The organism is Curtobacterium sp. PhB170 (genome assembly GCF_003752345.1).
In the GTDB taxonomy this organism is placed as follows: Bacteria; Actinomycetota; Actinomycetes; order Actinomycetales; family Microbacteriaceae; genus Curtobacterium.
This window is the reverse complement of sequence record NZ_RJUM01000008.1, coordinates 171,659-627,663: the sequence shown is the minus strand read 5'-3', so window position 1 is coordinate 627,663 and position 456,005 is coordinate 171,659. Positions and strand designations below refer to the sequence as shown.

426 protein-coding genes and 2 tRNA genes (2 of these 428 running past the window's edge) are annotated in these 456,005 nt (G+C 70.8%); 171 read left to right on the top strand and 257 right to left on the bottom strand.

Going from position 1 to position 456,005, the window contains the following annotated elements; genetic code table 11:
• The 7 genes in view from EDF40_RS03465 to iolC are tightly spaced (at most 51 nt apart) and all read right to left on the bottom strand, a layout consistent with a single transcriptional unit that may run on beyond the window.
• Nucleotides 1-723 carry the 5' portion of a Gfo/Idh/MocA family protein gene (locus EDF40_RS03465; protein ID WP_123340669.1) on the bottom strand. Its footprint begins 309 nt before the window's first position, so only the first 723 of its 1,032 coding nucleotides appear in the window; its start codon is at nt 721-723; its stop codon lies beyond the left edge, outside the window.
• Between the two features lie 50 nt (nt 724-773).
• Nucleotides 774-1,700 carry a sugar phosphate isomerase/epimerase gene (locus tag EDF40_RS03460; protein ID WP_123340668.1) on the bottom strand — a complete coding sequence of 309 codons (927 nt, stop codon included), beginning with the start codon at nt 1,698-1,700 and terminating at the stop codon, nt 774-776.
• Between the two features lie 51 nt (nt 1,701-1,751).
• Nucleotides 1,752-3,659, bottom strand: coding sequence for a 3D-(3,5/4)-trihydroxycyclohexane-1,2-dione acylhydrolase (decyclizing) (iolD, locus tag EDF40_RS03455; RefSeq protein ID WP_123340787.1), 1,908 nt, complete (start codon nt 3,657-3,659; stop codon nt 1,752-1,754).
• A 35-nt stretch (nt 3,660-3,694) separates the two neighbouring features.
• Nucleotides 3,695-4,633, bottom strand: coding sequence for a 5-deoxy-glucuronate isomerase (iolB, locus tag EDF40_RS03450; protein ID WP_123340667.1), 939 nt, complete (start codon nt 4,631-4,633; stop codon nt 3,695-3,697).
• A gap of 8 nt (nt 4,634-4,641) precedes the next feature.
• Complete coding sequence (locus EDF40_RS03445; protein WP_173169470.1) at nt 4,642-6,153, bottom strand: CoA-acylating methylmalonate-semialdehyde dehydrogenase; 1,512 nt, start codon at nt 6,151-6,153, stop codon at nt 4,642-4,644.
• Nucleotides 6,150-7,106: a class I fructose-bisphosphate aldolase gene (locus EDF40_RS03440; protein ID WP_228510613.1), complete on the bottom strand. Its 957-nt coding sequence runs from the start codon at nt 7,104-7,106 to the stop codon at nt 6,150-6,152. Before EDF40_RS03440 ends, EDF40_RS03445 begins: the two co-directional genes overlap by 4 nt.
• Nucleotides 7,099-8,130, bottom strand: coding sequence for a 5-dehydro-2-deoxygluconokinase (gene iolC, locus EDF40_RS03435; RefSeq protein WP_123340666.1), 1,032 nt, complete (start codon nt 8,128-8,130; stop codon nt 7,099-7,101). The genes EDF40_RS03440 and iolC overlap by 8 nt, the downstream gene beginning before the upstream one ends.
• A 189-nt stretch (nt 8,131-8,319) precedes the next feature.
• On the opposite strand from iolC, the gene EDF40_RS03430 reads away from it, so the two are divergent.
• Nucleotides 8,320-9,582 carry a DNA recombination protein RmuC gene (locus tag EDF40_RS03430; protein WP_123340665.1) on the top strand — a complete coding sequence of 421 codons (1,263 nt, stop codon included), beginning with the start codon at nt 8,320-8,322 and terminating at the stop codon, nt 9,580-9,582.
• 26 nt (nt 9,583-9,608) lie between these two features.
• Nucleotides 9,609-10,709 carry a DUF1266 domain-containing protein gene (locus EDF40_RS03425; protein ID WP_123340664.1) on the top strand — a complete coding sequence of 367 codons (1,101 nt, stop codon included), beginning with the start codon at nt 9,609-9,611 and terminating at the stop codon, nt 10,707-10,709.
• 207 nt (nt 10,710-10,916) lie between these two features.
• Here the strand turns inward: EDF40_RS03425 and EDF40_RS03420 are convergent, their stop codons facing one another.
• From EDF40_RS03420 to glpX (EDF40_RS03405), 4 genes are all read right to left on the bottom strand, one after another.
• Entirely contained in the window at nt 10,917-11,678 is a 762-nt protein-coding gene (locus EDF40_RS03420) for a PoNe immunity protein domain-containing protein (protein ID WP_123340663.1), read from the bottom strand.
• The gene (locus EDF40_RS03415) at nt 11,678-13,225 is read right to left on the bottom strand and encodes a putative T7SS-secreted protein (protein ID WP_395866449.1); all 1,548 of its coding nucleotides are present in this window, start codon (nt 13,223-13,225) and stop codon (nt 11,678-11,680) included. Before EDF40_RS03415 ends, EDF40_RS03420 begins: the two co-directional genes overlap by 1 nt.
• A 106-nt stretch (nt 13,226-13,331) precedes the next feature.
• The gene (locus EDF40_RS03410) at nt 13,332-14,228 is read right to left on the bottom strand and encodes a hypothetical protein (RefSeq protein WP_123340661.1); all 897 of its coding nucleotides are present in this window, start codon (nt 14,226-14,228) and stop codon (nt 13,332-13,334) included.
• Between the two features lie 71 nt (nt 14,229-14,299).
• Nucleotides 14,300-15,289, bottom strand: coding sequence for a class II fructose-bisphosphatase (gene glpX / locus EDF40_RS03405; RefSeq protein WP_123340660.1), 990 nt, complete (start codon nt 15,287-15,289; stop codon nt 14,300-14,302).
• 89 nt (nt 15,290-15,378) lie between these two features.
• Between glpX (EDF40_RS03405) and fbaA the strand changes: the two genes are divergently transcribed.
• Together fbaA and EDF40_RS03395 are read left to right on the top strand one after the other, a co-directional pair.
• Nucleotides 15,379-16,407 carry a class II fructose-bisphosphate aldolase gene (fbaA, locus tag EDF40_RS03400; RefSeq protein WP_123340659.1) on the top strand — a complete coding sequence of 343 codons (1,029 nt, stop codon included), beginning with the start codon at nt 15,379-15,381 and terminating at the stop codon, nt 16,405-16,407.
• Between the two features lie 164 nt (nt 16,408-16,571).
• Entirely contained in the window at nt 16,572-17,831 is a 1,260-nt protein-coding gene (locus tag EDF40_RS03395; protein ID WP_123340658.1) for a M18 family aminopeptidase, read from the top strand.
• 99 nt (nt 17,832-17,930) lie between these two features.
• Here EDF40_RS03395 and EDF40_RS03390 read toward each other — a convergent pair whose 3' ends face one another.
• Complete coding sequence (locus EDF40_RS03390) at nt 17,931-18,695, bottom strand: DUF6264 family protein (protein WP_123340657.1); 765 nt, start codon at nt 18,693-18,695, stop codon at nt 17,931-17,933.
• The gene (locus EDF40_RS03385) at nt 18,692-19,756 is read right to left on the bottom strand and encodes a 4-hydroxy-3-methylbut-2-enyl diphosphate reductase (RefSeq protein WP_374102062.1); all 1,065 of its coding nucleotides are present in this window, start codon (nt 19,754-19,756) and stop codon (nt 18,692-18,694) included. Before EDF40_RS03385 ends, EDF40_RS03390 begins: the two co-directional genes overlap by 4 nt.
• 125 nt (nt 19,757-19,881) lie before the next feature.
• On the opposite strand from EDF40_RS03385, the gene xseA reads away from it, so the two are divergent.
• The gene (gene xseA / locus EDF40_RS03380; protein ID WP_123340656.1) at nt 19,882-21,144 is read left to right on the top strand and encodes an exodeoxyribonuclease VII large subunit; all 1,263 of its coding nucleotides are present in this window, start codon (nt 19,882-19,884) and stop codon (nt 21,142-21,144) included.
• A 25-nt stretch (nt 21,145-21,169) separates the two neighbouring features.
• On the opposite strand, the gene EDF40_RS03375 is transcribed toward xseA, so the two are convergent.
• A complete protein-coding gene (locus EDF40_RS03375) occupies nt 21,170-21,925 on the bottom strand; it encodes an alpha/beta hydrolase (protein ID WP_123340655.1) in 756 nt (251 codons plus the stop codon).
• Between the two features lie 81 nt (nt 21,926-22,006).
• Between EDF40_RS03375 and EDF40_RS03370 the strand changes: the two genes are divergently transcribed.
• The 4 genes from EDF40_RS03370 to EDF40_RS03355 all read left to right on the top strand — a co-directional run bounded on the left by EDF40_RS03370 (nt 22,007) and on the right by EDF40_RS03355 (nt 25,140).
• The gene (locus EDF40_RS03370) at nt 22,007-22,252 is read left to right on the top strand and encodes an exodeoxyribonuclease VII small subunit (RefSeq protein ID WP_123340654.1); all 246 of its coding nucleotides are present in this window, start codon (nt 22,007-22,009) and stop codon (nt 22,250-22,252) included.
• The gene (locus EDF40_RS03365; RefSeq protein ID WP_123340653.1) at nt 22,249-22,884 is read left to right on the top strand and encodes a DUF4245 domain-containing protein; all 636 of its coding nucleotides are present in this window, start codon (nt 22,249-22,251) and stop codon (nt 22,882-22,884) included. The genes EDF40_RS03370 and EDF40_RS03365 overlap by 4 nt, the downstream gene beginning before the upstream one ends.
• Nucleotides 22,885-22,960: 76 nt before the next feature.
• Nucleotides 22,961-23,575, top strand: coding sequence for a carbonic anhydrase (locus EDF40_RS03360; RefSeq protein WP_111084807.1), 615 nt, complete (start codon nt 22,961-22,963; stop codon nt 23,573-23,575).
• Nucleotides 23,576-23,736: 161 nt separating this feature from the next.
• Nucleotides 23,737-25,140 carry an aspartate ammonia-lyase gene (locus EDF40_RS03355; RefSeq protein WP_123340652.1) on the top strand — a complete coding sequence of 468 codons (1,404 nt, stop codon included), beginning with the start codon at nt 23,737-23,739 and terminating at the stop codon, nt 25,138-25,140.
• Nucleotides 25,141-25,235: 95 nt separating this feature from the next.
• Here the strand turns inward: EDF40_RS03355 and EDF40_RS03350 are convergent, their stop codons facing one another.
• The 3 genes from EDF40_RS03350 to EDF40_RS03340 all read right to left on the bottom strand — a co-directional run bounded on the left by EDF40_RS03350 (nt 25,236) and on the right by EDF40_RS03340 (nt 29,043).
• Nucleotides 25,236-26,597: a PhoH family protein gene (locus EDF40_RS03350; RefSeq protein ID WP_185002710.1), complete on the bottom strand. Its 1,362-nt coding sequence runs from the start codon at nt 26,595-26,597 to the stop codon at nt 25,236-25,238.
• 390 nt (nt 26,598-26,987) lie between these two features.
• Nucleotides 26,988-28,097, bottom strand: coding sequence for an aminotransferase class V-fold PLP-dependent enzyme (locus tag EDF40_RS03345; RefSeq protein WP_123340651.1), 1,110 nt, complete (start codon nt 28,095-28,097; stop codon nt 26,988-26,990).
• Nucleotides 28,098-28,257: 160 nt separating this feature from the next.
• On the bottom strand, nt 28,258-29,043 hold the full coding sequence (locus EDF40_RS03340; RefSeq protein ID WP_173170760.1) for an isoprenyl transferase: 786 nt from the start codon (nt 29,041-29,043) through the stop codon (nt 28,258-28,260).
• Between the two features lie 95 nt (nt 29,044-29,138).
• Between EDF40_RS03340 and EDF40_RS03335 the strand changes: the two genes are divergently transcribed.
• Entirely contained in the window at nt 29,139-29,846 is a 708-nt protein-coding gene (locus tag EDF40_RS03335) for a hemolysin III family protein (protein ID WP_111084811.1), read from the top strand.
• Nucleotides 29,847-29,957: 111 nt separating this feature from the next.
• Here the strand turns inward: EDF40_RS03335 and EDF40_RS03330 are convergent, their stop codons facing one another.
• A complete protein-coding gene (locus EDF40_RS03330) occupies nt 29,958-30,263 on the bottom strand; it encodes a hypothetical protein (protein ID WP_123294745.1) in 306 nt (101 codons plus the stop codon).
• Complete coding sequence (mca, locus tag EDF40_RS03325; RefSeq protein ID WP_123340650.1) at nt 30,260-31,150, bottom strand: mycothiol conjugate amidase Mca; 891 nt, start codon at nt 31,148-31,150, stop codon at nt 30,260-30,262. Before mca ends, EDF40_RS03330 begins: the two co-directional genes overlap by 4 nt.
• 23 nt (nt 31,151-31,173) lie before the next feature.
• Here mca and EDF40_RS03320 point away from each other — a divergent pair, with 23 nt between their 5' ends.
• Together EDF40_RS03320 and greA are read left to right on the top strand one after the other, a co-directional pair.
• Entirely contained in the window at nt 31,174-31,674 is a 501-nt protein-coding gene (locus tag EDF40_RS03320; RefSeq protein WP_165918729.1) for a DUF4307 domain-containing protein, read from the top strand.
• A 70-nt stretch (nt 31,675-31,744) separates the two neighbouring features.
• The gene (gene greA, locus EDF40_RS03315) at nt 31,745-32,233 is read left to right on the top strand and encodes a transcription elongation factor GreA (protein ID WP_111084815.1); all 489 of its coding nucleotides are present in this window, start codon (nt 31,745-31,747) and stop codon (nt 32,231-32,233) included.
• 237 nt (nt 32,234-32,470) lie between these two features.
• Here the strand turns inward: greA and ilvA are convergent, their stop codons facing one another.
• Together ilvA and EDF40_RS03305 are read right to left on the bottom strand one after the other, a co-directional pair.
• The gene (ilvA, locus tag EDF40_RS03310) at nt 32,471-33,730 is read right to left on the bottom strand and encodes a threonine ammonia-lyase (protein WP_123340649.1); all 1,260 of its coding nucleotides are present in this window, start codon (nt 33,728-33,730) and stop codon (nt 32,471-32,473) included.
• A 62-nt stretch (nt 33,731-33,792) separates the two neighbouring features.
• Nucleotides 33,793-35,043 carry an AI-2E family transporter gene (locus EDF40_RS03305; protein ID WP_123340648.1) on the bottom strand — a complete coding sequence of 417 codons (1,251 nt, stop codon included), beginning with the start codon at nt 35,041-35,043 and terminating at the stop codon, nt 33,793-33,795.
• Nucleotides 35,044-35,135: 92 nt separating this feature from the next.
• Between EDF40_RS03305 and EDF40_RS03300 the strand changes: the two genes are divergently transcribed.
• Nucleotides 35,136-36,407: a winged helix-turn-helix domain-containing protein gene (locus EDF40_RS03300; RefSeq protein ID WP_123340647.1), complete on the top strand. Its 1,272-nt coding sequence runs from the start codon at nt 35,136-35,138 to the stop codon at nt 36,405-36,407.
• 6 nt (nt 36,408-36,413) lie between these two features.
• On the opposite strand, the gene EDF40_RS03295 is transcribed toward EDF40_RS03300, so the two are convergent.
• A complete protein-coding gene (locus tag EDF40_RS03295; RefSeq protein ID WP_123340646.1) occupies nt 36,414-37,316 on the bottom strand; it encodes a M48 family metalloprotease in 903 nt (300 codons plus the stop codon).
• Between the two features lie 19 nt (nt 37,317-37,335).
• Entirely contained in the window at nt 37,336-37,917 is a 582-nt protein-coding gene (locus tag EDF40_RS03290) for a LemA family protein (protein WP_111084820.1), read from the bottom strand.
• 228 nt (nt 37,918-38,145) lie between these two features.
• On the opposite strand from EDF40_RS03290, the gene EDF40_RS03285 reads away from it, so the two are divergent.
• Nucleotides 38,146-40,539 carry an Ig-like domain-containing protein gene (locus EDF40_RS03285; protein ID WP_148053874.1) on the top strand — a complete coding sequence of 798 codons (2,394 nt, stop codon included), beginning with the start codon at nt 38,146-38,148 and terminating at the stop codon, nt 40,537-40,539.
• A gap of 92 nt (nt 40,540-40,631) precedes the next feature.
• A complete protein-coding gene (locus EDF40_RS03280) occupies nt 40,632-42,365 on the top strand; it encodes a class I adenylate-forming enzyme family protein (protein ID WP_123340785.1) in 1,734 nt (577 codons plus the stop codon).
• A 90-nt stretch (nt 42,366-42,455) separates the two neighbouring features.
• Here the strand turns inward: EDF40_RS03280 and EDF40_RS03275 are convergent, their stop codons facing one another.
• From EDF40_RS03275 to EDF40_RS03230, 10 genes are all read right to left on the bottom strand, one after another.
• Nucleotides 42,456-43,781: a threonine/serine exporter family protein gene (locus tag EDF40_RS03275; RefSeq protein WP_123294738.1), complete on the bottom strand. Its 1,326-nt coding sequence runs from the start codon at nt 43,779-43,781 to the stop codon at nt 42,456-42,458.
• A gap of 10 nt (nt 43,782-43,791) precedes the next feature.
• Complete coding sequence (locus tag EDF40_RS03270; protein WP_123340644.1) at nt 43,792-44,451, bottom strand: class F sortase; 660 nt, start codon at nt 44,449-44,451, stop codon at nt 43,792-43,794.
• A gap of 172 nt (nt 44,452-44,623) precedes the next feature.
• Entirely contained in the window at nt 44,624-46,174 is a 1,551-nt protein-coding gene (locus EDF40_RS03265; RefSeq protein WP_148053873.1) for a hypothetical protein, read from the bottom strand.
• Nucleotides 46,175-46,559: 385 nt separating this feature from the next.
• Nucleotides 46,560-46,636: transfer RNA gene (locus tag EDF40_RS03260), tRNA-Leu, on the bottom strand.
• A 76-nt stretch (nt 46,637-46,712) separates the two neighbouring features.
• Nucleotides 46,713-48,188 (bottom strand): NAD(P)/FAD-dependent oxidoreductase, encoded by a 1,476-nt coding sequence (locus EDF40_RS03255; RefSeq protein ID WP_123294735.1) that lies wholly within the window; start codon nt 48,186-48,188, stop codon nt 46,713-46,715.
• Between the two features lie 38 nt (nt 48,189-48,226).
• Nucleotides 48,227-48,775: a DUF501 domain-containing protein gene (locus tag EDF40_RS03250; protein ID WP_111084823.1), complete on the bottom strand. Its 549-nt coding sequence runs from the start codon at nt 48,773-48,775 to the stop codon at nt 48,227-48,229.
• 67 nt (nt 48,776-48,842) lie between these two features.
• The gene (locus tag EDF40_RS03245; RefSeq protein ID WP_111084824.1) at nt 48,843-49,376 is read right to left on the bottom strand and encodes a septum formation initiator family protein; all 534 of its coding nucleotides are present in this window, start codon (nt 49,374-49,376) and stop codon (nt 48,843-48,845) included.
• Nucleotides 49,377-49,629: 253 nt separating this feature from the next.
• Nucleotides 49,630-50,913, bottom strand: a complete 1,284-nt coding sequence (gene eno, locus EDF40_RS03240; RefSeq protein ID WP_111084825.1) for a phosphopyruvate hydratase — start codon at nt 50,911-50,913, stop codon at nt 49,630-49,632.
• Between the two features lie 96 nt (nt 50,914-51,009).
• Nucleotides 51,010-52,254 carry a histidine--tRNA ligase gene (gene hisS / locus EDF40_RS03235; RefSeq protein ID WP_123340642.1) on the bottom strand — a complete coding sequence of 415 codons (1,245 nt, stop codon included), beginning with the start codon at nt 52,252-52,254 and terminating at the stop codon, nt 51,010-51,012.
• Between the two features lie 319 nt (nt 52,255-52,573).
• A complete protein-coding gene (locus EDF40_RS03230) occupies nt 52,574-53,332 on the bottom strand; it encodes a MazG family protein (protein WP_123340641.1) in 759 nt (252 codons plus the stop codon).
• 90 nt (nt 53,333-53,422) lie between these two features.
• Here EDF40_RS03230 and nhaA point away from each other — a divergent pair, with 90 nt between their 5' ends.
• Nucleotides 53,423-54,601 (top strand): Na+/H+ antiporter NhaA, encoded by a 1,179-nt coding sequence (gene nhaA, locus EDF40_RS03225; RefSeq protein WP_123340640.1) that lies wholly within the window; start codon nt 53,423-53,425, stop codon nt 54,599-54,601.
• 201 nt (nt 54,602-54,802) lie between these two features.
• Here nhaA and mfd read toward each other — a convergent pair whose 3' ends face one another.
• The 13 genes from mfd to EDF40_RS03160 form a co-directional block, all read right to left on the bottom strand.
• The gene (mfd, locus tag EDF40_RS03220; protein WP_123340639.1) at nt 54,803-58,411 is read right to left on the bottom strand and encodes a transcription-repair coupling factor; all 3,609 of its coding nucleotides are present in this window, start codon (nt 58,409-58,411) and stop codon (nt 54,803-54,805) included.
• A gap of 70 nt (nt 58,412-58,481) precedes the next feature.
• Complete coding sequence (gene pth, locus EDF40_RS03215) at nt 58,482-59,066, bottom strand: aminoacyl-tRNA hydrolase (protein WP_123340638.1); 585 nt, start codon at nt 59,064-59,066, stop codon at nt 58,482-58,484.
• Nucleotides 59,067-59,096: 30 nt separating this feature from the next.
• The gene (locus EDF40_RS03210; protein ID WP_123340637.1) at nt 59,097-59,729 is read right to left on the bottom strand and encodes a 50S ribosomal protein L25/general stress protein Ctc; all 633 of its coding nucleotides are present in this window, start codon (nt 59,727-59,729) and stop codon (nt 59,097-59,099) included.
• A 199-nt stretch (nt 59,730-59,928) separates the two neighbouring features.
• Nucleotides 59,929-61,296: an RbtT/DalT/CsbX family MFS transporter gene (locus tag EDF40_RS03205; protein ID WP_123340636.1), complete on the bottom strand. Its 1,368-nt coding sequence runs from the start codon at nt 61,294-61,296 to the stop codon at nt 59,929-59,931.
• Between the two features lie 402 nt (nt 61,297-61,698).
• Complete coding sequence (locus tag EDF40_RS03200; RefSeq protein WP_123340635.1) at nt 61,699-62,610, bottom strand: hypothetical protein; 912 nt, start codon at nt 62,608-62,610, stop codon at nt 61,699-61,701.
• Nucleotides 62,611-62,626: 16 nt separating this feature from the next.
• Nucleotides 62,627-63,979: a D-mannonate dehydratase ManD gene (gene manD / locus EDF40_RS03195; protein WP_260213489.1), complete on the bottom strand. Its 1,353-nt coding sequence runs from the start codon at nt 63,977-63,979 to the stop codon at nt 62,627-62,629.
• Nucleotides 63,976-65,265 (bottom strand): mannitol dehydrogenase family protein, encoded by a 1,290-nt coding sequence (locus EDF40_RS03190; RefSeq protein WP_123340634.1) that lies wholly within the window; start codon nt 65,263-65,265, stop codon nt 63,976-63,978. Before EDF40_RS03190 ends, manD begins: the two co-directional genes overlap by 4 nt.
• The gene (locus EDF40_RS03185) at nt 65,262-66,149 is read right to left on the bottom strand and encodes a sugar phosphate isomerase/epimerase (protein WP_123340633.1); all 888 of its coding nucleotides are present in this window, start codon (nt 66,147-66,149) and stop codon (nt 65,262-65,264) included. The genes EDF40_RS03190 and EDF40_RS03185 overlap by 4 nt, the downstream gene beginning before the upstream one ends.
• Entirely contained in the window at nt 66,146-67,348 is a 1,203-nt protein-coding gene (locus EDF40_RS03180; RefSeq protein ID WP_123340632.1) for a Gfo/Idh/MocA family protein, read from the bottom strand. Before EDF40_RS03180 ends, EDF40_RS03185 begins: the two co-directional genes overlap by 4 nt.
• Nucleotides 67,345-68,184, bottom strand: coding sequence for a sugar phosphate isomerase/epimerase (locus EDF40_RS03175; protein ID WP_123294722.1), 840 nt, complete (start codon nt 68,182-68,184; stop codon nt 67,345-67,347). Before EDF40_RS03175 ends, EDF40_RS03180 begins: the two co-directional genes overlap by 4 nt.
• 85 nt (nt 68,185-68,269) lie before the next feature.
• Nucleotides 68,270-69,229, bottom strand: coding sequence for a carbohydrate ABC transporter permease (locus tag EDF40_RS03170; RefSeq protein ID WP_165901164.1), 960 nt, complete (start codon nt 69,227-69,229; stop codon nt 68,270-68,272).
• Entirely contained in the window at nt 69,226-70,242 is a 1,017-nt protein-coding gene (locus EDF40_RS03165; protein WP_123340631.1) for a carbohydrate ABC transporter permease, read from the bottom strand. Before EDF40_RS03165 ends, EDF40_RS03170 begins: the two co-directional genes overlap by 4 nt.
• Nucleotides 70,242-71,597, bottom strand: a complete 1,356-nt coding sequence (locus EDF40_RS03160; RefSeq protein ID WP_123340630.1) for an ABC transporter substrate-binding protein — start codon at nt 71,595-71,597, stop codon at nt 70,242-70,244. The genes EDF40_RS03165 and EDF40_RS03160 overlap by 1 nt, the downstream gene beginning before the upstream one ends.
• A 122-nt stretch (nt 71,598-71,719) precedes the next feature.
• Between EDF40_RS03160 and EDF40_RS03155 the strand changes: the two genes are divergently transcribed.
• The gene (locus EDF40_RS03155) at nt 71,720-72,778 is read left to right on the top strand and encodes a LacI family DNA-binding transcriptional regulator (protein ID WP_395861532.1); all 1,059 of its coding nucleotides are present in this window, start codon (nt 71,720-71,722) and stop codon (nt 72,776-72,778) included.
• A gap of 74 nt (nt 72,779-72,852) precedes the next feature.
• Nucleotides 72,853-74,292, top strand: coding sequence for a glucuronate isomerase (gene uxaC / locus EDF40_RS03150; RefSeq protein WP_123340629.1), 1,440 nt, complete (start codon nt 72,853-72,855; stop codon nt 74,290-74,292).
• Here uxaC and EDF40_RS03145 read toward each other — a convergent pair.
• Nucleotides 74,282-75,085, bottom strand: coding sequence for a sugar phosphate isomerase/epimerase (locus EDF40_RS03145; RefSeq protein ID WP_185002707.1), 804 nt, complete (start codon nt 75,083-75,085; stop codon nt 74,282-74,284). The genes uxaC and EDF40_RS03145 overlap by 11 nt on opposite strands.
• Nucleotides 75,086-75,162: 77 nt before the next feature.
• Between EDF40_RS03145 and EDF40_RS03140 the strand changes: the two genes are divergently transcribed.
• A complete protein-coding gene (locus EDF40_RS03140; RefSeq protein ID WP_123340627.1) occupies nt 75,163-75,786 on the top strand; it encodes a class I SAM-dependent methyltransferase in 624 nt (207 codons plus the stop codon).
• 116 nt (nt 75,787-75,902) lie between these two features.
• On the opposite strand, the gene EDF40_RS03135 is transcribed toward EDF40_RS03140, so the two are convergent.
• From EDF40_RS03135 to EDF40_RS03125, 3 genes are all read right to left on the bottom strand, one after another.
• Entirely contained in the window at nt 75,903-76,280 is a 378-nt protein-coding gene (locus EDF40_RS03135; protein ID WP_123340626.1) for a type II toxin-antitoxin system death-on-curing family toxin, read from the bottom strand.
• Nucleotides 76,277-76,480: a ribbon-helix-helix protein, CopG family gene (locus tag EDF40_RS03130; protein WP_185002705.1), complete on the bottom strand. Its 204-nt coding sequence runs from the start codon at nt 76,478-76,480 to the stop codon at nt 76,277-76,279. Before EDF40_RS03130 ends, EDF40_RS03135 begins: the two co-directional genes overlap by 4 nt.
• 243 nt (nt 76,481-76,723) lie before the next feature.
• Nucleotides 76,724-77,263 (bottom strand): gluconokinase, encoded by a 540-nt coding sequence (locus EDF40_RS03125; RefSeq protein ID WP_123340625.1) that lies wholly within the window; start codon nt 77,261-77,263, stop codon nt 76,724-76,726.
• A 109-nt stretch (nt 77,264-77,372) separates the two neighbouring features.
• Between EDF40_RS03125 and gndA the strand changes: the two genes are divergently transcribed.
• The gene (gene gndA / locus EDF40_RS03120; RefSeq protein WP_123340624.1) at nt 77,373-78,830 is read left to right on the top strand and encodes an NADP-dependent phosphogluconate dehydrogenase; all 1,458 of its coding nucleotides are present in this window, start codon (nt 77,373-77,375) and stop codon (nt 78,828-78,830) included.
• Between the two features lie 117 nt (nt 78,831-78,947).
• Here the strand turns inward: gndA and EDF40_RS03115 are convergent, their stop codons facing one another.
• The gene (locus EDF40_RS03115) at nt 78,948-79,655 is read right to left on the bottom strand and encodes a hypothetical protein (RefSeq protein WP_148053872.1); all 708 of its coding nucleotides are present in this window, start codon (nt 79,653-79,655) and stop codon (nt 78,948-78,950) included.
• A 107-nt stretch (nt 79,656-79,762) separates the two neighbouring features.
• Here EDF40_RS03115 and EDF40_RS03110 point away from each other — a divergent pair, with 107 nt between their 5' ends.
• Nucleotides 79,763-81,388, top strand: coding sequence for a molybdopterin-dependent oxidoreductase (locus tag EDF40_RS03110; protein WP_123340622.1), 1,626 nt, complete (start codon nt 79,763-79,765; stop codon nt 81,386-81,388).
• A 204-nt stretch (nt 81,389-81,592) separates the two neighbouring features.
• On the opposite strand, the gene EDF40_RS03105 is transcribed toward EDF40_RS03110, so the two are convergent.
• From EDF40_RS03105 to EDF40_RS03060, 10 genes are all read right to left on the bottom strand, one after another.
• Nucleotides 81,593-82,372 (bottom strand): putative protein N(5)-glutamine methyltransferase, encoded by a 780-nt coding sequence (locus EDF40_RS03105; protein ID WP_260213488.1) that lies wholly within the window; start codon nt 82,370-82,372, stop codon nt 81,593-81,595.
• 74 nt (nt 82,373-82,446) lie between these two features.
• A complete protein-coding gene (locus tag EDF40_RS03100; protein ID WP_111084848.1) occupies nt 82,447-83,424 on the bottom strand; it encodes a ribose-phosphate diphosphokinase in 978 nt (325 codons plus the stop codon).
• Nucleotides 83,425-83,485: 61 nt separating this feature from the next.
• Nucleotides 83,486-84,913: a bifunctional UDP-N-acetylglucosamine diphosphorylase/glucosamine-1-phosphate N-acetyltransferase GlmU gene (gene glmU / locus EDF40_RS03095; RefSeq protein WP_123340620.1), complete on the bottom strand. Its 1,428-nt coding sequence runs from the start codon at nt 84,911-84,913 to the stop codon at nt 83,486-83,488.
• Between the two features lie 197 nt (nt 84,914-85,110).
• Entirely contained in the window at nt 85,111-86,493 is a 1,383-nt protein-coding gene (locus EDF40_RS03090) for an MFS transporter (RefSeq protein ID WP_123340619.1), read from the bottom strand.
• 272 nt (nt 86,494-86,765) lie between these two features.
• Nucleotides 86,766-87,803, bottom strand: a complete 1,038-nt coding sequence (locus EDF40_RS03085) for an NAD(P)-dependent alcohol dehydrogenase (RefSeq protein WP_123294705.1) — start codon at nt 87,801-87,803, stop codon at nt 86,766-86,768.
• A complete protein-coding gene (locus EDF40_RS03080) occupies nt 87,800-89,089 on the bottom strand; it encodes an ROK family transcriptional regulator (protein ID WP_123340618.1) in 1,290 nt (429 codons plus the stop codon). Before EDF40_RS03080 ends, EDF40_RS03085 begins: the two co-directional genes overlap by 4 nt.
• 143 nt (nt 89,090-89,232) lie before the next feature.
• Nucleotides 89,233-90,285, bottom strand: a complete 1,053-nt coding sequence (locus EDF40_RS03075; protein WP_123340617.1) for a sugar phosphate isomerase/epimerase — start codon at nt 90,283-90,285, stop codon at nt 89,233-89,235.
• Between the two features lie 70 nt (nt 90,286-90,355).
• Entirely contained in the window at nt 90,356-91,456 is a 1,101-nt protein-coding gene (locus EDF40_RS03070) for a Gfo/Idh/MocA family protein (RefSeq protein ID WP_123340783.1), read from the bottom strand.
• The gene (locus EDF40_RS03065; protein ID WP_123340616.1) at nt 91,453-92,160 is read right to left on the bottom strand and encodes a ThuA domain-containing protein; all 708 of its coding nucleotides are present in this window, start codon (nt 92,158-92,160) and stop codon (nt 91,453-91,455) included. Before EDF40_RS03065 ends, EDF40_RS03070 begins: the two co-directional genes overlap by 4 nt.
• Nucleotides 92,157-93,353: a Gfo/Idh/MocA family protein gene (locus EDF40_RS03060; RefSeq protein WP_260155063.1), complete on the bottom strand. Its 1,197-nt coding sequence runs from the start codon at nt 93,351-93,353 to the stop codon at nt 92,157-92,159. Before EDF40_RS03060 ends, EDF40_RS03065 begins: the two co-directional genes overlap by 4 nt.
• Nucleotides 93,354-93,450: 97 nt before the next feature.
• Between EDF40_RS03060 and xylA the strand changes: the two genes are divergently transcribed.
• Genes xylA through EDF40_RS03040 form a run of 4 tightly spaced genes read left to right on the top strand, consistent with a single transcriptional unit; the run spans nt 93,451 to nt 97,683 of the window.
• The gene (gene xylA / locus EDF40_RS03055) at nt 93,451-94,641 is read left to right on the top strand and encodes a xylose isomerase (RefSeq protein WP_111084913.1); all 1,191 of its coding nucleotides are present in this window, start codon (nt 93,451-93,453) and stop codon (nt 94,639-94,641) included.
• A gap of 12 nt (nt 94,642-94,653) precedes the next feature.
• The gene (locus tag EDF40_RS03050; RefSeq protein WP_123340614.1) at nt 94,654-96,123 is read left to right on the top strand and encodes a xylulokinase; all 1,470 of its coding nucleotides are present in this window, start codon (nt 94,654-94,656) and stop codon (nt 96,121-96,123) included.
• Between the two features lie 12 nt (nt 96,124-96,135).
• A complete protein-coding gene (locus EDF40_RS03045) occupies nt 96,136-97,140 on the top strand; it encodes an acetylxylan esterase (protein WP_123340613.1) in 1,005 nt (334 codons plus the stop codon).
• A gap of 27 nt (nt 97,141-97,167) precedes the next feature.
• Nucleotides 97,168-97,683: a nucleoside kinase gene (locus EDF40_RS03040; RefSeq protein WP_123340612.1), complete on the top strand. Its 516-nt coding sequence runs from the start codon at nt 97,168-97,170 to the stop codon at nt 97,681-97,683.
• A gap of 31 nt (nt 97,684-97,714) precedes the next feature.
• Here EDF40_RS03040 and EDF40_RS03035 read toward each other — a convergent pair whose 3' ends face one another.
• A complete protein-coding gene (locus tag EDF40_RS03035; protein WP_123340611.1) occupies nt 97,715-98,629 on the bottom strand; it encodes a phosphotransferase in 915 nt (304 codons plus the stop codon).
• A 24-nt stretch (nt 98,630-98,653) separates the two neighbouring features.
• Entirely contained in the window at nt 98,654-99,604 is a 951-nt protein-coding gene (locus EDF40_RS03030; protein WP_111084859.1) for a helix-turn-helix domain-containing protein, read from the bottom strand.
• Nucleotides 99,605-99,858: 254 nt separating this feature from the next.
• Between EDF40_RS03030 and EDF40_RS03025 the strand changes: the two genes are divergently transcribed.
• The 9 genes from EDF40_RS03025 to EDF40_RS02990 all read left to right on the top strand — a co-directional run bounded on the left by EDF40_RS03025 (nt 99,859) and on the right by EDF40_RS02990 (nt 106,597).
• Nucleotides 99,859-100,080: a hypothetical protein gene (locus EDF40_RS03025; protein ID WP_123340610.1), complete on the top strand. Its 222-nt coding sequence runs from the start codon at nt 99,859-99,861 to the stop codon at nt 100,078-100,080.
• A gap of 81 nt (nt 100,081-100,161) precedes the next feature.
• Nucleotides 100,162-100,323, top strand: a complete 162-nt coding sequence (locus EDF40_RS19100) for a hypothetical protein (RefSeq protein WP_159573320.1) — start codon at nt 100,162-100,164, stop codon at nt 100,321-100,323.
• A gap of 47 nt (nt 100,324-100,370) precedes the next feature.
• Complete coding sequence (locus tag EDF40_RS03020) at nt 100,371-100,967, top strand: TetR/AcrR family transcriptional regulator (protein ID WP_123340609.1); 597 nt, start codon at nt 100,371-100,373, stop codon at nt 100,965-100,967.
• 56 nt (nt 100,968-101,023) lie between these two features.
• Nucleotides 101,024-102,673, top strand: a complete 1,650-nt coding sequence (locus EDF40_RS03015; protein WP_123340608.1) for a long-chain fatty acid--CoA ligase — start codon at nt 101,024-101,026, stop codon at nt 102,671-102,673.
• Between the two features lie 12 nt (nt 102,674-102,685).
• The gene (locus EDF40_RS03010) at nt 102,686-103,726 is read left to right on the top strand and encodes a glycosyl hydrolase family 18 protein (protein ID WP_123340607.1); all 1,041 of its coding nucleotides are present in this window, start codon (nt 102,686-102,688) and stop codon (nt 103,724-103,726) included.
• Between the two features lie 136 nt (nt 103,727-103,862).
• The gene (locus EDF40_RS03005) at nt 103,863-104,726 is read left to right on the top strand and encodes an alpha/beta fold hydrolase (RefSeq protein ID WP_260236170.1); all 864 of its coding nucleotides are present in this window, start codon (nt 103,863-103,865) and stop codon (nt 104,724-104,726) included.
• Nucleotides 104,719-105,327 carry a TetR/AcrR family transcriptional regulator gene (locus EDF40_RS03000; protein ID WP_123340782.1) on the top strand — a complete coding sequence of 203 codons (609 nt, stop codon included), beginning with the start codon at nt 104,719-104,721 and terminating at the stop codon, nt 105,325-105,327. Before EDF40_RS03005 ends, EDF40_RS03000 begins: the two co-directional genes overlap by 8 nt.
• A gap of 38 nt (nt 105,328-105,365) precedes the next feature.
• Nucleotides 105,366-106,301, top strand: a complete 936-nt coding sequence (locus EDF40_RS02995) for a hypothetical protein (RefSeq protein WP_123340605.1) — start codon at nt 105,366-105,368, stop codon at nt 106,299-106,301.
• Complete coding sequence (locus EDF40_RS02990) at nt 106,298-106,597, top strand: Dabb family protein (protein WP_123340604.1); 300 nt, start codon at nt 106,298-106,300, stop codon at nt 106,595-106,597. Before EDF40_RS02995 ends, EDF40_RS02990 begins: the two co-directional genes overlap by 4 nt.
• Before the next feature lie 195 nt (nt 106,598-106,792).
• Here the strand turns inward: EDF40_RS02990 and EDF40_RS02985 are convergent, their stop codons facing one another.
• From EDF40_RS02985 to EDF40_RS02970, 4 genes are read right to left on the bottom strand one after another with little or no spacing between them, the layout of a single operon-like run.
• Nucleotides 106,793-107,806 carry a sugar phosphate isomerase/epimerase gene (locus EDF40_RS02985; protein ID WP_123340603.1) on the bottom strand — a complete coding sequence of 338 codons (1,014 nt, stop codon included), beginning with the start codon at nt 107,804-107,806 and terminating at the stop codon, nt 106,793-106,795.
• Nucleotides 107,803-108,993, bottom strand: coding sequence for a Gfo/Idh/MocA family protein (locus EDF40_RS02980; protein ID WP_123340602.1), 1,191 nt, complete (start codon nt 108,991-108,993; stop codon nt 107,803-107,805). Before EDF40_RS02980 ends, EDF40_RS02985 begins: the two co-directional genes overlap by 4 nt.
• Nucleotides 108,990-109,454 carry a heme-degrading domain-containing protein gene (locus tag EDF40_RS02975; RefSeq protein WP_123340601.1) on the bottom strand — a complete coding sequence of 155 codons (465 nt, stop codon included), beginning with the start codon at nt 109,452-109,454 and terminating at the stop codon, nt 108,990-108,992. The genes EDF40_RS02980 and EDF40_RS02975 overlap by 4 nt, the downstream gene beginning before the upstream one ends.
• Nucleotides 109,455-109,467: 13 nt before the next feature.
• Nucleotides 109,468-110,499: a Gfo/Idh/MocA family protein gene (locus tag EDF40_RS02970; RefSeq protein WP_123340781.1), complete on the bottom strand. Its 1,032-nt coding sequence runs from the start codon at nt 110,497-110,499 to the stop codon at nt 109,468-109,470.
• A 164-nt stretch (nt 110,500-110,663) separates the two neighbouring features.
• Between EDF40_RS02970 and EDF40_RS02965 the strand changes: the two genes are divergently transcribed.
• Nucleotides 110,664-111,926: an MFS transporter gene (locus tag EDF40_RS02965; RefSeq protein ID WP_123340600.1), complete on the top strand. Its 1,263-nt coding sequence runs from the start codon at nt 110,664-110,666 to the stop codon at nt 111,924-111,926.
• A gap of 80 nt (nt 111,927-112,006) precedes the next feature.
• On the opposite strand, the gene EDF40_RS02960 is transcribed toward EDF40_RS02965, so the two are convergent.
• On the bottom strand, nt 112,007-113,047 hold the full coding sequence (locus EDF40_RS02960) for a LacI family DNA-binding transcriptional regulator (RefSeq protein ID WP_221180491.1): 1,041 nt from the start codon (nt 113,045-113,047) through the stop codon (nt 112,007-112,009).
• A 72-nt stretch (nt 113,048-113,119) separates the two neighbouring features.
• Between EDF40_RS02960 and EDF40_RS02955 the strand changes: the two genes are divergently transcribed.
• The gene (locus EDF40_RS02955; protein ID WP_123340599.1) at nt 113,120-114,151 is read left to right on the top strand and encodes a Gfo/Idh/MocA family protein; all 1,032 of its coding nucleotides are present in this window, start codon (nt 113,120-113,122) and stop codon (nt 114,149-114,151) included.
• A 3-nt stretch (nt 114,152-114,154) separates the two neighbouring features.
• Here the strand turns inward: EDF40_RS02955 and EDF40_RS02950 are convergent, their stop codons facing one another.
• Nucleotides 114,155-114,700, bottom strand: coding sequence for a flavodoxin (locus tag EDF40_RS02950; protein WP_243648959.1), 546 nt, complete (start codon nt 114,698-114,700; stop codon nt 114,155-114,157).
• 137 nt (nt 114,701-114,837) lie between these two features.
• Nucleotides 114,838-115,695: an aldo/keto reductase gene (locus tag EDF40_RS02945; protein ID WP_123340597.1), complete on the bottom strand. Its 858-nt coding sequence runs from the start codon at nt 115,693-115,695 to the stop codon at nt 114,838-114,840.
• Nucleotides 115,696-115,796: 101 nt separating this feature from the next.
• Between EDF40_RS02945 and EDF40_RS02940 the strand changes: the two genes are divergently transcribed.
• Nucleotides 115,797-116,651, top strand: a complete 855-nt coding sequence (locus EDF40_RS02940) for a helix-turn-helix transcriptional regulator (protein ID WP_123340596.1) — start codon at nt 115,797-115,799, stop codon at nt 116,649-116,651.
• A gap of 19 nt (nt 116,652-116,670) precedes the next feature.
• Nucleotides 116,671-117,057, top strand: a complete 387-nt coding sequence (locus EDF40_RS02935; protein ID WP_123340595.1) for a VOC family protein — start codon at nt 116,671-116,673, stop codon at nt 117,055-117,057.
• A gap of 27 nt (nt 117,058-117,084) precedes the next feature.
• Here the strand turns inward: EDF40_RS02935 and EDF40_RS02930 are convergent, their stop codons facing one another.
• The gene (locus EDF40_RS02930; RefSeq protein WP_123340594.1) at nt 117,085-117,576 is read right to left on the bottom strand and encodes a MarR family winged helix-turn-helix transcriptional regulator; all 492 of its coding nucleotides are present in this window, start codon (nt 117,574-117,576) and stop codon (nt 117,085-117,087) included.
• A gap of 38 nt (nt 117,577-117,614) precedes the next feature.
• Here EDF40_RS02930 and EDF40_RS02925 point away from each other — a divergent pair, with 38 nt between their 5' ends.
• Nucleotides 117,615-118,829 (top strand): FAD-dependent monooxygenase, encoded by a 1,215-nt coding sequence (locus tag EDF40_RS02925; RefSeq protein ID WP_123340593.1) that lies wholly within the window; start codon nt 117,615-117,617, stop codon nt 118,827-118,829.
• A 66-nt stretch (nt 118,830-118,895) separates the two neighbouring features.
• Here EDF40_RS02925 and EDF40_RS02920 read toward each other — a convergent pair whose 3' ends face one another.
• The 4 genes from EDF40_RS02920 to EDF40_RS02905 form a co-directional block, all read right to left on the bottom strand.
• Nucleotides 118,896-121,349, bottom strand: coding sequence for a beta-glucosidase (locus EDF40_RS02920; protein WP_395861800.1), 2,454 nt, complete (start codon nt 121,347-121,349; stop codon nt 118,896-118,898).
• A 95-nt stretch (nt 121,350-121,444) separates the two neighbouring features.
• On the bottom strand, nt 121,445-122,326 hold the full coding sequence (locus EDF40_RS02915) for a carbohydrate ABC transporter permease (RefSeq protein ID WP_123313217.1): 882 nt from the start codon (nt 122,324-122,326) through the stop codon (nt 121,445-121,447).
• Nucleotides 122,326-123,348 carry a carbohydrate ABC transporter permease gene (locus EDF40_RS02910; protein WP_111084878.1) on the bottom strand — a complete coding sequence of 341 codons (1,023 nt, stop codon included), beginning with the start codon at nt 123,346-123,348 and terminating at the stop codon, nt 122,326-122,328. The genes EDF40_RS02915 and EDF40_RS02910 overlap by 1 nt, the downstream gene beginning before the upstream one ends.
• Nucleotides 123,349-123,350: 2 nt before the next feature.
• Complete coding sequence (locus EDF40_RS02905; protein WP_123340592.1) at nt 123,351-124,649, bottom strand: ABC transporter substrate-binding protein; 1,299 nt, start codon at nt 124,647-124,649, stop codon at nt 123,351-123,353.
• 145 nt (nt 124,650-124,794) lie between these two features.
• Between EDF40_RS02905 and EDF40_RS02900 the strand changes: the two genes are divergently transcribed.
• The gene (locus EDF40_RS02900; RefSeq protein ID WP_123340591.1) at nt 124,795-125,826 is read left to right on the top strand and encodes a LacI family DNA-binding transcriptional regulator; all 1,032 of its coding nucleotides are present in this window, start codon (nt 124,795-124,797) and stop codon (nt 125,824-125,826) included.
• A 7-nt stretch (nt 125,827-125,833) separates the two neighbouring features.
• On the opposite strand, the gene EDF40_RS02895 is transcribed toward EDF40_RS02900, so the two are convergent.
• Nucleotides 125,834-126,817, bottom strand: a complete 984-nt coding sequence (locus tag EDF40_RS02895) for an AraC family transcriptional regulator (protein ID WP_185002702.1) — start codon at nt 126,815-126,817, stop codon at nt 125,834-125,836.
• A gap of 121 nt (nt 126,818-126,938) precedes the next feature.
• Here EDF40_RS02895 and EDF40_RS02890 point away from each other — a divergent pair, with 121 nt between their 5' ends.
• Entirely contained in the window at nt 126,939-127,385 is a 447-nt protein-coding gene (locus EDF40_RS02890; RefSeq protein WP_123294672.1) for a MarR family winged helix-turn-helix transcriptional regulator, read from the top strand.
• A gap of 67 nt (nt 127,386-127,452) precedes the next feature.
• Here EDF40_RS02890 and EDF40_RS02885 read toward each other — a convergent pair whose 3' ends face one another.
• The 8 genes from EDF40_RS02885 to EDF40_RS02850 form a co-directional block, all read right to left on the bottom strand.
• A complete protein-coding gene (locus EDF40_RS02885) occupies nt 127,453-129,300 on the bottom strand; it encodes a choice-of-anchor G family protein (RefSeq protein WP_123340588.1) in 1,848 nt (615 codons plus the stop codon).
• Nucleotides 129,297-130,025: a hypothetical protein gene (locus tag EDF40_RS02880; protein WP_123340587.1), complete on the bottom strand. Its 729-nt coding sequence runs from the start codon at nt 130,023-130,025 to the stop codon at nt 129,297-129,299. Before EDF40_RS02880 ends, EDF40_RS02885 begins: the two co-directional genes overlap by 4 nt.
• Nucleotides 130,022-130,573 (bottom strand): signal peptidase I, encoded by a 552-nt coding sequence (locus EDF40_RS02875; protein WP_123340586.1) that lies wholly within the window; start codon nt 130,571-130,573, stop codon nt 130,022-130,024. The genes EDF40_RS02880 and EDF40_RS02875 overlap by 4 nt, the downstream gene beginning before the upstream one ends.
• 8 nt (nt 130,574-130,581) lie before the next feature.
• Entirely contained in the window at nt 130,582-131,319 is a 738-nt protein-coding gene (locus EDF40_RS02870; RefSeq protein WP_260213487.1) for an acyl-CoA dehydrogenase, read from the bottom strand.
• 123 nt (nt 131,320-131,442) lie between these two features.
• Nucleotides 131,443-132,291 carry a carbohydrate ABC transporter permease gene (locus EDF40_RS02865; RefSeq protein WP_228504701.1) on the bottom strand — a complete coding sequence of 283 codons (849 nt, stop codon included), beginning with the start codon at nt 132,289-132,291 and terminating at the stop codon, nt 131,443-131,445.
• Nucleotides 132,291-133,262: a carbohydrate ABC transporter permease gene (locus EDF40_RS02860; RefSeq protein WP_185002700.1), complete on the bottom strand. Its 972-nt coding sequence runs from the start codon at nt 133,260-133,262 to the stop codon at nt 132,291-132,293. Before EDF40_RS02860 ends, EDF40_RS02865 begins: the two co-directional genes overlap by 1 nt.
• Entirely contained in the window at nt 133,259-134,578 is a 1,320-nt protein-coding gene (locus EDF40_RS02855) for an ABC transporter substrate-binding protein (RefSeq protein ID WP_123340584.1), read from the bottom strand. The genes EDF40_RS02860 and EDF40_RS02855 overlap by 4 nt, the downstream gene beginning before the upstream one ends.
• Nucleotides 134,579-134,978: 400 nt before the next feature.
• A complete protein-coding gene (locus EDF40_RS02850; RefSeq protein ID WP_185002698.1) occupies nt 134,979-135,995 on the bottom strand; it encodes a LacI family DNA-binding transcriptional regulator in 1,017 nt (338 codons plus the stop codon).
• A 174-nt stretch (nt 135,996-136,169) separates the two neighbouring features.
• On the opposite strand from EDF40_RS02850, the gene EDF40_RS02845 reads away from it, so the two are divergent.
• The 5 genes from EDF40_RS02845 to EDF40_RS02825 all read left to right on the top strand — a co-directional run bounded on the left by EDF40_RS02845 (nt 136,170) and on the right by EDF40_RS02825 (nt 141,269).
• Complete coding sequence (locus EDF40_RS02845) at nt 136,170-137,381, top strand: sugar ABC transporter substrate-binding protein (protein WP_123340583.1); 1,212 nt, start codon at nt 136,170-136,172, stop codon at nt 137,379-137,381.
• A 147-nt stretch (nt 137,382-137,528) separates the two neighbouring features.
• Nucleotides 137,529-138,389, top strand: a complete 861-nt coding sequence (locus EDF40_RS02840; RefSeq protein WP_111084886.1) for a carbohydrate ABC transporter permease — start codon at nt 137,529-137,531, stop codon at nt 138,387-138,389.
• The gene (locus tag EDF40_RS02835; RefSeq protein ID WP_111084887.1) at nt 138,386-139,276 is read left to right on the top strand and encodes a carbohydrate ABC transporter permease; all 891 of its coding nucleotides are present in this window, start codon (nt 138,386-138,388) and stop codon (nt 139,274-139,276) included. Before EDF40_RS02840 ends, EDF40_RS02835 begins: the two co-directional genes overlap by 4 nt.
• Before the next feature lie 47 nt (nt 139,277-139,323).
• Nucleotides 139,324-140,169, top strand: coding sequence for a ThuA domain-containing protein (locus tag EDF40_RS02830; protein ID WP_260213486.1), 846 nt, complete (start codon nt 139,324-139,326; stop codon nt 140,167-140,169).
• Nucleotides 140,166-141,269, top strand: coding sequence for a Gfo/Idh/MocA family protein (locus EDF40_RS02825; protein ID WP_260213485.1), 1,104 nt, complete (start codon nt 140,166-140,168; stop codon nt 141,267-141,269). The genes EDF40_RS02830 and EDF40_RS02825 overlap by 4 nt, the downstream gene beginning before the upstream one ends.
• Nucleotides 141,270-141,495: 226 nt before the next feature.
• Here EDF40_RS02825 and opgC read toward each other — a convergent pair whose 3' ends face one another.
• From opgC to EDF40_RS02805, 4 genes are all read right to left on the bottom strand, one after another.
• A complete protein-coding gene (gene opgC, locus EDF40_RS02820; protein ID WP_148062185.1) occupies nt 141,496-144,030 on the bottom strand; it encodes an OpgC domain-containing protein in 2,535 nt (844 codons plus the stop codon).
• On the bottom strand, nt 144,018-144,428 hold the full coding sequence (locus tag EDF40_RS02815) for an ATP-binding protein (RefSeq protein ID WP_185002695.1): 411 nt from the start codon (nt 144,426-144,428) through the stop codon (nt 144,018-144,020). Before EDF40_RS02815 ends, opgC begins: the two co-directional genes overlap by 13 nt.
• The gene (locus tag EDF40_RS02810; protein ID WP_395861570.1) at nt 144,425-146,449 is read right to left on the bottom strand and encodes a glycosyltransferase; all 2,025 of its coding nucleotides are present in this window, start codon (nt 146,447-146,449) and stop codon (nt 144,425-144,427) included. The genes EDF40_RS02815 and EDF40_RS02810 overlap by 4 nt, the downstream gene beginning before the upstream one ends.
• 254 nt (nt 146,450-146,703) lie before the next feature.
• The gene (locus EDF40_RS02805; protein ID WP_123340580.1) at nt 146,704-147,444 is read right to left on the bottom strand and encodes a TetR/AcrR family transcriptional regulator; all 741 of its coding nucleotides are present in this window, start codon (nt 147,442-147,444) and stop codon (nt 146,704-146,706) included.
• Between the two features lie 146 nt (nt 147,445-147,590).
• On the opposite strand from EDF40_RS02805, the gene EDF40_RS02800 reads away from it, so the two are divergent.
• Nucleotides 147,591-148,517, top strand: coding sequence for an NAD-dependent epimerase/dehydratase family protein (locus EDF40_RS02800; protein WP_123340579.1), 927 nt, complete (start codon nt 147,591-147,593; stop codon nt 148,515-148,517).
• 343 nt (nt 148,518-148,860) lie between these two features.
• Here the strand turns inward: EDF40_RS02800 and EDF40_RS02795 are convergent, their stop codons facing one another.
• The 3 genes from EDF40_RS02795 to EDF40_RS02785 all read right to left on the bottom strand — a co-directional run bounded on the left by EDF40_RS02795 (nt 148,861) and on the right by EDF40_RS02785 (nt 152,929).
• On the bottom strand, nt 148,861-150,210 hold the full coding sequence (locus EDF40_RS02795) for a fibronectin type III domain-containing protein (protein WP_185002693.1): 1,350 nt from the start codon (nt 150,208-150,210) through the stop codon (nt 148,861-148,863).
• A 370-nt stretch (nt 150,211-150,580) separates the two neighbouring features.
• Nucleotides 150,581-152,359 (bottom strand): DEAD/DEAH box helicase, encoded by a 1,779-nt coding sequence (locus tag EDF40_RS02790; protein WP_123294656.1) that lies wholly within the window; start codon nt 152,357-152,359, stop codon nt 150,581-150,583.
• Between the two features lie 105 nt (nt 152,360-152,464).
• Nucleotides 152,465-152,929: a MarR family winged helix-turn-helix transcriptional regulator gene (locus tag EDF40_RS02785; protein WP_123340577.1), complete on the bottom strand. Its 465-nt coding sequence runs from the start codon at nt 152,927-152,929 to the stop codon at nt 152,465-152,467.
• Between the two features lie 96 nt (nt 152,930-153,025).
• On the opposite strand from EDF40_RS02785, the gene EDF40_RS02780 reads away from it, so the two are divergent.
• The gene (locus EDF40_RS02780) at nt 153,026-155,230 is read left to right on the top strand and encodes an MDR family MFS transporter (protein WP_123340576.1); all 2,205 of its coding nucleotides are present in this window, start codon (nt 153,026-153,028) and stop codon (nt 155,228-155,230) included.
• 73 nt (nt 155,231-155,303) lie between these two features.
• On the top strand, nt 155,304-155,891 hold the full coding sequence (locus EDF40_RS02775; RefSeq protein WP_123340575.1) for a TetR/AcrR family transcriptional regulator: 588 nt from the start codon (nt 155,304-155,306) through the stop codon (nt 155,889-155,891).
• Nucleotides 155,892-156,000: 109 nt separating this feature from the next.
• Here EDF40_RS02775 and EDF40_RS02770 read toward each other — a convergent pair whose 3' ends face one another.
• The 10 genes from EDF40_RS02770 to EDF40_RS02725 form a co-directional block, all read right to left on the bottom strand.
• On the bottom strand, nt 156,001-156,504 hold the full coding sequence (locus EDF40_RS02770; RefSeq protein WP_123340574.1) for a flavin reductase family protein: 504 nt from the start codon (nt 156,502-156,504) through the stop codon (nt 156,001-156,003).
• A gap of 14 nt (nt 156,505-156,518) precedes the next feature.
• The gene (locus EDF40_RS02765; protein WP_260213483.1) at nt 156,519-158,228 is read right to left on the bottom strand and encodes an MDR family MFS transporter; all 1,710 of its coding nucleotides are present in this window, start codon (nt 158,226-158,228) and stop codon (nt 156,519-156,521) included.
• A gap of 1 nt (nt 158,229) precedes the next feature.
• Entirely contained in the window at nt 158,230-159,564 is a 1,335-nt protein-coding gene (locus tag EDF40_RS02760; RefSeq protein WP_123340573.1) for an NtaA/DmoA family FMN-dependent monooxygenase, read from the bottom strand.
• Nucleotides 159,561-160,286: a cysteine hydrolase family protein gene (locus EDF40_RS02755; RefSeq protein ID WP_260213474.1), complete on the bottom strand. Its 726-nt coding sequence runs from the start codon at nt 160,284-160,286 to the stop codon at nt 159,561-159,563. The genes EDF40_RS02760 and EDF40_RS02755 overlap by 4 nt, the downstream gene beginning before the upstream one ends.
• Nucleotides 160,287-160,330: 44 nt before the next feature.
• Entirely contained in the window at nt 160,331-161,395 is a 1,065-nt protein-coding gene (locus EDF40_RS02750) for an LLM class flavin-dependent oxidoreductase (RefSeq protein ID WP_111086881.1), read from the bottom strand.
• 48 nt (nt 161,396-161,443) lie between these two features.
• On the bottom strand, nt 161,444-162,592 hold the full coding sequence (locus tag EDF40_RS02745) for an ABC transporter substrate-binding protein (RefSeq protein ID WP_260213465.1): 1,149 nt from the start codon (nt 162,590-162,592) through the stop codon (nt 161,444-161,446).
• Nucleotides 162,593-162,776: 184 nt separating this feature from the next.
• Nucleotides 162,777-163,619, bottom strand: a complete 843-nt coding sequence (locus EDF40_RS02740; RefSeq protein WP_207896064.1) for an ABC transporter permease — start codon at nt 163,617-163,619, stop codon at nt 162,777-162,779.
• 13 nt (nt 163,620-163,632) lie between these two features.
• Complete coding sequence (locus tag EDF40_RS02735) at nt 163,633-164,460, bottom strand: ABC transporter ATP-binding protein (protein WP_123340770.1); 828 nt, start codon at nt 164,458-164,460, stop codon at nt 163,633-163,635.
• A 189-nt stretch (nt 164,461-164,649) separates the two neighbouring features.
• Nucleotides 164,650-165,063, bottom strand: coding sequence for a hypothetical protein (locus tag EDF40_RS02730; RefSeq protein ID WP_123340571.1), 414 nt, complete (start codon nt 165,061-165,063; stop codon nt 164,650-164,652).
• Between the two features lie 128 nt (nt 165,064-165,191).
• Nucleotides 165,192-165,950, bottom strand: coding sequence for an SDR family NAD(P)-dependent oxidoreductase (locus EDF40_RS02725; protein ID WP_123340570.1), 759 nt, complete (start codon nt 165,948-165,950; stop codon nt 165,192-165,194).
• Nucleotides 165,951-166,018: 68 nt separating this feature from the next.
• On the opposite strand from EDF40_RS02725, the gene EDF40_RS02720 reads away from it, so the two are divergent.
• A complete protein-coding gene (locus EDF40_RS02720; protein WP_123340569.1) occupies nt 166,019-166,612 on the top strand; it encodes a TetR family transcriptional regulator in 594 nt (197 codons plus the stop codon).
• 84 nt (nt 166,613-166,696) lie between these two features.
• On the opposite strand, the gene EDF40_RS02715 is transcribed toward EDF40_RS02720, so the two are convergent.
• Nucleotides 166,697-167,638 carry an aldo/keto reductase gene (locus EDF40_RS02715; RefSeq protein ID WP_123340568.1) on the bottom strand — a complete coding sequence of 314 codons (942 nt, stop codon included), beginning with the start codon at nt 167,636-167,638 and terminating at the stop codon, nt 166,697-166,699.
• Between the two features lie 109 nt (nt 167,639-167,747).
• Between EDF40_RS02715 and EDF40_RS02710 the strand changes: the two genes are divergently transcribed.
• From EDF40_RS02710 to EDF40_RS02700, 3 genes are read left to right on the top strand one after another with little or no spacing between them, the layout of a single operon-like run.
• Nucleotides 167,748-168,338, top strand: a complete 591-nt coding sequence (locus EDF40_RS02710) for a TetR family transcriptional regulator (RefSeq protein ID WP_185002691.1) — start codon at nt 167,748-167,750, stop codon at nt 168,336-168,338.
• Nucleotides 168,339-168,378: 40 nt separating this feature from the next.
• Nucleotides 168,379-168,792 carry a VOC family protein gene (locus EDF40_RS02705; protein ID WP_123340566.1) on the top strand — a complete coding sequence of 138 codons (414 nt, stop codon included), beginning with the start codon at nt 168,379-168,381 and terminating at the stop codon, nt 168,790-168,792.
• A gap of 7 nt (nt 168,793-168,799) precedes the next feature.
• Entirely contained in the window at nt 168,800-169,195 is a 396-nt protein-coding gene (locus tag EDF40_RS02700; protein WP_123340565.1) for an arsenate reductase ArsC, read from the top strand.
• 4 nt (nt 169,196-169,199) lie between these two features.
• Here EDF40_RS02700 and EDF40_RS02695 read toward each other — a convergent pair whose 3' ends face one another.
• On the bottom strand, nt 169,200-169,469 hold the full coding sequence (locus EDF40_RS02695) for a hypothetical protein (protein WP_123294645.1): 270 nt from the start codon (nt 169,467-169,469) through the stop codon (nt 169,200-169,202).
• 98 nt (nt 169,470-169,567) lie between these two features.
• Here EDF40_RS02695 and EDF40_RS02690 point away from each other — a divergent pair, with 98 nt between their 5' ends.
• From EDF40_RS02690 to EDF40_RS02680, 3 genes are all read left to right on the top strand, one after another.
• Nucleotides 169,568-170,440: a DUF808 domain-containing protein gene (locus EDF40_RS02690; protein WP_123340564.1), complete on the top strand. Its 873-nt coding sequence runs from the start codon at nt 169,568-169,570 to the stop codon at nt 170,438-170,440.
• Nucleotides 170,441-170,477: 37 nt separating this feature from the next.
• Nucleotides 170,478-171,119: a helix-turn-helix domain-containing protein gene (locus EDF40_RS02685; RefSeq protein ID WP_123340563.1), complete on the top strand. Its 642-nt coding sequence runs from the start codon at nt 170,478-170,480 to the stop codon at nt 171,117-171,119.
• A 191-nt stretch (nt 171,120-171,310) separates the two neighbouring features.
• A complete protein-coding gene (locus EDF40_RS02680) occupies nt 171,311-171,745 on the top strand; it encodes a VOC family protein (RefSeq protein ID WP_123340562.1) in 435 nt (144 codons plus the stop codon).
• A gap of 19 nt (nt 171,746-171,764) precedes the next feature.
• Here EDF40_RS02680 and EDF40_RS02675 read toward each other — a convergent pair whose 3' ends face one another.
• On the bottom strand, nt 171,765-172,718 hold the full coding sequence (locus EDF40_RS02675) for a manganese catalase family protein (RefSeq protein ID WP_123294642.1): 954 nt from the start codon (nt 172,716-172,718) through the stop codon (nt 171,765-171,767).
• A 140-nt stretch (nt 172,719-172,858) separates the two neighbouring features.
• On the opposite strand from EDF40_RS02675, the gene EDF40_RS02670 reads away from it, so the two are divergent.
• From EDF40_RS02670 to EDF40_RS02660, 3 genes are all read left to right on the top strand, one after another.
• Nucleotides 172,859-174,244 carry an FAD-binding oxidoreductase gene (locus tag EDF40_RS02670; RefSeq protein WP_123340561.1) on the top strand — a complete coding sequence of 462 codons (1,386 nt, stop codon included), beginning with the start codon at nt 172,859-172,861 and terminating at the stop codon, nt 174,242-174,244.
• 279 nt (nt 174,245-174,523) lie between these two features.
• Nucleotides 174,524-175,204: a hypothetical protein gene (locus tag EDF40_RS02665; RefSeq protein ID WP_123353869.1), complete on the top strand. Its 681-nt coding sequence runs from the start codon at nt 174,524-174,526 to the stop codon at nt 175,202-175,204.
• Nucleotides 175,205-175,307: 103 nt separating this feature from the next.
• Nucleotides 175,308-177,734 carry an excinuclease ABC subunit UvrA gene (locus tag EDF40_RS02660; protein ID WP_123340236.1) on the top strand — a complete coding sequence of 809 codons (2,427 nt, stop codon included), beginning with the start codon at nt 175,308-175,310 and terminating at the stop codon, nt 177,732-177,734.
• Nucleotides 177,735-178,374: 640 nt separating this feature from the next.
• Here EDF40_RS02660 and EDF40_RS02655 read toward each other — a convergent pair.
• The 4 genes from EDF40_RS02655 to EDF40_RS02640 all read right to left on the bottom strand — a co-directional run bounded on the left by EDF40_RS02655 (nt 178,375) and on the right by EDF40_RS02640 (nt 185,708).
• Complete coding sequence (locus tag EDF40_RS02655; RefSeq protein ID WP_123340235.1) at nt 178,375-181,476, bottom strand: choice-of-anchor G family protein; 3,102 nt, start codon at nt 181,474-181,476, stop codon at nt 178,375-178,377.
• Between the two features lie 173 nt (nt 181,477-181,649).
• Nucleotides 181,650-183,635 (bottom strand): potassium transporter Kup, encoded by a 1,986-nt coding sequence (locus tag EDF40_RS02650; protein ID WP_185002688.1) that lies wholly within the window; start codon nt 183,633-183,635, stop codon nt 181,650-181,652.
• A gap of 374 nt (nt 183,636-184,009) precedes the next feature.
• Nucleotides 184,010-184,720, bottom strand: coding sequence for a 5'-methylthioadenosine/S-adenosylhomocysteine nucleosidase (mtnN, locus tag EDF40_RS02645; RefSeq protein ID WP_123340234.1), 711 nt, complete (start codon nt 184,718-184,720; stop codon nt 184,010-184,012).
• A 91-nt stretch (nt 184,721-184,811) separates the two neighbouring features.
• Nucleotides 184,812-185,708, bottom strand: a complete 897-nt coding sequence (locus EDF40_RS02640; protein ID WP_123340233.1) for a serine hydrolase — start codon at nt 185,706-185,708, stop codon at nt 184,812-184,814.
• A 57-nt stretch (nt 185,709-185,765) separates the two neighbouring features.
• Here EDF40_RS02640 and EDF40_RS02635 point away from each other — a divergent pair, with 57 nt between their 5' ends.
• From EDF40_RS02635 to EDF40_RS02625, 3 genes are all read left to right on the top strand, one after another.
• Nucleotides 185,766-186,866 (top strand): VanZ family protein, encoded by a 1,101-nt coding sequence (locus EDF40_RS02635; RefSeq protein ID WP_123340232.1) that lies wholly within the window; start codon nt 185,766-185,768, stop codon nt 186,864-186,866.
• A gap of 266 nt (nt 186,867-187,132) precedes the next feature.
• Nucleotides 187,133-188,149: a zinc-binding dehydrogenase gene (locus tag EDF40_RS02630; RefSeq protein ID WP_123340231.1), complete on the top strand. Its 1,017-nt coding sequence runs from the start codon at nt 187,133-187,135 to the stop codon at nt 188,147-188,149.
• A complete protein-coding gene (locus EDF40_RS02625) occupies nt 188,149-188,946 on the top strand; it encodes a hypothetical protein (protein WP_123340230.1) in 798 nt (265 codons plus the stop codon). Before EDF40_RS02630 ends, EDF40_RS02625 begins: the two co-directional genes overlap by 1 nt.
• Here the strand turns inward: EDF40_RS02625 and EDF40_RS02620 are convergent.
• Both EDF40_RS02620 and EDF40_RS02615 read right to left on the bottom strand, forming a co-directional pair.
• Entirely contained in the window at nt 188,839-189,501 is a 663-nt protein-coding gene (locus EDF40_RS02620; protein WP_123340229.1) for a response regulator transcription factor, read from the bottom strand. The two genes, EDF40_RS02625 and EDF40_RS02620, sit on opposite strands and share 108 nt — an antisense overlap.
• Nucleotides 189,498-190,676, bottom strand: a complete 1,179-nt coding sequence (locus tag EDF40_RS02615; protein WP_123340228.1) for a sensor histidine kinase — start codon at nt 190,674-190,676, stop codon at nt 189,498-189,500. Before EDF40_RS02615 ends, EDF40_RS02620 begins: the two co-directional genes overlap by 4 nt.
• A 146-nt stretch (nt 190,677-190,822) precedes the next feature.
• Between EDF40_RS02615 and EDF40_RS02610 the strand changes: the two genes are divergently transcribed.
• The 7 genes from EDF40_RS02610 (at nt 190,823) to EDF40_RS02580 (ending at nt 196,362) form a co-directional block, all read left to right on the top strand.
• The gene (locus EDF40_RS02610) at nt 190,823-191,380 is read left to right on the top strand and encodes a hypothetical protein (protein ID WP_123340227.1); all 558 of its coding nucleotides are present in this window, start codon (nt 190,823-190,825) and stop codon (nt 191,378-191,380) included.
• Nucleotides 191,381-191,396: 16 nt separating this feature from the next.
• Nucleotides 191,397-191,921 carry a hypothetical protein gene (locus EDF40_RS02605; RefSeq protein ID WP_123340226.1) on the top strand — a complete coding sequence of 175 codons (525 nt, stop codon included), beginning with the start codon at nt 191,397-191,399 and terminating at the stop codon, nt 191,919-191,921.
• 62 nt (nt 191,922-191,983) lie between these two features.
• Nucleotides 191,984-192,535: a cysteine hydrolase gene (locus EDF40_RS02600; protein WP_123340269.1), complete on the top strand. Its 552-nt coding sequence runs from the start codon at nt 191,984-191,986 to the stop codon at nt 192,533-192,535.
• Between the two features lie 136 nt (nt 192,536-192,671).
• Nucleotides 192,672-193,502 carry an SDR family NAD(P)-dependent oxidoreductase gene (locus EDF40_RS02595; protein WP_123340225.1) on the top strand — a complete coding sequence of 277 codons (831 nt, stop codon included), beginning with the start codon at nt 192,672-192,674 and terminating at the stop codon, nt 193,500-193,502.
• Nucleotides 193,503-193,616: 114 nt separating this feature from the next.
• Nucleotides 193,617-194,486, top strand: coding sequence for a PrsW family glutamic-type intramembrane protease (locus EDF40_RS02590; RefSeq protein ID WP_123340224.1), 870 nt, complete (start codon nt 193,617-193,619; stop codon nt 194,484-194,486).
• Nucleotides 194,487-194,563: 77 nt separating this feature from the next.
• Nucleotides 194,564-195,316: a CPBP family intramembrane glutamic endopeptidase gene (locus EDF40_RS02585; protein ID WP_221180477.1), complete on the top strand. Its 753-nt coding sequence runs from the start codon at nt 194,564-194,566 to the stop codon at nt 195,314-195,316.
• Nucleotides 195,317-195,462: 146 nt separating this feature from the next.
• Complete coding sequence (locus EDF40_RS02580; RefSeq protein ID WP_123340223.1) at nt 195,463-196,362, top strand: helix-turn-helix domain-containing protein; 900 nt, start codon at nt 195,463-195,465, stop codon at nt 196,360-196,362.
• Between the two features lie 24 nt (nt 196,363-196,386).
• Here the strand turns inward: EDF40_RS02580 and EDF40_RS02575 are convergent, their stop codons facing one another.
• Complete coding sequence (locus EDF40_RS02575; protein WP_221180476.1) at nt 196,387-197,760, bottom strand: MFS transporter; 1,374 nt, start codon at nt 197,758-197,760, stop codon at nt 196,387-196,389.
• A gap of 79 nt (nt 197,761-197,839) precedes the next feature.
• Between EDF40_RS02575 and EDF40_RS02570 the strand changes: the two genes are divergently transcribed.
• From EDF40_RS02570 to EDF40_RS02555, 4 genes are all read left to right on the top strand, one after another.
• Nucleotides 197,840-199,441 (top strand): alpha-L-fucosidase, encoded by a 1,602-nt coding sequence (locus EDF40_RS02570; RefSeq protein ID WP_123340222.1) that lies wholly within the window; start codon nt 197,840-197,842, stop codon nt 199,439-199,441.
• A gap of 164 nt (nt 199,442-199,605) precedes the next feature.
• Entirely contained in the window at nt 199,606-200,232 is a 627-nt protein-coding gene (locus EDF40_RS02565) for an ABC transporter permease (protein WP_307860918.1), read from the top strand.
• Between the two features lie 2 nt (nt 200,233-200,234).
• Entirely contained in the window at nt 200,235-201,014 is a 780-nt protein-coding gene (locus EDF40_RS02560; protein WP_123340221.1) for an ABC transporter permease, read from the top strand.
• Nucleotides 201,014-201,952 carry an ABC transporter substrate-binding protein gene (locus tag EDF40_RS02555; RefSeq protein WP_123340220.1) on the top strand — a complete coding sequence of 313 codons (939 nt, stop codon included), beginning with the start codon at nt 201,014-201,016 and terminating at the stop codon, nt 201,950-201,952. Before EDF40_RS02560 ends, EDF40_RS02555 begins: the two co-directional genes overlap by 1 nt.
• Here the strand turns inward: EDF40_RS02555 and EDF40_RS18795 are convergent.
• The 3 genes from EDF40_RS18795 to EDF40_RS02545 form a co-directional block, all read right to left on the bottom strand.
• Complete coding sequence (locus EDF40_RS18795; RefSeq protein ID WP_148053857.1) at nt 201,945-202,343, bottom strand: hypothetical protein; 399 nt, start codon at nt 202,341-202,343, stop codon at nt 201,945-201,947. The two genes, EDF40_RS02555 and EDF40_RS18795, sit on opposite strands and share 8 nt — an antisense overlap.
• A 288-nt stretch (nt 202,344-202,631) precedes the next feature.
• Nucleotides 202,632-204,659 carry an alpha/beta hydrolase domain-containing protein gene (locus tag EDF40_RS02550; RefSeq protein ID WP_123340219.1) on the bottom strand — a complete coding sequence of 676 codons (2,028 nt, stop codon included), beginning with the start codon at nt 204,657-204,659 and terminating at the stop codon, nt 202,632-202,634.
• 79 nt (nt 204,660-204,738) lie between these two features.
• Nucleotides 204,739-206,208 carry an MFS transporter gene (locus tag EDF40_RS02545; protein ID WP_123340218.1) on the bottom strand — a complete coding sequence of 490 codons (1,470 nt, stop codon included), beginning with the start codon at nt 206,206-206,208 and terminating at the stop codon, nt 204,739-204,741.
• Nucleotides 206,209-206,377: 169 nt separating this feature from the next.
• Between EDF40_RS02545 and EDF40_RS02540 the strand changes: the two genes are divergently transcribed.
• Nucleotides 206,378-207,022 carry a TetR/AcrR family transcriptional regulator gene (locus EDF40_RS02540; protein ID WP_123671905.1) on the top strand — a complete coding sequence of 215 codons (645 nt, stop codon included), beginning with the start codon at nt 206,378-206,380 and terminating at the stop codon, nt 207,020-207,022.
• A 273-nt stretch (nt 207,023-207,295) separates the two neighbouring features.
• On the opposite strand, the gene EDF40_RS02535 is transcribed toward EDF40_RS02540, so the two are convergent.
• Nucleotides 207,296-208,045, bottom strand: a complete 750-nt coding sequence (locus EDF40_RS02535; protein ID WP_123340216.1) for a GntR family transcriptional regulator — start codon at nt 208,043-208,045, stop codon at nt 207,296-207,298.
• Between the two features lie 184 nt (nt 208,046-208,229).
• Between EDF40_RS02535 and EDF40_RS02530 the strand changes: the two genes are divergently transcribed.
• The 6 genes from EDF40_RS02530 (at nt 208,230) to EDF40_RS02505 (ending at nt 213,529) form a co-directional block, all read left to right on the top strand.
• Nucleotides 208,230-209,117, top strand: a complete 888-nt coding sequence (locus EDF40_RS02530; RefSeq protein WP_123340215.1) for a carbon-nitrogen hydrolase family protein — start codon at nt 208,230-208,232, stop codon at nt 209,115-209,117.
• Nucleotides 209,114-209,899, top strand: a complete 786-nt coding sequence (locus tag EDF40_RS02525) for an ABC transporter ATP-binding protein (RefSeq protein WP_216835153.1) — start codon at nt 209,114-209,116, stop codon at nt 209,897-209,899. The genes EDF40_RS02530 and EDF40_RS02525 overlap by 4 nt, the downstream gene beginning before the upstream one ends.
• On the top strand, nt 209,896-210,732 hold the full coding sequence (locus tag EDF40_RS02520) for an ABC transporter permease (protein ID WP_123340214.1): 837 nt from the start codon (nt 209,896-209,898) through the stop codon (nt 210,730-210,732). Before EDF40_RS02525 ends, EDF40_RS02520 begins: the two co-directional genes overlap by 4 nt.
• A 69-nt stretch (nt 210,733-210,801) precedes the next feature.
• On the top strand, nt 210,802-211,857 hold the full coding sequence (locus EDF40_RS02515; RefSeq protein ID WP_123340213.1) for an ABC transporter substrate-binding protein: 1,056 nt from the start codon (nt 210,802-210,804) through the stop codon (nt 211,855-211,857).
• A gap of 77 nt (nt 211,858-211,934) precedes the next feature.
• Nucleotides 211,935-212,114 (top strand): hypothetical protein, encoded by a 180-nt coding sequence (locus EDF40_RS02510; protein ID WP_123293793.1) that lies wholly within the window; start codon nt 211,935-211,937, stop codon nt 212,112-212,114.
• The gene (locus EDF40_RS02505; protein ID WP_221180475.1) at nt 212,111-213,529 is read left to right on the top strand and encodes an amidase; all 1,419 of its coding nucleotides are present in this window, start codon (nt 212,111-212,113) and stop codon (nt 213,527-213,529) included. The genes EDF40_RS02510 and EDF40_RS02505 overlap by 4 nt, the downstream gene beginning before the upstream one ends.
• Nucleotides 213,530-213,702: 173 nt before the next feature.
• Here the strand turns inward: EDF40_RS02505 and EDF40_RS02500 are convergent, their stop codons facing one another.
• Complete coding sequence (locus tag EDF40_RS02500; protein WP_123340212.1) at nt 213,703-214,314, bottom strand: TetR family transcriptional regulator; 612 nt, start codon at nt 214,312-214,314, stop codon at nt 213,703-213,705.
• Nucleotides 214,315-214,425: 111 nt separating this feature from the next.
• Between EDF40_RS02500 and EDF40_RS02495 the strand changes: the two genes are divergently transcribed.
• A complete protein-coding gene (locus EDF40_RS02495; RefSeq protein ID WP_123293791.1) occupies nt 214,426-215,283 on the top strand; it encodes an enoyl-CoA hydratase/isomerase family protein in 858 nt (285 codons plus the stop codon).
• 58 nt (nt 215,284-215,341) lie between these two features.
• Here the strand turns inward: EDF40_RS02495 and EDF40_RS02490 are convergent, their stop codons facing one another.
• The 4 genes from EDF40_RS02490 to EDF40_RS02475 all read right to left on the bottom strand — a co-directional run bounded on the left by EDF40_RS02490 (nt 215,342) and on the right by EDF40_RS02475 (nt 220,066).
• Nucleotides 215,342-216,115 carry a GntR family transcriptional regulator gene (locus EDF40_RS02490; RefSeq protein ID WP_123340211.1) on the bottom strand — a complete coding sequence of 258 codons (774 nt, stop codon included), beginning with the start codon at nt 216,113-216,115 and terminating at the stop codon, nt 215,342-215,344.
• A gap of 119 nt (nt 216,116-216,234) precedes the next feature.
• Nucleotides 216,235-217,743 (bottom strand): FGGY family carbohydrate kinase, encoded by a 1,509-nt coding sequence (locus tag EDF40_RS02485; protein WP_243648831.1) that lies wholly within the window; start codon nt 217,741-217,743, stop codon nt 216,235-216,237.
• Complete coding sequence (locus EDF40_RS02480) at nt 217,740-219,185, bottom strand: L-fuculokinase (protein ID WP_123340210.1); 1,446 nt, start codon at nt 219,183-219,185, stop codon at nt 217,740-217,742. Before EDF40_RS02480 ends, EDF40_RS02485 begins: the two co-directional genes overlap by 4 nt.
• A gap of 41 nt (nt 219,186-219,226) precedes the next feature.
• Nucleotides 219,227-220,066 (bottom strand): class II fructose-bisphosphate aldolase, encoded by an 840-nt coding sequence (locus EDF40_RS02475; protein WP_123293787.1) that lies wholly within the window; start codon nt 220,064-220,066, stop codon nt 219,227-219,229.
• Nucleotides 220,067-220,333: 267 nt separating this feature from the next.
• On the opposite strand from EDF40_RS02475, the gene EDF40_RS02470 reads away from it, so the two are divergent.
• Complete coding sequence (locus EDF40_RS02470; protein WP_123293786.1) at nt 220,334-221,686, top strand: FGGY family carbohydrate kinase; 1,353 nt, start codon at nt 220,334-220,336, stop codon at nt 221,684-221,686.
• Between the two features lie 10 nt (nt 221,687-221,696).
• Here the strand turns inward: EDF40_RS02470 and EDF40_RS02465 are convergent, their stop codons facing one another.
• Nucleotides 221,697-223,013 (bottom strand): MFS transporter, encoded by a 1,317-nt coding sequence (locus EDF40_RS02465; RefSeq protein WP_123293785.1) that lies wholly within the window; start codon nt 223,011-223,013, stop codon nt 221,697-221,699.
• Between the two features lie 104 nt (nt 223,014-223,117).
• A complete protein-coding gene (gene glpX, locus EDF40_RS02460) occupies nt 223,118-224,131 on the bottom strand; it encodes a class II fructose-bisphosphatase (protein WP_395861609.1) in 1,014 nt (337 codons plus the stop codon).
• A gap of 174 nt (nt 224,132-224,305) precedes the next feature.
• Between glpX (EDF40_RS02460) and EDF40_RS02455 the strand changes: the two genes are divergently transcribed.
• Together EDF40_RS02455 and EDF40_RS02450 are read left to right on the top strand one after the other, a co-directional pair.
• Nucleotides 224,306-225,301 carry an alcohol dehydrogenase catalytic domain-containing protein gene (locus EDF40_RS02455; RefSeq protein WP_123293784.1) on the top strand — a complete coding sequence of 332 codons (996 nt, stop codon included), beginning with the start codon at nt 224,306-224,308 and terminating at the stop codon, nt 225,299-225,301.
• A gap of 26 nt (nt 225,302-225,327) precedes the next feature.
• The gene (locus EDF40_RS02450; protein ID WP_123293783.1) at nt 225,328-226,689 is read left to right on the top strand and encodes an MFS transporter; all 1,362 of its coding nucleotides are present in this window, start codon (nt 225,328-225,330) and stop codon (nt 226,687-226,689) included.
• 111 nt (nt 226,690-226,800) lie between these two features.
• Here EDF40_RS02450 and lpdA read toward each other — a convergent pair whose 3' ends face one another.
• Entirely contained in the window at nt 226,801-228,201 is a 1,401-nt protein-coding gene (gene lpdA, locus EDF40_RS02445; protein WP_123340209.1) for a dihydrolipoyl dehydrogenase, read from the bottom strand.
• Nucleotides 228,202-228,224: 23 nt separating this feature from the next.
• A complete protein-coding gene (locus EDF40_RS02440) occupies nt 228,225-228,845 on the bottom strand; it encodes a TetR/AcrR family transcriptional regulator (RefSeq protein ID WP_185002685.1) in 621 nt (206 codons plus the stop codon).
• Nucleotides 228,846-228,978: 133 nt separating this feature from the next.
• On the opposite strand from EDF40_RS02440, the gene EDF40_RS02435 reads away from it, so the two are divergent.
• From EDF40_RS02435 to EDF40_RS02425, 3 genes are read left to right on the top strand one after another with little or no spacing between them, the layout of a single operon-like run.
• A complete protein-coding gene (locus EDF40_RS02435) occupies nt 228,979-229,779 on the top strand; it encodes an alpha/beta fold hydrolase (protein WP_185002682.1) in 801 nt (266 codons plus the stop codon).
• A gap of 47 nt (nt 229,780-229,826) precedes the next feature.
• Nucleotides 229,827-230,822: an NADP-dependent oxidoreductase gene (locus EDF40_RS02430; RefSeq protein ID WP_123340265.1), complete on the top strand. Its 996-nt coding sequence runs from the start codon at nt 229,827-229,829 to the stop codon at nt 230,820-230,822.
• Between the two features lie 60 nt (nt 230,823-230,882).
• A complete protein-coding gene (locus EDF40_RS02425; RefSeq protein ID WP_123340206.1) occupies nt 230,883-231,740 on the top strand; it encodes an alpha/beta fold hydrolase in 858 nt (285 codons plus the stop codon).
• 37 nt (nt 231,741-231,777) lie between these two features.
• On the opposite strand, the gene EDF40_RS02420 is transcribed toward EDF40_RS02425, so the two are convergent.
• Together EDF40_RS02420 and EDF40_RS02415 are read right to left on the bottom strand one after the other, a co-directional pair.
• The gene (locus EDF40_RS02420) at nt 231,778-232,488 is read right to left on the bottom strand and encodes an SDR family oxidoreductase (RefSeq protein WP_123340205.1); all 711 of its coding nucleotides are present in this window, start codon (nt 232,486-232,488) and stop codon (nt 231,778-231,780) included.
• A gap of 27 nt (nt 232,489-232,515) precedes the next feature.
• The gene (locus tag EDF40_RS02415; protein WP_260213303.1) at nt 232,516-232,917 is read right to left on the bottom strand and encodes a hypothetical protein; all 402 of its coding nucleotides are present in this window, start codon (nt 232,915-232,917) and stop codon (nt 232,516-232,518) included.
• A 202-nt stretch (nt 232,918-233,119) separates the two neighbouring features.
• Between EDF40_RS02415 and EDF40_RS02410 the strand changes: the two genes are divergently transcribed.
• Nucleotides 233,120-233,725 carry a TetR/AcrR family transcriptional regulator gene (locus EDF40_RS02410; RefSeq protein WP_123340204.1) on the top strand — a complete coding sequence of 202 codons (606 nt, stop codon included), beginning with the start codon at nt 233,120-233,122 and terminating at the stop codon, nt 233,723-233,725.
• A 73-nt stretch (nt 233,726-233,798) separates the two neighbouring features.
• On the opposite strand, the gene EDF40_RS02405 is transcribed toward EDF40_RS02410, so the two are convergent.
• The 4 genes from EDF40_RS02405 to EDF40_RS02390 form a co-directional block, all read right to left on the bottom strand.
• Nucleotides 233,799-234,080: a LacI family DNA-binding transcriptional regulator gene (locus tag EDF40_RS02405; RefSeq protein ID WP_123340263.1), complete on the bottom strand. Its 282-nt coding sequence runs from the start codon at nt 234,078-234,080 to the stop codon at nt 233,799-233,801.
• A 157-nt stretch (nt 234,081-234,237) separates the two neighbouring features.
• Nucleotides 234,238-235,623 (bottom strand): MFS transporter, encoded by a 1,386-nt coding sequence (locus EDF40_RS02400; RefSeq protein ID WP_123340203.1) that lies wholly within the window; start codon nt 235,621-235,623, stop codon nt 234,238-234,240.
• 226 nt (nt 235,624-235,849) lie between these two features.
• Nucleotides 235,850-238,333 (bottom strand): alpha-L-rhamnosidase, encoded by a 2,484-nt coding sequence (locus tag EDF40_RS02395; RefSeq protein WP_123340202.1) that lies wholly within the window; start codon nt 238,331-238,333, stop codon nt 235,850-235,852.
• 48 nt (nt 238,334-238,381) lie between these two features.
• The gene (locus tag EDF40_RS02390; protein ID WP_123340262.1) at nt 238,382-240,841 is read right to left on the bottom strand and encodes a glycoside hydrolase family 2 TIM barrel-domain containing protein; all 2,460 of its coding nucleotides are present in this window, start codon (nt 240,839-240,841) and stop codon (nt 238,382-238,384) included.
• A 348-nt stretch (nt 240,842-241,189) separates the two neighbouring features.
• Here EDF40_RS02390 and EDF40_RS02385 point away from each other — a divergent pair, with 348 nt between their 5' ends.
• Nucleotides 241,190-242,197, top strand: a complete 1,008-nt coding sequence (locus EDF40_RS02385; RefSeq protein WP_243698247.1) for an SDR family NAD(P)-dependent oxidoreductase — start codon at nt 241,190-241,192, stop codon at nt 242,195-242,197.
• Between the two features lie 34 nt (nt 242,198-242,231).
• Here EDF40_RS02385 and EDF40_RS02380 read toward each other — a convergent pair whose 3' ends face one another.
• From EDF40_RS02380 to EDF40_RS02325, 12 genes are all read right to left on the bottom strand, one after another.
• A complete protein-coding gene (locus EDF40_RS02380) occupies nt 242,232-243,191 on the bottom strand; it encodes a LacI family DNA-binding transcriptional regulator (RefSeq protein ID WP_123340200.1) in 960 nt (319 codons plus the stop codon).
• A 69-nt stretch (nt 243,192-243,260) separates the two neighbouring features.
• Complete coding sequence (locus EDF40_RS02375) at nt 243,261-245,063, bottom strand: NAD(P)/FAD-dependent oxidoreductase (protein ID WP_123340199.1); 1,803 nt, start codon at nt 245,061-245,063, stop codon at nt 243,261-243,263.
• Nucleotides 245,064-245,143: 80 nt separating this feature from the next.
• Nucleotides 245,144-245,338, bottom strand: a complete 195-nt coding sequence (locus tag EDF40_RS02370) for a ferredoxin (RefSeq protein ID WP_123293772.1) — start codon at nt 245,336-245,338, stop codon at nt 245,144-245,146.
• Nucleotides 245,335-246,600: a cytochrome P450 gene (locus tag EDF40_RS02365; protein WP_123340198.1), complete on the bottom strand. Its 1,266-nt coding sequence runs from the start codon at nt 246,598-246,600 to the stop codon at nt 245,335-245,337. The genes EDF40_RS02370 and EDF40_RS02365 overlap by 4 nt, the downstream gene beginning before the upstream one ends.
• 22 nt (nt 246,601-246,622) lie before the next feature.
• Complete coding sequence (locus EDF40_RS02360; protein WP_123340197.1) at nt 246,623-247,822, bottom strand: NAD(P)/FAD-dependent oxidoreductase; 1,200 nt, start codon at nt 247,820-247,822, stop codon at nt 246,623-246,625.
• 160 nt (nt 247,823-247,982) lie between these two features.
• On the bottom strand, nt 247,983-248,648 hold the full coding sequence (locus tag EDF40_RS02355; RefSeq protein ID WP_123293769.1) for a TetR/AcrR family transcriptional regulator: 666 nt from the start codon (nt 248,646-248,648) through the stop codon (nt 247,983-247,985).
• Between the two features lie 138 nt (nt 248,649-248,786).
• Nucleotides 248,787-250,997 carry an MMPL family transporter gene (locus tag EDF40_RS02350; RefSeq protein ID WP_123340196.1) on the bottom strand — a complete coding sequence of 737 codons (2,211 nt, stop codon included), beginning with the start codon at nt 250,995-250,997 and terminating at the stop codon, nt 248,787-248,789.
• Nucleotides 250,998-251,149: 152 nt separating this feature from the next.
• On the bottom strand, nt 251,150-251,809 hold the full coding sequence (locus tag EDF40_RS02345) for a response regulator transcription factor (protein WP_123293767.1): 660 nt from the start codon (nt 251,807-251,809) through the stop codon (nt 251,150-251,152).
• Nucleotides 251,806-252,978 (bottom strand): sensor histidine kinase, encoded by a 1,173-nt coding sequence (locus tag EDF40_RS02340; RefSeq protein WP_131921197.1) that lies wholly within the window; start codon nt 252,976-252,978, stop codon nt 251,806-251,808. Before EDF40_RS02340 ends, EDF40_RS02345 begins: the two co-directional genes overlap by 4 nt.
• A 111-nt stretch (nt 252,979-253,089) precedes the next feature.
• Nucleotides 253,090-253,347: a hypothetical protein gene (locus EDF40_RS02335; RefSeq protein WP_123293765.1), complete on the bottom strand. Its 258-nt coding sequence runs from the start codon at nt 253,345-253,347 to the stop codon at nt 253,090-253,092.
• The gene (locus EDF40_RS02330; RefSeq protein WP_123293764.1) at nt 253,344-253,550 is read right to left on the bottom strand and encodes a hypothetical protein; all 207 of its coding nucleotides are present in this window, start codon (nt 253,548-253,550) and stop codon (nt 253,344-253,346) included. The genes EDF40_RS02335 and EDF40_RS02330 overlap by 4 nt, the downstream gene beginning before the upstream one ends.
• Nucleotides 253,551-253,784: 234 nt before the next feature.
• A tRNA-Gln gene (locus EDF40_RS02325) sits at nt 253,785-253,856 on the bottom strand.
• 79 nt (nt 253,857-253,935) lie between these two features.
• On the opposite strand from EDF40_RS02325, the gene EDF40_RS02320 reads away from it, so the two are divergent.
• Nucleotides 253,936-254,430 (top strand): MarR family winged helix-turn-helix transcriptional regulator, encoded by a 495-nt coding sequence (locus tag EDF40_RS02320; RefSeq protein ID WP_123340195.1) that lies wholly within the window; start codon nt 253,936-253,938, stop codon nt 254,428-254,430.
• Between the two features lie 10 nt (nt 254,431-254,440).
• Entirely contained in the window at nt 254,441-254,881 is a 441-nt protein-coding gene (locus EDF40_RS02315; RefSeq protein ID WP_123340194.1) for a VOC family protein, read from the top strand.
• A gap of 6 nt (nt 254,882-254,887) precedes the next feature.
• Here EDF40_RS02315 and EDF40_RS02310 read toward each other — a convergent pair whose 3' ends face one another.
• From EDF40_RS02310 to glp, 6 genes are all read right to left on the bottom strand, one after another.
• Nucleotides 254,888-256,759 (bottom strand): ABC-F family ATP-binding cassette domain-containing protein, encoded by a 1,872-nt coding sequence (locus EDF40_RS02310; protein ID WP_123340193.1) that lies wholly within the window; start codon nt 256,757-256,759, stop codon nt 254,888-254,890.
• A 433-nt stretch (nt 256,760-257,192) separates the two neighbouring features.
• Nucleotides 257,193-257,591 (bottom strand): PLDc N-terminal domain-containing protein, encoded by a 399-nt coding sequence (locus EDF40_RS02305; RefSeq protein ID WP_123340192.1) that lies wholly within the window; start codon nt 257,589-257,591, stop codon nt 257,193-257,195.
• Nucleotides 257,592-257,674: 83 nt separating this feature from the next.
• Complete coding sequence (locus EDF40_RS02300; RefSeq protein ID WP_123340191.1) at nt 257,675-258,130, bottom strand: molybdenum cofactor biosynthesis protein MoaE; 456 nt, start codon at nt 258,128-258,130, stop codon at nt 257,675-257,677.
• Nucleotides 258,127-258,639 (bottom strand): molybdopterin-binding protein, encoded by a 513-nt coding sequence (locus tag EDF40_RS02295; protein WP_123340190.1) that lies wholly within the window; start codon nt 258,637-258,639, stop codon nt 258,127-258,129. The genes EDF40_RS02300 and EDF40_RS02295 overlap by 4 nt, the downstream gene beginning before the upstream one ends.
• On the bottom strand, nt 258,636-259,064 hold the full coding sequence (moaC, locus tag EDF40_RS02290) for a cyclic pyranopterin monophosphate synthase MoaC (RefSeq protein WP_260213337.1): 429 nt from the start codon (nt 259,062-259,064) through the stop codon (nt 258,636-258,638). Before moaC ends, EDF40_RS02295 begins: the two co-directional genes overlap by 4 nt.
• Before the next feature lie 119 nt (nt 259,065-259,183).
• On the bottom strand, nt 259,184-260,410 hold the full coding sequence (glp, locus tag EDF40_RS02285; RefSeq protein ID WP_123340188.1) for a gephyrin-like molybdotransferase Glp: 1,227 nt from the start codon (nt 260,408-260,410) through the stop codon (nt 259,184-259,186).
• Nucleotides 260,411-260,515: 105 nt separating this feature from the next.
• Between glp and EDF40_RS02280 the strand changes: the two genes are divergently transcribed.
• The 7 genes from EDF40_RS02280 (at nt 260,516) to pgm (ending at nt 267,021) form a co-directional block, all read left to right on the top strand.
• Nucleotides 260,516-261,460 (top strand): MTAP family purine nucleoside phosphorylase, encoded by a 945-nt coding sequence (locus EDF40_RS02280; RefSeq protein WP_123340187.1) that lies wholly within the window; start codon nt 260,516-260,518, stop codon nt 261,458-261,460.
• Nucleotides 261,457-262,527: an NAD(P)-dependent oxidoreductase gene (locus EDF40_RS02275; protein WP_123340186.1), complete on the top strand. Its 1,071-nt coding sequence runs from the start codon at nt 261,457-261,459 to the stop codon at nt 262,525-262,527. Before EDF40_RS02280 ends, EDF40_RS02275 begins: the two co-directional genes overlap by 4 nt.
• Before the next feature lie 391 nt (nt 262,528-262,918).
• Nucleotides 262,919-263,704 carry a glycosyltransferase family 2 protein gene (locus EDF40_RS02270; protein ID WP_311316762.1) on the top strand — a complete coding sequence of 262 codons (786 nt, stop codon included), beginning with the start codon at nt 262,919-262,921 and terminating at the stop codon, nt 263,702-263,704.
• The gene (locus tag EDF40_RS02265) at nt 263,701-264,333 is read left to right on the top strand and encodes a DUF2064 domain-containing protein (RefSeq protein WP_123340185.1); all 633 of its coding nucleotides are present in this window, start codon (nt 263,701-263,703) and stop codon (nt 264,331-264,333) included. The genes EDF40_RS02270 and EDF40_RS02265 overlap by 4 nt, the downstream gene beginning before the upstream one ends.
• A complete protein-coding gene (locus EDF40_RS02260; protein ID WP_123293702.1) occupies nt 264,330-264,992 on the top strand; it encodes a class I SAM-dependent methyltransferase in 663 nt (220 codons plus the stop codon). The genes EDF40_RS02265 and EDF40_RS02260 overlap by 4 nt, the downstream gene beginning before the upstream one ends.
• Nucleotides 264,993-265,051: 59 nt before the next feature.
• Nucleotides 265,052-265,297, top strand: a complete 246-nt coding sequence (locus tag EDF40_RS02255) for a hypothetical protein (RefSeq protein WP_123293701.1) — start codon at nt 265,052-265,054, stop codon at nt 265,295-265,297.
• A gap of 104 nt (nt 265,298-265,401) precedes the next feature.
• On the top strand, nt 265,402-267,021 hold the full coding sequence (gene pgm, locus EDF40_RS02250; RefSeq protein ID WP_123340184.1) for a phosphoglucomutase (alpha-D-glucose-1,6-bisphosphate-dependent): 1,620 nt from the start codon (nt 265,402-265,404) through the stop codon (nt 267,019-267,021).
• A gap of 39 nt (nt 267,022-267,060) precedes the next feature.
• Here pgm and EDF40_RS02245 read toward each other — a convergent pair whose 3' ends face one another.
• The 5 genes from EDF40_RS02245 to EDF40_RS02225 are packed head-to-tail and all read right to left on the bottom strand — an operon-like array spanning nt 267,061 to nt 273,832.
• Nucleotides 267,061-268,344 carry a glycoside hydrolase family 125 protein gene (locus tag EDF40_RS02245; protein WP_123340183.1) on the bottom strand — a complete coding sequence of 428 codons (1,284 nt, stop codon included), beginning with the start codon at nt 268,342-268,344 and terminating at the stop codon, nt 267,061-267,063.
• On the bottom strand, nt 268,332-270,689 hold the full coding sequence (locus EDF40_RS02240) for a glycoside hydrolase family 3 protein (protein ID WP_123340182.1): 2,358 nt from the start codon (nt 270,687-270,689) through the stop codon (nt 268,332-268,334). The genes EDF40_RS02245 and EDF40_RS02240 overlap by 13 nt, the downstream gene beginning before the upstream one ends.
• Complete coding sequence (locus tag EDF40_RS02235; RefSeq protein ID WP_123293697.1) at nt 270,686-271,540, bottom strand: carbohydrate ABC transporter permease; 855 nt, start codon at nt 271,538-271,540, stop codon at nt 270,686-270,688. The genes EDF40_RS02240 and EDF40_RS02235 overlap by 4 nt, the downstream gene beginning before the upstream one ends.
• Before the next feature lie 33 nt (nt 271,541-271,573).
• Entirely contained in the window at nt 271,574-272,512 is a 939-nt protein-coding gene (locus EDF40_RS02230) for a carbohydrate ABC transporter permease (RefSeq protein ID WP_123340181.1), read from the bottom strand.
• Between the two features lie 30 nt (nt 272,513-272,542).
• Entirely contained in the window at nt 272,543-273,832 is a 1,290-nt protein-coding gene (locus tag EDF40_RS02225) for an ABC transporter substrate-binding protein (protein ID WP_123340180.1), read from the bottom strand.
• Nucleotides 273,833-273,953: 121 nt separating this feature from the next.
• Between EDF40_RS02225 and EDF40_RS02220 the strand changes: the two genes are divergently transcribed.
• From EDF40_RS02220 to EDF40_RS02210, 3 genes are all read left to right on the top strand, one after another.
• Nucleotides 273,954-275,000, top strand: a complete 1,047-nt coding sequence (locus EDF40_RS02220) for a LacI family DNA-binding transcriptional regulator (protein WP_123340179.1) — start codon at nt 273,954-273,956, stop codon at nt 274,998-275,000.
• 13 nt (nt 275,001-275,013) lie between these two features.
• Nucleotides 275,014-276,258 (top strand): glycosyl hydrolase, encoded by a 1,245-nt coding sequence (locus EDF40_RS02215; RefSeq protein WP_123340178.1) that lies wholly within the window; start codon nt 275,014-275,016, stop codon nt 276,256-276,258.
• Nucleotides 276,259-276,443: 185 nt separating this feature from the next.
• Nucleotides 276,444-278,906: an MDR family MFS transporter gene (locus EDF40_RS02210; RefSeq protein ID WP_123340177.1), complete on the top strand. Its 2,463-nt coding sequence runs from the start codon at nt 276,444-276,446 to the stop codon at nt 278,904-278,906.
• 394 nt (nt 278,907-279,300) lie between these two features.
• On the opposite strand, the gene EDF40_RS02205 is transcribed toward EDF40_RS02210, so the two are convergent.
• Nucleotides 279,301-280,191, bottom strand: coding sequence for a site-specific DNA-methyltransferase (locus tag EDF40_RS02205; RefSeq protein ID WP_185002679.1), 891 nt, complete (start codon nt 280,189-280,191; stop codon nt 279,301-279,303).
• A gap of 103 nt (nt 280,192-280,294) precedes the next feature.
• On the opposite strand from EDF40_RS02205, the gene EDF40_RS02200 reads away from it, so the two are divergent.
• Nucleotides 280,295-280,579 carry a GNAT family N-acetyltransferase gene (locus EDF40_RS02200; RefSeq protein ID WP_123340176.1) on the top strand — a complete coding sequence of 95 codons (285 nt, stop codon included), beginning with the start codon at nt 280,295-280,297 and terminating at the stop codon, nt 280,577-280,579.
• Nucleotides 280,580-280,606: 27 nt separating this feature from the next.
• On the opposite strand, the gene EDF40_RS02195 is transcribed toward EDF40_RS02200, so the two are convergent.
• The 3 genes from EDF40_RS02195 to EDF40_RS02185 form a co-directional block, all read right to left on the bottom strand.
• Nucleotides 280,607-280,936 (bottom strand): hypothetical protein, encoded by a 330-nt coding sequence (locus EDF40_RS02195; RefSeq protein ID WP_123340175.1) that lies wholly within the window; start codon nt 280,934-280,936, stop codon nt 280,607-280,609.
• Nucleotides 280,937-281,106: 170 nt separating this feature from the next.
• A complete protein-coding gene (locus EDF40_RS02190; protein ID WP_123340174.1) occupies nt 281,107-282,156 on the bottom strand; it encodes a biotin/lipoate A/B protein ligase family protein in 1,050 nt (349 codons plus the stop codon).
• Nucleotides 282,157-282,241: 85 nt separating this feature from the next.
• Nucleotides 282,242-283,117, bottom strand: coding sequence for an alpha/beta hydrolase (locus EDF40_RS02185; protein ID WP_123340173.1), 876 nt, complete (start codon nt 283,115-283,117; stop codon nt 282,242-282,244).
• A 105-nt stretch (nt 283,118-283,222) separates the two neighbouring features.
• Between EDF40_RS02185 and EDF40_RS02180 the strand changes: the two genes are divergently transcribed.
• Together EDF40_RS02180 and EDF40_RS02175 are read left to right on the top strand one after the other, a co-directional pair.
• On the top strand, nt 283,223-284,383 hold the full coding sequence (locus EDF40_RS02180) for an inorganic phosphate transporter (RefSeq protein ID WP_123340172.1): 1,161 nt from the start codon (nt 283,223-283,225) through the stop codon (nt 284,381-284,383).
• Nucleotides 284,384-284,394: 11 nt separating this feature from the next.
• Nucleotides 284,395-284,664, top strand: coding sequence for a hypothetical protein (locus EDF40_RS02175; protein WP_123293687.1), 270 nt, complete (start codon nt 284,395-284,397; stop codon nt 284,662-284,664).
• 102 nt (nt 284,665-284,766) lie between these two features.
• On the opposite strand, the gene EDF40_RS02170 is transcribed toward EDF40_RS02175, so the two are convergent.
• Nucleotides 284,767-285,519 carry an SDR family NAD(P)-dependent oxidoreductase gene (locus EDF40_RS02170; protein ID WP_123340171.1) on the bottom strand — a complete coding sequence of 251 codons (753 nt, stop codon included), beginning with the start codon at nt 285,517-285,519 and terminating at the stop codon, nt 284,767-284,769.
• A 94-nt stretch (nt 285,520-285,613) separates the two neighbouring features.
• On the opposite strand from EDF40_RS02170, the gene EDF40_RS02165 reads away from it, so the two are divergent.
• Both EDF40_RS02165 and EDF40_RS02160 read left to right on the top strand, forming a co-directional pair.
• Nucleotides 285,614-286,024 carry a MarR family winged helix-turn-helix transcriptional regulator gene (locus EDF40_RS02165; RefSeq protein WP_111085532.1) on the top strand — a complete coding sequence of 137 codons (411 nt, stop codon included), beginning with the start codon at nt 285,614-285,616 and terminating at the stop codon, nt 286,022-286,024.
• A complete protein-coding gene (locus tag EDF40_RS02160) occupies nt 286,021-287,367 on the top strand; it encodes an MFS transporter (protein ID WP_323742911.1) in 1,347 nt (448 codons plus the stop codon). Before EDF40_RS02165 ends, EDF40_RS02160 begins: the two co-directional genes overlap by 4 nt.
• Before the next feature lie 177 nt (nt 287,368-287,544).
• Here the strand turns inward: EDF40_RS02160 and EDF40_RS02155 are convergent, their stop codons facing one another.
• On the bottom strand, nt 287,545-288,438 hold the full coding sequence (locus tag EDF40_RS02155; RefSeq protein WP_165901043.1) for an alpha-E domain-containing protein: 894 nt from the start codon (nt 288,436-288,438) through the stop codon (nt 287,545-287,547).
• A gap of 163 nt (nt 288,439-288,601) precedes the next feature.
• On the opposite strand from EDF40_RS02155, the gene EDF40_RS02150 reads away from it, so the two are divergent.
• Both EDF40_RS02150 and EDF40_RS02145 read left to right on the top strand, forming a co-directional pair.
• Nucleotides 288,602-289,120, top strand: coding sequence for a MarR family winged helix-turn-helix transcriptional regulator (locus tag EDF40_RS02150; RefSeq protein ID WP_123340168.1), 519 nt, complete (start codon nt 288,602-288,604; stop codon nt 289,118-289,120).
• A 10-nt stretch (nt 289,121-289,130) separates the two neighbouring features.
• Nucleotides 289,131-289,334 carry a hypothetical protein gene (locus tag EDF40_RS02145; protein ID WP_123340167.1) on the top strand — a complete coding sequence of 68 codons (204 nt, stop codon included), beginning with the start codon at nt 289,131-289,133 and terminating at the stop codon, nt 289,332-289,334.
• Between the two features lie 45 nt (nt 289,335-289,379).
• Here the strand turns inward: EDF40_RS02145 and EDF40_RS02140 are convergent, their stop codons facing one another.
• From EDF40_RS02140 to EDF40_RS02115, 6 genes are all read right to left on the bottom strand, one after another.
• Complete coding sequence (locus EDF40_RS02140) at nt 289,380-290,216, bottom strand: NAD(P)-dependent oxidoreductase (protein ID WP_123340260.1); 837 nt, start codon at nt 290,214-290,216, stop codon at nt 289,380-289,382.
• Nucleotides 290,217-290,297: 81 nt separating this feature from the next.
• Nucleotides 290,298-291,134: a M23 family metallopeptidase gene (locus tag EDF40_RS02135; RefSeq protein WP_123340166.1), complete on the bottom strand. Its 837-nt coding sequence runs from the start codon at nt 291,132-291,134 to the stop codon at nt 290,298-290,300.
• A 19-nt stretch (nt 291,135-291,153) separates the two neighbouring features.
• Complete coding sequence (locus EDF40_RS02130; protein WP_123340165.1) at nt 291,154-291,510, bottom strand: hypothetical protein; 357 nt, start codon at nt 291,508-291,510, stop codon at nt 291,154-291,156.
• Nucleotides 291,511-291,644: 134 nt separating this feature from the next.
• On the bottom strand, nt 291,645-292,391 hold the full coding sequence (locus tag EDF40_RS02125; protein ID WP_123340164.1) for a 1-acyl-sn-glycerol-3-phosphate acyltransferase: 747 nt from the start codon (nt 292,389-292,391) through the stop codon (nt 291,645-291,647).
• Nucleotides 292,392-292,482: 91 nt separating this feature from the next.
• Nucleotides 292,483-294,336, bottom strand: a complete 1,854-nt coding sequence (recQ, locus tag EDF40_RS02120) for a DNA helicase RecQ (protein ID WP_123340163.1) — start codon at nt 294,334-294,336, stop codon at nt 292,483-292,485.
• Nucleotides 294,337-294,345: 9 nt separating this feature from the next.
• A complete protein-coding gene (locus EDF40_RS02115) occupies nt 294,346-295,479 on the bottom strand; it encodes a CPBP family intramembrane glutamic endopeptidase (protein WP_123340162.1) in 1,134 nt (377 codons plus the stop codon).
• A 36-nt stretch (nt 295,480-295,515) separates the two neighbouring features.
• Here EDF40_RS02115 and EDF40_RS02110 point away from each other — a divergent pair, with 36 nt between their 5' ends.
• On the top strand, nt 295,516-296,445 hold the full coding sequence (locus EDF40_RS02110) for an EamA family transporter (protein ID WP_185002675.1): 930 nt from the start codon (nt 295,516-295,518) through the stop codon (nt 296,443-296,445).
• 9 nt (nt 296,446-296,454) lie between these two features.
• Here EDF40_RS02110 and EDF40_RS02105 read toward each other — a convergent pair whose 3' ends face one another.
• Nucleotides 296,455-296,883, bottom strand: a complete 429-nt coding sequence (locus EDF40_RS02105) for a GNAT family acetyltransferase (RefSeq protein ID WP_123340160.1) — start codon at nt 296,881-296,883, stop codon at nt 296,455-296,457.
• Nucleotides 296,884-296,975: 92 nt separating this feature from the next.
• Here EDF40_RS02105 and EDF40_RS02100 point away from each other — a divergent pair, with 92 nt between their 5' ends.
• Both EDF40_RS02100 and EDF40_RS19095 read left to right on the top strand, forming a co-directional pair.
• The gene (locus EDF40_RS02100) at nt 296,976-297,788 is read left to right on the top strand and encodes a class E sortase (protein WP_260213247.1); all 813 of its coding nucleotides are present in this window, start codon (nt 296,976-296,978) and stop codon (nt 297,786-297,788) included.
• Nucleotides 297,785-297,961, top strand: coding sequence for a hypothetical protein (locus EDF40_RS19095; RefSeq protein WP_159573240.1), 177 nt, complete (start codon nt 297,785-297,787; stop codon nt 297,959-297,961). Before EDF40_RS02100 ends, EDF40_RS19095 begins: the two co-directional genes overlap by 4 nt.
• A 51-nt stretch (nt 297,962-298,012) precedes the next feature.
• Here EDF40_RS19095 and EDF40_RS02095 read toward each other — a convergent pair whose 3' ends face one another.
• From EDF40_RS02095 to EDF40_RS02080, 4 genes are all read right to left on the bottom strand, one after another.
• Nucleotides 298,013-300,988 carry an AAA family ATPase gene (locus EDF40_RS02095; RefSeq protein ID WP_123340159.1) on the bottom strand — a complete coding sequence of 992 codons (2,976 nt, stop codon included), beginning with the start codon at nt 300,986-300,988 and terminating at the stop codon, nt 298,013-298,015.
• Complete coding sequence (locus EDF40_RS02090) at nt 300,988-302,151, bottom strand: exonuclease SbcCD subunit D C-terminal domain-containing protein (protein ID WP_123340158.1); 1,164 nt, start codon at nt 302,149-302,151, stop codon at nt 300,988-300,990. The genes EDF40_RS02095 and EDF40_RS02090 overlap by 1 nt, the downstream gene beginning before the upstream one ends.
• Nucleotides 302,152-302,212: 61 nt before the next feature.
• Nucleotides 302,213-303,397: a S24/S26 family peptidase gene (locus EDF40_RS02085; protein ID WP_123340157.1), complete on the bottom strand. Its 1,185-nt coding sequence runs from the start codon at nt 303,395-303,397 to the stop codon at nt 302,213-302,215.
• Between the two features lie 91 nt (nt 303,398-303,488).
• Nucleotides 303,489-304,088 (bottom strand): hypothetical protein, encoded by a 600-nt coding sequence (locus tag EDF40_RS02080; RefSeq protein ID WP_111085548.1) that lies wholly within the window; start codon nt 304,086-304,088, stop codon nt 303,489-303,491.
• 204 nt (nt 304,089-304,292) lie between these two features.
• On the opposite strand from EDF40_RS02080, the gene EDF40_RS02075 reads away from it, so the two are divergent.
• Together EDF40_RS02075 and EDF40_RS02070 are read left to right on the top strand one after the other, a co-directional pair.
• On the top strand, nt 304,293-304,835 hold the full coding sequence (locus EDF40_RS02075) for a MarR family winged helix-turn-helix transcriptional regulator (protein ID WP_123340156.1): 543 nt from the start codon (nt 304,293-304,295) through the stop codon (nt 304,833-304,835).
• Between the two features lie 48 nt (nt 304,836-304,883).
• Nucleotides 304,884-305,393, top strand: a complete 510-nt coding sequence (locus EDF40_RS02070; RefSeq protein WP_123293670.1) for a mycothiol transferase — start codon at nt 304,884-304,886, stop codon at nt 305,391-305,393.
• 171 nt (nt 305,394-305,564) lie between these two features.
• Here EDF40_RS02070 and EDF40_RS02065 read toward each other — a convergent pair whose 3' ends face one another.
• The gene (locus tag EDF40_RS02065) at nt 305,565-307,652 is read right to left on the bottom strand and encodes a DEAD/DEAH box helicase (protein ID WP_123340155.1); all 2,088 of its coding nucleotides are present in this window, start codon (nt 307,650-307,652) and stop codon (nt 305,565-305,567) included.
• Between the two features lie 268 nt (nt 307,653-307,920).
• Nucleotides 307,921-308,775, bottom strand: coding sequence for a polyphosphate kinase 2 family protein (locus EDF40_RS02060; protein WP_248704685.1), 855 nt, complete (start codon nt 308,773-308,775; stop codon nt 307,921-307,923).
• Between the two features lie 138 nt (nt 308,776-308,913).
• Between EDF40_RS02060 and EDF40_RS02055 the strand changes: the two genes are divergently transcribed.
• Nucleotides 308,914-309,924 carry an alpha/beta hydrolase gene (locus tag EDF40_RS02055; RefSeq protein ID WP_123340154.1) on the top strand — a complete coding sequence of 337 codons (1,011 nt, stop codon included), beginning with the start codon at nt 308,914-308,916 and terminating at the stop codon, nt 309,922-309,924.
• 249 nt (nt 309,925-310,173) lie between these two features.
• On the top strand, nt 310,174-310,470 hold the full coding sequence (locus EDF40_RS02050) for a hypothetical protein (protein WP_123340153.1): 297 nt from the start codon (nt 310,174-310,176) through the stop codon (nt 310,468-310,470).
• On the opposite strand, the gene EDF40_RS02045 is transcribed toward EDF40_RS02050, so the two are convergent.
• The 3 genes from EDF40_RS02045 to EDF40_RS02035 all read right to left on the bottom strand — a co-directional run bounded on the left by EDF40_RS02045 (nt 310,467) and on the right by EDF40_RS02035 (nt 316,003).
• Nucleotides 310,467-313,730, bottom strand: a complete 3,264-nt coding sequence (locus EDF40_RS02045; RefSeq protein WP_123340152.1) for an efflux RND transporter permease subunit — start codon at nt 313,728-313,730, stop codon at nt 310,467-310,469. The genes EDF40_RS02050 and EDF40_RS02045 overlap by 4 nt on opposite strands.
• A 40-nt stretch (nt 313,731-313,770) precedes the next feature.
• Nucleotides 313,771-314,457, bottom strand: a complete 687-nt coding sequence (locus EDF40_RS02040) for a DUF6518 family protein (RefSeq protein ID WP_123340151.1) — start codon at nt 314,455-314,457, stop codon at nt 313,771-313,773.
• 94 nt (nt 314,458-314,551) lie between these two features.
• On the bottom strand, nt 314,552-316,003 hold the full coding sequence (locus EDF40_RS02035; RefSeq protein ID WP_123340150.1) for a PLP-dependent aminotransferase family protein: 1,452 nt from the start codon (nt 316,001-316,003) through the stop codon (nt 314,552-314,554).
• A 61-nt stretch (nt 316,004-316,064) separates the two neighbouring features.
• Between EDF40_RS02035 and EDF40_RS02030 the strand changes: the two genes are divergently transcribed.
• The 3 genes from EDF40_RS02030 (at nt 316,065) to EDF40_RS02020 (ending at nt 318,342) form a co-directional block, all read left to right on the top strand.
• On the top strand, nt 316,065-316,718 hold the full coding sequence (locus tag EDF40_RS02030; protein WP_123340149.1) for a YitT family protein: 654 nt from the start codon (nt 316,065-316,067) through the stop codon (nt 316,716-316,718).
• Nucleotides 316,719-316,852: 134 nt separating this feature from the next.
• Nucleotides 316,853-317,764 (top strand): DUF4097 family beta strand repeat-containing protein, encoded by a 912-nt coding sequence (locus EDF40_RS02025; protein ID WP_123340148.1) that lies wholly within the window; start codon nt 316,853-316,855, stop codon nt 317,762-317,764.
• Nucleotides 317,761-318,342 carry a PadR family transcriptional regulator gene (locus tag EDF40_RS02020; RefSeq protein ID WP_111085559.1) on the top strand — a complete coding sequence of 194 codons (582 nt, stop codon included), beginning with the start codon at nt 317,761-317,763 and terminating at the stop codon, nt 318,340-318,342. Before EDF40_RS02025 ends, EDF40_RS02020 begins: the two co-directional genes overlap by 4 nt.
• A 158-nt stretch (nt 318,343-318,500) precedes the next feature.
• Here the strand turns inward: EDF40_RS02020 and EDF40_RS02015 are convergent, their stop codons facing one another.
• The gene (locus tag EDF40_RS02015; protein WP_123340147.1) at nt 318,501-319,289 is read right to left on the bottom strand and encodes a MerR family transcriptional regulator; all 789 of its coding nucleotides are present in this window, start codon (nt 319,287-319,289) and stop codon (nt 318,501-318,503) included.
• Between the two features lie 130 nt (nt 319,290-319,419).
• Between EDF40_RS02015 and EDF40_RS02010 the strand changes: the two genes are divergently transcribed.
• From EDF40_RS02010 to EDF40_RS01995, 4 genes are all read left to right on the top strand, one after another.
• The gene (locus EDF40_RS02010; RefSeq protein ID WP_123340146.1) at nt 319,420-321,639 is read left to right on the top strand and encodes an APC family permease; all 2,220 of its coding nucleotides are present in this window, start codon (nt 319,420-319,422) and stop codon (nt 321,637-321,639) included.
• A gap of 11 nt (nt 321,640-321,650) precedes the next feature.
• Nucleotides 321,651-322,406: a hypothetical protein gene (locus tag EDF40_RS02005; protein ID WP_123340145.1), complete on the top strand. Its 756-nt coding sequence runs from the start codon at nt 321,651-321,653 to the stop codon at nt 322,404-322,406.
• Between the two features lie 53 nt (nt 322,407-322,459).
• Nucleotides 322,460-322,705, top strand: a complete 246-nt coding sequence (locus EDF40_RS02000) for a DUF3072 domain-containing protein (RefSeq protein ID WP_123340144.1) — start codon at nt 322,460-322,462, stop codon at nt 322,703-322,705.
• 109 nt (nt 322,706-322,814) lie between these two features.
• Nucleotides 322,815-323,255, top strand: coding sequence for a DoxX family protein (locus tag EDF40_RS01995; RefSeq protein ID WP_123340143.1), 441 nt, complete (start codon nt 322,815-322,817; stop codon nt 323,253-323,255).
• Between the two features lie 404 nt (nt 323,256-323,659).
• Here EDF40_RS01995 and EDF40_RS01990 read toward each other — a convergent pair whose 3' ends face one another.
• Nucleotides 323,660-324,775, bottom strand: coding sequence for an NAD(P)-binding domain-containing protein (locus EDF40_RS01990; RefSeq protein WP_123340142.1), 1,116 nt, complete (start codon nt 324,773-324,775; stop codon nt 323,660-323,662).
• 158 nt (nt 324,776-324,933) lie between these two features.
• Here EDF40_RS01990 and EDF40_RS01985 point away from each other — a divergent pair, with 158 nt between their 5' ends.
• Nucleotides 324,934-325,152, top strand: a complete 219-nt coding sequence (locus EDF40_RS01985) for a DUF3073 domain-containing protein (RefSeq protein WP_123340141.1) — start codon at nt 324,934-324,936, stop codon at nt 325,150-325,152.
• Nucleotides 325,153-325,394: 242 nt separating this feature from the next.
• On the opposite strand, the gene purM is transcribed toward EDF40_RS01985, so the two are convergent.
• Nucleotides 325,395-326,510, bottom strand: coding sequence for a phosphoribosylformylglycinamidine cyclo-ligase (gene purM / locus EDF40_RS01980; protein WP_123340140.1), 1,116 nt, complete (start codon nt 326,508-326,510; stop codon nt 325,395-325,397).
• A gap of 73 nt (nt 326,511-326,583) precedes the next feature.
• Between purM and purF the strand changes: the two genes are divergently transcribed.
• On the top strand, nt 326,584-328,041 hold the full coding sequence (gene purF / locus EDF40_RS01975; protein WP_123340139.1) for an amidophosphoribosyltransferase: 1,458 nt from the start codon (nt 326,584-326,586) through the stop codon (nt 328,039-328,041).
• 83 nt (nt 328,042-328,124) lie between these two features.
• Here the strand turns inward: purF and EDF40_RS01970 are convergent, their stop codons facing one another.
• On the bottom strand, nt 328,125-328,520 hold the full coding sequence (locus tag EDF40_RS01970; protein ID WP_111085569.1) for a hypothetical protein: 396 nt from the start codon (nt 328,518-328,520) through the stop codon (nt 328,125-328,127).
• A 162-nt stretch (nt 328,521-328,682) separates the two neighbouring features.
• Here EDF40_RS01970 and EDF40_RS01965 point away from each other — a divergent pair, with 162 nt between their 5' ends.
• Nucleotides 328,683-331,214, top strand: coding sequence for a LuxR C-terminal-related transcriptional regulator (locus tag EDF40_RS01965; RefSeq protein WP_123340138.1), 2,532 nt, complete (start codon nt 328,683-328,685; stop codon nt 331,212-331,214).
• Nucleotides 331,215-331,436: 222 nt separating this feature from the next.
• Here EDF40_RS01965 and EDF40_RS01960 read toward each other — a convergent pair whose 3' ends face one another.
• Nucleotides 331,437-331,799, bottom strand: coding sequence for a sterol carrier family protein (locus EDF40_RS01960; RefSeq protein WP_123340257.1), 363 nt, complete (start codon nt 331,797-331,799; stop codon nt 331,437-331,439).
• Nucleotides 331,800-331,856: 57 nt separating this feature from the next.
• Here EDF40_RS01960 and purD point away from each other — a divergent pair, with 57 nt between their 5' ends.
• Together purD and EDF40_RS01950 are read left to right on the top strand one after the other, a co-directional pair.
• Entirely contained in the window at nt 331,857-333,125 is a 1,269-nt protein-coding gene (gene purD, locus EDF40_RS01955) for a phosphoribosylamine--glycine ligase (RefSeq protein WP_123340137.1), read from the top strand.
• Nucleotides 333,122-333,991: a phosphoribosylaminoimidazolesuccinocarboxamide synthase gene (locus EDF40_RS01950; protein ID WP_123340136.1), complete on the top strand. Its 870-nt coding sequence runs from the start codon at nt 333,122-333,124 to the stop codon at nt 333,989-333,991. Before purD ends, EDF40_RS01950 begins: the two co-directional genes overlap by 4 nt.
• On the opposite strand, the gene EDF40_RS01945 is transcribed toward EDF40_RS01950, so the two are convergent.
• Nucleotides 333,988-335,190 carry a PP2C family protein-serine/threonine phosphatase gene (locus tag EDF40_RS01945; RefSeq protein ID WP_123340135.1) on the bottom strand — a complete coding sequence of 401 codons (1,203 nt, stop codon included), beginning with the start codon at nt 335,188-335,190 and terminating at the stop codon, nt 333,988-333,990. The two genes, EDF40_RS01950 and EDF40_RS01945, sit on opposite strands and share 4 nt — an antisense overlap.
• Before the next feature lie 162 nt (nt 335,191-335,352).
• Between EDF40_RS01945 and EDF40_RS01940 the strand changes: the two genes are divergently transcribed.
• Nucleotides 335,353-335,673: a hypothetical protein gene (locus EDF40_RS01940; RefSeq protein ID WP_123340134.1), complete on the top strand. Its 321-nt coding sequence runs from the start codon at nt 335,353-335,355 to the stop codon at nt 335,671-335,673.
• 12 nt (nt 335,674-335,685) lie between these two features.
• Here the strand turns inward: EDF40_RS01940 and EDF40_RS01935 are convergent, their stop codons facing one another.
• The 3 genes from EDF40_RS01935 to EDF40_RS01925 all read right to left on the bottom strand — a co-directional run bounded on the left by EDF40_RS01935 (nt 335,686) and on the right by EDF40_RS01925 (nt 337,857).
• Nucleotides 335,686-336,510 (bottom strand): helix-turn-helix transcriptional regulator, encoded by an 825-nt coding sequence (locus EDF40_RS01935; protein ID WP_185002672.1) that lies wholly within the window; start codon nt 336,508-336,510, stop codon nt 335,686-335,688.
• 157 nt (nt 336,511-336,667) lie between these two features.
• Nucleotides 336,668-337,288: a signal peptidase I gene (lepB, locus tag EDF40_RS01930; protein WP_123293649.1), complete on the bottom strand. Its 621-nt coding sequence runs from the start codon at nt 337,286-337,288 to the stop codon at nt 336,668-336,670.
• Complete coding sequence (locus EDF40_RS01925; protein ID WP_123340132.1) at nt 337,285-337,857, bottom strand: hypothetical protein; 573 nt, start codon at nt 337,855-337,857, stop codon at nt 337,285-337,287. The genes lepB and EDF40_RS01925 overlap by 4 nt, the downstream gene beginning before the upstream one ends.
• A 127-nt stretch (nt 337,858-337,984) precedes the next feature.
• Here EDF40_RS01925 and EDF40_RS01920 point away from each other — a divergent pair, with 127 nt between their 5' ends.
• Complete coding sequence (locus EDF40_RS01920; RefSeq protein ID WP_123340131.1) at nt 337,985-338,770, top strand: SDR family oxidoreductase; 786 nt, start codon at nt 337,985-337,987, stop codon at nt 338,768-338,770.
• A 112-nt stretch (nt 338,771-338,882) separates the two neighbouring features.
• On the opposite strand, the gene EDF40_RS01915 is transcribed toward EDF40_RS01920, so the two are convergent.
• The 6 genes from EDF40_RS01915 to EDF40_RS01890 form a co-directional block, all read right to left on the bottom strand.
• Nucleotides 338,883-339,767, bottom strand: a complete 885-nt coding sequence (locus EDF40_RS01915) for a VOC family protein (RefSeq protein ID WP_123340130.1) — start codon at nt 339,765-339,767, stop codon at nt 338,883-338,885.
• Nucleotides 339,768-340,021: 254 nt separating this feature from the next.
• Nucleotides 340,022-341,113 (bottom strand): hypothetical protein, encoded by a 1,092-nt coding sequence (locus EDF40_RS01910; RefSeq protein WP_148053856.1) that lies wholly within the window; start codon nt 341,111-341,113, stop codon nt 340,022-340,024.
• Nucleotides 341,110-341,691, bottom strand: coding sequence for an ATP-binding cassette domain-containing protein (locus tag EDF40_RS01905; RefSeq protein WP_221180472.1), 582 nt, complete (start codon nt 341,689-341,691; stop codon nt 341,110-341,112). The genes EDF40_RS01910 and EDF40_RS01905 overlap by 4 nt, the downstream gene beginning before the upstream one ends.
• Nucleotides 341,692-341,702: 11 nt before the next feature.
• Nucleotides 341,703-342,746, bottom strand: a complete 1,044-nt coding sequence (locus EDF40_RS01900) for a peptidoglycan-binding protein (RefSeq protein WP_123340127.1) — start codon at nt 342,744-342,746, stop codon at nt 341,703-341,705.
• A complete protein-coding gene (locus tag EDF40_RS01895; RefSeq protein ID WP_148053855.1) occupies nt 342,746-343,273 on the bottom strand; it encodes a hypothetical protein in 528 nt (175 codons plus the stop codon). Before EDF40_RS01895 ends, EDF40_RS01900 begins: the two co-directional genes overlap by 1 nt.
• An 80-nt stretch (nt 343,274-343,353) precedes the next feature.
• The gene (locus tag EDF40_RS01890) at nt 343,354-343,635 is read right to left on the bottom strand and encodes a hypothetical protein (RefSeq protein WP_123340125.1); all 282 of its coding nucleotides are present in this window, start codon (nt 343,633-343,635) and stop codon (nt 343,354-343,356) included.
• Between the two features lie 104 nt (nt 343,636-343,739).
• On the opposite strand from EDF40_RS01890, the gene EDF40_RS01885 reads away from it, so the two are divergent.
• Nucleotides 343,740-344,306, top strand: coding sequence for a GNAT family N-acetyltransferase (locus EDF40_RS01885; RefSeq protein WP_185002670.1), 567 nt, complete (start codon nt 343,740-343,742; stop codon nt 344,304-344,306).
• A gap of 99 nt (nt 344,307-344,405) precedes the next feature.
• On the opposite strand, the gene EDF40_RS01880 is transcribed toward EDF40_RS01885, so the two are convergent.
• Both EDF40_RS01880 and EDF40_RS01875 read right to left on the bottom strand, forming a co-directional pair.
• Nucleotides 344,406-345,935 carry a catalase gene (locus EDF40_RS01880; RefSeq protein ID WP_123340123.1) on the bottom strand — a complete coding sequence of 510 codons (1,530 nt, stop codon included), beginning with the start codon at nt 345,933-345,935 and terminating at the stop codon, nt 344,406-344,408.
• Nucleotides 345,936-345,985: 50 nt separating this feature from the next.
• On the bottom strand, nt 345,986-346,516 hold the full coding sequence (locus EDF40_RS01875) for a Fur family transcriptional regulator (protein WP_260213225.1): 531 nt from the start codon (nt 346,514-346,516) through the stop codon (nt 345,986-345,988).
• A gap of 217 nt (nt 346,517-346,733) precedes the next feature.
• Between EDF40_RS01875 and EDF40_RS01870 the strand changes: the two genes are divergently transcribed.
• On the top strand, nt 346,734-347,552 hold the full coding sequence (locus EDF40_RS01870) for a cytochrome c oxidase assembly protein (protein ID WP_123340122.1): 819 nt from the start codon (nt 346,734-346,736) through the stop codon (nt 347,550-347,552).
• Nucleotides 347,553-347,790: 238 nt separating this feature from the next.
• Here the strand turns inward: EDF40_RS01870 and EDF40_RS01865 are convergent, their stop codons facing one another.
• Together EDF40_RS01865 and EDF40_RS01860 are read right to left on the bottom strand one after the other, a co-directional pair.
• Nucleotides 347,791-349,440 carry a DHA2 family efflux MFS transporter permease subunit gene (locus EDF40_RS01865; protein ID WP_123293635.1) on the bottom strand — a complete coding sequence of 550 codons (1,650 nt, stop codon included), beginning with the start codon at nt 349,438-349,440 and terminating at the stop codon, nt 347,791-347,793.
• On the bottom strand, nt 349,437-350,051 hold the full coding sequence (locus EDF40_RS01860; protein ID WP_111085590.1) for a PadR family transcriptional regulator: 615 nt from the start codon (nt 350,049-350,051) through the stop codon (nt 349,437-349,439). The genes EDF40_RS01865 and EDF40_RS01860 overlap by 4 nt, the downstream gene beginning before the upstream one ends.
• Before the next feature lie 188 nt (nt 350,052-350,239).
• On the opposite strand from EDF40_RS01860, the gene purS reads away from it, so the two are divergent.
• From purS to EDF40_RS01840, 4 genes are read left to right on the top strand one after another with little or no spacing between them, the layout of a single operon-like run.
• Nucleotides 350,240-350,491, top strand: a complete 252-nt coding sequence (purS, locus tag EDF40_RS01855) for a phosphoribosylformylglycinamidine synthase subunit PurS (RefSeq protein ID WP_123340121.1) — start codon at nt 350,240-350,242, stop codon at nt 350,489-350,491.
• A 5-nt stretch (nt 350,492-350,496) separates the two neighbouring features.
• Nucleotides 350,497-351,192, top strand: coding sequence for a phosphoribosylformylglycinamidine synthase subunit PurQ (gene purQ / locus EDF40_RS01850; RefSeq protein ID WP_111085606.1), 696 nt, complete (start codon nt 350,497-350,499; stop codon nt 351,190-351,192).
• 35 nt (nt 351,193-351,227) lie between these two features.
• Nucleotides 351,228-353,609 (top strand): phosphoribosylformylglycinamidine synthase subunit PurL, encoded by a 2,382-nt coding sequence (purL, locus tag EDF40_RS01845; RefSeq protein WP_260213214.1) that lies wholly within the window; start codon nt 351,228-351,230, stop codon nt 353,607-353,609.
• A gap of 16 nt (nt 353,610-353,625) precedes the next feature.
• Nucleotides 353,626-354,546, top strand: a complete 921-nt coding sequence (locus tag EDF40_RS01840) for a 2-hydroxyacid dehydrogenase (RefSeq protein WP_185002667.1) — start codon at nt 353,626-353,628, stop codon at nt 354,544-354,546.
• Between the two features lie 137 nt (nt 354,547-354,683).
• On the opposite strand, the gene EDF40_RS01835 is transcribed toward EDF40_RS01840, so the two are convergent.
• Nucleotides 354,684-355,805, bottom strand: a complete 1,122-nt coding sequence (locus EDF40_RS01835; RefSeq protein WP_123340118.1) for a beta-propeller fold lactonase family protein — start codon at nt 355,803-355,805, stop codon at nt 354,684-354,686.
• On the bottom strand, nt 355,802-356,125 hold the full coding sequence (locus EDF40_RS01830) for a chorismate mutase (protein ID WP_123340117.1): 324 nt from the start codon (nt 356,123-356,125) through the stop codon (nt 355,802-355,804). The genes EDF40_RS01835 and EDF40_RS01830 overlap by 4 nt, the downstream gene beginning before the upstream one ends.
• A 60-nt stretch (nt 356,126-356,185) precedes the next feature.
• On the opposite strand from EDF40_RS01830, the gene EDF40_RS01825 reads away from it, so the two are divergent.
• Complete coding sequence (locus EDF40_RS01825; RefSeq protein WP_123340116.1) at nt 356,186-356,590, top strand: DUF1304 domain-containing protein; 405 nt, start codon at nt 356,186-356,188, stop codon at nt 356,588-356,590.
• A gap of 118 nt (nt 356,591-356,708) precedes the next feature.
• On the opposite strand, the gene EDF40_RS01820 is transcribed toward EDF40_RS01825, so the two are convergent.
• Nucleotides 356,709-357,713 (bottom strand): iron-siderophore ABC transporter substrate-binding protein, encoded by a 1,005-nt coding sequence (locus EDF40_RS01820; protein WP_123340115.1) that lies wholly within the window; start codon nt 357,711-357,713, stop codon nt 356,709-356,711.
• 58 nt (nt 357,714-357,771) lie between these two features.
• On the opposite strand from EDF40_RS01820, the gene EDF40_RS01815 reads away from it, so the two are divergent.
• Nucleotides 357,772-358,638: a shikimate dehydrogenase gene (locus EDF40_RS01815; protein WP_123340256.1), complete on the top strand. Its 867-nt coding sequence runs from the start codon at nt 357,772-357,774 to the stop codon at nt 358,636-358,638.
• A gap of 30 nt (nt 358,639-358,668) precedes the next feature.
• Here EDF40_RS01815 and EDF40_RS01810 read toward each other — a convergent pair whose 3' ends face one another.
• The 3 genes from EDF40_RS01810 to EDF40_RS01800 are packed head-to-tail and all read right to left on the bottom strand — an operon-like array spanning nt 358,669 to nt 360,478.
• Entirely contained in the window at nt 358,669-359,622 is a 954-nt protein-coding gene (locus EDF40_RS01810) for an SDR family NAD(P)-dependent oxidoreductase (protein ID WP_123340114.1), read from the bottom strand.
• A gap of 34 nt (nt 359,623-359,656) precedes the next feature.
• The gene (locus EDF40_RS01805) at nt 359,657-360,043 is read right to left on the bottom strand and encodes a YchJ family protein (RefSeq protein WP_123340113.1); all 387 of its coding nucleotides are present in this window, start codon (nt 360,041-360,043) and stop codon (nt 359,657-359,659) included.
• A 9-nt stretch (nt 360,044-360,052) separates the two neighbouring features.
• Nucleotides 360,053-360,478, bottom strand: coding sequence for an organic hydroperoxide resistance protein (locus tag EDF40_RS01800; protein ID WP_123340112.1), 426 nt, complete (start codon nt 360,476-360,478; stop codon nt 360,053-360,055).
• Between the two features lie 266 nt (nt 360,479-360,744).
• Between EDF40_RS01800 and EDF40_RS01795 the strand changes: the two genes are divergently transcribed.
• Nucleotides 360,745-361,431: a hypothetical protein gene (locus tag EDF40_RS01795; RefSeq protein WP_123340111.1), complete on the top strand. Its 687-nt coding sequence runs from the start codon at nt 360,745-360,747 to the stop codon at nt 361,429-361,431.
• Between the two features lie 239 nt (nt 361,432-361,670).
• Nucleotides 361,671-362,420: an SOS response-associated peptidase gene (locus tag EDF40_RS01790; RefSeq protein ID WP_123340110.1), complete on the top strand. Its 750-nt coding sequence runs from the start codon at nt 361,671-361,673 to the stop codon at nt 362,418-362,420.
• 114 nt (nt 362,421-362,534) lie between these two features.
• Here EDF40_RS01790 and EDF40_RS01785 read toward each other — a convergent pair whose 3' ends face one another.
• The 3 genes from EDF40_RS01785 to EDF40_RS01775 all read right to left on the bottom strand — a co-directional run bounded on the left by EDF40_RS01785 (nt 362,535) and on the right by EDF40_RS01775 (nt 369,140).
• Nucleotides 362,535-368,039 carry an Ig-like domain-containing protein gene (locus tag EDF40_RS01785; RefSeq protein ID WP_185002664.1) on the bottom strand — a complete coding sequence of 1,835 codons (5,505 nt, stop codon included), beginning with the start codon at nt 368,037-368,039 and terminating at the stop codon, nt 362,535-362,537.
• A 306-nt stretch (nt 368,040-368,345) separates the two neighbouring features.
• Entirely contained in the window at nt 368,346-368,675 is a 330-nt protein-coding gene (locus EDF40_RS01780; RefSeq protein WP_185002661.1) for a hypothetical protein, read from the bottom strand.
• 135 nt (nt 368,676-368,810) lie between these two features.
• Nucleotides 368,811-369,140, bottom strand: coding sequence for a hypothetical protein (locus tag EDF40_RS01775; RefSeq protein ID WP_123340108.1), 330 nt, complete (start codon nt 369,138-369,140; stop codon nt 368,811-368,813).
• A gap of 260 nt (nt 369,141-369,400) precedes the next feature.
• Between EDF40_RS01775 and EDF40_RS01770 the strand changes: the two genes are divergently transcribed.
• Nucleotides 369,401-369,871 (top strand): VanZ family protein, encoded by a 471-nt coding sequence (locus EDF40_RS01770; RefSeq protein WP_185002659.1) that lies wholly within the window; start codon nt 369,401-369,403, stop codon nt 369,869-369,871.
• 64 nt (nt 369,872-369,935) lie between these two features.
• Here the strand turns inward: EDF40_RS01770 and EDF40_RS01765 are convergent, their stop codons facing one another.
• On the bottom strand, nt 369,936-370,496 hold the full coding sequence (locus tag EDF40_RS01765; RefSeq protein WP_123293616.1) for a sortase: 561 nt from the start codon (nt 370,494-370,496) through the stop codon (nt 369,936-369,938).
• 86 nt (nt 370,497-370,582) lie between these two features.
• Complete coding sequence (locus EDF40_RS01760) at nt 370,583-372,397, bottom strand: DUF4012 domain-containing protein (protein WP_123340106.1); 1,815 nt, start codon at nt 372,395-372,397, stop codon at nt 370,583-370,585.
• A gap of 163 nt (nt 372,398-372,560) precedes the next feature.
• Between EDF40_RS01760 and EDF40_RS01755 the strand changes: the two genes are divergently transcribed.
• The 9 genes from EDF40_RS01755 to EDF40_RS01715 all read left to right on the top strand — a co-directional run bounded on the left by EDF40_RS01755 (nt 372,561) and on the right by EDF40_RS01715 (nt 381,345).
• Entirely contained in the window at nt 372,561-373,679 is a 1,119-nt protein-coding gene (locus tag EDF40_RS01755; protein WP_260236168.1) for a glycosyltransferase, read from the top strand.
• Entirely contained in the window at nt 373,676-374,752 is a 1,077-nt protein-coding gene (locus tag EDF40_RS01750; RefSeq protein WP_148053853.1) for a glycosyltransferase family 1 protein, read from the top strand. Before EDF40_RS01755 ends, EDF40_RS01750 begins: the two co-directional genes overlap by 4 nt.
• Nucleotides 374,749-375,447 carry an acyltransferase gene (locus EDF40_RS19450; protein WP_260213145.1) on the top strand — a complete coding sequence of 233 codons (699 nt, stop codon included), beginning with the start codon at nt 374,749-374,751 and terminating at the stop codon, nt 375,445-375,447. Before EDF40_RS01750 ends, EDF40_RS19450 begins: the two co-directional genes overlap by 4 nt.
• Nucleotides 375,437-376,366 (top strand): glycosyltransferase family 2 protein, encoded by a 930-nt coding sequence (locus EDF40_RS01740; protein WP_185002655.1) that lies wholly within the window; start codon nt 375,437-375,439, stop codon nt 376,364-376,366. The genes EDF40_RS19450 and EDF40_RS01740 overlap by 11 nt, the downstream gene beginning before the upstream one ends.
• Nucleotides 376,367-376,449: 83 nt before the next feature.
• The gene (locus tag EDF40_RS01735) at nt 376,450-377,592 is read left to right on the top strand and encodes a glycosyltransferase (protein WP_148053852.1); all 1,143 of its coding nucleotides are present in this window, start codon (nt 376,450-376,452) and stop codon (nt 377,590-377,592) included.
• A 2-nt stretch (nt 377,593-377,594) separates the two neighbouring features.
• Nucleotides 377,595-378,827 carry a hypothetical protein gene (locus EDF40_RS01730; protein ID WP_123340101.1) on the top strand — a complete coding sequence of 411 codons (1,233 nt, stop codon included), beginning with the start codon at nt 377,595-377,597 and terminating at the stop codon, nt 378,825-378,827.
• Nucleotides 378,824-379,339, top strand: a complete 516-nt coding sequence (locus EDF40_RS01725) for a DapH/DapD/GlmU-related protein (protein WP_123340100.1) — start codon at nt 378,824-378,826, stop codon at nt 379,337-379,339. The genes EDF40_RS01730 and EDF40_RS01725 overlap by 4 nt, the downstream gene beginning before the upstream one ends.
• A gap of 35 nt (nt 379,340-379,374) precedes the next feature.
• Nucleotides 379,375-380,649, top strand: coding sequence for a hypothetical protein (locus EDF40_RS01720; protein ID WP_123340099.1), 1,275 nt, complete (start codon nt 379,375-379,377; stop codon nt 380,647-380,649).
• A 165-nt stretch (nt 380,650-380,814) separates the two neighbouring features.
• Nucleotides 380,815-381,345 (top strand): SGNH/GDSL hydrolase family protein, encoded by a 531-nt coding sequence (locus tag EDF40_RS01715; RefSeq protein ID WP_185002653.1) that lies wholly within the window; start codon nt 380,815-380,817, stop codon nt 381,343-381,345.
• Nucleotides 381,346-381,353: 8 nt separating this feature from the next.
• On the opposite strand, the gene EDF40_RS01710 is transcribed toward EDF40_RS01715, so the two are convergent.
• From EDF40_RS01710 to EDF40_RS01700, 3 genes are read right to left on the bottom strand one after another with little or no spacing between them, the layout of a single operon-like run.
• On the bottom strand, nt 381,354-382,829 hold the full coding sequence (locus tag EDF40_RS01710; RefSeq protein ID WP_395861684.1) for a sugar transferase: 1,476 nt from the start codon (nt 382,827-382,829) through the stop codon (nt 381,354-381,356).
• Nucleotides 382,826-383,779: a hypothetical protein gene (locus tag EDF40_RS01705; RefSeq protein WP_123340096.1), complete on the bottom strand. Its 954-nt coding sequence runs from the start codon at nt 383,777-383,779 to the stop codon at nt 382,826-382,828. Before EDF40_RS01705 ends, EDF40_RS01710 begins: the two co-directional genes overlap by 4 nt.
• A 13-nt stretch (nt 383,780-383,792) precedes the next feature.
• The gene (locus EDF40_RS01700) at nt 383,793-385,229 is read right to left on the bottom strand and encodes a polysaccharide biosynthesis tyrosine autokinase (RefSeq protein WP_123340095.1); all 1,437 of its coding nucleotides are present in this window, start codon (nt 385,227-385,229) and stop codon (nt 383,793-383,795) included.
• 157 nt (nt 385,230-385,386) lie between these two features.
• On the opposite strand from EDF40_RS01700, the gene EDF40_RS01695 reads away from it, so the two are divergent.
• A complete protein-coding gene (locus EDF40_RS01695) occupies nt 385,387-386,109 on the top strand; it encodes a CPBP family intramembrane glutamic endopeptidase (protein WP_123340094.1) in 723 nt (240 codons plus the stop codon).
• 57 nt (nt 386,110-386,166) lie between these two features.
• Here EDF40_RS01695 and EDF40_RS01690 read toward each other — a convergent pair whose 3' ends face one another.
• Complete coding sequence (locus EDF40_RS01690; RefSeq protein WP_221180471.1) at nt 386,167-386,985, bottom strand: DUF5067 domain-containing protein; 819 nt, start codon at nt 386,983-386,985, stop codon at nt 386,167-386,169.
• A 216-nt stretch (nt 386,986-387,201) separates the two neighbouring features.
• Between EDF40_RS01690 and EDF40_RS19090 the strand changes: the two genes are divergently transcribed.
• Nucleotides 387,202-388,500, top strand: a complete 1,299-nt coding sequence (locus EDF40_RS19090) for a PP2C family protein-serine/threonine phosphatase (protein ID WP_185002650.1) — start codon at nt 387,202-387,204, stop codon at nt 388,498-388,500.
• A 5-nt stretch (nt 388,501-388,505) separates the two neighbouring features.
• On the opposite strand, the gene EDF40_RS01675 is transcribed toward EDF40_RS19090, so the two are convergent.
• The 4 genes from EDF40_RS01675 to EDF40_RS01660 form a co-directional block, all read right to left on the bottom strand.
• Nucleotides 388,506-388,904, bottom strand: coding sequence for a hypothetical protein (locus EDF40_RS01675; protein ID WP_123340093.1), 399 nt, complete (start codon nt 388,902-388,904; stop codon nt 388,506-388,508).
• Nucleotides 388,905-388,978: 74 nt separating this feature from the next.
• Nucleotides 388,979-389,440 (bottom strand): GNAT family N-acetyltransferase, encoded by a 462-nt coding sequence (locus tag EDF40_RS01670; RefSeq protein WP_185002648.1) that lies wholly within the window; start codon nt 389,438-389,440, stop codon nt 388,979-388,981.
• Between the two features lie 294 nt (nt 389,441-389,734).
• The gene (locus EDF40_RS01665) at nt 389,735-390,358 is read right to left on the bottom strand and encodes a TetR/AcrR family transcriptional regulator (RefSeq protein ID WP_123340091.1); all 624 of its coding nucleotides are present in this window, start codon (nt 390,356-390,358) and stop codon (nt 389,735-389,737) included.
• An 80-nt stretch (nt 390,359-390,438) separates the two neighbouring features.
• Nucleotides 390,439-391,227 carry a helix-turn-helix domain-containing protein gene (locus tag EDF40_RS01660; RefSeq protein WP_123340090.1) on the bottom strand — a complete coding sequence of 263 codons (789 nt, stop codon included), beginning with the start codon at nt 391,225-391,227 and terminating at the stop codon, nt 390,439-390,441.
• A 54-nt stretch (nt 391,228-391,281) separates the two neighbouring features.
• Between EDF40_RS01660 and EDF40_RS01655 the strand changes: the two genes are divergently transcribed.
• Nucleotides 391,282-392,508 carry an MFS transporter gene (locus EDF40_RS01655; protein WP_123340089.1) on the top strand — a complete coding sequence of 409 codons (1,227 nt, stop codon included), beginning with the start codon at nt 391,282-391,284 and terminating at the stop codon, nt 392,506-392,508.
• Nucleotides 392,509-392,517: 9 nt separating this feature from the next.
• Here EDF40_RS01655 and EDF40_RS01650 read toward each other — a convergent pair whose 3' ends face one another.
• From EDF40_RS01650 to EDF40_RS01625, 7 genes are all read right to left on the bottom strand, one after another.
• Complete coding sequence (locus EDF40_RS01650) at nt 392,518-393,186, bottom strand: response regulator transcription factor (RefSeq protein ID WP_123340088.1); 669 nt, start codon at nt 393,184-393,186, stop codon at nt 392,518-392,520.
• Nucleotides 393,183-394,568 carry a sensor histidine kinase gene (locus EDF40_RS01645; RefSeq protein WP_123340087.1) on the bottom strand — a complete coding sequence of 462 codons (1,386 nt, stop codon included), beginning with the start codon at nt 394,566-394,568 and terminating at the stop codon, nt 393,183-393,185. Before EDF40_RS01645 ends, EDF40_RS01650 begins: the two co-directional genes overlap by 4 nt.
• Entirely contained in the window at nt 394,555-395,529 is a 975-nt protein-coding gene (locus tag EDF40_RS01640) for a type II CAAX endopeptidase family protein (RefSeq protein ID WP_123340086.1), read from the bottom strand. The genes EDF40_RS01645 and EDF40_RS01640 overlap by 14 nt, the downstream gene beginning before the upstream one ends.
• A 325-nt stretch (nt 395,530-395,854) precedes the next feature.
• Complete coding sequence (locus EDF40_RS01635) at nt 395,855-396,415, bottom strand: low molecular weight phosphatase family protein (RefSeq protein ID WP_123340085.1); 561 nt, start codon at nt 396,413-396,415, stop codon at nt 395,855-395,857.
• A 2-nt stretch (nt 396,416-396,417) separates the two neighbouring features.
• Complete coding sequence (locus tag EDF40_RS01630; RefSeq protein ID WP_123340252.1) at nt 396,418-397,713, bottom strand: adenylosuccinate synthase; 1,296 nt, start codon at nt 397,711-397,713, stop codon at nt 396,418-396,420.
• A 113-nt stretch (nt 397,714-397,826) separates the two neighbouring features.
• Nucleotides 397,827-397,991 carry a hypothetical protein gene (locus EDF40_RS19085; RefSeq protein ID WP_185002646.1) on the bottom strand — a complete coding sequence of 55 codons (165 nt, stop codon included), beginning with the start codon at nt 397,989-397,991 and terminating at the stop codon, nt 397,827-397,829.
• A 171-nt stretch (nt 397,992-398,162) separates the two neighbouring features.
• Entirely contained in the window at nt 398,163-401,804 is a 3,642-nt protein-coding gene (locus EDF40_RS01625; RefSeq protein WP_148053851.1) for a S8 family serine peptidase, read from the bottom strand.
• 161 nt (nt 401,805-401,965) lie between these two features.
• Between EDF40_RS01625 and EDF40_RS01620 the strand changes: the two genes are divergently transcribed.
• From EDF40_RS01620 to EDF40_RS01610, 3 genes are read left to right on the top strand one after another with little or no spacing between them, the layout of a single operon-like run.
• Entirely contained in the window at nt 401,966-402,631 is a 666-nt protein-coding gene (locus EDF40_RS01620) for a TetR/AcrR family transcriptional regulator (protein ID WP_123340251.1), read from the top strand.
• On the top strand, nt 402,628-403,380 hold the full coding sequence (locus tag EDF40_RS01615) for a hypothetical protein (protein ID WP_123340083.1): 753 nt from the start codon (nt 402,628-402,630) through the stop codon (nt 403,378-403,380). Before EDF40_RS01620 ends, EDF40_RS01615 begins: the two co-directional genes overlap by 4 nt.
• Nucleotides 403,377-405,458, top strand: coding sequence for a YhgE/Pip domain-containing protein (locus EDF40_RS01610; protein WP_123340082.1), 2,082 nt, complete (start codon nt 403,377-403,379; stop codon nt 405,456-405,458). The genes EDF40_RS01615 and EDF40_RS01610 overlap by 4 nt, the downstream gene beginning before the upstream one ends.
• Before the next feature lie 67 nt (nt 405,459-405,525).
• Here EDF40_RS01610 and EDF40_RS01605 read toward each other — a convergent pair whose 3' ends face one another.
• On the bottom strand, nt 405,526-406,329 hold the full coding sequence (locus EDF40_RS01605; RefSeq protein ID WP_221180470.1) for an NAD(P)-dependent oxidoreductase: 804 nt from the start codon (nt 406,327-406,329) through the stop codon (nt 405,526-405,528).
• 10 nt (nt 406,330-406,339) lie between these two features.
• On the bottom strand, nt 406,340-407,236 hold the full coding sequence (locus EDF40_RS01600) for an endonuclease domain-containing protein (protein WP_148053850.1): 897 nt from the start codon (nt 407,234-407,236) through the stop codon (nt 406,340-406,342).
• A 259-nt stretch (nt 407,237-407,495) separates the two neighbouring features.
• On the opposite strand from EDF40_RS01600, the gene EDF40_RS01595 reads away from it, so the two are divergent.
• Nucleotides 407,496-408,503, top strand: a complete 1,008-nt coding sequence (locus tag EDF40_RS01595) for a LacI family DNA-binding transcriptional regulator (protein ID WP_123340080.1) — start codon at nt 407,496-407,498, stop codon at nt 408,501-408,503.
• 91 nt (nt 408,504-408,594) lie between these two features.
• Here the strand turns inward: EDF40_RS01595 and EDF40_RS01590 are convergent, their stop codons facing one another.
• Entirely contained in the window at nt 408,595-409,242 is a 648-nt protein-coding gene (locus tag EDF40_RS01590; RefSeq protein ID WP_123340079.1) for a TrmH family RNA methyltransferase, read from the bottom strand.
• A gap of 74 nt (nt 409,243-409,316) precedes the next feature.
• Nucleotides 409,317-410,021, bottom strand: coding sequence for a TetR/AcrR family transcriptional regulator C-terminal domain-containing protein (locus tag EDF40_RS01585; protein ID WP_123340078.1), 705 nt, complete (start codon nt 410,019-410,021; stop codon nt 409,317-409,319).
• Between the two features lie 183 nt (nt 410,022-410,204).
• Here EDF40_RS01585 and EDF40_RS01580 point away from each other — a divergent pair, with 183 nt between their 5' ends.
• Both EDF40_RS01580 and EDF40_RS01575 read left to right on the top strand, forming a co-directional pair.
• Entirely contained in the window at nt 410,205-411,002 is a 798-nt protein-coding gene (locus tag EDF40_RS01580; protein WP_123310397.1) for an HAD-IIA family hydrolase, read from the top strand.
• Between the two features lie 2 nt (nt 411,003-411,004).
• Nucleotides 411,005-411,817: a methyltransferase domain-containing protein gene (locus EDF40_RS01575; protein ID WP_123340077.1), complete on the top strand. Its 813-nt coding sequence runs from the start codon at nt 411,005-411,007 to the stop codon at nt 411,815-411,817.
• A 15-nt stretch (nt 411,818-411,832) separates the two neighbouring features.
• On the opposite strand, the gene EDF40_RS01570 is transcribed toward EDF40_RS01575, so the two are convergent.
• The 3 genes from EDF40_RS01570 to EDF40_RS01560 form a co-directional block, all read right to left on the bottom strand.
• Nucleotides 411,833-412,717, bottom strand: coding sequence for a L,D-transpeptidase family protein (locus EDF40_RS01570; protein WP_123340076.1), 885 nt, complete (start codon nt 412,715-412,717; stop codon nt 411,833-411,835).
• A 143-nt stretch (nt 412,718-412,860) separates the two neighbouring features.
• On the bottom strand, nt 412,861-414,696 hold the full coding sequence (locus tag EDF40_RS01565; RefSeq protein ID WP_123340075.1) for a phosphatase PAP2 family protein: 1,836 nt from the start codon (nt 414,694-414,696) through the stop codon (nt 412,861-412,863).
• 102 nt (nt 414,697-414,798) lie between these two features.
• On the bottom strand, nt 414,799-415,689 hold the full coding sequence (locus EDF40_RS01560) for a CPBP family intramembrane glutamic endopeptidase (protein WP_185002644.1): 891 nt from the start codon (nt 415,687-415,689) through the stop codon (nt 414,799-414,801).
• A gap of 37 nt (nt 415,690-415,726) precedes the next feature.
• Between EDF40_RS01560 and EDF40_RS01555 the strand changes: the two genes are divergently transcribed.
• Nucleotides 415,727-416,416 carry a metal-dependent transcriptional regulator gene (locus tag EDF40_RS01555; protein ID WP_123340073.1) on the top strand — a complete coding sequence of 230 codons (690 nt, stop codon included), beginning with the start codon at nt 415,727-415,729 and terminating at the stop codon, nt 416,414-416,416.
• Between the two features lie 217 nt (nt 416,417-416,633).
• Here the strand turns inward: EDF40_RS01555 and EDF40_RS01550 are convergent, their stop codons facing one another.
• A complete protein-coding gene (locus EDF40_RS01550; protein WP_123340072.1) occupies nt 416,634-417,278 on the bottom strand; it encodes a HEAT repeat domain-containing protein in 645 nt (214 codons plus the stop codon).
• 111 nt (nt 417,279-417,389) lie between these two features.
• Here EDF40_RS01550 and EDF40_RS01545 point away from each other — a divergent pair, with 111 nt between their 5' ends.
• Entirely contained in the window at nt 417,390-418,343 is a 954-nt protein-coding gene (locus EDF40_RS01545; RefSeq protein ID WP_123340071.1) for an aldo/keto reductase, read from the top strand.
• 212 nt (nt 418,344-418,555) lie between these two features.
• Here the strand turns inward: EDF40_RS01545 and EDF40_RS18790 are convergent, their stop codons facing one another.
• Nucleotides 418,556-420,814, bottom strand: coding sequence for a septum formation family protein (locus EDF40_RS18790; protein ID WP_148053849.1), 2,259 nt, complete (start codon nt 420,812-420,814; stop codon nt 418,556-418,558).
• Complete coding sequence (gene pyrE / locus EDF40_RS01530) at nt 420,811-421,362, bottom strand: orotate phosphoribosyltransferase (RefSeq protein ID WP_071404348.1); 552 nt, start codon at nt 421,360-421,362, stop codon at nt 420,811-420,813. Before pyrE ends, EDF40_RS18790 begins: the two co-directional genes overlap by 4 nt.
• 86 nt (nt 421,363-421,448) lie before the next feature.
• On the opposite strand from pyrE, the gene EDF40_RS01525 reads away from it, so the two are divergent.
• From EDF40_RS01525 to EDF40_RS01510, 4 genes are all read left to right on the top strand, one after another.
• Nucleotides 421,449-423,116, top strand: a complete 1,668-nt coding sequence (locus tag EDF40_RS01525) for a hypothetical protein (RefSeq protein WP_148053848.1) — start codon at nt 421,449-421,451, stop codon at nt 423,114-423,116.
• A 64-nt stretch (nt 423,117-423,180) separates the two neighbouring features.
• A complete protein-coding gene (locus tag EDF40_RS01520) occupies nt 423,181-424,524 on the top strand; it encodes a M23 family metallopeptidase (protein WP_148053847.1) in 1,344 nt (447 codons plus the stop codon).
• Nucleotides 424,525-424,667: 143 nt separating this feature from the next.
• A complete protein-coding gene (locus EDF40_RS01515; RefSeq protein ID WP_123340066.1) occupies nt 424,668-426,491 on the top strand; it encodes an alpha/beta hydrolase in 1,824 nt (607 codons plus the stop codon).
• Nucleotides 426,492-426,580: 89 nt separating this feature from the next.
• Nucleotides 426,581-427,159: a hypothetical protein gene (locus EDF40_RS01510; protein ID WP_148053846.1), complete on the top strand. Its 579-nt coding sequence runs from the start codon at nt 426,581-426,583 to the stop codon at nt 427,157-427,159.
• 28 nt (nt 427,160-427,187) lie between these two features.
• Here the strand turns inward: EDF40_RS01510 and EDF40_RS01505 are convergent, their stop codons facing one another.
• From EDF40_RS01505 to EDF40_RS01480, 6 genes are read right to left on the bottom strand one after another with little or no spacing between them, the layout of a single operon-like run.
• A complete protein-coding gene (locus EDF40_RS01505; protein ID WP_123340064.1) occupies nt 427,188-427,955 on the bottom strand; it encodes an aminoglycoside 3'-phosphotransferase in 768 nt (255 codons plus the stop codon).
• Between the two features lie 7 nt (nt 427,956-427,962).
• Complete coding sequence (locus tag EDF40_RS01500; RefSeq protein ID WP_123340063.1) at nt 427,963-428,565, bottom strand: hypothetical protein; 603 nt, start codon at nt 428,563-428,565, stop codon at nt 427,963-427,965.
• The gene (locus tag EDF40_RS01495; RefSeq protein ID WP_123340062.1) at nt 428,562-429,200 is read right to left on the bottom strand and encodes a hypothetical protein; all 639 of its coding nucleotides are present in this window, start codon (nt 429,198-429,200) and stop codon (nt 428,562-428,564) included. Before EDF40_RS01495 ends, EDF40_RS01500 begins: the two co-directional genes overlap by 4 nt.
• Nucleotides 429,197-429,577, bottom strand: coding sequence for a hypothetical protein (locus EDF40_RS01490; protein ID WP_123340061.1), 381 nt, complete (start codon nt 429,575-429,577; stop codon nt 429,197-429,199). Before EDF40_RS01490 ends, EDF40_RS01495 begins: the two co-directional genes overlap by 4 nt.
• Nucleotides 429,574-429,765, bottom strand: coding sequence for a DUF2273 domain-containing protein (locus EDF40_RS01485; protein WP_111086173.1), 192 nt, complete (start codon nt 429,763-429,765; stop codon nt 429,574-429,576). The genes EDF40_RS01490 and EDF40_RS01485 overlap by 4 nt, the downstream gene beginning before the upstream one ends.
• The gene (locus EDF40_RS01480; RefSeq protein ID WP_123340060.1) at nt 429,762-430,223 is read right to left on the bottom strand and encodes an Asp23/Gls24 family envelope stress response protein; all 462 of its coding nucleotides are present in this window, start codon (nt 430,221-430,223) and stop codon (nt 429,762-429,764) included. Before EDF40_RS01480 ends, EDF40_RS01485 begins: the two co-directional genes overlap by 4 nt.
• 120 nt (nt 430,224-430,343) lie before the next feature.
• Here EDF40_RS01480 and EDF40_RS01475 point away from each other — a divergent pair, with 120 nt between their 5' ends.
• Both EDF40_RS01475 and EDF40_RS01470 read left to right on the top strand, forming a co-directional pair.
• Nucleotides 430,344-431,180, top strand: a complete 837-nt coding sequence (locus tag EDF40_RS01475; RefSeq protein ID WP_123340059.1) for an exodeoxyribonuclease III — start codon at nt 430,344-430,346, stop codon at nt 431,178-431,180.
• 92 nt (nt 431,181-431,272) lie between these two features.
• Nucleotides 431,273-431,521: a nuclease gene (locus tag EDF40_RS01470; RefSeq protein WP_123340058.1), complete on the top strand. Its 249-nt coding sequence runs from the start codon at nt 431,273-431,275 to the stop codon at nt 431,519-431,521.
• Between the two features lie 12 nt (nt 431,522-431,533).
• Here the strand turns inward: EDF40_RS01470 and EDF40_RS01465 are convergent, their stop codons facing one another.
• Both EDF40_RS01465 and EDF40_RS01460 read right to left on the bottom strand, forming a co-directional pair.
• Nucleotides 431,534-431,941, bottom strand: a complete 408-nt coding sequence (locus EDF40_RS01465) for an aldehyde dehydrogenase (RefSeq protein ID WP_123340057.1) — start codon at nt 431,939-431,941, stop codon at nt 431,534-431,536.
• A 389-nt stretch (nt 431,942-432,330) separates the two neighbouring features.
• Nucleotides 432,331-433,254 (bottom strand): AEC family transporter, encoded by a 924-nt coding sequence (locus EDF40_RS01460; RefSeq protein WP_111086178.1) that lies wholly within the window; start codon nt 433,252-433,254, stop codon nt 432,331-432,333.
• Nucleotides 433,255-433,327: 73 nt separating this feature from the next.
• Here EDF40_RS01460 and EDF40_RS01455 point away from each other — a divergent pair, with 73 nt between their 5' ends.
• The 3 genes from EDF40_RS01455 to EDF40_RS01445 all read left to right on the top strand — a co-directional run bounded on the left by EDF40_RS01455 (nt 433,328) and on the right by EDF40_RS01445 (nt 435,271).
• On the top strand, nt 433,328-433,924 hold the full coding sequence (locus EDF40_RS01455; protein ID WP_111086179.1) for a nitroreductase family protein: 597 nt from the start codon (nt 433,328-433,330) through the stop codon (nt 433,922-433,924).
• Between the two features lie 84 nt (nt 433,925-434,008).
• Nucleotides 434,009-434,422, top strand: coding sequence for an acyl-CoA thioesterase (locus EDF40_RS01450; RefSeq protein WP_111086180.1), 414 nt, complete (start codon nt 434,009-434,011; stop codon nt 434,420-434,422).
• 90 nt (nt 434,423-434,512) lie between these two features.
• On the top strand, nt 434,513-435,271 hold the full coding sequence (locus EDF40_RS01445) for an HAD-IIB family hydrolase (protein WP_111086181.1): 759 nt from the start codon (nt 434,513-434,515) through the stop codon (nt 435,269-435,271).
• Between the two features lie 224 nt (nt 435,272-435,495).
• On the opposite strand, the gene EDF40_RS01440 is transcribed toward EDF40_RS01445, so the two are convergent.
• Nucleotides 435,496-436,119, bottom strand: a complete 624-nt coding sequence (locus tag EDF40_RS01440; RefSeq protein WP_123340056.1) for a phosphoribosylanthranilate isomerase — start codon at nt 436,117-436,119, stop codon at nt 435,496-435,498.
• 49 nt (nt 436,120-436,168) lie between these two features.
• Complete coding sequence (locus EDF40_RS01435) at nt 436,169-437,221, bottom strand: serine/threonine-protein kinase (RefSeq protein ID WP_123293556.1); 1,053 nt, start codon at nt 437,219-437,221, stop codon at nt 436,169-436,171.
• 201 nt (nt 437,222-437,422) lie between these two features.
• On the opposite strand from EDF40_RS01435, the gene EDF40_RS01430 reads away from it, so the two are divergent.
• Nucleotides 437,423-437,626 (top strand): DUF2945 domain-containing protein, encoded by a 204-nt coding sequence (locus tag EDF40_RS01430; protein ID WP_123293555.1) that lies wholly within the window; start codon nt 437,423-437,425, stop codon nt 437,624-437,626.
• An 11-nt stretch (nt 437,627-437,637) separates the two neighbouring features.
• Here EDF40_RS01430 and EDF40_RS01425 read toward each other — a convergent pair whose 3' ends face one another.
• Nucleotides 437,638-438,396 carry a DedA family protein gene (locus EDF40_RS01425; RefSeq protein ID WP_260213114.1) on the bottom strand — a complete coding sequence of 253 codons (759 nt, stop codon included), beginning with the start codon at nt 438,394-438,396 and terminating at the stop codon, nt 437,638-437,640.
• A 51-nt stretch (nt 438,397-438,447) separates the two neighbouring features.
• The gene (locus tag EDF40_RS01420; RefSeq protein ID WP_185002642.1) at nt 438,448-439,623 is read right to left on the bottom strand and encodes an ROK family transcriptional regulator; all 1,176 of its coding nucleotides are present in this window, start codon (nt 439,621-439,623) and stop codon (nt 438,448-438,450) included.
• A gap of 36 nt (nt 439,624-439,659) precedes the next feature.
• On the opposite strand from EDF40_RS01420, the gene EDF40_RS01415 reads away from it, so the two are divergent.
• Nucleotides 439,660-441,393 carry a beta-N-acetylhexosaminidase gene (locus EDF40_RS01415; protein WP_123340054.1) on the top strand — a complete coding sequence of 578 codons (1,734 nt, stop codon included), beginning with the start codon at nt 439,660-439,662 and terminating at the stop codon, nt 441,391-441,393.
• Between the two features lie 221 nt (nt 441,394-441,614).
• Here the strand turns inward: EDF40_RS01415 and EDF40_RS01410 are convergent, their stop codons facing one another.
• The 15 genes from EDF40_RS01410 to EDF40_RS01345 form a co-directional block, all read right to left on the bottom strand.
• On the bottom strand, nt 441,615-443,681 hold the full coding sequence (locus EDF40_RS01410; RefSeq protein ID WP_123340053.1) for a fructose-specific PTS transporter subunit EIIC: 2,067 nt from the start codon (nt 443,679-443,681) through the stop codon (nt 441,615-441,617).
• 74 nt (nt 443,682-443,755) lie between these two features.
• Nucleotides 443,756-444,751 (bottom strand): 1-phosphofructokinase family hexose kinase, encoded by a 996-nt coding sequence (locus tag EDF40_RS01405; protein WP_123340052.1) that lies wholly within the window; start codon nt 444,749-444,751, stop codon nt 443,756-443,758.
• On the bottom strand, nt 444,748-445,536 hold the full coding sequence (locus tag EDF40_RS01400) for a DeoR/GlpR family DNA-binding transcription regulator (protein WP_123340051.1): 789 nt from the start codon (nt 445,534-445,536) through the stop codon (nt 444,748-444,750). The genes EDF40_RS01405 and EDF40_RS01400 overlap by 4 nt, the downstream gene beginning before the upstream one ends.
• A 377-nt stretch (nt 445,537-445,913) precedes the next feature.
• Nucleotides 445,914-446,717, bottom strand: a complete 804-nt coding sequence (locus EDF40_RS01395) for a carbohydrate ABC transporter permease (RefSeq protein WP_248704970.1) — start codon at nt 446,715-446,717, stop codon at nt 445,914-445,916.
• An 86-nt stretch (nt 446,718-446,803) separates the two neighbouring features.
• On the bottom strand, nt 446,804-447,847 hold the full coding sequence (locus tag EDF40_RS01390) for a carbohydrate ABC transporter permease (protein WP_123340050.1): 1,044 nt from the start codon (nt 447,845-447,847) through the stop codon (nt 446,804-446,806).
• Between the two features lie 3 nt (nt 447,848-447,850).
• Nucleotides 447,851-449,176, bottom strand: a complete 1,326-nt coding sequence (locus EDF40_RS01385) for a sugar ABC transporter substrate-binding protein (protein ID WP_123340049.1) — start codon at nt 449,174-449,176, stop codon at nt 447,851-447,853.
• 283 nt (nt 449,177-449,459) lie between these two features.
• The gene (locus EDF40_RS01380) at nt 449,460-450,659 is read right to left on the bottom strand and encodes an ABC transporter permease (RefSeq protein ID WP_123340048.1); all 1,200 of its coding nucleotides are present in this window, start codon (nt 450,657-450,659) and stop codon (nt 449,460-449,462) included.
• Complete coding sequence (locus tag EDF40_RS01375; RefSeq protein WP_123340047.1) at nt 450,656-451,399, bottom strand: ABC transporter ATP-binding protein; 744 nt, start codon at nt 451,397-451,399, stop codon at nt 450,656-450,658. Before EDF40_RS01375 ends, EDF40_RS01380 begins: the two co-directional genes overlap by 4 nt.
• On the bottom strand, nt 451,396-452,457 hold the full coding sequence (locus tag EDF40_RS01370; protein WP_148053845.1) for a peptidoglycan-binding protein: 1,062 nt from the start codon (nt 452,455-452,457) through the stop codon (nt 451,396-451,398). Before EDF40_RS01370 ends, EDF40_RS01375 begins: the two co-directional genes overlap by 4 nt.
• Nucleotides 452,454-452,963, bottom strand: coding sequence for a hypothetical protein (locus EDF40_RS01365; RefSeq protein ID WP_148053844.1), 510 nt, complete (start codon nt 452,961-452,963; stop codon nt 452,454-452,456). Before EDF40_RS01365 ends, EDF40_RS01370 begins: the two co-directional genes overlap by 4 nt.
• 103 nt (nt 452,964-453,066) lie before the next feature.
• Nucleotides 453,067-454,224 carry a HAMP domain-containing sensor histidine kinase gene (locus EDF40_RS01360; protein WP_123340044.1) on the bottom strand — a complete coding sequence of 386 codons (1,158 nt, stop codon included), beginning with the start codon at nt 454,222-454,224 and terminating at the stop codon, nt 453,067-453,069.
• Entirely contained in the window at nt 454,221-454,874 is a 654-nt protein-coding gene (locus EDF40_RS01355; protein WP_123340043.1) for a response regulator transcription factor, read from the bottom strand. The genes EDF40_RS01360 and EDF40_RS01355 overlap by 4 nt, the downstream gene beginning before the upstream one ends.
• A gap of 7 nt (nt 454,875-454,881) precedes the next feature.
• On the bottom strand, nt 454,882-455,019 hold the full coding sequence (locus EDF40_RS19080; RefSeq protein ID WP_185002640.1) for a hypothetical protein: 138 nt from the start codon (nt 455,017-455,019) through the stop codon (nt 454,882-454,884).
• 59 nt (nt 455,020-455,078) lie between these two features.
• The gene (locus tag EDF40_RS01350; RefSeq protein ID WP_123340042.1) at nt 455,079-455,639 is read right to left on the bottom strand and encodes a DUF2231 domain-containing protein; all 561 of its coding nucleotides are present in this window, start codon (nt 455,637-455,639) and stop codon (nt 455,079-455,081) included.
• Between the two features lie 83 nt (nt 455,640-455,722).
• On the bottom strand, nt 455,723-456,005 hold the 3' end of the coding sequence (locus tag EDF40_RS01345) for an ATP-dependent Clp protease ATP-binding subunit (protein WP_123340041.1). Its footprint extends 1,886 nt past the window's final position; the window shows 283 of its 2,169 coding nt (coding positions 1,887-2,169); the start codon falls outside the window, past its right edge; its stop codon occupies nt 455,723-455,725.

Sequence of the window (456,005 nt, the reverse complement as noted above, 5' to 3'; positions counted from 1 at the left end):
GACCTGGTAGCCGAACTGGGCGTTCACGTTGATCTCGACGATCGCCATGGTGCCGGACTCGGTGGTGAACAGCACGAACTGCGGCTCGGGCAGGTCGGCTGGCGCGAGCGAGTTCTTGCGGGGCTTCTTGACCTCGACGCTCGTGATCGCCTCGCCCGCGATGAACGGGATGATGTCGATCTCGTGGATCACCGAGTCGTGGATGAGCATCGACTCGCTGAAGTTCGGCGGCGTGGTCGGGTTGCGGTGCGCGTGGTGCAGCGCGAGCAGGGCGCCGTTGGCCCCGGACTCTCGCAGCGCGCGCAGCTCCTGGTAGCCCTTGTCGAAGCGGCGCATGAAGCCGACCTGGATCTTCGGACGGTCGGACGTCGCCTGCTCGAGCTCGACGATCCGCAACGAGTCCTCGGCCGAGGTCGTCAGCGGCTTCTCGCACAGGACGGCGAGGCCGCGCTCGATCGCCGGCACCAGGACCGGCTCGTGCAGGAAGCCGGGCGTCGCGACGATGACGGCGTCGATCGGGGTGGCGTCGAGCGCCTCCTCGAACGATGCCGCGGTGATCGCGCCGGGCGCCTTCGCCGCGGCGGCGGTCGCACGGCCGGTGTCCGGGTCGACGATCGCGACGACGTCGGCGCCGGCGATGGTCGAGGTGATGCGACGGATGTGGTCGCTGCCCATGGCGCCCGCGCCGACGACGGCGACGCGGAGGTTGTCAGTGGTGCTCATGGCGGTGCTCCTGGGGTAGATGACGCTGCGTGGACGGCTGCGGGGGCCGGTCAGGACACGCGAGCGGCGGACGTGGAACCGAAGATGTGCTGGAAGGTGCGCTCGGCGATCGGGCCGGGGGCGTCGACCGAGCAGCCGTACATGTCCTGCTCGACGATGCCGAAGATGTCCGGGTTGATCTTCGCGACCGCCTCGATGATCGGGCCGAGCTCCGGGGTGCCGTGCGGCGGCTCGGTCATGATCCCCTGCGACACGGCGGTGGCGAACGGCACGTCGTTCTTCAGCACGTCGAACAGCAGGTCGGTGTCGACCTGCTTGAGGTGCAGGTAGCCGATGCGCTCCGGGTGTGCGGCGATGAGCTTGAGGTTGTCGCCGCCGTAGTACGCGAAGTGGCCGGTGTCGAGGCAGAGGTTCGTGTACTCGGGGTTCGTCACCTCGAGGAACCGCACGGTCTCCTTGTAGGTGCCGACGTGGCTGTCCGCGTGGGTGTGGAACTGCTGGTGGACGCCGTACTCCTCGAGCAGCGCCTTGCCGAGCTGGTCGTGCCCCTTGCCGAGGCGGTCCCACTGCTCGTCGGTCAGGGTGCGCGACTCGAGGACCTCCTCCGTGGCGTCCGAGCGCCACAGGTCCGGGATCGTCACGAGGTGCTGGGCGCCGAGCTTCGCCGCCAGACCCGCGACCGCCACGGCCTGGTCCCAGGCACGCTGGAACTGGTCCTCGCCCTTGTGGAACCCGGTGAACACCGTTCCGGCGGACAGCTTCAGCCCGCGCGACTCGAGCTCGTCCGACAGCTGCGACGGGTCGGTCGGCAGGTAGCCGTACGGTCCGAGCTCGATCCACTCGTACCCGGCTGCGGCCGCTTCGTCGAGGAAGCGCTTCCACGGCACCTGCTTGGGGTCGTCGGGGAACCAGACGCCCCAGGAGTCGGGAGCGGTGCCGATCCGGATGGCGTCGGTGGCGGTGGCGGTGTCGGTCATGACGAGAGTCGTCTGCTTTCTGGATGTGGTGCGTGTGGTGGACGGTGGTGCTCAGCCGAGCAGCGGGCGCTGCGCGGCGACTTGCTGCTCGTACTCGGCGCGGGCGGTCTGCGTGCTCGACAGCGTCGAGGTCTGCGCCACCGGCACGTCCCACCAGCCGTCGCCCTCGGGGGCGTAGACCAGCGGGTCCGAGTTGATGTGCACGAGGGTGGTGTGGTCGTTCGCCTTCGCCTGGCGCACCGCGGCCTTGAGGTCCTCGATGCTGTCCGGGCCGGGCTGGACCTCGATCACGTCGACGCCGTACGACCGCGCGTTCGCCGCGAGGTCGACCGGCAGCGGGTCGCCGTTGTCGAACGACTGCGTCTCGTCCAGGTAGCGGTACTTCGTGCCGTAGCGCTCGGACCCGACGGTCTCGGACAGGTGCCCGATCGACGCGTACCCGTGGTTCTGGATGAGCACGACGATGATCTTGATGCCCTCGGCCACGGCGGTGACGAGCTCGGTGTGCAGCATGAGGTAGCTGCCGTCGCCGACCATGACGATCGCGTCGCGGTCCGGGGCGCCACGACGGACGCCGATGCCGCCGGCGATCTCGTAGCCCATGCACGAGAACGCGTACTCGACGTGGTAGCCGAGGGCGTCCTGCACGCGCCAGAGCTTGTGCAGGTCGCCGGGCAGCGAGCCGGCCGCCTGGATGACGACGTCGCGCGGGTCGGACACCGACTGCACGGCGCCGATGATCTCCGGCTGACCGGGCAGGTCGGCGCCGGACGGCGCGAACGCGCCGTCGACGGCTGCGTCCCACGCCTCCTTCAGCGACGCGATCTCCGCAGCGTAGGCGGCGTCGACGACGAACGCGGGCTCTGCGGGTGACGACCCGGAAGACGCGAACACCGCGGTCAACGCGACCAGGGCCTCCCGGGCATCCGCGATCAGCGGCAGCTGCGAACCGTGCTTGTACGCATCGAACGCGGCCACGTTGACGTTCACGAACGTGACGTCCGGGTTCTGGAACGCGGTCCGCGACGCGGTCGTGAAGTCGCTATAGCGCGTGCCGATCCCGATCACGACGTCCGCCTGCGCGGCGACCGCGTTCGCGGCGGCCGTGCCGGTCGCGCCGATGCCACCGAGGTACTGCGGGTGGTCCCAGACGAGCGAGCCGCCGCCGGCCTGCGAGGTACCGACCGGGATGCCGGTGGCCTCGACGAAGGCCGCGAGCTCGTGCTCCGCGCCGGAGTACAGCACGCCGCCGCCCGCGACGATCACCGGACGCTGGGCGCCCCGGATCGCGGCGACCGCACGCGCCAGCGGCCCGTGCTCGGGCAACGGCCGACGGATGTGCCACTCGCGCGGCTGCAGGAACGCGACGGGGACGTCGAACTCCTCGGCCTGCACGTCCTCGGGCAGGGCGATGGTCACGGCACCGGTCTCGGCCGGGTCGGTGAGCACGCGCATCGCGGCGAGGGCGATCGAGAACAGCTGTTCGGGGCGCTCGACGCGGTCGAAGTAGCGCGACAGCGGACGGAACGCGTCCGTCACCTGGATCGAGGTGTCGTGCGGCAGCTCGATCTGCTGGAGCACCGGGTCGGTGGTGCGCGTCGCGAACGTGTCCGACGGCAGCAGCAGAGCGGGCAGGCGGTTCGTCGTCGCGAGCGCCGCAGCGGTGAGCATGTTCGCGGCGCCCGGGCCGACCGACGCCGTCGCTGCGAAGGTCGCACGGCGGCGGTGCATGCGGGCGAAGCCGACGGCCTCGTGCACCATCGCCTGCTCGTTGCGGGCCTGGTGGTACGGCAGCAGGCCGGGCTGCTCGACGTGGAGCTGCTTGATGGCCTGTCCGACGCCGGCGACGTTGCCGTGCCCGAAGATGCCGAAGATCCCCGGGATGGTGCGTTCGCGGACGTCGCCGTCGACGGTCCACTGGTTCGCCAGGAACTCGACGAGTGCCTGGCCGACGGTCATCCGGCGCGTCGCGCCGGCTTCGCGCGTGGTGGTGGTCACGCGGACTCCTTCTCGTAGGGCAGGCGCGGGTCGAGCTGCTCGCTCCCCCAGGCCTGGCGGACCCAGCCGTGGGCCGGGTCGTCGGTGATGTTCCAGACGCGCTCCGGGTCGGGCCCGGCCATCACGTTCAGGTAGTACATGTCGTAGCCCGGAGCAGCGACGGCGGGACCGTGCCAGCCGTGCGGCACCAGCGCGATGTCGCCGGTGCGCACTTCGCGGAACTCGTCGATCGGACGGTCGTCCGAGGCGTAGGTCCGGTGCAGGGCGAACGGGTCGGCGGTGGCCGGAGCGGAGAGGCCGCGTGCGACCGCGGACTCGTAGTAGTAGATCTCCTCGAGGTTCGACTCCTCGCCCGGCACGTTGGTGTCGTGCTTGTGCGGCGGGTACGACGACCAGTTGCCGGCCGGCGTGATCACCTCGCACACGATGAACTTGTCGGCGTCGAGGGCCGCCGGGGTGCCGAAGTTGTGCACCTGGCGGCTGGACTGCCCGGCACCGCGGAGCTCCACCGGCACGTCCTGCCGGGCCACGTACGTGGTCGGCTTGACGGTGTCGGAGGGCGCCTCGGCGACCGCGAACCGGCCTGCGCCGGTGATCGTCGCCGCGGTGCCCGATCCGAGGTACAGGACGTCGGTGGGGCCCTCGAAGACGTTCGCGCGCCCCTGCAGGGCCTGCTCGCCGTCCCCGGCAGCGCCCGCGTAGGTCACGTGGAACGACCCGGCGAGCGGCACGACGATGCGCTCCACGGCGTCGGCCGGGAGGCGCAACTCGCGCGTGCCGGTCGGGTCACCGTCCGTCAGGGTGCCGGTCCGGAGCCCGGTGTGCGCCCATCCTGCGATGCGGCCGTCGACGACGTCGGTCCAGCCGGCCTCCGGCCGGCTCCCCTTCGGGATGAACCACTGCTCGTGCTCGTGCTCGTGCTGTTCGTTCGCCATGCTGCGGCTCAGTTGTTCGACGGGAAGCCGAGGTTGATGCCGCCGTGCGACGGGTCGAGCCAGCGGCTCGTGATCGCCTTCTGGCGGGTGAAGAAGCTCACGCCGTCGGCGCCGTACGCCTTGTGGTCACCGAACAGCGAATTCTTCCAGCCGCCGAACGAGAAGTACGCGACCGGCACGGGGATCGGGACGTTGATGCCGATCATGCCGACCTGCACGTCGCGCTGGAAGCGACGGGCAGCGCCGCCGTCGTTGGTGAAGATGGCGGTCCCGTTGCCGTACGCACCTGAGTTGATGAGCTCGAGGCCCTCTTCGTACGTGGCGACGCGGACGACGCTCAGCACCGGGCCGAAGATCTCCTCGGTGTAGACGCGGCTCGTGGTGGGGACCTGGTCGATCAGCGTCGGGCCCAGCCAGAAGCCGTTCTCGTCGCCGTCGGGTCGGACGGTGCGGCCGTCCACCACAACCACCGCACCGTCCTGCTCTGCGACCTCGATGTACGAGGCGACCTTGTCACGGTGCTGCTTCGTGACGAGCGGGCCCATGTCGCATCCGCGACGACCGTCGCCGATGCGCAGGGTGGCCGCGCGGTCCTTGATCTTCTGGATGAGCTCGTCGGCCACCGGCTCGACGGCGACGACGACCGAGATCGCCATGCAGCGCTCACCGGCGGAGCCGAAGCCCGCGTTGATGGCGTTGTCCGCGACCAGGTCGAGGTCGGCGTCCGGCAGCACCAGCATGTGGTTCTTCGCGCCGCCCAGGGCCTGCACGCGCTTGCCGTGCTTCGTGCCCGTCTCGTAGACGTACTGCGCGATCGGCGTGGAACCGACGAACGAGATCGACTCGACGTCGGGGCTCGTGAGCAGGCCGTCGACGCTCAGCTTGTCGCCGTTGAGGACGTTGAAGACACCGTCGGGGAGACCGGCCTCGGAGAACTTCTCGGCGAGCCAGATGGCGGCGCTCGGGTCCTTCTCCGACGGCTTCAGCACGACGGTGTTGCCCGCGGCGATCGCGATCGGCAGGAACCACAGCGGCACCATCGCCGGGAAGTTGAAGGGGCTGATGATGCCCACGACGCCGAGCGGCTGCCGGATCGAGTACACGTCGATGCCGGTCGAGACCTGGTCGGAGAACTCGCCCTTGAGCAGGCTCGGGATGTTCGTCGCGAGCTCCACGACCTCCTGCCCACGGGCGATCTCACCCAGGGCGTCGTCGATGACCTTGCCGTGCTCGCTCGTGATGATCTCGGCGAGCTCGCCCTTGTCGCGGTTCAGGATCTCGCGGAACGAGAACAGGATCTGCTGGCGCTTGGTGAGCGACAGGTTGCTCCACGCCGGGAACGCCGCCTTGGCGCTCGCGATGGCGGCCTGGATCTCGTCCTCGTTCGCCAGGGCGACCTGCTTCGTCGCGACGCCCAGGGCCGGGTCGTACACGGGGGCGCTGTTGCCCGACGCGGACTCGACGTGCTTGCCGCCGATCCAGTGGCCGACGGTGGTGGTGGCGGTCTCCGTGGTGGTCATGCGTTGCTTCCTTCGAGTGTGGTGGCGTGTTCGTGCGTGGTGCCGGCGTTCCCGGTGCCGGCGCTCCCGGTGTGGACGAGGCCGGCGGCGACGTCGACCGCGGTGGCGACGTCGCCGTCCGGCGGGTAGAGCAGGGTCCGACCGACGACCAGGCCGCGCACGCCGGGGAGTGCGAGGGCGTCGGCCCACTTGGCGTACGTCTCGAGCGGCTTGCTCGACGGGTCGCCACCGAGCAGCAGCGTCGGCAGCGTCGTCGCCGCCATCACCCGCTCCATGTCGTCGACGACCGGGATCTTGAGCCAGCTGTAGGCGCTGGACTCCCCCAGGCCCGCGGCGATCGCCATCGAGGTGATGACGGCGTCGGCGGTCAGGTCGTTCACGACCCGGCCGTCCTGCCACGCGGACATGAACGGCTCGAGCATGATCGGCAGCTGGAGTGCGGCGGCCTCGCTCACGGCGCGGGCCGTGGCCTCGAGCGTCGGGGCCGTGCCCGCGTCCTCGAGCGCGATGCGCACCAGGAGCTTTGCGAAGTCGAGCCCGGAGTCCTTGATGGCCTGCGCCGAGTAGGCGGTGTAGCGGTCATCCATCTCGAACGTCGCGCCGCGCAGCCCGCCGCGGTTCATCGACCCGACGACGACCTTGCCGTCGAGGGCGCCGAGCAGTGCCAGGTCCTCGAGGATGTCGGGCGTCCCGAGCACCCCGTCGACGCCGGGGCGACCGAGCGCCGTGACGAGCCGCTCGAGCAGGTCGTAGCGGTCGGCCATGGCGGACTCGTCGTTCCGGACCGCCAGGGCACCGCGGGCCGGGTGGTCGGCGGCGACGATGAAGAGCTTGCCGTCGTCGGCGAGCAGGGAGCGCTTGTGCCGAGCGTCGAGCACGGACCGCACCAGTTCGGGCTGTCCGGCGCGGATGTCCCGGAGGCGCTGGAAGTCAGCGGGGCTGATCTCAGGCATGGGTCTTCTCCTCGGTGTTGGTCGCACCCGCGCTCGTGTGCGTCGTTCCCTCGGCGGGGTTGTCGGTCAGGAACTGCTCGATCTCGTCGCTCGTGGGCATCGCCGTCGAGCACTCGAACCGGGTCGCGACGATGGCGCCGGCGGCGTTGCAGAAGGCGAGGATCCGCTCGAGGCCCCAGCCCTGCAGCAGGCCGTGGGTCAGCGCGCCGCCGAAGCCGTCGCCCGAGCCGAGCCCGTTGACGACGTCGATGTGGTGCGGGCGGAACTCGACGAACTCGTCGCGGGTCTTCGCCAGCACGCCCTTGGGGCCCTGCTTGACGATGGCGATCTCGACGCCGCGCTCGAGCAGGGCGTCGGCCGCACGGACCGGGTCGGTCTCACCGACGGCGACCTCACACTCCTCGCGGTTGCCGACGGCGACCGTGGCGTGCTCGAGGGCGACGGCGACCTCGCGCGTCGCGGCCTCGGGGCTCGACCAGAACATCGAGCGGTAGTCCAGGTCCAAGACGGTGTGGTTCTTTGTGCTGTTCTGCGCGGCTGTGCGCGCTTCGTACGCGACGTGGTGTGCCTGCCGGCTCGGCTCTTCGCTCAGGCCGGTCACCGTGGTCCAGAAGATCTTCGCCCGCTCGATCTCGTGCAGCGGCAGCGACTTCGCCGTGATCATCAGGTCCGGCGCCTTCGGGGCACGGTAGAAGTACAGCGGGAAGTCGTCCGGCGGGAAGATCTCGCAGAACGCGACGGGGGTGTTCAGCCCCTCGACCGTCTCGACGTAGGCGTTCGCGACGCCGAACTCCGGCAGGGTGCGGGCGATGTACCGGCCGAAGGGGTCGTTGCCGGTGCGGGTGATGACCGCGGCGTCGGCACCGTGGCGCGCTGCGGCGATGGCGACGTTGGTCGCGCTGCCGCCGACGGACTTCGAGAACGTCGTGACGTCTTCGAGCGGGCCGGTCTGCTGCGGGTAGATGTCGACGCTGACGCGTCCCATCGTGATCACGTCGTAGGCGTGGGGAGCGGGGTTCGTCATGCGACGTGGTGGACCTTCCGTGCGGCTTCATCGGCGGACGTTCACGACTGTACACCGTGTTTGCCCTAATGTCATGACATGGTTTGCCGGGCTGGTCCCGCCGGGCCGGTGGCCGCGTCGCTGCGCCAGGAAACCCGGGATCGGTGGGCCGGGAGGCCCGGTGTCGGTGGGTTCTGCCAGGGTCACGACATGCAGATCCTCGCCCTGGTCATCGGTCTCGTGATCGGCATCGCCGTCGGTGCGGTCGTCGCCTGGTCGCTCGCGCGGTCGCGCGCCGGCGTCGACGCCGCAGCGTCGCGCGCGAGCGCCGAGGCACTCCGCACGCGGCTCGACGAGGTCCGGCGCGACGCCGAGGAACGCCTCGACGCGCAGGACGCCCAGTACCGCCGACAGGTCGACTCCCTCGAACGGCGCGCGGCCGAGCTCGAGCACCTCGTGCAGCGCATGCACGGCGCCGACTCGGCCCGGAACCAGAACGAGTCGAAGGTGCTGTCCGCCCTCAGCCCCGTCGCGCAGACCCTCGACGTCATGCGCACGAAGATCGCCGAGCTCGAGCAGTCCCGCAGCGAGCAGTACGGCGCCCTGTCCGCGCAGCTCCGGTCGGCCGCCGAGTCCGAGGAACGCCTGCGCGCCACGGCCGACACCCTGGCCAGCGCCCTGTCGTCGAACAGCACCCGCGGGGTGTGGGGCGAGACGCAGCTGCGCAACGTGGTCGAGGCGGCCGGGTTGCTCGAACGGGTCGACTTCGACGTGCAGTCCTCGGTCACCACCTCGGCCGGCACCGCCCGGCCCGACATGGTCGTGCACCTGCCCGGTGGCAAGACCATCGCCGTCGACGCCAAGGTGCCGTTCAGCGCCTACCTGCAGGCCGCCGAGATCCCGGCGACCGCAACCGGCGCCGAGGGGGCTCGCCGCGACGCGCTCATCGGGCAGCACGTCAAGGCGCTCCGAGCGCACGTCGACGCCCTGGCCGCGCGCGAGTACTGGACCGGGTACGACGCCTCCCCCGAGCTCACCGTCGCCTTCATCCCGTCCGAGTCCCTCATCTCGAGCGCCCTCGCCGCCGACCCCGGACTGCTCGACCACGCCTTCCGCAAGCGCATCGCCCTCGCCTCACCCGTGACCCTGTGGTCCGTGCTGAAGACGGTGGCCTTCTCGTGGCAGCAGGACGTCGTCTCGCAAGAAGCGCACGAGCTCTTCCGCGTCTCGCGCGAGCTCTACGGCCGGCTGTCCACGATGGCGGGGCACGTCGACAAGCTCGGTCGTTCGATCCGGGGCTCCGTCGTCGACTACAACCGGTTCGTGGGGTCGCTCGAGCGGCAGGTGCTGCCGAGTGCACGGCGGTTGTCGCTGCTCGACGAGTCGAAGGTGATCGCGGACCCGGCATCGATCGAGGACGAGCCGCGGTTGCTCACGGCGCCGGAGCTGGTGGGGGCGGTCGACGAGGACTGACCGGCCGCTCGCTACGATCGTTCGTCATGGGGGAACCACTGCAGAACCATCCCGGCGACCGCGAGTTCCCGGTCCGTCCACGCTGGCGGCACCGGGCGATGGTCGCCAGGGCGCGGAAGCAGACCGGGCGGCGACGGGACCGCGCCGCAGCATGGATCATCATGGCGATCGCGATCGTCGCGTTCTTCGCCGTACTCCTGATCTCGATCCTCGCGCCGTACGAGGTCCGGCAGCACTTCGGGTACGGCATCCAGGCGGTGTGGCGTTGCTTCCTGATCGCCGTCGTCGTGTGGTTCGTGTTGACCTTCATCGTCTCGCTGCGTGACATCGGACTGCCGGTGCGGGAACAGCGGCGGTACCAGGAGCGCACCGGCGCCCGCGAGCTGCCCGTCCGCCGGCTGCAGCAGCTGGCGCTCACCTCGTTCGGCGACTTCCACGAGGGCTGGTGGCCGGCGTCCCTCGCCCCGTACGGTGCGCGGATCGAACTCGGCGGCGAGTACCTGCAGGACGCCACACGTTCTCCCTTCGTGACGATTCCCCTGCCGCCCGTGACCGTCCTGCGCCGCGAACTCGATGAGGCCTACAAGGTCGCCAGCGGGCAGGACGCACAGGCCTTCGCCGTCGACCTGCTCGGTCCGAAGAGCGTGTCGTGGCAGTTCCTCGCGTTGAGCCGCACCGCCGAGGGCGAGGCTCGGCTCACCCGACTGTCCTCGCTGCTCGGCAGCGATCCCTGGGCGGGGTCGAGCCTGCTCGAACGCCGAGCGGACCGCCCGCCGAAGCTGCTCTGGTCGATGGACGTCAAGAACGCCGTCACCGCCGTCCGAGGCGCGTACGCCGCCGGGCTCCTGAGCGAGGACGATGCCTGGGCGTCGATCGACCTGGTCGCCGACGTCGCGTTCACCCTGTTCGACTCGTGGGACGACTACTTCGACAACCTGCGCGCCGCGTACGCCCTGGTCTACGACGAGCTCAAGACGGTGCAGGAGTTCGATGCCGGGCGGCGTGAGCTCTTTGCCTCCGACTGGCCGGTCACGCGGCTGCCGTGGCCTGCGTCGCCGGGGGCGCTGTTGCCCCGGACCGTCAGCGACCCGCTGTGGGCGGACGAGGACGACGCGTCGGTCTCCTGACTGCGACCGGACCCTCATCGGGGCGCCGGCTCGTGTGTGGAAGTGCCCGGGGAGCGCGCGGACGGCCTCGAGCAACCCACCGCACGCCAGAGCAAGCGCAGCACACTGTCAGTGACGCCTCGGTGAACGGCGGCATCTCGCGAGAACGCCACCGGCGTCGGGCCGTCTGGTAGGTCATTTCAGATGTGGCCCGCAGGGCCCCTCCTCCTACAGGAGATCGAGCGGCAGGAAGGGCGATTTCATCTCATCGAGGTGCATGTCGGTCGCTTTGGCGATCGCCGGCAGTTCCAGCGCCCAATACCCGACGAATCCCGCACCGTAGCTGTCGCCCGGGGCGACTGCGTCCAGCGATCCCATCCAATCCATCGGTTTCATCCGCGACGGCCAGTCTGCGAGGTACGTCTCGATTGCATGGCTGGCTTCGACTGGCTGCTCGAGCGCCGTGAGCAGGGGCCGCGCGAACCGCGGCGTCGAAGGCTTGTTCTGATCCCAGGAGTGCTGAAGTCCGGACGCAGACGCAAGCGCCGAGAACAGCGGGTCCGCCCCCTGCCGAACCACCGTCTCGAGAACCGTCCGCGCACGAGTCGTCCGGCCACAGCCCATCGTGATGCCGAGAAGCCGCAGCACGCTGATGTAGTACTCGTTTCCGTCGCCGAGGCTGGGCGACGGCTTCTGGTCGGAGGACGCTAGGTCGACCCACGTGCAGTACGCATCCGCCACCGATTCAGCGACATCTCCGATGACGTCCAAGCCGACGCCCGCGGAGTACTGCGCGGCCAGGTAGCGGAGGCCCATGTGCCACTCGCCACGAACGGCGCTCAATCGCTTCGTGGGATCGGTTGCTCGCTGCGCGGCAGCCTTGCGCCCTTCCCAATTGGTCGAGGTCACCTCGATGGCGCTCTGCCAGTATCGCGCATCGAACTCGGCGGCCCGCTGCCGGAATGCAGTCTTGCGCCGGAAGAGCGGCATCAGGGGATCACCTTTCCACCCGTATCGACCATGAATCGTGTTGAACCTCCATCATGTCCGACGACGACGACACTTCGGGGGAGCTTTCCCTCGTCGAGCAGCTTCTGGATCGCGTCGAAGTGGCGCTCGTCCACGGCTCGTTCCAATCGAGTCAAGGCATCCCGCGCCGCTGGAGAGTCGATCCACTGATCACTCAGCTGACGACCACTCAGTTTCGTGTTCTGCAACAGGCCGTTCGGAGCAGCGTCATCGTGCTTCGAGAACTTCGCCTCGCCGATCTCGTAGTCGCCGGTCTTCTTGTCGAAGTACACACCGTCGAGTCCGTTGGCATTGGTGCTGCCCTTCGTGTCGATCCGTTCGAAACCGGAACGAGCGTAGAGGTCGTGCATCTGCTGCTCTCCGAAGGCTGCCTTCTCGTCCTTGGTCGCGGTCCTCGCCAGGGTCCGCCCGTTCGGGTTGACCTTGACACCGAGGGGCAGTTCGACGCGACGTCCGAACGGGATCGCAGAAGTGACCTTCCCGACGACCGAGCGCCCCGCGGCGAGGACCCGTCCGCCGGCGCGGGAGATCCCACCCATGCCGCTGGCGTACTTGCCCATGCTCGCCAACCGCCCCAGGGCGCCAGCCGCGGGGACGCAGTCGAGCAGGGAGAAGGCGAGGTCCCACCCGTCGGCTTCACCCTTGCTCATCTTGTACAACGTGTCCGCCAACACCACGAGCGCGATCGCCGCGATGATCAACGTCCACGGCCCCGGGATGATCATCGCGATGATCCCGCCCACGGCCACGACGACCTTCGCCACCGACACGATGGTCTCCCACGCCTCGGACCCGAAGATCTTGTCCCACGTGGACTGCTTCCCCAGCCCCGCGTCAGCCGCTTCACCGATCTTCGTCGCGGTCCGCTGCTCCGCGTCCTGCCAGTCACCCTTCGCATCCGCCACGAGCCGCTTCGCCGCGTCGATCCGCGACTGCGCCGCCGCGATGTCGCCCTGCGCGGACGACACGGACCCCTGCGCGACGGCGGCGTTGTCGGACGCCGCCCGCAGCTGCGCCGGCGACGGCACGTCCACCCCGTCCGGCACCTCGGACCCGGCCGGGTACTCGTCCGCGACCTTCGACAGGTCCTTCGACGCCGACTGGTAGTGCGACAGGTTCGACTGCGCATCGGAGAGCCGGTCCTGCGCCGCGGCGAGGTCCCCGGAGGCGTCCTTCGCGTCCGCGAGCGCCCCATCAGCCCGGTACTGGGTGTCATCGACCGTGTCCGCCCACCCCGACAACGCCGTCGCGGCGAGTTCGTACGAGTCGACGAGCTTCGTCAGGTCCGAGGGGGTGTCCTCGATCGCGTCGACGAACACGTCGGCGGCTTCACCCTCCCAGTCGGTCAGCCACCCGGACCCCTTCACCGACTTCAGCCGGGTCGAGGCGTCATCCGCCGCGTCGGAGATGCGCTGGTACTCCCGCGACATCATCCGCAACGTCGACGGATCACCCTTGACCGGATCATCACCCTGATCGACAACGTCCCACCCCGACGGCCGCCCCATCATTCCTCCCCAGGTCCGATCTCTCGCCCTGTTCTCCATAGGCGCGCGAATGTGACCATATCAGGGGACATCGACGTGGACGCGTGCCCCCGACGCGGCCACGGCGTCAGAGGGCTGCGCGGATGGCACCGAGCTCCGGGAACCCTCGGAGCCGGTACCGGGCGGGGCGGACGTCGAGCTCGTCGATCAGGTCGGTCGCCAACTCCCGGAGCCGACCGAAGGGCACGGGCTGCGTCTGGCCGTCGAGTGTGACGAGCACCACGGTGTCGACCGCGGCGACGATCGTCTCGACGTCCTGGGTCCACGACGAGTACGAGAAGGCCGGGGAGTCCTCGGCGAGCCGCGCAACCGACACCGCAGCGACGTGCACTTCCTCGCCCCGGCGATCGAACGACGCCTGCAGGTCGTCCTGCTGCAGGTTCGCGACCGTCGACGTCCACAGCGCTCGGATCGTCCGCAGTTCCCCGTCGAGCGAGGGGTGCTCGAACCGTACCCACCCGTCAGCGCGCAGCACCATGGGCGGTCCGCTCAGGACCTCGCCCTCGTCGTCGGCCAGGATCTGCTGGGCGACACCGGCCGCGACTCGGAGCCCGTCCTCGTCTTGGTCTCCCGTGACGATGAACGTCGTCGGCGCCACCGGGAAGACCACTGCGCTGCCGCGGAGCTCGATGCCCTGGAACGTCTGCGGTGCGAGCACGAGCACCACGGCGAGGTCAGGGTCCTGGATGACGATCGTGCCGGGCTGGATCACCGCGACGTCACCGCCGGCCTGCTCCTGCGCAGCAGCAACGGCCGCACGCAGGACGTCCTCGTCCGTCCACCCCATCTCGGCGAGCGCCGACGTGGTGAGGACCGAGCCGTCGTCATCGGCGAGGATCACCCCGAGGTCAGGCGCCACCGGCACGACGTGCGGCAGGCGGTCGTCCGTGCCGTCCGCTTGCGCACGCAGGGTGCGGATGCCTGCGGTGTCCAGTCCGACGATCCGTGCCGTGGTGACAGTCATGCGTCGAGCCTATGCAACGGGGCGCCGACGGCGGACCGGCGACGCCCCGAGACGGCGGAAGGAAGTTCTGCCTAGAACCACTTCTCCGCACGGTGGTCCGCCTGGATGCGACGGATGGTGTTCGAGCGCGACCGCAGCACGAGCGAGTCGGTGTGGATGACACCGCGCGAGCGACGGACACCGTCGACCAGGACGCCGTCGGTGACGCCGGTGGCGACGAAGAACGTGTTGTCACCCGTGACCAGGTCGTCCTGGTCGAGGACCTTGTCCAGGTCGTGGCCGGCGGCGACGGCGCGCTCGCGCTCCTCGTCGTCCTTGGGCTGGAGCTTGCCGAGGATCACACCGCCGAGCGCCTTGATCGCGCACGCCGTGATGATGCCCTCGGGGGTGCCACCGACGCCGACGCACATGTCGATCGTCGAGCCGGGCAGCGCCGCGGCGATGCCACCGGCGACGTCACCGTCGAGCAGCAGACGCGTCCCGGCACCGGTCGCACGGATCGCGCGGATCAACTCGTCGTGACGGGGACGGTCGAGCACGGCCACGACCATGTCCTCGAGGTCCTTGCCCTTGGCCTTCGCCAGCGCGCGGATGTTCTCGCCGATGGGCTTCTCGAGGTCCAGGACCCCGCGGCCCTCGGGGCCGGCGGCGATCTTGTCCATGTAGAACACGGCGGAGGGGTCGTACATCGAACCGCGGTCCGAGACGGCCATGACGGAGATGGCGTTCTGACGGCCGGCGGCGGTGAGCGAGGTGCCGTCGATCGGGTCGACCGCGATGTCGCAGGCCGGGCCGTGGCCGTTGCCGACGTGCTCGCCGTTGTAGAGCATCGGGGCGTTGTCCTTCTCGCCCTCACCGATGACGACGACACCGTCGAAGTTCACCGTGCCGAGGAACTTGCGCATCGCGTCGACCGCGGCACCGTCGGCGAGGTTCTTCTCACCACGCCCGACCCACGGCTGCGCACGGATCGCGGCGGCCTCCGTCGCACGCACGAGCTCGAGGGCCAGGTTGCGGTCGGGCTGGAGGAACAGGGAGCCGGTTTCCGTAGAGGGAGTCACGACCCGAGCTTACCGACCGCCGTCGAGTCACACTCCAGTCCGGCTGACTACGATCGGCGGGGACATCACCGAAGTCGAAGGAGATCCACGTGCCCATCGCAACGCCGGAACAGTACGCCGAGATGATCGAACGCGCGAAGGCGGGCAAGTTCGCGTACCCCGCGGTCAACGTGTCCTCGTCGCAGACCATCAACGCGGTCCTCCAGGGCCTGCAGGAGTCCGGCTCGGACGGCATCCTCCAGGTCACGACGGGCGGTGCCGACTACTTCGCCGGCCAGACGATCAAGAACCGTGCCGCCGGTGCCCTCGCGATGGCGAAGTTCGCCCACGAGGTCGCGAAGAACTACGACATCACGGTCGCGCTGCACACCGACCACTGCCCCAAGGACGCCCTCGACGGCTTCGTCCTGCCGCTCATCGCGGCGAGCGAGGAAGAGGTCCGCGCCGGCCGCAACCCGATCTTCCAGTCGCACATGTGGGACGGCTCGGCCGTGCCGCTCGACGAGAACATCGAGATCGCGAAGACCATGATCGAGAAGACGCGGAACATCAACGCGATCCTCGAGGTCGAGATCGGCGTCGTCGGCGGCGAAGAGGACGGCGTCGAGCACGAGGGCACGAACGACGCCCTGTACACGACCCCGAACGACGTCGAGCGGGTCGTCGACGCGCTCGGCCTGGGCGACAAGGGGCGCTGGATCGCCGCGCTCACCTTCGGCAACGTGCACGGCGTCTACAAGCCGGGCAACGTCAAGCTCCGCCCCGAACTCCTCGGCGAGATCCAGGCCTCGGTCGCGGCCAAGCACGGCACGGGCGAGAACCCGCTCGACCTCGTCTTCCACGGCGGCTCCGGCTCGACCGACGACGAGATCCACGAGGCCGTCCGCAACGGCGTCATCAAGATGAACATCGACACGGACACGCAGTACGCGTTCACCCGATCGATCGCGGACTCGATGTTCCGGAACTACGAGGGTGTCCTGAAGATCGACGGCGAGGTCGGCAACAAGAAGCAGTACGACCCCCGCGCCTGGGGCAAGGTCGCCGAGTCCGCCATGGCGGCTCGCGTGGGCGAGGCCGCGAAGGTGCTCGGCTCCGCCGGTCACACCAAGGGCTGAGCAGGTCCGTCCCGGCGCAAGACGCCGTCGTGTCCGCGGAACACCGCGGATTCCGGCGGCGTCTCGCGGTTCCGGGGGCGTCATGCGATGACGACGGCGTCTCGACGGTCGGTCTGGAGGCCCGGCTCGCCTCCGCCACGCTCGCCACGTGCCACGATGGGCAGGTGACCGTCGACGCCATCGCCTCCGAGTTCGCCCAGTTCGTCACCGAGTCGCCCACCGCGTTCCACGCGGCAGCGGCCGCCCGCGACCGCCTCCTCGCAGCCGGGTTCACCGAGCTGTCCGAGCTCGACGCCTGGCCCACCGGACCCGGCGCGTACGTCGTGGTCCGCGACGGTGCGGTCATCGCGTGGCGCCTGCCGGAGGGTGCAACGGCGACGGCCCCGTTCCGGATCCTCGGCGCACACACCGACTCCCCCGGGTTCCGGATCAAGCCGAACCCCGGAGTCCGCACCGGCGGGTGGGAGCAGCTGAACGTCGAGGTCTACGGCGGCGCGCTCCTGTCGACGTGGTTCGACCGCGACCTGCGCATCGCCGGCCGGGTCGTCGACGCCGACGGCAGCGTGCGGCTCGTCAGCACCGATGCCGTCGCCCGCATCCCGAACCTCGCGATCCACCTCGACCGCGGGGTGAACGACGGCAAGGAGATCGACCGCCAGCGCCACACGCTGCCGATCGTCGGCGTGGACGGCGACGCCGGCGGGACCTCGGTCGTGGAGTGGCTGCGCGCTCGCCTCGGAGACGATGCAGTTTCGTGGGACCTCTTCCTCGCCGACACCCAGGCCCCCGCCCGCATCGGCATCGAGCGCGAGTTCCTGGCGTCGGGCCGGATGGACAACCTGACGAGCGTGCACGCCGGGCTCCGCGGCATCGTGGACGCCCCGGCGGACGGCGACCACATCCCCGTGTTCGCAGCGTTCGACCACGAGGAGATCGGTTCCTCGACCCCGTCCGGTGCCGGTGGCCCGTTCCTCGAGGACGTCCTCGTCCGCGTGCAGGAGGGTCTCGGCGCCACCCGCTCCGAGGCCGCCCGGGCGTTCCGCGCCTCGTGGCTGCTCTCGAGCGACGCCGGTCACCTGGTGCACCCGAACCAGTCGGAGAAGCACGACCCGACGAACCGTCCGCGCCCCGGAGCCGGTCCGCTGCTGAAGATCAGCGCGAACCAGCGTTACATGACCGAGGCCAAGGGCGAGGCCGTCTGGGCCGCCGCGTGCGACACCGCAGGGGTGCCGTGGCAGCCGTTCGTCAACGTCAACACGATCCCCGGTGGCTCGACCATCGGCCCGATCGCAGCGACCCGGCTCGGGATCCCGACGATCGACATCGGCGTCGGGTTGCTGTCGATGCACTCGATCCGCGAGCTCGTGCACGTCGAGGACCTGGCATCACTGCACGGCGCCGTCGCGGCGTTCCTGGCCGGCTGAGCCCTGACCGGCTGGACCCGGTCGCCCACGCGGAACGACGTTCTCGACGTCTCACGACATCGAGAACGTCGTTCCGGGTCGGCGCGTACCCGGCTCGGGTCAGGCGCCGGCCTGGCGCATCATGAACTCCACGAACTGCGGGTCCTGGAACACCACGACGACGAACGCGATGGTGCTCACGAACGTGGCCACGACCGCGCCGACGATCGGCACCCAGAACGTGCGCTTGCGTGCCCGGAGCCGGCGGATCGACCACCACGCCACGAGCGCGAAGACCACGACGTTCGTGATCGCCCCGATGATCGCGGCACCGCTCAGTGCACTCGGGTCGTTCAGCGCCGTGTACTGCGTCTCGAGGGTCCGACGCACCGTCGACGCGACGTTGGTCACCGCGAGGGACTGCACCACGGAGATGAGTCCGAAGGCGAGCAGCCCGACCGTCAGGACGAAGTCGGCGGGCGTGCGGCCGAACCGGCTCGTCGACGCGGACCGCTGCGACCCGCCCGTGGTCGGGTCGCCGGCTGCGCCGGGTCGGCCTGGAGGCACGGTGCCGGTCGGCGCACCGGCACCGGACCGGTACGCGGTCGCGCCGTCCTGCCCGGCCTGGCTCGCCGCCTGCTGGCGGCGGTCGCGCTCCTGCTGCTCGCGCTCCTGTCGTTCCTGTTCGACCAGGACCGGGTTGACCCATCCCTCGGGCGCGTACTCGCCGTACGCGGGGGCGGGTCGGCCGTGGACCCGGCCGCTGACGGCACCGGCGGCCGTCGTCGGGGACGTGCCCCGGGCCTCCTGGCCGGCTGCCGCCGTGTCGTCGACCTGACCCGGCTCGCGCTGCGGCACCGAGCCCCAGCCGTCCGCGCCGCTCATGCCCGACGCCCGCCGAGCGCGCGCGTCGGGTTGCCCGACGCGTCGGTGCGGAGCTCCTTCGGGAGCGAGAACATCAGGTCTTCGTGTGCGGTCACGACTTCTTCCACGGCGCCGTACCCGGCGTCGGCGAGTTGTTCGAGGACCTCGGCGACGAGCTCTTCGGGGACGGACGCACCGCTCGTGACGCCGACGGTGGCGACGCCGTCGAGCCACTCCTGGCGGATCTCCTCCGCGTAGTCGACGCGGTGCGCGGCCTTCGCCCCGTGCTCCAGGGCGACCTCGACCAGACGGACGCTGTTCGACGAGTTCGCGGAGCCGACGACGATCACCAGGTCGGTGCCCGGGGCGACCTTCTTGATGGCGACCTGGCGGTTCTGGGTGGCGTAGCAGATGTCGTCGGACGGCGGGTTCGCGATCGTGGGGTACTTCTCGCGCAGCAGGCGGACGGTCTCCATCGTCTCGTCGACGCTCAGCGTGGTCTGCGACAGCCAGACGAGGTTGTCGGGGTCGGGGACGTCGAGCGCGGCGACGTCGTCCGGTCCGTTGACCAGGATCGTGCGGTCGGGGGCGTGTCCCATCGTGCCCTCGACCTCTTCGTGGCCGGTGTGCCCGATCAGGATGATGGTCCGCTCGGCCTTGGCGAACCGGGTGGCCTCGCGGTGGACCTTGGTGACCAGGGGGCAGGTGGCGTCGATGGCGTGCAGGTCGCGGTCGGCAGCACCGGCGACGACGGCCGGCGAGACGCCGTGGGCGCTGAAGACGACGTGCGAACCGCGCGGGACCTCGGCGACGTCGTCGACGAACACCGCACCGCGCTGCTCGAGGGTCGACACGACGTGGACGTTGTGGACGATCTGCTTGCGGACGTAGACGGGCTCGCCGTACTGCTCGAGCGCCTTCTCGACCGCCACCACCGCTCGGTCCACCCCGGCGCAGTAGCCGCGGGGTGCCGCGAGCAGCACCTTCTTCGGACCGGCGACCGGCTCGTCACGCAGTCGCCCACGCGCCGCGTGCACACGCGGAGGGGCGAGCGGGACCGTGTGGCCGTTGGTGATCGTCACGTCCCCGATGATAGGTGAGCGGGACGCACGCGACCTGGGCGCGGGGGCCGGCTGTGGAGAACCTGCCGCTCGCCCGCTGTCACCGGTGTCGGGCACGATGGACGTCCAGCACGAGAAGGAGCGACATGGCGATCGAACAAGGCCCGCCGACGGCCGACAACCCGTGGCCGGTCGCGCTCCTCGGCGCGAAGCTCCGCGACTGGATCGATCGGCTGGGCACCGCGTGGATCGAGGGCGAGATCACGCAGTGGAACGTCGCCGGCGGCAACGTGTACGGCAAGCTCAAGGACGTCGAGGTCGATGCGACGGTGTCGTTCTCGATCTGGTCGAGCGTGCGGTCCCGGGTGCCGGCGGACATCAAGCAGGGCGACCGGGTCGTCGCGGCCGTCAAGCCGAACTACTGGGTCAAGGGCGGCTCGCTCACCATGCAGGTCGTCGAGATGAAGCACGTCGGCCTCGGTGACCTGCTCGAACGGCTCGAACGCCTGCGCCGGACCCTGGGCGAAGAGGGGCTGTTCGATCCCGCACGCAAGAAGCGCCTGCCGTTCCTGCCGCACCGCATCGGCCTGATCACCGGCAAGGACTCCGACGCCGAGAAGGACGTCAAGCGCAACGCGCAGCTCCGGTGGCCGCAGGTCGAGTTCCGCACCGTCCACACCGCGGTGCAGGGCGAGCGCACCGTGGGCGAGGTCACGGCGGCGATCCTCGAGCTCGACGCCGACCCGACGGTGGACGTCATCATCATCGCCCGTGGTGGCGGCGACTTCCAGAACCTGCTCGGCTTCAGCGACGAAGGACTCGTCCGCGCAGCAGCAGCAGCGAGCACACCGATCGTGTCGGCCATCGGGCACGAGGCCGACCGTCCCATCCTCGACGAGGTCGCGGACCTCCGTGCCTCCACCCCCACCGACGCCGCCAAGCGCGTCGTGCCCGACGTCGCGGAGGAGCTCGCGAACGTCCGGCAGGCCCGCGCCCGCATCGGCCTGCGGTTGTCGCAGACGCTCGCGGTCGAGGCCGACCGGATCGCAGCACTCCGGTCACGCCCCGCGCTCGCGTCGACGGCGTGGCTCGTCGACACCCGTGCGGAGGAAGTGGCCCGCGACCTCTCCCGGTCGCGGGAGCTGCTCGATCGTCGGCTCGAGCGGGGCCACTCCGAGGTCGGGCACCTGACCGCCAGGCTCCGTGCGCTGTCGCCGCGCGACACCCTGCGCCGCGGCTACGCGATCGTGCAGCGGGCCGACGGCGGCGTGGTGCGGTCGTCCGACGACCTGACCGGGCAGACGCCGGTGCACGTCACGCTCGGCGCGGGGACGGCGACCGGAACGCTCGAGCCGGACGGGCCGGGTCCCGACGGGTCGGGTTCGACCGGGTCGGGTTCGGGCGCCTGACGCGTCGGGATTGCCGACGGCCTGGTCACCAGCCGCGGTCGCGCAGCCAGGTCGTCGCCAGCGTGCTCCACGCCTCGGCCGGCCCGAGGCCCTCGGCGAGCCCGATGCCGTGCACCCCGCGCTCGAACACGTGCAGGTCGAACGGCACCCCGTGCCGCGCCAGCGCGTGTGCGTAGGACAGCGAGTGCGTCACCGGCACGTGCTCGTCCTCGGCCGTGTGCCACAGGAAGGTCGGCGGGGTCCGGTCGTCGACGAGCAGGTCCGCGTCCACCGCGGACCGCTCGCGGACGCTCGCGCCCGATCCGAGCAGGTTGTCGGCGCTGCCGACGTGCGGGTGGTCCGTCATCGACGTCACCGGGTAGCAGAGCACCGTCAGGTCGGGTCGGTCGTCGACGTCCGACACGGCGCGCTCGGCCGGCGTCGGTGCGTTCGACACGAGGGCCGCCAGGTGCCCGCCTGCCGACGAACCGATCACGACGATCCGCGGATCGGACGGGAGGCCCGCCCAGCGTCCGGCACGCAGGTCGCGGACGAGCGCTCGGGTCGCCACCACGGCGTCCGGGTGGCGGTGCGGGGCGAGCGGGTACGCGAACACGACCGCGTCGATGCCGATCCCGTTCAGCCAGCGGGCGTACCCCTCCCCCTCGTGCGGAGCGTGCATGCCGTACCCGCCCCCGGGCAGGACGACCGCGAGCGAGGGTCGGTCCGGCAGCCCGTCGCGCCCCGCGCTCGGTCCGTCCGGTGCCGGGTACCAGTCCACGCCCTCGGGGAGATCTGTCATGGCGCGACCCTACCGGCCGGTGTTCTCCCCAGGCGCAGCGGGCACGTCGGTCAGTCGGTGGACCCTCGGTAAGATCGAGTCGTGCCATCCCAGCAGGAACCCGAGCAGACCGACGTCCAGTCGCTGAGCTACGAAGCAGCCCGCGACGAACTCGTGCGCGTCGTGAGCGAGCTCGAACAGGGCTCCGCGACCCTCGAGCGCTCGCTGTCGCTCTGGGAGCGTGGCGAGGCCCTGGCCGCCCGCTGCGAAGAGTGGCTCGTCGGCGCTCGGGCCCGGCTCGACGCGGCCCGTGCTGCCAGCAACGCCGAGGACGGCTCCGCCCGATGACCGACGCGAACGGTCGCCCGATCGTCGCCGAGCTCGGCCGACCCGAGACGGCAGAGGAGACCTGGGCACGCAAGGACGCCGCACGGACCGCTCGCCGCCAGCACCAGACGGCCTTCAACCTGGTGATCGCGCTCATCGCGTCGCTCGGCATCGTGCTGTTCCTCGTCGCCGTCGTCGTGCGGCCGAACACCACGGTCGACCGCACCGTCGACTACCAGCAGATCGCGGCCGATGCCCACGTCGGCGACATCACCCTCGCCGCCCCCGACCTGCCGAGCGGCTTCACGTCGAACCGGGCCGACTTCTCCGACAAGACCTCGGACGACGTCGACGTCTGGACCGTCGGGTTCGTGACCCCGGACAAGCAGTACCTCAGCCTGCAGCAGGGGGTCGACGCGAACGGCTCGTGGGTCTCGAACCAGCTCGACCAGCGACCGTCCACCGGCACGCGCGTCATCGACGGCACGAAGTGGACCGTGTACGACCGACGAGCCGAGGGCTCCGACGCCGGCAACCACGCGTACTCGCTCGTGTCCACGTTCGGCACCAACACGATCGTGCTCTCCGGCACCGCCGACGACTCGTCGTACCGCACCGTGGCCACGGCCGTGACCAAGCAGTTCTCCCAGTAGCGACCGCCGGACGGATCCTGCCGGACACCCCGCAGCCCGACCACTCGACCTGATCCGACCCGATCCGAGGAGCCCCATGCCCGACCGTGCCGCCTCCACCCCGTCCGACGCCCTGCGCCTGCTCGTCGACGGCAACGCCCGCTTCGCCGCCGACAAGCGCCGCATGGGCCGCACGGACCCCGACCGCCGCACCGAGCTCCAGGGGTCGCAGGCGCCGTTCGCGACCGTCCTCGGCTGCTCCGACTCGCGCGTGCCGTTCGAGCACGTGTTCGACGCGGGCATCGGCGACCTCTTCGCCATCCGCAACGCCGGGCAGATCGTCGACGACGTCGTGCTCGGGTCGATCGAGTTCGCGGTCGTCGCGCTCGGCACCCCGCTCGTCGTCGTCCTGCGCCACACCCGGTGCGGTGCCGTCGCCGCGGCCCGCTCGGGTGAGCCGGTCCCCGCGCCGCACCTGCAGGCCCTGGTCGACGCCATCGCCCCGAGCGTCGAGAAGGTCCGTGCCACCGACGCCGAGCTCCCGCAGGAAGCGATCGGCGCCGCCCACCTCGAGGCCACGCTCCGCCAGGTGCTCGAGCGCTCCGGTGCCGTCTCCGACGCGATCGCCGAGGGCCGGCTGGCCGTCGTCGGCGCGACCTACGACCTCGGCACGGGCGAGGTCACGATCGACACGGTGGTCGGCAACGCCTGACGGCCCCTCGGCGCCGCACCCGCACGTCCCACATCCGTCGCACCGGTACAGTCGAACGAGACGCCCGGCGCCGGTTCCGTGACCCACGGAGACCTCGTGCGCCGGCGCAGTCCCCCGACGCGACCGCGTCCGGCGAGCACCCCAGGAAGGACCACGACGACGTGACCGACACCACCGAGACCGAGTTCCGCATCGAGCACGACACCATGGGCGAGGTGCGGGTGCCGAAGTCGGCGTTGTACCGCGCCCAGACCCAGCGCGCTGTCGAGAACTTCCCCATCTCGGGCACCGGGCTCGAGTCGGCCCAGATCGTGGCGCTCGCCCGCATCAAGCGCGCTGCGGCCATCGTGAACGGCGAGCTCGGCATCGTCGAGCCCGCCGTCGCCGACGCCATCGCGGGCGCGGCGGACCTGATCATCGGTGGGCAGCACCACGACCAGTTCCCCGTCGACGTGTACCAGACCGGCAGCGGCACCTCGTCGAACATGAACATGAACGAGGTCCTGGCCACGCTGGCATCGGACATCGGCGGCACCGCGGTGCACCCGAACGACCACGTCAACGCCTCGCAGTCCTCGAACGACGTGTTCCCGACCTCGGTGCACGTCGCCGTGACCGAAGCCCTGCTGCGCTCGCTCGTCCCGGCGCTCGAGCACCTCGCCGAGTCGCTCGAGACCAAGGCCACGTTGTGGGCCGACGCCGTGAAGTCCGGCCGCACGCACCTGATGGACGCCACCCCGGTCACCCTCGGCCAGGAGTTCGGTGGCTACGCACGCCAGATCCGCCTGGGCATCGAGCGGGTCACCGCGACGCTCCCCCGCGTCGCCGAGGTCCCGCTCGGCGGCACCGCCGTCGGCACCGGCATCAACACCCCGAAGGGCTTCCCGCAGCGGGTCATCGCCCAACTCGCGAGCGACACCGACCTGCCGATCACCGAGGCCGTCGACCACTTCGAGGCCCAGGGCGCGCGCGACGCCCTGGTCGAGGCCTCCGGGGCGCTCAAGGTGCTCGCGGTCAGCCTGACGAAGATCAACAACGACCTGCGCTGGATGGGGTCCGGCCCGAACACCGGGCTCGGCGAACTGCACATCCCCGACCTGCAGCCGGGCTCGTCGATCATGCCCGGCAAAGTCAACCCGGTCATCCCCGAGGCCACCCTGATGGTGGGCGCGCGGGTCATCGGCAACGACGCCACCATCGCCTGGGCGGGTGCGTCCGGTGCGTTCGAGCTCAACGTCGCGATCCCCGTGATGGGGACGGCGCTGCTCGAGTCGATCCGTCTGCTGGCGAACAGCTCGCGGGTGCTGGCCGACAAGACCATCGACGGGCTGCAGGCGAACCTCGAGCGGGCCCGGGCGTTCGCCGAGTCGTCGCCGTCGATCGTCACCCCGCTCAACCGGGTCATCGGCTACGAGGCCGCGGCGAAGGTCGCGAAGTACGCCGTCGCCGAGGGCATCACCGTCCGCCAGGCCGTCGTGGCACTCGGACACGTCGAGCGTGGCGAGGTCACCGAGGAGCAGCTCGACGCGGCACTGGACGTCCTGTCCATGACCCACCCGAACTGACCCCCTGCCGCGCTGACCCCACACGCGAAAGCGACAGATCTCCGCGAACTGTTCGCGGAGATCTGTCGCTTTCGCGTGTGGGGAACAGCCGGGCGCTAGACCAGGTCGGGCGAGTCCAGCAGGTCCGTCACGAGGGCGGCGATCGCGGAGCGCTCCGACCGCGTCAGCGTGACGTGGGCGAACAGCGGGTGGCCCTTGAGCCGCTCGATGACGCTCGCGATGCCGTCGTGCCGTCCGACCCGCAGGTTGTCGCGCTGCGCGACGTCGTGGGTGAGCACCACGCGGGAGTTCTGCCCGATGCGGGAGAGCATGGTGAGCAGCACGTTCCGTTCGAGCGACTGTGCCTCGTCGACGATCACGAACGCGTCGTGCAGGGACCGACCGCGGATGTGTGTGAGGGGCAACACCTCGATCAAGCCGCGCTCGATCACCTCGTCGAGGACGTTGTCGGATACCACCGACCCGAGGGTGTCGTAGACCGCCTGCGCCCACGGGTTCATCTTCTCGCCGGCGTCACCGGGCAGGAACCCGAGGTCCTGGCCACCCACGGCGTACAGCGGTCGGAACACCATGATCTTCTTGTGCTGCTGCCGCTCCAGCACCGCTTCGAGCCCGGTGCACAGGGCCAATGCGGACTTGCCCGTGCCGGCGCTGCCGCCCAGGGACACGATGCCGATCTCGGAGTCGAGCAGCGCGTCGATCGCGAGCCGCTGCTCGGCGGAGCGGCCGCGCAGCCCGAAGACCTCGCGGTCGCCACGGACCAGGGCGACGGAACCGGCGGTGTGCACGCGCCCGAGGGCCGAACCGCGCTCGGAGTGGATGACGACACCGGTGTTGACCGGCACGCCGTCGAGCTGGACGGAGCGGATCTCCTCCTTCTCGTACAGGTCGGCCATCTGCTCGCCGGAGACCTGCAGGTCGGCGATGCCGGTGTAGCCGGAGTCGACCGCGAGCTCGGCGCGGTACTCCTCGGCCGCCATGCCGATCGACGACGCCTTGACGCGCAGGGGCAGGTCCTTCGACACGACGACCACGTCGAGCCCGTCGTTCTGCAGGTTCGAGGCGACGGCGAGGATGCGGGAGTCGTTGTCGCCGAGCTGCAGCCCGGACGGCAGGACGGACTGGTTGGAGTGGTTCAGCTCGACGCGGAAGGAACCGCCGTCACCGAGCGCGATCGGGAAGTCGAGCCGTTCGTGTTCGATGCGCATCTCGTCCAGCAGCCGGAGGGCCTGCCGCGCGAAGTACCCGATCTCCGGGTCGTTGCGCTTCGACTCGAGTTCGCTGACGACCACCACGGGCAGGACCACCGCGTGCTCGGCGAAGCGGAACAACGCCCGCGGATCGCTGAGGAGCACCGATGTGTCGAGCACGTACGTGCGCTGGGCGACCGACGTGGACGAGTCCGCGGTGTGCTGGTGCTGGGTTCCGCGAGAGACGTTCTGAGAGGTCACGACCACTCCATCCCCGGGCCGCGAGCAGCCCGGTCCATGTCCTCGAACGCGGCCGTGGAGCGGGTCCCGAAGCACCGACTGTGGCCGCTTCGATCGGGCGCGGTGCCCGATGGGGACAACGTACGTCCGCCCTCCGACCCCCCGCCAGCGACACGCGGTTTCCGGCGTTACGGTCACGTGAACAACGTGACTCCGGCAGTCGACGTGGCCGACCGCCGGTCTGGAGGCCCGTGGCGGCGCCGCCACGCGCCTCCCGTCCGTCATGGTGCAAGCCGAGACTCGGCGACGCTGCCCCGAGACTCGCGGTGAGCGACAGTTCTCGCGCTCTGCGGTGCGAGAACTGTCGCTCAGACCGAGACTCGGCGCGGCGGGCGTGGCGGGCGCGGCGGGCGCGCGCTACCGCAGCGTGGCGTACGAGACGCAGGCGTCCCGGAACATGTCCAGCGTCTCGTCCGTCGTCGAGGCGAACACCGACACCCGCGCGACGCCGAGCCGCGTCGTCGCGGTCACGCCGTGGTTGTGCAGCGCCGCGGACAGCGCGGTCAGGCGCCCCTCGGCCGGCCGCAGCACGACGATGCCGGCGCGCTCGCGCGGGTCGCGGCTGGACTCGACCTCGAGCCCGAACTCGTCCGCGATCGCGAACACGCGCTCGACGCGCTCGGTGACGCGCTCCTGCACGGCGGCGACACCGACGGCGGTCAGCCGGTCCAGCGACACCGCGAGGCGTGCCTGCGCGATGGGGTCGATGCGGGTCATCTGGTAGCCGGCGGCACCCGGGCGCACGGCGGGGACGTCCACGGGCCAGCCGGTGGTGCCGTGCGGGCCGGACAGCGCCGGACGCAGGCGGTTCAGGGCACGGTCGCTGAAGGCGGTGAATCCCGTGCCCCAGCCGGCGTGCAGCCACTTCTGGCCGCCGGTCGCGACGACGTCCGCGATCTCGTAGGGCGCGTCGACGACCCCGAAGCCCTGGATCGCGTCGAGGATCAGCAGGCGGTCGCCGATGACCTCGCGGATGCCGGCGAGGTCGGCCAGGTAGCCGGTGCGCCAGTCGACCAGCGACACCGCCACGGCCGTCACGTCGTCGGTCAGGCGCTCCTGGATGAGCGAGGGGGTCATCCACCCGGCACCGGACTCGATGACGACGGGCTGGACGCGGCCGCCGGTCGCCGAGGCGGCACTCGCCAGCGCGAGCGGCAGCGACGGGTACTCGTCGGCCGACACCAGCACGCCGCCGGTCAGGCCGAAGGCGGTGTGCAGCAGACCGGGGGTCGTCGCGGTCTGCGAGACGACCTGGTCCTCGCGGCGACCGACCAAGCGGGCGGCGACCGTTCTGACTCGGGCGTCCTGCTCGTCGAGGGTCTCCATGGCGCCGAAGCGCATGTGCTCCTGGATCGTGCCGAGCACGCGCTGCTCCTCGAGCACGGCGGTCTGCACGGGGCCGAACGCAGCGTGGTCGAGGTAGCCGGGGTCCTCGGAGAAGCCGGCGGCGTACTCGTCGATGTTCACAGGGGTGCACCTTTCACAGTGTCGAACCCTGAGAGCCTACTGGGACGGGGCTGCCGCGGCCGACGCGACGCGGGACGTGGCCACTCCGTGCGCGGTGTGGGCCGGGTCAGCCGGGTCAGCCGCCTCAGCCGCCTCAGCCGCCCCAGCCGGTTCAGCCGGTTCAGCCGCCGAAGCGTCGCGACCGCAGCCCGAAGTCGCGGACGGCACGCAGGAAGTCGACCTCGCGCAGGTCGGGGTAGAGCGCCTCGACGAAGTAGAACTCGCTGTGCGCGCTCTGCCAGAGCATGAAGTCGGACAGCCGCTGCTCGCCCGAGGTCCGGATCACCAGGTCGGGGTCGGGCTGTCCCTGCGTGTACAGGTGGTCGCCGATGAGCTCGGGGGTCAGGACCTCGGCCAGGGTGTCGATCGTGCCGCCACCCGCGCCGTGCGACTCCACGATGCTGCGCATGGCGTCGGCGATCTCGCGGCGTCCGCCGTACCCGACGGCCAGGTTGATGTGGAGTCCGGTCCGGCCGGCGGTGCGCTCCTCGGCCTGCGCGAGCGCGGACACGAGCGAATCGGGCAGCCCCTCGTTCGACCCGACGTGCTGGACGCGCCAGTCCGTGGTGTCGGCGAGCACCCCGGCCAGGTCGCCGATGATGCCGACGAGCTCACTGAGTTCCGCTCCGGCACGTCCGGTCAGGTTGTCGGCGGAGAGCAGGTAGAGCGTCACGACCTCGATGCCGAGCTCGTCGCACCAGGTCAGGAACTCCGGGATCTTCGCGGCGCCGGCGCGGTGGCCGTGCGCGGCGGACTCGAGCCCGAGCTGCTTCGCCCACCGACGGTTGCCGTCGACGATCATGGCGACGTGCTTCGGCTTCGCGCTGCCCTCGATCTGGCGGCGGATGCGGCTCTGGTAGGCGCGGTAGAGGATCCCTCGTCCTGCCCATCCCACCCTGCCGGTCACGCACCGAGCGTAGTGCACCGTCGGTCGGAGCGTCCCGAGTGCGGCTCCCCCAGAACTCGTGGCATCCGTTCGGGCGCGGGGCTTACAGTCGGCACATGCAGGACGAGCACGAGACCGCCACCCTCCCCCACGTCCCGTTCACCGAAGAGGCCGCGACGACCACGGAGGACACCCGCCCCGCCTGGCGCGGGTGGATCCACCTCGGTGCGTTCCCGTTCGCCATCGCGATGGGCATCGTCCTCATCGCCCTGGCCGACAGCACCGCGGCGAAGGTCGGCAGCGCGGTGTTCATGGCCACGTCGCTGGCCATGTTTGGGGTCTCCGCGACGTACCACCGGTTCCCGTGGGGGCCGACCGTCAAGGCGGTGCTCAAGCGCATCGACCACACGAACATCCTGCTGCTCATCGCCGGCACCTACACGCCGATCGCGATCTGCGCCCTGCCGCACACCCTGATGGTGGTCGTGCTCTGGGTGATGTGGTCCGGCGCCGCCCTCGGCATCGCGTTCCGGGTGCTGTGGATCAACGCACCCCGGTGGCTGTACGTGCCGATCTACCTGGTGCTCGGGTGCGCGGCGCTCGGGCTGCTGCCGCAGTTCTTCGCGGCGAGCGTCCCGATGACCGTGCTCATCCTGTCCGGCGGCGTCGCCTACATCGTCGGCGCGCTGGTCTACGGCTTCAAGCGGCCGAACCCGGTGCCGACCCAGTTCGGCTTCCACGAGGTGTTCCACGCCCTGACGGTCGTGGCCTTCGGCGCGCAGTGGGTCGGCGTGCTCATCGTCGCCCTGGACCCGGTGCGCTGACGGTCGCACGTTCCTTCCCAGGACGCGCGCGATGCCTGGTCGTTCCGGTCGTACTCACCCGGAACTCTCGACCAGGTACGCCCGATCCATCCAGGTACACGCAGCTGCGCGTCAACCGCGCTCGGTGTCGTCCCCGACGTCGGCTCGGCCGTCCTCGGCCGCACGCCGCTCCGACTCGTCCGTCGCCGGACCGTCGACCGCGGTGCCGTTCGCTTCCGCCTCGAGGCGCTCGCGGATCTCCGACCGGTAGCGCGTCCGGCGGATGCGCCGGGTCATGTCCACGACCAGGACGATCGTCGCGATCGCCACGAGCGCGATGGCGATGAACCCGACCACACCGGGGGTGACGTTCACGTCCGGCACGACGCTGGGGCTGGGACTGGGGGTGGCGGCGAGTGCCGCCGCGATGGAGCTCACGGGGTCGGTTCCTTGTCGGCAGGGATCCCGGCGAACAGATCGGTCTCCGGGAGCTCGGTCGGCACGCGGGCCTCCACGAGCTGGTAGTCCTCGGTCGGCCACACCGTGGCGAGGAGGTCGTTCGGCCAGTAGAAGAACGCACTGTCCGGTGCCACCTGGCTGGCGTGGGCACGGAGCGCGGCGTCGCGCTGGTCGAAGTACTCGTGCACGTCGACGTGCGTGGTCGCGAGGTCGGGCCGGTCGGCGAACCGCTCGACCCACTCGCGCAGCTGCTCGATCGCGGGGCTGTCCGGGTCGCGGTCCTGCAGCGCCTCGAAGATCGTGCGGAAGCGGCGCGGGTTCATCGTGCGCTCGTAGTAGAGCTTCGCGATCGACCACGGTTCGCCGGCCGCGGGGTACGCAGTGGGGTCGGCCGCGGCGCTCCACGCGGCGACGGACACCTCGTGCGTGCGGATGTGGTCGGGGTGCGGGTAGCCGCCGTTCTCGTCGTAGGTGACGAGCACGTGCGGACGGAACCGGCGGATGACCCGGACGAGCGCCTCGGTGCTGTACTCGAGCGGCACGGTCGAGAACGTGCCGGGCCGGACGGTCTCGCCCTTCTCGGCGTCGGGCAGCCCGGAGTCGTGGTAGCCGAGCCACAGGTGGTCGATGCCGAGTGCTGCCTGCGCGGCGGCCATCTCACCGCGGCGGTACCCGGCCATGTCGCGGTGCGCACGGCTCGTCGCGGGCTCGCCGAGCTGGTCGTTGAGGATGTCGCCGGCCTCGCCCCCGGTGCAGGACACGACCAGGACCTCGTGCCCCTCGGCCACGTACTTCGCCGCGGTCGCCGCCCCCTTGCTCGACTCGTCGTCGGGGTGGGCGTGGACGGCCAGCAAGCGGTACGGCACGGGACTTCCTCACGTGGGTGAGCGTGGGCGAGCGGAGGACGAGCGGGGACGGGAAGTGCACAGCGACGCGTGAACTACCCTGGGATCAGGATAATCACCCCGGGAGCCCCGAACTGTCCGAACAGCACCACACCGCCACCCTCGACGACCGCTACGGCCGCACCCCGGCCCGCGCGCGCCGCAGCAAGGCCGTCGCGATCACCGCCGCCATCGCCGTGGTCGTGGTGTTCGCCGCCTGGGTGATCTGGGCGGGTCTCGACCAGTCCGACCGCGGCCTCACCGACGACGTCGTGGGGTACGAGGTCCTCTCCCAGCACAGCACGGTCGTGCACTCGCAGGTCTCCGTCGACCCGGGCGTCCGGGCGAAGTGCGCCGTCCAGGTCCTCGACAAGAGCTACTCGATCGTGGGCTGGAAGGAGATCACCCTCGCCCCGTCCGAGCAGCGCACCCGCAGTGTCAGCACCGAGGTGACGACCACGACCCGAGGCGTCACCGGCTTGATCCACGACTGCTGGATTCCCTAGACTGTCCTGATTCGCCTCTCGAGACCGACCACTCGGCCGGTCTCGTTTTTCATGGTCGAAGGGACAGAAGATGAGCAACGACACGCAGGTCACCTGGCTGACCCAGGAGGCGCACGACCGTCTCCAGGCGGAGCTCGACGAGCTGAGCGGCGAGGGCCGTGCCGAGATCGCGCGCCGCATCGAGGCCGCTCGCGAAGAGGGCGACCTCAAGGAGAACGGCGGCTACCACGCCGCCAAGGACGAGCAGGGCAAGATCGAGGCGCGCATCCGCGTCCTCACGAACCTCCTCAAGCACGCGACCGTCAGCGAAGCCGTCTTCGACGGCACGGTCGAGCCCGGCACCGTCGTCACCGCGGTCATCGCGGGCGACGAGTCGACGTTCCTGGTCGGCAGCCGCGAGATCGTCGCCGAGGGCTCCGACCTGACGGTCTACAGCCCGGTCAGCCCCGTCGGTGCGGCGATCGTCGGCCTCAAGGCCGGCGACAAGGCCACCTACACGGCTCCGAACGGCAAGGAGATCGCGGTCGAGGTCGTCAAGATCGAGCGCTACGAGCCGTAGGCAGCACCACAGACGGACAGGAGGCCCGGGGCGACACCGCCACGGGCCTCCTGTCCGTCTGTCGGTCGCGTCCACGGCCCGCGCCTGACTCGGAACGACACCACCGACGTCGTGCGACAGCGACGATGTCGCTCCCCAGCGGCCGCAACAGTTGCACGCGCGCAAGAACGACGTTCTCGGTGTCGCACGACGTCGACGTTGTCGCACCGCCCGTCGGCGCAGGACGCGTGCGCAGGACTAGTGCTCGAGGAGCTCCGGGCGGAAGCCGACCTCGTGCAGGCGCTGGATGACCTCTTGTGCGTGCTCGGGGCCGCGCGCCTCGATCGACAGGTCGAGGGCCACCTCGTTGATGACCAGGCCCTGTCCGTGGCGGGTGTGCAGGACCTCGACCACGTTCGCGCCGGCGTCCGAGATCACCTGGGCGACCCGGGCGAGCTGGCCAGGACGGTCCGGCAACATGATGCGGATGCCGATGTAGCGCGACGCGGCGACCAGACCGCGGGTGATCACACGCTCCATCATGAGCGGGTCGATGTTGCCGCCGCTCAGCAGCACGACGGTGCGCCCGGTGTCGCGGACGGCGCCGGACATGATCGCGGCGACACCGACGGCTCCGGCGGCCTCGACCACGAGCTTCGCACGCTCGAGCAGCACGAGCAGGGCGCGGGCGGTGTCGTCGTCGGAGACCGTGACGATGTCGTCGACCAGGTCGCGGATGATCGGGAAGTTCAGGTCGCCGGGGCGGGCGACCGCGATGCCGTCGGCGATCGTCGGTGTCGTCGTGATGGTGACGGGCTCGCCGGCGCGGATCGACGACGGGTAGGCAGCGGCGTTCTCGGCCTGCACCCCGATGACCTTGATCGGTCGTCCGAGCCGCTCGGCCATGCCCTTGACGGCGAGGGCGATGCCGGAGATGACCCCGCCGCCGCCGATCGGGACGACGACGGTGTCGACGTCGGGCACCTGGTCGATGATCTCGAGGCCGAGGGTCCCCTGGCCGGCGATGACGGCGGGGTGGTCGAACGGCGGGATGAAGACCGCTCCGGTGTGCGCGGCGAAGTCCTTGGCGGCGCTCAGGGCTTCCTCCACCGAGTGGCCGCGCAGCACGACCTCGGCGCCGTAGTGGCGGGTGGCCTGCAGCTTCGGCAGCGCGACGCCGACCGGGGTGAAGATCGTCGCCGGGATGCCGAGCTCGCGGGCGGCGAGGGCGACGCCCTGGGCGTGGTTGCCGGCACTGGCCGCGACGACGCCCTTGGCGCGCTGTTCCTCGGACAGGGTGGACAGGCGGTTGTAGGCGCCGCGGACCTTGTACGCGCCGGTGCGCTGCAGGTTCTCGCACTTCAGGTGCACCGGTGAGCCGAGTACCTCGGCCAGGAACTGCGAGGTCTCCATCGGGGTGACGCGCGCGACGCCCGAGATGGTCTCCCGCGCCGTCTCGATGTCCGCGAGGGTGGGGATCGCGGCGAGCGTGTGCTGGGAGGCGCTGGTGTCGGTCACTCCCCCATCATCGTCGTTCCGGGCGTCCGCGGCGAACCCGTGACACGAGGGATCGTTCAGCGTCAGCCTGCCGTCCCCTTGACCGCGGTCGGCTGCTCGTCGGTGCCCGGCTTCGGGACGTCGCCACGGCGCTTGCGCAGCTTGAGGATCTTGCGCCGGCGCTTGGTCCGGACGTTCTCATCGTGCGCGTCCTGCTTGGCCTCGAGCACGTGGTCGGAGTCCATCGTCTTCCACCGGCCGCTCGAGATGGTCGTGACCATGGAGTTGACGGTGGCGATGAGCGGGACGGCGAAGAACGCGCCCGCGATGCCCGCGAGACCCGACGCCGCGGTGACCCCGAGGACGACGGCGAGCGGGTGCACCTTGACGGCGCTGCCCATGACGAGCGGCTGCAGGATGTGTCCCTCGACCTGCTGCACGACGAGGATCACGCCGAGCATGATGACGGCCGCCACCGGGCCGTTGAAGACCAGGGCGACGAACACCGCCAGGAACCCGGTGACGATCGCGCCGACGACCGGGATGAACGACCCGAGGAACACGAAGACCGCGATCGGCACGACGAGCGGCAGCTGCAGGAAGAACGCACCGAGGCCGATGCCGACGGCGTCGACGAACGCGACGAAGATCTGCACCCGGATGAAGCTCGTCAACGTCGTCCAGCCGGCGACCCCGGCGCCGTCGATCGCGCTGCGGGCGTTCTTCGGGAAGAGCCGGACCGTCCAGCGCCAGACGTTCTTGCCGTCGATGAGCAGGAAGATCACCGTGAAGATGACGATGAACAGGCCGGTGAGGATGTGCGTCAGCGACGACCCCGCGCTGGCCACTCCGGACAGGATCGAGCCGGAGTTGCTCTGCAGCCAGTCGGTCGCCTGGTTGAGGTAGGAGTTCAGGTCCTTCTGACTGATCCCGAGCCCGGAGCTGAGCACGAAGTCGCGGATGTTGTCGTACTGCGACAGGGTGCGGTCGCGGAGCGACGGGTAGGCGGCGGCGATCTGGTCGACGACGAGCCAGATGAGCGCCCCGACGGCGGCGAGCCCACCGACCAGGCTGACGATGACGGCGAGCCACTTCGGCACGTGGTGGCGCTGCATCCAGTTCGACAGCGGGACCAGGAGCGCGGCGACGACGATGCCGATGAGGAACGGGATGAGGATCTCGCTGAACAGCGTCACCAGGTAGATGACCACCGCGACGACGCCGACCACGACGAGGATCCGCCACGACCACGCACCGGCGATCCGCATGCCGGGCGGCACCGCGTCATCGACGACGACGGGATCCGCGTGCGGTGTCTTCTTTCCCCAGGCCATGCGCCGATCCTAGCGATCGGCACGTCCTCGCGTTCCAGATACGGCATACGTTCGGACGCCGCGCTGTCGGCGGGGTTCGGTAGCGTCGCCGCATGGTCAGGTCCTCGCTCTCCGCCGCAGAAGCCCGCCGCGTCGCCCTCGCCGCGCAGGGGTTCGGTCGGCCACCGGCGACGGACGTCTCGACGCGTGCGGTGAACGCTGCGTTCGCCCGGCTCGGGCTGCTGCAGATCGACTCGGTGAACGTGTTCGAGCGCAGCCACTACCTGCCGCTCTTCGCACGGCTGGGGGCGTACGACCGGTCCACGCTCGACCGACTGACCCTCGGCCGGTCCGGGCCCTACACCGAGTACTGGGCGCACGAGGCAGCCCTCATCCCGCGCGACGACCTGCGGCTGTTCCGCTGGCGGATGGACGCCCTGCGGGAGCGCGACGCCGGCCCGACCCGGATCGACGGCGTCACCCGCACCGCCGGGGTCCGACGCGAGCTGCACGCGCTCCTGCGTGCCGAGGGGCCGATGCGGGCCAGCGCGGTCGAGCACGAGTCGAACGTGCGCCGTGGTCCGTGGTGGGGCTGGAGCGACGTGAAACTCGGGCTCGAGCAGATGTTCCGCTGGGGCGAGGCCGTGAGCGCCGGACGGTCGGGCTTCGAGCGCGTGTACGCCCTGCCCGAGCAGGTCCTGCCGGCCGGGTTCCTCGAGACGGCACCGCCGCGCGCTGCCGCAGTGCTCGAACTCGTCCGGTACGCCACCCGCGCCCTCGGGGTCGGCACCCGAGCGGACATCGCCGACTACTACCGACTGCGGTCGGACGACACCGCCGGCGCCATCGCGGAGCTCACCGCTGCCGGCGAGCTCCTGCCCGTGCGGGTCGAGGGCTGGGGTGAGCGGGCCTGGCTCCACCCCGATGCCCGGGTGCCCCGGCAGCTGACCGCCGACGCGGTGCTCAGCCCGTTCGACCCGGTCGTGTGGTTCCGCCGGCGGGCGGAGCGGATGTACGGGTTCCACTACCGGATCGAGATCTACACACCGGCGCCGAAGCGTGTGTTCGGGTACTACGTGCTGCCCGTGCTGCAGGACGACTGCCTCGTCGGCCGGGTCGACCTGAAGAGCGACCGGCAGCGCGGCGTGCTGCGGGTCCGGACCGCGTGGCAGGAGCCCGGCGAGCACCTCGATGCCGAGCGGCTGGCCGAGACCCTCCGACGCACCGCTGCCTGGCAGGGACTCGACGAGGTCGAGGTCACCGATCGGGGCACGGCTGCGGCCGCGGTCGCCGGTGCGCTCGGCCTCCCGCTGGTCCCGCACGAAGCCGTCGACGACGCCGATGCCCCCGAACCCACGGAACAACTCGACCCCGTCGAGGCCTGACCGGGCTCAGAAGCGGTCGGCGTTCGCCCGCAACCGTGCGATGCGGTCCGGCAGCGGCGGGTGCGTCGAGAACAGCCGGTCCATCACGCCGGGGCGCATCGGGTCGGCGATCCACAGGTGCGCCATCGACGAGTTCTGCGTCTGCATCGGTCGGCCGTACGCGCCGAGCTTCTCGAGCGCCCGGGCGAGGCCCTCGGGGTGACGGGTCGTCATCGCACCGGTGGCGTCGGCGAGGTACTCGCGCTGCCGGGACACCGCGGCCTGCACGCCCGCGGCGGCGATCGGCGCCACGACGACGGCCACGATGCCGGCGATGAGCAGTACCGGGTTCGCGCCACCGCCGTTGTCCGAGTTGCGGTTCCGGCCGCCGGACAGGCCGCTGAAGATCGAGATGCGCAGGAGCACGTCGGCGATCAGGCCGACGGCGACCACCAGCCCGAACACCATCGTCGAGACCCGGATGTCGTAGTTGCGGACGTGCCCGAGTTCGTGGGCCATCACACCCTGGAGCTCCTGGTCGTCCATGATCTGGAGCAGCCCGGTCGTCGCCGCGACCACGGCGTGCTCCGGGTCGCGCCCGGTGGCGAAGGCGTTCGGCGACGGGTCCTGGATGACGTAGACCCGGGGCATCGGCATGCCGGTCGAGATCGCCAGGTTCTCGACCGTCCGCCAGAGCCGCGGTTCGGAGGTGCGGTCGATCTCGATGCCACCGGCGATGGCGGTCGCCTGCCGAGCGGCGAAGAAGTACTGCAGCACCGCGTAGCCCAGGGCGACGGTGAGCACGATCACGCCGATCGAAACGTTCCCCGCCAGGTAGCCGCCGAGGAACCCGAGCGCGCCGATGATCAGCAGGAAGACCAGGACGATGACGACGGTGTTGCGCTTGTTCCGCGCGATGGCGCTGTACACGGCAGCTGCGAGGCTGGGGTCAGAACTGGACGCGCGGCGGCTCGGCGATGGCTGCCGGCTCGGCTGTCTCGAAGAACGTCGCCTCGGCGAAGCCCCGTCGCTTGGCGAACGTGGAGTTCGGGAAGACCCGGATCTTCGTGTTCAGCTCGCGCACGCCGCCGTTGTAGAAGCGCCGGGCGGACTGGATCTTGTCCTCGGTGTCGACGAGCTCGGTCTGCAGCTGCAGGAAGTTCTGGCTCGACTGCAGCTGCGGGTACCCCTCGGCGACCGCGAACACGCTCTTCAGCGCCTTCTGCATGTGTCCCTCGGCCGCGGAGGCCGTGCCGGCGTCACCGGCCGTCAGGGTCTCGGAGCGCGCCTTGGTGACGTCGTCGAAGACGGCCTTCTCGTGGGTGGCGTACCCCTTGACCGTGTCGACGATGGTCGGGATCAGGTCGGCGCGCCGCTTCAGCTGCACCGAGATGTCGCTCCAGGCCTCGTCCACACGGACCTTGAGCGTGACGAGCGAGTTGTACGTCACCCAGAGGTAGATCCCGATGATGACCAGGATCACCACCACCACTCCGACGACGATCAGCGTCGTGACGAGTCCGGTGTCCATGCTCGGGTGCTCCTTCTCGCGTTCGGATCCGCGGTGCTGCGTGGCCTGGACGGCCGTCGTGAAGTCTACCGACGCGTCCGCGGTGCTCGCGTCGACCATCAGGGTTCACGGGCGATTCCCGAGTCACGCACACCGGGCGTTCGGGCTGCGGGGCGAACACGACCGGATGCGGGACATCATCCGCGAGGTGTATTGACCCAGCGGCCCGGATCACGTGGGATGGAGCCGGTGAGCACGCGAGGGGACAACGTGGACGACCGGGCCGTCGGGGGCGACGGCCCTCGTCGTCGTACCCGGTTCGTCGCGCTCGCCTCGGCCACGGCCGTCCTCGCCGCGGCATTGCTGGCGGCGGCGGCCGCCCCCGCGTTCGCCGGCACAGCGGCCCACGAACAGGCGACCACCGAACGCGTCAGCGCCGCGAGCACCGCGACCCCCGCACCGGGCGAACTCGTGGGCCCGCCGAGCAGCGGTCGCCCCGGCACCCCCACGCCCCCGCCCGCGTCCACCGGACGACCGCCCGTCGCACCGACCATCGCCGACCCGGGGGACGTGACGAGCAGCACCGCACGGTTCCACGGCACCGGGACCCCGGCGCACGTCGTCCGCGTCGCGGGCCCCGCGTCGACCGGTTCGGCCGGGTGCTCGGCCCAGGTGCAGCCGAACCGTTCGTGGTCGTGCCTCGGTACGGTGCGGTCGGGTCCGCAGCAGGTCTTCACGGTGCGGGACGTCACCACGCCGAGCCAGCCGCCCGCGAGTGCCCCGGCCTCCGACGTCATCGTGCCGCCGACCATCGCGTCCGACCACCCGACCAGCGGCGCGCTCTCCGGCACGGGCTTCCCCGGTTCCACCGTGGTGCTGTCGGTCTCCGGATCGTCGACGCAGCAGACCGCCCCGGTCGGCCCGGACGGTCGGTGGGTGACCTCGCTCGCGCTGCGGTCCGACGCGACCGTCACCGTGACCGCCTCGCAGACCGCCAGCACGGCGCGCGGTTACCGCTCCGACCTGCGCAGTGCGTCCTCGGCCCCGGTGCGGATCACGGTCGACCGCACAGCACCGGCAGCCCCGCGGATCACCGCACCCGACGACGGCGACCGCGTCGGTTCGCGTGCCACGGTCGTCCGCGGCACCGGCGAACCCGGTGCCGACGTGACCGTCTACGTCGACCGCGCACCCGTCTGCCGGGCCGAGGTCGCTGCGAACGGTTCCTGGTCCTGCTCCACCGCGGGGTCGCAGCTGCGGGCCGGCGGACACGACCTCACCGCGACGCAGCACGACGCCGCCGGCAACTACTCGCGATCGTCCGCTGCCGTGCAGGTCACCGTGTGGTCGACCTCGGGCACCCCGAACGGCACCCACGGCACCCCCGGCACCTCCGGAACCGGCGGGGACGCACCGACCAACGGCAACGGCTCCGACTCCGACTCCGACTCCGACTCCGGCTCCGGCACCACGACCGCACCGGGTGACGGCCAGACCCCCGGCGACGCGGAGACCCCGGCCGGCGCCGGAACCGGGAACGCAGGCGGCACCGGCGACGACGGCCTCGGATCGGCGGCAGCGCCCGGTGACGGCACCGACCCGACCGGCACGAGCATCCCCGGGGCCGCGGGCTCCGGCGGCGGCCACACCGACTGGTCGGGCCCCGCGGGCGACTGGACCGCCGCCACCGCCTACGACCGCACCGTTCCGACGATCCAGGCCGCGTTCTCGTGGCGGACCGTCCTGATCGCCACGGCCGTCGCCGCTGGGTTCCTCCTGTTGATCGCCGCACCCCTCGCGCTCGTCGCGGCCGCTGCCCGCGGGCGCATCCGCTCGCCCTTCGCCGGACTGCTCGGGCGGAACCGCTCGCGCTCGGACCGCACCGGGTCCGACGACGTGCTTCCGACGTGGGTGTCCATCACCGTCGCGGTGGCCGTCGCCGCCCTGTGCACGCTGCTCGGCGTGGGCGTCTCGCTCGAGGCCCGCTACGTCCGCCTCGCCATCGCCGTGCTGCTCGGCACCGCGGTGCTCACGGCGGCCGTGGTGCTCGTGACCCGGTGGGCAGCCGGGCCCGACCACCGTGCGGTGGGCTTCCGGGTGTCCCCGTGGCTGGTGCTCGCGGCGCTCGTGGCGTGCGGGATCACGCGGGCCGCGGACCTCTCCCCCGCCCTGATCGTCGGAGTGGTGCTCGTGCCGTCGGGACGCCCCGACCTGGACACCGCCGCACTGCGCCTGGGCTCCGGGATCGCCGCCGGTGCCCGGAGCGCGACCTGGCGGACGGTTGCGCTGCTCGGACTCGCGACCGCGGGGTGGGTGCTCCACAGCCTGACCGCGGGCGGGGGCTTCTGGTCCGCGTTGACGTCGGAGTTCGCCATCACCCTGTGCGTCGGCGGGGTCGGTGCCGTCGTCGCGACACTGCTGCCGTTCGCCGGGTCGGCCGGCAGTGCGGTCCTGATGGCCTCGCGTGGCCGGTACGTGGCACTGGCGGTCGTCGCGGTCGCGCTCACCGCCGCGGTCTACTCGGGTCCCGCGGGGACCCACGCGTCGCCGGTGCTGCTCGGTGCGGTCGGCGCGGCCTGCGTGGCGGGCGCGATCGGGGCTTGGTTCTGGGCGCGCACCGCGCGACCGGACGCGGCCGCCTGACCCGCACCGGGCCTCCCGTCCGCCGTCCCCGCGCGGCGGATACAGTGACGATCGGTGCGTGACGCGCCGTTCGACCGCCCCAGGGAGCGATGATGACCGAGACCCGATCCGACTACGACCCGACGCGGTTCCGCGAGGTGTTCGAGGGCAGCTACACGTACGCGAACGGCTTCGCGCGGAACACCCACCGCTTCGCGGACCGGCCCGCGCTGCGCGACCCGGACACGGGTCGATCGTGGACCTACGCGGAGCTCGGGGACGTCGTCGACCACATCGGCGGGTGGCTCGTCCGGCACGGTGCCGGTCGCGGTTCGGTCGTGATGGTCGAGCTGTTCAACTCGCCCGAGTTCGCGATGCTCTACCTGGCGTGCCACCGCATCGGCGCGGTGTTCTCGCCGACGAACTTCCGGCTCGCGCCCGACGAGGTCGCCTTCATCATCGAGGACTCCGCGCCCGTGGTGCTGGTGCACGACGCAGTGCGCGGCGACGACATCGCTCGAGCGCTCGAGACCGCGCCGCACCGTCCGGACCACATCGTCGTCGTCGGTGGCGACGACCAGGTCGCACACCGCGACCACGACGCGCACGACCCCGACCCGCGCGACGACCACGCCGCGCGCAACGCGCGGGTCGCGTTCACCGCCCTCCTCGCCGCCGACCCGGTCACCCCCGCCGAGCTCGCCGCGACCGAGCCCCGCAGCACCTACGACGAGACCACCCGGCTCTACACCTCCGGCACCACCGGGCGACCGAAGCCGGTGCCCCTGCCGAGCCTGGTCGAGGTGCTCAGCGCCCACGACGTCGTGATGCACTTCCCGCTCAGCCCCTTCGACAAGACGCTCAACATGTCGCCGCTGTTCCACCGTGGCGGCCTGTACTCGGGCGGCCCGAACCCGGTGTTCTACGTCGGCGCCGAGCTCACCACCCTGCGGCACTTCGACGCGGAGCGGGTGCTCGACCTGGTCGAGTCCGAGCGGCTGACCTTCCTGATCGGTGCGCCGCCGAACCTGGTGCAGCTCGCGAACGCGCAAGAGGCTCGTGCCCGCGACCTGTCGTCCCTGCACGGCATCGTCACGATGGGTGCCCCGCTCGACCGCGCCGCCGCACTCCGCTACCAGGAGCTGCTGTCCCCGCGGATCTTCAACGGCTACGGCACGACCGAGACCTTCTGGAACACCTTCCTGCGTCCCGAGGACTTCCCCGACGGTGCCGGCTCCACCGGACGCGCGTCGACGGACGACGACGTCGCGGTGGTGCGCGTGTACGAGGACCGCCTGGCCGACCCGAGCGACACCGTGCCGAAGGACGGCTCCGAGATCGGCGAGTTCGCGGTCCGGACCGTGAAGTCCGGCTACTCGTACCGCAACCCGGGGCTCGAGGCGGAGAAGTTCGCGAACGGCTGGTTCTACCCCGGCGACCTCGCCACGTGGGACGAGCACGAGCGGGTGACGATCGTCGGTCGCAAGGACGACATGATCATCTCCGGCGGCGAGAACGTCCACCCCGTCCAGGTCGAGGCCGCACTGCAGGAGCACCCCGGCGTCGCCGACTCGATCGTCGTCGGGATCCCGGACGAGCGTTGGGGCGAGGTCGTCACGGCGTACGTGGTCCGTGCAGCGGGACGGCTACCGGACGACGACGTCGCAGCCGCCGCCGAGCTCGAGGAGTGGACGGGCTCGCACCCCGGTCTCGCCCGCTACAAGCGGCCGCGGCGGTACCGCTTCGTCGACGAGCTGCCCTACAACGCGACGGGCAAGAAGGTGCACTACCTCGCCAAGGCGACGGCAGCGGAGGACCAGGCGGCGGGCCGACTGCTCGAGCCGTAGCGGGTTCTGCACGTGCGCGGCGCCGGACGGGAGGCCCGTGGCGGCCCCGCCCCGCGCCTCCCGTCCGTCACCGGTCGCGTCCACCCGGCGCTACGTGTGGCTCGGCGCGTTCCGGGCGAACAGGCCCGGCAGCAACCCACCGATCTTCGTCCCGATGCACAGGCTGACGAAGGTCGCCAGGGGCGTCGCGAGGGACTCGGGATCGAACGTGGCCACCGCCACCAGCCCGACGGTCCCGGGGACGAGCAGCAGGAACGCCGGGAAGAACGACACCGTCGCCGGGATCGCCGGCACGAGCCGCTCGAGCAGCCGTGTCGCGACGAACAACAGGGCCGCCGTCGCGCCGGTCGCGACGACGCTCCCCCACACCGGCGTCGTCCCGCTCACCAGGGCGTAGGCGGTGACCATGACGGCCACCGACACGAGCGTCAGCCGCCAGCCCGACCGGAACACCAGGCCGAGGCCGACCGCCAGGACCACCACGGCGACCCACGACACCCAGTAGGACGGCACGGACTCCCACCCGGCCAGGTCCGTGCCGACGCCGGCGACCTCGCCGACGAGCGCGGCCGAGGACGGGTCGACGTGCAGCCCGGTCAGCGCACTGCCCGAGGCGATGCCGGCCGCCATGAAGCCGAGCATGATCAGCCCCTGGACCAGCCGCGAGGACCCGGTCACGATGTCCGCGGCGGTCAGTTCGAGCAGGGCGTTGGTGATGAGGGCACCGGGGACGAACACCGCCACCGGGGCGCACACGGCGAACAGCGGGACCTGCTCGAACCCGGCACCCGCGGCGACGAGTCCGACGATGGCCGTCGACACGAAGGCCGCCAGGAACGGGATGATCGCGACGGCCTCGCGGAAGCGCCGGAGCAGCAGGCCGATGACCCCGACGAGCGCACCGACCAGGAGTGCGAGCAGGATCGCCCACCACGGGCACCGGAACACCACCGCGAGGCCGGCGGAGGTCAGCGCGTTGCCGAGGATCCACGGCAGTGCGGGCGGCGGGACCGTGCCGGCACGGATGGCCCGGACCCGCGCGGGGATCTCGGCGAGGGCGATGGACCCGCTCTCCAACCCGAGCACGACCCGGTTCGCCCGTGCAGCCTGTCGCGACGACAGCTCGACGCCCTCGGCGTTCACGATCGTCGCCGCACCGGTCGAGACCTCGCTCACCATCACCAGCGCTGGCAGCACCCCGATCGCCAGGGTCGGACCGACCCCGGCGGCGTCGCGGGCCTTCTCGAGCGCCGAGCGGACGTCGGTGACGGAGCTGCCCGCGTCGAGCAGCAGTGCACCGAGCGTGCCGAGGAGCATGCCGACGGGGACGGTCTCGCCGTCGACGACCTCGACGTGGGCCTCGGGCCGACGGAGGGCGTTCTGCAGGTTCGCGAGTGCGCTTCCGAGTCCGACCACGCAGGCGATGTTAGCGATCGAGCGTGGCCTCGATGACCACGTTGTCGACCGAGGCGGAGCCGTCCGGCCGCTGCAGGCACGTGATGAGCAGGAGCCGGCCGGGCTCGTCCGCCCAGACGTCGGCATCGGTGGCCACGGTCGCCTTCGTGATCCGCTCGGAACCGGTCACCGTCCACCGCGCGTCGCCGATCCGGACGCTGCTGCCGACCGCGACCTCGGAGCGTTGCCCGTCGACGTCGATGAGCAGGTTGCCCGGGCCGATCGCACCGTTCCGCAGCGAGTGCATGACGACGAACACGGTGCCGTCCGCGCGATCCGCCAGCGGGACCCCCAGGTTGCGGACCCGGTACGCCTCACTGAACCCCGGCGGCGTGATCTGCCCGTCGACGGCGTCCAGTTCGCCGAGCGGCACCTCGAGCCCGACCGACGGCACCACGAGCTGGACGCCGGAGTCGGCGACCGCGTTCGACGCAGACGCCGCCGTCCCCGACTCGCCCGGGTCGAGCGTGACCTGCTTGCCGTCGAGCGACGTGCCGGTGATCGCCGTCGGCGAGGCCGCTCCGGTGGTCGCCGTGACCACACCGACCACGCCGACGACGAGGGTCGCCGCGGCGAGCACGGCGGTCGTCCAGAGCAGCGCGGTGCGCGGTCGGGTGCGTGAGGCGGTCATCTTCCGTTCCGGGGTGGTGACGGACGTGTCGGACGGGAGGCGCGCCTAACCCCACCGGCACGGCCGGAGCGCCGCTGGGGCGCCGCTCCGGAACCGGCGGCGTGGGCCCAGTCCGACACCTGGGTGCCGGGATCCGCGTGGCGGGGTCGACCGCCCCGCGGATCCCGGTGCGTCAGTCCTGCTGGGTGACGCGGCGGCGGTACGCGATGAACGCGACCGAGCCGAGGGCGATGACGCCGACGGCCGACAGGCCGATCCACGGCAGGGCCGAGGTGCCGGAGACGGTGCCTCCGGTGTTCACGGCTGCTCCGGTGGTGACGGCCGTGGTGGTGTCGACCGGGTCGACGACGACGGTGCCGTCAGCGGTGACCGTGACGGCGAGCGAGACCACGGCGGTGCCGTCCGACGACTCCACCGCGATGGTGTGTGCGCCGGCCGGGGTGTCCGCGGGGATCACGACCGAGGTCGCGAAGGCCCCGTCGGCGTCCGTGGTCACGGTGCCGAGGACGACCGGGTCGCTGTGCAGGACGACCGAGTACTCCGTCGCTGCCGGCAGGCCCTCGGCGCGCAGCGGCACCGAGTCGCCGACCGTGAAGGTGGTGGTGCCACCGGTGCTGATCGACGGGGCCGGGGTGGTCGGCCCGGTGGTGGGCTCCGCGGTCGGGCCGGTGGTCGGGCCGGTCGTGGGCTCCGGGGTGCCGGGCTCGCCCGGCTCGGTCGTCGGCTCCGGCGTCACCGGGGTGGTCGGCTCGGTCGTCGGCTCCGGCGTGCCGGGCTCGCTCGGCTCGGTCGGCTCAGTCGGCTCGGTCGGCTCGGTCGTAGGTGCCTCGGCCGCCGTGTAGGCGATCGAGATCGACTGCGGCTTCTTGGCCGCGGCGTCGTTCGCGCCGGAGGTGTACCAGTACGAGCTCTGACCGGTCTCGTTCTGGAAGTCGACGAAGTCCGCCGGCCACGAACCCCAGTCGGTGTTCGTCTTGTTCAGGCTCGTCGCCGACGCAGGCTCGACGCCTTGCCAGTCCGGGCTCACGGTGATGCCCGAGCTCGTGACGTCGACGTCGGTGAGGGTGGCGAGGTGCACGGTGCGCGGGGTGAGCGGCGCCCAGCTGCCCCCGTCGCGCGAGGCCGCGTAGCCCGAGACCGTCGCGGTGAGCTCACCCGTGCCGTCCGCTGCGACGTGCAGTTCCGGGTCCTCGGCGGACCAGTAGGTCAGGCCGCCGTAGAACGCGACCGTGAAGCCGCCGTCCCACGCGATGTCCGCGGTGCCGGCTGCGGCGTCGACGGTGCCCGTCCCCGCGGCGAGCGTCAGGACCCCGGCGGTCGTGGTGCCCGGGCGGACCGTGGCGCCGTCGCCGGTCTGGCACTTCGTGGCGAAGGTCGGGGTCGAGGTACCGCCCGCGGCCTTCGGGTAAGCGATCGAGACGTTGCCGGCCGAAGCGGCGTAGCCGGGCGACGGGTTGGTCGCGGTCCACGGAGCCGAGGCACCCGAGTTGCCGGCGACCCCGGCGGACAGGAAGTTGCAGCCGCCGAAGTAGGCGCCGGCGTTGGCCTCGTTGCTGAGGCTCCAGGACAGCGACGCGTCGGTGACGTCGGCGGAGGCGGCGTTCGCGGGGGCGGCGCCGAGCGCGGCGGCCGCGGCGATCGTCGCGCCGACGGCGACGGCGGTCGCGCCGGCGGCCAGACGCCGGGCGCGAGGAGAGGACAGGTGCATTCGGGTGGTCTCCAAGTTTGGGTAGCCTTACCTAACTCCCTGAGCATAGGGACAGGAGTTAGGTAAGGCAACCCTAACTTTGGGTCGACTGGACATGTTCGTGCGCGGACCTGGTTCGCGCACGTCAAAGCGACAGTTGTCCGCACGGACGCGCCGTCCTGCCCGCGAAAGCGACGTAGTGCCGCGAACGGTTGGCGGCACGACGTCGCTTTCCCGAGATGCACGCGTGTGACGGACGGGAGGCGCGGTGCGGGCGCGCCACGGGCCTCCCGGCCGGGCTGGGGCCGGTTCACACCCGCCGAAGCGACAGATCTCCGCGCGGATGCGCTGTCTTGCCCGCCAGGGCGACAGTGTGCCGCGAACGGTTGGCGGCACGACGTCGCTTTCGCGAGACTCGAACTGGTACCCCCGGTGGGACTCGAACCCACAACTCGGCGATTTTAAGTCGCATGCCTCTACCGATTGGGCCACGGGGGCGGGCCGCAACAGCCTACCGATGCGCGAGAGGCGGCCACCCCGAAGGGTGACCGCCTCTCGCGGACTGCTGCTGGGACTACTTGGCGTCGGCCGGGGCCTTCACGGGCTCGGCCTCGTTCGAGACGTCCTTGGCGGGCTCGCCGTACGCCGGACCAGCGGCACCAGCGGGCTTGCCCTCTTCCGGAGCCGGAGCGGCGGCCGGAGCTGCCGGGGCCTCGGCCGCGGGCTTCGGACGGGACGCGAAGGCCTCGAACGCAGCGCGCGGGGTCTCACGGTCGTCGAGCGACGCGATGTCGCGGCCCAGGAAGAAGCCACCGACCCAGTCGCCGATGACGCGCCACTTGCGCTCCCACGACGGCATCGCCATGCCGTGGTAGCCGCGGTGCGCGCCCCACGCCAGGAAGCCCTTCATTGCGAACTTGCCGGACTGGAACACGCCGATGCCGAGACCGAGGCCCGCGACGGCGCCGAGGTTCTCGTGCTTGTAGTCGGTCGTCGCCTCGCCACGGATGGTCGCGACCAGGTTCTTCGCGAGCTGCTTCGCCTGACGGACGGCGTGCTGGGCGTTCGGCACGCAGAAGCCGCCGACGCCACCACCGGTGAGGTCCGGCACGGCTGCGACGTCGCCACAGGCCCATGCGTCCGCGATCACGCCGTTGTCGTCGACGACGCGCAGGTCGGGCTGCACGCGGATGCGACCGCGCTGCTCGAGCGGGAAGTCGGTGCCCTTGACCATCGGGTTCGCCATGACACCGGCGGTCCAGATGATGAGGTCGGACTCGATCTTCTCGATCGCGCCGTCGCTCGTCTTGAGCTCGCAGACGCCACCGACGGCCGAGGCCAGCTGGGTCTCGAGGTGCACGTTCGCACCGCGCTGCGCCAGGTTCTTGAGCACCCAGTGCGAGGTCTCGAGCGAGACCTCGGGCATGATGCGGCCCATCGCCTCGACCAGGTGGAACCGCGTCTCGTCGAACGAGAGCTGCGGGTAGCTCTTCAGCAGGTCGGTGACGAAGGAGCGGAGCTCGGCGAAGACCTCGATGCCGGCGAAACCACCACCGACGACGACGACGGTCAGCAGGCGGTCACGCTCGGGACCGGCCGGAAGGTTCGCCGCCTTGTGGAAGTTCGTGAGGATCTTGTCGCGGATCGCCGCGGCTTCCTCGATCGTCTTGAGGCCGATGGCCTCGTCCGCGACACCCGGGATCGGGAACGTGCGGGACACCGCGCCGGCGGTCATGACGATCTGGTCGTAGGACTCCTCCCACGCCTCGCCCTCGGTCGGGGTGATCGTGGCGGTCTTCGTCGCGTGGTCGACCTTGGTGACCTTCGCGGTGACGACGCGGGTGTTCTTGAGGTGGCGGCGGTGCGAGACGACCGCGTGACGCGGCTCGATCGAACCGGCAGCGACCTCGGGCAGGAACGGCTGGTACGTCATGTACGGCAGCGGGTCCACCATGACGACCTCGGCTTCGCCCTGGCGAAGGTGCTTCTCGAGCTTCCATGCGGTGTAGAAACCGGCGTAACCGCCGCCGACGACGAGGATCTTGGGCACGGGGGATGATCTCCTTGGATGGGGGTTTCGGAGTCGAGTCAGACTTCGCCGCCACCCGCCCCGACTCCAGCGTCTGCACCGTCATCATACGCCCGGCACTCACACCGGGAGGGCGACCAGTCCGCGCGCTCGAGCGCGAGGTCACCGATGGGGTTGACGCCGGGTCCGGCGGCGAGGGCGTGACCGACGAGGGCGTGCAGGCACTTCACACGGGTGGGCATGCCACCGGCGCTGATGCCGACGATCTCGTCGACGTGCTCGATCGACTCGCGATCGGCCAGGTAGGACTCGTGGGCCGCGAGGTACGCGGCCGCGGTGGTGTCGTCCTCGAGCAGTGCTGCCAGCTCCGGCATCACCTGGTTGGCCTCGAGGGTGCTGACCGCGGCGGTGGCCGCGGGGTGGCACAGGTAGTAGAACGTCGGGAACGGGGTGCCGTTCGACAGTCGGGGCTTCGTGGAGACGACCGTGGGGTTGCCACAGACGCACCGTGCCGCGATCCCGATGACGTCGCGTGCCGGTCGGCCGAGCTGCGCCGACACGACCTGGACGTCGCGGTCGGAGGGCGGGTCGAAGGGAGGGGTCGTCACGGGAACGTGAGCCTACCGGAGACCCGGTACCCCGCGCACCGTCGCGCCGGACGGGTCCGGCTCGGAGCTACTTGCTCTCGCCGGTGCCCGAGACGTCCGGGGCCACGAGGTCGGCAGCGGTCTCGTCGGTGAGCCCCGACTGCAGCACCGAGGACAGCATCGCCTGCACCCAGTCCACCTTCGGCGTCTGGACCTTCGTGCTGACGGGCGTCCCGGAGTCCGTCGTCGGCGTGGTCTCGGCCTTGCGGTCCTCGGCCCCCATCACGAGGTAGCTCTCCTCGCCCGGGTACACGTAGAGCAGGCGGTCGCGCGCCTGCGCCTCGATGTAGGCGGGGTCGTCCCAGCGGGCGACGTCCTTCTTCTTCTGCGTGACGTCGGCCTTCTGGCTCGCGACCTCACGCTGCTGCTGGGCGATCTGCTCCTGCTGCTGGATGAGGGTGCGGAGCGACGGGGCGAGCACCACGACGAAGAGCACGATGATCGCGAGCATCAGCAGGCTGAACCCGGAGAAGTGGATCGAGCGGTACCAGGGCTGCGCCGACGTGCTGCCGTCGGGCATCGCCACGGGGACGCGGCGGACGCGGGGCTTCTGGCTGGGCACGTCCCGACGATAACCCGACCGACGCGGTGGGAGCGCCCGGCACGCGGCCGTTCGGTGGCCTCTCAGCGACTCGTGTCGCGCGGTGCAGCCCCGCAGAAGTCGCCGTCGTCTCGTCGAGACGCCTCCGGATTCGGCGGCGTCTCACGGATTTCGCGGCGGCAGGCGAAGACGACGGCGTCGCGCACACGACGAGACGCCGCCCTCTCGGAAGAGGACGGCGTCTCGATGGTGCCGGTACTGCCGGCCCGGGTGGTTACAGGGCAGCGGCGCGCGGGAAGGCCGAGCGACCGGCGTACACCGCGGCGTCGCCGAGCTCTTCCTCGATGCGGAGCAGCTGGTTGTACTTCGCGACGCGGTCCGAACGAGCCGGTGCGCCGGTCTTGATCTGACCACCGTCGACCGCGACCGCGATGTCCGCGATCGTGGTGTCCTCGGTCTCGCCGGAGCGGTGGGACAGGATCGAGGTGAGGCCGTGACGGTGCGCGAGCGAGACCGCGTCGAGGGTCTCGGTGAGCGTGCCGATCTGGTTGACCTTCACCAGGATCGAGTTCGCGGCCTTCTCGTCGATGCCCCGCTGCAGACGCTTCGGGTTGGTGACGAACAGGTCGTCGCCGACGATCTGGACCTTGTCGCCGAGCTCGGCGGTCAGGTGCGACCAGCCTTCCCAGTCGTCCTCGGCCAGCGGGTCCTCGATCGTGACGAGCGGGTAGTTCGCGACGAGGTCGGCGAAGTACGCGGTGAACTCCTGGCTCGAGAGCTGCTTGCCCTCGAACGAGTACTTGCCGTCGTGGAAGAACTCGGTGGACGCGACGTCGAGGCCGACGGCGATGTCCTTGCCCGGCGTGTAGCCGGCCTTCTCGATCGCGGTCAGCAGGAAGTCGAGCGCCGCACGGTTCGACGCGAGCTCCGGCGCGAAGCCGCCCTCGTCGCCGAGGCCGGTCGCGAGGCCCTGCTTCTTCAGCTCGCCCTTGAGGGCGTGGTAGGTCTCGACGCCCCAACGGAGCGCCTCGGAGAACGACTCGGCGCCGTAGGGCACGAGGAAGAACTCCTGGATGTCGACGTTGGTGTCCGCGTGGGCACCGCCGTTGACGACGTTCATCAGCGGAACGGGCAGCGTGTGCGCGTTCGGGCCGCCGAGGTAGCGGAACAGCGGCAGGTCGGCCGAGTCGGCAGCGGCACGGGCCACGGCGAGCGAGGCACCGAGGATCGAGTTCGCGCCGAGTCGGGACTTGTTCTCGGTTCCGTCGAGCTCGATGAGCGCGGCGTCGACGAGGCGCTGGTCGGTGGCGTCGAAGCCCTCGAGCGCCGGGCCGATCTCGTCGAGGACGGCGTCGACGGCCTTGAGCACGCCCTTGCCGCCGTAGCGCGAGGCATCGCCGTCGCGGAGTTCGTACGCCTCGAACGCGCCGGTGGAGGCACCGGAGGGGACGAGCGCGCGGGACACGACGCCGTCGTCGAGGAGGACCTCGACCTCGACCGTCGGGTTGCCTCGGGAATCGAGGACTTCGCGTGCGCCTACGGCATCGATCAGGGCCACGGGGTACTCCCTACACATTGGTTGTGGTGTTTGCGGGACCGATCCTAGCGAGCCGAGGTGAACACGACGTCGACCGTGACGCCCGGTGTGGACAACTCAGTCGAGCGGGCGGAACTCCACACCCTCGAGCGACGTCGTGTCCGCGCCGACGGTCGCGAAGGCGGAGAACCCCTGCGCGGCCAGACCGGCGAGCAGGTTCTTCGTGTTCTTGGTGCGTCGTTCGAGCCGCACGCGCCGGTGCGAGGCGAGCGCCTCGGTCTTGAGGGCGGCGAGCCGGACCGGGTCGACGTCCTTGTCGTAGACGAGCACCACGGCGTCCGACTCGGCGGACTCCGGGAGTGTCACGAGGTCGACCAGGCGCTCGAAGCCCAGCGAGAAGCCGACCGCGGGGACGTCCTGCCCGAGGAACCGACCGATCATGCCGTCGTACCGACCGCCGCCGCCCAGGCTGTAGCCGAAGTCGGGGTGCGCGACCTCGAAGATCGTGCCGGTGTAGTAGCCCATGCCGCGCACGAGCGTCGGGTCGAAGCGCAGGTCGACGCCGGGCAGCGCTTCCCGCAGACGCAGCAGATCGGCGAACGCATCCCCGTCGAGCCACGCAGCCCCCTCGACCGAGGTCCAGTCCGCGGCCTCGAGCGCGCGGATGGTGTCCTCGAGCCCCGGCAGCTCCTGTCCGACGGTGCTGCGGAGCTCGGCGGCGACGCCGTCCGGGCCGATCTTGTCGAGCTTGTCGACCGTGATGAGCGCGCGGTCGGCGGCAGCGGGGTCCGCGATGCCCCACGACGCCAGCAGGGTCAGCAGGATCCGCCGGTCGTTGATGCGGATCGTGGTGCCGGTCACCCCGAGCGCGTCGAGCGCGGCGGTCGTGGCTCGGATGAGCTCGATCTCGGCCAGCTGCCCGGGCTCCCCCAGGATGTCGATGTCGCACTGCACGAACTGGCGGTAGCGCCCCTTCTGCGGACGCTCGGCGCGCCAGACCGGCGCGATCTGCACGGAGCGGAACACCGCGGGCAGCTCGGCACGGTGCGAGGCGTAGAACCGGGCGAGCGGCACGGTCAGGTCGAACCGGAGCCCGAGGTCAGCGAGGTCGAGCGGCGCCTGGGCCGTCTGCAGATCCTCGGTGCTGAGCCCGCGCTTCATGACCGCGAACGCCAGCTTCTCGTTGTCGCCGCCGAGCCCGGAGTGCAGCCGTGCGGCGTCCTCGACCACGGGCGTCTCGATCTCGTCGAACCCGTGCCGCGAGTAGACGTCGCGGACGACACCGAGCACGTGCTCGCGTCGGGCCTTGTCCGCCGGGAGGAAGTCGCGCATGCCACGGGGTGCCGTCACGGTCGTCGCCATGGGGTCAAGTCTGGCAGATGCACCTCGACGAGTTGCGCGGCACCCGTCCTACTGGCATACTGCATTCAGTACCTCGGTTCGGAGCGTGCCTGATCCACTCTCCGGACCGATCGCGTGGGCACCGTGCTGCAGTGTGCCCCGCGACTCGAGCGGGTTCTGCGTGCACACCTCTCCCTGGGGGTGTGCCCACCCGCTCACGGGCGCCCTCCTTTTTCGGGTTAGGAGGGCGCCCTTCTCTTTTCGGGTGCACGCACTCCGCGGCTCCCCGCGCACGCACTCCGCGGCTCCCCGCGCACGCACTCCGCGGCTCCCCGCGCACTCACTCCGCCGCGCGGCCGGCTTCCTCGAGCGCAGCGACCGCAGCACGGAGACTCGCGACCGGGTCGATCCCGTCCCGCACCGCTCCGGCGACCTCTTCCAGCATCGCGATCCCCCACGCCGGGTCCACCGCCCCCGCACCGTCGGCCGGTGCCGGCGACCCGACCGATGCCCGAGCGGTCCCCGCTCCGGGTGCCGCAGCCGACGTGGCGGACGTGCCGCAGGTCTCCCGGTCAGCGACCGAGACGGACGCGACGGTCGCGGCGGCCACGACCGACGCGACGGCCGTGTCGGCCGCACCGTGCTCCTCCAGGCGCTCCAGCAGCTTGACGGCCCGCTCCAGCGGCGGCATCGCACGCGGGACGCCGTCGAGGGCGCTCGTCCGGGCCGACTTCTCCGCCGCCTTCGCCGCGCGCCACACCCGGACCACGTCGTCGACCGTGTCCGCGGTCTCGTCGCCGAACACGTGCGGGTGTCGACGGACCATCTTGTCGCGGACCCCGGCGGCGACGTCCTCCAGGGTGAACTCCCCCGCGCGTTCGGCGATCCCGGCGTGCAGGACGACTTGGTACAGGACGTCGCCGAGCTCCTCGCGGACGTCGTCCGGGTCGCCGTCGTCGATGGCGTCGACGAGTTCGTAGGACTCCTCGACCGCGTAGCGCGCGAGCGTGGCGTGGGTCTGCGCACGGTTCCAGACGCAGCCCCCGTCCTCGGCGAGCAGGCGGTCGACGACGGTCACGAGGTCCGGTACGGCGGTCATCGCGCCATCGTCTCACCCACGTATGCTGGTCGTGGTGTGTCGGGAAGTCTGGTCGACGGACTACCACCCGACCCCTCGAGACGGAGATCCATGTCGTCCCTCGTCCGCTCCCCCCGCTTCAGCGCCATCGCGCTCCTGACCGCCGCCGTGCTCGGCCTGGTCGTCGCGAACTCACCCGTCGGCCCCGGCCTCGAACGGCTGCTCGACGCACACCTGCCGCTCGGCGCAGTCGGTCTCGACCTGTCGATCGCGCACTGGATCAGCGACGGCCTGCTCGCGGTGTTCTTCCTGCTCGTCGCGATCGAGCTGAAGCAGGAGCTCGTCGACGGTGAGCTGTCGAACCCGAAGACCGCGATCATCCCCGCCATCGCGGCGGTCGGCGGCGTGCTCGTCCCGGCGGGCATCTTCCTGCTCGTCACCGCGGGCACGCAGTACACGCACGGCTGGCCGATCCCGACGGCGACCGACATCGCGTTCGCGCTCGGTGTCCTGGCGATGTTCGGTCGCGGGCTGCCGAGCGGCATCCGGGTGTTCCTGCTCGCGCTCGCGGTGCTCGACGACCTCATCGCGATCATCATCATCGCCGTCGTGTTCGCGCACGACACCGACTTCCTCGCCCTCGCCGGTGCCGTCGTCACGCTCGCGGTGTTCTGGCTGCTCGGCCGGATGCTCCGCCCAGGGCGCAACGGGCAGACGCTGCTCATCGTGGCGATGGTCGTGGTCGGGCTCCTGACCTGGTGGCTCGTCTACCACTCCGGCGTGCACGCCACGATCGCCGGCGTCGCGCTCGGGCTCGCGCTCCCCCGGCGTCCGGGCCACACCCTGCACGAGAACGTCGAGCCGTGGTCGAACGCCATCGTGCTGCCGGTGTTCGCGTTCGCGTCGGCCGCGGTGGTCATCCCCGCCGTCGGCATCGGCGAGCTCTCCCCCACTTTCTGGGCGGTCGTCATCGCGCTGCCGGTCGGCAAGGTCATCGGCATCACACTGTTCGGCGCGGTCGCCACGCGGATCTTCCGCTCACCGGGGCGGTCGTCGTTGTCGTTCTTCTCGATCATCACCGTCGGGGTGCTCGGCGGGATCGGCTTCACGGTCTCGCTGCTCATGAACGAGCTCGCGTTCGCCCGGAACGAGGAGATCCTCGACGAGGGCGTGCTCGCCGTGCTCGTCGGCTCGGGCATCGCCATCGTCGCGTCGGCGGTCGTGGTCACGCTGCGGGCCCGGGCGTACCGCGGGCGGCGCGAGCTGTCCGAGGCCGAGGCGACCGAGTAGCGGCTGGCCGGCGGCGGCGCAGCCGATGCGGAACGACAGAGTCGACGTCGTACGACGTCGACTCTGTCGTTTCGCATCAGCGGACGCGTGGATCGTCGCGAACGGCGTGCACGCGGTGGACGCGCCCACGAGCGGACGGGAGGCACGCTGCCAGCCCGCACCGTGCCTCCCGTCCGTCGCCGCTCGCGACTACTGCACCCCCTACGCGGCCGGGGCCTCCGCCGGCGTCGTCGCGCCGTACACGGCGGTGAGGATGCTCTCCACCCACTGGATCAGGGCGTCGTCCGGCAGCGCCTGGTCGTGCGGCCGCGGCATCGGGATGCTCGCCGCGTTCTGCTGCGGGAACCACTTCGCGCCCGGGAACATCCGCTTGAGCCGCACCTGCGACGAGTCGGCGAGCTCCTTGCCCGCCACGCGCAGGTTCGAGCCCATGACCACCACGTCGGACAGCCCGACCTGCTGCGCCATCCGACGCAGGCGGGAGACCTCGACCAGCGTCTGCACGGCCTGCGGCGGCTGCCCGTAGCGGTCGGTGAGTTCGTCGAGCACCATGTCGATGGCGTCCCGCTGCGCCGTCGGGGCCGAGGCCGCCGACAGCTTCTGGTAGGCCTCGAGCCGGAGCCGCTCGGACTCGACGTAGTCCTCGGGGATGTGCGCGTCGACCGGGATCTCGAGTCGGAGCTCGGTCTGCCCCTCGGCCACGTCGCCGCGGAACTGCGAGACGGCCTCGCCGATCATCCGGAGGTACAGGTCGAACCCGACGCCCGCGATGTGCCCGGACTGCTCGCCGCCGAGCAGGTTGCCGGCGCCGCGGATCTCGAGGTCCTTCATGGCGACCTGCATGCCCGCGCCGAGCTCGTTGTTCGCCGCGATGGTCTCGAGGCGGTCCTGTGCGGTCTCGGACAGGGGCTTCTCGGAGTCGTACAGGAAGTACGCGTACCCGCGCTCGCGCCCTCGGCCGACACGACCGCGCAGCTGGTGGAGCTGCGACAGCCCGTACTTGTCGGCCTTGTCGATGATGAGCGTGTTCGCGTTCGCGATGTCGAGGCCGGTCTCGATGATCGTCGTCGACACGAGGACGTCGAACCGGCGCTCCCAGAAGTCGACCATGACCTGCTCGAGGGTGCTCTCGGACATCTGCCCGTGCGCCACGGCGATGCGGGCGTCTGGAACGATCTCGGCCAGGTGCGCGGCGACGCCCTGGATGTCCCGCACTCGGTTGTGCACGTAGAACACCTGGCCCTCGCGCAGCAGCTCGCGGCGGATCGCGGCGGCCACCTGCAGGTCGGACTGCGGCCCCACGAAGGTCAGGATGGGGTGGCGGTCCTCGGGTGGGGTGGCGAGGGTCGACATCTCGCGGATCCCGGTGACCGCCATCTCGAGCGAGCGTGGGATCGGGGTCGCCGACATCGCCAGGACGTCGACGTTCGTCTTGAACTTCTTCAGCTGGTCCTTGTGCTCGACACCGAACCGCTGCTCCTCGTCGATGATGACGAGCCCGACGTCCTTGAAGGTGATGCCCTGCGACAGGATCCGGTGGGTCGCGATGACGATGTCGACGGTGCCGTCGGCGAGCCCGGCGATGGTCTCCTTCGACTCCTTCTCGGACTGGAACCGGCTCAGGGCGCGCAGGTGCACGGGGAACCCCGCGAAGCGCTCCTGGAACGTCTCCATGTGCTGGCGGACGAGCAACGTCGTCGGCACGAGCATGACGACCTGCTTGCCGTCCTGCACCGCCTTGAACGCGGCGCGGATCGCGACCTCGGTCTTGCCGTAGCCGACGTCGCCCGACAGCAGGCGGTCCATCGGGATCGGGCGTTCCATGTCGCGCTTGATCTCGTCGATCGTGGTGAGCTGGTCGGCGGTCTCGGCGAACGGGAACGCCTCTTCCAGCTCGCGCTGCCACGGGGTGTCCGGGCCGAACGCGTGCCCCTTCGACGCCATCCGCGCCGAGTACAGCTTCACCAGGTCGACGGCGATGTCGCGGACGGCCTTGCGGGCCTTCGACTTGGCGGCGGACCAGTCCGAACCGCCCATCTTCGACAGGGTCGGTGACTCGCCACCGACGTACCGCGACAGCTGGTCGAGCTGGTCGGTCGGCACGAAGAGCTTGTCGCCGGGGTAGTTCCGCTTCGACGGCGCGTACTCGAGCACGAGGTACTCGCGCTGCGTCTTCACCGCGTTGCGGCCGCCGGAGCTGACCTCGCGGCTCACCAGTTCCACGAACTTGCCGATGCCGTGGGTCGCGTGCACGACGACGTCGCCCGGCTTGAGCTGCAGCGGGTCGACCACGTTCTTGCGACGGCTGGCGAGCTTCTTGACGGTGCGCGCGCCCTGCTGGACGCTCCGGCCGTAGAACTCCGCTTCGCTGAGCACGACGATGCGCGGATCCGGGATGGCGAAGCCGTGCTCGACGGTGGCCGTCGTGACGATGGCGACACCCGGCTCGGGAGGCGCGGGCAGGGCTTCGGCACGGGCTGCGACCCCGGCGTCGGCGAGGACCTGCACCGCCCGCTCGACCAGACCCTGGCCCTGGGCGGTCACCACGACCGCCCACCCGTCATCGGTGAGCGCCTTGACGTGCGCGATCGCGCCGTCGGCACTGCCCGCGAAGCTCGGTACTGCCTCGGCTCGGACGCGGATGTACTCCCCCGCCTCGGCTGCTGCCTCGGCGTCGGTGAGCACGCTCGCGGTGTCGCCCTCGTCGAGACCGGAGTCGAACGGCGACACCGTCCACCAGGTGCGCTGGCCGCGGGTGTTCTTGAGCTGCTGCACGGTCAGGAAGTTGCCGGCGTCGAGGTCGATCGGCGCCTGGGCCCCGGCGACCGCGGCGCTCCACGCGGCCTGCAGGAACTCGGTGTTCGTCTCGGCCAGGCTGTTCGCGCGACCGTTCACCCGCTCGGGCGAGAACACCGCGATGGTGGCGTCCTCGGGCAGGTACGAGGTCATCGGGACGAGGTCCTGCACGAGCGCGGGGGCGAGGGACTCCATGCCCTCGACCGGGATCCCCTCGGCGATCTTCGCGAGCATCTGGGACAGGTTCGGGAACTCGTGGAGCATCTCGCGCGCCCGCTGCCGGACGTCGTCGCTGAGCAGGAGTTCGCGCGAGGCGGTGAGTTCGACCGAGCCGAGGTCGTCCTCGGTCGTGCGCTGGTCGGCGACCGAGAACGCCTTGACGGCCTCGATCTCGTCGCCGAAGAAGTCGACGCGGACGGGGTGGTCGGCGGTGGGCGGGAAGACGTCGAGGATGCCGCCGCGCACCGCGAACTCACCGCGCCGCGTGACGAGGTCGACGCGGGCGTAGGCCATGTCGACGAGCTTCGCGGCGATGGCGGCCAGGTCGTTGCCGCGCGAGTCGGTGCGCAGCACGACGGGCGCGAGCGAGGTCAGGTTGGCGGCGATCGGCTGCAGCGCTGCGCGGACGCTCGCCACGACGATGGTGGTGCGGCGATCGGTGGCGTCGGCAGCGGACCACGACGCGAGCCTGCGGAGTGTCGCGATGCGGGTGCCGACGGTCTGGGCACTCGGGCTGAGCCGTTCGTGCGGAAGGGTCTCCCACGCCGGGAACTCGAGGACGTCGGCGTCGGGGACGTAGCTGCCGAGGGCGTCGCGGACCGCTTCGGCTTCACGCCCCGTCGCCGTGATGACGAGCACGCACTGCGGCCCGTTCCGCTCGGCGAGCAGCGCCCCGAGCAGCGGGACCCGCAGGCCGTCGACGACCGAGAAGTCGGCGTCACGAGGCGCGGCGCGGAGCACGCGATCGAACGCGGAGGCGCGCGAGAGCGCAGGGATGATGCCCGAGATCGTCACTCAGGAGATGGTACCGGCCCCCACCGACACCGCCCGCGTGGTGCGCGACGGGCGAACACGGCCAGCGCGGTCAGGACGGCGCGTGCACCCGCTGCTGCGCGGCGACGAGTCCGACCTCGGCGATCGCCTCGACCGCGTCCGCGGCGTCGGCCAGCAGGATGGGCAGCGACTTCTTCTCGGCTGCGGAGAAGTCACGCAGCACGTAGTCGGACGGGTCCTGACGACCGGGCGGACGACCGATGCCGACCCGCACGCGCGTGAACTCGTTCGTGCCGGTGGCCTTGATGATGTCGCGCAGCCCGTTGTGCCCGCCGTGACCCCCGCTGCCCTTGAGGCGGACGGTGTCGAACGGCAGGTCGAGCTCGTCGTGCACGACGACGAGGTCGGCCGGGGTGGCGCTGTAGAACCCGAGGACCGACGAGACCGGTCCGCCCGAGGTGTTCATGAACGAGCCGGGCTTCGCGAGCACCAGGCGCGGACCGCCGGGCACCAGGCGCCCTTCGGCGACCTGGTTCGGCGTCTTGTGCTTCTTGAACCGCGCACCCATGCGGGACGCGAGTTCGTCGAGGACCATCTGGCCGACGTTGTGACGGTTGCCGGCGTAGTCGGGCCCGGGGTTCCCGAGTCCGACCACGACCAGCGTTCGATCCGCCACAGCGTCGACCAGATGCCTTCGAAGGGGGTGTTACTCGGAGTCGACCGGCTCGGAGCCGCTCTCGGCACCGGCTTCGGCACCGGCCTCGGCCGAGGCCTCGTCCGCGGCGTCGTCGTCAGCGGTGCCACGCGGGGTGACGATCGCGACGACCAGCGCCTCGGCGTCGGTCTCGAGCTCGGCGCCCTCGGGGAGCTCGAGCTGGGCGGCGTGGATCTGCACGCCGTCCTCGAGGCCCTCGACGTTGACGACGACGTGCTCCGGGATGTCGGTCGCGAGGACCAGCAGGGAGACGGTGTTCAGGTCCTGCACGTGGATCGTGCCGGAGAAGGACTCGCCCTCGATGACGACGGGCACGTCGACCGTGACCTTCTCGCCGCGGCGCAGGACCACGAGGTCGATGTGCTCGATGATCTGGCGCACCGGGTCACGCTGGACGTCCTTGACGAGGGCGAGCTGGGCCGCACCCTCGATGTCGAGGTCGACGACCGCGTTGGCGGTACGGACGAGCAGCATGGTCTCGTGACCGGGCAGCGAGATGTGCTTCGGCTCGGTGCCGTGGCCGTAGACCACTGCCGGGATCTTGTCGGCGGCGCGGAGCTTGCGCGCTGCACCCTTGCCGAACTTGGTGCGGACGTCCGCTGCGAGCTTCGTGTAGTCGGCCATGGTGCCTCCTGGTCTCGGGGGTCGACACCGGCGGTCCGGCATCGTGGGGGTCTGTGGTGTTGCAACTCGAACGCGTGCACGCGTGAGGAACGTTCCCTGGGCTGGGCCGGGTCTCCCACCGCGTCGATCACGGCCGCTGTCGCGGCCCTCGCCGAAGTCAATCACCGACTCTACCAGCACCCGCCGGGCGTGTCGTGCCTCAGTGCCCCGCGGCCACCGCCTCCTTCGGCACCTTGAGGAACGACAGCACCACGAAGGCGAGGACGTAGAGGCCGACGAACGTCCAGACCACGGCGTCGGGTCCACCCCGCGGCAGGACAGCGCTGACCACGGCGTTGCCGAGGAAGGTCGCACCACCGGCCGCCGTGGCGTACATGGCCATCGCGGCACCCCGGCGCTCCTCGCCGGCGAAGGCGGGGACGATCGCGCCCATGGGTGTGAACCCGGCGAGCATGATGCCGAACACCGTCCCCGCGGCGGTGGCGAGCCAGAAGCCCCACTCGGAACCGGCCGGCACCAGGTGCGGGACGTACCACCAGGCCAGCAGCCCGATCGCCGAGGCGCCGATGCCGAACCACTTGACGGTGCGGATCCAGCCGATGCGGTCGCCGAGGGCGCCGAAGAAGGCGTTGAACAGGATGTTCCCGGCGTAGACGATCACGGTCATCGTGAGCCACTTCGACTGGCCCCACCCGAGCTCGGTGCCGATGATCGCCGGCATGATCACGAACATGCCGAACTCGGGCGCCGTGTTGACGAGCCGGATCAGGACGGCGAGCAGGACCTTGGGCCGCGCGATGCAGACCTCGATGCCGCTGGCGATGACCCGTGCGGCGGAGTGGGAGCGCGGGGCGATGCGGCCGAGCCCGGTCTGCTCGTGCACGCCGAACCGGACGATCACCCAGCCGGCCACGACCAGGACGAGCGACAGGGCCATCGACCACGTCTCACCCGTGTGACCGCCGCCGAACGCGGGGATGCTGCCGATCGCGATGAGCGAGCCGAGCGTCGGCAGGCCACCGGTGAAGACGACGTAGAACCAGCCGACGGCCGTGGCGTTCCGGTCGCGCGCCACGGTGTGGTTCACCCAGCAGAGGAACGAGAAGGCGAACAGCGGGAACCCGAGTCCGCGCAGGAAGTACGTCAGGGCGATCAGCCCGACCGACCCGGTGGGCAGCGCCGCGAGGAACGCGACCTGGAACACCACCCACAGGACGGCGCCGATCGTCATGACGCGGCGTGGGCCCCACAGCTCGGAGAGCACGCCGGCGAAGTAGGACGCCACCAGGACGGCGACGCCGTAGATGCCGATGACCATCGCGGCGCTGTCCGTGCCGCCCGAGCCGAGGGCCGCGGCGATGTGCGGAGCGATGAAGTTCGACTCGATGCCGTCGCCCGTCATGAAGACGAGGACACCGAGGAAGCCCCAGCGCAGCGGGTGTGGGATGCCGAGGCGGGCGATGAAGCCCTCGCGCCCGGCAGACGGTGGTGCGGTGGCAGGTGGGGCGGTCGTCACGCCGTTCGGCGGGGTCAGGGTCGTGGTGCGCTTGGTGCGGGGTTCCGACATGTGTCGTCTCTCCTGGAGGGGCCCCGGAGTGCTCGACCCGGCATCGCGGCATGTCTCCGGGGTGCGCCGCGCGCCACGCACCCGACCGTCCGCGCAGTGGCTGCGGGCGGTCGGGGCGTCGGCGATGATGCGAGTCCTGTACCCGGGGCGCCCCGTGCTGATGCGGAGACGGATCCCGGCGGACCATCGCCGGCCCGAAGCATGGTGTCCGACGTTAGACCGCTCCAACGCCGCTCGTCAAGAACGACAACTGTTGTGTAACGATCGGCGGTCGTGCCGCGCGGAGGCGGTCGTTCCGGGCGTAGTGGGTCGTTCCGGGCGGAGGTGGTCGTTCCTTTCGGCCGAGTACGCCCGATTCGACCTTCCATCGCGCCCGTGATGGGAAAGAACGCTCCGCGAGGCTCAGCGACCGAGGCTGCGCCGGTGCTCCTGCGCGGCCGCCAGCAGCTCGCGGGCGTCGTTGCTCGTGGCCTCGGCGGCGTCGCGAGCACGTTCGAGGGCCTCGATCTCCGCGATCGCCCGATCGAACTCGCGCTGCAGGTCGGCCCGGCGCTCCTCGGCCTGCTCGAGGTCCGCCTCCGCGGCGTCGAGTGCGGCATCGGCGTCGCGCGACTCGCTCCGGGCTGCGGTCTCCGCCTGGCGTGCGGCCTTCCGCGCAGCGGCCGGGTCACGCTTCGGCTCAGGCTCGGCGTCCGGCTCCGGTCCGTCCTGGGGTTCCGTCTCCGTCGACCGGGAGGCACGGCTCGCCTTCCGCGCGCCCCTCGCCCGGGTGATCGGGATGGGTGGGGCATCACTGCCGGACCAGGCGTCCGGCACCGCGTCCGGATCCGCGAGCGCCCCGTCCAGGTCGACCGCGTCGAACCCCACGCTCTCCAGCGGTGCCACGAGCAGCCCCGAGCGCACGGCGGCTCCGGCGTGCGGATCGGCCATCGCGGCCTCGATCGTCGCGCGCACCTGGTCGAGCACGGCGGGAGTCGCGGCGTGTCCGGCGTCCGAAGCGAGGTCGGCGCCGGCCTGCGTCAACGCCTCGATCACCTCGGAGCGTTGCTGCCGGAGCTTCCGGATCTCGCCGGGGTCGGCGTCGGCCTGGGCCTTCCGCAGGGCGGGCCCGAGGTCGACCGCGTCGTCGAGGGCGCCGTCGTGCGCGAGCAGGTCCACGACCCACGCTGCCGGTGCGGGCTTCCGGAGCTTCCCGATCTCCGCCGCCAGGGCCCGGTCGTCCGTCCGCACCGCGCGCTGGCGGGCCGTGCGCTCGGCGACGAAGTCTCCCGGCGCGACGAGCAGCAGCTCCCTGGCGACGTCCGCGAACTCCATGCCCCCAGCCTGCCCGCTACCAGTCGTGGACGGTGCCGTCGGCCAGGCGGTTGAACGGCAGGTAGGCCTGCTCGTACGGGTACTTGCCGGCCTCGTCGACGTCGAGGCTGACCCCGAGGCCGGGCTCGTCACCGGGGTGCAGGTAGCCGTCCGTGAAGGTGAAGGTCTGCCGGAACACCTGGTTCGTCTGCGGCCCGTGCTGCATGTACTCCTGGATGCCGAAGTTGTGGATCGCCATCCCGAGGTGCATCTGGGCGGCCAGGCCGACGGGCGAGATGTCGGTCGGCCCGTGGAACCCGGACTTGATCTGGTACATCGCGGCGTAGTCCATCGTCTTCTTGAGCGGGGAGATGCCGCCCATGTGCGTGACGGCTCCGCGGACGTAGTCGATGAGCTGGTCGCGGATGATGTCCTTGAAGTCCCAGATCGTGTTGAAGACCTCGCCGATCGCGAGCGGCGTGGTGGTGTGCTGCCGGACGAGCTTCAGTGCCTCTTGGTTCTCGGCGGGGGTGCAGTCCTCGAGCCAGAACAGGTCGTACGGCTCGAGGGACTTGCCGAGCTTCGCGGCCTGCAGCGGGGTCATCCGGTGGTGGCCGTCGTGCAGGAGCGGCAGTTCGGGTCCGAACTCGTTGCGGACGGCCTCGAACACGGTGGGCACGTGGCGCAGGTAGGCGCGGGTGTCCCAGTCCTCCATGGCGGGGAAGGCTCCACGCTGCGCCGGCTCGAAGTCGTACCGGACGCCCTCGTTGCCCTCGGTGGTCTTGTTCGACGCGATGCCGTAGATGCTCTCGAGGCCGGGGACGCCGGTCTGCACGCGGATCGAGCGGTAGCCCTCCTCCTGGTGCTCGCGGATCGAGTCGAACAGCTCGGGGAGCTCCTTGCCCGAGGCGTGCCCGTACGCCATCAGCCCGGTGCGCGAGGCACCACCGAGCAGCTGGTACAGCGGCATGCCGGCGACCTTGGCCTTGATGTCCCAGAGCGCCATGTCGACCGACGCGATCGCCGCCATCGTGACCGGGCCGCGGCGCCAGTACGACGAGCGGTACAGGAACTGCCAGGCATCCTCGATGCGGCTGGCGTCGCGGCCGATCAGCAGCGGCACGACGTGCTCGGACAGGTACGCGGCGACACCGAGCTCGCGGCCGTTCAGCGTCGCGTCGCCGAGGCCCGTGACACCGTCGGCGGTCGTGATCTTCAGCGTGACGAAGTTCCGGTTCGGGCTGGTGACGATGACCTCGGCACGCTCGATGAGCTGCCCGCGGTCGGCCGACGCCCACGTGTCCGGACGCCCGGAGGTGTGCCCGGTCGCCGCGCCGGTGTCGGCGGCGCCCGGCACCGGGGCCGCGGGGTTCGTGGTGGTGTCGGTCATGCGTGGACTCCTTCGTCGGTGCTGGTGGTGGTGCGTGCGGCGGTGCTCGCCGCTCGGATGTCGTCGGCCGCCGCGGTGATCGCGTCGACCACGTCGGTGGTGTCGAGGTCGGGGGCGATGACGCGCAGCACGTCGCGCACGTCCGAGTCTGCCCCGGGGGCTCCGTCGTCGTCCACGAGGTCGGGCTGTGTCGTGACGTGGAGCCACCACGCGGCGATCGCGGTCGCGCCGCCGGGCCCGATGCCGGCGGACGGCTCACGCTCGAGTCGGTGCCGCACGACGTCGACGACCCGCACGGGCAGCTTCTGCGATCCACCGGAGGCGATCTGTCGCAGGGTGTGCCGGATGCGGGGGTTCCGGAACCGGTCCACCAGGGCGGCACGGGCGTCGGTGACCTCGTCGGCAGGCAGGGGCAGTTCGCGGGCGGCCTCGTCCCACAGCTGCTCGACGGCGGCACGGCACACCGGGTCGTCCACGGCCGCGGCGACGGTCTCGTGCCCGAGCTGGAGCCCGAGGTACGCGAGCAGCGAGTGCGAGCCGTTCAGCAGCCAGAGCTTCCGCTGCTCGTACGGGGTGACGTCGTCGACGATGCGCACGCCGGCGGTCTCCCACGCGGGGCGCTCGATCCCGTCGAAGGCGTCCTCGAGCACCCACTCCGCGAAGGGCTCGGTGACGACGGGCACCCGGTCCCCGGCGAGCGCTCCCGGCAAGGCGGCGAGGCCCTCGACGTCGGCGTCGGTGGTCGCGGGGGTGATCCGGTCGACCATCGACGACGGGAACGCGACGTTCGCCCCGATCCACGCGCGCAGTCCGGGGTCGGTGGTGGCGCCCAGCACGGCCTCGCGCAGCACCGCGCCGTTGTGCGTGAGGTTGTCGAGGCTGACCAGCGCGATGCGCCCGCTGCCGGCCGTCCGCCGGGCGTCGAGCCCCGCGACCAACCGGGCCGGGACGTCGGAACCGGACCGGTAGCCCTGCTCGGTGACCGTCAGCGTCACGATGGTGGTCTCCGGGGACGCGACCACGTGCCTCCAGGCCGTGTCGTCGCTGCCCGGGTGGGCGGCCACGATCGTGTCGACCACCTCGGCGTCGTCGCCGGACGCAGCACGCGTGACCAGCGTGTACCGGCAGTCCTGCGCGGTGAGGGCGTCCGCCGCCGCGGGCGAGCGGCCGGTGAAGGCCGTGATGCCCCACGACTCCCCCGTGGTGTGGGCGGTGTACCAGGCGAGGTGGGCGCGCGCGAATGCGCCCACCCCGAGGTGGACGATGCCGGGGCGGCGATCGGTCATGCCGACACCGGGACGAGGGACCGCAGGTACGCCAGGTTGTCGGCGGTGCGGGCCTCGAGGGGCAGGTCGGTGGAGAAGTCCTCGATGGTGACCCAGCCGTCGTAGCCGACCTGGCGGAGGGCGTCGAGGTACTCGGAGACGGACGCCTGCCCGGTGCGCAGCGGCGCCCACTCGTTCTGCCAGATCGTGCTGCCGTCGGCGCGCGTGTCGCCGGTGTCGACCCAGCGGGCGTTCTTCACGTGGGCGTGCGCGAGGTACGGGCCGAGGAGCTCGAACGCGGCGAGGTGGTCCTCCTGGCCTTCGATGACCAGGTTGCCGAGGTCGTGGATGACGCCGATGTGCTCCGGGTCGAGGCCGTCGACGAGCCGCAGCGCCGCCGAGGCCGAGGGCGTGATCGTCATGTGGTGCAGCTCGACGAGCGCCTTCACGCCGAGCTCGGTCGCCCGGGTCACCGCCCACTCGAGGTCGGCGCGGGTGCGGTCGAAGATCTGCCCGTACGTCTCGCCGGTGCGTTCCTTCTCCTGCCGGTACACCGGCATCGAGACCCGCACCTGGCGGGCGCCGAGCTCGCTCGTGACGCGGAGCATCGTCTCGACGCCCTCGTGGTCCGACGCCTGCTGGTACCCGCCGATGCCGGAGTACTCGAGCCCGGCGGCGTCGGTGATCCGGGCGATCTCGCCGACCTGGTCCTGGATGCCGGTGAACTGCCACGTGGAGTTGTTGCCTGCCCAGAACGAGCGACCGGCGGGCACGACGGCGCCGTCCGCGGGGCGGTCGTCGACGATGCGCCACTCGACGCCGTCCCAGCCCTGCTCGGCCAGCGTCGAGGCGGCCTGCGACGGGGCCCAGTCGGGGGTGGAGGCGGTGAACACGGAGAACTTCATCGGGTGGCTCCTTCGGTCGCGGTGGCGGTTGCGGGTGTGCCGACGACCGGCACCACGTCGTCGTACTTGCCCTCGATCACGTCGTCGATGCGGACGGGCTGCCCGAGCGTCGCACTGACGTACAGCCCGCGGACGGTGGCGAGCGACACGAGGGCCGCGTCGACGGTCACGCCGGGCTCACGGCCCTCGCGGATCGCGGCCACGATGTCGGTGTACTGCCGGCCGTGCCCCGCGGCGAAGTGGTCGGGCTCGGCCGGGCCGCCGACGACGTGCTCCGGCGGGACGACGTCGTCCTTCTGGTCGACCGCGCCCGCGACCGCCGAGGCGTTCGAGGTGGTCGACGCGGACTCGAGGGTCGCGGCGTCGGGTGCGATGTGGAAGTACGCCAGGCGGTCGTCGTCGACGATCGCCGACCCGTGCGTGCCGTACACGGCGTAGCGGGCGGACAGGCCCGGGTACGCGGCGGTCGTGCAGTGGATGACGCCGAGCGCGCCGCCGGCGAACCGGACGGTGGCGACGGCGGTGTCCTCGACCTCGATGCGGTCGTGCGCGAGCAGCCCGGTCTGAGCCGAGATCTCGACCGGACGGCCGAGTGCCCAGACGAGCAGGTCGACGGTGTGCACGCCCTGGTTCATCACGGCGCCACCACCGTCGAGCGCCCAGGTGCCGCGCCAGTCGCCGGAGTCGTAGTAGCCCTGCGACCGGTACCAGGCGACGCTCGCCAGGCCGGAGGTCACGGTGCCGAACCCGCCGTCGTGGGCGGCTGCGGCGACGGCGGCCGCGGCCGGGTCAAAGCGGTGCTGGCTGATGACGCTCGTGACGAGTCCACGGTCGCGTGCCGCCGCGGCGAGCGCGGCGATCTGCCGGGCCCGGGGCATCGTGGTGTCGAGGGGCTTCTCGATGACGACGTGCTTGCCGGCGGCCAGGGCCGCCTCGGCGAGCTGCACGTGCATGCCGGAGGGCGAGCAGATCGCGACGACGTCGATGTCGGTCTGCGCGATCGCCTCCTCGATGGTGGACGTCGTGACGGGGCGGGTGACGCCCATCGCCTCGATCTCGTCGGCGGCACTCGTGGCGGCGGCGGGGATCGCGTCGACGAGGGCGACGACCTGCAGGTCCGGGTGGTGGACGGCGACCTTGGCGTGGTGGCGTCCGATGACGCCGGCGCCGACGACTGCCAACTTCAGTGGGGTGGTCATCGCAGGGTGACTCCGATCTGGTCGGTGAGGGTGCGGAGGGCACGACCGGCACGACCGAAGGCCGCGGGGCCGGAGAACCCGCCGAGGGAGGTGAAGTCGCTGAGGTGCGGCTCGAGCGAGGCGTAGCCGGAGTAGCCGGCGTCGCGCAGCGCGGTGAGGGTCTGGAGCAGTTCGCCGTCGCCCTCGCCCGCGGGGACCACCGACGAGTCGGCGGCCAGGGCGTCCTTGACCTGCAGGTAGTCGACGTAGGGCGCGAGCTGCGCCCACCCGTCGGTGAACGGCTTCACGCCGCACTGCACGTAGTTCGCGTTGTCCCAGGCCAGTCGGAGCGCCGGCGACCCGACGCTCTCGACGATGTCGAGCACGCGCGAGGGGACGTCGCCGTAGATGTCCTTCTCGTTCTCGTGCAGCAGGGTCACGCCCTCGCGTGCGGCGAGGTCGGCCAGGGCGCGCATCCGGACGAGGACGTCGTCGCGGACGTCCTCCGGCTGCCGGCCCTCGAAGTAGAACGAGAAGATCCGGATGTTCGTGGTGCCGAGGGCGTGCGCGGCGGCGATCGCGCGGCCGAGCCGTCCGACCTCGTGCTCGACGGGCTCGTCGACGGAGACCTTGCCGATCGGCGAGGCGATGGCAGACACGGTCTGTCCGCGCTCCTCGAGCAGGCGGTGGAGTCCGGCGAGCTGGTCCTCGTCGAGGTCGACGACGTTCACGCCCCATGCGCTGCGGACCTCGATGGCGCTCGCGCCGAGCGCCTGCAGGACCGCGACCTGGACGACGGGGTCTGAGTCGATCTCGTCGCCGAAGCCGGAGAGTTCCCACGTGGGCTGGTCGGTCATGGTGTCCTTTCGTGTCGGACGGGAGGCGCGTGGCGAGGCCGCCACGGGCCTCCAGTCCGGTTCTGGGTTGCGGTGACTGCCGCGCTCACTTGACGGAGCCGGCCGTCAGACCGCCCACCAGGTAGCGCTGGAAAATGAGGTACAGGGCGACGACCGGCACGGCGCAGACGATCGAGGCGGCCATCATCTGGCCGTAGATCGGGACCGCACCGCCTTCCTGCGCGGTGCCGAGCACCTGCAGGACCACGGCCACCGTCCGGGTGTTCGGGGTCGTCATGATCGTGGAGAACAGGACGTCGTTCCAGCCGAGCAGGAAGGCGAAGATCGCCGAGACGACGATGCCGGGCCACGACAGCGGCAGGACGATCTTCGTCAGGATCTTCGTGCTCGAGGCGCCGTCGATGCGGGCGGCCTCCTCGAGTTCCTTGGGCAGACCACGCAGGTAGGTGACCATCACCCAGGTCGAGAACGGCAGGGCGAACGTCAGGTAGGTGACGAACAGACCCCAGCGGGTGCCGATGATCTGCACGCCCGTGGCACTGGCGATGTTCGAGAACACCACGAACACGGGCAGCAGCAGGAGCGTGCCGGGGATCGACTGCAGCGCGAGGAGCCCACGCAGGATGGTCAGGCGACCGAGGAACCGGAACCGGACCAGCACGTACGCGGTGGACACGGCGAGCGCGGCACTCGCGATGGCGACCGCGCCGGCGGTGAGCATCGAGTTGACCAGCCCCTCGCCGAGGGCGACCGTCGACCAGATCTCGACGTAGTTCGACAGCGTGAACTCGGACGGGAAGTACTCGCCGCGGGCGACCGCGACGTCCGAGTTCACCGAGCCGAACAGGATGTACAGGACCGGGACGGCGATGAACGCGATGATGATCGCGATCACCACGATGAGCAGCCAGCGGGGCAGGAGCCGGGTGACGTCGGTGTCGTAGGGGCGCTTGTGGCGTCGACCGGGTGCGGTGATGCTCTCGGTCAGCGTCGACGTCGGGCGGGTCCGGGTGGTGCCGGCGAAGGATGTGCTCTGGGCGCTCATGCTCGTGCTCCGTCGATGTCGGCGGCGGTCGGGGCGGCGGCGAGCGTGGCGCGGTCGGCGCGGCGCTGCTTCCGGTTGGGACCCGCGTCGTCACCGGTGTCGAGCTTGACGGCTCGCAGGTAGACGAACAGCGGGATGGCGACGATCACGAGGGAGCAGATCGCCATGGCCGCGGACAGACCGAAGCGGAACGACTGGAAGCTCGCGATGTACGTCAGGACGGGCATGACCTCGACGCTCGACGGCAGCGGGATGCCGAACAGCACGAACGGCAGGGTGAAGTTGTTGATGTTGTGCAGGATCGCGATGATCACCGCCAGGCTGAGCGGCCCGCGCAGGTACGGGAAGATGATGTAGCGCAGCTTCGCCCACCAGGTCACCCCGTCGAGCGCGGCGGCCTCGTGCACCTCGTTGTCCACGGCCTGCAGCCCGGCCAGCGACAGCAGGTAGACGAACGGCCAGCTCGTCCAGATCATCACGCCGGCCAGCGCCCAGTAGGACGCGGAGCCGTTCAGCCAGAGCACGTCGGTGTGCAGGATCGAGTTCACGACGCCCTGCGGCTGCAGCATCGTGCGGAAGAACGTGCCGACGACGAACGCGGGCAGCACGTAGGGGATCAGGTAGATCGACCGGACGAGGCCGCGCCCCGGGAACCGGTTCTGCGTCGAGATCGCCGCCGCGACGCCGATCGGGACGGTGACCGCGGTGACCAGGACGGACAGCGACACCGAGATCCAGATGGAGTGGAGCAGGGGCGAGTTCGTGAAGGCCTCGGTGAAGTTCGCGAAGCCGACGAAGGGGGCGCTGAACCACTGCCGCAGCGTGTACTGGTCCAGGTCGAGCATCGCGATGTAGAAGCCCACCAGGAGCGGCACCACGATGACGGCGAGCATGAGGACCCCGCCGGGGATGAGCATCCAGAGCGGACGCTCCTTCTTGTACAGCGGCGTCGTGCCGTGCGGGCGGACCGTCTGCTCCGTGCGCTGCGGCGGTCTGGTCTGGGTGCTGGTCATCACAGACCTCCGTTCTTCTGACGGTCGAGGGTGGACTGGGCGTCCTTCTGGGCGTCCTGCAGACGCTTGCGGAGCTGGTCGTCGGTGACCTCGCCGCTCTTGAGCGACGGGATCGACTGCACGACCACGTCGACCAGGGCGAGCTGGATGTCGGACCAGGCGCCGGTGAAGGCGGTGGGCTTCGACAGGCGGCCCGCGTCGATGATCGGCTTGAGCTGCGGGTTGTCTGCCGCCAGGTCAGCGGCGGCGGATGCGTTGGTCGGCAGGTTGCCGAACAGGTCGTAGTACTCGAGCTGCGCCTTCGGTGCGCTGAGCTGCTTGACGAAGTCGAAGGACAGCTGCTGCTTGGTGCCGTAGTCGGCCACCACCCAGTTGTCGCCGGACAGGATGCTCGCGGCCTCGATGCCGTCGGCCGGGCGCTCGCTGGCTCCCGGCGGGACGGTGGGGAGCAGGGCGAACTCGTACTTGCCGTCGACCTTGGTGTCCTTGAACGAGTTGATCGCGGTGGTGGTCGTCATCGGGAAGAACGCGGCCTTGCCCTCGGTGAACTGGGCCAGGGCCTGCGCGTTGTTCCAGCCGATCGCGGCCTTGTCGACGACGCCGTCCTTCGTGACCCAGTCGAAGTAGGTCCGGTACGCGTTCTCGACGGCGTCGCTGTCGATCTCGGCCTTCGAGCCGTCGACGATGGTGTTGCCGGCGTTCTGCGCCATGCCCCACACGAACTTCCACGGGTCGAAGCCGTCGGCGTAGGCGATCGCCAGGCCGTGCCGACCGTCACCGGTGGTGGCCTTCGCATCCTCGGTCAGCTCGTCCCACGTGGTCGGCATGTCGGTGATGCCGGCCTTCGCGAGGAGGTCCTTGTTGACGGCCATCACGAACGGACGGCTGGCGAACGGGATCCCGATCTGCTTCGAGTCGCTCGGCCCCGAGATGCCGAACGAGGCCGGGTCGAACTGGTCCTTGCCGCCGATGGCGTTCCACTCCTTCGATCCCATCTCGACGAAGGCACCGGTGGCGTAGGCGGTCGGGGTGAACGTGGTGCCGATGGCGTAGACGTCGGGGCCCTGGCCGGAGATGACGCTGGTCTGGATGGCGGTCAACTCCTCTTGCGCGGACGAGTACGTCTCCCACTGGATGTCCGCACCGGTGGTGCGCTTGAACTCGGCAGCGGTGTCCTGCTGCCACTGCTTGCGCTCCTTGGGGTACGTGGTGTCCGCGCCCATCATCACGCGGAGGGTGTTCGGGTCGTCGCCGCTGCCGTTCACGACGGCGCAGCCCTGCAGGGAGAGAGCGGCGAGGGCGATCACCGCGACGGCACCGACGAGGGTGCGGGGCTTCAGCCGTGTTCTGTTCATCCGGGGGCTTCCTCCTCGAGACCTCCTCCGGGCGGCGCTGCCCGGTGGCACCACTGTTCCGCCGTTGGCAACATCCGGCAACCGGTTGCCACTTGTTGCCAGACGCGAATACGTTCGGCCTCGTGAGCGACACAGACATCGACGTCTCCGGCGCCGGGGCCGGTTTCAGCGCCGCCCGACGCGTGACCATCCGGGACATCGCCGACGCGACCGGCGTGGCCCCGTCGACCGTGTCCCGCGCGCTCTCGCTGCCCGACCGCGTGAACCACACCACGCAGGAGCGCATCCAACGCGCGGCCCGCGAACTCGGCTACGTCGCCAACTCGCAGGCACGCGCCCTGACGTCCGGCCGCACCCGGGCCGTCGCCGTGCTCGTCTCCGACATCACGAACCCGTTCTACTTCGACGTCATCCGCGGCACGCAGCACCAGCTCGCCGGCGCCGGGTGGACGCAGTTGCTCGTCGACACCGAGGAGTCCGCCGACGCCGAACTCGCCACCCTGAGCTCGATCGGCGCGAAGGCCGACGGCGTGGTCCTCACCGCCTCACGCCTGTCCGACGCGCAGATCGCCCGGTTCGCCGAACGGATCCCCCTCGTCGTCGTCAACCGTCGCCCCGCCGGGGTGCCCTCGGTGCTCATCGACACCCCCGGCGGCGTCGAGCAGGCCGTACAGCACCTCGTCTCCCTGGGCCACCGCGACGTGCTCTACGTCGCCGGTCCGGACAGCTCGTGGTCGAACGAACGCCGGTGGAAGGCGCTCGTGCGCGTCGCGAAGCGCCTTGGCGTCCGCGTCGCCCGCATCGGGCCGCACGCGCCGTTCGTCGACTCCGGAGCCGCAGCCGCCGACGCCGCCGTGCACGCCGGGGCCACCGCCTGCATCGCCTTCAACGACCTGATCGCGATCGGCATGCTCGCGCGGCTGCGGGAACGGGGCGTCCGCGTCCCCGAGGACATGAGCATCGTCGGCTGCGACGACATCTTCGGTGCCGACTTCTGCAACCCGCCGCTCACCACCATGACCTCGCCGATCGAACGCGCCGGACGGGTCGCGATCCGGATGCTGCTCGGCCGCCTCGGTGCGATCCCCGCCGACGAGCTGCCCGGTGAGCACATGACCGGCGCCGTCGCACTGCCCACCCACCTGACCGTCCGGGAGTCGACGGGTCCCGCGCCCGCCTGACACTGGCGCACGCCCGCTGCACCCGCCGGCCCCGCCGCGCCCCGCCGTCCGTACCGTTCTCGAAGGAGTCGATGATGACCCAGACCAGCACCGCCACCCGTCTCGCCCCGCACCCCGACCGGCTGCTCCCCGCCGACCCCGGTGCACGCCAGGTGGCACGGACCGTCTACGACGCGGTCAAGGACGCACCGATCATCTCCCCGCACGGCCACGTCGACGCAGCACTCATCGCCGCCGACCAGCCGTTCAGCGACCCCGCGTCGCTGCTCATCACGCCCGACCACTACGTGCTCCGCCTGCTGCACGCCAACGGGGTGGACCTGGCCGCGCTGGGACGCGCCGACCTGTCGGGGACCAGCCCCGTGCCTCCCGGTCGCGCGATCTGGCGGAACCTGGCGGACCACTGGGACGACTTCCTCGGCACCCCCGTCCGCTACTGGTTCGAGACCGAGCTGCACGACGTCTTCGGGCTGACGGAGCAACCGTCGGCGGCGAACGCCGACGCCCAGTACGACCACATCGCCGGCCTGCTGGCGTCGCCCGCCTTCCGCCCGCGCGCGCTGTTCGACACCTTCGGCATCGAGGTCCTCGCCACCACCGACGGCCCCGCCGACGACCTCGCCGCGCACGCGCAGCTCGCCGCCGACCCCACGTTCACCGGCCGGGTGGTCCCCACGTTCCGCGCGGACGCCGTGTTCGACCCGTCGCGGCCGGACTGGAGGCCCGTGGTCGCGTCCGTCGGCGAGGCCGCCGGCATCGACACGGGTACCCACGCAGGGCTGTTGGCAGCACTCCGCGCACGTCGCCAGTACTTCATCGAGCACGGCGCGACCGCCACGGACACCGGGGTGCTCGACGCCGGATCGTCGCCGTTGTCCGCCACGTCGCGCGAGCGTATCCACGCCGCGGCGCTCCGCGACCCGTCTTCCGTCTCCGAGGCGGACGCCACCGCGTACCGGCACGACATGCTCTACCGCTGGGCCGAGATGAGCGTCGAGGACGGCCTCGTCATGCAGCTGCACCCCGGCGTCATCCGGAACCACCACGCGCCGACGCTCGAACGCTTCGGCCCGGACACCGGCCACGACCTGCCCGCCGTCGGCTCCTTCACCACGCCGCTGCGGCCGCTCCTGGAGTCCTTCGGCACCGCTCCGGGCTTCCACCTCGTGCTGTTCACCGTCGACGAGACCGTGTTCTCGCGCGAGATCGGCCCACTCGCCGGCTTCTACCCCGCCGTGTACGCCGGGGCACCGTGGTGGTTCATCGACACCCCGGCGGCGATCGGCCGCTACCGCTCCGCGATCACCGACTCGGCGTCGTTCACGAAGACCTCCGGGTTCATCGACGACACCCGGGCGTACTGCTCCATCCCCGCGCGGCACGACATGGCGCGGCGAGCGGACGCGGCGTACCTGGCCTCGCTCGTCGTCACGCACGAGATCTCGGAAGAGGACGCCGTCCGCACCGCGGGGCGCATCGTGTCCGGCATCCCGCGGGCGACGTTCAAGCTGTAGCGGTGCGGGCCGGGGCCGGGGCCGTGACGCTGCGGACGCGTTCCAGCGCGGAACGGATCTCGGCTTCGGCGGTCTCGGCGTCGGGCGCCCACCGGCACTCGAGCGAGACGGCGCCCCGGTACCCGCCGTCGTGGACGGCGGCGAGGAACCCGCGCCAGACGTCGTCGACCGTGCCGGGCGGCCGACGGTCCGGATCGCTGAGGTGGACGTGCCCGATCCGGTCGCCGTGGCGCCGCAGGACCTCGAAGGACTCGCCCTCGTTCCGGATGTGGAACAGGTCGGCGACGACGCCGACGCCGTCGAGGGCTGCAGCGTCCAGGAACGCCACCGTCGCCTCGACCGTGTGCAGGACGTTCGTCTCCGCGCGGCTCAGCGGCTCCACCACGATGCGCAGGTCGTTCGCCGCTGCCACGTCACGCGCGGTCCGGACCACCTCGCCGAACCGGCGCAGGGCGTCGTCGCCCGCCATGCCGTTGGGGGCGTTCCGAGCGGTCCCCGACCCGAAGACGATCGTCGCGCCCGGTTCCGCGACCGACCGCACGATCGGCAGGACCGACTCGAAGGAGGACCGGACCGTCCCGAGCTCCGTGGTCAGCAGCGGGAGGTCGCCGGGCACCAGGACGGCGAAGGACGGGAACCGCTGGCCGGCGTAGACCTCGTTCCGCCGCCACCCGGCTCCGTTGCGGACCGCGAGGTTGCCGGCGATCGTCGGCTCCACGTGGTCGGCGCCCGCGCGGCGGACCACCTCGGTCAGTTCTGCCCCGGCCACGACGCCGAGTCCCCTGGACGACATGCGGTCCATGCAACTCGTCCAAGGCGCCGACGGCGACTGTTGCCGTCCGTTGCCACCGGCGCCGGTACGGTCGGACGATGGACCTCGACGTCACCGCTGCGTACGGCGACCGCGACGTCACCGCTGCGTACGGCGACCGTGCGGGCGAGTACGCGGAGCTCCTCGGATCGATGTCGGCAGTCCACGACGAGGACCGGACACAGGTCGAGGCCTGGGCGTCCGGATCCGGTGCGCGCATCCTCGACGCAGGGTGCGGGCCGGGGCACTGGGCCGCTCACCTGGCGGATCGTGGGCACGCAGTGATCGGCATCGACGCGGTCGCACCCTTCGTCGAGCACGCACGACGCGCGCACGATGGCGTCGACTTCCGCCTGGGCGCGATCGAGTCCACCGGTCTCGACGACGGCAGCGTCGACGGGGTGCTCGCCTGGTACTCCGTGATCCACCACGATCCGTCCTGCGTCGGCGAGGTCTTCGCCGAGTTCCGCAGGGTGCTCCGCCCGGGCGGCGGCCTGCTGGTCGGGTTCTTCGAGGGGCCCTCGATCGAGTCGTTCGACCACGCGGTCGTCACGGCGTACCGGTGGCCGACGGGCGCGCTGGCGGAGGTCCTCGACGACCACGGGTTCGACGTGGTGGATGTCAGGGGCCGGGTCGATCCGGGTCGACGGCCGCACGCTGCCGTCCGCGCGACGCGGCGGTGAGGTGCCTCAGCCGGCGGTGAGGCGCCTCAGCCGGCAGTGATCACGAGCGCGACGGTGGTGGTCGTCACGGTGCCGTCGATCGACATGTCGTCGGTGCCATCCGCTGAAGCCGTCGTTCAGGCTTCAGCAACCAGCGATTGCAGCACCGCGGAGATGTCCGCAACCGCGTCCAACTCCCCTTCGGCGATGGCGATGATCAGTTCGTACGCCTCGTCGTTCGTCGCGCGCAACCGAAGCCCGTTGACCCCGAGGAACACCACCAGCAGCATCAACCCCAGGCGCTTGTTGCCGTCGACGAGTGCATGGTTCCGAACCGCGGAGTGCACGAGCGCTGCCGCCTTCTCGAGCAACGACGGATAGGCGTCGCGTCCACCGACCGAGGTCGCTGGTCGGGCCACCGCGGCCTCGAGGAGTCCAGCATCTCGGATCACGAAGTCCGGCCCCAACGTCCGCCGAGCGATGTGCAGCGCTTCGTCGATCGTCAGGTGGATCATCGTCCGAGTCGCTCGAGCGCCTCGGCGAAGTTCGGCAACTCGCGGTCGAGGACCCCGTCGATGAGGTCACGTCGGCTGTGGTGCTCGATGTACTCGCGGATCGCTTCCCGCGCGATGTCCTGCATCGATCGGGCTTCGAGGTCGGCCCGGGTTCGGAGCGCAGCCGCCTCGGCATCGTCCAGTCGAAGGGTCATGGCCATGCGCAAGACGGTATCACGGTTGATACCACGGTCATCGATCAGCAGCACCGACCGGCGTCCCTTCGCTCGAGGCGTCGACGTCGATCTCGATGGTGGGGTCGACGCGTGGCGGCTTGATGCGTCCCATCACTGGATTGTTGCTGTCATGATCCGAGTGTTGCGCGGTCGCTTCTCCGCCAGGGGAAGGCCTCGGAGAGGTTGTGGACGATCCCTTGCGAGGACTTCACTGTGGAGAAGTGTGGCTCAGCCGGAAGTGACCGACAGCGCCGCGAGGATCGTCGTCACCGTGTCGTCGACCGGCCCGTCGATGGAGACGTCGACGGCGGCCTCGTCGGGCTGCGGCCGTTCGAGCGTCGCGAACTGGGAGTCGAGCAGCGACGACGGCATGTACTCGTGGTGCCGGTGCGCCTGCCGCTCGGCGATGAGGTCGTGCGAGCCGTCCAGGAACGCGATGACGAGGCCCGGCGCCGACTGCCGGAGCCGATCGCGGTAGACGCGCTTGAGGGCCGAGTTGGCCATCACGCAGCGACTCCCGGACGCCTCGACGGCGGCGATCCGCGCGGCGCAGGCGTCGAGCCACGGCCAGCGGTCGTCGTCGGTGAGCGGGATGCCCTGCCGCATCTTCTCCTTGTTCGCGGCCGGGTGCAGGTCGTCGGCGTCGACGAACACGGTCGGCTGGCCCTGCTCGGCGAGCGCATCAGCGAGTGCCTGCCCGATCGTGGACTTGCCGGAACCGGAGACGCCCATGACGAGGACGGGCGGGAGGACAGCGGTGTCGGTCATCCCTCCACAGTATTGACGGGGTGAACAGTGGTCCCCAGTTGCCGTAACACCCGTGCGGTCCCAGGGCGCCGACCGTAGGTTGGTGTCACGTCCGGACAAAGGAGACGACGTGGCAGACAGCACTGGTCAGGCGAACATCGGGGTCATCGGCCTCGCCGTCATGGGGTCGAACCTCGCACGCAACCTCGCGTCGCGTGAGGGCAACACGGTCGCGGTGTACAACCGCACCTACGCCCGCACCGAAGAACTCATCAAGGAGCACGGCGACGCCGGCTTCATCGCGTCCGAGGACATCGACGGCTTCGTCGCCTCGCTCTCGAAGCCACGCACGGCGATCATCATGGTGCAGGCCGGCAAGGGCACCGACGCCGTGATCTCGCAGCTCGCCGAGAAGTTCGAGGAAGGCGACATCATCGTCGACGGCGGCAACGCCAACTTCCACGACACGATCCGGCGTGAGCACGACCTGCGCGAGAAGGGCCTCAACTTCGTCGGCACGGGCATCTCCGGCGGTGAAGAGGGCGCGCTCAAGGGTCCGTCGATCATGCCCGGCGGCTCGAAGGAAGCCTGGGAGACCCTCGGACCGATCCTGAAGTCGATCGCGGCGGTCGCCGAGGGCGAGCCCTGCGTGACCCACATCGGCACCGACGGCGCCGGCCACTTCGTCAAGATGGTGCACAACGGCATCGAGTACGCCGACATGCAGCTCATCGCCGAGTCCTACGACCTGCTCCGCCGCGTCGGCGGGCTCTCCGTCGAGGACCTGGTCAAGGTGTTCCAGGAGTGGAACGGCGGCGACCTCGAGTCCTACCTGATCGAGATCACGGTCGAGGTCCTGAAGCAGCGCGACGCCGACTCCGGCAAGCCCCTCGTCGACGTCATCCGCGACGAAGCGGGGTCCAAGGGCACCGGCGTGTGGACCGTGCAGAACGCGGTCGGGCTCGGCATCCCGGTCTCCGGCATCGGCGAAGCGGTGTTCGCCCGCGCGGTGTCGTCGAAGCCGTCGCAGCGTGCCGCGGTGCAGCAGGCGTTCCCGGACCGGCCGGACATCGCCGAGGTCCCCGACGGCTTCGAGGACGACGTCCGCGCGGCGCTCTACGCCTCGAAGGTCGTCGCCTACGCACAGGGCTTCGACCTGATCATCGCCGGGGCCAAGGAGTACGGCTGGGACATCAACCTCGGCAACGTGGCGAAGATCTGGCGGGGCGGCTGCATCATCCGCGCCCAGTTCCTCAACCGCATCGTCGAGGCGTACGACAAGAACCCGGAGCTCGAGTCACTGCTCGTCGACCCGTACTTCGCGAACGCCGTGCAGGAGGGCGAATCCGCCTGGCGCCGCATCGTCGGGATCGCCGCCGCGTCGGGGATCCCCGCGCCGGGGTTCTCGTCGGCGCTGTCCTACTTCGACTCGCTCGCCTCCGAGCGGCTGCCCGCCTCGCTCATCCAGGGGCAGCGCGACTTCTTCGGGGCGCACACCTACCAGCGCATCGACAAGGACGGCACCTTCCACACGCTGTGGTCCGACGACGACCGCCGAGAGGTCGACCAGGAACCGTCGACCCACTAGACCGCGGCACGACCGCACCCTCGAAGGGCCCTGCCGATCGGCGGGGCCCTTCCCACGTCCGACCGCTGGGTGCTCGGTTCAGGCGACGAAGTGCCCGGTCACGACGATGCGCTCGGTTCAGGCGACGATGCGCTCGCGCGCGAGGTCGGCGACGAGCCGGTCCAGGCGTGGCCCGCGGCCGAGCAGCCGACGGGAGCCGGGAGCCGTTCGCACGAAGAAGGTCGCGACCGCCGGGGTGTCGTCCGGTCGGACGTAGTGGATCGCGACCGCACAGGCCCGGCGTCCGTCCGCGCGGTCGCCGTCTCCGTGGACGTCCTCGATCCCGACGTGCACCACCCGGCTCCACCGGACCACGAGCAACCGTGTGGCCTTGCGGTCGTCGAGTTCCCACAGGGAGGCCTCGGTCGCCCCGAACGCCCAGGTCACGCGCGCACCGAGGCTGACCTCCGGCCGGACCTCGGCGATCGCGTCGCGCAGTTCGGTCGTCGGAGCCGCCGGCACGAGCCAGACGGTGGGGTCGATGCGGCGGATGGCGAGCGCGAGGGCCTCGTCGGCGTGCCGACGCCGCACCGCAGCGGCACGGAAGACCGCGACCACGATGACCGTGACGCCCAGCGCGATCGCACCGAACTCGACGATCCCGAACCAGGACAGGTCGACGTCGGGCGCCGTCGCGACGACGATGATCCGTGCGGTGAGGAGCGCCGCCCAGATGCCCACGATCACCCACCGCAACGTGGACAGGCGCTGCGCGGCCGACATCGGCGTGCGGTCGGAGCGGCGGGCGCGGCCGGGGCGCGGAACTGGATCTGGACGCCTCGGCACACCCCGATCCTCGCACGGCCCGATCGGCAGGTGCTGGCCGGGGTCGGTGAACGCCCGGGGAACCGCATGCACAGCCGACGAGCGGCCGGGCGACCTACGCTCGGGCGGTGACCACCGAACGCACCACGGACGTCCCGACGCCGGACGACCCATCGACGGACGAACGCCCCGCCGGAGCCCCGCTCCGCCGGCCCGCGGTCCTCGCTGCGGCCGTCGGTCTCGTGGCCGCCTCCGCCTTCCTCGGGATCGCCGAGTTCGGGGCACTGCTCCTCGGTGGTGCCGGCAGCCCGTTGGTGGCCGTCGGGTCGGCCGTGATCGACCTCGCACCGGCCGGGGCCAAGAACCTGATGGTCGCCCTGTTCGGCACCGGGGACAAGGTCGCACTCTTCGCGCTCATGACCGTCATCGTCGCCGCGATCAGCGCCGGGGCCGGGGCCCTCGAGCGCGCTCGGCCGCCCTTCGGGGCACTCGTCTTCGCCGTCGGCGGCGTGCTCGCGCTCATCGCGGTGAGCACCCGTTCCGGCAGCGGCACGTTCGACGGCGCTCCCACCGTGTTCGGCGTGGCGGCCGCCGTGATCACCCTGCGGCTGCTGCTCCGCCGGCTCCGACGCTGGGAGGCCGCAGCGGCCGTCCCGTCGGCGTCACCGCGACCTGCCTCGACCGAGCGCCGCGCGTTCCTGGTCTGGGGCGTCGGTACCGCAGCGGTCGCGGTCGTGGTGGGCACGGCCTCCCGGGTGGGGTCGTCCGCGATGCAGGCGGTCGCCGCTGCCCGACGAGCCGTGCGCCTGCCCGCGGCGGCGACGCCCGCACCGGCCGTGCCGGGCGGTGCCTCGCTCGACGTCGACGGGATCACGCCGTACGTCACCCCGAACGCCGACTTCTACCGGATCGACACCGCGCTGCGCGTCCCGTCGATCGACCCGGCCGACTGGAGCCTGCGCATCCACGGCGCCGTCGAGAACGAGGTGACGCTGACGTGGGACGAGCTGCTCGCCCTGCCGCTCGAAGAGCACATGGCCACCCTGAGCTGCGTGTCCAACGAGGTCGGCGGCGACCTGATCGGCAACGCGCTCTGGCTCGGGTACCCGATCCGTGAGCTGCTGGCGCGCGCGAAGCCGACCGGGGACGCCGACATGGTGCTGTCCCGCAGCATCGACGGGTTCACCGCCGGGACGCCGTTGGACGTCCTGCAGGACGAGGGCACCGACGCGCTGCTCGCCATCGGCATGAACGGCGAACCGCTGCCGACCGAGCACGGGTTCCCGGCACGGATGGTCGTGCCCGGGCTGTTCGGCTACGTGTCGGCGACGAAGTGGGTGACCGAGATGGAGGTCACGCGCTTCGCCGATGCGCAGGGCTACTGGACACCGCGCGGATGGTCGGAGCGGGGGCCCGTGAAGCTCGAGTCGCGCATCGACACCCCACGGAACGGGACGACCGTGACCGTCGGTGAGCAGGTCGCCATCGCCGGGGTCGCCTGGCAGCCGCACACCGGGGTGAAGGCCGTGCAGGTCCGGGTCGGCTCGGGTGCGTGGCAGCAGGCGGAACTCGCCGAGTCGGTGTCCGCGGACACCTGGCGCCAGTGGGTGCTGCGGTGGACGCCGACCGCGGGGTCGCACCGGATCGAGGTCCGTGCCGTGAGCGCCGACGGCGAGGTGCAGACGAGCGTCGAGCGGCCGCCCGCGCCGAACGGTGCTTCGGGCTGGGCGTCCGTGACGGTCGACGCGAAGTAGCGCGGTCCGCGGCGTCGGCGGGTCGTGGCGGCACGCGGCACGCCGTCCGCTGGGCGTCGAGGTTCCGAGATCTCGGCATGTCGAGCGCCCGAACGGCCCTCTGTGCGACCTCAGCGGAAGTGAGCGGCGTGTCGCGACCGGGCGGCGAACCAGACACCGGCCGAACTGCGCGGGTCGAGCCCGTACGGGTCGAACTCGTGCGGGTCAGGCGGTGAGCGTCGCGACGACGCAGGTGCCGTCGACCTCGTCGTCCTGCTCGACCACGGCCGTGAACCCGGCGGCCACGAACGCCGCGACCGACGCGTCCGCCTGCGCCACGGAGACCTCGATCACGACCGAACCACCGGGGCGCAGCCACTCCCCCGCTCCCGCGGCGATCCGCCGGTGCAGGTCGAGGCCGTCCGCCCCGCCGTCGAGGGCCACACGGTGCTCGTGCTCACGCGCTTCGACCGGCATCAGCGCGATCGATGCCGTCGGGACGTAGGGGGCGTTCACCGCGATGACGTCCACAGCGCCGCGGAACCGATCGGGCAGTGGCGCGAACAGGTCACCGGCGACGACGATCCCGCGGTCGCCGATGTTCTCGGCCGCGACGTCGACGGCGTCCGGGTCGATGTCCGTCGCCACGAGGTCGAGTGCACCGACCCGGCCGAACAACGCCACCGAGATCGCTCCGGCACCGCAGCACAGGTCGACCACGCGGTCGTAGCGCTGCAACCGACGGGCGGCCTGCTCGACGACGACGGTCGTTCGGGCACGGGGGACGAACACCCCGGGGGTCACCCGGATGCGGTGTCCGTCGAAGGCGGCCCAGCCGAGGACGTACTCCAGCGGCTCACCGGCGAGGCGACGCTGGACCAGGGAACGCAGCCGGACGGGCTCACCGGTGCCGGCCTCGAGGAGCAGGTCGGCTTCGTCCTCGGCGAAGACGCTCCCCGCGGCCCGGAGCCGGGCCGCGAGGGCGTCACGCGCGGGATGGGTCACCAACGTTCCGCAGACACGTCACGTCGACGAGACGGTGAGGCGCCGTCGGCTGTGCCCATGGTTCGACGGCTCCGCTACGCTGCGCCGTCGAACATCGACGTGACGGACCCGTCGTCGAAGACCTCGTGGATGGCGCGGGCCAGGAGCGGTGCGATCGGCAGGATCTCGAGGCGGTCCCAGCGCTTCTCGACGGGCACCGGCAGGGTGTCGGTGACGACGACGCGGTCGATGAACTCGCTCTGCAGCAGCTCGGTGGCCGGGTCGGAGAACACGGCGTGGGTCGCGGCGACGACGACGCCGATCGCGCCGGCCTCCTTCAGCGCCTCAGCTGCCTTGGCGATCGTGCGCCCGGTGTCGATCAGGTCGTCGACGAGCAGGCACCAACGGCCGGAGACGTCGCCGACGATCTCGTGGACCGTGACCTGGTTCGGGACCAGCGGGTCGCGACGCTTGTGGATGATGGCGAGGGGCGCGCCGAGCTTCTCGGACCAGATGTCGGCGACGCGGACGCGGCCCATGTCGGGCGACACGACCGTCAGCATCGACGGGTCGAGGATCTCGCGGAAGTGCTCGAGCAGCACCGGCATGGCGAAGAGGTGGTCCACCGGGCCGTCGAAGAAGCCCTGGATCTGGGCGGCGTGCAGGTCGACGCTCATGATGCGGTGCGCGCCCGCTGCCTTGAACAGGTCGGCGACCAGGCGGGCCGAGATCGGCTCGCGGCCGCGGCCCTTCTTGTCCTGACGGGCGTACGGGTAGAACGGCGCGACGACGGTGATGCGCTTGGCCGAGGCCCGCTTCAGCGCGTCGACGATGATGAGCTGCTCCATGAGCCACTCGTTGATCGGTGCCGTGTGCGACTGGATGACGAACGCGTCGCACCCGCGGACCGACTCGTCGAACCGGACGTACAGCTCACCGTTCGCGAAGGTCCGGGCATCGGTGGGGACCAGGTCGACACCGAGTTCCTCTGCGATCTCGGCGGAGAGCGCCGGGTGTGCTCGCCCCGAGACGAGGACGAGTCGTTTCTGGCCGGTTGTCTTGATTCCGGACAAGTGCGGTGCTCACTCCCTGACCCGTGTGGGGTCGATGTCGACGACCGGTGGTCGCCAGGATCTATTCGCCGTTCGCGTGCCGAGCAGCCTCGGCCGCCGGTGTGCCGGGTCGGTGTTCCTCGACCCATCCGTCGGTGTTGCGCTGTGGGGCGTAGCTGATCGCGAGCGATCCGGCCGGGACGTCCTTGCGGACCGTCGTTCCGGCACCCGTGTACGCACCGTCACCAATCCTAACCGGGGCGACGAACACGTTGTGCGAGCCTGTACGAACGTGCGAGCCGACCTCGGTGCGGTGCTTGTGCACGCCGTCGTAGTTCGCGGTGATCGTGTTCGCACCGATGTTCGAGTCCTCGCCCACCTCGGCGTCGCCGATGTACGACAGGTGCGGGACCTTGCTGCCGCGGCCGATCTTCGCGTTCTTCGTCTCGACGAAGGTGCCGATCTTGCCCTGGTCGCCCAGGATCGTGCCGGGACGCAGGTACGCGAACGGCCCCACCGAGGCACCGTCACCGATGACCGCGAGGGTGGCGTCGACCCGGTTCACCGTCGCGCCGGCACCGACCTCGGTGTCGCGCAGTGTGGTGTCCGGCCCGACGACGGCACCCGCGGCGATGGCGGTCGCGCCGAGGAGCTGGGTGCCGGGCAGGACCTCGGCATCCGCTTCGATCGAGACGTCGAGGTCGATCCAGGTGGTGGCCGGGTCCTGCACGGTGACGCCGGCGAGCTGGTGCCGGCGGACGATGCGGGCGTTGAGCTCGCGGGCGGCGTCGGACAGCTGCGCGCGGTCGTTGATGCCGGCGACGAGCCACGGGTCGGTGAGCGTGACGACGTCGATGATCCCCCCGCGTCCGGCGATGAGCGTCGGGGCGTCGGTGATGTACTTCTCGCCCTGTGCGTTGGCGGTCGTCAGCGACGGCAGCACGGCACGCAGGTGGGCGGCGTCGAAGGCGTAGATGCCGGCGTTCGTCTCGGTGATCGCGAGCTGGTCGGCCGTCGCGTCCTTGTGCTCGACGACGCCGACGAACGCCCCGGAGCCGTCCCGCACCACGCGCCCGAGTCCGGTCGGGTCGGGCGCGATCGCACTGACGAGGGTGACGGCGTTGGCCGCGCCGAGGTGCGCGTCGACCAGCGTCCGGAGCGAGCCGGCGTCGAGCAACGGGACGTCGCCGGAGAGCACCACGACGGCACCGTCGAAGTCGGCCGGGAGCGCCCGGACCGCGACCTCGACCGCGCGGCCGGTGCCGGGGACGTCGTCCTGGTCGACGACGATGGCGTCGGGCGCGCGCTCGGTGATCTCCGCTGCGACCAGGTCACGCTCGTGCCGCACGACCACTGCCACGTGCTCCGGCCCGAGGGACGACGCCGTCCGCAGCACGTGCGCGATGAGCGGCAGCCCGGCGAGCCGGTGCAGCACCTTGGGGGTGGACGACTTCATGCGCGTGCCCTGCCCGGCGGCGAGGACGACGACGGCGATGCGCTGGTCGGTCATGGGTCCATCCTGGCGCACCCGCGCTTCGGAGTCCGGTGGAACCGCGGCCCTGTGCAGAACCGTGCGCACAACCGCACGGGTGACGTTCCTTCCCATCACCGTCGGGATGGAAAGCGGGATCGGGCGTACCTGGCCGGAAGGAACGACCAGCTACGCCCGGAACGACCAGCTCCGCCCACACCCCTACGCCCGAACACCTACCCGCGCAGCACCCGCGGCTCGGCCTTCACGAACGCCATCAGCACCAGCCCCACGACGAGCACCACCACGATCCCGAGGATCCCGAAGCGCGTCGAGCCGCCGACCGTCACTGCGACACCGAACAGCGCCGGCGCCAGGAACGACGCCGCCCGGCCGGTGGTGGCGTAGAGGCCGAAGAGCTCGCCCTCGCGGCCGGGGGTCGCCAGCCGCGCCAGGTACGCCCGCGACGACGACTGCACGGGTCCGACGAACAGCGCCAGGGTCAGGCCCAGCACCCAGAACCACTCCGTCCGAGTACCGACCGCCAGGACGCCGAGCCCGCAGGCCACGAGGCCGATCAGCGAGACCATGATGAGCGCGCGCGAGCCGAAGCGGTCGTCGAGGCGTCCGGACACGAAGGTGGCGATGCCGGCGACGACGTTCGCGGCGATGGCGAACAGGATGACCTGCGAGGCGCTGAACCCGAACACCTGCGCCGCGATGATCCCGCCGAAGGTGAACACCGCGCCGACGCCGTCGCGGAACACCGCGCTGGCGACCAGGAACGCGAGCACGTTGCGTCGCTCGCGCCAGAGCCGGGCGATGTCCCGACCCAGGTCGCGGTAGGCACCGAGCACGCCGCCGGTGTGCCGGTCGTCGGGCGCGGCCTCCGGCACGACGATGAAGAGCGGGATCGAGCTGACCGCGAGCCACACGGCGGCGATGCCGATGGCGACGCGGACGTCCCACTGCCCGGTCGCGACGGTCGCCGGCAGCTGCAGCAGTCCGCCGACGACGCCGTCGCCGCGGAAGTCCTGGATGCAGAGCACGAGCAGCAGCACGAGCAGCACGATGCCGCCGAAGTACCCGGCGGCCCACCCGATCGCGGACACCCGCCCGGTGCGCTCGCCCGACGAGATCTGCCCGATCATGGCGTTGTAGCCGACGCTCGCGATCTCGTACGCGACCGTGCCGATGCCGAGCAGCGCCGCCCCGAGCACCAGGTACGGCTGGCTCGGCGCGACGAAGACCATGCCGCCGATGGACAGCACGATGCCGATCGTGGCGATGAGCACGGACCGGCGGCGGTGCCCGGACGAGTCCGCCAGGCGCCCGATCGCGGGGGCCACGAGCGCGACGACGATGCCGGCGATCGTCAGGGCCGTGGAGACCACCGCGGCGTTGTGGGCGAGTTCACGTTCCACCAACGCCGTGCCCGCGGCGGACGAGTCGGCCACCTTCGCCGGGTCGACGAACGCCCGGCTGGCCAGGTACGTGCTGAACACGAAGGTGGTGACGACGGCGTTGAACGCCGCGGACCCCCAGTCCCACAGCGCCCAGGACACGAGCGCGCGCCGGTCGGTGCGCTGCGGCACGACGGCGGCCGGTGAAGCGGTCATGCGCGAACCGTAGCGCGTCCCGGTGACGCACCGGTGGCCCCGTTCCGGGTCACGTGCCGGACTGGGCCCACGCCGCCGGTTCCGGACCGACGCGCCAGCGGCGGGTCGGCCGTGCCGGTGGGGGGAGGCCCGTGGCGGCCTGGCCACGGGCCTCCCGTCCGCACCGTGCGTGCGTCGTCACCCCGTGCGAGCTTCCGCGCACCGTGCCCGGTTGCAACCCCGCACGGGGCACGCAACGCGGCGCGGGGCAGCGAACCGAGCACCGTGCGCGCTCAGGCGGGCACGCCACCGGGGTAGACGACCGACTTGAGGGACTCCGGGTCGGTGTCGCTCTCGAGTGCCTCGCGGACCTCGTCGAGGCCGAACCGACCCGTCACGAGCGAGTCGAGGTCGATCTGCCCGGACGCGACCAGGCCGATCGCGACGGGCCACGTGCCGGTGTAGCGGAAGATCCCGGTGACCGTGACCTCGAGGTTCTGGATGTGCTCGACGGGCAGGGTCATCTCGGAGTTGCCGAGCCCGACGAGCACCGCGGCGCCGGCCGGTCCGACGGCCTTGATGCCGTCGGACACGGCACGGGGAGCACCGCTGGCGTCGATGAACGCGTCGACCGGGGCGATGTCCGAAGCGACGGACACCACGGTCGGGTCGACGACCTCGGTGGCGCCGTACTGCAGCGCACGCTCCCGGCGCTCGGGGACCAGGTCGCTGATGACGATCCGGGTGGCGCCGAAGGCCCGCGCGGCCTGGGCGCAGATGATCCCGATCGGACCGGCACCGGCGATGAGCACCGAGGACCCGGGGACGATGCCGGCCTTGCGGACCGCGGCGATCCCGACGGACAGCGGTTCGAGCAGGGCACCGGCCTCGAACGAGACGGAGTCGGGCAGGACGTGGGCGAACTCGGCCTCGATCGTGACGAACTCGGCGAAGGCGCCGTCGACCGGCGGGGTCGCGTAGAAGCGCATGTGCGGGCAGAGGTTGTAGCGGCCGGCCAGGCACTGCGCACAGCGGTGGCACGGGCGCTGCGGTTCGACGGCGACGCGCTCCCCGACGCGGGCGGGGTCGACGCCAGCGCCGACGGCGGTGATCGTGCCGGACAGCTCGTGACCGAGGACGAGGGGCTCCTCGACGACGAAGTCCCCGATGCGGCCGTGGCGGTAGTAGTGCACGTCGGAGCCGCACACCCCGACGGCGGCGACCCGGACGAGCACGTCGCCCGGTTCGACCTCGGGCACGGGGCGGTCCTCGACGGTCAGGTCCTGGGTCCCGAGCAGCACGCTGGTGCGCTGGCGCTGGATGGAGGTCATGGGGTTCTCGCTTCCTCGGCCGCGGCGGTGCGGTCGGACGTGGGGGTGGTGGAGTGGTCGGGCGTGTGGGCGGTCGTGGAGTCGGCTGGAGCGGGCCTCGGGACGAGCCCGGCTGCCGTCGGGTCGCGCAGCAGGTCGCGGAACCCGAGTTCGGCGGCACCGCGGAGCAGGACGTCCCGCCCGAGGGCTGCCGGCACGACGCGCAGCCGGTCGGTCATCGCGGCCATCGTCTGCGCCCGGACGTCGTTCTCGACGCGGTCCCCGACGTGTCCGAGCAACGTGCTGAGGAACCCGCCGAGCACCACGACCTCGGGGTTGACGGTGTGGATCGCGTTGCGGAGCGCGGTGGCGAGCGCCGTCACCTGACGGTCGACCACCCGCTCGACCTCGGGCCGGTGCTCGGCGAGCGCTGCGGCGAGCGCGTCGAGGTCGTCGGGCGGTGTCCCGGTGACGTCGGTGAGCGCCGACCGCGACGCCTCGGTCTCGAGGCACCCGACGGCGCCGCAGTGGCACCGGATGCCGTTCGCTGCCACGAAGGTGTGGCCGAGTTCCCCCGCGTACCCGTCGGCGCCGCTGAAGGGCCGCCCGGCGCTGACGATCCCGCCGCCGATGCCGCTCGCGCCGCCGTTCAGGTACACGAGGGCGTCGACTCCGCGGGCGCTGCCGTACAGGCGCTCGGCCCAGGCACCGAGGTTGGCGTCGTTCGCAGCCCGGACGGGCAGGCCAAGACGTTCGGCGAGCGGCACCGCGAGCGGTTCGTCGTGCCAGCCGAGGTGCGGGGCGTTGCGGACGGTGCCGTCCTCGACGCGCACGATGCCGGGGACGGCGACGCCGACGCCGACGATCCGGGTGCCTGGGGCTGTCCGTGCCCGCGCGGTGGTCCGGGTGCTCAGCACGCCGAAGATCCGTTCGACCGCGTCGATCGCCCGGGCTGCTGTCGGCACGGTGGTCTGCGGCTCGACGAGCCGGTCGCGCACGGTGCCGTCGAGGGCGACGAGGGTCACCCCGACCGCGTCGATCTCGACCGTGACGGCGGCGGCGAGCACGTCACCCGACGCCCGCACGACACCGCTCGGACGTCCGACCCCGACGCCGGGGGCACCGGCGGAGGGCATCTCCTCGAGCACGAGTCCGGCCTCGACGAGTTCGCCGACGAGCGCCAGTACCGTCGAACGGTTCAGGCCGGTGCGCCGGGTGAGTTCGGCGCGGGTGACCGGGCCTTCCTCGTGCACCAGGCGGAGGACGCGCGCGGCGTTGCCGGGTGTCGCGGTCGGTTGCCGGACCATGGGCCTCCTCGTCGGTTGGTCGGTTGCGTTGGTGGGTGGGGCTGCGCCGAGTCTCGCGCTGAGCGACAGTCCTCGCGCTCGCGGGCCCGCGAAGTGTCGCTCAGCCTGGGTCTCGGCCCCGGCTCAGCCCGGCTCAGCCCGGCTCACGCCCGCGACCGCGAGAACGCGGCGTCGAACGAGGCCTCCGGCGGCGCGATCGTGCCGAGCTGCCGCACGAACGCCAGCGCTTCGGATCCCCCGACGAGTCGGTCCATGCCGGCGTCCTCCCACTCGACGCTGGTCGGTCCCGTGTACCCGATGTGGTTCAGCACGCGGAACACGCGCTCCCACGGCACGTCACCGTGGCCGGCGGTCACGAAGTCCCAGCCGCGGCGCGGGTCACCCCACGGCAGGTGCGAGCCGAGCCGGCCGTTGCGCCCGTCGAGCTGCTTCACCGACTCCTTGCAGTGCACGTGGTACACCCGGTCGGCGAAGTCGAGCAGGAACGCGGCGGGGTCGAGGTCCTGCCAGACGAAGTGGGAGGGGTCGAAGTTGAACCCGAACGCCGGCCGGTCCGCGAAGAGCTCGAGCGTGCGCTTGGCGGTCCAGTAGTCGTAGGCGATCTCGGACGGGTGCACCTCGAGCGCGAAGCGGACCCCGACCTCCTCGAACACGTCGATGATCGGCGACCACCGGTCGTGGAAGTCCTGGTACCCGGCGTCGATCATGCTCGGCGGGACCGGCGGGAAGCCCGCGACGGTCTTCCAGATCGACGACCCGGAGAACCCGGTGACGGTGTCGACCCCGAGTGCCGCTGCGGCGCGTGCGGTCCACTGCAGTTCCTCGGCGGCACGCTGTCGGACACCTTCGGCCTCGCCGTCGCCCCAGACGTGCGGCGGCAGGATTTCCTCGTGCCGCTGGTCGATGGGGTCGTCGCACACGGCCTGGCCGACCAGGTGGTTCGCGATGGTCCAGACCCGCAGCCCGTTGCGTTCCAGGACCGCCTGCCGCTCGGCGACGTACGAGGGGTCCGTCGCGGCGCGCCGGACGTCCAGGTGGTCGCCCCAGCAGGCGATCTCGAGTCCGTCGTACCCCCAGTCGCCGGCGAGCCGGGCGACCTCCTCGAAGGGCAGGTCGGCCCACTGTCCGGTGAACAGCGTGACCGGCCGGGAGGCCCGGGTCGGCTCCGCCTGGTCGCTCGCGTCCGTCGTCGTCATCGTCGTCGTCCTTCCGTGCGGTGGTCGGGGTCCGTGCTGTGTTCGAGCTGCGTGCTGTGGTCGAGGTCCGTCACCATGACCCGGGTGCGGACCCGGCGGGGACGGTGGCGGGGCGGTCGACGCGCGAGCGCACGTCGACGACCGTGTGGTCACGGGCCGCGGCCGAGACGGCCTCCATGACCTCGAGCACGTGGAACGCGAGGTCGCCGGAGGCCCGGTGCGGACGGTCCGTGGTGATCGCGTGCGCCAGGTCGGCGAGCCCGTAGCCGCGACCGGCGTCGGCGTACCCGGCGGAGACCGGCAGCTCGCGCCACTCGCGGTCGTCCGCCGTCGCGATCGACACCGGGTCCGAGAACCGGTTCGGGTCCGGCACACCGAGGGTGCCGGCCGTGCCGTACACCTCGAAGAGCGGTGCTCGGGTGGCCCAGACCTCGAACGAGACGGTGACGGTCGAGACGACACCGTTCTCGTGTTCGAGGATCGCGACCACGTGGGTGTCGATGTCGACCGGGATCGACGTGCCGGCGTTCGGTCCGGTCGCGACGGTCCGCTCGCGGGTGGAGCGGGTGGCACTGCCGCTCACCCGGACGACCGATCCGAAGAACGTGACGAGGCTGGTCAGGTAGTAGGGGCCCATGTCGAGCAGCGGGCCACCACCGGGCTGGTAGTAGAACGCGGGTGCCGGGTGCCAGAGCTCGTGGCCGGGGGCGCTCCAGGCGACGGCCGCGCCGACCGGGGTGCCGATCAGGCCGTCGTCGAGGGCGGCCCGCGCGGTCTGGATGCCGGTGCCGAGCACGGTGTCCGGGGCGCTGCCGACCCGCAGGCCCGCGGCTCGGGCGGCCGCGAGCACCGGTTCGGCCTCGGCCGTGGACATCGCCAGGGGCTTCTCGCCGTAGACGTGCTTGCCCGCGGCGAGCGCCCGGGTCGCGACGTCGGCGTGGGCGGCGGGGATCGTCAGGTTGAGCACCACGTCGACGTCGTCGGCCGCGAGCAGCTCGTCGACGCTCGTGCCGCGCACGCCCTGCGCGGCACCGACCGCCTGCGCCCGGTCGACGTCGAGGTCGGCGACCGCGACGAGCGACAGTCCGGGCAGGGACGGGAAGTGTTCGAAGTACTGCTGGCTGATCACGCCGACGCCCACCACCCCGACGCGGAGGACGGGTTCGTTCACCGTGCTGCCCACAGGAGGCCCCTCTCGATGATCGTGCGGAGTGGCTGCGACTCGACGACCTCGAGGCGGTGCCCGGGTGCGGAGACGAACACGCGACCAGCACCCCACTGCCGTGTCCAGATCGCCGGGGCGGTGACCGGACGGTTCCAGGCGTCGAAGTCGCGCGCTTCCTGCGTGGTGGTCGCGAGGACGTCGTTGTACTCGTCGGACAGCACCCAGTACTGCTCGGTGACGAGGTCGAAGTCCTCGATGCCCTGCGTGATCGGGTGCGATCGTCCGAGGTCGGTGAGGTGCACCGTGTACGGGATGTAGTTGTCGGACTGCTCCCCGACGCGCTCGTCGGGGTGCTTGCCGGCGTGGTGGGCGAACTGGCCGCCGACCATGTGCAGGTAGTCGGCGGTGTTCCGGAACGCGTCCGCGATGCCTCCGTGCCAGCCGGCCAGTCCGGCGCCGTCCAGGACCGCGCGCTGCAGCCCGGCGAACTCGTCGTCGGCGATGGTCGACATGGTGACGACCTGCACGATCAGGTCGACCTCGGTCATGACGGACTCGTCGGCGTAGACGGCCGTCGAGTCCGACACCCGGACCGCGAACCCGTTGTCGCGCAGGAACGGGACGAACAGGTCGGTGGTCTCGACGGGCTGGTGGCCGTCCCAGCCCCCGCGGACGACGAGCGCCTGGCGTGTGCCGTCGGCGGCGGTCACGCGGTCACCGTCCAGCTGCTGCCGTCGGCGGCGCTGCGTTCGACGGCGTCGAGCACCCGTTGCACGTGCAGGCCGTCCTCGAACGAGGGCGACGGGTCGGTACCGGCGACGATCGATTCGACGAAGTCCTTCACCTGGTGGCTGAAGGTGTGCTCGTACCCGATGAGGTGTCCGGTGGGCCACCACGCCGCCATGTAGGGGTGCTCGGGTTCGGTGACCAGGATGCGGCGGAAGCCCTGCTCCCCCGCGGGTGCCGACGACTCGTACAGTCGCAGTTCGTTCATGGACTCGAGGTCGAACTGGATCGCGCCCTCGGACCCGCTGATCTCGAGCGTCAGGCCGTTCTTCCGGCCGGTGGCGTAGCGCGTGGCCTCGAACGTGCCGATCGCGCCGTCGGCCGCACCGCCGCCGAGTCGCGCGGTGAAGAACGCGGCGTCGTCGACGGTGACCTGCCCGCGCTCGCTCGACGCCGTGCCGGAGAGTCCGACGCCGTCGGCGAGCAGGGGGCGCTCGGTCACGAAGGTCTCGAGCAGCCCGGACACCCGGGTGAGCTCGGCGCCGGTGACGTGCTCGACGAGGTCGATCGCGTGCGCGCCGATGTCGCCGAGCGCACCGGAACCGGCGAGCTCCTTGTCGAGGCGCCAGGTCATCGGGCCGTCCTCGTCGGCGAGCCAGTCCTGCAGGTAGAGCGCGCGGACCTGGCGCACGGTGCCGATCCGGCCGTCCTGCACGAGCTGTCGGGCGAAGGCGATGGCCGGCACCCGGCGGTAGCTGAACCCGACCATGGCGCGGACCCCGTGCGCCCGGGCGGCTGCGGCAGCGGCGGTCATCGCCTCGGCCTGTTCGACGGTGTTCGCGAGCGGCTTCTCGCACAGGACGTGCTTGCCGGCCTCGAGCGCGGCGATCGCGATCTCGACGTGCGACGACCCGGGCGACACGATGTCGACGACGTCGATGTCCGGGTCGGCCACGACGGCGCGCCAGTCGGTCGACGCGGACTGCCAGCCGTACTGCACGCGAGCGGCCTCGGTGCGTTCCGGGTCGCGCCCGACGATCACCGCCATCTCGGGTTCGACCCCGAGGTCGAAGAACCTGGGGGCGGTCCGCCACGCCTGTGAGTGCGCGGCTCCCATGAAGCCGTGCCCCACCATGGCGATCCGCAGTCGTTGCTGCGCCGTCGAAACACTTGCCATCCGCTCGCTCCTTTGCGATCACGTCCTTGCCACAGCCAACACTACCGCTTATGTTGGGCGCGGCAACATTTTGTTTCGACGACGAACGGTGACCACCATGGCAACGACGCCCACCCGTGCAGACAAGTTCTCCTTCGGTCTCTGGACCATCGGCTACAACGGCTCCGACCCCTTCGGCGGGCCGACCCGTCCGGCCCTCGACGTGGTCGAGGCGGTCGAGAAGCTCGACGAACTCGGCGCCTACGGCCTGACCTTCCACGACGACGACCTGTTCGCGTTCGGTTCGACCGACGCCGAGCGGCAGACGCAGATCGACCGCCTCAAGGGTGCGCTCGACTCCACCGGCCTCATCGTGCCGATGGTGACGACGAACCTGTTCTCGGCGCCCGTGTTCAAGGACGGCGGCTTCACCTCGAACGACCGGCAGGTCCGCCGCTTCGCACTCCGCAAGGTCCTGCGCAACATCGATCTCGCCGCCGAGCTCGGTGCGTCGACGTTCGTGATGTGGGGCGGCCGCGAAGGCTCCGAGTACGACAGCGCGAAGGACGTGCAGGCCGCACTCGAGCGCTACCGCGAGGCCGTCAACCTGCTCGCCGACTACGTCACCGACAAGGGCTACGGCATCCGCTTCGCCATCGAGCCGAAGCCGAACGAGCCCCGCGGCGACATCCTGCTGCCGACCCTCGGCCACGCCATCGCCTTCACCGAGACCCTCGAGCGCCCCGAGCTGTTCGGCATCAACCCCGAGGTCGGCCACGAGCAGATGGCGGGCCTGAACTTCACGGCCGGCATCGCCCAGGCGCTCTACCAGGGCAAGCTCTTCCACATCGACCTCAACGGTCAGCGCGGCATCAAGTACGACCAGGACCTGGTGTTCGGCCACGGCGACCTGCAGAACGCGTTCTCGCTCGTCGACCTGCTCGAGCACGGTTCGCCGCAGGGTGGCCAGGCCTACGACGGCCCGCGCCACTTCGACTACAAGCCGAGCCGCACCGAGGACATCACGGGCGTCTGGGACTCGGCCGCCGCGAACATGCGCATGTACCTGCTCCTCAAGGAGCGCGCGCAGGCCTTCCGCGCCGACCCCGAGGTGCAAGCCGCGCTCGAGGCCTCGAAGGTCGGGGAGCTCAGCACGCCGACCCTGAACGACGGCGAGTCCTACGACGCCTTCCTGTCCGACCGCTCGGCCTACGAGGACTTCGACGCCGACGCGTACTTCGGCGGCAAGGGCTTCGGCTTCGTCCGACTGCAGCAGCTCGCCATCGAGCACCTGCTCGGCGCGCGCTGACAGGCTGCGGGGATGACACAGCTCGTCGCCGGCGTCGACTCGTCGACCCAGTCCTGCAAGGTCACGATCCGCGATGCGGCGACGGGTGCCGTCGTCCGTGAGGGACGTGCCGCCCACCCGGACGGCACGTCCGTCGATCCCCGCCGCTGGTGGGGCGCCCTCGGCACCGCGGTCGCGGACGCCGGCGGGCTCACCGACGTCGGCGCCGTCGCGATCGCCGGGCAGCAGCACGGCATGGTCGCGCTCGACGCCGACGGTCACGTGGTCCGCGACGCCCTGCTCTGGAACGACGTGCGCAGTGCGGATGCGGCCGCGCAGATGGTCGAGGAGATCGGACGGGAATCCTGGGTCGCCCGGACGGGACTGGTCCCGGTGGCATCGTTCACCGGTACCAAGCTGCGCTGGCTCCGCGACGCCGAGCCGGACAACGCCGGCCGCGTCGCAGCCGTCGCGCTCCCCCACGACTGGTTGTCGTGGCGGCTGCGCGGGTACGGCCCGGCCGACGAGAGTCCGCTCGGCCCGGACCTCGACGCACTCGCCACCGACGCCTCGGACGCCAGCGGCACGGCCTACTGGGACCCGGTACGCCGGGAGTACGACCCGGACCTGTTCGAACTCGCGCTCGGTCGCCCGATGCGCGTCGCCGGCTCCGAGCCGACCGCGGACACCGTCGTCGTGCCGCGCGTGGTCGCCCACGACGAGGCGATGGGGACGCTCGACGTCGAGGTGGCACTGCCGAACGGCGCGGTCGCACCGGCCGGACTGGTCGTGGCTGCCGGACTCGGCGACAACGCCGGTGCGGCGCTCGGACTCGGGCTCGCCCCCGGGGACATCGCGGTGTCCCTGGGGACCAGCGGGACCGTCTTCGGCGTCACCGCGACCGAGGTCCTGGACCCGAGCGGGACCGTGGCGGGCTTCGCCGACGGGACCGGGTCGCGCCTCCCGATCGTCACGACGCTCAACGCAGCCCGCGTGCTCGAGGTGATCGGCGGCCTGCTCGGTGTGGACCACGACGCGCTCGGCGAGCTGGCGCTGCAGGCGCCGGCCGGGGCCGACGGCCTCGTGCTGGTGCCGTACTTCGTCGGCGAGCGCACGCCCAACCGGCCGGACGCGACCGCGTCACTGCTCGGGATGACCCCGGGTACGACCGACCGACCGCACCTGGCGCGCGCCGCGGTGGAGGGCATGCTCTGTGCCCTGGCCGACGGACTCGCCGCGGTCGAGGAGACCGGCGTGACCGTGTCACGACTGCTGCTCATCGGCGGGGCAGCGCGGAACGAGGCCGTCCGGACCGTCGCGGCGCAGGTGTTCGGGCGCGACGTCCTCATCCCGGAACCCGGCGAGTACGTGGCCTCCGGGGCCGCGCGTCAGGCAGCCTGGGCGTTGACCGGCGCGCTGCCGTCGTGGGACATCGCGACGACGACCGTGCCGGCGGACCCGCACCCCGAGGTGCTCGAGCAGTACCGCGCCGCGGCGCGCTGACCGAGGAGACCCATGGCACGCACCGACCTCCCGCTCGACGAACTCCGTCGACACCGATCCGAGGTCCGGCGACCGGCCGACTTCGACGCGTTCTGGGCGGACACGATCACCGCGGCCCGCGCGGCCGGAGCGGAGACGGCTCCCGTCCTCGCTCCGGCCGACACCCCCGTGACCGGACTCGTCGTCGAGGACCTGACGTTCCCGGGGTTCGCCGGCGATCCGGTGCGCGCCTGGGTCTCGCGACCGCTGGCCGGTCGTGACACGGCGCTGCCGGTCGTGGTCGAGTTCCTCGGCTACGGCGGCGGCCGCGGGCGCCCCGGCGAACGCGTGCACTGGGCCCTCGCCGGGTACGTGCACGTCGTCATGGACACCCGTGGCCAGGGCAGCGGGTGGGCCGGCGGCGACACCCCCGACCCGCACGGCTCCGGACCGCACGCAAGCGGGTGGATGACGAGCGGCATCGGATCCCCCGCGGACCACTACTACCGCCGGGTGTACACCGACGCCGTCCGCCTGGTGGACGCCGTGCGGACGCTGCCCGGTGTCGACCCGTCACGCATCGCCCTGACCGGCGGCAGCCAGGGCGGGGGCATCGCCATCGCCGCAGCTGCCCTCGTGGAGGCCCACGTCGGCCCGATCACCGCGGTGCTGCCCGACGTCGCGTTCCTGTGCGACTGGGAGGGCGGCACCGACATCGCCGTCGGGGGCCCGTACCTGGAGCTCGCGACCTACCTGTCCGTGCACCGCGACGCAGCCGACACGGTGTGGGACACCGCGGCGTACTTCGACGGGGTGAACCACGCCGCCGGCATCACCGCGCCGGCGCTGTTCTCCGTGGCCCTGATGGACGACGTCGTGCCGCCGCGCACGACCTTCGCCGCCTTCAACGCGCTGGGGTCGGACGACACGCACGCGTCGGCCGACCGCCAGCTCGAGGTCTACCCGTACAACGGGCACGAGGGCGGCGGGTTCCGGCACTGGGAACGACAGGTGGCGTTCCTGCGCGCACGGGCGTGACGGCGACGACCGCGTAGCGTGCCACGCATGGGCGTCAGGAACTTCCTCGTGGAGGGCGTCTCCGGTACCGGGAAGACGGCTGTCTGCCTGGAGTTGCGCCGGCGCGGCTTCCCGGCGGTGAACGGGGACCGCGAACTCGCGTACCAGGGAGATCCCCGCACAGGCGCCGCCGTCGACGGTCTGTCCGGCCTCGACCTGCATGCCCACCACCTCTGGAACGCCGAGCTGGTCCGGCAGCGGGCGGCGGACCGCTCGGAACCGGTGACCTTCTTCTGTGGCGGATCCCGGAACGTCGGCGTGTTCCTCGACCTGTTCGACGAGGTCTTCGTCCTGACCGTCGACGCAGCGACGCTCGACGACCGACTCGATGCGCGCGCCGGCGACGAGTGGGCGGGGCGGGGCCGCACGGCCGAGCGAGCCCTGGTCCGTCGGCTCCACGCATCCGGTGCGGACACGCCTTCCGGCACGCCGATCGACGCGACCCGGCCGCTGTCGGCGGTCGTCGACGAGATCCTGCGGCGGTGCGGCCTGCTGGGGGCGTGACCGACGACCGCCCCGGGCCGTCGCTCGCCGCTCACTCCCCCGAAGCGCGCTCGATGCGCTCGAGACCCACCCGGCACCGGTCGACGTACTCGGCGTACCGGTCCGGCCGCTGCTCCCGCGCCCACCGGGTCACGTCGACGAGGTGCAGCGCGGTGAGCGACGCCAGGGTCGCGTGGTCAGCCGGAGTGGCCAGCCCGGCGGCGGCGGTGAACTCGTCGTACTCGGCCCGCGAGATCGTCTCGTCGACGAACGCCCACTCGAACACCCGACGGGCGTCGGTCCACGGTGACGGACCGGTCTCGGCAGCACCCCAGTCGATGAGCACGGGCGCACGACCCGGTCCCCGTGCGATCAGGTTCCGCGGTGCCAGGTCGCCGTGCGCGACCCCGAATGCGAAGTGCTCCGCGGCCAGCCGCTCGAAGTGCCTCCGGAGCGCGACGGCCGAGGTGTAGGCGCCGTCCCGGCGGAGTGGATCGTCCGCGACGAGCGCTGCGCTGTTGTACGCCAGGTGCGCCGACCATGCCCGAGCCAGGTCGGTGCCGAAGCGGGTGTACAACGACGGCGGCGCCTCCGCCAGGCTGATCGAGGCAACGGTGCGCGCGGACGACCCGAGCCATGTCCAGGGGTGCTCGATCGGCCGCGGGTCGGGTTCGACGTACTCGGACACGATGAAGGGGACGCCGTCCTGGACACCGTGGCCGAGGGGCCGAGCGACGGCGATGCCCGCTGCGGCAGCCGCTTGCGCGGCCCACACCTCGACGGGGAACTCGTCCGAGCGCCGGGGGTCGACGGGGAACCGCACGACGACGTCGGCACCGACCGCTCGCCGCACCCGGTACGTGTGGTTCACGGATCCGCCCAGCAGCCGTTCGGCCTGGCCGTCCGAGGTGCCGACGGCGCGCAGGACCGCGTTCAGTCGGTGGCGGTGGGTGTCGTCGTCGAGCACGTACCCATCATGACCGTCGCGGTGTCACGCCCGCCGCATCGTGTCCCGGGGGTACTCGCCGTGGCGCTCGAGGTAGGCGGCCGAGAACCGACCGGCGTGGGCGAACCCCCACTGCCGGGCGACGTCGGCGATGCTCGTCCCCGCCGGGTCGGCGTGCACGAGCTCGTCGCGCACCCGGTCGAGACGGACCCCGCGCAGGTAGCCGTTCGGGCTCACCCCGAGCTGCCGCTGGAACGCCTGCTGCAGTGCACGCAGGCTCAGGGAAGCCACCTCGGCCAGGTCGGTGCTCGTGATCGGCAGGTGGGCGTGCTCGTGCACGTACTCGACGGCCCGGCGGATGTGCGCGTTGCGCGGGAGCAGGAGTTCGTCCGGCAGCGTGGCCGAGACGACCGGGTACAGCTCGAGCAGCGCCAGTGCCCCCAGCCGGCCCATCTCCGCCTGCAGCAGCGGTGAGACCTGCCGGTCGAGCACCGTGTGCGAGATGAGCTTGACCGTGTTCCGCCACATCGTCACCGCCCGGTCGTCGGGTTGCACGGTGTGGTCGAGCTGGACGCCGCCCGACGCCGCGCCGCGCTCGCCGGCGACCTCCTCGAGCGATGCCCGGTTGATCTGCACGAGACGCTGGTCGTAGTCCTGGTACGTGAACGCGGCGCCGTCCTGCGGCCACAGCTGCGGCCGGCCCACGGCGCTCACGAGTCGGTCGTCGCCCTCGCCGATGAAGCCGGTCCCCCGGGTGATCCACTGCACGACGAAGTCGTCCGACGGCGTCATGACACCGTCGAGGTGCCCGTCGAACCGGATCGCGCGCAGCGTCATCGTCGAGTCGCCGACCGCCGAGTACCGGAAGGTGAAGGGCTGCGCGGTCGTCTCGGCGCGCCACTCGGAGGCGTCGTACGCCCCGACCAGGAAGTCGCGTGCTTCGTCGACGTCGGCGGACCGGACGTCGTCCTGCACGCGAGCTCGTTCGTCTGTCATCGGTTCACCGAGAGCAGTGTGACCGAACGGACGCGCGTCGTCCGTGTCGCTGTCCGAGAAGCGTTACCGACGATCGTCGGCGCGTGGACCGGATGCTCGTGGCGACGGGACGATGTCCGGATTTCGACCGCCGGGCCGCTCCCGACATCCGCGATCCGTCGAGTCTCCGGTCCTGGCGCGCACCGACGACCCCGCTGCTCGTACGGTCGTGTCATCCAGCGGCAACGGGCCGCTCAGGAGAACACGAGGACGACATGACCGCCGTGACCGCAACTCCGGTCCACCCGATCAGCGCACCCAAGCACGCCTTCGAAGCGACGTCGGTGTCCGGCCGACGCAACCGCCACCGCGGCGGCTTCAGCGAACTGCGGGACGCCCAGCGACAGCGCACGCTGCAGATCGCCGCGGTGAGCACCGGCATCGTCTCGGTGAGTGTCCTCGCGTCCGCCGCCGCCGTGTTCGGACTCTCCGCGTGATCCGCGAGGGATCCGCGGTCGAGGACGTCCGCACCCAGGCCATCGACATGACCGCACTCTTCGCAGAACAGGAACGCCACGATGCTTGACCAGAGCACGCTCGAGCAGCTCCGCAGCAACCCGGTCGAGTGGCGCCGACGGGGCTTGACCCCGCCCGCCGACCTCGACGAGATCGTCCAGGCCCGCCTCAGTGCGCACATGGGCCACGCCGACCCGAGCTACGCGGACTTCTTCGCATCCTGACACCCCGCCGTCCGTCCACCGATCGATAGGGTGATCCACACTTCCCCATGACGCTCCTCACACTCACGCCCCCGGCCGTCGAGACGACCGCGCAGCGCACCGCATCCAAGGCCGCCGACGACCTCTTCACGGCGCACGGCGTGATCCCGGTGCGCTTCGAGGACATCGCCGCGCACGCAGGCATGAGCGTGGAGGAGCTGACGGCGGCCTACCCGTCCAAGCAGGCGCTCGTGGTGGCGGTCCTGCGACGCTGGCACGGCGCGTGGCGTCGGGCCCTGGACCACATCGCCACCACCTCGGCGGATCCCCGCGACGAGATCCTCGGCATCTTCAGCTACCTCGAGGAGTGCTTCGCGGACGAGGGGTGGCGCGGCTGCGCGTTCATCAACGGACACGCCGAGCTCGGACGGCAGGACCCGGAGATCGCCGCGCTCGCAGCCGAGCACTTCCGCGACGTCGCGAGCCACCTCACGTTGCTCTGCACCCGTGCGGACATGCCGGCGCACATCGCCGAGACCATGTCGCTGCTGGTCGAGGGCGCCCGGGTGGAGTCAGCCGTGCAGGGGTCGGCGAAGCCGGCCCGGAGCGCGCGACTCGGAGCGGCCATGATCATGTCGGTGTTCGAGGAGCGCACGACGTTCTGACCGGCGGCCGGACGTATGATCCGGGGAACCACTCGTCACCGAAGACGGAGACCGGAATGACGCGCACCGAGCCCACCACCGCCGCTCACCACGGCACCCCCAGACCGACCCGGGCCACCGCCTCGGTCGCCGCGATCCTCGCCGAGTCCGCCGCGCGGTACCCGGACGACGTCGCCGTGATCGTCGGTGACCACCGCACCACCTACGCCGAGCTGTGGTCCGAGACCCTCGCCTACGCCGGAGCACTCCGGGCCCGCGGGGTCACCGAGGGATCGCGCGTGGCGATGCTCGTGCCGAACGTCGCGGACTTCGCCCGCGTCTACTACGCCACGCTCGCACTCGGCGCCGTCGTCGTCCCCGTGCACGCGCTGCTCAAGCGGCGCGAGATCGAGTACCTGCTGCAGGACAGCGGCGCCATGCTGCTCGTCTGCGCTTCCCCGCTGCTGGCCGAGGGCGCAGCCGGTGCCGAGCTCGCCGGCGTCGACGTCATCACGGTCCTCGCTCCGGCCGACCACGACGACCGCGAAGGCCACGACGGCCACGACGGCCACGAGAGCCCGGACCGCCTCGAGGCCCTGGCCGCGGCAGCCGTACCCCTCGACACGTACGTCCCCCGCGACCCCTTCGACACCGCGACGATCCTGTACACGAGCGGGACCACCGGCAAGCCGAAGGGTGCAGAGGGCTCGCACTTCGCCCTGCTCGAACAGGTCAACACGAACCTGATGAGCACCTTCGACATGCACCGCGGCGACGTCCTGCTCGGGGCGCTCCCGCTGTTCCACACGTTCGGTCAGACCTGCACGATGAACACCGGGTTCCGCGCCGGCGCCACCATCGTGATGCTCCCGAAGTTCGACGGCGACGCAGCACTGTCGGCGATGGTCGAACACGGCTGCGAGATCTTCATGGGGGTGCCGACGATGTACATGGCACTGCTCGACGCCGCGACCCGCAACGACGCGAGACCGGACCTGCGCTACGCGATCTCGGGCGGGGCGTCGTTGCCGTTGGCCGTCCTCGAGCGGTTCCAGTCCGTGTTCGACGCGCCCATCCACGAGGGCTACGGACTGACCGAGACGTCACCCGTGGCCACCTTCAACCACGTCGGTCGCGCACCGCGACCGGGAACGATCGGGACGCCGGTGTGGGGCGTCGACGTCGAGATCGCCGACCCGGCGACGCCGGACGCGATCGTGCTGCTGCCGCACGGCGAGATCGGCGAGCTCGTCATCCGCGGGCACAACCTGATGAACGGGTACCTGGACCGGCCGGAGGACACCGACGCGGCGATCGTCGACGGGTGGTTCCGCACCGGCGACCTCGGCACCAAGGACGACGACGGGTACCTGACGATCGTCGACCGCACGAAGGACATGATCATCCGCAACGGCTACAACGTGTACCCGCGGCAGGTCGAAGAGGTGCTCGCGACGCACCCGGACGTCACCATGGCGGCGGTCTTCGGCGTCCCGCACGAGCTGCACGGCCAGGAGATCGAGGCCGCCGTGGTGCTCCGTGCCGGTGCGACCGTCAGCCCGGACGAGCTCGTCCACTTCGTGTCCGACGAGATCGCGGCGTACAAGTTCCCGCGGGTCGTGCACGTGGTCGACGCCCTGCCCCTCGGACCGAGCGGCAAGGTCCTGAAGCGGACGCTGGTCGAGCAGTTCAGCACACCGGTCGACGCGGCGACTGCTCCGGCCTGACACACTCGGGGCGTGATCACCAGGCCGCGTTCCGCAGGCTTCGCCGTCGCCCTGACCGCGGGCCTCGTCCTGTCCGGGTGCGCCGGCCCCGCGGGCGTGGGCGCCGGCTCCACGGGCGCGGACGCCAGCACGCCCGCCTGGTTCGACGTGACGGGCTTCCAGCCGGAGGGAGCGGACCCCGCACTGATCGACGCCGACGCATCGGCGATGGACGTCGTCGGCGTCGACGGGCTGCTGCTGAGCCGGACCGGCACGCGCGTCAGCACCCCCTCCCGCGAGGCGAGGACACAACGCAACCGGGCGCACGCCCGCGGGCTCGAGGCGCAGCTGCTCGTCAGCAACTACGCCGACGGCGACTTCAGCGAGCCGATCGCCCGGAGGATGCTCCGGTCCCCCGCCAACCGGTCCCACGTCGTCCGCGCGCTCGCGGCCGACGTGCGATCCGGCGGGTGGGACTCGGTCATGATCGACCTCGAGGCGTTGACCGCGGCCGACACGGCGGGTTTGACGGCCTTCGCGCGGGAGCTCCGTGCGGCGGTCGGCGACGACGTCCGGCTCGACATCGCCCTGTCGGCGTCGACGACCGCGGCCGGGTACGCGCGCATGGGGTACGACGTCCGGGCACTCCGCGCTCCGCTGGACCACCTCACACTGATGGCCTACGACCAGCACGGCCCGTGGGAGCCGGACGCACCGGGGCCGGTCGGGTCGTTGCCCTGGGCGGCGGAGTCCGCCAGGGCGCTCGCCACCCTCGCGCCCGCCGACCAGATCGTGCTCGGCGTCGCCGGGTACGGCTACCACTGGAAGGGGCCGCGACCGGCGGGGCAACTGTCCGACGACCAGGCCCGTCGTCGCGTCCGGAAGGCCGGCGTCACCCCGACCTGGAACGCGACAGCGGGCGAGTGGACGGCGACCCTGCCCAGCGGCGAGGTGCTCTGGTGGTCCGACGCGCGGTCGCTGCGCGAGCGCGTGGCACTCGCCGAGCGGCTCGGCCTGACCGGGGTCGCCGTCTGGTCCCTGGACCTGTCCGACGCGCTGGACACGGTGCACTGACGGCGACCGACGAGCGGACGGGAGGCCCGGTGCGGGCCCGCCACGGGCCTCCCGTCCGCCGCCGCACGACGCAACTGCCATGGCGGGCTTGACAGCGACGGCTAATGGTCTTAGCTTTTAGCTAACACACTTAGCCATGGAGGCAGTCATGCTCGAACACCTGCGCACCGACGACGGCACCATCGCGTACGACGTCAGCGGCGACGGACCGCTCGTCGTCCTCGCACACGGCATGGGCGACAGCCGGCACGCGTACCGGTTCCTGGTCCCCGAACTCGTCGCCGCCGGCTACCGGGTGGCGAACGTCGACATCCGCGGGTGCGGCGACTCGAGCACGGGATGGCCGTCGTACCAGCGCGCCGACATCGCCCGCGACCTGGTCGCCGTCGTCCGGCACCTCGGCGGCCCCGCGGTCATCGTCGGGCAGTCGATCAGCGGCGGGGCGGCCACCATCGCCACCGCCGATGCCCCCGACGTCGTCACCGGCATCGTCGAGCTCGCGCCGTTCACGCGCAAGCAGTCGTTCGACCTCGGCGGCCTGCTCCGGAACCGCCGCCACCGTGCCGGCACGTTCCAGCTCGCCAAGGTGATGACGACCGGGAGCCTGGCCGGCTGGCTGGCCTACCTGGACCTCGCCGTGCCGACGAAGCCGGCCGACTGGACCGAGGAACTGGGCCGCATCGAGTCGACGCTGCAGCAGCCGGAGCGGATGGCGGTGCTGCGCGCGATGACGAAGACCTCACCCGCCGACGCCGGTGCACGGCTGGCGGACGTGCGGTGCCCCGTCCTGGTGATCGAGGGCAGCGCCGACCCGGACTGGGCCGTCCCGCGTGCCGAGGGCGAGCGGGTCCTGGCCGATCTACCCGACGGGCTCGGCGAGCTGGCCGTCATCGACGGTGCCGGCCACTACCCGCACACCGAGACCCCGACCGAGGTCCTCGCGCTCGTGCTCCCCTTCCTCGGCCGCACGCTCGCGCCGGTCGGTGGCCACCGTGGCTAGGGCAGGACTCGACCCCGCCGCCGTCACCACCGCCGCGGCGGGGCTGGCCGACGAGATCGGGCTCGCACGGCTGAGCATGAGCGTCGTCGCCGAACGGCTCGGCGTGAAGTCGCCGTCGCTGTACAAGCACGTCGACGGACTCACCGACCTGACCCGCCGGATCGCGATCCTCGCCGCGAACGAACTCGGCGACGACCTGCGCGACGCGATGCAGGGGCTCGCCGGGCGCGATGCCGTCGAGGCGGCCGCGCAGACCGTCCGCCGGTACGTGCAGCGGCACCCGGGTCGGTACGAGGCGACGGTCGGGATCCGTCCCACCGGGCCGGACGACCCCTTGGCCGTCGCCCTGGAGCGCACCCTCGCCTCGTTCGCAGCGGCCCTGCGCGGCTACGGACTCGACCCCGCCGACGAGGTGCACGCGCTCCGCCTGCTGCGCAGTGTCCTGCACGGCTTCGCGACCATCGAGACGTCCGGTGGGTTCCAGATGCGCACCGACGTCGACGCGAGCTTCGAGTGGATCATCGCGTTCCTCGACCGGGGGTTCCGCGCGACGACCGCCGCCTCCAGTCATGGTCACGATCCGGATTCCCTGAACCGGTAGGGTTGTCACGAGCCAACATTCACTGCGGAAGGTGTGCCATGCCCCTCGACGATGAAGCCCCGGGTCGCGTGCTCGCACCGGGCCAGACCTGCCGGATCCGGATCTGGCACCGAGCCGACCGCAGCGTGACGACCGTGCACGAGTCCGCCGAGCGGCTCTACGAAGCGCCGAACTGGACCACCGACGGCCGTCTCGTGCTGAACGGCGACGGGGTCCTCTGGGCGATGCCGTCCGACGGTGCCGCAGCTCCGGAGCACGTCGCGATCGAGGGCGTCCCGCCCCTGAACAACGACCACGTGCTCGATCCCGACGGCGTCACCGTGCACGTCAGCGCGAACGACTTCCACATCTGGAGCGCCCCGCTCGCCGGCGGCGCAGCGACCCGGGTCACCGCGGACGACGGCGGTCTGCACTTCCTGCACGGCGTCAGCCCCGACGGCTCCGAGCTCGCCTACGTCCGGCTCGACCCGTCCGGTGACGCCGTCTGGTCCTCGGGCACGATCCGGGTGATGGGCGTCGACGGCAGCTCGGACCGCGCCGTGACGACGGACCCCTCCGCGGCCGACGGCCCGGAGTGGACGCCGGACGGCGCGTGGATCCTGTTCAACACCGAGCAGTTCGAGTCCACACCGGGGCACGCGCAGATCGCCCGGGTCCGACCGGACGGCACCGGCATCGAGCAGCTCACGGTCGACGAGCACGTCAACTGGTTCCCGCACCCCGCCCCGACCGACGACGCCGCCGTCTACCTGTCGTTCCCGCCCGGCACCGAGGGGCACCCGGCCGACGAGCGCGTGCGGTTGCGCCTCGTCACCGGTGACGGATCCGTCAGCGCCTGGGGACCCGAGGTCTGGCAGGCAGCCGAGACCATCGTCGAGCTCGACGGCGGGCAGGGCACCCTCAACGTCAACGGGTGGGCTCCCGACGGGTCCGCCTTCGCCTTCGTCGACTACCCCACCGGAGACCCCGCATGATCGTCCACACCGTCTGCTTCACGCTCGTCCACGCCGCCGGCTCCCCACACGAGGCAGCGTTCCTCGAGACCGCCCGCGACACTCTGCCGGCGATCCCCGGCGTGCAGGACTTCACGGTGTCCCGCCAGGTGTCCACACAGAGCGACTTCCGGTTCCAGTTCTCGATGGCGTTCGCCGACCAGGACACCTACTCGGCGTACGACGCACACCCCGCGCACCGGCGCTTCGTCGCCACCCGTTGGGCGGACGAGGTCGCATCGTTCCAGGAGTTCGACTTCGTCCCCCTGCCCGCCTGAGCGGGCGTCCGCTGGGCGCCCCCAGGTTCCGAAATCCTCGCATCTCGGGGCACCCAGGGGCCGGAAGCGGAACCCCGGGGAACGTGAGCGGCAAGTCGTGGAACCTCACGCCCGCGAACGCGACCGGTTGAGAGCCGGGAGGCTCGGTGCCAGCTGGAACCGGGCCTCCCGTCCGTCACGCGGTGACGACCACCGCTACTGGTTGCTGAAGGCGGCGTCGAACGCAGCCTGCGGCTGCGGCCAGAGCAGGGAGCGGACGAACGCGGCCGCCTCGGCGGCGCCGTGCAGGCGGTCCATGCCAGCGTCCTCCCACTCGACGGAGATCGGGCCGGCGTAGCCGATGTGCCGGAGTGCGCGGAACGCGTCCTGCCAGGGGATGTCCCCGTGCCCGGTCGAGACGAAGTCCCATCCGCGGCGTGGATCGCCCCACGGCAGGTGGGATCCGAGGATGCCCTGCCGGCCCGACGCGGAACGGATGCGGGTGTCCTTGCAGTCGACGTGGTGGATGCGGTCCGCGAAGTCGGTGATGAAGCTGACGGTGTCGATGCCCTGCCATGCCATGTGCGACGGGTCCCAGTTGAACCCGAAGGCCGAGCGGTGGTCGATCGCCTCGAGGGCACGCACGCTCGTCCAGTGGTCGTACGCGATCTCGGACGGGTGGACCTCGTGGGCGAACCGGACATCCTCGGCGTCGAACACGTCGAGGATCGGGTTCCACCGGTCCGCGAAGTCCTGGTAGCCGGCGTCGATGACGTCCTGCCCGACGGGCGGGAACATCGCGACGTACTGCCAGATGCTCGATCCGGTGAACCCGACGACGGTGTCGACACCCATCTTCCGGGCCACGCGGGCCGCACGCTGCATGTCGGCGGCGGCGCGCTGCCGGACGCCCTCGCCGTCACCGTCGCCCCACACGGTGTCGCGCAGGATCGCGCGGTGGCGGAAGTCGATCGGGTCGTCGCAGACGGCTTGCCCTGCGAGGTGGTTCGAGATCGCCCACACCCCGAGGCCGTGGCGGTCGAGGACCTCGAGCCGGCTCCGCAGGTAGGCGTCGTCCTCGTCCGCGCGGGCGAGGTCGAGGTGGTCGCCGGACGCTGCGATCTCGAGACCGTCGTAGCCCCACTCCGCGGCCAGGCGGGCGACCTCCTCGAAGGGCAGGTCGGCCCACTGCCCGGTGAACAGGGTGACGGGGTTGGTGGTGGTGCTCATCGTTCCTCCGTGCTGGTGCTCGTCCACCGTCCGGTCGCGGCTCCGCGCAGGACGGCGTCGACGACCTCGAGGGAGCGGACACCGTCCTCGACGGTGGGGAGTCCCTCGGGTGTCTCGCCACGGACCGCGGCGTAGGTGTCGGCGCAGAACGCCGCGAAGGCGTCCGTCCAGCCCTGCGGGTGCCCGGCCGGTGTCCGGTTGAGCCGCGCCTGGCCGGCGGAGACGGATCCTTCGGCACGGTGCACCGTCGTGGAGCCGTGCTCGCCGCCGAACCACACGGACTCGGGGTGCTCCTGGTCGAACACGGCAGACCCCTGCGAGCCGTCGACCTCGATCCACAGGCGGTTCTTCCGGCCGGCGGCGACCTGCGAGACGACGGTGTTGGCCAGGGTGCCGTCGGCGGTGGCGAAGGTCACGACGGCGGTGTCCTCGGTGCGGACCGGGACGGTGCCGGTGCCGGTTTCGGCGCTGGTGCCGGTTCCGGTTCCGGTTCCGGTTCCGGTTCCGGTTCCGGTTCCGGGTCCGCCGAACGATGCGCCGGCGGAGGTGGGGTCGGGGCGCTCGGCGTAGGCGATCGACGTCCGGGCGGTCAACTCCGTGAACCTCGTTCCGGTGATGAACTCGGCCAGGTCAGTCCAGTGCGTCCCGATGTCCGCGAACGCCCGCGACGGACCGCCCCGCTCCGGGTCGACCCGCCACGTCGAGGCGTCCGGCGACACCATCCAGTCCTGCAGGTACGAGCCGTGCACGGTCAGCACCCGGCCGAGCGTGCCCGCGGCGACCCGGGCACGGAGCTCCCGGACCATCGGGTGGTACCGGTACACGTACGGGACCGTGCTCACCGTGCCGGCGGCGCGCACGGCATCGGCGAGCCGTCGGCCCTCCGAGAGCGTCATCGCGACCGGCTTCTCGACGACGGTGTGCAGCCCGGCCGCCGTGGCGGCCAGGGCGTAGTCGACGTGGGTGTCGTTCGGCGTGCAGACGTGCACGACGTCCGGCCGGTCCGCGACCAGTTCGTCGACGGACGCGTACCCGGTCGGCACGCCCCACCGTTCGGCGGCCTGCCGGGATCGCGACGCCGACGAGCCGAGCACCCCGCCGACGACCGCGCCGGCGTCACGGGCCGCCCGGACGTGCGCGTCCGCGATCATGCCCGTCCCGATCACGGCGACGCGGAGTGCGGTCACCGGCGTCCCTCGAGGAACGCACGGAGCCCGGCGACGACGAGGTCGTGGTCCTCCGTCGAGGACAGGCCGGAGGCCGTCGCGGCCGCGACCACACCGGCACCGCGGACCCGGATCGGGAACGACCCTCCGGTCACGGCGTACTCGGCGCCGAGCCACCCGATCGCAGCGGGATCGACCCCGGCGGCGGACAGCCTGGCGTCGACGAGGGCACTCGACTGCTCCATCCGGAGCACGACCGCGGCCTTGCGATCGATCCAGACGTGCTGGTCCGGGGTGATGCCCGGGGTCGCCGCGCGGAACAGCCCGAGGCCGGGACGCCGGATGTCGATGCCGACGGCGTGGCCGGCCTCGTGGGCGATGCCGCGGATCAGGGAGCCCAGCTCCCAGGCGTCGTCGTGGGTGAAGGCGTCGAGCACGAGGTCGCGCTCCTGCTGTTCGAGGGTGGTGATGAGGTCGGACATCGTCGTCTCCTGCTCAGCCCGCGGCGATCTGCGCGCGGGCGGTGTCGACGGTCTCGAGGATCGAGATCGTCTCGTCGAGGGTGTGCAGCGGGGACTCCGTCCGCCCCTCGCCGACGAAGCGTGCCAGGGCGGTGGCTTCCCAGGCCAGGGCGGCGAAGCCCCGCAGTGGTGTCGGGTCCTGCCAGTGCAGGACGGGCGAACCGTGCGCTGCTGCCGAGATCGTGAAGGTCGTCGGGTTGTAGAACGGTCCGGCGAAGTCGATCGTGCCCTCGGTCCCGGCGATCGACGCGGTGGTGGGCGTGCGGGCGGCGATGGTCGTGTGCAGGACGGCCTGGGCGGCGCCGTGTTCGAGGACGAGCGAGCCGGAGGCGTCGACGCCGGACTCGGTCATCCGGCCTCGTGCCGTGACGCGGTCCGGGGTGCCGAGCACCATCGACGCGAACTGCACGGCGTAGATGCCGAGGTCGAGCAGCGCTCCCCCGCCGAGCTCCGGACGGAACAGCCGGTGGTCCGGGCCGAACGGGATCGCCTGGCCGTGGTCGGCGAGCACGCTGCGCACCGCACCGAGCGCACCGTCCGCCAGCAGGGTCCGGAGCACCGAGGCCTGCGGCAGGTAGCGGCTCCACATGCCCTCCATCGCGAGCACCCCGGCGGCGCGTGCGGCATCGGCGACGGTACGGGCCTCGGCAGCCGTGACGGTGAAGGGCTTCTCGATGAGCACGTGCTTGCCGGCGGCGATCGCTGCCAGGGCCACCGCGGCGTGCTCACTCTGCGGTGTCGCGATGTAGACCACGTCGACGTCGGGCCGGGCGACGAGGGCGTCGACACCCTCCACGGCTGCCTCGATCCCGTGCTCGGCGGCGAACGCGGATGCGCGGGGCAGTGACCGGGACGCGACGGCGACGATGCGCTGGGCGGTCGAAGCGCGCACCGCGGTGGCGAACTCGCCGGCGATCCAGCCGGGGCCGACGATCCCCCAGCCGAGGGACGGCTCACCGGACGCCGTCGTGAAGAGCTCGGGTTCGGGCAGGGCGGTGGGGATCATCGTGCTCCAGTGCTCTCGGTTCCGTGGTTCGTCGTCGGGCGGTGGCATTTGCGCTTGGCACGAGATAACATCGCCGACGTCGTCAGGTTAGCACGAGCCAAACGCGCGTCACCGATGACCGGGTTTCCGACCGGACGACGTGCACACGACCCGAGGAGGAGTCGATGTCGACAAGGCTGCCGGCGCACCCGTTCACCACCGCCACCCCGACCAACCACGTCAGCAACTGGTACCTGACCGCCCTCGGACTGGCACAGTTCGGCATCTACGCGGCGATCTTGTCGCCGGTCTACGTCAGCATGCAACTGAAGGCCCAGGCGCTGAACCCCGACGACCCCGCCTCGGTGATCGCCGTCGCGCTGCCGCTCGGATCGCTCGGCGCGATCTTCGGCAACCCGCTGTTCGGCGCCCTGAGTGATCGAACCCGGACGCGGTGGGGGCGCCGCCGCCCGTGGCTACTCGGCGGCATCCTGGTGCTGCTCGGCGGACTCGCCATGGTGGCGTACTCGCCGAACGTCGGCATGCTCACCGTGGCGTGGATCATCTGCCAGCTCGGGTCGAACGCCGCCTACTCGGCCATGATGGCCAGCTGGGCGGACAACGTGCCCGAGCTGCAACGCGGCCGCGCCTCGAGCGTGATCGGGCTGGCGCAGAACCTGGCCGTGCTCGCCGGCACGTACGCCGCCGTCCTGCTGGTCGAGAACCTGCCGCTGCTGTTCATCTTGCCCGGCATCCTCGGCGTGCTCTGCGTGCTGGTGTACGCGTTCGTCACCCCCGACCGCATCCCCGAGGTCCGACCGAAGCCGTTCTCGTGGCTCACGATCGTGCAGACCTTCTGGACGAACCCGATCACGCACCGCGACTACGGACTGGCGTGGTGGTCGCGGTTCCTGATCATCCTCGCCACGTTCCTGTTCACGACGTTCCGGCTGTTCTACATGCAGGACCACCTCGGCATGACCGCGCAACGCGCCACCTCGGCAGTGGCGTTCGGTGTCCTCCTCTACACGATCGCACTCATGATCGGCACGGCGTTCTCGGGCTGGCTGTCCGACCGGCTGCGGCGCCGCAAGGTGTTCGTCGGCGGCTCGACCCTGCTCTTCGGCGTGGGCCTCGTCGTGCTCGTCTACGCGCAGGACGTCACCGTGTTCTACGTCGCCGAGGTGATCATGGGCTTCGCCTACGGCATCTACGTGGCCGTCGACAACGCCCTGGTGGTCGACGTCCTGCCCGACAAGGACAAGCCCGGCAAGGACCTCGGCGTCATGAACATCGCGAACTCCCTGCCGCAGTCGTTCGCGCCGGCACTCGGTGCCTTGCTGCTCGGGGTCGGCGCTGGTGACAACTACCCGGTGCTGCTCTGGGGCGCCGGCATCGTGGCACTCGTCGGCGCACTCGTCGTGATCCCGATCCGCAGCGTGCGCTGAGCGGCAGCCACCCCGACCCGGAACGACATGGTCGACGTCGCACGACGTCCACCACGTCGTTCCGGGTCAACGCTCGACGCTCAGCGCTCGGCAGGACCCGTCGACGCGCGCACCACGAACCCGGTCGGTGTCGCGACACGACGTCGCTCCCCACCGTTCCCCGAGGTCCGGTCGAGGACGGCAGCCAGCGCCGCGTCGACCGTCGCCTCGACGTCCTGGTGCACCGACGTCAAGCGGTGGTAGCTGAGCGACGCGAGGTAGCTGTCGTCGAAGCCGACCACCGACACCCGTCCCGGCACGTCGACACCGTGCTGCGCGAAGACGGCGAGCAGGCCGGTGGCGCACTGGTCACCGCAGCAGACCACGGCGGTGGGCAGGGTGTCGCGGGCGACGAGCGTGCGGGCGGCCGCGGCGCCATCCTCTTCGCTGAAGCCGCTGGGGACGACGTCGGTCTCGGCTGCGAGTCCGGCGCCCTGCATCGCGGCACGGTACGCGGTCGCACGATCGAGGCCGACCAGCCCGTCCTCGCCACCGACGTAGGCGATGCGGCGGTGACCGAGACCGATCAGGTGCTCGACCGCGGCGCGGAGCCCACCGGTCTCGTCCACGTGCACGTTGTCGGCGTAGGGGGCGTCCGTCCACTCGCCGAGGAGCACGACCGGCACGAGGCGACTCGCCTCCTCGAGCGCGGTCGCGTCGGGGTCGGGGTTGAACACGACGAGGGCCTCGACGCGTTCGCCGAGCAGGTCGGCCACCACCTGGACCGTCGAGCGCTCGGCACCGGCGGGGCCGAGGGCGACGCCGAAGCCCTGCTCGGCGGCACGGGCGAAGAGCCGTTCGACGAACCGGACCTGGAACGGGTTGCGCATGCTGAAGACCGCGCCGATGAGCCGCGTGCGGCCCTCGCGGAGCAGCCGGGCCGAGGTGTGCGGGCGGTAGCCGAGCTCGGCCGCCGCCGCGAGGATCCGGTCGCGGGACTCCGCGCTGGGTCCGGGCGCACCGCGGAGCACGAGCGAGACGAGCTGCCGGGACATCCCGACGTGCTCGGCGACGTCGCGCATCGTCGGCAGGCGGCCGCCGGTGGGGCGCCGCTCCGGCAGGTCGTCGGTCCCCGTCGTCACCCGGCCAGTCTGGCACGTGCGAAGGACGCGTAGGCTGCGATGGCACGAGCCAATCCCTGCGAGAGGACGACGATGACCCTGACGCTGCCCACCCCGGTGCTGCCCGACCCCGACGCCGTTCCGGCCCTGCGGTGGGGCGTGATCGGCACTGGCATCGCCGGCAAGTTCGTCACCGCGATCCACCGGCACACGCCGCAGCGGGTGATCGCCGTGACCGCCCGTGATGCTGCGAAGACCGCACGGTTCGCGAAGGAGCACGGTATCGACCGGACCGTGCCGAGTGTCGAGGCGCTCGTGACCGACCCCGAGGTCAACGTCGTCTACGTCGCCACCCCGCACCCGCTGCACCGCGAGCAGGCCCTCGCTGCGATCGCCGCCGGCAAGCACGTCCTGATCGAGAAGCCGATCGCGATGTCCGCTGCCGAGGCGCAGGAGATCACCGGTGCGGGACGGGCCGCCGGTGTGCTCGTCATGGAGGCGATGTGGACGCGGTACCTGCCGCAGTCGGACATCATGCGGCGACTGCTCACCGACGGCACGATCGGCACCGTCCGGCTCGTGACCGCCGACTTCGGGTTCGTGATGCCGTACGACCCGGGGCACCGCCTGTGGGCGCCGGAGCTCGGCGGCGGCGCGCTGCTGGACGCCGGCGTCTACCCGATCTCGTTCGCCGCCTCGGTGCTCGGCTCCCCGGACCGCGTGCTGGTCGAAGGGGCGAGCGGTCCGGGCGGCGTCGACGTGCGCGCCGACCTGCTGCTCTCGTACGCGGGCGGAGCCCGGTCGATGTTGTCGACGTCGCTCGAGACCGCGCTGCCCGTGCGAGCCTCGGTCGTCGGCACCGAGGGACGCATCGACGTCGGCAGCCCGTTCTTCGGGCCCTCGTCGATCACCGCGGTTCGTGGGAACTTCGCGGCGTCGGAGTCCGCGACCTGGACGGACCAGCGACTCGAGGTGCTGCATGACGGGCTCGCCTACCAGGCCACCGCACTCGCGTCCTTCGCAGCCGAGGGGCGGATCGAGTCGCCGGTGCACACGCACGACGATGTCGTCGGCGTGATGCGGGTCATCGACACGGCCCGGGCAGCGATCGCTGCGGCCCCGTGACGGTCAGGTGAGCCCGACGTTCCGCAGCCACCGGTCGACGTCGTCTCCGGCAGCGCGCTCGCGGACGTCTTCGCCGCGCACTGCGAGCCCCTCGCCGAGCGTCGCCCCGGTGTCGAGGTCGCGGTAGAAGGACTCGGTGGAGCCCAGACCGCTCACCGCGTACGTGACGACCGGCAGCAGCCGCTTGCCGGACAGGTCGACGGCCTCCACGAAGGTCGCCATGATCATCGGCGGCTGGACGTTCCAGATCGGGCTCCCGAGCAGCACCGTGTCGTAGGCGCGCAGATCGGGCAGTTCGCTTGCGATCTCCGGACGGGCGTCGTCGTCCTGCTCCGTGCTGTTGCGCGCCACGGTGGCGTCGTAGCGGTCGGAGTAGGGGTCGGCGGCCTCGATGCGGACGACGTCGCAGTCGATCCGGTCACCGATCAGACCGGCGAGGACCTCGGTGTTGCCCGTATCGATGGTGCGCCGACCGCCGTTCCAGTAGTTCTCGCCGGGTCGGGAGAAGTACGCCAGCAGGACGCGGTCGTCGCGCGCGGTCGGGGACACGGTGCTCCTCGGGGTGGTGGACGGAGTGGGCGCGGTGGTGCACGCGGCCAACAGCCCACCCACGGCGACGCTGAGCGTGCTCGCTGTGGCGGTCCGCAGCACCTGGCGGCGGGTGGGCGGCCGGCCGGGCACGCAGATCAGGCTTCGGCGCGGCCGGTGAGCCAGCGGACCATCTCGGGGTCGACGTGGGAGAAGAACTGCGACTCACCGGCCTCGAGCTCGGCGATCGTCGCCATCTGCTCGTCGGTGAGCTCGAAGTCGACGACGTCGAGGTTCTGCTGCATGCGCTCGAGCTTGACGGACTTCGACACGACCACGACGCCGCGCTGCACGAGCCACCGGAGCACGACCTGCGCGACCGACTTGCCGTGCGCCGCACCGATCTCGGACAGGACCGGGTTGGTGAACAGATCGTTCTTGCCCTCGGCGAACGGCGCCCACGCCTCGAGCTGCACGCCCTCTTTCTGCAGCAGCTCCTGGTAGTCGGCCTGCTGGTGGAACGGGTTCGTCTCCATCTGGTTCACCGCGGGCACGACGTCGGCGAACGCGATGAGGTCCACGAGTCGGTCGGCGGCGAAGTTGGACACGCCGATCGCGCGGAGCCGGCCGTCTCGGTGCGCCGCTTCGAGGGCACGCCACTCGCCGTAGTAGTCACCGAACGGCTGGTGGATCAGGTACAGGTCGAGGTAGTCCAGGCCGAGCTTCTGCAACGACGTGGTGATCGCGTCACGGGCGCCGTCCTCGCCGCGGCGCTGGATCCACAGCTTCGAGGTGATGAACAGCTCCTCGCGGGGCACACCGCTGGCGGCGATGCCCCGGCCGACGGCTTCCTCGTTGCCGTACGAGGCGGCGGTGTCGATCAGTCGGTAGCCGGCCGTGATCGCATCGGTGACGGCCCGCTCGGTCTCGTCGGCGGGGATCTGGTAGACGCCGAAGCCGAGCTGCGGCATGGTCGTACCGGTGTTGAGGGTCACTGTGGGAGTCGTGTTGGCCATGACTCCATGAGACTCCCGCGGCGGCGTGCGTGGGAGGGCGGGCTCTTCCGTGTACCAGCAGTCACTCCTTCATGACAGCGCGTCGTCGTACGGTGAGGAGTATGGACAACCAGGCCGAGGTCAGCGACTTCCTCCGCACCCGGCGTGCTCGCATCACGCCCGAGCAGGCCGGCCTCATCAGCGGCGGTCGGCGGCGCGTTCCCGGGCTCCGTCGCGAGGAGGTCGCGATGCTCGCGGGGACGAGTATCGACTACTACGCCAAGATCGAGCGCGGGAACCTCTCCGGGGTGTCGACCGAGATCCTCGAGGCGATCGCCCGTGCGCTGCAACTGGACGACGCCGAGACCGAGCACCTGCACGACCTCGCCCGCGGCGCGGCTCCGGCCCCGATCCGTCGGCGGACCACCACGCCGGAACCGGTCGTGCGTCCGAGTCTCCAACGCTTCCTCGACACGGTCACGGGGACACCGACGTGGGTGCGGAACCGGCAGATGGACATCGTCGCGACGAACCCGCTCGGCCGGGCGCTCCTGGCACCGGTCCTCGACGCCCCGGGCGCGCAGGGCAACAACGCACGCTTCACGTTCCTCGACCCTGCCGCCCGGGCCTTCTACCCGGACTGGGTGGCGGGTGCGAACAGCATCGTCGCGACGCTCCGACAGACCGCCGGACAACACCCGCACGACAAGGACCTCACCGGACTCATCGGGGAGCTCGTGACCCGGTCCGACGAGTTCCGGGCCCGCTGGGCTGCCCACGACGTCCGGTTCCACCGCACCGGCGCGAAGCGGATCCACCACCCCGACGTCGGCGACCTCGAGTTCACGTACGAGGCGTTCGACCTGCCCGACAGCCCCGGGTGGACCATGTACGCCTGCACGGCGACAGCCGGGTCGCCCACCGAAGAACGCCTCACCCTGCTCGGCAGCCTGTCGGCGACCTCCGCCACGAGCTGACCCGGGTACCGTCCCTTCCGTGCCCGGTCGTCGCCTCATCCACCACCTCGGGGTCTTCGCCAGCGACTTCGCCGCGAGCGAGGCGTTCTACACGGCAGCACTCGCGCCACTGGGGGTCGAGGCGGGCTACCGCACCGAATCCGTCGCCGAGTACTGGACCACCGGCCAGGACACCCCGAGCGTCTCGCTCGAGACCGCACCCACGACGGCGACGGTGACCCGTGGTCTGCACCTGGCGTTCGAGGCGTCGAGCCGCACCGAGGTCGATGCGTTCCACCGGGCGGCCGTCGCGTCCGGCGGGCTCTCGCGCCACGAGCCTCGGTACTGGCCCGAGTACCGCGCCTACACGGCGTTCGTGAGCGACCCCGACGGCAACAACGTCGAGGCGCTCGTCAAGGAGCACTGAGCGCGGCGACGCCGCCCGTCGGTTCCCTCAGCGTGCCTGCAGGCGACCGTTCGCCGACGCGGCGGCGTCGGTCATGCGTCGCAGGAACGCCAGGACGACCCGCGTCTCCTCAGGATCGGTGTCCCGCACCGTGGCGGCGATCTCGGCACCGGAGAACGCGAGGAACCGCCCGCTCTCGGCTCGCGCGGACTCGGTCGGCCGCAGGGTGACCCGCCGTCGGTCGGCGCTCTCGCGGTGCCGGGTGACGTGCCCGGCCCCTTCGAGGCGGTCGAGCAGTACCGACGTGGCGCCCGACGTCATGCCGATCCGCCGGGCCAACTGCGCCGGGGAGAGTGGCTCGCCGGCCTGGTCCGCCCACACGATCTGCCCGAGGGCGTTCGCGTCGGAACCGGGCAGACCGATCCACGACGACAGGTGGCGCTGGAGTTCGTCGAAGGTGACGGCCCAGTCGCGCAGCGCGTGCATGACGGCCACCTCGTCGTCGGACCACACCGTGGTGAGGGGGTCGATGTCGGGCATCCAGGTTCCTTTACTGTGCAGTTGCTTTACTGTAAAGCATGACCTCACAGCACGCAGTGATCTCCGGAGCCAGCATCGCAGGCCTGTCCGCCGCCTGGTGGTTGCGCCACGTCGGGTGGCAGGTGACGGTGATCGAACGTGCGCCGTCCTTCCGCGACGGCGGGCAGAACGTCGACGTCCGCGGGGTCGCTCGCGAGGTGCTCGAGCGCATGGGCCTGGTCGACGCCGTCCGCGCACGCAACACGACCGAGACCGGGACGGTGATCGTCGATCGTGACGGCAAGGTCCGGTCCGAGCTGCCCTCCGACGGCCCGGACGGTGCCACCGCAGAACTCGAGGTCCTGCGCGGCGACTTCGCCCGGGTGATCCTCGACGACCTGCCCGACGGCGTCAGCATCGTCTACGGCGAGACGATCCAGGACGTCGACGACCAGGCCGGCGGACGCCGGGCGACCGTGACCACCGACGCCGGACGGGTGCTCGACGCCGACCTCGTGGTCATCGCCGAGGGCGTCCGCTCCCGGACCCGCGACCGGCTCTTCGCCGCGGAGGGCGAGGTCGACGAGCGGGACCTCGGGGTGACCATGGTCTTCGGGACGATCCCGCGCACGCCGTCCGACGACGACCGCTGGCGCTGGTACAACGCTGTCGGCGGGCGTCAGGTCCACCTGCGCCCGGACCCGTACGGCACGACGCGGGCGATCCTGGCCTACGCCGGCGGCGACGACCTGGTCGGCCGCTCGCGGTCGGAGGCCCTGGCGACACTGCGGACCCGCTACGCCGACGCCGGCTGGCAGACCGAGCGCGTGCTCGACGGGTTCGACGGCTCGGACGACGTCTACCTGGACGAGCTGACCCAGATCCGGATGCCGCGCTGGCACCGCGGCCGCGTGTGCGTGATCGGCGATGCGGCCTGGTGCGTGACACCGATGGGTGGCGGTGGCGCTTCGCTCGCCCTGACGAGCGGGTACGTGCTGGCGGCATCGGTCACGGCGGACGAGGACCTCGACCGCGCGCTCGACGCCTTCGACACGTGGATGCGCCCCCTGGTCGACAAGATCCAGGGCATCCCGAAGGGCATCGTGCACTTCGCGTACCCGCAGACCCGGCTCGGGCTCGCCGCCCGGGGTGTGGCGGACAAGGTGCTGCTGTCGGCGCTCTTCCGACCACTGGCAGCACGGCTGACCCGGGTCGCCGACAGCGATCGCCCCCTGCCGCCACTGCCCGAGACCCTGCAGCAGGGTTCGCGGTAGCGCTGCCGGGGCGGGCCGTGCGTCCTGATCCGTCCGCACGGCCCGCCCCGTCGGCGCAGCCCCGGTTCAGGCCACCGTCCACTCGACCATCCGCGGGTCGTCCAGCGTGACCTCGTGCACCGGCCCCGTCACGTCGACCGTCGCGCGCTCCGTCGCGGAGCCGGGGACGGGGTGTCGGACCGGCCCACCACCGGACGCGACGATCCCGCCTGCCGGCACCGGGCCTCCCGGTCGTGACGCCGCCGCGTGGGAGGCGACCCAGACCTGCACGTCCCCGGGTTCGACGACCCGGCGCATGCGCCGGTCGGTGAACGCGAACCGCTGGACGGGGACGCGGAAGCGGACCCGGGTGGACTCCCCCGCGGCGAGCGCGACGCGCGCGTAGCCGAGCAGCTGGACCTCGGGTCGGGTGACGCTGCCGTGCACGTCGTGGCCGTAGAGCTGGACGACGTCCTCGCCCGCGTGTGCGCCCGTGTTCCGGACGGTCACCGAGGCGTCGAACCACCCGTCGGAAGGCACCGACGCGTCGACCGTCAGCTCCTCGTACGCGAATGTCGTGTAGCCGAGGCCGAAGCCGAACGGGCGGACCGGCGTCGAGTCGGCGGCGGTGACGTCCGAGGGAGCCCCGAGCCGCGGGTGCAGGTACGTGTACGGCTGGGCACCGGCGGCACGGGGCAGCGAGACGGGCAGGCGGCCGGACGGTGACGCGGCGCCGGTGAGCAGGTCGGCGATGGCGGTGCCGCCCTCCTCGCCGGGGAAGAACGCCTGCACGACCGCCGCGGGTCGGCGAGCGCCAGCAGCGACTCGGCTCGCGCCGGCCGGGCCAGCGGCGACGCCGGCGCCGGCTTCGACACCGGCGCCGTCGAGCGCCCACCCGATGGCGTACGGCCGACCCGTCAGCAGCACCACCACGGTCGGTGTGCCGGTGGCGACGACCGCTTCGACGAGCTCACGTTGCACACCCGGCAGGTCGAGCGACTCGGTGTCGTTCCCTTCGCCGACGGTGCCGCGGCCGAACAGGCCGGCCTGGTCGCCGACGACGACGACCGCGACGTCGGACGCGGCGGCAACGGCGACGGCGTCCGCGAACCCGGCACGGTCGGAGCCGGTGACGGCGCAGCCCGCGGCGAAGCGCACGGCGTCGTCGCCGAGGGCGTCGACCAGCGCCTCGCGCACGGTCGGGATGGCGAAGCCGAGCGGCAGGTCGGGGTGCGAGGCGAGCACGTGGTTGGCGAAGGAGTAGCAGCCCTGCAGGGCCTCGGCGCGGTCGGCGTTGGGGCCGATGACGGCCACGGACGCCCCGGCGCGCAGCGGCAGCACGGGCGCGGCCGCCGGCACGCCAGCGCCAGCGCCAGCGCCAGCGCCAGCGCCAGCGACCACATCGTGGTTCGACAGCAGCACCAGCGACCGCGCCGCCAGCTGCTTCGCCAACGATCGGTGCCGCGGGGTGTCCAGTTCGATGCCGGTGGGCGGCTCGTCCTCGAACGCCTGCGGGTCGAGCAGCCCCAGACGCTCCTTCTGCCGCAGCACCCGCAGGACCGCGCGGTCGAGCAGGGCCTCGTCGAGCAGCCCCGAGCGGACCCGTTCGACGAGCGGCGCGAGGTACGCGTCCCCGGTGGGCAGCTCGACGTCGATGCCCGCCTCGAGCGCCAGAGCCGCTGCTTCGCCACGATCGGCGGCGATGCCGTGCATGACCTCGAGGAACGCGACCGAGAAGTAGTCCGCGACGACGGTGCCGTCGAAGCCGAGCTCGTCACGCAGCAGGCCGGTCAGCAGTTCACCGTTCGCCGCGACGGGCACGCCGTCGATCTCGGCGTACGAGTTCATGACGCTCCGGGCGCCCCCGTCGCGCAGGGCCATCACGAACGGCGGCAGGTACACGTCGGCGACCTCGCGCGGTCCGGCGTGCACGGGCGCGTGGTTCCGGCCCGCCTGCGAGGCCGAGTACCCGAGGAAGTGCTTGAGCGTCGCGTCGACGCCGGCCGACTGCAGACCGCGCACGTAGGCGGTCCCCACGGTCCCGACCAGGTACGGATCCTCGCCGATGCACTCGTCGACCCGCCCCCATCGCGGGTCGCGGATCACGTCGAGGACCGGTGCCAGGCCCTGGTGCACGCCGAGCTGCCGCATCGACGTACCGATGGCGGCGCCGACCTGCTCGACCAGCTCCGGGTCGAAGGCCGCACCCCACGCCAGCGGGGTGGGGAACGTCGCGGCCTTCCACGCGGCGAGCCCGGTCAGGCACTCCTCGTGCACGAGCGCGGGGATCCCGAGCCGGGTCTCGCGCTTGAGACGCCGCTGTTCCGCCCACAGCCAGGCCGCGCGGTCGTCGGGTTCGACCGGTCGCGTGCCGTACACGCGGGTGAACTGGCCGATGCCGTCGCGGGTGATGTCCGCCAGGGTGCGGCCGTCGGCGGCCGCCGCCATCTCACCCTGCATGGGCGCGACGACGCCGGTCTGGTCGAGCCAGTAGCCGACGAGCTGCGCCGCCTTCTCGTCGAGCGTCATGGCGGCGAGCAGGGCGGTGGCGCGGTCGGGTCCGGTCGCGTCGGGTACGTCGTGGTCGTCCTGGAGGCGCGGCTGGCGTCCGGTGTCCCGGGTCGCGTCCGTCGTCGTCACCCCTTCACCGCCCCGGTCAGGCCGCCGACGATGCGGCGCTGGAAGATGGTGAAGAACACCAGTGCCGGGATCATCGACATCGACGTGAACGCCAGCACCTTGGCCGTGTCGACCGAGTACTGCGACGAGAACGCCTGCACGCCGAGCGGCAGCGTGTAGCTGCCCTCGTTGTTCAGGATGAACAGCGGCAGGATGTAGCTGTTCCAGCTCGCGATGAACGCCAGGATGCCGACGGTGACGACCCCCGGCAGCGACAACGGCACGACCATCCGGAAGAAGAACCCGAGCCGGCTGGCGCCGTCGATCGACGCGGCCTCTTCGAGCTCGTCCGGGATCGCCCGTAGGAACGGCACCAGGATGATGACCGTCGTCGGCAGGGCGAAGGCGATCTGCGGCAGGATCACGCCGGCCAGGCTGTTCGTCAGACCGAGGTCCTTCACGAGCAGGTACAGCGGCGTGATGGCGACGGTGATCGGGAACATCAGACCGGCGGCGAACAGCGCGTACAGCGCACCGCGGCCGGCGAACCGGTAGCGGGCGAGCACGAAGCTCACCATCAGGCCGAGCACGACGACGCCCGCGGTGGTGGTCACAGCGCTGATCGTCGAGTTCGCGAGCTGCTGCCAGAAGATCCCGCTGGACAGCACGGATCCGTAGTTGCCGAGCTCGAACGGCGCTGGCAGCCCGGCCGGGCTCGTGGTGATCTGCGAGTTGGTCCGGAAGCCGCCCAGCACGATGTACAGCACCGGGGCGAGGTTCGCGGCGACGAACAGGATCGCCACCAGGTAGGTGAGCGGGTTCGCGCGACCGATGGCCGCGCTGGACCGCCGCTCCCGCGTGGCCCGCCGCCCGGGGGCGACGATGCTCGTGGTGGCCATCAGTTCTTCCTCTCGGTGAGTGCGCCCGCGGTGTCGCGGCGGAGCACGAAGCGCTGGTAGATCAGGGCGACGGCGAGCGAGATCACGAACATCACCACGGCGACGGCGCTGCCGAAGCCGAAGTTGCCGGACGTGCGACCGTTGGCGACCATGTACGTCGCCATCGTCGAGGTGCCGGCGGTCGACGAGATGTACTGCCCCCAGATGATGTAGACGAGGTCGAACAGCTGCAGTGAGCCGATGATCGACAGGAACGCCCAGATCCGGATGGTGGGGCCGAGCAGCGGCAGGGTGATCCGCCGCTGGATCTGCCAGTAACCGGCGCCGTCGATGGCCGCGGCCTCGAACAGCTCCTCGGGGATGCTCTGCAGGCCGGCCAGGAACAGGATCACCGCGAAGCCGATGTACTTCCACGAGATGATCACGAGCAGGGTCCAGATGGCGATGTCCGGGTTGGACAGCCAGTCGGCCCGCAGCCCGCCGAGGCCCATGCCCTGGAGCAGGTCGTTCACCGCGCCGTTCGACTGGAGCATCAGGCTCCAGCCGGTGCCGACGATCACCTCGGAGATGACGTACGGCACGAACACGAGCACGCGGACGAGCCCGCGGCCGTGCATCTTCTGGTTGAGCAGCAGCGCGAGCACGATGGCGATCGGCCCCTGCAGCACGAGGGACAGCACGACGATGAAGCCGTTGTGCATCAGGACCGCGTGGAACGCCTTGTCCTGGAAGATGATCAGGTAGTTCTGCAGCCCCACGAAGTCGGTGGGCGGGCCGTAACCCTGCCACTTGAAGAACCCGTAGTAGGCGGCGAGCACCACGGGCAGGATCACGAAGGTGACGAAGACGATGACCGCGGGGCCGGCGAGCACCGCGATCTCGACGCGCTTCCGCCAGTCCGCGATGCGGCGCGTGGACCGCCGTCCGGCGGGGAGCGGCGTACCGCTCCCCGCCGGGGACGTCCCCGCGGCCGTGTCCGACCCGGTGGCCGGGGTCGTGCCGAGCGAGGTGTCGAGGGTCATGGTCAGCCCTTGGCCGCAGCCTGGTTGGTGGTGTCCACGATGTCCTTCGCGCTGCCCTTGCCGGCGAGCAGGTCGACGACGCTGGTGTTCAGCGCGTTGCCGACGTTCTGGCCGTACAGGGTGTCCAGGTACTGCGAGACGAACGGGGCGTCCTGGTAGGCGGCGAGGGCCGACTTGAGGTAGTCCGCGTCGACGACCGACTGGGCCTCCTGGTTGACCGGGATGGCCTGGAACGCCGTGTAGTAGGCCTCCTGGTTGTCCTTCTGCACGATGAAGTTCAGGAAGTCCGTGCAGGCCTTCTTCGGGGCCTTCGCCGAGCAGGAGTTGCCGTCGACGCCGCCCATCATCGACTTCGGGTCACCCTTGCCACCGTCGATGGTCGGGAACGGGAACCAGCCGAGGTCGGCCAGCGGCTTGCCGTCCGGGGTGAGCGAGCTGATCACGCCCGGGTCCCACGCCCCCATGAGCTCCATGGCGGCCTTGTGGTTGGCCAGCAGACCGGCGGAGCTGCCGGCACCCTGCTGGGCAGCGGTCGTCAGGAAGCCGTTGTTGAACGGCTCGGTGGCGTTGAAGTCCTCGAGCTGCTCGCCGGCCTTCGTCCAGCAGGCGTTGTCGAACTTGAGCGACTTCGCCGCGCCCTCGAGCGTCTTCTGGCTGCACTCGCGCAGCGCGAAGTTGTAGTACCAGTGCGCGGCGGGCCAGGCGTCCTTCGCACCGACCGCGACGGGGTCGATGTCGGCGGCCTTGAGCTTCGCGATGTCGTCGTTCAGCTCGTCCATCGTCGTCGGGGTGCCGTCGATCCCGGCCTTCTGGAACAGGTCCTTCGAGTACCAGATGCCCTCGGGGAGCACGGCCCCGGGCATGGCGTAGGTGGCGCCGTCCTTCTCGTAGCCCGCGAACGTCCCGGCGCTGATCGACTTCTTCGCGTCGGCGCTGATGGAGTCGGAGATGTCCATGAGCTGCCCGGCGGCGATCATCGCGTCCATCTTGCCGCCACCGCGCTGCAGGAAGACGTCCGGCCCGTCGCCCGAGTTGAGCGCGGTCTGCAGCTTGCCGTCCAGGTCCTCGTTCTGGATCGCCTGGGTCTTGATGGTGACGTTCGGGTACTTCGCCTCGAACGCCTTGACCGTCGAGGCCCAGTAGGCCTTGCCCGGTCCGGTGGTGGAGTTGTGCCAGAAGGTCATCGTGACCTTCCCGTTGCCGTCGTCGGCCGCGTTGCCGCCTGCCGAGCAGCCCGTGGCCACCAGTGCTGTCGCCCCGATCAGCGCGATGGCTGCCGCGGCACGGATCTTCCTCGTCATCGTGGAACTCCTCGTGTCGTCGTTGACATGCAGCGACATCCACTGCCGCTGCGGAGAGCGTGCCAGGTGCTCCTGCCGCTTGTCAATCGATATCGATAACGTTTTCTAAGCCGTTTCGACGCTCCATCAGCGGTACGGTGAGCACATGGACTCGGCACTCGGCGCGCGTCCCGGTGCCGGCCGGGTGACGATCGGCGACGTCGCACGGGTCGCGGGGGTCTCGATCCCCACCGTGTCGAAGGTCATCAACCAGCGCGACGGCGTCGCCGCGGCCACGATGATCCGCGTGCAGCAGGTCGTCGCCGACCTCGGCTACGAGACGTCCTTGGTCGCCCGCAGCCTGCGGAGCTCCCGCACCGGGGTCGTCGGGATCCTGGTACCCGAGTTCGAGCCGTTCTCGACCGAGCTCCTGCGCGGCATCTCGAGCGCGACGACCGGCACCGGCTACGAGCTGCTCGCCTACGCCGGCCTGATGACCGGCGCCGACCGTCCGGGCTGGGAACGCCGGTCGCTGTCACGCCTGTCCGGCACCCTCATCGACGGCGCCATCGTCGTCACCCCGACCACGGCCCTGTCGAGCTCGTCGATCCCGGTCGTCGCGATCGACCCGCACACCGGGCCCGAGGGCCACGCGACGGTCGACGCCGACAACGAGGGCGGGGCGGTCCAGGCCGTCGAGCACCTGCTCGCGCTCGGGCACACCCGGATCGCGCACCTGCGGGGCCGCGTCGACCTGGCGTCCGCCCAGCTGCGCGAGGCCGGGTACCGCTCCGCACTGACCGCCGCCGGACTCACGATCGACGAGCGGCTCGTCCGTGACGGCGACTACCAAGAGGAGCAGTCCGCGGCCGTGGCACGGGACCTGCTCACGCTGGACGACCGGCCGACCGCGGTGTTCGCCGCGAACGACTCGTCGGCCGTCGGCGTGCTGCGAGCCGCGGCGGAGCTCGGCCTGCGGGTGCCGGAGGACCTGTCCGTCGTCGGGTTCGACGACGTCCCCCAGGCGTCGATCACCACCCCGCCGCTCACCACCGTGTCGCAGCCGCTTGCCGAACTCGGGTCCCGCGCGGTCGAGATGCTGCTGACGATGCTCCGTGGTGAAGCCGCGTCGGACCACGTCCGTCTGTCGACCACGCTGCGGGTGCGTTCCAGCACCGGCCCCGCGCCGTGGGCCTGACCCCCGGCTAGCGGCGCAGGGTCTGCTTCGGGTACTCGCCGAACCTGGCTGCGTACGACGCCGAGAACCGGCCCAGGTGCGCGAACCCCCAGCGTCGGGCGACGTCCCCGATCGCTCCGACCTGCGGGTCGAGTGCGAGGAGCTCGCTGCGCACGCGGTCCAGACGGACGTCCCGCAGGTAGGTGAGCGGCGACACGTCGAACACCCGACGGAACGACTCCTGCACGGACCGCACGCTCAGGCCGGCCACCGCGGCGAGGTCGGCGATGGTCACGGTCTCGGACGCGTGCGCGTGGACGTACTCGACGGCGGCGCGCAGCCGGGCGTTCCGCGGCAGGGCCAGTTCCGCCGGCAGGTCGTCGAGCTGCGGCGGGAAGGTCTCGAGGAACGCGGCGATCGCGAGCGACTTCGCCTCGGTCCAGGTCTCCGAGTCCGGACCGCCCACACGGAGCGCGCGGGACAGCGCGGCGAGGGCACCCTGCCACCGGCCGTACATCGCCTTGTCCGGTTCGCGCGCGTGGTCGAAGCGGAGCGGCCGGTCCCCCAGGTCGAGCTGTTCGCCGGCGATCCGGTGCACGAGCTCCCGGTCGAGGTGCACCAGGCGCTGGTCGTGGTCCTCGGCTGCGAAGACGAACGCGGTGTCGCAGGGCAGGAGCGTCGGCACGTTCCGGTGCAGGTCCACCCGCTGCCCGGCGACGTCGAGGTGGGCGCTGCCGCTCGTCATCCACGCGACGATGTAGTCGGTGCTGATCGGCATCGCACCGCGCAGCACGCCGCGCATCTGGGACCGACGGATGCTGATCTCCGTGTCGCCGACCGCGGTGTAGCGGTAGACGAACTCGCTGCCGGTCTGCTGGGCGGACCACTGCTCGGCGCCGTGCACCGTGGCCAGGTCGCGCGCCGCCGACTCCGGATCGGTGCCGGACACCTCGAAGCGCACCGACTCGCTCGTGCGTCCGCCGGCAGGTGGGGCCTCGTACGTGTCAGTCACGGTGCATCGCCCCCGTGCCGGACACCCGAACCTGACCGTGCGACTCGTTATGTGGATACGCTGACCCGGTGAGCACGGCGTACGGTGGCGCGGACCCGATCGGTTCGAAGGGGGCGTGCTCGTGAGCGATCTCGACCTCGTGGCGGCGCTGACCCGACTCGAAGCAGCAGTGTCCGCACTGCGGGCGCGGTTGCGCGACCAGCTCGACGTCTCCGGCAGCGACCTGACCGTGCTGCAGTTCGTGTCCCGCGCCGAAGCGGCCGACCGGACCGTCCGCGTGAAGGACCTCGCGAAGCACCTCGGCCTGACCGGCCCGGCGGTGACCGGCATGGTGGACCGGCTCGAACAGAGCGGGCACCTCAGCCGCGTGCCGAACCCGGCCGACGGGCGGAGTCGCCACATCGAGCTGACCGAGACCGCCAGACGCGACTACTCGATCGCCATGGACGGCACGAACAAGCACCTGCACGAGCTCTTGGCCTCCTTCTCGGAACGGGACAGGGTCCGGTTCGTCCGGATCGTCGACCGCATCATCGCGGCCGTCGACCTCGGCGCCCCGAGCCCCTGACGGCAGATTACGGGCGGTCAGCGTGCGACTCCGGCGATTGTCCACCATGCGCAGCTAGGTAACGATGCTACCTATCTCGGGGGCGGACCGTTCCGACGAGCGACACCGAGTTCGGCCCCACCACGGCGCTGGCCAGGTCGACGCGGGCCAGTCCCCCGGGCACCAGGGCGTCCGCGATCGACAGGCGGAGTGCGGTCTGCGTGTACTGCCCGGTCGTCGCACGGCCGGCCGGGGTCGGGGCGGCCGCGAGGTCCCGCTGCACGTTCACCCGGAGCGAGAGCACCCCGGGCAGCCGCGCGAGGACCGTCCCGAGCGCACGGACGACCGGGCCGCCGATCGTCGTCGTCAGCGTCGTGCCGAGCGTCCCGACGAGCGCGAACAACCGGGTCGTGAGCGTCCCCGCCACCGCCTGGGTCAACGGGTTCACGAGCGACGTGGCGAGGCCGGTGACGACCCCGAGCAGGCCACCCAGGTCGAGTCCGAGCAGCGCGACCCCGACCGACAGCTTCGTCTGCCCAGCCATGAGCGCCGCGACCCCGGTGTCGACGCCGATCGACAGGGTGGCGATCTTCACGCGGATGCCGAGCACCAGGGGCGCGCTGAGGTCGGCGGCGAGCGCGATCCGGACGTGCAGGGACCCGAGCGCGGTCGTCAGGGCGGTCGTGATCTTCCCCGCCCAGGCGTCCACGACCTGCCCGAGCCGGTCGGCCAGCGCACCGAGGGTGACGGCGTCGAGCACCACCTCGTGGTTCGGGGGCAGGTCGTTGAGCCCCTGCTCGTCGTCGCCGAGCAGGTGCGCGAGGTCGACCCGGACGGATCCGGCCGACAGGTCGAGCGACAGCGTGCCCCCGGCGTCCTGCACGGGTTCGGCGAGCAGCGGCGCGACCGCGCCCGCCAGGTCCGGCCCGGTGATCTCGACCGTGCCCCCGATGGTGCCGAGCCCGAGGCTGCCGGTGAGCCCGCCGAGCACCCCGAGCACGCCCTGGTTGATCGTCCGTGCGAGCACCCCGTCCTGCCCGCCGAGCGCGTCGACCGCGGCGTCGAGCTGCACCACGGTGTCGTTCACCGCCGTGACGAGCGCGCCGACGAGCGGGCTGTCCACACGGAGGTCGAGGCTCGCGATCCCGTAGTCGCGCTCGAGCCCGGCGGGCCCGCTGTCGGCAGCGACCTGCTGCACTGCGGCCCGCAGGTTCGTCGCGAGCGTGCGCTGGACGACCGCGCCCCACACGTCGTCGCTGATCGCGTCGCACCCGGCGAGCTGCGCACTCGCACCGACGGCTCCGACGTCGAGCCCCACGTCGGTGACGTCCGCGATGCCCGGCAGCGCGCGGTCGAGCGTGATCGACGCCGGGTCAGGCAGGTCGCCGGACGGGGTCGTCGGTGTGACGAGCACGCCACCGGAGTCCGCGACGAGCCCGGATGCCGCCACCGCGTCACCGGTGCCCGACGCCGTCGCGACCTGGTTCACCGCGCCCGCCGAACCGGCCGGCAGTCCGAGGCCGAGACCGGTGAGGTCGATGCCCGCCACGTCGCCGAGCAGCCCGACGTCGAGCGGGTTGCCGAACGCCTGCGTGAACGGGCGGCCGCCGGTGCCGAGCTCGGGCGCGGTGGCCGGCTCGACCGATGCCGGTGCGGCGCCGGTCTTCGCGACGTCGACCCCGCGCACCGTGGCGACGTCGTCGAGGTCGATGCCGGCGATGCTCCCGCCCAGGAACCGGCTCGAGGCCGTCGACGTGTAGTCCGCGTCGGCGCCGCAGTCGAACGACGACGTCCCCACGGCCCCGTGCGCCCACTCGCGGTCCGACCACGACGCGGTGCTCGGGACGGCGGTGGGCGTGACCAGGGCTGCTGCGACGACGATGCCGGTGACGACCGCGATCCGGCCAGGGCGCAGGTGCAGCGGACGCCGGCTCACGACCGGCTCCTGGGGCGTCGGAGCCGGAGGGCGACGCCGGTGAGCAGGGCCGCGACCGCGACGAGCACCGGCCCCGCGAACCCGCCACCCGTCATCGCGAGCACGGCCGGGCCGACGCCAACGCCGTCTCCGTCGCGTTCGCCGCTGCCGTGCGCCGGGCGTCCGGGCACGACGGGGTCCCCGCCGCGGGCGGTCACGCCGACGCCGACCTCGGCGGTCCGGGGCACCGTGGTCGCGGCGTCACCGAGGGACAGCCGGACGAGCAGGTACGCCGAGCCGTCGCCGTCCGGGTCGGGCACACGGACCGACGGCGCGGAGGTCGCCCAGTCGACGAGGGGGACCGTGTCGACGAGGGCGGCCGTCGGCCCGCCACACGTGGGGGCTCCGGACGGGTCCGCCCACGGCTGGTCGCACGTCGCGACCGACACGAGCACGCCGTCGGTCCCGCCCGGCAGGCCGCCCCGCCCCGTGAGCTGCAGGTCGAGGGTGACCGGGCCGGGCTCGTCGACGCTCGTCCGCACCTGCCACGTGACGTCCGCGTCGTTCCCCGCCCCGGGCAGCACGAGGGGCTCCGGACCGGTGTGCAGCGCCAACCGGCCCGGCGTGCCGGTCTCGGCCACGGGCCTCCAGTCCGTCGCGGCGACGGCCACCGCCGTCGTGCCGATCCCGGTCGCACCGACGAGCACCGCGGCGACCGCCGCGGAGGTGGCGAGGACGCGGGTCACGAGTCCTCCCGCCGGGCCGGCCAGAACGCCCACGCGACGAGCACGCCGACGAACGCGACCGCCAGCCCGCGGGCCGGGGCACTCGTGACCACGACGAGCACCGAGCCCAGGCCGGGGGCGTGCGCCAGCACGAGTCCGGCGTGCCGGACGACGTACGGGTCGCGGTCGTCGGAGGCGTTGTCGTCGCCCCGCAGGGTCAGCGACCGCGCCGCGGAGTCCCCCGGGACCCGGTCCACCGCGACCACCCGGTGGGTGACGGGCAGGGCCGACCCCGCACGTGGGACCGTGACGACGTCCCCGTCGGTGATCTCGGCCGCGGGGACGCGGTGCGTGATGGCGAGCCCACCCGCGGGGATCGTCGGGGCCATCGACCCGGTCGTGACGACGACGAACGACAGTCCGGTGAACGCCACGGCGGCCCAGGCGAGCAGGCACGTGAGCCCGACCGCGCCGGCGACCGTCAGGACGACGGAGCGGACGCGGTCGGCGGGACGACGGGGCGGCGCCACGCCCTCGTCGGAGGACGTCGGCGCGGTGGAGCCGCGCACGGCCGCGCTCAGTCGGACTCGGCGGCGAACTGCCACGCGGGCGCGGCCGTCCGCCCCTGGAGCGCGTCGACCGACGTGCCGGCGGGCAGGGTCGGCGACGCGGGCAGCGAGACCTCGAAGCAGTACACCTGCGTCGACCCGCCGGCCGCGGCGAGGGGCCGCGCGATCGTCGCGGCAGCCGTGCCGAGCGGCCCGGACGCGACGCTCGTCCACGGCACGTCGAACGCGGTGGCGTCGCACACGGCGGTGGTGTCCGTGATCGCGGCGACCCGGACCTGCAGGGCGTCCCACAGCAGATCGTCGGCATCGGAGACCGTGACCCCGGACGCCGGGACCGCTGCCCGGAGCACCAGGTCGCCGGCGATCGAGTCGGCGGTGGTGCGGAGCGCGACGGGGGCGTAGGTCGCGGTGCCCGGCGACAGGGCGAGCGCGTCGACCGTGAACCGGAGCGCCTGGCCCGGGTTCGTCTCGTCCGAGGTGAAGCCCGCCGCGGCGAACGGCGCCGTGACGTTCTGCTCGACCTCGAACCCGGACGTCCCCACGCCCGGCCCGCCCGAGCCGTTGCCGCCGAACACCCACTCGGTGTCCGTCCACGACGCGAGCGTGTAACCCGCACCGCCGATGACGAGGACCCCGCCGGCAGCGAGCGCGAACGCCCGGTTGCGACGCCGGGAGCGGCGGGCGGTGTCGTCCGCGGCGCGACGGCCGTGGTTGCGGGCGCGCGGGGGCGCAGTGCTGTCAGCCATGACGTGTCTCCTGATCCGTGACGCCGATCGGTGGCGGCGACGGCCGGGGTGGTTGGTCCTGGCCGTCGCCGTCGACGTCTGCTCCGATCCTGGCGGACTATCCCTCAGGAATCAATGGACGCGTCACCCCTTGACGGCACCGGAGGTGAGCCCCGACACGATCGAGCGGCGGAAGACGAGCACCAGGATCACGATCGGCACCGTCGCCGCGACGCTCGCCGCGAAGATCTGCGCGAACGGCACCGTGAACTGCGTGCCGAACAGCGCGATGCCGACCGGGATCGTCCGGAACGAGTTCTCGCTGTTGAACGTCAGCGCCATCAGGAACTCGCTCCACGACGCTGTGAACGTGAAGACGCCGACCGTGAACAGGCCCGGCTTCGCCATCGGCAGGATCACGCTGAGCACGGTGCGCCAGGCCCCGGCCCCGTCGATTTCGGACGCTTCCTCGATCGTCGAGGGGATCCCGACCAGGTAGTTCCGCATGATCCAGATAGCGAACGGCAGGTTGAACGCGACGTACGGCACGATCAGGCCCGGGTACGAGTTGAGCAGTCCGAGGTTGCGCTCGAGCAGGTACAGCGGCGTGAGCACCGCGATCGCCGGGAACACCGACAGCATGAGCAGTGACGTCATGATCGCCGTACGGCCCTTGATCCACCGGCCGGCGAGCGCGTAGCCCGCCAGGAACGCCAGCGCGAGCACGATCACCGTCGTCGACACCGAGACGATGACGCTGTTCACCATGTACTGCCCGAGCGCGTTGTCGCGGAAGGCCACCACGAAGTTGTCGAGGGTGAACGACTGCGGGAACGCGGTGGGCGGCGACTGCCCGATCTCGGACGCCGGCTTGAGCGACGTCGACACCAGCCAGTACAGCGGCAGCGCGGTGAGCACCGCGATGACGACGCCGCTGACGTTGACGGTGTTGACCCACTTGCGCCAGCCCTTGCGCACACGTTGACGGGGCATCAGGCATCCCCTCCCTTCGCCTGGTTCCGGAACGCCCGGAGGAACAGCAGACACCCGGCCGCGACGATGATCGCGGTGGACGTCGCGATCGCCGCGCCCGGGCCGATGTTGATGTCCTGGAACAGGACCTTGTAGCCCATGATCGCGAGCGACTGGGTGGCGGTGCCCGGTCCGCCGTTCGTCAGCACGAACGGCAGGTCGAAGACGCCGAACGCCTGCAGGATGCGGAACAGCACCGCGATCGTCAGGGTCGGGGTGAGCTGCGGCAGCACCACCCGCCAGAACGTCTGCCAGGTGCTCGCGCCGTCGAGCTCCGCTGCCTCGTAGTGGTCCTCGGAGATCTGCACGAGCCCGGCGAGCAGGATGATCGCCACGAACGGCGTCGTCTTCCAGATGTCCGCGACCATCAGGCCCGTGATCGCGGGCACCGGTTCGCCGAGGATCACCGGGGCGTCCCCGAACAGGCCGAAGAACCACGTCGCGACGCCGTAGGTGCTGTCGTAGATGTACTTCCACAGCTGCGCGTTGACGATGGTGACGAGCGACCACGGGATGAGCATGAGCGCGAGCATCCAGCCGCGCGTGGCCCCGAGCCGCTCGAGCACGAGGGCGACGAGCATCCCGAGCACGAGCTCCACCGAGACGGTCACGACCGTGTAGAGCACCGTGAAGCCGAGCGCCCGGTACCAGTCGGCACTCTGCAGCAGGGCCGCGTAGTTGTCGAGCCCGAACGACTGGATCGTGAAGCCCTCGTAGCCGACCTCGACGTCCGCGAAGCTCAGGACGATCGAGTACACCACCGGGAAGATCGTCACCGCCGCCACGACCAGGAGCGCCGGGGCCGCGAAGCCCCACGCACCCCGTGCGCGGATGCGGTCGAGACGCGACCGCCCGGTCAGGCGAGGCGGCGGATCGACCCGACCCGCGCCTCCAGGCCTGGTCTGCTGCCGCGTCGCGGTGTCGGCGCTCACAGCGCTTCGCCCTTCAGGGCGAGCGCGATGGCGGAGGCCATCGTGCTGATGCCGCCGTCCACCGAGGCCTGGCCGCCGAGGATGCTGTTGCCGTTCTGGTAGACGCCCTGCGACACCTTCGGGTAGTACGCCGTCGAGGTCGGGCGGGGCACGAGCGTGATGCCGGCCGCGGTGTCGTACGTCGGGCGCTTCTGGGACTTGGCGTCCGCGCTGACGAGGCTCGCCGACCGGGCCGGCAGGACCCCGCCCTCGCGGGTGAGGAACTGCTGCGCGGTCTCGCTCGACATCCAGCGTGCGAACGTCAGTGCCGCCGCGGGCTGCTGCGTGTGCGGGTTGATGTAGTTCCCCCACCCGCCGATGGTCGAGTGGTGCTCGTCTTGCCCGTCGAACGTGGGACGGGCGGCGAGCCCGACCTTGCCCGCGACCCGGCTGTCCGGACCGTTCGCGATGCCCCACGCGTACGACCAGTTGCGCAGGAACGCCGCCCGGCCGCCCGAGAAGGCGTCGTTCGTGTCCTGCTCCTGGTAGGTCAGCGTGGCCCGGGGGCTCGCACCGTCCGTGATCAGGGACCGCATGAACTCGAACGCTCGCTTCGTCTCCGAGCTCGTCGTCTCGGGCTTCGTCAGGTCGTCGTTGAGCAGCGAGCCGCCGGCGTCCGCGACGAACTCGGTGACGTTGCAGGTGAGGCCCTCGTACACGTCGCCCTGGAACGCGAATCCGTAGCTGACGTCACCGGTGTCGACGAGCTTCGCGGCCGTCTCGCGCACTTCCTCCCACGACCCCGGCACCTGCAGGGAGTGCTTCGCGAGCAGGTCCTTCCGGTACAGGAAGAACGACTCGTCGATGTAGAGCGGGAACATGTAGTACGTCCCGTCGACGCTCGCCGCCTGCCGCAGGCCCTCGGGGAACTGGTCGAAGAAGTCCTCGCCCACGAGCTGGTTCACGGGGGTCGCGAGCTTGTTCTTCGCGAACTGCCCGGGCCACGCGACGTCACCGAGGTAGACGTCGGGCGTGCTGCTGCCGGCCGCGATCTGCGTCGTCAGGCTCGTCCGGTTCGTGTCCGTGTCGCTCGGGGCGCTCACGATGCGCACCCGGATGTTCGGGTGCTCCTTCTGGAACTCGGCGATGAGCCGGCGCCGCAGGTCACCGCCGTCCTTCGAGGCGACCTGGCCCGCCCACCAGCTGATCGTCGCCTCGCCCTCCGGCGGGTCGGTGGGCCAGTCCTGGACCAGCGTGCGCTCGGGGCGGGTGGAGCAACCCGCGAGGAGCAGCACCCCCGCTCCCCCGAGCAGGAACATCCTGCGGTCGATGGCCATCCGTCCTCCTCGACGTGTGGTGCTGCGAACCTGTGCGTCCACACAACCAACGGACCCTGAGCGCCCGGTGGGTGGGCGACGGCGGCATGGCCGAGTCTCGGGGTGGGCGACGGCGGGCACACTCTGCCGCTGGCGGCTCGGTCGCTGTCGCGAAAGCGACACCCTGCCGCGGAACGTTCGCAGGGATCTGTCGCTTTCGCGGGTGGGGATGTGGGGCCGCGGGGCGGCGGCCTGGAGGCCCGTGGCGGGGACGACCCGCGCCTCCAGTCCGGCAGGTGGTCGCGAAAGCGACAGAACGCGCGCAGGTGCCCCCGTCAGTGCTGCGAAAGCGACAGTGTGCCGCGAACCGTTCGCCGAGATCTGTCGCTTTCGCGGGCGGGGTCGGCAGGTGGTCAGGTGGTCAGGCGGGGGCGGGGGCCGTGGACTCCGCGGTGCGGAGCGTGCACGGCAGCAGGAAGTGCGGCAGGTCGTCGGACGTGCCGTCGAGCTGCTCGATGAGGGCGTCGGCGGCCCGGATCCCGAGCTCCTGGCCGGGGGCGACCATCGTCGACAGCCGCGGGTAGTGCTGGTCGGCGTTGGCCTCGGACGACGCGATGCTGAGCACGGAGACGTCCTCGGGGACCCGCCGCCCGGCGGTGTAGAGGCCGACCAGGACGCCGGCGGACGAGTCGTCCTTCATCACGAGCAGCGCCGTGACGTCGGGGTCCGCCGCGAGCAGGTCGCTCGTGGCCTGCCGTCCGCCGTCGCTGCCCGGCCCGGCGGTGACGACCGTCCCGGCCAGCCCGCGCTCGGCGATCTCGCGCCGGAAGGTCGCCTCGACGCGCAGGTGTGGGGCGTAGCCGGCCATCGGGGTGCCCTCGAGGTCCTCGAGCACGAGTCCGAAGCGGCGGTGCCCGAGCGTCTCGAGGTGGTCGAGGCTGTCCTCGATGGTCGTCTCGAAGTCGATGTCGACGAAGGGCAGACCGCTGCTGTCGCGGGTCCGGCCGATCAGGGTGAACGGCACGCCGAGGTCGGTGAGGACGGCGACGCGGGGGTCGTCCATCCGCACCTCCATCAGGATGACGCCGTCCACGAGCCCACCCGAGACGAGGTCGTCGAGGTCGTCTCCAGCGGGGTCCACCGGCCAGAGCACCAGGTGGTAGCCCCGCTCGGACGCCCGTTCCGCCGCACTCATGAAGAACTGCGAGGTGGTCGGGCTGAAGCGGTTGCCGGTGGTCGGGAACAGCAGCGCGATGATCCGGGTCCGCCGGCTCGCCAGGGCCCGGGCGACGACGTTGCCGCGGAACTTCAGCTCGCGCATCGCGGTCTTCACCCGCGCGGTCGTGCCGGGGGTCACGTACTTCGTCCCGTTCACCACGAAGGACACGGTGGCGATCGAGACCCCCGCCCGATCGGCGACCTGCTGCATCGTGGCCATGGCGCTGATCCTAGCGCGCGGGAAGTCAGAAAAGCGCTTTACAGGTGAAGCGCTTATCTGTTAGCTTCTCGCCCCAGGAGCACAGCGACGATGACGTCAGCGGCCTCGTCGATGCGTGCCTGCCCCAGCACCCGTCAAGAGAAGAGCTCTGCAATGAAGCAAAGATTCCCCTCCATGTCCCGCCGGACGCGCGCCCTCGTCGGCGCAGTCGCCGTCGTCGCCACGATCCCCCTGGTCCTGTCCGGCTGCTCCGGCTCCGGATCGGCCTCGTCGGGCGGCAGCAAGGCCCTGACGATCGAGGACTACTACGACGCGAACTACAACCCGGTCTACAAGCAGTGCGCGAAGGAGGTCGGCGCGACGGTCACGATCAACCACGTCGCCGGCGCCGGTCTGATCGCGAAGGTGCTGCAGCAGGCATCGTCGAAGACGCTGCCCGACGTCCTCATGCTCGACAACCCCGACGTCCAGCAGATCGCCTCCTCCGGTGCCCTGTCCGACCTGTCCGACTACGGTCTGGACGCCGACGGCGACGTCCCCGGCGTGAAGGCGGCGAGCACCTACAAGGGCAAGCTCTACGGCCTGCAGTCGAACACGAACTCCATCGCGCTCTACTACAACAAGAAGCTCCTGGCGGACGCCGGCGTCCAGCCGCCCAAGACGTGGGACGAGCTCAAGGCCGCGGCGAAGAAGCTCACGAGCGGGTCCACCTACGGCTTCGCGATGAGCAACATCAACACGTACGAGGGCACCTGGCAGTTCCTGCCGTTCTTCTGGTCGAACGGCGGCGACGAGAAGGACATCGCCACCGCGGACGCCACCCAGGCGCTGCAGCTCGTCGAGGACCTGCAGGACGACGGCTCGATGTCGAAGAGCTCGATCAACTGGGCCCAGGCGGACGTCAACAACCAGTTCCTGGCCGGCAAGGCCGCGATGATGATCAACGGTCCCTGGCAGCTGCCGGCGCTCAACGAGAAGAAGAGCCTCGAGTTCGACAGCGTCCCGATCCCGACGCGCACCGGCGACGCCACGGTCGCACCGCTCGGCGGCGAGGCGTTCACCGTCCCGCAGACCGGCGACAAGGACAAGATGCAGCTCGCCGGCAAGTTCGTCGGCTGCCTCCACTCGCAGAAGATGCAGAAGACCCTGTCCGAGGTCAGCGGCAACGTGCCGACCAACCTCGAGGCCGGCGCCGCCTGGGCGAAGGACCACCCGCAGGTCGCGTCCTTCGTCACCACGGTGCAGACCGCCCGCGCCCGCACCGGTGAACTCGGACCCGACTGGCCCAAGGCCGCCACGAAGATCTACACCGCCGTCCAGCTCGCCCTCACCGGCAAGGCCAGCCCCGAGGCAGCGCTCAAGCAGGCGCAGTCGCAAGAGCAGTAGTCCACGGGGAGCCGGCCGACCGGTCGGCTCCCTCCGGCGTGCAGGAAAGGACCCGGCGTGAGCGCCTCGACACAGACACGACCACGGACGATCCCGCCCGTGACGACACCCCGACCCGGGCAACGACGAGCCCGGTTCCGATCCGGCGTGACCCGATGGCTCTTCGTGGTGCCAGCGGCGGTCTTCGTGGCCGTCTTCTTCGGCTACCCCGTGGTGAAGAACATCATCATGTCCTTCCAGGACTACACGACGGCGACCTTCTTCACCGGCGAGGCCCCCTGGGTGGGACTCGGCAACTACATCTCGGTGTTCCAGAGCTCGGTCTTCACGACGAGCCTCGTGAACACCGCCCTGTTCACGGCCGGCTCGATCATCCTGCAGTTCGTCATCGGGCTGAGCCTCGCGCTGTTCTTCCGTCGGCACTTCCCGCTGTCGGGCTTCCTGCGGGGGCTCCTGCTCCTGCCGTGGCTCCTGCCGCTCATCGCCTCGAGCGCGGTGTGGAAGTGGCTGCTCGACCAGGACAGCGGGGCACTCAACCAGCTCCTCGGCCTGGTGGGCATCGCCCCGGTCCCGTGGCTGGTCAGCCCGAGCCTCGCGCTCATCGCCGTCATCGGCGTCAACGTGTGGCTCGGCATCCCGTTCAACACGACGATCCTCTACAGCGGTCTGCAGTCCGTGCCGCCGGAGCTCTACGAGGCCGGGTCGCTCGACGGCGCCACCGGGTTCAAGGCGTTCTGGTACATCACGTGGCCGAGCATCCGGTCGGTGGTCAGCGTCGTGGTCGTGCTCGGGGTCGTCTACACGTTGAAGGTCGTGGACATCATCCTCGGCCTGACCGGCGGCGGGCCGGCGAACTCGACGCAGACCCTCGCCACGAACGCATACCACCAGTCGTTCATCAACTTCCAGTTCGGCATCGGAGCCGCGGTGAGCAACGTGCTCATCGTCGTCTCGTTCGTCTTCGCGATGGTCTACATCGCGATCTCCCGGAAGGCGGTCGACGAATGAGCGTCGGACTCGCGAACCAGACCGTCACCGCCACCCGCGCGATCACGACGAAGCGGACCACCCGGGCACCCCGCCCGCGCGGTTCTGCCAAGGGCATCCCGTTCACGATCCTCGGGTGCGTGTTCCTCGCGATCATGGTGTTCCCCGTCTACTGGATGGTGAACACCAGCCTGCAGGCGACGTCCGGGGCCGCCACGGCGACGTGGTTCCCGTTCTCCCCGACCTTCGCCGGGTACGAGGCCGCGTTCGCCCAGCAGGGACAGAACTTCCTGTCGAGCATGATCATCGGCCTCGGAACCGTCCTGCTGACGCTGGCCATCGCGACGCCGGCCGCCTACGGGCTGGCCCGGTTCCGGATGCGCGGCGGCCGGGTGTTCCTGCTCGTGCTGCTCATCACCCAGATGATCCCGGCGATCGTGATCGCGAACGCGCTGTACACGCTGTTCAACAACATCGGGCTGCTCAACAGCTACGTCGGGCTGATCCTGGCCGACAGCGCGGTCCAGGTGCCGTTCGCCATCCTGCTCATGCGGGCGTTCATGGAGTCGATCCCGCCGAGCCTGGTCGAGGCCGCACTGGTCGACGGCGCCAGCGACTTCCGGGCGTTCGTGTCGATCGTCGTGCCGATCAGCCGGAACGCCATCGTCACCGCGGCGCTCTTCACGTTCCTCGGCGCGTGGGGCGACTTCCTCATCGCACTGACCCTGACGTCGACGACCGCAGTGCGACCGATCACGCTCGGCATCTACAACTACATCGGCTCGAACGTCACCGACTGGGGACCCGTCATGGCGACCTCGGTGCTGGCGTCCCTGCCCGCTGCCGTCCTGCTGATCTTCGCGCAGAAGTACATCTCCGCTGGTGCCCTCGGCGGTGCCGTCAAGTGACGGCCCCGGACCGACGCCACCACGTACCACCGTCTGAAAGGCACACCATGACCACCACCCCGCTGCGCATCACCGTCTGGGGCGAGAACGTCCACGAGCAGGTCGAGCAGCACGTCGCCGAGCGGTACCCCGACGGCATGCACGGCGCGATCGCCGACGGCATCCGCGAGAACCTGCCCGATGCCGTCGTCCGGACCGCCACCATGCAGGAACCCGAGCACGGCCTGACCGACGAGGTCCTGGCCGCGACGGACGTCCTGACCTGGTGGGGGCACGCCGCGCACCAGGACGTCGACGACGCCGTGGTCGACCGGGTGCACAAGCACGTCCTGTCCGGCATGGGCCTGGTCGTCCTGCACTCCGGCCACTGGTCGAAGATCTTCGGCAAGCTGATGGGCACCACGTGCACCCTGCGCTGGCGGAGCGAGCACGACCAGGAACTCGTCTGGACCGTCAACCCGCAGCACCCGATCACCCGTGGCGTCCCGAACCCGATCGTCATCCCCGAGCAGGAGATGTACGGCGAGTACTTCGACGTGCCGACCCCCGACGAGCTCGTGTTCATCTCGGGCTTCACCGGCGGCGAGGTGTTCCGGAGCGGCATGACGTACCGCCGCGGCCTGGGGAAGATCTTCTACTTCTCGCCCGGCGACCAGGACTTCCCCGTGTACCACCACAAGGACGTCCGCCGCGTGATCGCGAACGCGACCGAGTGGGCGCGGCCGGAGCGCGAGCGTGAGATCCCGACGCTCCGCCGCTACGACCTGGGCGAGTACTTCGAGGGGCAGCACTACCGCGGCCCGTTCGACGACGCGCCCGTCGAGGACGCCCCTGTCGAGGACGCCGCCGTCGGCGACGCCCCCGTCGACGACCACGCCGGGGCGCAGGCGTGACCGCGCTCCGCGTCCTGCAGGTCGGCGCCGGGGGCATGGGTCGGGCCTGGCTCGGCACCGTCGCCGACGACCCCGACGTCGAGCTGGTCGGCATCGTCGACCTCGACCTCGACGCTGCCCGGGCCGGTGCCGAACACGCCGGCGACCCGAGCATCCCCGTCGGCACCGACCTGACCGTGCTCGCCGCCGAGACCGGTGCACAGGCGGTGCTCGACATCACCGTCCCGGTCGCGCACCACCCCGTCACGCTGCAGGCGCTGCACGCCGGACTCCCCGTGCTCGGCGAGAAACCCGCAGCGCAGACGGTCGCCGAGGCACTGTCGCTCGCCGCGGCCGCCGAGGCCACCGGCAAGCTGTTCATGGTGTCGCAGTCGCGGCGCTACAACGACCAGCTCGTCGCGTTCCGCCAGCACGTGCGCGGCCTGGGCGCGATCGGCGGCCTGGGCACCCGGTTCGCCAAGGCTCCGCACTTCGGCGGCTTCCGCGAGCAGATGGACGACGTCCTGCTGCTCGACATGGCGATCCACGCGTTCGACTCCGCCCGCTACGTGCTCGAACGGGACCCGGTGTCGGTGTACTGCGAGTCGTGGAACCCGTCGTGGTCCTGGTACCGCGGCGACGCGGCGGCGGCAGCGGTCTTCGCCTTCGAGGACGACATCCGGTACGTGTACGACGGCTCGTGGTGCGCACCCGGGGCCGAGACCTCGTGGAACGGCGACTGGCGGGCCTCGGGTGCGGTCGGCACGGCACTGTGGGACGGCGACCACGACCCGTCCAGCGACCTCGACGGCACCGCGGGCACGCCGTCGCCCGCCGCCAGCGTCGGGCACGAGATCGCCGGGGCGCTGACGTCCTTCGTGCACGCCGTGCGTTCCGGCGAGACCCCGGACGGCGAGGTGCACGGCAACGTCATGAGCCTCGCCATGGTCGAGGCGGCGATCGCGTCGACCCGCACCGGGCAGCGCATCGTCATCGACGAGGTACTCGAGCGCGCACACGTCGAGGCACTCGCCGCCGAGCGGCACGACGCGGTCCGCGACCGCCTGGCAACGTGGGGTTCGGTGCGCGAGGCCCTGAACGCGTCCGTCCCCACGCCGTAGGCTGCCGGCACGCCCGGCACGCCCGCGCGTCTTCCCCCGAGGTTCCGAAATCCCGGCATGTCGGCGTCTGACAGCCTCCGGATCGGAACCTCGGCGGACGTGAGCGGCGAGTCGCGGGACCGCGACCACTCCTGTCGGGCGCGGCGCGTGCGGTGGACGTGACCAAGGACGGACGGGAGGCCCGTGGCGACGCCGCCACGGGCCTCCCGTCCGTCCCGCGGTCACGTCAACGCGGGATGACCGAGAACAGGAACTTCTTGCGGACCATGTACCAGGCCAGCAGGATCAACGCCGAGTGCACCACGAAGCCGATCCAGAAGTCGCCCCACGGCACGCCGGGGATCGACGCGATCGCCAGCGCGAAGAACACCTGCCACACGAAGACGTAGAGGCTCGCCTGCCCGATCGGGATCCAGAGCCAGCCGATCGCCGTCGAGATCGGCTTCCAGAACACCGTCAGGATCGCGTACGACACGATCGCGAAGAACGCGATGTCGACCAGTCGGCCCCACTGCAGGTCGACCCGCTGGTACGCCGTGTTGTACAGGTCCTCGTACATCGACGCCGGGAACGGGACCGGTGTGAACCCGGCGTGGTTCGCCGCCCAGACGTACACCAGGAACGCCGCGTAACCCCCGACACCGATGCCGACCAGGACCTTCCCGAGCCGCCCGGTGAGCGCGCCGATGATCTGCCGTCGGTAGTACCCGAGCACGAGGCCGTGGGTGAACACGACCTGCCAGGTGAGCAGCGGGAAGACCGCCTCGAACTGCGAGTTCAGCGGGCGGAACTCCGGGTTGAGGGCCTGGAACACGTACAGCGCCCAGCTCACGACGAGCACCACCCACCAGAAGCCGCGGCGGATCAGCCAGAGCAGCGGTGGGATGAACAGGCTCAGCACCACGAACAGGCCCATGATGTTGAACGGCCACGGGCCCATCTCGAGCAGCAGGAACTGTCGGATGGCGTACCACGGCGGCGGGTAGCCGAGCAGCTGCATCGCGTTCGGGTACAGGTCGTACACCCGGCCCTCGGCACCGACGCCCCCGGTGCCGGTCCCCCGGTCGGTGAACGTCGTGATCGCGTCGGTGTTCAGGAACGGGACGAAGCTCAGCGCGAAGACGACCGCGATCACCACGAGCGTGACGAGGTACTGCTTGCGGGCACGCTTCCACGCCCCGATCGCGGCCGCCCACTCGCCGAACTTCTTGATGGCGAACGGGTAGGTCATGCCGAGGACCATGCCGGACAGGAACACGAACATCTCGGCACCGGTGATCGCACCCACCGCGTGCAGCGTGAGGTACGAGTACGGCCCGCCGATCTCGATGTGGGTGATCACCACCGCCAGGATGATGAACCCGCGGAACAGGTCGAGCCGCAGGTCGCGCCCGGGTTTCCCGTCGTCGGGGTAGCGCCAGCTCGGCAGCAACCGGCCGAACAACCCGCTCAGCAGGAACACCACCGCCAGGCCCACGGCGACCCAGACGATCCACGCCATCTGGTCGCCGCCCGTGTCGTACTGCTGGTCGGTCGCGGCGTTGCCCTGCTGCGTGGTGATGCGGTCGGTGACGGGCCCGAAGGCGAAGTGGTCGCCCCGCTCGAGGTCGGTGCGGAACGAACCGGCGATCCCGGGCACCGCCGTGTCACGCCAGTCGGCGACACGGTTCCCGGCCTCGGGCTCGCGGCGGTTCGTCTCGAGGAAGGTCACGCCCCGGATCAACGGGCGGTCCTGGACCGAGGCGATCACCTGCCGCCACCAGCCCTGCTTGACCGGGAGCTCTGCATCGCCCCGGCGGGTGTGGTCGTACAGCGCACCGGTGTCGAGCAGCATCGACCGGTCGCCGTCGACGGCGAACCGGTCGTAGAAGCTGTCCGCCTGCTGCTGCTCGTAGCCCCACGTCTCGTCGAACCGGGATTCGACCTCGCCGCGCTCCGGCACGTCGTTGCGGGTGAGGGGGACGTCACGACCGGCGGCTTCGGTCGACTTGCCCTTGCCGAAGTAGTACATCGACAAGCCGACCCAGTCCACCGAGGCGTCGCCCGGCCAGTACGGCTCGTAGGGGTCGTCGGCCGCGGTCAGCTCGCCGTCGCCGTTCGTGTCGAGCTTCGCGACGTCGGTCGCGGAGAGGTCTGCCAGGCGTCCCGCGGACTCACCGAACGGGTACCCCGCGCCGTACGACGGCGACCACACCATGCGCGCGTCGGAGTCGCCGCCGTGCACCGCGGTCGCGAGCGTCCGGAACGCCTGCACGAACTGGGTCGGCTGCTGCCCCCAGCGCACCCACGTGCCGTTCATCTGTGGCGCGAACCGCACGAGCACCTGGGTGTCGTACTGGTCGTGGATCTCCTGGAACGCGGTGTTCGCGGCGCGGGCATCGGCGGCGTCGAGTGACCGGAGCGACTGCCCGGGCTCGAGGCTCACGACGAGGACCGCGCCCTGCGTCGCCGCGGCACGCGTCGCACGGAGGAGCTCCCGCCTGGCCGAGCGGTCGAGCGGGTAGTCGATCTCCACCCCGTACATCGACGGCGTCGCACCGAGCCGTCCCTCGTAGCCCGCCGGGGAATCGTCGCCCCAGTCGAGGTCCGGGCCGAACCAGGTCGTCCCACTCGCCGGCTCCGTCGCCGCGGCCGTGTGCACCGTCGCCGCGGCCGTGTGCACCGTCACCGCGGACGCCGGCAGCGCACCACCGAGCAGGAGCGTCGCGATCGTGACGAGGACGGCGACCACGCGGGCCGCCAGCAGCCTCAACGGTCGCACACCAGCGTCCAGACGTTGTGCCCGTGCTCGTGCCGGTGCTCCAGGCGGTCGAGGGCGGCGATCGCGAGCGCCAGACCGCGTCCACTCTCCTGCTCGACGTCGGCCATCGTGACGGCGCTCAGGTCGATGTCCACGGGCAGACCGTTGTCGGTGAGCTCCGCGGTGAGCGCCCGCTCGGTCGACTCGAGCCGCACGGTGTAGCGCCGACCGGTCTCCTGGTCGGAACGCGCGGTGTGCTCGACGATGTTCGCGGCGACCTCGGCCAGCGCGGTCTCCAGCGCGAAGCGGAGCCGGACGTCGTCGATGCCGAGGCCGTCCCACCAGGCGCCGAAGCGGTCCTGGACCTCGTCGAGCGACACGGGCGTCGCGGCGACGTCGAAGGTGGTCTCGGCGTTCACAGTGGTCCTCCGGCGGTGCTCGACTCGTGCTCTGACTGGACTCCCGTGCCCGGGCCGCGGTAGAGCACGGCCCGGATCACGATGCTGAAGATGAACAGGTCGAAGACGACCCACGCGGTGTTGACGAGCGGCGCGATGCCCGACGCCTGCCCGGTCAGGTACCGGATGCCGATCAGCAGCAGTGCCGCGACCAGCGCCCCCATCGCGATGAGCTGCGGCTTGACGAGGTCCCACCGGGGCTTCTGCTCGGTCTCGTCGCGCACCTTCGGCGTGACCCGGAACCCGAGCGGCTTGCCGCGGAACACGTTCTCGAACGCACTCGTCACCGCCTCGATCCACACCGGGAACAGCGCGAGCGAGTACTGCTGCCCGCGCCACGTGGGTCTGCCGGCGGCCACCACCCAGAACAGCAGCTGGTTGAGCACGAGGAACGGGATCAACCGTGCGAAGAAGTCGACGCTGTAGGCCTGCACCGGGACGACGCCGAACGACAGGCAGAGCACGGGGGCCGCGATGTACACGATCGCGGCGAACCCGGACAGGTAGCTCCACATCGTCGAGAAGTACATCAGGCGCTGCCCCCAGGACAACCCCTTCTGCACCAGCGGGTTCTCGCGGAAGAACACCTGCATGGTGCCCTGCGCCCACCGGAGCCGCTGCACGAGCATGGTCGGCAGGTCCTCCGGCGCCAGGCCCTTCGCCAGGATCTCGTCGTGGTACGCCGACTTCCAGCCGAGCCCGTGCAGCCGCATGGCGGTGGCCATGTCCTCGGTCACCGAGATCGTCGCCAGCGGCATGATCGGCTGTGCCTCGTCGTCGCGGTTGACGTCGAGTGCCCGTGCGAGGACCGCGATCGACTCGATGGCCGCCACGGGCGATGCGTCGCGCCGCCCGAGCACGTCGAGCGCGGCGTCGTCGAGCCCGGCGAAGGTGTTCGCGTCGGTCGACATCGCGGCGAGTTCCTGCAGGTCGTTCCGCACCGACTCGAGGTCGGCGGCGGCGAACCGGAAGGCGATCGTGTCGATCCCCCGCTGGAACGCGTAGGTGACGTCGCCGAGCGGTTCGCCGGCCCGGACCTGGTCGCGAGCGCGGTCGACGACGGCTTCGGCCTCGTCCAGAGCGCCGAGCACCCGCGGGTCCGTCTCGGTCTCACGGGCACGGGCCAGCAGCTTCCGCGACGTCGTGATCGTGCGCTGCACCGAGGCCTCGACCTCGACCACGTAGCGGGAGATGCCGAGCTGCATCAGGGCCTCGCGCCGCAGGATCGCGTTCGACCCGCAGAAGAACGCGGCGTTCCAGCCGTCCTTCGACTGCTGGATCGGCCCGTAGAACAGCGGCGCCTGGCTGCCGAGCAGGTCCGCCTCGGGAACGTTCTCGAACCACTGCGGCGTCTGCACGAGCGCCATCCGCGGGTCCTTGAAGTACCCGAGCGTGCGGTCGAGGATGCCGGGCTCTGGTACCTGGTCGGCGTCGAGGATGAGCAGGAACTCGCCCTGGGTCGCGAGCAGGGCGTTGTTGAGGTTGCCGGCCTTGGCGTGCCGGGGACGGTCGATCCAGTCGGCACCGCGGGTGATGACACCGATGCCGAGCGAGTCGGCGGCCGCACGCATCTCGGGGCGGTTGCCGTCGTCGAGGATCCACGTCGTGTGTGGGTGCGTGATCGCCTGCGCCGCACGGGCCGTGCGCACGACCATCTCGACGGGCTCGTTGTAGGTGGTGATGAAGACGTCGACCGTGACGTCGGAGGACGGCTTCGTCGGGGGCTCACCGCGCTCGCGCAACCGCCACGCCCCGAACGCGAACAGGAGCGAGTCGATGACGCTGTAGGTCTCGGCCAGGATGAGCGGCACGGCGATCCACCAGGAGTGCCAGTTCACCGAGGCGGCCCAGCGCCAGACGACGTAGTTCACACCGGCGATCGACGCCAGGAGTGCGACCGTGCGCACCGTGACGAGTCGACGGCGGGCCGTGCCGGTGGTGAGCCGGCGGCGGTCCTGGCGGCTGACGTCGAGCGCCGTCACCGGGTCGCTCCGTCTGCGGGGTCGCCGGCCGAGCTGCGTCGCAAGGGTGCCTCCTGATCCGCGCGGACCCCGGCCGCAGCGCACGCCCGGGTGTGGTGCCGTCCGCCCGCTGCCCAGGGGGCACCGTGCCGGCCGTCCGCTCCGGTCGTCGGGCACGACCTCGGCGTAGGGACCTGTCTACCGCAGTGACCGGCACTCTGTCAGGCCCCGAGTGCGAGTCGTGGACAACGGCCCGGGGCGACCGCACGACCGGGTCAGAACGCGGCGGCGAATCCGAGGTCGTCGGCGAGCCGGGCGACCACCTGGTCGAAGTAGGCGGCGCCGTCGGACACCGAGCCGACGAAGTGGCCGAAGAGCTCGAACGAGATCGTCCCGAACACCGTCGACCAGGCCATCAGGGTGCGGACCAGGACCTCGTCGGGCAGTGCGATGCCGAACGACCGCAGGGTGGTCACTGCGTCTGCGACTGCGGGGCCGGCCACCCCGGGAGCTGCAGTGGGCGCGGCGGGTGATCCGGGCCTCCCGTCCGCCCCCGACGCCGACGTGACGTCCCCGCCGGGCGCGACCGCGTCGGCCACCACCCGCACCAGCGCGAGCGTCGTCCGCGCGGCGGGCACGACCGTCTCGCGCGGTGCGACGTAGCCCGGCACGGGCGACCCGAACAGCAGCGCGAAGTCGCCCGGGTGCGCGACGGACCACGATCGGATCGCGCGGCACGCGGCGACCCAGCGTGCACCCGGTTCCGGGCCGGCCGCGGCGTCAGCAGCCTCGACAGCTGCGCCGAGTTCGTCGTAGTCGACGATGAGCAGCGCCGTCAGCAGGTCGTCGCGACTCGGGAAGTAGCGGTACACCGCGGACGACACCATGCCGACGTCGCGGGCGACGGCTCGGAGGCTGAGCGCTGCGGGCCCCTCGTCGGTGAGGCGGGTGCGCGCGGCGGCCAGGATGTCCGCCCGGATCGTCTGCCGGGCGAGCTCGCGTGCTGTCGGTGCCATCCGGTCACCATGCCACACGAGAGCACTGCACACAAATGAGAGCAGTGCTCTTGCTCTTTCGTCGCCGGACGCGCATCCTGGTTGCGAGAGCACCGCTCTCGCTCACCGAGAGCTTCGCTCTCGCACACCGAGGGAAGCAGGAACCCATGTCACACGACCACCTCGTCATCGGCGCCGGTCCGGTGGGCCGCCACGTCGCCGCGCTGCTCGCCGAACGCGGCGAGCACGTCACGGTCGCCACGCGCTCGGGTCGTGACACCGGCCTGTCCGGGGCCGATCACGTCGCGCTCGACGCCTCCGACGCCAAGGCGCTCACCCGGGCAGCCGACGGCGCCGCCGTGCTGTACAACTGCGCGAACCCGGGCGACTACACCCAGTGGGAGCGCACCTGGCCACCGCTCGCGGCGTCGATGCTGACCGCTGCCGAGCGGACCGGGGCCGTCTACGCCATCACCGGGAACCTGTACCCGTACGGCCCGGTCGACGGCCCGATGCGCGCCGACACCCCGGACGCGGCAACCGACCATAAGGGGATCCTCCGCGCACGGCTGTGGGCCGACGCCCTGGCTGCGCACCGTGCCGGACGCATCCGCACGGTCGAGGTCCGCGCTTCGGACTACGTCGGGCCGGGCATCGGGGCGAACGGGCACGTCACGCGTGTGCTGCCGGCCGCACTGCAGGGGAAGGCCGTGACGATGATCGGCAGGACCGACCGGCCACACACCTTCACCGACGTGCTCGACGTCGCCAGGACCCTGGTGGCGGCGGCCTCGGACGAGGGCGCGCACGGCCGCACGTGGATGGTGCCGAGCAACGCTCCTCGTACCCAGCGGCAGGCGCTGACCGAGGTGCTGGCCGCGGCCGGCAAGCCACCGGTAGCCGTCCACCGGATGCCCGCGGGGGCGATCCGTGCGCTCGGGCTCGTGTCGCCGACGATGCGGGAGCTCGCCGAGATGAGCTACCAGTGGACCGCACCGTACGTGGTCGACGATGCCGAGAGCCGCGCGGCGTTCGGCATCGAGCCGACCCCGTGGGACGAGGTGTGTCGCCGGACGGTCGAGGGGGTGGCGTGAGGCGGGTGGGGTGCGGTGGGCGGGGTGCGGCGGGCGGGGTGCGGCGGGCGGGGCGCGGTGCGCGGGGTGCCGGGCGGGGTGCCGGGCGGGGTGCCGGGCGGGGTGCCGGGCGGGGTGCCGGGCGGGGTGCCGGGCGGGGTGCCGGGCGGGGCGTGGTGGCGCCGAGGTTCCACACCACGCCGCAGGTGCGCCGCCGAGGTTCCACGGATCAGCGCAGGGAGCGTCGAGGATCCAATACTTTGGAACCTGGGGCCCGCACGTCCCGCACGCCGCCAGCGCCCGCGACACAGGACGGGGTGGGACGCGCCGTTGCGTCCCACCCCGTCCTGCCTCGGTCTGCCGGTCAGATCACCAGCAGCCGCGAGTACTGCGCCGACGACAGCTGCTGCGCAGCCCCGCCGGAGGCCGGCACGCGCCAGAGCCCCGGCGTCGCGCCGCCGTCGATGGCGACGAAGACGTCGCCCTGGGCATCCGTCGCCCCGACGTACGGTGCACGACCGTTCGCGGTGATCCCGCTCGTCGTGCGCTCGGTGGTCGCGCCGGAGGCGTTGCGGACGAACTGGTGCGTCAGGGTCCGGTCGACGTGGCAGCCGCCGGGGCTCCCCTCGCTGATCGCGGCGCACCACTGCGCGGACTGCAGGATCGTGAGGTCGGTCGAGTTGACCGCCGCGTACTCGAACGCGATCCGCGGCTCGATCACGGTGAACGCCGTGGCGCGGGCGGGCAGGGCGTACCAGCCGAAGTACCCCGAGCCGCCCGGCGACTGGAAGGACACGTAGAGGGTTCCGGACCCGTCTGCGAGCAGCCCGGACAGGTACCCGTACGTCTGGCCGGCGGGGAACGCCACCGTCCGCTTCGTCACGGTGGCCGTCGGGCTGGCGGTGTTGACCAGGCCCCCGGTGGCCGTGCTCGTGTAGGCGGAGACGGTGCCGTCACGGCCGACGGCCCACTGGGATCGGGACGCCGAGTTCTGCGCGGCCGGGAACGTGACGGCCGTGGCCGCGGTGGAGCTGCCGACGGGGAGCTTCTGCACCGAACCGTTCACCGAGTCGATCCAGTACAGGTTGCCGGCGACGTCGGAACGCAGGTCGGGCGTCAGGTGCAGGCCGGTCGCCAGGGTCCGCGCCGCGCTGCCGTCAGCGGGGTGGAACAGGATGGAGGTGTGGTCGGCCGACGGGGTGAACACGTCACCGACGTCGTCCGCGGCGAAGCCCGTCCCGTTCGCCGCGACGACCTTCCCGGTGCCGGAACCGTCCTCGGCGAACCGCACGACGTTGCCGGACGCGTCGAGGGCGAACAGCGACTGCGTCGTCTCCACGACGGCCGGTGCCGTGTAGCGGACGGCCACCGCGCGCCCGGTCATCTTGCCGCTGACCGCCCGCACCGAGAACGTGTAGGTCGTCTTCGGGGTGAGGTCACCGAACCGGTCGGACCGTGCCTTCGCCGGCAGTCGGTCGACGCCGGCGTCGGGCTGCTGCTGCACGGGGGCGATCGCCACGGTCCACCCGGTGACCTTCGCGCCGGACTTCGGGGCACCCCAGGTGACGGTGGCGCTGTCGGCAGCCCCCGAGACCCGGACGGAGGTCGGCGCACCCGGCGCCGAGGACGGAGACGAGGGGGCAGCCGTCGCCGGCGCCACTCCCCCGATGACGAGCGCCGCCGCTGCTGCGACGGTGATGAGTGCTCGGTACACGTGCGTTCCCCTGTCTTCTCCGCGGCTCCCTGCGTCACGGCTTCCGGTATCACAGCACCGCTCGTGAGCCAGGGGAACGGGTCCGGGCGTGATGTGCGGTTCCCCGCACCGCAAGGCTGCGCAGCGGAACGTCCCATCGCACTCGCGATCGGAGGCCGAATCGCGCGTGGGAGGTCAGGACTTCCTGCATCCAACGCGCGGAACGTCACCCCATGCGCGGAACGTCACCACACGGACGGACGGGAGGCGCGGTGCCAGCTGGCACCGTCCCTCCAGGCTCGGCCGTCACCCCGCTGGCGCGGTGCGCCGGTACCGGCTGGTGGGGCCCACCTCCCGTCAGCAGGTGGTCGCGTCGAGGACGCGACTCGCGTCAGTAGCGGGGCTTGCGCTCCGGACGCTCGTCGCGGCGGCCACCACCACGGCGGTCGGGCTTGATCTCGATGAGCTTGCCGCTGATCCGGGTGTCGGTCAGGCGGTCGAGCACGCCGCCGTCCATGTCGGCGGGCAGCTCGACGATCGAGAAGTCCGGCTGGATGCGGATCGCACCGAAGTCGTCGCGGCGCAGGCCGCCCTCGTTGGCGAGGGCACCGACGATCTGGCGCGGCTCGACGCGGTGGCGGCGGCCGACCTCGATGCGGTAGGCGGTCATCGGCTGCGAACGGCGGGGCGCGCGGTCCCGGTCACGGTCGCCGCCACGGTCGCTGCGCGGGCCGCGGTCGTCACGCGCACCGCGGTCGTCGCGCTCGCCACGGCGGGCATCGCGCTCCATCTGCGTGCGGAGGGCGTCGTCGGCTGCGGTCAGGAGCAGCGGCGAGTCGCCCTGCGCCACGACGGCCAGGGCGGCGGCGACGTCGTCCGAGGGGACGTCGTGGTGCTCGACGTAGTGCGCGATGACGTCGCGGAAGGCGGCGATGCGACCCTGGTCCTCGAGCGCCGCGGTGATCGCGTCGTCGAAGCGGGTCAGGCGCGTCTCGTTGACGTCGTCGATCGTCGGCAGCTGCATCTGGGTGAGCGGCTGCTTCGTGTGGCGCTCGATCGCGGAGAGCAGGCGACGCTCGCGGGGGGTGACGAAGCTGATCGAGTCACCCGAGCGGCCGGCACGCCCCGTGCGGCCGATGCGGTGCACGTAGGACTCGATGTCGACCGGGATGTCGTAGTTCACGACGTGGGTGATGCGGTCGACGTCGAGGCCACGGGCGGCGACGTCGGTGGCGACGAGGATGTCGAGCTTGCCGGACTTCAGCTGGTTGACGGTCCGCTCGCGCTGGGCCTGGGCGACGTCACCGCTGATGGCGGCTGCGGCGTAGCCACGGGCACGGAGCTTCTCGGCCAGGGTCTCGGTCTCGCTCTTGGTGCGGACGAAGATGATCATGCCCTCGAAGTCCTCGACCTCGAGGATGCGGGTCAGGGCGTCGACCTTCTGCGGGTACGAGACCATCAGGTAGCGCTGCGTGATGTTCGCGGCGGTCTTCGTCTTGGTCTTGACGGTGATCTCGGCCGGGTCCGTCAGGTACTGCTGCGAGATGCGGCGGATCTGGGCGGGCATGGTCGCGGAGAAGAGGGCGACCTGCTTGTCGTCGGGGGTGTCCGCCAGGATCGTCTCGACGTCCTCGGCGAAGCCCATCTTGAGCATCTCGTCGGCCTCGTCGAGCACGAGGTACTTCAGCTCGGACAGGTCGAGCGTGCCCTTCGCCAGGTGGTCCATGATGCGACCGGGCGTGCCGACGATGACGTCGACGCCGCGGCGCAGGGCGGACAGCTGCACGCCGTACGCCTGACCGCCGTAGACCGGCAGGACGTGGACGTGCTTCATGTGCGACGCGAACTGCTCGAACGCCTCGCACACCTGCAGGGCGAGCTCGCGCGTCGGGGACAGCACGAGGGCCTGCGGCTTCTTGCTGCCGGGCTCCATGCGGGACAGGATCGGCAGCGCGAAGGCGGCGGTCTTGCCGGTTCCGGTCTGCGCGAGGCCGACGACGTCGCGGCCGTCGAGCAGTGTGGGGATGGTGGCTTCCTGGATGGCGGAAGGGGTTTCGTAGCCGATGTCCTTGACGGCCTTGAGCACAGCATCGCTCAGGCCGAGATCGGCGAAGGTCACCACGGGCCCCTCGTCGGTGGTCTCGGTGGTGGTGGCGGTGTCCGTGCTCATACACCAACGGTATCTCGAATGCACGCTCCGCAGTGACCGGAGGGCGTCCGGACGGGAGGAACGGGGCGGGCCCGCCCCGTTCCTCCCGGTCATGTCGTGGTCACGTCACGGGCGTGTGGTGCCGATCCCGAGGACCGCGTCGGCCCGGTCGTTCAGCCGCGTGAGCATCTCGGCGAGCGAGCGCAGCTCGTCCGACGCGAACTCCTCGGTCAGGTCGTCGAAGACCTCCGCACCGGCGGCGTCGAGCTGGTCGAGCAGCTGCTTGCCCGCGGGTGCGAGCGAGACCAGGGTCGCTCGGCCGTCGGCGGGGTCCGGCGAGCCGACCAGGTGCTCGGCCTCGACGAGCGACGCCACCCGGCGGCTGATCACCGGGCGGGACAGGCCCGTCGCGTCGGCGATGGCCGTCGCCCGGACGGGTCCGTGACCGGCGACGGCCCGCAGGATCACCCGCGCCGTCGGGTCGAGCCCGCCGCGGGACTCGATGAGCGAGGAACGCAGGGTCTGCCGGACCCACAGCCGGTCGAGCTGGGATCGCAGGAGTCGCTCGGCAGCACGCCGCTCGTCGGACATGGGGCCAGCGTAGTGGGCACATTTAGTTGCTTGCTGGAAGCAACAGATGTATCGTTGCGCGGTCTGCAAAGTTACACAGCACGAAAAAGGAGTTCGATGACCGCCACCGCACCCGTCCAGGTGCAGCACGGTCGGCACAGCGCCGAGGCCCCAGCAGCCTCCGGCGGTACCGGCCCGCAGCCCCTGATGACCCACCGCCAGATCCTCCTGGTGATCTACGGCCTGATGGCGGGCATGTTCCTGTCGTCCCTCGGCCAGACGGTGTTCGGCACGGCGATCCGCACCATCGGCGACGACCTGCACGGCCTCGACCAGCAGGCCTGGGTGACCACGGCCTACCTGATCACCTCGACGATCGCGACGCCGATCTACGGCAAGCTCTCCGACATCTTCGGCCGCCGCCCCCTCTACATCTTCGGCATCGTCGTGTTCATCCTCGGCGCCGTCCTGTCGTCGATGTCCACCTCGATGCTCATGCTCGCGGCCTTCCGCGCCGTGCAGGGCATCGGCGCCGGTGCGCTCATGTCGCTGCCGCTCGCGATCATGGGCGACATCCTCGCCCCGCGCGAACGTGCCAAGTACCAGGGCTACTTCCTCGCCGTGTTCGGCATCTCGTCCGTCATCGGGCCGCTCATCGGCGGGCTGCTCGCCGGTTCCTCCGAGATCCTGTGGATCACGGGATGGCGCTGGGTCCTGCTGATCAACGTGCCGATCGGTGTCGCCGCGCTCCTCATGGTCATCGTCTTCCTGCACCTGCCGAAGGTGCACAGTGCCGACGACGCGAAGCCCAAGGTCGACTGGTGGGGCGCGACCGCCGTCATCGTCACCCTCGTGCCGCTGCTGCTCGTCGCCGAACAGGGCCGCATCTGGGGCTGGGGCTCCCCCGCCGCCATCGCCTGCTACGTCGTCGGGGTCGTCGGCCTGATCGGGCTGCTGCTCATCGAGTCGAAGATGGGCGACGCGGCGATCATCCCGCTCAAGCTCTTCCGCTCGGGCACGTTCTCGATGGCGACCGTCATCGGGTTCCTGGTCGGCTTCGCGATGTTCGGTGCGATGCTCACCATCCCGCTCTACCTGCAGATCGTCGTGGGGCTCACCCCGACCGAGTCCGGCTTCGCCACGCTCCCGCTGGTCGGCGGTCTCATGATCGCCTCGATCACGAGCGGTCAGATCGTCGCCCGTGTCGGCCGCTACCGGATCTTCCCGGTCATCGGCACCGCGCTCGTGTCCGCCGGCTACGTCGTCCTGACCTTCATGTCGATCGACAAGCCGCTCTGGTTCCTGATGATCGGCATGTTCCTGATCGGCCTCGGCCTCGGCTCGGTCATGCAGTCGCTGACCCTGGCCTCACAGGGCTCCGTCGAGGCCCGTGACATGGGCGTCGCCACGTCGTCCGCCACGTTCTTCCGGCAGATCGGTGGAACGCTCGGCACCGCGGTCCTGCTGTCCATCCTGTTCTCGGTGATGCCGGCGAACATCCTGCACGCCACCGCGAACGAGAAGGACCTCGGCCCGGCGCTCGACGCCGCGCTCAACCCCACCGTCGCCAGTGCGAAGGCGAACCAGGGTGCGATGGACAAGATCTGGACGCCCGTCGTCACCCCGCTGACGAAGACCGTGCAGTCGCAGCTCGACGCTGCCTCCGCGAAGGCGACGCAGGCCGCCGACGCCGCGGTCACCGAGCAGGTCACGGCAGCCGTGCAGCAGCAGGTCGCCGCCGGTGCGGTCCCCGCCGCCTCGGCCCAGTCCGTCATCGACCAGCAGGTCGCAGCGGCGACGCCGGCGGCCGAGCAGTCCGCGCTCGAGCAGGTCGCCGACCAGGCACACGCCAGCGTGCAGGACGGCACCGTGTCCGTCGACTGGTCGAACGCCTCGCAGCGCTCGTACTGGGTCGACGAGCTCACCCCGGAGCTCGCGAAGAAGATCGACGACGGCAACACCACGAGCGACAGCGCCACCAGCACGAACGACACCTCGTTCCTGACCGGTGCCGACAGCCGCCTGACCCGGCCGTTCATGGCGGGCTTCAACGCCTCGTCCGTGACGATCTACTGGGTCGGCCTCGGCGTGATCCTGCTCGCGTTCGTGCTCACCTGGTTCTTCCGGGTGCCGCCGCTGCGCCAGCGCTCCGCCCTGCAGGAGCGTGCCGACCTGTCCGCCGAGGCCCAGCTCGAGGCCGAGGCCGGCGCCGCCGCTGCCGACGCCGGCTCGTTCACCGGTCCGATGACCGGGTCCGTGCCGACCGGCTCGGTGCCGACCGGCTCGGGTTCGACCGGATCCACACCGACGCACCGTCGGTGACCGACCGGGCCGTCCGTGCCGTGCCCCCTTTCCGGCACGGGCGGCCCACCAACCCCCACCACCAGGAGTCCACGTGATCACCACCCCGGCAGCTGCAGTGGCGACGGAGCCGTGCACCCTGCGGGAGCGCAAGAAGCAGCAGACCCGGCAGGCGCTGCACGACGCGGCCCTGACGCTGGTGTCAGCGCACGGGCTGGACGGCGTCACCATCGAGCAGATCTGCGCCGATGCCGACGTCTCGCCCCGCACCTTCTTCAACTACTTCTCGTCCAAGGCGCACGCCGCCCTCGGACTCGACTCCGTCGAGGTCCCGGAGCCCTCCGCAGCATGGTTCACCGAGGCTCGTGGCGGCCTGGTCGACGACCTCTGCACCCTCGTCGCGGCGACCGTGCCGCTGTCCCAGGACCGCCGCCGGATGAAGGAACTGCTGGTGCTCCGGCCCGAGATGTCCTCGATGGTGATGCAGTGGATGGCCGAATCACGCCAGTCCCTCCTCAGCGTCGTCGGCACCAGGACCGACGACCAGACCGCTCGCACGGCGGTGACGCTCGTGATGTCGGCGCTCAGCGAGGCCGCCCACCGCGACTCCGTGCGGAGCAACGACGAGCTCGCGGTGCGGCTCCGGGCCGTGGTGCGCGAGATGGCGGCGCTGGCCTCCTGACGGGGCGCCGCGCGAGGCGTACCGAGTCGTTTCGGGCGTACCGGGTCGGAACTTCTGACCAGGTACGCCCGATTCCGCTTTCCATCGCACGCGTTCTGGGGAAGGAACGTCAGGCGGTGGCGACGCCTGCTGGCCGCCGCGACGGTCGGTGCCAGACGAGTGCGGCGTTCGCGGAGTCGCGGGCGAAGCGGAGCACCCGCAGCACCACGATGTCGTGGTCGCCCGCGCGGTGGACGGCCTCGACCGAGCACTCCAGCCACGAGTGCGCGCCGTCGAGCAGGATCGCTCCCGCCCCGGTGTCCGTGGACGGCACGCCGACCAGTCGCTGGGACCGATCGCGGGAGGCCAGCTGCCGGGTCTGCGCCGCGTGGCCCTCGGCGAGGACGGAGATGCCGAGCACCGGCGCCCCGGCCAGGTCCGGCCAGGTCGTCGACGAGTGCTGCACGGCGATCGTCGCGAGCGGCGGGTCGTACGAGACCCCGACGGTGAACGACGTCGCCACCATGACGACCGGCACGCCCTCGACCCGGGCCGCGATGGCGGCCACGACGGAGGGGACCTCGGCGATCGCCTCACGGATGTCGAGCGGGTCGTCGATGAAGTCGTGCTGCATGGTGGTTCCTTCGTTCAGGAGCGGGCGAGCAGGGTGCGGGCACGGCGCTCGTCGGCACGCATCGCGGCGACGAGGGCGTCCGGCCCGGGGAACGTGCGCTGCCGCCGGAGCCGACGGCCGACGGTGAGCTCGACAGGGGTGCCGTACAGGTCGCCGTCGAAGTCGAGCACGTGGATCTCGACGGTGCGCGGCCGGTCGGCGAAGGTGCTGTTGCTGCCGATCGACACGAGCGCCTCACGGGCACCGGACCACGTCGGCGCGGTGAGCCAGCCGACGTAGACCCCGTCCGACGGAACAGCGCCCGCGTCGTCGGGCAGCAGGTTGGCGGTCGGGAACCCGAGCCCGTGCCCGACCCCGGCGCCGTGCACGACCGCGCCGGTCAGGACCACCGGTGCGCGACCCGGCAGGGACGCCGCCGCCACGAGTGCCCCGAGGGCCGCCAGCGCCAGGGCACCGAGGGCCACCGCGTCGGTCGACACCGCGAGCAGCACGGCGGTGACCGTGCTGCCCAGGACGGCACCGAGCTGCTTCACGGTGTTGAAGGTGCTCGACGCCGCACCGATGGTCGCCGGTCCGGCGCCGAGCACCGCCGCGAGCGAGAACGGCGACCAGACGAACGCGTTCGCGACCCCGAAGCCGGTGAACGCCGTCGCCACCGCCCAGAGGGGTGCGGCGGTCCCGATGAGGACGGCGGTCAGTGCCACCGAGACGACGAGCAGGACGGCGCCGATGGTCGCCGTCGCACGGGGGCCCGCGGTGTTCGTCGTGCGGCCGACGAACGGTGCGGCGGCCAGGCAGGCGACCCCCATCGGCACAAGTACGAGGGCCGCGGCCCCCGGTCCGAGACCACGTCCGTCCTGCAGGTCGAGCATGAGCGGGATCGGGGCGGAGCCGACGCAGAACGACGCGGCGGTCGCGCCCCACGAACCGGTCACGAACCCGCGGTCGCGGAACAACCCGAGCGGGACGAGCGCCCGGTCCCCCGCGCGGCGCTGCACCGTGAGCACCGCAGCGACGACGAGTGCGCCGAGCACCACCAGGCCGGCCCGCGGCAGGGGTGCGGCGAGGACGCCGTCGCCCGTGCCCTGGACACCGACGACGACCGCGAACACCCCGGCGGTCACCCCGACGACGGCGAGCACCGGCAGGGGCACCGCGATGCGTCGGGACACCGGCACGAACCGGAGCACGGCGACGGCGGTGACGATGCCGACGGGCACGTTCACCAGGAAGACCGACGGCCACCCCCACGCCTCGACGAGCACGCCGCCGACGATCGGCCCGGCGACGGTCGCCGCGCCGCCGCCGGCGCTCCAGACGGCGAGCGCGACGGCGAGCCGGGGTGGTTCGAACAACGACCGGATCACGGTCAGGCACTGGGGTGTGAGCAGTGCGGCACCGACGCCCTGCACGGCGCGCCAGACGATGAGCCCGCCGATGCCCGGTGCGAACGCGCACCCGACCGACGCGACGGTGAACACCGCGAGCCCGAGCAGGTAGACCCGGCGGTGCCCGAAGCGATCGCCGAGCCGTCCGGCGACGAGGAGCGGCACGGCGAACGCGAACAGGTAGGCGCTGTTCACCCAGACCGACTGCGACGCCTCGGTGCCGAGGTCGCTGCCGATGTCCGGCAGGGCGACGGACACGATCGTGCTGTCCAGCAGCAGCATGAAGAAGCCGAGGCAGAGCCCGCCGAGCGCGAGCCACCGACGGGCCGGGGTCACCTCACACCGCCAGGTTCTCGCGGAGCGTCGACCCCGGGTACCGCGGCGCCAGGGCACCTCGGGCACGCAGCTCCGGCACGAGCAGCTCGCTCAGGTCGGCGAACCCGGTGGGCATGCCGAGCGGGCTGGACAGCATGTAGCCGCCGCGTCCGCCGGTGGCCGCGAAGTTCTCCTGCAGGGCGTCGGCGACCCCCGCGGCGTCGCCGACCAGCATGTGGTCGAGGCCCGTCGCGGCACGCCAGCCGTGCTCGAAGAAGTCGTCGCGCTCCATGGTGTGGTCCTCGCCGAACTCGGCGACCAGGCTGCCGACCAGGCCAGCCGGGCTCGCCTGCGCGGCGACGATCTCGTCGCGCAGCTCGCCGAGGCGGAACGTCTCCGGGAGCGTGGAGAAGTCGTACCCGGCGTTGTGCGAGATGAAGGTGCCGACGGCCTCGCGGTTCCAGAACGACAGCAACGAGTCACGGCGGGCGGCGGCCTCGGCGTCGGTGGCGCCGACGATGACCTGGGTCGCCCAGAGGATCCCGACGCCGGACGGGTCCCGACCGGCGTCGGTGAGCGCTGCGTCGAGGGCGTTCCGGTGCCGGAGCTGTCCGGCGACGCTCGATCCGAACCCGAACACCAGGTCGGCGAACGACGCACTGGCGGCGATGCCGCGCGGCGAGCTGCCGGCCTGCACGACGACGGGGTGCCGCTGCGGACTCGGGACGCTCGCGAGCGGGCCGCGCACCTTGAAGAAGCGGCCGTCGTGGTCGATCGGGTGCACCCCGGCCGGGTCGGCGAACCGCCCCGTCGCGCGGTCGCGGACGATCGCGTCGGGGGCGACGGAGTCCCAGAGCGCACGGCAGACGCCGATGAACTCCTCCATCCGTTCGTACCGCAGGTCGTGGTCGATCAGGTGGTCGGACCCGTAGTTCGCCGCGTCCGCGCCCCGCGACGAGGCGACGACGTTGAACGCCATCCGCCCGCCCGTGACGTGGTCGAGCGAGTTGAGCAGTCGGGCGACGGAGAAGGGGTGGGTGAACGTGGACGAGTAGGTGAGCCCGAACCCGATGTGCTCCGTGACGGTGGACATCGCGGCGATCACGGGCGACATGTCCTGCCGGGGCCACTGGATGCCCCACTCGACGGCCGGGTCGATGCTGCCGCGCCACGTGCTCGGCACACCGGACCCGTCGCCGAAGAACAGCATGTCGACGCCTGCGCGCTCGGCGGTCCGGGCGACCTCCATGTACATGCGGACGTCGGGGAAGTCCTGGCCGACCCAGCTGCCGGCGGCTGCCCACCGCCCCTCGGTGTGGGTGAAGGACAGGTCGTAGGCCAGGTGCATGCCGCTCATCGCGAACCCACCGGCGAAGCGGACGCAGCCGCAGACGCGGACGCAGCCGCAGCCGCAGACGCGGACGCGGACGCAGACGCAGACGAGAACCCAGACGGTGCGTCAGCAGCCGCGCGCCACAGCGCCACCGCCTCGTCGGCGTCGGTCACGACGCCCACGTTGAGGTCGATCAGCGTCAGTGCGGCGTCGTGCACGTCGGTGTCGTACGCGGCGGTGGCGTCCTGCGGGACCACCACGGGCCAGCCGAGCTGCATCGCGTCCTGTGCGGTGGCGAGGACGCAGCACTCGGTCGTGAGTCCCACGACGGTGACCCAGCCGATCCCTGCGGCGGTGAGCCGGGCCTCCAGGTCGGTGCCCAGGAACCCGCTGTAGCCGCGCTTGACGACGCGTGTCTCACCGGGGGCGGGCGCCGTTCGGTACCACTCGGCGCCCTCCGTGCCGATCCGGCACGGCTCGTCGTCCGGCATGGGTCCGGCCGGGTCGCCCCCGCGCAGCCACGTGCTGGAGCGCCACGGCCGCGCCGGGTCGCTGCCGAGTTCGACCCAGACGACGGGGACGCCCGCTGCGCGGGCCTCGTCGACGAGCGAGCCGATGCGGGTGACGGCGGCGTCCACGGCGACGGACGCGCGGTCGTCGAGTCCGTACGGGGCGATCCGGGCCGGCTCACCGAAGTCGCGCTGCACGTCGACGACGACGAGCGCGGGCGGGAGCGCTGATGACACCAACTGTGCGAGCCGCGGGTCGCGACCCGCGTCGAGTCCCCCGGTCACCGGACGACCGCCGCGTCGTGCTGGCGGAGCGCCGGCAGGACGGTCTCCCCGAACAGCACCATGTCCTGGTCGTACTCGGGGAAGATCAGCATCAGGCCGTCGAGCTCGCCCCGGTCGACGATGTACTCGATGTGCTCGGTGACGGTCTCGGCGGACCCGGCGACGTACGCGGTCTGGAACGCGTCCTCACCGGCAGCACCGTCCGCCCAGGCACGCGCCTGCTCGGCGGGGACGCCCCACGACGCCCGCATCGAGGCCAGTGCTTCGCGGTCGACGCCGGCACCCCACTCGCGCACCTTCCGCTGCGCGGCGGCGTCGGTCTCGCCCTGCACGACCGTGAGCATCGAGTAGGTGCGGCACTCGCGTCCCTCGGCGGCGGCACGGTCGTGGACGTCGCGGGACAGGTCGCGCATCTCGTCCAGGCTGTCCGCGGCCAGGAAGGCGCCGTCGGCGTGCTTCGCCTGGAACGCCCGGGCTGCCTCGGACTTGCCAGCGCTGATGATGGTCGGCCGCGATGCGGGGTGGGGGCGGGACTCGCACGCGTCGAGGTCGAAGTACGGCGTGTGCATCGTCACGCTGTCCTCGGTCCACAGGCGCGTGACCGCCTCGGTCCAGAGCTCCGTCATCCGGTACCGGTCGGCGTGGCTGAGGGCCGCGTCCCAGATCCCGAACTGCTCGAACTCCGCCGCGTAGGCCCCGTTGACGATGTTCATGCCGGCCCGGCCGCCGGAGACGTCCTGCAGCGTCGTGTACATCTTCGCGGCGACCGCCGGGTTGTGGACGTTGGCGTGCATCGTCGCCCAGATCTTGACCCGCTCGGTGGCCTCGGCGATGCCGGCCATCATCGTCATCGACTCCAGGGAGCGGCCCCAGTGGTCGGTGGAGCCGCCGAAGCCGCGCCACTTCGCCATCGACATGACGAAGTCCAGGCCGATCGTCTCGGCGTGCAGCGCCGCCCGCTTGTTCCAGGCGTAGGTCGCCTCGGGGTGGGGTGCCGTGGTGGAGAGCATCCACCCGCCGTTGCCGATCGGGAGGAAGATCCCGTACTCCTTCGCGGGCATCTCACGCCGCCTTTCTGGTCGTTGCGGAACACTCGGTGGCGAAGGGACTCACGGTGCCGGCCACACGGTCTCGCCGTCCTTCGTGATGGCGTCGATGTACTCGTTCGTGAACCAGCTCTTCGCGTCGTCGGCGGTCACGGAGCTCTTGACGATGTCGAACTGGTGCAGCATGTCGACGAGCTTGGTCACGTTCTCCGGGTCGATCCCGCCGAGGGGCTGGTCCGGCGTCGGGTTGTCCGCGATGACCTTCGTCTCGGTGGTCCAGATCTTGGTGTTCTGGGCGGTGTCGTAGGTCGCGCCGGACAGCTTGGCGGCGTACCCAACGCACTGCTTGGTCTTCGCCTCGCTCGCGGAGCAGAAGTCGTAGGCGTGCAGGGCTGCGCGCAGGACGTCCTCGACCGCGGTCGGGTGCGCCTTCGCGAAGGCGGGGTTGACGGCCATCGCGCCGATCGACGAGGGGATGCCGTAGTCGACGGGCTGCCAGACGGTGACGTCGTCACCGGCGGCCTTCAGCAGGTTCGGCTCGTTCGACACGAAGCCGGTCAGCGCCTCGAGGCCGTTCTGCTTGCGGGGCAGGACGGACGGGTCGTAGCCCTCCTTGACGAGCGTCAGGGAGTCCCACTCGACGCCGGCCTTCTCCATCATCGCCCGGACCGACGCGGGGACGTAGCCCTTGTGGCCGACGACCTGGCCGTCGAGCTGCGGCAGCTTCGTGATGTCCTCGTTCGTCATCAGGACGTCGAGGCCGGCGTTCGAGTACGACGAGATCCCGGTGATGTCGATGCCGTTCGCGCGGGCCTGGATGAGGTCCTGCTCGGCGACGGCGGACACGGTGGCCTGGCCGCTGGCGAGGAGCTTCGTGTTCTGGGCGGTGTCACCCGAGCCCGGCTTGAGGGTCACGTCGAGGCAGAGGTCCTTGAAGTAGCCGAGCTCGTCCGCCGCGATGTACTCGAGGATCGACGCCGACGACTGGTACTGGTAGCCGGACAGGTAGGTGATCTTGCCGGCGTCCTGGTTCTCCTTGCACCGCTCGGCCGAGATCGCGCTGCCCTCGGACGAGGTGGTGCCGGCGCTCGAGCCGGTGCTGCAGCCGGTGAGCGCGAGGGCGACGACGGCGGTGGCGAGGGCCGCGAGTGCGGCCTTGGTGCGGTGCGTGGTGCGGTGCATGGTGCTGTGCTGCATGGTGCGGTGCTGCATGGTCACTCCTGTGGGAAGGGATGGGTGGTGCAGGGCGGGTGCGGGTGCAGGTGGTGCGGGTGGGTCGGTGGGTCGCCTGACGTCGGCCTGGAGGCGCGGCTGACGTCGCGCGGGCAGGCTCGCGCCGGCGGGTGGTGCGGCAGGGCCGCGGGGCGGCCGCGTGGTGGGGCCGGCAGACCGCGCGTCAGTCGTTCGCGGTGCGGTGCCAGTGCAGGACGCGCCGCTCGACGACCGTGATGAGTCCGAGCAGGACCACGCCCATCACCGCGAGGATCGCGATCGCCGCGTAGACGACGTCGAGCTGGTTCATCGACGACGCCGTGCTGATCACGGTGCCGAGGCCGCCGGTGGAACCCGAGGCGGAGAGCTCCGCGACGACCGCGCCGATGATCGACAGCGGGAACACGATCCGGAGCGCTGCGAACACGAACGGCAGGGCGTTCGGGATCCGCAGGTGCACGAGCATCTCGAACCGGGAGGCATCGATCGTCTTGTACACCTGCAGCACGGGCTGCGGCACGGACCGCAGGCCCGCGGCGGTGTTGATCAGGATCGGGAAGAAGCAGATGAGCGCCGTGATGACGAGCTTCGGCAGCGGCCCGAACCCGAACGCCACCACCAGGGCCGGAGCGATCGCGACGAGGGGCGTGACGTTCAGCACGATGGCGATCGGCATGACCGCACGGCGGACGATCGGCAGCTCACTCGTCAGCACCGCGAGCACGAAGGCGGCGAGGAACCCGATGGCCAGGCCGACGAGCGACTCCGCCAGGGTGATGCCGGCGTTCTGCAGGTAGTAGGGCAGCTGCGTGGCGAGGGTCTCCCCCACCGCGGGCAACGGCGGCAGCAGGTACGGCATCGCCGTCGCGCCGATCTGCCAGAGCACCGCCAGGACGGCGAGCATCACGACGAGGGGCAACCAGACGGTCGGTCGGAGCCAACCGGGCACCGGTCGGCGGGCGGTGCGTCGTTCGGCGTCGGCCGTGGTGGCGGTCGCGGCGGGCGTGGAGGTGGTGGTGGCGCTCATGGTCCCGTCTCCCTCAGGCCGCATCGGTCATGCGCCAGGCGCTGTGCAACCGGGTCCGGACCAGGTCTTCGTACTCGTGGAACCGCTGTGCCTCGAACAATCGCTGGTTGCGCGGGCGGGGCAGGTCGATGTCGATGACGTCGACGATCCGGCCGGGGCGCGGCGCCATCACGACGACGGTGTCCGACATCCGGACGGCTTCGGACACCGAGTGCGTCACGAAGAGCACCGTCGTGCGCAGCTCGTCCCACAGGTCGAGCAGCTGGTCCTGCAGGCTCTCGCGGGTGAACTCGTCGAGCGCCGAGAACGGCTCGTCCATCAGCAGGACGTCGGGGCGCAGGCCGAAGGCCCGGACGATCGCGGCACGCTGCTGCATGCCGCCGGACAGCTGTGCGGGGAGCTTGTCCATCGCCTCGCCGAGTCCCGCCATCCGCAGGAGTTCGCGCATGTCCGGGCCGGTGCCGGTCGTGCGCTCCTCGAGGTCCTCGATGGCCGCGCGGCGACGACCGGCACCCGGGTTCACGCGCCCGGCGAGCGACACGTTCTGCAGCACGGTGAGCCAGGGCAGCAGCGCCGGTGCCTGGGGCACGAGTCCGATGAGCTTCGCCGCGCAGGCCTGGGCCGGCGTGACACCGTGCACCCGGACGTCACCGCGGTCGGCGGGCTCGAGCCCGGCCACCAGGCGGAGCAGCGTCGACTTCCCGCAGCCGCTCGGGCCGATGAGCGACACGAACTTCCCGGGTTCGATGGTCAACTCGACGTCGTCGAGGGCCACCATGGCGCTCGGGCCGCTGCCGTAGACCTTGCGCACCGCGTCCACGCGGACCGCTGATGTGGTCATCCGTTCCTCCATACCGTCGGCGAGCACGCAGGCTCGGTCTCGTATGGCGGAGAGCGTGCGTCGCGAGCTCGGGTTGGTCTGCGACGCGGAAATCCGCTGCTGGTGTCGAGGCTAGGACGCCCGTGTTACGGAGTCGGACCACATGTGTTGCGAACGTGTGAACGAGTGCGCGGGTCGGGTCGACTGGGCTCAGCGCGGCGAGGGCACCGCGGTCTGCCCGTCCCAGACGAGCACCTCGACGCCGAGGTCCTCGGCGGCCACCGCCACCCACCCGGCGAGCGCCCTCGCCGCGGGTTCAGCGACGACGAGCACTGCTCGTTCCACGCCGGGGACCGACTGCCGCAGCCACAGCAGCTTGAACAGGTCCGCCATCACCTTGTTGCGCCAGGCGGGCTTGTAGGCGCCCTGGTTCGCGACGAGCTGCACGACGACACGGTCGGCGTCGTCGATGCCCTCGACCTCGACCCGGGCGCGGTCGAGCACGACGGTGCGCGGGCGGAGGACGAGGCCGAGGGCGGTGCCGGTGTGCTCGAGCATCCGGCGTTCGACGGAGTCGGGGGCGAACCGGCCCCACTCGGAGCGCGCGACGGGGACCTCGGTCATGTCGGCAGTGTAGGCGGGCGGGACATCTCGAGACGCCGTCGTCTCACCGAGACGCCGCCGAACGCTCGAGACGCCGCCGTTCTCCGAGGCGTCTGGACACGACGACTGCGTCTCGAGGGACTCCCGCGTCAGACGACCGACCACCCGCCGTCGCTCGGCAGCACGGCGCCGTTCACGTTGGCGGAGTCGTCGCTGAGCAGCCAGGTGATGGCCGCTGCGAGATGCTCCGGCTGCGCCACCGGCGGGATGGCGACCTGCATGATGGGACCGACCCGGCTGGCGGCGTACTCGCTGCGCATCGGCGCCTCGATGTTCGTCGCGACCGCGCCCGGCGCGACCGCGTTGGCCCGGATGCCCTGCGGCCCGTGGAAGAACGCCACGCTCTTGGTGAACCCGGCGATCGCGTGCTTCGACGCCGTGTACGCGGCACCCGCTGCCGAGGCGCGGAGTGCGGCCTCGGACGCGACGTTCACGACGGCGCCGCGGCCGGCGGCGATCATGTGCGGCAGGACGGCGCGGGTGAGGCGCATCGGTCCGGTGACGTTGACGCTGAAGACGCGGTCCCAGGTGGCGTCGTCGACCTCGCTCGGCGGCAGGAAGGCGTCCATGATGCCGGCGACGTTCGCCAGTCCATCGATGCGATCACCCGCTGCCGCGATGAGTGCGTCGATGGTCTCGGTCGCGGCGACGTCGCCGACGACGGTCTCGAGTTCGAGGCCCTCGAGTTCGGAGCGGAGCGCGTCGAGGCGTTCGGCGACGACGTCGGTCGCGATCACCCGCCCGCCCTCGTTCGCGATGCGCGTCGCCGTGGCGCGTCCGATGCCGGAACCCGCCCCGGTGACGATGATGGTCCTGCCGGTGAAACGTCCGGCGGTGGTGTCGGTCATGTCGTCTCCTCACTGAGAGGCGCTCGCTGCGCCACGATGGTTATAGCACTCAGTGCCGAAAGGACTCCATGCGCCCGACGAGCGACCGGCCGACGAGCGATCGACCGACGGGACGCCCCCGCACGATCGACCCGGACGCGGTGTCCCTCGTGGCGCTGCGGCTGTTCGACGAGCAGGGCTTCGACGCCGTGTCGATGGACGACGTCGCCGCAGCTGCCGGCGTGAGCCGCCGGTCGTTGTTCCGGCTGTTCCCGAACAAGGCGGCGCTCGTCTGGGGCGGGCTCGACGAGTTCGCCTCGCGGTTCGGTGACGCGCTCCGACAGCGGCCGTCCACGGAGTCGTCGTCGGACGCCCTCCGCGCGGCGTACCGGATCGGCGCGACCTTCCCCGACGACGCCGTCGAGGTCACCCGCCACCGACTCCGTGTCATCCGGGCGAACCCCTCGCTCGAGCACGTCGGCGCGGCCACGGTCACGACCCTGACCGACGCGATCGTCCGGTTCGTGGCCGAGCGGGACGGCGCGACGCCCGACGACCTCGCGGTGTCGGTGCGTGCGCACGCCCTGGCGGCCGCGGCGAGTGCGGCCCTCACCTGGTGGGCGCTGCACGGCGACGGCCGACCGGAGGACGTCGTGGACCGCGCACTCGCCCTGCTCGCCTGAGACGCGCCCTGGACACGACCACCGGACGGACGGGAGGCCCGTGGCGAGCGTGCCACGGGCCTCCCGTCCGGCACCCGGCCGGGCTCAGCCCATCGCGCGCTTCCCACGGACGTCACGCGACAGCGCGTCGATGCGCGCCACCTCGTCGTCAGTGAGCCGCACCTCGGCGGCGGCGACGTTCTCGGCGACGCGTCCGGGGTTGCGCGATCCGGGGATCGGGACCAGGTCGGCGCGCTTCGCCAGGATCCAGGCCAACGCGAGCTGCGAGAGCGAGACGCCCTTCGCGTCGGCGATCTCGGTGAGTGCGGTGACGACGGCGACGTTCGCGTCGAAGTGCTCCGGCGCCCACCACTCGAGCTGCTGGCGGATGTCGTCGGCCGCGTAGGCACTCGCGGGCTGCACGGCACCGCTCAGGAACCCGCGCGCCAAGGGCGAGTACGCGACCACGCCGATACCGAGCTCGTCGACGAGGGGGAAGAGCGCCTCGGACTCCCGCGAGAAGACGGAGTACTCGGTCTGGAACGCCGAGATCGGGTGGACCGCATGGGCACGGCGGATCTGCTCGGCATCGGTGTTCGACAGGCCGAGGTACCGGACCTTGCCGGCCTGCACGAACTCCTGCATCACGCCGACGACGTCCTCGATCGAGACAGCCGGGTCGTGGACGTGCTGGTAGAGCAGGTCGATCGAGTCGGTGCCGAGGTTCTGCAGGCTCGCGTCCACCACCTGCCGGATGTGCTCCGGTCGGGAGTCCGGTGCGTAGGCCTCGGGCGTGAACCCGAACTTCGTGGCGATCGTCACTTCGTCGCGGATCGGGGCGAGCGCCGCGCCGAGGAGCCGCTCGCCGGTCCCCCAGCCGTACAGCTCGGCCGTGTCGAAGTGCGTGACGCCGAGTTCGTGCGCGTGCCGGATCGCGGCGACGGACTCGGTGTCGTCGCCGGGCCCGTACGCGAACGTGGTACCCATGGCGCCGTAGCCGATGGCGCTGACGGAGAGGCCCTGTCGGCCGAGGGTGCGTTGCTGCATGGTGCCGTCCCTTCGTGACGTGTGGTGGTCATGCGAGTGGCACTGTACGCCACTACTGTCAGAGTCTGACAACTAGGACCGAAGATGACGTCGCGGTACGATCGGCCCCGTGAGCGACGTGCGAACCGGCCTGCGGGACATCACCCGCGATGCCGTCCGCGCGCGCATCGCCGCCGTGGCAATCGAGCGGTTCGACACCGACGGGTTCGACAACGTCACCGTGGAACAGGTCGCCGCCGAGGTGGGGATCTCGGCGCGGAGCTTCCACCGGTACTTCCCCGCCAAGGAGGACGCCGTCATCGGCGACCCGGCGCGACACCGGGACGCCCTCGCCGAGGCGTTCCGGTCGCGGTCGACCACCCAGCCGGTGTGGCCCGCGCTGCGCGAGTCGTTCGCCGAGATGCTCGAGCGCGGCAGCACCGACGACCCCGAGACCGGTCGACGGTCCGTCCGCGTGATGACGAGCACCGCGTCACTGCGCGCACGGAACCTCGAGAAGCACCAGGCCTGGGCGGACGCCCTGACGCCCCTCGTCGTCGAGCAGCTCCACGGTCCCGACGCCGACCTGCGGGCACGGGTCCTCGTGCAGGCAGCCCTCGGGTGCTTCGACGTGGCGATCACCACCTGGGCCACGGGCGACGACCCCGACGCGGCCGCGATCCTGCGACGCGCGTTCGACGGCATCGCACCGAGCCCCTGACGAGCGGACGGGCGCCGTCGTCCGGCGGTATCGTCCGGGCATGAACGTCACCGGACCGTCGCCGTACTTCCAGTTCGCCGGCACCGCCAGGCAGGCCCTCGAGCACTGGCAGGGTGTCTTCGGCGGCGAGGTCCAGATCGCGACCTACGCCGACTTCTCACGGACCGACGGCCCCGCAGACGCGGTCGCCCACGGGCAGCTCACCGGCGGGCTGCAGCTCTTCGCCGCCGACGCGAGCGAGACCGACGAGCCGTTCGCGGCGACCGGCCTGCTGTTCTCGCTCCTCGGGGCCGACGAACCCGACGTGCTGCGGCGGTGGTTCGACGCGCTCGCCGAGGACGGCACGGTCGTCGATGCACTGCAGCAACGGCCGTGGGGCGACTGGGACGGCACCGTGCGGGACGCGTTCGGTGTCACGTGGCTGATCGGGTTCGAGGCGTCAGCGCTGGGATGATGGGCGCATGACCGATCGCCCCGCCGTCCTGTTCGTGTGCGTCCACAACGCCGGACGCTCCCAGATGGCCGCAGGGTGGCTGCAGCAACTCGCCGGTGATCGCGTCCGGGTGTTCTCCGCCGGCAGCGAGCCCGCCGACCAGGTCAACTTCGTCGCGGTGCAGGCCATGGCCGAGCAGGGCGTCGACATCGCCGGCGCCCGGCCGGCGGTGCTCGAGACCGAGACCGTGCGCGAGTCGGACGTCGTCATCACCATGGGCTGCGGGGACGCCTGCCCGGTGTTCCCCGGCAAGCGGTACGAGGACTGGGACCTCGACGACCCGGCCGGGCTGGGGATCGAGCAGGTCCGCCCGATCCGCGACGACATCCGGATGCGGGTCGAGCGGTTGATCGCGTCCCTGTAGTCGGCTACTGCTGGTCGGACGGCAGCAGCGGCGCCCAGTAGGCGTCCGCGCCGTCGGCCTGCACGGCGTCGCGCTCGAACCGGAAGCCGTAGTCGCGCACGAAGTCGAGCGCGGCGGCCTGCTCGTCCTCGGCGTCGTCGTGCGCGGCGTCGAACAGGTACACGCCGTGCCCCATCTTCACGCCCGAGTCGCTGATCACCGTGAGGTCCCAACGCCCTTCCTCGGCGCGTTCGATCCGCACGACGGCGGCCTGTGCAGCGGTGAAGTCAGCCATGCCGTCAGCCTACGGACGGCGCCCCGGCGGCGTTCAGGGTCCGCCGCGCCCACTACGCTGAGCACCGTCACAGGCCCGGACGAGCGGAGAACGAAGTCATGTCAGTCGGATTGCTCGCCGTGGTGGACGACATCCTCTCCGCGGCCCTGAAGGCGAGTGCGAAGACCGCCGGTGTCGTCATCGACGACGCCGCGGTCACCCCGCAGTACGTGCAGGGACTCGCGCCGGCCCGAGAGCTGCCGGTCGTCGGTCGCATCGCCCTCGGCAGCCTGTTCAACAAGTTCATCATCATCATCCCGCTGGCGCTGCTGCTCACCGCGTTCGCGCCCTGGGTGCTGCCGTACCTCCTGCTCATCGGCGGGACGTACCTGTGCTTCGAGGGCGCGGAGAAGGTCACCGAGTGGTTCGGTGTCCACCACGGCGCCGGCTCCACCGACTCGGTCACCGAACCGAAGCTCGTGTTCGGCGCCATCCGGACCGACCTCATCCTGAGCACCGAGATCATGCTCATCGCCCTGGCCGGCCTCGACCCCGACCTCGGGCTCTGGCCGACGCTCGGCGCCCTCATCGTGATCGGGCTCGTCATGACCGCGGTCGTCTACGGCGCGGTGGCCCTGCTGGTGAAGATCGACGACGTCGGTCTGCAGATGATGAAGAACTCCGTCCGACGGACGCGACGCGCGGGGGCACGGATCGTGCGGGCGATGCCGACCGTCTTCCGGGTCATCAGCGTCATCGGCACCGTGGCCATGCTCTGGGTGGGCGGGCACCTGGTCATCGCGAACCTCGCAGAGACCTTCTGGCACGGCCCGTACGACCTGCTGCACACGATCGAGCACACGATCGAGGCCACAGGCCCGGTCATCACGTGGATCGTCGACACCGCGGTCTCGGCGCTCGCTGGCGTCGTCCTCGGCATGGTCGTCGTGGCGATCGTCCTCGGCATCGGTCGCTTTCACGGGAAGCACTGACTTACACTTCTGTTCCGCCATCGGTACACTTGTGTACATGGATGAGGAGAGTGTCGCCGAGTTCGCGGTCCGCGCGGGGTTGTCACCGCGACGCGTGCGGGCGCTGATCGAAGGGGGATCGATCCGAGCACGCCAGGTCGGCGGCCAGTGGCTCGTCGACCAATCGTCGGAACATCGTCCTGCCGCGAGTCGACCGCTCGGCGCACGGATGCGCAGCCACCTGCTGGCCTCGCTCTCCGGTCAGCCGATCGATGGCCTCTCCGCGCCGGAGCGAGTCCGTCTTCGCCGCTACCGGGACGAACTCGTTCGGAGCGCCGAACCGGACCGCATGCTCGGAGCCTGGATCCGCCCGGTCCCTGCACTTCGTCTCCGAGTGGCCGATGCCGACCTCGAGGACCTCGCCGCTGACGGTCGCCTGGTGAAGTCGGGTTTCAGCGATCCCCGCTCGGAGATCGCCGCGGCGGGGCAGCTCGAGGCTCGAGTCGCGGCCAGCGACGCCGATGCACTCCGGCGTGACTACCTCCTCCGCCCGTCCGACCAGCCCAACGTCCTGTTGCACGTCTCTGAGCAGAGACCCCCGTCGCCGGTTCCGCTCGGGTTGCTCTTGGTCGACCTCGCGGTGCACGACGGAATCCGCGAACGGTCCCGGGTCGCGGCACTCCTCCAGGCCGCGTCGTGACGATCGTCGCTCCGGCCATGAGTGTCGGCGTGGACGCGGCGACGGTGACGGTCGTGCGGGAGCAGTTCGTCATCGGACCGCACTGACACGAGTCGGAACACGAGTGTTCCGACGGTGCACGCGTCGAACGACTCGTGGTCCGTCGCAGAACGGGTGCGCGCGACCCGCGCCGCGCGCCTACCCTGGCGCGCATGGCAACGGTGCGACAGGTCCAGGTGACGTTCGACTGCGCCGAGCCGGAGCGGGTCGCCCGGTTCTGGTGCGAGGTCCTCGGCTACGAGGTCCCTGCTCCCCCGCCCGGGTTCGACGACTGGCAGGCGTTCAACGCCTCGCTCCCGCCCGAGCACCAGGACTCCGCCTTCGCGTGCGTCGACCCGACCGGCGCCGGCCCGCGGCTGTTCTTCCAGCGGGTGCCTGAGGGCAAGACGGTGAAGAACCGCGTGCACCTGGACGTCCGGGTCGGCACCGGCCTGGTCGGCGAGGAACGTCTCGCAGCGCTCGACGCGGAGAGCGCCCGCCTCGTCGCGCTCGGCGCGACGCAGTTCCGCCGCATGCTCGCGGATCAGGTCAACGAGTCCTGCATCGTGATGCGGGACGTCGAGGGCAACGAGTTCTGCCTCGACTGATCCGCGAGCCCGCGCAGGTTCAGGCCACCGGCCCGTACGTGCTCACCTCGACGGCGTCGAGCTCGAGCTCCGCCGTCTGCTGGATGAGCGCCAGCAGGTCGGCGTCGAGCCCGGGAGCGAACTCCTCGAGTCGCTCCGGCGCGATGAACGACGGCACGCCGGCCGGGGCCTGCTCGGTCGCCGTCAGGTCCGTGCCGTCCTTCGACGGTGACGCCCCGCGGAAGATCTTGCCCGCCTCCGAGGCCCCGTCGAGGTCGAAGCTGTACTGCTTGCTCTGCAGCCCGAGGTCGAGGAGCTCCTTGACCTCCGGGAACCGCTCGGCGTTCGTCTTCGGGATCGGCAGCAGGGTCTTCCAGTCGACGCCGAGGGTCTCGAGCGCCTTCGCGTAGGCGTTCTCGTGCGCCTGGTCGCGGACGATCAAGTACGCGACGGTGCTGCGCGCGGTGGGGTTGTCCGTCATCTCGTAGATCCGGCACTTCTGCAGCCGACCGGTGGACTCGAGCATCAGGTTGTAGAGCAGGTCGAGCGGCAGGTTGCCGGAGTTGTAGACGTAGCTGCCGCTCCACGGGTTGCCGGCCGCGTCGACCGGCAGGGCGCCCTGAGCGCCGACGAGGTAGTGGTGGATGTTGCTCGTGTCGAGCGCGATGTTGAGCGGCGTCGCACCCTTCGCACCCGGCTTGTCCAGCGGGTCGGTGAGCTTGCCGGTGTACTCGGGCGAGCCGTCGAGCAGGCGGGAGATCGTGGTGCCGATGAGCTCGACGTGGCTGATCTCCTCGGTACCGACGCCCTGGATGAGGTCGCGGTACGGCTTCGCCGCCGGGCCGCGGAAGTTCATCGCCTGGAACAGGTACTGCATCATCGTGCGCATCTCGCCGAACTGCCCGCCGAGCCCTTCCTGCAGGGCGTTGGCGGCTGCCGGATCGGGCTCGCCGTCGGCGATCTCGTTGATCCAGGTCTGTGCGTGGAAGTACATGGGGCCTCCTTGCCGTCCGCGACGGATCCGCCGCGTGCCTCACCGTCGTCCGGCCTCCCTGGCAGGCGACACGGGTCGTCCGCTCAGCGCGGTATCGTCGTCGGCGCCGCACCGCAGCGCCCGGAAGGACCCCCGAACCGATGACCGTCAGTCACGCCGTCGACACCGCCGACCTCGACGACCTGCTCGCGCCGGACCAGGTCCTCCGCGACCCGGCGTCGCTCGAGCGGTACCGCCACGACGACGCCGAGTGGGCCGACTCCACGGCACCGCTCGCCGTCGTCCTCGCACGCAGCACCGACGACGTCGTCGCCACCGTCCGGTGGGCGGCAGCCGCCGGCGTGCGGGTCGTGCCGCGCGGCGCCGGGACCGGGCTGTCCGGCGGGGCGAACGCGATGGCCGGATCGGTCGTCCTGTCCCTCGAGCTGATGGACGCCGTGCTCGAGGTGAACACCGACGAGCGCTACGCCGTCGCCCAGCCCGGTGTGATCAACGACGCACTGCGGGCTGCCGTCGCGGAACACGGACTCTGGTACCCGCCGGACCCGGCGAGCTCGGCCATCTCGACGATCGGCGGCAACGTCGCGACGAACGCCGGCGGGATCTGCTGCGTGAAGTACGGCGTCACCCGCGACTACGTGCTCGGGATGACCGTCGTGCTGGCCGACGGTTCCGTGGTGGAGCTCGGACGCCGCACGGCGAAGGGCGTCGCCGGGTACGACCTGGCCGGCCTGATGGTGGGCTCGGAGGGCACGCTCGGCATCGTCGTGTCGGTCACCGTCAAGCTGCTCCCCCTGGCCGGACGCGACGAACGTACTGTGATCGGGTACTTCCCCTCGCTCAGCGCCGCCGGGGACGCCGTCGCCGCGATCTCGCGTGCCGGGATCATCCCCGCCGCACTCGAGATCGTGGACCGGACCTGCCTGCGGGCCGTCGACGACTGGATGCACCTCGGGCTGCCGTCCGACGTCGACACCCTGCTGCTGGCCCGGGTCGACGAGCGCGGTGCCGCGGGGGACGAGCTCGCCGACCAGGTCGCGGCCGTCTTCGCGCAGGCCGGCGGCACCGACGTCGAGCGTGCCACGGACCCCGACGACATCGACCGGCTGTTCCGGGCACGGCGACTCGCGTACCCGGCACTCGAGCGGCTCGGCCCGGTGCTCACCGAGGACATCTGCGTGCCCCGCAGCGCGGTGCCCGAGATGCTCCGACGGATCCAGGCGACGGCGGCCGCGCACGACGTCACCATCGCGAACATCGCGCACGCCGGCGACGGCAACCTGCACCCGCTGATCATCGCTCCCGAGGGCGACGAGGCCGCGAAGGCCCGCGCGAAGCAGGCGTTCGACCAGATCGTCGCGGACTGCCTGGCACTCGGCGGCACCGTCACGGGTGAGCACGGCGTCGGCCTGCTCAAGCTGCCCGGCCTGCGGCAGGAGCTGGGCGAGCGGGTCCTCGCGATGCACCGTGCCGTCAAGGACGCCCTGGACCCGGCGGGGACCCTGAATCCCGGCAAGGCGTTCTGAACGCACGTCGAAGACGGACGGGAGGCCCGGTGCCAGCTGGCACCGGGCCTCCCGTCCGTCCGCTGGTCGCGTCCAGGGCACGAAGGTCACAGACCGGTAACGAGGACAGATCGGTCCAAACCTTTTGCCGGAGGCCCCCGAATCACCTGCACAGACCGGGAACCACCCGGAGCGCTCACCAGCCGCACATTGCTGGTTCTCCACCCTGCACCAGGGTGTGTTCGGCGCGCACACAGCAGCCGCGCCGAGCGCGACACCTCAGCAAAGGAAACGATCACCATGCGCAAGAGCCTGAAGACCTCCATCACCCTCGCCACGACCGGCGCCCTCGTGCTCGGCGGTGCCGCGTTCGGCATCTCCTCCGCCCAGGCCTCGACCCCCGCGATCCACACGGTCTCGTCGTCGTCGTCGAAGATCCCCGCACCGGTCGCCTCGGTCCCCGAGGTCCTCGGTGGCTCCACCGCCGTGAAGCTCGACTCCGGCTTCACCGACGCCCTCACCGCCCTCAAGCTCACCCCCGGCGTCTCCGGAGATGCGACCCTCGCTGACGGGTCGGTGTCGTTCCCGATCACCGCCGGGTCGGTCACGTACTGGTCGCCGGACGGCAACTACAAGCCCTACGTGCAGGGCCTGCTCAACCACGACGACTCCGGCCTCACCCTGAAGGCCGGCGACACCACCGTCACGCTCGAGAACTTCGTCGTGAACCCGGGCTCCTCCAAGCTCTACGGTGACGTCCTGGTCAACGGCAAGGTCGCCGCGTCCAACGCCTACCTGTTCGAGCTCTGGGGCGGTTCCCTCAAGCCCCTCCAGCTCGAGGGCGACAACGCCATCCTGACCGGCACCACCGTCCACGTCTCCGAAGACGCCGCCGGCCTGCTGAACAAGACCTTCGGCACCGACGCCGTCAAGCGCGGCCTCCTCGTCGGCACCGCCACCATCACCGCACAGATCAAGTAACACCCCGCACCACACGCACCACCGCACCACACGTGAAGGGCCGCCCCGGGCAACCGGGACGGCCCTTCACCACGTTCAGCAGCACCCGCCTACCATCGAGCAGATGCCCGCTCCCCGCTCGACCGTGACCGACGACCAACCGGGGCCCGACGACTTCATCCGCGTCCGCGGCGCCCGTGAGCACAACCTGCAGGACGTCGACGTGGACATCCCGCGCAACCGCATCGTCGCCTTCACCGGCGTCTCCGGCTCCGGCAAGTCCTCGCTCGCGTTCGGCACGGTGTTCGCCGAGGCACAGCGCCGCTTCCTCGAGTCCGTCGCTCCCTACGCCCGACGGCTCATCGCGCAGGGCTCGACGCCGCACGTCGACTCGATCACCGGGTTGCCGCCCGCCGTGGCCCTGCAGCAGCGCCGCGGTGCTCCGAGCAGCCGTTCGACCGTCGGCACGCTGACGACCCTGTCGAACTCGATGCGCATGCTGTTCTCCCGCGCCGGCACCTACCCGTCCGGGGCCGACCGGCTCGAATCCGACTCGTTCTCGCCGAACACCGTGGCCGGGGCCTGCCCGCGGTGCCACGGACTCGGCATCGCCCACGAGGTCACCGAGGCCTCGGCCGTGCACGACCCGTCGTTGAGCATCCGCGACGGCGCGATCACGGCGTGGCCCGGGGCGTGGCAGGGCAAGAACCTGCGCGACGTCACGGCGGTGCTCGGCTACGACATCGACGTGCCGTGGCGTGAGCTCTCCCGACAGGACCGCGACTGGTTGCTGTTCACCGAGGAGCAGCCCGTCGTCCAGGTCCACCCGAAGCGCGACCGCGTCGCGAAGCCCTACAAGGGGCGGTTCTGGAGCGCACGCCAGTTCGTGATGCACACCCTCGCCGACTCGCAGAGCGAGACGCAGCGGACCAAGGTGCTGCAGTTCGTCGAGTCGGGTCCGTGCGGCCTCTGCGGCGGCACCGGCCTGACCCGGGCCGCGCTCGCGGTGACAGTCGGCGGCCACTCGATCGCCGATCTGAACAGCCTGCCGCTCACGGCGCTGGCCGACGTCCTGCGCCCGATCGCCGCCATCACGGACGCCGGTGCCGCGACTTCACGCGCCTCGTCCGGCGAGCACACCGAGGTCGCGGTCGCGATCTCGCGCGACCTGCTCACCCGGGTCGAGGTGCTCGTCGGCCTGGGCCTCGGGTACCTCGCGCTCGACCGGGCCACCCCGACGCTCTCCCCCGGCGAGACGCAGCGCCTGCGCATCGCGACGCAACTGCGCTCCGGCCTGTTCGGTGTCGTCTACGTGCTCGACGAGCCGAGCGCCGGCCTGCACCCGGCCGACGCCGAGTCCCTGGTCGAGGTCCTCGACGACCTGCGTGCCGGCGGCAACAGCGTCTTCGTCGTCGAGCACGACATGAGCATCGTGCGGCGGGCGGACTGGATCGTCGACGTCGGCCCGGGTGCCGGATCCGGCGGGGGCACCGTCCTGTACAGCGGCCCCGTCGACGGCCTCGCCGACGTCGAGGCATCGGTCACCCGACGGTTCCTGCACCCTCGCGACCGAGCCGACGGAGAGCGCACCGTCCGGACCCCCGTCGGGACCCTCGAACTGCGCGACCTCACCCTGCACAACCTGCAGGACCTGGACGTCGACCTGCCGCTCGGGGTGCTCACCGCGGTCACGGGCGTCAGCGGCTCCGGCAAGTCGTCGCTCGTCGGCGGGGTCCTGCCCGGCGTCGCGACGTCGCACCCGCTCGTCGACCGCGTCGTGCAGGTCGACCAGAAGCCGATCGGCCGAACCCCGCGTTCGAACCTCGCCACCTACACCGGGCTCTTCGACGCCGTGCGTGCCGCGTTCGCCGCGACCGACGACGCGAAGGCCCGCGGCTGGACCGCCAGCCGCTTCTCGTTCAACGTGGCCGGCGGCCGGTGCGAGGTGTGCCAGGGCGAGGGCTCGGTGTCCGTCGAGCTCCTGTTCCTGCCGGGCAGCTGGGCGCCCTGCCCGGAGTGCCACGGTGCGCGCTACAACGACGAGACGCTCGAGGTGCAGTGGGACGGTGCGTCGATCGCCGACGTCCTGGGCATGACCGTCGACCAGGCTGCCCCCTTCCTGGCGTCGCTGCCGGCCGCTGCCCGCGGGCTCGAGGCCCTGCGCCAGGTGGGCCTCGGCTACCTGCGGCTCGGACAGCCCGCACCGGAGCTGTCCGGCGGCGAGGCCCAGCGCATCAAGCTCGCGACCGAACTGCAACGCGCGCGCACCGGGCACACGCTCTACCTGCTCGACGAGCCGACGACGGGCCTGCACCCCGCCGACGTCGAGCTGCTGACCGCACAGCTCGCACGCCTCACCGACGCCGGCAACACCGTCGTCGTGGTCGAGCACGCCATGGACGTCGTCGCGAGTGCGGACCACGTCATCGACATGGGGCCCTCCGGCGGCGAGGACGGCGGCCGCGTCGTCGCCACCGGCACCCCCGCTCAGGTCGCGGCGTCCGCCGAGAGCCGGACCGCGCCGTACCTGCGGGAGCAGCTCGGGCTCTGATCGCGCGCACCCGCGGACGGGAGGCCTGTGGCGGCCCCGCACCGTGCCTCCCGTCCGCACCGTGCGGACCACGCCACCCCGTGCCCGGTTCCACGCACCGTGCGGCGCAGCAGACCCGCACCACGCGGCCGCCCCCGCACCAGCCGACGAAACCCGCACCGTGCTCAGCCCGCGTACGCACCCGCGGACGGGAGGCCCGTGACGGCCCCGCACCGCGCCTCCCGTCCGCACCGTGCGGACCACGACACCCCGTGCCCGGTTCCACGCACCGTGCGGCGCAGCAGACACGCACCACGCGGCCGCCCCCGCACCAGCCGACGAAACCCGCACCGTGCTCAGCCCTTGGACGGGAGGCCCGTGGCGGCCCCGCACCGGGCCTCCCGTCCGCACCGTGCGGACCGCGCCACCCCGTGCCCGGTTCCACGCATCGTGCGGCGCAGCAGACACGCACCACGCGGCCGCCCCCGCACCAGCCGACGAAACCCGCACCGTGCCCGCCACGCACCGCGGCGGGCCCGCCCCCGCACCAGCCGACGAAACCCGCACCGTGCCCGCACGCACGCACGCACACGTGCTCGCACGCACGCACGCAGCAGCGCCCGCCGGGACGGAACCCGACGGGCGCTGCTGGTGGTGCGGACTAGGCCCGACGGAATCGGCGGGCGATGGTGAGCCCGACGCCCGCGAGCATCAGCAGGATCGCGAAGGCGATCACCGGGGCCGGGTCGCTGCCCGTGTAGGCGAGCGTCCCGTTCGGGCCGGTCCCGCCGGCGCCACCGGTGCCGGCGGTTGCCAGGCGGACGGTGAACGTCACCGGGTCGGACGCCGCCGAGGTGCCGTCTGCGCCGGTCTGGGTGGCGGTGATGGTCACCGTTCCCGGGCCGAAGCCGACGATCGGGGTGCACTTCCAGGAGCCGTCCGCCGCGACGACCGCGGTGCAGACGACGACCGTGCCGTCGGTGACCGTGACGGTCGCGCCGGGCTGACCGGTGCCGGTGATCGGCGGGTTGGGCGTCGTGACGGTGCCACCGTCCGTCGGCGAGGTGATCACCGGCGGCGGGGTCGTCGTGGTCGACGCGGGGTTGTAGGTGTAGACGAGCGGGTCGGAGGTGCCACCCGGGGTCGTCACCGTGACCTCGACGTCACCGGCAGCGTGCGCCGGGGTCGTGAAGGTGAGCGTCGTGCCGTCCGCCGACACGCTGTCCGGCGTGATCGGGTCGGAGCCGTCCACCGAGACCGTGGAGTCGTCGGTGAAACCGGTGCCCGTGACGGTCACGACCGTGCCACCCGCGGCCGGACCGTTGTCGGGGTCCAGCGCGGAGATCGTCGGGACCGCGGCCGGGACCGGGTTGTACGTGTACGGCAGCGGCGCCGAGGTGCCGGAGCCGTTGGTGACGGTCACGGGAACCGCACCGGCGGTGTGCGCCGGTGTCGTGAACGTCAGCTCGGTGCCGTCGTCCGACACACTGTCCGGCGTGATCGGGTCGGACCCGTCCACCGAGACCGTCGAGTCGTCGGTGAAGCCCGTGCCGGAGACCGTGACGACCGTGCCACCGGTGACCGGACCGTTGTCGGGGTCCAGCGCCGTCAGCGTCGGGGCCCCGGCGGGTGCCGGGTTGTAGGTGTACGTCAGCGGGTCCGAGGTCCCGGCGTCGGTCGTGACCGTCACGTCGACGGGACCGGCGACGTGCGCCGGGGTCGTGAACGTCAGCTCGGTGCCGTCGTCGGAGACCGACTCCGGGTCGATCGGGTCGGACCCGTCGACCGAGACGGTCGCGTCGTCGGTGAACCCGGTGCCCGTGACGGTGACGAGCGTGCCGCCGCCGACCGGCCCGTTGTCGGGGTCGAGCGTCGTGAGCGTGGGCACCGCTGCGGGTGCCGGGTTGTACGTGTAGTCGAGCGGGTCCGAGGTGCCGGCAGGCGTGGTGACCGTGACGTCGACCGTCCCGGCGTCGTGCGCCGGCGTCGTGAAGGTCAGCTCGGTGCCGTCGTCCGAGACGGAATCCGCCGCGATCGGGTCGGACCCGTCGACCGACACCGTGGCGTCGTCCGTGAAACCGGTGCCCGTGACGGTGACGACCGTGCCACCGGCGACCGGCCCGTTGTCCGGGTCGAGCGTCGTGATCGTCGGGACCACGGCCGCGTCGTCGGTGTAGGTGAAGTCGAGCGGGTCGGATTCCCCGGCGGGCGTCGTGACCGTGACGTCGACCGTGCCGACGACGTGTGCCGGCGTCGTGAAGGTCAGTTCGGTGCCGTCGTCGGAGACGGAGTCCGCCGCGATCGGGTCGGAACCGTCGACCGACACCGTGGCGTCGTCCGTGAAGCCCGTCCCCGTGACGGTGACGACCGTGCCACCGGCGACCGGACCGTTGTCCGGGTCGAGCGTCGTGATCGTCGGGACCGCGAGCGGACCGGCGTTCGGGCCGACCGCAGCCGAGGCGAGGTTGACGACGGCGGTGCCGGCGGCCGGCACCAGTGCGACGCGCAGGGCACGCTGGGTGAAGACGCCGTCTGCACTGGTCTCCTGCACGTTTGCCTGCAACGACACGACGGTCGTCAGGGCGTTGGCGAGGGGCGTGATGACCGTCTCACCGAGGCCGGCGACGACCTGGTTGATCGGGGCGACGACCTGCGCGATGACGGGGTTCACGACGTCGAGGAGCTGACCGATCGGCAGCGGGAGCCCGGCCACCGTGACGGTGAGCCCGCGGAGCGACTGCGTGAGCTGGGTCACGACGCCCTGCAGCGCGGTGGTGACCGCCGGCAGGAGCTGGGTCGTGAGTGCCTCCGTGATGTACGGCAGCAGCTCGGTGTTCGCCGGCAGGTTGTTGATGTCCAGGCCGGCGTTCGTCAGCACTGCGGCGACGTCGACCGTGATCGCACCGGTCTGCAGGTTGGCCGTGATCGAGCCGTCGGCGCTGGTGACGTCGCCGGTGGCCGAGTCGAGCACCGTGACGAGGTCGGGCAGGCCCTGGACCTGGACGAGCGGGCCGAGCGCGTTCAGGGTGTCCTCGACGCCGTCGACCGTCGGCTGGAGCGTGCCGAGGGTGGTGCGGAGACCGGAGACGGTGGTGCCGAGCGCGGGGCTCGTCAGCGACAGGTCGAGTCCGGCGATGCCGTAGTCGCCCGTCTGCGCACCGTCCGGGCCGGCTGCCTGCGCAGCGGTGGCCGAGACGGCGCCGACCTCGAGCTGGGCGTTCGCGAGTGCGCCCGCCAGGTCGGCCCCGATGAGACCCGACAGGTCGAGCGTGGCGTTGGACTGCGGGACGCCGTCCTGGCCGCCGACGCCGATCCCGCCGGTGTTCGTCACTGCGCCGGACGCGGCGACGGAGCTGCCGTCGGCGTTGGCGGCGGCGTACTGGTTGACGGCACCGAGGGTGAGGATGCCGTTGTTCCCGAGCAGGTTGAGGCCCCCGCCCAGGTTGACGTTGACCGCGTTGAGCGCGGTGACGTCGAGCGGGTGGACGTCGGTGTCCGTGGCCCCACCGGTGTTGACCGCGTCCGCCGGGGTCACGGTGAGGATGTCGTCGAGGTTCAATCCGAGCGCGGAGCCGCTGAGGAAGCGCCCCTGCCCGGTCGACGCGACGGGCGCTGCCGTCGCGGGGGCGGCGGCGAGGATGCTGCCGCCGGCGCCGAGGAGGGCTGCGGTGACGATCGCGACGCCCTTGCTCCGGCCTGACCATCGGGTGGAAGTGGACGCCCGTGGGTCTTTCTGGGCGCGCTCGAGTACTCCAAGCCTCATGTGGCTTCGCTCCTGATCCTGGTGCTGGTCCGGCAGTTGGTGATGCTGCCTGCAGCTGTGGTGTGGTTCCGATGAGCGTAACCCTGAACGGGTGCACAAGACCATCACCCCCGAACGGGGGCCTGCGCTCTGCGGATGCGGATGCGGATGCAGAACGCCGGTGCACGACGCGGTCAGATCTCGACGTCGCTGCCCATCGTCACGGTGCGCTGCGCGGGGAGACCGAAGCGTGCGGCGGGGTCGGCGGCGTTGTGGGCGAGTCCGACGAAGAGCTTCTTGCGCCAGGCCACCATCCCCCGGTTGCCGGGCATCGGACGGAGGGCTCCGCGGGAGATGAAGTAGGACGCCCGGAGCACTTCCTCCGGGTCGATGTCCAGGACCTCGGCCAGGCAGGCGGCGTGCAGGGCCTTCGGCAGGTCCTGGTCGTCCGAGAACCCGAACTTCACCGTGATGTGGTCGATGCCGTCGTCCTCGTAGCCGAGGTCGTCGCGGAAGAACGCCTTCGCGTGCGGGACGTGCGGCACGTTGGCGGTGAGCACCGAGACGATCAGGACGGTCCGGTGCACCACGTGGTTGTGCTCGACGTTGGCCCGGAGCGCCAGCGGCGTGGTCTCCTTGTTCGGGTGCGGGAAGACCGCCACCCCGGGCACCCGCGGGATGTGCTCGTGGTTGATGCGGTCGATGAACTCGGCGAGCGACCCTTCGCGCTCCTTGCGTTCCTCCTGCACGAGCGCCCGACCACGGCGCCACGTCGTCATCACCGTGATCACCGCCAGCGCGATGAGGAGCGGCACCCACCCACCGTGGATGATCTTCGACAGGTTGCCGGCGAGGAAGGTCAGCTCGAGCCCGCCGAACGCCACCGCCGCGACCACGAGCTTCCAGGTCGCCCACTTCCACAGCGGGCGGACGACGAGCAGGAGCAGGAGCGTGTCGACGACCAGGGCTCCGGTGACGGACACCCCGTACGCGGTGGCCAGGTTCGCCGACGACCGGAACGCGAGCATGATCGCGAGCACGCCGATGAACAGCAGCAGGTTCACAGCGGGCAGGTAGATCTGCCCGCTCTCCCGCCGCGAGGTCTGCCGGATCGTGAGCGGCGGCAGCAACCCGAGCTGGACCGCCTGGCGGGTGAGCGAGAACGCCCCGGAGATGACGGCCTGGCTCGCGATCACCGTCGCGAGCGTCGCCAGCACCACCACGGGCAGTCGCAACGCGTCCGGGAACAGCAGGAAGAACGGGTCCTTCGCCGCCGACGGGTCGCGCAGCACCAGCGACGCCTGCCCGAGGTAGTTGAGGACGAGCGCCGGGAACACCACGAAGAACCAGGCCTTCAGGATCGGCGACCGTCCGAAGTGCCCCATGTCGGCGTAGAGCGCCTCCGCACCGGTGATGACGAGCACCACCGCACCCATCGCCACGAACGTGATGTACGGGTGCGCGAAGGTGAACGAGATCGCCCACGTCGGCGACAACCCCTGCAGGACGCCGGGGTGCTCGAGGATGTGCGGGACGCCTGCGGCGGCGATCACGACGAACCAGAGCAGCATCACCGGGCCGAACAGGTTGCCGACCTTGCCGGTGCCGAAGCGCTGCACCGCGAACAGCACGACCAGGATGACCGCGGCGATCGGCACGATCAGGTGTTCGACGGACGGCGCCGCGGTACCGAGCCCCTCGACCGCGGACAGCACCGACACGGCGGGGGTGATCACGGAGTCGCCGTAGAAGAGCGAGACGCCGACGATGCCGATCACCAGGAAGATCACCGCACCACCGCGACGCTTCGCGTAGAGCCTGCGGGCCAGGGCGGCGAGCGCCATCACCCCGCCCTCGCCGTCGTTGTCGGCGCGCATCAGGATCAGGACGTACTTGATCGAGACGATGATCGTGATGCTCCAGAACATCATCGAGATGACGCCGTAGACGTCTTCCTGGTTCGCCTTCACCAGGCCGTCGTCGATCGTGAACACCGTGCGCAGGGCGTAGAGCGGACTCGTCCCGATGTCGCCGAACACGACACCGAGTGCGGCGAGCGCCAGGACGGCGACGCCCTTGCGCGGGCCGTGGCCACCGTCGTCGGTGGCCTCGGTCGTGGGGGTGGTGTGGTCCGTCGGCTTCGACGGTTCCGTCGGGGTCTCGGAGCGGGTCTCGGTCACGCTCGGCACTTCCGTCTCCGGCCGTCCGGGCGACGGCCGCCGCTCATCATCGCACCGTGCGCGGGATGCGCTCGCAGGTGGCGCACATGCGTGCGCACCGCGGCTCTCGACGTGCGCGCGGGGCGGACGGGAGGCCCGTGGCAGGCCCGCACCGCGCCTCCCGTCCGACGGTGGGCCGGGTCCACATCCGCGAAAGCGACAGCGTGCCGCGAACTGTTCGCGGAGATCTGTCGCGATGCCGGAACGGACGGTGCCCCGTGCCGCAGGTTTGTCGCTTTCGCAGGCAGCACTGCGGCTCTCGACGTGCGCGCGGGGCGGACGGGAGGCACGGAGCGGGCCCGCACCGCGCCTCCCGTCCGCCGGTGGGCCGGGTCTCAGGGACGCAGGCCGCGCACCAGGTCGTGGACCACGCGGGCGGCGCGCGCCGCGGCGCCGTCCAGGTGCTCGCGGAACTCGGCACCGTCGGGGGCACAGAGGTCGCTGATGCAGCGGACCGACACGAACGGCATGTCGTGCACGTGGGCGAACTGGGCGATGGCGGCCGACTCCATGTCGACGGCGGCCACGTCGGGGAAGGCACCGCGGAGCGTCCGGGCGCGCCCCTCGGTGACGAAGACCTCGCTCGAGCCGATCGTCGCCGAGCGCAGCGGCCAGGCGATGTCGGCGGCCATCGCCAGTTCCACCAGTCGGGCGTCCGGGGCGTACCCGGTCGGCATGCCGGGCACCTGGCCGAGGGCGTAGCCGAACGCGGTGGCGTCCGCGTTGAGGTTGACGTAGCGGTCGCCGACGACGACGTCACCGATCGCGATGCCGTGCATGAGGCCACCGGCGGTCCCGACGCTGATCACGGGGATGCCGGGTCCGAAGTCGTGGAAGCCGTGTGCCACGGCGGCTGTCGCGTTCGTGAAGCCGATGCCGCTGCGGCGGACGGCCACGGTGGCGCCGCCGATGTCGAGCAGCTGGTGCGGGTCGTGGCCTCCGACGGGGCCGTCGAGGATCGGGACCCCGCCGAACAGGTCGGCGAAGGCGGAGACCTCTTCGCTCATGGCCGCGATGATGATCGCGACGGGCGTCTGTTCCTGCACTGATCGATCCTCGCACGGCGAGGACGCGACGGCTGCCAGCGACGGCCGCCAGCGACCGCTGCCGCCTGCGGCTGCCGGCTACCGCTGCCGGCTACCGCTGCCGGGCGAGCTCCTCGGCGACGAACGCGGTCATCGCGTCGGCGCCGAAGTGGTCGTCGGCGGTGATCGTGACCACGGTGTCGCCGTCGGGGTGGTCGTCGAACAGCAGCATCTGCCCGTACGCCCCGTGCAGCCGCCACAGCTGCCCCGGACCGCCCCAGCCGGCCATCGCGTAGCGGTGGTACCCGGGTCCGGTCCCCTCGCGCTCGACCCAGTCGGAGTGCATCGCCTCGCACCAGCGGGCGCTGACGATGCGCTGCCCGCCGACCACGCCGCCGTCGCGGATGAGCCGGCCGAGGCGCGCGAGCTCCTCGGTGCGGAGCGCCATGCCCTCGCCGGCGGCGACGTACCCGTTCGGGCAGCGCAGCCACTCCACGTCCTCGATGCCGAGCGGGTCGAACAGCCGTCGGGACACGAACGCGCCGACGTCGCCGACGCGGGTCTCGAGCACGCGCATGGCGGTGTAGGTGCTGACGTTGGCGTACTGGAACACGCGCCCCCGCGAGGGCCGTCGCAGGAACTCGGCCGCCAGGTCCGGCCAGTCGGTCAGCTCCGTCGCCGACCAGGGCATGTCGATCCCGCTGGTCATCGTGAGCAGGTGCCGGAGGGTGACCCGGTCGACGCCGTCACCGAACTCGAACCCGGGCAGCGAAGCGGCGATCGGTTCGTCGACGTCCACCAGGCCCTCGTCGGCGGCGATCCCGGTGGCGAGGACGCAGACGCCCTTCGCCGCGGAGTGGATCTCCTCGCGCACGTCGGGCGTCCAGCGGTGCTCGGCGACGTCGTCCGCGGTGCCGCTACCGGTGCGGACGTGCAGGCCGTGGGCGCCGAAGCCGGTGTCGTCGACATGCCGGACGATCGCGTCGAGGATGCTGGTCGCGGTGGTCACACCCCATCTTCTCGTGCGCCACAGCCCTCGTGCCCGACGGCTCTCTAGGGTCGAGGGATGACCTCCGCCACACCAGCCGTCATCGCGCTGCTCGTCGGGTCCGCGATCGCGATCGCCGGACTGGTGCCGTGGGCAGCGCTGCAGTACCGACGCCGGGGCACCCTCGGCGTCGGCAACGCGGTGCTGGCGTTCGCCACGGTCGTCTACGGCCTCGCCCTCGTCACGTACACACTGCTGCCCCTGCCCGACACCAGCGAGGTGGCGTCGATCTGTCGCACCGCGTCGGGCCCGCAGCTGACGCCGTTCGCGTTCGTCGGGGACATCGCGAAGGAGGGCGGGCTCTCCGGTCCCCGCTCACTGCTCGCGAACCCGGCTGCCGCGCAGGTGGTCTTCAACGTCATCCTGTTCGTGCCCCTCGGCATGCTCGTCCGGCACGTGTTCCTGCACGGACGGTTCCTGGCCGGGGTGGTCGTCGGGACCGTCGCTGGGTTCCTGGTCTCGCTGCTCATCGAGTGCACGCAGCTGACGGGCGACTGGTTCCTGTACCCGTGCTCGTACCGACTGTTCGACGTCGACGACCTGCTCGCGAACACCACCGGAGCACTCGTCGGCACGCTGGTCTCCCCCGTGCTCTGGGTGCTCGTCCGGCACCGGGGCGAGCCGTCGTCGGACCTGCCCCGCCGGGTGACGATCTGGCGCCGCGGGTTCGGGATGTTCTGCGACCTGCTCGCCATGGTGCTGACCACCGGCGCGCTGGTGTCGATCACGAGCCTGTCGTTCGCCCTCGCCGGGCAGGACCTGAACTCCACGCTCGCGCGGGTCCTGCTCGCCACGCTGCCCTTCGTCGCACCGGCGGTCCAGCTGGTGGTGGTGCTCGCGTCCGGGCGCACGCTCGGCGAGGCGGTCGTCCGGCTCCGACCGGAGCCGCGGCCGACGGCCTGGCAGCGCCTGGTGCGGTGGGCCGCGGGCTCCGGCGGGTGGGCGACGGCCACCGCCGCCGCGTTGCCCTTCACCGGCCTGCTGGCGTTCGCTCTCGCCGTCGCAGCCGTCATCGGGCTGTTCGCCACCCGAGGGCGGCGCGGGTTCGCGAACGTGCTGGCGCGGGTGGACGTGGTGGACGAGCGCATCGAGCAGACAAGAGCAAGTGAGGAGCGGTAGAAGGTCCGTGGCCTTGGTTCTGTTTCGGTCGTAACTGTTACCAACGAGAGCGGGAATGAACGCATGCGCCCCTTCTGGTGGCCCCGAGGGCCATTGACGGCGGCCACGATCCGTCGACCAGAGCGGACGGGAGGCACATGGCGGGCCCGCCACGTGCCTCCCGTCCGATGACCCGGCGCTACTGCGATCGCAGTACGTGCGTCGGTCGCCGTCTTGGTCAGATGGTTCCGTCCCGAGCCGCCCGTGCTCGTGCCGTGAGGAGCACCATGCGCACCGTCGTCGTCACCGGTCCCGGATCCGTCGAGATCCGCGACGAGCCCGCCCCCGAGGTCGGCCCCGCCGACATCCTGATCGCCGTCAAGGCGTGCGGGGTCTGCGGCTCCGACGCCTTCTACGCCGCGCGCGGCGGCATCCCGCCGCGCGAAGGGCACACGCCACTCGGACACGAGGTCGCCGGAGAGGTGGCCGTCGTCGGCGACGCGGTCGAGGGCATCGCCGTCGGCGACCACGTGGTGGTGAACCCGATGGGCGACCCACGCGGGATCATCGGCAACGGCGGCCCCACGGGCGGGCTCTCCGAGTTCCTGCTCGTCGAGCAGGCCGTGCTCGGCACCAGCGTCGCCTTGGTCCCGAAGGACCTGCCCTGGCAGGTGGCCGCGCTCAACGAGCCGATGGCGGTCGCCCTGCACGCCGTGAACCGGACCGCGCCGCAACCGGGCGACACGGTCGTCGTGTTCGGTGCCGGCCCGATCGGGCTGGGCGCCGTGATCAGCTACAAGGCGCTCGGCGTCGGGCACGTGGTCGTCGTCGACGTGATCGCCTCGCGGCTCGAGAAGGCCCTGCTCGTCGGGGCCGATGCGGTCGTGAACTCGGCGGAGGAACCGCTCGACGAGCGCCTGATCGCCCTGCACGGCGAAGCACGAGACGGCGTCGGGCACGGTGGCAAGGCCGGCACCGACGTCTGGCTCGACGCCGCCGGGGTCCCCGCCACCGTGCAGACGGCGTTGCGACTGGCGAAGCACCGCGCGACGATCGGCGTCGTGGCCGTGCACAAGCGGCCCGTGGAGGTCGACTTCGGTGACCTGCTGGCCGTCGAGCCGACGATCGTGACCGCGATGGGGTACCCGACCGAGATCTTCGACGTCACCGAGCACATCATCGCGAACCCCGAGGCGTACGCGCAGATCGTCAGCGACGTCTTCCCGGCGAGCGACGTGCTCGAGGCCCTCCGGGTGGCGGCGACCCCGGGCGCGGCCGACAAGGTCGTCGTCACGTTCGACTGATGCCGGTGACCAGGAAGGTCGCCGTGCAGTACGCCGTCACGGTGTGGCGGGACCGGCCGCGGCGCGGGCTCGTGCTCGCCGTGCTGTCGGTGCCGAGCAGCCTCGTGATGGCGGGGTGGAAGGTCGTCCTGTTCTGGGCGGCTCCCTCGTTGTTCCTCGCCGCGACCGTGGTCTTCACGCTCGGGGTCGCGGCCGCGAAGGTCTGGGCCGTCCGTCGGCACCGACTGTCGTTCGCGTTCGACGCGGCGAACGGCGACCGGATGCGGTTCCGGCAGGCCGGACACCGGTGGATCGGGGGTGCGGTGACCGCGATGTCGATCGTGTTCGTCGGGTGCAGCGTGCCGATGCTCGTCGGGCGGGCGCACCCCGTGCACTACGACAAGTGGGTGGCGATCGTCATCGCGGCGGCGACGTTCGCGGAGCTGGGGATCGGGGTCTGGGGTGCGGTGACCGCACGCAAGGACGGGGAACCACTCGTCGAGGCGACGAAGCTCGTGAACGTCGCCGCCGCGGTGATCCTGCTCGTGCTGACCCAGTCGGCCCTGCTCTCGTTCGCGGGCAGCGCTGAGGACGCTGCTGCGTCCACGGGTGCGAGCGGGGTGTTCCTCGGCGGTGTGGCTGCGGTGATCGGGCTCGCGATGGCGCTGCGACGGTTCCCGGAAGCGCCGGCGCCTGGGCCGGCGTCGACCTCAGTCGACCAGGCCGGCCTGGAACGCGAACGCCACGAGCTGGGCCCGGTCGCGGGCGTCGACCTTCGCCATGGCCCGGTTCACGTGGGTCTTGACCGTGAGTGGTGAGAGGAAGAGCTCGGCGCTGATGGCGTCGATGCCCCGACCTCGGCTGACCATCACCACGACGTCGCGCTCGCGAGCGGTGAGGGCCTCGAAGCGCCGGGTCATCTCCGGGTCGACGGAGGACGCGGGGGTGCGGGCGACCTGTCCGATGAGCGCCGCTGCGGCCGCCGCGGACAGCGCCCCTCTGCCCGCTGCCACCTCCTCGATCGCGGCGACGAGTTCTGCGGGTCCCGCGGCCTTGCTGAGGAACCCGTTCGCCCCGGCACGCAGCGCCGCGAAGACGAGTTCGTCCTGGTCGAAGGTCGTCAGCATGACGATGCGCACCTGCTCGGCGGTGCGTTCCGCGCGGATCCGTCGGGTCGCCTCGACCCCGTCGATGCCCGGCATCCGGATGTCCATCATGACGACGTCCGCCGGGACCGACAGCGCCGTCTGCACCGCGGCGAGCCCGTCTGCGGCCTCGCCGACGACCTCGATGCCGTCCTGCCGGTCGAGGATCGCACGGAGCCCCAGTCGGATCATGTCCTGGTCGTCGACCAGGATCACTCGTGTGGTCATCGTGCTCCGTTCGCGGTGGGCAGGTGGACGCGGACGACGAACAGCACGCCGTCCGCCGCGGCCTGGACGGACCCCTCCACGGCGGCGACGCGTTCGCGCATGCCGACCAGGCCGAGCCCGCCGGTCCGGCCTGCGACGAGGTCGCTCGCCGGGGTCCGCCGGCGGGGGTTGCGGACCTCGAGGACCAGGTCGTCACCGGCACGGGTGAGGGTGACGGTCGTCCGGCCCTCGCCGTGCCGGTGGGCGTTGGTGAGCGACTCCTGCAACACCCGGTAGACCGTCACACCGATCGGCGCGGAGACCGGGCCGATGTCGTCCAGTCGGGCATCGACGTCGAGGCCGATCCGTTCGTACGACGCGATGAGTCCGGGGAGCTGCTCGATGCCGGGGGCTGGTGCCGTCGGGTCGTCGAGGTCGGCATCGCTGCCCGACGCCGAACGGAGCACCGTCAGGACGTGCTGCGTCTCCGTGAGGACGTTCCGCACGCCATCGCGGGCGGCGTCCAGCGCGCGCCGGGCCTCGTCGGCCCCGGCGGGCAGGGTGACCTCGGCGACCCCGAGCTGCATGCTGACCACCGCGATCTCGTGCCCGATGACGTCGTGCAGGTCCCGCGCGATCCGGACGCGTTCCTCGGCCACGCGGCGTTCGGCCTCGAGTTCCCGCGTGGCGACGGCATCGGCGGCGCGCTGTTCCAACGACGCCCGGTACTGGTGCTGCACCCGCAGCCCCGAGCCGATGGCCGCCGCGGCGACGACGGAGATGAGGGCGCCGAGGGCGGTCGGCGCCGCACCGCCCTCTCCCGGCGCGAGGAGCGTGCCGATGACCACACCGGGAGCGACGATCGCCGCGGCGCGGACCGGGTGCCCTTCCCGCGAGGACACCGCGAACAGCAGCAGCACGGCGCAGCTCCAGGTCACGATCGGCGACCAACCAGACAGTCCTCCGAGCACCGGCGCGATCGTGGCGAGGCAGAGCGCCGCCCAGGGTGTCCACGGCGCCATGACGACGGCGAGCACGGTCGCAGCGACCGCGATGCCGGGCCCCGGTCCGGCGTCGGCCGCGATCACCCGACCAGACTCGATCGCGCACGCGAGCAGGACGACGGCGGCCGTGCCGCGGAACACCCAGCGGTCGTCCAGACGCCACGAACCCCAGATCGCCCGCAGTCGCCGCATGCACTCATCCTGTCGTGCGGGTCAACGGCCCGGCTACTGCGAACGCAGTAGTCGGGGGTACCACCGATCGGGGATCTGCCCGCGGCCCGTCCCCGGGACGATCGACACCAGGCCGGAATGATCCGGCACCGACCGGAGGTACCGCCATGACGCTGACCACGACGAACACCACCCCCATGACCTACGACTACTGCACAGTCGAGGTCCCACGGGGCAAGGACGCCCTGTACGCGGACACCTACCGCAACTTCGGCTGGACGCCCGACGGCTCGGACCGAACGGTCGGACCGACCCGCCGGCGCACCCTCGGCCTCCGCCGCGACCGTGCCGTCCGCTCCGTCGAACTGACCGAGCTCCAGCAGAACGCCGAGACCGCCCTGGCCGCGATCGACGCCCTCGAACGGTCCCGCACGACCGCGGCGTCGGTGGTCGCGTACACCCTCGGCGCGATCGGCAGCGTCCTGCTGGCCGCTTCGGTGTTCGCGATGCAGGACACCGTGGCCGTCCCCGACCTGCTCGGCGGGCTCGACCCGGTGACGGTGTTCCTCGTCGGAGCCGGCGGCCTGGTCAACTGGGCGATCGCTCCCGTGGCCTTCCAGCTCGTCCGCGCGGCGCGCACCAAGCGGATCCGTCCGGCCGTCGACCGCCAGTTCGACGTCGTCTACGGCGCGTGCGAGGCGGCCAATCGCCGCCGGACCGCCTGAGCGCGGCCCGAGCCCGATGACGAACACCACCGCCCGGGCCGGCGCTGTCCTGCACGCGCCGGCCCCCCGCCACCTGGAGACCCGGGTGCTGTACGCACCGACCGCGTTCGTGTCGCTCCACCGGCACACGCTGGAGCAGTTCGGCTGGACGGTGACCGTGCAGGGCGGACGGCTCGGCACGACGTCCCTGCTTCTCCAGCGTCTGCGCACCCGCCCCGACCCGGCACGACCGCTCCTCGAGCGTCGTGCCGAGCGTGCACTTACCCGAATCGCCGCCCTCGAGCAGCAGCCCGCACGGCTCGCCGGTGTCGTCGACATCGCCGGTTCCGCGGTCGCCGTGCTGGCGGTCGCGCTCGGCGGTCTGCTCGCCCTCGGCGGGGACCCGACGCTCGTGCCGGTCCTCGTCGGTGCCGGCGTGTGGATCACCGCCGTGGCCGCAGCGCCCGGCATCCGGTCGTGGCGCACCGAGCGGAACCAGACCGCACTCAGCCGCGAGTACGCCGCGATCGACGCGTGCACGCACCCACCGACCGGCCGGTGACCGCGACCGGGATACCGCAGACGCAGTACGCGCCGCGCCCGACGGTCGAGCACCCTGGACCGGTGACCCGCACCCGCACCGAACACACCGCCCTGATCGTCGTCGACCTGCAGGCGGGGACCGCGCCGTACCAGCGCACCCACCCCGTCGAGACCGTCGTGGCCAACGTCGAGACCCTCGCCCGCGTCACCCGTGGCGGCGGCGGCACGGTGGTGTTCATCCGCCACGACCCCGCCACGACCCCGGCAGGCGCGACCCAGTACGGCGGCGGCCCCCGCCCGGCTCCGGTCGCCTACGGCTCCCTGCTGCTCGAACGGGCCGACGCCGACGGCAACCTGACCCGCGGCGGGTGGAGCGCCTTCGCCGGCACCGGCCTCGACGAGCGGCTGCGCGCCGACGGCGTCACCGAGGTGGTCGTGGTCGGCCAGGCGACGACCTTCGGCGTCGAGTCCACGGCTCGGGCCGCGTACGACCTGGGCTACGACGTCGTCCTCGTCGAGGACGCCACGAACGACCCGGACCCGGACGCCCATGCCGCCCGGTTCCGGTCGGTGTTCCCCGCCCTCGGCGTCGTCGTGCAGACAGCCGACCTGGCGGGGCCGGGCGCGGCCTGAGCGGCGACCGGGCGGCGGACGGGAGGCACGTGGCGGGCCCGCCACGTGCCTCCCGTCCGTCACGTGCACCGTTCAGGGCCGACCCTGTAGGACGGACGGAGCCGAGCGCACGCTCGCCCCGACCCGAGGAGCACCCATGGCCGCGAAGACCATCGTCATCACCGGCGCCAGCGACGGCATCGGCGTCGCCGCTGCGCGGGAGCTCGTCCGCCGCGGGAACGAGGTCGTGGTGGTCGGTCGCAACCCCGCGAAGACCGAGCGGGTGGCCCGCGACCTCGGCGTCGACCACTTCGTGGCCGACTTCTCGGACCTGTCCGCCGTCCGGGGGCTCGCCGACAACCTGCTCGAGCGCTGCCCGCGGATCGACGTGCTGGCCAACAACGCCGGCGGGATATTCAGCGCGGGCCGCCAAGTCACCGTCGACGGTCACGAGCTGACGTTCCAGGTCAACTACCTGGCGCCGTTCCTGCTCACGGAGCTGCTGATGGACCGGCTCGTCGCGTCCGGGGGAACGGTCATCAACACCTCGAGCGTCGCGAACAAGCTCTTCGGCCGCGTCGACATCGACGACCTCGACGCCGAGCGGCACTTCCGGGCCACCAAGGCCTACGGCGACTCGAAGCTCGAGCAGATCCTGTTCACCAAGGAACTCGACCGCCGGTACCGCGACCGCGGCGTGACGTCGACGGCGTTCCACCCCGGCACGATCAGCACCGGGTTCTCGAACGACAAGACCTCGCCGATGTACCTCGTGTACCACACACCCCTGCGCCACGTGTTCCTGACGACCCCGGAGAAGGGTGCCGACACCCTCGTGTACCTGGCCGACAACACCCCCGGACGCGACTACCCGACCGGCGAGTACTACGTGAAGCGCAAGGTGGCGGCGCCGAACGCGCAGGCCGAGGACGCCGACCTGGCCCGAGAGCTGTGGGACCGGAGCGTGGCGATGCTGCACGCGGACTGACCGGGCGAGCTCCGCGGTCGCGCACACGTCCGAGTCCCGCGGGCTCCACGCGACCAGGTCGCCGACGGCGCGGAGCACGTGAGGGGCGTCGTGCCCGCTGGTAGCTTCGTTCCCATGACGCGACCCCGAGGGACCGCACCACTCATCGTCGGCCTCGCGGGCGCTGCCGCCGGTGCGCTCCTCGGGTACTGGGGTGGCAGCCTGATGCTCTCCGGCGGCCGCGAGGCCACGGTCGGGGACGGCCTGCCGCCGTACTCGCTCGTGGTGGTGGTCATCGCCGCGATCATCGGCATCGGGGTCCCGCTCGTGGCCATCGGCTGGTACTTCCGGCAGAAGGTCTCCCTCGCCGGTCAGCCCCACCGCGTGCAGGCGCTGTGGCTCGGCTTCGTCTGGGGGACCATCGCGATGCTGCTCGCCGGAAGCCTGAACGGCATCGCCAGCCTGCTGCCCGGCGGCCTGATCTGGCCCGGTCTCGCCGAGGAGTTCCTGAAGCTCCTGGTGCCCGTCATCCTGCTGCTGTCCTCGCGCACGTACCGGTCGCCGCGACTGGCGGTGTGGCTCGTGTTCGTCGCCGCCGCCTGGTTGGGGTTCCTCGAGGGCATCAGCTACATCATCACCTCGCTCGACCCGATCCTCGACGGCGCGGAGGCTCCGTCCGATGCGCCGTTCGTCATGATGATGGACATCGTCGTCCGCATCATCGCCGAGGTCTCGCACCCGCTGATCACCGTCGGGGCCGCGGTCCTCATCTGGCTCGCCGCGAAGACGCTGCCGACGGGCAAGGCCGTCGGCGTCGGCGTGCTCGCGTACCTCGGTGCCGCTGCGATCCACGGCCTCAACGACGCCGTGATCGACGGGCCGGTCCGCGACTGGAACGTGCCGCTCAGCATCGTGCTCGAAGCCGTGTACGTCGTCGCGGTCTTCGTGTTCTGGTTCCGGCCGCAGGTACGACGTCTGCAGGCCGACGGACCAGTGCACCGATGACCGACTCCGCCGGTACCTTCTCTTCTGGTGCAGACGACATGCACCACAGGGCGATGCAACGCACGAGGGGACACACCATGGCCACAGGGGCTCGACGCTACGGCAGGGCGATCGAACGGCAGGACGGTCGGGACTTCCCGTTCTACGACGGAGACCCGATCCGGATCCCCGCATGGCAGTGGGTGACCATCATCGTCGCGTGCGTGGCTGCCATCACGGTGCTGAGCTTCTACCCGGCGGCGGACAACATCCAGTCGCTCGTGCCACGGTTCCTCTTCACCGCGATCATGCTCGCCGTCCTCATCGCCTTCACGAGACGACACTGGGCGAGGATCTTCCAGCGGACCACCGCCCGCGACTACGGCGCCATGGTGCTCTTCGCGATCGGGAACATCATCGTCACGTTCACGGTCGGGATCATCGTCAAGGCGATCTTCGGCACCAACGCCAACACCGCGACCGACGGCATCCACGGCGCGGGTGAGATCGTCGCGTTCTACGTCGGGACCGCGATCCAGCTGTTGGGCGAAGAGCTCTTCACGATCCTGCCGTTCCTGGCGGTCATGGCGCTGTGCCACCGCATCGGACTCACCCGCACCCAGGGCATCCTCATCGCCTGGCTCGCGACTGCGATCTGGTTCGGTGCAGCGCACCTGCCGACGTACGGGTGGAACTTCGCGCAGGCGTTGCTGATCATCGGCGTCGCACGTCTGGTCCTCACCCTCGCCTACATCCGCACGAAGAACATCGCGGTCAGCACCGGCGCGCACATCATCAACGACTGGGTGCTCTTCACCGCCGCGATCATCGGGGCGACAGCGAGCGCCTGAACGCCGTCGCGCGCGTGATCACGCCAGGGGCGCGGTGGACGCACCACAAGGCGGACGGGAGGCGCGGTGCCAGCTGACACCGTGCCTCCCGTCCGGTGTCCTGGCAGTGCCCCCCGCGCCCCGGCGCGGCCTCGTAGGGTCACCGCATGAGCACGAACCGCGACGACGTCAAGGACTTCCTCGTCAGCCGCCGTGCCCGGGTGCGCCCGGACCAGGTGGGCCTGCCCGGTGGGCCCAACCGGCGCGTGGCCGGGCTCCGCCGCAGTGAGGTCGCGATGCTCGCCGACGTCAGTGTGGAGTACTACTCGCGGCTCGAGCGCGGCAGCCTCTCCGGAGTCTCCGACGGCGTCCTGCACGCCATCGCCGGTGCGCTGCTCCTCGACGACGCGGAGCGCGACCACCTGTTCGACCTCGCACGAGCGGCGAACGCCTCCCCGGTCCGTGGACAGCGCCGTGCAGCGACGCCGAAGACCCTGCGCGTCGGGCTGCAGTACACGCTCGACGCGTTCACCGGCGGCCCGGCGTTCATCCGCAACGACCGACTCGACCTGCTCGGTGCGAACGCGCTCGGCCGGGCGCTCTACGCGGACCTGTTCCGGAAAGCGGAGCGGCCGAACCTCGCTCGCGCCGCCTTCCTGGACCGGGACTGGGCCGACGCGTTCCACCCGGACTGGGACGTCGCCGCCGACCAGAGCGTCGCGATCCTCCGCACTGCGGCCGGCCACGACCCCCACGACGAGGACCTGCAGGCCCTGATCGGTGAGCTCTCGACGCGCAGCGCGGAGTTCCGCGCGAAGTGGGGTGCGCACGACGTCCGTCGGCACGCCACGGGCGAGAAGCACTTCGTCCACCCCGTCGTCGGTGCCCTCGACCTGCACTTCGAGGCGTCACGGCTCATGAGCGACCCGCGCTTGAGCCTCCTGCTGTACAGCGCGGAGCCCGGCTCGCCGACCGCCGACGCGCTCCGCCGCCTCGGTTCGGTCGCTGCGACCGACCGACGCGACGCGGTGGACGCCGCTGGGCGTGGCGCGGCCGACCGGAGCTGACCCTGCGTCGACACGACGTACCGGTCACTCGGTCCGGATGCGCATCGAGGCCAGCGCCGCGACGACCAGCACGGCGGCCGCCACCACGAAGCTGGTCTGCGTCCCGACGACGAACTGCGACCGGTCGGCTAGGAACGCCCCGAAGACCGCGATCGCCACCGCCCCACCGACCTGCCGGAAGGTGTTGAACACCGCACTCGCTGTCCCCGACCGTTCAGCGGGGACGCTGGCGAGGACGACCGACGTCGCGGGCGGCATCGCGACCGATCCGCCCGCGCCGGTCAGGATCGTGCACACCGCGACCGCGGCGATGGAGTCGTACGGCGCGAGCACGATCATCACGACGAGGCCGATCGCGATCGTGGTGAGTCCCGCGACCACGGGGACCCGAGCGCCGAACCGGTTCACGAGGGTGCCGCTGACGACGTTGCCGACGATGCTGAACGCCGCGGACGGCAGGAACACCAGCCCGGCAGCCAGGGGCGACAGGCCGAGGTGCTGTTGCAGGTAGAGACTCAGGACGAAGACGCTGCCGAAGTTGCCGACCATGAACGCGAACCCGACGCCGAGCGCGATCCGCATCCCACCGGAGCGGAACAGGTCGAGCGGCATCATCGGGTTCCGGCCGTGGGCCTGCACGAGCAGGAACCCGACGACCGCGGCCGCAGCGACGAGCAGTGCGACGACCACGTCCCAGCGGCCGAAGCCCGACGCACCGCCTTCGATGAGCCCGAAGACGAGGCCGCCGAGCGCGAGCAGGGCGAGGACCTGACCTGCCGCGTCGAACCGGGCCGCTCGTCGAGGCGACGGTGCCACCCGGACGAGCATCCCGAGCATCACGGCGCACACCGGCAGGTTGATGGCGAACACGAGGCGCCAGTCGAGCGTCGTCAGCGCGCCGCCGAGGATCGGCCCGACCGCCCCGGCGACCGCACCGCCGACGGCCCAGATGCCGAGGGCGTGCGCCCGCTCGCGCGCCTCGGGGAACGCCTGGCGGATGAGCGCCATCGAGGCGGGCAGCATCACCGCGGCGGCCGCGCCCTGGACCGCACGCGCCGCGATCAACGCGCCGAGCGACGGGGCGAGGGCACACGCGACGGACGCCACGAGGAACCCGGCGATGCCCCAGCCGATCGCCCGCTTCGCGCCGATCCGTTCGGACAGGTTGCCCGCGAACAGCAGCAGCGAGGCGAACAGCAACGTGTACGCGTCGATCACCCACTGCAGCCCCGACGTGCTGCCGCCGAGCTCCCGCCCGATCGTCGTCAGCGCCACGTTCACGATGAGGATGTCGAGCGTGATGAGGAAGAAGCCGAGCGAGGCGAGCACGAGCGTCAGCCGCGCAGCTCGGTGCGGGCCTCGATCGGTCGGGACGTCGGCTGCGGTCGGAGCGGTCACGGTTCGATGTTCTCCTGGCTGCGCTCGTCGGGGGATGCCCTGACCGGGAACCCCTCGCGACAGATCGAACAGACATAGGATGTCTCACGCTCCCGACATCGCCGTCGCGAGCTGCCGCAACCGATCGGAGCACGTCGTGCACGAACCGCTCACCCCGCTGGACCCGGCCACGCTGCCCGAGCCCGTGGACGTTTCGGACAACTCCGCGGCCCTGGCCGCGGTCGACGCCGTCGTGCGCTCGGGCCCGTACGACGCGACCTGGGCGTCGCTGCAGCAGTACCGCGCACCGCTCTGGTACCAGGACGCCAAGTTCGGGATCTTCGTCCACTGGGGCGTCTTCTCGGTCCCCGCGTTCCGGAACGAGTGGTACTCCCGCGACATGTACCGCGCCGGGACGCCCGAGTTCGCGCACCACGCCCGGACCTACGGCCCGCTCGACGCGTTCGGGTACAAGGACTTCATCCCCTCGTTCACGATGGAGCACTTCGACGCCGCGGCGTGGGTGCGGGTGTTCCGCGAGGCCGGCGCACAGTTCGTCGTCCCGGTCGCCGAGCACCACGACGGCTTCGCGATGTACGACACCGACCGCTCCCGCTGGAGTGCCGCGCAGCTCGGGCCCGGGCGTGACGTGTTCGGCGAGCTCCTCGTCGCCGCGGACGAGGCATGGATGGTCCGTGGCGCGTCGTCCCACCGTGCCGAGCACTGGTTCTTCATGAACGGCGGGACGAAGACCCCCTCGGACGTGCTCGATCCGCGGTACACCGACTTCTACGGTCCGGCGCAGCGCGAGGAGACCGCCCCGAACGAGCGCTTCCTGGAGGACTGGCTGCTCCGCACCGTCGAGCTCATCGACAAGTACCGCCCGCAGGTGCTCTGGTTCGACTGGTGGATCGAGCAGCCCGCGTTCCAGCCGTACGTCCGCACCCTCGCGGCCTACTACTACAACCGCGCCGCCGAGTGGGGCCGCGAGGTCGTCATCAACTACAAGTGGGAGACCTTCGCCCCGGGCAGCGCAGTTTACGACATCGAGCGCGGAGCGATGGCCGGCACACCGGAGACCGTCTGCCAGAACGACACCGCGATCGCGAAGACCGCCTGGAGCTGGATCGAGGGCCACGACTACAAGACCGTGCGCGACCTGGTCGCCGAACTCGTCGACGTGGTCGCGAAGAACGGCGTGCTGCTGCTCAACACCGGGCCGAAGGCCGACGGCACCCTGCCCGAGGACGAGGTCCGCATCCTGCGCGGCATCGGCTCGTGGCTCGCGGTGAACGGCGAGGCGATCTACGGCACCCGGCCGTGGACGATCTCGGGCGAGGGGCCGACCACTCGTCCCGCGGGTTCGTTCGTCGACGCCGACACGGTCGAGTACACCGCCGAGGACGTCCGGTTCACCACGCGCCACGACGTCACCGGCGACGCCGTCTACGCGACCCTGCTGGCCGATCCCGACGACGGGTCGGCCCGCATCCGGGCGTTCGGGTCGGCCTCGGGCCTGCTCGGCCGCACCATCCGGTCCGTCGCCGTGCTGGGCCACGACGGCGAGGTCGACTGGGAGCAGCGCCCCGACGCACTCGTGGTCGCGCTCGACGGCATCACCAGCGTCGACTCCGGTCCAGTGGTCCGGGTGCGACTCGCGCCGGTGGTCGAGCAGGAGCGGGAGGACTTCCTGCACCAGTGACCGGGGACGCCGGCGCGGGGATCCGTCGCGGTCAGAACGGTGCGGCGCGACTACTCTGAGGCGGACGGTCGTCCGACGAGGATTGGGATGCTGACCTGAACTGGATCATCGCGAACTTCGGTCTCGTCTGGGGCCTCACCGTCACCCACGCGGGTCTCGCGGCCGTGCCCATCGTCCTCGGGTTCGTCGTGGCGGTGCCGTTGGGGTGGGTGGCGAACCGGTGGCAGGCGGTCCGATCGGTCATCGTCGGCGGCGGCAGTCTGCTCTACACGATCCCGTCCCTGCCGCTCTTCGTGATCCTGCCCTACCTGCTCGGCACCCGCATCACGGATCCCGTGAACATCGTCGTCGGGCTTTCGGTGTACGCGGTCGCCATCATGGTGCGGTTGGCAGCTGATGCGTTCGCCGCCGTCCCGGCGGACGTCGTCGACTCGGCCACCTCGGTGGGGTACTCCGCGTGGGGCCGTTTCTGGACGGTCGAGCTCCCGTTGGCGGGTCCCGTCCTCCTCGCGGGGATGCGGGTGGTCTCGGCGAGCACCGTCGCCCTGGTCTCGGTCGGCGCCCTGGTCGGGTCCGCGAACATCGGTTTCCTGTTCACGGACGGGCGACAGCGTCAGTTCCTCGAGGAGATCCTGGTCGGCGTGGCAGCGAGTCTCTTCGTCGCACTGGTCTTCGACACCGTCCTGGTGGCGCTCGGGCGCGTCCTGATGCCGTGGTCGCGACGGATCCAGGTGCGGTCGCGTCGGTCGCGCCGTCGGGCCGCGTTGGCGACGATCGAACGGGGGGCCTGACCGTGCAGTTCTTCCTCCACGCAGTCGCCTGGCTCCTGGACCCGGCGAACTACCGCCCCGGCCTGCAGACCCCGCTCCCGATCCAGGACCGGATCGGCGAACACCTGCTGTACACGTTCATCTCGGTCGCCATCGCCGCCCTGATCGCCTTGCCACTGGGCCTGTACATCGGTCACACCGGGCGCGGGCGCAGCTTCGTCATCGCGTTCAGCGGGTCCATGCGCGCGCTGCCGACGCTGGGCCTGCTCGGCACGCTCTTCGTCATCATCGGGATGACCGTGCCGTTCACGCAGACCGCCTTCATCGCGTCCATCATCGCGTTCGTCGTCCTGGCGATCCCCTCGATCCTCGCGGGGGCGTACTCCGGTGTGGAGTCGGTAGACCCGCAGACGGTGGACGCCGCGCGCTCGGTGGGGATGACCGAGCTGCAGATCCTGCTCAAGGTCGAGGTCCCCCTGTCACTGCCACTGATCATCGGCGGGATCCGCGCGTCGGTCCTCCAGGTCGTCGCGACCGTCGTGATCGCGTCGTACATCTCCCTGGGCGGGCTCGGCGCGATCATCTCGACGGGCATCAGCCTGAACGACAACGACCTCATCCTCGGTGGTGCGTTGCTCGTGACGGTCCTCGCCCTCGTGATCGACGGCCTGTTCGCCCTCGCACAACACCTCACCCGCCGCGGCCCCGAGGGGCAGACCCGTCGCCGCCGCACACACGTCCGCGCGCTGCCACTCCGGCGCCGCGCGGTGACGGCACTCTCCGTCGACGAAAGGGACCACTGATGTTCACAGCAGGCACCAGGACACGCATCCTCGCGGGTGTGATCGCGGTCGGGGCGATCGTGGCACTCTCCGGTTGTTCCACCTCGGACCCCACGAAGCCGGCATCGGGCGGGGGCGACGGATCGGGCAGCACGCCGATCGTGGTCGGTTCGTTCAACTTCCCGGAGAGCGAGATCCTGGGCAGCATGTACGCGCTCGTCCTGAAGGACGCCGGGTTCGACGTGACGACCAAGTTCAACCTCGGCCCGCGGCAGACCACGATCCCCGCGCTCAAGGACGGTTCGATCAACCTCATGCCGGAGTACAACGGCAACCTGCTGTTCTTCTACGACACCAAGGCCACCGCGAAGACGACAGCGGAGGTCGACGCCGCGCTGAAGACCGAGATCCCGAAGGACTTCCAGGTGCTCGAGCCGTCTCCGGCCGAGGACAAGGACGCCTACGTCGTGACCCAGGCCGAGGCCGAGAAGAACGGCCTCACGTCGATCGGTGACCTCTCCAAGATCGAGCCGTTCTCGCTCGGTGCCAACCCGCAGTTCGGCACCCTTCCGTACGGCATCCCCGGGCTCAAGTCCAGGTACGGCGTGGACAAGGTCACGTTCAAGTCGATCGAGGACTACGGCGGGCCCGACACGGTCAAGGCACTCGTCGACGACACCGTGCAGGTGGCCGACATCTACACGACGTCACCCGACCTCGTGACGAAGAAGCTGCTCGTGCTGAAGGACCCCGAGAACCTGATCGCGTCGCAGAACATCCTGCCGTTCCTGAACAAGGACATCTACAGCGCGAAGCTCGCGTCGACGTTGAACAAGCTGTCCGAGAAGCTGACGACCGATGACCTCATCGAGCTGCGCAACCGTGTCGAGGGCAGCGAGAAGGCCCAGGCCCAGGCCGCCGCGAAGGACTGGCTGACCAAGGAGGGGCTGCTCAAGTAGCCCGGGAACGACGTCGGGTGCCGCGAGGCGGGTAGAAGCGCGTCAAGTCGGTCGGCGCGACCCCGACGCGCGCCGTGAAGGCTGTCTCGCAGCCAACGCAGCGGAGCGGGAATCGCAGGACCATTCGGTGTCTGCCTTCCGACGGCTTGGTGTGAAGCGCTCGGATGCCATGGATGTGGGGAATGCAGACGTACAGCGCGATCTTCCCCACTGGCGGTTCGCTGTTCACTCGGTAGGCGGTTGCATTCACTCGGTCGAGTTCCGGCGCAAGCAGCCTTGCCTTCGCAGCCGAGATGTGGCCATCCGTGCGCGTGGCGTCCCACACCGCAACGGCGTGAGGCGAAGGCACCTTTCGCACGGTATCGGGCAGCGGGTAGATGTCGAAGGTCATGCGCGTCAGCGAAGTCGGTCGCCGGCCCCCTTGGAGGCGAATGCGCGACGGCCGTGCAATGACCATCAGGTCCCCGATGAGGCGTCGCGCGTTCCACCGGCTTGCTGCTAGCTCCGTTGACCAGGCTGTGCGGCTGGCGCTCGGCCGGCAGCGGGGTCGGGTCGTGATCGTCGGGGCTCATGTGTCTCCACAGGGCTACGCGCGACAGGACCTCCTGCGCGAGCACATTGGTGGATGTGCACTCGGGCCGCCTCGGCGAGGCTGGGTCGTGTCGATCGGAGAAGCGGATCAGGTCGCGTCGATGGCGCGGACGACGATGCGGGCTCGAGCGATGTTGTCGACTCGCGCAAACCGGTCGTCTGCGTTGCCTCCGACCTGAGCGGTCGCGCGAACGGCGATCAGGTAGGTCCCGGGGAACTCGAAACTGCACGCCTCGGAGATCTCGACGGACCCTGCAGGGGTGACCTGCTGGGTCGTGTCGAAGTGTCCGGTGCCGTGAAGATCGGTGACGACGTCGGTGATGATGCCGGCGCGGGTGGTTGCGTGGGCGGTGATCCGCACAGTCACGATCGCTCCGACGCTGACCTCGGCGCGGTCGCTGCCGTCGACGGTGAGGGCGACGATGGGCTGCACGCCACCCCGAGCGGCGTCGTTGGCATCGACGAGCACCTGCCCCTCGTGTACGGCGTACGTCGTGGAGGGGGCCGGGGCGGTGCCCTGCTCCACCCAAGCGCTGAGCTGGCGCAACGCTGCCTGGAGAGCGCCGACGTAGCTGACGGTACGCGTCTCGTGTTCCTGGATGCCGCTCTCGTCGCCGTGCAGCGCGTTGTCGGTGTACCAAAGCCGGAACCGGTCATCGACGTTGTCGCCGATGAACTCGCCGACGCGGGAGCGGTACCAGTCCGCTTGCCAGGGGAAGGCCTCGCGGTCCAGGAGGGAGGCGACGACGATCATGTGGCCGCTGATGCGACCGGTGGGAACGGTTCCGGACGCGGCCGCGGCGAAGAGCGGCCCAAGGAGGACGGGGCGCTGGGGTGGTGCGGGGCTGCCGGCGGCGGTGCGGAACTGGTCCCAGACGATGTAGTCGCTCGAGGGGACCTGGTGGCGGTGGTAGGTCTGCGCGGCGAGGAAGTTGGAGTTGTCGACGAGTACCTCATCGCCCGGGGTCAGCTCGAACGAGCCCTCGCCGGGCTCGAACAGGACGGTGGTTCCGTCCACGCCCGTCAGGCGGAGGAGTTTGCCTGCCGACGGACCGGTGAGGATCGCCAGCTCGGCGCCGAGAGTGAACCCCTCCGGTCGATCGGCAATTCGCGCGCCGATGACCGTTCGCGGCCGCGCTGTCGCCTTGTACGACTCGTCGACTCCGCCGGTGATCGCGGCGGTCTCGGAGTCGGCGGTGAGGAGCTCGACCAGGGTCGTCTTCAGCTGGACGCGGTCGCGGTGTACGGACGAATCCAGGTCGCTTCCGAGGTATCCCTCAGCGCTCCAGAAGTCCTCGGCGTAAGCGGGGTCAGCGTGCATGATGCCGGGGTACAGCACGCTGAACGCGTGCATACCCATGGTTTGCCAGCCGAACCACGACCGAACCGGGAAGCCCATTCGGGTGACTTCGTCGAGAGCAGCCTGCTCCTCCGTGCTGAGCTTGAGGGTGGTCGGATCGCCGCCAGCGTCGAAGGCGTCGACGATTCGCGGGAACGCGTGGCGGAGGAGGCGCTGCGCGTGCATACGCACCGCGAAGACGTTCGGGATGGCCATGGGGCTGCCGATGACGTACGGCACGTAGCCGTCCCAGACGCCGTCGGTGTTCTCGGATGCGCCGATGGTGCGATATCCGCCGCCGCTGCCTCCGTAGAGGTAGCCGTAGACACGCTGCGGTCCGTAGATCCACTCCGCTATCTGACGAGACAGTCGGGCGACCGCCGCATTGGCACGGTAGGCGCCGATGGTCGGGTCGATCCCGGACATGGGGTTCGCGGCTCCGGGGCCGCCGCCGTTGGTCTCGATGTAGTAACCGCCGCTGGCGAGAGTGAACGGAACCGGATTCTCGTCAGTGAGCTGCTGCTGCGCGAGGTTCTCGCTCTGAGGCACCGGGGTCACGTGCTGGAAGAACCGGCCTTCGAACTGGTCCTGCGTGGGCAGGTACAGCGAAAAGCGGGTGTCGCTGTCGGCGAATCCGCCGTGGATGTAGCGATGGTGAGCGGGGGTCTCTCGCCATTCGTCGACGTCGACATAGGGCTGAGCGAAGGCCTCATCCACTGGGTCGGGCGTGAGCGCGAGGTCCTCGAGGGACTCGTCGGTGGAGGAGGAGAGCGTCATCAGTGTTCCTTCGAAGGTGGTGAGCTGGGGGCGGGAGTGACGAGGTGTGCGGGGCCGGCCGCTCCGCACACGTCCTGGTTCACTTGTCGGCCGAGTGTTCATCGGTCGAGGTGCGCACGGTCCCGGGTACAGATTCGGGCTTGACCGTGTCGACCTTCGGGTCGTCAGCGGTGATGACGGCCAGGCTCTGAGTGATGGTTGGGAGCATTTGCTCGAACTTGCGGTACGGCCGCATCACGAGCACCACGCCGATCCAGAGGACGGCGGGGAACGCGCCGGCAAGGAGGACAATGCCGGTGACGGCCGAGGGAGACTGAGTCTCGGCGGTCCCGTCGTAGCCGACGACGCCGAGCACCCAACCGGTCGCGGCGCCACCGGCCCCAGCACCCAACCGCACGAAGAACGTCGTGATGGCGCCCATCGTGCTCTCGAGTCGACGGCGCCCGCTCCACTGGTTGTAGCTCGCGTTGTCGATGACGAGGAGCTGCGTGAGGAAGGTGATGGGGAGGATGCCCAGACCGCTGAGAGCGCTGGAGATGAGTATCAGGATCAGGTTGCCGTTCGCGACGATCATGAGTGCGCCGGCGAGGACGCCGGCGATCGCACCGGTTGTGATGATGGTGCTGACCTTGAACTTCTTCATCAGGCGGGGGAAGAACAGCATCGAGGGCAGGATGAGGACAGGGATCAGCCCGGTGAAGCTCATCAGCGAGATATCGCCGACGACGTACTTGAAGTAGTAGACCGCGATCCCGGTGCCGCCGGCGAGAGAGCTGACGAAGCTGATTCCGGCGATGATCCAGATGTAGTGGTTCGTGGTGAGCACCTCGCGGATGTCGCGGAAGGTGACCTTCGGGGCGTCCTCGGCTTCGGTCTGGTACCTCTCCTTGAAGAAGAGGAAGCGGCCGAGACCGATCAGCGCGAGGGGGATCGCGAGGTAGAGCGCGAGCATCGACCAGGCCGGTGCGCTCGTGCCCGCCTGGGCGAGGAAGACGGGGAGGGCGACGTTGAAGACGACGACTCCGACGGTGGTGAAGAAGCCGGTGCGGGTCGACACCTTCGCGACGAGGACGCGCGAGTTGAAGGCGCGCGCGAGGTAGAGGTAGTCGTTCGCGCCGAGGAGCGATGTGAAGACGACGTTCGCCATCACCAGCCACACGAAGAGCCAGACCGTTTTGCCGACATCGTTGAAGTCGGGGGTCGAGAACAGCGCGTACGTCGCGACCCAGACGCCGACGATCGCCAGCTCGTAGGGGCGGGCCTTCCCCCACCGAGTCTCGGGGGTGCGGTCCACGAGCCAGCCGGAAATGACCACGACCACGGCCTCGAGCAGCTTGCTGACCAGAGCGAGGGTACCGAGAACGGCGGGGTTGAGTCCGAGGACGTCGGTGCCGTAGAAGACCCACATCCCCAAGAAGAGGTAGTTGACGGCGCCGGAGAGCCCGGTGGTCGTCCACGCGAGTCCCGCGCCGGTGGAAAGGCGGTCGGGATCGCTGCGGCGGCTGACCTTCCGAGCAGCGCGAGCGGTGAGGCGTGACGTCGTTGTCATCGGGTTCCTTCGGTGGAAGTGGGTGTCTGGGTAGACGGCCGGAGCCGGCAGCACCGGGATCCGAAACCAGAGTGAACCACACCATTCGACTCCAGGGCAACACTTTTTGATCGACGGCGAGTGTCAAACCTTCGTGAACACTCTGGATTCGCTGACCTATGCTGATCGGATGACGACGACGACGCCCGGGAAACGCGGCCCCTACGCCTCCACCACAAAGCGGCGGCAGACGATCGTGCAGGCCGTGGTGGAACTCGTCGACGAGCTTGGACACGAGAACGTCACGACGGCGCTCGTGTCGCAACGATCCGGGACCAGCGAGACGACAGTGCTCTACCACTTTCCCTCGAAGGACCACCTTCTGGTTGCCGCCCTGGGGGCGATCGAGGACGACGAGGCGGACCGCGCCCATGTCACGCTCGAAGACACGCTCTTGGACGCTCGCGCGTTTCGTAGGCTTGCGGACCCCGATCCCCACGATCCCCGGTTTCGCCTACTGAACTCGATGAAGGGATCTGCGTCGTTGGCGGGCCATCCGGCAGCGGAGTACTTCGCGCAACGCAACGCGCGGATCGTCGACCTCTTCGCTCGACTGCTCGAGCACAGCCAGAAAGCCGGCCTGGCACACCCCAACGCCGACCCGTGGCTAACGGCGCGACAGGTCATCTCCGTCTGGGATGGACTGTCGCAACTCTGGGTGTCCGACCCTTCGTTCGATCTCGGAGCCGCTGTCGAGGACGCTGTTTCCAAGCTGATCGGTCAGAACCTCATGGAGATCCAGAAGCTTCTCGGCACCTCCTTCAACTCGAGCTAGGGCGTGTCTCCGAAACCTCGTGTGGATTCTTGACCCGCCCCGCCTCAGCCGTGACGGAGTTGCGCCGCGCGGTCTCCGACTGGACCCCTGGTTGACGTGAACCTTCGAACGGGCTCGGAATGGCCTTGAGGGCCAGTCCAGAGGAACCCACGATCCCACCAACGGTAGTCGCGGGCGAGTGGCTTCGTCGCTGAGGGAAAGCGCCGGTAGAGGGAGCCGCTGCGACCCCCTCGCACGGGCAAGCCTGCGTGTTCGTCCGCAAGGCACCTCCGCTCATGACCCTGAACCGGGGTTCCGTCGCAACGTGTTGCTGATCACGATGAGGTCGCCCCGGTAGTACCCGACCGCGAACTCGATCGGTCGGCCGGTGGCGTCCGTGAGGAGCCGATGCTGCACCAGGAGCGGCGCGGACGGCTCGGTGGCGAGCAGCTCGGCGACCGCCGGGTCGGCCGGCACCGCCCCGGTGCGCACCGCGGCTTCACCGAGTTCGATGCCCGCCGCCTCGAGGAACCCCCACGTACCCGCATCCACGCCGGGTGTCTCCGCCCCGGGCTCCCGCAAGCCGAGGTCACTCCTGAAGTAGCTGGTCCACAAGACAAGGGGATCACGCGACGCCGTGATGCGTTCCCACCGGATGACCGGAGTCCCGCCTGGAACGACCAAGTTGTCCGCGACCACTTGCGGCGCGGGGACGAGCTCCCAGGAGAGCTTCCGGTAGTGGATCGCATTGCCCTCGACGGTGCTGTGTCCTGGCTCGCCGATCGCGCGTAGCTGGTTGAGGTGGTGGACGATCACGTGCGCCGTAGGTTCCGTTCCCTGGCCGCGGACTCGTCGGATGAGTCGCTCCGACACAAGGAGATCGAGCGCCTCGCGGACCACGTTCCGGCCGACCTGGTGTCGCCGGATCAGTTCGTCCTCGGACGGCAGCGCGGCAATCCCGCCGTCTCCGCGGAGCAGTTCGTCGCGGAGCATGTCGCGCAGCAGCCGTGCGCGGTGATGGCGACGTTCGAGGTACTTCGGCATGGGACCTCAGGGTCGCACACGCCGGGCGCCGGAGCACGAGGGGGCGGAAGTTTCGTGGCGTTGCGTCTTGGGTGGAACGCGGAAGCCCCGGTCAGGAGGCATTCGTGGACGAGTGAGTGGTGGCTTAGCAGGGGCGTAACGAGAGCGTGACGGGGCGGAAACCCCTGTGGATCACGCTCCTCTCATGCCCCTCACCACCATCGCCACCGTGTCGATGCCGGTCGTGTACGACCCTGACACGAACCTCACCGTGATGCTCGGCCGCATCCGGGATGCTGCCGAACTCGGTGCCGACCTGGTGGTGTTCCCGGAACAGGCCTTGCAGGGCTACCTCACGGACACGCTCAGTCTGGACTTCGAGAACGTCCGCTACCAGCAGCAGAACGCCGAGACAGTGCCGAACGGCCCGCGGGTGAGTGCGGTGATCGAGGCCGCGGTCGAGCAGAGCCTGCACGTCGTGTTCGGGCTGACCGAGCGCGACGACCGGTACGCGGATGTCCTCTACAACACCGTCGTCCTTGCCGGTCCGGACGGCTACATCGGCCGGTACCGCAAGGTGCACCAGCCCGGGGACGAGAAACACGTCTACCACCCGGGCGTCGGGTTCCCCGTGTTCGAGACGGGCATCGGCCGGATCGGGATGCTCATCTGCTACGACAAGTGCTTCCCCGAGACGACTCGGGCGCTCGCGCTGCAGGGCGCGGAGATCCTCGTCATGCCGACCGCGTGGGCGTACGACGACGCCGACGAAGCGGCTGAGGACGACATCCGTGTCGACCAGTACACGCTCTTCGGCCGCGTCCGGGCGCTGGAGAACCAGGCGTGGATGGTCGAGTCGAACGTCGTCGCGCAGCAGGGGAACCTCAACTACCACGGGCACTCACGGATCATCGACCCGAACGGCGTCATCCGCGCCGACACCGGTCCCGCAGAGGGCATCGCGTGCGTCTCCGTCGACGTCGAGGACACCATCCTCCGAGCCCGCGGCATCGACTACATCGGCTACCACTTCCTCAAGGACTACGTCCCCGTGCCCGCGACCGTCGGGCACTACGGGACGGGAACGGAATGACCATGTCCCACGCGATCGAGGTCCAGGGCATCGGGAAGCGCTACGGCGACGGCCCGCTCGTCCTGGACGGCATCGACTTCCACGCGAAGGCCGGCGAGTTCGTCTCCTTCGTCGGACCCTCCGGCTGTGGCAAGTCCACCCTCTTCAACATCATCACCGGGCTGCTCGCCCCCACCGAGGGTCGCGTCCTGGTCAACGGGAACGACACCACGGGCAACCCGAACCGGTCGATCGGCTACGTCCTGCAGAAGGACCTGTTGATGCCGTGGCGGACGATCATGCAGAACGTGGTCCTCGGCCTCGAGGTGCACGGGGTCCCACGGCGCGAGGCGCGCGAGCGGGCGTCGGCCCTGTTCGACACGTACCACCTGTCCGGCCGCGAGGACAGCTACCCGGGCCAGCTCTCGGGTGGCATGCGGCAGCGTGCAGCGCTCATGCGGACGATGGTCACCGACCCAGACATCATCCTGATGGACGAGGCGTACAAGGCCCTCGACTACCCGCTGAAGATCCAGCTCGAGAGCGAGCTGATGGACACCGTGAAGGCGGCGGGCAAGACGGTCGTGTTCGTCACGCACGACATCGAGGAAGCCGTCACCCTGAGTGACCGCGTCTACGTCCTCAAGGCCCATCCCGGACAGGTCGTGCAGGAGATCGAGATCGACCTCGGCACCGACAGCCACGCCATCAACGAGCGCCGCCTCGCGCCGGCGTTCAACGACTACTACGAGGCGATCTGGCGCTCCATCGGCACCGGCGCCCGGACGGAGCGCGCAGCATGACCGCCATCCAGATCGAAGAAGCAGCCACCGGGGCAGTCCGGACCGCACCCGAACGCCGCACCCGACCGCGGTCGTCGAGGCGACGCAGCGTCCTCGTGTCGATCCAGATCGCGATCGTCGTCGCCTTCCTGGCGGCCTGGCAACTCGGGGCGTCCGCGGGGTGGATCAGCACGTTCCTGTTCTCGAGCCCCGGGCAGATCGTCACGGTGCTCGCGCAGAACGTCGGGACCGGCGAGCTGTGGACCGACCTCGGCGTGACCGCGCAGGAGGTGCTCATCGGATTCGTGATCGGAGCCCTCGGCGGGTCGCTCCTCGGCCTCCTGCTCTGGTACTCGCGGTTCGTCGCCGACCTCTCCGCGCCCTTCATCACCGCGATCGGGTCGATCCCCGTCCTCGCCGTCGCGCCGATGATGATCATCTGGTTCGGCACCGGTCTGGTGTCGAAGGTCGTCATCGTCGCGTTCTCGTGCGTCATCGTCTCGCTGACGAACGCCTACCGCGGTGCGCAGAAGGTCGACACCGATCTCCTCGACCTGATGCGCTCGTTCGGCAGCTCCAAGACCCAGGCGTTCACCAAGGCCATCGTCCCCGGGGCGATGTCCTGGGTCATCGCCGGCCTCAAGCTCAACGTCGGGTTCGCGATCATCGGCGCCGTCGTGGGGGAGTTCATCTCGTCCTCTGCGGGTGTCGGTCACATGATCGTCACCGGATCGTCGAGCTTCGCCATGAACCAGGTGCTCGCCGGCGTCGTCGTCGTGATGGCGATGGTCCTGGTCTTCGGCCTCCTGATCGATCTGCTGGAGCGCGTCCTGCTCCGGTGGGATCGCCGCTGACCCACAGCGGAAACCCCTCCCACCTCACCCTCCTTCCCTGCGCTCCTCCCACCGAAAGGGCTGTGCCCCATGCGATCTCCCCTCCCTCGACGCGCCCGCGTCCTCACCCTCGTCGCGGCGACCGCCGCCACACTGGTCGCACTCACCGGGTGCGCGTCCGCCTCCAGCGCGGCCGACTCGGCCGACGGCGAGACCCAGGACGTCACCATCAACCAGGCAGTTCAGACCCTCCTCTACCTGCCGCTCTACGTCGCCCAGGAGAAGGGCTACTTCGAGGACGAGGGCGTGAACGTCAAGATCGACACCGGCGGATCCGGCAACGCCTCATTCGCCGCGGTGCTCGGCGGCTCAGCCGGGTTCTCCATCCAGGACCCGGTGTTCTCCGCCAAGTCCCACGAACAGGGCGGTGAGGGTGTCATCGTCGCCGGCGTACAGAACGCCCCAGCCGAGTTCCTCGTCGGCAAGAACGACGCGAGCGCGCAGGACGACCCCACGATCCTGAACGGCAAGAAGGTCGTCGTCTCCCCGTCACCGGACTCCACCTGGGCACTCATGACGAAGATGATCGACACGTACGACCTCAAGGACGTCGACCTCATCAACGTCTCCCTCGGCAACGAACTCGCCGCCGTCGCATCCGGCCAGGCCGACTACGCGGTCGTCCCGGAGCCCTCGGTCAGCCAGGCCGTCGACCAGCAGGACATGCACGTCGTGTACTCATGGCCGGCCGCCGGCGACGAGTGGAACCCCTTCGCGTTCTCGTCACTCACCTCCACCCAGAAGTACGTGAAGGCGAACCCCGAGGCGACGCAAGGCGTCGTCAACGCATTCCAGCGGGCCTACAACTACATCTACTCAGACGAGGCCGGCACCATCGAGGTCGCCGAGAAGTACTTCCCGAAACTCGACAAGTCCACGGTCGCCTCCGCCGTCAAGCGGGAGATCGAGGCGGACGGCTACCCGCACGGTGCGACCGTCACCGAGGAAGCCTGGGACCACAACCTCCAGCTCGCTGCCGACATCGACAACGTCAAGAAGTACCCGGCCGACGCCACCTCGTACGACACGAACGTCGACACCACCTTCTCGGACAAGGCCGAGACGTCCTACCCCGCGAAGAACTGATCGACCCCACCACCCAAGGCGGGGCCGCCACCCGGCGGCCCCGCCTTCCCCGCCTTCCCCGCACCAGAGGAGCTCCCATGGACGCGACCGCCCGCCAGACTCTGACCGAGGAGTGGACCGCTCGCGGACGCTCCATCGCCGCCTTCGTCACCGCGAACATCCCACCCGAGGTCGTCCCCGTCTCGGTCTTCGACCACGCGCAGGCGGGACCGGCCGCTGCGGACACCACCGACGCCCGCGACGGAGCCCGCCCGTGACCGACCTCCACCGACCGATCGCGGAACTCGCCGGCATGCTCCGCTCCGGAACGACCACCGCCGTCGCACTCGTCGAGCAGAGCATCGCCCGCATCGACGAGCAGGCGGACCTCGCCGCCTTCGTCCACGTCGACCGTGACGGCGCCCGGGCCGCCGCAGCACGAGCTGACGCCGAACTCGCCGCCGCCGTCGACCGCGGTCCACTGCACGGCCTGCCCGTCGCGGTGAAGGACAACATCGACGTCGCCGGACAGCACACCCGCGCCGGCAGCCTGCTCCTCGGCGACGAGCCCGCCACGCACGACGCCACCGTCGTCACCAGCCTGCGCGACGCCGGTGCGGTGCTCGTCGGCCGCACGAACATGCACGAGCTCGCGTGGGGCGGCACCACGGACAACCCCCACACCGGACGCGCGCGGAACCCGTGGAACCGAGATCGGGTCCCCGCCGGGTCCTCCGGCGGGTCCGGCATCGCGGTCGCGGCCAGCATGGTCGTCGCGGCACTCGGGACGGACACGGGAGGCTCGGTGCGGCTCCCCGCGTCGGTCAACGGCGTCAGCGGGTTGCGTCCCACCATCGGTCGAACCAGCAACGCCGGTGTCGTCCCACTCGCGTGGACCATGGACACCGTCGGGCCGCTGGCCCGGACTGCGGCGGACACCGCCGTCGTGCACGACGCGATCGCGGGGTGGGACCAGCGCGACCGGACCACGCGACGCGAGCCGGTCCACCCGAGCGCGCCGAGCCTCCAGGCCGTCGACCCCGCCACCCACCTGCGCGGCCTCCGGGTCGGTGTGATCGCCGACTACGCGCTCGTCGGCAACCAACCCGATGTCACCGCCGGCGTGCGCGCCGCGCTCGACGCGCTCGTCGCCGCTGGCGCGGTGGTCACCGAGATCCACGTGCCCGGTGTGGACGAGCTCGTGGATGCGCAACTCGTGGTCGACGCTGTGGAGCCGAGCGCGATGCACCTCGACCTCCTGCGCACCAGGCCGGACGACTACGGCGACGACGTCCGGACGCATCTGGAGATCGGGCTCCGCTACTCAGGCGTCGAATACGTGCAGGCGCAGCGTTTCCGAGCGTGGTTCCGCGACGGGCTGCTCGAGGCGATGCGCGACGTTGACGTCCTCGTGACACCGACCCTGCCGTTCACGGCGCTGCCGCACGGCGCGGAGAGCGTCGAACTCGACGGGGGGCCGGCGTCGCTCACGGCCGGGAACATGCGGTACACAGCGATCGGCAGCATGGCGGGCCTCCCCGGACTCAGCGTTCCGATCGGGCTCGACCGGGACGGACTCCCGATCGGGATGCTCCTCACCTCCCGAGCGTTCGACGAGACGCGAGCACTCGCAGCCGGGAACGGGTATCAGGCAATCACGTCGCATCACCTGCTGCGACCGCAGCTTTCTTGACCGCCCGCATGCCAGCCTGTGCTCGCGAGCAACTGCGCACCGCACGTCAGAGGTCGAGTCGCAGCCTCCGCACGCTCAGGCGGGAGCCCATCGACCGCGACGAAACAGTGTCGTGGCTGACCACTCGTCACCGTGCCGACGACCGCCGAACTCGGCCGGTTCACCGTTGGACGTCAAGTGTCTGTGCTCGGACGGCCGAGGCCACCCGATCGCGTCAGCGCAGCGAACGCAGAGTCTGTCAGCTCATCCAGCGGCGAGATGCCGTTGTCCTCGACCCAACCGTCGTAGGCCACCATCAGGCAGCCGACAGCAGCCATCACTCGCGTGCGCACCGCGATGATCGGCGTCCCGACCCGGGGCTCGCGTTTGAGCAGGAGGTCAACGAGTTCTGGGCGCCAAGTCGCCTGCTTCTCGTGAAGGCGTGCCCAGAGCGCGGGGGTGGACCAGACGAGCCGGATCCTGTCGAGGCCGTCCGCCGCATCTTGCAGCAGATCCACTGCCGGAGCAACCGCGGCGCGGAGCGCCGACCAGGCGTCCTCGGTCAACGGCTGGGTAGCGAGAACCGCGGCCATCTGGTCGCCAACGGTGTCGAAGACGTGCAAGACCACGTCCTCTTTGCTGCCGAAGTAGCGCAAGAAGGTGCTGCGTGAGACACCTGCTTCTCTCGCGAGGTCGTCGAAGGTGATGGCGTCGAAACCCGACTCGAGGAATTTCCGCAGACCGACGGCACCGAGTTCGTTGCGAACGGCGGCACGCCCGATCGCTCGCGTACTGGTCCCGTGCATCCGACCATCCTACGAGCCTTGACTTCAGTTGCAGGTACGAATTCTTGTGTCTACAGTGACACTCAGTGTCAAACAAGGCGCTGATGTTCACGCGATACGGAGAGAACACCCATGACCTACGACCTGCCCGCCCTGCACATCTCGGTAGCTGATGGGGTCGCCCATGTCACCATCGACAATCCCCCCTTGAACCTCTCTGACGGGACTCTCCTACCATCGCTGCGCCGGTTCGTCTCGCAGGTGCGTGGCGACGAAGCCGTCCGCGTGATCGTCTTCGACAGCGCTGATCCCGACATCTTCGTGGCGCACGGCGACACTCGGTTCATCACAGAACCCGAGGTGATGGCAGCCGCCGGCGCGGCAACGATGGCGGCGAATCCGGATGCGGAGTTTCCTGCGGACATGAACCTCATGCAAGTTGTCCACGAGGAAGTGCGCTCTCTCCCTCAGATCACGATCGGGAAGCTGACCGGCCTCGCCCGCGGCGGTGGCAACGAATTCCTCATGGCGTTGGACATGCGCTTTGCCGCCATCGGTAAAGCCGGTCAAGCCCAGCCCGAGGTGCTCATGGGCATCATGGCCGGTGGCGGAGGGACGCAGTACTTGACCTCGCTCGTCGGCAGGGCTCGTTCCCTCGAGATCCTCCTCGGCGCCCAGCTCGTCGATGCCGAACTCGCCGAGCGCTACGGGCTGGTGAACCGGGCTCTGCCGGCGGACGAGATCGATGAGTACGTCGGTTCACTGGCACGTCGGATCGGTGAGCTGAGGCCCGAAGTCGTCTTCGCCGTCAAGGAGGCGGTGAACACGGTTCCGAGCGGAGTGACGCGAGGAGGCCTCGCTACGGAGAATGCGCTTCTCGGTCCGTTGTTCACCGCCGACGCGGCAGAGCTTGCTCACCGGCTCCTCGACGCCGGCATGCAGACCCGTGCCGGCGAACTCCGCCTCGAGGCACTGATCAGCGAGATCTGACGGCTTGGGCGCCGGCTTCTCCATGCGAGACCGGCGCCCAGCAGTCACCGTTCACAGCTCAATGGCCGGGGATGTCGACCGAGCTGACGTTCACCTCGAGCGGGACGACGTCGGTTCGCACCCATGTCTCGTACACGTCGAAGCGTTCTTCGTTCTTCGTCCAGGACGTGGATTGCACGCAGATGACCGGCTCGCCGCGCACGACTTCCAGAGCTTCAGCGACTTCAGCAGTCGCGGCCCGCGCACGGATCGTGCGGTGCGCGCCGCGGAGTGGGTAGCCGGCACGCGTCAGCAGCTCGGAGAGGGACCCAGTTCCGTTGAGCACGGCTTCCGAATCGCCGACGATCGGGGCGACGCTTGGCGGACTGTAGTTGACGCTGTACACGGCAGGGACACCGTCCAGGTGGCGAAGGCGGACGAGTTCGAATCCCTCGACTCCGACCGCGACTTCGAGCAAGGCGGCGACGAAGTCCGGCAGCTTCGCTCTCCCCGATCGCAGGACGGTGGTGGTCACGGCGCGGTTCTGTCGTCCGACCGCGTTCTCAAGGAACCCTTCGGTGTTCTGGATCATCCATCCACGGTCGGACGACGGCCGCGACGCGAAGACACCTCGATTCGGGACACGCTGGGCTAGTCCTCGACTCTCAAGGAGCTGCAGGGCCTGCCGGACGGTCGCGCGGGCGATTCCGTACTCAGCGGAGAGGTCCAGTTCGCTCGGCAAACGGTCCCCCACAGCGATCGCCCCGGTCTCCACGCGGACCTGGAGCACATCAGCGAGCTGTTCGTAGTACGGCACAGGCGACTGCCGGTCAATGGCCTGTTGCTCGCTCATCCTGGCTCTCCTCGCATCGCACCCGGGGCGGCATGACACCACCACGTAGACGGTATGACCATCTCATACGGACAACCCGTACAGCCACCGCACGGTGCTCCGCTCCCGACCGATCTCAGCTATTGGACTGCAGGTTGCGAGGATCGCGCCGCCGTCTTCTCGAAGTACCCCATCGCCACCTTCGCAGCGTCATGCTGCTGCGAGATCTGCGTTTCGGTTCGCAGCGGGGCGAGTTCGTCGCCGTTCGTCGACCAGACCGGGAACGCCCCTTGCAGCGCAGCAAGCGCCTGCATCGCCGCCCCCTTGGCGACGTACTCCTCGGGATCGGGGACGACAACAGGTACGTCGACCATCTGCGTCAGGATGTGCTGAACCGCCTCACTTTGCGCAGCACCACCGATGAGGACGACGCGTTCCGTGACGATGCCGCACCGCTCCAACGCTTCAAGCATCTCGACCTGGCTCGCAAGGGTTCCTTCGATGATGGCCCGCGCGAAGTTCGGACGGTTGAAGTTGGTCAGGGACGCTTGATGCAGTGAGGCTCTCGCGTGGGGCAGATCCGGAGTCCGCTCTCCTTCGAAGTACGGCAACAGGGTCAGACCGTTCGCACCTGCCGGGGCAGAGAGCGCAAGGTCCGAGAGTTCGTCGAACGAGCAGCCGAGCAGTGCGGCGCCGAGTTCGAAGTTCCGGCCGGCGTTCAGGGTCGCAACGAGCGGTTGGAACTTGCCAGTGGCGTCCGCGTAGTTGCAGACGTATCCGGCGTAGTCGTGGATCGGCGTTTCGGACTGCGTGTAGACGACCCCGGAGGTTCCGAGAGAGAGCACGGTGTCGCCGGCGCTGACGTCGAGCGCGAGGGCTGCGGCTCCGTTGTCACCGCTGCCAGCGCCCACGACGATTCCTGCGGGGATGCCGGGGATACCTCCACCGGTCACACCGGCGCGGTCGAGCGGTCCGAGGATCTTCGGAAGGGTCACGGTCTTGCCGAACGCATGCTCGACGAGGTCCATGCAGTACTCACCGGTCTCCGGCGACCAGTACGCGGTTGCCGCGGCGTCCGATCGATCGGTGACGAGAGCATCCAGGCCGCCGTGCCCGCTTCCGTACCCCAGGAGGCGCCAGGTGAGCCAGTCGGGGACGATCGCCACCGCGGCAGTTCGCTCGGCTGCCGCCGGGTCCGTGTCTCGCAGCCAGCGGAGCTTCACGACGGTGTCCGAGAGCGTGAGCGGCAGGCCCGTTCGGCGGATCCACGTGTCTCGACCGAGTTCCTCGTTCAGGCTGACCATCTGGCCGTGGGAACCGGTGTCGTTCCAGAGCGGTGAATCGCAGACGACCTCGCCGTCCTCGTCGAGGAAGACCGGAGTGTGCTGTTGACCGCTCACCGCGATCGCTTGCACGTCTTCGAGTCCGCCTGCACGCTCAACCGCTGTGAGCAGCGCCTGCCACCACCGATCCGGGTGGACGATCGTGCCGGACGGGTGTGACGCCTTCCCTTCCCGCACACGGTTGCCGGTCGCAGCGTCTCGAACAGTGACCTTGCACATCTGCGTGGATGAGTCGATTCCTGCGATCAGCATCGTCGACCTCCTTTGGGTTACGGAAGTTGTCTCAGACGGTTCGAACAGCCTCATGCGGGGAGACCCTTGAGGTAGTCCCACTGGGGCTGGATCGTTGCTCGCCATTGAGCGAGTGCCTCGCGTCGAGCCGTGTCGACGTCCACATCTTCCGGATCGCTGTCCTGCCAACTGAGCCGCTGGTCGGAGGCGAGGGCTTGCGCGCCGCGGGAGACGACCTCCGGGAATCGGGAGGCTGTGAGCGGTGTGCCGAGGAGGTCCGCCTTCAGCTGCTGCCAGAGCGGGTTCCCGCCTGCGGGCCCGATCACCTTCACGCGGCTCGCCGTGACTGGGAAGAGGTCGAGCACGTCGGAGAACTGCAGTGCCATCCCGAGGAAGCAGCCCAGGATGAGTTCGTTGGCGGTCGTGTCGGTCTGCAGCCCGGCGATCGCGCCGCGTGTTCGAGCGTTCTTCGTCGGCGGGGGGCTCCCGCGGAACTGCGGGAGGATCACGGGCACGCGGTCGAGCGCCACGTCGCCGGCGACGTACTCCTGGTGGATGCCGGAGATGCTGTCAGCGAGTTCCGATGCGGAACGACCGAGCAGTCCCTGCAACGTCGCGAACGCCGAGCCACCAGTCGGGATCGAGGCGAACAGCGTGTAGTCGGACCCGGTGCAAGAGATTCCGTTCGCGAGCTTCGCGCGTCCTGCTGCCGGACCGAGAGTCGGTGCGTCGGTCAGGAACAGCAAGCCCTCGGTCGTCCCGGTCGAATTCAGCAGCTCGTTGTGTTCAAGGTCGGCGCCGACGGCACCGACCATGTGATCGTGGCCGGCGACGTGGACCATGACAGAGGCGTCCAGTCTGAGCTCCGCGGCCCGAACGGGCGAGAGCGTCGTGCCTTCGGAAGCGGTGCGGAGGTCGGGGAACCGGCTGACGTCCAGATCGAAGAAGTCGCACATCTCGGCCGACCACGTCCTGGCCGCGAGATCGAGCGCCATCGTCCTGCTGGCGAGGGAGAACTCCGACCATCGTTCGCCGGTCAGTTCGGCCGCTACGAACTCCGCCACGTTCAACCACTGCGCATCAGCAGCCCCCGAGCCAGCGTTGTCCACGGCCCACGCCACTTTCGAGATGCCGTAGTTCGGGTTCACCGGGAGTCCAGTGATCGCGTACACGCGATCGCGGCTGAAGACATCGAAGTCCTCGAGCCAGTCCGCTCCACGGTGGTCGTGCCAGAGGATCATCGGCGATGCCAACGACCCATCGGGGCGGACCAGCCCGCCGGACTCTCCCACACCGGCGATCGCGATGCGACGCACCGAACGTCGTGCCGCATCGTCGAGGCCGCGGACGAAGTCGGCGATCTGCTGCAGCAGCGCCTCCACCTGGTAGACCTCTCCCCAAGCGTCCCGGGTCGTCGGCGTCGGGTGCTTCGTCGAGACGACGACGCCGCCCACGTCGTCGAACAGGCACAGCTTGATGCTGGTCGTGCCGATGTCGACCGTGATGGTAGGGAGCACGGGGTGAGGTCCTTCGGTTCGGCGCTGAACGCGGTGACAGGTCAGGCGACGGATGGGTTCAGCGTGCGGATACGCTTCTCGACTACGTGGGTGATGGCGGCGACCGCGTCCGTGGAGACTCGGATGAGCGACGCCTCCTTCGGGTTGGCGTTGTAGGCCTCGCCGAACGAGCGGATCATCGCGTTCCGGAGATCGCTGGCAACGTTGACCTTCACGACGTTGTACTCGTGTAGCTGCGCGAGCTGCTCATCGGGCAGTCCGGAACCGCCGTGGATGACGAGCGGGACCGGGCTGGCGTCGCGGACGGCGGCGAGCAGCTCGAAGTCGATCGCGGCGTTCGGGACGTACCCGTGCTGGTTCCCGACCGATACCGCGAGCATGTCGCACCCGGTCGCGGCGACGAACTCGGCGGCCTGCTGGGGGTCGGTGTGTGCCGCGAACTCGGGAGCGACGTCGTCCTCCTTGCCGCCGATGCTGCCGAGCTCTGCTTCGAGAGCGAGCGACGACGGCGTCAGCTCTCGTGCGATCTTCGAGACGCGCACGTTCTCGTCGTAGTCGTACTCGGAGTAGTCGATCATGATCGAGGTGAAGTCCGCCGCAAGCGCATCCCTCACAGCATCGAGCGACTTCCCGTGGTCGAGGTGCAGCGCCACCGGGACGTCGCACTCTGCCAACCGGCGGCTGACCATGTCGTAGATGTACTCGAACCCTGACAGCGCCGCGTTGGTCGGAGCGACCTGGATGAACGTCGGAACGCCGACCTTCTCGATCGCTGCGACGATCCCCATCGTCGTTTCGATGTTCGTGGTGTTGAACGCGCCGGCGACGAGCCCGCGTGAAGTGCACTCGTTGATGACGTCGATACCGCTGACAAGAGGCAAGAGGGTTCCTTTCGGCCTGCACCGACGGCGTCGCGACGTGCAAGTCGCCGTGTTTTCGGAGCGCTTCGGTGGTCTCGGCGGCTTCCAAGGGGCGCTCGCGGCGGCGCGGATGATTGCGTCATCGCGTCGCTGCGACGGAGATCCGTCTCGGCCGAACCGCCTGGGTTCCCGTCCATGGTAGGCAGGTTGGTACAGATTGTCTAGTCCATATGTACAGTCCAGCGAATTGTCCACATCGGGCTGTTGCGGTCCCGCTCATGGGACAGAATGACGCTCGTGAAGCGCGCACACCGGGGTCCGATCGTCTGCGGGGTCGACATCGGCAGTACCAACACGAAGGTCGTCGGTCTGGGTGCTGACAGTCGAGTCGTCAGCCGAGCCCAGCGACAGACCCCGCGCGACGACACCGATCTGTCCATCGACGCGCAGCAATTGCTTCGGCTCATCGAGGACATGCTCCTCGAGGTCTGCGGGACAGAGTTCGCCGTTCATGCGGTCTGCGCCGTCGGTGTCGGCGAGGACGGCATCCCCGTCGACGCACAACTGCGCCCAACGGCGTCGGCGCTCGCCTGGTTCGATCCACGACGAGCCAGGCTGTTCACCGCCGTCGCCCCGCAGCTCGCTGCAGCTGACGGAGTCGGCGTCGGCGACGATGCCGCAAGAACGCTCGTCGGTTGGCTCTGGGCCCGTGAGCAAGGACAGCTCGAATCCGCAGCAGGCTGGGTATCACTCACTGACTACGCAGCCAGCGCTTGGTCCGGCACCGCCTTCATGAGCGACTCGATCGCGGCGCGGACCGCAGCCTGGGACGGAAGAACTCGCTCATGGGTGCTGGCGCGAGTGGAGAGCACGCTGCGGGATCCGACGCTCCTGCCGAAGGTCCTCACCGCAGGTGAGGCCGTCGGACCGATCCTGTCGAGGCGCTTGGACGAGGCCGGAGTGCTTGCCCCAGGCGCACTCGCGATCGCTGGCGGCCACGACCATCCGATCGGCGGGTGGGCAGTGGACCGGCTAGACCAAGGAGCAGTACTCGACTCCATGGGAACCGCGGAAGTCGTCGTGGCGCAGGCGCCGGAGCAGGTGAACCGAACCACAGGAGTCGACGTCGCGCCCGGGATCCGGAACACCGGCACCTCACTCCTGTCGGTCGAGGAGTTCACCCGGAACGTCGAATGGGCGTCGCTCGACCCAGAGGTTGCGTCGGAACTGCGACTCATTGCGAGCGGTCGAAGGAAGCCGGACGGGTATGTGGACTCGGACGTGTTCGTCGCGGGCGATCGCGGCGGAGGCCGACCGAAGTACTCCGTCGGAGCTCCCGCGAAGGCGACATCGAGGGCGGCGGCAGTACTCGGCGCCCTCGCGCGGGTCGGCGCCGATGCGATCGACGAAGTCACCGCGCTGATGCCCGCACCAGGGCACGTGTACGTGGCCGGTGGATGGTCACGTGCGCCCGGCTGGCTCGCGATCAAGGAACAGGTCAGCGGACGGCGGATGCAGATCGTGCACGAGCCGGAAGTCGCAGCCGTCGGCGCAGCGATGCTCGCGGCGGCCGCGCTGGACTGGGTAGTCGACGCCGATACCGTGATGCGCGCCGACACCAGCCACGAGAGCGCCCGGTGATGCCCCGTCCCTAGGGCAGGTCACCGTGCCTGTCCGCAGCCGCGATCCGGAGGTTGCGGGGATCTTCCTCGCTTCGGAGCGCGAGACACAGCAGCGCCCCGACGACGTACATAGCCACGAAGGTGCCGATGAGGATGGGAACGTTTGCTGCTCCGCCGAGGACACCGACAAGGACCGGGCCGATGAACGCCGAGAGGCCTGCCGCGAGCGTGTACACAGCGAGCGCGCTCCCGCGATCTTCCGCCGGGACGAACGAGGGGACCAAGGCCGTGAGAGGTACGAAGCCGGCCAGACCGATTCCGAGAATCGCCCAGCACAGGACGGTGAGCCAGAAGTTCGGGCCAACCAGCACCGGCACGATGTACAGCGAGGCGGCCCCGACCGCGCTCATGACACACCCGAACCAAAGCACTGTGCGTTGCCACCCAAACCGGTCGCCGAGGACTCCGAAGAAGAGGTTGGCGAAGATGTTCGCCGTGTAGACGATCGTCACGATCTGCAGGTACTGAGACTGCGTGAAACCGATCTGTTCAGTGAAGAAGAACGGCGCGACGACGAAGAGCGCGAAGTTCGGCGCCGTGTTGATGAGCCGTACGAGTGCTCCGACACTGACCCGTGGCTGACGCCAGATGATCGTGAGTCCCTTGGCAAGCTCAGCGATCGCGCTGTCGCCGTTGCGCGCGGGTCCGGCGTGCTGTCGGTCTCGGACGCCGAGGATGGCGGTGAGTGCCCCGAGGACCACGAGGCCCGTCGCAAGCCAGAAGGTGCCGACTTCACCGATGACCGGAATCGTCCAACTGGCCAGCAGCGATCCGAGCGTTGGCAGTCCAGCTCCGAATACGAACCAGAACCAGCCCACGGAGCTTCCGCGCTGCTCCGGTCGGGTCGCGGTGTTGATCCACACCAGGAACGCGTAGGCAAAGAACGGGTACCCGATGCCGCGAATCGAGTACGCGACGACGGCTACCCAGCGCACGTCAGCACCGACGCCGACGGTCAGGAACAGCGCCTCGAAGACGACCCAAGTCGCGGCGCCGATGATCATCACCTTGCGGGGGCCCAGGACAGAGGAGAGGGTGCCAGAAAGCCACGATCCGACGGTGACGAAGATGCCGTAGGCGCTGATCGTCACCGCGGCAGCGGACTCGCTGAAGCCTTCTGTGTCCACGAGAAACGGCGACAGGTAGTTCGACTCGACTCCGTCCCCGATCATGAACAGCAGGACGCCGAGGAACCCGAGCGCGAGTGGGGCGGGCAGGCCGAGCCGGTCGAGCAGCCCTCGACCCGTCGGCACTGCGGCGCTGGCGGTCATGGACTCGTTGGTCATCGCGCGTTCTCCTTCGAACGGATGTGGGGTGGGGGCCGCGCCGGACACCACGGAGGCGCGGCCCCCGACGAGTCACGGTTGATCGGACTCGCCAGTATTGAGAGCTAGAACCACTTCTCCGCACGGTGGTCCGCCTGGATCCGGCGGATGGTGTTCGAGCGCGACCGGAGCACGAGCGAGTCGGTGTGGATCACGCCGCGCGAGCGACGGACACCATCGACCAGCACGCCGTCGGTGACGCCGGTGGCGACGAAGAACGTGTTGTCACCCGTGACCAGGTCGTCCTGGTCGAGGACCTTGTCCAGGTCGTGGCCCGCGGCGATGGCGCGCTCGCGCTCTTCGTCGTCCTTGGGCTGGAGCTTGCCGAGGATCACGCCGCCGAGTGCCTTGATCGCGCACGCCGTGATGATGCCCTCGGGGGTGCCACCGACGCCGACGCACATGTCGATCGTCGAGCCGGGCAGCGCCGCGGCGATGCCACCGGCGACGTCACCGTCGAGCAGCAGACGCGTCCCGGCACCGGTCGCACGGATCGCGCGGATCAACTCGTCGTGACGGGGACGGTCGAGCACGGCCACGACCATGTCCTCGAGGTCCTTGCCCTTGGCCTTCGCCAGCGCGCGGATGTTCTCACCGATCGGCTTCTCGAGGTCCAGGACCCCGCGGCCCTCGGGGCCGGCGGCGATCTTGTCCATGTAGAACACGGCGGAGGGGTCGTACATCGAACCGCGGTCCGAGACGGCCATGACGGAGATGGCGTTCTGACGGCCGGCGGCGGTGAGCGAGGTGCCGTCGATCGGGTCGACCGCGATGTCGCAGGCCGGGCCGTGACCGTTGCCGACGTGCTCGCCGTTGTAGAGCATCGGGGCGTTGTCCTTCTCGCCCTCACCGATGACGACGACGCCGTCGAAGTTCACCGTGCCGAGGAACTTGCGCATCGCGTCGACCGCGGCACCGTCGGCGAGGTTCTTCTCACCACGCCCGACCCACGGCTGCGCACGGATCGCGGCGGCCTCCGTCGCACGCACGAGCTCGAGGGCCAGGTTGCGGTCGGGCTGGAGGAACAGGGAACCGGTCTCCGTAGAGGGCTCGTCAGCGAGTGAAGGCATGGCTCCCATCATGTGACCTGCAACGATTTTTGTCTAGACAGTCCAACGCGTATAGACACAAGCAGCAATCTCGTCGTACTGTGTGTCAGCGGCTCGCCCAACGACGTAGCAGTCTCCGGGAGAACGCCCTGAAACGGCGGGTGCAACGCATCCGCGACGCGACTCCCGAGAGGATCAACGAAGATGCGCGCAGTAGTGCTCGACGGCACAGGCTCGATAGAAATCGCGGACATCCCCGCGCCGACGCCCGGCCCGAACGATGTCGTCATCGCCCCCGAGGCAGTCGGCATCTGCGGTACCGACATCCACCTTGCCTCCGGCGACTACCCCACCGGCACGTTCCCCGTCGTCCCCGGGCACGAGTTCGCCGGTACCGTCACAGCCACTGGTGCTGAGGTCACGAAGTTCGCCATCGGCGACCGCGTGTCGGTCGACCCGAACGTGAACTGTGGCCACTGCGAAGAGTGCCTCGCCGGCGCGACGAACCTGTGCGAGAACTTGGACCCGATCGGCGTGACCGTCAACGGCGCGTGCGCCGAGTTCGTCGCCGTGCCCGAAAAGGTCGTCTTCAAGCTGCCCGAAGGGGTCGATTGGGCAACTGGCGCCCTCATTGAACCACTCGCATGCGTGCTGCACGCGTTCGGGCGCATCAAGCCGATCGAAGGCCAGCGAGTCCTCATCTACGGAGCCGGCTCCATCGGACTGCTCGCTCTCGCGGTTGCGAAGGCGCGTGGCGCGAAGAGCATCGAGATCATCGAACCGAGCCCCGTCCGTCGCGACGCCGCGATCGATTTCGGTGCGGACTCCGCTGGGGCGCCTGGTACGAACTCCGGCGTGCAGGACATCGACCTCGTGATCGAAGCCTCCGGACACCCGGCGGCGGTCTCCGACGCTCTGACCCGACTCGCGAAGCGCGGCACGCTCCTGCAGATGGGCGTGGTCAGCCCCACCGCCACCATCGATCTCCGCCCGTACGACCTGTTCGACCGCGAACTCTCCATCGTTGGCTCGCAGTCCCTCGCTACCTCCTACCCCGACGCGGTCACCGAGATCGTCACCCTCGACGACCTCGCCCCCCGCACCGTCACCCACACCTTCGGGCTCGACGACTACGCCGCCGCGCTCGAGGCAGCGAAGTCCGAATCTGCCCGCAAGGTGCATCTCCTCCCGCAGCAGTGACGCTGCCCTCACGGAAGAAACCCGCCATGTCCACCACGCACATCCGTACCAGCGGCCCGGCCTCGACCGGCTTCATCGACCGACTCGGACTTCCCCGCCCGCTCGTCTGGGGCTTCGTCGGCCTGCTCCTCTTCATGATCGGCGACGGCGTCGAATCGGGCTACATCGCGCCGTTCCTCGCGAACAACGGCGCGGGCACCGAGACGAACGCCGCCATCATCATCTCCGTGTACGGCGCCGTCGTCACCATCGGCTCTTGGTTGTCCGGAGCCTTGTCCGACGTCTGGGGCCCCCGACGCGTGATGATCATCGGCGCCGTCACCTGGGCCGCACTCGAGGTGCTCTTCCTCGCCGTGGCACTCCCCACCCAGAACTACTGGCTGATGCTGGTCATCTACGGCCTCCGCGGTATCGGCTACCCGTTCTTCGCCTACGGATTCCTCGTCTGGGTCCTCGCGGGCAGTCCCGCACACCGGCTCGGATCGGCAGTGGGCTGGTTCTACTTCGCCTTCACCGGCGGCCTTCCCACGCTCGGATCCCTGCTCGCGAGCGGTACCGAGCCGCTCATCGGCGAGTACCTGACCCTCTGGATCTCGTTGGTCCTGGTGGCGCTCGGGGCCGTCGTCTCGCTCGTCGGACTGCGGGGCGCCAAGGGAGGGAACCGACTCGCCCGACCAGAGGTCACCACGGGACGCAGCATCGTGAACTCCGTCGCCATCGCCTTCACCAGCCCGCGTGTCGGCCTCGGCTGCCTCGTGCGGATCGTGAACACCGCGCCGCAGTTCGGTCTGTTCGTCTTCTTCCCGACGATCTTCGCGAAGGACCTCGGCTTCGGAACCGCCGGCTGGCTGCAGCTGGTCTTCGTCCTCGGGGCGGCGAACATCTTTGCGAACCTGTTCTTCGGAGTGCTCTCCGACCGGCTTGGGTGGCACCGCACGCTGCGGTGGTTCGGCTGCATCGGGTCGGCGGTCGCGGTCCTCGCGTTCTACTTCATCCCACAGGCCACCGACGAGTACTGGGTGTCCGTGCTGTGCGCTGCGTTCTTCGGTGTGACGTTGGCCGGCTTCACACCGATCTCCGTGCTCATGTCCCTCATGGCACCGGGGCAGAAGGGCAACTCCATTGCAGTGCTCAACCTGGGTGCCGGCGCTGCGACGTTCGTCGGACCGCTGATCGTTGCGATCTTCCTCGCACCGCTCGGAGCTGGCGGTGTGACGATCATCTTCGCCGCGCTCTACGTCCTCGCTGGCATCTCCGTTCGTTGGCTGCGCGTCCCGGAGGAGTCCGCGAAGGTCGTTGCCACCGGCGGCACGCTGCAGGACCTCGCCGAAGATCCTGAGATGGTCGCTGGCACGCCGGCTCCGGGAACGCCGGAGCAGCTGAAGTAACGACTTCTCGGCCGCACCGTTCGGCGGCCGGGAGCTACGAGGGTGGACGCGATCGCGTCCACCCTCGTTTCATGTGCGACCGCGCGCGATGCGACAGGCCACGCAACCGGCTCAGAGGTTGATCATGTGGCCGGTCAGTCCGTGGAACGCTTCTTGGAGCGCTTCTCCGAGTGTCGGGTGGGTGTGCACGTTGCGGGCAAGCTCCGCGGCCGTGAGGTCCCACTTCTGCGCGAGCGTGAGTTCGGGCAGCAACTCTGCGACGTCGGCACCGATCATGTGTGCGCCGAGGAGTTCGCCGTGGGCGGCGTCGGCGATGAGTTTTACGAACCCGCTCGGCTCGCCGAGGCCCTGCGCTTTCCCGTTCGCGGTGAAGGGGAACTTTGCGACGATGATCTCGTGGCCGTCGTCGCGAGCTTGCTGTTCAGTGAGGCCGAAGGATGCGACCTGCGGCTGCGTGAAGGTGGCGCGCGGCATCATCCGGTAGTCGCCGAGCGGCAGGGTCTCCGCGCCAGCGATCGTCTCTGCTGCGACGATGCCTTGCGCCTCCGCGACATGGGCGAGTTGCAGTTTTGCGGTCACATCGCCGATCGCGTAGATGTGAGGGACGTTCGTTCGCATGAAGTCGTCGATCGCGATCGCGCCGCGTGTGGTGAGCTGTACGCCGGTGGCCTCGAGGCCGAATCCGAGAACGTTCGGGGCGAAGCCGACGGACATCAGCACACGGTCTGCTGTGATCACGTCAGTCGCCCCGGCCGCGTCGACGTAGGAGACGTCGACGCTCCTGCCGGAATCGGTGACGGTGTCGACGCGGGAGGAGGTCAGGATGTCGATGCCGAGCTTCTTGTACTGCCGGGTGATCTCCTTCGACACCTCCGGGTCCTCGTTGGGGAGGGCCCGGTCCAGGAACTCGATGATCGTGACGTCGACGCCGTAGTTGCGGAGCACGTACGCGAACTCCATGCCGATGGCACCGGCGCCGATGACGATCACAGAAGCGGGCAGCTCGCGCTCGAGGATCTGGGTTTCGTAGGTGACGACGTTGCTGCTCAGTTCGACGCCTGGGAGGCTGCGGACGGTGGATCCCGTGGCGATGATCGCATCGTCGAACGTCACCGTTTCCGCGCCGCCGCCGGTGAGTTGGACGTCGATGGTCTGGGCATCGCGGAACACACCGTATCCGTCGATCTCGGCGATGCCGTTCTTCTTCATCAGGTAGTGCACGCCCTTCACGCGGCCGTTGGCTACGCGCCGGCTGCGATCGAACGCGACGCCGTAGTCGAACTGGACGGTGCCGGAGATGCCGAAGACGTCTGCTTGGCGTGTGACGGTCTGCGCCAGCTCGGCGTTGCGCAGCAGCGCCTTCGAGGGGATGCAGCCCACGTTCAGGCACACCCCTCCCCAGTAACGGCTCTCGATGACGCCGACCTGCATACCGAGTTGCGCGGCGCGGATCGCGGCCACGTAGCCCCCTGGTCCAGCTCCGAGGATGACGAGGTCGTAGTGAGTGCTCATGGTGCCCTTCCTTCCGGGTTCGCTTACGCGGCGGTTTTCGCTGCGGTGGTACAAGGCAGGCAGGCGTCGACCTGACTGCGGATGTCGGCAAGGACCTCGTCGAGGGAACGCTGCGCGAAGACCGTGGCGGTGGTGCTGACGTGCACGATCGCGGTGACGACGCGAGCAAGCACTTCCGCGTCCTCAGCGGGTACACCACTGCCTTCGAGACGGCGCGCGACGCCCGCCTCCAAACGGCCGGAGAGCATCAGGCCGGTGCGCCGGTGGGGCTCGTCGGGATCTCCGAAGACAAGCTCGTGGAGGTACGTACGGCCGTTCTCAACCTGCTCGCGGACGCACTGCACAACGGGCATCAGCACCGCCATCACACGACACGTCTGCCCCACAGGCTCGGGCGCAGCGAGGCCCTGCTCTACGGCGTCTGCAAACTTGTCGTTCTGCACCATGATCAACAGTTCCGCCTTCGTCGCCGCGTAGAGGTACAAGGTGCCGATCGCTACGTCGGCGCGATCCGCGACCTGCTGCGTCGTCACACCGCTCACGCCACGCTCCGCGAACATCTCACGCGCCGCCCGCATGATGCGGTCGCACTTGTCGGTCTTGGCCCGTTCGCGCCGCCCTACTGATTTCTCTTGTAGTGCCACAACATCTCCTTGACAAGATAACTGAGTTGACTCAAACTTGAGTCTACTCGGGGTTTCCGACGTTTCGAAAGGTCGAGAGGACTCATCCATGAGGCTCAGTAAGGGGCCCTGGCGCGATGTACCGACGAGAACCATGGCAGCAGCCGGGACACAGTTCGCGGTTCGTGAGTACGGAGCGCACTCCGAAGTCCCGCTCGTACTCCTGACGCATCTCGGTGCGAATCTGGACAGCTGGGACCCTGCCGTCGTGGATGCTCTGGCGCTGGACCGTCGTCTCATCGCCATCGACTACCGCGGCGTCGGCGCATCCGCCGGAGTGGTAGCGGACACCTTCGACGCTATGGCTGCCGATGTGATCGCTGTGCTCGGGGCACTCGAGTACGAACGGATCGATCTGTTTGGGTTGTCGATGGGCGGCATGGTCGCTCAGGCCCTGCTCGGCCAAGCACCCGAGCTGGTCGAGCGGGTGGTCCTTGCTGGCACGGGACCGCAGCACGGCCCGGGGCTGAAGGCGATGACCGGGGTCGCGATCCGTAGCACCGTACGGGCCGCGTTGACGCGCCGGGACCCGAAGCAGCTGCTGTTCTTCACCCGCAGTGCCGCTGGCCGCGCCGCTGCTTCCGCGTATCTCCGGCGGCTGACCGAGCGGAACAGGAACCGGGACAGTTCCGTCACGCCAGCGGTATTCCGGGCGCAACTTCGCGCCGTGAACCGTTGGGGGGACGCGGCGGCGCCGTCGGCGCCGTTGTGGTCCTCCCCAACACTGCTGATCCACGGCGAAGAAGACCGGATGGTCCCCGTCGTCAACGCACACGCCTTGCACGCACTCCTGCCGGACAGCTCCTTGGCCACCTTTCCGGACTCTGGACACGGTGTGGTGTTTCAACACCCCACGGCCGTCACCGACACCATCCGTCAGTTCCTTACCCGCTGACCGCCCGTCCGTATTCATCGCCCCTACCGACAGAGATGGAAGACATCATGCAGGCGTTCGTCCTGACCAAGTACAAGCAGCCCCTTGAACTCCGAGACATCCCCGAGCCCACCGTCGGCGAACGCGACGTCCTCGTCACGGTCGAAGCCGCAGGGCTCAATCAGCTCGACGAGAAGATCCGGGAGGGCGAGTTCAAGCCGATCCTGCCCTACAAGCTACCGACCACTCTCGGCCACGACGTCGCAGGGACTGTGATCCGGGTAGGAGGCAAGGTCAGCCATTTCAAGCCGGGCGATCAGGTGTACTCACGCCCGAGGGACCACCGCATCGGCGCGTTCGCCGAACGTATCGCCATCGACGAAGCCGACCTCGCACTCACGCCGACGACGATCACCACGATCGAGGCCGGATCGTTGCCGCTCGTCGCGCTGACCGCATGGCAGGCACTCGTGGAGCGCGGCAACGTCCAGCCCGGGCAGAAAGTCCTCATCCACGCCGGTTCTGGCGGTGTGGGCACAATTGCCATCCAGCTCGCGAAGCACCTCGGTGCCCACGTCGCCACGACGGCCTCTGCAGCCAACGCCGATTTCGTCCGCCAACTCGGCGCCGATGTGGTCATCGACTACCGCAGCCACGACTTCGAACAGGAACTCTCCGGCTACGACTTCGTCCTCGACAGTCTCGGCGGCGAAAATGTCGCCAAGTCGCTTCGCGTTCTCAAGCCCGGTGGGAAGGCCGTCAGTATCAACGGTGCGCCCGATCCTGCGTTCGCGAAGGAAGCCCACCTGAATCCGGTCGTGAAGCTCGTCGTCGCTGGGCTGAGCCGCAAGGTGCGCGCCCAGGCAGTGAAGCTCGGCGTGACGTACGAGTTCCTGTTCATGCGAGCCGACGGTGCGCAGCTGCAGAAGATGACCGACCTCATCGAGCGCGGGATCATCCGCCCTGTCGTCGGCGCGACATTCCCGTTCGAACAGATTCCGGCTGCACTGTCGTCGCTCGGGAAGACGAGTATCCGCGGCAAGGCCGTCGTCACACTCTCTTAGCCAGCATCCGACATCGAGACCGCACTCTCTCTTGATCCCAACGAAGAAAGCCCCGTCGTCATGAGCACTCCGACCGAACCCGTGATCACCTCGTACGCGAACGCGCCCGCGAAGACCATCACCACCGGCGGCGACACGTTCGCCTACCGGGAGCTTGGACCCGAGGGCGGCATTCCGGTGGTGTTCTTCACCCACCTTGCTGCGACCCTGGACAACTGGGACCCACGGCTCGTCGACCCGATCGCCAAGCAGCGCCACGTGATCACCTTCGATCAGCTCGGAGTCGGCGCCTCCAGTGGCGCCGTCCCATCCACCCTCGAACAGGCAGCGGACGACGCCTATGCGTTCATCACCGCCCTCGGCTACGACAAGATCGACGTCTTCTCCTTCTCCATGGGAGGCATGATCGCGCAGGATCTGACTGTCAAGCATCCATCCCTGGTCCGCAAACTCGTTCTCACCGGGACCGGCCCGCGCGGCGGCAAGGACATGGACAAGGTCGTCGGGGCCACCTACTACGACATCCTTCGCGCCGCCCTCACCCGGTCCGATCCGAAGGAGTTCCTGTTCTTCAACCGAGACGTCCCCGGCAAGAAGGCCGGCAAGGCGTTCGTGGAACGGCTCAAGGAGCGCACGGTCGACCGCGACAAGAAGATCAACAACAAGGCGTTCGGCACCCAGTTGAAGGCGATCCAGCGGTTCGGGCGCTCACAGCCGTCGGATCTGTCCGTGATCATGCAGCCGACCCTCATCGCCAACGGTGACCACGACCGCATGGTGCCATCCGTGCTGTCGACTGATCTGCGGAACCGGATCGCGAACAGTGAGCTGATCATCTACCCCAACTCCGGTCACGGCGGCATCTTCCAGTACTGGGAGGAGTTCGCCCCTGTCGCGGTGAAGTTCCTCACTGACTGAGCCCACCTCGGAAGGGCGGCAGTGCCGCCCTTCCGTCTCAGGCGAAGGGCGGCAGCTCTGGGTAGAGCGCTTCGATGGGGCCTGCAAGAGCTGCCTTCACCTTCGCGGTCTGCTCGTCACCGATCACCTCGACAGCTCCAGCCTGCAACGCGTCGAACACCTGCCGGACGAGATCGCCGGGTTGCAGCTTCTGCCCCTGCGCCTGCGCCGCCATGGCGGTGTCGACATAGCTCATGTGCACCCCGATGACGTGCACGCCTCGTGGTGCGAGTTCGAGGCGCAAGGCGTTCGTGGCGGCCCAGAGAGCGGCTTTCGCGGCACTGTACGCGCCGCCATATCCAAGCCAGCTGCCGATGGAGTGCACGTCGATCAGGATCGGGTGCGCTGCCTTCAGCAGCGCTGGGGTGAATGCGCGGGCGAGCAGGACCGGGGCGAAGAAGTTGATCTCCATTGTGGTCCGCAGTTCGGACTCGGCAATGTCGATCAAGCTGGCCGTCGAGGGGCTGGCACCGGCGTTGTTGACCAGGACAGTGACGTCGGTGGCGGAATCAGCCGCAGCCTGGATGGAGGTCGGGTCGGTGACATCGAGTTGCAGTGCGACGATGCGCTCATCATCCCAGGCGCGCGGGGTGCGCGCGGTGGCGTACACCTTCGCCGCACCCCGGGCCAGGGCTTCGGCGACGAAGTGGGTGCCGATGCCACCGTTCGCGCCCGTCACGAGGACGACGGCGCCGTTGAGTGAGGTCATGGAGGCTGCTTTCAATAGTGCGCAGGGTCAGCTGCGGGTGAGCGCGGGGTGGTCGGTGTAGCCGTGGGCGCCGCCGGAGTAGATCGATCCGGGGTCACCCGCTTCGATTGCGGACGGGATGATCGGCTGACGGTGATGCGGGGTGTTTCCCAGGTGCGACATGCATTCGACGTGCATCAGCTGGGTGAACAGGTGCCCGGCACCGCAGTGCACCCGTTCGGTCACGCGGCGCCACCCTGCGATGCGCTCCGGCGTGAAGATACCGGGGGTGTCGAGATACCCCTGCCCATCTGTGGAGGGTTGTGTTCCCCCGGTGATGAGCAGCTCGAGCGAGGCGCGCTGGCTGTAGTACTCGGCGGCTAGGGCACCCGGGGTCCCATCGGTATTTGCGCGGCTTCTCGTCATCAGGGTGCGAGCGAGCCAGTGCACCAGCTCGATGCGGCTGAGAGTGAAGAGGTGTCAGGGGCGGAGGGTGCGGGCATAAGCGGACTCATCTCGAGGGGTCGACGACGACGGGGAGGGGTCTCCTCGGTGCCTGTGGGAAAGTAGGGCGGTAGGATCTCTTCCCATGCCACTTACTGACTCTGCTCAGCACTGAGCGTAGTCGTCTTCTACTCCCGGAGGGTCGCTCGTGACTGTGCCATCGACAGGAGCCGGCCGGCGCGAACGCAACAAGCAGGACAAGCTCGCTCGCATCACCGCGGCCGCGTCGGCTCTGTTTGCCGAGCGCGGCGTCGATGAGGTGACAACGCAGCAGATCGCTGATGCGGCGGACATTGGCACCGGCACGCTCTTCCTTTACGCGAAGACGAAGGGCGAACTGTTGCTGATGGTGCAGAACCACCACTACAAGGCTGCGCTCGAGCGCGGCACGCGACTCGCCGCGGAATCAGACACCGCGCTCGATGCGGTGATGGCAATCACCGCACCCATTATCGAGTGCAACCGTGCCCAGTTCGATAATGGACGGACGTACCTTCGCGAAATGGCATTTGGGGACCACACGGAAGAGAACCACGCCGCGGCGCTCGCAATCGTCGGTGACACGGAGATTGCGGTCAGCGGCCAGCTCAAGCGGTTTGCTGTCACCCCCGAGGCGGAAGCAATGAATCTCGCCCGCGTGGTGTCGGCGGTTCTGTTTCTGACGATGGCTACTTCGCCGAAGACGCAAACGGTGTCCGAGATAATGGCCGCAACTGAGCAGCAGCTTCGGGCCGCGATACGCCCGCGAAGATAGCGACCCTCCGATGTCGCCGAACTGACGTTGGTCAACCACGATCACAATCTTCTGATGCGGGCGGTGGTCAAGATTAGTTGCCCACAGTGGAATGACTGCTCGTCGCGTCGGCATGACTGGTGCCGCTGTGAGGTTTCCGTGCGAGATCCGCTGCTGCCTCGTTCTTGACGTAGCCGAGGTATGACATCGCCGCCAGAACTCGATGCCGGGTGACCGGTCGCACGTGCCCAGTTTTGTTGATCACTCGCGATACGGTTTGGTGGGAGACCGATGCCAGGGCGGCGACGTCATAGATGGTCGGAGCTTTTGGCGGCTGATCCTGCTCGGACAGCCAGCGCGGTCGTCGGCTACTCATCTCCGGGCTCAACATCCATGATCGGCTTGTCCTCTCCGAGAAGCGCGAAGCTGAGTTGTCTCCGCTGTTGGGCCAGCATGCAACGGATCCGTGGGCCACCGCTCGCTGCACTTCCAGAGCTGAGAGGTCAGGGCTTCGCTTGATGGTGTCCGGGCGACTATTTTGGCGCTCGGATGCTCGTTGTGGAGTCAGTGCTTCGACGACCGACCGAGATGGGGATGATGGCCAGCGCGCCAAGAATCCCGACGATTCCACCGACGATGTACACCGCGGTGTAATCGCCGGTCGCGAGTGCGATGATCCCTCCCGCGACGAGCGGCCCGACGGCCTGCGGCACCTGGTTCGCCAGTTGGATAATGCTCATGAACCGGCCGTTTTCGTTCTCCTCGCGTGGCAGAACGTCCTGCTGAATCGCTTGATCGACTGCGCCGTAGACACCGACGGCGAGCGTGCTGAGCGCGCTGCCCAGGAGGAACTGCCCCTCGCTCTGAGTGAAGGCGACCACGACCATTCCGGCGGCCAGAATGAACGCACTTGCGATCAAGAACGGCTTTCGGCTGTGGAATCGGTCCGAGAGGTACCCGCTGGCGATGGCGCCGACGATCGCCGTGACGATGCCGATGAGACCCGACGTTGCAAGGATCGGGGCGGCCTCCGCGAGCGTGATGTCGAGACGCTGCCCGAGGAGGTAGACGCCGTAAGTCGTGGAGAAGGACAGTGCGAGGAAGACCAGAGCTCGGCTGATCCATACCCAGCCGACGTTGGGGAACTTCCGTGGGTTGAAGTAGAACCCTCGCGCGATGGACTTGATGTCGACGGGCTTGCGCTCGCTCACCGATCGCTTGTCCTTCATCAGGCCCGCGAAGATCAAAACGAAGATGAGCGCGAACGCCGCCGGAGCCGCGAACATGATCACGGGGATCTTCACGAACGCACCAGCGAACAGGATTCCGACGATCGGGCCGATCTGCGTAACTGAACCGGTGAGGCCAGAGACCTTCCCTCGCTGTTCCTCGGGGATGAGGTCGCTCTGGTGCGTCAGGAGCATTGCGCCGGCAGTCGAGTATCCGACGTAGGCGATGGACCATCCGACGATGAGGAGCGGGATGGACGGTGCGAACCCGACGATGAGCGATCCGAGCAAGCCCACGATTACCCCGCCGATGATCCAGGGGCGCCGGCGGCCGAAGCGGGATCTCGTGCGATCGCTGAGTAGCCCGGCGAGCGGGGTGGTGAAGAGGACGATGATGCCCGGGATCGCGATGGCGAGTGCGATCGCGCCGTTTTTGCCGACCGGATCGATCTGCTGTACCCGAATGGAGAGGGAGTAGCCGATCGGGGTCACCCACGCGACGTACAGCGCGAGTGTCGCCACGACCAGACCAATGATGTAGCGCGCGCTGATCTTCTTCAGGGGGTCGGCGCCGTGGCGGACCGCGTCGCCAACTCCCTCCGCAGCGATTTCGAGTCCGCTCGGAATGCCGAGTGGGACCTCGTTTGGCTTTGCTGAGGAGTGCGGCGCGGTGCCGTCGGGTGAGGACATATCAGAACTCCGTTGTTGTGATGAGTGACGCAGGCGGTCAAGTAACGCGCGTTACCGAAGTATCGCCAGTGCAGGGTCTAAAAGCAAGAGGTGGCACTGATCTGGCGTAACGCGCGGTACCAGCGGCCGTGCACCCGCTGCTAAGGTGGCGGTCACGCTTGCCGAAGGTGAGAAGACGTCGCTTGGCATGACGTCTTCGTTCCGCTCCCAGTGACCGTGTCGGAGATCACACGTCGTGGATCGACAGGGCGGCGACGAGGTCCCGTTCCATCGCCGATGAGTTCGGGTGCTGCTGCGCGAGGGTGCGCACCGGCGCATCGCCGAGGCGGCTACCCGCGGCTTCGACCGGCACACCCGGGAAGTACGAGCGGAGGACGTCGAGAACAGCGGCCCAGACGGCGTCGTCCTTCATGGTCTCTTTGACGCTGGAGTCGAGTGTCAGCTCTGCCTTCTCGCCGAACCCTGCCGGCGCCGCGTACCGCCATGAGTGCCGACCAGGAGCGACATCGACGGCGAGCTGTTCTGGATGCAGCGGGGGGATGACGGTGGCGGTGGCTCCATCGGGTACGACAACCTCCAGTACGAGGTCACCGTCGTCGACGTACCAGTGGCTTTCCACCCGCCCGAGCACCGTGTCGTGTTTGGCGTGGGCGGATGTGAGTCCTCCACCCGGCTGCGGGGCCACCGTGAATGTCCGCCAGCCCGGCGCAGTTCGGGTGAGACCGCCGACGACACGGTGAAGCCAGTCGGCGACGGCCCCGAGGGCGTAATGGTTGAGCGACGTCATGCCAGTGGCGTTGACCGTACCGTCGGCGAGCACAGCGTCCCAGCGTTCCCAGACCGTGGTCGCACCCATGAGGACGGGGTAGAGGAAGGAGGGACTCTTCGTCTGCATCAGCAGGTCGTAGGCGACGTCGACGTGTCCGGTGCTGCTGAGCGCGTCGGTGACGAGCGGGGTGCCGGCGAATCCCGTGGCGATCGTGGCGCCCGACTCACTGATGATCGCTGCGAGCCGATCTCCAGCGACGCGCTGCTGGTCGTCGTCAAGCAGTCCGAACATGATGGGAAGGGCGTATCCGGTTGCCGATTCGCTCACCACGCGGCCGACGGGGGTCACGAAGTGACGCCGGAAGGCCGTCCGCACACGTGTGTGTAATTCGTCGAAGTGCTGAGCGTCTGCATGCTCACCGAGAACTGCCGCAGTTTGCGCCATCTCCTTCGTCGTCTTTGCGAGGTACGCCTGGGCGACGAGGTACCGGTCCGTCTTTCCGCCGGCGGGGTTGTCGGACGGAGCGTCGGGGTCGAGCCAGTCACCGAACTGGAATCCGTGGCCCCAGAGCCCGTCGTCGTCGAGTACTGATTCGACTTCGTCGACGAAGGCCGTCATCGATTCGTAACTGCGTCGGAGGATCTCCGACTCCCCATACTCCTGGTACAGGGCCCACGGCAGGCTGACCGCCACGTCACTCCACAGCGCGGTAGCGGTTGACGGTGTCGGGAGGACGTCCGGGATGCTCCACGGGACGGTCCCGGACTCCTGTTGTTCAACCGCGAGGTCCTTCAGCCAGGAGCCGAGCACCTCGCGGACGTCGTAGAGGAACGTGGCGGTGGGCGTGAATGCGTTCAGATCGCCCGTCCATCCGAGTCGTTCGTCACGCTGCGGGCAGTCCGTCGGTACGCCGACGAAGTTGTCGCGCATCGACCAGACGGTGTTCTCGTGCAGCTTCGTGACGCGGGGGTCTGATGCCTCGAACCAGCCGGTGCGAGTCATGTCCGTGTGCACCACAATGGCGCGCAGATCAGCGACTGTGGGTACCCCGGGCCATCCTGTTACCTCGACGTATCGGAAACCGTGGAAGGTGAAACGTGGCTCCCACGTCTCCGCTGTGCCGCCCCGGAGGATGTACTCGTCGGTCGCGGCCGCGCTGCGAAGGGTCTCGGTTTCAAGGGAGCCGTCTGGCTTCAGCAGTTCGGCGTGACGGAGCGTGACGGTGTCGCCGCTTTGCCCGTTCACCGTCAGTCGCACCCAGCCGGAGATGTTCTGCCCGAAGTCGACGATCCACTGCCCAGCGGACTGCTCGGTCACGGAAACCGGCTCTAGTTCCTCCATGCGCCGGATAGGGGGTGCACCGCCCTCGACGAGCGTCTTGGTGTCCCAGTCGAAGGCTCGCGCGGCGCACCAGTTCGCAGCGTCGAACGCCGCTGTCGACCATCCGATCGGTTCACTGCGCGCGTCGTAGCGTTCGCCAGCGTAGATCCCGCTCGAGTGCACCGCTCCGGTGCTCACGAGGACTTGCTCGTCGCTTCCGATGACGTCGATGTGATCGTCGTACTCGAGTTCGAGGCGTGCCCAGAAGGCAGGCCGGTCCGCGTAGTTGTGTCGCCGGTTCTCCCAGGTGAGAGCACCGACCGCCCACCCTTCACCGACGATCGCGCCGAACGCGTTCTCGCCGTTCGTGAGGAGACCGGTGATGTCGTGGCGTCTTGCGACGAGTCGGTGCCGATACGACGTCCACCCTGGGAAGAGCACTTCATCACCAACGCGGTGTCCGTTGACGTACGTCTCAGCGATGCCCAGCGCAGACACCGTGAGCGTCGCTTGGCGGAGTCCTTCGGCGACCGTGAAGTCACGCCGGAAGTACGGTGCCGGGTCGCCTTCGACGCTTGCAGTGTCGGCGCTGACGAAGACGGGTTCGGTGGACTGTGTCATGGCGTTCCTTCTAGGTTCGCAGAGGAGGAGAACGGTTCCGGCGGACGGTCAGTGCACGGTGAGTTCGACGATTGCGGATGCACAACCGGGTGCAGTGACCGTCACGGTGATGACGCCTGCAGCGGTCGGTCGGACGATTGCGAGGGCGGTTCCGTCGAAGGTGCACCGAGTTGTCTCGGCGAAGAGCGACACCGGTGCCGGATCCCCACTGCCGAACGACTGAAGGGTCCCTGTGCCCTCAACGAGGACAGTCACCTCGCGATCCATCAGCGGTCGAACGACGCCCGCGGTGTCGGTGAGTGAGATGTCGATGTATGCAAGGTCGGTCGTGCCGTTGGTGATCTCCGTCCGGTCCGCCGAAACGGAGAGGATCGTCTCATCGGCGGCGGAGCGGAGCGACGTTCGACCGGTCTCGACACCGCCGGTGTACGCCACTGCGGTCAGTTCACCGGGCTGCCACACCGTCTCGATCGTTGCCCGGAACGCCAACTCGGCTCCGACGGCGGCGCGACCGATGATGTCGCCGTCCAGCAGCAGCTCGACCTCGTCGGCGTCGCTGTAGACCTCGACGGTTACGGGAAGACCGTCGTAGCCGTCCCAAGCCCAGCTCGACACACTGTCGCTCCACGACCAAGGGGTTCCGAGCACCGTCTGACCGTGACGCGAGGGCCGCTGCACGGCAACGTACGGCTCGCGGCGAAGGCCGAACACGATCTCTCGGTAGTACGAAACGGGACGACGGCGTCCGATGATGTCGAGGTCGCCGCTGGCGGCGGCGAGCCAGGGCCAAGCCTTCGCTGCGGCAGGACCGGCTGCCTCGTCGTGATAGCTCACGCCGCCGAGGCCCGCTTCGCCGAGGTAGTCCCACCCCACCCACGTGAAGTCGCCGATGACGTGGTCCAGCCGCTTGACGAGGTCCCAGTTCCGGGCGATGTGCGAGGCGAACGTCTCGCTTCCGACGATGACGCGGTGCGGGAAGAGCTCGTGGTCGAGTTCGTACCGCCCGTCGCCGTAGTTCATGCCGGCGACGTCGAGCACGGAGAACGATTCTTCGGTCCGCGCGGTCACGGGCGGCGAGGCCGAGATCTGGTTCATCATGTCGCCGACCTGGCTCATCATCGCATTCACGCCGCCGGCTTGCGGCTCTGCGGATGCCAGCGCCTCCCGCTGCTGCGCCATACCGGCGGTGACCAGGTCGAGGACTGACACGAATCCGTTGATGCCGTTCGTGACGAACCGGTTGGGGTCGAGCGAGCGGAGCTTCTCGGCGAGACGCCTGCTCCAGATGCCGCCACTGATGGAACCCGTTTCTGGGATTTCGTTGCCGATGGAGTACATGATGACGCTCGGGTGGTTGACGTCCTTGGCGACCATTGACTCGACGTCTCGCTCCCACCACTGGGTGAAGTCGGACGCGTAGTCGAAGTCGGACTTGCTCGAGGTCCAGACATCGAACGTCTCGTCCATGACGAGCATGCCCAGCCGGTCGCACGCTTCGAGTAGCGCCGAACTCATGGGATTGTGCGCACTTCGGATCGCGTTGAACCCTGCGTCTTTGAGCAGCTCGATTCGGCGCTCCTCCGCGCGGACGATCGCGGCAGCACCCAGGGGGCCGTTGTCGTGGTGGATGCATGCTCCGCGGAGCAGGACGGCTCGTCCGTTGATCCGAAGTCCGCGTACGGCGTCGAGCTGCAGAGTGCGGATGCCGAAGGTCACCTGTTCGCGGTCGACCTCGTCGTCACCGTCGGTCAGGACGACGGTCGCGCCGTACAGCGTCGGCGAGTCCACGTCCCACAGCGATGGGTTCGTCACAGGCAGTCGGAGTCGGACGGTGGAGCGCTCGCCAGGAAGGAGACTGACCGGAGCGCTGCTCGTGACGAGGGAAGCGGACGATTCGGCCTGGGTCACCTGCGTGATGTTGGTCGTGAGACGGAGAGTGCGGGTCGTTGTGCCGCCGTTCTCGACCTCCGCAGCAACCTCGACGACCGCCCTGTCCACATCGACGTCCGGGGTGGTGACCTGCACGCCGTCGACTGCGATCCGCGCGGCACTCTTCACGATGAGACGAACGTCGCGGTAGATTCCGGCTCCGGTGTACCAACGGCTGTCCTGGTGAGTGCGGCAGTCGACCTTGATCGTGTTCGTTGTCCCGGCCTCGAGCCACGGGTCGATCCGCACCACGAATCGGGAGTATCCGAACGCGTGTTGGCCGGCGAGTGCACCGTTGACGTAGACCATCGCATCTCGGTGGACACCGTCGAATTCGAGCGCCCAGAGCTGACCACCGAAGTCCGCTGGAACTGAGACCTCGGTGCGGTACTCCCATGCTCCACCCGGGAAGTAGCCAGGCGCGGCGCCGTTCCGGAGATCAGGCGTTCGCGCCGTGGTGATCTGTGCATCGTGCGGCAACGTCACGTCTTCCCAGTCGCCGCCCGCGCCGCCGAGTTCGGCAAACGCGCTGACCTTCGGACGGTAAGACCAACCCTGGTTGAGCAGCTGCACGGTCATCAAGGTCTCCACAACGTCATCGTCTGCGCAGGTATCGCGCGTTACCTAGCCAATCAGCTCGGGTATTGCGTGTCAACCGCCGAGACGGTTACCCCGCATGCCGATCACTGGGGGCCACTGATCCACAACGGACGCGGCCGAGCACCCTCGCCGACGACCCGCCAAGCCCGAGGCTCCGGTTCGTTGCGTCGCACCGAAGCACTCGCGGACAACGCGGTGCCGATCGGCATCCTTTTGCACCGACTGGGAACCTCAACAGCATCCCGCTCGAACCAGATGGCGCGGTTGACGTGGACACGCGACCGCTCTAGCGTCAGTTACGCGCGTTACCAACGAAGGGATGGACACGTGTCCGAGTCGAACAAGCCACTCACTGGCCACACAATGATCGGAGCGTGGCTTGAGCACCCCGCCGGGGGTGCGGTGCTTCGCCAGTTCGGTGAACAGCTCGGCATGCAGGAATCGGCCCTTCGCCTACTCCGCCGTGTGCCACTCGAGACCTTGATCGCTGGGATGGGGGACCGAGGTGAGGGAGTGCTCGATACTTTGACTCGGGAGGCGAACGGGCGAGAAGTGTCTCCGGAAGAAGAAGCCGAAAGTGCGGGCTGGGTGGAGCGCATCTCCGCCGGTCGGTTCGACGGCCGCACCGTCATCGTCACGGGCGCCGCTTCGGGTATCGGCCGTGCCGTCGCGGTGCGTATCGCCCGCGAGGGCGGAACCGTTGTCGCTGTGGACATCGCCGAATCGCGCCTCGCCGACCTGGTGGCAGCGTTCCCGTCCGTGCGGCCCGTCGCAGCGGACATCACCGCCGATGACGGGGTCGCGCGGATCGTTGAGGCTGCCGGAGCCCGTATCGATGGGCTCGCGAACGTCGCGGGCCTCCTCGACGATTTCAGTCCCCTTCACGAGACGGACGACGCGATGCTTCGTCGCGTGTTCGAAGTGAACGTGTTTGGTCTGGTACGACTGTCTCGAGCGGTCATTCCTGCGATGATCGCCGCTGGCCGCGGATCAATCGTGAACGTAGCGTCCGAGGCTGCCCTGCGCGGCTCCTCTGCGGGGTTGGCGTACACCGCGTCGAAGAGCGCCGTCCTCGGCGTCACGCGCTCGTCTGCGTTCATGTACGAGCCGAACGGGATCCGCGTGAACGCCGTCGCTCCTGGCGGTACCCTCACCGGCATGCGTCCGACAGCGACGAACACCTTCGGTCAAGAGCGATTGAACAGTCACACCGCCGACGTCCCGATCGCCGTTCCGGAGGCGCTTGCAGCATCCATCACGTTCCTGCTGAGTGACGACGGCGTCAACGTCTCGGGCGCCCTTCTGCCGTCTGACGGTGGTGAGTCCGTGTTCTGACGCATGCGGTGAGCGTCGGATCGTTCTCCTCGGGTCAGGTAGTACCACGCACGACGACCCGAAGCGGATTCTCGGCCGGCTTCGGGTCGGTCGTTGTGAGCCCGAGTCCTTGGATGACTCGGTTGATACTTGACCGCGCCGCGCTCTCCAGATCGACGTGCACGGTCGACAGGGGCGGGATGGTCACTGCTGAGAGCGGGGTGTCGTCCATTCCGATCAGCGCGACGTCCTCGGGGATGCGGTACCCGCGTCGCGTTCCCGCGGCGAGCAGAGCAGTTGCGACGTCGTCGTTGTAGCAGGCAATCGCGACACCAGGCGCGGCAAGCGAATCAAGGGCGGCGTCTGCGGAGTCGGCGTTGATCTCGACACTCACGTTCAACGGGTCCGGGAGGCCGGCGGCGCGGCAGGCGTCTCGCACTCCTGCCTCCCGGGCCTGACCGAAGGGGTCGTCACGCGCATCGTGAAGATGAGCGAACGCAAGGCGTTGGTGACCCTTCTCGATGAGGTGCTCAGCCTGCAAGCAGCCGATACTCCTGTTGACGTCGTCATCTGCGGCGCGCGGTCCCGGGTCGACGGCGAGGACCCCGTTCCGTTCGAGTAGCTCTCGCTCGAAGCTGTCGAAGAGCGTGAATGAGATCACGGCACGTGGATGCAGACCGCGGACCATCCGATTGAGTGACTCGGCCGATGCGGTCGGGAATCGCAGCAGGAGCGTCAGGCCACGATCGGCAAGCTCGTCGGTCGCTCGCTCGAACAGGTCCTGCAGGTTGCCGTGGAATGTCGTGTTGGGGATGAGGGCGATGACGATGTCGCTGGAACCAGTCGCGAGGGCCCGTGCCGCGACCGACGGCTGGTACCCGAGGTCGAGAGCGATCCGTTCGACCCGTTCGCGCGTCGCGGGTGAGAAACGTGCACCGCGACCGTTCAGGATTTGGCTGACGGTCGCTCGCGAGACACCAGCGGTACGCGCCACGTCTTCGCTCCTGGTCACCATGCGGTCTCCTCCCGGCCGTGCCCAGCTTAATGGGGCGGTGACGCGCGATACGCGACCGACGAAGATCGTCTAACTGCTGGTGGATCCGACGAGTGCTGGATGGAGCACGGTCCTCATTTCCGTCTCACGCCAGCGTCGGAGCAACGAGTGGAACCGCACGGGACCGGGACTGTAGCTCCCGCCGCCGCGGCGGCGAGTCCCCTCGCCGTTGTAGTACCCAGGCGTGCACTCGGCGAGGAACGCCGCATTGTTCGTCTCGACGGCGCTGATTGTCTCGGCCCAAGCATCTTGCGCCTCTTGAGTCGGTTCGACGAAGCGGGCGCCCTCGCTTCTCGCTCGTCCGAGGATGGCGGCGATGTGGGTTGCCTGCTCCTGGAGGACGTGGACGAAGTTCACTGAGTTGGCGTTCTGCAGCGACCCGAGGTGGAAGAGGTTGGGGAAACGATGCGACATGAAGCCGTGGAGCGTCTTCGGCCCCTCCGCCCACGCCTGGAGGAGCTGGTCCCCGCCGCGACCGAGTACCGGTAGCGTCCCGGAGACGACTCCGGAGACGCCGGTCTCGAATCCGGTGGCGAAGATGACGCAATCGACTTCGTACTCGTTGTCGCCGACGACGACCGTGTGCTCCGTCATGGCGGTGATGCCGCCGCTGTCGGCCGTGTCGATCAGAGTCACGTTCTGCCGGTTGAAGGTCTGCAGGTACGTGTCGCTGAAAGTGGGTCGCTTGCACATGTACCGGTACCAGGGCTTCAGCTTTGCGGCGGTGCCGGCGTCGTCGACGATCGCGTCGACGCGGGCGCGGATCCGGTCCATCTTCTGCGCGTCTGCAACCTCGATGAGGAGGCCTCGGTCTGGTGCATCGACCGTCTCGTCACTCTGACCGGTGAGCATCGTCCGTTGTAGGGCAGCGGTGGAGGTCCACCCGTCCTGGACGAGGTCGACGTCTGTCTCCTCGCCGGACACGACCGCGAGGAAGTTCTCCATTCGTTCTTCCTGCCAGCCGGGCGGCAGCGACTGGGTCCAGCCAGGCGGCAGGTCTCGGTTGTCCCGGACATCGACGCTGGACGGGGTGCGCTGGAACACGAAGAGGTGCTCAGCGGAGCGAGCGACCTGAGGAATGACCTGGATCCCGGTGGCGCCGGTGCCGACGACCGCGACCCGCGTGTCACGCAGCCCTCCGAGGTCGCCGTCCTGCGTGCCCCCCGTGTAGCCGTAGTCCCAGCGGCTCGTGTGGAAGGTGTGACCGCGGAACGTCTCGATGCCAGGGATCGCGGGGAGCTTCGGCTGCGAGAGTGTCCCAGACGAGACGACGACGTACCGTGCGCGGAAGCTGTCACCACGATCGGTTGCGACCTGCCACTCGGCGTCGTCCTCGTGCCATCGCAGTTCCGTCACGCGGGTGTGGAACAGGACGTCGTCGTACAGGTCGAACTTCCGGGCGATGGCCATCGCGTGCTTTCGGATCTCCTCACCCGGCGCGTAGCGCCTGGAGGGGATGGTGCCGACGTCCTCGAGCAGTGGCATGTAGATCGACGACTCGATGTCGCAGTGGACGCCGGGATATCGGTTCCAGTACCAGGTGCCACCGAAGTCGCCGCCCTCCTCGGACATGCGAACGGACGTGAAGCCGGCCTGCCGCAACTTCGACGCGGTGAGCAACCCACCGAACCCGCCTCCGACGACGAGCACTTGGACTGCACCGTGTTCCACGGTCCGTTCCTTGCGCGGCGTGTAGGGATCGGTCTCCCAGTATCCGAAGGACCCCCGGGTTCGTCGGTACTGCCGGAGCCCATCTGGCCGGATGCGACGGTCGCGCTCCTGCGCGTACCGCGCGCGGAGCGCAGGCATGTCGTTGGCGGTGGGGTCGGTCATGTTCCTCCAGAACGGGACGATCGGTGACGATGCGTGACCGCCTCGGTCGACGGCCGGTTGGTCGACGGTGAGTTCGCTCGTCAGTCTTCAAGCGCGATCGCGAGAGCCGGGCAGACCGCGACGGCGTCGCGGACCTCCTCGACTTCTTCTCCGGTCACGTCGTCCTTGAGGAGAAAGGCGATACCGTCCTCGTCTCGTTGGTCGAAGACGTTCATGGCAGCCATCACGCACTGACCGCTTGCGACGCACTTGTCTTGGTCGAGGATGACCTTCATCGGGTCTGCTCCTTCTCTTCCTTCTGTGGGTGAGCCGGGCACCAAGTGACCGGGAGTTCGTACACCCCGTAGACGGATCCGTCGTGCTTGAAGGGGATCGCGTCGAGGGTGGTGGCGAGTGTCAGCGTGGGGATACGTCGGAGCAGCGTGGCGTAGGCGACCTGCAGCTCCATTCGTGCCAGCGGTTGGCCGAGGCACTGGTGCACGCCGAACCCGAACGCAACGTGCGTTCTGGGGTTCCGTCCCACGTCGAGCCGGTTTGGGTCGCTGAACACGGCGTCGTCCCGGTTGCCGAGGTCTGTCGCCACGATGATCCCGTCGCCAGCGCGGATGGTGACGCCGTCGATTTCGATGTCCTCGACAGCGACTCGCTTACGCCCGTCGTGCGTGATGGTGAGGTAGCGCAGAAGCTCCTCTACCGCGGACGCCACGAGCGCGGGGTCGGGATCGTCGCGGAGTCGCGCCAACTCGTCAGGGTGTTCGATGAGCGCGAGCGTGCCGAGGGCGATCATGTTCGCCGTTGTCTCGTGACCGGCGATGAGGAGCAGGATGCCCATCTGCACAGCGTCGGACATCTCCAGCTCGCCGTCGGTGACGCGGCGGCCGAGGTCCGAGAGCAGGTCCTCGCCTGGTTCGGCGATCTTTCGGTGCAGGAGCTGCGCGAGGTAGGCGCCGAGCGATTCGAAGGCGCGACGCTGTTCCTCACGAGCGACACCGCGCTTGATGATGGTTCGACTGTGCTCCTGGAAGTCGTCGTGATCGCCATAGGGCACGCCGAGCAGCTCGCAGATCACCAGCGACGGGAGCGGAAGCGCAAATTCTTCGACGAGGTCGACTGGTCCGGTGCGGGAGAGCATCGAGTCGATCAGGTCGTCTGCGATCCGTTGCACTGCCGGTCGCATGACCTCGATGCGCTTCACCGCGAACGGCGCCGTCACCATCCGGCGCAATCGCGCGTGGTCGGGATCGTCCATGAGGATGAAGCTCAGACCGGAACCGCCGCCGTCGACAGGAGCCGGGGATGGGTAGCCGGGTCGGCTGATGTCCGCGCTGATGCGGGCATCAGCAAGGATCGTCCGCGCTTCAGCATGTCGAGTCACGTACCACGGCGTGGAACCGTCCCAGAGGCGAACCCTTCGAATCGGTCCCTGCTGCTGTTCATGGGTTGCCGTTGGAGATGGGTCGAACGGACATGCGCTCGCTCGCCGCATGGGGAACGCTGGCGGGTCAGCCTGCTGCGTCGATGCAATGACATCAGTCATCGGGTTTCCTTCCTCTCGGTGTTCAGATGACAGCGGCTTGACCGGCGAAGAGGTCAGTGAGCAGCGCGCTCGCGAGGCGTGCCTGCTTCGGCATCCCCCACCCCAGGACACCGACGGGTTGACCGGCCCGTGTGGCGAGGGCGACAAAGCGACCTTCCTCGATCGATCCCTCGATGACTGCGCTGTCATCTGCGTCGCCGGGGAAGCCGTACGCCTGGATCTTGATCCCGTACTGATCAGACCAGAAGTACGGAACCGGCACGTAGGGTGCTGCCGCGTTCGCGTCGAGGATGTTTCGGGTCACTGCCGCCGCTTGTTCCGTTGCGTTGGTGCGGTTCTCGAGCCGAAGGTCCCGGCCGAGACCTTCGTGACGCCAGCGTGCGACATCACCAACTGCCCAGATCCCGGGTGCAGCGCGACAAAGACCATCACACAGGACACCGTCAGACACATCGAGACCGCTGTCGCTGAGCCACTCCGTGTTCGGTGTCGACCCGATCGCCACGATCACTCGACCAGCCTGAAGCTGTGTGCCGTCATCGAGTACGGCGCCGACCACGCTGCCGCGATCCGGCAGGAGTGATCTGACGCGGGACTCACCGCGCAGGACGACGCCCGCGTCTTCATGGCGGCTGCTGAGCAGGGCAGAACCGACGGAGCCGAGCTGGGCGAGCATCGGAGTCGGCTCCGGGCCGACAAGTGTGGTTGCGGACCCAGAAGCGACTGTCGCCGCGGCGATCTCGCTGCCGAGGACCCCGTTCCCGACGACGAGTGTGGGCACCGTCGATCGGAGCGACTCGCGGAGTTCGCGCGCGTCATCGAGCGAGCGAAGGACATGGACTCCGAGGAGGTCGTGCTGGAGAGGAAGCTGACGAGCACGGACACCGGTCGCAATGACGATGTTGTCGGCTGCGATGGCCTCGTTGCCCGCCGATACTGTTCGGCGCGCAACGTCAAGTCCGGTGGCGGAGTGCCCGAGACGGAAGACCGCGCCGAGGCCATCCAGCGACCGTTGCGGCCGGAGCATCACCTGCTCGAGGTCCCAGTGGCCGCTCAGGTACTGCTTCGACAGCGGCGGACGGTCGTACGGGGTGTGCTGTTCGTTGTCGAGCAACGTCAGCGGGCCGCTGTGCCCTCGTCGTCGCAGCCCTTCCGCAACAGCGATCCCCGCGGCGGACGCACCGACGATGAGCACGCTGCTGTCGATTGCAGATGTCGTCATGTATGCCTCCGCACGGAAGCCGAATCTGCGAGTCAGAGACGCTCCGTCAGGGGTAGTCAACTCCGACGAGCAAGATTTTCAAACACGTGATTTAGATTCTCACCGCTTTCTCACCCGCCCGTGCCCCACGGTCCCCTCAATGGAGGACCCACGGCCCAGGTCACGGCAGACGGTCAGCCGTGGGCAGATCGACGAACCACAGCGCGGAGATCGCGTTGGTGAGTGCTGCTGCGACATCCGACCAGTCGGACCAGATCCTGGGCCCTCCGCGCTCGAGGGACCGTTCGTGCTCCGCGATCATCTGCGTCAACAAGATCCGGCCCATGGCATTGCGTTCCGCCCGCACCTGCCGAGGGAGGTCGGGTAGGCAGCTCCTGATGCCTTCAGCGATGCGAAGGAGGCTCGGAGTCTCGCGCGCCTCGTCCATCGCGATGTCTGCCCACGCGGGGTCGGTGGCGACCTGTGCGCTGAACCGGCCGTACCAGGTGGGTGAGCCGAGTGCTGCGAGATGTGTCGTTGTTGCTCGCACGAAGCATCCGATCCAGTCACGAACGTCGGTGGACCCGTCGATGCGCGCAAGTTCCAGGAGACGCAGCTCGTTGATGCGCCGCTGGTGTCGTCCGAGGATGGCGCGGATGAGTTCGTGCTTGCTGCCGAAGTGGTAGCTGACGACTGCGGTGTTTCCTTGGCCCGCAGCCTCTCCGATCTGCCTGTTCGAGATGTGTGCGATGCCGTACTCCGCGTAGAGACGCTCGGCGGCGGTCAGGATCAGTTCTCGCGTTGCTGTGACGCGCTTGCTTCGAGCGCCTTCTTCACCGGTGGTCATCGCGATTCCTCTCCGCGATGAGATCGTAGCGACTGCGCTCGTTGGGCTGTGCGCGAATGGGACCTGCCGGTCAGTCGCAGGCAGACGACAGCGGGGGTACCGACGAAAGATTCGTCGAAACCCCCGCTGTCGGGAATGTCAGGAGGCCTTGATCGCCTCTCGCTGCGGCTCAGTGTTGGCAGCCGTTTCGTCCTCGGTCAGGCTGTGACCCTCGGTGTCGAGATTCGGCACGATTCGCTCCAGCCACTTCGGCATCCACCATGCGGCGCGTCCGGCCAACGCCAGGAGCGCCGGCATCAGGACCATGCGGACGATGAACGCATCCGCTAGCACGCCGATCAGGAGTCCGAACGCGGTCTCCGACGCGAACGTCATCTCGCTCGACGCGAAGCCGCCGAACACGAAGGCCATGATCAGGGCTGCGGCGACGATCACCGGGCCGGACTTGCTGAAGCCCGCGAGGATGGCTTCCTTGGGCCGGAGCCCGGAGACGTACTCTTCGCGGATCCTGGAGACGAGGAAGACCTGGTAGTCCATGGCGAGTCCGAAGAGGACGCCGACGAGGATGATGGGGAGAATGCTGCCGAGGGGGTCGCCCTGGGGTGCGGCGATGATGAAGTCCAGCCACTTCCACTGGAACACCGCAGTGAGTGCACCGAGTGCGGCACCCAACGACAGCAGGTAGCCGAGGGTCGCGAACAGCGGTACGAGGAGCGACCGGAACATCACGACCAGCAGCAGGAACGACAAGACGACGATCACGACGACGTACTGGATCAGTGCCTTGTTCATCTGTGCGGTCGTGTCGAGACCGATTGCAGTTTCGCCGGTCACTTCGAGGTGCACACCACCGACAGAATCGGCTTGGTCGCGGATGTCGTGGACAAGGTCCTTCGTGCCGTCGTCGATCGGGCTGCCGTTCGGGATGACGGTGAACAGGGCCGTGTCACCGGAGGTGTCGATCTGGGCAGGGGTGACCATCCGAACGTGAGCGAGGTCATCGAGCGCGTTCTGCACGTCAGGAGCCTTGTCCTGAACGTCGTTGCCTTCGGCGAGGACGAGGAGCGGTGACTGCGTGCCACCGAACTTGTCCACGATGAGGTTGTACGCGTGGCGCTGTGTGGAGTCCGGGTTCGAGCCGCCCGGGATGTTTGCGGCGGTCTTCATGCTGAACAGCGGGATCGCAACGATGGCGAGAACTGCAACGCCTCCGATGAGCATGAGCAGGGGGTGCCGGGTGTTCGCCGTTCCCCAGCTGCGCAGGAACGAACGCTTCTTCGGGGCGACGTCGATCGTTCCGCCGGCGCGGAGCGTTTCGCGGTCCTTCTTCGGCAGGGCGCGAAGGCCGAGGCTCCGCAGGATGACCGGCAAGAGGGTGAGGGCTGCGAGCACGGCGATCGCGATTGCGAAGGCTCCTGCGAAGCCCATGTCCTCGATGGTGCTGATCCGAGTGACGACCAAGCCGACGAGCGCGATGATCACGGTGAGGCCAGCGAAGACGACGGCTGTGCCGGCCGTGCCCGTGGCGTGAGCGACGGCGTCCTCGACCTTGCGGCCGGCACGAAGCTCAGCGCGGAAACGTGTGAGGATGAAGAGCGAGTAATCGATGCCGACCGCGAGGCCGAGCATGCCTGGCAAACTGATCACGGTGGTGTCGAGAGGGTGGATTGCCGACCATGCGAGCACGCCGAGGATGCCTGCTCCGACGCCGCTGAGGGCGACAAGCATGTTGGCGCCGGCGGTGATGAGCGATCCGAAGGTCAGGAAGAGGATCAGAAACGCAACCAGGAGGCCGACGATCTCCCCGGCTCCGCCGATCGGGTAGCTGTCCTCGGCGATCTGCCCGCCAACTTCGATGCGAAGATCTGCGTCGTGCGAGTGAACGAAGGAGAGGACCTTGTCGTAGGTCTTCTCAGCGTTGCTGTCCGTGATGCCGCTGAACGTCAGCGTGGACACGGCGGTGGTCTGGTCCTTTGACACGTAGGGCTGCTGCTCGTCGAACGGGGAGGTCACGGACTCCACGTGCGGGAGGTCCCCCGCGGCGTCCACGATGCGAGTGACTCGGGACACGGAATCGGCGTCCGTGATGTTGGCGCCGTTGCGGCCTTCCATCACCAGCTGCAGGGTCTTTGCCTCCGAGCCGGAGGATTTCATGCCCGGGAACTTGTCTTGGAGTGTGTCCAGCGCCTTGGACGCGGGGGTGTCAGGGGCAGTGGTCTTCCCGCCGCCGAGGTCAGCTGATGTGGCGGTGATTCCGGTGAAGACGGCGATGATCAGCAGCCAAGCTGCGATCACGATCAAGCGGTGTCTGGCGCTGAATCGCCCGACAGCCGCGAGGAACTTCGGCATGAGTGCTCCTGAAGAATGAGGTGCCGCCCTGGAGGAACTCGGGCCGGCAGTTGATGTCTCAATCCTCGGGTGACGCAGTCGTCGGGGCGTCGTCCGTGCGAAGCGCCGTTCCTACTTCATCTGCAGTAGATGACGCTCCGATGTCCGGAGGGTCAGACGAGTCCAGCGCGGTAGGCGAAGGCGACGAGCTGAGCGCGGTCGCGCGCTGCGACCTTCGCCATCGCGCGGGTGGCGTGAGTCTTGACGGTGAAGGGTGAGACGAACATCGCTGCGGCGATCTGCTCATTGTCACCGCCCGCGGCGACGGCGATGACGACGTCGAGTTCGCGGGGCGTCAGCGCTGCGAAGCGCTGTGCGAGTTCGGCGTCGACTGGTCGTCGGGGACCAGTTTGGACGTGTCCCACGACCGCGCTCGACGCAGCTGGGGAAAGCACTGCATCACCCTGCACCGTTTGCCGGAGTCGCTCGAGGAGCGCGGCTGGGCCGACGCCTTTGCCGAGGAACCCGTTGGCACCGGCCTGGAGTGCGTCGAGAACCACGGCGTCGTCCTCGAAGGTGGTGAGGACGATGATCGGGAGTTGCTGCGCTGATCGTGTCGCTCGTACCCGTCGGGTTGTCTCGACTCCGTCGATCCCAGGCATCCGTACGTCCATCACGATCAGGTCTACGGCCTCGTGGTCGAGAATCCGTAGGGCCTCGAATCCATCGGATGCTTCGGCCACGACAGCGAAGTCCGGGCTGGAATCGATGATGGCTCGGAGACCTAGAAGGATCATCTCCTGGTCGTCGACGAGTAGTACGCGACAGGTCATGCTTGCTCCTCGGGGATGGTCACGAACACTGCGAACACGTCATCGTCGACGTCAATCCGAACGGTGCCACCAACAGATTTGACGCGCTCCTGCATGCCCATGATGCCGAACCCCGTTCCGTGAACATTCGATGCGTCCGGTCGGGTTGGGTTCGTCACCTCCACGTGCAGCGCACCGGCGGCAGCGTGGAGCGTGAGTGCTGCCTCGCCGGCGCCGTATCGATGAGCGTTCGTGAGCGCCTCTTGCACGACTCGGTAGACGGTCACGCCCACCGCGTCCGAGGTTTTCGGCAAGGGAGTTGGGATCTGCGCGTCGACGTCGAGACCGATCTCGGAGAACGATCGAACAAGCGCGGCCATGTCCTGGAGGTTCGGCAGCGGGCTCGATGCCGCGGCTGCGTGCTCGTCTGCGCGGAGAACCCGCAGGGTGTGCTGGGTTTCTGCGAGGATGCGTTGCGTGGCGGTCTGTGCGGCCTCGACGGATGCGGCAGTCCGTGAGTCAGTCGCCAGCCCGGATACGGCAATCGCCCCGAGATGCATGTTCACGACCGCGGTCTGGTGTCCGATGATGTCGTGGAGATCACGAGCGATACGGATGCGCTCCTCAGCGACTCGGCGAGTTGCCTCAATGTCTCGGGTGACGATCGCGTCCTCGGCACGTGCTCGCAACGCCTCCCAGGACCTGTACTGCTGGAACAACGCCGATCCGATGGCGCCTGCCGCGACGACGCTCAGAACTCCCGCAGCTCCGTCCCACTGGACAACCCGACCGTGGTCGAGGTAGCCGCTTGCGGCGACGATCCCGGCAACCACTCCCGCCGACAGCAACGTCGTTCGGAACGCCGGGGTGCCGGTAGCCGTGATGGCGAACAACGTGAATGCCACCACCGTGAACTCAGCGAGGGCGTCACGGTGCCCCAGTGTTGCCAGTGCGGTCCCCAGGAGGACTGCCCCGATGCCGACGTGAGGTCGCCGACGCGCCACTACGGCACCGACCGCGCAGACCACGGCTCCCGTGTATCCGAGGAACGACCCGCCGAGAATGATCGCGGTGGCGATCTCGACCAGCATCGCCGTGACGCTGATGTACGGCATGGAGCGAGGTACCGCGCGCTGCGCACGCAGCCATCGGGGCGACTCGATCTCAGGTCGCTGAGGTTCGTCGTTCACGGTTTGATTGTGCCTGGAGAAGATCGGCGCGCGGCCTGCAGACGTCACATGCCTCGGATGTTCGGACGATGTCGTCCTCTGAGCCCTGTTCACCGCCGCGCGCCGGACCGTTCACCGATCGCCAACGGCAGCCTCGCGTTCGTCGGAGACCGGGGTGGCTGAGATGGTGTCGCGCGCCGTGGTCTCTCGCTCTGACGCTCGGCGCTCCGCGGGTTCCGCGGGTTCCGCGGGTTCTACGGATTTCGGGTACTCGAGCAGCACGGCAGTCATGTCGATCGGAACGGTGTCCTGCAAGAAGAGATCGTCCGGGCGGACGGTCTGTCGCAGCAGTACGGATTCCGCATCGGAGCGGCCGAAGCTCATCGTCATCGCGAGATCACCGTCACAGCGAGCTTCTCGACACCCATGGCGACGAGCACAACCATGAATCCGGCGAACCGGACCACCTCGGAAACGGTCATGAGTGTCCCCCAGGCGACCAGCTTGGGAACTCGGGCAGTGCGCGCCACGGCACCCTCAGCGGGACGGATGCGTTGCACAGTTGACGGTGTGGCGGACTGGATCGCGGTCATGATGACTCCTTTGTGCAGGGTCTAGCCCCGATGAGTTCATCCTCAGCGCCGGACGGCGGCTGGTCGTCGTCCGGCAAGACTCGATCGCCTACTGCAGATGGAGTAGACGGCTCCCGCGACCCCGTCTACCCCCTGATCTCGACCCCACCGACTTCGACAGAGTCACCGGCGGAGAGTTCACGGTCTGAGTGCAGGTCCGACGAGTGGCGTGGCACGAAGGCCGAACGCCCTCGGCTCCGCCTCCAGGATTCGAACCCGGACCTAACGGCACCAAAGGCCGTCGTGCTGCCATTACACCAAGGCGGAACGCACCCGTGGGTGCTCGTCCATCCTCCCATGACCGGCGAGGCTGGCCGTCCGCTCCGGGTTCGGCCAAGATGGAGGGATGCCGCACCAGGACGAGGTCGACCGGATCGTCGCGGCGTGGGGTCGTGAGCGTGCCGACCTCGACTTCGGCCCGCTCGAGGTCCTGTCCCGCGTCGACCGGCTCGCGCGGCACCTGGACCGCGCGCGGCGAGCAGCGTTCGACGCGGGTGACATGGAGCCGTGGGAGTTCGACGTCCTCTCGGCCCTGCGGCGGGCGGGTGAGCCGTACGAGCTGAGCCCGAAGACCCTGCTGCAGCAAACCCTGGTGTCGAGCGGCACGATGACGAACCGTGTTGACCGGCTCACGGCGCGGGGCTTCGTGGGGCGACGGACCGACCCGAGGGACGGCCGCGGCATCCTCGTGTCGCTGACGGGCAAGGGCCGGGTGGCGGTGGACGCGGCGATCGCGGACCTGCTGGCCGCCGAACGCGACATCCTGTCCGGGGTCTCCGCCGACGAGCAGGGCCAGTTGGCCGGGCTGCTCCGCCGACTCATCCTGGGTCTCGGGGACTAGCCTCCGGGCCATGCACGCGATCACCCTGGCCGTCGCCGACGTCGCACGATCGGCGGACTTCTACCGCGCCCTGCTCGGGATCGAGGGCAGCGGCGTCATCGGCACCGAGTACCCGCCGAACGAGACCGAAGCGGGCGGCACCACGGCGATGTTCACCCTCGACGACGGTCTGATCGTCAGCGTCTACGGGCGGGACGACATGGCGAAGGACTCTGGTGTTGCCCTCGCCGACGGCCCCGCGGCGACGATCGGGCACTTCGTCGACAGTCAGGCCGACGCCGAAGCGTTCCTCGACCGGGCCCGGATCGCCGGCGCGACGATGCTCGCTCCCCCGTACACGCGGCCCTGGGGCATGTGGTCCGGGTTCTTCCAGGACCCGGACGGCCACCTGTGGGAGGTCGTCGCGAACCCCGGCGGCGGGGCTCCCGAGGACGCGAAGCCAGCGGAGTAGATCCGCTCAGACCCCGAGCAGCTCCGCGACCTCGAGCCAGCGCTCTTCGAGCTGCTCGATCTCGGCCTCGTGCGCCGCGAGCTTCGCCTGCAGCTCCCCGAGCCCGGCGTAGTCCGACTGGTCGTGGGTGGCGAAATCGTCGAGCAGCTTCTTCCGGTCCGCGCCCACCTTCGCGATCTTGCGGTCCAGCGCCGACATCTCCTTCTCAGCCGTCCGACGCTCCGCGCCCGACAGGCCCGAGGCCGCCGCAGCCGACGCGCCGGAACCGGCCGACGCACTGGATCCGGCCGCGGCACCGGCCGAGCCGGTCCCGCCTGCGGTGTCGGGCCTCCCGGCAGACGCGGCGGCAGCCGCAGAAGCGGTCCCGCCACCGGTGCCGGCCGCACGGAGCCGCATGTACTCGTCGACGCCGCCGGGCAGGTGCCGCAGGTGCCCGCCGAGCACGGCGTACTGCTGGTCGGTGACGCGCTCGAGCAGGTACCGGTCGTGGGAGACGACCAGCAGGGTGCCCGGCCAGGTGTCGAGCAGGTCCTCCATGGCGGCGAGCATGTCGGTGTCGAGGTCGTTCGTGGGCTCGTCGAGGATCAGCACGTTCGGCTCGTCGAGCAGGATGAGCATGAGCTGCAGGCGGCGCTTCTGGCCACCGGACAGGTCCTTGACCGGCGTGGAGAGCTGCTCCGCCGTGAAGCCGAGGCGTTCGAGCAGCTGCGCCGGCGTCATCTCCTTGCCGTCCGCGACGTAGCTCGTCTTCTTGCGGGCGACCACCTCGCGCACGCGGTCGTTCGCGAACTGGGCCAGGTCGGCGAGCTGCTGGTCGAGGATCGCGACCTGCACCGTCTTGCCGGTCTTCACCCGGCCGCTCGTCGGCGCGAGCGTGCCGGAGACGAGGTTGAGCAGCGTCGACTTTCCGGCGCCGTTCGGGCCGAGGATGCCGGTCCGCTCCCCCGGTGCGATGCGCCACTCGATGCGGTCCAGGATCTGGGTGCCGTCGAACGAGACGCTGACGTCGAGCAGGTCGACGACGTCCTTGCCGAGGCGGGCGGTCGCCGTCTTCGCCAGCGCGACCGTGTCGCGGATCGGCGGGACGTCGTCGATCAGGGCGTTCGCGGCGTCGATGCGGAACTTCGGCTTGCTCGTCCGGGCCGGTGCGCCGCGGCGCAGCCACGCGAGCTCCTTTCGGGCCAGGTTCTGGCGGCGCTGCTCGCTGGCGGCTGCCTGCCGGTCACGCTCGACGCGCTGCAGGATGTACGCCGCGTAGCCGCCCTCGAACGGGTCGACGACGCCGTCGTGGACCTCCCACGTGTCGGTCGACACGGCGTCGAGGAACCACCGGTCGTGCGTCACCACCACCATGCCGCCCTGGTTCGACGACCAGCGACGGTTGATGTGCTCGGCGAGCCACTGGATGCCCTCGACGTCGAGGTGGTTCGTGGGCTCGTCGAGGAACAGGACGTCCCAGTCGCCGACGAGCAGCCGCGCGAGTGCCACGCGGCGGCGCTGGCCGCCGGACAGTTCGTCGACGCTGACGTCCCACGGGATGTCCGACACCAGACCGCCGATGACGTCGCGGATCTTGGGGTCGCCGGCCCACTCGTGCTCTTCGAGGTCGCCGACGACGGTGCTGCCGACGGTCGCGCCCTCGGGCAGGATGTCGCGCTGGTCCAGGTAGCCGACGGTCAGCCCGCGGCGGTGTGTGACGCGGCCGTCGTCGGGTTCGAGGCGCTGGGACAGCAGCGCGAGGAGGGTCGACTTGCCGTCGCCGTTGCGTCCGACCACGCCGATCCGGTCCCCCTCGTCGATGCCGAGGGTGACGTTGTCGAAGACGACCTTGGTGGGGAACTCGAGATGCAGGTTCTCGGCGCCGAGGAGATGAGCCACGCGTCAAGGGTAGGCGGCGTGGCGGGGTGGTCGGTGCGGGGTGGTCGGTGCGGGCTTCGGCGGGCGGGGCGAGCTTGACTGGTCGGTGCGGGCTTCGGCAGGTGGTGCGAGCTTGACCGCTCGGTGCGAGGTTGTAGCGGCGCACGCAGCGCACAACCTCGCACCAGCCGACCGACCGCGCACGGTGCGCCGGGTGCGACGGCGCGTCGGCGCCGGCGCGTCGGCCTGGACGCGCGGGTCAGCTCGGTCGCACGGTGCGGGCTTCGGCAGGTGGTGCGAGGTTGACCGCTCGGTGCGAGGTTGTAGCGGCGCACGGAGTGGGCAACCTCGCACCAGCCGACCGACCGCGCACGGCGCGACGGTGCGCCGGCGCGTCGGCCTGGAGGCGCGGGTCAGCTCACCGGGGCCGGTCCGGCTCCGGCAGTCGGGTACGTCAGCTCGCGGGAGCGGCGTCGCCCTCGCCGGCGGCTTCCTTCGCGCGCTTCAGGCGAGCCTGCGCCTCCCAGTACTCGATCTCGCGCTCGAGTTCGGCGAGCTCCTGCTCCGTGCCGCTGATGCGCTTGGCCCCGTGGGCGCTCCGGGCATCACCGAGGGTGGCGTACCGGTCCTCGTGACGGGCGGGTTCGATGTAGCGGCCGTGGTTCCGCTCGCCCGGGGCCCAGTCGTGGCCGATGGCGAACCAGACGATGCTGCCGACGACGGGGACCAGGATCACGAGGATCACCCACGCGATCTTCGGGAGTCCGCGGATCTGGTCGTCGTTCTTGGTCAGGATGTCGATCAGGGCGAAGACCAGCAGGATGACGGTGATCCCGGGCAGCAGAACGCTCATGTTCGCGATTCTATGGATCCGCTTGGAGTCTCACCATTCCCCGAACGAGCGTCGCGGTTGCGAAGGCGCACAGGGTCGGCGTCCTACAGGGCGGCGACCCACTCGTCCGTGCCGTCGGTGAACCGCTGGTGCTTCCAGATCGGCACCCGCTCCTTGACCAGGTCGACCAGCTCCCCGCACGCTGCGAACGCCTGCGCGCGGTGCGACGACGCCACCGCCGCGGCGAGCGCGACGTCCCCGATGCCGAGCGACCCGACGCGGTGCAGCACGGCGATCCGGACGTCAGGGTGCGCGTCGGCGACGGTGCGGGCGACCTCGGCGATGACGTCACCGGCGCTGGGGTGCCGCTCGTAGTCGAGCGCGGTGACGCCCTTGCCGCCGTCGTGGTCGCGGACGACGCCGGCGAAGGTGACGACGGCGCCGTCCTGGTCGGTGGCGACGACGGCGGAGACCTCGTCGACGGTGATCCCCCGGTCGACGACGTCAGCGAGGACGACGCGCGCACCCGGGGCCGGCGCCGACGCCGGCGCCGCGGTCATGACGCGCTCCGGGGCGCGTGGCCCTCGCCGTGCACCTGCGCGAGCACGTGGTCGACCAGCCCGTCGAGCACGGCCAGTCCGTCCGCCACCCCGCCGCGCGACCCGGGCAGCGTGACGATGAGGGATCCGCCGGTGCTGATGCCGGCGATGCCGCGGCTCAGCAGTGCGGTCGGACCGGCCCCCGCGAGCCCGCGACGACGGACCTCTTCGAGGACACCGGGCAGCTCCAGGTCGATGAGGGGCGCGACGGCCTCGGGCGTCCGGTCGGTCGGGGTGACTCCGGTGCCGCCGGTCGTGATGACGATCCGGGCCCCGGCCAGCAGTTCGGCGGTCACGGTCTCGGTGATCGCCCCGCCGTCGGGGACGATCACGGGCTCGGCGACGGTGAAGTCCCGCTCGCGCAGCCACCCCGCGATGACGGGTCCGGTGCGGTCGAGTGCCGGATCGACGGCAGCCTGCGTGGACACCACCACGACGGCGGCACGGCCCCTGGTCGGCTGCGAGGTCATCGGTTGCTCCAGTCTCCGGACCGACCGCCGTGCTTCTCGAGCACTCGGACGTCCGTGATCGAGGCCGCCCGGTCGACGGCCTTCACCATGTCGTACACGGTCAGCGCGGCGACGCTCGCGCCGGTCAGCGCTTCCATCTCGACGCCGGTGCGCGAGGTCGTGCGGACCGAGACCTCGATCAGCACGCGGTCGTCGGCACCGGTGATGTCGACCTGCACCCCGGCGATGGGGAGCGGGTGGCAGAGCGGGATGAGGTCAGAGGTCTTCTTCACGGCCATGATCGCGGCGATGCGGGCGGTGCCGATGACCTCGCCCTTCGGCAGGGAACCGTCGAGGATGCGGGCGACGACGTCGGGCCGGGTGACGAGCGTGGCGGTGGCGGTCGCCGAGCGGTCGGTGACGTGCTTCGCGGACACGTCGACCATGTGCGCGGACCCGTCGGCGCGCACGTGCGACAGCTCGGCCGCGTCGGACGGAGCGGCCGGCTCGGCCGGTCCCGACTGATCGGACGGACCTGAGTGATCGGACGTGGCGACGGATTCGGTCATCGGAGGCTCCAGACGGTCAGGACGTCACCGGGTTCGACGGCGTCGACCCCCACCGGGACGTGGACGAGGTGGGTGGCGGCGGCGTAGTGCGCGAGCAGGTGGGAACTCGGTCCGCCCACGAAGTGGACGACCCCGTCGGCCACCCGGCCACGCCGCACCTGGTGCTTGCCACCCGGTGACTGCGCAGCCGAGGCCGCGGGCAGGTGCAGCTCGGGGCGGTCGGCCGGCAGCCCGACGAGGGGTGCGAGCAGCGGACGGAGGAAGACCTCGAACGAGACGAGCGCCGACACCGGGTTGCCGGGGAACGACACCACCGGTACCGGTCGACCGGCGAGCTCCACGCTGCCGAACGCCTGCGGCCCGCCGGGCTGCATCGCGACCGGGGTGACGGCGAGCCCGCGGGGTTCGAGTGCCTGCCGCACGACCTCGTACGCACCGGCACTGATGCCGCCGGTGGTGAGCACGAGGTCGGCCCAGTCCCCCACGGCGTCGTCGAGCGCGATGACGAACGCGTCGACGTCGTCGGGGACCCGGACCGTGCGGGACGAAGCACCGACCTCGGCGAGCGCCGCCTGCAGCGCGATGCCGTTCGCGTCGCCGATCGTCGCCGCGTCGGTGTCGGCTCCCTGCAGTTCGGAGCCGGTCGAGACCACGAGGACCCGCAGTGGTCGACGGACCTGCACGGTGGACACTCCGGCGGACGCGAGCGCGCCGAGCAGGGCTGGGGTGATCGGCGCACCGGTCGGAGCGATGGACGCACCGAGGTCCAGGTCGCTGCCGGTTGCTCGCACGAAGGTGCCCGGCACGAGGTCGGCGGGCGCCGTGACGTACCGCAGGTCGAGCGCAGCCGGGAAGGACCCCGGCGAGGTGGCCTCCACCGGGAAGACGGCATCGGCACCGTCGGGGATCCGCGCGCCGGTCATGATCGGTGCCGCTGTGCCGGCGGAGAGCGGTGCGGGGACGACCCCGGCGGGGATGGGCGCGACGACCCGGACGTCCTGCCCGGCATCGGCCACCCGGACCGCGAAGCCGTCCATCTGGCTGTTGTCGAAGGGCGGCAACGGGACCGGTGAGGCGACGGGTGCAGCGAGCACGCGGTGCCCGTGACCGGCACGGCCGTCGGCGGCCAGGTCGTCGATCCGCCACGACGCACCCCCGAGGCCCGCCAGGACCGGCGCGAGCAGCGCTGCCAGGTCGTCGCGGTGCTGACCGATCGTTCGCACAGGTGCCTCCGAACAGGGATGGTGTCGCCGCTCCCGGTTCGTCCGGGGCCGGCGTCAGTAGCGTATCCAGCGCGCAGACCGCGCCGACGACCTTTCGGAGGACCTGTGGAGAACGACGAAGCCGTGACGATCGGTGTCATCGGGGGCTCCGGCCTCTACCAGCTGTTCGAGGAGGGGACCGCCGAGGAGCTGGACGTGCCGACGCCGTTCGGCCCGACGTCGAGCCCGATCAGCATCGGCACGATGTCCGGACGTCGGGTCGCGTTCCTCACCCGGCACGGTCGTGAGCACTCCGTCGCCCCGCACCGCATCAACCACCGCGCGAACCTGTGGGCGCTCCGCTCCCTGGGCGTCCGGGCGATCGTGTCCTCGAGCGCCGTCGGTGGTCTGCACCCCGACTACGCCCCGGGCACCTTCGTCGTTACCGACCAGCTCATCGACCGCACCTTCGGCCGCGCGGACACGTTCTTCGAGGACGACGTCCAGCACCTGTCGTTCGCCGACCCGTTCGACCCGACGCTGCGGCGCGCGGCCGTCGACGCGATCGCCGCACTCGACGTGCCGTTCCGTCCGACCGGCACGTGCGTCGTCATCCAGGGCCCCCGGTTCTCGACGCGCGCCGAGTCCGTCTGGCTGCGCGAGGCCGGTGGCCACACCATCAACATGACGATGACCCCCGAGGTCCCGCTCGCCGCCGAGCTCGGCATCGCGACCGTCAACCTGTCGTTCGTCACGGACGCCGACGCCGGCCTGGCTCCGACCGAGGACGAAGCCGCCGCAGCGGCCGCCCACGCGGCCACCTCGGACGCAGCGAACGCAGCGGACGCAGCCGACGACGCCGGCGCACCCGTCACCCACGCCCTCGTGATGGAGCGTCTCGCCCGCGCCAACGAGGTGATCGTCCGCGCCATCGGCGGGATCGTCGGCGCGATCCCCGCCGACTTCACGCCGCGCGAACTCGTCCCGGCGAGCGCCAGCGCCAGCATCGTGCAGACCCAGCCCACCGCCGCCAGCACGGGGCCCACCATGACCGCGGGCACCACCGCATGACCCGCCTGCTCGTCACCGGCGGCGCCGGCTTCATCGGCTCCGCGATCGTCCGCCGCGCGCTGGCCGACGGCCACGAGGTCCGCGTCCTCGACTCCCTCCGCGACGACGTCCACGGCGACCCCGGCGAGGTCGTGCGCGCCCACCAGCAGCAGGGCATCGAGTTCGTGCACGGCGACGTCCGCGACCGGGTCTCGCTCGACGCCGCGCTCGACGGGGTCGACGTCGTCTGCCACCAGGCCGCCAAGGTCGGCCTCGGCGTCGACTTCCAGGACGCCCCCGACTACGTCTCGTCGAACGACGCCGGCACCGCCTACGTCCTCGCCGGCATGGACCGGCACGAGATCGGCCGGCTCGTCGTCGCGAGCTCGATGGTCGTCTACGGCGAGGGCGCGTACACGACGTCCGACGGCGAGCCCGTCCGTCCGCCGGCCCGCCGCCGCGAGGACCTCGACGCCGGTCGCTTCGACCCGATCGGCGCGGACGGTCACCCCCTGCTGCCCGGACTGATCGACGAGTCCGCCGCGCTCGACCCCCGGAACGTGTACGCGCAGACGAAGGTCGCGCAGGAGCACCTGGCCTCGAGCTGGGCGCGCGCGACGGGTGGCCGGGCGATCGCGCTCCGCTACCACAACGTCTACGGACCCGGCATGCCCGCGAACACCCCCTACGCCGGTGTCGCGTCTCTGTTCCGCTCGGCGCTGGCCCGCGGCGAGGCCCCGCGCGTCTTCGAGGACGGCGCCCAGCGCCGCGACTTCGTGCACGTCGACGACGTCGCCGGAGCGAACGCCGCATCGATCGCCGCGACCGCCGACCTGCCCGCCGACTCGTTCCGCGCGTACAACGTCGGCTCCGGCGTCGTGCACACGATCGGCGACATGGCCGCGGCGATCGCGGGCCCCGACGGTCCGCAGCCGGTCGTCACGGGCGAGTACCGTCTGGGCGACGTCCGCCACGTCACGGCGAGCTCGGACCGCATCGCCGCCGAGCTCGGCTGGCGCGCCGAGGTCGACTTCGTGGCCGGCATGCGCGACTTCGCGACCGCGCCCCTCCGCAGCGCCGTCCGCTAGCCGGAACGCGTGAGCGGGTCGCTCGCCGCGAGCGACGCCTGAGAACGCGACCAGCCACCGGACGGGAGGCCCGTGGCGGCCGCGCCCGCGCCTCCCGTCCGCAGTCCCCGCCCCACGGCCGCGCTGGACGCCGTCGTCTCTGCAGCACGCCCCCTGGTGCGCGAGACTCCGCCGGATCCGGCGGCGTCTCGACGACACGACGGCGTCCTGCGACATCCCGACGAGCGACACGCGCGCATCCTGTCCCCCGTTCTGGGGACCAGGCGTGCGCCGAGCACGCGAAACGACCAGGACCCGGCAGTTTCCTGTACCCCGACGCGCGTCGTCGTGTTACGTCGAGTGCATGACAGGACAGACCCGTCGATCTGACGACCGGCACCGAATGACGGACATGAGTGTCGACGTCATCCTCCCGTGCCTCGATGAGGCCGATGCCCTGCCGAAGGTGATCGCTCGCCTTCCGGAGGGCTACCGCGCGATCGTGGTGGACAACGGCTCGACCGACGGTTCGGCCGACGTCGCCCGCGCGCACGGCGCCCTCGTCGTCACGGAACGGGTGAAGGGCTTCGGCTCCGCCTGCGCCGCGGGCGTCGCGGCGGCCACCGCCGACTTCGTCGCCTTCTGCGACGCGGATGCCTCGATGGACCCCGCCGAACTGCCGCCGCTGGTCGACCGTGTCGCGAGCGGCCGCGTCGACCTGGCGCTCGGACGACGTGTCCCGACGAGCAAGGGCGCCTGGGCGCCGCACGCCCGGTTCGCGAACCGCGTCCTCGCCGTCCTGATGCACCGCGCGACCGGCTACCGCCTGCGCGACCTCGGCCCGATGCGCGTCATGCGCCGCGAGGACCTCGTCGCCCTGGACCTGCAGGACCGCCGCAGCGGCTACCCGCTCGAGATGGTCCTGGCCGCACACGCGGCCGGGTGGCGCGTCGACGAGTCCGACATCGGCTACGCACAGCGCATCGGCGACAGCAAGGTGACCGGGACGCTCCGCGGCACGGTGAACGCGGTCCGCGACATGACCCGCCTGCTGCGCGCGTACCGCCGGGAGGCCCGTGTCCGGGTCGTCGCACCGGCATCCGTCCGTCACGTGGCCGGCTCCACCGCCGCGACCGGTTCCGCGGTACGGCCCGACTCCGCACCCGTCGCCGCCTCGGTCGAGGGGACGCGCGCATGACCGCCGGCATCACCGTGGCCGTGGTCGCGAAGGAGTGCCTGCCCGGCAAGGTGAAGACCCGGCTGACCCCGGCGCTCTCCCCCGAGGGTGCCGCACGAGTCGCGTCCGCGAGCCTCGCCGACACCCTGTCGACCGTGCGCGCGCTGCCTGCTGACCGCCGCGTCCTGTTCTTCGACGGCGACGTCGTCCCGGAGTCGGCCGACGGCTTCGACGTCCTCCACCAGCCCGGCGGCGGGCTCGACGAGCGCCTCGGGTTCCTGTTCGACGCGATCGACGGCCCGTTGCTGCTCGTCGGGATGGACACCCCGCAGGTGTCCACCGACGCGCTCGCCCCGGTGTTCGACCAGCCCGAGCGCGACGCGTGGTTCGGCCCCGCCGAGGACGGCGGCTTCTGGTCGCTCTACCTGCAGGCCCCGACCGGCGACCTGCTCCGGGGCGTCCCGATGTCGCAGGACGACACCGGCGCCGTCCAGCTCGCACGCTTGACCGACGCCGGCCTCGACGTCGGGATCCTCGGTGAGCTGCTCGACGTCGACACGATGCCCGACGCCGAACGCGTCGCCGAACTCGCGCCGGACTCCGGCTTCACCCAGGCACTCCGTGCCGAGACCGTGGGGAGTCTCCGATGACCATGCACGCACCCGTCTCCTTCGGCGCCGGCGGCGGCGAGCCGTACGCCCGGGCCCTGCGCTCGGACGGACGGCTCCGGCTGACCGACCCGGACCGCCCCGACGTCGTCACGACGATGGACGTCGGCCGGTGGAGCGCCGCGGCCGACCGGGTCGACCGCTCGCTGCTCGACGACGCCGACGGCCCCGTGATCGACATCGGCTGCGGCCCCGGGCGGATGCTCGTCGCCGCGCGCAACCGCGGCATCCCCGCACTCGGCGTGGACGTCTCGGCCGAGGCCGTGGCGATCGCGCAGCGGTCCGGCGGCACCGCGATCCAGGGGTCGGTGTTCGACGCGGTCCCCGACGAGGGGCACTGGGACACCGCCTTGGTCATCGACGGCAACATCGGCATCGGTGGCGACCCCGCTGCGCTGCTCGAGCGCTGCGGCGAGATCGTCCGCGCCGGTGGACGGGTGATCGTCGAGACGAACCCCGACCCGCTGGCCGACCGGGTGTACACCGCCCGCGTGGTGGACGCCGACGGCCACGAGAGCGCCGGGTTCCCCTGGGCCGAGGTCGGTCTCGACGCGCTGCACCGGCACGCGGCGGACGCCGGCCTCGTGGCGCGGCAGAGCTGGACGGTCGCGGGCCGGAGCTTTTGCGAGCTCATGGCCTGATCACGCACGTTCGTGCACTTGTTTTGCATCATGCAAGACAGTCACGTACGGTCGAGCACATGACGAACAGCACCTTCCCGCTCGGCGGTACCTTCGTGTCCGGACTCCGCGGCCGTGACGAGCGCGGGTCCTTCACGGGCACCCGCTCCACCGACTCGGTCGGCACCTACACGGGTGCGCCGATCACCGGACGCCTCGGGCGCTTCACCGACGTGCAGCGGTCGCGTCCCGGCACCTGGACCGCGTCCACCCGGACCGCGACGGGCTCGTTCCGCACGGCGACCGGCTCCTTCCGCACCGCCTGAGCCGTGCCGTCGCCCCGGTCGGTGGACACGGCTCCGACCGCGCTCTGCGGCCCGGGCTGTGCGCCGGCCGGACGCGTCCGGGTGCGCGATGCCAGGATGGACCCATGAACGACCGCGCCGGCACCCCCGCGACCGCAGACGACCTCGTCGACATCGACGCACTCGTCGCCGCCTACTACGACCGTGTGCCCGATGTCTCCGTCGCCGAGCAGCAGGTCGTGTTCGGCACCTCCGGCCACCGCGGCTCCTCGCTCGACTCCGCCTTCAACGACACCCACATCGCCGCGATCACGCAGGCGATCGTCGAGTACCGGCAGTCGCAGGGCACCGACGGCCCGCTCTTCATCGGGCGCGACACCCACGCCCTGTCCGGCCCCGCGGAGCGCACCGCGCTCGAGGTCCTGGCAGCGAACGGCGTGCACGTCCTGGCCGACAGCGACAACGGCTACGTGCCGACCCCCGCGCTCAGCCACGCGATCATCCGCTACAACCGCGCCGGCAACCCCGACACGGCGGACGGCATCGTCATCACGCCGAGCCACAACCCGCCCCGCGACGGCGGCTTCAAGTACAACCCGCCGCACGGCGGCCCCGCCGACAGCGACGCCACGAGCTGGATCGCCAACCGGGCGAACGCGATCATCGAGGGCGGCAACGCCGAGGTGCAGCGCACCGAGCACGCCACCCCCGACCGCTACGACTTCCTGCACACCTACGTCGCCGACCTCGAGAACATCATCGACATCGCCGCGATCAAGCGTGCCGGGGTGAAGATCGGCGCCGACCCGCTCGGTGGCGCATCGCTGCCCTATTGGAACCTCATCCGCGACCACTACGGCCTCGACCTGACCGTGGTGAACCCGGACGTCGACCCGACCTGGTCGTTCATGACGCTCGACTGGGACGGCAAGATCCGGATGGACCCGTCGAGCCCCTCGGCGATGGCCTCGGTCCTGGCGCACAAGGACGAGTTCGACGTCCTGACGGGCAACGACGCCGACTCCGACCGGCACGGCATCGTCACACCCGACGGCGGCCTGATGAACCCGAACCACTACCTCGCCGTCGCGATCGAGTACCTCTACGCACACCGTCCGGCCTGGCGCGACGACGCGGCCATCGGCAAGACCCTGGTGTCGTCGAGCATCATCGACCGCGTCGCCGAGTCGCTCGGGCGTCGTCTGTGGGAGGTCCCGGTCGGCTTCAAGTGGTTCGTGCCCGGACTGATCGACGGCTCCGTCGCGTTCGGTGGCGAAGAGTCGGCGGGTGCGTCGTTCCTGCGCACCGACGGCACGGCGTGGACGACCGACAAGGACGGCATCATCCTGGCGCTCCTGGCGTCCGAGATCGTCGCCGTCACCGGCAAGACCCCCTCGCAGCTGTACGTCGAGCTGACCGAGCGCTTCGGCGATCCGGTCTACCAGCGCGTCGACGCCGCGGCCTCGAAGGAGCAGAAGGCCCGCCTGTCGAAGCTCGACGGCGACGCCATCACCGCCGAGACCCTGGCGGGCGACCCGATCACCGCCAAGCTGTCGAAGGCCCCCGGCAACGACGCGGCCGTCGGCGGCGTCAAGGTCGTCACCGACAGGGCCTGGTTCGCCGCACGGCCGTCCGGCACCGAGGACGTCTACAAGATCTACGCCGAGAGCTTCGTCGGGCAGGAGCACCTGGAGCAGGTGCAGCGCGAGGCCAAGGAGATCGTGGACGCCGCACTCGGCGCCTAGTCGACCACCCGCAAGACCCGCACTGGCGGCGGTCGAGGATCAGTCCTCGGCCGCCGCCAGTGCCAGTTCGCAGAACATCGCGTCGGCCCACGAGAACCACGGGCGCGAGAACTGCGCCGGGTCCTCGACGTCGAACGACTCGTGCATGTCGCCGGTCCCGCCGTCGGTCGCCACGAGCACGTCGAGCAGCTCCCGACGGCGGGCCGGCGACCCGGACACCAGGCCCTCGACCGCCAAGGCGATCGGCCACACCCGCTGCGGCAACGTGTGCGGGCTGCCGACGCCGGCCGCCGCGGTTCCGCTGAACCAGTACGGGTTCGCCGGTGACAGCACGAAGTCCCGCGTCGCCGCCCACACCGAGTCGTCGAGCACCGACGGCGCGGAGAGCGGCAGGGACAGCAGCGACGGGGTGTTCGCGTCGTCCATCAGCAGCACGCCGCCGAGCCCGTCGACCTCGTAGGCGTAGACGTCCTCGCCCGCCGGCCCGGCCACCACGCCGTGCTGCCGGACGCCGTCCAGGATGCTCGCGCGCAGCACGTCGGCGTCGTCCGCCAGGCCGGTGTCGGACCAGACGTCCCGCGCGATCGCGGCGACGGCGAGCAGCGCCTCGGCGGCGAACAGGTTCGCCGGCACGTTGTAGCCGTAGGTGCAGGCGTCGTCCGACGGGCGGAACCCGCACCATGTCATGCCCGTCACCGCGACCGGGGTGCCACGGCCGTCGCGCGCCAGGGTCTCGGTCGGGATCGCCCCGTCGCGCACGAACCGGTACTCGGAGGTGTCGTGGTCCTGTTCGGTCCGCCACTGCGCCACGATCGTCCGGAACACCCGGTGCGCCCGTTCGTCCAGCACCGCGGTCGACCCGGTCGACCGCCACAGGGCGTGTGCGAAGGTCACCGGGTAGGCCAGGCTGTCGACCTCGTACTTCTGCTCCCACACCAGCGGGTCGGCGTTGCGGTCGTCGGCGTCGTAGTGCGCGCCGTTCGGCTCGCGGTTGAACGAGTTGGCGTACGGGTCGTGCTCGATCAGCCGGAACTGCCGCCGCACGACCGCCCAGAGCAGCTCCGCGAGCGCCGGGTCCTCCGCCACGAACCGCAGGTACGGGGTCATCTGCGTCGTCGAGTCGCGGAGCCACATCGCCGGGATGTCCCCCGTGATCACGAAGGCACCGTCGTCGTCGAGCGAGATCGTGTCCCGCAGCGTGCGGACCAGCGCGCGCTCCACGCGGTCGCCGACCTCGGTGCCGACCGCGGCCCGGACCCGGTCGGCGGCCGCCACCAGCGTCGGCGTGATCTCCTCGAGCTGCGTCTGCGTCACGACACCCATCGCACTGACTCCTGTCCGTCGGTGACGCGGACGGTCCGCGTCGACCCGGGTGGATCGAGCACGTCGTCCGTCCAGCAGTCGAGTTCGAGCGGCCGTGCACCGAGCCGGAGACCAGCGTCCCACGTGCCGAGCGCATCGAGTCCGAGCGCGTACGCGGTGTCGACGGTCCCGCCGGCGGGCACGTCGACCGTCACCAGGGCGAGCAGTCGCCGTCGCCGCGGACGGACACCGGGTTCACGCCGCCGCCCCCACAGGGGCACCGAGACCCGACGGTGCGCGTCCGACGTGTTGCGCACCGTCACCGGGACGATCACCGTCCCCCCGGCCAGGAGGCGCACAACAGTCACCGCGTCGCTCCCCTCCGCCAGACGGACGTCCACCCCGCCACCCGGCCCGGGTGCACCGGTCACGGTCGAACGGCTGGTCACGTCGACGTAGCCGCGTGCCGTCTCGAGGCGCTCGTCGTGCGCCACGGGCAGGACACCGTCGGCGCCGGGCCACGTCGCGGGGAGTCGCCCCTCGGCCGGGGCGCCGAACAGCACGTCCGCGACGGCTCGACCACCGGAGGGCCCCGGGAACGGCACGACCAGCACGCTGTCCGCCAGGGCGAGCACCTCGGTCAGGACCCGCGGTCGACCGTCGACGACGACCGCGACGACCGGCAGGCCGCTCTCGCGGGCGGCGCGGAGCACGTCGAGCTGCGCCTCGGGCACGGCGATCGAGGCCAGGTCGACCCCCTCGCCGTTCGTGGTGTCCGGGGCCGGACCGCTGACGGCGCCGTTGTCCTCGAAGCCGTCGTCGTACGCGCGACGGCTCGAGCCACCGAGCACCACCACGGCCACGTCGGCGCCGAGGAGCGCCGTGCGGACCGCGAGGAGCCCGTCGGGGCCCGGCAGGGGCTGTCGGAGCCCGCTGCCCCGGGCGGTGCGGATCCGGGCGGGGCCGAGCCGGGCCTCCAGGGCGGAGCGGACGGTGGACGCACCGGGGTCGTCGGGCGGCCGCGGCGGTGAGTAGTCGCCGAGCAGGGCGTCGACGTCGTCGGCGTTCGGGCCGACCACGGCGACGACGGCGTCGGGTGCGATCGCGGGCAGCGCTCCGCCCAGGGCGACCACGGCGCGGCGGGCGGCACGCTCGGCGAGGGCGACGGTCGTGCGCTCCGGTGGCTCGGCGCGCGTCGTGGTCGCTGCTGGTGCTGGTGTCGTTGGTGGTGCGGGTGTCGTAGGTGGTGCTGGTGTCGGCGTCGCGAGCAGGCCGACACGGCGCTTGAGGGCGAGCACCCGGTCCACCGCCTGGTCCAGGTCGTCGGTGCTGATCAGGCTCCGGTCCAGTGCCTCGTCGAGGTGCGTGTACGCCTCGTCCCACAGGCTCAGGTCGACCCCGGCACGGAGCGCGAGCGCAGCCGCCGAGGCCGGGTCGGGAGCGACGTCGCGCAGTCGGTCGATGGCGGTGCCGTCGGCCATCACGAGCCCGTCCCAGCCCCAGGTGTCGCGGATCGTGGTGGTGAGCAGGTCGCGGTTGCCGCAGCACGGCACCCCGTCGACGTCGTTGTACGCCGCCATGAACCCGGCGACGTGTTCGCGTGCCGCGGCGAGCGCCGGCGGGAGGTGCACCTCGGCGAGCTCACGGCGGCCGATCGGGGCACCGGAACCGTTCCGCCCACCGATGCCGGCGCCCTGCCCGGCCAGGTGCTTCGCGACGACCGCGACGTGTCGGTCGTCGATGGGGCCCGGGCCGCCGCCCTGCATCCCCCGGACGGTGGCGGCGACCATGATCGCGGCGAGCGCGGCGTCCTCCGACCAGCACTCCTCGCTCCGGCCCCACCGGGGGTCGCGCAGGACGTCGAGCCCGGAGACGAGGGCGACGTGGGTGCCGCGGGCGCGGACCTCGGCGGCGATCGCGGCCGCGAGGTCCTCGACGAGCTGCTCGTCCATCGCGGCGCCGAGCGCGAGGTTCACGGGCACCGTCGTGCCGCCGAGGGCCTGCAGTCCGTGCGGCACCTCTTCCACGAAGAGCGTGGGGACGCCGCCGTCACTGTGCGCGACGATGTGGTCCTGCACGGCGGCGTAGGCCTCGGCGGAGCGTTCGGGCGGGATGCCGTTGCCCCAGTGCACGCCGGACCAGGGGTCGGCGCGGAGCACACCGTAGACCGCGCCGATCCCGCCCCACCGGTCGACCTCGGCGCGCAGGACGTCGGTGATCCGCGGGCGGCCGTCGACCCAGCGGACGGCCTCCCAGCCCTTCAGGCGCTGGTTGAGCTGGCCGATGCGGGCGCGGACGTCGAGGCTGGTCGCGGTCTGGTGGCCGGTCGGGTGCGCGGTCGGGTGCTCGGTCGAGTGCTCGGTCATCCCTTGATCGCTCCGGAGACCAGGGCGCGCTGCATCTGGCGCTGCAGGATCGAGTACACGAGGTACACCGGCAGCAGCGTGAACAGCGTGCCGGCCATGAGCATCCCGTAGTCGGTGCCGGCATCGACCTTCAGCGTCGGAAGCGCCACCTGGATCGTCCGCTGTGCGGTGTCCGGACCGATGAGCACCAGGGCGTACAGGTACTCGTTCCAGAACGACAGGAAGTTCAGCAGCAGCACCGTGGCGATGCCCGGGATGCAGATCGGCAGGTACACCTGTCGCATCACCTGCCACGCCGAGGCGCCGTCCATCGACGCGGCCTCCTCCAGCTCGCGCGGGATCGTCCGCATGAACTGCGTCAGGATCACGACGGCCAGGGGCATCGCGGTCGCCGGCAGCAGGAGCACGAGGAACGTCCGGGTGTGGAACAGCCCCATCCCGGCGGCGAGCAGGAACGTCGGGAACAGCGCCGCGAACGACGGGATGAGGAACCCGAGCGAGAACAGTCCCTCGACGATCCGTCCGGCGCGGCCGGTGGCCCGGGCGAGGGCGAACGACGCCGGCAGCGCGAGGACGAGGGTCAGCACGAGGGCCGCCACCGTCGTGATCGCCGAGTTCGCGATGGCCGGTCCGAGCGAGGCCTGGCGGATCGCCTCGGTGAAGTTCGACAGGTCCCACGACGCGGGCAGCGCCAACGGGGACTCGAAGATGCCGTCGTTGTCCTTGAACGACGACACCACGAAGTAGTAGAAGGGCAGGATCAGCAGGGCGGCGTAGATCCACGCCACGGTGCCGCTCGTGATGGAGCCGATCCGGTCTCGCAGCCGGATGCCGGCGGTGGGCTTCGCCATGGTGGTCTCCCGGGGTCTGTCGGTCAGGGGCGGTCAGTGGGTCTTGCGCAGGACACGGCGGATGACGAACATCCCGGCGAGTCCGAGCACGAACAGGACGACGCCGACGGCCTGGCTGTAGCCGAGGTCGGTGTCGACGAACGCCTTCTGGTACACGAGGTACGACAACGTCGTGGTCGCGGTGCCCGGGCCGCCCTGGGTCAGCAGGAGCACGTTCTGCGCCGAGCTGAAGAGCATCGACAGGAACTGCAGCATCGCCACCACCCCGATGAAGTCGCGAGCGATCGGCCAGTACACACCCCACGCCAGCCGCCACGATCCGGCGCCGTCCATGCGGGCGGCCTGCACGACCTCGGTGTCGACGCCGTCGAGCCGGCTCGCGATGAGCACCGCCGAGTACCCGATGCCGGCCCACAGGTCGATGACGATGAGCGCGCCGAGGGCGGTCGCGGGGTCGGCCAGCCAGGCCTTGCCGCCGATGCCGAGCGTCGCGAGCACCCCGTTGACCAGGCCGTCGGGGTTGAGCATCGCGTAGAACATCATCGCCGTGGCCGGTGCCGAGATGAGCGCCGGGATGAAGAGCAGGTAGCGGAGCACCTTGTGACCGCGCGGCTTCTGCACGACGTGGAAGGCGAGCAGGAACGCCAGCACGATCATGATCGGCAGCCCCACCACGATCTGCACCGTGCTGTTCCGGACCGCGGCCCAGAACGTCTCGTCGGAGAACAGCACCCGGAAGTTGTCGAGCCCCGCGAACGTCGGCGCGACGAGCATGCCGGGCCAGCTCAGGAAGGCGATCACGATCATCGCGACGACCGGCCCGATCATGAACAGGCCGTACCAGACGAGCGCCGGGATCGCGAAGGTCGGGAAGCTGCCGCGGCTGCTGCCGACGGCGCGGGATCCGCGGCGGGCGGGCCCGGACGGGGTCGACGCCGACCGGACGGGTGGTTCCTCGACGAGCACTGCCATGGGGAGCTCCTTCTCGCAGGGTCGGGTGGGTCAGGCGGCCGTGTAGGCGCGCTCGAAGAGGTCGATGATGCGGTCGGACGAGGTGCCTGAGCCGTACGCCAGGCTGGTCGCGCGGATCATCGGCTCGTACGCCGAGTCGGGCACGAGCAGGTCGGGCAGCATCACCGGGGTGACCTGGTCGTCGGTGAGCTTCGACGCCTGGGCGACGAGCGGGAAGTCGCGGCTGACCGTGTCGGTGATCCGGCTCATGTCGCGGCCGGAGTCGAGGACGAACTCGGTCGTCACCGCCGACGAGTACAGGTACTGCACGAAGGGCTTGATGAGGTCGAGCTTCGCCCGGCCGTTCTCGCTGATCCAGATGCCGTGCCCGTTGTAGCTCTTGATGACGCTCGGGTGCGCGATGGCCGCGTGCTGTGAGGGGACCGGCCAGCCGCCCACCGTGACCTCCTTCGCGCGTTCCTTCGACACCAGCGCCAGGGCGGAGGACATCGCGGGGACGATGGCGGCCTTGCGCGTGGTGAACTGCGTCAGTTCGGAGTCCGAGGTGAAGCCCTGCACCGAGTCCACGAAGACCCCGGCGTCGCGGAGCTCGACGAAGTGCTCGACCCCGCGGACCGCACCGGCGCTCTCCGAGATCCTGCCCGTGGAGAAGACCTTCGCCGCTTCGTCCTGGGACACGAACCCCTGGATCACCTGCATGAGGAGCTTCTGCCCGCTCCAGTCCGACCCGCCGACGGTGACCGGCCCGATGCCGGCGGAGCGCAGGCGGTCGGCTGCGGCGATGAGCGCGTCCGAGGTCGTCGGGATCTCGCTGACACCGGCCTGTTCGAGCAGCGCCGTGTTGAACGACACCGGCCAGTTCGTCCGGGTGAACGGGAACGCCCGGAGCCGACCCTGGTCGTCGGTCCACTCCTCGAGCGCCTCGGGGATGATCTTGTCGCGCAGGTCCCACTCGTCGAGGTACCGGGAGACGTCGATCGTGGCGTCCTCACCCGTCCAGGACAACGTCCGTCCGACCATGTTCACGATCGCGACGTCGGCTTCCTTGCCGGCGAGGGAACTCGTCTCGAAGACGATCGGCAGGTCGGACCCGTTCGACAGCAGGGCGACCTTGCGGTCCGTGCGGCGACGGTAGGCGGCGACGACGTCCGTGAACGTCTGCGCACCCGCGACCGCGCCGCTGAGCTGGGTGTGCACGCTCAGCGTGCCGGGGCCGCTCGAGGCTGGGGTGAGGGCGCTGCACCCGGCCAGGATCGGCGCGAGGATGCCGGCGCCGAGCCCGGCCCCGATGAGGGTGCGCCTACTGATGCCGTCCGTCACGGTGCCTCCCTGGCAGTGGATGGTGGAGCGATCACGATGCATTTGGTACAGCGGTGTACTTCAGGTGACGAGCAACGTATACCGCTTTACACGACGTGGTCAAGCCTCTACGCTCGACGGCATGAGCGACACCACCGCCGGAGCCGTCGACCGACGCCGCGTGACCATCGCGCAGGTCGCCAAGCGCGCCGGCGTCTCGACCTCGGCGGTCTCGCACGTGTTCAACGGGCGGCCGAACGTGTCCGCCGCCACCGCGGCCCGCATCCGCAAGGCCGCCGACGACCTGAACTGGCGGCCGAACCTGGCGAGCCGCAAGCTCTCCGGCAACGCAGGGCACAGCCTGGGACTGGTCCTCGCCCGCTCACGCGACACCTTCCAGCGCGACCCGTTCACGATGCGGCTGATCGCCGGCCTGACCGAACCCCTCGCCGCGATCGGCTGGTCGCTGTCCGTGACCCTCGTGCAGGCCGACGACGAAGCCGCCGTCTACCGGCAGTGGTGGACCGAGCAGCGGGTCGACGGCTTCCTGCTCGTCGACGTCCGGACCGACGATCCCCGCATCCCGATGCTCCAGCACCTGGCGGCCCCGGCCGTCATGCTCGGCGCACCGATCCCCGGCAGCACCGTCCCGGCGGTCACGGTGGGTGACGCCGACGCGACCGAGTCCCTGCTCGACCACCTCGGTTCGCTCGGGCACCGCCGGATCGCCCGCGTCGGGGACGGCCCGGCGCTCGCGCACACCGGCGCCCGCGACGCCCGCTTCACCGCCGCAGCCGCGCGCCGGGGCGTGGACGCGCTCGTGCTCGGGTGGCGAGCCGACGCCGAGGACCCGGTGGCCGACCTGCTCGCCCGACTGGACCGCGCCACCGCGATCGTCCTGGACGGCGAGGCGATCGCGGCCGAGGTGATCGCGCACGCCCCTGAACTCGGCGTCCGTGTGCCCGAGGACCTGTCCGTCGTCGCGTGGGAGGACTCGTGGGTCTCGTCGATCGTGCGCCCGTCGCTGACCGCCCTCGACGCCCCCGTCGAGGAGTCCGCCCGCACCGCCGTCGCCCTGGTCGAACGACTCGTCCGGGGTGACGAGGTCACCGATGCCGAGGTCGGCGGGCGCGCCCTGCACGTCCGCGGCTCGACCGGCCCCGCCCCAGCCGCCGCCACCGTTCCCTGACCGAAGGAGACCGATGACCACCGCCACGCGCTTCGGCGTGAACTACGTGCCCTCGACCGACTGGATGTTCCAGTGGCAGTCGGTGGAGGAATCAGCGATCCGCCGCGACCTCGAGGCGATCGCCGCCCTCGGCCTCGACCACGTCCGGCTGTTCCCGCTGTGGCCGACCCTGCAGCCGAACCGCACGCTCATCCGCCGACGGGCCCTCGACGACGTGGCCCTGGTGGTCGACATCGCCGCCGAGTTCGGGCTGGACGCCAGCGTCGACGTCGTCCAGGGGCACATGTCCGGCTTCGACTTCGTCCCCGCGTGGCTCGTGAACTGGCACGACGGCAACATGTTCACCGACCAGCTGGCGATCGACGCGCAGGCCGCCCTGGTCGCCGCCGTGTACGACGCGGTGCGCGACCGCCCGAACTTCACCGGACTGACCCTGGGCAACGAGCTCAACCAGTTCCAGCCGCCGAACCCCGCCGCGATGCCCGCCGACACCGCGCAGGTGACGCACTGGCTCGAGTCCCTGCTCGGCGCACCCCGCGACAAGGACCCGCGGCACGTCGTCACGCACTCCGAGAACGACCACCTCTGGTACCGCGACGGTCACCCGTTCGTGCCGGCGCACGCCAGCCGGCTCGGAGACGTCACGACCGTGCACTCCTGGATCTTCAACGGGGTGGCCGGTCGGTACGGCGCACTCTCCGACGAGTCCGTCCGGCACGCCGAGTGGATGATCGAGCTCGCCCGCGCCTTCGCCACCGACCTCGAGCGACCCGTCTGGCTGCAGGAGGTCGGGGCGCCCGACCGGCACCTCGCCGAGTCCGAGATGCCCGAGTTCCTCGAGCGCACGGTCGCCGCGGCCCTCACGTCCGAACGCCTGCACGCGGTCACGTGGTGGTGCTCCCACGACGTCTCCCGCGACCTGGGCGACTTCAAGGACCTGGAGTACTCGCTCGGTCTGCTCGACGTCGACAACCGCGTGAAGCCGCTCGGCCGGCGCTACGCCGAGGTCGTCGCCGACGCACGGCGCTCGTCCCCGATCCCGACCCCGCGGACGAGTGCCGTGGTGGTCGACGTCGACGAGGCCGACCTGCCGATCCGTCGGGCGGACCTGGCACCGGGCGGCCCCGTCTTCGAGCGCTGGCACCGCCTGCGCGCCGCCGGCGAGGCCGTGACCGTCGTGACGAGCCGGACCGCAGCCGACCCCGCGGCGCTGGCGGCACGGGGTGTGACCCGGGTCGTGGAGACCGCGGCGGTCTGACGGGGCCGAGCCGGGCCTCCTGGCCGTGGACCGGGATCGTCACCGAGCCCGCGATCCGGGCGTACCGTGACTGCCGATCCACACAGGAAGCCGCTCCTGAGCAACCGAGCACTTGCGGCAGATGTAACTTTGCAGGCAGCGCAAAAATCGTTTCGCCAGCGCATCGGTACCAGGAGACCCTGCTCATGACCCAGACGGCGACCGCACCCGCGGCCCCCACCACGGCGTCCAACGTCGTGATGAACCACCGACAGATCCTGTTGGTGATCTACGGCCTGATGGCCGGGATGTTCCTCGGAGCCCTCGACCAGACGATCGTCGGCACCGCGATCCGCACCATCGGTGACGACCTGCACGGCCTCGACCAGCAGGCCTGGGTCACCACCGGGTACCTGATCGCCTCGACCGTGACGACGCCGATCTACGGCAAGCTCTCCGACATCTTCGGTCGGCGGCCGCTGTTCATCACGGCGATCGGCATCTTCATCGTCGGGTCGTTCCTCGCGTCGTTCTCGACCTCGATGCTCATGCTCGCCGGGTTCCGTGCGCTGCAGGGTCTCGGTGCCGGTGGCCTGATGTCCCTGCCGCTGGCGATCATGGGCGACATGCTCGCCCCCCGCGAGCGGGCGAAGTACCAGGGCTACTTCCTGGCCGTCTTCGGCATCTCGTCCGTGATCGGCCCGCTCGTCGGTGGCGTCTTCGCCGGCGCGAGCGAGCTGCTGTTCATCTCCGGCTGGCGCTGGGTGTTCCTGATCAACGTGCCGATCGGCGTCATCGCGCTGTTCATGGTGCTGACGTTCCTGCACCTGCCGAAGTTCGGTGACCGTGGCAAGCCCCGGATCGACTGGTGGGGTGCGACGCTCGTCATCGTCACCCTCGTGCCGTTGCTGCTCATCGCCGAGCAGGGTCGCGAGTGGGGCTGGAGCTCCCCCGGCGCCTTCGCCTGCTACGGCATCGGTGCAGCCGGCCTGATCGCGTTCATCATCGTCGAACGGGCGATGGGCAGCGACGCGATCCTGCCGATGAAGCTGTTCGGCTCGCGGGTGTTCTCGATGTCCGCGATCTTGTCGGTGCTCGTCGGCTTCGGCATGTTCGGCGCGATGCTGACCATCCCGCTGTACCTGCAGATCGTGAAGGGCGTCACCCCGACCGAGTCCGGGTTCGCGATGCTCCCGATGGTGCTCGGTCTGATGATCTCGTCGATCGCCTCGGGCCAGATCATCTCGCGGACCGGCAACTACCAGGTCTTCCCTATCACGGGCACGGCGTTCACGGCCATCGGCTTCACGGTCCTGACCTTCCTGACCGCCGACCGCCCCCTCTGGTTCCTGATGCTCGGCATGTTCGGCATCGGCCTCGGGCTCGGGCAGCTCATGCAGACGCTGACCCTCGCGGCGCAGAACTCGGTGTCCCCGCGGGACATCGGTGTCGCCACCAGCGCCGCGACGTTCTTCCGGCAGATCGGCGGCACCATGGGCACCGCCGTGCTGCTGTCCGTCCTGTTCACCCTGATGCCGACGAACATCACCGCGGCGATGCAGAACGAGACCGACCTGAAGAGCGCCCTCAACGCCGCGCTCACCCCCTCGGTCGCGAACGCGTCCGAGAACAAGGGCGTGATGGACCAGATCTGGACGAAGATCGTCGATCCCGTGCAGAAGAACGTGCAGGACGGTCTGAACGACGGCGCCGTGCAGGCGAAGGAAGCCGCCGACGCTGCCGTCACGAAGCAGGTCACGGCCGCCGTGCAGCAGCAGGTCGCGGCCGGCAAGCTCCCCGCCGCCGCAGCCGACACCGTCATCGCCCAGCAGGTCGACGACGCCAAGCCGGCCGCCGAGCAGCAGGCCCTCGAGACAGCTGCGGCCAAGGCCAACGCGACCGTCGTCGACGGCACGCTGCAGGTCGACTACTCGGACAAGGCACAACGCGAGAACGTCGTCGACGAGGTCGCCCCGACGCTCATCAAGCAGCTGAAGAGCGGCGACTCGAGTGCGAGCTCGTCCGGTTCCGCGGCGACGAGCGACACCTCGTTCCTGAACGGCGCGGACAAGCGACTCACCCGTCCGTTCCTGGTCGGTTTCAGCGACTCGGCCGTGCGCGTGTACTACGTCGGCCTCGCGGTGATCCTGCTCGCGTTCGTACTGACCTGGTTCTTCCGGGTGCCGCCGCTGCGCAAGACGTCGGCGCTGCAGGAGCAGGCGGACGCCGCACGGACCGCTGATGCCGACGCTGCGGCAGCCGGTGCGGGTGCGGTTGCTGCCGGCACCGGATCGGGTTCGGCTGCGATCGCGTCGTCGGACTCGGTGCCGACCTCGCCCGACGTGCCCGCCCAGCCCCGTTCAGCACGCGCGGCCGGATCGTCAGACGTGTCGGTGCTGCCGAACGACGTGCCGCCGAACGACGTCGCCACGGACGGCACTCGCGCGCCGCTGCCCGACGCCACGACGCACGGCGCCCACTCGGCGGCTGCGCCCGTGGACGAACCTCCGACGACGACCGGTGCGATCCGGACCCGGGCTGCGCACGCTGCCCCGGTGGTGGACGCCGGCGCCCGTGCGACCGGGGCCGACGCTGCGGAGGCGAGCCGGGCCTCCCGGCTGGACGACGCGGACGAGGCGCACCCGCACGGGCGGCACTCGGCCGAGTAGGCGCGGGCGCAGGCAGGCGCAGGCCTGCCCTGCCGACTCGGAACGACAGGGTCGACGTCGCACGACGTCGACCTTGTCGTCTCTGCGCGCGTGCAACCGTTGCGGGCGCGCGGTTGCGTCGTCCTCGATGTCGTACGACGTCGAGGATGTCGCACCGCGCGCCCTCGGTGCGTGTGCATGTTCCGACGATCCACGGGTCGATCACCTCGTGGAACGTCGCAGCATGCGCCCGCATCGTGTGCGTGTGCATGTTCCGACAGGACACGCGTCGATCACCTCGTGGAACGTCGCACGATGCACCCGCATGCACCCACGTGCGGCCGCCACCACCCACGCGCACCCGCGCATGCACCCAAGCGCCACCACCACCGCGCCCGTCAGCCCGCCGCGCCCGTCAGCCCACCGGCACCTCGCCCGCGCGACCACCCGGCCCCGCACCCGCCACCTCGAACGAGGCCGCCGGCAACCGCTTCCGCATGACCTCGACCGCGGCCGGGTTGTCGTCGACGAGCACGTACCGCCGCCCGAGCGCCGAGGCCACCGCGCCGGTCGTCCCGCTGCCCGCGAAGAAGTCGAGCACCCAGTCCCCCTCGCGCGACGAGGCCTGCACGATCCGCCGCAACACCCCCTCGGGCTTCTGCGTCGGGTAGCCGGTCTTCTCCTTGCCGGTCGGCGACACGATCGTGTGCCACCAGACGTCGGTGGGGAGCTTGCCGCGCTCCCGCTTCTCCGCAGTGACGAGCCCCGGCGCCATGTACGGCTCGCGATCGACCGCCGACGAGTCGAACCAGTACTGCGACGGGTCCTTCACGTAGACCAGGATCGTGTCGTGCTTGGTCGGCCACCGCGACTTGGACTTGGCGCCGTAGTCGTAGGCCCAGACGATCTCGTTCAGGAACGACTCGCGGCCGAACAGCGCGTCGAGCAGGACCTTGGCGTAGTGCGACTCGCGGTAGTCGAGGTGCAGGTACAGGGTGCCGTCGGTGGTGAGGAGTCGCCAGGCCTCGATCAGTCGCGGCTCGAGGAACGTCCAGTAGTCCTCGAACCGGTCGTCGAACCGCATCAGGTCACCGCGGACCCGCTCGTAGGTCCGTCCGTGGAACCCCATCACCGGCCCGTCGGCGCTCGGCACTGCGGACGAAGCATGCCGCCGCTGGTACCGCCCCGTGTTGAACGGCGGGTCGAGGTACACGATGGTGAACGTCTCGTCGGCGAGCGCCGGGGTCACGTCGAGGGCGTCGCCGAGGACGACTCGGTCCGGGCCTCGGTCGTCTCCCGTGTGCACGGGACCATTCTGGCGCAGCCAGCGGCGACGCACCGGTCCCCGCGCAGGAAAGCGCAGCAAGCGCAGCCAGCGGCGACTCGGCCTCGCGGCGTAGCCTCGGCGCATGGCAGCACCCGAGGTCCGCAACGACACCGACAAGCAGCAGTACTCCCTGGTCGAGGACGGCGAGGTCATCGGCTTCGCGGCGTACGAGGTCGACGGCGACGAGATCCGCTTCGTCCACACCGAGGTCGACCCGTCGCACCGCGGTGGCGGGCACGCGTCGATCCTCGTGCAGCACGCGCTCGACGACGTGCGCGACAGCAGCCTCCGGGTCGTGCCGCAGTGCAGCTACGTCCGCGCGTGGATCGAGCGACACCCGGACTACCAGGAACTCACGACGCGCTGACGAGAGCGGCGAGCGAGCGCCGTCCGGTCAGTAGGACCGGTCGTGCGTCCCGACGCGCGCTTCGTGCCGACCGGCGCTCCGCACCGTCGGCACCTTGATGAGCACGCTGCCGCTGAGCAGGTCGTGGTCGTCGTCCGCCGGTGACGGTGCCTCCTTCGGGAGGCGCGACTGCCGTTCGTACTCGGCTTGCGTTTCGTGGCGGGTCGGCGCGAACACCTCGTCCAGCATCCCGCCGATGCCTCCGGATCCGCCGCTGCGCGTGGACTTGTTCGACAGGTCGATCCACCCCACGCGATCGGCGATCCACACCACGACGGCCACGGCGGCCACCGCCCCCAGGAAGATCAACCAGTTCACGCGAGCGACGCTACGTGGACGATCCGGCCACGACATCAGCCGCGCGGGGGATTCTCATGATCCGCACCTGTGGTTCATGGACTCGGTCGTCACACTGGTCGAGCGGCGGCCGGAGCGTCCCCCCTCTGCTCCGGCCGCCCACCACGAGCTCGCTCAGGGGCAGTGCCCGCTCAGGGCACGCGCTCGAGCCACTCCTTCGTCGCGAACTTCGTGCGCACGAGCTCCTGCGCCTTCTCGCGCTCGGCATCGGTCACCGCGCCGGGAGTCGCCCCGTACAGCTTCGTGAACGTGCCGACCAGCCGGTCGATGATCTCGGCGCGAGACAGCCCGGTCTGCGAGCGCAGCGGGTCCACGCGCTTCGCGGCCGACGTCGTCCCCTTGTCGCTCATCTTCTCGCGCCCGATCCGCAGCACCTGGACCATCTTCTCGCCGTCCATGTCGTAGCTCATCGTGGCGTGGTGGAGCAGGGATCCGGTGCCGAGGCGCTTCTGCGCAGCGCCGCCGATCTTGCCCTTGGCCGAGGTGATGTCGTTGAGCGGCTGGTAGTACGCGTCGATGCCGAGGGACTTCAGCGCCTCGATCACCCACTCGTCCAGGTAGGCGTAGGAGTCCGCGAACGTCATGCCCTGCACCAGGTCCGCGGGGACGTAGAGCGAGTAGGAGATGATCGCGCCGGCGTCCATGAACATCGCGCCGCCGCCGGAGATCCGCCGGACGACCTGCACGCCGAACTTCTCGGCACCGGCCGGGTCGACCTCGTTCTTCAGCGACTGGAACGACCCGATGACGACGGCGGGCTGGTCCCACTCCCAGATGCGCAGGGTCGGACCGCGGCGCCCGGCGCCGACTTCCTCGGTCAGCACCTGGTCGAGCGCGAGGTGCTCGTTCGGGCTGATCGGACCCTCGTGGATGACCTGCCAGTCGTAGTCCTGCCACGACGACGCTCGGGACAGCGCGCGGCGGACGGCGACCCCGACGGACTCGGGTGTGAAGCCGAGCAGCACGGCGTCGGCGGGGAGCGCGGCACGCACGGCCGCGGCGATGCCGGCGGCGTCGGTCGTCGACGGCAATCCGTTGACGGCCGCGTCGATGAGCGGCAGCGCATCGTCGGGTTCGAGGAAGAAGTCGCCGGCGAGCCGGAACTCCTGGATGTCCCCGTCCACCACGTCGAGGTCGACGACGACCAGTTTTCCACCTGGGACCTTGTACTCACCGTGCACGCGTCGAGCCTACGCCCGCCACCTGTCGGACTGGAGGCGCGGGTCGGCGCCGCCACGGGCCTCCCGTCCGCCAGCCGGTACCGTCTCAGGACGCGCGCGCCGTCACCCGGTCCAGCCACGCGACCAGGTCGGCCACGACCTCGTCACGGTTCGTCTCGTTGTAGACCTCGTGCCGCGCGCCCTCGTAGACCTGCACCGTGACGTCGGACAGTCGTCCGCGCCGCCGGTAGGCCTGTGCCAGCCGCTCGACTGACCGCGGCCCACCGAGGGCGTCGTCGGACCCGACCTGCAGCAGCACGGGCAGGTCGTGCGGGATCCCTCGCCGCGGGACCCCGAGCAGCCGGAGCGTGTCGGGCAGGCCGAACAGGCCGATGACGTCGGCCTCGACGGCGAGCGGGTCGACGGACATCGCGTCGATGATCTTCCGGTCGCGGGTGAGCCACTCGAACTTGGTCGGACCGGAGCCCGCGTGCCGCGCGTTGAGGTCGCCGCTGTTCATCCAGCCGGGCAGCCGGTAGGCGGTGGCGGAGAGCACGACCCCGTCCCACGACTCCGACGAGCTGTTCACGATCCGCTGCGCCATGAGCGAGCCCCACGAATGCCCGAGCAGGACCAGGGGCACGCCGGGGGTGTCCGCGCGGGCGACCTCCCCCATCTGCTCGACTGCGGCGATCGCGGCGCGCAGTCCGCCGGGGCCGAGCCGACCGAGCTTGGCGTGGTCGCCGTCCCACTGGCCGAGGCCGGTGCGCCCGTGCCCGCGGTGGTCGTTCGCGTGCACGGTGTACCCGGCACGCACGAGGTCCTGCGCCAGGGGCTCGTACCGCAGCCCGTGCTCGCCGACGCCGTGCGCGATCTGCACGATGCCCTTGGGGCGCGCCGCTCGCCAGGTCGAGTAGACGATCTCGACGCCGTGGGCGTCGGTGAACGAGGCGTCGCCTCGCGCTGCGGAGAAGGTGGGCACACCCGCAGTTTCGCAGACGCTGCCATCCTCGCAGACAGGCACCCCCACGGACCTGTTCATCCGGCGTTCACGCAGGGGCTTCGGGGCGGGCCTACCGTCCCCGGCATGGACGTCCTCGTCATCGTCGTGCTCGTGATCGTGGTGGCCCTCGTGTTCGACTTCACGAACGGGTTCCACGACACCGCCAACGCCATGGCCACGTCGGTCGCCACCGGGGCGCTCAAGCCCCGGACCGCCGTGCTCATCTCCGCCGTCCTCAACGTGGTCGGCGCGTTCCTCTCCACCGAGGTCGCCAAGACCGTCTCGCAGGGCATCATCCGCGAGGGCCAGGACGGCGTCCACATCTCCCCCACGATGATCTTCGCCGGGCTGGTGGGCGCGGTCCTCTGGAACCTCGCCACGTGGTACCTCGGGCTGCCCTCGTCGTCGACGCACGCGCTGTTCGGTGGGCTGATCGGCGCATCGATCATCGGCGCCGGGCTGAACTCGGTCGACTGGGCGACGGTGGTGTCGAAGGTCGTGCTGCCGGCGCTGCTCTCCCCGGTCATCGCCGGGGTCATCGCCCTGGTGGCGACCTACCTGGCGTACGTGCTCACGAAGAACGCCACGACGCACGGTGCGGCGACGGGCTTCCGGCACGGGCAGACCGTCTCGGCGTCGCTGGTGTCGCTCGCGCACGGCACCAACGACGCGCAGAAGACGATGGGTGTCATCACGCTGACGCTCATCGCCGCGAACTACCAGGACAGCGGGACCGGGCCGGCACTCTGGGTGATCCTGGCCTGCGGACTCGCGATCGGCCTCGGTACCTACACGGGCGGGTGGCGGATCATGCAGACGGTCGGCAAGAAGATCTCCGACGTGCAGTCGCCGCAGGGCTTCGCGGCCGAGACGAGTTCCGCCGCGACGATCCTCATCTCGTCGCACCTCGGCTTCGCCCTGTCGACGACGCACGTCACCAGCGGTTCGGTGATCGGGTCCGGGCTCGGCAAGAAGCTCGCCGACGTGCACTGGTCGGTCGTCGGCCGCATCGTCGTCGCGTGGGTGATCACGTTGCCCGCGGCCGCGGTGGTCGGCGGCTTGGCGACCTGGCTCGCCTCGACCTCGGCGGTCGGCCTCGTGCTGGTGGCGGTGCTCGCCCTGGCCGGCGGGCTGACCTTCTCCGTCCTGGCCAAGCACAAGCCGATCTCGCACGACGACGTCGCCGCCGGATCGACCGAACCCACCGACCAGGCCGAGCCGCAGCCGGCCGGCGCGCAGAACTGAGGGGAACGACGATGGAGATCGACTTCACGAGCATCGGCCTGGTCGCGGGCGTCGGCTTCGTGGCCGCGGTGGGCATCGTGCTCGTCTACACGCTCGGCCTGCGGCTGCTCGGTACGGGGCAGCCACTCGACACCGGCGGCGAGCGCACCCAGTACTCCGAGGAGACTCCGCGGTCCGGGCACACGCCGCCGGCAGCACTGGCGGGTGCCGTCCTGTGCTTCGCGGTCTGTGCGGCAGCCGTCCTCGCGGGCATCTGGCTCACGATCCCCCAGTTCCACTAGGACGTTCCTTCCCATCGCCCCCGCGGTGGGAAGCGGAAGCGGGCGTACCTGGTCAGAACTTCCGACCAGGTACGCCGGTTTCGACCGGGTACGCACCCGACCTCAGTGCGCGCTGTAGCCGCCGTCGACCAGGTGGTAGCTGCCCGTGATGAACGAGGCCTTGTCGCTCAGCAGGAACAGGACGAGCGCGGCGACCTCCTTGTCGGTGCCGAGACGCTTCGTGGCGTGCTCCTCTTCCAGCGCCGAGATGGCCTCGGGCGTCATGGCGTTGCGGAGCAGCGGGGTGTCGATGAAGCCCGGGCCCACGGCGTTGGTGCGGACACCCTGCGCCGAGTACTCGAGCGCGGCGACCTTGGTCAGGCCGGCCAGGGCGTGCTTCGACGCGACGTACGCGGCGTTCTGCGCGATGCCGACCGTGCCGAGCACCGACGCCATGTTCACGATCGAGCCACCACCGGCGGCGACCATCGCGGGCAGCTCGTAGCGGAGGCCGTAGAAGACACCGTCGAGGTCGACCGCACGGACGCGGTCCCAGGCGGCGATGTCGTACTCGCCGATCTTCTGCGGGGCGGCGCCGATGCCGGCGTTGTTCACGGCGAGGTGCAGCGCGCCGTACGTCTCGACGGCGTACTGGACCATGCGCTCGTTGTCGGCGGCGACGGCGGAGTTGGCCTCGAACGCGCTGGCGGTGCCGCCGGCCTCCGTGATCTCGGACGCGACCCGCTGGGCAGCGTCGAGCTTGATGTCGGTGACGACGACCGTGGCACCCGCCGCGGCGAGCTCCTTCGCGACGGACTCGCCGATGCCGCTGCCACCACCGGTGACGATGGCGACCTTGCCCTCGAACTCGGACATGATTCCTTCTCTCTGAACAACACCTGTTGTCCAGGACAACGGTACACCCAAAAACCAGTTCGTTCACTGAACTAATGAGCTAGGCTAACGACCTGTGACCGACGCCACCGACCTCCGCATCGCCGTGAACCGGCTGTCCCGGACGCTCCGCGCGCAGAAGGCCGACACGACCGTCACCGACGCCCAGTTCGCGGCGCTCGCCCGGCTCCACCGCGACGGCGCGATGACCCTCGCCGACCTGAGCCGCCAGGACGGCGTCACCCCGCCCTCGATGACGAAGACCATCGCGGTGCTGGTCGAGCGTGGCCTGGTGTCCAAGGGCGGCCACGACGACGACCGGCGCAAGGTCGTCCTCTGCGCCACCCCGGCCGGAGCCGCGTTCGTCGAGGAGACCCGTCGCCGCCGTGACGGCTGGCTCACCCCGCGGCTCGCCGCACTCACCCCCGTCGAGCGCGCCACCCTCGCCGACGCCACCGAGATCATGAGGAGGCTGGCCCAGCAGTGACCGCCATGTTCCGCTCCCTCGCCGGACGCAACTACCGCATCTGGTTCGCCGGTGCCCTGGTGTCGAACGTCGGTACCTGGATGCAGCGCACCGCCCAGGACTGGATCGTCCTGACCCAGCTCTCCGACAACGACGCCGTCGCGGTGGGGATCACGATGGCGCTGCAGTTCGGCCCGCAGCTGCTGCTCCTCCCCCTGACCGGCCTCGCCGCCGACCGCTTCGACCGTCGCAAGATGCTCATGCTCACCCAGGCACTGATGGGCCTGCTCGGGCTGGGCCTCGGTGTCATGGTCCTCACGCACACCGCGACGCTGCTCGCGCTGTACGGCTTCGCCCTCGCGCTCGGCATCGTCGCCGCGTTCGACACCCCGATCCGCCAGGCGTTCGTCTCCGACGTCGTGCAGGGCGAGAACGTCGCGAACGCCGTCGCACTGAACTCCGCCTCGTTCAACGCCGCCCGCCTGATCGGCCCCGCGGTCGCCGGCGTGCTCATCGCCGCCATCGGCTCCGGCTGGGTGTTCGTCATCAACGCCGGCTCGTTCCTGGCGGTTCTCATCGCCCTGCGCTTCGTCGACCCCGCGCAGCTCGCCGAGCGGGTGCACGCCGGCCGCGGCAAGGGGCAGATCGTCGCCGGCTTCCGGTACGTGCGGACCCGGCCGGACATCATCGTCGTGCTCTGCATGATCTTCGTCGTCGGCACGTTCGGCGTGAACTTCCCGATCTTCACCTCGACGATGGCGCGCGTCGAGTTCCACCAGGGCGCCGGCGAGTTCGGCCTGCTCAACTCGGTGATGGCGATCGGATCGGTGTTCGGCGCCCTGATGTCCGCCCGCCGGGACAAGCCGCGGATGCGCACGCTGGTGCTCGCCGCCGGGGGCTTCGGCCTGGCGTGCACAGCTGCCGCCCTCGCGCCCACGTACTGGACGTTCGCGTTCGTCCTGGTGTTCGTCGGACTCGCGGCGCTGACCTTCATGACCACCGCGAACGCCCTGGTCCAGACCACCACGAAGCCCGCCATGCGCGGCCGCGTGATGGCGCTCTACATGGCGATCTTCGCGGGCGGCACCCCCATCGGCGCCCCGATCGTCGGTGCCATCGCGGACGCGTGGGGTCCCCGCTGGGCCATCGCGGTCGGAGCGGCGTCGGGCTTCGTCGCGCTCGCCATCGCGATCGTCTGGCTCGTCCGCTTCCAGCGCCTCCGGCTCCGGTACGACGCGGACACCCGCCTGCACCTCGCGGTCACGCACGCGATGCCGGTGGTCGGCACCCGCGCCTCGCGCGCCGCGCTCCGCCAGGAGTTCGAGCGGGAAGAGGCGGTCGCCGACCGCTCCAGCGCCGTCTGACGCGTCCACTCCGCGAACGCGACAGATCTCCGCGACGCGGCAGCGTCCATCTCGCGAAAGCGACAGATCTCCGCGAACCGTTGGCGGGTGTCTGACGCTTTCGCGTGGCGGACGGGAGGCACGGGTCGGGCCCGCCACGGGCCTCCCGGCCGTCACCGGTCCGGTCCAGGGCCGCGATCAGTGCGCGGGTTCGGTCACCGCGAAGACGCGCTCGTCGAGCGCCGCGGTGACGCGGTCCGCTGCGGCCGCGAGCCGGTCGCCGGCATCGCCGACGACGCCGAGGGCCGCGTCCGTCGGGACGGCCTCGAGCCGGTCGCGGGCGGCGGAGAACGCCGCGACTTCCTCCGCGACGCAGGACGGAGCCACGTCGGCCAGGCACTCGGCGGCCCGTCGGACGGTGAAGCGCAGCGACCGCGGACTGTGCTCGTCCAGGAGCAGGAACGCCGCGGCGTCGTCCGGCACCGGATGGTGGTCCCGGCCACGCAGGAAGGCCTCGCCCGCACCGCAGGCCCGGAGCGCCGCCGTCCACGAGGTGACCGAGTCCGGTTCGAGCAACCCCGAGGCGAGTAGCCGGGCGGTCGAGGCGACCCGGGTCAGGGAGCGGCCGAGGGTGAAGAACTCCCAGACCTCGTCGCGACTGGCGTCCCCCTCGACCACGCCGATCGCGAGGGCGCTCCGTTCCCGAGCCCAGCCGAGGAACTCGTGCGCGCGGCCCGGGGCGATCTTGCGCGGCATGCGCGAACGGGTGACGTCGAGGCAGTCCCAGAGTTCGCTCGAGACGACCTCGCGGGCTCGACGGGCGTGGTCCCGCGCGACGGCGACCGCGGCGGCGATGGACGCCGGCTCGTGGCGGTCCAGCGCCAGGGCGTCGATGGTCGCGGACCGGTCGGCGTCGTTCGCCGGTCCGGCGGTCCCCACCACCGAACGGAGCTCCGCGGCGACGGCCCGGTCGTCCTCGACGGTGCCGGGTTCGCGTCGGGCGACGTAGACGTCGAGCAGGCGTGCGACCACGTCGGTGCGCTCGACCGCGCTCCCCACGTGGAAGACGTTCCCCGCGAGTCGGCTCAGCACGGCTGCTCCTGCATCCCCAGAACCTAACCAGCGGGCGTTGCGGGAGTGTTTCGGTGCCGCGTCACGGGTGTTGCAGTGTCCGATGTCCGCGCACGGGCCTGGGTCTCCGCCGCGATACCGACCCCTCGCTAGACAATCTAACTAGAGCGTCTAGCATTGCAGGATGACGTCCGAGGTCCTGACCAGCACCGCGGGGTTCTGGTACGAGGACTCCCCGGTCACCGCCGTCGACGTCCTGAACGCCCTGCGCCGGTACCGCACCGCCGAGAGCGCCGCGCAGCGTCGGGCTCGTGAAGCCCTGGGCATCGGCGAGAACGCGCTTCTCGCACTGCGGGTCCTCATCGACGCCGAGCACGACGGCCGGACCGTCAACGCGAAGGACCTGGCCGAGCGCCTCGAGATCACGGCGGCGTCGACCTCGGCACTCGTCGACCGGCTGGTCCGCAGCGGCCACGTCGAGCGGCACCAGGACCCGATCGACCGCCGCGGCGTGATCCTCACCGCGACGGGGACGTCGATGGGCCACGCCCTGCGCGTGATCGAGGAACTCGACGCCCGTGCCCTCGAGGTCACCGAGCACGTGCCGTCCGACGAGATGGCCGTCGTCGTGGACTTCCTCGACGAGATGGTCCGCGTGGTCGACGACGTCGACGCGGGCGCCCGCACGCTCCGCCGCGCGTAACCTGCTGTCCATGGACCCTCGCGGCACGCACGACCCCGAGGACGACATGCCGTTCGCCGAACTCGACTCCCGGGCCCGCGCCGACGCCGCACTCCGACGGATCCAGGGCGGGGCCGATCCGACGCGCGAGGCCTTCGACCTGGCGAACACCATGAACGACGAGGCCGTGGGACGGCTCACGGCACGGCTGCGACGGTTCCTCCGCCGCGGCTGACGCGTCGACTGACGCGTCGGCTGACGCGTCGACTCGCGCGTCGATTCAGAAGGCGGTGCCGACCGCCGCGATGTCGTCGCCGCCGTGCCCAGCCGCACTCGCGTCGGCGTAGACGCGACCGAGGGCGTCGAGGAGTGTGGTGGACACGTCGTTCGCCCGCGCGGCCTCGGCGATGAGGCCGATGTCCTTCCGCAGCCCGTCGAGCGCGAACTGCGCCGGGAACTCCCCCGCGATGATCGCCGCGCCCTTGGTGTGCGCGTAGGCCGAGTCGCTCGCGCTGCCGTCGATCGCGTCGAGGAACAGCTGCGGGTCGAGCCCGAGCGCCGCGGCGAGGGCGAGCGACTGCCCCGTGGCTGCGGTGATCGAGGCGATCCAGGCGTTGGCCGCGAGCTTGAGCGCGGTCCCGTCGCCGACTCGCTCGCCGGCGCGGATGGTCTTCGCGCCGATCGCGTCGAGCACCGGGACGACGCGGTCGACCTGGTCAGCGGGGCCGGCCGCGAGCATGGTGAGCTTCCCCTGCTCCGCCGGGGCCTTCGTGCCGAGCATCATCGCCTCGACCAGGGTGATGCCGTACTTCGCGGCGAGCTGCACGACGGTCTCGGTGCCGTCGACGCCGATCGTGGACGCCTGCACCCACACGGCGTCGGTCGGAGCGTCTCCGGCGGCCTGTTCGAGCACGTCGATCACGGCGTCGGTGTCGAAGAGGGTCAGGAGGACCACCTCGGCGTGCTCGACGGCGGCACCCGGGTCCGTGGCGACCGTCGCACCGTGCTCACCGAGCGGTGCGGCCTTGTCGGCACTCCGGTTCCAGACCGTGACCTGGTGCCCCTCGCGCAGCAGTGATCCCGCCACGCCGGCACCCATCGCCCCGGTTCCCAACACCGTCACTCGCACGTGCGTCTCCGTCCTGCCAGGGCGCGGTGCCCGGCGTTCCCGACGCTACGCGCTCGACCGTCGTCGCTGTCAGAGGAGCCCGCGGGCCTGCAGCCAGGCGGCCGGGTCGACCGGGACGCTGTCGACGATGACCTCGAAGTGCAGGTGTGCCCCGGTGGAGACGCCGGTGTTGCCGACGGCGCCGAGGCGTTGGCCGGCCGAAAGGACCTGACCGGGTCGCACCCCGATCGTCGACAGGTGGCCGTACCGGGTCTGGGTGCCGTCGGCGTGCTGGAGCAGGACCTGGTTGCCGTACCCACCCAGGACCCCGGCGGAGACGACACTGCCGGGCATCGCGGCCACGACGGTGGTGCCGATCGGAGCCGCGAAGTCGATGCCCTGGTGGTTCGTCGAGCAGGCGGAGCACCCGGTGACCCAGCGCGAGCCGAACCCACCGGCGGCCGGCACGCTCCCAACGGTGGGGCGGGCCGCCGCACCCGACGAGCCAACGGCGGTCGCGCGGGCCTGGGCGGCAGCGGCCCTGCCGATCGAGAAGCCGTCGCGGTCGACGGAGAGCCGGGCGGAACCGTCGGCGACGAACTGCTGCACGCCGAGCACGGGACTGCTCGGCGACGGGGTCGATGCCATCGCGGTCTGCGGGGAGCCGACGGCGACGAAGAGACAGGTCACCGCGGCGGTCGCCGTCGCGGGCAGGGCGCGCCAGACGGAACTGCGGAAGGAGGAGGGGGAAGCCGGGGTGGCGGAAGGGGGAGCCACCACCCCGGCGGCTCTGGGGGCGTCCGGGCGCATGCCGTGCCCGGCACGGCGCCGCACGGACGCTTCGGGTCGGCGGGTGCGGGAGCGGTTCGCGGCCCGCCGTTCGGCACCGCGCGGGCGCAGCGGGAGGCCGTCGGTGGGCGTCGTCATCGCTCGGGGACCGCCGGGCTCAGACGCGGACGACGCCGTCGCGGGCGATCCGGTCGAGTTCGGTCGCGACGGCGTCGACGACTGCACGGGTGATGGCGTCGGCGACCGTCTCGACCAGGACGAGCTGCTCGGGCTGCACACGGAGCTCGGTGACCACCGACGGGGTGACGCGGACCGTGATGTCGTCGATCGCGGCGACGAGAGCCGCGGGCACGAGGGTCGAGTCGCCGGCACGGACAGGAGCGGTCATCGGTGAGGTCGGGGCAGGCGCCGCGGCTGCTCGAGCCGGGGTCGGGATCCGGGTCGTGCTCGTGGCCGGCGGCTCTGACTGGTCGCGTCGCTGGGCGATGGAGTCGAAGAGCGGGGTGGAGGACATGCTGCTGACCGTCCGATCTGAGTCGTGGTTGCGGGCCGTTGTCGGGCGACCCGTCGGGGATCCGTGCCGTGCGGCACGTCCCTCATTCAACCATCGATATTTCAGATGTGCAATAGTGACCGGACAAATCCGTTTCAGTCGGGATCGACGGCCGCCGCGGTGGGGTCATCGGGCTGCAGCGCCCGCTTGACCCGCTCGACGATCGTCGCCGGCGGGTTGTTGTAGGTGTTCGCCGGCTCCTGACCGCTGAGCTCCTGGATCGCCGCCATCACCGCATCGGTCGCGTGCCGGCGTGCACGTCCGGACGAGGCCTCGCCGAACGCGGACAGGTCGATCGGCTTCCCGAACTCGATCGTCACCTTCGCGAGCTTCGGCAGCTTCGAGCCGACGGGCTGCACGTCCTGCGTGCCCGTCAGCGCCACGGGCACCACGGGCGCTCCGCTCGTCAGGGCCAGCCAGGCCACACCCGTGCGGCCCTTGTAGATCCGGCCGTCCAGGGAGCGGGTGCCCTCCGGGTAGATCGCGAAGGCCTCGCCCTCGTTCAGCCGCGCGAGCCCCAGGTCGAGCGCCTGCTGTGCCGCGGCCCCCGCACCACGCTCGACGCCGATCGCGCCGATGCCGCCGAAGAACGCCCGCGACACCGCACCGCGGAACCCGGTGCCGGTGAAGTACTCCTGCTTCGCCAGGAAGGCGACCTTCCGCGGTGCCATCAACGTGATCGCCGGTGAGTCGATGAAGGAGCGGTGGTTGCTCGCGAGGATCACCGGTCCGCGCTTGGGCACGTTGCGGCGTCCGATGATCTTCGGTCGCCAGAGCATCCGCGCGAGCGGTGTCACCACGGCGCGACTCAGCACGGTGGCGAACTTGGTCGAACCGGACACCGGGCCTCCTCGTCGTGACGGCGAACTCCCGAGTGTAATCACGCCTGCGAGCAGTACATGCCCACGGCGGCATGCACGTCCGGAGCCGGAGTCAGTCGGCCTCGGACGCGACGACGTCGAGCACCGCGCGGCCGTACCGCTCGAGCTTCGCGGCACCGACCCCGGAGATCTCGGCGAGCTGGTCGACGTCGGCCGGACGCACCGCTGCGATACCGCGGAGTGTCGCGTCGTTGAACACCACGTACGCCGGCACACCCTGCTCGCGCGCCTGCGCAGCACGCCAGACCCGGAGCGCTTCGAACAGGCCGACCGCCTGCTGGGGCATGTCGGTGACCACGGTCCGACGAGAGGACCGGCTCGCCCGCGGCGCCTTCACCGGGTCGCGACGCATCCGCACCTGGACCTTGCCGGTCAGGACCTCGGCGCTCGTCGGACTGAGGACGACCGTGCCGAAGCCGTCGCCCGAGACCGCGGCGTAGCCCTGCGCGAGCAACTGCCTGGCCACCGCGCGCCACTCGCCGTCGGACAGGTCGGAACCGATGCCGAAGGTCGCCAGGGACTCGTGCTGCAGCTCCTGCACGCGCGGCGACTGCTTGCCGACCAGGATGTCGACGAGGTGGGCGACGCCGTACCGCTGGCCGCGCTCACGCTCGAGCCGGACGACCGTGGAGAGCAGCTTCTGCGCGGGCACGGTGCCGTCCCACGACTCGGGCGGGGCGATGCACGTGTCGCAGTTGCCGCAGGCCGTGGACGGCTGCCCGAAGTACGCCAGGAGCCGCACCCGGCGGCACTCGATCGTCTCGCACAGGCTGAGCATGGCGTCGAGGTGGGCGCTGAGCTGCCGACGGTGTGCGGCGTCGCCCTCGGACTGGTCGATCATCCGTCGCTGCTGCACGACGTCGTTCAGGCCGTACGCCAGCCACGCGGTCGAGGGCAGTCCGTCGCGCCCGGCACGACCGGTCTCCTGGTAGTACCCCTCGACCGACTTCGGCAGGTCGAGGTGCGCCACGAACCGGACGTCGGGCTTGTCGATGCCCATGCCGAAGGCGATCGTCGCGACCATGACGATTCCGTCCTCGCGCAGGAAGGTCGACTGGTTGCGCGCACGCACCCGGGCGTCGAGCCCTGCGTGGTACGGCAGCGCCTGGATGCCCTGTTCGGCCAGTGCCGTCGCGGTCCGCTCGACCGACTTGCGCGACAGGCAGTAGACGATGCCCGAGTCGCCGCTGTGCTCGGTGCGGATGAAGGTGAGGAGCTGCTGCAGCGCGCCGGTCTTCGGTTCGATGCGGTACTGGATGTTCGGGCGGTCGAAGTCGGCGACGAAGTGTGCGGCGTCGTCGAGCCCGAGCCGCGCCGAGATCTCCTGGTGGGTCTGCGGGGTCGCCGTGGCGGTGAGGGCGATCCGGGGCACGGTCGGCCAGCGCTCGTGCAGGATGCTCAGCTCGAGGTAGTCCGGCCGGAAGTCGTGGCCCCACTGGGCGACGCAGTGCGCTTCGTCGATGGCGAACAGCGACACGCGCGCCCGGTCGAGGAGCGCGCGCGTGGACTCGAGCCGGAGCCGCTCGGGCGCGAGGTAGAGCATGTCGACCTCGCCCTGGACGACCGCGCGCTCGACCCGGGCACGCTCGTCGGGCCCCTGCGTCGAGTTGAGGAAGGCGGCACGGACCCCGTTCGCTGCGAGGGCGTCGACCTGGTCCTGCATCAGCGCGATGAGCGGCGACACCACGACCCCGACGCCGTCGCGCACGAGCGCCGGCACCTGGTAGCAGAGGGACTTGCCACCGCCGGTGGGCATGAGCACCAGGGCGTCACCGCCGGCGACCACCTGGTCGATGATCGCCGCCTGCTCGCCACGGAAGTCGTCGTAGCCCCACACGCGGTGCAGGACGTCGAGCGCTGCGGCTCGCGAAGCAGACACGGCGGCGGGCGCGGGCGTGGTGCTCATGTCACGAGCCTACGGGCGACCGGCGACACCCACGGCACTGTCCACAGCGGCACGGTCCACAGCGGCTGCGTCGACATCGTCGGCACGAGCCGGCGCGGCGGCCCAGCCCGTGCCCGCCGGGCCGAGCCAGCGCTTGCCCCCCGCCCAGACCGGCGGCGTCCCGCGGAACCGCGGCGCCTGGTGTCCGGCGAACGTCCGGTCGAGCTTCCGCCACCACGCCAGGAGCTCGACCATGCCCCAGAACAGCAGCGACGTGCCGAGGGTGACGAGCCAGCCGCCGAGCGTGCCGTTGGCGTCCGAGGAGGCCAGGTCGATCCCCGACCAGCCCGGCGCCTGCAGCACGAAGATCATGATGTTGTTGAAGGCGTGCTGCAGCACGGTGGCCTCGAGACCACCGGTGCGGAGCACGATGATCGCCGCGATCAGCCCGAACGAACCGACGTCGAGGATGCCCCAGACGTTGTAGCCGTTCGGGATGTGCAGCACCGCGAAGACGACGGTCGACACCGCGACGGCGATGAGCGTGCCGGTGCGTCGCGGGATCCACGAGGCGATCGTCTGCATGAGGAAGCCACGGAAGATGAACTCCTCGGCCGCGCCCTGGAACGGCACGAGCAGGACGACGAGGACGATCGTCAGCGTGAGGGTGCCGAGCGACACCGTGGACTGGCCGATCGCGGCGTGGTTCCACGCGAAGCCGCCGTCGGTCGTGATCATCCCGCCGTCCCAGAACAGTCCGGTCTGCACCACGAACATGATCGCCGCGATGACCAGCGTCGGCAGCACGCACCACGCCGTCCACGCCCACCGCACCCGGAAGCGCGTCGACGTCAGGATCGCGCCGGGTCCGAGCCGTGCGACCTTGACCGCCAGCAGGATGCCGGGCAGCAGGATGACCAGCGAAACCAGGGTCAGCGACAGGATCAGCGGATCGGTCGGGTCCAGGGCTCCGCGCTGCAGGTCGTCGAGCAGGTCGTACAGACCGGACTCGCCCCCGACCGCCGCGACCGGGACGAAGTACGCGACGGTGATGAGCACCTGCGAGGCGAGGTACCAGCCCGCCAGGAACGCGAGGGCGACCAGCGGGCGCCACCACCTCCATCGTGCGTCGACACGGGGCAGGCGGTGGTAGGGAACACTCACGCCCCGCAGGCTACCGGGCCGGGCAGGATGGGACCCGTGCTCACCGTGCTGTTCGGCCTGACCGGAGCCGTCGTCTACGGTTTCGCCGACTTCCTCGGCGGGCTCGCGTCGCGGCGCATCCGTCCGGTGGCGGTCACCGCCGTCGCCGCGGCGATCGGGATCGTGCCGCTGCTGCTCGGTCTGGCCGTGCTCGGGGGGTCGCCGTCCTGGACGGGCACCCTCTGGGGCGCCGTCGCCGGACTGTCCGGCGCGGTCGGGGTCCTGCTGCTCTACGCCGCGTTGGCGATCGGCCCGATGAGCGTGCTGTCACCCCTGACCGCCGTGTTCGCCGCCGTCGTCCCGGTCCTGGTGGCCGTGGCCCGAGGGACCGTCCTGTCACCGCTGGCCGTCGCCGCGGTGGTCGTGGCCGTCGTCGCGGTGGTGTTGGTGGCGGCGGTGCGGGACACCTCGGGTGCACGCCTCACCGTGCGTGGGGTCGTCGCGGCCGCGGTCGCCGGGTGCGGGTTCGGCGGGATCGTGCTCGCCTACGACATGACACCGCCCGGCGCGGGCATCCACCCGCTCGTGGTCGCGCGGGTGCTGCAGACGGTGCTGCTGGGTGCGGCGGCGCTCGTGGTGACGGTGCGTGCCGGGCGCGGGGCGCGGTCTGGAGGCGCGGCAGACCCCGCAGCGTCGGTCGGCGTCGCGGGGTCTGCCGTGCCTCCAGGGCGCTGGTGGCCGCCGCGTCTGCTGCTGACGGTCGCGGCGTGCGGCGTCCTCGACGCCCTGGCGAACGTGTGCATCCAGGCCGCGCTGCACGCGAGCGACGACCCGGGCACCCTGCCCGTCGTGAGCGTGCTCAACGCGCTCTACCCGATCGGCACGGTCGTGCTGGCCGGGGTGGTGCTGCGGGAGCGGTTGACCGCGCCGCAGTGGGTCGGCATCGCGCTGGCGTTCGTCGCGTCGGTGGGCCTGGCCCTGGCGTGACCGGACGACTCAGACGTCGGGGATGAGTCGCTTGCCGAGCGACACGGTGCGGTCGTCGGAGTACCCGAGGGACTCGTAGAAGCCGAGCACCCGCTCGTTGCCGGCACGGATCTGCAGGTTCACCTTCGGGCAGCCGAGGCCGGTGAGCAGCCGCTCGAACTCGGCCATCAGCGTCCGGCCGAGACCGGAGCCCTGCAGGTCCGGCTGCACGGCGAGGTAGTTGACCCAGCCGCGGTGCCCGTCGAAACCGGCCATCCCCGCGGCGACGACCCCGCCGGCCTCCGACTCCGCCACCAGGAAGAGCTCGGGCTGGACCGTGGCCTTGCGCGCGATGTCGCGGCGGGGGTCGTTCCACGGGCGGACGAGACCGCACGATTCCCAGAGGGCGACGACCGCGTCGGTGTCGTCGGCGCGGAACGGGCGGATCCGGTACTCCATCCCCCCACGTTACGGGGTGTGGAGAACGTCGTCACCGGGCCGTCGTCGTGATCTGATAGACCTGTCCGACCGACCAGCCGATCAGGAGCCCCGTGACCGCACACGACACCATCCCGTCGCGCCGCAGCGCGCGGGACGACGACGGCGGCAGACGGTCCGGGCGCCGCTCCCCCCGGCGACGGCAGACGGTCGGTGGCGCGATCGTCTCGCTCATCGCCGAACTGCTCATCATCGCGGGTGCCGGCACCGGGCTGTACGTGGTGTGGACCGCGTGGTGGACGGACGTCGTGGCGGTCAACGAGCAGTCGAAGCTGGTCGAGGGGCTCGACCAGTTGAAGACCCCGGACGGGGCCGGCACCGAGCACCGCGGCACCGCACCCGTGCTCGCCGAGCCGCCGGACGTCACCGACGTGTTCGGCACGATGCAGATCCCGCGCTTCGGCAAGGACTACAACCGGCCGATCGGCGAGGGCACGGACCGTGAGAAGGTGCTCAACACCATCGGGCTCGGGCACTACCAGGACACCGCGATGCCCGGGGCTCCCGGCAACTTCGCCGTCGCCGGACACCGCGTGACCTACGGCAAGCCACTCAACCAGATCGCGGAGCTCAAGACGGGCGACTCGGTCGTCGTGCGGGTCACCGACGCGAAGACGAAGTTCGACGTCTGGTACGTCTACAAGGTCACCGACAGCCAGATCGTGACGCCGGACCACATCGAGACGATCGCGCCGGTGCCGAACAAGCCCGGAGTCGACCCCTCGCCGTCGGACCGCTGGCTGACCCTGACCGCGTGCCACCCGATGTGGTCGGCGGCGGAACGGTTCGTCACGCACGCGAAGCTCGACTACTGGATGCCCGCGTCCGAGGGCACCCCGAAGGAACTCTCGGAGACGGCCAAGTGATCTTCCCCCTGGTCTGGCGGCTGCTGCCCGGCCCCACGTTCCTGAAGGTGCTCGAGCTGCTCGTGCTGCTCGCCGCGATCGTGTTCGTGCTGTTCCAGTGGGTGTTCCCCTGGATCGCGGCGGACATCCTGCCGCCGCCGGACGGCACCGTGGAGTCCACGCCGACCCCGTAGCGGTCGGCCACGGCGGTGACGGCCGACGGCGGCCGACGGCGACCGACGGCGTCAGACGGTCGTCGTGACGTGCGAGCCGCCGGCCGCCGTCCGGCGCACGGCGATCCGCTCCGGGATCCGCTGCTTGAGTTCCTCGACGTGGCTGACGATGCCGACCTGCCGCCCACCGGCGGTCAGTCGCGACAGCTGCCCGATGACGTCGTCGAGGGTCTCCGGGTCGAGCGTGCCGAACCCCTCGTCGACGAAGAGCGTGCCGAGCGAGACGCCACCGGCCTCGGCCTGCACGACGTCGGCCAGCCCGAGCGCCAGGCACAGCGACACCGTGAACGTCTCGCCGCCGGACAGGCTGCGGGGGTCCCGCACGGTGTCGGTGGTGTGGTCGTGCACGGCGAGTGCCAGTCCGGTCCGGCGTGCCCGTGACCCCGACTCGCGCTCGTCCGAGGTCTCGAGCGTGAACCGCCCCGTGAGCATCCCCCGGAGTCGGTCGTTGGCCGCGGCGACGACGTCCTCGAACCGGCGCATGAGCACGTAGGTACCCAGGGTGATCCCGGTCGGGTTGGCCGCGGTGACCCCGTTCGCGATGTCGGCGAGCCGGACCACGGCGCGGCTGCGTGCCGACGTCTCGTCACGGGCTCGGGTCGCCCGGGTGACCTCGGTCGCGCACCGGTCGACCGCGTCGGCACGGTCGGCCGCGGAGACGGCGACCGCGACGGCCTCGGCGAGTGCGGCGGCAGCGCGCTGGCGTCCGGCACGGGCACCGTCGAGGTCGAGGCGTTCCGCGGAGTCGTCCGCCGCGGCGACCACGGCGGGCTCGGCCAGGCCGGCCGTGACGACGGCCCGCTCGGCCTCGGCCGCGCTGATCAGCGCCCGCAGCCGGTCGGTGCTGTCGGGGTCGAGCCGTCCGGCCCGCGCTGCGGCGACGTCGGCGAAGTCCTGGTCGTCGAGGACCCGGTCGGCCTCGGCACGGCGGTCGTCGCGGGCACGGGTCGCGGCGGCCACCCGTTCGTCGGCCTGCACGACCGCGCGGTACGCCTCGAGTCGCTCGTCGAGGAGCTCGACGGCTGTCCGGAGCGTCGCGGGACGCTCGTCGAGGAGCGCTCCGAGCCGCTCGAGCGCCGCGGCCACGGTGCCGAGGTCGGTGTCGAGCCGCTCGGCGTCGGCCAGCGCGGTCGAGGTCAGGACGGTCCGCCGTGCGTCGAGGTCGTTCCGCTCGCGCTGGAGCCGACCGGTCGTCGTGTCGTGCTCCGCCCGCTGCCGCTCGTGCTGCAGGACGAGCGCGGCAGCGTCGTGCGCAGCCCGGACCCGTTCGTCGGCGGCCGCGGTCAGGGCGTCGAGCGTGGGCGCGTCGACCGTGCCGACGACGTCGACGAGCCGCTGGTGTTCGGCACGTTCGACCGCCAGGTCCGACGCGGCGTCGGCGAGGTGCTGGTCCGCGCGACGGGTGGCGTCGCCGGCGGCGTCGACAGCCGCGGTCGTGGGGTGGTCGTCCTGCGGCGTCGCCACCGACGGGTGCGCCGTCGACCCGCAGACCGGGCACGGGTCGCCGGCCGTGAGCGCCGCCCCGAGTTCTCCGGCGAGCCCGGCGATCCGGCGTTCACGGAGTGCCCGCTCGGCCGTGAGGGCGTCGGTCGCCGACCGGCGCGCGGCAGCGACGGACTGCTCGGCCGTGGCGACCCGCTGCGCCGCCTGGTCGCGCGCCACGAGGTCGGCTCGGAGGGACCGGATCCGGGTGACCTCGTGCGCGGCGGCGTCCGAGTCGGCTGCCGTGCGGGCCGCGGTGCGTGCGGCCTCGACGATGCGGGCCCGTTCGGTGGGACGGGCGTCGAGTTCGACATCGCGTTCGAGCAGCTGCTCGGCGATCTGCTCGGCGTCGGCGGTGGCCTCGGCGATGGCGGACCGACGGGCAGCGGCGCCGTCCTCGACCGCGACGAGGTGCCGGACGGCCGACAGGTCGTCGGCCAGGGCGTCGCGTCGCAGCACGACGACGTCGGCGTCGGCGGTGACCCCGTGGCGGTCACGCAGCGACCGGGCGGCCGCGGTGCTCTCGTCGGCGCGCAGGACCGCGGCGTCGAGTCCGTCGGCCACGGCAGCGACCCGTGCGGCGCGTTCGCCGAGGGCGAGGGCCGACCGGGCGGCGTCGACGGCGGGGGCGTCGTCGTCGAGCGTGGCCCGTCGCACGAGCAGCCCCGCGCGTCGATCGAGGGCGGTCGCACGCGCCGTGACCGCCTGCTCGTGCTCGGCCGCGGTCGTCGCCGCCGCGGCTGCTGCAGCACGGACGGCGGCAGCGGCATCGGCGGCAGCACGGACCGACGTCACCGTCGACGGCACGGCGGTCTCGTCGGCGTCGTCGAGACCGGCGGCCTGGGCGAAGCGGTTCAGGGCGTCGCGCACGCGGTCGTCGGCGCCGTCGACCTCGGCCTGCACGGCACGGCGCCGCGCGGCGAGTTCGTCGGCCGTGCGGTCGTAGACCTGCGTGCCGAACAGGGACTGCAGGAGCTTGCGGCGCTCTTCGCCCGGGGACCGCAGGAACCGTGCGAACTCGCCCTGCGGCAGCACGACGGTCTGCAGGAACTGCGCGCGGTCGAGCCCGACGATGCGGCCGATCTCGACGCCGACCTCGGGGATGCGCGACGACATCGGTTCACCGGCGACGTCGGACGGGTTCGCCAGACGGAACAGCTGCACGGACGCCTGCTGCTTGACGGTGCCGGTCCCCCGCTGCTTCGGGCGGTCGTACTGCGGGGTGCGGCGGACCCGGTAGGTCCCTGCGCCGGTCTCGAAGACGAGTTCGACGAACGGCTCCACCGCGGGGTCGGCGTGCTGGCTGTGCAGGCGGTCGGAGCTGGCGTCGGACCCGGCGAGCCCGCCGTACAGGGCGAACACGACGGCGTCGATGATGGTCGACTTGCCGGAGCCCGTCGGCCCCTCGAGCAGGAACACCCCGGAGGCCGCGAGCGCTGCGAAGTCGATGGACACCAGGTCGGGGTACGGCCCGATGGCGCGGAGTTCGAGTCGGTGCAGGTACATCAGCGGTCCCCCTCGCGCTGCAGCGCCAGCACCGCGGCCTCGTACGCATCGGTGAGGACGGCGTGTTCGTCGTCGTCGGGGGCGGCACCGGTGGCGAAGGCCACGAAGTCGGCTGCGACCTCGACCGGGTCGGACGTCGCCGTGACCGCACGGGCCACCGAGGCCGGGCCGCGGTCGGCGGGTTCGTGTGTGATCGCCAGCGCGTGCGGGAAGTGGTCCTTCACCCGGGCGTACATGCGCTCGGGGTGCACCGTGTCGGTCACGGCCACCCGCACCCACGCGTCGGCGTCGGCCCGGAAGACCCCGGACTCGATGTCGTCGATGCGCCCGCGGACGTCGACCAGGCGGCGCGGTACGGGAGCGGGCACGAGTTCGACCGAGACGGCACCGGCCGCGTCGAGCTCGGCGATCGTCACCGACTTCTGCTGGTGCCGCTCGCCGAACGAGAACGCCAGTGGTGAGCCGGCGTACCGGATCCGCCCGCCGTCGCCGACCCGCTGCGGGCCGTGCAGGTGCCCGAGGGCGACGTAGTCGAAGCCGTCGAAGACCGACTCGGCCACCCGGTCGACACCGCCGACACGGATGTCCTGCTCGCTGTCGCTCGGGTCCGCGCCGCCGACGAAGGCGTGCGCGACGACGACGCTGCGGCTACCGCCGCGCAGCGCGAGGTCGGACCGGATCCGCTCGGTGGCGGCGTGCACGACGGCGTGGTGCGACCGTGCGAGGGGCTCGTCCGGCACGTCGGCCAGTGCGTAGCGGGTGAGGTCGGGGTGCAGGTACGGGATGCCGTAGACCGCCACCGGGCCGTCGGCGTCGTCGACGAGCACCGGGTCGGCGATCCGGGCGGGTTCGGCGAGGATGCGGACGCGGCGGTCCATCACACCGGCACCGAAGCCCAGTCGTGCGGCGGAGTCGTGGTTGCCGGGCGTGAGCACCACGGTCGCCGTCTCGGCCAGGCGTTCGAGCACCCGGGACAGCATCCGGACCGCGTCGATCGGCGGGATCGCCCGGTCGTACACGTCACCGGCGATCACGACGAGGTCGACGGAGCGGTCCCGCACGAGGTCGACGAGCCAGTCGGTGAACGCCGCCTGGTGCTCGAGGAGGTCGGCACCGAGCAGCGTGCGGCCGAGGTGCCAGTCGCCGGTGTGCAGGATGCGCATGCGGACACGGTAACGCCGGCCGGGGACATCGCCGGACGGCCGCGCGCCGCCTGTGGAGAACTCAGGGCACGCAGCTCGCCGACGCAAGGCCAAGGACCGAGACGACCCGCACCTTCACGGTCGGCGTGCTCGTCGCGGTCCAGTTGTTCCCGAGGTTCGTGCGGAGGTTCAGCGTGTAGGTCGTCCCGAGGTCGAGCAGGCCCGCCCCGCCGTAGACGAGCGAACGCTGTCCGGCGGTCGTGGCGGTCGCGAGCTGGGTCGTCCCGTTCATCAGGTCGAACGAGTTCGGCACGGTCGGGTCCGTGTAGGTCCAGGCGATCGTCACGGTGCTCGACGACGCGGCCGTGCAGGTCAGGGTGGGGACACCGGTCGCGGTGCCCGCCGTGAAGTTCGACACCGGGTTCACCGTCGTCCGCGACCACGGCACGGCCACCGCCTGCGCCGGCACGAGCACCCCGACGCTCCCCGCGATGACGAGGACCGCCGCCGCGCCGCCGAAGCGGCGCAGCCGCTGCACGCGACGCTCGTGCACCCGGAGCGAGCGACGGGTGACGACGGTGGTCCCGCCGGCCGGGAGGCGCGTGGCGGCGTCGTCCCGCGCCTCCCGGCCGGCATCGGTACCGTCCGACGGCCCGCCACCCGGCCCGTGGGCGGTGTCGCCCCCGTCCGAGCCGTCGGCGTCGTCGTCGAGCGCCGTGAGGCGGCGGAGCGACCCGTCGACCGTGCAGAGCGCGAGCAGCGCCGTCAGGCCGAGTGCGAGCACGACGACCTTGACCCACTCCCCCTGCCGGAGCCACAGGACCGGCGCCCCGACGAACGGGATGCGCAGGAAGGCGACCCCGTGCACCGCCGAGCGTTCGAGCGGCGTGGAGTCCTGCTGCGGGTTCGCGTCACCCTTGGTGACCAGGGTGCCGCCGGGGCCGTCCTCGACGTACCGGTGCATGCGGAGGTGACCGGGCTGGTCCGGGTCGTCGGCGAGCAGGATCTTGCCCGTCCGGACCTCGCCGGACGCGACCGGGCGCGAGACGACGACGTCCCCGGGCGTGAGCCGCGGCTCCATCGACCCGGTCATCACCGTGGTCGGTTGCCAGCCGATCAGCGCGGGCGCGGCCGCCCACAGCGCGAGGCCGAGGAGGGTCGCGACCACACCGCGTGCGACGGTGCCGACGACGACGCGCCCCCAGTCGACGACGTCACGGAGCACGACGTGCGGTGTGGGACCACCGTGCACTGCGATGCTGCTCATGACTGCCTTCGACCAGGGGCGCGTTCTCGGGGGTGGTGACCGGGGCGGGCTCGGGCTGAGCCCCGATCACCGGGTGGGGAGGGGTCCCGGCTCAGCTGTTCTGGGCCTCCCAGGTGAGGCCGAGGGACGCGGTGCCGCCCTGCACCGTGTTCGGCGCGGTGCTCGAGACCGTGTAGGTGAAGCGGTAGACGCGCGACTCGGACGCGGAGCCGGTCGGGGCCCAGGTGCCGAGGCCGGTGGCGAAGTTCGTCGAGCCGGTGCCGAACGCGGCGAGGGTGCCGTTGTAGAGCGTTCCGCTGGTCGCGGCCGGGGTGAAGCCGGTGCAGGAGCCGAAGCCACCGCCGGTGCCCTGCTCGACCTGCAGGTTGATGTTGCCCGACAGGTTGTTCGTGGTGGCCGGGTTCGTGCCGTACAGCTTCACGGTCGAGGCCAGCGAGCCGGTCGACGTGACCGTGATGCAGTTGGCGCCGGTCGAGCCGGGCTTCAGGCCCGTCGCGGTGAAGAGCGCGGTGTTGTTGTCGTCGTCGGTGAGGGCGACGCTGCCGGCGGTCCAGTTGCTGGTCGGGTTGACGGTGGTGGCCGAGAACGCCGAGTAGGACGCGGTCGAGACGACGACACCCGAGGCGACGAGGGCGGCGGGGATGGCGATCCAGGCCGCGAGACGGGCGGCGCGAGGGGTGACACGAGACATTGCGAGAGCTCCTGATCCGGAAACGGTGGCGCCGTGGTCGCGGTGGTTGGTCGCGTCGGTGCCGGTGGTGTTTGCTACGACGATCAAGTTACTTTTCCGCCGAGCAACTCACAAGAGAAGGAACCACCCCCGTGCTGGGGGTATCTTGACGAGTGAGATACTTGTTGACTGAGTCTTCCCATCCCCTGCCGAGAAGAGCTGCCGATGACGGACACCACCCAGCCCGTCCTGCCCGACACCCTGCCGCCCGCGCCCGTGTCGCCGACCGTCTCCGTGCCGGAGAGCATGGACTCGGACACCGACCTCGCGAAGCTCCTCACCGCCTTCCGCCTGCTCCAGACGCAGCACGCCCGCGTCCTGCACCATGAGAGCGTCGTGCGTGGACTGAACGCCACCGACACCCGCTTCGTGTTCTTCCTGTCCGCGGCCGACGGCGAAGGGATCACGCCGAAGCAGGCCGGCGAGTACCTCGAGCTCACCACCGGCGCCATGACGTCGCTCGTCGACCGGCTCGAGCAGCGCGGACACCTCGAGCGCCGTCCGAACCCGCAGGACCGTCGCAGCGTGCTGCTGCACCTCACCGCCTCGGGCGCCGAGGTCGCCCGGCAGATCGGCGCCGTCTACTCGGACGCCTTCCGCGAGGTCGTCGCCCCCGCCGACCGGGTCCGGCTCGCCGCCGCGTTCGCCGGGCTCGGCGATGCCCTGGACCGCCACTCGCGCGCGGAGACCGCAGCCCGCTCCGCGTGACGATCCACGTGACCTCGTGTGTCGGGGCGCGCGCGTAGCGTGGTGCGCATGACACCGTCCGAAGTCCTGATCGAAGCGTTCTCCCGCGTCCCCGAGACCGTCGAACGTGCCGTCGACGGCCTGTCCGAGGACCAACTCGCAGCGCGTCCGGCCGCCGGGGCGAACACCCTGGCATGGCTCGCGTGGCACACCGCCCGCGGACAGGACGTCCAGATCGCCGACCTCGCCGGCACCGCGCAGGTGTGGACCGCCGACGGCTGGTACGAGCGGTTCGGCCTGCCGTTCCCGGCCGAGGCCCTCGGCTACGGCATGTCCCGCGACGACGTCGGTCGGGTGCGGGCGTCGGCCGAGTTGCTCACCGGGTACCTGCGTGCCGTCCACGACCGCACCGTCGCGTACCTCGGCACGCTCGGCCCGGACGACCTCGACCCTGTGGTCGACGACGCGTGGGACCCGCCCGTCACCGCCGGCGCCCGGCTCGTGAGCATCCTCGACGACTGCACGCAGCACGCCGGCCAGGCCGGTTTCGTGCGCGGGTTGCTGTTCTTCAACCGCTGACGCGGCCGCGGCGCGCGGGCGCGGGGGCGCGGGGGCGCGGGCGCGCGGGCGCTTCGTGAGCAGAAATGGTCGGGTCCGACTTCGGGACCCGACCATTGCTGCTCACCATGTGACGGACGGGAGGCCCGTGGCACGCGCGCCACGGGCCTCCCGTCCGTCACGGGGTCGCGACTACCGCGCGGCGAGCTCGCTGACGATGCCGTCACCGGGGGCGGCCTGCACGAGGTCCGCCGCGATCTCGGCGCGCTCGAGGATGCCCTCGATCTTGCGGATGCGACCACGCGGGACGAGGGTCACGACGGTGCCCTCCTTGCCGGCACGGCCCGTTCGGCCCGAGCGGTGCATGTACGCCTTGTAGTCGTCGGGGGCATCCGCCTGCACGACGAGCGACACGTCGTCGACGTGGATGCCGCGGGCGGCGACGTCGGTGGCGACGAGCACGTTCACCCGGCCGCTCGTCAGGAGCTGCAGGTTCCGGGTCCGGCGCGACTGGTTCAGGTCGCCGTGGAGCGACGTGGCACGGATGCCGGCGTCCTCGAACTGGTCGGCGAGGCGCTCGGCGTAGGCACGGGTCCGGGCGAAGACGATCGTCTTGCCGTCGCCGGCGACGAGCTCCTCGAGGACACGGTCCTTCTCGCGCTGCTCGACCACGAGGACACGGTGGTCGATGGTCGAGGACGCCTGGTCCTCACCCGCGACCTCGTGCACGCTCGGCTCGTGCAGGAACTGCTCGACGAGCGCCGCGACCTGGGTGTCGAGCGTCGCGCTGAACAGCAGCTTCTGCGCGCGGTTGCCCTGCGGGGTGACCTCGGCGGTGGCGGAGAGGATCTCCTGCACCGGCTCGAGGAACCCGAGGTCGCACATGTGGTCGGCCTCGTCGAGCACGGAGATGACGACCTCGCTGAGGTCGAGCTTCCCCTTGTTCATGAGGTCCTGCACACGACCGGGGGTGCCGACGATGATGTCGACGCCGCGCTCGAGCGCGCCCTCCTGACGGCCGTACGGCACGCCGCCGTAGATCTGCGTCGTGAAGAGGCCCACCGAGCGGGCGATCGGCTGCACCGTGCGGTCGATCTGCAGGGCCAGCTCGCGGGTCGGCGCGAGGATGAGCGCACGCGGGGCGCGGCCCATCTTGCGCTTCGTGCCGCCGCCGTGCTCCATCAGCTTCTCGACGAGCGGGGCGCCGAACGCGATGGTCTTGCCGGAGCCCGTGCGGCCACGGCCGAGGACGTCCTTGCCGGCGATCACATCGGGGATCGTCGCGGCCTGGATCGGGAACGGGCTGCTCGCGCCGAGCTCCTGCAGGGCGCGGGAGATGTTGCCGCCGATGCCGAGGTCGCCGAAGGTCACGCCCTCGACGTCGGACGCCACGGTGGACTCGGCCTGGAGCTTCGCGAGCTTGACGTCGTCGGCGGGGACGAACTTGCCGCGCTCGGGCTCGTCGAAGGAGCGGCGGGGACCGCTGCGGTCGTCGCGGTCGAAGCTGCGACGGGGACGGTCGTCATTGTCACGACGGGGGGCACGGTCATCGCGGTCGAAGCTGCGACGCGGGCGGTCGTCGTTGTCACGACGGGGCGCACGGTCGTCGCGGTCGAACGAGCGACGAGGACGGTCGTCATTGTCACGACGCGGAGCACGGTCGTCGCGGTCGAACGAGCGACGCGGGCGGTCGTCGTTGTCACGACGCGGAGCACGGTCGTCGCGGTTGAAGCTGCGCGGAGCGCGGTCATCGCGGTCGAACGAACGACGGGGACGATCGTCGTTGTCACGACGCGGAGCACGGTCGTCGCGGTTGAAGCTGCGCGGAGCGCGGTCATCGCGGTCGAAGCTGCGACGCGGGCGGTCGTCGTTGTCACGACGGGGAGCGCGATCGTCGCGGTTGAAGCTACGCGGGGCGCGGTCGTCACGGTCGAAGCGACGGGGACGATCGTCGTTGTCACGACGGGGCGCACGGTCGTCGCGGTCGAAGCGACGGGGAGCGCGGTCGTCACGGCTGAAGCCGCGTCCACCACGGTCGTCGCGCTCCGGGCGGCGCTGGCCACCGCTGTCGCGGGGCTCCCAGTTCGGGCGCGCGGGGCGCTCGCCCTGCGCCGAGCGGCCGCGACGCTCCTCGGCGTCCCAGCGCTGCTTCTGGCGCGGCGCGGTCGGTTCGGCGGCGCGGAACCCGCGGTGCTTGCTGCTGCGTGCGGCGGGGGTGCCGTTCGGGTGGCGGGGACGATCGGAGGCGCGGTTGTCCGCGCCCTTGTTGTACGGAGCCATGACTGCTTTCTCGGGTGCGCAACGAACCGCAGCGCCCGACAGCGACATCGGCGGGGGCTGCTTGCGGAGAGGGGGTTCATCCCGTCGCGATTCGACGTGATTCCAGCCCTCGAGCAACACACACCCAACAAAAAGCCCGTGATCACGATGTCACGGCGTCGAAGGCCGACCGAGCGAGTCTACGCGACCCCGCGCTCTGATGCCAGCCCCGTCGTCGACGGACGGCCGCGAGCCGGACCCGGCCTGTGCCTCCCGGCCGGCCCGTCGGTCAGGACTCGGCGAGCCGCTGTCGTTGCTCGGCCACGTCGAAGTCCGCCTTCGGCCACGAGAGCTGCATGTCCTCGAGGGCCCGGAGCAGGAGCTGCTGCACCGCCAGGCGGGCGTACCACTTGCGGTTCGCCGGCACGACGTACCAGGGCGCCTGGGGGGTCGAGGTCCGGTCGAACACGATCTGGTAAGCGTCCTGGTACCGGTCCCACAGCAGGCGCTCGTCGATGTCGCCCGGGTTGAACTTCCAGTGCTTGTCCGGGCGGTCGAGTCGTTCGCCGAGGCGTTCGCGCTGCTCGTCCTTCGAGATGTGCAGCATCACCTTGACGATCGTGGTGCCCTCGGCGGTGAGGCGGTCCTCGAACTCGGTGATCGCGCCGTAGCGTCGCTCGATCTCGTCCGGCGCCGCGAACGCCCGGATGCGCTGGATGAGGACGTCCTCGTAGTGCGAGCGGTCGAAGACGCCGAGCTGCCCGGCACTCGGGAGCTGACGCTCGATGCGCCAGAGGAAGTCGTGCTCGCGCTCCTCGGCCGTCGGGGCCTTGAAGCCCGCGTACCGCACGCCGTTCGGGTCGACCGCACCGACAACGTGCGAGACGATGCCGCCCTTGCCGGCGGTGTCCATCGCCTGCAGGACGAGCAGCACCCGGCGCTGGTCGCCGGCGGTCGACGCCGCGTACAGGCGCTCCTGCAGGGCGGCGAGCCGCGAGGCACCAGCGGCGAGCGCTTCGAGCCCGTCGATCTTGCGGCCGGGGAAGCCCGGCGTCGCATCCGGGTCGACCTGGTCGAGGCGGAAGCCCGGGTCGACGCGGAGCAGTGGTTCGGGATCGGCGTTCCAGGCCTTGCGACGGCTCACGGGTCCTCCTGCGGTCCGGGCGGCGGGTGCCCCCTGCTCTCATCCTGGCACTGTGGCGGTTCCGCCGTCGGGTTGCGCGGTCGGGGTTCCTCCGCTGGGGTGACGTGGCCGGCCTCGGGTGCGGCTACCGTGGAACCGATGAAGTCCGGCCGCCGCACAGTGCTCGCGCTCGTCGCCGCGGTCGTGGCGCTCGGCGCGGTCGCGTCCTGCAGTACGGACCCCGTCGGCGACGAGAACGCGACGGTCACCGCGGACAGCGTCATCTACCCGCTGTCCCTGCAGTACCACGGCATCGACGTGGTCGCCGATGTGCCGTACGGCACGGATCCCCTGCAGCGGCTCGACGTCTGCCTTCCGGCCGACAGCGCCCCGGAGACGACCGCGACCCCCACTGCGACGCCGTCCGCCACCCCGACGGCCGACCCCGCCGAGGCTGCGGCCCGCACCGGTCGGCCCGCGGTGCTGATGATCCACGGCGGCAGCTGGTCACACGGCGACAAGGCCACCGCCGCCTACCGGTCGGTGTGCAAGTACCTGGCGTCCGAGGGCTTCGTCACGTTCAACGTCGACTACCGGCTCGCCCCCACCGACCCGTTCCCGGCCGGCCTCGACGACGTCCGACGGGCGCTCGACTACGTGTTCCGCCCCACGACGCTGTCCACGTACGACGTCGACTCCCAGCGGGTCGGGGTGTTCGGCGGGAGCGCGGGCGGCAACCTGGCGGCGATGCTCGCGGTGACCGACCACGAGTCCGCCGCCTACGCCGAGGGCGACCGGATCCGTGCGGTCGTCGACCTGAGCGGCCCCACGAACCTGACGGCGCGCTCGACCCGGGCCGACGGGGTGTCCGCGTCCTTCCAGCGGAAGCAGCTGCTGTACCTCGGCTGCCGGACCTACACGACGTGTCCGGCGGCCACCCGGGCGTCGCCGGAGTACCACGTCACCTCGGACACGGCGCCGTTCTTCATCGGGCACTCGACGGACGAGTTCATCCCGCTGTGGGAGTCGCAGGAGTTCGCGGCGACGCTCCGGTCACACGACGTGCCGGTCACGTTCGTGCAGGTCGAGGGGACGGCGCACTCGATCGCGCAGCTCGACGAGGCGATGAGTCGCCGCGTCGCGACGTTCCTGCGGACCCAGCTGGGCTGAGGCGCTGCGGGGGCGGGGGCGGTGTGCCGCCGAAGCGACACTTCTCGCCGACGAGCGACCGTTCGTGCCGCAAGAGCGACGTTGTGCCGCCGATGTTCGGCGGAGAAGTGTCGCTTTCGCGGATACACGGGACCGGGCGACGACCGGAACCGGGACCGCGCACGCGCACGTGCACCACCGCGTGCCCCGGGTGGGTGGCACCCGGAGTCGGGACTACTGCCGACCGGCGCCAGGTCGCAGACTTCCGGGGTGACCGACACCTCGACCCGCCCTGCACGCGCCGCCGCGACCCGCTGGGACCGTTCCGCGCTGCAGACCTCCGCGGAGTTGCTGCTCGGGTTGTCGTTCGCCGCCACCATGGCCTTCGGCGGGTACGCCGCTGCGACCGGGCGACTGGCGGTCTTCGCGCAGGGCGCCGGGGTCGTCTTCCTCGTCACGCTGACCTGCGTGCTCGTGTCGTGGTTCCGGGCCGTCGAGCGCGAGGAGCGCGCCGACCGGTCCGCCGTCTCACCCCTCGCCGCGATCGACGCCGAGTACCGCCGCTAGGCAGCCTCGCCCGTCGCCGGTTCGATCGCCGTCCGTCGGTCGGCCCGCCGTTCGCGCGCGCCCTCGACCACGAAGTAGAGCGCCGGCAGCACCACGAGGGTCAGCAGCGTCGACGACACCAGCCCGCCGATCACGACCAGCGCGAGCGGCTGCGAGATGAACCCGGACTTGCCGGTCAGTCCGATCGCCATCGGCAGCAGCGCGAAGATCGTCGCCATCGCCGTCATGAGGATCGGCCGGAGGCGTCGTGTCGCGCCCTCGATCAACGCCTCACGCACCCGCAAGCCGCGCCGCCGGTACTGGTTGACGAGGTCGATGAGGACGATCGCGTTCGTCACGACGATGCCCACGAGCATGAGCAGACCGATCAGCGATGCGACGCCGATCGGGACGCCGGAGACGATCTGCAGCAGGATCGCGCCGGTCGCGGCGAACGGCACCGACGCCAGCAGCAGCAGTGGCTGTAGCAGGCTCCGGAACGTCGCGACCATGATCACGTAGACGATAAGCACGGCCACGACCAGCGCGAGGCCCAGCTGCGAGAACGCCGACGACTGACTGGCGGCGACGCCACCGATCGACGCGGTCGCACCGCGCGGCAGGTCGAGCTCGTCGACGGCGGTCGTGACCGACTGCACGGCCGCACCGAGGTTCGTGGCGTCCGGCGACACGGTGATCGTGGCGGTGCGTGCCGCGTTCGTCGTGGTGACGGTGGTCGGACCGTCGGACTCCTCGACCGTCGCGACGTCGGACAGCGGGACGGTGCCGGTGCTCGTCGGGACGTCGAGGGCGCGGAGCGCGGCGATCGTCGTCGGCGGCTCCGGGTCGGCGATGTAGACGTCGAGCGTCGCGTCGTCGATCTCGATGCTGCCGGTGTCGCGCGGGGAGACCGCGGCGGCGACGAGGCCACCCACCTGGGTCTCGGTGAGCCCGAGGGACGCGGCCTTCGCGCGGTCGACCCGGACGGCGAGGTAGGGCTCCGCTGCGGAGAGGTTGCTCGTGGCGCCAGTGGTGTGGTCGACCGACTGCATCGTCTTCAGCACCTGGCGCGAGGCCGTCTCGAGCTGCGACTGGGTCGGCGCGGACACGTCGACCTCGATGTCGCTGCTACCCCCGAACCCGCCTCCGGAGGACGCGATGGTGACCTCACCCACACCGTCGATCGCGCCGAGCGACTTCCGGGCGTCCGACTGGATCGTCGTCTGGTCGGCCTCGGCGTCGGTCGTGACCGCGTACTGCACCGACGCCGTGCCCCCGCCGCCGAACGCCGCCTGGATCGACTGTCCGCTGGTGCCGATGGTGGTCTGCACGGTCTCGACGCCCTCGACGTCCTGCAGTGCCCGCTCCACCTTGCGTGCGGAGTCGGACTGGACGGCGAGGCTCGATCCCGCCTTCAGGTCCTGGGTCACCGTGAACGTGTTCTGCCCGGAGTCCCCGAGGTAGTTCGTGGTGACGAACGGCAGTGCAGCGCCCGTACCGCCGAGGACGACGACCGCGAGCAGGATGACGACGACCGGCTTCCGCACGACCCACCGGAGCACCGGCAGGTAGACCCGACGCAGACGGTCAGAAGCGCCGGCGTCGTGCAGGTCCGCGGCCGAAGCGAGCTCGCCCGCCGTCGGCTCGGGCGCCGGATCGGCGTCCGACGGTGCCGCAGCGGCGCCCGGTTTCGCCTTCGGCGGGCGGAGCCACCAGTACGCGAGCACCGGCACGATGGTGAGCGACACGAACAGCGATGCCACGAGCGCCAAGGTGACGGTCACGGCGAACGGCCGGAACAGCTCCCCCACCAGCTCCGCGACGAAGGCGACCGGCAGGAACACCGCGACGGTCGTCAGGGTCGAGGCGGTGACGGCACCGGCGACCTCGCGGACGGCATCCAGCACGGCGCGGTGGCGGTCGACACCCGGGACCATGTGCCGCTTGATGTTCTCGATGACGACGATGGAGTCGTCGACCACACGGCCGATCGCGATCGTCAGGGCGGCCAACGTGATGATGTTGAGCGTGTACCCGGCGGCGCGCATGCCGATCGCGGCCAGGAGCACCGACGTCGGGATCGAGATGGCCGTGACCAGCGTCGAGCGCCACGAGAGCAGGAAGACGAGGATCACGATCACCGCGAAGGCGAGGCCGAGCAGCCCCTCTTCGGCCAAGGAGTCGATCGACTGCTGGATGTAGGGCGCCTGGTCGAAGACGACGGTGAAGCGGGGGTCGCCCTCGATCTTGTCCTCGATGCCCGGCAGGGCGTCGCGCACGGTCTTCGAGACGTCGACCGTGTTGGCCTCCTGCGTCTTGGTGATCGAGATCGTCAGGGCCTGCTCACCGTCCACGCGGCTGATCGAGGTGCGCGGCGACTCCGTGATCGCGACCTTCGCGACGTCGCCGAGCGTGGTGTCCGTCGGGGTGGTCGCAGCGCCGGTGGCCGCGTCGGCACCAGTACCGGTGGCAGTACCGGTGGCAGTACCGGTGGCGGTACTGGTGGGCGCGCCGGTGCTGGTGCCGTCGGCGGTGCCCGAGTTCGACGAACTCGTCAGCGGCAGCGCACGGATGTCGTCGAGCGAAGCGATCCGCTCGCCCGTCTGCACCGACAGCGTCGAGCCGTCCTGGGTCAGGGTGCCGCCGGGGATCAGGGTGCCGTTGTCGTCGAGTGCGTCCGAGATCGCCGTCTGGCTGAGACCGCGAGCGGCGAGCTCGTCCTTGTCGGGCGTGATGACGACCCGGCGGCCGGGGTTGCCGAAGACGTCCGCCTGCCGCACGCCGTCGAGCTTCTCCAGGTCGGGGATCGCCGAGGCCTGCAGCCGGTCGACGAGCTGCTCCTGGTTGCCGGACGCCGAGACCGCGACCTGCAGCACCGGCAGGTCGTCGAAGGACCCGGTGACGATCTGCGTCTGCACCGAGTCGGGCAGCGACAGCGCGTTCACCGCGGTCTGGATCTTGTCCTCGGCGCTCGCCAGGTTCGATCCGTACTGGAACGACGCCGACACCACGCTCTGTCCGGTGGACGAGGTCGCGCTGGTGGACTCGAGGTCCGGGACGACCTGGATCGCCTGCTCGATCTTCGTCGAGACGTCGTTGGACACGACCTCCGGCGTCGCCCCTGGATAGGCGCTGACGATCGCGACCTGCGGGAACTCGACGCTGGGGATCAGCTCCTGCTTGAGGCTCGTCAGCGCCACGCCCCCGAAGACCGCGACGACGATGGTGACGAGCGCGATGAGGGCCCGGTTGCGGAGGCTGAAGACCGAGAGGAGGTGCACGTCATCGATCCTCGCAGGACGCGTCTGCGAGCGGCCGGGTTCAGGCCCCGATCAGCAGGTAGAGCCCGAGGACACCGACGGCTCCGACGACCCCGGTGCCGAGGGCGATCACACGGCCGACCGACGACCGGGCGGTGGCCACCCCGAGGACGAGCACGAGGACACCGACCGCGATCTCGACCACCCAGGTCACCGGGCCGGTCGTGGCCACCACCTGCAGCAGCGCCCGCACCCCCTCGCCGATCAGGATCGCGGCGGTGACCCCGAAGGCTCCGGCACGCCAGCGGGCGTCACGGGAGCGGACGAACACGGCGACCGCACCGGCGAGCAGCCCGGCGGGGATACCGAGCAGCACCCACAGGTTGGTGACGGACAGGAAGTCCGGGTAGCCGCGCAGGTTCGTCGTGGCCCAGTAGCCCACGTGCATGAGTTCGAGCAGCACGACGCCGAGCAGCATCGCGAGCGGCAGGGCGAACCGGCCGGCACGGGCCCCGGCGCCGATGCACAGCGCGACGGCGACCAGGAACCAGGGGCCGGCGGAGTTCGCGACGGACGACAGCGCGGGCACCGTCTGCCCGAACGAGGTCAGCACACCGGCGAGCAGTGCGCCACTCAGGGCCATCGTGACGCGCACCAGAGCCGGCACCGCGGGGCACGGCTCGGACGGTGACGCGGACGACTGGGACGCAGCAGCGGCCGGAGCACCGGCGGACAGGGTCGCGTTCATGGCATCAGCATCGCGTCGTCCGCCACCGCGCACATCACCCCACGGAGCGAGAACGCCCCTGGCCCATCACCCCAGAGGATGACCCCACGACTGCTCACACCACCGCGGCGAGCGACCCCCGCACCCCGGCGGACTCCCCACCGACACGAGCCCACGCCCGTTCGAGCACGTCCACCAGACGACCACGGTCCGCCGGCGCCATCGTGAACGGCACCCGCAGGAACCGTTCGAACCCGCCGTCCGGGCCGAACACGCCGCCGGACGCCAGCACCACCCCCTCGGACCGCGCGGCCAGCACGAGCGCACTCGACACCGGACGGCCGAGGCCCACCCACGTCGTCAGCCCACCTGCGGGCGACGGCACGTCCCATTCCGGGAGTCGTGCCCTGAGCGCGCCCACGACGTCGTCGCGACCCTGTCGCAGGTACTCGCGCCGCGCCTCCAGGACGGCCGCCGTCCGTGGGACCAGCTCCCGCGCGACCAGCTGGTCGAGGACGGGCGTGCCGAGGTCGCCCGTCGGGCGGGCGGCGAGCAGCCGCTGCAGGAGGGCCGGCGCGGCACGGATCCAGCCGATCCGCAGGCCGCCCCAGAAGACCTTGTCCGCCGACCCGATCATCACGACCGACGCCCCCGACCGGTCGGCTGCTGCAAGCGGCAGCGACGGCGCGCCGTCGATCCGCAGCTCGCCCATCGTCTCGTCGGCGACCACCGTCGTGCCGACCGACGCCGCGACCGACAGCAGGAGCTGGCGGGTCGAGGCCGTCATCGTCGCACCGGTCGGGTTGTGCAGCTCGGGCATGACGTAGGCGACGGCCGGTGCGGTCCGGCGCAGCGTCGTCTCGAGCGCGGCGGCGTCCCACCCGGTCCGCGCGTCGACGGGCACGCCGACGAGTCGTCCGCCGGCCTCGCGGAACGCCTCGTGCGCGTGCGGGTAGGTCGGGGACTCGACGAGCACGGCGTCACCGCGGCGGACGAGCACCCGGGCGAGCAGCGCGATGGCGTGCTGCGCGCCGATCGTCACGATCACCTGGGACGGATCGGTCGGCAGTCCGCGCTCGGTGTACCGGTCGGCGATGGCGGCGCGGAGCCCGGGGTCGCCGACGGTGTCGTACCCGATGCCGGCCAGCGCCGCGGGCACGTGTCGCACCGCCCGCTCGACGGCCTCGGCCATCCCCGGCGCCGAGTGCAGCGCGGCCTTCCGCAGGTCGAGGAGCTCGCCGTCGACCACCCCGCCGAGCCGTTCCGGGTCGGGACGACCGATCAGGGACGCGGGCAGGTGGACCACGCTGCCGGAGCCACGGACCGACACGACGAACCCGTCGGACCGCAGCCGGGCGTACGCGTTCGCCACGGTCGTGCGGGAGATGCCGAGCGCGGTCGCGAGTCCGCGCTCCGCCGGCAGTCGCACACCCTGCGCGACCCGGCCGTCGATGACGAGCACCCGGATGGCGTCGGACAGTGCTTCGTACGCCGGGGCGTCGGTGCCGTCGCGCCAGTCGGTGAGCAGCAGGGCAGCAGATCGGGCACTCAACAGCACGGGTGTCATGGGTCCACGGTAGCGCGATTGGCTCTCGACCAGCAGTCCAATCCGCATCGACGATGAACCCATGTCCCGCAGCACCGCCCTCACGTTCCGCTTCGGCCAGCTCTTCGTCGGCCTGTTCCTCTACGGCGCCTCCACCGCGCTGCAGGTCCGAGCGGTCGTCGGCGTCTCGTCGTGGACCGTCCTGACGCAGGGCCTCGAGAACGTGGTGCCGTGGTCGTTCGGCGTCATCACCGTCGTGTCGAGCGGCGTGATCCTGCTGTTCTGGATCCCCCTGCGCCAGAAGCCGGGCATCGGCACCCTGCTGAACGCGCTGGCGATCGGGCCGAGCGCCGACCTGGTGCTCTGGCTCGTGCCGGAGCCGTCCGGCCTGCTCGCCCGGATCGCCCTGTTCGCCGCGGGACTGGCGCTGCTCGCCGTCGCGACGGCGTTCTACATCGGCGCGGGGTTCGGCACCGGGGCCCGTGACGGCCTGATGGTCGGGCTGCACGAGCGCCTCGGCTGGCCGCTCTGGCTCGCCCGCACCCTGGTCGAGGTGTCCGTCGTCATCGTCGGCTGGATCCTCGGCGGGAACGTCGGCGCCGGCACCGTCATCGCCGCCTTCGCGATCGGTCCGATGGTGCAGCCGCTCATGCCGTTCTTCCGCCGGTTCCCGTGGAGCCCCGAGCGCCGGGTCGTCCGGGAGGCGCGTCCCACCTCCGTCGCGCACGCTTCGTGAGCAGGAATGGTCGGGTCGCAGGGCCCCACCCGACCATTCCTGCTCACCATCCGCCCGGCACCCTTGCGGAGCGTCGACTCGCGATATAGCGTGACCTCCACAGACGCGATACATCGCGAGTTGGAGGAAGCAACATGACGCAGGAGAAGTGGCTCGTCGACGAGCCCAAGGTCATCGACACCGGCATCGTCCGCACACTCCGTGTCGGACTCGTCGGTGGTCAGGTGGACGTCGTGGCACACGACGAACCCACCGCACGGGTCGAGGTCCACAGCGTGTCCGGCAAGCAGCTGAAGATCGAGGTCGACGGCGACACGCTCACCGTCGACCACCCGCAGATCCGGTGGGACGACCCCATCGGGTTCCTCAAGTCGTTCCGCGGCAAGGCCCACGCGGACGTCAGCATCCTGGTCCCCCGCGACGCCTCGGTGCACCTCGGCGTCGTGTCGGCGGGTGCGCTGCTGTCCGGCACGAACCGCGGTGCGATGCTCAACACGGTGTCCGGCGACCTCGTCGTCGACGGAGTCGCCGGCGACGTCACGGTCAACGCCGTGTCGGGCGCGACGACCATCCGCGAACTCGACGGCGCCCTGACGGTCCACACGGTCTCGGGTGACGTCGTGGCCACTGGCGAGATCCCGCGGTTCCAGGCGGACGGCGTCTCGGCGGACGTCGTGCTCGACCTGCACGGCGTGCCGGAGTCGGCGCGCGTCAACACGGTCTCCGGTGGCGTGAGCGTCCGGCTCGAGGACGGCGTCGCCTACCAGTGCACCGTCAGCACGGCGTCCGGCAAGCTGCAGTTCGACGACTCCGAGATCCGCGGTGTGCGTGGCTCGTACGTCAAGCAGGGTGGCGAGCTGGCCGGCCAGTGGCTGGACCTGCGCGTGAACTCGGTCTCCGGCGACATCGCGGTGCTGCACGCCCCGCCGGTCGCCGCCGAGCCGACCGCACCCCCGACCGCCCCGGCACCCCCGACCACGCCGGTCCCCCCGACGGCGCCCGTGCCCCCGACGGTCCCGACCAACGACGGCGAGGTGCCCGCATGAGTCCCGTCTTCGCCCACGGCCACCTCCGCCTGTACCTGCTCGTGCTGCTGGCGGACCACCCGATGCACGGCTACGAGCTCATCCAGGCCCTCGGCGACCGGTTCGGCGGCACCTACGTGCCGAGCGCCGGCACCGTGTACCCGCGGCTCGCGAAGCTCGAGGAAGAAGGCCTCGTCTCGAAGACCGCCGACGGCCGCAAGACCGTCTACGCGATCACCGAGGCCGGCCGCACCGAACTAGCGGCCCGTGCCGACGAGATCGCCGCGGTCGAGTCCGGGGTCGCCGACTCGGTGAAGTCCCTGGCCGACGGCGTCCGCGCCTCGGTCGGCGAGGCGATGCGCTCCCTCCGTGCCGACCTCGCCGCCTCGGCGGAGAGCCCCGGCACCGGTTCCCACGAGGACCCCGTCTCGGTGCCGTCGGAGAGCGCCCGCGCCCTGCGCGAGCTCGAGATGGCGCTGTCGTCGTTCCGGCAGCAGGTCCGCGCGGACCTGCGCCGACGCGCGACCCGCGGCACGCTCCGTGCGGACACCGTGACGCGTCTGCGTGACGGTCTGGAGGCCCTGCGCAAGTCTCTCTGACGGCCCGCGGCCGACAGGCGGTCGCGCCCCGTGCCTCCCGGCCGCCCGTCGCACCGCCCCACCCACGGAACCAGGTTCCGGACACAGCGCCACGCCGATCCGTGGTGTCGTGACCGGAACCCGGTTCCGTTCGCGCGCCCCAGCCTGCGGTCGGCGCGCTACAGCCCGGCGTCGGCGAACGCGACCATCGCGTCGCGCAGCGCCCGTGCCGCACCCGCTCCGGCCCAGTCGTAGGCGTGCGCGAACCGCTCGTCGTGCACGTACATCTCGGCGAGTGTCCGGAACCGCTCCGCGGTGAGGTCCGCCGGCGGCGTCGACTCGGCGAGCCACGCGAACTGCCGCCGCGCCAGTGCCTGCGCGGCCGGTGAGCCCGGGCCGTCGCCGGACGCAGCGAGCGCTGCGGCGTCCTGGGCGATCGCGCGCAGCTCGTCCTGGAACGCCTGCTTGCCCGCGGTGTCCTTCGCGTCCCACCAGGCGGTGCCGCGCTGCCAGGCGTCCGCTCCCCAGCGCTCCTCGACCTCGTGCTTGAAGCGGGTCTGGTCGAACCCGTCGAAGGTGTCCGTGGCGTTCATGGTGTCTCCGTTCTCGATCCTGGTGATGGTGGTGCGCACGGCGGCGAGCTGCCGGGCGAGGCGGTCCCGCTCGCGTTCGAGCCAGGCGACGTGCGCGGTGAGGGCGGTGACGTCGTCCTGCTCGCCGTCGAGGACCCGGCGGATGTCGGGCAGCCCGAGGCCGAGGCCGCGCAGCAGCAGGATGCGCTGCAGCCGGACGAGCGCCCGGTCGTCGTAGCGGCGGAGTCCGCCGTCGCCGACGGCGGTGGCCGGCAGCAGCCCGATGGCGTCGTAGTGGCGGAGCGTGCGGCTCGACACCCCGGCGGATCGCGCCACGTCGGCGATGCCGTGGGGTGCTTTCGCAGCTGCGGTGGCGATGTCTGACGGATCCCTCATGCAGCCCACCGTAGAGGTTGACGCGACGTCAACCGCAAGGGGTGCTCGGGGTGCGGCATCGACGACACGCGACCGAGCGGGAATGACCGCCCGGGCACCCGTGTTGACTCCCGCCCGGAACTGAGTAGGTTTGCCGCTCGTGACGAACGAGGTCCGGTCGCTGAAAGCGCGACTGATCGGGGATCCCCTCCCCTCCGAGAAGCTCGAAGGACAGCTCCTCCCGAAGCACCTGGCACTGCCGATCTTCGCGAGTGACCCGCTGTCCTCTGTCGCGTACGCACCGCAGGAACTCCTGATGATCCTGCTGCTCGGCGGGATGTCGTTCCTGACCTTCGCACCGTGGGTGGCCGCGCTCGTGGTGCTGCTGCTCGTGGTGGTCGTCGCGTCCTACCGGCAGCTCATCAAGGCGTACCCGTCCGGCGGCGGCGACTACGAGGTCGCGCACCGGAACCTCGGCGAGAAGGCCGGGCTGGTCGTCGCGAGCGCGCTGCTCGTCGACTACGTCATGACGGTCGCCGTGTCGGTGGCCTCCGGCGTGGACAACATCATCTCGGCGCTGCCGATGCTGAACGACGTCCGCGTCGAACTCGCGCTCGTGTTCGTCGTGCTCCTCGCCGCCACGAACCTGCGCGGCGTGCGGGAGTCGAGCAAGGCCTTCGCCATCCCCACCTACCTGTTCGTGGCGTCGGTCTTCGTGATGGTCGTCACCGGCCTGGTCCGGGTCGCCGCGGGACACGCCCCGATCGCCGAGTCCGCCGGGTACACCGTCGACAACGTCGAGCACACGACGCAGGCGGCGTTCATCCTGCTGCTCCTCCGGGCCTTCGCCTCCGGCTGCTCGGCGCTGACCGGCGTCGAAGCCATCGCGAACGGCGTGCAGGCGTTCCGGCGCCCGAAGATCAAGAACGCGCAGGCGACCCTGGTGGCGATGGGCGGCATCGCGATCGTCCTGTTCATCGGGCTCATCACGCTCGCGCTCGTGTCCCGCGTGCACTACGCCGAACGCGCCTGCGACCTGGTCGGCTTCGCGAACTGCGCGACGACGCCGCAGCGCTCCCTCATCGCCCAGATCGCGGCGGCGACGTTCGGTGACAACTCGGTACTGTTCTTCCTCATCCAGGCGACGACGGCCGCGGTCCTGCTCCTCGCCGCGAACACGGCGTTCAACGGGTTCCCGCTGCTCGGCTCGATCCTGGCCCGCGACTCGTACGCCCCGAAGGCCCTGTCGACCCGCGGCGACCGGCTCATCTACTCGAACGGCGTCATCGTCCTGGCGCTCGTCGCCGCAGCGCTGCTCGTGGTGTACCGGGCGAACGTCACGAGCCTCATCCAGCTCTACATCATCGGCGTCTTCGTGTCGTTCACGCTCGGCCAGACGGGCATGGTCGTGCACTGGACGCGCCTGCTGCGCGCGGACCGGGCCGGTACCGCCGACCCGTCCGTCAACCGCGCGCAGGTGGTGCGCTCCCGCACCATCAACGCGATCGGGGCCACGTTCACCCTCGTCGTCCTGGTCATCGTCACGATCACCAAGTTCACGCACGGCGCCTGGCTCGTGTTCCTGATCATGCCGATCCTGTACGTGCTCATGCTCGGCGTGAACCGCTACTACCGCGACGTCTCGCACGAGATCGAGGCCGACGTCGAGACCGAGTTCGGCGCCACCGGTGACCACGCCGTCGTGCTGGTGAACAAGCTGCAGAAGCCCGTGCTCAAGGCCCTCGACTACGCGATCGCCGCCGAGCACGCCAGCTGCGAGGCGGTCCACGTCGCGATCGACGACGCCGACGCCCAGCACCTCCGCGACCAGTGGGCCGAGTACGGCATCCGGATGCCGTTGACCATCGTGCCGAGTCCGTACCGCGACATCTCGATGCCGCTCATCAAGTACATCAAGGCGCACCGGCTCGAGCACGGCTCCGAGGTCGTCACCGTCTACACGCCGATCTTCATCGTCGGTCACTGGTGGGAGGGCCTGCTCCACAACCACCGCGGCCGTCGCATCCGCAAGAAGCTCCTGCTCGTGCACGGCGTCACCGTCGCGCTGGTGCCGTGGCTGCTCGACTCGTCCGAACTGCTGTACGGCCGCCGGTCGCGTCCGCTCCCCGGCCAGGAACGTCGCGGCGAGCCCGTGCGGCCGCCGCTCCGCCGGTCCCTCGCCGGCTCGGCCGGAGCGCCGGTCGACGGTGTCGTCGACGATCGCCTGGCCCGGTCCGCGCAGCGGAACAGCCTGCAGCCGCGTCGTGCGACCCGTCCGGCCGGTCCCGCCGAGGGCGTCGACCCCGCGCAGTGCACCGGCGAGCTGCACGCGCTCGTGCCGACCTCGCCGCGCCGGGGCGACGAGTCGTAGCATCTGACGTCATGACGATCACCGACCTGCGGACGTTCGCCACGTTCGACGGCCACGGCGGCAAGGTGTCGAAGCGCGTCGAGGTGCTGGACCACGAGCCCGTCGCGGGCAGCCGCCACGAAGGACTCGTGGCGGTGCGCGGCGAGCACCCGCTGGGCGCGCTCGACGAGCGCGCCGCCGACGAGTCGGCAGCGCTGTCGCGCGGCGTCCCCAGCGTCGGGTGGGTCGACCCGTCGACGCTCCGCGACTGGTACCGCCCGGACCGCGTGGTCATCACCCGGATCGAGGCGCGGCAGTCCGGCATCGAGCCGGGTCTCTACGCCGATTCGCGCGGTCGCGGACGGGTCCGGATCGACGGCCTGGAGGCACGGCTTGCCCCCGACGGTCGGCCCGCCTTCCGCGCACTGGCCGGTTCCGAGGCGCCCTGGGTGGTCGACGTCCCCCTGCCGACGGACCAGGCGGTGCGGCTCGTGGCGGTCGCCGAGGTCGACGAGGGCTTCGAGGTCGTGACCGCTCCGGTGTCCCCGTTCCTGCAGCCCGGCGAGTACGCGGCGTACGACGACGACGTCCCCGGACTTCCCCCGCGGCCGTCCAGCGGCCGGGTCGTGGTGTCCGCGACCGTGCTGCTCGACGGATCGCTGCACGAGGTCGAGCGGATCGACGAGCAGGCCGCGACGATCTGGGTCCGGCGCGAGGGACGGACCGTGCCGATCGCGACGAGTGCTGTCGGTCCGGACCTGGTGCGGTACTCGGCCACGCCGGTCTGACGGGGGACACGCGCCTGCGGGGTGCGTCGGAGGTGCGGCGTAGCGTCCTCGGCATGAGTGATGCAGAAGAGACCCTCGGCGGCGCCCGTCCGGACCCGTCGACCGAGGCGAGCAAGGACCCCGAGCAGTGGGTCACCGGTGACGAGCCGATGACCGGACCCCAGCGCAGCTACCTCGACACCCTGGCCCGCGAAGCCGGCGAGGAGCTCTCCGCCGACCTGACCAAGGCCGAGGCCTCGGAGCACATCGACCGCCTGCAGCAGCAGACCGGCCGCGGCACCGACACCACGGGTTCCTGAGAGCGGGTCCGCCCTTCGGCGGACCCCAGCCTGGGCATGTTCTGGTGAAGTCCGGGCAGACCCCCGGACGGGGGGAATCGATGACGCGTCACCGGTTACCGTCGTGGCCATGCGAACGACATCGACCTCCATCGGCCTGACCGCGCTCCGCATCGTCCTCGGAGTGGTGTTCATCGCTCACGGCGCGCAGAAGTTCGCCCAGGGCATCCCGAACGTCGCCCAGGGCTTCTCCGGCATGGGCGTCCCGCTCGCCGACGTCGCCGCGCCCCTGGTCGCCGGCCTCGAACTCGTCGGCGGTGTGCTGCTCGTGCTCGGCGTCGCCACCCGCGTTGTGGGCGTCCTGCTCGCCGTGGACATGGTCGTCGCGGGGTTGCTCGCGCACGCGTCGTCCGGCTTCTTCTCGCAGGACGGCGGCTTCGAGTACGTGCTCGTCCTGGCGGTCGGGTCGCTCGTCGTGGCACTGACCGGCCCGGGGCGGTTCTCGCTCGACGCCGTGTTCCTGGCGTCGTCCCGTCGCCGTCGTGGCGTGCGGGAGCCCCTGCCCGCCTGACCCGCGGTGTGTGCGGGCGTGTGGGCGTGCGGGCGTGCGTGCGTCGGGCGTGCGGGCTGCCGCCTGCCGCCGCCGCCTGCCGCCGCCGCGTGCGGCCTGGCGTGCGGCCTGGCGTGCTGCTGCCGCCTGGCGTGCCGCCCCGTCGTGCTGCGCACGGTGCGCGCTTTGTGGGCCCGTGCGAGGTTGACCGCTCGGTGCGCCGACAGAGCCTCGCACCGAGCCGCTAACCCCGCACGGGGCGACGAACCTCGCACGGTGCGCAGCCCGCCGACCCCGCACGGGACGACGAACCTCGCACGGTGCGCAGCCCGCCGACCCCGCACCGCCCGACGAACCTCGCACGGTGCGCAGTCCACCCAGGCCGCACGGGACGACGAACCTCGCACGGTGCGAGGTTGACCGGCTCAGGCGGCGGCGAGCACGTCCATCACCTGGCGGGCGATGAGCCGTCCGGCCCGGTTCGCCCCGATCGTCGACGCCTGCGGCCCGTAGCCCGCCAGGAACAACCGCGGCTCGTCGACCGAACGCCCGTCCGCCACGACGACTCCGCCGGCCGCGGTCCGCAGGTGCAGCGGCGCGAGGTGCCGCAGGTCGGCCCGGAACCCGGTCGCCCAGAGCACCGCGTCGGCGTGCACGTGCGTGCCGTCGGCCGTCACCACGCCGGTCTCGTCCATCCGGGTGAACATCGGCTGGTCGCGCAGGACCCCGCGGTCGATGCCCGCTCGGATCCGCCGCGAGACCGGCACGCCCGTGCCGCTCACGATGCTCGGCAACACCTCGCCGGCGCGGGCGGCCCGGTCCTGCTCGTCGACCGCTGCGACCGCCGACTCGAGGTCGAGCGACGACGAGTCCGCCCACACCATCGGCCGTCGGGTGAACCAGTGGGTGGACCGCGCGACACCGTCGAGCTCGACCAGGAAACCGATGGCACTCGTCCCGCCGCCGACCACGACGACGTCCTGCCGGGCGAACTCCGCGGCGCTGCGGTACTCGGTCGTGTCGAGCTGTCGTCCGCTGAACGCGCCTCGGCCCGGGTACCACGGCACGAACGGCGTGCCCCACGTGCCCGATGCGTTCACCACGACGTCGGCGCGGATCCGGGTCTCGGCGCCGTCGGCGGAGCGGGTCGTGACGCACAGTCGGCCGTCCGCGGTGCGCGAGACCGACGGCACCGACACCGGACGCCGGACCCGCAGGTCGTAGTGCTGCTCGAACCGCCGGTAGTACTCCCCCACGACGTCCCGGGCGGGTCGTGACCGATCGGCGTCGTCGAACTGCAGCCCCATCGCCCGCATCCCCGGCAGGTCGTGCACGCGGTGCGCCGCGCCGAGCCGCAAGGCCTCCCACCGGAACTGCCAGGCGCCGCCCGTGCTCGGGGCACGATCGAGCAGCACCAGGTCGGTGCCGGGCACGAGCCCCAGGCGGCGCAGGTGGTATCCCACCGACAGTCCAGCCTGCCCCGCACCGATGACGACGACCCGGGCGGACTGGTCGGCTGGGTTCTCGAGGGGTTCGGTCATCACTTCGATTCTCCTGTGCGCGGAGCCGTCGCGGCGACGTCCAGATCGAGGTACATGGTAGAGTGATCGGCAGATTTCAAACCACGAACCGTCTGGTTCCCCGAGTGATCTTCCGTCATTCGCCAGGACCGGACCAGAGCCGAACGAGGGGGTCACGCATGGGGCGCGGCCGTCAAAAGGCGAAGCACACCAAGGTCGCCCGTGAGCTGAAGTACTTCAGCCCGCAGACGAACTACGGTGCACTCGAGCAGGAGCTCTCCGCCGGACAACACTCCGATGACGATCTCGTCGACCGCTGGGCGGACCAGTACGGTCCCGAAGCGGCAGACGAATCCGACGAGTTCGAGACCAAAGCGGACCAGAACAAGTCCGCCTGACCGGCACAGCCGTCACGCCGCGCACCCCCGGGCAGCGCGGCGTTTCTGCGTGCGCACGCGGACAACGCGGACCGGTCACGACTCCCCACGCGGGGAACGCCGAGTGGTCACGAAGTGCCGCCCGCGGCCGGACCGAGCGGCACTTCGTGGCCACTCGGCGGACACCTGACGGCAGGTCGTGCGGCCTGGAGGCACGACGAACGCCCGCCACGCGGCCTGCGTGACGGGCGTGGCCGGCTGGGTCAGGCGGCGTAGCTCCCGACGAGCCGCACGGCACCGCCGTCGACACCCTTGGCGCCCTGTTCGAAGCCGGTCAGGTCGCGGGCCGACGTGGCGATCGTGCCGACGGGCCACGCGGGCATCCCGGCGACGCCGAGCGACTCGATGACGTCCACCGCAGCACTGGCGGACACCACGGCGAACATGCCGATGCCCAGGTTCCAGGTGCCCTCGGTGTCCTCGATCGGCGTGCCGGCCATGTCGGCGAGCACGCGGAAGACGGGGAGCGGCTGCCAGGTCGAACGGTCGACCTCGATCCACGAGCCGACGGGCAGCACGCGCGCCAGGTTCGCCGCGATGCCACCACCGGTCACGTGCGACAGGGAGTGCACGGCGCCCGGGTGCTGCTCGAGCAGCTCCAGCAGCGGCGTCGTGTACAGGCGGGTGGGCTCCAGCAGGGCCTCGCCGACGGAAACCGCGCCGCCGAACCCGACACCGCTCAGCTCGGCCAGCTGGTCGGTGTACCCGACCCCGCGCGACGCCAGGATGTGCCGGACGAGCGAGTACCCGTTCGAGTGCAGCCCGGACGACTCGATCGCGAGCACGACGTCGCCGTCCTGCACCAGGTGGGCGCCGAGCTGCGAACCGGCCTCGACGACACCCGTCGCGGCGCCGGCCACGTCGTAGTCGTCCGGACCGAGCAGCCCGGGGTGCTCGGCGGTCTCGCCACCGACCAGCGCGGTGCCCGTCGCCGAGCAGCCGCGGGCGATGCCGGCGACGATGTCGGCGATGCGGTTCGGCACGACGCGCCCGCAGGCGATGTAGTCGGTCATGAACAGCGGCTTCGCACCGACCACCACGATGTCGTCGACGACCATGCCGACCAGGTCCTGCCCGATGGTGTCGTGCTTGTCGATCGCCTGGGCGATGGCGACCTTGGTGCCGACGCCGTCGGTCGAGGTCGCGAGCAACGGGTGTGAGAAGTCCTTCAGGAACGACACGTCGTAGAGTCCGGCGAAGCCGCCCACGCCGCCCAGCACGTGGCTGTTGTGCGTCGCCGCGACTGCGGACTTCATGAGTTCGACGGCCAGGTCACCGGCAGCGGTGTCCACTCCGGCTTCGGCGTACGGGTTGGGCATGCGGAGTCCTTCGCGGTGACATGGCAGACTTGTTCGGTACCCCCCGATTCTACGGTCTGGAGCACACCCGCGAATGTGCGGCATCGTCGGCCTCGTTGCACAGGGCCCCGCCAACCAATCCATCTACGACGCACTGCTCCTCCTGCAGCACCGCGGGCAGGACTCGACGGGCATCGCCACGGTCGAGGGTCACGTGCACCACATGCACAAGACCCGCGGCCACGTACGGGAGTCGTTCCGAACCCGTGACATGCGCGCCCTGCTCGGCACCATGGGCCTCGGACACGTGCGCTACGCCACCAAGGGCGCGGCGAGCAACGAGGAAGAAGCACAGCCGTTCTACGTGAACGCGCCGTACGGCATCGTCCTCGTCCACAACGGCAACCTCACCAACACGCGGGAACTGACGCGTGAACTGTTCGACATCGACCGTCGGCACCTCAACACCACGTCGGACACCGAGCTCCTGGTGAACGTGCTGGCGCACGAGCTGCAGGGACAGGTCCGCGGCACGGACCTCGACCCCGGGCAGGTCTTCGACGCCGTCGAGCGCGTGCACGAGCGGGTCGAGGGCTCCTACGCCACGATCGCCACGATCGCCGGCCACGGGCTCCTGGCCTTCCGCGACCCGTTCGGCATCCGGCCGCTCATCCTCGGCCACAAGTTCGACGAGGCCGGCCAGCCCGAGTGGGTCGTGGCGAGCGAGTCGCTGGTGCTCGAGTCCGGCGGCTACGAGATCGTGCGCGACGTCGCCCCGGGCGAGGCGATCTTCATCGAGATGAACGGGCAGATGCACGCCCGGCAGTGCGCGAAGAAGCCGCGGCTCGTGCCGTGCTCGTTCGAGTACGTGTACCTGGCCCGTCCCGACTCGGTCATGAACGGCATCTCGGTCTACGACGCCCGCCTGCGCCTCGGCAACCGGCTGGCGGACACCATCGAGCAGTACGCGCCGACCGGTGACATCGACGTCGTGATGCCGATCCCGGACTCGTCCCGGCCGGCCGCGATGCAGGTCGCGCGGAAGCTCGGCATCGAGTACCGCGAGGGCTTCTACAAGAACCGCTACGTCGGCCGGACCTTCATCATGCCGGGCCAGGCGGAGCGCAAGCGGTCCGTCCGGCAGAAGCTCAACGCGATGTCGTCGGAGTTCAAGGGCAAGAACATCCTGATCGTCGACGACTCGATCGTGCGCGGCACGACGAGCAAGGAGATCGTGGAGATGGCCCGCGCCGCCGGTGCGAACGAGGTCACCTTCACGAGCGCCGCTCCCCCGGTCCGGTTCCCGCACGTCTACGGCATCAACATGCCGACGCGCGACGAGCTCATCGCGCACGACCGGAAGATCCCGGACATCAACCGCGTGCTCGGCAGCGACCACCTGATCTACCAGGAGATCGGCGACATGCGGGACGCCATCATCGAGGGCTCCGACGTGACCGACCTCGAGATGAGCTGCTTCACGGGCGAGTACGTCACGGGCACCGTGAGCCCGGAGTACCTGTCCTGGGTCGAGGCGAACCAGCTCAGCTAGGTCGCGTCCGAGACGCACCCACCTGACAGACGGGAGGCCCGTGGCGGTGTCGCCACGGGCCTCCCGTCTGGAAGCGGTCGCGGCTACGGCCGCTGGTCGCCGTGCTCGTCGATCTCGCCGTCGACCGTCTCGGGCGGCAGCTCGACCTCGACACGCTCCGCCGTCAGGCGGGCCGCGCGCCGGGCGAAGACCCGGTCGAACACGACGGCGACGACCGCGCCGACGAAGGCACCGATCGTGACGCCCCACAGGCTGAAGTAGCCCACCAGGCTGCCGAAGCTCGACTCCTCCTGCTGGCCACCGAGGTTCATGGTGAGCGAGACGACGATCAGGGTCGCGATGAACCCGAGCACCGCACCGCCGACGATGAACACCCCGAACTTCGGGGCACGACGGATCGTGACCTCGTCAGAGGTGGAGACGGCGTTCGGCGCAGGGGCCGGGACCGGCTGGTCGTCGGGTCGATCGGTGTTGCTCACCCACCCATTGTCCCCCACTGTGGGACGTCTCCCGGCCTGTCCGCGCAGTCCGATCCAGGAGAGGATGATCCGTACGCGTTGGTATCCCAAGGGCTGGAGGTGACACGGATGCGAGAACGGACCGTACGGGGACGAGGCCGCACCTCGAGCACCCCGGCGCGCGTGACCTGGCCCGTGATGCAACGCCACGAAGAGGACCGTGCCGTGTCCGTCGTCGCGGAGCACCAGTGGAGCGTCGCGCTCGTCGGCGCCCCGGGTCTCGGCAAGAGCACCGTCGCCGCCCGCGTCACCGACCGCGTCGCCGGACGGGACGCCACCGGGCGCACGGTCGTGGTGCCCATCACCGCCGTCGCCTCCGGGCGCTCGATGCCCTTCGGCGCGATCTCGGACCGCTTCGGCGAGCTGCCGGCGACCCTGTCGGAACTGTCCGACGACGCCGGGGCCGAGCAGCGCCTCCGGGCGATCGCCGACCTGGCGGACCGCGACGTCCTGCTGCGCGTCGACGACGCCGACCACCTCGACGCGATCTCCGCCCGGTACGTGGCGTGGCTCGTCCGGCACCAGGGTGCGCGGCTCGTCCTGACCTGCCGTGACTTCACCGCGCTGCCGGAACCGCTCCGCGCCCTGTGGCAGGACGACCTGCTCGAGCGCATCGACCTCGAGCCGCTCACCCTGCGCGAGACGTCGGCCCTGGTGGCCGAGGCGCTCGGCTCGCAGCTCGAGAACGCCTCGGCCGAGCGGGTGCACCGCGCGACCGCCGGCAACCCGCTCTACCTGCGCGAGGTCGTCCGCGCCGCCCGCACCTCGGGTGCCCTCGAGCACACGGCGTCCGGGTGGTACTGGCGCGGCCGGGTGACGGCGTCGAACAGCCTCGCCGACATGTACCGGACGGAGCTCGGCTCGTTGCCGGAGGACCTGCGCGACGTCGTCGACATCGTGGCACTGGCCGACCCGATCCCGCTCGCGCGGCTGCTCGGCCTGGTCAGCGGCGGCGACGTCGACCGCGTGGTCGCGCTCGGGCTGGTCCGGATCGACTCGCTCGACGACGGCGCCGCGGTGGCCCGTCCGCAGCACCCGCTCGTCGGCGACGTGATCCGCGGCCTGGTGCCGGTCGCCCGCCGCACGGCGCTCTTCGCCCGCGCGAACGCCTTCCGCGCCGACAGCGCCGAGGGCGCGCCGCCCGCCGCGCGCTTGCGGTCGGCGCTCTGGGCGCTCGACTGCGGTGTCGTGCCGCCGGTCGAGCAGCTGCTCGACGCGGCGCAGGTCGCAGTGCGGCTCCAGGAGCACGAGAGCGCGATCGCCCTGGCCTCCGCAGCGCTCCGGCGGACACTGCACCCGAACGAGCAGGTCGCCGCGCGCTGCCTGCGGTCGCTGGCGTACTCGTACACCGACGGGCGCGAGGCCGGTCGCGCCGACGCCGAGGCCGCCTGGGCCGTCGCCCGTGCGGAACCCGGCACGGTGGACGACGCCCTCGTGGTCGAGGCCTGCGAGATCCTCGCCAACATCCGTCAGTTCCACGACGACGACGTGCTGGCCGCGGTCGCGCTCACCGACGTCGCCAGCCGCCTGGTGTCCGGCGACGCGGTCGAACGGCTCCGCCTGCTGCGCCTGGCGCACCTCGGCTGGGGCGGACGGTTCAACGAGGTCCGCGCCGAACTCGAGCGCAGCGGCATCGTGCACGCCCCGACGATCCCGTTCGCGTTCCTGTGCGTCGCCCCCTGCGCGATCATGGCGCTCGCCACGGCCGGGCGGCTCGACGACGCCTCGGCCCTCGGGCGCCGGGCACTGGCCACCGCGATCGAGCACCTCGAGGACGCGCCGTGGAGCGTCGGCGAGATCGTGTCGGTGCTGCACCAGGTGCAGGTCTGGCGCGGCGACCTCGCCGACCTGCTCACCGAGGTGCCGGTCCGCCGGTCGAACCCGTACCTGAAGTACGACTTCACCCTCGAACTCATCGGCGACGGCAACCTCGCCATCGGCCAACGGCGCTGGGACGACGCGATCGCCGCGTTCTCGGCTGCCTGCGAGCGGTACGACGTCGCGGACCACGGCGGCTTCGCGGCCTACCCGTGGGCGCGGCTCGCGATGGCGTACGCCTACGCCGGTCGAACCGAGGACGCGACTCGTGCGCTCGACCGGGCGAGGGCCACCCCGCAGCGGGCGATGCGGATCACGGGCGAGCAGGTCGCGGTGACGATCGCCTGGACCGAGGCGGTGCTCGGCAACCCGGCCGGGCTCCGGCACGCCGACGACATCATCGACCGCGGGACGGCGAGCGGTGGGTGGACGCACGTCATGTACGCGCAGACGCTGCACTACGCGATGGACATGCTGAACGGACGCGAGACCGGTACCTCGCTCGGTCGCATGCGCGAGGCAGCGGCTCGGGTCGACGGTCCGCTCGCCGCGGCGATCGTCGAGTACGCCGACGCCCTGACCGCACGCGACCGGACGCGGGTGATCGCGGCGCAGGGGGCGCTCGCGTCGCACGGCATGGCGGTCACGGCCGGCCGGCCGAAACCACCGCTCACGAACCGCGAGTACCAGGTCGCCGAGCTCGCGGCGCAGGGGTTGAGCAACCGCCTGATCGGCGAGGAGCTCGGGCTCTCGACGCGGACCATCGACGCGCACCTGTCGCGGGTGTTCGGCAAGTGGGACCTGCATGCTCGTTCGGAGCTCGCCGGACTCTTCTGAGTCCACTCGTGACGCAAGAACGTTGCGCATTGCAGCACGACGCGCCGCGGCGGTTGACACGTTGTGTGGAACATCGCGTACCTTGGTCCCTGTCGCCGGGTTCGGACCCGTTCGGGTCGGGTCCGAATCCCGGCGACTTCAAGCCTAGGTTCGCAGTGCATGCGCCCGCATCGGTAGGGACTACCTAATTCGGTTCGTCCGCCTAGGGAGTGCTCGACGCGGCTAGAGCCCGACCCGCACCGGCAGGAACGCCGTCAGGTCCGCACGCGAGCCGGAAGCGCTGACGCGTGACTGCGCGACGGCCTCGTCCCAGGTCAGCTCCGCGGTCGCGAGCGCGAGCCACGTCGTGGCGTCCGTCTCGACCACGTTCGGCGGCGTGCCACGGGTGTGGCGCGGGCCGGGGACGGCCTGGACCGCGGCGAACGGCGGCACCCGGACCTCGACGCTGTTGCCCGGCACGTCGTCGGCGAGGCGCTGCAGGGTCCACCGGACGGCCGTCGCGACGGTCGCCCGTGCCGTGTCGCCCTGCTGCACCGCGGTCAGTGCGGCGCGGCCGGCGGCGTCCTCGATCCTCCTGGGTGGCATCTCCACAGGCTAGCCGTCGCCTCGCGGGGGGCGAGTCCTGATCGGTAGGGTGATCGGGTGCGAATCCTCGTCCTCGGTTCCGGTGCCCGCGAGCACGCGATCATCACGGCCCTCCTCGCTGAACAGGCGGGTCACGTCATCACGGCTGCTCCCGGCAACGCCGGCATCGCCGCCGATGTCGAGACCGTCTCCCTCGACCCCACCAACGGCGCACTCGTCGCCGAGTACGCGATCGAGAACGGCGTCGAACTGGTCGTCGTCGGGCCCGAGGCGCCGCTCATCGCCGGTGTGGCCGACCCCGTCCGCACCCGGGGCATCCCGGTCTTCGGGCCGGGCAAGGCCGCAGCGCAGCTCGAGGGCTCGAAGGCCTTCGCCAAGCGCATCATGTCCGAGGCGAACGTGCCCACCGGCCGCCCGGTGTACGCCGGCACGGCGGACGAGGCCGTCGCCGCGATCGACGAGCTCGGCGCACCGTACGTCGTGAAGGCCGACGGGCTGGCCGCGGGCAAGGGTGTCCTCGTGACCGAGGACCGTCAGGCCGCGATCGACCACGCCACCTACTGGCTGCAGCACGGACACGTCGTGGTCGAGGAGTTCCTCGACGGCGAAGAGGTCTCGTTGTTCTTCCTGAGCGACGGCCACGACGTCCGCCCGCTCAGCCCCGCGCAGGACTACAAGCGCCTGGCCGACGGCGATCTCGGGCCGAACACCGGCGGAATGGGCGCCTACTCGCCGCTGCCGTGGCTGGCTGATCGGTGGGCATCCGAGCAGGCCTTCGTCGACGAGGTCACCGAGCTGGTCGCGCTCCCCACCGTCCGTCGTCTCGAGCACGAGGGCACCCCGTTCGTCGGGCTGCTCTACTGCGGGCTCATCGTCACCGAGCAGGGCGTCCGGGTCATCGAGTTCAACGCCCGCTTCGGCGACCCGGAGACCCAGGTCGTCCTCCCCCGCCTGGCGACGCCGCTGAGCGGACTGCTGCTCGCTGCCGCGACGGGCCAGCTCGGGGGCACCCCGGAACCCTCGTTCCGTCCGGACGCGGCGGTCACGGTCGTGCTCGCGAGCGAGGGCTACCCGGAGAATCCGCAGACCGGCCGTCCGATCACCGGCATCGACGCCGCGAACGCCCGCGACGGCGTCTCCGTCGCACACGCCGCCACCGGGGTGCTCGACGACAGCCTCGTCGCCACCGGCGGCCGCGTGCTCAGCGTCGTCGCGACCGGGGCCGACTTCGCCCAGGCACGGGAGCGTGCCTACGCGGGCCTCGGTGACATCACCCTGCAGGGCGCGCAGTACCGCACCGACATCGCCGCGAAGGTCACCCGATGAGCGCCGCGCCCGTGATCGCCGGCTGGGACCACGTCTCGTCGGGCAAGGTCCGCGAGCTCTACGTGCCGACCGGTACCGCCGACATCCAGAGTGCGTCCGAGCTGCTGCTCGTGGCGTCCGACCGGGTCAGTGCCTACGACTTCGCGCTCGAGCCACCGATCCCCGGCAAGGGCGAACTACTCACCCGCCTGTCGCGCTTCTGGTTCACGCAGCTGAGCGACGTGCCGAACCACATCATCGGCCCGTCGTCCGGTGGCACCCCCGTACCGGCTGAGGTCGAGTCACGGTCGATGCACGTCATGCCGCTCGAGATGTTCCCCGTCGAGTGCGTCGTGCGCGGGTACCTGGTCGGCAGCGGCTGGACCGAGTACCAGGCGTCCGGCAGCGTCTGCGGTGTCGCACTCCCCGACGGGCTGTCGAACGGCGACCGGCTCCCCGAACCGATCTACACCCCCGCCTACAAGGCACCGCAGGGCGAGCACGACGAGAACATCTCGTACGAGCAGACCGTCGACCTGGTCGGCGCCGAGGTCGCGGCGACCCTGCGCGACCTGTCGCTGCACGTGTACACCGAGGCGGCGGCGATCGCCCTCAAGCGCGACGTCGTGATCGCGGACACCAAGTTCGAGTTCGGGCAGGACGCCGACGGCCGGATCCGGATCGCGGACGAGGTCCTGACCAGCGACTCGAGCCGGTACTGGGACGCCCGGGCCGACGGTCGGACGGACTCCTTCGACAAGCAGATCGTGCGCGACTGGCTCAGCGCCAACTGGGACCGCCAGGGCACGCCCCCGGTGCTGCCCGAGGCGATCGTGTCCCGCACCGCCGCGCGCTACGCCGAGCTCATCGAGCGCCTCGGCGCCTAATCGCGCGCGACCACGACGACGGTCAGGTCGTCGCCCGGGTCGTGGTCGACCGCACGCGACCGCACCCGCTGCAGGAACGTCGCGATGTCCGGCGACTCGCGGTAGAGCACCCCGAGCTGCGACAGCGACGCGAGGGTGGAGTCCCACAGCTCGAGCGCGCCGTCGCTGACCACGATGACCACGTCACCCGGACGCATGACGAGCGAGCCGGAGGCACGTTCGATGCCCGCGGGGTGCAGCCCGATCGGCAGGTCCGACGACCGCAGGATGCGCTCGGCGCCGTCGTCGCGGAGCTGCAGGACGAGCCCGTGTCCGGCGTCGGTGAAGTCGATCCGGCCGGTCGAGGGCGTGAGCCGGCCGTGGAACATCGTCGCGAACGACTCGGCGCGGCTGAGGTCGGGTGCGACCTGCGCCTCGAGCTCGGCGACGGCGACGTCGGGTGCCAGGTCGCCGCGGGCGAGCAGTGCGCCGCGGATGTTCGCGGCGAGCAGCCCAGCCGACATGCCCTTGCCCATGACGTCCGCCACGGTCAGGTGCACGGCGTCGTCGCCGGAACGGTGCCAGTCGTGGAAGTCGCCGGAGACGACGCCGTGCGGGACCGACAGCCCCGCGATCCGGTAGCCGGGTACGTCGACCGTGCCGGGTTCGAGCCCCGCGAGCACGGACCGCAGGCGGTCCTCGTCGGCGCCGGCTGCCAGTTCCCGCTCGGCCCAGACACCGAGCTCCTGGAGCAGCGCGACCTCGTCGGCGTCGAGGGTCCGCGGTTCCGGGTCGATGAGGCAGAGCGTGCCGACCTTGACGTCGTCGTCGCCGAGCCGCAGCGGGACCCCGGCGTAGAAGCGCACGTTCGGGTCGCCGACGACCATCGGCATGTCGGAGTAGCGGGCGTCGATGCGCGCATCCGGCACGAGCACGGGGCCTCGCTCCCCCAGGGTGCGCCCGCAGAAGGTGTCCTGCAGCGGGATGACCGGTCCGAAGTGGCTGTCGCTCTGCTGGGACTTGATGGTCAGCGAGGTCTCGCCCGCCAGGTTCAGGAAGGAGCCGGAGACGCCGAGGGCTTCACGCGCGATGCGGGTGATCCGGTCGAAGCGCTCTTCGGCGCCACCCTCGACCACGTCGAGTGCGGCGAGCAGCGCTGCGCGGCGCACGGCGTCGGGCGCGCCGGTGACTGGGACGGTCGTCGCTGTCTCCGAGTGCATGCACCCACGCTAACGCGCCAACCGGACAGGGCCTGTCCCCACTACGGAGGACGCACCACCCCAGTCCGCGGGGCAGGCTCGCCGAGCGCTCGGCACGTCGACCCTGGTCCGGCGTGGCCCGGCGCGGTCCGGCGCGGCCCGGTGCCGGACTACCCTGGACGCGTGTCCCGCCGTGTCCTGCCCGCTGTCGCCCTCGCCGCGGCGGCTCTGGTGACGCTCGCGGGGTGCGGCGCCCACGACTCGACCGGCCAGGTCTCGGTCACCGTGTCGGACAACGCCGCCGACCACCCGTACGAGGTCAAGGTCTTCGCGTCGACGGGCAAGCTCTCCGAGCACCAGCGGGTGTTCCCCGGTGGCACCGCGGACTTCGCGGGCGTCCCGCTCGGCAAGGTGACCGTCCGCGCGGGATCGCTGTGCCCGCAGACGACGACGGTGACGAACGACGCAGTCGCGACGGTCACCCTGACGACGACGGGCTGCTGAGCGCGGGTCGGTTCAGACCGCGCCGGGACCTCGCGCGATCGTCTCGTGCGGCTGCTCGCCGAAGCGTGCGCGGTAGTGGGCGGCGAAGCGACCGAGGTGCGTGAACTGCCAGCGCCGGGCGACGTCGCTCACGAGCAGCGCGCCCGACCGCGACCGGCCGAGTTCGAGGTGGACCCGGTCGAGCCGAACCTCGCGCAGGTACTGCATCGGCGTCACCGCGAGCCGCCGGCGGAAGAGGTCCTGCACGCCGCGCTCGCTCAGGCCGCACGAGTCCGCGATGTCGGCCACCGAGAGCGGCCGGTCGGCCTGCTCGTGCACGAAGCGGATCGCACGACGCATGCGGTGCTCGACGTCGGACCGTGACGGTGAGAACGTCGAGAGCACGACCGTCGCGATGCGTCGGTTCAGGGCGGCCCGCTCGTCGGGCGGCAGCGCGGGGTCGAGGACGCGACCGGTGACGTCGCGGAGCAGTGCTCGGAGGGGCTCGATCCGGGGGTCGGCGGCGTCCGGTTGCCGGAACTCGGCCGCTGGGCCGCCGCCGCCGTCGCCCGCGCGTCCGCCGAGCAACGCCGGCGACAGGTGCAGCAGGGTCATCGCCGTGGCGTCGGTGTCGAAGCCGTACGCCACCGAGGCGGAGAGCATCATCGGGCGTTCGGCGCCGACGTCCCAGCTCGAGCCGTCGTCCGCGGTCAGGCGGGCACGGCCGTCGGCGAGCCAGAAGACCACGTGGTCCGGTCGGGGGCCGATCGTGCCGGAGCGGTCTCCGTGCGTCCCGATGCGCCGGATCGACAGCTCTGCGTCACCCCCGGTCACGTAGTCCATGGGCACAGCGTCCATGGGCGCAGCGTTGATGGGCACAGCGTCCATGGGCACAGCGTCCATCTGAACAGCGCCTCCGCTCACCCCGCTGCGGACGGTCCGGCACGGGAATCGGAACGCTACCGCACCGGACGACCGGGGCGGGCAACGACCGCCGGAGACCGATCCGGGTCGCTCAGGACGGGTCGGGCACCTGGTCCCACTCGTCGGCGTAGCGCGAGAGCACCGTCCACCGTGACACCGGCCACGTGGTGATGAACGCACGACCGACCACGTCGTCGACCGGCACCGTGCCGTGCACGCGGGAGTCCGCCGAGTTGTACCGGTTGTCGCCCATCACCCAGATGCGCCCCTTCGGCACGGTGATGTCGAAGTCGGTGCCGGAGACCCGGTCCGACCCGATCTCGGGCACCACGTACGGTTCGTCGACCGGGTGGCCGTTCACCGACAGGTGTCCGCCGGTGCCGCAGCACGAGACGGTGTCGCCGGGCAGGCCGATCACTCGCTTGATCAGGTCGTCGCCCTGCCCGGTGCCGAGCCAGCCGCCCGGGTCCTGGAACACGACGACGTCACCGCGCTGCAGCGGCACGGCGCCGGGGACGAGTTCGTTGACGAGCACGCGGTCGCCGATGAGCAGCGTGTTCTCCATCGACGCGGACGGGATGTAGAAGGACCGGACCAGGTAGGTCTTCACCAGGAACGACGCCAGCAGCGCCACGACGACGATGACGACGAGGTCGCGGAGGAACTTCCAGCCGGCGCGCTTCGGCTTCGGCTCGGACTCGGTGGCGCTCAATGCGTCAACACCACCTTCACGAGACCGATCACGAACGCCACGGCGGCCAGCACGATGCCGCCCCAGAGCCCGAGGAACGTGGGCCGCTTGCCACTGAAGCGCTGCATGAACACGCCGACCATCCCGATGCGCACGACCAGGATGACCAGGGCGGCCGTCTGCGCCCACCCCGTCGGGATCCACCCGATCCAGGCCACCGCGTACAGCACCGCGGGGATGAGCCCGGACGTCGCGATCGGGTTCGCGTTCCGCATGATCGTCACGACCGATTCGCGCCGGGCGTCGTCGGTCTGGGAGTCGTCGCCGCCGAGGCCGTGCGCCACCAGGTGCGCGAGCACGTGCGCCAGATAGGTCAGGACCGCGGTCGCCAGGACGGCCCAGACCGCCGAACCGTGGTGGATCGCGGCCGGGTCGACGGCGATCGCGGCGGCGAGCACCGTGATGTTGCCGTAGATGTAGGACGACATCCGGTCGCGGACGTGCTCGATCGGCAGGTCGCGCGGGTCCGGACGACCGCCGCGGGGTCCGCGTCCGCGTCCGCGTCCGAGCGGTGGTCGTGTGCGTGGCATCCGTCCATCTTGGCCCTCGCGTGCCGGTCCTCGCCGACAGGACACCGAGTGCGATGGCCACGCGCGTGGCCGGTTCCGGCAGACTGGGTGGCGATCGGTGCGACGGCGCACCGGACAGGAGGCCCGTATGACGTCCGCACGACCACTCGCCCTGGTGACCGGCGTGGGCCGCAGAGCCGGCATCGGCGCGGCGCTCGCCACCCGTCTGGCGACCGACGGCTGGGACCTGGCCATCTCGTGGTGGGGCCCGTACGACGACCGCGTGAGCGGTGGGGCGGATCCCGACGGGGTCGAATCCGTCGTGCAGGAGTGCGAGTCGGTGGGTGCACGCGTGACGCGCCTCCCGGTCGACCTGGAGGACCCGGACCAGGCGGCCGCCCTGGTCGGCCGCGCCGAGACCGAGGCGGGCGCCCCCGTCACCGCCCTGGTGATGTCGCACTGCGAATCGGTCGACTCGGACGTCCGCACCACGACGGTCGAGTCGTGGGACCGGCACTTCGCGGTCAACGCCCGCGCGCCGTTCCTGCTCGTGCAGGCGTACGCGGCCGCACTCGAACGCGCTGGCGACGCCGCACCGCGGGACCGCCGGCGGATCGTCGCGCTGACGAGCGACCACATCGCGTACAACCTGCCGTACGGGGCGTCGAAGGGGGCGCTCGACCGCCTCGTGTTCGGTGCCGCGAAGGAGCTCGGCGGCCTCGGCGTCAGCGCGAACGTCGTGAACCCCGGCCCGAACGACACCGGGTGGATGTCCGACGACGTCAAGCGCTGGGCGGTCGAGGGCACGCCGCTCGGTCGGCTCGGACGACCGTCGGACACCGCTGCACTCGTCGGGTTCCTCTGCTCGGAGCAGGGGCGCTGGGTGAACGGGCAGCTGCTGACGTCGGACGGCGGGATCTCGAACCGCGCGTGACCCGCGCGGTCGGCAGTCGGCGCCGAGTCTCGGGGTCAGCGACACTTCTCGTGGCTGCGGGAGCGAGAACAGTCGCTCTGCCCGAGTCTCGGCCGCCCCGCGGCGGACCGCGTCAGCCGCGACCGGGCGCGGTCACCTCGATGCGGTTCGCCCACGGGTCCTCGAACGCGACCGTCCGGCCGTCGTCGGCGGTCTGCACCCCGGTGTCGTGCATGCGTGCGACGAGGGCACCGAGGTCGTCCGACCCGGGCACCTCGATCCGCACGAGCCCCAGCCCGAGCGCGAGCTGACGGCGCCCGGCCCCGCGGGAGTTCCAGGTGTTCATCGCCATGTGGTGGTGGTACCCGCCGGCGCTGACGAACAGGGCCTCGCCCCACCCGGCCGTCGTCGCGAAGCCGAGCTTGTCGACGTAGAAGTCCTTCGCGCTGGCGACGTCGCCGACCGACAGGTGCACGTGGCCGACCCGACCCGGCGCGTTCGGCGCGGACTCCACCGCGTCGGCCGTCAGGTGCTCCTGCAGGAACGCGTTCGGGTCGACGTACTTCGTGTCCATGTCGACCATGCCGTGCGTCCACGACCACTCCGTGCGGTCGCGGTCCCAGTACAGCTCGACGCCGTTGCCCTCGGGATCGGTGAAGTAGAACGCGTTGCTCACCAGGTGGTCGGCGCTGCCGGTGAAGGTCTGCGGGAACTTCGTCGCGACCGAGTACAGCGCGGCGGCCAGGTCGGCCCGCGTGTCGAACAGGATCGCGGTGTGGAACAGGCCGGCGTCGTGCGGGCCGGCGTGCTGCATCGACGGCGCGTGCTCGAGGATCACGATCGGGATCGCCAGGCCACCGGCGCCCGGTCGCCCCAGCACGGCGACACCGCCCTCGTTCGAGAGCAGCGCGAGCTGGACGCCGTCGCGGTAGTAGCCGATCATCCGGTCGAGGTTCGCGACGCGGAGGGTGACGGCACCCATCCCGGTGTCGGCGGCGAGGAGGTCCTGCGTGTGCATGGCACCAGTGTGCGCCCATTTGGTTGACGCGTCAACCAAATGGGCGTCGGTCGCCTACGCCAGAGCGACAGATCCACGCGACCCCGGTGCGAGGTGTCCGCCAAAGCGACAGATCTCCGCGAACAGTTCGCGGCGATCTGTCGCTTTGGCGGACGGGGCGCGCAACGGACGGGGCGCGCAGCGAACGGGGCGCGCAACGGACGGGGCGCGCAGCGGACGGGAGGCCCGGTGCGTGTCCGCCCCGCCGGCCGCGGTCAGCGGGAGCGGAAGTAGCGGTGCAGCGCGCGCTCGCGGATCGCAGCCGCGGCGAGCGCCCCACCGAGCAGCGCGCCCACGAGCCCGAGGGACGCGATCGCGATCGCCTCGCGCACGATCGGCAGTGCGTCGTCGACGTCGAGGCCACGCACCGACACCACCGCGACGCTCGTCGCGACCAGGGCCCCGACCGATCCCCAGACCACGTGCTGCAGGACGATGCCGAGGACCTGCGCGCTCCGCGGTACCCCGACGTGCCGGTCGGAGGCCAGGGCGAGCCGGCGCCGTGCGACCGCTGCCGCGCCGATCGTCAGCCCCACGAGGGCCGCTGCACCGAACGGGACGAGCACTGGCTGCTGCACCGCGGGGGTGAAGACCGCGCCCAGGGTCGGGTTGAGCTGCCCGGCGGTCGGTCGGTCTTCGCCCTCGGCCCCGCTCGCCGGCAGGACGGTGCGCCGGAGCATCGAGACCGTGTCGTCGCGCTGCGGCCACACCGTCACCCAGCAGGCGTCGAACGGCGACCCGTCGTCCACCGTCGGCGCGAGGACCGCGTACTCCAGGTCGGGGTCCCGGCCGTCGTCGGGGTGGTCGTACACACCGGCGATTCCGGTGCCCGCGCCGCCCACCGTCGCGAGGCGATCGCCGGCAGCAAGCCCCAGGGTCTCGTGCACCGTGGGCGAGATGATCACTCCCGCGGCCCCGTCGGCAGCCGAGCCGCCGAGCAAGCCACGCACCCCGGCGGTCACCTCGTAGGTCGGGATCGCCGAGCCCGGCAGCGCGGCGGGGACGACTCCGGCGTCGAGGCGCCGGAGCGCACCGGACGCGATGACCCCTTCGGCATCCGCGAGGGCATCGCACACGCGGCCGTCGATCCGGCCCTCGGCCCGCTGGACGGTCGTCGCCGCACCGCTCGCGACGAACTCCGCAGCAGCCCGGACGTCATCGGCGACCGCTGCGGCGCGCAGGCCAACGACACCACTGAGCAGCACCGCGAGGACGACAGCGGCCGTGGCTGCCCATGAAGCTCCGGAGGCGATGTCGCGCCACGCCTCCCGCCAGACCTCGGTCACCTGCATCCGCCGAGGGCTCATCGGTACCGCCCGAGGTCGAGCACTCCGTCGCAGGCGTCACGGGTTGCGTCGTCGTGCGTGGCGACGACGACGACCGTCCCCGCCGCGGCGAGCGCACCGATCCCACGGTTCACCTCGATCGCGGTCGCCCGGTCGAGTTGCGCCGTCGGCTCGTCGACCAGCATCAGACCCGGCGCACTCGCGATCGCGCGCGCGAGCATCAGGCGTTGCGCCTCGCCACCGGACAGTTCGGCGAACCGCGCGTGCGCTCGCGAGCCGAGCCCGAAGCGCTCGAGGACCTCGAGTGCCCGGACGTCTGCGGTCCGACGATCCGCGCCCTGGGCGACGAACGGCAGCGCGACGTGGTCGAGCACGCGGCGGCGGGCAACCCCGTGCGGGTTCTGGAACACCCAGAGCGGCCGACAGCCCGGCGGACGGACGGCGGCGCCGCGCGTCGGACGGAGCATCCCGGCGAGGATCGCGAGCAGCGTTGACTTGCCGGAGCCGCTCGGCCCGACGACCGCGGTCACGCTTCCCTCGGCGAAGGTGCGGTCGACGCGGTCGAACAGCACGGTGCCGTTCGGCCAGACGTGCCCCACGCCCTCGAGCGTCACCGACACGAGCTGGACCGGTCCGGCGCGGCACGGATCCGGTCGAGCGTTCGTCCGCCGGGCACCCGGACGAACGACTGCCCGAGTTCCGACCCGAGGACCTCGACCCGGAGCGACCGCCCCGTCGTCGGTTGCAGGCACGCCCGGTCACCCTCGAGGTCCCAGAGGGCCGTCGGTGGCACCATCTGGACCGTTCGTGGCTGGCTGAGCGCCCACGTCGCGGCCACCGTCGGTGTGCCGTCGGCCGAAGCGACCGTCGCCGCGTACTCCGGCAGGGCGGTGATCGTGGAGAGGGCCGTCGGCGACGAGACCACCCCGGCGGCGTCGATCGGGACGTCGGCGTTCCCGATCCGCAGCACGCGCTCCCCCGGCGCCGGATCGACCGGGAGCGCCTCGATGCGCGCACCGCGGAGTTCGGCCGGGAGTTCGACGAGGACACCGTCGGCGCCGACCGCTGCCCCGACGACGGCCACGCACGCCAGGACGGTGTTCTCGGCGGCTGGCACCCATGCGAACGGGTCCCGCGGCACGACGCCGTCGGGCAGGTCGTCGCGGTCGACGCCTCGGTCGACCAGGAACTGCTGCGCAGCGTGGAGCGTGCCCGGGCCGAGGACGCCGTCGATGCTCAGTCCGGCACCGAGGCGCGTGAGTTCCCGCTGCAACCCCGTGACGTCGGCCCCGCGGTCGCCGAGCTCGAGGTCGCGCCACAGCGGCTCGTCACTGGCGAGCGCGATCACCGGACGCCCGTCGACCCGCGCGAGGACGTCCCCACTCCGCACGGGTACCCCGGTCGAGCACGTCGACGTCGTCACCGTGCCGGTCCGCGACGTCACGACCGCCCGTGGGGCACCGGTGTCGAGTGCGAGCTGCACCTGTCGCTCATCGGCATCGGAGCGCTCGGTCACCCGGACGGTGCTCGCGGGGGCCGCCGTCCGGAGTGCAGCCGGGACCTCGGCCGGCACAGCGACCACGATGGCAGCGGCCGTCGCCGCCGCGACCACCATCGCCCCGAGTGACAGGAGCGCGGCAGACGGGAAGCGCATCACTGCCGCCAGAGCCCGAGCGGGTCGACACGGCACTGGATCGCAGCGTCGCTCGTCTCGTCGAACGGGAACGTGTCGGCGTCGTAGTCCTTCCGCCACTGCCGCTCGGTGTAGTCCTTTCCCACCAAGCCGGAATCCCGCAGGCAGGGAACCGTGATCTTCGCGTCATCGAGACGTTGAGGATTCCGGCGCGTCTCCTCGAAGAGCTGTGTGACGTACTCGTCGGCGGTCTCCTCGCATTTTCGGAGGATCGGGTCCGAGCGCTCGAAGAAGTCGTCGGGGTAGCGCCCATCGAGTGATTCGAGGCCGAATCCGCCGTCCGGGTCGTAGTCGATCCGCAGTCCGGAGTCCGCGAGGCACCGACTCACGCGGTCGTGCGCGGCCTCGAGCTCCGCAGCGGTCACATCACCGTCAGCGAGGATCCTGAACTCGAAGTCCGACACACCGTCATCGAGCGCGGCTCGGAACTCTTCAGCCCACGGCCCCGCCGATTCAAGGGCTACCTCCGACGACATCGTGGTCTCCACAGCGCTGCTACAGCCAGACAGGACGAGGACCGCGGTGGCCGCGACGCACACAGCGGCACGGCCACCGAACAGATGGCGCACTACCGCGCCGTCATGCCGTACGAGACGACGTTCGCCCAACACAGCTTCTGCGCCGAGATGTGCCCCTTCCCCACCCAGGCCCCGTACTTCGAGGACGCGTTCCTGATCGCGTTCCAGTGCCGCGCGCCGTTGCCACACGAGTTGTTCTTCCCCTTGGTCAGCGTCACCGACCCGTAGCACGCAGCACTCGCCTCCGGCGCCGTCGCGGTGTCGACCGCGATCCCACCGCCCACGACACTCCCCAACACGACCGCACCCAGCACGACGTTCTTGATCGACATCGATCTCCCCTTTCGTTGCGACATCACCCCGATGTCACCGTTAACGTATTACCGGTCAGTACGCGAGCGCAACGACCATCACCACATCCGTGCAGGATGGACGCGTGACTGATGACATCCAGTGGGAGGTGGTCGAGGAGAGCTCCCTCTCGCTCCCGGACCACGAAGCGATCGCAGCACTGCTCGCGCAGGCGTTCCCGGACTGGTCCCACTGGTACGTGGGCGGCCGCAGCTGGTCCGGCATGCAGCCCGAACGCCGGGTCCTGGCCCGTGACCAAGGCGGCGTCGTCCTGGCGCACGTCGGGATCCGCCGCATGTTCATCACGGTCGGCGGGCGCGACGTCCTGGTCGGTGACACCGGCCTCGTCGCCGTGTCGCCCAGGCTCCAAGGATCGGGCAAGGGCCGGGAACTCATGGAGCGCACGCACGCCGTGCTCGACGGGCTCGCGGTGCCGTACGGCTTCCTCGGCGCGGGCGAGAACCGCATCCCCTTCTACGCGAAGCTCGGCTGGCACGAGTTCCCCGAGGTCGTCGGCACCTTCTCGGCGTTCACCGCCGAGGGCGCCGGTATCACGAACACCGAGCAGGGCGGCTGGATGGTGCGGCCGGTGGCCGCAGCCCTGGAGGACTGGCCGGCCGGCCCGATCTGGCTGAACGGGCAAGAGGTCTAGAACGCAACGACAGACGGACGGGAGGCCCGGTGCCAGCTGGCACCGTGCCTCCCGTCCGTCAGGTGGTGGACCGGGGCTCACGCCCCCGCGTCCACCGGACTACGCCTCGACCGCAACCGTCTCCGGGTCCTCGTTCGAACCCGGCGCGCTCGGCACGACCGCGGCGCGCACGCGCGCACCGAGGTCGGCGTCGACGTTCGTCCAGTACGCGAACACGCGCTCGCGCAGGTCGTCGCGCGTCACCTTCGAGACGTGACCGGCGATGTTGCCGACCAGGCGCTCACGGGCGGCGTCGTCGAGGACCTCTCGGACGAGCGTGCCGGCCTGACCGAAGTCGTCGTCCTCCGGGTGCAGGGTCGCGGCGGAACGCTGCAGCGCGCCGTCGGACTCCCAGCCGGGCACGTCGTCGGTCGCGGTCGGGTCGGCGTGTGCGCCACCGAGCGAGTTCGGCGCGTACACGGGCACCTCGGACTTCTGGAAGTCGAAGCGCATCGCGCCGTCCTTCGAGTACGAGTGCACCTCGTTCTTCGGGGCGTTGACCGGCAGCTGCGCGTGGTTGGTGCCGACGCGGTAGCGGTGGGCGTCCGCGTAGCTGAAGATGCGCGCGAGGAGCATCTTGTCCGGGCTGGCAGCGATGCCGGGAACGAAGTTCGAGGGGGCGAAGGTCGCCTGCTCGATCTCGGCGAAGTAGTTCTCCGGGTTGCGGTTGAGCTCCATCGTGCCGACCTCGATGAGCGGGTAGTCCGCGTGCGGCCACACCTTCGTCAGGTCGAACGGGTTGAAGCGGTAGCTCGCGGCGTCCTCGTAGGGCATGACCTGCACCTTGAGCGTCCAACGCGGGTGGTCGCCGCGCTCGATCGCAGCGTGCAGATCGCGGATGTGGAAGTCCGCGTCCTCGCCGGCGATGCGGTCGGCATCCTCCTGCGTCAGGGTCTTGTGGCCCTGCTCGGTGATGAAGTGGTACTTCACCCAGAAGCGCTCGCCCTCGGCGTTGATCCACTGGTAGGTGTGCGAGCCGAAGCCGTCCATCTCACGCCACGACGCGGGCAGGCCGCGGTCGCCCATCAGCCACGTGACCTGGTGCGCCGACTCGGGCGACAGGGTCCAGAAGTCCCACTGCATGTCGTGGTCGCGCAGGTGCGAGCCGGGCAGGCGCTTCTGCGAGCGGATGAAGTCGGGGAACTTGATTCCGTCGCGGATGAAGAAGACGGGGGTGTTGTTGCCGACGAGGTCGTAGTTGCCCTCGGACGTGTAGAACTTCAGCGCGAAACCGCGGGGGTCGCGCCACGTGTCGGGCGAACCCTGCTCACCGGCGACGGACGAGAAGCGCGTGAGCATCTCGGTCTGCTGGCCCGGCTGCAGGAACGCGGCGCGGGTGTACTTGCTGACGTCCTGCGTGACGGTGAAGGTACCGAAGGCACCGCCGCCCTTCGCGTGGACGACACGCTCCGGCACGCGCTCGCGGTTGAACTGGGCGAGCTTCTCGACCAGGTAGTGGTCGTGCAGCGCGAGGGGGCCGTCGGCCCCGACGCCCATCGAGTGCTCGTCGCTCGAGACGGGAGCGCCGGAGTTGGTGGTCGTGGTGGGGGTGCCGGCCGGCTGGCCGGGCGTCGTGTTCTGGTCGGACACGGTTCCTCCTTGGGTGGAACGGTTGGTTCGGTCAGGGGTGCTCGGGTGGTTCAGGGGACGCGCGGGGCGCCGGACTCGTCTGCGCTTGGGCTTGCGCTTGGTGCGCCGGCGTCGCTGGCTGCGTCATCGCCGGCGTCGCTGGCCGCGTCATCGCCCGCGTCGTCGCGCTCGGCCGCGGCGCACCGCTCGCAGATGCCCCAGTAGGTGACCTCGGCGGTGGTGACGGCGAAGCCGTGCGCGTCCGACGGGGTCAGGCAAGGCGAGTGCCCGACGGCGCAGTCGACGTCCTCGATCGCGCCGCACAGGGTGCAGACGATGTGGTGGTGGTTGTCACCGGTGCGTCGCTCGTACCGAGCGGGGCTGCCGGCCGGCTCGATGCGTCGGACGAGGCCGACGCCGGTCAGCGCGGCGAGCACCCCGTACACGGCCTGGTGGCTGGTCGTCGGGAGTTCCGCCGTGAGCGCCGTGACGATGTCGTCGGCGGTGGCGTGCGGCATCGATTCGGTGGCCCGCAGCACCGCGAGTCGCGGCGTCGTGACCCGGAGGCCCGAGGTGCGGAGCAGATCGGCGTCGGCGTCCATGCTGAGCCTTTCTTTTGCAGGAATCAAGACAACACGTTCACTGTACACCAGCGCCTCCCCTCGTCCTGAAACGGTTCTCACCGTTCGGGGCCACTCGGGCCTGCACCGGCACACGCGCCGGGCAGAGGATGGCGGCAGGCCGATCCCCTGGAGGCACCCGACGCCGTCGACACCCGAGTTCTGGAGCACCTGGCGGTTCGATCCCCTGTCCGCGGTGATGATCGCGGTCGCGGCGGTCGCCTACGGCTGGTGGGTCGTCGCCGCCGCACGTCGCGGCGCACGCTGGCCCTGGTGGCGCACCCTCGCCTTCGTCGCCGCGCTGGTGCTGTTCGGGATCCTGCAGTTCGGCATCGTCGGCGTGTACGACCAGCAGCTCCGGTGGGCGTTCGTGCTGCGGTCCGCTCTGCTCTTCTTCGCGGTCCCCACCTTCGCCGCGCTCGGTTCGCCCGTCTCGTTGCTCCGGACAGGAGGCCCGGATCGCCTCGCGCACGCCGCCGACGCCGCCATGCGGTCGCGTCCAGTGCGCCTGCTCGGCAACGCGATCGTGGCGCCGCTCGTCGCCCTCGTCCTGTTCGGCCTGTTGCTGACACCGTTCGCGGCGACCCTGCGCGAATCGTCCGTCTGGGCCGTCGTGATCACGGTGACGGTCCCGATGCTCGGGTTCGGGTTGCTCGCTCCACTGTCGGAACCCGGGGTGCTGCGGTCGTCGACGTTCGTCACCGCGGAGTTCCTGCTCGCCTTCGTGGAGCTGATGATCGACGCGGTGCCGGGCATCGTGCTCCGGATCACGAACCACGTGCTCGACGGGTCGGTGGTGCAGGCCGTGGGGCAGCCGTGGTTCCCGTCGCCGCTGCGCGATCAGCACCTGGCGGGCGACCTGCTGTGGTTCATCGCCGAGGTGGCCGACATCCCCGTGCTCATCTCGCTGTTCATCCGGTGGCAGCGGACCGATCGCCGCGAGGCCCACGCCGTCGACGCCCTGACCGACGAGCAGATCGACGAGTTGACGCGGGAGCACCTGCAGCGCCGGGGTTGAGCGCGCGGGCGGGGCGCCGACCCCGAACGACGACGTCGATGTCGTACGACGTCGAGGGTGTCGCACCCCCGCGGCCGCAACGGTTGCAGACGCGGGACTGCGACGAACCCGTTGTCGTACGACGTCGAGGGTGTCGCACCCCCGCGGCCGCAACGACTGCGCCCGGACCCCGCCCCGGAAGCACGCAGACCCCGGGCCGCTCGTGGGAGCAGCCCGGGGCCCGGGTGGTCGGCGCGGGTCAGGCGTCGGCGTGCTTGCCGTGGTGGTCGATGGCGGCGAGCTCGGCCTCGGCAGTCGCCGGAGCAGCGGCCGCAGCGTGCACGCCGTGCTCGGTCGGCTTCGCGTCGCCCTCGGCCGGCGCAGTGCCCTCCGCGTCGGGCTGCGCGGTCACGCCACCGGTCTGCTGCCAGGCGACGGTCTGCTTCGGCTTCGCCAGGAACAGCGCCGCCACGATCGCCGCGATGAGCACGATCGCCGGCAGGAACAGCGACTCACCCATGGCGCGCGAGAACGGCTCGAGCAGGAACCCGGGCAGTCCGCCGACCTGCTGCTCGGCACCACCGGCGGAGGTCCCACCGGTCGAGGCCGGGAAGTTCGCGGTGATCCGGGCCTCCATCAGCGCGGCGATGCCGGCTGAACCGAGCACGGCACCGATCTGGCGCGTGGTGTTGTAGACGCCCGAGCCGGCACCGGCCAGCTTCGGTGGCAGATTGCGCGTCGCCGAGACGGACAGCGGACCCCACATGCAGGCGTTGGCGATGCCGAGGAGCGCGCTCGGCAGGAGCACCCATCCCCAGTCGGCACTCGACGAGAGGAGAGCGCCGAACCAGAACAGCCCGGCTGAGAAGCACGCGAGACCGAATGCGGCGACCCAGCGCGGGTTCCACCGGTTGAGGTTCTTGCCGACGAGCGGTGCGAGACCGGCGGACAGCACGGCCTGCGGCACGAGGAGCAGTGCCGCCTGGGTCGGCGAGAACCGCAGGACGTCCTGCGCCCAGAGCATGATCGGCAGCGCGAACGAGGCGATCGCGACACCGACGGCCGTGATGGCGACGTTGGCCAGGGTGAAGTTGCGGTCCTTGAACAGGCCGAGGGGCAGCAGCGGCTCGCCCTTCTGCACGCCCTGCCAGACGACGAACCCGGCGAGCACCACGAGCCCGACGATGATGAGCGACCACACCGAGATCGGTCCGGCGATGGTGCCCCAGTCGTAGGTCTCGCCTTCCTGGATGCCGAAGACGAGCAGGAACAGTCCCGCTGCGGACAGGAAGATGCCGAGGTAGTCGAAGCGGTGCCCGTGGCGGTCGAACGACGGCACGAAGCGCTGCGCGAGCACGAACGCCACGACACCGACGGGGACGTTCACGAAGAAGATCCACTCCCAGCCGAAGCCGTCGACGAGCAGGCCGCCGACGATCGGGCCGACGAGCGAGGCGACACCGGCTACGGCGCCCCAGAGGCCCATCGCGGCACCGCGGTTCTGCGGCGGGAAGATGCGCGTGATGACGGACATCGTCTGCGGGCTCATCATCGCGGCGCCGAGGCCCTGCACGACGCGGGCCACGATGAGCATCTCGATCGACCCGGCCAGACCGCACCAGAGGCTGGCGAGCGTGAACACCACGAGGCCGATCTGGTACATGACCTTCGGGCCGAAGCGGTCACCGAGGCGGCCGGTGATGAGCAGCGGCACGGCGTAGGCGAGCAGGTACGCGCTCGTCACCCAGATCACGGAGTTGATGTCCGCGTCGAGCTTCTGGGCGATGGTGGGGGTGGCGACCGACACGATGGTCGAGTCGACGAGGATCATGAAGAAGCCGACGACGAGCGCCCAGAGGGCGGGCCACGGCTTCTTCTCGGTCGTCCGCGGAGGCGTGACGGTGGTCATCGAGTGGTGTCCTTGCTGTTCGTGGGGAAGTCAGTGTCTGTGGGGACGGCCGGGCCGTCCCAGGGGAGGTCGCCGCTGGCGATGCGGTCGACGGTGGTGCTGAGCCACTCGATCTGCGCGGCGAGCATCGCACGGACGTACGACACGTCGAGCCAGTACCGCTCGGTCAGCTGCTTGGCCTGCACGCGCTGGAGTGCCTGGTCGTAGTCGTCGCGCTCCTGTTCGAGTGCGACGATCCGGGCCCGGACGGCATCGACCGCCTCGGTGTGCGGCAGGTTCTCGAGCACGGAGAGAGCCAGGTGGAACTCCGGGTACTCGTCCGCGGGCTCCGCCACCATGCGGCGGAGGCCGTCCGCGAGTGCTGCGCGGCCGGCGTCGGTGATCGTGTAGGTGGTGCGTTCCGGCCGGTTGCCGTCGCGGTCGGTGCCCACGACCTCGGCGAACCCGAGCTCGGCGAGGCGGCCGACCTGGTGGTACAGGGTGCCCGGGCGGACCTTGACGTTCCGCTCCTCCTGCCGGTGGACCATCGTCTGGAACATCTCGTACGGGTGCATCGGTGCCTCGTTCAGCAGGTCGAGCGCGGCGAACGCGAGGGGCGTGAGCGACGCCATGCGGGCCTCCTGACGGATCGATGCGGCAGTCTTCCGACTGGACTATTCGACTTCGAATATACGGAGTCGAACACAGGTGAGCAAACGCACAGCACGTTCTCCACAGGAGGCCCGGATCCGTCCCGGCGTGTCGCGCGCGCCCCGTAGACTGGTCGCGTCCCCCACCCCTGAAGCGCTGGAGAGAACACGTGCCAACGATCGTCGTCGAGGTCATGCCCAAGGCTGAGATCCTCGACCCCCAGGGCAAGGCGGTGGGCAACGCCCTCGCCCGTCTGGGCAAGGCCGACCTGACCAACGTCCGCATCGGCAAGCGCTTCGAGGTGACCGTCGACGGCCCCGTCGACGACGCCAAGCTGGCCGAGGTCCGCGACATCGCCGCCGACGTCTTCTCGAACGCGGTCATCGAGGACGTCGTCTCCGTGGCCGTCGAAGGTCAGTGACCCGGATGCGCATCGGCGTCATCACCTTCCCCGGCTCCCTCGACGACCGTGACGCCCAGCGCGCGGTCCGTCTCGCCGGTGCCGACCCCGTCGCCCTCTGGCACGGCGACCACGACCTGCAGGGCGTCGACGCCATCGTGCTGCCCGGCGGGTTCTCCTACGGCGACTACCTGCGCGCCGGAGCGATCGCCGCGAAGGCGCCGATCATGGCCGAGGTCATCGACGCCGCCGGCAAGGGCATGCCCGTGCTCGGCATCTGCAACGGTTTCCAGATGCTGGCCGAGGCCCGCCTGGTCCCCGGCGCGCACACCCGCAACGCGCACCAGCAGTTCATCCGCCGCGACCAGAAGCTCCGCGTCGAGACCACCTCGACCGCCTGGACCTCCGGGTTCACCGCGCAGCAGGAGATCACGATCCCGCTCAAGAACGCCGACGGCCGGTTCGTCGCCGACGCCGACGAGATCAAGCGCATCGAGGACAACGGCCAGGTCGTGTTCCGCTACGTCGGCGTGAACCCGAACGGGTCGATCGACGACATCGCCGGCGTCTCGAACGAGCGTGGCAACGTCGTGGGCCTCATGCCGCACCCCGAGCACGCGACCGAGCCCGGCTTCGGCCCGGACACCGCCGCTGCCATGGCCTCCGGCACCGACGGCCTCACCTTCTTCACCTCCGTGATCGAGTCGACGCTCGTCAAGTGACGGCCGCGACTCCAGTGACAGGGAACGACAACACCGTGACGACTTACGTGCGCCCGAAGCCCGACACCGTGCAGGATGCCGCGGCGACTCCCGACAAGGACCAGCCGTACGACGCGCTGGGCCTGAAGCCGGACGAGTACGCCCGCATCAAGGAGATCCTCGGCCGCCGCCCCACCTCGGGCGAGCTGGCGATGTACTCCGTCATGTGGTCCGAGCACTGCTCCTACAAGTCCTCGAAGAACTACCTCCGTCAGTTCGGCAAGAAGGTCACGCCGGAGATGACGAAGAACCTGATGGTCGGCATGGGCGAAAACGCCGGTGTCGTCGACGTCGGCAACGGCTGGGCGGTGACCTTCAAGGTCGAGTCGCACAACCACCCGTCCTACGTCGAGCCGTACCAGGGCGCTGCGACCGGCGTCGGCGGCATCGTCCGCGACATCATCTCGATGGGCGCCCGCCCGGTCGCCGTGATGGACCAGCTCCGCTTCGGCGCGATCGACCACGAGGACACCGCACGCGTCGTGCACGGCGTCGTCGGTGGCATCTCGTTCTACGGCAACTGCCTCGGCCTGCCGAACATCGGCGGCGAGACCTACTTCGACCCGGTGTACCAGGGCAACCCGCTGGTCAACGCCCTGGCGGTCGGCGTCCTGCGGCACGAGGACCTGCACCTGGCGAACGCGTCCGGTGCCGGCAACAAGGTCGTGCTGTTCGGTGCCCGCACCGGTGGCGACGGCATCGGCGGCGCGTCGATCCTGGCGTCCGACACCTTCACCGAGGGCGGCCCGACCAAGCGTCCCGCCGTCCAGGTCGGTGACCCCTTCGCCGAGAAGGTCCTGATCGAGTGCTGCCTCGAGCTGTTCCAGAAGGAACTGGTCGAGGGCATCCAGGACCTCGGCGCCGCGGGCATCTCCTGCGCCACGTCCGAGCTCGCGAGCAACGGCGACGGCGGCATGCACATCTCGCTCGACGACGTCCTGCTGCGCGACCCCACGCTCACGGCCGAAGAGATCCTGATGTCGGAGAGCCAGGAGCGCATGATGGCGGTCGTCCGCCCCGACAAGCTCGACGAGTTCCTGAGCGTCGTCGGCAAGTGGGAGGTCGAGACCAGCGTCCTGGGCGAGGTCACCGGCACCGGCCGTCTCGTCATCGACTGGCAGGGCCAGGAGATCGTCAACGTCGACCCGCGCACCGTCGCCGTCGACGGCCCCGTGTACGACCGCCCGGTCGCCTACCCGACCTGGATCGACGCGCTGCAGGCCGACACCGCCGCCTCGCTCGACCGTCCAGCCGACGGCCCCGCCCTCAAGGCGCAGTTCCTCAGCCTGCTCGGTTCGCCGAACCTGGCGTCGAAGAACTGGGTCACGAACCAGTACGACACCTACGTGCTCGGCAACACCGCGCTGTCGTTCCCCGACGACGGCGGCATGATCCGCGTCGACGAGGAAACGGGTCTCGGTGTCGCCATCGCCACCGACGCCAACGGTCGTTACTGCCAGCTCGACCCGAAGCAGGGCGCTCGTCTGGCCCTGGCCGAGGCGTACCGGAACGTCGCCGTCACCGGTGCCGTCCCCGCCGCGGTCACCGACTGCCTGAACTTCGGCTCCCCCGAGAACCCCGAGGTCATGTGGCAGTTCTCCGAGGCGGTCGAGGGACTGGCCGACGGCTGCATGGAGCTCGGCATCCCGGTCACCGGCGGCAACGTGTCGTTCTACAACCAGACCGGCTCGACCCCGATCCACCCGACCCCGGTCGTCGGTGTGCTTGGTGTCATCGACGACGTCGCCAAGCGCGTCCCGTCGGGCTGGCAGGACGACGGCCACAATATCTACCTGCTCGGCACGACGAGCCTCGAGCTCGACGGGTCGGCCTGGGCAGGCACGGTGCACGGACACCTCGGCGGTCGTCCCCCGGCGGTGGACCTCGGTCGCGAGAAGGAGCTCGCCGAGCTGCTCTTCGCGGCGAGCGGCGAGCAGCTGCTGACGAGTGCGCACGACCTGGCGGACGGTGGCCTCGGCCAGTCGCTCGCCGAGTCGGTGCTCCGCTTCGGCCTCGGCGCCCGCGTGGTCCTCGACGAGCTCGAGTCCCGCGACGGCATCGACACGGCGACCGCGCTGTTCTCCGAGTCGACCGGTCGCGTCATCGTGACCGTCCGGCGCGAGGACGACGTCCGCTTCCAGGGCCTGTGCGACGGTCGGGGCTTCCCGGTCCTGCGCATCGGCGTGACCGACGCCACGTCGAACGCGCTCGAGGTCCAGGGTGCGTTCACGGCGACGCTCGACGAGCTCCGCGGCACGCACAACGCGACGCTGCCGGCCCGCTTCGGCGACGTGATCGTCGAGGACGTCACCGAGGGCTACGTCGGCCGTGGGCCGCTCGACTCCGACGGTGCGTTCTCGCCGCGCACGGACTCCTAGGCCCGGCGGACACCGCGTGCCCATCGTCACCCTGCCCTTCGCGGAGCTCGTCGACCGGTTCGGCCCCGTGCCGGACGGCATCGAGCTGGACGTGTGGGACGTCGAGGCGCCGTACGGTCGCCCGGGCGACGTCGCCATCACGTTCCTGCCGTTCTACTTCGGTGGACGGCACCGCTGGCAGTTCGTGCACGACCTGCCGGCGCTCGAGCTCCTGCAGCTGCCGAGCGCCGGCTACGAGCACGCGGTGCCGCACGTGCCCGGTCACGCCCAGCTGGCGAACGGTCGTGGGATCCACGACGACGAGACCGCCGAGCTCGCCGTCGGCCTGGCGCTGACCTCGCTGCGTGAGCTCGGGGCGTTCCAGGCCGATCGCGCCAACGGTGTCTGGGACGCCCGGAAGACCCGTTCCCTGGCCGACCGCCGGGTCACGGTCGTCGGCTACGGCGCGATCGGGTCCGCGATCGCCACCCGGTTCGAGGTGTTCCGCACCGAGGTCACCGTGGTGGCCCGTACGGCTCGCGACCAGGACGGTCGCCACGTGCACGCGTTCGGCGAGCTGCCCGAGCTGGCACCGACGACGGACGTCCTCGTGCTCATCGCGCCACTGACGGACGAGACCGAACGGCTGGTCGACGCCGAGTTGCTGGCCGCGCTGCCCGACGGCGCCCTGGTGGTGAACGTCGCCCGCGGCAAGGTCGTCGACACCGACGCGCTGGTGGCGGAGCTGCAGTCCGAGCGGCTGTTCGCGGCGCTCGACGTCACCGACCCCGAGCCCCTGCCCGACGGCCACCCGCTGTGGACGACGCCGAACACGGTCCTCACGCCGCACGTCGGGGGCAACACCGACCTGAGCGTCCCGCGGTCGATCGAGCTGATGCGTCGGCAGGTCGCCGCGCTGGCCGAGGGTCGCCCGTTCGAGAACCTGATCGAGCGCTAACGACCCGTCGGAACACGCCGTCGTCTGCGCGCGACGCCTCCGTGTCGACGAAACGTCCCCGAATTCAGCGGCGTCTCGTGAACACGGAGGCGTTGTCGCAACACGACGGCGTCAGGCGCGCACCAGCAAACGCCCCGTCAGAGCGGGACGATGCACGTCGGGGTCCCGACGGCGATCTGCTCGACGGCCTCGCCCGGCACACCGTCGGCACCGATCGGCAGCACGGCGATGGCGTCCGATCGCTCGTTGGCGACGAGCACGTACCCGGGCACCCGGGCGAAGTGCCGCGGCCAGGCACCCCCGCACGACGCGGACCCGACGAGCGCGAGCCCGTCGTCCGCGGCGTCGAGCACCACGATCAGGTCGCGGCCACGAACGGCGACGATCACGCGTCCGGCGTCGTCGACCTCGATGTGGCTGAGGAGCGACTCCCCCACCGCACCCTCGAACGTCGGGGTCGAGGCGATCGTCACGAGCGAGCCGGACTCGTCGCGGCGGAGTCGGTGGACCGCGCCGTCGAGCTCACCGGCGACGAACAGGTCGCCGTCGTACCACGCCAGGTGCCGCGGGCCGACGCCGGGTGCCACGTGGTGCACGCGCAGCGCCTCGAGCGTGGGGACGCCGTCGGCCGACACGGTCACGCGGAACTCGTGCAGTGAATCGCCACCCAGGTCGGCGACGAGCACCGTGCCGTCCGGCGTCGCGACGGACTGGTGCGCGTGCGGCGCATCCTGCCGGTCCTGCACCGGGCCGGTGGCGGCGGGCAGGGTCGCGACGGCGATGGCCGAGGCGGGGACGGCGAGCCGGTCGCTGCGGCCGTGCACGCCGTCGGCGGGCAGGACGACGCCGTCGCTCGCGAGCACCGAGGCGGAGAACGACTCGGCCGCCGCCAGGGAGACGGCGGTGACGGTGCCGGAGACGTAGTTGGTGACGATGAGGGCCCCGGACGGGTCGACCCGCAGGTGGCACGGGGCGTCCCCGCCGGCGGAGGCGTCCCACAGGTGTTCGAGCGCGCCGTTCTGCATCCGGAAGGCTGAGACACCGCCGTCGTTCGTCTCGGACACGGCGTAGACACGGTCGCCCGACACGGCGAGGAACGAGGGATCGTCGAGCACCGCGACGGTACGAGCGCCCGCGCCCGCACGAGCGCCCGCACCCGCGCGGGCAGCGCCGCCGTCGACCAGGGAGATACCGGTCGCGTTCCCGCCGCCGGTGGCGGTGTAGGAACCGACGAGCAGGGTCGGCAGGTCGACGCTCATTCGTCGCGTCCGGCGATGCGCTCGTGGTGGTGGATGACCTCGGCGACGATGAAGTTGAGGAACTTCTCGGCGAAGGCGGGGTCGAGGTGCGCCTCGGCGGCGAGGCTGCGGAGCCGTGCGACCTGGATCTGTTCGCGGTCCGGGTCGGCGGCGGGCATGCCCGATTCGGCCTTCAGGTGCCCCACTCGCTGGGTGTACTTGAAGCGCTCGGCGAGCATGTGGATGACGGCGGCGTCGATGTTGTCGATGCTCTGCCGGATGCTCCGGAGTTCGGCGACAGCCGTCGCTTCGGGCCCGGGCGGGGTGACGTCGTCGCTCATGCCCCGAGCCTACTGGCGGACGCGCAGCCGAACCCCGCCGACGCCTGCGAGAATGAGCACATGTCGGTCTTGCTCGTGATCTCGGGCGTGTGTGCGGTCCTCGCTGGCCTCGTCCACGTGTACATCTGGTTCCTCGAATCCATCATCTGGACGAGTCCACGCGCCCGCAAGGTGTTCGGCATCGCGACCGAGACCGAGGCCGACGCGACCCGCTCCCTCGCGTTCAACCAGGGGTTCTACAACCTGTTCCTGGCGATCGGCGCGATCCTCGGTGTCGTGCTCGTGCTGGCGGGCAACACCGCGACCGGCTGGACCCTCGTCGTGTTCTCGACCGCGAGCATGCTCGGCGCCGCAGTGATCCTGATCGGCTCCGGCCGCAAGTACGTCAACTCCGCGTTCAAGCAGGGCACGCTCCCGCTGATCACGCTGCTGTTCGCGCTGCTCGGCTCGAGCTTCCCCGTCTGAGCCGTCTGAGCCGTCTGAGCCGTCTCGACCACACCGTCAGCCCCGCCACGCAAAAGCGACAGGGTGCCGCCGAAGTTCGGCGGCACCCTGTCGCGTTCGCGGGTGAAGTCAGGCCAGGTCAGCCGAGCTTGTCCTCGAACTGGGCCGGCAGCTTGTCGAGCGCCCACTCGATCGCAGCGGTGGTGCCCATCGAGAACGCCGCCGACACGTCCTTGTCGTCGAAGACGATGTAGTGGCCGGCCTCGACCGACGGCACCTTCTGGAACAGCGGGTCAGCCTCGGCCTTGGACGCGTCGACGTAGATCGGCAGGATCAGGGTCAGGTCGGCGTCGAGCAGGTCGAGGTTCTCGTCGGACAGCGTGACGGAGAACGCCTTGCCGGCTTCCTTGTCGATGGCCGACGGGATCGTGAACCCGAGGTTCTTCATGAACGACGAGCGGCTGTCGGTGGAGGCGTACGCCCCGAAGCCCTCGGAGCTGTACGCACCGACGACGGCGGTCTTGCCCTCGAAGTCCGGGTGCGCCTTGCGTGCCGCGGCGTACGCGTCGTCGAGGCCGGAGAGCAGCTTCTTGCCCTCGGACTCCTTGCCGAGCGCCTTCGCGATCATCGTGGTCTGCTGCTCGGTCGAAGCGAGGTAGTTCTCGCCGCCCTTCGGGATCGCGACGGTCGGCGCGATCGCGGACAGCTTGTCGTAGCGGTCCTTGTCACCAGACGACTTCACGTCGAGGATCAGGTCCGGGTTGAGCTTGAGGATGTCCTCGTAGCTCGGCTCGAGCGTCTGGATGATCTTCGGCGACTTCGTGTACGCGTCCTTGAGCCACGGGCCGACACCGTCGCCACCGAAGGCGAGCCAGTCGCTCGCGCCGACCGGCTGCACGCCGAGCTCGAGCGCGGTCTCGGCGTCGCCCCAGCCGAGTGCGACGACGCGCTTGGGCTGCGAGTCGATCGTCGTGGTGCCGAGGCCGGTCGTGATGGACACCGGGAAGGCGCCGTCGGACGACGATCCCGAGGACGACTCGGACGAGCTGGAGCCGGAGGCACAGCCGGCGAGGACGAGGGAGGCTGCGACGACGGCACCCGCAGCGGCGAGGACACGTCGGAGACGAAGGGATGAGCGGATCACGAAGGGTAGCCTAACCTAACGGGGCGCTCAGGAAGTCGGCTGGATAGGCTGGGTGATCGTGGCCGTCCCAGATCCAGACCGCACGCGCCTCGCGGTGCTCGGCTCCCCCATCGCGCATTCGCTCTCCCCCGCGCTCCACGAAGCGGCCTACGACGCGCTCGGGTTGGGGTGGTCGTACGGGAGGCACGAGGTCGCGTCCGGCGGGCTCGACGCGTTCGTCGCGGGGCTGGGTCCCGGATGGCGCGGGCTGAGTCTCACGATGCCACTCAAGCGCGAGGTGCTGCCGCTCCTCGACCGCACGACCCCGTTGGTCGATGAGCTCGGGGTCGCCAACACGGTGGCGTTCCGCCACGAGGGCGACAGCATTGTCCGTGCCGGTGCGAACACCGACGTCCAGGGGCTCGTCCGTCCGGTCGAGGCCCTCGGGCACGTGCCCGGCGAGGCCACGATCCTGGGCGGTGGCGCGACCGCGGCGAGCGCTCTGACCGCGGCCGTGCGGCTCGGAGCGTCGCTCGTGCGGGTGTTCCTGCGCGACACCGCGAAGGCTGGCTCGCTCGTGGAGCTGGCCGTGCGGCTCGGCGTCTCGCTCGAGGTCCTGCCGCTCAGCGACCTGCCCGGCACCCACCACGGGTTCGTCCTGTCGACGCTTCCCGGCGGCGCGGCCGACCCGCTCGAGCTGGTGCCGTCGGGGTCGGACGCCGTGCTGTTCGACGTCGCCTACGAACCGTGGCCGACCGCCGTCGCGTCGCGTTGGGCCGGTGCGGGCGGCCGGGTGCTGAACGGTCTCGACATGCTCACCGAACAGGCGATCGGGCAGATCCGCTTCTTCCTGACCGGTGACGAGGACGAGCTGCTGCCCGACGAGGCCGCCGTCCGTCGTGCGATGCGCACTGCCGTCGGCCTGCCCGCCGTCATCAGCAACTAGCCGACGACGACGACCCCGGCGCCGCCGTGGTCAGCCGCGGGACCGCGCCTCGGCGTCGAGCAGGGCGACGGACACGTCCCACAGCCGGTCGGCCCGGTCCGGGTCGAGCGCCCAGGGCAGCACGCCGTGCAGGCCGTCCTCGATCCGTTCGACCACCGCTGCCTCGTGGCAGTCCTCGAAGTAGCGGCCGGTGACCCCGTCGAGTTCGGGTGCAGTGGCGAGCAGGACCGAGGTCGCGGCTCCCTGCTCCGGGGTCTTCACGGCATCGGCGGCGGCGATCTTCGTGGCGGCAAGGACCTCCGGGTCCCAGTGCTTCTGCAGCCCGGTCCAGATCCCGCCGGGCATCAGGGCGTTCGCGGTGATGCCGTCGGCGGCCCACCGCCGGCCGGCAGCGACGGCGAACAGCACGTTGGCGGTCTTCGACTGGCCGTAGGCGAGTCCGGGTTCGTAGGGACGCCGGCGGAAGAACAGGTCGTCGAACACGACGGGCGAACCGCCGTGGCCGCTCGACGACACCGCGACGATGCGGGCCGAACCCGAGGCCGCCAGGGCGTCGTGCAGCCCGAGCGCGAGGGCGAAGTGCCCGAGGTGGTTCGTGGCGAACTGCGCCTCCCACCCGGCGGGCGTGTACGACTCGGGCGCGTCCATGATGCCGGCGTTGGCGACGAGCACGTCGAGCGGCCCCGACCACGCTGCGGTGAACGCCTCGACGGAGGCCGGGCGGTCCAGGTGCAGTTCGACGACGGCCGGTGCGTCCGTCCCCGTCGACCGGGCGATGTCGTCCGCGACCCGGCGGCCGGCGTCGACGTCCCGCACGGCGAGCGTCACGCGCGCTCCGGCTCCGGCGAGTGCTCGGGCGGTCTCCACCCCGATGCCGGACGCGGCGCCGGTGACGATCGCCGTCCGTCCTGTCAGGTCGAGGCCGTCGACGACCTCGGCGGCCGTGGTCCGGTCGCCGAAGCGGGTGAGGTCGCGTGCGGGCATGTCGACTCCTGTCAGCTGGCGTGGTGCGGAGCCGTCAGGCGACGACCCCGTCCACGTAGAACCATCGTCCCTGCTCGCGGACGAACTCGCTCGTTTCCTCGAGTGTCCCGCGGTCGTCGTCGGAACGCCACCACGCGCGGAACGCAACCGTGCCCTGGGAGTCGAACGGGCCTCCCGAGGTCGTCGTCAGGATGTCCAACCGGGTCCAGCGCTGGGACGCGTCCAACTCGAGGGCTGCCGGACGGGTGCGCGGGTGCCAGGTGAGCAACAGGTACTCCGGCAGTCCTAGCGCGAACGCGCTGAAGCGTGAGCGCATCAGGCGCTCCGCGGTCGGCGCGGCCGCGCCGCGGTGCAGGGGGCCGCAGCACTCGCCGTAGGGGTTGCCGCTCAGACAGGGGCAGCGCGTCTCGTCGGTGACCACGCCGGAACGCTAGTCGACGATCGACAGCGCGACGGTGATGTTGCCGCGGGTGGCGTTCGAGTACGGGCAGATCTCGTGCGCGCGCTCGGCCAGGCGCTGGCGCTGCTCCTGCGGGGTGGCCGGTGCGTAGACGTCGAGCTCGACCGCCAGGCCGAACGTGCCGTTGCCGGCGCCGCCGATGCCGACCTCGGCGGAGACCTCGGCGCCGGTGGTGTCGAGGTCGAGTTCCTTGCCCGCGGCGTGCAGTGCACCGAGGAAGCACGCGGCGTACCCGGCGGCGAACAGCTGCTCGGGGTTGGTGCCCTCGCCGCTGCCGCCCATCTCCTTCGGCGGGCGGGTGTCCAGGTCGAGCCGGTCGTCCTCGCTGCGGACGTGCCCGTCGCGGCCGCCTCCGGTGGCGTGGGCGGCTGCGGTGTAGACGATGTCGAGACTCATGGATCCGAGGTCATCGCGCCCACCTGGACGTGTGCTGCGCGGGCCCGGGGTGCTGGGCCCGGGAGCCCGCGCCTGCCCGGGCCGCCGGGCGTGTCCGCGGCGTGTCCGCGGCGTGCCGGCGCCGCACCCGCGCCGCACCCGCGCCGCGCCCGCGCCGCACTTCGTGAGCAGAAATGGTCGGGTCCCACGAGCGCACTCGACCATTTCTGCTCACGAAGTACCGAGCGCCCGAGCCACGACGCCGCACGCCCGGGTAGACATGACACGTGTTCAAGATCGGGTGGCAGGTGTACCGGGAGCGACTGCCCGCCCTCGTCAGCGTGCAGCGCCGCCGCCGCATCGTGGTCGTCGGCGTGATCGTGGCCTTCGTCGCGCTGGCGGGACTCGTCGTCCTCGGACTGTTCTTCGACGACGGCTCCGTCCCCGTCGCCGCTGCGGTCGTCGTGGCGGTGCTGTTCGCCTCCGGCATCGGACTCATCGGCACGTGCTTCGTACCGGTCGGGCCGAAGGGCTGGAACGTCCCGCCGATCCCCGGCATCGGCTGGCGCACCCAAGAGGCGGTCGCCCGCTACTACCGCCGCAACCCTCCCGCGGTCGACCCGAAGCACCGTGACGCCGTCCTGCACGGCATGCCCGAGACCCGGGACCTGCTGGTCCGGGCAGCGTTCCGCGGGTACCTGCTGCTGGGAGGGTGGGCGCTCGCGTTGCTCGCGACCGTGCTCCTCAACGTCTTCACGGTCTCGTCGAACGACGACATCGTCGGTCTCTCCGCGGTCTGGATCCTCATCCCGGCGAGCGGTGCCGTCACCGCCATCGGGGGCATCCGCACCCTCGGCCGTCAGGAGCAGCTGCGCGTCGAGGCCGAGGCCCTCCCGCCCGTCCCGCCGGCACCGCCCGCCCGCGGCCGGCCCGGCAACCCGAAGGGCAGCAAGCTCTCGCTGCCGGGCGACTGACCCGTCGAGTACGGTCGCCGCCGGGGCCGCCGAGCCGCTCGAGGTCCCCGCCGGCCCGACTTCGTGAGCAGAAATGGTCGGGTGGCGTGACGGGACCCGACCATTTCTGCTCACGAAGCGGAACGGGACAGCGGAACGGGACAGCGGAACGGGACAGCGGAACAGGACAACGGAACAGGCCGACACGACGCAACAGCATCGGCCGCGCGACTGTCGGGGGCACGGGGCACACTGGGCACATGTGTGGAAGGTTCGTCGTCTCCGACACCACGGCCGATCTGTTGCCCGAGCTCCTCGGTGAGCTCGCCGGCCGGACCGAGCACGTGGACCAGGACACCGGCGTCGTGGGGACGGGCCTGGTGCCGAGCTGGAACGTCGCCCCGACCGACCCCGTGTCCGCGGTGCGCCAGCGGCACGGCGAGCGCGAGCTGCCGCAGATCAGCTGGGGCTTCGTGCCGAGCTGGGCGAAGGACTTCCAGAAGCAGCGCCCGAAGCCGATCAACGCCCGCATCGAGACGGTCGCGACGAGCGGCATGTTCAAGCGGGCCTTCGCGACGAACCGCTGCATCGTGCCGGCGCAGGGCTACTACGAGTGGGTGGTGCGCGAGGACGGCAAGGAGCCCCACTTCGTCCACGAGCCCGGTGGCGCCCTGGCGATGGCCGGGGTCGTGAGCGCCTGGCCGGACCCGACGAAGCCCGAAGGCGACCCAAACAAGTGGCGGCTGTCGCTGGCGATCATCACGCGCGACGCCCACGTGGCACCGGGCGAGGTGCACGACCGCATGCCGGCGTTCCTGACGCCCGACGGCTACGACGACTGGCTCGGCGGCGGCACCGGTGGCGCCGGGGGCCTCGGCACCGACGACCTGCTGGCCCTGCTCGACCACGAGTCGCTGACGGTCGCGGCCGGCCTGGAGCAGTACGAGGTCGCCCGCACCGTGAACAGCGTGAAGAACGACGGCCCGCAGCTCATCGAGCCCGTGGCGTAGCGGCGGGTCGACGCGCGGCCGCGCGCGCACGCGACCAGGGCAGGAAGACGGGACGCCCGGATCACGTGCGCCTGTCGGCTGACGTGATCCGGGCCTCCCGGTCGACCGCGGTGGTTACGGACGCGCGCTGCGTCGGATCCCCGGGGCGGCTGCGATGCCCGCCGCGATGCGGCGACGCGTCACGAGCAGCACGCCGGCCAGGAGCAGCGCGATCGCCGCGAGGCCGAGGCCGACGAGACCGGTCGCACCGGTGAAGGCGAGCTCCGCGGTGTGGACCGCTGCCGCGATGCCGGTCGGGTAGGTGACCGTGATGGTCGCCGTCACCGTCTGGCCGTTGCTGTCCGTCACCGTGTACCCGATGAACGCGGTGCCGATGAACGCGGTGCCGGTGTGGCCCTTCGCCGGGGTGAAGACGACCTTGCCGTCGCGGACGGTCCAGGTGCCCTCGTGGCTGACGACGACGCGGTCGGACTGCTTGCCCGTCTCCGGGTCGATCAGGTGCAGGGTGCCCGTCTCGAAGGTGGCGCCGCCCGAGGCGGAGTCGTTGTCGAGCGGGTCGATCGTGACCTGGTGCCCGACGGTCCCGGTGGCGGAGTCGTCCTTCGCGACCGCGGCGGCGACGACCGTCATCGTGGCGGTGGCGGTGGTGGTCTGCCCCGAGGCGTCCGTCACCGTGTAGGTGAAGGTGTCCGTGCCGGTGAAGCCGGCGGCCGGGGTGTAGACGTACGCGCCGGTGGGCTGGACCGTCACCGTGCCGTGGGCCGGCTTGCGGTCCAGCGCTGCGGTGAGGCGGGTGCCCTGGTCGTTGGTGAGCAGACCGTGGGCGGCGTCGCGGGCGATCGGCGTGCCGGCGATGGTGTGGCCGGCGTCCTTCGTCGCGTCGATGCCGACGGTGACGGTGACGGTGGCGTCGACCTGCTGACCCGAGCCGTCCTGTGCCCGGTAGGTCACGGTGTCGGTGCCGGAGAAGCCCTTCGCCGGGGTGTAGACGAACGTGCCGTCCGCGGCGATCGAGACCGTGCCGTGCTCCGCCTTGCCGGAGGTCACGACCGTCAGGTCGCTGCCGTGGTCGTTGCCGAGCACACCGGGGCCGGCGACGGTGACCGGCTTGCCGGCCTTCGTGGCTGCCTTGTCGTTCGTCGCCGTCGGGGTGACGGTGATCGTGACGAGGCCGGTCGCGGTGTTGCCGTCGCGGTCGACCGCCGTGTAGGTGAAGGTGTCGATGCCGGACCAGTTGTGCTCCGGCGTGTAGACGTACGAGCCGTCCTTCGCCAGCACCACGGTGCCGTGTGCCGGCTTGCGGTCGGTCTTCGCCCACAGGTCGGTGCCCTCGTCGTCGGACAGGACGCCCGTGCCGACGGTGGCGGTCACGGTGCCGTTGGTGGCGGTGCGGCCGGTGTCGGGCGTCGCCATGGTGCCGACCAGGACGGTGACGGTCGCCGTGGTGGTCTGGCCGGAGCCGTCCGTGACGGTGTACGTGAACGTGTCCGTGCCGGAGAAGCCCTTCTTCGGCAGGTAGACGAGCGAGCCGGGCTCGGTGCCCTTGGTCACGTCGCCGTGTGCGGCGTCACCGTGGCCGGTGACCGTGAGCGTCGTGCCGTGGTCGTTGGCCGTCAGCGTCGTGCCGGCGATCGCCAGCGCCGTGCCCGCGGTGGTGTGCACGGTGTCCGCGACGGCGACGGGCTCGACCGTCACCGTGACCTTCGCCGTCGCGGTGCCGCCGGTCGGGTCGGTCACCGTGTAGGTGAACGTGTCCGTGCCGGAGAAGCCGTCGGCCGGCGTGTACGTGACGGTGCCGGTGCCGGTGCCGGTGACGGTGCCGGTGTTGCCGGTTCCGGCTCCGCCTCCGGTGATCGCGGCCTCGCCGTGACCGGGCTTGGTGACCGCGGTGACGGTGAGCTTCGTGCCGGAGTCGTTGCCCGTCACCAGGACGTCGACCGGGGTCGAGGCGGTGGTGGTCGTGGCGTCAGCGACGGCCTTCGGTGCGACGACGATCGTCACGGTGCCGGTCGTGGTGCCACCGGCGCCGTCGGTGACGGTGTAGTCGAACGAGTCCGGGCCGGAGTAACCGGGCTTCGGCGTGTAGGTGTAGCCGCCGTCCTCGTCGACGACGACGTCACCGTGCGACGGGTCGGCGTTGTCCGTGACGTGCAGGTCGGTGCCGGTGGCACCGTCGAGCACGCCCTTGTCGGCCGGGACGGCGATGGAACCGTCGGCGTCGGTGGTCGTGGAGCCACCCGCCGTGACGGGGGTGACCCGGACGGAGACCGTGCCGGTGTTCGTGAGGCCGTTGCGGTCGGTGACCGTGTACGTGAACTCGTCGGTGCCGGAGAAGCCCGGCTTCGGCGTGTACGTGACGGTGCCGTCGTCGTTCCGGACCGCGGTGCCGTTCGTACCGCTCTTGCCGACGGGGATGTCGAGCACGGACAAGCCGGTGCCGTGGTCGTTGCCGGTCAGGTCGGCGGAGGTGACCGTCTTGCTGCCGCCTGCCTTGACCGTGATCTCGTCTGACTCGGTGCCGGGCTTGACCGTGATGGTCACCACACCCGTGGCCGTCCCGCCGGAGGGGTCCTTCGCCGTGTAGGTGAAGGTGTCCGTGCCCGAGAAGCCGTCGTTCGGGGTGTACTTGTACGACCCGTCCTCCGCCAGCTCGAGGTCGCCATTCGCGGGCTCGAGGTCGACCGTGGCGGTGAGCTTCGTGCCCTCGTCGTTCGCGAGCACGCCCGTGCGGTCGTCGCCGTCCCCGCCCACGGTCAGCGTGGTGCCGGCAGTGGCGGTCGCGGTGTCCGGGGTGGCCATCGGGCCGACGACGACGGTGATCGTGCCGGTCGTGGTCTGGCCGGAGTCGTCCCGCACCGTGTAGGTGACGGTGTCGGTGCCCGAGAAGCCGGGCTTCGGCGCGTACGTGATCGTGCCGGTGGTCGGGTCGATCGTGACGTCGCCGTGCGTCGTGCCGGCGGCGTCCGGCACGGCGGCCGCGTCGGCGACGGTCAGCTTCGTTCCCTTGTCGTTGCCGGTGAGCGTCTCCGGCGCGATGGTCAGCGTCTCGCCGGACTTCGTCGCCACCGTGTCGCCGTTCGCGACCGGCTTGACGGTGACGGTGACCGTCGCCGGGCCGGTGGTGACCTTCGAGCCGTCGGTCACGGTGTAGGTGAACGAGTCGGTGCCGGAGAAGTCACCCGTCGGCGTGTACTCGACGGTGCCGTCCTCGGCCACCACGGCGGTGCCGTTCGCCGGACCGGTGACGATCGTGGTGACCAGGTCCGTGCCGCGGTCGTTGTGCTGCACGTCGACGTTCACCGGGGTACCGGCGCTCGTCGTCGTGGTGTCGTTCGCGATCGTCGGGTTGACCGTGATGGTCACCGTGGCGGTCGTCGGCGCACCAGCGGTGTCCGTCGCGGTGTACCGGAACGAGTCCGTGCCCGAGAAGCCGTCGGCCGGCGTGTAGGTGATCGCACCGGTTGCCTTGTCGAGGGTGAGCTCGCCGTGCGCGGGCTTGGTGTTCGACGAGATCGTCAGACCGGTGCCGAGGTCGTTGCCCAGGACGCCGGTGGCACGGGTGTCGGCGGTGTAGGTGTTGCCGGCGGCGACGCGGACGGTGTCGTCCTTCGCCAGCGGGGCGACGTTCACGGTCACGGTCACAGTGTCGGTCCCTCCGGTGCCGTCGGTGACGGTGTACGTGAAGGAGTCGGGGCCGGAGTAGCCGGTGGTGGGCGTGTAGGTGTAGCTGCCGTCCTTCGCGACGACGGCGTCACCGTGCGACGGCTTGGTGCTGCCCGTCACCGTCAGGTCCGAGCCGAGGTCGTTGGCGAGCAGACCGGAGGCGGTGCCGGAGGTGGTGGCCCCCGCCGTCGCGGTGATCGTGTCGGCGCCCGCGGTCGGCAGCACCGTGATGGTGACCGTGCCGCTGATCGGCGCGCCGTCGCCGTCCTTCGCCGTGTAGGTGAAGGAGTCCGCGCCCGAGTAACCGGCGGTCGGGGTGTACGAGTACGAACCGTCCTTCTCGACGGTCAGGTCACCGTGGGCGGGCTTCGTGTTGCCCGTGACCGTCAGGCCGGTGCCGTGGTCGTTCGCGAGCAGACCCGTCTTGGCGTCCGCGGTGGCGGTCTGGCCGGTGTGCACGGTGAACGCGTCGTCGGTGCCCGCCGGGGCGACGGTGATCGTCACGGTGCTGGTCGACGTCTGGCCGGAGGAGTCCTTCGCCGTGTACTGGAAGGTGTCCGTGCCCGAGAAGCCGTCGGCCGGGGTGTACGTGTAGGAGCCGTCGGGCTTCACGGTCGCGGTGCCGTGGGCGGGCGTGGTGTTCGACACGACGGACAGGCCGGTGCCGCTGTCGTTCGACAGGACGCCCTTGGACGCGGGCACCGTCAGCGTGGTGCCGTTCGGCGTGTTGCCGGTGTCCGAGGTCGTGGTGACGTGGACAGCCTTGAGCGTGTTGGTGAAGGTCACCATGACGTCGGTGCCGTCGGCGGTCGTGGCTGCGGGGAACGTGAAGGTGCCGGTGTTCCCGGTGCCCTTCGCGATGACCGCGCTGGTGGTCTGGTTCAGCGCCACCCACGACGTGTCGTAGTTCGCCAGGTCGGTGGTGCCCGAGGCGGTCTGCGTGACCGTGTAGTCCTTGTTCGGCGTGCTCAGGACGGCGCCGGCGCGCTGCGACTGGGTGCCGGTGCTCTGGCCGGTCGTCGTGGCCGAGGTGCCGCTCTTGGTGGGGTCGATGCCGCCGCCGGTGATGGCGAGGCCGAACTGGTCGCCCGTGTTCCAGCGCTTGTCGACGCTCGACTCACCGGTGACGGTGTCGGCGTAGTTGCAGCTGGCCAGGTCGCTGGCGGCGTAGTTGCCGACGATGGGGAAGCTGCGGACCTGCGCACCCGAGGTGGGGTCGAGCTGGTAGATCGTGGTCGTGGAGACGCTGTTCGCGGTCACGGTGTTCGAGACGTACAGGTAGCCGTCGGACGAGAACGCGATGCCCGGGCTGCTGGTGCCCGCCGGCAGGGTCGCGATCGCGGACGTGGTCATGACCGTGCTGCCCGAGGTGCTCGGGACCTCGTCGGTGTTGACGCGGTAGACCGTGTCGGCCGCCACGACGAAGAACAGGCCGCGCGAGCTGAACGCGAAGTCACCGTTGCCGGCCTTCAGACCGTTGATCTGTCCGACCTGACCGAGGTACGTCTTGGTCGCGGGGTCGTAGGCACCGAGCCACCCGGTGTTGTCGCCGTAGTAGTAGATGCCGTTCTTCGGGTTGACCGCACCGCGGATCACGGTCCGTGTCTTGTCCGTGGCAATCGGATCCGACGCGACGTTGGTCTTCGGGTCGTACTGCCGCAGCGTGGCGCTGACGTTGTTCGACGCGGCGAACATCGACAGGCCCTCACGCGAGATGCCGAGGCCGTTGTTCGCGCCGGTGCCGAGGTTGGTGACGTCGGCGGTCGTGCCCTTGGAGTCACCCGTGGTGATGTCCACCGCGACGACCTTGCCCGTGCCGTCGATGGCGTAGAGCGTGTTCTGGTCGCACACCAGTGCACCGTTCGAGATCGCGGTGACGGCCGAGGCGGGCTCGGCGGCGATGACCGCCGTGGTCGTCGAGAGACCGGCGCCGACGAGCAGGGCGGCACCGAACATGGCGACGGTTCGGACGCCGAAGCGGCGTCGAGGCACAGCGGTGCCCTGGTTTCCAGGCAGCATGATCACTTTCGGGTCGAGACGATGCGGGCGCTGATCAACGGCCGTCGGTTCAGGGAGAACGGTCGTTGGCGCCGGGTCGATACTGGCAGGTCTCGATACCGAAGTGGGGACGGGGCGGGTCCCCAATAGGGGGGACCACTCGTTGTGGGGGTAGGCGCGACTCAGGGCCGCGTCACCCGCTCGGGGCACAGCAAAACCCCACCGGGATCCGGTGGGGTTTCAGGGGTTCGAGCGTGGTCCGGATCAGGCGGTGGCGCGGATCACGTCCGGCAGCAGCACGTGCAGCCGCGCGGCCAAACGGGCCTTCGCCTCGTCGAGGGAGCGGAAGTCCCCCACGTACTCGCCGAAGGTGTCGGCGACGAAGAAGTGCGTGCCCTGCCGGTCGACGGTGCCGCCGTAGTACCCGCCGTAGTTCGCGACCCAGAGCCCGGTGTCGGGCTGCGCCCAGCTGATGCGGACGCGAGCCGGCGCGGTGTCGGCGACGACCTGCGCCTCGATCTCGGCGATGACCTCGATCGTCCGGGTGTCCAGCGTCACTTCGGTCTGCTGGTGGTGATCGGCGGTCATGCTCATGGTCGTGCTCCTTCGGGCTGTGCTGCGTGCTGGTGCTGCGTGCTGGTGCTGCGGGCGTCGCGGACGCCGATGGTGCGTGGTGGAACGGGCGCCGACGGTGCCGGCGGTCCGGTGGCGCCGCGGCGCCGGTGGCGCCTACTCCACCGGTCGGATGACCGACGGGAGCATGACGTGGAGCTGGTCCTCGAGCTTGGTCTGCGCTTCTTCCAGCGATGCGAACTCACCGACCACCAGGCCGAAGGTGTCCGAGGCGACGAAGCGGCCGTCGCGCTTGTCGACGCTGCCGCCGAAGTACCCGCCGTAGCCAGCGATCCACTCGCCCTGGTCTTCCTGCACCCAGGTGACCTTGGCGCGGGTCGGACGGGTCGAGGGCGCCGCGTCGGCTTCGAGGATCGCGATGGTGTCGACCGTGTCGGTGTCGAGGGTGACCTCGGCCTGCGTCGCGTTGTTGACGGTGATGCTCATGTCGCTCTCCTTCACGATCCGGGGTACATCTGCTGACACCAGAACGCTACGAGAACCGCGGCCCGAACCGCCAGCGATGCCCGTTGATTCACGGGTTCTGTCAATGCGGCCCATCGGTGCCCCCCGGGTTTCCGGGGCGGTGTGACGTCTTTCCGGGGTACACGCGCCAGATCGGGGTACTCGTTTTCCGGACCTCCGAGATGCGTCACGGAATGACGGAGACGCCCATCCGGGAGGCCCGACTCACTACCGTCGGTCGGGTGACCTCCGACAGTCCCCGCGATCCAGGGCACGCCCCAGCCACCGGACGCAGCCGTCGGGTCGCGACGTGGCTGGCCGCCGCCTACGGCGTCGCGGTGGCGCTGGTCGGGTTCTGGGGTTCACCCGTCGACGCGGCAGCCGGTCCGACGCTCGACCGGGTGATCACGGCCGCCCATCGCCACGGGGCCCCCGACTGGTTCGGCTACGGCACGATCGAGTCGCTGTCGAACGTGCTCTTCTTCGTCCCGCTGGGTCTGCTCGTGGTCCTGCTCGCGGGCGCTCGGTGGTGGTGGGCCGGTGCGGCTGCGGGCGTCGTCGTCAGCGTCGGCATCGAGACCGGCCAGGCGCTCTTCCTGCCCGCGCGCACCGCGTCACTGGCCGATGTCCTGGCGAACGGGCTGGGTGCGGTTCTGGGCTCGCTGCTCGGGGTGCTGGTGCTGTCGTGGGCGGCGCACCGACGGCGTCACTGACACACGGACACGACGAAGCCCCCGGAGCGATGCGCTCCGGGGGCTTCGTTCAGTCGCTCGAGACTCAGACGGACTCGCGCTGACGACGGACCGAGGTGCGGACCAGCAGCAGGCCACCACCGAGGACGACGGCGCCGCCGGCGACCCAGATCGCGAGCATCGAGATCGTGGAACCGGTGAAGGCGAGCTCGCCGTTGCCGTTGGTGCCGGCAGCAGCGGCCGGGACGACGGCGGTGCCGTCGGCCGGGACGACCGTCAGGGCCGAGGTGGCCACGTTGCCCGAGGTGGCGCCGGTCGCGGTGAGCGAGTAGGTGCCCGACGCGCCCTGCGGCAGCGTGACGGAGACCGCAGCGGCACCGGTCGACGACGCCGTGTAGGTCTTGGAGACGGTGGTGATGGGCAGCGCGCCCAGCGTGACCGCGCCAGCACCGGTCACGGAGACGGAGACCGTCTCGTTCGCGACGAACGAACCGGCGGCGAAGCCGACGGTCGCGGTGCCACCGGAAACGGCCGAGCCCGAGACGCTGACGTTCGACGCGGGCACGTAGCCAGCGGCGTTGGCAGCGGACGGAACGGCAACGAACGCAGCAGCGGCCAGGACGACCGCAGCGATGATCTTCTTCATGGATGTGTCCCCTAGACCCTGATGGCTTCGCGCGGATGGAAGTGCGACCAGCCCCGAGTACTTGCAGGCGCGATGGCGAAGTTCGCTCAATCTACCGGGGATTCACAGCTGCTGGCCAGGGGCTTTGTAACCGACTGGTGAACACCGGGGGTCGACACCGCGTCGACCGCGGTCCGCCCCTGGTCGACGCCGCCCAGGTACTGAACCCGGATCGTCGTGCTTTTCCCTGGTGAGAGGGTGGTCTGGAACTGCGCGACGGGATGGACGCCGTCCGTCGCCGTCTGCGGGGACGCCGTCTTGCCATCCTGAGTGGATGTGACGTACACCCCTGAAGAGGGGGCGTAGACGGCGACGTTTGTCCGGACTGCGCCGGGCGCCACGCCGAATGCTCCGGCCCCTGTGACGTACTCCGGCAGGCTCGTCGCCGCGTCCGCCGGGGCGGTGCTCTTCAACGTGACCTCGACCGTCCACGTCGGTCGGCCGTCCTTCCGGCACACCTCACTGCCGACCGACACGGTCTTCTTGAGGTAGTAGTCCATCTTCGCGCCGGTGGCGTCGTTGAGGTACACACCGAACTGCTGTGAGCTCGTGTCGCTGGTCGGCAGTCCCCCCGCGATGGCGGTCCCGGTGAGCTCCGACTGCTCGCTCTTGTCGGCGCTCCAGAGCTTGACCCGTCCCTCGTCGACCCCGGTCGTCAGCGCCGCGACGAACTCCTTCGGGTCGAAGCCGCCCTCGGAGACCTTCGTGAACACCGCGCTGGCTGCCGACGCGAAGAAGGCGTCCTGCACGGTGGGGTCCGGGTACTTCGCGTACGCCTCGCTCAGCAGCAGCTGCACGGCGTTGTCCGATGTCAGCTGGTCCCCCGTCGCCAGCGTGACCGGACCCGTCGCCTTCAGGATGTAGCCGAGCGTCACGGGGTCGATCGACAGCACGCCGTCGACCCGCTGCCCGAACTGCTGCTTCCACATCTCCCGTGCCAGCTTCGCCGAGGTGTCGAAGCGTGGCGTCAAAGTCACGTCCTGGATGAACTCCCCCGTGATCGAGCCGTACAGGCCCTGCGTCTCCGTGGTGAGCGGCAGCACCGGGTCGTCGGTCTGCGGGAAGTCCGACGTCGACGCCTGCTGCCCGAGTGAGATCGCACCGTCGCGGACGTCCAGCAACGCCACCGCGCCGGGGATCCCCCCGCCGGCACGCAACTCCGCGTTGTTCTGGAAGAGCACGAGGTACTGCTTCGCACCGCCCTCGCCGAGCATCGCCGGCGCCAGCTGCACCACCTTGTCGGCGACGGCCGCCTGTTCCGAGACCGACGCCAAGGAGGCCCGGAGCTGGTTCACCGCGTCCGTCACCGCCGACACGGTGTCACCGGTGTCGATCCGGTCGGCTGCCCTGGTCGCCTTGCTGAGCGCGGTGGTCGCCTTCGCGACCGCCGGCTGCGCCGCCACGAGCGGCTGCAGGTCGATCTTGCCGCCCTCGGGCTTGAACGCGTCGACGTCGACGTCACCCAGGACCCCGGCGACCGGACGGACGGCGTCGCTCGCCACGTCGTCCACGATCGCGGACACCTGTCGGACGGCGCGGAGGTTGCCGCCGATGAACGGCGTGTGCTCGAAGACGGCCCACACCGGGTCGCTCGTCTTCGCCCGGGCGTCAGCGGCACTCGACTCGAGCTGCACCGCCGTGCGCTGTGCAGCTGCGGTGTCGCCCTTCGCCAACTGCGACCGCAGGGTGTCGACGTGCGCGACGGACGATTCGAGGTCCTGCTTCGCCTGCACCCCGCGGATCGTCACCCAGGCGACCGCGGCGATCACGAGCAGGACGATGAAGAGGACGCCCCACAGGAGCCAGCGACGTCGAGGCCCCCGGGTCCGAGCAGCACGTCGAGACTCGGATGCGTCCGACATGGCCTCAGCTTAGGAGGCCGGGTCGACGTCCTCCGGAGACGTGGCCGCGTTCCGGGATATCAGCGCGCGTGAAAGCAAAGAGAGGTGCTCGCGTTTGCTATGTTCGACCCGCCGACTGCTCCGGAGAGCGACCGAGCGGACTTCGGTCGTGATGAGGGGCAAGTTGACTGGCACAGGTCTTCCATCGGTGGCGATCATCGGCACGCGTGGCTACCCCAGCTTCTACGGCGGCTTCGAGACCGCTGTGCGCCACATCGCGCCGCACCTCGCGGCCAGCGGTTGGGACGTCACCGTCTACGGCCGGCCCGGCACGACCGACGACGAGTTCGAGGCCGACCCCCGAGTTCGCTCGATCGTCACGCGAGGCCTGCAGAGCAAGTCCCTCAGCACCTTGACCTTCGGGCTCACGTCCTCGTTGCACGCATTGTGGACACGACCCGACGTCGCGCTCGTGATGAACGTCGCCAACGGGTTCTGGCTCCCCCTGCTCCGCGCCCGAGGGATCGCCACCATCGTGAACGTCGACGGGATCGAGTGGGAACGGGCGAAGTGGGGACATCTCGCGCGGACGATGTTCCGGACGGGCGCCCGGATGACTGCTCGTTGGGCGACCGAGATCATCGTCGATGCCAAGGCGATCGGCATGCACTGGTCAGCGCGCTTCGGCCGTGACGGTCACTTCATCCCCTACGGCGGCGATCCCCGTTCTGTTCACGCCGCGACGCCGTTCGAGGACGGGAAGTACGTCCTCGTCGTCGCCCGGTTCGTCCCGGAGAACACCATCGCTGAGCTGTTCGAGGCAGCGCCCGAAATCGCGCGCACGCACGACGTCGTGATCGTCGGGTCGTCGGGGTTCGGGGGCGAGCTCGATCAACAGGCCCAGGCGCTCGCTGATGCGCACGAGCGGATCCACTGGCTCGGACACGTCAACGACGACGAACTCCTGCACACGCTCTGGGCACGGTCCGGCGCGTACTTCCACGGGCACAGCGTCGGCGGCACGAATCCCGCGCTCGTGCAGGCCATGGCGCTCGGCGCTCCGGTGGTCGCACGGGACACTGTCTACAACCGTGAGGTGCTCGGCGACAGCGGGGCGTTCACCGCACCCGAACCCGATGCGATCGTCTCCGCGCTGCGCACGGTCCTGGACGACTCGGTGCGACGGCGGGAGCTGTCGGAGCTCGGCCGGCAGCGCGCCGCCGATGTCTACTCCTGGGACAAGGTCTGCGCGGCCTACGAAGCGCTCCTGCGCCGGCAGCTTCCTCCCGGGGACTCGCCGTGAGAGTCCTTTTCGACGGCTACTGGTGGATGAACGGGCCGCCGTCCGGCCACATGGTGCTCCGCGAGGTCGTCGGGGCATGGCGGCAGTTCTTCCCAGCGGACGAATTGCACCTCGTCGTGCCCGCAGTGGATCTCTCCCACGCTCGCGCAGAGTCGCCGGATCTCGTCTTCACTGGTACGTCGCTGCGATTCCATCCGCTCATCAACAGCGTGGCTCTTCGACACACCGATCGGCGCCTCGGGCCGTTCGACGCGACGCTCGCGCAGAACTTCGCCGCCGGCACGCGGAACAGCGGCGTCTTCGTGCACGACGTGCTGTTCCAGTCGAACCCAGAGTGGTTCACGAGAACGGAGCGGATCTACCTCAGCTTGATCCCTCGGTTCGCTCGCCGAGCCGACATCGTCTTCACGTCCTCGCGCACCGAGGTGGAACGCATCAAGGCGTGGAACCCCGAACTGCAGCGCGTCGAGTCAACGGGCCTCGGCGTCCCGACCGCCATCACACGAGAGCACGCGAGCACGGAAGCGGACCCGGAGCTGCACCCTGGCCGCTTCCTCCTCACCGTCGGCCGGCTCAACGTCCGCAAGAACGTCGGGACCGTGATCGACGCAGTGGTGCGGTCCGGGCGCGTTTCGTCTGATTTCCCGCTCGTGGTGGTGGGGAGTCCAGACGGTCGCACCGAGACCCTCTCCGCCGCCGCGCGCACGGCGGTGACGGACGGCTCCGTTCGGTTCACCGGGGCTGTCGACGACGCACGCCTCGCGTGGCTGTACCGCCAGTGCCGCATGATGCTGTTCATGTCGCTCGACGAGGGCTACGGGTTACCACCGATCGAAGCGCTCGCGAGCGGTGCCCCGGTCATCGCATCCGACCGTCCTGTGCTGCACGAGGTCCTCGGCGACGCGGTGACCTACGCCGACCCGCGTGACACCGTGGCCATCGCCGACGCCGTCGCCGCGGAGCTCGACCACCCGTGGCGTCGCGAGAGCAGCCAGGCGCCAGGGAACCGACCGTGGGCCGACGTGGTCGCTGCGATCCGAGCCGGCTACCAGAGGGAGAACGCCCGCCGATGAGCATCTTGGACACCCTCTACGCACGACTCCGCGGTCGGCCGATGAGCGCCGACGTCCCGCCACGAGTCCTGCGCCAGTTCGCAGCCGTCAAGGGGCTCCAGGCGATCGGCGGGCTCACGCTGCCCCGACGGTTCGCTGACATCGGACCGCGCTTCCGGGCACGTGGCGTCGTCATCCGTCACCCCCAGTACGTCCGGATCGGCCGAGGCACCTCACTCAACCGTGACGTCACGATCGACGGCTTCGCGAAGCGCGGTGTGTGGCTCGGCGAGAACGTCACCGTCGGCGCCAGTGCCGAGATCCGCGGCAGCGGTGTCGTCGCAGAGCCCGGAATCGGCGTGCGCATCGGCGATCGGACATCGGTCGGACGCGGGAACGTCATCTGGGGGCAGGGCGGCATCACGATCGGCGAGGACTGCCTGCTCGGACCGAACGTGACCGTCGTCAGCGAGAACCACCGGTTCGACTCCCGCGTCGCCCCGATCCGTGAGCAGGGCCACGACCGCAGTCCCGTCGTCATCGGCGATGATTGCTGGATCGGAGCCGGCGCGATCATCCTCAAGGGCGTCACCATCGGGTCCGGGGCCGTCGTGGCCGCCGGCGCGGTGGTCACCCGGGATGTCCCCGCGTTCGCCGTCGTGGCAGGGGTCCCAGCGCAGGTGCGCACGAGCCGGAAGGACGACCGTGACGACTGATGACCGCGTCCAGTCGACCCTGTCGGTGGTCATCGTGACCTTCAACAGCGCCCGTGTCGTCCTCGACGCACTCGATGGACTGACAGGGATCGACGACCTCGAACTCGTGGTCATCGACAACGCATCGGCCGACGACACCGTCGACGTCGTCCGGAGCGCCTGGCCGTCGGCCACCCTGATCGAGAACCACGAGAACGTCGGATTCGCACGAGCGGTGAACGAGGGGGTCCGCCGATCGAACGGCGATCTCGTCATGCTGCTCAACCCCGACGCACAGATCGGGGCGCACGGCATCCGTGTGCTCCGTGACGCGCTGGGGTCGAACCCCGGTGATGTGGTCGCGCCGTTCGTCGAACAGCCCGCCCCGCAACGGATCGTGTCCGCCGGCCGGATGCCGACCGTCTGGCGGATGTTCACGCACTACTTCGGGCTGTCCCGCCTGAGCGCGCGGCTCCCGCTCCTCGAGGGGCACTACCTCCTGCCTCGCCAGGTCCACGGCACGATGCCCGTGGAGTGGGTGACCGGTGCGTGCTTCGTCGTCGCTCGACGCACGTGGGACGAAGTCGGCGGGCTCTCCGAGCGCTGGTTCATGTACGCCGAGGACATCGAGTTCTGCCACCGGGTCCGACGCGCGGGGCGCCGAGTTTGGTTGGCCCCGGAGGCGCGCGCCACGCACCTGGTCGGCCAGAGCGATTCGTCAGCGTCGACGACGGTCAACGCCGACTGGGTCCTGAACCTGCGGGACTTCTACGCCACCGACCTCGCTCTCTCGCGCCGCTCCGTGGGGCTCTGGACCGCCGTCGTCGCTTCCGGCCTCGGTCTCCGCGGGCTCGTCGCCGCCGTGCGACACGGAACGGGAAGCCCCGCGGCCCGTCGGTTCAGCGGGTACAGCAGGGCACTCGTCCGGAGCACGCGGTGAGTGCCGATCGCCCCGTGGTCGTCCTGACCGCATTCGCTTGCGATCCGCGACTCCCCAGTGAACCGACGATCGGGTGGGAGTACGTGACGACCTGGCTCCAGATTGCCGAGGAGCGAGATCTGGACGTCGTCGCGGTGATGAACGAGCGCTCCCGGATCGCGACCGCCGATCGGTTGCGCGCCGATGGCGTCGACATCGCACGACTGCAGCTGATCAGCCCTCCGGAGCCGCTGTGGTCCCGGCCCCTCCGCCACCATCGGCTGACGCGTATCGAACACATTGTGTGGGGATGGCGGACTCCCACCGCCGTTCGCGGGGTCGTGGACCTCGATCGGATCGTCCTCGCGCGGCACGTCACGTTTGCCAGCGAGCTCCTCCCGGCCCCGATCACCTGGCTCCGCCGACGAGCCCACACCGTCTGGGGTCCCGTCGGCTCGACGGGTCGCGCCGACGCCTACCTGTACGAACCACGGCCGACGGACTGGCGCAGCCGGTACCTCGTGCAGCGGCTGCGCGACTTCCTGAGCGCGATCGCCGCCAGTCGGACCGGCCGTCGCGTCGGACTCACGCTCGTCACGTCGTCGGCTCTGGCCGACCGGCTGCGGTCGGTGGGAGCAGCAGCGCGCGTGTTCCCCAACACCCGCCCGCTCACCACCGAGCCGGACACCGCTGCCCGTGGCGAAGGCCATCGCGACGGCATCCGAATCCTGTCAGTGGGGAACCTGGTGCCGCTCAAGCGCATCGAGCTGAGCGTCGCGGCCCTGGCGACGCCGGAGCTCTCGATGGCTAGCCTCCGAATCGCCGGCAAGCCGGCTCCCGGCCAGACGAACGATCTTCTGGACCTCGCTCGTCGCCTCGGAGTCGAGTCCCGTGTCGAGTTCCTCGGCCAGATCCCTCGCGACGACGTCGTCCGTGAAATGCACGCAGCGGATGTGCTCGTGCACCTGTCCGCGCGTGAGGGCGGCTCCGGCGTCGTCGGCGAAGCCACCTCGGTCGGCTTGCCCGTCGTGGCCTTCGCCGGGACCGGCGCCGCGGCCGTCCTCGACTACGCCGACGCCTCGGGCGTGACCGTCCCCCGGTCGGCACCCCGTTCGATCGGGACGATCGCCGGTGCAGTCCTGCGTGCTGCGTCCCTTCCCCGCCGTCCGAGCACCGTCTGGACGACGGACCGGCTGCTCGAAGCCGAACGGGGCCTCCTTCGTGAAGCCCTCGATCGGACGTCCTGACGATGACGGCGCTCGCACGGATCCGGGCGCTCCCGCAGCACCCCGTCGTCCTCCGGCTCATCGATCAGGGTTCGTGGTCGGCTGCTTTCTTCCTCTTCACGATCACCGCGAGCGCGTCCCTCGGCACACGGAGTTTCGCCGCGCTCACCGTCGTGACGGCGATCGGCGTGATCGCTGCAGCCTGCGCTCGGTCGTTCGCGATGGACGGTCGGATCGTGGCAGGCTCGCGAGCTGGCCTGCCCGTCGACCAGGTGATGTCCGGTCGGGCGGTTGCGCTCACGTCGGTGACCTTCGCGCTGATCGCCACCGCGGCGAGCGCGATCTGGATCGCGAGCGGTTTGACCCCCGCTTCCCTGGCGCCGACAGTGCTCGCAGGGCTGATCGTCCTCGCTGACGGCCCGCACTACCTGCTCACACTGCAGCGCCGGTTCCGCGCGGCGATCGTGGGCGCCCTGCCCTACGCCGCCTTCGCCATCGTCGCGGTGGTCTTGCTCCTCCTCGGCACCGATGTTCCCGTTCTCGTCCTGTGGATGACCGGCCTCACCGTCGCGTGCGGAGCATCGTGGCTCGCTGTCCTCCGCGCGCGCCCGCACTCGTCCCCGATTCCGGGGCTTCTCGGCACTGCATCGCGCATCTCCGCCGAGGCGCTCTACTCGGCGCTCGGATCCCAACTCGGCATCCTGATCATCTACCTCGTCGCGGTCCCCTCCGCGACCACCGGGATCCGACTTGCGTACTCGGTCGTCTTCGCCCCGGTCTTCAGCCTCATCCAGGCCCTGACGCCGCTGCTCTTGGTGCACATGAGCGACCTCGGCCAGAACGCAGGGACGGCTCGCTCACGAGCAGCGACGCGATGGGTCGCCGCGGGCCTCGCGGGCGTCGTCGTTTCGGGCCTCATCGGCTGGGCAGTGGCTGCGTCCGGCGTGGCGGGCGCGAACTACAGCCACACCGCCGCGTTCCTCGTGCCTGTCGGTGCGGCCCTGGCCGGTAACCTCGTGCTGGACACCGCGCTCCTCGTCGTCCGGTTCGGCGCTCGACCGAGTGTCCCGCACAGGATCCGCTTGATCGTCGTCAGCATCGACCTGGCGACGCAGCTCGCCCTCACCCTCACGCTCGGTCTCGACGGACTCGTGATCGCCCTCGTCGGCATGGCAGTCCTCAAGGCGATCGCAGCGGCGGTCGCCGTTCGGCTCTGGAACAGGTCGACCCCCGATGCAGAACGGATCCACGCATGATCGGCCTCGTGACCAGCCTTCGCCGTGAACTGCGCCGAGCAGCGCGAGACCTCGTGCTCAACACGGTTGTCGCCAGTGCCGCGGTGGTCCCCCGTGCTCGCTGGCGGCTGCTCCGCGTCGTCGGTCTCGACGTGCACCGCTCCTACGTACAGGCGCGGTGCTTCTTCGGCGCGCGGAATGTGTCGATCGGCGCAGGCACCTTCATCAACTACGACTGCTTCTTCGACGGCTCGGCGCCGATCACGATCGGCCGGAAAGTCCGCATCGGAATGCAGTGCCTCTTCGTGACCGGCTCGCACGAGATCGGAACCCCCGACCAGCGCGCTGGCCGCGAGACCGCCGAGCCCATCGTGATCGAGGATGGTGCGTGGATCGGCGCCCGAGTGACGGTCCTGCCTGGGGTCACGGTGGGCCGCGGTGCCGTCGTTGCGGCGGGAGCCGTCGTCACACGCTCCGTGGCGCCGATGCAGACCGTTGCGGGTGTGCCCGCACGGCCGATCCGAGCGAGCTGAGGCATAGTGGACGCACGACTGGGGGTCAGCAGGAGATGAACAAGGCCATCGAGTCGAGCGGCGCGTCGACGTTGCAACGCTCCCTGCAGTATCTGGTGCTCTTCGTCGCAGTCGTGAAGATCCCCGGGCTGTCGTTGTTCCCCGCCCCGGGTCTCCTGCTCGGGCTCGTCCTCGCGCCGGTCGTTGCCCGCACACTCCTGAACGAGCGCATCGTCGCGGTTCTGTTCGCCGCAGCCACCGTGGCGACGGCAAGTGGCCTGATCACCGGCGCTTACACTCCAGTGACCTCGGGCTCGCCGGGTGACGTGTTCGTGCAGGCCACCCTCATCGCGTGGATCTACTCGATCCCCATCACCCTCGCGCTCGTGATCTGGGCCAGCACCGGTGTGAGCAAGCGGACCGCAATGACGCTGGTGCTCGCGGGCGGATTGGTGAGTGCGCTCGTCAACGAGCCGCTGGCGTGGAAGGGGAGCATCGGGATCTTCGCCACGATGCTCGCGCTCGCGTTCGCATGGGGGCACTCGCTGTTCCTGGCCCGCGCGATCCTGGTCGTCTCAGCAGCACTCAGCGCGGTTGGTGACGCGCGCTTCATGACCCTGATCGCCCTCCTGGCGATGGCAGCGACGTTCATCGGCCCGAAGACTCGTGCACGATTTGCTCAGCACCCGGTCCGCTGGAGCGTCGCCATCATCGCCGCGGCGCTCATCGCTGCCCGGTTGGCGATCGTCGCGATGCAGTCCGGGCTGCTCGGAGCAGCGATCGCGCTGCGGACACAGCACCAGTTCATCGCAGGCCGATCGTGGGTCGAGGCGGCTCGTACCGAGTGGGCAGCCACGCTCCACCTCTTCTCGGTTCAACCGTGGGGCTTCGGGATCGGTGAGGTCACGAATGGTGGTCTCGCGCGTGAGGCGATCGCGCGGGTCCAAGCGGTCGGCGGTGACTACACCTCCGACTACTTCCTCGTCGACGTGTTCGGCAGCCGGGTCGACCTCCACTCGATGACCGCCGACCTCTGGTACCACTTCGGGATCGGCGGAATCGTCGTCGTTGCCATCATCGGCGCGTACCTGCTCTTCGCGCTCCCCTCGGCGATCGGGCTCACTCGCACAGGGGGCGTCCTCGCGACCTTCGGCTGCCTGGCCGGGGCCTGGGACCTGCTGTTCAGCCCGATGGGGAACGTGGATCGCCTGATCGTCGCACTGGCGCTCGCCGCCTACGTCCTTCGACGGGAATCGCAGCCTGGTGCCAGCCACGTCATCCCTGCGCGGGAGACGGACAGGGTTCGGCGCAGTCGACTGACCGCCTCCTAGAATCCGAATGTGAAGCGCTCCAACCAACGAGCGATCGTCATCGGAAGTGCCGTGGTCGCAGTAGCAGGGCTGATCGCCGGAGCGCACAAGCTGCATGCGTCGTACGCCACCCACCAAGCGTGCGAGTCGGTCCGCGCGGACGGAAGGTCAGCCGGCACCGTGGACGTGACCGGTTCCGGTCCGCTCCGGATCACCGTCATCGGCGACTCCTACGCCGCTGGTGACAGCCTGGCCGACCGCACCGACGCGTGGGTCAACGTCTTCGCCGCCGAAACGGACGCGACGGTGACCGTCCTCGCGGAGGGTGGCACCGGGTTCACGAACCCTGGATTCTGCGGGGACAACGCGTTCGGGTCTCGGGTCGACCGGGTTGCCGCGACGAAGCCCGACCTGGTGATCATCGAAGGTGGGCTGAACGACGTCGGAGCGTCTGCCGAAGACGAACAGACCGCGGTCCGCTCGATGCTCCGTGGGCTCGATGCCTTCGACATCGTCATGGTCGGACCGGTGGACGTCCCCGCGGTGACGGGCGAAGCGAAGGTCGATGCGTCGCTTGAGGAAGCCGCCAGCTTGGCCAAGGTGCGCTACGTCTCGGCGCTGCGATGGGACATCGACCTCGGCACAGACGACAAGCACCCGTCCGCCCGCGGTCACACAGAGTTCGCCAGACGGCTCTCCGCGGCCATCGCCGGGTGACGACTCGGTCAGTACGCGCCCGCCGAACCCACCACGGCGCGAGCGGTGCGCCAGAGGATGATGACGTCGCCGACGAGTGACCAGTTCTCGACGTAGTACAGGTCGAGGCGCACGGAGTCCTCCCACCCGAGATCGGATCGCCCGCTCACCTGCCAAAGGCCCGTGACACCAGGCTTCACGAGGAAGCGGCGGTGCACCCGCGCCTCGTACCGCTCCACCTCTCGTTGCAAGGGGGGCCGCGGTCCGACGAGCGACATGCTGCCTGACAAGACGTTGAACAGCTGCGTCAGTTCATCGAGGCTGAACCGCCGCATGAACCGACCGACCGGTGTGACTCGCGGGTCGTCGCGCATCTTGAACAACACGTCATTTCCCGCAGCGCGATCGAGGTTGCTGAGCTCTTGGAGTCGGTCTTCCGCGTCGAACGCCATGGACCGGAACTTGACCATCCGGAACGGTCGGCCGTTGAGTCCGACACGCTCCTGGAGAAAGAGCACCGGACCCGCCGAACTGACCCGGACGGTGATCGCGAGGAGCGCCAGGACCGGCGACAACAAGACGATGAGCAGCAGCGACCCGACGATGTCGAACGCGCGCTTCGTCCACAGCTTCCGGCCCTCGTACGTCGGCGTCTCGACGTGGATCAGGGGCAGCCCCTGCACCGGCCGCGTGTGGATGCGCGGGCCACCGATGTCAGTGAGACTCGGGGCAACGACGAGGTGCTGCTTGCCGGGTTCCAGGGACCAGCTGAGTTCGCGGACTCGTTCCGGGGGCAGGTCGTCGGCGCTCGTGATGACGACGGTGTCAGCGCCGCTCTGCTCGAGCGCCGTCAGGATGTCGTCGAAGCCGCCGTAACTCTGCACGCCGGATCCGGGAAGGGTGCCGACCTGTCCGCCGGACACCGTGGCACCCAGCACTCGGTAGCCGGCCTCGGGCGTGCGGGCGAGCTCCTGGGCGATGTGCTGCACGCTCGCCGGGGAACCGACCAGCAGGACCTTGGCGGAGTACCTGCCAGACCGACGTTGCGCGACCAACCACTGTCGCCACATCCATCGCGAGAGCAGCAGGAACAGGATCCCGACGGGGAACGCAATGAGGACGTACCCGCGGGCGAGCTCGATGTGGAACAGGAACGCCGCGATGGCGAGGATCCCGAACACGCGGACGCTCGAGTCGGCCACGAGCCGGTACTCGGTGCTGCCGACCCCGAGCACACGAGCACCACGCGTGTCGAACACGGCCAGGGCACCGAGCCACAGCAGGATCACGATGATCGAGATGCCCGTGTAGTTCAGTCGGAGGTCGTTCGTGTTCGTCGCCAGGTTCGAGTCGAATCCGAGCCAGGCGATCTGCACCCCGAACACCACCCAGATCAGGACGAGCAGGTCGGTGAAGAGCACACGGCGCCCGTAAGCCCGGCTCCAGTCAGAAGTCGACGACTGCGCGGCGCGGGACGGCGCAGAGGTGCCCTGCGCGCCACTCACCACGTGACACCGTCGTCCGTCGACACCAGCGCATCGCTCCCGGACCACAGCCACACGGCGTTCCCAGCCCGCGCGACGGCGAGCGCCCCGTCCGGGTCAGCCTCCGACGCGCACCCGACGACTGTGGACTTGGTCGCCGTCATCACCCCGACGGCGGGCAGGGATCGGATCTCGACGCCGGCGCAGGCGGCCGCGTCGACACCCGCGACGAGGTACGAGTCACCGTCGTCCGCCAGGGACCGGACACCCGCGAGCGGCACGGCGACCCAGTCGCCGTCACCCGAACGCCACTGCACCTCGTCGGCGCAGACGACGGCAGTGGTGAACTCACCCTCGTACGCCTCGATGGGGTCGGCACACGGGGAGTCGACGGCGCCCGTCGACAGGATCAGCCCGTCGGGTCCGACGCCGGCCCCGGCTGCGCCAGCGGCTCCGTCCTTCCAGGACTGCCCGTCGTCGACGGACGTCCGGACCGTCGGTTCGCAGTCGTCGCCCGTGCCGATGACGACCGAGACGCTGTCCGTGCCAGCGCGGAGCGCCAGCACGGCGCCTGCTCCGGCCCCGAGACCGACCGGAGTCCACGTCGTTCCGCCGTCCACGGTGTGTTCCAGCACCCCGTCGGTTCCGTCACACACCCCACTGGAGGCGCGCCATGCCTCCTGACCGTCCACTGCGGACAGCAGACGACGGCCGGGCGCGACCATCCCTGCGGGATCCGCCGTGGCGGTCACCGACGGTTCGGCCGTCGCGGAGCCCGGCGACCTGGGAGAGCTCGAGAAGGTCGGCACCGGCCCAGGAGTCCCGTTCGACGAAGGCGCCGTGCGCGCCAGCGCGAGTGCCACGAGCACCACGTCGACGACCACTAGGACGACGACGATGACGGCGACCCAGACCAGCGTGCGGCGCGAGAAGACGCTGCCGAGGGTGCGGAACCCTCGGCGCGGACTCACGTGCGGACCGCCGTCATCGAGCGGCTCCGCGAGTAGCTGCGACGCGGCCGCGCTTCGGGGGCTTCGGCATGGGGGTGTCCTCGTCCTGCAGGCCGTAGCCGTACGCGTAGCCGTAGCGGCCGTAGCCGTAGGCACCCGGTCCCTTGGTCGGCATCATCGTCATGACGAAGCCGGCGATCGGGGCACCGACGTTCTCGAGCGCACTGACCGCGCCGGCGAGCTGCCCCTTGTGGGTGCGGCCAGAGGCGACGGCGACGATCGCGCCGGAGGCCTTCTTCGACAGGATCGCGGCGTCCGTGACGGGCAGCAGGGGCGGGGCGTCGAACAGGACGTAGTCGAACTGCTGCTCCAGGCCGGCGATCAGGTCTTGCATCGCGCGGGAACCGAGCAGCTCGGACGGGTTCGGCGGGATCGGCCCGGCGGGGAGCACGACGAGGTTGCCGCGGCCCCACGGCACGGCGACGTCCTCGATCGTCGCGCGTCCGATGAGCACGTCGGTGAGACCGGCACCGCCCTCGAGGTCCATGTAGGTCGCGATCTTCGGGCGGCGCAGGTCAGCGTCGATCAGGATCACGCGGAAGCCGGCACTGTCGAGCGCGATGGCGAGGTTCGCGACGGTGGTGCTCTTGCCCTCGGACTCGACCGACGACGTCATCACGAAGGTGCGCGAACCGGTGCCGAGGTCGAGGAACTGCAGGTTGGTGCGGAGCGTGCGGAACGACTCGGCCCGCGGGCTGCGCGGGTCGACCTGCACGATGAGGGGGCGCTCCGAGGCCTTGCTGTCGTAGGCGATCCCGCCGACGACCGGCTTCTCGCTGATCTTCTCGACGTCCGACTCGGTGCGGACGCGGTTGTCGAGCGTCGAGCGCAGGACCGCGACACCGACGCCGAGCGCGAGGCCGACGAGCAGACCCAGCACGACGTTGACCGGCACGTTCGGGCTGACCGGCGCGTTCGGCACCTGGGCTTCCTTGACGCGGGTGAGCTTCACCGTGCTGGTGCCGTCGGCGTCGGTGGCCTCGATGTTCTGCACGACGTTGGTCAGGCTCTCGGAGGTCGCGTTCGCGATGTCGGCGGCCTGCTTGGCGTTCGTGTCGTTCACGGTGATCGAGATCAGCGTCGTGTTGAGCGGCGCGTCCGAGGTGACGAGCTCGGCGAGCTGGTCGGACGTCATGTCGAGCTTCAGGCTCGAGATCACCGGCAGGAGCACGATCGGCGTCTCGACGAGGTTCGAGTAGGTCAGAACGCGCTGCTGCGTGAAGGTGTTGCCCTGCGCCAGGTCACTCGCACTACCGCTGGTCTGCGTCGAGACGAAGACCTGCGCCGAGGCGGAGTAGACCGGCTGCTTGAGCAGCGAGAAGCCCGCCGCCGCGGCGACGCCGACCAGTGCCAGCACCAGGATGAAGACCCACCCCTTGCGCAAGACCGCGATGTAGTCGCGTAGCTCCACGCGGCACCCTTCCCCGGAAGTCGCCGCGTCCTGCAAGTCCCGTCACAGGTCGGCCAGGATCGTCCCAGCGTTCGGCAGGGAAATACTGCCACACCGACGAGACGCGCTCGGGATCGTACGGCGTCGAGTCTCGTTCTGCGTCCCGTACGGTGGCGACATGCAGCCCGAACCGGACGCGCCGACCGCCGACCGCCCCTCCTCGGCGGTGCGGGACCTGCAGGTCATCGTGATCGCGCTCCTGGTCGCCGTGCTGCTGTCCCGCATCGTCGGTGGCGTCGCCCGGACTGGGGGTCTGCCCGTGCCGATCACGCAGGTGCTCGCCGCCGACCTGGCGGTGTGGGTGCCGCTCGTGCTCGGTGTCGGATGGGTGCTCCGGAAGTCAGCTCCGGCCGTCCTCGTGCGTCGGCTCGGGCTCGGGTGGGCCGACGTCGTCGCGGCCATCGGCATCGTCGTCGTGTGCCGCGGGCTCGACGCCGTGCTGTCCGTCGCGTTCTTCGGCGCGACCGGGCTGACGCCGCAGCCAACCCTCGGCACGCCGGACGTCCTGCTGCTCGTGGTCTCGGCGATCGGGGTGTGCCTGGTCAGTCCGGTGCTCGAGGAGATCGTGTTCCGCGGCGTCATGCAGCGTCGGCTGTCGGCCGAGCTGACGCCGCGCACGCGGTTCTTGGCGGTGCTGGTCACCGCGTTCGCGTTCGCGCTGATGCACCTGGCGATCAGCACGACCACATCGTCGGTCGCGGGGTTCGAGGTCTTCGTGACGACGTTCGTGCTCGGTCTGCTGACGGGGACGCTCGTCGCCATGACCGGACGCATCGGCGGGGCGATCCTGGCGCACGTCCTGTTCAACACCGTGGCGGTCGTGCTCACCTGGCCCCGCTGATGAGCGCAGACGAAACGGGCCGGTCTCCGAAGAGGCCGGCCCGTTGTCGTGAGGGGATTACTGCAGTTCGTAGGTGACGGACCCGAGGTCGTCGGCGAAGAGGCTCTCGCTTGCGGTGAGCTTGACGGGCGTCGTCTCGTCGTCGAGCTCGTAAGCGACCGCGTTCTCGACGGTGCCGCCGTTCTTGATGTCCTCCGTCTGCGAGTCGAGGTACTGGTCGCCCGGGGTGGAACCGATGTCGAGCTTGTTGACCGCGTTCGGGTCGTTGTCCTGGAATGCCTCGAACGAGCCGATCCAGGCAAGGGTGGGGTTGATCGCCTTGTCGGTCAGGTTCGTCGTCGTGTAGACGATCGCGATGACCGGCTTGGTGCCGTACTCGTTGCCGGGCTGGCCGACCGGGATGACGCGGTGGCTCGTGATCTTGATCGTCATCTCGGACGTGGTCAGGACGCCGTCCTTGAACGAGGCCGTCGCGCTCGACGTGTCCTCAGCGGCGCTGTCAGCCGGAGCCGCTGACGCAGACGTCCCAGCGGGCGGAACCGTCGCCTTGCTGACCGCTTCTGCGGCACCAGCGAAGATCGCGGTGTAGACGACCGCGAGGATGATCGACAGGACGAGTCCCAGGCCGGAGAGGATCAGCCCAGCAACCGCAGCCTTGCGCGGGCGGAACTTGATGACGAGCCCGATGATCCCGAGGACGACTCCGACGACGCCCGTGGCGATCGTGACGTAGTTGAAGAAGGGGATGGCGAAGCCCGCCATCGTCAGGATGCCGAGGATCAGCGAGGCGATCCCGAATCCGTTGCCAGCGGCGCGCTGCGGGGGTTGCGGTGCGACCGGCTGGTGGGGTGCCGCCGAGTAGGTGGTGTCGGACACGGAGTCTCCTGGCTAGATACGTGATGAGTGTTGCTCGGGTAGCAACGCGATCAGGAGAGTATCGACTGAGCGGGCTCTCACGGTTCTCAGAGCGAGAACATTGCGGAGGTCCGCATTGCCGCACGCCACCGCACGTCGAAGAACCACCCGGACACTGCGACCGTTCGCCGCAGGCAACGCACGACGAGCCGCCCCGACCGGTAACGTCCTTCTCGAATGTCTCGCCCAACCAGCATCCTCGAGAGCCCCCTCGCCCGGCAGGCTCCGCTGAGTGCGCTGTTGGCGCTCGGTGCCGTCCTGAGCATCACGGTGCCGTCGCTCCAGGTGACGGACGACGGCCTGTTCGTCGCGAGCCTCGCGGTCACCGGTCTCGCGACGGTCGTGGCGGCGGTGGCACTGGCGCTCCCGCACTCCGTCGGGCTCGTGCCGGCATTGCTGGTGCTCGACTTCGTGGCGATCGCGCTGTTCCGGACGAGCACGGGCGCGAGCGCGTCGGTCTTCACCTCGCTCGCCGTCCTGCCGGTCGTCTGGTGCGGGTCCCTCCGTGGGCGACTGACCGTCGTGTACGCGGCGCTGGGCGTGACGCTCGTGATCATGGCGCCCTACTTCCTGACGCCGACGAACGTGCCCGGCGCGAGCGAGCTGGTCCGTCTCGGCGTCACCGTGATCGTGTTCGGGACGGTCGCGGCGGTCGTGCAGGAGCTCTCGCGGCGAGCGCGGCGCAACGTGCGCGCTGCCCGACTGGGCGAGGAACGCGTCCGCGCGGAGATCGATCGGGCCGCCGCCGTCCAGCGTTCGCTGCTGCCGACGTCGACTGACCACCTGGGCGCTGACGTGGCGGTGGCGGGCGCCTGCCTGCCGGCGAAGTCAGTCGGTGGTGACTTCTTCGACTGGTACGAGACGAACACCGGGATCGCCGTCAGCCTCGGCGACGTGATGGGCAAGGGAGTCGGAGCCGGGCTGATCGCGGCAGCCGTGCGGGCCACCGTCCGCAGTGCCCGCACCGTCGACGACCCGTCCGAGACGCTGCTGCGGGCGGCCGACGGGCTCGCCGCCGAGGGCAGCGCGACCGACGTGACCTTCACCACGCTGTTCCACGCGCGCATCTCGACCGACGGGACCTTCCGGTGGGCCGACGCCGGCCACGGCCTGAGCCTGGTGCTCCGGTCAGACGGCGCCGTCGATCGGCTCCGGTCGAGCGACCTCCCGCTCGGGATGGGGCTCCGCGACGAGTGGGCGACGACCGAGGGGTTCCTCGACACCGGCGACCTGCTCATCTCGTTCAGTGACGGCGTGCTCGACCTGTTCGGCGGCCGCGAGGACACCGTCGACGCCGTGGCCGACCTCGCACGGGCCTGCGGCTCCGAACCCACGGCGCTGGTGGCGGCACTGTCCACGCGGGCGGACGAAGTCGCGCACGACGACGACGTGACGGTGATCGCGATCCGACGAGCACCGGTTCCGGCGGACACCTCCGCGCTGCCCGCCCACCCGGCGCGCCAGGAGCGCACGTGACGAGGTCAGCCCTCGACTCGGCGCCCTGAGAACCGCTTCTCCACGACGATCATCCACGTCAGACCGACCGCGGTGAGCACTGCTCCGAGGACGATCCCCTCGATGCGTGGGTCTGCCTCGCCCCGACTCGGCCAGACCACGCCGATCAGCAGGCCCAGGCCGATGACCGTGAGCACGAACGCAGCGATCGTGCTGGCCGAGTTCGCCGAGGACTGACGACCCGACGGGATCGCCCGCATCGAGAACGCGAGCACCAACCAACCACCGAGGACCCCAGCACTCACCGGGAACCACTGCCCCAGCACGAGCAGCAGCCCGAGCGACAGCACGAACCCGCCGGCGCACCAGAGCCACCACCGGTTCCGGTCCCGCCGCTGCTGCCCGGCCACGTCGTCGTTCCCCATGCCTCGACCGTAGCCGAGCCCTGCAGCCGACCGGCCGCCCGCCCGAAGCGCGAAGCCGCCCGGCAGCCGCCCTGTCAGAGCGCCCGCGAGAGGCAGACCGACTCGGGGTCGTCGCGGTAGGGGCCGAACGGCTGGATCCGCACGAACCCGTTGCGGGCGAACAGCGCGGCCGCGTGCGGCTGCAGCACGCCCATCTCCGCCACGACCGCGGGTGCCTGCAGCTCCTCGGCCTGCGCGAGCAGCACGAGCACCAGCAGGTCGCCGACGTTCTGCCCGCGGGAGTCCGGTCGGACGAACAGCCGGCGGATCTCGAAGACCCCGTCCCCCGCGGCACTGAGCGAACCGGTTCCGAGCGCCAAGCCCGAGGGGTCGCGGGCGATGACGTGCACGGCGGCGGTCGCCCCGGTGAGCGGCCGTCCGGTGTCGGCCGACCGCCCGTAGATCCGGTCGACCTCGATCCGCGCTGCGGCGCGCAGCCGGACGGCGTCCTCGAGGTCGAAGGGCTCGGCTGCGACCGAGATCGTCAGGTGCTGCATGTGCTGTCCGTTCCTCGCCGGCACGGCGTCGTCGCGGTGCCACGTGGGTGATCGGTGTGCGTGCCGCCGCTCGAACCCGAATCGAGCGGCGGCACGGTGGGTGCGCTTCCGCTCGAACCCGAATCGAGCGGTCTCGCATGCAGACGGCTGGCGTCTGCCCTCGGACGCCCTAGCGTCCGTGGTCTGTGGTGGGTCTGGGTCATCCCACGAGGTCTGGGTCATCCCACGAGGTCTGGGTCATCCCACGAGGTCTGGGTCAGCCCACGAGGTCTGGGTCAGCCCCCGAGGTCCTAGTCAGCTCACCAGGTCGAGGTCCCAGACGGGCGCGACGTAGGTCCGCGACCATCCCTCGCGCAGGCGGGTCACGGCACGGTCGAAGGACTCCAGCAGGTCCATCTCCGGCCGCACCATCGACTGCAGCTGCAGCCCCTCGTAGGTCGCGAGCAGCTGCTCGGAACCGCGTGCGGGCTCCATGGTCCGCGGCTCCCGGCCGAGCAGGATGTCCCGCTCGAGGGAGTGCTGCACGAACGCGTGGAAGCGCCGCCAGCGGGAGTGCAGCATCGGCGCCAGCGGGTGCTCCGGCGAGGCGGCGATGTTCAGGCTGGCGGTCAGGAACCGCATGAGCGACGGGTCGGCGATGTTGGCGGTCACGATCGCACGCAGGAACGGCACGGTGCCGTGCTGTTCTGCGAGTGGCATGAGCGGCGTGGTGCGCTGGTCGTTCCAGCGGTCGATCGTCGCCAGGAGCAGGCCGTCCCAGCTCGGGAACGTCTGGTCGACGACGTCGACCGACTCTCCGGCCTCGGCTGCGACGACGGCCGGGGTCACCTCGTGCAGCGGGCGGGCCCGGAGCGCGCGGATCATCCCCTCGACGACCGTCGATCGGAGCGACGCCGGGTCCGGCGTTTCGATGTGCATGCATTCACCACACCAGGCACACGCGTCCCGCCAAAGCCCCCGAACGGGTCCTGTTCGCATATCGGACCAGCACGACCCGGTCACGGACCGCTGCTCACCACCGGCTGACGCCGCCGGTACACCCCGGGCGTCATGCCCACGAGTGGTGTGAACTGGTCGATGAACTGACTCGTCGTCGCCCATCCGCACGCCGCCGCGACGTCGGTCACCGAGGCCCCGCCGGCCAGCAGGACGAGCGCCCGGTGCACCCGCAGCTGTAACCGCCACTGCCGGTACCCCATCCCGGTCTCCTCCCGGAACAGGCGACTGAGCGTCCGCTCGCCCACGCCGACCTCGCGCGCCAGCTCGCCGAGTCCGCGCGGCCGAGTCAGGTCCCGTTCGACCTCGCACACCACCTGCCGCAGCCGCGGATCCCGCGGCTGCGGCAGGTGCAGCGGCTGCTCCGGCGCGGACGCGAGCTCGTCCACGACGACCGCCCGCAGGTGCTCGATCGCCGTCTCGGAACGGCGAGCGTCCGTCGTCAACGCGAGCAGTGCCTCCCGGGCCAGCGCCGAGACGGCGAGCACCGCCGGACCGGACGGGAGGCCCGTGGCTGCGTCCGCCGACAGGAACACGACCCGCATGTCGGTCGCCCCGTGGGCCCGGTGCCGGTGTTCGGCACCGGCCGGCACCCACGCGACGCGGTTCGGCGGCGCGATCCACGCGCCGTCGTCGGTGATGAGCGACAGCACGCCGGAGGCGGCGTGCACCAGGTGACCGAGCGGGTGCGTGTGCGTCGGGACGGTCTCGGCGTGTGCGAAGGCGAAGGCGGCCTCGGTGCGCAGGTCGACGGTCCGCGCGTCGACCGGCACTTGGCTGGAATCCGACATCGGGCGGCAGTCTACGTGTTCCGAGCCGGTGGCGAGCAGTGGTGGGATCGACTCATGACCACCGTCTCGATCCCCGTCACGACCACCAGACCACGGCTCCTTGCCGGCTGGTACGTCGGCGCGGGCCTGCTGCTCATCGCGATCAACCTGCGGATGGGCGTGGCCTCGGTCGGGCCCGTGCTCGGGGCGATCGAGCGGTCGTTGGGGCTGTCCCCGTCGGCGGCGAGCCTGCTCACGACGATCCCGGTGTTCGCGTTCGGTGCGTTCGCGTTCCTGACCCCGGTGCTCAGTCGGCGCATCGGCCTGCACCGGCTGCTCGGCCTGACGATGGCGGTGCTGGCGATCGGCATCGCGCTCCGGCTCGAGCCGCACGGCTGGGCCCTCTACGGCGGCACGGTGCTGGCCGGAGCGGCGATCGCGGTGGCGAACGTCTGCATGCCGGCCGCGATCAAGACCGACTTCGCGCACCGGGTCGGGTTGATGATGGGCCTGTACTCGACGGCGCTGTTCCTCAGTGCGGCGATCGCGTCGGCGGCCGTCGTCCCGCTGATGGCCGCGTTCGCCGGGTCGTGGCGCCCGGCACTGGCGTTCTGGGCGATCCCCGCGGCGATCGCGTTCGTGGTGTGGCTGCCACGAGCGCTGCAGCGCCCGGATGCTCCGACCCGTGCCACCGGCGCGGGTGCCGCCGACGAACCGACCTTCGCGCGGCTGCTCCGCGACCCCGTGGCGATCGCGGTGACCGGCTTCATGGGGCTGCAGAGCCTGTCGTACTACGCGTTCCTGACGTGGGTGCCGACCGTGCTGCAGGACGCCGGTGTCTCGGCACACACTGCCGGCCTGATGCTGGCCTACTCGAGCCTGCCGGGGATCCTGACGGGCATCACCGGGCCGGCGATCGCCCGACGCCTGCGCCCGACCTGGCTGCCCGTGCTCGTCGTCGTGGTGCTCTGCGCCGCCGGGTTCGCCGGACTCCTCATCGCGCCGGCCGCGGGCGCCTGGGTGTGGATGACGCTGCTCGGCCTCGGGCAGGGCGGCGCGATCAGCCTGTCGCTGAGCTACATCGTGTGGCGCTCCCCCGATGCCCGGCACACCGCCCACGTGTCGACCATGGCGCAGGGCATCGGGTACCTGCTGGCGGGGCTCGGGCCGCTCGGCCTCGGCCTGCTGCACACCGCGACCGGGGGATGGACCGTACCGATCGCGGTGCTGCTCGTCCTGCTCGTGCTGCAGTTCGTGGCCGGTGCCGCCGCGAGCCGCGACCGTCACGTGCTCCGCCGGTAGCGCAGCAGTCTACGGCTCGGGGACCGCCACGATCCGGTTCTGGTACGCCCACACCACGGCCTGCAACCGCGACCGGACCCCGAGCTTCGGCAGCATCCGCGCCAGGTGCGACTTCACGGTCGAGACCTCGAGCACGAGCGCGACCGCGATCTCCTCGTTCGACATGCCCTGGGCGAGCAGCAGCAGGACCTCGCGTTCGCGGGCGGTGAGCACCCCGTCGGCCCGGTCCCCCGAAACCGGTTGCAGGCTCCGTCGCGACACGAACTCACGCAGCACCCGCCGGGTCAGGGCCTGGTCGAGCGTCCCGTTCCCCGCGGCGACCTGCCGCACGGCCTCGACGATGGTGTCCGGCTCGGCGTCCTTCAGCAGGAATCCGGAGGCACCGGCCTCGAGCGCCCCGAACACGTAGTCGTCCAGGTCGAACGTCGTCAGCATCAGCACCGGGATCGCCGGGTCGGCGTCGGGCGCGCAGAACAGCCGCGCGAGCTCGATGCCGTTCAGCACCGGCATCCGGATGTCCAGGCAGGCGACGTCGGGCCGCAACGAGCGCGCCAGCGCGAGCGCCTCGCCGCCGTCGGCGGCCACGCCGACCACCTCGATGTCGGCCTCCGCGCCGAGGAGCGCGGACACCCCGGCCCGGACCAGCGGCTGGTCGTCCGCCACCAGCACGCGGATCACGCGACCACCTCGTCACCGTCGGCGGCCTGCGCGACTGCGGCAGGTGCCTCCCGTCCGAGCGCCAGCTCCACCAGCCATCCGCCGGTGGCGGTGGGACCGGTCTGGAGGCTCGCCCCCACCAGGTCCGCTCGCTCGCGCATCCCCCGCAGGCCGTTGCCGCCCGACGGTGAGGTCGGCGCTGCCGGAGCGGCTGCCCGTGCGTTCTCCACCCGGATCACCACCCGGATCGGGTCGCGGTCGTCGACGGTGACCGTGCACGGGGCGGACGGGGCGTGCAGGGCGGCGTTGGCCAGCGCCTCCTGCACCGTCCGGTAGGCGGCGAGCTGCGCGAGCGGACCGACGCCGTCGGCCAGCGACTGTGCTCCGCGCGCGTGGTCGCCAGCGAGCACGTCGAGGCGCACGTCACTGCGGAACCGGGCACGCTCGACCAGGTCGACGATGCCGGCGACCGTCTCGACCGCGCGTTCGGCGGGGACGTCCTCGCGCAGGAGCCCGACCAGTCGGCGCAGGTCGTCGAGGACGGCGGTGCTCTGCTCCCGCACCTGACGGGCACCCTCGTGCGCGCGCTCCGGGTCGCTGTCGATCTGGCGGTCGATGACGGCGGCCATCAGGGCGATGCCGGACAGGTGGTGGGCGGCGATGTCGTGGAGCTCGCGGGCCATGGCGGCCCGTTCGCGGGAGACCGCGGCGTCGACCAGGGCGTCCTGCTCACGGAAGACCGCGCTCGCCTCGGCGGTGCGGGCGGCGCGGACCTCGCGGCGGGAGCGCACCAGCAGGGTCACCAGGAGCGGGAGCCCGACGGCGCCGACGGCCTGCAGGACGCCCTGGCCGGCGGATCCGGTGATGCCCTGGACGACGTCACCGCGACCGGCACCGGAGGCCTGGTAGAACCCGATCGACTGCCCCACCACGACCAGTGCGGCGGCCCCGAGCAGCGCCGGCCAGAGTCGCGCCAGCGGGACCCGCAGTGCCGCGAGGACCACGGCCACGACCACTGGCAGGGCGGTCAGGCCGAACAGCGCGAAGGCCTGCGGAGCGAGGCCCGCGACCAGCACCGGCATCGCTGCGACCAGGAGCAGCACCGTGCGGGGTGCGCGACGGGCGGCGAGCAGGACCGCCGCCTGTGCCAGCAGCCCGGCGGCGAGGACGGTCCACGCGGTGCTGAGCGGTGCCGGGGCAGTCGCGCCGAGGGTCGAGCCGTCCGGGTCGATCGCGTCGAGCGGGGGCAGGCCGACGAGCAGGCCGAGGGCCACGACGGCCGTGCCGAGCGCGACGAGCACGTCGACGCGGCGGTCGCGGGTGCGCTGCTCGCCGTCGCGCTGCGTGCGGGTGCGCGGGTCGCCGTCGCGCGGCGCACGGGTGCGCGGGTCAGCGGAGGCCATCGTGTGATCCTACGAGGCGTGTGCGGGCGGGGACCGGGGCGTCGATCGGCAGCGCGCGGCGAGCCGGGTCGTAGCCCAGGCGGCCGCGGGTCACGACGAGGAGCACCGCGGCGGCGACGGTCGAGGTGATGGTCAGGCCGATCATCAGCGTGCCGGCGGTCATGCTCGGGTACATCTCCGGGAACAGCGTCGAGATCGTGTTGTTCACGCCGACGTGCAACAGCAGGGCGAGGGGCAGGCTCTCGCCGGTCTTGTTGAACACCTGGATCATCACGACGTTGAACGTGATCGTGAACAGGGCGAAGACGACGGGCTCGCTCCAGTGCGCGTTCGGCCACCCGCCCCAGTCGCTGAGGTAGAGCGGCATGTGCCAGAGCGCCCAGATCGGACCGAGGATCGCAGCGGCTCCGAGCCCGCCGAAGCGGTGCTGCAGCCGGGGCAGGGCGAAGTCGCGCCAGCCGGGCTCCTCGCTCAGGCCGGTGGAGAACAGCTGGATGAGCAGGCCGGGCACCAGGGCGGCGAACGCCAGCGCCGAGGGAGCGCGCACGTCACCGCCGGCGAAGGGCAGTGCGGACGCGACGATCATGGCCGGCACGACGACGAGCGCCAGGGCGTACCAGTACCAGGCGACCCGCCAACGGAACAGCCGACCGACCCAGCGACGCAGCCCCGGACGACCGTCGGCGACCGCGGTGACGATGAACGCGCCGCCCAACGGACCGAGCAGCGCCCCGGGCAGCACGCCGGTGAACTGCGCGGAGCCGAGGACCTCGGGGAAGTGCAGGTCCCACACGCCCAGGCCGTGCGGCGACAGGATGTACGGGATCCACGCCAGCCAGCTCAGGCCGAGCGCGAGGGTGAAGAAGGACGCGAGTGGGTGCCGGGCGACGACGCCGCTGACTCCCCCACGCTCCTGCGGAGTGGTGCCGGCGGAGGGCCGGACTTCGGTGGTGTTCGTCATGCACACGACGCTAGGAACTGCGGCGTCGCGGGACGACCGGCTTCGGGATGCACCTGCCGGACTTGCATCGAAAGGTGCAGGCGGTGGCGGTCGCGCGGTGGCGCGGCGCACGGTGCGGTGTCCGCCGGCCCGGCGCGGCGCACGGTGCGGTGTCCGCCGGCCCGGCGCGGCGCACGGTGCGGTGTCCGCCGGCCCGGCGCGGCGCACGGTGCGGTGTCCGTCGGCCCGTGCGAGGTTGACCGCTCCGTGCGCCGCTACAACCCCGCACCGAGCCATCAACCTCGCACCGGACGAACAAGCGCGCACCGTGCGGGTCAGCGCGGCGTCAGCGCAGCGCTGCCCGGAGTGCGTCGGCGATCAGCGCGAGCGCGGCGTCGATCTCGTCGGCGACCCGAGCGTGAGTCGCCTCGGACCGACGGTAGGGGTCGTCGACGTCGTCGTCCGCGGGGTCGGCGGGCGGCGGGACGGTGCCGCGCAGGCGTGCGACCCGTTCGACCAGGGCCTCGGGCGAGTGCACGTCGGCCAGGTCACCGGGCGCGAGCCCCGCGAGCACCCGCGCGAACTGCTTGATGGTGAACGCCCGCTTCGTCGCCCGGGGAGCGAGCGACACCACGGCCGCGCGGTGCGACCGCTCGGCCGTCAGCACCAGGTCGGCCTCCTCGACGATCGCGGCCGTCAGGTACCGCGAGCCGTGCCCGGACGGATCACCGCCGAGCCGGACGGACTGCGCTGCAGCGGCGCCGTCCATCGCGGCACCGTCGTCGGCGATGGTGCCGGCCGACTCGACCACGAACGCCGCAGCGTCCGGGCCGAGTCGCGCCGTCAGGACCTGCGCGCCGAGCGGCGAACGACAGATGTTGCCACTGCAGACGAACAGGACCCGCATCGTCAGGCGCCGGCGCCGAGCAGGTCGTGCCGGACGACGATGGCGTCGCGGCCCGGACCGACACCGATCGCGGAGATCCGCGCGCCGGACATCGCCTCGACCGCCAGCACGTAGTCCTGGGCGTTCTTCGGCAGGTCGTCGAACGAGCGGGCGCCGGTGATGTCCTCGGTCCAGCCGGGGAACTCTTCGTACACGGGCTTCGCGTGGTGGAAGTCCGACTGGTTCACGGGGACCTCGTCCACGCGCACGCCGTCGACCTCGTACGCGACGCAGACGGGGATCGTCGACAGCCCGGTCAGCACGTCGAGCTTGGTGAGCACGAAGTCGGTCACGCCGTTGATGCGCGCGGTGTACCGGGCGATCGGGGCGTCGTACCAACCACAGCGGCGCGGGCGGCCCGTGGTGGTGCCGAACTCGAAGCCGTTGGCGCGCAGGAACTCGCCGGACTCGTCGAACAGCTCGGTCGGGAACGGACCGGCACCGACGCGGGTCGTGTACGCCTTGACGATGCCGATGATGCGCTCGAGCTTGCCCGGGCCGATGCCGGAACCGGTCGCGGCGCCACCGGCGGTCGCCGACGACGACGTCACGAACGGGTAGGTGCCGTGGTCGACGTCGAGCATGGTCGCCTGACCGGCCTCGAACAGGACGGTGTCGCCACGCTCCAGGGCACGGTGGATCTCGAGGGCGGTGTCCGCGACCATCGGGCGCAGGCGCTCGGCGTAGGACAGCAGCGACTCGACCACTTCTTCGGCGTCGATCGCGCGGCGGTTGAAGACCTTGACGAGCAGGTGGTTCTTCTGGTCGAGGGCCGCTTCGACCTTCTGGCGCAGGATGTTCTCGTCGAAGATGTCCTGGATGCGGATGCCGACGCGGTTGATCTTGTCGGCGTAGGTCGGGCCGATGCCGCGGCCGGTGGTGCCGATCTGGCGCTTGCCGAGGAACCGCTCGGTCACCTTGTCGATCGTGCGGTGGTAGTGCGTGATGACGTGGGCGTTCGCCGACACGAGCAGCTTCGAGGTGTCGACGCCGCGGGCCTTCAGCGCGTCGAGCTCCTGGAACAGGACCTCGAGGTCGACGACGACGCCGTTGCCGATGATCGGCGTCACGCCGGGCGTGAGGATGCCGGAGGGCAGCAGGTGGAGCGCGTACTTCTCGCCGCCGACGACGACGGTGTGGCCGGCGTTGTTGCCGCCGTTGAACTTCACGACGTAGTCGATGCGGGAGCCGAGGAGGTCGGTGGCCTTCCCCTTGCCCTCGTCGCCCCACTGGGCTCCGATGATGACTGCTGCGGGCATCTGGTTCTCCTCACGTTGGCGGAGGACCTCACGCGACCAGGCGGGCCGGTGGTCCACCCGAGTCTATCGGACGGTCACCTCCGCGCCACCTGGCGCATGCAAGCGGTCAGCGCTCAGGCGCGGAAGAAGTCCTGGTACGACGGGTCGCCGACGGGCTGCGAGTAGCCGGGCTCGGCGAGACGCTGCTCGATCATCGCCTGGACCACGTCCGGCGGCGTGAGCCCACGACGGCGCCACTCGGTCGGGTTGGCCCGGAGCTGGTTCAGCGTGTTCTGCATGCTGCAACCCTGGCACCGTGTAACTAGTTTGTCTAACTACCTGTCCTGATACCGCGTCCACGGAGGTCCCCGTCGCGTTCCGTGAGCAGAAGACGTCGGGTCCGAAACTCGAACCCGACGTCTTCTGCTCAGTCGGCAGTGCGCACGAAGCGCGCGATCACCACCGTGCGATCACCGCCGCGCGACCACCGCGGTCTGCTCCGAGGTCGCGGTGCCGTCCTGGTACCCCTTCGCCGAGGCGACGACGCGCACCGAGAAGCGGTGACCGGCGTCCGCGGCGACGAGCGTGTACGACGAGCTCTTGGCGGTCGTCACGGCCTTGCCGTCACGGAGCCACTGGTACGAGTACGTGACACCCGTGCCGTCCCAGTTGCCGTGGCCCGCCTTGAGCTTCGACCCGACCTTCGCCGTGCCGGCCACTGAGACGCCGCTGCCCTTCTGCAGCTGCAGCGTCGGCGCGACCCACGTCGCCGTGGCGCTCTGGGCCTGGTTGCCCACCGCGTTGCCGAGGTGGAGCAGCAGGATCCGAGCGCTGGCGACACCGGGCGACCGCGTGACCTGGAGCGAACCCTGGTCGGCGAAGAGCACGCCCGTCGTCCCGCCCTGCGCGAAGGTCAGGGTCGGCTTCTCGGGGTTGAACGCCGCCTCGGACGTCTCGTCCACGACCGAGGAACCGCTCGTCGCCGCACCAGGGGCGTACGCCGACTCGGTCAGGACCGAGTAGGAGAACGTCTTCGTGGCGCCGATCGTGGCGGCGTCGACCGTCAGGACCTTCACGGTGCTGTCGAAGGTGTTGACGTCCTGGCCGGGCGCACCGCCGTTGAGCGGCTGGGCGTCGACGACCTTGCCGGTCGCCAGGTCCACCGTCGTGGCGAGCGTCGCGTCGATGGTGGCCGACTTGGCGTCGTACACCAGGTAGTCCGGCTCACCGTCGCGGTTCGTGTCGATGAGCACTTCGACGTTGGTCACGGCGCCGGGGTTGGCGTCGGGGCCGGCGGTCTGGATGCCGAACGCCAGGGTGCCGGAGGGCTTGTCGAAGCTCGCCCCGAAGGCCCGGATGTCCGCGGCCTTGAGCGACTGCGACGCCGAACCCTCCGGGAACGTCTCCTGCCCGTTGGTCCCACCGAGCACGAACGGTGCGACCGCGGCGTGGTAGCCGGTCGTCGCCGTGCCCTGGTCGACCGTCTGTCCGCGCAGCGGCAGGTCGGCGGTCTTCTGCGAGCCCGTGTACGAGACGCCCCCACCGCGGACCGCGCTCACCGGCTTCGGCGCGATGTACGTCCCGATCCGCAGCGGATCGGTCGTGGTGTCGGTCGGCGTGAAGGTGACGAGCCCGCTCGCAGCGGCGACGAACTCGCGTTCGTAGCCGTTCTGCACCGACTCCTGGGTGGGGTCGATGACGCGGCGGAGCTTGGTCGGGTCGGCGATCGTGACGGCGAGGGTCACGACGGCACCACGGCCCGGCTGGACCGTGACGCGCTTCGTGCTCAGCGAGAAGGCGACGCCGGGCTGGTCGACCTGGGCCTGGTAGGCCACGTCGTACGTGTGCGCCGTGGAGTCGGTGTTCTCGACGAGCAGGGACCGGGTCTCGCTGGTCTTCGCGGAGACCTCGACCACGCCGTACGACGCGGTGACGAGCTGGCCGTTCTCCACGCTGCGGACGGTGGTGTCGGCCGTGACCGCCTGCAGCGCGTCGACGCGTCCCGTTCCCTGGCGGAGCAGGGTCGCGGTGCCGTCGCCGTCCTTGACGTCGTGCGTCGCCGTGTTCATGAGTGCGGCCTTGACCTGCGGCGCACTCCACGTCGGGTGGGACTGGAACGTCAGCGCCGCGATGCCCGCGACGTCCGGCGTGGCCATCGACGTACCGCTCATCGACATGCGTCCGTCTCCGGTGCCGTTGGCCGCCGAGATCACGTTGACCCCGGGGCCGGCGATGTCCGGCTTGACGATGTCGCCGAACGATCCGTGCACGCCGCGGCTGGTGAACCCGGCGAGCGTGTTCACGGCCTCCGGGTCGGTGGCGAGTTCGAAGCCCTTGAGCTCGTCCGCGAAGCGCACGTGCAGGGTCCCCGCCTTGGCAGCGGCCTGGAGGCCCGTGGCGGCATCCAGCGTCAGCTCGGCACCGGGGATGGTCGCGTTCCCGGCGATGCCCGAGGCGAACGTGTTGATCGTGCCCGCCAGCAGGACACCGGTGCCGCCGGCGGCCTCGACGTTGTTGAAGCGCACGCCGGAGCCGCACTCGAGCGCACCGTCCGTCCACTTCAGCCAGACGACCTTGCCGGCGATCTTCGCGGCCTCCTCGGGGCTGAACGCGGCGCAGCCGTCGATGTTCGTGGTCGGGACGACCACGTCACCCTCGACCGGCAGCGTGCCCGTGAAGTTGGACGAGTACTGCGAGCGGTAGGTCTTCGCGACGTTCGCGGGGGCCGTGGCCTGCACGCCGTCGTACAACGACTGACCGGTGGCGCTCGCGGCGACGGTGAGCGCACCCTCGGCGTTGCCCGGCGAGCCACCGATGTCGGTGAAGTCGTCGGCGTTGCCCGAGGCGATCACGGGAAGGACCCCGCGTGCGGTCAGCGCGTCGATCTTGGCGTTGTCGGGGTCGTCCGGTGCGCCGTAGTCGGAGCCGAGCGACAGGTTCAGGACGTTGATGTCCTTGCCCTCGGTGAGCGCCTGGCCGACCCAGTCGAGCGCGGCGCCCGTGACGTCGGTCGAACCGCCGCCGTCACCGAACACCTTGAGGGCGTAGAGGCCGGCCTCGGGCGCGGTGCCCGGACCGATCCACATGTCCTGCACCTGCTGCGTGGTGAGCTTGGTGTAGTCGCCGTCGAACTGCTGCTTGTCGGCGGTCAAGCCGTAGCCCGCGATCGAGCCGGACACGTGCGTGCCGTGGTCGCCGCCCTTGCCGTCGATCGGGTTGTCGTCCGGAGCCGGCACCGGGTCGTAGGCCGGGTCGGTCGGGTCGGCGTTGTAGGTCGCACCGGCGAAGTCGTACCCGCCCAGGAACTTGGACGCGTCGTACAGGCTGGGGTCCGGGGCGCCGGAGCTGGCGTTCGCCAGGGCCTGCTGGTAGGCCGCGGTGGTGCCGGGTCCGCCGAAGTCGGCCTGCGTGTAGTCCAGGCCGGTGTCGAGGACGGCGACGTTGACGTCCTTGCCGGTGTGGCCGGTCTGCTGCCAGGCGTTGAGCGAGCGCGTGTAGACGTCGCTCGCGGCGTTCTTCGGCGAGACGCCGTCGGCGCCCGGCTTCACGAGGCTCGGGTCCACACCGGACGGCGCGGCGCTCGCGTCGGCGTTGACCGTCGGCTCGACGATCTTCTTCGGCGTGAGTGGGATGATGCTCTCGACGTCGGAGCGCTTCGCGATGTCCTGCAGCGCGGAGACGTCGGCGACGACCGCGACACCGGGGACGGTGTACTCGGTCGAGTAGAGCTCGGTGGAGTCGGCGTCGGCGCGCTTGACGGCGGCGCGGACGGCCGCGGTGGTCGACTCGATCGCCTTGACGCGGCTCTTCGCTCCCGAGGACTGGGTCCGCGACTTGGCGAGGTCACCGCCCTTCGCGGCGGCGTCCACCTCGAGAGCACCCTGGCCGGTCGTGCGCACGAAGGCGGCGACGGTCTTGGTGGGCTTGGCGTCACGCAGCGGTGCGGAGAGCTTCAGGTCGGCCACCGACACCCCGGTCGGAGCTGCGGAGGCCGCGCCCCCGACTGCGAGGCCGCCGCACGTCAGGGCCACGGCGGCGATGCCGGCGGTCAGGACGCGTGCGATGCGGTGGGAGTTCGGGTTCGGGTCGTGGTTCGGTGTTGCACGGTTCAAAGAGGGCACTCCAGGCTCAGTCCGTGGTTCGCATGAGATTGCTGTGAAGTTATGCGCTTACATTCAGAAAGGGCAGTCCGCACTTTGGGGGACACCCCCGTTCGAGGGCCGGTGTTCCTGTTAAGTTGCACACACGTGTGCACGTTATTACGATGGGGTTCGTGACCACTGCTTCCCACCCCGCACGCGCACCCCGCCGCGACGCGACCGAGAACCGGGCAGCCCTCCTCGACGCGGCGCGGACCTGCCTGCAACGCGATCCGGACGCCTCCATCGAGACGATCGCCGCGGCCGCCGGACTCTCGCGCCGCGCGGTGTACGGACATTTCCCGTCACGTGACGACCTCGTGCGCGAGGTCGTGACCTCCGGTGCGGCTCGCATCGCCGCGGCCATGCCGACCACCTCGGACCTGCAGGAGCTGCCGCCGGCCGCCCGGCTCGCCGCGATCGCCGTGACCCTCTGGACCGAGGTCTCACACGTCCGCTCGATGGCCCGGGTCGCCGTGCGCAGCCCCTTCGCCGAGCCCGTCGCCGAGGTGTTCGCACCCCTGCGCGCTCAGGTCCGTCAGGCGTGCACGCTCGGGATCGCCGAGGGCGCCATGCGCGACGACGTCGACCCGGCCACCCTCGGGCGTCTGGTCGAGGGCGCGTGCATCGCCGTCCTCGACGAGACGACCCGGTCGGGCACCCCGGACGAGGCCGGACGGCGCATGGTGGTGCTGTCGGCGCTCGGCATGGCCGGCATCGACTGGCGCACCGCACTGCTGTCCGAACCCGCGGCCCCGGCCGCCGGCTCCGCTGTCTCCCCCGTGAAGGACCCCGCATGACGCTCGAACTGGACCACGTCGGCATCGGCGAGGAGCCCGGCGCGGCACTGCCCGTCGTCTCCGCCGTCGCCGCACCCGGACGTCCCGGGGTCGTCGCCGTCGAGACCGAGCAGGCCCCCGTGCTCGCCTCGCTCGTCGCCGGCGGCCGGATGCAGCCCGACACCGGGCGGCTGCTGCTCGACGGGCACGAGGACGCCGCCGCCGTGCGCCGTGCCTTCGCCCTCGTCGACACCCCGGGCGTCGCCGAGCCCTTCCCCGTGATGACCGTCAAGCAGATCGTGCGCGAGGAGCTCGCGTTCGCCGCCCAGCGCCCCTCGCGCGACCACGTCGACACCGTGCTCGAGGAACTCGGCCTGGGGCACTACGCGGACACCCCGGTCCAGCGGGTGCCGACCGCCGTGCGCGTGCGACTGCTCGTCGAGCTCGCCCTGCTCCGCGACGGCGTGACCGGCGTCGTCGTCACGGCACCCGAACGGCACGGCGGCGTCGTCGAGGAGTGGTTCGCGGTGCTCCGTGACGTCTCCCGTCGCGGTGTGACCGTCGTGCTCGTGACCTCGAAGGCCGCAGCAGCGACCGTCGAGGCCCTGCTCGACACCATCCAGACGCACGACGACGCCGCGACGCACGCCGCGCTCCAGACCGAGGGTCCCGACGACGCGGCCCTGTCCGACGGAACCGAGCCGGGCCTCCCGTCCGGCCCTTCCGTCACCGCAGAATCCGCAACCGTCCCGACGGAGGCAACCCCGTGACCACCACCTCGCTCGTCCGCGCCGAACTGGCGCGACTCACCGCGACCCCGCTCGCACGACTGGCCTTCATCGCCCTGATGATCGTGCCGCTGCTGTACGGCGGCGCGTACCTGTGGGCGAACCGCGACCCGTACGCCAAGCTCGACCAGATCCCCGCGGCGATCGTCAACCTCGACGCCGGCGCCACCCTCGACGGCGACCAGGTCGACTACGGCACCGACGTCACGAAGGAGGCGATCGACGGCGCCGACTTCAAGTGGACGAAGACCAGCGCCGCCGATGCGCGCTCCGGCGTGCGGAACGGCACCTACGACTTCGTCGTGACGATCCCGCACGACTTCTCCGAGCACCTGGTGTCCGCGCAGTCCGACGACCCGACGCAGGCGAAGCTCGTCATGACGACGGCCGACACGAACTCGTACCTGGCCTCGACGATCGCCGAGCAGGCGGGCAAGACCATGCGCACCGCCGTCGCCGAGCGCGTCGGCAAGCAGGCGGCGAAGACCCTGCTCGTCGGGCTCGCGGACGTCCGCGACAGCCTCGGCGACGCCGTCGACGGGGCCGACCAGCTCGCCTCCGGCACCGCGAAGGCGGACTCGGGGGCCCGCAAGCTGGCGGACGGTACCGGCAAGCTGTCGTCCGGCGCAGCGGAGCTCGCGTCCGGCACGGCCGACCTGCCGTCGCAGACCCAGCAGCTGGACAGTGGGGCGCAGCAGGTTGCCTCGGGCGCTTCCACGCTCGCCTCGGGCCTGGCGAGTGCACAGCAGCAGACCGCGGCGCTGCCGTCGCAGACGCAGCAGTTGAACGACGGGGCGCAGAAGGTCGCCGCCGGCAACAAGCGGCTCGCCGACCAGATCGACGGGTACAGCTCCGACGTCGACGCACTGCAGCCGCTCGACGCCGACACCGTGCTCGCCGGGATCACCGACAACCTGCCCGAGGGCGTCGAACTCACCGAGGAGCAGCAGGCCGCGCTGACCGCCACCGTCACGGATGCCGTCACGCAGGTGAACACCACGGGCGCACAGGCGAAGAAGACCTACGCCACCGCGAAGTCGTCGGTGGACCAGCTCCGCGACGGATCGGCCCAGGTCGCGGCCGGTACCTCGTCGTTGGCGGCCGCGACTCCCGAGCTGTCCTCCGGCATCGCGTCGGCGGCGACCGGGGCGTCCACGCTCTCGTCGGGCGCCTCGCAGGTGGCAGCCGGCACGTCTGCGCTCGCGACCGCCGCACCCACGCTGTCGTCAGGTGCTTCGTCACTCGCCACGGGCGCAGCGTCCGCCGACGAAGGTGCTTCGTCGCTCGCATCGGGGCTGGACGAGCTGAAGACCGGGTCCGCGAAGCTCGCCGCGTCGCTCGACGAGGGCCGCACGAAGATCCCCGCGTCGAACGCCTCGGAGCGGGAGTCGCAGGCCTCGGTCATCTCCGACCCGGTGAAGGTCGGGGACGACAACGTCGCCGCGGCGTCGAACTACGGCGCCGGCCTCGCGCCGTTCTTCATCTCGCTCGCGGCCTGGATCGGCATGTACGCGCTGTTCCTCATCCTCAAGCCGATCTCGAAGCGGGCGATCACCGCGGTGCGGAAGCCCCTCGCGGTGGTGTTCGGCGGCTGGCTGACCCCGGCGCTGCTCGGCCTGGTGCAGATGGTGGCGCTGTTCTTCATCGTGCGGTTCGCCCTCGACCTGAACGTGGTGCACGTCGGCGGCACGATCGGGATCATGGTGCTGGCCTCGGCGACCTTCGCGGCGGTCATCATGGCGCTCAACGTGCTGCTCGGGTCGGTGGGACAGTTCCTCGGCCTGGTGCTCATGCTCGTCCAGCTCGTCACCGCCGGCGGGACGTTCCCGTGGCAGACGCTGCCGGGGCCGTTGGCCGCGCTGCACTTCGCGCTGCCGATGACGTACTCGGTCGACGCGATCCGGCAGACGATGTACGGCGGGAACCTCGGCGCCGCGTGGTCCGACGCCGGTGTGCTGCTCTGCTGGCTGCTCGGGGCGCTGCTCGTGTCCTTCGTGGTCACGGCGCGGCAGACCCGCTCCCGCACGCTGCGCGACCTGCGCCCGAGCCTGATCGGGTAGCGGGGGGCTGCGTCCGCTTGGTGAGCAGAAATGGTCGGGTGGCGTCAGGCCACCCGACCATTTCTGCTCACGAAGTGCTGCGCCCGAGGGGCAACGACACCATCTCGCCGCCGAGGAACCGCAGGTCCTCCGGCGGCAGGTCCGCCCGAGCGTCGGGGTCGAGCGCGCGGGACGCGTCGTCGCGCGGGACGAAGCCGATCGCCTCACCCGCGGTCAGGTCGGCCGGCGACCCGGTGTTCTGCGACAGCGCCCACACGACGTGGTGCCCCGGTTCGCGCAGGTCGACGGTCGCGAGCACCAGGCGCGCCAGGTCGTCGGGCGAGCTCCACATCAGGAGCGCTCGCGACGACGACGGCTGCTCCCCGAAGGCCCCGATGCGCGCCGAGACGATCGACATGTCGTACCGGTCGGCGAACAGGCTGCCGAGCAGTTCCATCCCCGCCTTCGTCACGCCGTAGTAGGTGTCCGGCCGCGGAAGTCGATCGCCCGGCACGCTGCCTGGTTCGTCGAGCGGCTCGGGGACCCGGCCGACCGCGTGGATCGAGCTCGCGAGCAGTACCCGGAGCACCCCGGCTGCGGCCGCCCGCTCGAGCACGTTCTTCGTGCCGGTCAGGTTCGCCGCGAGCAGGTCGTCCCACGCGGCCTCGGTCGGGATCCCTGCCAGGTGCACCACCGTGTCCACCCCGGCGAGCGCGTCGTCCAGCGCAGCGGGGTCGTTCACCGAGCCGGAGATGAACCGCTCCCCGGCGACGACCGGGTCGTCGGGCGTCCGTTCGTCGAGCAGGACGAGGTCGTGTCCGGCCGCCAGGAGCCTGGGCCGGAGAGCCGCCCCGATGCGTCCTGCGGCCCCGGTGATGAGCAGCGTCGCCATGCGGCGGACGCTACCCCCGGCGCGCGAGCAGTTCCCTCAGGTGGTCGACGGCGCCCGCCGCGTGCACGCCCAGGTCGGACTTCGTCCACCGCACGACCGCCCAGCCGAGCCGCTCCATCTCGCGGTAGCGCCGCAGATCACGACCCCACTGCTCGGCGTCCGTCCGGTGCTGGTCCCCCTCGTACTCGATGACGATGCGTTGCTTCGGGTACGCCATGTCGACGCGCCCCACGAAGCGCCCGGCCCGGTCGAGGACGTCCACCTGCAGCTTCGGTTCGGGCAGCCCGGCGCGCACGATGGCCAACCGTGCCCGGGTCTCCTGCGGTGAGCCAGCGCCGACCCGCACGAGTTCGAGCGCCACCCGCAGCTTCCGGACGCCTGCGCGCGCCCCGGCCCGGTCGAGCGCTCCGCGCAGGTCGTCGATCGTCGTGGCACACCGCCGGATCGTGACGATCGCATCGCCCAGTGCCACCAGCTGGTCGATGCTCAGGAGCGCACCGCAGTCGACCCACATCGCCGCCGGAGTGCTCACGGGCATCCCCCAGCGCTCGGCGACGGCAGCCCGGTCGGCGGTGATGCGGTGTCCGACGACTCCGGTCCGACGTGGTTGGGCGGCGGGGATCAGACTCGTGATGTGCACCGGCCCTGCGGCACCGACGGGTAGCGGCAGCTCCCACAGCACGGCTGCCGAGAGGTGGCTGACGAACTGTCCGGGCAGCAGGATCGGCCGGAACGCCCGGATCCGTTCGACGCCGTCGGGTGGGCGTCCCCGCGCCCAGCGGATCGATCGGGTCGGCCGGACCAGGTCTCGCCGTCGGAGTCGTTGTCGGCCGACACCCGCACGGTCAGCGGCCCTGACGTCGAACGAGCGGTACCGGAGGCGGGGTGGAAGTGGGCGTGCTCGCATGCCGTCCACACTCGCGCCCCCGCGCAGGGTGCACACGCGCGAACGCACCTTCCGTGCACAACGTGCCCCGGGCCTCCCGTGTGGAGGAGTGACCACGCGCACTTCTTGAGCAGAAACGGTCGAGTCCGCACCACGGACCCGACCATTTCTGCTCACGAAGCGCACCGCCCCCCGCCCCCCCGCGCCCACCGCCCCACCCCGCGCATGTCACGTCAACCGCTACGATCGACGGACGAACCAACGGAGGTCGAAGCGCATCATGGGAGACGGCAAACCCGCGACCATCTACGACGTCGCCGCGCGCGCCGGGGTCTCGAAGTCCCTCGTCTCCCTGGTGCTGCAGCGTTCCCCCCGGGTGAGTGACCAGCGCCGGGCCGCCGTGCTCACGGCGATCCAGGAGCTCGACTACCGGCCCTCCACCGCTGCGGTGTCCCTCGCCGGCACCCGGAGCCGCACCGTCGGCGTGGTCCTCGACGACTTCCGGAACCAGTGGTTCGTCGACCTGCTCACCGGGCTGCGCGAGGCCCTGCAGGATCAGGGCCACCGTCTGGTCGTCGCGGACCGGTTCCTCAACACGGGGCTCGACGCCTCGCCGGTCGAGGGCTTCCTGTCCATGCGCGTCGAGGGCATCGTCATAGCCGGCGAGCCCGACACCGACCTGGCGATCCCGGCGTCGATGCCGGTCGTCATCGCCGGCGGGCGCGTCTCGATCCCCCGCGCGGACACCGTGGCGAACGACGACCGGGCCGGCGGCGCGATGGCCGCGGAGCACCTGCTCGCGCTGGGCCACACGCGGCTCGGCTTCGTGGGCGCGAGCTCGGCGGCGTCGAAGGAACGCCGCGCAGGGTTCGAGGGCGCAGCAGCCGGGGCGCCAGCAGCGGGCGGTCGCGCGACGGTCGCCGTCGTGGTCCTGCCCGGCGAACCCACCGAAGAGGCCGGATCCCGCGCCCTCGGCGCCCTGCTCGACGAGCACCCCGACGTCACCGCGGTGTTCGCCGCCAACGACGTGATGGCCCTCGGAGCGCTGTCCGAACTCGCCGAACGAGGGCTCCGGGTCCCCGAGGACGTCTCCGTCATCGGCTACGACGACACCCCCGTCGCCGCCACGCGCTACGTCGGCCTGACGAGCATCGACGACCGCAGCGTGGAGATCGGCCGTGGCGCCGGCGAGCGCCTGCTCGCCCGCATCGCCGACCCGGGCCTCGCCGCCACCGAGTCCCTGGTCGAGCCCCGCCTGGTCGCTCGCCGCACGACCGCTCCGCGCTGACGCGGCTGACGGGAGGCCCGTCCCGCGTCCGTCACGCACGCTTCGTGAGCAGAAATGGTCGGGTCCAGGGCCCGTACCCGACCATTTCTGCTCACGAAGTCGCGTCGGCAGGCGCCGCGTGCTGCACGATCCACGAGTGCATGACGATCGCAGCCGCGGCCGAGGCGTTGATGCTCCGCGTCGACCCGAACTGCGTGATCTCCAGGTGCCCGGACGCGCCGGCCACCGCTTCGTCGGTGAGCCCGGGGCCCTCTTGACCGAACAGGAACACGCAGCGCTCCGGGATCGCCGCGGTCTCGATGCGCTCGGCACCGGGGGTGTTGTCGATCGCGATCACCGGGCGCTGCTCCTCGGCCATCGCGACCAGGAACGCCTGCACGTCGGGGTGGTACCGGACGTGCTGGTACCGGTCGGTCACCATCGCACCGCGCTTGTTCCAGCGCCGCCGCCCGATGATGTGGACCGTGCCGGCCAGGAACGCGTTGGCGCTCCGCACGATCGACCCGATGTTGAGGTCGTGCTGCCAGTTCTCGATCGCCACGTCGAACGCGTGCCGGCGGGTGTCGAGCTCGGCGACGATGGCGTCCATCGACCAGTACCGGAAGTGGTCGAGCACGTTCCGTGAGTCCCCTGCCGCCAGCAGCTCCGGGTCGAGCCGCGGGTCGTCCGGCCAGGGTTCCGGGTGTGGGCCGACGCCGTTCGTCGTCAGTTCGTGCGACGGTTCGGGCGCAGTGGTCACCGCACCAGCGTACGGCCGGGCACGGGGAACCAGGTCCCGGTCACAGCGGCGCCGGGGCCAGGCGACGCGGGGGGTCAGGCGCCGCGGGCGACGCGCGACTCGATCCCCGCGATGAGGACGTCGAGCCCGAGCGCGAAGCGTGCGTCGTACGAGTGCTCCCCCAGGAGCTCCCCGACGAGCGCATGCCGCTCGGGGCGTCCGGCCTCGGCGTCGCCCCGCCCGATCTCCACCGAGGTGTGCCCGACCACGAAGTCGTACACGACGAAGAACGCGTACATCGCCTCGGCATCGGGCAGCCCGGCAGAGCGGAGCGCCCCGACGACCTTCGCCACGACGGCGTCGGACTCGGTGGACACCAGGGCACCGCGCCGGCTGTGCGACTCGAGCACCAGGGGGTGGGTGCGCATCAGGTCGCGGAACGTCGTCGCGAAGGTGCGCACCACCGCGTGCCACTCGTCCGGCCAGACGAAGGTGGCGGTGAACTCGTCGACGGTGCGACGGACGAGTTCACCGTGCAGGTCGTCGAGGCCGCCGATGGTCCGGTGCACGGTCATCGGCGCGACGCCGAGCCGCACCCCGAGCGCACGGAACGACAGGCGGTCGAGGCCGTCCTCGTTCGCGATCGCCGTCGCGGCGTCGATCACCTGCTCGCGGCTCAGCACGTTGGGCCGTCCGCGTCGCCGCCGCGGCGTCGCCTCGACCAGATCGGGAGCCGCTTCCAGGTCCGGCACCGCAGCGGGGCGGGGCGTGGCGGTCGGGGATCCGGGTTCGACGAGCACGGCGGGTTCTCCTTGATTCGGTACGTGTCCCGAAAAGCCTAGGGCAAAGCCGAGTGGCGTTCGGTGACTCGACCATCTCGGGTCCGGAGCCGACGCGCAAGAGCCGATCCGTGCCTCCCGGCCTTCTCCGAGCCGACACCGAGCCGGGCCGGCCCCGTCGGCCGTGCGCAGTAGGGTGAGGCCATGGCGACCCGCGACGACGTCGAGTGCTGGCTGACCGACATGGACGGCGTGCTCGTCCACGAGAACCAGGCCCTCCCCGGTGCCCCCGAGCTCATCCAGCAGTGGCTCGACGAGGGCACCGAGTTCCTCGTCCTGACGAACAACTCGATCTTCACGCCGCGTGACCTCAGCGCGCGGCTCCGCTGGTCCGGCATCCACGTCCCCGAGGAGCGCATCTGGACGAGCGCCCTCGCCACGGCCGACTTCTGCAAGTCCCAGATGCCCGGCGGCTCCGCGTTCGTCATCGGCGAGGCCGGCATGACGACCGCCCTGCACGAAGCCGGGTTCATCATGACCGAGACCGCCCCCGACTACGTCGTCGTCGGCGAGACCCGCAACTACTCGTTCGAGGCGATCACCAAGGCCGTCCGCCTGATCCGCGACGGCGCCCGCTTCATCGTCACGAACCCCGACGCCACCGGCCCGTCGGCCGAGGGCGTCCTGCCCGCCACGGGCGCGATCGCCGCCATGATCGAGAAGGCGACGGGCAAGCAGCCCTACGTGGTCGGCAAGCCGAACCCGATGATGTTCCGCTCGGCGATGAACCGCATCGGCGCGCACTCCGAGAACACCGGCATGATCGGCGACCGGATGGACACCGACGTGCAGGCCGGTATCGAGGCGGGGCTGCACACCGTCCTCGTGATGACGGGCATCAGCGACCAGGCCGAGATCGACCGCTACCCGTTCCGTCCGAGCGAGGTCATCTCCGGCGTGCACGAGCTCGTGCGCACCGCCCCCTTCGAGGTCGAGCTGTAGCGATGCGCTGGGACCCGTCGCGGTACGCCGCGTTCGCGGACGACCGCGGGCGTCCGTTCCACGACCTGGTCGCGCAGGTCGCGTGGTCGGCGGACGATGGACGGGAGGCCCCGCGTCGCGTCGTCGACCTGGGCTGCGGTCCCGGGGCCCTCACCGCCACGCTGGCAGCGCGGTGGCGTTCGTCGCCGGTGGTCGGGATCGACAGCTCGGCGGAGATGCTCGCGTCGGCTGCGGCCGACCCCGCGCTGGCGGGCCTGCCGAACCTGTCGTTCGAGCTCGGTGCGATCGAGGACTGGACGCCCGGGCCGACCGACGACGTCGTCGTGACGAACGCGGCGCTGCAGTGGGTGCCGTCGCACGTGGCGCTGCTGCCGCGGTGGCTCGACGCGATGCCGTCCGGGTCGTGGTTCGCGATGCAGGTGCCGGGCAACTTCGGGTCGCCGTCGCACGCGCTGATGCGGTCGATCGGGGCCTCCGGGCCGTGGGCCTCCGCGCTCGACGGCGTCCTGCGCGAGGACCCGGTGCTCGACCCCGCCGGCTACCTCGGCATCATGCTCGACGCCGGGTTCGCGGCCCGAGCGTGGGAGACGACCTACGCGCAGCTGCTGCCGGGCGAGGATCCGGTGCTCGACTGGGTGCGCGGCACCGGGCTGCGACCGGCACTGGCTGCCCTCGACGCCGTCGACCCGAGCGGTGCACTGACGGCGGAGTACGTCGAGCGCTACCGGGCGGCACTGCGCGAGGCGTACCCGGCGAGCGCCCACGGCACGGTGTACCCGTTCCGTCGGGTCTTCGCCGTCGGCCGCAAGCCCTGAGGCGTCAGCGGCGGGTCACTCGACGGTGACGAGGGTGCCGAGCGGCAGTGCGTTGACCGCGGCGACGGCATCGGCGTCGAGCCGGACGCAGCCGTGCGACACCGTGCCCGAGGTCGTGGCGTTCCAGTGCAGGCCGATCAGCCCGCCGTCGTGGCCACCGTACGGCTCGTCGGCGGCGCCCGAGTGCAACGACGTGAGCTGGATCGGGTGGTCCCCCGTGCCCTGGGCCGGGTCGACGTAGCGCTGCTCGAGGTACCCGGTCACGTCCGTCGGCGTCGGGGTGTCCGCCGTGCCGACTCCGGCGTCGAAGCGCTGCAGGGTCGTGCCGGCTGCGTTCACGACGGACACGGTCTGGTCGGTCGTCGAGATCACGATCCGGGAGCGCGGTGTCGCCGTCTCCCGGAGCGCGCGGACCGGCACCCACGCGGCGGTCTGCGCGGCGGCGCCGGTGGTCCCCGCGGCTGACGGCAGCTGCTGGCGAGCAGGGGTGAGGACGAGCTCCCAGTCGCCGTCGCGTTCGACCCCGACGACGGTGGTCGGTTGCCGCAGGAAGTCCTGCGCGGCGAGACGGGCGACCGGGCGGTCGCGGTGGGCACCGAACAGGGGTGCGTCCGCGGGCAGGTGGAACACGGTGTCCGACCGCACAGTGCGGTCGAAGGGCATCAGGCCGGCGATGACGGCGGAGTACTGCGCTTCCGGCAGCTTCGCGACCGCGGCGGCGTCGACGTGCGGGACCGCGGGCGCGGCCGTGGCCGGTGCCGTGGCCGGGGTCGTGGCCGGGGTCGTCACCGGTGCGGCGGCGGTGCGGTCGCTGCCGAGGAGCGCGGTCATGACGAACCCGGCCGCAGCGAGCACGGCGAGGGTGGCACCGGCGGTGGTCCAGATGGTGCGCGTGCGCATGACGTGGCTCCGAGGAAGGTGGCGAGCGGGGAGGAGTGGAGAGCGGAGAAGGGGGAGGGCGAGGGGGTGGAGAGCGGTGGGGGCCGGTGCCCGCGGGGTGAGGGCACCGGCCGGTCGCATCGGTGGTGCGGTGGTGCGAGGGGTCAGCCGCTGACGACCGGCAGGTGGATGCCGGTGCCGCCCGTGGTCGCGCCGGGGTCGGTCGCCACGCCGGTGCCCGTCCCGCCCGTGCCCGTCCCGCCGGTGCCGGCTCCCGTTCCCGTCCCGCCGGTCGCCGCCGCCGGGGTGACGGTGATGGCGAGTGGTGCGGCCAGCACCGAGTCGCCCGTGCTGGCGACCAGGTCGACCGTGTGCGCACCGGTGGCGGTGCCGACCGGGATCGTCACGGTGCCGGCGACCGTGCCGTCGGCGGCGACGGTCAGGGTGCCCACCGTGACGGGGTCGGAGTGCAGGACGACGGACAGCGTCGCACCGGCGGTGAAGCCCGTGCCGGCCAGCGCCAGCTTCGACCCGGCTGCGACCGACGATCCGTGCGGCGCGGTGAGGACACCGGTCAGCACCCGCGCGGTGCCGCCGGTCGACAAGACCTCCACGGCACCGTCGGAGGCGACCGACACGGTCGCGCTCGTCGCGGCGGCGAGGTCGAGTCGCTCCCACGAGCCGTTCGCCGTGCCGGTCTGGTCGAGCGGGTAGCCCGAGTCGATCTCCGTCTGGGCGAGCACCGACGTGCGCTGGGCGTCCGTCAGCGTCGGGAACGTGGTGCGGAGCAGGTTCTCCGCGCCGGCGGGGACGGAGGGCGCCTGGCCGGCGGTCCCGGTCTTCGCGAAGCCGTAGGTCATGCGCTCCTGGTAGACCCGCACGGCCGAGGCACGGTCGGTGACGATCTGGGCGGTGCCGCCGGGGATCGCCTTCCCGCCGTAGGGGTTGTCCGTGTAGGGCTTCTCCTTGGCGATGCACTTCGCCAGGGTGTCACCGCACTGCTGCTCGAGGTACCGCACGAGCTCGGCGCGAGCGGGCTCGAGCACGTCGGTGCGGTACTGGGTGTCGGACCAGCGGGCTGCGAGGGCGGCTTCGCCGTCGATGCGCCCACCCATGATGTCGAGCGGGTAGTGCACGCCGAGGACGATGCGGTCGTTGCCGTTCTCCGACGTGCGGGCGAGGATCTCCGGCGCGAGCTCGGGGACGAGCGTCGCCAGGGTGATGCCGGCCTGGTACGCGGTGGTGGTGTGTCCGCTGGGGTACGAGCCGCCCGTGCAGATGCCCGCGGTGCCGTAGCCGGCGTCGAGGACGACGTCGTTCGGCGAGAACTCGTGCGTGGTGTCCGTGGCGACCGGGACGCGGGTGATGTCGAGCGTGCCGTCGGCCGAGGCCCACGCCTTGCCGGCGCGGTTGGCGGAGACCGACGAGGCGTTCACCGTCGCGGGGGCGCAGCCGGTCTGGTCGTCGGTCGCGGGGAGCGTCGCGGTGGTGGTCGCGGGCAGGTAGGGGCGCGGGTAGCTGTAGTGGGCCTTCGCGGTCCCGGTGCTCACGTACGCGCCGGTGCTGCCGTTCGAGCTGTTGATGACCGCGCTCGTCAACGGCAGGGCGCCGTCGAGCCGGCCCTGCACGTACGCCTTCTCGAGCACGTCGCCGAGCCCCTGGGCGACCGTGGAGGACTGGTCGTAGGCGGTGTTCGTGGCGTTCTGGTACTCGGAGTCCTGCAGCGCGGTGAACTGCTGCGCCGCGGTGGCGTTCTGGTTGATCCACGAGGTCAGCTGGTCGTTCTTCGCCAGCGTGGCCGGGTCTACGACGGTGCCGTGCAGGTCGTTGGCGCCGCTCGACGTCCAGAACTGGTCGTACCCGCTCAGCAGCGAGACGAGGTCGGGCTTGGCGGAGTCGCTCGGGTACGTCGTGGCCGCCTGGGCGACGAGGGGTGTCCCGAGCACGAGTGCGGTCGCGGCGACGGCGACGGTCACCCCGCGGACAGCGGTTCTGCGCATGTGTGGTGGCCGCTCGGGGACCGAGCGGCGCTCCTCTCTTGGTACCGACTTGGAATCACCACGACGGTAAGGAGAGGCGGTTGCCAGCGCGCGAACGGGGGTCTACCGCGAGGTGAACCGGACCGCAGGCTGTGCGGGTTCGAAGCCACGGGCCTCCAGGGCGAACGCCGCCATCGGCGGCACCGAACGCCAGCGCTTCGCCAGGCGACGCGGACGGTCGTCGCGCCACGCGACCATGCCGCCCGCGACGATCCCGAACGCCAGCACCAGGAACGAGAACAGGCCGATCAGCCCGAGGCCCACGAGCCGACCGGTGTCCGACGGATCGGCGGTCGCGGAGTACCCGATCGACCCGAAGTCCCAGAACGCGTGCAGCAGCACCGGCACGAGCAGTGACCCGGTCACCCGGCGAGCGACGTAGAGCGTGGAGCCGAACGACGCCGCGAACACGACCTGGACCAGCGTCGGTCCGATGCCGGCCCCGGCGAGCGCGTTGAGCAGGTGCAGCAGCCCGAACAGCACGCACGACAGCGCCCACACGCCGAACTCGGGCACCCGGCGCCGGAGCCCGACCAGCAGCGTGCCCCGGGCCATCAGCTCCTCGAACACCCCGACGAACAGCACCCCGACGGTGAGCAGCAGGAAGTAGCGCACGGGCAACGCTGCCCAGTCGATGAACGGCAGGCGCACCACGCACACCACCAGGACCAGAGCCGGAGCCAGTGCCGACCAGCGCAGCGGTGTCCGGGTGCGGTCGACGGTCGCGATCCGCCACCATCCGAGTCCCGTGACGACCACGGCGAGTGCGACGGCGGCGATGCCCTCGGGGACGACCAGGGACCGGACGACGCTGTCCACCGTCTGGCCGAGGGTCGGGTAGTCGTCGCTCGGGCGCGACCGCCACGCACTGATCGCCGCGAACACCACGAGCGGCGCGAGGCCGACGAGCAGCGAGGGCGGGACCGGCCAGCGGCGGCGACGGGGTTGGTGCACGTCCCGGTTGTACCAGTGCAGCCGTACGATTGGCGGTATGCGCCTGCCCTCGTTGTCGACCATGGCCGAGGACTACGTCAAGCTCATCTGGAAGGCCGGGGAGCGCGGCGGCGCCGGACTGGCCACGCGGGACATCGCGGCGACGCTGAAGGTGTCGGCCTCGACGGTGTCCGGCAACCTCAAGAAGCTCGACCGCGACGGCCTCATCGAGCACACCCCGTACTACGGCGTCGTGCTCACCCCCCTCGGGCACCAGGTCGCCGTGGCGATGGTCCGACGGCACCGGCTGATCGAGTCGTTCCTGGTGTCCCGCCTCGGCTACACCTGGGACGAGGTCCACACCGAGGCCGAGGCGCTCGAGCACGCGGTGTCGGAGCGGTTCCTCGACCGGGTCGACGCCGACCTCGGGCACCCGACGCACGACCCGCACGGCGACCCGATCCCCGCCGCGGACGGCACCGTGCCCGCGACGCTCGGCACGCTGCTCGGTGCGATCGAGCCCGGTGCGTGCGGCACCGTCGACCGGGTGTCGGACGACGACCCCTCGCTGCTGCGGTACTTCGACGAGCTCGGGGTCGGCCTCGGCACCCACCTGCGGGTCGAGCGGGTGCGGGACTACGCCGGCGTCATCGCGGTCTCCCGACGTGGGGCCGACGGCGCCGAGGCGCTCGTCGACCTGCCCGCCGCCGCCGCGACCGCGATCTGGCTGGCCCCCGACGCCGACTGATGCGCGCGGGCGGGCGGGCCCGTTGAGGTTCCGAAATCTCGGAGCCTCAGCGCGCTCAGGGGCCCTCCGTGGAACCTCGGCGACGAACCGACGGCATGTCGTGGAACCTCACGCGAGCCCGGCAGCCGACCCCAGCCCAGCCAGCGACGGACGGGAGGCCCGTGGCGGCGTCGCCACGGGCCTCCCGTCCGTCAGCTGGTGACGTCCACGGCCGCACTCACCCCTTGGCGGACCGGGTCCGGCCGAGCGCCACCTCGCGCCGAGCCCGCTCGAGAGCGAGCGCGGACGCAGCGTCCGGGTCGTGCAACAGCCGCTCCGTGTCGGCGACGTGGTCCCGCACGGCACCGGAGCCGCGCTCGGCAGCTGCCGCGAGCACCGGCGCCACCGTCTCCTCACCCAACCCGACCAGTGCCCGCGACAGGCTGAGCCGCCGTTCGCGCGGACCGACCCCGAGCTGCACCGCCAACGTCCGGGCCAGGTCGGCTCGCTCGTCGTCCGGCACGAGCGCGACGGCGGTCCGCCAGGCCGCGCGGAGCACTTCGTCGTCGTGGTCCGCGAGCAGCGGGCGCACCGCCGGCCAGGCCGACAGGTCGCCGACCTTCGACAGCGTGTGCAGCGCCTGGCTGCGGGCCTGCGGCTCGGAACGGGTGAGCGACGGGACCACCCGCGCGACGACGTCGGCCGACGGGTGCCGGGTCAGCGCCCAGGTGAGCATGTCGCGGACGAAGAAGTCCGGCTCGACGGCGCACTGCTCGACGAGCACGTCGAGGTCGGCCGCCTCCGGGGTGGTCCCGGCGGCCATCACGGCCTGCAGCCGCACCGAGGAACGAGGGTCGGCGAGGGCTTCGGTGAGTGCGGTCATGGGTCCATGCAACCCGCTGCCACCGGGGCCGTGTCAAGCCTCGGGGCATAGCCTCGGCCGAGGAGCGGTTCGCATCGAGGACCGCTCGCCCGACCACGAAAGGACCCCCGTATGCCCCGCATCGGTACCAGCGACCTCCACGTGTTCCCCCTCGCCCTCGGCGGCAACGTCTTCGGGTGGACGGCGGACGAGTCGACCTCCCACCAGGTCCTCGACGCCTACACCGCGGCGGGCGGCGACTTCATCGACACCGCCGACGTGTACTCCGCGTGGGCTCCCGGCAACGAGGGCGGCGAGTCCGAGCGGGTGATCGGTTCGTGGCTCGCGGCCTCGGGCAAGCGTGACGACGTCGTCATCGCCACGAAGGGCTCGCAGCACCCGCAGTTCCAGGGCCTCGGCGCGGACACCGTCGCCGCTGCCGCCCGTGCCAGCCTGCAGCGCCTCGGCACCGACCGGATCGACCTGTACTACGCGCACTTCGACGACCAGTCGACCCCGCTCGAGGAGACCGTCCGCGCCTTCGACCAGCTCGTGATGGACGGCATCGTCCGCTACACCGCGATCTCGAACTACTCGAAGGACCGTGCAGAGGAGTGGATCCGCATCGCGACCGAGAACGGCCTCGCGCAGCCGGTCGCGATCCAGCCGCACTACAACCTCGTCACCCGCGAGCCCTACGAGTCCGAGATCGCGCCGCTCGCCCACGCGCACGGTCTCGGCGTCGTGCCGTACTTCGCACTCGCCGCCGGGTTCCTGACCGGCAAGTACCGCTCGAAGGAGGACTTCGCCGGCAAGGACCGCGAGGGCCAGGTCTCCGGCTACTTCAACGACGAGGGACTCGCCGTGGTCGACGCCCTGTCCGCCATCGCCGAGGCCCGCGACACCGAGCTCGCGACCGTCGCCCTGGCGTGGCTGCAGGCGCAGCCGGACGTCGTCGCGCCGATCGCCAGCGCCCGCAACACCGAGCAGCTGCCGGCGCTGCTGGCCTCGGCGGAGCTCGAGCTCAGCGCCGACGAGCTGCAGACCCTGTCCGACGTGTCGGCGAAGGTCCCCGCGGCCGCCTGACCCGCGCATACCTCGACCCCGAACGACATCCCCGACGTCGCACGACGTCGGGGATGTCGTTCGTTGCGCACGCGGGCATCACCGGCGCGCAACGAGCGACGAGATCGATGTCGTACGACGTCGACGGTGTCGTTCCACGTCGACCGCCCCACCAGCCCGCCGCAGCCGCCGCCCGCCACCAGCCGCCAGCCGCCAGCCGCCCGCCGCCAGCCCTACGCCCCCGGCGCCAACGACGCCGTGAGCTCCTGCCCCGACGACCGCGTCACGAAGCACGAGATGAACCGGTCGCCCTGGTCCCACGTCGCCTGGTCCGGCGCGTACGACCCCTGCACCTGCACGTCCCCGACGGCCGCAGCCGCCGAGGCGTTCAGCGCCGCGTCCGACTGACACTGGTCGGCCGCTTGCGTCGCGAGGGCCTCGGCCCCCGGGTAGGCATCCCCGTCCACGGCGATCCGTGCGGTGAGCTGCCCGATGTGCGGCGTCGCGCAGTCGACGACCGTGAAGCTCTGCGCCCAGGCGTTGGTGAACGGCGACAGGCACTCCCCGCCGGCCAGGTCGGTCCAGGCGTGCTCGCCCGGCAGCGCGGGCGTGGTGGCGAACTGGAGCGTGGCAGCCGGAGCAGCGGCCTCGTCCGAGGGAGCGGCAGACGCCGCAGCCGAGGGAGTCGCCGGAGCCGACGACGCTGCCGCCGGTGACTTCGTCGGCGCGATCTCCTGGTCGGAGATGTTGTTGCCGAGGATCCACTTCGACAGCAGGAACACCAGGACGATGAGCACGACGATCAGGGCGATCGAGCCGTAGACGAGCAGCTGCTTGCCGCGCTTGCCCTCGCTCCGCAGGCGCGCCGCCCCCTGGTTGATGAAGTTGTCGCGCTCGACCGGCTGGCCGGACGGAGCGGGAGCAGGCGACGACGCACCGGCACCGGCACCGGCAGCGGCAGCGGCAGCGGCAGCGGCAGCCGACGGCACCGCGGCCGTCGGCATCATCCGCGTCCCGGTGTCCTCCGGGTCGTACCCCGTGCCGCCGAGCTGCCCGACGGCCTCGGTGCCGAACAGGTCCTTGATCGCACTCGTGTCGCTGGTCTCGCGGCCGTCCCACTCGGACTGGTCCAAGTCGTCCGGCGCAGCGGCCGGCAACGCCGTGGGCTGCGCCCCCGTGTCGTCCCCGCGCAGGCCGAGCACGGCGTCCAGGTCGTGCCCCACCGCAGGCGGCAGGTGCGCTGGGGACGCGGGCGACGCAGCGGGTTCGACGAGCGGCGGAGCAGCGGCGGCCGGCAGCGCGGTGGTCGCCGCGTCCTCCGGGAGGCCCGTCCCCGACTCCGCCCCGTCACCGGCGGCGGGCTCCGGACGCACGTCCAGTGCCTCGGTCGGCGCCGCAGGAACAGGAACAGCAGGAGGGACAGCGGCAGCGGGTGGGACGACGGCCGGCGGGACGGCAGCCGGTACCGCCGGGGGCACCGGGAACGTCCGCGGCGCCTGCGGCACCCCGTCGACCGGGGTGTCGACCTCGCCGGAGACGACCTCGGCGTCGGCATCGGCATCGGCATCGGCATCGGCATCGGCATCGGCATCGGCATCGGCATCGTCCGCCAACGACCACGAACCGCCGTCACCGAACGCCGTCGTGTCGAACGAGTCGCCGGTCAGGGTCGTCGGGACCTCGCCGGTCTCGTCGTCGCGGATGGCCCAGTCGAACGGCCGGTCCGGTCCGGCGCCCTGCGTGGGCACGGGCCCCGTGCCGGTGGTCCGGAGCAGGTCGGTGAAGCTCGGCGGCTCCTCGGACGGGGGCAGCACGTTCTCGACGCCGAGCGGCTGGTGTGCCACGGGCCCGGTGGGCGGGACGGCTGCGCCGGAGCCGGTGGCACGGCCGAGCCAGTCGACGTCGGCACGGCCCTCGCCGAACGGGTCGACGCGGCGACGTTCGTCCTCGATGGCCTGCGACGCCGCGGCGCGTTCGTCGCGGTGGGTCTGCGCGGTCGGGAGCACGATCGACGAGGGGTGCGGCGCGGTGGGGTTCGGCGGCACGACGGCGGCCGGCGGGATGCGGTCGTGCAGGGTGGAGCGCTCGTGCTCGGCGGCGGCGTCCGGGTTCTCCGACGGTGCCGACAGCTGCTCGGGCATCGAAATCGCCTGCGTCGCGCCGTCGTCCAGCACCGGAGCGGTCGGAGCAGGCACAGCCGGTGCGGAGGTTTCGGCCTCGGACGCCGACGCCTCGAACGGCTCCGGCAGCGGTGCGCCCGTCTCGCGAGCGGTGCGCTCGGCCTCGCGGCGCTCCCGTCGCGAGGGCCAGTCCTCCTCGCCCCGCGGGGCGCCGAAGATGTCCGCGGCGCTGCGGAGACCGTGGAACGGAGCGTCCGGGTCGGACGCGCGCCGGGCCTCCTGGCCGTCCACCCCGTCGGCACCGTCGGCCGCCGCTGCGGGACCGGCTGTGTCCTCGGGGTCGCGCGCGTCGTCCGGACGCTCCCCGCTCACGCGGTCAGCCCCAGATCAGCCAACCCGATGGCCGCGAAGTAGGGGTACCCGGCTGCCTCGATGGTCTCCTTGGCGCCGGTGTCGCGGTCGACGACGACCGCGACGGCGGCGATGATCGCGCCCTCACGCTCGAGCGCTTCGGCCGCCTTGAGCGGCGAGCCGCCCGTGGTGGAGGTGTCCTCGAGCACGACGACGCGCTTGCCCTTGAGGTCCGGGCCCTCGACCTGCTTGCCGCGGCCGTGGTCCTTGGGCTCCTTGCGCACGACGAAGGCGTCGTAGGTCAGGCCCTGTGCGGCGGCCTGGTGCAGCACGGCGCTGGCGATGGGGTCGGCGCCCATGGTGAGTCCGCCGACGGCCGAGACGTCCGGCACCTGCTGCACGAGCTCGGTCATGACCTGACCGATCAGCGGCGCGACCCGGTGGTCCAGGCTGACCTTCCGCAGGTCGATGTAGTACGTCGCCTTCTTCCCGCTGGTCAGGGTGAAGTCGCCGTGGAACACCGCTTCGGAGGAGATGTACTGGATCAACTGTTCGCGCGCGTCGGTCACAGCGCACAAGGGTAGCCGGTCGGACTCGCAGCGCGCTGCCCCGTCCTGTGGGGTCGTCCCGAGCAGCCCTCGGTACGCTCCGGGACATGCCCCGAGCACCGCGTCGCTCCGCCGTGGCGCCGGCTCCGTCCGGCGGCCGTCGGTCCGGCGGCGTGGCCGGGGCGATCGGACGGGAGGCCCTGGGCGCCCTGGTCGCGCTGGCCCTGGCCGTCATCGCCCTCCGCCACGTCGTCGCCACCGAGCGGGTCGCCTTGCTCTGGTACGACGGCGACTCGGTGCTGCTGCCCCTGGTGCACCGGTCGATGCAGCTCGGGCAGCCGTTCGAGTGGGCGATGTCCCCGGCGCTGTTCTTCTTCCCCGAGTTGCCGGTCTACCTGCTCTGCGCCCTCGTCACGGGTACCCCGCAGCAGGCCCTGGCGCTGAACGGGGTGCTCGTCCTGCTGGCCGTGTACGCGCTGGTGCGGGCTGCCGCGAACGAGCTCATGCCGTCGGCCGGACGAGCGGCCCGCATCACGGTGTCGGCGGTGAGCGTGGCGTTCGTGACCCTGCTGGTGCTGACGGAGTCGTCGGGCACCGCGACGTCGCTCGAGCTGGCGTCCCTGCTGCTCACCACGACGTACTACTACGGCGTGGTGCTGGCGATGCTCGGCACCGCGGTGCTCGTGCTCCGCGCCGTGCGGCTCGGGCGGGCGTCCGTCGTCGTGCTCGTGGTGCTCGGGCTGGTGGCGCTCTGCACGACCGCGTCGAACCCGCTGTACGTGCCGTGGTCCGCCGCACCCGTCGTCGTCACGCTCGTGCTGCTGGCGGTGCTGCGCCGGGTGCCGTGGCGTCCCGCGCTGCTGCTGTCCGGCACCGTGACGGTCGGGTCGCTGCTCGGGTACCTGGTGCGGATCCCGCTGCAGCCCTTCGTGTCGCTCGACCCGTCCACCTACGTCCAGCCGTCGCGCGCCGTGGAGACCCTGCAGTTCTTCGCGGCGCTGACCGACGTGCGGGCCGGCACGGCCGCGGGCGACGCCGGGCTGTTCCTGATGTTCGTCGGGGTGCTCGTCACCGTCGGCGGCACGGTGTGGGCCTGGCGGGTCCGGACCGCGCGCACCGTGCTCGTCGCGACCGTGTTGCCCCTGGTGACCGTGGTCGCGGCGTCGATCGGGGTCGTGCTCGTCGGGTCGGAGACGCCGCGGTACCTCGAACCCGTCGTCACCGCACCGCTGCTGGCCCTCGTCGCGGTGGCCGAACTCACGCGCACCGCGGTCCGCCGCACCCGCGTGCACCGGCCGTTCCGCGGGGTCCGGGCCACCGTCGCGATCGCCGCCGTCGCGGTCCTCGCCGCCGGGGTCGCCACCGCACCGAGCACCGCGCACGCCGTCGCCACGGCCCGGTACAGCCCGTCGTCCTGCCTGGACCGCTGGGCGGACGGACGGTCGGTCACCGGGGTCGGGCAGTTCTGGACGGTGCGGCCGCTCGCCACCTACTCCGCGACGAACGTGCAGCTGCTGCAGGTCCGCGACACCTTCGACACGTACCCGTGGCTCGTCGACCTCGGGGCCTACCGTGACGCCGACCCGACGTTCGTGGTGGTCGGGTCCCACGACCTGTGGACCACCGCGGTCGAGGACTCCCTCGGTGCCCCGGCGACGATCACGCACTGCACGGGGTTCGACGTCTACGACTACGCGGGGACCTCCGGCGCGGACGTCCTCCGGCGCGACGTGGTCGGCAGCGCGGACGAGATCCGTCAGGAGCGCGGGTTCTAGGAGTTGTCCACAGCGGCGCGTCGGCGTCCGATCTTCTCTGTACGGATGTATAGGCTCGTGGTCGATGTCTCGCCCCACCAGCCACCGCACCCCTCGTGCCTCCGTGCGCCTCCGCCTCGCCGTCACCGGACTGGCACTCGCGGGCCTCGTCGGCACGGTCGTCGTCGATGCACCCACTGCCCAGGCGGTGACCTACCCCACGTGGGACGAGGTCAAGAACGCCCGCGGCAAGGAATCGGCGAAGCAGGGGCAGATCACCGAGATCAAGGGCATCATCAGCGACCTCGACGCCAAGGTCGAGGCAGCACAGGCGAAGGCGCAGGAGCTCGGCGACGTCTTCTTCAAGGCCCAGGCCGTTTCGCAGGAGAAGGCGGAGGAAGAGCAGCAGCTCCGCGCGAAGGCGGACGAGCACGCGAAGGTCGCCGAGCAGAGCGCCGCGCAGGCCGGCCAGTTCGCCGCGCAGATGGCCCGCTCCGGCGGCGCCGACGTCACGACCTCGGTGCTCACCAAGGGCGAGGACGCCCGCGACCTGCTCTACGACCTCGGTGCGCTGAGCAAGCTGTCCGAACAGGCCGACCGTGTGCAGGCCGCCGCGGCCGTCGACGCCGGCGTCACTCGTTCGCTCGAGGCCCAGGCCGACCGCGCTGCTGGGGAGCTCGAGCGGCTCGCCGCGAAGGCCGAGGCCCGCATGCAGGAAGCCCAGGCTGCGTCCGATGCCGTGCAGACCGCCTACGACGAGCAGCAGTCGAACAAGGCCCGTCTCGACGCCCAGCTCGCGACCCTGGTCTCCGGCCGCGTCCGGACCGAGGCCGAGTTCGCCAAGGGCGAGCAGATCCGCAAGGCGGCGGAAGCCAAGGCTGCGCGCGAGGCCGAAGCCCGTGCGGCACGAGCCCTCGCAGCCGCAGCGGCAGCCAACGCCGGCAGCGGATCGTCCGGCGGTGGTGGCGGCTCCGGCAGCAGCGGCTCGGGCACTGGCGGCTCCGCCGGCTCGGGCGGCGGCCAGGGCTGGGTCCGCCCGGCCAGAGGCTACGTGATCAGCCCGTACGGCTACCGCGTGCACCCGATCACCGGGATCGTCACCAAGCACGACGGCACCGACCTCGCCAGCGGCTGCTCGACGCCCATCGTCGCGGCGTCCGCCGGCACCATCGACTACGTCGGCTGGTACGGCGGCTACGGCAACTACGTCCGCATCAACCACGGCAACGGCGTGAAGACGGCCTACGGTCACATCGTCAACGGTGGGTTCCGGGTCAGCCCGGGACAGCAGGTCTCGGCGGGGCAGCTCATCGCCCTCGTCGGTTCGACCGGCGCCTCCACCGGGTGCCACAGCCACGTCGAGGTGCACATCAACGGCGCCACGACCGACCCGGTGCCGTTCATGTCCGCGCGGGGCGTCGCCTTCTAGTCCCTCCGATCGCACACCAAACCGCCGTCCGCTCCCCGCGGGCGGCGGTTTGCTGTTCTCCACAGTCGCGTCCGTGCAATTTCACACTGCACAGCTGAAATGCTACGTTTCCCCCATCGGTCAGTTCGGATGGTGGGGGGACGATGGGGATCGAGTTCGACGACGCAGCGGCATCGCGGTTGGTCGACTGCGCGGCGGAGGTGGCGATGACCCTGCGTGCCAGCGCCGCACCGCGCCGGAGCAATGCCGAGGCTGCGCTGCTCGATTTCGACGGTGCATACGCACGCCTGTTCGAGGCCGCACGGCTGACGGAGTCGACCGACCGCATCCGGCTCGCGAAGGGGCTCGAGGCGATGGTCGACCAGCTTCGGATCGCCCAGCGGCAAGCGGACGAGGAACGGCAGCGCCTGGCCGACCTGGCTTCGTGGCGGCAGCGCGAGGCCGACCGTGAGCTCGTGCGCACCGCTGGCGGCGTGCCGATGCAGCCCGTACTCGACTGGAGCAGTGCGGTCTTCGACCCGAAGCCGTCGAGCACACCGAAGCGCCCGTCCCCGGTGTCCGCGACCTTCAGCGCCCAAGCCCGCCAGCGCACCGGCGGTGGTCGCTCCGGCGGACGCAGCAGTGCTGATCCGTCCAGGCTGCGGCAGTTCAGCGCGACCGCCCGAGCACAGGACGCCTCGACGGAACAGGACCTGGTCCGGGTGCGCAACGCCTGGACCGCGTTCACGAGCCGCTGCAACTGGGTCCCCATCGACGGTGCCACGCTGCCGGGCGGGTTCGGCGACTACCTCGCCGAGAACGCCGAGGACGCGTCCTCGGTCGACCGGATCGCAGACGCCTTCAGCGCTGCCGGCGGGGGCTCCCTGGCGAACACCGCGCTCGACGCTGCCGCGGCGTCGACACTCCCGTCAGGGCTGCAGCGGCTGCTCGATCCCTGCCTGACACCGGCAGAGGTCGCAGCGGCCTGGGCCGCGCTCGGCTTCACCGACGCCGACGTCCGCGCGCTGCCGCTGGCGACGCAGCTGCAGTTCGCGGGACTCGACGGGGTCCCGGCGGCGCAACGCGACATCGCATCTCGCGCAGTCCTCTCCGCAGCCGCGCGGGATCCGGAGCGGCTGTACCGGCTGATGGGGTTGGCGTACACCTACGGGGCGGTCAGCCTCGACGAGTTCCGAGAGCAGGTCATCGCGCTCCGTGACGGACTGCGGGACGCCGACGACTTGGCTCGGGGTATCCGGAAACCATCAACGGCCGTGGCGCAGCTCGTCGGGTTCGGCGTCTCGAACGGGGCGCTCGTCGCCGCCGTCGCGCTCGGCGACCTGGACACGGCGTCGAACGTGACCGTCAACGTGCCGGGTGCGATGACCACGCTCGACAGCATGGGTGAGAAGGTCCGCGCCGCCAACGAGCTCCTCTTCGCGGCTGGGCAGAGAGGATCCGCGGAAGACTCCTTCGCGGTCGTGTCCTGGCTCGGGTACCGCGCCCCAGGTGTCATCGAGGTCCCGCGCCAGGACCGTGCGTACGCTGGCGGGGCGAACCTCGCGTCGTTCCTCGACGGCATCCACGACAGCCGCGGCACAGCGCCGCGATCTGTCACGGTCCTCGGGCACTCGTACGGCTCCACCACGGCGGCCGAGGCACTCGCGCAGAACCGGCACCGCGTGGACTCGTTCGTCACGTACGGATCGGTCGGGTTCGCCGACACCACGAGACCTGAGCACTTGAACGTCGATCGGGTCTACGCCACCGAAGGCGCCAACGACCACACCGCGATCCTCGGCCGGATCGGGCGCAGCGATCCCCGCGATCTGCCCGACGTGGACACGTTCAGTGCGGGATCCGCCCGGGGCACGAAAGCGGTCACCGGCCACGACATGTACCCAGAAGCCGGGGGTGTCGGCTACTTGTCCCCCGATGCGACTTCACAGCGGACGATCGCGAAGATCATCGCCACCGGGAAGCCATGATGAACACCATGCAATCGATGTTCCGCACCATCACGACGGCAGTCCTCTCCCTGGGACTGCTGACTGGGTGCGCAGCAGGAGGAGACCAGATGCCCACCGACGCAGCCGGCCTGACCCAGGACGACGTCGCGGAGATGTCCCTGCACCAAGAGTTCGACGCCTTCCGCGACCACTACGAACACATGCAACGACTCCTCGAAGATGCGCAGCTGCAGGTCCACGACGGCGAATGGGAGTGGGCTGGCGGCGACGACCTGCCGCTGATCGGAGGGGACGGCGTCGCCCCACTGCCGGGCGCGGACACGAAGAACAGCTACTACGTGCGCAGCGGACGACTCTGGTCACCGCCCGGCGCCACAGGCGATCAGCAACCGATGATCGACTACTTCACCGACCAGGGCTGGACCATCGGGCAACGCGACATCACCGGCGACCACGAGCTCTGGGGGTACACCGGCGGCGGCTGGCAACTCATCTACACCGCTCAGGAAAACGGCCGCTACACCCTCGAGGTCTACAGCGAACTGTTCTGGACCAACGACGGCCACAAGCTCCGACGAGCCGTCGCCGGCCGTTCCCTGGCCGACTTCCCCGACCAGTCGCTCCCCGGCGTCCACCCCGCCTTTCCTTCGTGGGAGGACCCGATCATCAACCCACCCAAGATCTGACACTGCAGATACGGCACACCCTGGTCGCTCAGACGTCGTCCACGTCGGCGTTCCAGAGCGCGCGGTACCAGGCAGTCCGTTCCGGATCCTCGGGCACCCCGTACGCCTCGTGGAACAGCGGCTCCCACCCGGGACCGTAGTTCCACCCCAGCGCCATCGTCGCCACCGCCAGGTCGGCCCATCGATCCGCGACACCCGTGGCGTCCAGGTCGACGTGCCCGCTCCACCGACCGTCGGCACCGATGAGCGTGTTCGGCGTGCACGGGTCCCCGTGGCACACCACCGTCAGGTCACGGGGAGGCTCCGGCCCGAGACGATCCGTGTCGGCACCCGCCGCGCGGGCCCGGTCGAGCCGCGCCACGGTCGACCACACGAAGGGGCAGACGTCCACCGGCAGGGTGTCGTGGAACGCTCGGAGCCCCTCGCCGACCGCGATCACCGCGGTCCGGGGTTCGTCGTGCCAGCGCGGGTCGACGGCACTCCACCCGGGGACGGCACGGGTCCGCAGCCACACGCCGTCGTCATCCGCACCGTGGTCGAGCACCTCGGGCACCCGCACGTACCGTGACGCCCACTCCAGTCGCGCGGCCTCGTTGTCGATCCACCGGCCGTAGGCGTGCGGCAGGACCTTGACGAACTCGTCGGCGTGCTCGTCCGGTCCGATCCGGAAGGTCGTGCCACCGATCTCGTTGTGCCAGACCAGTGCGACCTCGCGGCCCCGGGCAGCCTCGGTGACCACCCGTGGCACCGGCACCACGGTGTCCGGACCCGGCAGCCCGCCGATCGACCGCACCACGACGGACCTAGTGCACGCGGTCCGGGCGCGAGGACCCGGCCCCACCGCGTGCGATCTCGAGCAGGACCGGCAGGCGTTCGCCGAGCAGGGCGTCCAGGTCGGCCACGACGGCCTCGACCCGTTCGGTGACCTCGCGCGGTGATGCACCCCGGCGCGGACGGACCCGCACCCGGATCGCCCGGCCGCCGCGGACGCGGTAGACGTCGACCGCGAGCGAGGCCACCTGCGGCAGCTCTCCGATCGCCGACGACAGCGCGTGCTGCACGGCCGTGGACTCGACGCGCACCGAACCGGCGACGCCGTCGGCTGATCCGTCGCTCTCGACGACGGTGCCCTCGCGGCCCCCGCCGAGCGTCGTCAGCACCACGATCGCCAGGACGCCGACGACGACCCCGCCGCCGAGCACCCACGTCCACGACAGCAGGGAGTCATCGCGCGACGTGCCCGTGCCGAAGCCCGCGAGTACGTCATCGGCCGTGCGCCACCAGGACGCCACGAGCGGCAGGCCCTGGGCCGTCTGCACCAGGATCGCACCGACCCCGGCGACGAGCAGGACGAGCCCGACGACGACGAGCGCCGTCCGGCCGAGCCCACGGTTGGTCGTGTTCATCCGTCGACCCGTCCGGTCGGCTGGACGCGCACCCGTGCAGCGAGGGCGGGGAGCGCGTCGATCGCGGCGAACTCGTGCTCGACGGCCTCGGTCGCGGCCACGGCGGGCACGTCGACGCCGGCAGCGGGACGCAGCACGACCTCGACGGTCCGGCGGCCCACGGTGCCGACGGCGGCGTCCGGCCCGAGCCGTGTGACGGAACGGGCGGCACGTGCCGCGGCGGATGCGAGCACCTCGTCGTCGACCACGACGGCGAGCCGGTCGGATGCCATCGCGTGGCGCGGGCGCCGCTGCGGCAGGAGCCCCTGCAGCAGGAACACCAGACCGACGAGGGCGACGATCGCCGCGATCCCGACGACGAGCGTGGTGTCGAGGCCGTCCGGCGCGGCGAGGGCGGCGTCCACCACCGCGCGCGGGTCGACGCCGAGGACGTTCTGGTCGAGCAGCACGAGGGCACCGGCGAAGACGGCAGCGGCGGCGAGCACGAGGGTGATGAGCATCGCGATGACGACGGCACCCGACCGGGACACGTGGGTCTCGCGGCGGAGCAGACGGCGGTAGGTGGCGGCGTGGTCGGTCGACGGTGCGGGGCCGGCTTCGGGAACCGATGCGGTCCGGTCGTCCACGGCGGTCACCGGACCCTCCGAGGGACGTCGACGACCGACGACGCGAACGTCACGGTCACCCGGGACACCTGTCGGCCGGTGATGGTCCGGAGGCGCTCGGCGATCGTGCCGCGGGCCCGGTGCGCGCTCGTGACGACGGGTTCGTCGAGGACCGCGTGGCTCCCCAGCACGGGCAGGGTGAGCGGGGCGGTGATCTCGACCGCCAACGCGCCGCGACCGTCGTCGGCGACCCGGGCACGGACCTCCCGGAAGGCCACGCGCAGCGCTTCGGCGGCGACCGCCTGGGCGGTGTGCACCAGCGCCGACGTGCCGATGCGGTCGGAGCCGCGGAGCCGGACGCCGCTGTCGCCGCTGTCGCCGACCGTGGCGACGGCGGCGTCGGTCACGACGAGCTCCGGCGTCCGCGCAGCACGTCGACCAGGCGACGCACGTCGACGTCACCGGCGACGATGCGGGCGACCAGCCCGCCGACGGCCATGCAGACGGCGACGACCACGAACGCCCAGAACCCGAGGGTCACCGCGACGATCGCGAGGAGGGCGCCGACGCCCATCCCGACGACGGTGGCGTTCACCGGACCCGGCCCTCGCGGACGTCGCCGTCGAGGTCGTCGGCGGTGCCGTTCAGTGCCGGGATGTTGACGTCGTTGATCGCGATGTTGACCTCGGTGACCTCGAGCCCGACGAGCTCGGTGACGGCGCTCGTGACGGCGGCGCGCACGGCGGACGCGACGTCCATCATCGGGATCGGGTAGTCCACGACGATCGTCAGGTCGACGGCGACCTGGGTCTCGCCGACCTCGACGCGGACGCCCTGGCCGAGCGCGCTCGAGCCGATCGCGTCGCGGATGGCGCCGAAGGCCCGCGAGGCGTTCCCGCCGAGGGCGTAGACGCCGGGGACGTCACGCGCGGCGATGCCCGCGACCTTGGCGACGACGGTGTCGTCGATGATCGTCTTGCCCTTGGCCGTGACCTGCGTGGTGGTGGTGCCGGTCGTCGCGGTCCCGTCGACGCGGTTCGTCGTCGATGCCATCAGTGCCTCCTGCGCTCGCTTGCTGGACTTCCAGCGAACACCATCGTGCCGCGCTGCGCCCGAGAGCGGCAGGCGGCGCGCTGCACGGCGGGGTCGGTCGTCCCCGGTAGGTTCGATGCCATGCGCGTGGCGACCTGGAACGTGAACTCCGTCCGCACCCGAGTGGGGCGGGTCGTCGACTGGCTGGTGCGCGAGGACGTCGACGTCCTCGGCATGCAGGAGATCAAGTGCAAGCCGGAGCAGTTCCCGGTGCAGGCGTTCGAGGACGCCGGCTACCACGTCGAGGCGCACGGCCTGAACCAGTGGAACGGTGTCGCGTTCGCCAGTCGGCTGCCGATGGAGGACGTGACGCGCGACTTCCCCGGCCAGCCCGGCTTCCTCAAGGGGCACGAGGGGCCGGACCTGCCCGTCGAGGCCCGGGCCATCGGCGTCACCGTCGACGGCGTGCGGCTCTGGAGCCTGTACGTGCCGAACGGGCGCGAGGTCGGCGACCCGCACTACACGTACAAGCTCGACTGGCTCGCGCAGCTGGCCGACCGCACCGCCGAGTGGATCGCCGCGTCGCCGGAGACCCCGCTCGCGCTGATGGGCGACTGGAACGTCGCACCGCTCGACACCGACGTGTGGGACGTGCGCGTGTTCGAGGGGAACACCCACGTCAGCGAACCCGAGCGCGCCGCGTTCCGGGCGTTCGAGGCGAAGGGGCTGCAGGACGTCGTCCGGCCGATCGTCCCCGACGGCTACACCTACTGGGACTACAAGCAGCTGCGGTTCCCGCGCAACGAGGGCATGCGCATCGACTTCGTGATGGGCTCCCAGGCCTTCGCCGACGTCGTCACCGACGCCTCGATCCACCGCAACGAGCGGAAGGGCGACGCCCCGAGCGACCACGTCCCCGTGGTGGTCGACCTCGACCTGGACACGTCGCTCGACGACGACCGCCCGATGATCTTCTGACTTCTGTTACGCCCGGCGTCCGCCCTCGTTGAGCAGGTGACAGCGCCGACGTAGATTTCCTGCACCGAACCCCTTCGAGAGCAGGTGAAGCCATGTCCCGCACGACGATCCTTCCCATCCAGCGCGTCATGGCGAACGCGGCCCCCGGCGCCTGGCGCGACGGCATCGTCGTCGAGACCCGTCCCGCCGACGCCGTCGTGGTGTTCCTGGACGGCTGCGTGACCCAGCTCCGGGTGGCGGACGCCGACACCTTCCTGTCGGTCGGCGACCCGATCGCCCACCACCCGGTGGCGGAGATCCTCAGTGCCGGCGGTCGTCAGACCACGGCACGCAGCGCGTAGTAGTCCGTCGGCTCAGGCTGACATCGAGGCGAGCATCGCCTCGCACTTCGCGACCATCTCGTCGCAGGCCATGGCGCAGTAGCGGCACGACTCGTCCATGTCCATGTGCTGCCGGCACTCGGCGGCGCACATCGTGCCCATCGTCATCACGGCCAGGAGCATCGCCTGCATGCTCGGCAGGTCCATGCCGGCCGGACGCATCATCATCCGCATGCCAGTGTCGGCCATCATCGCCGTGTTGGAGCACATCGCGGCGCACGTGGCCATGTCGCCGCCCATGCGCATGTCGCTCGCGGAGCACATCGTCGCGGCCATCGACGCGGCGTTCATCGCCATCATCGTGTCCTGCATCACGTCCATGTCCATCTCCATGGGCATGTCCGCCATCGACATGTTCTTCATCATCGCCATCGTGTCCATCGGAGGTCTCCGTCCGTCGTGGTCCCGAGGCGGGTCCGCCCCGTGGACGCCAGCGTACGCGCGCCCCCGATGCGCTTCGTGAGCGGCGATGGTCGAGTCGGTGACCGCGACCCGACCATTCCTGCTCACCATCCGCGGTGCACGCGACCCCACGGCGGACGGGAGGCACGGTGCGCCCCCGCCACGGGCCTCCCGTCCGCCTCGCGGTGCGCCCAGGGCGCGTGGCACGCCGGCGTCTCCGCTCGACGCCCGCCTGCGCGCGAGACGCCGCCGAATTCGGCGGCGTCTCGGCGACGACGAGGCGTCTGGGCAGCACGACGGCGTCACGCAGGAGCAGCTGCGCGCCGGCGTGCTCGCAACACGACGGCGTCTCGAACACCGAGGGCGCGCTAGGGGTGCAGCAGCGCGGCGATCGCGACCAGGACGGGGACCGAGCCGATCGTCGAGATGAGCACCACGTCGCGGGCCACCGGGACCGCCGCGTCGTAGCGCTGCGCGTAGTTGAACACGTTCTGCGCCGCCGGCAACGCCGCCAGGGTCGTGAGCACGAAGACGTCCTGGTCGCCGAGCCCGAACACGAACCGTGCGAACACGTACGCGACCGCCGGCATCACCACGAGCTTGATCGACGACGCCACGATCACGTCCGTGCGGATCGCTGGGTCCCGCAGCGGCGCGGCACCGTGCAGGCTCATCCCGAACGACAGCAGGACGACGGGCACAGCAGCCGCGCCGACCAGCGAGAACGGCTCGAGTACGGGGTCGGGCAGCGTGATGCCGGTCGCCGAGAACACCAGGCCGACCAGCGAGGCGATGATGATCGGGTTCCGGAACGGCCCGGAGATCCGGCGTCCCCAGCCGCCGGCGCCCGAGGTCGCGGCGTCGAGGATCGTCAACGCGACCGGCGCGATGACGATGAGCTGCAGCAGGATCACCGGCACGACCGCGGTCGCCTGCCCGAGCACGTAGACGGCGACCGGCAGGCCGATGTTGTTCGCGTTGACGTAGCTCGCGGCCAGGGCCCCGACCGTCGTGGTGGTGACCGGTCGCCGCAGCACGAACCGGAAGACGGCCGCCGCTCCGAGTGCGACGACGGCCGCGCTCAGCAGCGAGACCCAGAGCATCGGGGACAGCAGCGACTCGATGTCGGCCGAGGCGATGGTGTGGAAGAGCAGGCAGGGCATGAGCACGAAGAACGCGAGGCGACTCATCACGAACTGCGCGTGCGGGCCGAGCAGTCCGATGCGCCCGACGACGTACCCACCGGCGATGATCGCGCCGATGATCGCGAAGCCGGTCAACACGCCACCCATCGCGTCCATCCTTGCACCATGTGACGTCGCTCAGGTCGGAAATGCGTTCGCATCGAATACCGTTGCAGGCACCATGACCTCGACGAACGCCGACACCCTCACCCGGTCCACCGACTCCAGCCAGCCCCTCGTGCCCCTGCTCGAAGAGCGCTGGAGCCCCCGTTCCTACGACGAGACCGCGACGATCTCGGACGAGCAGTTCGACGCCGTCCTCGAGGCCGCCCGCTGGGCTGCGTCGGCCATGAACTTCCAGCCCCGCCGCTTCATCGCGGGCCGTCGTGGCACCGAGACCTTCCGCAAGATCAACGAGAACCTGCTCGGCTTCAACGCCGCCTGGGCCTTCCGCGCCAGCGCCCTCGTCGTCGGCGTGCTCGAGACCGTGACCGAGGACGGCGACGAGCGTCCCTTCGCGCAGTACGACCTCGGCCAGTCGCTCGCCGCCCTCACCGTCCAGGCGCACGCCGAGGGCCTGCACGTGCACCAGATGGCGGGCATCGACGCCGCCGGCCTCCGCGCCGCGTTCGACCTGCCGGAGCGCTTCCTGCCCTTCACCGTGACGGCCATCGGCACCGTCGCGCACCCGTCGCAGCTCGACGAGAAGGCGGCTGAGCGCGAGGTCGCACCGCGCACCCGCCTGCCCCTCGACGAGGTCGTGCTCGTCAAGGAGTAGTCCTCGGCACCATCGTCCGGCCGCGTCCCTGTGGGGCGCGGCCGCTGTCGCCTCCGCCGCCGCCGCCGCGTAGTATGTAGTGACATGCAGCCCGAGATGAACTTCTACACCCGCAAGTGGGTCCGCCCCGAGGACCTCAACGCCAACGGCACCCTGTTCGGCGGCAGCCTGCTCCGCTGGATCGACGAGGAGGCCGCGGTCTACGCGATCATCCAGCTCGGCAACGGCAAGGTCGTCACGAAGTACATGTCGGAGATCGAGTTCGTGTCCTCGGCGAAGGAGGGCGACATCGTCGAGATCGGCCTCGTCGCCACCCGCTTCGGCCGCAGCTCGCTCACGATGCGGGCCGAGGCGCGGAACCTCTTCACGCACCGCAGCATCCTCACCATCGACGAGGTCGTGTTCGTGAACCTCGACGACGACGGCAACCCGGCACCGCACGGCTACACGGACATCACGTACGACCGCGACCGGGTCCCCGCGACGCACCGCGCCTGACCCGCGTGACCCCGCAGACTTCGCGCAGCAGTCGCGTGCGGTGAACCCAGCACCCGGCATGTGATCGGTGGCCTCTGGCAGGATCGGGGCATGACCACGCCCCGCCTCGTCGCCTTCGACCTGGACGACACCCTCGCCCCGTCGAAGTCCTCCCTCGACCCCCGCATGCTCGAGACCTTCGCGTCCCTGCTCGAGGTCGTGCCGGTCGCGGTCATCTCCGGCGGCAACTTCACGCAGTTCGAGCAGCAGCTCGTCACCCCGCTCCGTCACCGCGACGGCCTGACCCTCGACGACCTGCACCTGCTGCCGACCTGCGGCACGCGGTACTACCGCTGGTCCGACGACGACTGGGCCCTGCAGTACGCCGAGGACCTCACCGACGACCAGAAGGCACGCGCCCTCGCAGCGGTCGAGTCCGTCGCGAAGGACGCCGGCTACTGGGAGTCCGAGACCTGGGGTGACATCCTCGAGGACCGCGGGTCGCAGATCACCTTCTCCGCGCTCGGCCAGGCCGCTCCGGTCGACGTCAAGAAGCAGTGGGACCCGACCGGCGCGAAGAAGGACGACCTGCGTCGCCGGGTGCAGGCGGAGCTCCCTGACCTCGAGGTCCGATCCGGCGGCTCGACCAGCGTCGACATCACCCGCAAGGGCATCGACAAGGCGTACGGCATGCAGCGTCTCGCCGAGATCACCGGCATCGCGCTCGACGACATGCTCTTCGTCGGCGACCGGCTCGACCCCGAGGGCAACGACTACCCGGTGAAGGCCCTCGGTGTGCCGTGCCACGCGGTCGAGGGCTGGGAGGACACCGACGCTTTCCTGACCGAGCTCATCCCGACTCTGCGCTGACCCCACACTGACCCCGCGCGAGACGCCGGCGTCTCGCCAAGACGCCGCAGCGCCGCCGAGACGCCTCCGATCTCGGCGGCGTCTCGCGCACGTGGCGGCGTCATCCGGACACGCCGGCGTCTTCCGGACCTGAGACGGTCGCACGGCGGACGGGAGGCCCGTTGCGGGCCCGCCCCGCGCCTCCAGGCCGTCGTCGCCCCGCGTCGAGAGCCGCGGGCGCGCGCTCAGCCCAGGCTGCGGACGGCCTCGACGAAGGCGCGGATCTTCGCCGGGTCCTTGACCCCGCGCTCCGACTCGACGCCGCTCGACACGTCGACGCCGTCGGGGTCGAGCGCCTCGACCGCGGCGACGACGTTGGCGGGGGTGAGCCCACCCGCCAGGATCCAGGCCTCGTCGATCCCGCCCTCGATCACGGCGGGGTCGATCAGCCGACCGCTGCCCGGCACGGCGGCGTCGAGCAACAGCAGGTCGTGGTCGTACGAGGCGCGCTGCTCGGAGGTCTCGCGCAGGTAGTCCTCGGCCGCGAGGGCCCGGATGGTGAAGAAGCCGGCGTCGCGGGCCCGGGCGAAGTCGGTCGCGGCCTCGCCACCGTGCAGCTGCAGGGTGGTGAGCCCGACCTCGGACGCGATGCCGACGATCTCGTCGATCTTCTGGTCGCGGAAGACCCCCACGGCGTCGATGCCGTCCGGCAGCCGTTCGACGAGTTCCTTCGCCAGGTCGGCCGTCACGGTGCGGGGGCTGTTGGCGGCGAAGACGAACCCGACCGCGTCGGCGCCCGCGTCGACGGCGGCGTCCACGGTGTCGGGCGTCGACAGGCCGCAGATCTTGATCCAGCGCTGGTCGGTCATGCTGTCCATCCTGCCAGGGACCACGGACGAACGGGACGCGCGGGCGACGTCAGTGCAGCATGCCCGCGACGTAGGCGGAGCCGCACGCGACCAGCACGCCGAACGCCGCGAACGAGCCCACGAGCACGTTCCGCCGACGCCAGCGGCGGACGGCCGAGAAGGTGCCGCGCTTCGCGTGCCGGTGGGCCGCCCGGTGCATCCGGTGGTCGCGCTGGTGCTTGACCCGCTCGGGTCCGAGCGGTACCGGGCCGGTGACCTGCGTGGAACCGCCCCGCAGGGCGTTCGCGATCGCCACCGCGGTCGGACGACGCTCTGGGTCGCGGGCGGTCATCCGGCTGAGCAGTTCGCGCCACTCCGAGGCGACGTCGTCCGGGATCTCGGGGTCGTGCCGCAGGCGGGCCAGTGCCGCCTCGATCAGGGTGCCCGAGTACTCCTGCTTGCCGGTCAGGGACTCGAGCAGCACCAGTCCGAGCGAGTACACGTCGGTGGCGAAGCTGATCGGTTCACCGGCGACCTGCTCGGGGCTCAGGTACGCCGCCGTGCCGATGATCGTGCCGTCGTTCGTCAGGCGGGAGCCGTCGACGAAGTGCGCGACACCGAAGTCGGTGAGCTTCACGGTCCGGGCGAAGCCGGACGACCCCTCGTCGCTGATCAGGATGTTGGCGGGCTTGACGTCGCGGTGCACGATGCCGCGGGAGTGCACGTAGGCCAGGGCATCGGCGAGCTGGGCGCCGAGGTCGGCCACCTCGTAGTTGTGCAGGGCCCCCTCGGACAACCGGCGCAGCAGCGTCGTGTCGGCGATGAGCTCCATCACGATGAACCGGTGCGGGCCGTCGGGGAAGTCGTGCGTGCCGGCGTCGTAGAGCGGGATGAGCCCGGGGTGCGACAGCATGCTGAGGAGCCGGATCTCGCGCTCCTGCCGGACGCGGTCGGCCGTCGTCATCTTGTCCGGCGTCGCGAAGAGCTTCACGGCGACGGCGCGGTAGGTGTGCTCGTCGCGGGCTTCGTAGACGGTCCCCATGCCACCCGTGCCGATGAGCTTCACCAGCCGGTACCGGCCCGACAGGACCGTCTCCGTCCGCAAGCCGTCGAGCAGGGTCATGGTGTCCGTCGTTCCGTCGGGAGCCGCAGGTTCCGCGGCTGCTGCCGGCGTGTTGGCTCACGAGAAACGGTACGCGTCCGACTCCCGTTTTGGGCGGGTGTTATGACATCGTGATCGGCGTACTTCCCTGTGTTCATGCGGATGCATCAGGGTACCGTTCGACCTCCGACCAGGGTGAGCGATCACGCAAGGAGGACAGCGATGGCACTGACGAAGGGTGACGAGGTGCACTGGAACACCTCGCAAGGGAAGACGACCGGGAAACTCGTGCGGAAGCGCACGAGCGACTTCGAGTTCGACGGTCAGACGTTCAAGCCGACCGACGACGATCCGTACTGGATCGTCGAGTCGGAGAAGAGCGGCAAGCAGGCCGCGCACAAGGAGTCGGCGCTGACCAAGGCCTGACGACCAGCGACTCAGTCGCGGGCGGGCTCGGCGCGACGACGACCTCGTGCGCCCCCGCTCGCGGCACCGTCGCCGTTGCCGCCACCGTCCGCACGACGGTCTGCCCGCCACCGTCGGATCCGCCGGACCACGAACGTCACCACGACGACGGCGATCGCGACGTAGAGCACCCGGTCGATCCACTCGGTGTACTGCTCGACGCGGTCGTACTGCGAGCCGAACGCGGCACCGAGCAGCACGAGGGCGCTGTTCCAGATGCCGCTCGCGATGATCGTGAACACCGAGAACGTGCCGAGGTGCATGCGGTCGGCGCCCGCGGGCAGGGAGATGAGGCTGCGCACGATCGGGACGAACCGGCCGAAGAACACCGCGCTCTTGCCGTGCCGGTGGAACCACGCGGCGGCCTTGCGGAAGTCGTCCTCGTCGACCAGGGGGAGCTTGCCGAACCACCGTGTGGTGCGCTCGAACCCGATCTTCGCGCCGAGCCAGTAGAGCACCAGCGCCCCGAGGTAGGACCCGAGCGTCGCCAGCACGAGGACGAGCACGAGGTTCATCTGCCCGGCACCCGCCAGGAACCCGGCCAGCGGCAGGATGACCTCGGACGGGATCGGCGGGAACACCGTCTCGATGAAGAGCATGAGCGCGACGCCCCACTCCCCCAGGGCGTCGATGATCTGGAGCACGAGGCCGGAGAGTCCGCCGAGGTCCGAGGGAGCGGTGGAGTCGCCGGTGGCGACGGTCATGGCACGGGCGGTCACGGCAGTCGTCATGCCCCCAGCATCCCTGAGCGCCCTGTCAGGACCCGGCGCGGTACCTGAACGTCAGCCGAGTCCCATGTGCGAGGTCCGCACGTGCGTCAGCGACCGCGCGAGGGCACCGCGGGCGACGGCGTCGCGACCCACCGTCGACGGCACGATCTCGACGGGGTGCCGGAGCCGGGGCGTGACCACCGCGGCGAGCGCCTCGGCGAACACCGGCGCCGCCGGCAGGACCTCGCCCCCGACGACCACGACCTCGGGGTCGATCGTCGTGACGAGCTGCACGACGCCCGGTGCCACGTCGTCCGCGAAGGCACGGACGACGTCGACCGCCGCCGGATCCGGAACGCCATCGCCGACGAGACCCGGCCCAGCGCCCCCGCGCCCGGCCGCGGCGAAGACCGATTCGAGGTCCGTGTCGGACGTGATCCGGGCCTCCAGGCGGGCCGGCGCACCGGGCCACCCGGTCGAGGCAAGGCCGCCCATCTCGCCAGCCGCACCGCGCGCCCCGCGCGCCAACGCCCCGTCGATGACGTAGGCCGCACCGATCTGCCGGCCCATCACCAGGTACAGGCCGTCCTGGACGCCTCTGAAGCGCCCCCACATCGCCTCGGCGGTGGCGGCGAGCTTGGCGTCGTTGTCGAAGAACGTCGCGATGCCGGGGAAGAGGTCCTGGATCCGGCCGGGCACGCGGCGCTCGACCCACTCGGGCACCGCGACCGTGTAGTCGATCTCGCCGGCGCGGTCGACGACGGCGGGGACACCGAACGTGGCGGCGAGGACCGGGGACGCCTCGGAGTCGGCCGTCAGGCGGCGGACGACGTCCTGCACGCTCGTCCAGGCCTGCTCCGCGTCGGCGAGGTCGGCGTAGCGCTCCTCGACCCGGGTGAGGGTGTTCCCGCGCAGGTCGGCGCGGATGCCGACGATGCCGTGCAGTCCGAGGTCGACGCCGAGCACGGAACCGGCGGTGGCGTCCGCGGCGAAGCGCTTGGCGCGGCGGCCGGCCTTGTTCGGGGTGGCGATCGCTTCGGCCTCGGTCACCCAGCCCTCGTCGACCAGGTCTCCGAGCGCCGCCTCGACCGTGGGGCGGGAGAGCCCGACGGTGCGGCTGAGCTCGGTGACCGTGCGCGACACGTCGTCGCGCAGGAGCTCGTCGAGGATGGCGCGGGAGTTCATGAGTCGGAGCACGCCCGGCGTCGTCCCGACGACACTCGGGATCGTTGACACGGTCTCGTCCACGGCCATAGCCTCCACATTACGAAAGATCATTGAGGAATGGTGGACTCCGACATGCTCATCCCACGACCGCGCCGCGCCGTCCCCGGCACCGGCGCCTTCGAGATCACCCCGTCGACCCGCATCGCAGCCGACGCAGCGAGCGGATCGGTCCGACTGTACCTGCAGCAGACGCTCCGGGCGTCGACCGGCCAGCCGGTCCGCGACGCAGCGGAAGACGGGGCGGCCTCCGCCGACGTGTCGGTCCGGGCGGGCGTCATCTCGCTGCGCGTCACCGACGATCCCTCCCTGCCCGCCGGCCCGCCGTCGCCCGAGGGCGAGCGCGCCGAGTCCTTCCGCCTGACCGTCACCCCCGACGGCGTGGACGTCGCAGGCGGCTCGGCCGCCGGCGTCTTCTACGGCGTCCAGGCACTCCTCCAACTCCTGCCCGCCGATGTGTACCGCAGCGGCCGCGTCGGCACCGGGCCCTGGTCCGTCCCGTCCACCATCGTCGAGGACGCGCCCGCCTTCGCCTGGCGCGGCGTCATGCTCGACGTCGCCCGGCACTTCCGCACCAAGCACGAGGTCATGCGCGTCGTCGACCAGCTCGCGGCGCACCGGATCAACCGGCTGCACTTCCACCTCACCGAGGACCAGGGCTGGCGCATCGAGATCCGGAAGTACCCGCGCCTGACCGAGGTCGGGTCGTGGCGTCGCGAGTCCCAGGTGGGCGCACACGTCCCCGACGCCGACGGCGTGCTGCGCCCGGCATCGTTCGACGGCCGCCCGCACGGCGGCTACTACACGCAGGACGACATCCGCGAGATCGTCGCCTACGCGGCAGACCGGTTCGTCACCGTCGTCCCCGAGATCGAGACGCCCGGACACGTCCGTGCCGCGTTGGCCGCCTACCCGTCGCTCGGCGTGCACCCCGAGACGCCGGTGGAGGTCTGGACCGAGTGGGGCATCGCCGACGACGTCCTGAACGCCGACGACAGCACCGTCGACTTCTTCAAGGACGTCCTCGACGAGGTCATCGCGCTCTTCCCCTCGCGCTACATCGGCATCGGCGGCGACGAGTGCCCGAAGGTGCAGTGGGTCGAGGACCCCCGCACGCAGGAGCGCATGCGTTCGCTCGGACTCGAGGACGAAGAGCAGCTGCAGGCCTGGATCATCGGGCAGCTCGCAGCGCACGTCGCCTCGCACGGGCGGCAGGCGTTCGGCTGGGACGAGATCCTCGAGGGCGGCACGCTCGACCCCTCGGCGACCATCGTGTCGTGGCGCGGTCTGACCGGCGCCCGGACGGCGGCGAAGCGCGGACACGACGTCATCTCGTCGCCCGACGACCAGGCCTACCTCGACTACCGCCAGAGCGACCTGGCGACCGAGCCGATCCCGGTGTCCATCGTGCTGACGGTCGACGACGTCTTCGGCTTCGACCCGGTGCCGTCCGGCCTGACCGAGTCCGAGCGCGCCCACGTCATCGGCGGCCAGGGCAACATGTGGACGGAACACGTCGACACCGCCCGGAAGCTCGACTACCAGCTGTTCCCGCGGGTGGCCGCCCTGGCCGAGGCCCTCTGGTCGGCGGACGTCACCGGGCCGCGCGACGTCGCCGAGTTCCGCGGGCGGCTCGCCGAGCACACCGCGCGGCTCGAGGCGATGGGCATCGAGTACCGGCACGAGGCCGGGCCCTTCCCGTGGGAGCAGCGTCCGGGTGTCCCGGGGCGGCCGCACTCGCGCGAGGACCGCGCCGCCTACATCGACGCGGTCACAGCCAACATCGCGGAGTAGGGGGGCGGGCACGCGCGGGGCGGGGCCTCGCGCGCACGCTCGCGCGCCGCGCCGAGGTTCCACGACTCGCCGCTCACTTCCGCCGAGGTTCCACGAACGGCCCCGCAGGCCCGCGAGGTTCCGAGATCTCGGAACCTCACGGGGTGGTCGCGACCACGAACGGACGGGAGGCCCGGTGCCAGCTGGCACCGGGCCTCCCGTCCGTCAGGTGGTGACGTCGACTACACGGCGACGGCCACGCGGTCGCCCGCGGTCTCCGACACGGCGGCGTCCGCCGCCGGCGCCTTCCGGACCCACTTCTTCAGCCCGACGAGCACGAGCGCGGAGACGACCGTGCCGGCCAGGATCGCGAGCACCCAGACCACGAACGAGTCGATCGCGAAGAACACGAACACCCCGCCGTGCGGTGCGCGCGAGGTCACACCGGCGGCCATCGAGATCGCTCCCGTGACCGCGGCGCCGACCATCGAGGCCGGGATGACCCGCAGCGGGTCGGCCGCGGCGAACGGGATCGCACCCTCGGAGATGAACGAGGCGCCGAGCAGCCACGCGGCCTTGCCGTTCTCCCGCTCGGGCTTGGTGAAGCCCTTGCGGTAGAGCACGGTCGAGGCGAGTGCCAGGGCCAGCGGCGGGACCATGCCGGCGCCCATGACCGCTGCCATGATCTCGAACGGCACGACGTTCGTCGCGGAGCCCGCTCCGAGCCCGGCCACGGCGAACGCGTAGGCGACCTTGTTGACCGGACCGCCGAGGTCGAACGCCATCATGAGGCCGAGGATGATGCCGAGCAGGATCACCGAGGTGCCGTTGAGTGAGTTGAGCCAGGTCGTGAGCTGCGTCATCAGCCAGGCGATCGGGCCGCCGAGCACGAGCAGGAGCAGACCGGACGCCACGATCGAGGCGATCAGCGGGATGATCACGACGGGCATCAGGCCACGCAGCCAGCGCCAGGTCGGGATGCGACCGATCCAGTACGCGGCGGCACCGGCGAGCAGACCGCCGACGAGACCGCCGAGGAAGCCGGCGTTCATGAAGACGGCGACGGATCCGGCGACGAAGCCGGGCGCGATGCCGGGTCGGTCGGCCATCGCGTAGGCGATGTACCCGGCGAGTGCTGCGACCAGGAAGCCGAGGGAGATCCCACCGATCTGGAACGCGGCGGCACCGAGGTAATAGGCCAGGCCCTCCGGCGGCAGGTTCAGCAGCGTGTAGTTCGTCAGCGTGTAGACGGCGTTGTTCTGACCGGAGTCACCGTGCGCGAGCGCGATGCCGTAGCCGGAGAGCAGGAAGCCGAGCGCGATGAGGAGTCCGCCGCCCGCGACGAACGGGATCATGTAGCTGACACCGGTGAGCAGCCAGCGCTTGAGCGCCTGGCCGAAGTGCTCGTTCTTGGCGGTGGACGCACCGTCGACGGCTGCGCCACCCTGGACGCGTGCGGCGTTCGGGTCGTCCGAGGCGCGGATGGCCTCGGCGATCATCTTGTCGGGCTCGTCGACGCCGCGCTTGACGGGGCCCGAGACGAGCGGCTTGCCGGCGAAGCGACCGCGGTCGCGGACGTCGACGTCGACCGCGAACACGACGGCGTCGGCGCGGGCGATGAGGGCGGGGTCGAGGGGCTCGACCTGCGAGGACCCCTGGGTCTCGACGTGCATCTCGGCGCCGGCGCGCTGCGCCGCGGCGACGAGGGCGTCGGCCGCCATGTAGGTGTGCGCGATGCCGGTCGGGCAGGCGGTGACGCCGACGAAGACCTTGCGGCCCGGCACGGGTGCGGCGGTCGGACTGGAGGCGCTGCTCGCCTTCCCGACGCCGGCTTCGGACACCTCGCCGCTCACCTCGCGGTCGACGAGCTGGACGATCTCGTCCGGGGTGGCTGCGGCGCGCAGGGCGGCGGTGAAGTCGTCGCGGATGAGCGCACGGGCCAGGGTCGAGAGGACCGTCAGGTGGTCCTTGTCGGCCCCTTCGGGCACGGCGATCATGAACACGATGTCGGCGTCGCCGTCCGGGGCGCCGAACGACACCTTCCGGGCGAGACGCGCGAACGCCAGGGTCGGCTCGGACACCGATGCCGAACGGGCGTGCGGGATCGCGATGCCACCGGGCACGCCGGTGCCGACGCTGGCCTCGCGCTTGATGGCGTCCTCGGCCAGGACCCGGCCGTCGGCGGCGCGGCCGGTCGCGGCGACGCGGTCGGCGAGGACGCGGATGACGTCGGCCGAGGTGGCACCGAGGTCCTCGTCGAGGCCGACGAGCTGGGCGCTGATGAGGCGCGGACTCGAGTCTGCGGACATGTGCTTGCTCCTTCGCAATGGCGCTGATCGCGCGGGTCGTGCAGGTGTTCGGGGAGTGGGGTGTTCGGGCGGGGTCAGGCGGGCTCGGGTGCCGAGTGCGTCGTGAGCACCCGGACCGAGATCGCCGTCGGGTCGGTGTGGTCGAGGGCCGGCACGTCGCTGCCGGGCAGGGCTGCGGCGGCGGCTCCGGTCGCGACGGCCTGGGCGAGGCGCTGCTCGGGGGACGCTCCGGCCACCTCGGCGAGCAGGTAGCCCGCGAGCGAGGAGTCCCCCGCGCCGACGGTGGAGCGGGCGACGATCCGCGGCGCTGCGGCGGCGAAGGCACCCTCGTCCGACACCAGCACGGCGCCGGCGCTGCCGAGGGTCAGCAGGACCGAGCCGACGTTCCGGTCGCGCAACCGCTCTGCGGCGGCGACGGCGGCGTCGAGGTCCTGCTCGTAGGTGTCCGGGTCGCCGCCGACGACCTCGGCGAGCTCCTCGGCGTTCGGCTTGACCAGGTCGATCCGCTCGCCGGACTGCAGCAGTGCGGTGAACGGGACGCCGGACGAGTCGACCGCGATCCGGACGTCCTCGCCGTGGCGTGCACGGACGGCGCGGACGAGCACGGCGAGCGCGTCATCGGGGAGTCCGGGCGGGAGCGATCCGGCGAAGACCACCCAGCGGGCGGCGGGTCCGGTGGCGGTCGCCGCAGCAGTGTCGGCGACCAGGTCGGCCAGGTCGTCCAGCCGACCGGCGAGCGAGGGACCGGGCTCGTTGAGCTTCGTGGTGGTGCCGGTCGGCTCGGTCACGGTGACGTTCGAGCGGAGCGGCGCACCGATCGGCAGGGCGGCGGTCGGGATGCCGCGCGTGGCGAGCCCGAGCAGCACGGGGTCGAGCTCGTCGCCGGGCAGCACGGCGATGGTGTCCCCACCGCTCGCGACCACGACCCGGGACACGTTGACGCCTTTGCCGCCGGGCTCCGCGGTGGAGCGGGTGGCGCGCTGGACGGCGCCGCGCTGCAGTTCGCCGGAGAGCTCGATGGTGCGGTCGAGGCTCGGGTTCGGCGTGACGGTGACGATGCGGCGGCTCATGCGACGACGACCTCGACGTCGGCGTCGGTCAGGGCGCCGGCGAGGTCGGCCGGCGGCTCCTGGTCGGTGACCACGGTGTCGATCTCGTCGAGCCGGGCGAAGCGCATCAGGGCCTCGACCCCGTGCTTCGCGGCGTCGGCGAGCACGACGGCTCGGCGGGCGGCGAGGACGTAAGCGCCCTTGACCGCGGCCTCGTACTCGTCCGGGGTGCTCAGCCCGAAGCCGGCGGACAGACCGTTCGTGCCGACGAACGCGATGTCGGGCCGCAGGGCGCTGATCTGCTCGACGGTGGCGGTCCCGACGGCGGCGCTCGTGACCCCGCGCACCCGGCCACCGAGCAGGTGCAGCTCGACGTGCTCGCTGTGCTGCAGGGTCGCGGCGATCGGGACGGAGTTCGTGATGACGGTGAGGGTCGCGCCGGCGGTGGCGGGTTCCCAGCGTGCGAGTTCAGCGGCGACGGCGGCGCAGGTGGTGCCGGCGTCGATCGCGATCGAGCCGGTGAAGGTCGAGGGCACCAGGCGCATCGCGGCGCGGGCGATCTCGGACTTCGCGGAACCGTGCTGCCCCTCGCGCTCGGCGACGGAGAGTTCGACGACGCTCGAGCGGCCGATCGGCACCGCTCCCCCGTGCACGCGGCGCAGGACCCCGGCGGACTCGAGGGTGTCGAGGTCACGGCGCACGGTCTCGGTGGTGACGTCGAAGTGCTCGGCCAGATCGGCGACGGACACCCGGCCGGCGTCCTGCAGCGCTGCTGCGATCGCGTCGTGCCGCTCGGTTGCGTACATGCCCGAACTCCTTCGTTCCCGTGGGTTTCAGGAACCATAAGCCACAAACCCACACAAACACAACCACCCCGCCCGCATCCCCTCCCCCGAGGTTCCGAAATCTCGGCATCTCGTGGCGCCCACAGCCCGTCCGTGGAACCTCGGCGAACCACACGCGGCGAGTCGTGGAACCTCGGCGACCAGCGCCGGGCGTGTCAGCGCGAGCGATCACCTGGCCCGGCGCCTGCTCCCGAGCACCCCGAACGCACCAACAACCCACACGCACGAACACCCCGAACGCACGAGCACCCCACACGCACGAACACCCCGCCGCACGAGCACCCCACACGCACGAACACCCCGCCGCGTGTGTGCGACGGGGTGTTCGGTCGAGCGTGTCAGCCTTTGACGGCTCCCGCGGTCATACCGCTGACGAGCCGGCGCTGCACGATGAGGAAGAAGACGACCACGGGGATCGAGAACAGCACGCTCGCCGCCATCAACCCACCGAAGTCCGTGCCCTTGTTCGTCGAGAAGCCCGCGAGCCAGACCGGCAGCGTGTACATCCCCTGGTCCTTGAGCATCACGTACGCGATCAGGTAGTCGTTCCACGCCGCGATGAACGCGAACACGCTCGTGGCGATGACCCCGGGCATCACGAGCGGGAACAGCACACTCCACAGGATCCGGAAGGTGCCGGCCCCGTCGACCTTCGCGGCCTCCTCGATCTCGACGGGCACCGCGACGAAGAACCCGCGCATCACCCAGATCGAGAACGGCAGCACGCTCGCGACGTACGCCAGGATCAGCCCGACGTAGCTGTTGAGCAGACCGAGGGTCTGGAACGACAGGAACAGCGGGATGAGCAGCGCGCCCGACGGGATCATCTGCACGAACAGGATGCCGACCAGGATCGCCCGCCGCCCGCGGAACCGGAACCGCGACAGCGCCGCCGATGCCAGGAACCCGACCACGATCGACAGCAGCACGGCGGCCACCACGACGATGGTCGAGTTCCGCAGGTAGACCAGGAAGCCCTCTTGGGTGAGCGCGCGCGTGAAGTTGTCGAGCGTGGGGTGCAGCGGTGCCCAGATCGGGGTCATGGTGGTGACCTCGTCCGCCGGCTTGAAGGCGGTGTTCACCATCCAGTAGATCGGGAACACCCACACCAGGCAGAACACCACCGCGATGGTGTTCGCCACCACGCGCGGCTTCCGCTTCCGCGAACGCACGGGCGCGGAACCAGCAACTGGTGCGACACCCGCGCCAGGTGCTGCGTTCGAGACGGTCACAGGTCCTCCTCCCCGCTGCGGACGAGCCGGCGGATGTAGTAGCTGGTGAGCGCGCCGAGGATCACGGTCGAGATGACGGCGATCGCGGCGCCCTGGCCGTACGCGTTGGAGACGAACGACTTCACGAACGTCCAGATGCCGAGCGTCAGGGTGGCCTCTTCCGGACCGCCCCTCGTGAGCAACCAGATCTGGTTGAAGACGTTGAAGTCCCAGATCACCGACAGGATCGACACCAGGAGCAGTGTCGGGGCGAGGGCCGGCAGCGTGATCGCCCGGTACATCGTCCACGTCGAGGCACCGTCGAGCGCCCCGGCCTCGTAGTACTCCGGAGCGATCTGCGACTGTGCGGCGTAGAGCGTCAGGGCGACGAACGGCACGGCCTGCCAGATCACGAGCGTGAGCACGATCGTGTACGCCTGCCCGGGGTGCGACGCCCAGTTGTCCTGCGTGTGATCGCCGAACACCCGCAGCTGCGTGATGAGCCAGTTGAGCACCCCGTAGAAGGGCTGGAACAGCCACTGCCACACCAGGCTCGAGGCGACGTTCGGCATCGCCCAGGCCAGTACCAGCACCACGCTGACCACGGTGCGCATCGCGACGCCCAACCGGGTGAGCAGCTGCGCGACGCCCATCCCGATGACGATCGTGCCGAGCACCATCGCCCCGGTGACCAGGACGGTGCGCAGGATGACCGGCCAGAACGACGCGTCGGTCAGGACGTTCGTGTAGTTCGAGACGCCCGCGAACCCGGCTTCCCCGGTGAAGATCGCCCGGAGCCCGTAGTCCTGGAACGAGATGACGACGAGCCGGACGAGCGGGTAGACGACGAGCGCGAGCAGCAGGATCGCCGCGGGCGCCAGCAGGACGAGCGGTGCGCGCGACGCCACCGCCGACCGACGACGCGCCCCGCGGCCGGGACGAAGCGGCCGCCCCGACCCGGCACCACCGATGCCCCCGGTGCCCGCGCCCCCGGTCCCCCCGCCGCCGGCGACCGGCCCGGACTGCTCCGAACCGGTCGCCTGCTCTGCAGTGGAGGTCATCGACTACTGCTGCGCGTTCAGCGCGGTCGTGAGGTGCTTCGAGAAGCCCTCGGCGGCCTGCTCCGGCGACTTCCGCCCGGTGGCGATGTCCGCGAACATCGACTGGAACGACGCGTCGCCCTCGATGGTCGCCCAGCCCGGCGTCGCCGGGGTCGGACGGCTCGTGCCCGCTGCCGCGAAGTACGGCTTGTGCAGGGTGTCGACGTCGTCGGCCACGGCGTCGAGCAGCTCGGTCGAGTTCGGCTCCCAGCCGTCCACACCGAACACCTGGTCCTGCTGGAACTCCTTCGAGGTCAGGATCTTCAGGTAGTACAGCGCGAGGTCCTGGTTGGCGGCCTTCGTCGGGATCCCGAGGTCGGAGCCACCGAGGAACACCGGCTGCGTCTTGCCGTCGGTCTGCGAGGGCATCGGGAACGTACCGATCTGGTCGGCGAGCGCCGGCTTCGCCGTGGTGATCGAACCGATCTCCCACGCCGAGCCGAGGAACGCCGAGGTGTTGCCCTGCGCGAAGACGTCGCTCTGCGAGGGCTTGTCGGTGTTGATGTCCTGCGTCGACTTCGCGGAGTAGTCGTTCTGGAACGTCTTCCACGCCGTCAGGCCCTTAACCGCATCGGCCGAGTCGAGCTTCCCGGTCCACTTGCCGTCCTTGTCGGAGGCGATCTCGCCGCCGGCGTCCCACACCCACTGCAGCCCGCCGTACCAGTACTGGCCGGGCATGTAGAAGGCGGAGAAGTCGCTCGCCGTGTTGGCGGCCTTGACCTTGTCCAGGTCGGCGGTGAGCTCGTCGTAGGTGGTCGGCACGTCGGTGACGCCGGCGTCCTTCCAGACCTTCTTGTTGTAGACGACGGCCCGGTTGCCGGCGAACAGCGGAGCACCGTAGAGCTTGTCGTCCACCGTGGCCGGCCCCTCGAGCCCGGTGAGCCAGGTCTGGCCGTCCTTGAGCTCGTCGCGGTACGGCGTCAGGTCCATGAGACCGCCGGCCGCTGCGTAGACCGGTACCTGGGTGTTGCCGAGGTCGACCACGTCCGGGGCGTCTTCCTGGGCGAGCGCCGTGGTGAGCTTCGTGGTGATCCCGTCCCACTGCTGGGTCTGGATCTTCACCTTCGCCCCGGTGTCCTTCGTGAACTGCTTCTGAGCTGCGTCGAGGACCTTGTCGCTCAGGTCGCCGTTCATCATCCAGACGGTGATGGTCTTGCCCTTGCCATCGGGTGTGCCGATGGCCTTCGTGCCGCCGTCGGAAGCTCCGTTGCTTCCGGCGGAGCACCCGGTGAGGGCGAGCGCGGCCGCCAGGCCGAGCGCACCGAGTGCGGCGAAACGCGTGCGTGTCACGTTGACTCCCTTGGTCCGGCCTTTATGAAAGGTCGTTGCGTATTCGCAATAGAAGACCTTCCGAGAGCCCTTGTCAACCGTTGGATCGGTCCCTGTGAGCGGGTTCGATCCGCATGTTTCCGGGGGATCACGGATGGCGAACAGATCGTCGCCAACGCTTGACGCGACTGGTCATGACCAGGCATGATCTGCGCCACGCGTCGACGGGGTGGACGGAACGACCGGGAGGCCCGGTGCCGGTCCCGCAGACCGGCACCGGGCCTCCCGGATCACCACCACGGCCTCAGACGGCCGCCAGGGCGGACGTCGGTGGGATGCGCGCTGCGCGCGCTGCCGGGTACCACCCGGACACACCGCCGATCACGACGGTCGCGCCGAGCCCACCGCCGACGGCCCACAGCGGGATCGCCACCGGCCACCCCTGCGCCAGGGCGAAGGCGACCGTCACCCCGACCCCGATCACCACACCGGCCACCCCGCCCAGGAACGACAGCAGCAGCGACTCGACCAGGAACTGGTCGCGGATGTTCCGCCGCCGCGCTCCGAGGGCTCTCCGCACCCCGACCTCGGCACGACGTTCCAGCACGGTGATCACCATCGTGTTCGCGACGCCGATGCCGCCGACGAGCAGCGCCACACCGCCGATGCCGACCAGCAGCCCGGTGAACGAGTCGTCGGTCGCGTCCTTCGCGGCGAGCGCGTCGGACGGCCGGGTCACGCCGACGTCCTGCGGGGACCCCGGACTGATCGCGTTCGCCAGGACGTCGCGAGCCGGTGCGACTCGCGACGGGTCCACCCGGGTGTAGACGGCGGTCGGCGCTCCGTCGAAACCGAGCTGCCGGGCGAGGCCGCGGGGGACGAACACCTGGCTGTCCAGGTCGTCCGCGAGCGCGATCGGCTCCAGGATCCCGACCACCTGCACCCACTGCCCGCCGATCCAGACGCGGCTGTCGGCACGGACCCGGTCGATGCCGAGTGCCGCTGCGGCGGCCGCACCGAGCACCACCTGCGGCGGAGCCACGACCGAGTCATCGATCCAGCGCCCGGACCCGAGCTCGCCGCCGAGCACGCGCGGCACGTCGCCCCAGGCCGCCATCACGCCGATGCCCTTCGTCTCGGGCGGCGGGATGAACTCGTTGCGGTAGACGGCCGCGTCGAGCACGGTGCCGACCGCGGCAGCCGACTGCACGTCGTCCTGGCGGAGTGCCGACTCGAGTGCGGTGGACGGCAACGGCGGCACGTCGCCGAACCCCTGGGCCTGCGTGACCGTCAGGACGTTGGTGCCGAGGGCGTCGAGCACCCGGTCGAGCTCCGCCTTGCTCGACGACGAGATCCCGACGACGGCGATCATCGCGGCGATGCCGATCGCGATGCCGAGCGCCGACAGGACCACGCGCGTCGGCCGGGTCCGGAGCCCGAAGAGCCCGAGCCGCAGCAGCTCGCCCGGGGTGACCGCGGACCGGAGGCGCCGCCGGGCGTTCACGCAGCGCCCCGGATCGCGGAGGCGAGCGCGGCGGCGGGGACGGTGCCGCCGTCCGTCCCGGAGTCGTGCTGCACCTGGCCGTCCCGCATCCGCACCCGGCGGGGCAGCGACGCGGCGAGCTCGAGGTCGTGGGTGATGACGACCACCGTCGTCCCGCCGGCGTTGAGTTCACGCAGCAGCGCGAGGACCGCCGCCCCGGACGCCGTGTCGAGGGCACCGGTCGGCTCGTCGGCGAGCAGGATCGTCGGCTCCCCGACCAGTGCCCGGGCGATCGCCACCCGTTGCTTCTCGCCGCCCGACAGCTGGTTCGGCCGGTGGTCCAGACGATGCCCCAGCCCGACACGACGGAGGGCGTCGACCGCGCGTCGGTGTCGCTCCCGTCGGCTCGTCCCCGCGTAGAGCAGGCCGTCCGCGACGTTCTCGGTGGCGGTCGCCCCGTCCTGCAGGTGGAAGTGCTGGAACACGAACCCGATGTGGTCGGCCCGGAGCAGGGACAGTTCGTCGTCGGTCATGGTGTCCACGTCGTTGCCGGCGATCGTCACGGTGCCGGACGTGGGGCGGTCCAGGGTGCCGATGACGTTGAGCATCGTCGACTTGCCGGAACCCGACGGCCCGACGATCGCGACGAGTTCGCCCGCTCCGATGTCGAGCGAGACCCCGCGGAGGGCACCGACGTCGCCGTAGGCCTTCACGACGTCCCGGAGCGCGAGCACCCGGCCGTCGGTGGGCTGCGCGCTCATCCGGGCACCACCACACGGTCGCCCTCGGCCACGTTGCCCGTGACGGCGACCCGGCCGGCCGCGGTGAAGCCGGGCGTGACGGGCACGCGTTTCGTCGTGCCGTCCTTCCGGACCACCTCGACGGCGTACTGCCCGCCGGCGCCGGCGACCAGCGCGGCCACCGGCACCGACAGCACACCCCGCTCGGTCGTGCCCTTCGCGTCGACCTGTGCCGAGGCGGCGGCGGGGAGCTTCCGGTCGCCCGATTCGAACGCGACGGACACGTCGACCTTCGTGCTGCCCTCATCGCTCGTGTCCGGTGCGACGTCGGTGACCTCACCCGCCATCGGGGCGCCGGCGCCGTTCACCCGCACCGCGACCTCGGTCCCGACCGCCAGCCGTTCGGCGTCGGCCTGCGACACCGTGGCGACCACGATCCGCTTCGTGCTCGTCACGTGCAGGACGTCGCCGCCCTCCCCGGCCGCGGGTTGCCCGAGCTGCCCGTCGACGGCCGCCACCCGGGCGTCCCCGTCGACGAACACGACGTCGTCGGCCGTCAGCACCCCGGTCACCCGGTGTCCGCGGTCCCGCTGCCACTGCTCGACTCCGCGCTGGGTCCTCGGTCCGAAGGTGTCGTCCTGGGCGACGTCGTACCCGAGGGCCGCCAGGTTGTCGTTGAGCTGCTGCACGTCGGTGCCCTCCAGTCCGCGCTCGAGCGACCGCCAGAGCGGCACCGTGCCGTGCATCGCCCGGACCCCGCGCTCGTCGACCGCGTACACGAAGTCGTCTCGGCGCAGGACCTGTCCGGGCTTCGGCAGCCAGGTCAGCGTCCCCTTCGCGGCCCCGGGCACGCCGGTCGCCGCCCCGTAGCCGAGGGTGCCCGCGAACACCTTCGAGTCGGTCAGGTCGCCGCGCTCGACGGTGACGGTCGTCCGGGCCTTCGTCGGTGCGTCGGCGGCGGATGCACTGATCGCACCGGACGTCACGTCCACGATCGCCCAGGTGCCGATGCCCGCGGCGATGACGGCCACGAGGACGACGCCGACGATCACCGTCCGCCGTGGTCGGGACCGGGTCACTTGCCGGCCTCGGCGCCCAGCCCGTCGAACGCCGTGCGCTCGCACTCCTGCGCCACCTCGGCGAACGCGTCGGGATCCGACGGCTCGTACGCCGCCTGGTCGTCGTCGGGGTAGTCCGCGAACCCGTGCTCGCGGATGCACTTCGCCGCCTTCCGCGCGGCTTCGGCACCGCCCGGGATCGACTCGGCCGGCTCGGCGGCGTCGCCCGCCGTGCCGGAGTCCGTCGCGCAGGCAGCCAGGTCGGTCTGCCACTGGTCGGGGTCCACGCCCTCGGGGACGCCGACCGAGCTCGTCGTGTCGGCTCCGGCGGGATCGGGCATGTCGTAGCCCTTCTCGCGCATGCACGCGGCCAGCGAGACCGCCTTGTCCTTGCCACCGGCCGCCGTCGTGGCGTCCTCCTTCGGCGTCCCCGAGCACGCGGTGAGCAGTGCGGGCAGCAGCAGGGCCGCTGCGGCGACGGCGACGAACGCGCGCGAGCGGCGGATCGAGGTGGTGGTGATCGTCATGGTGGTCTCCTTCGTGCCGTGGACGGAGCGGGACCGGTGGTCCGCTCCGTGTTCGTGCCACCAGGACACCAAGCGCGGTGTTTCGCGCCGGGTACGCCGACGGTTACGTCGACGAAACGTCGACCCGCACCCGCAGCCCACCGCCGTCGCGCGCCGCGATCGAGAGCCGCCACCCGTGCGCCTGCGCGACGGCTGCGACGATCGACAGCCCGAGGCCGCTGTGCCGGTGCGCGGCGGCGCTGTCCGGGCACCGTCGGAACGGTTCGACCAGATCCGGCGCGACGCTGCCGGGGACCACCGGCCCGGAGTTCTCGACGGTGAACCCGCCCACGTCGGTGGTCACGCGCACGAAGCCACCGGGCACGTTGTACTCGACGGCGTTCCCGACCAGGTTGACGAGGAGCTGGCGGACGAGCGTCGGCTCGCCGCGCACCCCGACGGGAGGCCCGTGGCGGCGCGCACGGGACAGGGTCACGCCCGCCTCGTGGACGGCGTCCCCCACCCCGCTCACCACGTCGTCGACCGTGCCGTCCAGGTCGACGGGCTCGGTCGCGCCCGCCAGGCCGCGGTCGGCCTCGGCGAGCAGGAGCAACGACTCCACCAGTCGCTCCGTCCGGCGGTTCTGCTCGAGCAGCTCGTCGCGGGTGCGGCGGACGTCGTCGGGGTCGGCGTCGTCGGGCAGCCCGATCTGCATCGCCGCACGTTGGACGGCCAGCGGGGTCCGGAGCTCGTGCGAGGCGTGGGCCACGAAGCGTCGCTGGCTCTCGAACGCGGTCTCCAGGCGGCCGAGCAGGTCGTCGACGGTCCGGGACAGGCGTCGGAGTTCGTCGTCGGGGCCGCCCAACCCGATGCGTTCGTGCAGGTTCGACGCCGAGATCCGCTGCGTCGTCGCGGTGATCCGGTCGATCGGCCGGAGCATGCGCCGGCTGACGAACCACCCGACACCGCCGGCGAGCACACCGGCGCCCGCGATGCCGACCGCCGACCACTGCCACTGCTGCGTCGCCACGACGGCGACGAGCATCGTGCTCTGCGCCTGCGCGGTGGACGACGGATCCGGCTCGCTCCGACTCTCCGGGGACACCGGCGCCGGCAGCGCCGGTCCGGTCGCGGTGTCCGACCCCGGCATCCGTGTCGAGATCGAGCTGATCGACGTCACGTTGACGAACACGAGCACCGCAGCGGTCAGTGCCATCGACGCGAGCGCGAACACCAGGGCGGTGCGCGCCCGGATGCTCCAGGTCCGCCGGAGCCGTCTCACAGCGCGTAGCCCTCGCCCGGGACCGTCCGGATCGGATCGGGGCGGCCGAGCTTCTTGCGGAGCTTCGACATCGTCACCCGTACGGCAGCGGTGAACGGGTCGATGTTCATGTCCCAGACCTTCTCGAGCAGTTCCTCGGCGGAGACGATGCGACCGTCGGCTCGCAGGAGCGCCTCGAGCACCCCGAGTTCCTTCGAGGTCAGGGCGAGCGGTCGGCCGTCACGGGTGGCCATCCGGCGGTTCGTGTCGAGGACGATCCCGGCGCGTTCGAGCACGGGCGCGACCGGGGCGACGCTGCGGCGGCCGAGCGCCCGGACGCGGGCGACGAGCTCGGGGTACTCGAACGGCTTGGCCAGGTAGTCGTCGGCACCGAGCTCGAGGCCGTGCACGCGGTCCGTCAGGGTCGTCGCCGCGGTGAGCATGAGGATGCGGGTCAGGCTGCCGCGCGACGCCAGCCGACGGGCGACCTCGTCGCCGTGCACCCCCGGGACGTCACGGTCGAGCACCACGACGTCGTAGTCGTTCACCGCCAGCAGTTCGTCGGCGCGGTCGCCGCGGTAGGCGACGTCGACGGCCATGTCCTGCCGCGACAGGCCCTTCGCGACGAGGTCGGCGAGGGCTGCTTCGTCATCCACCACGAGTACACGCATCCGGACATTACATGCGATATACCTCGGTGTCCGCTGGGTCGAGGTGGACGACCCCGGTCTGCTCGTCGATGCGGATCCGGAACCCGCCCGTCGGGGCGCCGGGAACAGCGGTGAGCGGCAGGCTGTCGGTGGTGAGGTGCTCCATGCCCCCAGCCTGTGAGGTCGACTGTTTCGTCGCCGTAACGCGCGTGCCAGCCGCGACCCTCAGCGCGACGTGTCGAACGGCACCTCTCCGTGGTCGCTGACGCCGGCACGCTGGCGGTACGCCAGGTGTCCGCCGAGGTACCCGCCCACCCCCACGACGCCGAGCGCGGCGAAACCGAGCAACTTGCCGGCGCCGTGGTTGCCGTTCTTGCGCTGCCACCACGACAGGCCGTACAGCGAGATGCCGACCCAGTTCACGGCCTGGTGCACCCATCCCGTGCGCAGCTGCTCCCGGTCGAGTTCGGACCAGTCCACGTACCCGGCGACGCTCGCGCTGCCGGACGACACGAGGCCGACGCCGACGAGGGTCTTCGCGGCCTTCGCGTTGCCCTTCCCGCCGAACACGTCGAGCACGGCGGCGGAGATCCACGCCCCGAGCGGCACCTGCACCATGAGCGGGTGCAGCGGGTGCCCGAACGGCACGCCGTGCAGCACCTGTCGCAGGGCCTTCGGCCGGGCGAGGGCGTTCACGACGGAACGGTCGATGTCGACGGCCTTGTCGAGCACGCTCGCGTGCTCGACGGAGTCGGTGAGGCGACGGAACGCGCGGATTTCAGGCATGCCCTGGAACGTAGGCCTGGAGGCGCGGGGCCGGTCTCAGGGACCGGCACCGCGCCTCCAGGCTGGTGCGTTCCGGTCGGCACCTACTCCTCGACGACCTCCGCCAGCTGGAACGGCTCGACGGTCAGACCGTCGCCGTCCTCGGCGACGTCGACCCGGACGGTGTCGCCGTCGCGGACGTCACCGGACAGGATCGCTCGCGCCAGCTTGTCGTCGATCTGCCGCTGCATGAGGCGGCGGAGCGGCCGCGCACCGTAGAGCGGGTCGTACCCGCGCTCGGCGAGCCACCCGCGCGCCTCGGGCGTGACCGCGAGCTCGAGTCGGCGGTCGGTCAGGCGACGGGCGAGCCGGTCGACGTAGAGCGAC

What these genes read in the sequence shown, in the direction of transcription:
- EDF40_RS03460 (WP_123340668.1), bottom strand. Translation starts at nt 1,700, where the DNA reads ATGACCGACACCGCCACCGCCACCGACGCCATCCGGATCGGCACCGCT.
- iolD (WP_123340787.1), bottom strand. Translation starts at nt 3,659, where the DNA reads ATGACCGTCGGCCAGGCACTCGTCGAGTTCCTGGCGAACCAGTGGACC.
- iolB (WP_123340667.1), bottom strand. Translation starts at nt 4,633, where the DNA reads ATGGCGAACGAACAGCACGAGCACGAGCACGAGCAGTGGTTCATCCCG.
- EDF40_RS03445 (WP_173169470.1), bottom strand. Translation starts at nt 6,153, where the DNA reads ATGACCACCACGGAGACCGCCACCACCACCGTCGGCCACTGGATCGGC.
- EDF40_RS03440 (WP_228510613.1), bottom strand. Translation starts at nt 7,106, where the DNA reads ATGCCTGAGATCAGCCCCGCTGACTTCCAGCGCCTCCGGGACATCCGC.
- iolC (WP_123340666.1), bottom strand. Translation starts at nt 8,130, where the DNA reads ATGACGAACCCCGCTCCCCACGCCTACGACGTGATCACGATGGGACGC.
- EDF40_RS03430 (WP_123340665.1), top strand. Translation starts at nt 8,320, where the DNA reads ATGCAGATCCTCGCCCTGGTCATCGGTCTCGTGATCGGCATCGCCGTC.
- EDF40_RS03425 (WP_123340664.1), top strand. Translation starts at nt 9,609, where the DNA reads ATGGGGGAACCACTGCAGAACCATCCCGGCGACCGCGAGTTCCCGGTC.
- EDF40_RS03420 (WP_123340663.1), bottom strand. Translation starts at nt 11,678, where the DNA reads ATGCCGCTCTTCCGGCGCAAGACTGCATTCCGGCAGCGGGCCGCCGAG.
- EDF40_RS03415 (WP_395866449.1), bottom strand. Translation starts at nt 13,225, where the DNA reads ATGGGGCGGCCGTCGGGGTGGGACGTTGTCGATCAGGGTGATGATCCG.
- EDF40_RS03410 (WP_123340661.1), bottom strand. Translation starts at nt 14,228, where the DNA reads ATGACTGTCACCACGGCACGGATCGTCGGACTGGACACCGCAGGCATC.
- EDF40_RS03390 (WP_123340657.1), bottom strand. Translation starts at nt 18,695, where the DNA reads ATGAGCGGCGCGGACGGCTGGGGCTCGGTGCCGCAGCGCGAGCCGGGT.
- xseA (WP_123340656.1), top strand. Translation starts at nt 19,882, where the DNA reads ATGGCGATCGAACAAGGCCCGCCGACGGCCGACAACCCGTGGCCGGTC.
- EDF40_RS03375 (WP_123340655.1), bottom strand. Translation starts at nt 21,925, where the DNA reads ATGACAGATCTCCCCGAGGGCGTGGACTGGTACCCGGCACCGGACGGA.
- EDF40_RS03365 (WP_123340653.1), top strand. Translation starts at nt 22,249, where the DNA reads ATGACCGACGCGAACGGTCGCCCGATCGTCGCCGAGCTCGGCCGACCC.
- EDF40_RS03360 (WP_111084807.1), top strand. Translation starts at nt 22,961, where the DNA reads ATGCCCGACCGTGCCGCCTCCACCCCGTCCGACGCCCTGCGCCTGCTC.
- EDF40_RS03335 (WP_111084811.1), top strand. Translation starts at nt 29,139, where the DNA reads ATGCAGGACGAGCACGAGACCGCCACCCTCCCCCACGTCCCGTTCACC.
- greA (WP_111084815.1), top strand. Translation starts at nt 31,745, where the DNA reads ATGAGCAACGACACGCAGGTCACCTGGCTGACCCAGGAGGCGCACGAC.
- EDF40_RS03305 (WP_123340648.1), bottom strand. Translation starts at nt 35,043, where the DNA reads ATGGCCTGGGGAAAGAAGACACCGCACGCGGATCCCGTCGTCGTCGAT.
- EDF40_RS03300 (WP_123340647.1), top strand. Translation starts at nt 35,136, where the DNA reads ATGGTCAGGTCCTCGCTCTCCGCCGCAGAAGCCCGCCGCGTCGCCCTC.
- EDF40_RS03290 (WP_111084820.1), bottom strand. Translation starts at nt 37,917, where the DNA reads ATGGACACCGGACTCGTCACGACGCTGATCGTCGTCGGAGTGGTGGTG.
- EDF40_RS03280 (WP_123340785.1), top strand. Translation starts at nt 40,632, where the DNA reads ATGACCGAGACCCGATCCGACTACGACCCGACGCGGTTCCGCGAGGTG.
- EDF40_RS03270 (WP_123340644.1), bottom strand. Translation starts at nt 44,451, where the DNA reads ATGACCGCCTCACGCACCCGACCGCGCACCGCGCTGCTCTGGACGACC.
- hisS (WP_123340642.1), bottom strand. Translation starts at nt 52,254, where the DNA reads ATGGCGACGACCGTGACGGCACCCCGTGGCATGCGCGACTTCCTCCCG.
- EDF40_RS03230 (WP_123340641.1), bottom strand. Translation starts at nt 53,332, where the DNA reads ATGACCGCCGTACCGGACCTCGTGACCGTCGTCGACCGCCTGCTCGCC.
- nhaA (WP_123340640.1), top strand. Translation starts at nt 53,423, where the DNA reads ATGTCGTCCCTCGTCCGCTCCCCCCGCTTCAGCGCCATCGCGCTCCTG.
- EDF40_RS03210 (WP_123340637.1), bottom strand. Translation starts at nt 59,729, where the DNA reads ATGGCCGACTACACGAAGCTCGCAGCGGACGTCCGCACCAAGTTCGGC.
- EDF40_RS03205 (WP_123340636.1), bottom strand. Translation starts at nt 61,296, where the DNA reads ATGTCGGAACCCCGCACCAAGCGCACCACGACCCTGACCCCGCCGAAC.
- EDF40_RS03200 (WP_123340635.1), bottom strand. Translation starts at nt 62,610, where the DNA reads ATGGAGTTCGCGGACGTCGCCAGGGAGCTGCTGCTCGTCGCGCCGGGA.
- manD (WP_260213489.1), bottom strand. Translation starts at nt 63,979, where the DNA reads ATGACCGACACCACCACGAACCCCGCGGCCCCGGTGCCGGGCGCCGCC.
- EDF40_RS03190 (WP_123340634.1), bottom strand. Translation starts at nt 65,265, where the DNA reads ATGACCGATCGCCGCCCCGGCATCGTCCACCTCGGGGTGGGCGCATTC.
- EDF40_RS03185 (WP_123340633.1), bottom strand. Translation starts at nt 66,149, where the DNA reads ATGAAGTTCTCCGTGTTCACCGCCTCCACCCCCGACTGGGCCCCGTCG.
- EDF40_RS03180 (WP_123340632.1), bottom strand. Translation starts at nt 67,348, where the DNA reads ATGACCACCCCACTGAAGTTGGCAGTCGTCGGCGCCGGCGTCATCGGA.
- EDF40_RS03175 (WP_123294722.1), bottom strand. Translation starts at nt 68,184, where the DNA reads ATGACCGACCAGCCCACGTGGGAACTCTCCGGCTTCGGCGACGAGATC.
- EDF40_RS03170 (WP_165901164.1), bottom strand. Translation starts at nt 69,229, where the DNA reads ATGAGCGCCCAGAGCACATCCTTCGCCGGCACCACCCGGACCCGCCCG.
- EDF40_RS03165 (WP_123340631.1), bottom strand. Translation starts at nt 70,242, where the DNA reads ATGACCAGCACCCAGACCAGACCGCCGCAGCGCACGGAGCAGACGGTC.
- EDF40_RS03160 (WP_123340630.1), bottom strand. Translation starts at nt 71,597, where the DNA reads ATGAACAGAACACGGCTGAAGCCCCGCACCCTCGTCGGTGCCGTCGCG.
- uxaC (WP_123340629.1), top strand. Translation starts at nt 72,853, where the DNA reads ATGACCCAGACCAGCACCGCCACCCGTCTCGCCCCGCACCCCGACCGG.
- EDF40_RS03145 (WP_185002707.1), bottom strand. Translation starts at nt 75,085, where the DNA reads ATGTCGTCCAGGGGACTCGGCGTCGTGGCCGGGGCAGAACTGACCGAG.
- EDF40_RS03140 (WP_123340627.1), top strand. Translation starts at nt 75,163, where the DNA reads ATGGACCTCGACGTCACCGCTGCGTACGGCGACCGCGACGTCACCGCT.
- EDF40_RS03135 (WP_123340626.1), bottom strand. Translation starts at nt 76,280, where the DNA reads ATGATCCACCTGACGATCGACGAAGCGCTGCACATCGCTCGGCGGACG.
- EDF40_RS03130 (WP_185002705.1), bottom strand. Translation starts at nt 76,480, where the DNA reads ATGGCCATGACCCTTCGACTGGACGATGCCGAGGCGGCTGCGCTCCGA.
- EDF40_RS03125 (WP_123340625.1), bottom strand. Translation starts at nt 77,263, where the DNA reads ATGACCGACACCGCTGTCCTCCCGCCCGTCCTCGTCATGGGCGTCTCC.
- glmU (WP_123340620.1), bottom strand. Translation starts at nt 84,913, where the DNA reads ATGACCGACCAGCGCATCGCCGTCGTCGTCCTCGCCGCCGGGCAGGGC.
- EDF40_RS03090 (WP_123340619.1), bottom strand. Translation starts at nt 86,493, where the DNA reads ATGACCGCTTCACCGGCCGCCGTCGTGCCGCAGCGCACCGACCGGCGC.
- EDF40_RS03085 (WP_123294705.1), bottom strand. Translation starts at nt 87,803, where the DNA reads ATGACCTCCATCCAGCGCCAGCGCACCAGCGTGCTGCTCGGGACCCAG.
- EDF40_RS03080 (WP_123340618.1), bottom strand. Translation starts at nt 89,089, where the DNA reads ATGGTCCGGCAACCGACCGCGACACCCGGCAACGCCGCGCGCGTCCTC.
- EDF40_RS03075 (WP_123340617.1), bottom strand. Translation starts at nt 90,285, where the DNA reads ATGACGACGACGGACGCGAGCGACCAGGCGGAGCCGACCCGGGCCTCC.
- EDF40_RS03060 (WP_260155063.1), bottom strand. Translation starts at nt 93,353, where the DNA reads ATGGCAAGTGTTTCGACGGCGCAGCAACGACTGCGGATCGCCATGGTG.
- xylA (WP_111084913.1), top strand. Translation starts at nt 93,451, where the DNA reads ATGGCAACGACGCCCACCCGTGCAGACAAGTTCTCCTTCGGTCTCTGG.
- EDF40_RS03050 (WP_123340614.1), top strand. Translation starts at nt 94,654, where the DNA reads ATGACACAGCTCGTCGCCGGCGTCGACTCGTCGACCCAGTCCTGCAAG.
- EDF40_RS03045 (WP_123340613.1), top strand. Translation starts at nt 96,136, where the DNA reads ATGGCACGCACCGACCTCCCGCTCGACGAACTCCGTCGACACCGATCC.
- EDF40_RS03040 (WP_123340612.1), top strand. Translation starts at nt 97,168, where the DNA reads ATGGGCGTCAGGAACTTCCTCGTGGAGGGCGTCTCCGGTACCGGGAAG.
- EDF40_RS03030 (WP_111084859.1), bottom strand. Translation starts at nt 99,604, where the DNA reads ATGACAGACGAACGAGCTCGCGTGCAGGACGACGTCCGGTCCGCCGAC.
- EDF40_RS03025 (WP_123340610.1), top strand. Translation starts at nt 99,859, where the DNA reads ATGACCGCCGTGACCGCAACTCCGGTCCACCCGATCAGCGCACCCAAG.
- EDF40_RS19100 (WP_159573320.1), top strand. Translation starts at nt 100,162, where the DNA reads ATGCTTGACCAGAGCACGCTCGAGCAGCTCCGCAGCAACCCGGTCGAG.
- EDF40_RS03020 (WP_123340609.1), top strand. Translation starts at nt 100,371, where the DNA reads ATGACGCTCCTCACACTCACGCCCCCGGCCGTCGAGACGACCGCGCAG.
- EDF40_RS03015 (WP_123340608.1), top strand. Translation starts at nt 101,024, where the DNA reads ATGACGCGCACCGAGCCCACCACCGCCGCTCACCACGGCACCCCCAGA.
- EDF40_RS03005 (WP_260236170.1), top strand. Translation starts at nt 103,863, where the DNA reads ATGGAGGCAGTCATGCTCGAACACCTGCGCACCGACGACGGCACCATC.
- EDF40_RS02995 (WP_123340605.1), top strand. Translation starts at nt 105,366, where the DNA reads ATGCCCCTCGACGATGAAGCCCCGGGTCGCGTGCTCGCACCGGGCCAG.
- EDF40_RS02990 (WP_123340604.1), top strand. Translation starts at nt 106,298, where the DNA reads ATGATCGTCCACACCGTCTGCTTCACGCTCGTCCACGCCGCCGGCTCC.
- EDF40_RS02985 (WP_123340603.1), bottom strand. Translation starts at nt 107,806, where the DNA reads ATGAGCACCACCACCAACCCCGTCACCCTGTTCACCGGGCAGTGGGCC.
- EDF40_RS02975 (WP_123340601.1), bottom strand. Translation starts at nt 109,454, where the DNA reads ATGTCCGACCTCATCACCACCCTCGAACAGCAGGAGCGCGACCTCGTG.
- EDF40_RS02970 (WP_123340781.1), bottom strand. Translation starts at nt 110,499, where the DNA reads ATGATCCCCACCGCCCTGCCCGAACCCGAGCTCTTCACGACGGCGTCC.
- EDF40_RS02965 (WP_123340600.1), top strand. Translation starts at nt 110,664, where the DNA reads ATGTCGACAAGGCTGCCGGCGCACCCGTTCACCACCGCCACCCCGACC.
- EDF40_RS02955 (WP_123340599.1), top strand. Translation starts at nt 113,120, where the DNA reads ATGACCCTGACGCTGCCCACCCCGGTGCTGCCCGACCCCGACGCCGTT.
- EDF40_RS02945 (WP_123340597.1), bottom strand. Translation starts at nt 115,695, where the DNA reads ATGGCCAACACGACTCCCACAGTGACCCTCAACACCGGTACGACCATG.
- EDF40_RS02940 (WP_123340596.1), top strand. Translation starts at nt 115,797, where the DNA reads ATGGACAACCAGGCCGAGGTCAGCGACTTCCTCCGCACCCGGCGTGCT.
- EDF40_RS02930 (WP_123340594.1), bottom strand. Translation starts at nt 117,576, where the DNA reads ATGCCCGACATCGACCCCCTCACCACGGTGTGGTCCGACGACGAGGTG.
- EDF40_RS02925 (WP_123340593.1), top strand. Translation starts at nt 117,615, where the DNA reads ATGACCTCACAGCACGCAGTGATCTCCGGAGCCAGCATCGCAGGCCTG.
- EDF40_RS02915 (WP_123313217.1), bottom strand. Translation starts at nt 122,326, where the DNA reads ATGGCCACCACGAGCATCGTCGCCCCCGGGCGGCGGGCCACGCGGGAG.
- EDF40_RS02910 (WP_111084878.1), bottom strand. Translation starts at nt 123,348, where the DNA reads ATGACCCTCGACACCTCGCTCGGCACGACCCCGGCCACCGGGTCGGAC.
- EDF40_RS02905 (WP_123340592.1), bottom strand. Translation starts at nt 124,649, where the DNA reads ATGACGAGGAAGATCCGTGCCGCGGCAGCCATCGCGCTGATCGGGGCG.
- EDF40_RS02900 (WP_123340591.1), top strand. Translation starts at nt 124,795, where the DNA reads ATGGACTCGGCACTCGGCGCGCGTCCCGGTGCCGGCCGGGTGACGATC.
- EDF40_RS02870 (WP_260213487.1), bottom strand. Translation starts at nt 131,319, where the DNA reads ATGGCTGACAGCACTGCGCCCCCGCGCGCCCGCAACCACGGCCGTCGC.
- EDF40_RS02865 (WP_228504701.1), bottom strand. Translation starts at nt 132,291, where the DNA reads ATGCCCCGTCAACGTGTGCGCAAGGGCTGGCGCAAGTGGGTCAACACC.
- EDF40_RS02855 (WP_123340584.1), bottom strand. Translation starts at nt 134,578, where the DNA reads ATGGCCATCGACCGCAGGATGTTCCTGCTCGGGGGAGCGGGGGTGCTG.
- EDF40_RS02850 (WP_185002698.1), bottom strand. Translation starts at nt 135,995, where the DNA reads ATGGCCACGATGCAGCAGGTCGCCGATCGGGCGGGGGTCTCGATCGCC.
- EDF40_RS02845 (WP_123340583.1), top strand. Translation starts at nt 136,170, where the DNA reads ATGTCCCGCCGGACGCGCGCCCTCGTCGGCGCAGTCGCCGTCGTCGCC.
- EDF40_RS02835 (WP_111084887.1), top strand. Translation starts at nt 138,386, where the DNA reads ATGAGCGTCGGACTCGCGAACCAGACCGTCACCGCCACCCGCGCGATC.
- EDF40_RS02830 (WP_260213486.1), top strand. Translation starts at nt 139,324, where the DNA reads ATGACCACCACCCCGCTGCGCATCACCGTCTGGGGCGAGAACGTCCAC.
- EDF40_RS02805 (WP_123340580.1), bottom strand. Translation starts at nt 147,444, where the DNA reads ATGGCACCGACAGCACGCGAGCTCGCCCGGCAGACGATCCGGGCGGAC.
- EDF40_RS02800 (WP_123340579.1), top strand. Translation starts at nt 147,591, where the DNA reads ATGTCACACGACCACCTCGTCATCGGCGCCGGTCCGGTGGGCCGCCAC.
- EDF40_RS02790 (WP_123294656.1), bottom strand. Translation starts at nt 152,359, where the DNA reads ATGAGCACGGACACCGCCACCACCACCGAGACCACCGACGAGGGGCCC.
- EDF40_RS02785 (WP_123340577.1), bottom strand. Translation starts at nt 152,929, where the DNA reads ATGTCCGACGAGCGGCGTGCTGCCGAGCGACTCCTGCGATCCCAGCTC.
- EDF40_RS02780 (WP_123340576.1), top strand. Translation starts at nt 153,026, where the DNA reads ATGACCGCCACCGCACCCGTCCAGGTGCAGCACGGTCGGCACAGCGCC.
- EDF40_RS02770 (WP_123340574.1), bottom strand. Translation starts at nt 156,504, where the DNA reads ATGCAGCACGACTTCATCGACGACCCGCTCGACATCCGTGAGGCGATC.
- EDF40_RS02760 (WP_123340573.1), bottom strand. Translation starts at nt 159,564, where the DNA reads ATGAGCGGCATGCACCTGGCCTACGACCTGTCCTTCACCCACACCGAG.
- EDF40_RS02750 (WP_111086881.1), bottom strand. Translation starts at nt 161,395, where the DNA reads ATGCCCGCGAAGGAGTACGGGATCTTCCTCCCGATCGGCAACGGCGGG.
- EDF40_RS02745 (WP_260213465.1), bottom strand. Translation starts at nt 162,592, where the DNA reads ATGCAGCACCGCACCATGCAGCACAGCACCATGCACCGCACCACGCAC.
- EDF40_RS02740 (WP_207896064.1), bottom strand. Translation starts at nt 163,619, where the DNA reads ATGAGCGCCACCACCACCTCCACGCCCGCCGCGACCGCCACCACGGCC.
- EDF40_RS02735 (WP_123340770.1), bottom strand. Translation starts at nt 164,460, where the DNA reads ATGACCACATCAGCGGTCCGCGTGGACGCGGTGCGCAAGGTCTACGGC.
- EDF40_RS02730 (WP_123340571.1), bottom strand. Translation starts at nt 165,063, where the DNA reads ATGACCGAGGTCCCCGTCGCGCGCTCCGAGTGGGGCCGGTTCGCCCCC.
- EDF40_RS02725 (WP_123340570.1), bottom strand. Translation starts at nt 165,950, where the DNA reads ATGACCGACACCACCGCCGGACGTTTCACCGGCAGGACCATCATCGTC.
- EDF40_RS02720 (WP_123340569.1), top strand. Translation starts at nt 166,019, where the DNA reads ATGCGCCCGACGAGCGACCGGCCGACGAGCGATCGACCGACGGGACGC.
- EDF40_RS02715 (WP_123340568.1), bottom strand. Translation starts at nt 167,638, where the DNA reads ATGCAGCAACGCACCCTCGGCCGACAGGGCCTCTCCGTCAGCGCCATC.
- EDF40_RS02705 (WP_123340566.1), top strand. Translation starts at nt 168,379, where the DNA reads ATGAACGTCACCGGACCGTCGCCGTACTTCCAGTTCGCCGGCACCGCC.
- EDF40_RS02700 (WP_123340565.1), top strand. Translation starts at nt 168,800, where the DNA reads ATGACCGATCGCCCCGCCGTCCTGTTCGTGTGCGTCCACAACGCCGGA.
- EDF40_RS02695 (WP_123294645.1), bottom strand. Translation starts at nt 169,469, where the DNA reads ATGGCTGACTTCACCGCTGCACAGGCCGCCGTCGTGCGGATCGAACGC.
- EDF40_RS02690 (WP_123340564.1), top strand. Translation starts at nt 169,568, where the DNA reads ATGTCAGTCGGATTGCTCGCCGTGGTGGACGACATCCTCTCCGCGGCC.
- EDF40_RS02685 (WP_123340563.1), top strand. Translation starts at nt 170,478, where the DNA reads ATGGATGAGGAGAGTGTCGCCGAGTTCGCGGTCCGCGCGGGGTTGTCA.
- EDF40_RS02680 (WP_123340562.1), top strand. Translation starts at nt 171,311, where the DNA reads ATGGCAACGGTGCGACAGGTCCAGGTGACGTTCGACTGCGCCGAGCCG.
- EDF40_RS02675 (WP_123294642.1), bottom strand. Translation starts at nt 172,718, where the DNA reads ATGTACTTCCACGCACAGACCTGGATCAACGAGATCGCCGACGGCGAG.
- EDF40_RS02670 (WP_123340561.1), top strand. Translation starts at nt 172,859, where the DNA reads ATGACCGTCAGTCACGCCGTCGACACCGCCGACCTCGACGACCTGCTC.
- EDF40_RS02665 (WP_123353869.1), top strand. Translation starts at nt 174,524, where the DNA reads ATGCGCAAGAGCCTGAAGACCTCCATCACCCTCGCCACGACCGGCGCC.
- EDF40_RS02660 (WP_123340236.1), top strand. Translation starts at nt 175,308, where the DNA reads ATGCCCGCTCCCCGCTCGACCGTGACCGACGACCAACCGGGGCCCGAC.
- EDF40_RS02655 (WP_123340235.1), bottom strand. Translation starts at nt 181,476, where the DNA reads ATGAGGCTTGGAGTACTCGAGCGCGCCCAGAAAGACCCACGGGCGTCC.
- EDF40_RS02635 (WP_123340232.1), top strand. Translation starts at nt 185,766, where the DNA reads ATGACCTCCGCCACACCAGCCGTCATCGCGCTGCTCGTCGGGTCCGCG.
- EDF40_RS02630 (WP_123340231.1), top strand. Translation starts at nt 187,133, where the DNA reads ATGCGCACCGTCGTCGTCACCGGTCCCGGATCCGTCGAGATCCGCGAC.
- EDF40_RS02625 (WP_123340230.1), top strand. Translation starts at nt 188,149, where the DNA reads ATGCCGGTGACCAGGAAGGTCGCCGTGCAGTACGCCGTCACGGTGTGG.
- EDF40_RS02620 (WP_123340229.1), bottom strand. Translation starts at nt 189,501, where the DNA reads ATGACCACACGAGTGATCCTGGTCGACGACCAGGACATGATCCGACTG.
- EDF40_RS02615 (WP_123340228.1), bottom strand. Translation starts at nt 190,676, where the DNA reads ATGCGGCGACTGCGGGCGATCTGGGGTTCGTGGCGTCTGGACGACCGC.
- EDF40_RS02610 (WP_123340227.1), top strand. Translation starts at nt 190,823, where the DNA reads ATGACGCTGACCACGACGAACACCACCCCCATGACCTACGACTACTGC.
- EDF40_RS02605 (WP_123340226.1), top strand. Translation starts at nt 191,397, where the DNA reads ATGACGAACACCACCGCCCGGGCCGGCGCTGTCCTGCACGCGCCGGCC.
- EDF40_RS02595 (WP_123340225.1), top strand. Translation starts at nt 192,672, where the DNA reads ATGGCCGCGAAGACCATCGTCATCACCGGCGCCAGCGACGGCATCGGC.
- EDF40_RS02590 (WP_123340224.1), top strand. Translation starts at nt 193,617, where the DNA reads ATGACGCGACCCCGAGGGACCGCACCACTCATCGTCGGCCTCGCGGGC.
- EDF40_RS02585 (WP_221180477.1), top strand. Translation starts at nt 194,564, where the DNA reads ATGGCCACAGGGGCTCGACGCTACGGCAGGGCGATCGAACGGCAGGAC.
- EDF40_RS02580 (WP_123340223.1), top strand. Translation starts at nt 195,463, where the DNA reads ATGAGCACGAACCGCGACGACGTCAAGGACTTCCTCGTCAGCCGCCGT.
- EDF40_RS02570 (WP_123340222.1), top strand. Translation starts at nt 197,840, where the DNA reads ATGTCTCACGCTCCCGACATCGCCGTCGCGAGCTGCCGCAACCGATCG.
- EDF40_RS02555 (WP_123340220.1), top strand. Translation starts at nt 201,014, where the DNA reads ATGTTCACAGCAGGCACCAGGACACGCATCCTCGCGGGTGTGATCGCG.
- EDF40_RS18795 (WP_148053857.1), bottom strand. Translation starts at nt 202,343, where the DNA reads ATGACCTTCGACATCTACCCGCTGCCCGATACCGTGCGAAAGGTGCCT.
- EDF40_RS02550 (WP_123340219.1), bottom strand. Translation starts at nt 204,659, where the DNA reads ATGACGCTCTCCTCCTCCACCGACGAGTCCCTCGAGGACCTCGCGCTC.
- EDF40_RS02545 (WP_123340218.1), bottom strand. Translation starts at nt 206,208, where the DNA reads ATGACAACGACGTCACGCCTCACCGCTCGCGCTGCTCGGAAGGTCAGC.
- EDF40_RS02540 (WP_123671905.1), top strand. Translation starts at nt 206,378, where the DNA reads ATGACGACGACGACGCCCGGGAAACGCGGCCCCTACGCCTCCACCACA.
- EDF40_RS02535 (WP_123340216.1), bottom strand. Translation starts at nt 208,045, where the DNA reads ATGCCGAAGTACCTCGAACGTCGCCATCACCGCGCACGGCTGCTGCGC.
- EDF40_RS02530 (WP_123340215.1), top strand. Translation starts at nt 208,230, where the DNA reads ATGCCCCTCACCACCATCGCCACCGTGTCGATGCCGGTCGTGTACGAC.
- EDF40_RS02525 (WP_216835153.1), top strand. Translation starts at nt 209,114, where the DNA reads ATGACCATGTCCCACGCGATCGAGGTCCAGGGCATCGGGAAGCGCTAC.
- EDF40_RS02520 (WP_123340214.1), top strand. Translation starts at nt 209,896, where the DNA reads ATGACCGCCATCCAGATCGAAGAAGCAGCCACCGGGGCAGTCCGGACC.
- EDF40_RS02515 (WP_123340213.1), top strand. Translation starts at nt 210,802, where the DNA reads ATGCGATCTCCCCTCCCTCGACGCGCCCGCGTCCTCACCCTCGTCGCG.
- EDF40_RS02510 (WP_123293793.1), top strand. Translation starts at nt 211,935, where the DNA reads ATGGACGCGACCGCCCGCCAGACTCTGACCGAGGAGTGGACCGCTCGC.
- EDF40_RS02500 (WP_123340212.1), bottom strand. Translation starts at nt 214,314, where the DNA reads ATGCACGGGACCAGTACGCGAGCGATCGGGCGTGCCGCCGTTCGCAAC.
- EDF40_RS02495 (WP_123293791.1), top strand. Translation starts at nt 214,426, where the DNA reads ATGACCTACGACCTGCCCGCCCTGCACATCTCGGTAGCTGATGGGGTC.
- EDF40_RS02490 (WP_123340211.1), bottom strand. Translation starts at nt 216,115, where the DNA reads ATGAGCGAGCAACAGGCCATTGACCGGCAGTCGCCTGTGCCGTACTAC.
- EDF40_RS02485 (WP_243648831.1), bottom strand. Translation starts at nt 217,743, where the DNA reads ATGAGGCTGTTCGAACCGTCTGAGACAACTTCCGTAACCCAAAGGAGG.
- EDF40_RS02470 (WP_123293786.1), top strand. Translation starts at nt 220,334, where the DNA reads ATGACGCTCGTGAAGCGCGCACACCGGGGTCCGATCGTCTGCGGGGTC.
- EDF40_RS02465 (WP_123293785.1), bottom strand. Translation starts at nt 223,013, where the DNA reads ATGACCAACGAGTCCATGACCGCCAGCGCCGCAGTGCCGACGGGTCGA.
- glpX (WP_395861609.1), bottom strand. Translation starts at nt 224,131, where the DNA reads ATGGGAGCCATGCCTTCACTCGCTGACGAGCCCTCTACGGAGACCGGT.
- EDF40_RS02455 (WP_123293784.1), top strand. Translation starts at nt 224,306, where the DNA reads ATGCGCGCAGTAGTGCTCGACGGCACAGGCTCGATAGAAATCGCGGAC.
- EDF40_RS02450 (WP_123293783.1), top strand. Translation starts at nt 225,328, where the DNA reads ATGTCCACCACGCACATCCGTACCAGCGGCCCGGCCTCGACCGGCTTC.
- lpdA (WP_123340209.1), bottom strand. Translation starts at nt 228,201, where the DNA reads ATGAGCACTCACTACGACCTCGTCATCCTCGGAGCTGGACCAGGGGGC.
- EDF40_RS02435 (WP_185002682.1), top strand. Translation starts at nt 228,979, where the DNA reads ATGGCAGCAGCCGGGACACAGTTCGCGGTTCGTGAGTACGGAGCGCAC.
- EDF40_RS02430 (WP_123340265.1), top strand. Translation starts at nt 229,827, where the DNA reads ATGCAGGCGTTCGTCCTGACCAAGTACAAGCAGCCCCTTGAACTCCGA.
- EDF40_RS02425 (WP_123340206.1), top strand. Translation starts at nt 230,883, where the DNA reads ATGAGCACTCCGACCGAACCCGTGATCACCTCGTACGCGAACGCGCCC.
- EDF40_RS02420 (WP_123340205.1), bottom strand. Translation starts at nt 232,488, where the DNA reads ATGACCTCACTCAACGGCGCCGTCGTCCTCGTGACGGGCGCGAACGGT.
- EDF40_RS02405 (WP_123340263.1), bottom strand. Translation starts at nt 234,080, where the DNA reads ATGAGTAGCCGACGACCGCGCTGGCTGTCCGAGCAGGATCAGCCGCCA.
- EDF40_RS02400 (WP_123340203.1), bottom strand. Translation starts at nt 235,623, where the DNA reads ATGTCCTCACCCGACGGCACCGCGCCGCACTCCTCAGCAAAGCCAAAC.
- EDF40_RS02395 (WP_123340202.1), bottom strand. Translation starts at nt 238,333, where the DNA reads ATGACACAGTCCACCGAACCCGTCTTCGTCAGCGCCGACACTGCAAGC.
- EDF40_RS02390 (WP_123340262.1), bottom strand. Translation starts at nt 240,841, where the DNA reads ATGACCGTGCAGCTGCTCAACCAGGGTTGGTCTTACCGTCCGAAGGTC.
- EDF40_RS02380 (WP_123340200.1), bottom strand. Translation starts at nt 243,191, where the DNA reads ATGGTGACCAGGAGCGAAGACGTGGCGCGTACCGCTGGTGTCTCGCGA.
- EDF40_RS02375 (WP_123340199.1), bottom strand. Translation starts at nt 245,063, where the DNA reads ATGACCGACCCCACCGCCAACGACATGCCTGCGCTCCGCGCGCGGTAC.
- EDF40_RS02370 (WP_123293772.1), bottom strand. Translation starts at nt 245,338, where the DNA reads ATGAAGGTCATCCTCGACCAAGACAAGTGCGTCGCAAGCGGTCAGTGC.
- EDF40_RS02365 (WP_123340198.1), bottom strand. Translation starts at nt 246,600, where the DNA reads ATGACTGATGTCATTGCATCGACGCAGCAGGCTGACCCGCCAGCGTTC.
- EDF40_RS02360 (WP_123340197.1), bottom strand. Translation starts at nt 247,822, where the DNA reads ATGACGACATCTGCAATCGACAGCAGCGTGCTCATCGTCGGTGCGTCC.
- EDF40_RS02355 (WP_123293769.1), bottom strand. Translation starts at nt 248,648, where the DNA reads ATGACCACCGGTGAAGAAGGCGCTCGAAGCAAGCGCGTCACAGCAACG.
- EDF40_RS02350 (WP_123340196.1), bottom strand. Translation starts at nt 250,997, where the DNA reads ATGCCGAAGTTCCTCGCGGCTGTCGGGCGATTCAGCGCCAGACACCGC.
- EDF40_RS02345 (WP_123293767.1), bottom strand. Translation starts at nt 251,809, where the DNA reads ATGACCTGTCGCGTACTACTCGTCGACGACCAGGAGATGATCCTTCTA.
- EDF40_RS02335 (WP_123293765.1), bottom strand. Translation starts at nt 253,347, where the DNA reads ATGACGATGAGCTTCGGCCGCTCCGATGCGGAATCCGTACTGCTGCGA.
- EDF40_RS02330 (WP_123293764.1), bottom strand. Translation starts at nt 253,550, where the DNA reads ATGACCGCGATCCAGTCCGCCACACCGTCAACTGTGCAACGCATCCGT.
- EDF40_RS02320 (WP_123340195.1), top strand. Translation starts at nt 253,936, where the DNA reads ATGCCGCACCAGGACGAGGTCGACCGGATCGTCGCGGCGTGGGGTCGT.
- EDF40_RS02315 (WP_123340194.1), top strand. Translation starts at nt 254,441, where the DNA reads ATGCACGCGATCACCCTGGCCGTCGCCGACGTCGCACGATCGGCGGAC.
- EDF40_RS02305 (WP_123340192.1), bottom strand. Translation starts at nt 257,591, where the DNA reads ATGAGCGTTCTGCTGCCCGGGATCACCGTCATCCTGCTGGTCTTCGCC.
- EDF40_RS02300 (WP_123340191.1), bottom strand. Translation starts at nt 258,130, where the DNA reads ATGACCGCGGCGCCGGCGTCGGCGCCGGCCCCGGGTGCGCGCGTCGTC.
- EDF40_RS02295 (WP_123340190.1), bottom strand. Translation starts at nt 258,639, where the DNA reads ATGACCTCGCAGCCGACCAGGGGCCGTGCCGCCGTCGTGGTGGTGTCC.
- moaC (WP_260213337.1), bottom strand. Translation starts at nt 259,064, where the DNA reads ATGGTCGACGTGTCCGCGAAGCACGTCACCGACCGCTCGGCGACCGCC.
- EDF40_RS02275 (WP_123340186.1), top strand. Translation starts at nt 261,457, where the DNA reads ATGACCCGCCTGCTCGTCACCGGCGGCGCCGGCTTCATCGGCTCCGCG.
- EDF40_RS02270 (WP_311316762.1), top strand. Translation starts at nt 262,919, where the DNA reads ATGAGTGTCGACGTCATCCTCCCGTGCCTCGATGAGGCCGATGCCCTG.
- EDF40_RS02265 (WP_123340185.1), top strand. Translation starts at nt 263,701, where the DNA reads ATGACCGCCGGCATCACCGTGGCCGTGGTCGCGAAGGAGTGCCTGCCC.
- EDF40_RS02260 (WP_123293702.1), top strand. Translation starts at nt 264,330, where the DNA reads ATGACCATGCACGCACCCGTCTCCTTCGGCGCCGGCGGCGGCGAGCCG.
- EDF40_RS02255 (WP_123293701.1), top strand. Translation starts at nt 265,052, where the DNA reads ATGACGAACAGCACCTTCCCGCTCGGCGGTACCTTCGTGTCCGGACTC.
- pgm (WP_123340184.1), top strand. Translation starts at nt 265,402, where the DNA reads ATGAACGACCGCGCCGGCACCCCCGCGACCGCAGACGACCTCGTCGAC.
- EDF40_RS02245 (WP_123340183.1), bottom strand. Translation starts at nt 268,344, where the DNA reads ATGGGTGTCGTGACGCAGACGCAGCTCGAGGAGATCACGCCGACGCTG.
- EDF40_RS02240 (WP_123340182.1), bottom strand. Translation starts at nt 270,689, where the DNA reads ATGACCGAGCACTCGACCGAGCACCCGACCGCGCACCCGACCGGCCAC.
- EDF40_RS02235 (WP_123293697.1), bottom strand. Translation starts at nt 271,540, where the DNA reads ATGGCGAAGCCCACCGCCGGCATCCGGCTGCGAGACCGGATCGGCTCC.
- EDF40_RS02230 (WP_123340181.1), bottom strand. Translation starts at nt 272,512, where the DNA reads ATGGCAGTGCTCGTCGAGGAACCACCCGTCCGGTCGGCGTCGACCCCG.
- EDF40_RS02220 (WP_123340179.1), top strand. Translation starts at nt 273,954, where the DNA reads ATGAGCGACACCACCGCCGGAGCCGTCGACCGACGCCGCGTGACCATC.
- EDF40_RS02215 (WP_123340178.1), top strand. Translation starts at nt 275,014, where the DNA reads ATGACCACCGCCACGCGCTTCGGCGTGAACTACGTGCCCTCGACCGAC.
- EDF40_RS02210 (WP_123340177.1), top strand. Translation starts at nt 276,444, where the DNA reads ATGACCCAGACGGCGACCGCACCCGCGGCCCCCACCACGGCGTCCAAC.
- EDF40_RS02200 (WP_123340176.1), top strand. Translation starts at nt 280,295, where the DNA reads ATGGCAGCACCCGAGGTCCGCAACGACACCGACAAGCAGCAGTACTCC.
- EDF40_RS02180 (WP_123340172.1), top strand. Translation starts at nt 283,223, where the DNA reads ATGGACGTCCTCGTCATCGTCGTGCTCGTGATCGTGGTGGCCCTCGTG.
- EDF40_RS02175 (WP_123293687.1), top strand. Translation starts at nt 284,395, where the DNA reads ATGGAGATCGACTTCACGAGCATCGGCCTGGTCGCGGGCGTCGGCTTC.
- EDF40_RS02170 (WP_123340171.1), bottom strand. Translation starts at nt 285,519, where the DNA reads ATGTCCGAGTTCGAGGGCAAGGTCGCCATCGTCACCGGTGGTGGCAGC.
- EDF40_RS02150 (WP_123340168.1), top strand. Translation starts at nt 288,602, where the DNA reads ATGACGTCCGAGGTCCTGACCAGCACCGCGGGGTTCTGGTACGAGGAC.
- EDF40_RS02145 (WP_123340167.1), top strand. Translation starts at nt 289,131, where the DNA reads ATGGACCCTCGCGGCACGCACGACCCCGAGGACGACATGCCGTTCGCC.
- EDF40_RS02135 (WP_123340166.1), bottom strand. Translation starts at nt 291,134, where the DNA reads ATGACGACGCCCACCGACGGCCTCCCGCTGCGCCCGCGCGGTGCCGAA.
- EDF40_RS02130 (WP_123340165.1), bottom strand. Translation starts at nt 291,510, where the DNA reads ATGTCCTCCACCCCGCTCTTCGACTCCATCGCCCAGCGACGCGACCAG.
- recQ (WP_123340163.1), bottom strand. Translation starts at nt 294,336, where the DNA reads ATGAGCACCACGCCCGCGCCCGCCGCCGTGTCTGCTTCGCGAGCCGCA.
- EDF40_RS02105 (WP_123340160.1), bottom strand. Translation starts at nt 296,883, where the DNA reads ATGGAGTACCGGATCCGCCCGTTCCGCGCCGACGACACCGACGCGGTC.
- EDF40_RS02095 (WP_123340159.1), bottom strand. Translation starts at nt 300,988, where the DNA reads ATGTACCTGCACCGACTCGAACTCCGCGCCATCGGGCCGTACCCCGAC.
- EDF40_RS02090 (WP_123340158.1), bottom strand. Translation starts at nt 302,151, where the DNA reads ATGCGCATCCTGCACACCGGCGACTGGCACCTCGGCCGCACGCTGCTC.
- EDF40_RS02085 (WP_123340157.1), bottom strand. Translation starts at nt 303,397, where the DNA reads ATGAGCAGCATCGCAGTGCACGGTGGTCCCACACCGCACGTCGTGCTC.
- EDF40_RS02080 (WP_111085548.1), bottom strand. Translation starts at nt 304,088, where the DNA reads ATGTCTCGTGTCACCCCTCGCGCCGCCCGTCTCGCGGCCTGGATCGCC.
- EDF40_RS02075 (WP_123340156.1), top strand. Translation starts at nt 304,293, where the DNA reads ATGACGGACACCACCCAGCCCGTCCTGCCCGACACCCTGCCGCCCGCG.
- EDF40_RS02070 (WP_123293670.1), top strand. Translation starts at nt 304,884, where the DNA reads ATGACACCGTCCGAAGTCCTGATCGAAGCGTTCTCCCGCGTCCCCGAG.
- EDF40_RS02065 (WP_123340155.1), bottom strand. Translation starts at nt 307,652, where the DNA reads ATGGCTCCGTACAACAAGGGCGCGGACAACCGCGCCTCCGATCGTCCC.
- EDF40_RS02055 (WP_123340154.1), top strand. Translation starts at nt 308,914, where the DNA reads ATGAAGTCCGGCCGCCGCACAGTGCTCGCGCTCGTCGCCGCGGTCGTG.
- EDF40_RS02040 (WP_123340151.1), bottom strand. Translation starts at nt 314,457, where the DNA reads ATGAACGCGACCCTGTCCGCCGGTGCTCCGGCCGCTGCTGCGTCCCAG.
- EDF40_RS02035 (WP_123340150.1), bottom strand. Translation starts at nt 316,003, where the DNA reads ATGACACCCGTGCTGTTGAGTGCCCGATCTGCTGCCCTGCTGCTCACC.
- EDF40_RS02030 (WP_123340149.1), top strand. Translation starts at nt 316,065, where the DNA reads ATGTCCCGCAGCACCGCCCTCACGTTCCGCTTCGGCCAGCTCTTCGTC.
- EDF40_RS02025 (WP_123340148.1), top strand. Translation starts at nt 316,853, where the DNA reads ATGACGCAGGAGAAGTGGCTCGTCGACGAGCCCAAGGTCATCGACACC.
- EDF40_RS02020 (WP_111085559.1), top strand. Translation starts at nt 317,761, where the DNA reads ATGAGTCCCGTCTTCGCCCACGGCCACCTCCGCCTGTACCTGCTCGTG.
- EDF40_RS02015 (WP_123340147.1), bottom strand. Translation starts at nt 319,289, where the DNA reads ATGAGGGATCCGTCAGACATCGCCACCGCAGCTGCGAAAGCACCCCAC.
- EDF40_RS02005 (WP_123340145.1), top strand. Translation starts at nt 321,651, where the DNA reads ATGACGATCACCGACCTGCGGACGTTCGCCACGTTCGACGGCCACGGC.
- EDF40_RS02000 (WP_123340144.1), top strand. Translation starts at nt 322,460, where the DNA reads ATGAGTGATGCAGAAGAGACCCTCGGCGGCGCCCGTCCGGACCCGTCG.
- EDF40_RS01995 (WP_123340143.1), top strand. Translation starts at nt 322,815, where the DNA reads ATGCGAACGACATCGACCTCCATCGGCCTGACCGCGCTCCGCATCGTC.
- EDF40_RS01990 (WP_123340142.1), bottom strand. Translation starts at nt 324,775, where the DNA reads ATGACCGAACCCCTCGAGAACCCAGCCGACCAGTCCGCCCGGGTCGTC.
- EDF40_RS01985 (WP_123340141.1), top strand. Translation starts at nt 324,934, where the DNA reads ATGGGGCGCGGCCGTCAAAAGGCGAAGCACACCAAGGTCGCCCGTGAG.
- purM (WP_123340140.1), bottom strand. Translation starts at nt 326,510, where the DNA reads ATGCCCAACCCGTACGCCGAAGCCGGAGTGGACACCGCTGCCGGTGAC.
- purF (WP_123340139.1), top strand. Translation starts at nt 326,584, where the DNA reads ATGTGCGGCATCGTCGGCCTCGTTGCACAGGGCCCCGCCAACCAATCC.
- EDF40_RS01960 (WP_123340257.1), bottom strand. Translation starts at nt 331,799, where the DNA reads ATGCCACCCAGGAGGATCGAGGACGCCGCCGGCCGCGCCGCACTGACC.
- EDF40_RS01950 (WP_123340136.1), top strand. Translation starts at nt 333,122, where the DNA reads ATGAGCGCCGCGCCCGTGATCGCCGGCTGGGACCACGTCTCGTCGGGC.
- EDF40_RS01945 (WP_123340135.1), bottom strand. Translation starts at nt 335,190, where the DNA reads ATGCACTCGGAGACAGCGACGACCGTCCCAGTCACCGGCGCGCCCGAC.
- EDF40_RS01935 (WP_185002672.1), bottom strand. Translation starts at nt 336,510, where the DNA reads ATGGACGCTGTGCCCATGGACTACGTGACCGGGGGTGACGCAGAGCTG.
- EDF40_RS01925 (WP_123340132.1), bottom strand. Translation starts at nt 337,857, where the DNA reads ATGCCACGCACACGACCACCGCTCGGACGCGGACGCGGACGCGGACCC.
- EDF40_RS01920 (WP_123340131.1), top strand. Translation starts at nt 337,985, where the DNA reads ATGACGTCCGCACGACCACTCGCCCTGGTGACCGGCGTGGGCCGCAGA.
- EDF40_RS01915 (WP_123340130.1), bottom strand. Translation starts at nt 339,767, where the DNA reads ATGCACACGCAGGACCTCCTCGCCGCCGACACCGGGATGGGTGCCGTC.
- EDF40_RS01910 (WP_148053856.1), bottom strand. Translation starts at nt 341,113, where the DNA reads ATGAGCCCTCGGCGGATGCAGGTGACCGAGGTCTGGCGGGAGGCGTGG.
- EDF40_RS01900 (WP_123340127.1), bottom strand. Translation starts at nt 342,746, where the DNA reads ATGCGCTTCCCGTCTGCCGCGCTCCTGTCACTCGGGGCGATGGTGGTC.
- EDF40_RS01890 (WP_123340125.1), bottom strand. Translation starts at nt 343,635, where the DNA reads ATGTCGATCAAGAACGTCGTGCTGGGTGCGGTCGTGTTGGGGAGTGTC.
- EDF40_RS01875 (WP_260213225.1), bottom strand. Translation starts at nt 346,516, where the DNA reads ATGGACGCCGACGCCGATCTGCTCCGCACCTCGGGCCTCCGGGTCACG.
- EDF40_RS01870 (WP_123340122.1), top strand. Translation starts at nt 346,734, where the DNA reads ATGATCGCGGTCGCGGCGGTCGCCTACGGCTGGTGGGTCGTCGCCGCC.
- EDF40_RS01865 (WP_123293635.1), bottom strand. Translation starts at nt 349,440, where the DNA reads ATGACCACCGTCACGCCTCCGCGGACGACCGAGAAGAAGCCGTGGCCC.
- EDF40_RS01860 (WP_111085590.1), bottom strand. Translation starts at nt 350,051, where the DNA reads ATGGCGTCGCTCACGCCCCTCGCGTTCGCCGCGCTCGACCTGCTGAAC.
- purQ (WP_111085606.1), top strand. Translation starts at nt 350,497, where the DNA reads ATGCGCATCGGCGTCATCACCTTCCCCGGCTCCCTCGACGACCGTGAC.
- EDF40_RS01835 (WP_123340118.1), bottom strand. Translation starts at nt 355,805, where the DNA reads ATGAGCGTCGACCTGCCGACCCTGCTCGTCGGTTCCTACACCGCCACC.
- EDF40_RS01830 (WP_123340117.1), bottom strand. Translation starts at nt 356,125, where the DNA reads ATGAGCGACGACGTCACCCCGCCCGGGCCCGAAGCGACGGCTGTCGCC.
- EDF40_RS01825 (WP_123340116.1), top strand. Translation starts at nt 356,186, where the DNA reads ATGTCGGTCTTGCTCGTGATCTCGGGCGTGTGTGCGGTCCTCGCTGGC.
- EDF40_RS01810 (WP_123340114.1), bottom strand. Translation starts at nt 359,622, where the DNA reads ATGCCCGCACGCGACCTCACCCGCTTCGGCGACCGGACCACGGCCGCC.
- EDF40_RS01800 (WP_123340112.1), bottom strand. Translation starts at nt 360,478, where the DNA reads ATGAGTCTCGACATCGTCTACACCGCAGCCGCCCACGCCACCGGAGGC.
- EDF40_RS01790 (WP_123340110.1), top strand. Translation starts at nt 361,671, where the DNA reads ATGTGTGGAAGGTTCGTCGTCTCCGACACCACGGCCGATCTGTTGCCC.
- EDF40_RS01785 (WP_185002664.1), bottom strand. Translation starts at nt 368,039, where the DNA reads ATGTTCGGTGCCGCCCTGCTCGTCGGCGCCGGTCTCTCGACGACCACG.
- EDF40_RS01780 (WP_185002661.1), bottom strand. Translation starts at nt 368,675, where the DNA reads ATGAGCATGACCGCCGATCACCACCAGCAGACCGAAGTGACGCTGGAC.
- EDF40_RS01775 (WP_123340108.1), bottom strand. Translation starts at nt 369,140, where the DNA reads ATGAGCATCACCGTCAACAACGCGACGCAGGCCGAGGTCACCCTCGAC.
- EDF40_RS01765 (WP_123293616.1), bottom strand. Translation starts at nt 370,496, where the DNA reads ATGAAGAAGATCATCGCTGCGGTCGTCCTGGCCGCTGCTGCGTTCGTT.
- EDF40_RS01760 (WP_123340106.1), bottom strand. Translation starts at nt 372,397, where the DNA reads ATGTCGGACGCATCCGAGTCTCGACGTGCTGCTCGGACCCGGGGGCCT.
- EDF40_RS19450 (WP_260213145.1), top strand. Translation starts at nt 374,749, where the DNA reads ATGAGCATCTTGGACACCCTCTACGCACGACTCCGCGGTCGGCCGATG.
- EDF40_RS01730 (WP_123340101.1), top strand. Translation starts at nt 377,595, where the DNA reads ATGACGGCGCTCGCACGGATCCGGGCGCTCCCGCAGCACCCCGTCGTC.
- EDF40_RS01725 (WP_123340100.1), top strand. Translation starts at nt 378,824, where the DNA reads ATGATCGGCCTCGTGACCAGCCTTCGCCGTGAACTGCGCCGAGCAGCG.
- EDF40_RS01720 (WP_123340099.1), top strand. Translation starts at nt 379,375, where the DNA reads ATGAACAAGGCCATCGAGTCGAGCGGCGCGTCGACGTTGCAACGCTCC.
- EDF40_RS01695 (WP_123340094.1), top strand. Translation starts at nt 385,387, where the DNA reads ATGCAGCCCGAACCGGACGCGCCGACCGCCGACCGCCCCTCCTCGGCG.
- EDF40_RS19090 (WP_185002650.1), top strand. Translation starts at nt 387,202, where the DNA reads ATGTCTCGCCCAACCAGCATCCTCGAGAGCCCCCTCGCCCGGCAGGCT.
- EDF40_RS01675 (WP_123340093.1), bottom strand. Translation starts at nt 388,904, where the DNA reads ATGGGGAACGACGACGTGGCCGGGCAGCAGCGGCGGGACCGGAACCGG.
- EDF40_RS01670 (WP_185002648.1), bottom strand. Translation starts at nt 389,440, where the DNA reads ATGCAGCACCTGACGATCTCGGTCGCAGCCGAGCCCTTCGACCTCGAG.
- EDF40_RS01665 (WP_123340091.1), bottom strand. Translation starts at nt 390,358, where the DNA reads ATGCACATCGAAACGCCGGACCCGGCGTCGCTCCGATCGACGGTCGTC.
- EDF40_RS01660 (WP_123340090.1), bottom strand. Translation starts at nt 391,227, where the DNA reads ATGTCGGATTCCAGCCAAGTGCCGGTCGACGCGCGGACCGTCGACCTG.
- EDF40_RS01655 (WP_123340089.1), top strand. Translation starts at nt 391,282, where the DNA reads ATGACCACCGTCTCGATCCCCGTCACGACCACCAGACCACGGCTCCTT.
- EDF40_RS01645 (WP_123340087.1), bottom strand. Translation starts at nt 394,568, where the DNA reads ATGGCCTCCGCTGACCCGCGCACCCGTGCGCCGCGCGACGGCGACCCG.
- EDF40_RS01640 (WP_123340086.1), bottom strand. Translation starts at nt 395,529, where the DNA reads ATGACGAACACCACCGAAGTCCGGCCCTCCGCCGGCACCACTCCGCAG.
- EDF40_RS01635 (WP_123340085.1), bottom strand. Translation starts at nt 396,415, where the DNA reads ATGCGGGTCCTGTTCGTCTGCAGTGGCAACATCTGTCGTTCGCCGCTC.
- EDF40_RS01630 (WP_123340252.1), bottom strand. Translation starts at nt 397,713, where the DNA reads ATGCCCGCAGCAGTCATCATCGGAGCCCAGTGGGGCGACGAGGGCAAG.
- EDF40_RS19085 (WP_185002646.1), bottom strand. Translation starts at nt 397,991, where the DNA reads ATGCAGAACACGCTGAACCAGCTCCGGGCCAACCCGACCGAGTGGCGC.
- EDF40_RS01615 (WP_123340083.1), top strand. Translation starts at nt 402,628, where the DNA reads ATGACGCTCGAACTGGACCACGTCGGCATCGGCGAGGAGCCCGGCGCG.
- EDF40_RS01605 (WP_221180470.1), bottom strand. Translation starts at nt 406,329, where the DNA reads ATGGCGACGCTGCTCATCACCGGGGCCGCAGGACGCATCGGGGCGGCT.
- EDF40_RS01600 (WP_148053850.1), bottom strand. Translation starts at nt 407,236, where the DNA reads ATGCGAGCACGCCCACTTCCACCCCGCCTCCGGTACCGCTCGTTCGAC.
- EDF40_RS01595 (WP_123340080.1), top strand. Translation starts at nt 407,496, where the DNA reads ATGGGAGACGGCAAACCCGCGACCATCTACGACGTCGCCGCGCGCGCC.
- EDF40_RS01580 (WP_123310397.1), top strand. Translation starts at nt 410,205, where the DNA reads ATGGCGACCCGCGACGACGTCGAGTGCTGGCTGACCGACATGGACGGC.
- EDF40_RS01575 (WP_123340077.1), top strand. Translation starts at nt 411,005, where the DNA reads ATGCGCTGGGACCCGTCGCGGTACGCCGCGTTCGCGGACGACCGCGGG.
- EDF40_RS01570 (WP_123340076.1), bottom strand. Translation starts at nt 412,717, where the DNA reads ATGCGCACGCGCACCATCTGGACCACCGCCGGTGCCACCCTCGCCGTG.
- EDF40_RS01565 (WP_123340075.1), bottom strand. Translation starts at nt 414,696, where the DNA reads ATGCGCAGAACCGCTGTCCGCGGGGTGACCGTCGCCGTCGCCGCGACC.
- EDF40_RS01555 (WP_123340073.1), top strand. Translation starts at nt 415,727, where the DNA reads ATGCGCCTGCCCTCGTTGTCGACCATGGCCGAGGACTACGTCAAGCTC.
- EDF40_RS01550 (WP_123340072.1), bottom strand. Translation starts at nt 417,278, where the DNA reads ATGACCGCACTCACCGAAGCCCTCGCCGACCCTCGTTCCTCGGTGCGG.
- EDF40_RS01545 (WP_123340071.1), top strand. Translation starts at nt 417,390, where the DNA reads ATGCCCCGCATCGGTACCAGCGACCTCCACGTGTTCCCCCTCGCCCTC.
- EDF40_RS01525 (WP_148053848.1), top strand. Translation starts at nt 421,449, where the DNA reads ATGCCCCGAGCACCGCGTCGCTCCGCCGTGGCGCCGGCTCCGTCCGGC.
- EDF40_RS01520 (WP_148053847.1), top strand. Translation starts at nt 423,181, where the DNA reads ATGTCTCGCCCCACCAGCCACCGCACCCCTCGTGCCTCCGTGCGCCTC.
- EDF40_RS01515 (WP_123340066.1), top strand. Translation starts at nt 424,668, where the DNA reads ATGGGGATCGAGTTCGACGACGCAGCGGCATCGCGGTTGGTCGACTGC.
- EDF40_RS01510 (WP_148053846.1), top strand. Translation starts at nt 426,581, where the DNA reads ATGCCCACCGACGCAGCCGGCCTGACCCAGGACGACGTCGCGGAGATG.
- EDF40_RS01500 (WP_123340063.1), bottom strand. Translation starts at nt 428,565, where the DNA reads ATGAACACGACCAACCGTGGGCTCGGCCGGACGGCGCTCGTCGTCGTC.
- EDF40_RS01480 (WP_123340060.1), bottom strand. Translation starts at nt 430,223, where the DNA reads ATGGCATCGACGACGAACCGCGTCGACGGGACCGCGACGACCGGCACC.
- EDF40_RS01475 (WP_123340059.1), top strand. Translation starts at nt 430,344, where the DNA reads ATGCGCGTGGCGACCTGGAACGTGAACTCCGTCCGCACCCGAGTGGGG.
- EDF40_RS01470 (WP_123340058.1), top strand. Translation starts at nt 431,273, where the DNA reads ATGTCCCGCACGACGATCCTTCCCATCCAGCGCGTCATGGCGAACGCG.
- EDF40_RS01465 (WP_123340057.1), bottom strand. Translation starts at nt 431,941, where the DNA reads ATGGACACGATGGCGATGATGAAGAACATGTCGATGGCGGACATGCCC.
- EDF40_RS01460 (WP_111086178.1), bottom strand. Translation starts at nt 433,254, where the DNA reads ATGGGTGGCGTGTTGACCGGCTTCGCGATCATCGGCGCGATCATCGCC.
- EDF40_RS01455 (WP_111086179.1), top strand. Translation starts at nt 433,328, where the DNA reads ATGACCTCGACGAACGCCGACACCCTCACCCGGTCCACCGACTCCAGC.
- EDF40_RS01450 (WP_111086180.1), top strand. Translation starts at nt 434,009, where the DNA reads ATGCAGCCCGAGATGAACTTCTACACCCGCAAGTGGGTCCGCCCCGAG.
- EDF40_RS01445 (WP_111086181.1), top strand. Translation starts at nt 434,513, where the DNA reads ATGACCACGCCCCGCCTCGTCGCCTTCGACCTGGACGACACCCTCGCC.
- EDF40_RS01440 (WP_123340056.1), bottom strand. Translation starts at nt 436,119, where the DNA reads ATGACCGACCAGCGCTGGATCAAGATCTGCGGCCTGTCGACGCCCGAC.
- EDF40_RS01435 (WP_123293556.1), bottom strand. Translation starts at nt 437,221, where the DNA reads ATGACCCTGCTCGACGGCTTGCGGACGGAGACGGTCCTGTCGGGCCGG.
- EDF40_RS01430 (WP_123293555.1), top strand. Translation starts at nt 437,423, where the DNA reads ATGGCACTGACGAAGGGTGACGAGGTGCACTGGAACACCTCGCAAGGG.
- EDF40_RS01425 (WP_260213114.1), bottom strand. Translation starts at nt 438,396, where the DNA reads ATGACGACTGCCGTGACCGCCCGTGCCATGACCGTCGCCACCGGCGAC.
- EDF40_RS01415 (WP_123340054.1), top strand. Translation starts at nt 439,660, where the DNA reads ATGGTGGACTCCGACATGCTCATCCCACGACCGCGCCGCGCCGTCCCC.
- EDF40_RS01410 (WP_123340053.1), bottom strand. Translation starts at nt 443,681, where the DNA reads ATGTCCGCAGACTCGAGTCCGCGCCTCATCAGCGCCCAGCTCGTCGGC.
- EDF40_RS01405 (WP_123340052.1), bottom strand. Translation starts at nt 444,751, where the DNA reads ATGAGCCGCCGCATCGTCACCGTCACGCCGAACCCGAGCCTCGACCGC.
- EDF40_RS01400 (WP_123340051.1), bottom strand. Translation starts at nt 445,536, where the DNA reads ATGTACGCAACCGAGCGGCACGACGCGATCGCAGCAGCGCTGCAGGAC.
- EDF40_RS01390 (WP_123340050.1), bottom strand. Translation starts at nt 447,847, where the DNA reads ATGACCTCCACTGCAGAGCAGGCGACCGGTTCGGAGCAGTCCGGGCCG.
- EDF40_RS01375 (WP_123340047.1), bottom strand. Translation starts at nt 451,399, where the DNA reads ATGAGCGCGCAGCCCACCGACGGCCGGGTGCTCGCGCTCCGGGACGTC.
- EDF40_RS01365 (WP_148053844.1), bottom strand. Translation starts at nt 452,963, where the DNA reads ATGACGATCACCACCACCTCGATCCGCCGCTCGCGCGCGTTCGTCGCC.
- EDF40_RS01355 (WP_123340043.1), bottom strand. Translation starts at nt 454,874, where the DNA reads ATGCGTGTACTCGTGGTGGATGACGAAGCAGCCCTCGCCGACCTCGTC.
- EDF40_RS19080 (WP_185002640.1), bottom strand. Translation starts at nt 455,019, where the DNA reads ATGGAGCACCTCACCACCGACAGCCTGCCGCTCACCGCTGTTCCCGGC.
- EDF40_RS01350 (WP_123340042.1), bottom strand. Translation starts at nt 455,639, where the DNA reads ATGCCTGAAATCCGCGCGTTCCGTCGCCTCACCGACTCCGTCGAGCAC.